This is a genomic window from Nocardiopsis lambiniae, from assembly GCF_031845465.1.
GTDB lineage: Bacteria > Actinomycetota > Actinomycetes > Streptosporangiales > Streptosporangiaceae > Nocardiopsis > Nocardiopsis lambiniae.
The window spans coordinates 519,045-980,417 of the sequence record NZ_JAVREP010000001.1; the positions used below are offsets into that span (position 1 = coordinate 519,045).

A 461,373-nucleotide genomic window follows, 5' to 3' on the forward strand; every position below is an offset into this window, starting at 1 on the left:
CACGAAGGCGACCTTCCAGGGGTCGGACCGTTGGCGCACCGTCTTCGCGGTCGGGGTGTCGGCGCGCGGCCGGGTCCCGGTGTCGGGGTCCCCGCCGCGTGGCGCTCCGTCGTGGTCTGCCCTCACCCGTGTCCTCCGACGTCAGTCCCGGCCCCGTCCGCCGCGGCCGAGGGATTCGGCCATCTCCTCCACGTCGGCGACCTCGGCCAACCGGTCCACGATGAGCGGACCCAGTTCGGTGATGTCGCCGGCGCCCATCGTCAGGACGATGTCGCCGGGGCGCGCCAGGTCGGCGGCCAGCCGGACGGCGTCGGCGCGGTCGGGTGTGTGGTGCACCCGGTCGTGTCCGACCCTGGAGGTGATGAGTTCGGCGGTGACCCCGGGTTCGGGGTCCTCACGGGCGGCGTAGATCCCCAGCACCACGACCTCGTCGGCCAGGGTGAGGGCGGCCCCGAACTCGTCGGCGAAGATGCGGGTGCGGCTGTACAGGTGGGGCTGGAAGACGGCGATGATGCGCCCCTCGGGCTGTTCTTCCCCGGCTTCGCGCGCCTGCTCGGCGAACGATTCCAGGGCGCCCCGGGTGGCGCGCAGGTCGGCCTCCAGTTCGGTGGGGTGGTGGGCGTAGCTGTCGTAGACGCCCACACCGCCCGCCGCGCCCTTGGCCTCGAAGCGGCGGGCGGCCCCGCCGAAGTCGGCGATGCCCTCGACCGCGACCTCCAGGTCGTGGCCGAGTTCGTCGGCGACGGCGATGGCGGCCACGGCGTTGAGCACGTTGTGGCGTCCGGGGACGGCGACGCTGCCCTCGATCTCACCGCCGTCGGCGGTGGCGAGGGTGAACTCGGTGGTGAAGCCGCGGGGGCGGATGCGGGTGATCCGGTAGTCGGCGTCGGCGGTCTCGCCGTAGGTGAGGACCTTCTTGCCGCGTTCGCGGGCGGTCCGGGCGACGCGGCGCGCTCCCTCGTCGTCGATGCCGACGATGAGGGTGCGTTCGACGCGGTCGACGAACGACGCGAAGTTGGCGTGGATCTCCTCGATGCCGCTGTAGTTGTCGAGGTGGTCGGCTTCGACGTTGGTGACGACGGCGATCTTCGGGGAGAGCATGAGGAAGGAGCCGTCGCTCTCGTCGGCCTCCACGGCGATGGGGCCGCCGATGCCGGCGTCGGCCCCGAGGCCGGTGGTGACGAGTTTTCCGCCGATGACGTAGCCGGGGTCGACGCCCAGGTGCTGGAGGACGACGGTGACCATCGAGGTGGTGGTGGTCTTGCCGTGGGTGCCGGCGATGGCGATGCCCTCGCGGCCCAGCAGCAGGGCGCCCAGCGCGGCGGCGCGCGGGAGGACGCGCAGGCCCCGTCGGCGGGCCTCGGCGAGTTCGGGGTTGTTCTCCCGGACGGCGGAGGAGACGACGACGGTCTCGGCGGCGCCGAGGTTCTCGGCGGCGTGGCCGACGTGGGCGCGGGCGCCCATCTCCTCCAGGTCGCGCAGGGTGTCGCTGTCGCGGGCGTCGCTTCCGGACACCTCGACGCCCGATTGCAGCAGCACGCGGGCGATGCCGGACATGCCGGCGCCGCCCAGGCCGATGAAGTGGGTGCGGCCCAGTTCGTCGACGGGGATCGGGGCGGTCGGTCGCACCAGGGTCATCGGGCGTCCTTCCCGTCGTCGTAGTAGGTGTCGTCGCCGTTGTCGTCTTCGGGGACGGGAAGTTCGGGGCTGGGCCGGTCGCCGCGGGCGATGGCGGCGACCTCGCGGGCCAGTTCCATGTCGGCGTCGCGGCGGCCCATGCGGGCGGCGGCCTCGGACATGGCCACGACGCGGTCGGTGTCGGTGAGCAGCGGGATGAGCCGGCCGGTGATCCATTCGACGGAGATCTCGGCGTTGTTCACCATGAGGCCGCCGCCCGCCTGGACGATGGGTTCGGCGTTGAGGGCCTGTTCGCCGTTGCCGATGGCCAGGGGCACGAACGCGCCGGGCAGGCCGACGGCGGTGAGTTCGGCGCAGGTCATCGCGCCGGATCGGCACATGGCGATGTCGGCGGCGGCGTAGGCCATGTCCATCCGGTCGACGTAGGGCACGGCGACGTAGGGGATGCCGTCCTGGGTGAGGTCCTGGGGTTCGTCGGCGTTCTTGGGGCCGACCACGTGCAGGACCTGGACGCCGTGGTCGCGGAAGGCGTCACGGGCGGCGAAGGCGGTCTCGTTGATGCGCTGGGCGCCCTGGGAGCCGCCGAAGATCAGCAGGGTGGGCAGGTCGGAGCGGAGGCCGAAGTAGGCGCGGGCCTTGTCGCCCATGGCCAGCCGGTCCAGGGTGGTGATCTGTTGGCGCAGGGGGATGCCGATGAACCGGCCGTGGCGGATCTGGGTGTGGGGGTGACCGGTGTAGACGTGCTCGGTCATGCGGGCGCCCAGGCGGTTGGCCAGCCCGGGCAGGGGGTTGGCCTCGTGGACGACGATGGGGATGCGCCGCCGTCGGGCCGCCAGGTATCCGGGGGTGGCGACGTAGCCGCCGAAGCCGACGATGACGTCGGCCTGGAGGCGGTCCAGGTGGTCGCCGGCGGCGCTGAGGGCACCGGCGAGTTTGCCGGGGACACTGAGCAGCTGCGGGGTGAGTTTGCGGGGCAGGGGGACCGCGGGGATCAGACCCAACTCGTATCCGCGCATGGGCACGAGGCGGGTCTCCAGGCCGCGTTCGGTGCCCAGGCAGAGGATCTCCGTGGTGGGGTCGATGCGCCGCAGCGCGTCCGCAAGGGAGAGCGCGGGCTCGATGTGCCCGGCCGTGCCGCCTCCGGCGAGGGCTACCCTCATCGTCGCCGATTCCTCCTCGACCGGCTCCCAGCCGGGACCGGTCCGCTGTCGTACTTGGCCGTTGTCCCGCCGCCGCGGGGACCCGGTGTGCGCGGGCCGCGCGCCGTGGCGGCGCGCCCGGAGGACGGGGTGCCGCCGCGGCCGGTGACCGGGTTGGCGATGTTCTCCAGGCCCAGCCAGCTTAGAGCCCTTTGCGCCCATCCGGGACCCCGGGCCGCCAGGGCCCGCTGTGCCTGGGGTTCGGTCTTGGCCAGGGACAGGAGGACGCCGAGGGCGACCATGGTCGTGATCAACGACGAACCGCCGTAGGAGACCAGGGGCAGCGGGACTCCGGTGACGGGGAGCAGGCCGATGACGGCGCCGACGTTGATCATGGTCTGGCCCATGATCCAGGTGACGATGGCGAAGGCGGCCAGGCGGGGGAAGGGTTCCTTGACGCGGAAGGCCACCCGCAGCCCGGCGTAGCCCAGGACGCCGAAGAGCGCGAGGAGGAGCAGGGTGCCGATGAGGCCGAATTCCTCTCCGATGATGGCGAAGACGAAGTCGGACTCGGCGAAGGGCAGGAAGCCCCACTTCTCGCGGCTGGCGCCGATGCCGACGCCGAAGATCCCGCCGGTGCCCAGGGCGTAGCGGCCGTGGAGGGACTGCATGCCGGCCCCCTGGGGGTCGGCCATGGGGTCGAAGAGGGTGGTGACGCGGGCCATCCGGTAGGGCTCGATGGCGATGGCGATGAGGGCCAGGCCCAGGACGAGGCCGAACATGGCCACGAAGAGTTTGCCGGGCGCGCCGACCACCCACAGCAGGCCGAGAAAGGTGACGAGGAACACCAGTGCGGTGGACAGGTTGGAGCCGAGCAGGACGAGCAGCACGAGCAGACCGCAGCCGGGCAGGAGCGGGAAGAGCAGGTGGCGCCACTCGGTGAGTTCGGAGAGTTCGTCCTTGCGGGCGAGGATGCCGGCGCCCCACAGGACGAAGGCGAGTTTGGCGGGTTCGGAGGGTTGGACGACCAGTCCGCCGATGTCCAGCCAGCGGGTGGCGCCGTTGATCTCGACCCCTTGGAAGACGGTGAGCAGCAGCAGGGCCGCGGAGACGATCATGGCCGGGTAGCCGACGAGGCGGAAGACCTGCTGGGGCATGTGGGAGGCCAGGATCATCAGGGGCAGGCCGATGACGGCCGCCCCCAACTGCTTCTGGAAGAGGGAGAAGGAGGAGCCGGTCTCGCTGATCGACTTGACCATGGTGGAGGAGAGCACCATGACCAGGCCCAGGGCGATGAGCAGCACCGCCGTGCCCAGGATCAGGTAGTAGGAGGTCAGTGGTCGGTCCAGGGCAGCGGCCCATTCCCTCCACAGGGGACGCTCGCGCCCCTTGATCACCGTCGCCCGGGTTCGGGCCACTCCGGGGACCGTCGTCGTCGCCAATCCGCACCACCCTCCGCACCTGCGCGCCTCAATAGTGGCGAACGGCGGGTCGGGAACCGTGGACATTTCCCGCGTGTTGGCCATCTTCGGCCTGGAAAGGAGTGGTTCGGAGCACAGCGAAGGCCGCCCGCGCGCCTTTTCTCACGCACGGGCGGCGATCGGTCACTCAGAGCAATCGATGGACGGCCTCGGCGAAGAGGCGTCCACGCTCCGGGTAGTTGGTGAACATGTCCATGGACGCGGCAGCCGGGGCCAGCAGGACGGTGTCGCCCTCCTGCGCCATGGCGGTCGCGGCGGCGACCACCGCGTCCATGACGGTGTGTCCCTCGGGTGCGTCCGGGGCGGGCCCGTCGATCTCCACGACAGGGACGTCGGGGGCGTGCTCGGTGAGCGCCTCGCGCAACCGGGCGCGGTCGGCGCCGATGAGCACCGCTCCGCGCAACCGGCCGGCGGAGGCCGCGACCAGGTCGGTGACCTCGGCGCCCTTGAGCAGACCTCCGGCGACCCACACCACGGAGGCGTAGGCGCCCAGGGACGCGGCGGCGGCGTGCGGGTTGGTGGCCTTGGAGTCGTCGACGTAGTCGACGCCCGCCACCGAGGCCACGTAGGCGATCCGGTGCGGTTCGGGGGCGAACGCCGCCAGTCCGGCCCTGATCGAGGCCGGGGCGACCCCGATGGAGCGGGCCAGCGCGGCGGCGGCGAGGGCGTTGGCGACGTTGTGCGGCGCGGGGGGGCGCACGTCGGCGAGCGTGGCCAGTTCCTCGGCGCCGCCCACGGGGTCGTCGACGAACGCCCGGTCCACCAGCAGGTCCTCGACGACGCCCAGCTCCCCCGATCGGGGGGTGCCGAGGCCGAAGCCGACCAGCGGGGTGTGCGGGTCGCCGTCCTCCTCGGCCAGGCGCACCGACCAGGGGTCGGCGGTGTTGACCACGCGGAGGGTGCCGGGGGCGAACACCGCGCCCTTGGCCCGGGCATAGGGTTCCAGGCCGCCGTGCCAGTCCAGGTGGTCGGGGGCGACGTTGAGGACGGTGGCGGCGTGCGGGCGCAGGCTGGAGGACCAGTGGAGCTGGAAGCTGGACAGTTCGACGGCGAGCACGTCGGGGTGGCGGCCGTCGGTGTCGGGACGCACCGCGTCGACGACGGGGGTGCCGACGTTGCCGACGGCGAGGACGTCGCGTCCGTCGGCGCGGAGCATGGCCTCCAGCATGCGCACGGTGGTGGTCTTGCCGTTGGTGCCGGTCACCGCGAGCCACACCTGGTCGGCGGGTTTGATCCGCCAGGCCAGTTCGACGTCGCCGATGACCTCGACGTCCGCCTCGGCCGCCGCGACGGCCAGGGGCGAGTCGGGGCGCCAGCCCGGGGAGATGACGACGAGGTCGCACTCGTCCGGCAGGGGGGTGGCGCCCAGGACGACCTCGGCCCCGGCCGCGGTGAGCTCGGCGGCCACGGGGCGGACGGTGTCGTCGTCGCGTCCGTCGACCACGGTGACCCGGGCCCCCCGCTCCAGCAGGAGGCGGACCACCGGCGGTCCGGAGACGCCCAGGCCGGCGACGCAGACCCGTAGGCCGGCGAAGGGGGTGGTGGAGTGATGGGACATCCCGGTTACCTCGGCATCCATTCGAGGTAGAACAGGCCGATGGCGACCGCCACGAACAGGCCCTGGATGATCCAGAAGCGGATCACGATGGTCGGTTCGGCCCATCCCTTGAGTTCGAAGTGGTGCTGGAGGGGCGCCATGCGGAAGACGCGTTTGCCGGTGAGGCGGAACGACGCGATCTGGATCATCACCGACATGGTGATGATGACGAACAGTCCGCCGATGAGGAGCAGCAGGAGCTGGGTGCGGGTGGTGATGGCCAGGCCCACGATGAGGCCGCCCAGGGCCAGGGAGCCGGTGTCGCCCATGAAGACCTTGGCGGGCGGGGCGTTGAACCAGAGGAAGGCGATGCAGGAGCCGAGGACGGCGGAGGCGACGACGGCGAGGTCCAGGGGGTCGCGGACCGTGTAGCAGTTGTTGGAGAGGTAGGACACGCAGGACTGGCGGAGCTGCCAGTTGCCGATGATCATGTAGGCGACCAGCGAGATGATCGTCGCGCCGGTGGCCAGGCCGTCGAGGCCGTCGGTGAGGTTGACGGCGTTGGAGAAGCCGACGATGAGGAACAGCGCCCAGAGGATGAACAGGCCGATCATCAGCGGGGGGCCGAAGTCACGGAGGAAGGACAGGCTGGGGGCGGCGGGGGTGTAGCCGTAGCCGTTGGGGAACTGGGTGACGCCGTAGGCGAACCCGACGCCGACGATGGCCTGGCCGACCATCTTGGCCCCGCTGCGCAGGCCCAGGCTGCGGCGCTTGTAGATCTTGATGAAGTCGTCCAGGAAGCCGACACAGCCCATGCCGACGAACAGGAACATCACCAGCAGGCCGGAGGCGGTGGGGCCGGGGGCGGACGGCTGGACCAGGCTCAGCACCAGGTGGGAGCCGAAATAGCCGACCACCGCGCCGAGGATGACGACGATGCCGCCCATGGTGGGCGTGCCCTGTTTGGTCTTGTGGCCCTCGGGGCCGTCGTCGCGGACCTCCTGGCCGAACTTGAAGCGGTACAGAAGGTTGATCAGCGGCGGCATCAACGCCATGGAGACGATCAGCGACAGCGCCGCCGCGATGGAGATGCCGATCACCGGACATCACCTTCGGTGATGTGGTCGATAACCTTTTCGAGTGCTGCCACCCGTGATCCCTTCACAATGACGACGTCTCCCGCGCGCATCCGCGCGCGCAGTTCCGCGGCGGCCGCCGCGGCGTCCGCGACCCGGACGGTCTCACCGGACCACCGCCCCTCGCGGGCGGCGTTCTCGGCTCCGGCGGCGATGCCCTCGGCCTGATCGCCGACCACGATCAGCAGGGGCACGCCCGTGCGAGCGGCGAGGTCGCCGATCTTCTCGTGTTCGATGTGCGCCTCGTCACCGAGTTCGGCCATGTGGCCGAGGACGGCGATGGGTCGGCGGTCCCGGGCCAGTGCGCCCAGGGTGGTCAGCGCCGCCCGCATGGACTCGGGGTTGGCGTTGTAGGCGTCGTTGACGAGGGTGACACCGTCGTGTTCGGTGACCTCCATGCGCCAGCGGCTGACCGGGACGGCCGCGCCGAGGGCGTCGGCGATGTCCGCGATGTCCATGCCGAGTTCGTGGGCGACCGCGGCGGTCGCCAACGCGTTGTGCACCTGGTGGGCGCCGACGAGGGTCAGGCGCACGGGGGTGCTCGTCCCGCCCAGGTGGAGGGTGAAGGCGGGCGCGCCGTCGGCGCCGATGACGACGTCGGCGGCCCGTACGTCGGCGTCGTCGGCGAGCCCGTAGGTCACGACGCGGGCGGCGGTGCGCGCGGCCATGGCGTTGACCTTGGGGTCATCGGCGTTGAGCACGGCGAGGCCGCCCTCGCCGGGGGCCGACGCCCCCGGGGGCAGTGCCTCGACCAGTTCGCCCTTGGCCTTGGCGATGGCGTCCCGGTCGCCGAACTCGCCCACGTGGGCGCTGCCGACGTTGAGGACGACGCCGATGCGGGGCGGCGCGACGCGGCACAGGTGGGCGATGTGCCCGATGCCGCGGGCGGCGACCTCCAGCACCAGGTGTCGGGTGCCGGTGTCGGCGCGCAGCACGGTGAGGGGGTGGCCGATCTCGTTGTTGAACGAGCCCGCGGGGGCGACGGTGGTGCCCCGCCGGCCGATGACCTGCGCGATGAGGTCCTTGGTGGTGGTCTTGCCGGAGGAACCGGTGACCCCGACGATCTCGACGGCGTCGGCGCCGCGGGCGGGGTCGGACAGGGTGTCGGCGGTGTGGCGGGCCAGCCGTGCCAGGGCCTCCACCACCGCGTCGTCCCCGCCGTCGACCAGCAGGTGGGGGGCGTCGACGGGGCGGGAGACCAGGGCCGCGGCCGCCCCCGCCTCGATCGCGGCCCGCGCGTACTCGTGGCCGTCGACCCGCTCGCCGCTCAGGGCGACGAACAGGGAGCCCGGCGCCGCCAGGCGCGAGTCGACGACGACGGGGCCGTCGACGACGGTATCGGGGCGCACTGATCCGCCGAGGGCGGTTCCGGTGATCTCGGCGATCCGATCGAGCGTGAGCGCGATCAAATCCACTCCTCAGGTCAGGCCCGATCCACGGCGACCACGGGATGACGGATGGCCACCCGGCCGGAGGACTCGGTTCGGGGGATGGCACCGCGGACGGGCGCGCACGCGGTGCCGCGCCGGATTCCACCACGGTGGTTCGGGGGCGACAACGTCCATGGGCGCCACCGGTGGACGGCGCGTGTTCGGGCTGCGATTGCCGCACCCACCTTAGAACATGTTGGGGTGTTCGGGGTCCCGGCAGGGCCCGTGGTCGGCAATATCCGCCACTTCGTGACCGTCGGCTCCGCCCCGTGCGCCGGTCGCGCACGGGGCGGGGTCGGGGTCAGGTGCCGTCGGCGGGCCGATGGACGTCCAGGAGTGCGACTCCGAGGCGTTCGCGGACGTCGACGGACAGGTGCTCCTCGATGGCGGAGCGCAGTACCTCGCGGTCGTCGAAGGGCAGGACCTCGCCCTTGACGTACTGGCCGGTCTCGTGGCCCTTGCCCGCGACCACGATGACGTCGCCGGCGCCGGCGCGGGACACGGCCAGGCGGATGGCCTCGGCGCGGTCGAACTCGACGGTGATCCGCGCCCGCTCCTCTTCGGGGACCTTGGCGGCGCCCTCCAGCATCGCGGTGGCGATGACGACGGGGTCCTCCGTGCGCGGGTTGTCGTTGGTGATGACGAACCGGTCGGCGAGGCGGGCGGCGGCCTCGCCCATGAGCGGGCGTTTGGCGCGGTCGCGGTCGCCTCCGCAGCCCAGGACCACGGTGATCTCGCCCTCGGCGACGGTGCGCACGGAGGACAGGACGGCCTCGACGGCCCCGGGTTTGTGGGAGTAGTCGACCAGCGCGGTGAAGTCCTGGAGGGAGGCGGGCACCTCCCGGGCCGTCACCTTCTCCATGCGGCCGGGGACGCCGGGTGCGGCGGCCACGCCCTCGATGGCGGTCTCCAGGGGCAGGCCGGCCTCGACGAGGCCGATGACGGCGGCCATGGCGTTGGAGACGTTGAAGGGGCCGGGCAGGCCGACGGAGGCCCGGGCCTCCATGCCGCCGGGACCGACGATGCGGAAGGTGCTGCCGGCGGCGCCCAGGCGCACGTCGACGGCGGTCCAGTCGGCGGTCAGGGCGGTCTCGGGGTCGGCGTCGGAGAAGCCCTCCACGCCGAAGGTGGTGACGGGGACCGCCCCTCGCGCCTGCACCATGTCCACGAGCGCCCGACCGAACCGGTCGTCGGCGTTGATCACCGCGATGTCGCAGTACTCGGGGGTGAACAGGCGCGCCTTGGTCTCGAAGTAGTCGCGCAGGTCACTGTGGAAGTCCAGGTGGTCCTGGGACAGGTTGGTGAAGATCGCGACGTCGTAGCGGGCTCCGCCGACCCGGCCCAGGGCCAGGGCGTGGCTGGAGACCTCCATGGCGGCGGCGGTGACGCCCTTCTCCCGCATGAGGGCGAAGAGGCCGTGCAGGTCGGTGGCCTCGGGCGTGGTGAGGGAGGAGGCGACGCGTTCGTCGCCCACGCGCATCTCGACGGTGCCGATGAGGCCGGTCCCCATGCCGGCGCGGCGCAGTCCCGACTCGATGAGGTAGGAGACGGTGGTCTTGCCGCTGGTCCCGGTGGTGCCGATGAGCAGCAGGTCCCGGGAGGGTTCCTTGAAGATCCAGGCGGCGACGGCGCCCAGGGCGGTGCGGGCGTCGGGGACGACGAGGGTGGGGAGCCCGGTGGCGGTGGCACGGTCGGCCCCCGCCGGGTCGGTGAGGATGGCGGCGGCCCCCGCCTCGGCGACCTGCGCGGCGTAGTCGGCCCCGTGGGCCCGGGCTCCTGGTAGGGCCGCGTACAGGTCGCCGGGGCCCGCCTGTCGGGAGTCGTGGGTGATACCGCGCACTTGGACCTCGCGGGCCGGGACCGGGTGATCCGGGGCGAGGTCCGGGCGCAGCAGAGCGGCGTCCGGGCCGAGCAGCGGCACGAGGTCGGACAGGGGTCGCAGTGGCGTGTGTTCAGGTCGCATTACCGGTGGCACGTGTGGAGGTTAACCGTTGGAGGCGATCGGTCGGTAATTTCCACGCTGGGACGACGCCGATCGGTCGCGGTTCCGCGACTACCGTGGTGGGCGGGGGTGAGGGGTGTGGACCGGGTGGCGGAGGCGGTGGCCGGGGGGCGGCCGGTGGTGCTCGACGGCGGGTTGGCGACCCGGTTGGAGGAGTACGGGTACGACCTGTCGGGTGGTCTGTGGTCGGCGCGGTTGTTGGCCGAGGACCCCGACGCGATCCGGCGGGTGCACCGGGATCATCTGGAGGCGGGCGCGGAGGTGGTGACCGCGGCCGGCTACCAGGCGGGTCTTCCGGCGTTGACGGCCCGGGGGTGGTCGCGGGCCGAGGCGATCGGGTTGGTGCGGCGGTCGGTGGAGTTGGCGAGGCTCGAACGCGACGCCTTCGGTTCGGGCCTGGTGGCGGCCGGGGTGGGCCCCTACGGGGCGGCCCGGGCGGACGGTTCGGAGTACACCGGCGCCTATGACCTGGACGAGGACGGTCTGTACGCGTGGCACCGGGAGCGGTGGCGGGTGCTCGCCGACGCGGGGGCGGACCTGGTGGCGTGCGAGACGGTGCCGTCGGCTGCGGAGGTCCGGGCGTTGGCGCGGCTGGTGGCGGAGACGCCGGGGGTGCGGGCGTGGTTGAGCCTGTCGTGCCGGGACGGGGTCCGGGCGTGCGACGGCACGCCGCTGCGGGAGGTCGTCGCGGAGCTGGCGGGCTCGCCCGCGGCGCCGCGGTTGGTGGCGGTGGGTGTGAACTGCACGGCTCCCCGGTTCGTCCCGGATCTGGTGCGGGTGGTGGCCGCGGCCGGGTTCCCCGCGGTGGCCTATCCCAATTCCGGTGAGGTGTGGGACGCCGTGGCGCGTCGTTGGACCGGGGTCTCCTCCCCCGAGGAGTTCGGCGCGGCCGCGGTGACGTGGTGCCGGGCGGGGGCGGTGCTGGTGGGCGGTTGCTGTCGCACCGGCCCGGAGCACATCCGGTCGGTGCGCGCCCACCTGGACGCGCTCGCGTCGCCCTGACCGCGGGTGCGCCCTCGGGGTCGCGGAGGCCGGCGGAGGCGAGCCCTCGGAGGGCGTCGGCCGCCCGTGAGGGGGCGACGCGAAGGCGCGGAGGGGCGGGGTCAGTCGCCGTCCTCCTCCTCGAAGAGGCGGATGGCGGGCGGGTCGGTGGTGGTCGGCGGGACCTTCAGGGTCTTGAGGGCGAAGGACATGATGTCGTTGAAGGCGGGGCCGGCCGCCTCACCGCCGTAGTAGGTGCCCTGCGGGTTGTGCAGGACCACCTGGACGACGACCTCGGGCGCGTCGGCGGGCGCGAAGCCGGCGAAGGTCGAGGTGTAGCCGCCGCCTTCGTAGGTGCCGGTCTCGGGGTTGACCCGGTTGGCGGTACCGGTCTTGCCCGCCACCCGGTAGCCGTCGATGCGGGCCTGGGGCGCGGTGCCCTCGTCGCTGGTGACCGCCTCCAGCATGAGCGCGAGGCGTTCGGCCGTCTCCTCGCCGATGACCCGGGTGCGCTCGGGGTCGTCGGCGGGGGTGAACGCGCCCTCGGTGTCGACGGTCCCGGCGACCACGCGGGGTTCCACGCGCACGCCGCCGTTGGCGACGGTGGCGTACACCGACGCCATCTGGGCGGCGTTGACGGTGACGCTGTGTCCGATGGACACCGACGGCAGCTGGGTGCCCCACCAGTCCTCGGGGTCGGTGAGGATGCCGGTCTCCTCACCCGGCAGCGCCAGGCCGGTGGGCTGGCCGAGCCCGAATCGCGTCATGTAGTCGTGCAGGACCCCGGGTCCCACCTGGTCGGCGATCTTGATGGTGCCGACGTTGCTGGACTGGGCCATGATGCCGTTGACCGTGAGGCGCTGGGTGCCGTTGTTGCTGGAGTTACGGAAGGTCTGGTCGTAGTACTGGAGGGCGTAGGGGACGGTGTAGACCGTCTCCGGGGTGGTGAGTCCTTCCTCCAGGGCCGCGCCCACCGTGATGACCTTGTTGGTGCTGCCCGGTTCGAAGGTCTCGGCGACGGCGCCGTTGGACCATTCCTCGGGGCCGCCGGCGGAGATGTCGGTCGGTGTGTAGCTCGGGTAGTCGGCCATGGCGATGATCTCGCCCGTTCCGGGGATCATGACGATGGCGCTGCCGCCGTCGGCGTCGAGTTCCTCCACCCGCTCGGCCAGGGTCTGGGCGACGTACCACTGCACGTCGCGGTCGAGGGTCAGGCGCACGTCCCGGCCGGGCACCGGGTCTTTGACCAGGCCGCCGGCCATGGGGATCTGGGTGCCGTCCAGGCCGACCTCGACCTGGCGTTTGCCCGCCTCTCCGGCCAGGATGGTGTCCATGTAGGCCTCCAGGCCCTCCAGGCCGTGGCCTTCGCTGCCGACGAAGCCCACCAGGTCGGCGGCCCCGGTCTCCTCCGGGTAGACGCGTTCGTAGTCGACCTCGGCTCCCACTCCGCGCAGTCCGAGTTCGCGCAGTTCCTGCCATGCTCCGGGCGACACCTTGCGGGCGACCACCTGGTAGCGGGTGGGTGTGGCGTCGACCTTGGCGGTGACCTCGTCCTCGTCGAGGTCGAAGCGGGTGACGAGTTCGTCGATGAGCTCCTCGCGCTGGTCCTCGCGGACCTCCTCGGGGTCGACGAAGACCGTGCGCACCTCCGCGGACAGCGCGAACGGGTCGCCGTTGGCGTCGGTGATCGCGCCGCGCAGGGTGGGGATGTCGATGGTCTGGAGGCGCAGTTCGGAGGCGGCCTCGGCGTAGGTCTCCGCCTCGATGCCCTGGATCTGGACCAGGCGTCCGGCGAAGAGGACCAGTACGGCCAGGGCCAGGGCGCCGCCGAAGCGGATGCGTTTGCCCGGCTCGCCGCGGCGGAAGGTGCGGCGCAGCAGGGGCGGCGGGGGCGGCGGCGGGGTCGGCCTGCGGCGTCGGCGCTCACCGGACGCGGCGCGGTTCTCCCGGGGTGAACGGCGTTCGCCGGAGGCCCGCGCCCCGGTGTCGGGGCGCGGGGCTTCGCGTTGGGGCCTGCGTGCGGGCCGAGAGCCGGACTTGCCGGCCGCGCCGGGCCTGCGGGGGTCGCGGGGGCGTCGGGGGGTGCTCAATCGGCGCTCCCGGTGGTGGAACCGCCCTCGGTCCCTCCGCTGACCTCACCGGCGTCCGGGTCCAGGAACAGGGGGGCGTCCCCCTCTTCCATGCCCATCGCCTCGGCCTCGCGGGCGATGCGCTCGGAGGTCTCCAGGTGGGCGACGGTGCTCTGGAGGCGCTGTTCCTCGTAGGACATTTCCCGGTTCTGTGTCTGGAGGCTGGAGATGGCGAACGCCTCCTGCGCGATGACACCGCGCAGGAGCAGGAGACCGACCAGGGCACCGCCGAGCAGGCACAGGACGAGGAGGACGAACGGGATCCTGGGCGCGCGGGAGCGGGCCGGGGTCGCGGTCGACGTCTTCTTCTTCGGGCGCGCGGGGGCGCGTCCGCCGTCGGGCGCCTTGCGCGGGGTCGCCGTGCGGCGCGGGGCGGTGCGACGGGTGTCCGTCCTGGTCGTGCTCATCTGTTCTCCCTACTGCCGCGTGGGCCGCACGCGTTCGGCCGCCCGCAGGCGGGCCGATTGGGCGCGCGGGTTGCGTTCGTTCTCTTCGTCCGTGGGGAGTTCGGCCCCCCGGGTGAGGAGACGGAGTTCGGGTTGCCGGTCGGGCAGGGGGACGGGCAGGTCGGGGGGTGTGGTGTCGGTGGCCAGCGCGGCGAACGCCTTCTTGGTGAGGCGGTCCTCCAGCGAGTGGTAGGACAGCACGGCGATGCGTCCTGCGACGGCCAGCCGGGAGAGGGCGGCGGGCAGGGTGCGTTCCAGGATGGACAGCTCGGCGTTGACCTCGATGCGCAGCCCTTGGAAGGTGCGTTTGGCGGGGTGGCCGCCGGTGCGGCGGGTCGCGGCGGGGATGGCCTCGCGGACGAGTTCGGCGAGTTCGCGGGTGGACTCGATGGGGCCTTGGGAGCGGCGGCGTTCGATGGCGCGGGCGACGCGGGAGGCGAACCGTTCCTCGCCGTAGGTGCGCAGGACGCGGGTGAGTTCGGCCACCGGGTAGGTGTTGACGATCTCGGAGGCGGTGAGCGTCTGGGTGCGGTCCATGCGCATGTCCAGGGGCGCCTCGTGCGCGTAGGCGAAGCCGCGGTCGGTCTCGTCGAGTTGGGGTGAGGACACGCCCAGGTCCAGCAGGACGGCGGCGGCGTCGGTGGCGCCGGCCTCGTCCAGGGCCCGCGGGATCTCGGAGTAGACGGCGTGGACCAGGTGGACGCGGTCGGCGTGGGGCGCCAGGCGGGCGGCGCTGCGCTCCAGGGCGGTGGTGTCGCGGTCGACGCCGACCAGGCGGGCGTCGGGGCAGGCGTTCATGAGCGCCTCGGCGTGGCCGCCCAGGCCCAGGGTGCCGTCGACGAGCACCGATCCGGGGCGTTGCAGTGCCGGGGCGAGCAGTTCCACGATGCGGTCGAGCATGACCGGGACGTGCAGGGGGTCGGCCCCCGTGCGGACCGCCGCGACGCGTTCGTCGCCGGTGTCCCCGTTCCCGTCGCCGTGCCCCCGGGTGTCACCCATGCGCTGCCGTTCCTCCACGCTGTCGCGTCTCCCCCTCGAATCGCCGCGGTCGCGCCCGTGCGGGCGCGCTCCGCGGTGTCCCTGGTGGCCTCACCGGTTTCCGGCGGGCCTCCGGGCACGGCCGCTATTGTCCACCTTTCGGTGGCGTCGCGTTGACGGTCTGGCACCGGGGAAGTCGCGCCAGCTCGTGTCGCCGCACCCGGAGGCCGTCGCCGGATCCCGGCTGCGAGGGTGTGGACCTGTTTCCGTGCCGTGGAGCCGGAGGTGTCCGGACTCACAGCACCCCGGGAAGCACCTCCTCCGACATGTGCGCGAACTCCCGCTCGCGCTCGGCCTCGTAGTCCGACCATGCCTGGGCGTCCCAGATCTCCAGTCGGGTGTTGGCCCCGATGACGGCGCAGTCGCGGGTGAGCCCCGCGTAGGCGCGCAGGGCGGCCGGTACGGTGACCCGTCCCTGACCGTCACAGGTCTGGTCGGAGGCGCTCGCGAAGAGGATGCGACCGTAGTCGCGGACCGCTCGGGTCGTGACGGGGGCCTCGGCGAGGGAATCGGTGATGCGCACGAACTCCTTGACCGGGAAGACGTAGAGGCAGCGTTCCTGGCCCTTGGTGATCACCACACCCCCCGACAGGTCGTCGCGGTACTTCGCGGGAAGGAACAGGCGCCCCTTCTGATCCAGCCGAGGCGTGTGAGTGCCGAGGAACACACTCCCGACCTCCTCCCGAAGCGGAGAATTCACCCTCTCCACGATGCTCCACCTTACTCCACTCTTCCCCACCGTCAACAGCTCCGATGGGGGCACAATGGCGGATTGGGCGACGAATGCGCAGGTCACAGCGGTGGTGCGTGGGTGGGGGATCCCGCGCCCCCCGGCGCGCCGTCCGGCGGACGGGAGGACGGACGCCCGGATCGGGCCCCGGAGGCGGCGGGGAAAGCCGGGAGACGCGGCTTTGCGAGAGTCTCTTTTCACAGCCGCCCCGTGGGTCGTAACGGGGTCGGAGCAAATGATCAGAAGATCAATTCTCGCGCTTTAGTACGCTTTCGTAGCATCAGCCCGCATTCGACGGCCGATTACGGCACTTTGGTTTGCAATCGCTCTGATTGGCCCTAGCCTCGGATCCGAACACCGACACACGGAGCGGGAGGGGTCTCGTGTCACTCGGCACACACCACGGCGGTCGCGGGGGCGGCGTCCAGGCGGACGTCGAAGAGATCGTCGCCGTGGCCGACCGCGTCCGCGGCGCCATCGAGACGGTCATCGAGGGCAAGCCGGAGGTGCTGCGCGTCGCGTTGACCGTCCTGCTCGCCGAGGGCCACCTGCTCATCGAGGACGTCCCCGGCGTCGGCAAGACCATGCTGGCCAAGGCGTTGGGCCGGGCCGTGGACTGCTCCGTGCAGCGCGTCCAGTTCACCCCGGACCTGCTGCCCAGCGACATCACCGGGGTCAGCGTCTACCACCAGGAGCGACGCGAGTTCGAGTTCGACCCGGGGCCGATCTTCGCCAACATCGTGCTGGGCGACGAGATCAACCGCGCCTCGCCCAAGACCCAGGCCGCCCTGCTGGAGTGCATGGAGGAGCGCCAGGTCAGCGTCGACGGCCGCACCCGCCCCCTGGAACGCCCTTTCATGGTCGTGGCCACCCAGAACCCGGCCGACATGGAGGGCACCTACGCGCTGCCCGAGGCCCAGCGGGACCGTTTCATGGCCCGGGTCTCCGTCGGTTACCCCTCCCCCCAGGCCGAGCTGGACATGATCGACTCGCACGGCACCCACTCCCCGTTGGAGGAGTTGACCCCCGTCACCGACGCCCTCACCGTCCGCCGGCTGGCCGACCTGGTCCGCCAGGTGCACGTCGCCCCCGGTATGCGCCGCTACATCGTGGACCTGGTCAACTCCACCCGGACCAGTCCCGAACTCGACCTGGGCGCGTCCCCGCGGGCCACCCTGCATCTGGTCCGGGCCGCCCGCGCCCACGCGGCCCTGGAGGGGCGCCACTACATCGTCCCCGACGACGTCCAGTCCCTGGCCGTCCCGGTCCTGGCGCACCGGCTGCTGCCCGGACCGCAGGCGCAGATGGAGCGCATGACCGCCGAGCGGATCGTCACCGACCTGGTCGCCCGCCTGCCCGTCCCCGCACCCCGTTGACCGCCTGACCGTCCGACCGTCCCGAGAGAGGGTCCATGCGCCCGCGACGAACCCTCACCGCCCGAGGCGTCTGCCTGCTGCTCCTCGGCCTGATCGCCCTCGTGGCCGGTCTCGTCATCGGCCAGCGCGAACTCGTGGCCCTGGGCGTGCTGGCCACGGCGGTCCCGCCGCTGGCGGCGCTCAGCGTGTTCGGCGCGGCGGGCCGGATCGCGCACAGCCGCCTCGTCACGCCCTCCCGGGTGCGGGCCGGCCATGACGCCCGTGTCATGGTGCGGGTGGGCAACTCCTCCCACGTCTGGCCGGTCACCTCCGTGTCGATCCGCGACACCCTGCCCACCCCCCTGGGGCACGAACCGCGCTACTCGCTCGGCCTCCTGGGCCCGCGCGGCGTGCGCGACCTCGCCTACCTGGTCCGTCCCGCCGTGCGCGGCAACTATCCGCTGGGGCCCCTGCGGGTGTCGGTGACCGACCCCTTGGGGTGCGTGCGGGTCGAACAGCGGCCGAGCGCCCCCGACCATCTGCTGGTCACCCCGGCGACCGTCCCCCTGGGCCGGGTCGGCACCGCCGACGGTTCCCAGGGCGACGACTCCCCGCGCCGTTCGACGAGCGGGATCGGCGAACAGGACCCGGTCCCCCGCGAATACCGGTACGGGGACGAGCTGCGCCGGGTCCACTGGCGTTCCACCGCCAAACACGGCGAGCTGATGGTGCGCCGCGACGAACAGCACCGGCGCGAGTACGGCACGATCCTGCTCGACACCCGCCGCCGCGCCCACGCGGGCACGGGGGCCGCCCATTCCCTGGAGACCGCGGTGAGCGCCGCCGCCTCCATCGCCCTGCACCTGCTCGACCAGGGCCACGAGGTGCGCCTGCACACCGAGCGCGGGCGGATGCCGGTGGCCGTCCCCTCCGCGTTGCTGGACGGGTTGGCCGTCATCGAACCCTCCGAGGCGACCGCCCCGCCGATCGGCGCCTCGGCCCTGGCCTCCTCCGCCTCCCTGACGGTGGCCGTCCTGGGCGCCGTGGAGGCCGAGGAGGCCGCCGTCCTGGCCAAGACCGGCGGCGGTCACCGCGTGGCCGTGCTGTGCGCCGGGGCCGCCTGGCCCTCTCCCGACGCGCTGCGCGGGGTGGGCGAGGTCCTGTCCGCGGGCGGCTGGCGGATCGTGCGCCTGTCCTCGATCGCCGAGCTGCCCCCGCTGTGGCGGGACGCCGCACCTCTCGGGAAGGTCCCGCGTTGAAAGCCCTGATGCCCCTGGCCGCCCTGGTCTGCCTGTTGTGCGCGCTCCCCCTCCTCTCCCCCTTGGTGCGCGGCGACGGCTGGTGGTCGTCCGCCGTCGTCCTCATGGTCACGGCGACCGTCGTGTCCGTCCTGTACCGGATGTGGAGCGGCCGGGTCGGGCTGCTGGTCCCGGTGCTGCAAACGGCGGTGGTGGGTCTCCTGATCGTGCCGTTGTTCGCCGGGCACCTGGCCCCGATGGGTCTGCTGCCCTCCGGTGCGGCGGTGGGGCACGTGTTCGAGGTGTTCTCCCGCGGGATGGAGGTCATCAACGGCGATCAGCCGCCGGTGACGGCGACCTCCGGTGTGGTGCTGATCATCGCCGTGTCCTTCGCGGTCTTCCTGATCGCCGCCGATTTCCTGGCCGCCACCGCGCGCTGCCCCGGTATGGTCGGCGGGTTGTTGCTGGCCTTGGCCGTGGTGCCGCTGCTGGTGGACGGGGACGGCATCGGAGCATGGCCCCTGGCCGTGTGCGCCTTCGGGTTCCTCCAACTCCTGGCCGTGGACGTGTGGGTGCGCGGCCGCGAGTGGGGGGTGGTGGTCCCGGTCCCCGTCGGGGGCGCCCTCCAGCACGCCCTCGTGGCGACGCTGGCCGGGGTCACGGCGATCGTGCTGGCGTCGGCCCTGCCCGCGGCGGTCCCGGGGTTGCGCACCGACGCGTTCCACTCCATGGCGGAGGGCACCTACATCGGCCGGCAGAACGACGTCATCACCACCACCCACCCGTTGGTGTCCCTGCGCCGGGAACTGCTGGCGGAGTCCGACCGGACCGTGCTGACCTACCGCACCGAAGCGGAGGAGCCCGGTTATCTGCGCCGGTACGTCCTCGACGAGTTCGACGGCGTGAACTGGACGATGAGCCCGGTCGACGCCTCCGGTGACACGCGGGTCGAGGACGACCTGCCCCTCCCCACCGGATGGCCCTCGGCGGCCGAGGAGGAGACCGTCCTCACCCGGGTCTCCCTGGACTCCGACATCGCCGGCATGGACTTCCTTCCGCTGCCGTACTGGGCGCGTTCGGTGGACGTGTCCGGTGAGTGGTACGTGCACCCCGACAGCCTCATGGTGTTCACGACCGAGCAGCCGTCCACCGGGCTCAACTTCACCGTGGAGACCGCCGAACGACCGGTCGACGCGCGGGAGCTGGCCGGGGCGGGCGCACCGCGTTCGCTGCCGGGGGACTTCCGTTCGCTGCCCCGGAACCTGGACCCGGGGGTCGGGGAGCTGACCCGGTCGTTGACCGGGCACACCGACTCCCCCTACCTCAAGGCGGTCGCCCTCCAGGAGTTCTTCACCTCGGGGGACTTCACCTACAGCCTGCGTCCGCCGGAGGTGCCCGGCGGTTCCGATCCGCTGGTCCACTTCCTGACCGTGGACCGGACCGGCTACTGCCAGCAGTTCGCCGGGGCGATGACCGTGATGGCACGCCAGGCGGGCATCCCCGCCCGGGTCGCGGTCGGCTACACCGCGGGTGAGCGGCTCGGCGACGGCCGGTGGACGGTGACCACCGGTGACGCCCACGCCTGGCCGGAACTGTACTTCGAGGGGGCCGGGTGGGTCCGGTTCGAACCGACGCCGGCCGGTGCGACCGGACAGGGATCGGCCACCGAGCCCGAGTACAGCACCGGCGGCGGTCTCGACGCCGAGATCCCCGGACCGGAGCCCACACCGACCACCGGCCCCGACGACGAGCCCAGTACGTCGGAGGAGGAGCCGGCGCCCTCCCCGGGGGCGAGCCCGTCCGCCGAGGCGGAGGAGACGGAGGGCGGCGCCGCGGCCCCCGCCGACCCTGACGGGACCGGACCGGACCTGTCGTGGGTGCCCGTGGCCACCGCGGTCGTCGGCGTTCTCCTCGTGCCGTTCCTGCCCGCCGCCGTGCGCGCCCTGGTGCGGCGTTCCCGGTCGGGACGCCCGGCGACCGCCTGGCGCGAGTTGCGGGACACGTGCGTGGACCTGGGGCTGGGCTGGGACCCGGCCGAGAGCCCCCGGGCCACGGCGGCGCGCCTGTCGGCGCTGCGCGACCGGAACGGGGTGCCGCTCCCCGAGGGGGTCCGGGCGGCCCTGCACCGGTTGGCCCTGGCGGAGGAGCGCGACCGGTACGCCCCCGCCGCGGTCTGGGACGACAGCGTGGGCGCCGACCTGCGCACGATCGTGGCCGGGCTGCCCGGGGTGATGACGCGGGGGGTGCGACTGCGTGCGACGCTGCTGCCCCGGTCCCTGGGGGACCGGCCGCGCGCGGTGACGCCCGCCCCCGAACCCCGAGGGGCGTGAGGGTGCCGGGCGGGCCCGGGAGGGCGCGCCCGGTTCCGTCTTCGAAGCGCACGGATCGCCGTGGGGCGAGGGCCTTGCGTGTCCGACCCCGCGCCCGGGGACGATCATGCCCTTCGCCCCGGGGGCACCGCGGCCGAGCGTCGCCTTCAACGATTTCCGGACCGGTCGCCCGGCGAGCGACCCGGCCGCCGGCTCCCGGGCGGCGGTGCCGCTGCCCATCGTGGGCGACCACGGGATTCCCGGTCACCGGACGTTCCTGTCGGCGGGCGCGGTCGGGGAGAGCGGCCGAACGACGACCGGGGTCCCGCACCGATGTGCGGGACCCCGGTCGTCTGCGAAGCCGATACCGGTCAGGGGGACGGGGTCACTCGTCACCCTGCTGGCGGCGACGCCAGCGCTCCTCGAAGCGGTTCATCATGCCGGGACGCCCATCGCCCTTGCGTCGTCGGGGCTGCTCGGCGACGACGGTCTCCGGGCCGCCTCCGGCCGCTCTGCGCCAGGCGTTGAGGCCCCATAGCAGGCAGGTCAGCATGACGAGGAAACCACAGACGCTGACGGTGACGCCCACGGCGGTGCCGATGGAGCTACCGAGCAACAGGCCCGTCAGCATCAGCACGAGGCCGAGAACGAACCCGAGTCCGGCTTTGATGATCCGGCGCTTGTGATGGACCACGGGGTTCGTCTGTCGAACGGTGTTCGCGAACTTCGGGTCCTCGGCATACAGCGCCTGCTCGATCTGGTCGAGCATGCGCTGCTCGTGTTCAGAGAGCGGCACGGCGCCTCCCTACGACAGTCCCCGGTTGGGGTGACGGGTACTGATCAACAGTCTCTTGGTCAGTGGTATGCCCAGAATACGGTGCGCTAGCGCACGGTGGAAGGAAAAGGTGCGTGCGGACCTGACCGACCAAGGTCACGATACCCCCGCGCTGTCTCGGAAACACCGGTTTCCATGCCTCTCTGTCTACCCTGACTCCGGTCCTGCACCGTATAACGCTCGGAACAGTCCAGAAGTTGCGGCATCATACGTCGTTTTCGTCACGCTTGGCCAATACAGCCGACTGTATCGCGCCGGGTCCGAATCGTTCCGCCACCCGGTCCATGACACGTTCGACGTCCCGCCAGCCCGTCTCCTGCTCGTCCAGGGCCAGTTGGCGATGGACCCCGCCGGCCGGGACCACGCCCTCCACCCGCACGCCGACCAGCCGCAACGGGGTCCCCTGGAGTCCGGACTCGGCGTACAGGGCGCGGGCCGCGGCGTTGATCTCCCGTCCGACGTCGGTGGCGTCGGGCAGGGTCCGGGCCCGGGTGATGGTGGAGAAATCACCGCGTCGGAGTTTGACGCTCACCGTGCGCCCCATCAGCCCCGAGGCGCGCAGACGTCTCCCGACCCTCTCCGAGAGCCGCAGCAACTCCTTGCGGACCGTCCCGGGGTCGGCGACGTCGGTGTCGAAGGTCTCCTCCGCGCCGACGCTCTTGTCGACGGATTCGGCCGCCACGGGGCTGTCGTCGACCCCGCGCGCCAGCTCGGCCAGACGGGTGCCGGCCTTGTCGCCCAGCTCCATGCGCAGCAGATCGCCGTCGTGGCGGGCCAGCGCGCCCACGGTGCGCACGCCCATGCGGGCCAGGGTCTGTTCGGTCTTGTCCCCCACTCCGGGCAGGGCGCCCACCGGCAGCGGATCCAGGAAGGCGCGGACACCGGCGGTGGGCACCAGGAGCAGGCCGTCCGGTTTGCAGTGGGTGGAACCGAGTTTGGCGACGAAGCGGGTGGCGGCCACCCCCACGGAACAGGTCAGCCCCTGTTCGCGTCGGATCCGTTCGCGGATCATCGCGGCGATCCGCACCGGCCCGCCCAGGCGGCGGCGCGCGCCCGACACGTCGAGGAACGCCTCGTCCAACGACAGGGGCTGCACCAGGGGGGTGACCGCGCGCAGGACCTCCATGACCGCCTCGGAGACGGCGCGGTAGGCGCGCCCGTCGGGTGGGAGGACCACCGCGTCGGGGCACAGGCGCAGGGCCCGGGTCATGGGCATCGCCGAGTGGACCCCCCTGGCGCGGGCCCGGTAGTCGGCGGAGGAGACCACGCCGCGCGGGCCGGTGCCGCCGACGATGATCGGCGCGTCCCCGATGCCGGGGTCGCGCAGCCGTTCCACGCTGGCGAAGAACGCGTCCATGTCCAGGTGCAGGACGTTGCAGTCGGAGTCGGGCCCCGACCCGTCGAGCGGGAACCCGGCGTCCAGGGGCACGATGCCCTCCGGGGAGACCATGCCCCGCAGCGCGGCCCCGCGTTCCAGTTGACGTCGGCTCATGCGGTCAGGCTACGCGCGGTCGGGGACGGTCCCGGCTCAGGGCCGGTGGGCGGTCACGTGGAGCTGGGTGGCGATGCCGAGCAGCTCGGGGTGCTCGGCGGCGGCCTTCTCCAGTTCCACCAGGTGTCGACCGGCGTGGACGTCGCCCTCCCAGGCCTGGCCCGGGACGAGGTCGGCGAACACCCGCACCCCGCGCACCCGTTCGTCGGTCAGGCCGACGGTGCCGACCAGTTCCAGGACGCCTCGCCGGGTGAACCGCCGGGGCATGGGGTCGCCGGGGCCCCAGCGGCCCTCGACGTCCTCCAGCAGGGCGCGGGCGTCGGTGAGGTGACCGGCCAGGGCACGGTGCAGGGCGCCGGCGACGGCGTTGGTGACCAGCAGGCTGACCGCACCGCCGGGGCGGGTGACGCCGACCACGTCGCGCAGGGCGGCGACCGGGTCGTCGACGTACTCCAGCACGTTGTGGACCAGGACCAGGTCGGTGCCGCCGGCCGGGAACAGGGACACCAGGTCCCCGATCTCCCCCTGCACACCGCGCACCCGGACGCCGCGTTCGGCGGCGCGGCGTTCGAGCGCGGCCAGCGAGTCGGGGCTGGGTTCGACCACGGTCACCCGGTGGCCGAGTTCGGCGAGCGGGACGGCCGCCCCGCCGGTGCCGCCACCGGCGTCGACGATGTCCAACGGGGCACCGCCGCCGAGTCGGTCCAGCAGCCCGGCCAAGGCCTCCCACACGACGGCGGTCCGCGCCGCGTTGGCCGCCCTGCCGGGGCCGGTCGCCCCGCCTTCGCCCAGACCGCCCGCGCTGGTGCCGGTCCTGTCACTCACCCGTGTCCCCCATGTCCGTTGCCGCCCGCCGGCTCTACAGCGCGAGCGTCGACTTGTTCTCCATGAGCCTGGACAGCAGCCCGTTGACGAAGTTGGGAGACTCGTCGGTGGACAGTTCCTTGGCGACGCCGACGGCCTCGGCGATCGCCACGGCGTCGGGGATGTCCTCGGCCCACAGCAGCTCATAGGCGCCCATGCGCAGGATGTTGCGGTCGACGACCGGCATCCGCTCCAGGGTCCAGCCGATGGCGTAGGTGTCCAGGAGTTCGTCGATGCGGTCGCGGTGCCCGTTGACGGAACGGGCCAACTGCTCGGTGAACTCGTTGATCGGCGGCTCGGGCTGGGCCAGGCGGCGCTTGATGACCTCTTCCACCGAGATGCCGCGCACCTCGGCCTCGTAGAGGACCTCGACCGCGCGCCGCCGCGCCTTGCGCCGTGCTCCGCTCATCAGTTGACTCGCCCGAGGTAGTCGCCCGTGCGGGTGTCGACCTTGACGCGCTCGCCGGTGGAGATGAACAGGGGCACCTGGATGGTGGCGCCGGTCTGGACGGTGGCGGGCTTGGTACCGCCGGTGGAGCGGTCGCCCTGCACACCGGGGTCGGTGTGGGTGATCTCCAGCTCGACGGCGGCGGGCAGCTCGATGTAGAGCGGGTTGCCCTCGTTGGTGGCCACCGTGACCTTGGTGTTCTCCAGGAGGAAGTTGCTGTCGTCGCCGACGACGGCGTCCGGGACCGGGAGCTGGTCGTAGGTCTGGGTGTCCATGAAGATGAAGGACTCGCCGTCGTGGTACAGGTACTCCATGTCGCGGCGATCGACGTTGGCGAACTCGACCTTGGCGCCGGCGTTGAAGGTCCGGTCCACGATCTTGCCCGTGAGGACGTTCTTCAGCTTGGTACGGACGAACGCGCCGCCCTTGCCCGGCTTGACGTGCTGGAATTCGAGGACGTTCCACAGAACGCCGTCGATCCGCAGGGTCGTGCCGTTCTTGATGTCGTTCGTCGTGGCCACTTCGGTCGTCTCTCCAAGGGGTCTGACACGTCGGGGGCCGGACCCTGGGGCCCGGTCCGCTGATCGGTGGGGCCGGCCGCGGGCGCCTCGGGGTCCGCCCCGAGCGCACCGGTGCGCAGGCCGCCTGGGTGCAAGTCTAGTGGCTTCCCGGAACCGGGGCGCCGTCCGCGACGGCGGCGTAGGCCGCGTCGAGCAGCTCGGGGGCGGGTCCGGCCAGGATCGCGGTCCTCGCCATGCCGTCCAGGACCACGAAGCGCAGGGTGGCGCCGCGGGTCTTCTTGTCCACGCTCATGGTGGCGCGCAGCTCGGGCCAGGCGGGCGCGGCGTAGGAGACGGGCAGGCCGACGGCGGTGAGCAGGGCCCGGTGGCGGGCCACCAGGTCGGCGTCGACGCGACCGTCGAGACGGGCGAGTTCGGCGGCGAAGACCATGCCGATGGAGACCGCGTACCCGTGCCGGAAGGTGTAGTTCTCGGCGCGCTCGATGGCGTGTCCCAGGGTGTGGCCGTAGTTGAGGATCTCGCGGCGACCGCTCTCCTTGAGGTCGCCGGAGACCACCTCGGCCTTGACCCGGATGGCGCGTTCGATGAGTTCGCGGGTGTGCCGTCCCTCGGGCAGGGTGGCGCCCTCGGGGTCGTCCTCGACCAGGTCGCAGATGACGGGGTCGGCGATGAAACCGGCCTTGATGATCTCGGCGAGGCCGCCGATGTAGTCGGCGCGGGGCAGGGTGGGCAGGGTGGCCATGTCGCACAGCACCCCGGCCGGGGGGTGGAAGGAGCCGACGAGGTTCTTGCCCTCGGGTGTGTTGATGCCGGTCTTGCCTCCGACGGCGGCGTCGACCATGCCCAGCAGGGTGGTCGGCACCAGGACCGAGCGCACCCCGCGCAGCCAGGTCGCGGCGACGAATCCGGCGAGGTCGGTGGCGGCCCCGCCGCCCACGCCCACGACGGTGTCGGTGCGGGTGAAGCCGTGTCGCCCCAGGCGGGACCACAGGTCGGCGGCGACGGCGACGGTCTTGGCGGCCTCACCGTCGGGGACGGGCATGGGGTGGGCCTCGTACCCGGCGGCCTCCAGGGCCTTGACGACGGGCCGGGCGATACCGCCGAGCCCTTCGGGGTGGACGACCGCCACCCGGGCGGCGTCCCCGACGAGCGAGGGAAGCTCGGAGAGCACGCCGCTGCCGACGACGACGTCGTAACGGCCGGCGTTGTCCCCGACCCTGATGCGCGTGACGGTCATCGGTCGGCCTTTCCGGTGTCGAGGGTGGGGACGATGACGTCGACGATCTCCTCGGGGTGGTACCCGGTGGTGGGCACCGTGACCGTGGCGAGGGACTCGTAGACGGGGAGGCGTTCTTCGAGGAGTTTGCGCAGTCGCGCGCGGGGGTTGCCGACCAGCAGCGGCCGGGCGGTGTCCATGCCGACGCGTTTGGCGGCCTCGGCGAACTCCACCTGGAGGTAGACCACGTGGTGGCCGGCGAGGTCGCGGCGGGTGTCCTCGTTCAGGACCGCGCCGCCGCCGACGGCGATGACGCCCTCCCAGGTGCGCAGTCCCTCGGCGACGATCTCGCGTTCCAGCGCCCGGAAGCGCTCCTCGCCCTCCTCCAGGAAGATGTCGCCGATGGGCTTGCCCGCCCGCTTCTCGATCTCGGTGTCGGTGCACAGCAGATCGACGCCGAGGCGTCGGGCCAGGGCCTCCCCGACCGTGGACTTGCCCGAACCGGGCGATCCGATGAGCACCGCGATCGCTTGTGACACGCTCTTCCCACCTTCGTCTCGTTCCCCGGGCCCGCCGGCGGGCGGGCCCGGGCGGGTCAGCGGATCTCCAGGGAGTCCAGGTACCCCTGGAGGTTGCGGGCGGTCTCGGCGACCGAGTCACCGCCGAACTTCTCGATGGCGGCCTCGGCGATGACCAGGGCGACCATCGCCTCGGCGACCACACCCGCGGCCGGGACCGCGGTGACGTCGCTGCGCTGGTGGTGGGCCTGGGCCGGTTCGCCGGTCTCGGTGTCGATGGTGTCCAGCGCCCGGGGGACGGTGGCGATCGGCTTCATGGCGGCGCGCACCCGCAGCGGGTCGCCGGTGCTCATGCCGCCCTCGACCCCGCCGGCGCGGTTGGTGCGGCGGCGCACGCCGTCCGGTCCGGGCTCGATCTCGTCGTGGGCCTCGGAGCCGCGGCGGGCGGCGGTGCGGAAGCCGTCGCCGACCTCGACGCCCTTGATGGCCTGGACGCCCATGAGGGCCCCGGCCAGCCGCGCGTCCAGGCGCCGGTCCCAGTGGACGTGGCTGCCCAGCCCCGGGGGCAGGCCGTAGGCGAGCACCTCGACGACGCCGCCGAGGGTGTCGCCGGACTTCTTGGTGTCGTCGACCTCGTCGACCATGCGGGCGCTGGTCGAGGGGTCGAAGCAGCGCAGCGGGTCGGCGTCGACGGCGGCGAGGTCCTCGGGCCGGGGTTCGGGCGCGTCCTCGGGGACGGCGACCGGGCCCATGGACACCACGTGGCTGAGGATCTCCACGCCGAGCGCCTGTCGGCAGAAGAGGCGGGCGACCTCACCGATGGCGACGCGTGCGGCGGTCTCCCGGGCGCTGGCGCGCTCCAGGATCGGCCGGGCCTCGGTGTGCCCGTACTTCTGCATGCCGACGAGGTCGGCGTGGCCGGGGCGCGGCCGGGTGAGCGGCGCGTTGCGGGCGATGCCGTCCAGTACCTCGGTGGGCACCGGGTCGGCGGACATCACCTTCTCCCATTTGGGCCACTCGGTGTTACCGACCTCGATGGCGACCGGACCCCCGAGGGTCAGGCCGTGGCGAATGCCTCCGATGAGGGAGACCTGGTCCTGTTCGAACTTCATCCGGGCGCCACGACCGTACCCGGCGCGGCGGCGGAGCAGCGCGGCGGTGATGTCGTCAGAGGTGACGGACACACCGGCCGGGAGGCCCTCCAGAATCGCGACGAGTGCCGGCCCGTGGGATTCCCCTGCGGTCAGCCAACGCAACATGGGTCCGATCTTTTCACGGATCGGTCCGAGGGGTGGCATCCGGTCTCAGAGTGCGGGCATCAGGGGTCGGGCGGCCAGGACGGTGGCCAGCGCGGTGGCGCACATGAACGGCCCCAGGGGGAAGGGGTCGCGGTGGGAGAGGCGGCGCAGTGCCAGCAGGACCAGGCCCACCGCGGAGAAGGCGGCGAAGGCCCAGAACACGGCGGTCAGCGCGCCCAACGGGCCGGCCGCCCATCCGGCGTAGAGGCCGCTGAGGCCCGAGAGTTTGACGTCGCCGAAGCCGAGCCCGCCGGGGCGGACGCGCCACAGCAGCCAGTACAGCACCGTGACGAGGACCATGCCGATGAGGGCGTCGGTGGCGCGGTGGAGGTGAGGGCCGCCGGGTGGGAGGAGGACCGCGGCCGCGATGAGCGCGGCGGCCACCGGGTAGGAGGGGCGGACGATGACGTCGGGGAGGCGTTGGACCCGCAGGTCCACGACGGAGAGCACCGCGCCCACCGCGACGAGCCACAGCCCGGCCGGGATCCACAGGGGGGTCCAGACGGGGTCCCGGAGGGCGGTCAGACCCACCAGGGTCGCGCCGAGCACGGCCAGGACGAGGACGCCGGGGTGGGAGCGGACGGTCTGTTCGCAGTGCGGGCAGGCGCCGCGGATGCGGAAGCAGCGGTCGGCCACGAGGGGGAACCAGCGGCAGAACACCAGTTCGGCGCGGCAGTGGGGGCAGCGGGGCGGCGGTGGCCCCTCGTCGTCGCCCCTGGGGGCCGGCGGCGGGGCCACCGCCTTGTCGGTGCCCGCGGTCGTGCCGTCGTCCGCGCCGGGAGAGACCCCGCCGTGGACGTCGGCGGGGACGTGCTCGCGGGGGCGGGCGGGGCCGAACAGGGGCACCAGGCGACCGCCGATATGACCGGCGACCAGTCCGAACAGGACCGATGTCGCGATGACGGCGATCGCCCACGGGTCCGGATGCGGCACGAACGCGGAGGGGGTGGGCATAGTGCGAAGCTACCGGTCGGCGATGCGTGGCGACAGGCCCGGATCGTACCTGTGGAAAAGCCCCGCGCGATCAGTCCTCGTCGCGGTGGGCGCGCACGACGGCGCTGAGTTCGATCCCGCCGGGCAGGACGTGGCGCAGTTCGGCGGCCAGGCGTTCGGCGACGCGGCGCAGGACCTCGTCGTCGCGTTCCTCCAGTTCGAGGCGGATGCCGATGTCGGCGCGTTCGGAGGGGTGGATGCGCACCCGTTCGATGCCGAACTCGGAGTGGGTCACCCGGTAGACGAGGGCGAGCACCTGGGGGTCGTCCTTGGGTTCGGGGACGGTGCCGTGTTCGGCGAGCATGGTGAGGAAGCGTCCCTGGACGCTGTAGGGCACCGGACCGGACACGTCGACGACCAGGGCGTCGGCGCCCTCTTCGACGGCGGCCCGGCAGGCGTCCTTGGTGGCGAAGGGGACGGGCCGGGCGTCGGGACGCCACCGGCGGACGGCGTCGACGGAGGTGAAGGCCAGTACGCCGCGGCGTCCGTCCTTGCCGGTCATGATCGGGACCGCGACCTCGCTGTTCTTGTCCTTGGTGAGCCCGCCGACGCCCTTCTCGGTCTCGGTGGCCACGGCGACCACGGGGATGAGGAGGCGGGAGGCGCCCAGGGCGGTCAGCACCTGGCGGTCGCCGATCTCGCCGGCGGCGTGGGCGCGCAGGCGGGATTCGACCTCGGGGTCGGCGCCGCCGTCGTCGTCACGGAAGTTCTGGGCGCCGATGATCGTTGGTCTGCTCACGGCCCCCGACTCTACCCGGGACGGGGGCCGGGCGGGTCGGTGTTCGGCTCAGTCGTGACCGGCCGTGGCGGAACGGTCGTCCGCTGGTCGGATGCCGTCCATCGGCGCGTCGCCGGAGGGTTCCAGGGTGGCGAGGATCGCCTCCAGGTCGGCGGTGCGCCGGGGGCCGAGGCGGTCGAACACGAGGGCGCGGACCCGGGCGGCGTGTCCGGGGGCGATGTCGGCCAGGAGGCGGGCGCCCTCGTCGGTGAGGACGGCCCACAGGCCGCGCCGGTCGTCGGCGCACTCCTGTTTGCGGACGAGCCCGTCGCGTTCGAGGCGGGAGATCTGGTGGGAGAGCCGGCTCTTGGAGACGATGACGCCGTCGGCGAGGGCGCGCATGCGCATGCGGCGTTCGGGCGCCTCGGACAGGTGCACGAGGATGCCGTATTCGACGAGGCTCAGTCCGCCGCGTTCGCGCAGATCGCGTTCGAGGTCGTCGTAGATCCAGGCGTTGACCCGCAGGAAGCCCCGCCAGACCCGTTGTTCGTCGGCGTCGAGCCATGCCGGGTTCTCCATGGGGCGATCCTAACGCCGACCGCTTGCGAACCCCGGATCGAACACCTAACCTTCTTCCAAGGAAGATATTTCTAAGGTACTTTGTTCCTAGGCAGATAGAGGGGCCCGATCCCGGGTCCCGACCCGCTCACAGGGAGATGTAGGCACATGGCAGCGCAGGAACTGAAGCCCGGCACCTGGACGATCGACGCGGCCCACAGCGTGGTCGGCTTCTCCGTCCGCCACATGATGGTGAGCAAGGTCCGCGGTCGGTTCGAGAAGTTCGACGCCACCCTGACCGTCCCCGAGGACCCCACGGGGGCGTCCGTCGAGGCCACGATCGACGCCGCTTCGATCAACACCGACAACGCCGACCGGGACGGCCACATCCGCTCCGCCGACTTCTTCGGCGTCGAGGACCACCCGGAGTTCACCTTCCGCTCCACCGGCCTGGCGGCCGACGGCGAGGACTTCGTCCTCAAGGGCGACCTGACCATCAAGGGCAACACCCACCCGGTCGAGCTCAAGCTGGAGTTCAACGGCTCCACCGTCGACCCCTACGGGCTGGACCGCGCCGGCTTCGCGGCCTCCACCCAGATCAGCCGCAAGGCCTTCGGCGTCGACATCGAGATGCCGATGGACGGTGGCGGTGTGGTCATCGGCGACAAGATCACCATCGACATCGACGCCGAGTTCACCCACCAGGCCTGAGCCGCCCTCCCGCCGAACGGTTCCCCGACCCGGTCGGGGCCGCGGACGGCGCCCACGGGACCCCGGGGTCCGGTGGAACCCCGGGGCGGTGGGCGGGGACCCGGCGCCCCCGCGCGGACCGGAAGCACGGACGGCGGGCACGGCGGCCCCCGCCCCTCGGGGGCGGGGTGGGGGACGCCGGTCCGCCCGCGCGGGAGAACGGCCGACCGACTTTGACGACACACCGTCACCACCCGGGGTGACGCTCGGCTATCGTCGGCGGGGGGAGGGCGCACGCCCTCCCCCCGCTTCGTCGTGCGCACCCGCGCCCCGCGCTCCAGGAGGAACCGTGCCGTCCAGCCCCTTCTCCCCCGAGGTCGTCACCGCCGTCACCGCCCACATGAACGGTGACCATCCCGAGGACACCCTGCTCATCTGCCGCGCCCTGGGCGGCCTCCCCGAGGCCACCGGGGCCCGCATGACCGGACTGGACGGCGAGGGCGGCGACTACGCGGTCACCGTCGACGGCACCGAGCACACCGTCCGCATCCCCTGGGCACGGCCGCTCACCGAGCGCGCCCAGATCCGCGTCGAGGTCGTGCGCATGTACCAGGAGGCCTGCGCGAAGCTCGGCCTCACCCCGCGCGGGCACTGACCCCGCCGGCCGGGCCGCGCGGCCGACCGTGACACGCGGGCACCGCCCGCCCCCGCTGTGACAGGGACCGCTTCAGCGGGAACCCGACGGCGGCCTCGGGAGTCCAACAGGGTGAAGACGGGGAGAGGCGCCACCCGGGGGTCCACGGGCGCACGGTCGCCGCACGGCGCCGCGGGGACACCCGGCCCAGACGGTCCGCCGATCCCACGGACGTCCAGACACCCACGCAACCGAAGGACGGCACCGACCTCCATGGTCACGCCCCACACCGGTGACGACAACGCGCCGACGCAACGGATCGAACCCACCGCGCCCACCGCCCAGGCGGGACCCTCACCAGGGGCCACGCGGTGGGTCACCCGTGTGCTGCGCCCCGGATCCACCCGCGACGGGACACCGCCCACCCGGGTCGCGGACCCCGGGTCGCCGCCCCGGGCCACCAGGGTCGAGCGGACCGCGTCGCCCGCCGCCCGGTCCCGCGGGACCGGGGCCCCGGGCGGCGGCGAGGACGCCCCCTGGTGGCGTTCCCTGTTCGGGCCGCTCCTGGACTGGATGGCCCGACTCGTCTCCCGGGTCGTCGTCGGCCCCGCCAGCGACCTGGACTACGCCGTCCCCGCCGAACTGCGCCGCCGCTACCAGGTGCTGGACCGCATCGGCGCGGGCGGCGAGGCCGTCGTCTACCTCGTCGAGCCCGCCGACTCCCCCGGCCGCCGCCTGGCGCTGAAGGTGTACCGACCCGGCCACGACATCAACCGGGAGCTCCTGGACCGGCTGCGCGCCCGCGGCACCGCCTCACCGCACACCCCGGCGATCCACGGCTACGGTCACGCCACCAGCTCCTGGGACGAGGCCCTGGCCTGGGAGGCCCAGGAGTACTTCGCCCACGGCACCCTGCGCACCGTCATCGACGGGGCCCCCGTGGACGAGGCCCGGGCCCGCGCCGTCGTCTCCGCCGTCGCCGAGTGCCTCCGCCACTGGCAGGACGACCTCCAGCACAACCACACCGACGTCAAACCCGAGAACCTGCTGGTGCGCTCCCTGGATCCGCCGGTGCTCGCGCTCACCGACTTCGGCGGCGCCGTCCGCGCCACCATGAGCCGTGTCTACGGCGGGCTGGCCATCACCGAGGACTACGCCGCCCCCGAGGTCGTGGAGGGTCGCCGCGAGGCCCCCGGCGCCTGGTGGGCCCTGGGCGTGATGGCCCACGAACTGGTCACCGGACGCCGCCCCGACCGCGGCGGCAACTGGCTCACCGCCCGCAACACCGAGGTGGACATCTCCGCCGTCGCCGACGAGCACTGGCGGCTGCTGGTACGCGGTCTGCTCGCCCCCTCCCCCTCCGCCCGCTGGGGGCACGCCGAGGTCTCCCAGTGGTTGGCCGGGGAACGCCCCGCGATCCGCACCGCCCGGCGCCTGCGCCCCATCGTGTTCGCCGGCGCCTCCCACGAGGACCCGCCCAGTCTCGCCTTCGACCTCCTCGACCGGTCCGACACCGGCGCCCTGTGGCTGCGCACCCACTGGTCGGAGCTGCGCACCTGGCTGGACCGCGAGGTCAAGGACCACACCTTCGACCGCGCCTACCTCACCGGCCTCGAAGGCCACCCCGAACGCGCCCACATCGCCATCAGCGCCCTGGCCGCCCGGTACGTCCCGGGCATGCCGCCGCGCTTCCACGGTCACGAGATCAGCGCCGACGGCCTGCTGGAACTGGCCACCGGCGAGGCCAGCCGGCACGCCGTGGTGCGCGAGGCCGTGGAATCGGGTGCGGTGGGGCTGGCCGCCCAGCACTGGTGCCCCCACCCGGGCTGCCGCACCGACGGGTCGGGGCGCTGTGTGCTCCTGGAACGCGTCCAGCACGAGGTCCCCCTGCTCATGGGGCGGGTCACCGAGAGCCTCGACCGGATCACCGGGGGCGGCGGCGACCGGCCGGACCACCCCGCCGCCCACGAGATCGACACCACCTGGGCGCGCGCCGTGGAACTGGTCCTGGACCCCGAGATCGCCTCCCGGCACCGCGCCCTGGTGCGCCGCCAGTCCTGGCATCCCGCCCAGCGCAGCACCGCGCCGCACGCCCCCTGGTGGACCGAACAGCGCCGCACCGGCCTGCGCGAGGGCGGCACCGACCCGCTGGCCTCGCGCGCCGCCCTGCTCACCGCCGTGCTCCTGCTGCCCGAGGCCGTCCGCATCGGCGGTTCCATCGCCGACCGCGAACGCGCCGACGGACGCGCCCGCCGCCAGGACCGGTGGGCGGCCCTGACCGGTTCGGCCCGGGAACGCTGGGACGAGACCCGCACCCGGATGGCCGACACCCGTCGCCGCCGGGCCGAGGCCGCCACCGGCGACGATCCGGCGATCGGCGGCACCGCACCGCAGCACGCCGCCCGTCGGCCCCCGTGGGGAGGGTGGGGCGCCGCACCGGACCCGAACCGGCCCGACCAGGCCGGGCCCGAGGGTTCCCAGCGGGCGCGGGACCGCGCCTCCCGTCGTGTCCAGCGCACCATGAGGCAGATACAGAAGGCGATGACGGCGGGCCGGTGCCGCCGCTTCGCCTACCCGGCGGCCCTGCTCGGGCTCGTCGACGGGTTGGGGCGGGCATTGCGCCCGGCGGACGGCTTCTATCCCGAGAGCGCGTTCGTCACCGACGCCTACACCGGCCTGGTGGAGGGCTCCCGGGGCCCGATCCTGGGGTCGCTGTCGGAGTTCACCGGAGCGGTCACCGGCCTGTTGCCCGGCGACACGGGCGCCGCCTGGTGGTTGCCGGTGCTGACCTCCATCGGGCTCATCGTGCTGGGACGCACCGCGGCGAGCACGAGGGCCGCCTCCCGGGCGCGACGCCGCCTGGCCGCGTCCCGCCTGGCCGTGGTCGGATCGGTGTTCATGCTGGTGGTCCTGTCGTCCACCGGGCTGTTGATGCTCGGCTCGGGTGTGCTCATCCCCCTCGACGGCCTGCTCGGCTGATCCCCGACAGAAGGCCCAGGGTCCCTCCCCTCCCGTGCGGGTCCACCGCGCGGGAGGCCAGCGCGAACAGGCGCTCGGCGCGCTCGTAGGACAGCCGCCGCCGCCCCGTGTCCGGGCACAGGTCCTCCGCCCCGGGGGTGCGGGCCGGACCGGGGCGACGGTCGGACAGGAACAACGGGCCGCGCGTGCGGTCTCCGACCAGGTCCGGCAGGAGCCGGGCGGTGCCCGAACGCCAGGTCACCAGGGCACCCTCGACCACGGCCGAACGGTCGTCGAGGTCCAGTTCCTCGACGTTCAGGGCCAGGGCGGTGCGCGCCGGGACACCGGACTCGCTGAGCAGACACCACAGGACGCGCTCGCGCACCGACGCGCCCTCCCCCTCGCACAGGGCGCGCACCGCGCCCGGGTCGATCTCCGCGGGCGCGGTCGCGGGTTCGGCCCTCCGCTCCAACGCCGCGTCGATCCCCGCCAGGTCCATCCGGGCGGCGAACGACCGCACCGCCGACCGGTGCCGGTTCCAGGTACGGGCGGCGGCCCCGCCCCAGGCCGCCGCGAACACCCCGGCCACCCGCTCGGCGGTCAGATCGGTCAGGGGCAGCCCCTCCCCCAGGGACCGGCACAGCCGGTGCAGGGTCCGCCCGTAGGAGCGGGCGGCCTGCTCCCCCAGGTCGTCGCGGGCGAGGAAGGCGCGCACGGTCTCCCCCAGGAGGGGGCCGGTCGGGGCGGCCGACAGGTCTGCGGCCCGACGCAGCAGGAAGGCGTGTTCGGCGCTGTTGTCGGTGAGGGCGGCGGCACGCTCGAACTCGACCCTCGCCTCGGCGGGACGCCCCGATCGCGCCAACAGGTCCCCGCGCACGCTCGGCAGCAGGTGGTAGTCGCGCAGCGCGGGCTCCGCCGCCACCGCCTCCACCGACTCCAGCCCCCGCTCGGGGCCGTGCGCGAAGCCCACCGCCACCGCCCGGTTGAGCAGCACCACGGGGGTCGGGGTCAGGTCCGCCAACCGGTCGTACAGGAGGGCGATCCGCCCCCAGTCGGTGGCCTCGGCGTCGGGCGCCCGCGCGTGACAGACCGCGATGGCGGCCTGGAGCGTGTAGGGGCCGGGCGGGCCGCCCGCGTCGCGGGCGCGCAGCATCGCGGCGAAGCCGCGTCGGACGCCCTCCCGGTCCCACCGGCTCCGGTCCTGTTCGTGCAGTCGCAGTGGTTCGCCCGAGGGGCCGATACGGGCGGCCGATCGCGACCGTTGGAGTTCCATCAGGGCGACCAGGGCGTGCGCCTCGGCCCGGTCCGGGACCAGTGCGGCGAGCATCCGGCCGGTGCGCAACGCCTCCGCGCACAAGCGGGGCCGCATCAGTCCGGGTCCGGCGGTGGCCGTATGGCCCTCGTTGAAGACCAGGGAGATCACGTCCAGGACGGCGGGCAGACGGTCGGCGACCTCCTCAGGCCCGGGAGGTTCCAGGGCGGCGCCGCGTTCGGCGAGCGTGCGCTTGGCCGAGGCGATCCGCCGGGCGATGTCGCGCTCGGGGGTGAGCAGGGCACGCCCGATCTCGTTGTCGGTCAGACCGGTGACCAGGCGCAGGGTGAGGGCGACGCGTTCGCCGACCGACAGCTCCGGGTGGCAGGTCAGGAAGAGCAGCCGCAGCACGTCCTCGGGTTCCCCGCCCGGCCCGCCCGCCTCCTCCGGGGCCGCCCGTTCGAGGTCGTGGGCGATGCGCTCGTGTTCGCGTTCCAGGCGCTGTTCGCGGCGGATACGGTCCAGGGCGCGGCGTTTGGCGGCGGTGGTGATCCAGGCGGCGGGGTTGTCGGGCACCCCCTCGTGCGGCCACTGTCGCAGCGCGTCGACCAGGGCGTCCTGGGCGCACTCCTCGGCGGTGCCGAGGTCGCGCACGACGCGGGTGAGCGCGGCGACGATCCGCGCCGACTCGGCCTTCCAGACGGCGTCGACGACGTCGTGCACTTCGTTCACACCCTCGATGACAGCACCGCCCCGGGCGCGAACGCAACCCGGGGCGGTGTGGTGCGGGGTGGTCAGGAGAAGACCCGCCGGATGACGCTCTCGCCGTCACCGACGATCCGACGGAACCGGCGGGCCAGCTCCAGTGCCTCCTCCTCGGTGGCGACGTCGATCAGCGCGAACCCGGCCACGGCCTCCTTGCTCTCGGTGAAGGGGCCGTCGGTGACGGTGATCTCGTCCCCGTGGGAGGCGACCCGGACCCCGCCGGGCTCCAGACCACCGGTGGCCACCAGGACCCCGGCGGCCGTGAGTTCCTCCACGAACGCCGCCATCTCCACGTACAGGCCCTCGTCGGTACGGGCGTTCTCCTCGGGTCGGCTCAGCATCAGGAATCGCATGGGGTGCTCCTCGTTTCTCGTGCGCCTCGCGCATCGGCCGCGAACACCTACACGTCGTTCGGGAGACGTGACAGGGAACGCCGGCGTTCCCTGTCACGTCTCCGGTTCGACGTGGGGGTGAGAAGGACACCGCCCCGGAAGGACACCGATCATGATCACCGACCCGACCCCCACCGCCACCGCCCGCCCGGGCACCCGTGCGCTGCTCGCCTGCGCCGTCGTCGCCGGCCCGCTGTGGGCCGGCGTCTCCCTGGCCCAGGTGGTCGGCAGGGAGGGCTTCGACCTCACCCGCCACCCGCTCAGCGCGCTGAGCAACGGCGACCTCGGTTGGCTCCAGATCGCGAACTTCGCGGTCGCCGGAGTCCTGGCCGTCGCCGGGGCGATCGGGCTGCGCCGGGCCCTGGCCGGCGCCCCGGGCGGCGTCTGGGCGCCCCGGCTCGTCGCGACCTACGGCATCGGGATGATCGCCGCCGGCGCGTTCGTCATGGAACCGGCCGACGGGTTCCCCGTCGGCACCCCCGAGGGAACGCCCACCGCGCTGGGATGGACGTCCTTCGCCCACATGGCCGCGGGTTCGCTCACCTTCATCGCGCTGATCGCCGTCTGTTACGTCCTGGCCCGCCGCTTCGCCCGCACCGGCGACCGCGCCCGCAGCGTGCTCTCCGTGATCGCCGGCACCGCCCTGCTCCTGGGCGACGGCTGGGCGATGGCCGGCGGCGCCCTCGGCTCGCTGACCCTGGCCGTCGGCGCGATCACCGCGATGCTGTGGGTCTCCGCCGTCGCCGCCCACCACCTGCGCACCGCCTGACGCCACCCGCCCGACCGGGCCGGGTCCCGCCCCCGGGGAGGTCGACCCCGAGGCGATCGCCGAACGGTCCGGCGGGCGGCGCGTCCCCCGGCGTGATCCCCCTCCCACCGGCCCCGTTCGCCCCTGCCGAACGGGGCCGGTGGGCTATGATCTCCCGGTTCGGCAGCGGGCCGGACCGTGGTGGGGATCGGGCGAGGACCGTGGAGAGGCCGCACGTGGGAGAGACCATCGAACTGCGCTCGGGGGGGTTCCGTGCCCGCATCGCGACCACGGGGGCCGCGATCCAGGCGCTCACCTGGCGGGACGACGACCTGGTGTGGCCCTACACCGGGACGCCCACCGCGTTCCAGGGGCAGGTGCTCGCCCCCTGGCCCAACAGGATCGGCGAGGGCCGCTACCGGTTCGACGGAGCCGAGTACCGGCTCGACGTCAACGACCCCGCCACCGGGGCCGCCATCCACGGACTGGTCCATGACCGGCCGTGGGACCCGGTCCGGGTCACCGAGGACTCCGTCGACCTGCACCTGGCCCTGCCCGCCACCCCCGGGTACCCGTTCACGCTGGCCATAGAGCTGACCTACCGGTTGGGCGAGGACGGCCTCACCGTCACCACCGTCGCACGCAACACCGGGGACTCCCCCGCACCGTTCGGGCTGGGTTTCCACCCCTACCTGGCCCTGGGCGAACCCGTGGGAGGGCTGGCCGCCCGCGACGCGCTCACCCTGAGCGCCCCCGTCGACCGGTACCTGCCGACCGACGACCGGCTGCTGCCCGTCGGGGACCCCCTCCCGGTGGCCGACACCGACCTGGACTTCGGTCCGCCCGGCCGGGGCCTGGGCGACACCGTGCTCGACACCGCCTTCACCATCGGCGGGCGCGACGCCGACGGGCGGGCGTGGACCCACGTGGACGGCCCCCGGTACCGGGTGTCGGTGTGGTGCGACGCGAGCTTCGGGTACCTCCAGCTGTTCAGCTCCGACACCCTCGGCGGCGCCGACCACCGCGCCCACCTGGCGGTCGAACCGATGACCTGCCCGCCCGACGCGTTCGTCAGCGGGGACGGCCTCATCGTGCTGGCGCCCGGCGCCGACAGCCGGCACGTCTTCGGCATCACCGCCGCACCGGCGGCCTGAGGGGCCGTCCGGTCCCCGGCCTCAGCGGCTCAGCAGGTCGCTGAGGCGGGCCAGGTCCTCCACCGTGTCGATGTCCTCGGGGCTGGCGACGTCGTCGCAGGCCACCGCCGTGACCACGTGCGAGTAGGCGCGCAGGAACGGGCGCGCCCCCACATCGTCCACCGCCATGGCGTGCACCGTCGACCAGTGCTCGCGCCCGATGAGCACCGGGTTGCGCTGGTTGCCCCGATAGGTGGCCACCGCCGCACGGGCGCCCTCGGCGTGCGCCGCGACCAGGCGGGCCACCGCCTCGGGGGTGACCAGGGGCTGATCGGCCAGGGAGATCAGGACCGCGTCGACCCCGTCGGGCAGGGCGTCGATGCCCACCCGTACGGACGAACCCATCCCCGAGGCCCAGTCGGGGTTGAACACCGTCCAGGCGTCGGGGACCGTCGTGTCCGCCGCCCCCAACACCGCCAGAACGGGTTCGCAACCCCCCAGGCGCAGGGTGCGGACCCCCCGATCGACCAGGCGTTCACCGCCCACCTCGACCAGCGCCTTGGGCCGGCCCAACCTGCTTCCGGCACCGGCCGCCAACAACAGGCCCGCGACCCGGCCGTGTTCCCCGTCCCCGCTTCCCATGCCGCGATGATGCCATGCGCGGCCTCTCCGTACCGGCCACCTCGGGCACAGGGTCCGAAGTGATTCCCGGGCCCGACCGATGAGACCGCCATGACCTGCGGTTTCACCCGAACCGAATTTTCGGTTCACCTGTTGACGTGACCGAATCCGGCCGGAACAAAGGGTTCCACGGGGACGTCCCGGTGGATCCGACCCGTGGTCTCGCGCAGCGCGCGACCGCTCCCGCCCCACCGGGTCCGCACCAGTTCGGCCGCGATCGACACCGCCGTCTCCTCCGGGGTCCGCGCCCCCAGGTCCAGACCGATCGGCGAATGCAGCCGCGCCAGGTCCTCCTCGCCCACACCCGCCTCGCGCAGCCGGGCCATCCGGTCGTCGTGCGTACGCCGCGACCCCATCGCGCCGATGTACCCGGCCCGGGTCCGCAACGCCGCCGTCAACACCGGCACGTCGAACTTGGGATCGTGGGTCAGCACACAGATCGCCGTGCGCTCATCGATCCGGTCGGCCACCTCGTCCAGGTACACGTGCGGCCACTTGACCACCACCTCCTCGGCGGCGGGGAACCGCCTGGCCGTGGCGAACACCGGACGGGCGTCGCACACCGTCACCCGGTACCCCAGGTACGCGCCGAGTTCGGCGACGGCCGCCGCGAAGTCGATCGCGCCGAACACCAGCATCCGCGGCGGCGGCGCGAACGACTGCACGAACACCTCCAGCTCGTCACCGCGCCGCTGCCCGTCCACCCCGTAGCGCAGCAGGCCGGTACCGCCCTGCGCCGACATCCCGCGCACATCGTCGTCGAGGGCGTCGGTCAGCCGGGCACCGCCCACGTCCCCCTCGGCGTCGGACGGCCACACGATCCGCCGCCGACCGACCCGGTCGGCGTCCGACGGGTCCGACACCACCGTGGCCACCGCCACCGGCTGGTGCTCGTCGATCGCCCCCAGCACCGCGCCCAGCCGGGGATACCGCGCGCGGTCCACCGGCTCGACGAACACGTGCAGGGTGCCACCGCAGGTCAGGCCCACACCGAAGGCGTCCTCATCGGCGACCCCGTAGGTCCGGCGCACCGGCACCCCGGTGCGGATCACCTCCATCGCCTCCTCGTGGACCGCGCCCTCCACGCAGCCGCCCGACAGGCTCCCGAACACCTCGCCCGACGCGCTCACCGCCATCGCCGCACCGGCGGGGCGCGGCGCGCTCTTGAAGGTGTCGATCACCGTCGCCACGGCGAACGTCTCCCCGGAGGCGTACAGCTCCGACACGGCCGCTCGGATATCGCGCACCTGCCACCCCGTTCCCGACTCCCTCGACACACCTGTGGTCATCGCTACCAAGGTATGTGCCCCGCACCGCACGACGGGAGCCCTCGTTCCATCAAGAAACGAGGGCTCCCGTTGGAGCTTCCTACGAGGAGGTGTCAGTCCCGGCCCGGCTCCGCGGCCTCGCCCCGCTCGCGCAGCAGCAGACGGAACTCCTCCAGGGCCGCCCGGCCCCGGTCGCCGTCGGCGCTCTGGATGCCCATCACCGCCAACGTGGTGCCGTCGGACAGGTCCACGGACGGCCACGGCTCCCCCTCGGGCATCCGCACGTCCACGATCTCCGCCCACCACAGCACGTGGGTGCGGATGCCGTTCACGACCGTGACGGTCTCCTCGGTGGCCACCAGCCGGGGCCGGGCCAACAGGTGCAGCCCGGCGGCGATCGCCACGCCCAGACCCACGAGCATGACCCGGTCCATGAACCGCCAGTCCCCCGGCAGGATCACCGCCAGGACCGCCATCGTGGCGACGATCAACAGCCCCAGGCCGTAGGCGACCACTCGCACCACCCGAGGACGCCAGGTCCGGGGCAGTGCCGGCCGTTCCGACGTATCGTCCACGGTCTGTTCCCTCGTCCGCACCCGTTCGCTCCACTCCCGGGGTCGCCCCCGCGACCCGAATTCAGCTCCGCAGTCCGCGCAGGACCACCGCGGCGTCCAACGCGGCCTCGGCCGCCTCCGCGCCCTTGTTCTCGACGCTGCCCGGCAGGCCGGCGCGGTCCCGCGCCTGTTCCAGGGTGTCACAGGTCAGGACACCGTTGCCCACGGGGGTGGACTGGCGCAACGCCACCTCGGTGAGGCCCTGCGTCACCGACTGGCACACGTAGTCGAAGTGCGGGGTCCCGCCCCGGATGACCGCGCCCAGCGCGATCACCGCGTCGTGCCGGCGGGCGAGTTCCTGCGCCACCACCGGGATCTCCACGGCCCCCGCCACCCGAACCACCACCGGTTCGGCGGCGCCCGAGGACTTCACCACGTCCAGGGCGTTGGCCAGCATCGGCTCCACGATCGGGGCGTTCCAGCGGGTCACCACGATGCCCACCGACATGCCGGAGGCGTCCAGGCCCAGCTCCTCGGGACGTCCTTCACCGCTCATCGTCGCTACTTCCCGTCGTCTCGTGCTCGTGGTTCAGTCGGTGACACCGGACAGGTCGTGACCCATCCGGTCGCGCTTGGTGCGCAGGTAGGCGATGTTGTCGTCGGTGAGGAACGCCGGCGTGGGGATCCGCTCCGTGACCCGGACCCCGTGCCGCTCCAGGCCCTGCGCCTTGTCGGGGTTGTTGGACAGCAGGCGCACCGAGGAGACGCCCAGGTCGGTGAGGATCCGGGCGCCCGCACCGAACTCGCGGGCGTCGGCGGGCAGCCCCAGCCGCAGGTTGGCGTCGACGGTGTCCACCCCCTCGTCCTGGAGGGCGTAGGCGCGGAGCTTGTGCAGCAGCCCGATGCCCCGGCCCTCGTGGCCGCCCAGGTAGACGAGCACACCGCGCCCCTCGCGGGCGATGTCGGCCATGGCCGCGTCGAGCTGCGGCCCGCAGTCGCACCGGTGGGAGCCGAACGCGTCGCCGGTCAGGCACTCCGAGTGCAGCCGCACCAGCACGTCCGTGCCGTCGCCCAGGTCGCCCATGACCAGGGCCATGTGCTCGGCGCCGTCGGCCGTGCCCTTGAACCCGACCGCGCGCCACTGCCCGTACCGGTTGGGCATCCGGGTCTCCACCAGCCGGGTCACCAGCGGCGGGTGGGCGTCCTCCTCGGAGAGGGACTCCCCCAGCGCCAGCCGGTGGGCGGCCAGCTGTTCCACCGACACCAGCTTCAGACCGTGCTCGTCGGCGAACTCGCGCAGCCGGGGCAGCCGGGCCATGGTGCCGTCGTCCTCGACCACCTCGGCCAGCACCCCGGCGGGCCGCAGTCCGGCCAGCCGGGCGAAGTCGACGGAGGCCTCGGTGTGGCCCCGACGGGCCAGCACGCCGCCCGGCCGGGCGCGCAGGGGCAGGATGTGCCCGGGGCGCACGAAATCGGTGGGGCGGCTCTCGGCGGAGGACAGCAGGCGGATCGTGCGCGCCCGGTCGGCGGCGGAGATGCCCGTGCTGACGCCCTGGCGGGCGTCCACCGTCACCGTGTAGGCGGTGCGCAGGCTCTCCTCGTTGCGGGCCGTCATCAGCGGCAGGTCGAGCCGGTCCAGGTCCGGGCCCTCCATGGGCACGCACACCACACCGGAGGTGTAGCGGATCATGAACGCCAGCAGCTCGGGGGTGGCGAGTTCGGCGGCGAAGATGATGTCGCCCTCGTTCTCACGGTCCTCGTCGTCCACCACCACGATGGCGCGACCGGCGGCGAAATCGGCGATGGCGTCCTCGATCGGGTCGAGGAACACCGGCCGCTCGTCATGGGTCGCGGCCGGGGTGGTGTCGGTGACGGTCATTACCGCTCCAGTGGTCGATGGGTACGGGTGGTACGGGTGGGTGGCGGCCCCCGCGGGGTCAGCCCCGGGGCCCGCGGGGCTGGACGCGGGCGTTCGCGACGGCGGTGATGCGCTCGACGTACTTGGCGATCACGTCGACCTCGATGTTGACGGTGGCGCCGAGGGGCAGACCGCCCAGGGTGGTGGCGCGCAGGGTCTCCGGGATGAGGCTGACCTCGAAGTACCCGGCGGTCGCGCCGGGCTCGCTGACCGCGGACACGGTCAGGCTGGTGCCGTCGACGGTGATCGACCCCTTCTCGACCACGTAGCGGGACAGCGCGTCGGGCAGGTCGAACCGTAGAACGTCCCAGTTGTCGCCCGGATTCCGGGACAGGAGGCGGGCGGTGCCGTCCACGTGGCCCTGGACGATGTGTCCGCCCAGGCGGGAGTCGACACGGGCGGCGCGTTCGAGGTTGACCGGGGCGCCGGGGGTCAGGGAGCCGAGGGAGGAGCGGTCCAGGGACTCCTTCATCACGTCGGCGCTGAAGGTCCCCGCGCCGCGGTCGACGACGGTCAGGCACACGCCGTTGACCGAGATGGAGTCGCCGTGACCGGCGTCGGAGGAGACCAGGGGGCCGCGCAGGGTGAGCAGGGCGGCCTCGCCCTCGGGACCCGCGGGTTCGATGGAGACGACCTCGCCGAGCTCTTCCACGATTCCTGTGAACACGCCTTCGCCTTCCCTCGCCTGACAGGGCTCCGGGGCGTGTGCGGAACGTGCGTCCACGGCGGATCGGTGAGCGGCCGTGGGCATGGCGCGCCACGGCGAACAGACCGTCCCGACGCGTGCTGCCTCCCATCCGGACTTTAACCGTCGGTACCGGAATTCCACCGGTTCAACCGGCCGATGGACTCGGCCGGGTCGCGGACTGTCACCGCCGGTTCGGACTTTCACCGACCCCGGAGCACGCATTCTCAACTGATGTCTGAGACGACCCCGATCTTAACTCCGCGGTAGCACGAGCGCATAGTGCGTGTGACCGGGATCATGCGCCGGGCACGCCGTCGGCCCGGTCCTCGGCCTGTTCCCCCTGGTCCCGAGGGGAGGACGGGCGCCGCGCCAGGCCGCTGCGCAGGAACAGCTCCGGCGCGCCGAAGGACGCCCAGAACGCGACGACCACGTAGGTGAGGAATGCCAGGAGGGCCTCGGTGGGCCCCGTCACCGACACGAACACCAGGTCGGTGAACACGAGCACGCTCACCACCACGGAGATGCCCAGGACGAACCGGGCCGCCCTCGCCGACAGCGGACCCTCGGCGCTGTACCAGCCGCGCCGGTCCAGCAGGGTGAAGCCCACCAGCCCGCCGAGCAGCGCCCCGGAGAGGCCGAAGAGGCCGGCCAGGGTGTACCCGGCCGGATCCAGCGGGGTCGCGCCGATCCACTCCGCCGGCGGCTCCCAGCCGTCGCGCGCCAGGTACCGCCACGCGGCACCGATCAGGCAGGGGGTCAGGGACACGGCCGCCGCGACGGCGACCCAGCGGACGGTGTCCAGCCGCCGCCACCAGGCCAGCACCCGGTCCTCCCAGCGCAGGAACGCCCGGAGGGTGGCGACCCCGAGCAGGACCCCCACCACGATGTCGCTGATGAAGTGGACGCCCAGGTACACGCGGGACAGGCAGATGAGCGCGATGAGCCCGATCGCCGCCCACAGGAGGGCGCGCCGACCGGAGGCGACCCCCAGGTAACCCCACAGGACCGTGGAGCCCTGGGCGTGGCCGGAGGGCATCCCGAAACTGGACTCGGTGGCGTGCTGGGCGATCTGCGCGCTGTACCAGGAGGGCCGGGCACCGTACACGAAGCCCTTGAGCAGGTGGTTGAGAACGCCCGTGCCCACGGCCAGGACGAACAGGCGGGCGCCCAGCCCGGAGTTCACGGACCAGAAGATCAGGGCGAGCAGGGCGATGACGAAGGTCTGGGAACCGAGTTCGGTGACGACGGCCATGGGCCCCACGAGCCGGTCCCCCAGGCCCTGGAGCCATTCGATGGGGGCGGTCTCGGCCTCCCACAGCACGTCCATGGCCGGGTCTCCGGCCGTTCGAGCGTTCACGGCGCGCACTCCACGTGTCCGCGCTTGGCAACGCGCTCACGCCGCGCCGCTCCCCCGAGGGCGCGGGCGCCAGGGGAAGACGGAGCCGCGACCAAGCGAAATCGACGACTACGGTGCGCCAGCCTAGAGGGTGGGGCGCCGACGTGACCAGCCGCACGCCGATGTCACACCGGGATCGTTATGCGCGTCCGGAGGCCTCGGTCGCCTGGGAACGCAGGACCTCGATGGCCTTGGCCGGGTCCTGTGCGCCGTAGACGGCCGAACCGGCGACGAAGACGTCGGCCCCGGCCTCGGCGGCGCGTTCGATGGTCTCGGTGCCGACCCCGCCGTCCACCTGGAGCCAGACGGAGGCCTCACGGCTGTCGAGGATGGCGCGGGCGCGGCGGATCTTGGGCAGGACCAGGTCGAGGAACCGCTGTCCGCCGAACCCGGGTTCGACGGTCATGAGCAGGAGCATGTCCATCTCGCCGACGAGGTCGGCGTAGGGCTCGACGGGCTCCGCGGGGTTGAGGGCCAGTCCGGCGCGGGCGCCCAGGCGGCGGATCTCGCGCAGGGTGCGCACGGGGGCGTTGGCGGCCTTGGCGTGGACGGTGACGCTGCCCGCGCCCGCCTCGGCGTAGGCGGGGGCCCACCGGTCGGGGTCCTCGATCATGAGGTGGCAGTCCACGGGGGTGTCGGTCGCCTTGAGCAGGGACTCGACGATGGGCAGGCCGAGGGTGAGGTTGGGGACGAAGTGTCCGTCCATGACGTCGACGTGCAGCCAGTCGGCGTTGGGAACGGCGGCGGCTTCGTCGGCGAGGCGCGCGAAGTCGGCGCTGAGGATGCTGGGTGAGATCTGGATTGCCACGCCTGGCAGTGTAGTCAGACGTCGGACGGGTCCGTGAGAGGACCTCGTGTCGACGCGGGCGTCCGGACCTGGTGTGATCTCATCACAAAGCACCAGCTTGACAATGTAGATCATGATTTGTCCGTTTTTACGATGCTGACGCATCGCCGTCCCCGGTCCTCGCGCCCCGCGGAGGGACACGACCGGGACGGCCCGAGGGTCCGGCCGCCGGTCCCGGAGGACCGGCGGCGACAGGGGACGCGACTCAGGAGCGGCGCAGCAGGGCCAGGAACATGGCGTCGGTGCCGTGCCGGTGCGGCCAGAACTGCACGTACCGGCCGTCCTCGCCGGCGGCCAGGTCGGGCACCCCGTCCAAGAGGTCGGCGGCCCGCAGCAGGGTGAGGTCGTCGCGTTCGGCCAGCACCCGGCGCACGACGCCGTCGGTCTCGTCCAGGTGGGGAGAGCACGTCACGTACGCCACCACGCCGCCGGGCCGGACCGCCTCCACGGCGTTCACGAGCAGGTCGTGCTGGAGCGGGGCCAGGTCGGCGGCGGAGTTCTCGGTGCGCCGCCACCGCGACTCGGGGCGGCGGCGCAGGGCGCCCAGCCCCGTGCAGGGGGCGTCCACCAGGACCCGGTCGAACACGCCCGGCCTCCAGGCTGGACGGGTGCCGTCCGCGGCGATCGCGCGCCCGGCGTCGCGCGGGGCGCGGTGCACCGCCCGGGCGACCAGCCCGGCGCGGGCCGGCTGCACCTCCGAGGCCACCAGGCGCGCCTCCCCTTTGCCGGCCAGCGAGGCGAGCAGCCCCGCCTTGCCGCCGGGACCCGCGCACATGTCCAGCCACAGTTCGTCGCGGCCGTGGACGTCGACCCTGGTCAGGGCGAGCGCCACCAACTGGCTGGCCTCGTCCTGCACGGCGGCGCGGCCCTGTCGGATCTCGCGGATCGTCCCCGGATCGCCCTCCGGCAGCTGCGCGCCGAAGGGAGAGTAGGGCGTGGGCTCGGCGCCCACCGCGACCAGGTCGGCGACGGTGGCCCGGCCGGGCTTGGCCATCAGCGTCACCTTGGGGCGCTCGTTGTGGGCCACCAGCAGGCGCTCGGTCTCCACCAACCCGGTCGAGGACCGCTCGCCCAGGGCGCGGGCCAGCTCCTTGACGACCCAGCGCGGGTGACTGTGCACCACCGACAGGTATCCGCTGGGGTCGACGGCGCGGTCCGGGGCGATGACCTCGGTCCAGGCGTCCAGGTCGCGGGCGGCGACCTTGCGCAGGACGGCGTTGGCGAACCGGGCGCGGTGGTGGCCCACCACCCGGCGGGCCAGGTCGACGGTGGCGCTGACCGCGGCGTGCGGCGGGATCTTGGTGGACAGCAGCTGGTGGGCGCCCAACCGCAGCACCGGGAGGACCTCGGCGTCGACGGAGGCCAGCGTGCGGTCCACGCAGGTCTCCATGATGGCGTCGTAGGTGCCCTGGAGGCGCAGGGTGCCGTAGGTCAGCTCGGTGGCCAGGGCCGCGTCGCGGCCGGAGATGCCGCGTTCGTTGAGCAGGGCGGGCAGCAGCAGGTTGGCGTAGGCGTCGCGCTGGTCGACCGCGCGCAGGACGTCGTAGGCGACCCGGCGGGCCGGGTCGCGGGGCTTGGCCTGCGCCGCGCCGCCCTGGGCCCCGCCCTGTCCGGGCCTGGAGCCGTGGCGCGGTCGGCGGTACGGGGATCGGGACTGCTCGCTCAACGTGTGCTGCTCCTGGGACCGTGGACGTGACCTGGTGGGGTCGGGCCCCACCAGGTCGAGCCTACGGCAGCTCAGTCGCCCAAACGGTCGTCTTCGGTGGGACGCACGCCACGGGCCCAGTCGACGGCGGCCATGGCGCGCTTGCCCTCGGGCCGGACCTCGCCGAGCCGGACCGGGTGGGTGGCGGTGCCGACGATGACCCGCTTCTTGTCGACGTGCAGGCGGCCGGGGTCCAGCGCGGGTGTGTCGGCGTCGGGGAGGGGCACGACCGGACCGAGCTTGAGGCGGGTTCCCCGGAAGGTCGTCCACGCGCCCGGGGCGGGTGTGCAGGCGCGCACGAGTCGGTCGACGCGCAGGGCGGGGGCGGTGAAGTCGACCTCGGCGTCGTCGGTCTCCAGCTTGGAGGCGTAGGAGACGTCGGCGTCGGGCTGGGGGACGGGGGAAAGCCCGCCCGAGGCGATGCCGTCGATGGTGCGGGCCAGGAGCCCGGCCCCCGACACCGCCAGACGGTCCAGGAGTTCGCCGCTGGTGTCGGTGGGGCGGACGGTCTCGGCGAGGGTGCCGTAGACGGGACCGGCGTCGAGTTCCTTGACGATCCGGAACGTGGAGGCGCCGGTGACGTCGTCGCCGTGCAGGATCGCGTGCTGGACGGGGGCGGCGCCGCGCCAGGCCGGCAGGAGGGAGAAGTGCAGGTTGACCCAGCCGTGGCGGGGGATGTCGAGGGCGGCCTGGGGCAGCAGGGCGCCGTAGGCGACCACCGGGCAGCAGTCCGGGGCGATCTCGGCGAGGCGGGCCAGGAAGTCGGGGTCACCGGCCTTGAGCGGCTTGAGGACCTCGATGCCCGCCTTCTCCGCGAGTTCGGCGACGGGGCCGGCCGTGATCTTGCGCCCGCGCCCGGACCGGGCGTCGGGGCGGGTGACGACGGCGGCGACCTCGTGGTCGGAGTCGATCAGCGCTCGCAGGGACGGAACGGCCACCTCGGGCGTGCCGGCGAAGACGAGTTTCATGCGGGGTCCCCCTCCTGGATCCACGGCCCACCGCCGCGGATCCCAGTTGTACCAGCCGTACCGGGCGTCCCAGGAGCGTTGTCGCCGGGTTCTGGTAGACCAGAGGGGATGACATCCCAGTCCAGTGGGCCCGACGGGGTCCTCTTCGAGCTTCCCGCCGAACCGCCGGCGGAGAGGAAGCAGGAGAAGAAGCGGTCCGACCGCCCGGCCCCGCGCAGGTCCGCCGAGCGGCTGCCGATCGCGCGCGTGGTCGTGGACACCCCGCTGCCGCACCTGGACCGGTACTTCGACTACCGGGTGCCCGCCGACATGGACGAGGCGGCGGTGCCGGGGTGCCGGGTGCGGGTGCGGTTCAACAACCGCAGGCTGACCGGCTTCCTGGTCGAGCGGGTGGACTCCTCGGAGTTCGGCGGGCGGTTGGCGTACCTGGACGCGGTGGTGTCCCCCGAGCCGGTGCTCACCCCCGAGATCCTGGGGTTGTCCCGGGCGGTCGCCGACCGTTACGCGGGCACCCTCAGCGACGTGCTGCGCCTGGCCGTGCCGCCCCGGCACGCCCGCGCGGAGAAGGAGGAGCCCGGAGACCCCGCCGGGGCGGTGCCCGTCGCGCCGGAGGCGGGCCCGTGGACGGAGTATCCGGACGGGCCGGCCTTCCTGGGGGAACTGCGCGGGGGGCGGGCGCCCCGGGCGGTGTGGAACGCGCTGCCGGGGACCGACTGGGCCGAGGCGATCGCCGTGGCGGCGGGCACCGCGCTGGCGGCCGGGCGGGGCAGCGTGATCGTGGTGCCCGACGGGCGCGACGTCGAGCGGGTCGACGCCGCGCTGGTCTCGGTGCTCGGCGAGGGGCGGCATGTGGCGCTCACCGCCGGTCTGGGCCCCTCCGAGCGTTATCGGCGCTGGCTGTCGGTGCTGCGCGACCGGGTACGGGTGGTGGTCGGGACCCGGGCGGCGGCGTTCGCGCCCGTCCGCGACGTGGGTCTGGTGGTGCTGTGGGACGACGGTGACGACGTGCACGCCGACCCGCACGCCCCCTACCCGCACGCGCGCACGGTGCTGTCGATGCGCGCCCATCGGGCGGAGGCGGGCGCGCTGATCGGCGGGCACACCCGGACCACCGACGCCCAGATGCTGGTGGAGTCGGGGTGGGCGGGGGCGCTCGTCGCCGACCGGGCCACCCTGCGGCGGCACGCGCCCCTGGTGCGGGCCGCCGGCGACGACCGCGAGCTGGCCCGGGACGGGGCGGCGCGCACGGCGCGGCTGCCCGGTCTGGCCCTGCGGGTGGCACGGGAGGCGTCCCGGGCGGGTCCGGTGCTGTTCCAGGTGCCCCGGAGGGGGTACCTCACCACGCTGGCCTGCGCGGGTTGCCGGGAACCGGCCCGGTGCGACGGCTGCCGGGGACCGTTGGCGGTGCGGGGTTCGCACGCGATGCCCTCGTGCGGCTGGTGCGGTCGGGTGGCGGGGGCGTGGGCGTGTCCGGAGTGCGGTGTGACCCGGATGCGGGCCGTGGTGGTGGGCGACCGACGCACCGCGGAGGAGCTGGGCCGGGCCTTCCCGTCGTTGACGGTGCGCACCTCGGGCCGTGAGGAGGTGCTGTCGCGGGTGCCGGACGCGCCGTCGCTGGTGGTGGCCACGCCCGGGGCGGAACCGGTGGCCGAGGGCGGGTACGCGGCGGCGGTGCTGCTGGACGGGTGGGCGCTGCTCAACCGGATGGACCTGCGGGCGGCCGAGGAGACGTTGCGGCGGTGGTTGAGCGCGGCAGCCCTGGTGCGCCCGGAGGGCACGGTGGTGGTGTGCGCCGATGTCCGGTCGCCGGTGGTGCAGTCGCTGGTGCGGTGGGATCCGGGCGGGTTCGCCGAACGCGAGCTGGCCGACCGACGTGAACTGGGGTTCCCCCCCGCGGTGTCGATGGCGTCGGTGACCGGGGGCCCCGAGCACGTGCGCGAGCTGTTGGACCGGGTGGACCTGCCCGAGGGCGTGGAGCTGCTCGGCCCGGTCCCGGTGGGCCCCGAACGGGTGGAGGGCCCCGCCGGCCCGGGCGGAACGCACACCACCGAGCGGGCCCTGCTGCGGGTGCCGCGCGCGGGGGTGGGAGAGCTGGCCCGGGTGTTGAAGGCGGCCTCGGCCGCGCGCAGCGCCCGCCGCGAGGAGCACCTCGCCCAGATCCGGGTGGACCCGCTCCACGTCGTCTAGGCGCGCAGGCCGGGGCGATGTCGGACCGCCGGTCGGTGACGGGCGGGGCGGCGCGGTCCGGCGGCCGGGGTCCGGTCGCGCCGTTCCACGGCGGGGCCGCTCAGACGGTGGGGCCGAGGCCGGCGCGGTAGAGGTCGCGCAGGAGGAGGACCTCGGCGCTGTGGTGGACGACCTCGCGTTGGACGTGCAGGATGAGGGCGACCATCGGGAAGTCGGCCCATTCGGTGGATTCGGCGCCGCCGACGGGGGCCGCCAGTCCCTCCTCGTCGAGGTCGGCGACGTGGTCGGACCAGGAGAGGTAGGCGCGGCGCAGGCGTCGGCGCGCCTGGTCGGCGGTGCCCGGCCAGGCGACGTCGCCGAAGGTGCCGTCGCCGAAGTGGCGGTCGTCGCGCTGTTCCAGCACCTCGACCACGATGTGGCCCAGCCGCCAGGCGATGGTGGTGACCGGTGGCGGGTCGGGTTCGGGGACGATCCGGTCGGGGTGGAAGCGTCCGTCCGGTCCGGGACGCACGCCCCAGGCGTTCGGGACCGGCTCCCAGTGGAACTCGGCGTCGGTGAGCCCCTCCAGCCGGGGCCACAGGGAGTAGTCCCAGTAGAACCGAAGCTGGGCCAGGATCTCGCCCGTCCAGTTCACCGTCGCCATCGGCGTCCTCCCCCGGTCCGGCCGGACGCGCGTCCCAGCGCGCCCAGGGTGCCGGTGCCCGGTCCGGGCACGTCCTCGTCCGGGTAGGGCCACCACTGGATGTCGGCCGCCCCGGGTTCGACGGGGTGGAAGGGGGCCAGGGCGCTGCGCAGCGCGGTGTGGGGGCCGGTGGTGGTGAGGGCGAGGTAGCCGCCGCCGCGCATGAGGGCGTGCAGGTCGGCGATGCCGGTGGGCGGGGCGTCCGCGGCGAAGGGCCGGGTCATGAGAACGGCGACGGGCTCGTCGAGATCGACGAGCCCGGAGGTGGCGAGGCGGTTCAGGGAGGACGGGGAGCAGGAGCCGTCGCCGGTCAGGACCGCGTCGGAGGCGACCATCCCGGCGACACCGGGCGGGGAGACGTGGACGACGCGCGCGTCGGGGCGGGCGGCACGGACCAGGTCGGCGGTGCCGGGCACGGGGGAGCCCCAGTCGACGAACTGGGCGACGCCCCCGTCGGCGCACAGGTAGGCGATCATCCGGGTGAGGAAGGCGCCGTGTCGGCGGTCCGCCTCGTCGGGCCCGGGTGGTGTCGCGGGGTGCGAGGGGAGGCCGCGCAGGTCCACGACGCGTGAACGGCGCCCGAGGTGGCGCATCGGCTCTCGACGCGCACCCGTGAGCGGTCCCGCCTCGCTGCCTCGGACGTCCGTCACGATCACGCTCCCCCAGCCGGTCCGCTCGTGGGAGGCAGGCGTGTCGCCGGACGGACCGGTCGGGTCCACGGCATTCGCGCCATGCCATTCAGGGCCTGATGCTACCTCTTGGGAAAGTGATTCCCCACACACCCTCTAGTGTTATGTGCCCTATTTAGTTATTTGTCGTGTCTTGTGACTCCACAATTTCCGGGACTCAGGGCCTGAAACGCGCATCGGGGACGTCGTGGACGACGCCCCCGAAAGGCCCTCCCGGAACGGCGCGAGGGCCACCCCACCGCGGGGGCCCTGCGGGGTGAGGGTCAGTGGATCGCGCGCGGGTCCGGGATCGGCACCAGACGCCCGTCGGCATCGGCGTACTCCCGGCACGGACCGTGGGCGACCAGATCGGCGACGGCGCCGACCAGTCGGTCCACGTGCTCCCAGGTGGTACCGATGCCCAGACTGGCCCGCACCGCCTGCCCGTGGCCCTCCGGCAGCAGGTGCCGGGTGAGCGGGTGGGCGCAGAACAGACCGTCGCGGACCCCGATCCCGTACTCGGCCGACAGCGCCGCCGCCAGCAGGTCGGCGGGCAGCCCGTCCACGACGAACGAGACGATGCCCACCCGCGGGTGCTCATCGCCCCACAGGGACAGCTCGTGCACGCCGTCGATCTCGGCCAGTCCGGCGCGCAACCGCTCCACCAGCGCGGACTCGCGGATGTGCAACGACTCCTGCACCTTCGGGGTGAGGGTGTCGCAGGCCGCCGCCAGGGCGACCGCGCCCAGCACGTTGGGGCTGCCCGCCTCGTGGCGGGCGGGCAGGTCGTTCCACACCACGTCGTGGTCGGTGACCGACCGCGTGGCGCCGCCGCCGGACAGGTAGGGGACCGCCTCGCGCAGCCAGTCGGCGCGGCCGGCCAGCACGCCCGAACCGAACGGCGCGTACAGCTTGTGCGCGGACAGGGCGACGTAGTCGGCCCCGGTGCGCTCCAGGTGGAAGGGCAGGTGCGGCACGTACTGGGCGGCGTCCACCACCACGCGGGCGCCCTCGGCGTGCGCCGCCGCCACCAGTTCCTCGACCGGCCAGATCTCACCGGTGACGTTGGAGGCCGCCGTGACGCACAGCAGGCGGGGCCCCTGCGGCGCGGTCGCCAGGGCGGCCCGCGCGGCGTCCACCGCCGCCTCGGGGGACCCCGGCAGGGGCAGCCGGATGACCGCTCCGGCCTGGGAGGCCGGGTGCTCCCACGGCAGCAGGCTCGCGTGGTGCTCGGACTCGAACACCACCACCGTGCACCCCTGCGGCACCGATCGGGCCAGCAGGTTGAGGGCGTCGGTGGTGCCGCGCACGAACACCACCGCGTCGGCCGGTTCCGTGCGCACCCCCAGGAAACGGGCGACGGAGCGGCGGGCCCGTTCGTAGGCGTCGGTGCTGACCTGGGAGTGGTGGCCGGCGCCTCGGTGCACGCTGGCGTAGTAGGGCAGGGCCGCCGACAGGGCGTCGGCCACCGGGGTCAGGCACGGGGCGCTGGCCGCGTAGTCCAGGTTGGCGTACTCGACGTGTTCACCCGTGACCAGGGGCACGCCCTCCTCGGCCGCGACGATCGCGCAGCGGTCCAGGTCGACCGGCTCGGGACGGGGCCGGCGGACGGAACGGGCGGAGCCGATGGGAGTGACGACGGTCATGGCACACCTCTTCTGTGGGTCGTGGGACCCACGGGGGTGCCGATCAGGCAGCGCCACAAGGGTCCGCGCTTGCTCCGACACGGTCGTGTCGGGACCTGGTCCTCACCCGGGGCACCCCACCGCGGAAGGAGGGTTGCCGACCAGCGAGCCGGGGCTTGACGCTGGTACTCGTGACCTGCGACGCAGATTAACACAACGCTCCCGGCGCGCGACAGGCGCGGACCCGTGTGGCCCGGGACACGCTCACACGGCCCCCCGCTCGACAGGCGTGGAACGGAACCGCCATACTCGTACCCACCTGCCCTCACGTCGCGGGTGTCCGGTTCCCCCCGGACGCCTACCAGGCGCGAGACTCCAGTGCGTTGGAGTTCCCGCATGCCCGCGAACGAGAGGTGACGTACGTGCACGACCGTATGCAGCAGGTCTTCCGTAATCCCAGGGTCGTCCTGATCTCCGGTTACGCCCGTCTGCCCGATTCCGTGGCGAGTCATTCCCAGTACCAGCGGCTCGGTGTCGTCCTGGCGGTGGACACCGCCGACGGCCGGATCGTGGCCGCCGACACCACGCTGCTCACCGACCTGGCCAAGGACTTCTTCCGTGCCCTGGTCGAGGGGGCCTCGGTGACCGAGGACATCGCCGAACTGGTGAGCCGGGTGCAGACCCGGTACGCGGGACAATCGGGCGCCGCGCTCACGACCGCGCTGCGCCGCTGCCTGGAGAGCTACTACCAGCTCAAGGACGATCACCAGCTGCCGAGCGGCGAGGAGTGATCCCGTGACCGAACCCCTGCCCCTGACCGGCGTGCGCGTCGCCGACCTGTCCCGGGTGCTGGCGGGCCCCTACGCCACCATGCTCCTGGCCGACATGGGGGCGGAGGTGATCAAGGTGGAGCAGCCCGGACGCGGGGACGACACCCGCGCCTGGGGGCCTCCGTGGGCGGGCGGTGAGGCCGCCTACTACCTGTCGGTGAACCGCAACAAGCGGAGCCTGGCCGTCGACCTGAAGGACCCCGACGGGCTGGCGGCCGTACAGGAGCTGTGCGCGGGCGCCGACGTGGTCGTCCAGAACTTCCGGCCCGGGGTCATCGACCGCCTCGGTCTGGGCCACGCCGCCGTGAGCGTCCGCAACCCGGCGGTCGTGTACTGCTCGGTGAGCGGGTTCGGGCCCGAACACGAACCGGCGACGCGGCCCGGGTTCGACATCGTGGTGCAGGCCGAGAGCGGGCTGATGGGCGCCACCGGTCCGGCCGAGGGGCCGGCGAGCAAGGTGGGCGTGGCCATCACCGACGTGCTCACCGGGCTCAACGCGGCGGTGGGGATCCTGGGGGCCCTGTTCCGGGCCCGGGCCACCGGCCGGGGCGAGGAGATCACCGTGTCCCTGGTCAACTCCAGCCTGTCGGGCCTGGTCAACCTCACCCAGCAGGCGCTGGTCACCGGGACCGAACCCGCGCGGATCGGCAACGCCCACACCACGATCGTGCCCTACCAGGCGTTCCCCACGGCCGACGCGGACATCGTCATCGCTGCGGGCAACGACACCCTCTACCGACGGCTGTGCGAGGCGCTGGACCGGCCCGACCTGGCGAGGGACCCGCGGTACGCCACCAACCCGGAGCGGGTGACCCACCGGGAGGAGCTGGTCGGGGAGATCACCGCGACGCTGACCACCCGCCCCGCCGACCACTGGATGGGGCTGCTCGTCGAGGCGGGGGTGCCCGTGGGCCGGGTGCGCGGGGTGCTGGACGCGCTGCGCACCGCCCAGGCGCGGGGGGACGACGTGCTGCGGACCGTCGAGCACCCCACCGCCGGCCTCCTGGAGCAGGTCCGCGCCGGGTTCCGGTTGGAGAACACCCCTCCCCCGCTGACCGCACCGCCCCTCCTGGGGCAGCATTCCCGGGAGATCCTCACCGAGCTGGGTCTGTCCGCCGACCGTATCGACGCGATGGTCGAACGCGGCACGGTCGAACAGGCCGCCTCCTGACATCACGAAGGAACGACATGAACCACCACAAGGCGCCCGCCCCCGACCCGCACGACTTCCTGGCCGTCGACGCCGACCTGTCCGACACCGAGCGCGATGTGCGCGACGCGGTGCGCGCGTTCGGCACCCGTGAGCTGCTGCCCCACGTGGCGGACTGGTTCGATGCGGGCACGCTGCCCGACCCGCGCGGGTTGGCCAAGGCGTTCGGCGACCTCGGCGTGCTGGGCATGCACCTGGAGGGGTACGGCTGCGGGGGGTCCGGGGCCGTCGCCTACGGGGTGGCCTGCCGCGAACTGGAGGCCGTCGACTCGGGGCTGCGCAGCTTCGTGTCCGTGCAGGGGTCGCTCGCGATGGCGGCGATCCACCGGTACGGCTCCGAGGAGCAGAAGGAGCACTGGCTCCCCCGCATGGCCGCGGGCGAGGCCATCGGCTGCTTCGGGCTCACCGAGCCCGACTCCGGGTCCGACCCGGGGTCCATGCGCACCCGCGCCCGCGAGGACGGTTCCGACTGGGTGCTCGACGGCACCAAGATGTGGATCACCAACGGGTCCGTCGCCGACGTGGCCGTGGTGTGGGCCGCCACCGACGACGGCATCCGGGGGTTCGTGGTGCCCACCGACACCCCGGGCTTCACCGCGAACGTCATCCACAAGAAGCTGTCGCTGCGCGCCTCCATCACCTCGGAGCTGGTCCTCGAAGGAGTGCGCCTGCCCGCCGACGCGGTCCTGCCGGCCTCCCGCGGTCTGGGCTCGCCGCTGTCGTGCCTCAACGAGGCCCGCTACGGGATCGTCTGGGGCGTCGCGGGCGCGGCCCGCGCCTGCTACGAGGCCGCGCTGGAGTACGCGGGCACCCGCGAACAGTTCGGCCGGCCGATCGGCGGGTTCCAGCTGACCCAGCGCAAGCTCGCCGACATGGTCGTGGACGTCAACCACGCCACCATGACCGCCCTGCGGATCGGCCGGCTCAAGGATCAGGGGCTGGCCCACCACAACCACGTCAGCTTCGGCAAGTTCGCGAACGTGGCCGCCGCCCAGCGCGTGGCGAGCGCGGCCCGTTCCGTGCACGGCGCCAACGGGATCACCCTGGAGTACCCGGTGATGCGGCACATGGTGAACCTGGAGACGGTGGCCACCTATGAGGGCACCGAGGAGATCCACGCGCTGAGCATCGGCCAGGCGGTGACGGGGATCTCCGCGTTCCGGTGACCGCGGTCCGCCGTTCGTCGCGGACACCCCCCACAATGGGGGCAAGCGATCGAGGGAGTTGCCAGATGGTGGACGAACCGGCGAAGCGGTTCGAGATGACGCGGGCGCGGCGGGTCCTGAACGCCGCGCTGAGCGGCTTCGTCAAATACGGGATGTGCCCGCCCGATACGTACCTGCTCACGACGCGGGGACGTAGGACGGGGTTCCTGCGCACCGTCCCGATCAACCTCGTGGACAACGACGACGGCCGGTTCCTGGTCGCCCCCTACGGGGAGGTCGACTGGGTGCACAACATCCGCCGGGACGGGTTCGCGACCCTGCGTCAGGGCGGATGGATCGAACTGGTCAGCGTGCGCGAACTGGAGGCCGAGGAGGCGGGCCCGGTCCTGCGGGACTACGTGGACCACCCGCGTGCCCTGGTGGTGGCGCCGTACTTCGACGCACCGCCGGACGCGCCGGGCGAGGCGTTCGCCGCCGAGGCGGACCGGCATCCGGTGTTCGAGATCGTGCGGTCCACGACGGTCCGGATCTGAACGCGGCGGCCCCGGTCCTCGGACCGGGGCCGTTCCCGTACCCGTCCCGCTCACCCGGGGAGGGAACGGACGGACGGCGCCGGCCCACCCGGGGAGCGGCGCGTCCGGTCGTGCGGGACGGTCAGTTGCGGACGCGGTACACGTCGTAGACCCCGTCCACACTGCGGACCGCGCGCAGCACGCTCCCCAGGTGGGCCGGGTCGGCCATCTCGAACGTGAACCGGCTCTGGGCGACCCGGTCGCGGCTGGTCTGCACGGTCGCCGACAGGATGTTGACGTGCTGGTCCGACAGCACCCGCGTGATGTCCGACAGCAGCCGGGCCCGGTCCAGGGCCTCCACCTGGAGGGCGACCAGGAACAGCGAGTCCTCGGTGGGCGACCAGTCCACCCGCACCTTGCGCTCGGCGTCGAGGGTGGCGGCGTTGACGCAGTCGGCGCGGTGCACCGACACGCCGTTGCCGCGGGTGACGAACCCGACGATGTCGTCGCCCGGCACCGGCGTACAGCACTTGGACAGCCGGGCCCACACGTCGGCGTCGCCCTCCACGACCACGCCCGGGTTGCCGGGCTGGCGCTGGCGGGGCGCCTTGGTGGGCGGCTCCGGCTCGACGATGTCCTCGGTGTGGCCGTCCGGCGCGCCCATGGAGTCGACGAGTTTGGTGACCACGTTCTGGGCGCTGACCTGCCGCTCCCCCACCGCCGCGTACAGGGCGTCCACGTCCGGGTAGCGGAGTTCCTTGGCCAGGGCGATGAGGGCCTCTCCGCTGAACAGGCGCTTGACCGGCAGCTCCTGCTTGCGCATGACCTTCGCGATCTCCTCCTTGCCCTGTTCGATGGCGGCCTCGCGGCGTTCCTTGGTGAACCAGTGCCGGATCTTGTTGCGGGCGCGGGCGCTCTTGACGAAGTCGAGCCAGTCCCGGTTGGGACCCGCGTCGGGGTCCTTGGAGGTGATGATCTCGATGGTCTCGCCGTTGTGGAGTTCGTTCTCCAGCGACACCAGACGCCCGTTGACCCGGGTACCGACGGTGCGGTGACCGACCTCGGTGTGCACGGCGTAGGCGAAGTCGACGGCGGTGGCGCCCTGCGGAAGCGAGATGACGTCGCCCTGGGGGGTGAAGACGAACACCTCCTGCACCGACAGGTCGAAGCGCAGCGATTCGAGGAACTCGCCGGGGTCCTTGGTCTCCTGCTGCCAGTCGATGAGCTGGCGCAGCCAGGCCATGTCGGAGCCGCCCTTGGGCACGGGGGCCCCACCGCTGTTGCGGTCCTCCTTGTACTTCCAGTGGGCGGCGATGCCGTACTCGGCGCGCCGGTGCATGGCGCGGGTGCGGATCTGGAGTTCGACGGGGTTGCCCGAGGGTCCGATGACCGTCGTGTGCAACGACTGGTACATGTTGAACTTGGGCATGGCGATGTAGTCCTTGAACCGCCCCGGCACCGGGTTCCACCGCGCGTGGATGGTCCCCAGGGCCGCGTAGCAGTCGCGGACGCTGTCCACCAGGACCCGCACGGCGATGAGGTCGTAGATCTCGTCGAAGCCGACGTTGCGGGCGATCATCTTCTGGTAGATCGAGTAGTAGTGCTTGGGCCGGCCCTTGACGGTGGCCTTGATCTTGGATTCGCGCAGGTCGCCGGAGACCGCCTCGATGACCTCTTGAAGGTAGACGTCGCGGCGGGGGGCGCGTTCGGACACCAGGCGGGCGATCTCGTCGAACCGCTTGGGGTAGAGGGTGGCGAAGGCCAGGTCCTCCAGCTCCCACTTGATGGTGTTCATGCCCAGTCGGTGGGCGAGGGGGGCGAAGATCTCCAGCGTCTCGCGGGCCTTCTTCTCCCGTTTGGCGACCGACGGCAGATAGCGCAGGGTGCGCATGTTGTGGAGCCGGTCGCAGAGTTTGATGACCAGGACACGGATGTCGCGGGCCATGGCCACGACCATCTTGCGGACGGTCTCGGCCTGGGTGGCCTCGCCGTACTTGACCTTGTCGAGTTTGGTGACGCCGTCGACGAGTTCGGCGATCTCGTCACCGAAGTCGGCGCGCAGCTCCGTCAGGGAGTACTCGGTGTCCTCGACGGTGTCGTGCAGCAGCGCGGCGGCCAGGGTGGCCTCCTGCATGCCGAGTTCGGCGAGGATGGTGGCGACGGCGAGCGGGTGGGTGATGTAGGGGTCGCCGCTCTTGCGTTTCTGATCCCGGTGATAGTGCGCGGCCACCTCGTAGGCGCGCTCGATGAGCCGCACGTCCACCTTGGGGTGGGTGGCGCGCACGGTCTTGATCAGTGGTTCCAGCACCGGGTTCATCGTCACTCCCCGCTGGGCGCCGAGTCGGGCGAGCCTTCTGCGTACTCGCACGGTGGAGGGCGTGGATACGGCGGAGGGCGCCGCTGTGCCGGCGGCGCCCTCCGGGCGGTCTTCTCGGGGCGCCCGGGGGGTGCCGGGCTCCTCGCCGTGCGTTCCGTGCTCGGACACCGTCCCGGTCGAGACCACTTCGCCTGGCATGCCTACCTCCCGCGGTTCCGCCCGGATCGTTCGGGCGGTCGGCATCGCCCGGCTCCACCGGTGCACGTGCGTATCATCAGGGCCGGTCGCCGATCACGGCCGCCGCGGTGTCCCACCCGCCAGTCTAGTGGGCCCCCACCGGCGCGAACGCGGTACCCCATGACCCGTGTCACTCGGTCCGTCACCCCTCGTGTCCGAGGTGTCGGGAACGGTGTCAACGGCGGATCCGGTCCGGGTGTTCCCGGAGGGCTCGCCCGCGTCACGGGCGGTGGGCCGTGCTCGGACCGCGCGGGGTCCGGGCTCAGACCGAAAGGAGTGCGTGCGGCTCCACGTCGGACAGTCTCTCGCGTCCCCGGAGCGCGGTGAGCTCCATCAGGACGGAGAATCCCACGACCGTACCACCCGCCTTGCGGACCAGGTCCACCGCGGCCCGCCCGGTCCCCCCGGTGGCCAGTACGTCGTCGACGATGAGCACGCGGGATCCGGCGGTGATCGCGTCCGCGTGGACCTCCACGGTCGCGGTCCCGTACTCCAGATCATAGGGCTGCTCGATGACGGCCGCGGGGAGTTTCCCGGCCTTGCGCGCCGGGACGAACCCGGCCCCGAGCGTCAGGGCGACCGGCGCGCCGAAGATGAATCCGCGGGCCTCCAGCCCCACCACCCGGTCCACACCCGCGTCCCGGAAGGGGGCGGCGAGCCCGGTCACGGTCCCGGCGAGCGCCGCGTGGTCGGCGAGGAGCGGGGTGATGTCCTTGAACAGGATCCCGGGCTTGGGGAAGTCGGGGATGTCGCGGATGCGCGCCAGGATCGCGTCCAGGTCGACTGCGGTGTCCGCGGGGGTGTTGTCGTGGGCCATGGTGCGGTGTGGACCTTCTGCTGTGGTTCGGGGTCGCGCCGCCCGGGGCGCGGCGCACCGGGCGGGAACACGACGGTACCGGCCCCGGTGGGGGCCGGTACCGGAGGTCGGCGCGTCGGCCGGGCACGGCGCGTCGGGAGCGCCGCGAGGGCGTTCCGGCGACGGCCGCGTCGACCGTCAGTTGTTGGGCTTGGGGTCGTCGTCGCCGAAGTCGGGGCGGTCCTCGACCGGCGTGTCGTCGGCCTGCGGCGTGATGATCTCGCCGATGCCCGGCTTGAGCATGCGGATACGGGTGCCCGGGGAGATCTCCAGGATCACGTCGTTGTCGTGGACCTCGACGACGGTCCCGTAGATGCCCGCCTTGGTCATGACCTCGACTCCGGGGACCAGGTCGCTCTGCATCTTCATCTCCTGCTGACGCCGCTTCTGGTTGGGCCGCCAGATGAGCAGCCAGAACACCAGGAGGATGAGGGCGATCATGGGGAGCGAGGAGAGGATTCCTCCGCCCGCGGAGGTTCCCTGGGCACCTTCGGCGAGTTGGTAAAGGCCCTGCACGGGGCGTCCTTCCTGAAGTCTTCGTCGTGTGGCCGACGGCACGGTCACCGCGACGACCACCTTGTTCGTGCCGGTCCGGACACTGTGGTCCGCTCGACACCCGGTGATGACAACGCTCCGGACGGCCGAAGCGTTCCTTCGGTGTCGGACGACACTCCCGGGTCGGGGCGTCACCCCGTTCTCGGTCGGTTCGTCACAGCTTACGTGGCGCCGGTCACCGTTCCCCCACCGACGGAGATCGGAGTGTTAACGGTTGGGTTTCGCGTCGAGGCCTTTCCGTGACCTGCGCCGGGGCGGTCAGGGGGTGCCGGAGGTCGCGCCCGCGCCGTTGCCGGTGGTGGTGCCGGGGCCCGTGGTGCCGACGGCCGCGGCGGCGCCGAACGCGGCGTCGGGCGGGGGCGTGATCCCCAGATGCGCCCAGGCCAGCGGGGTGGCGACCCGACCCCGCGGGGTGCGGGCCAGGAAACCGGAGCGGACCAGGAAGGGCTCGGCGACCACCTCGACGGTCTCGGCCTCCTCCCCCACCGACACCGCCAGGGTGGACAGGCCCACGGGGCCGCCGCGGAAGCGGTTGAGCAGCACGTCGAGGATGGCGCGGTCCAGGCGGTCCAGGCCCAGCTCGTCCACCTCGTAGAGCTCCAGGGTGGCGCGGGCGGTGTCCAGGGACATGATCCCGTCGCCGCGCACCTCCGCGTAGTCGCGGACCCGGCGCAGCAGGCGGTTGGCGATACGGGGGGTGCCGCGCGAACGCCCGGCGATCTCGCGGGCCGCGTCCTCGGCGAGCGGCACGCCGAGCAGACCGGCCGAACGGTGGAGGATGCGCTCCAGTTCCTCGGCCGTGTAGAAGTCCATGTGGGCGGTGAACCCGAAGCGGTCGCGCAGCGGGGCGGGCAGCATGCCGGCCCGCGTGGTGGCGCCGACCAGGGTGAAGGGCGCGATGTCCAGGGGGATGGCGGTGGCGCCGGGACCCTTGCCGACCACGACGTCGACCCGGAAGTCCTCCATGGCGACGTAGAGCATCTCCTCGGCGGGGCGGGCCATGCGGTGGATCTCGTCCAGGAAGAGGACCTCGCCCTCCTGGAGGGTGGAGAGCACCGCGGCCAGGTCGCCGGAGCGTTCGATGGCGGGTCCGGAGGTGATGCGCAGGGGCGCGCCGAGTTCGGCGGCGATGATCATGGCCAGGGTGGTCTTGCCCAGGCCGGGTCCGCCCGACATGAGGATGTGGTCGGGGGCGCGGTTGCGCTTGCGGGCGCTGTCCAGGACCAGGGAGAGCTGGTCGCGCACCCGCTCCTGGCCGACGAAGTCGTCGAGCGAGCGGGGGCGCAGGGCGCCCTCCACCTGGCGTTCGTCGGCACCGGCCTCGGGTGAGACGGCTCCGCGCCCGTAGGGGTCGGCGGGGCCCGTCGGTCGGTCGTCGTGGTCGTACACGGGGTGCTCCTAGGCGCGGCTGAGCGTGCGCAGGGCGCTGCGCAGCAGGACGGCGACGTCGGTGGTCTCCTCGGCCTGGGGGGCGACGGCGGCCGCCGCGGCCTCCGCGTCCTTGCCGGACCAGCCGAGGTTGACCAGGCCGGAGACGACCTGGGTGCGCCAGGCGCCGTTGGGTCCGGCCCCGGACACGGGGGCGGACGGCAGGGTGCCGTCGGTGAGGACGGGTGTGTCGAGTTTGCCGCGCAGTTCCAGGACGATGCGCTGGGCGCCCTTCTTGCCGATGCCGGGGACCCGGGTGAGGGCGGCCGTGTCCTCGGTGGCGACGGCGTGGCGCAGGGTGTCGGGGTCGAGCACCGACAGCATGGCCAGGGCCAGCCGGGGGCCGACACCGGAGGCGGTCTGGAGCCGTTCGAAGAGGTGCTTCTCGTCGTCGTCGGCGAACCCGAACAGGGTGAGGGAGTCCTCGCGCACGACGAGGCTGGTGGCGACGGTGCCGGCCTCGCCGACGTGCAGGCGGGTCAGGGCGCTGGGGGTGCACTGCACGGACATGCCGACCCCGCCGACGTCGATGACGGCGCTGCCCGCGCCGCGTGCGGCCACCCGGCCGGTGAGGAACGCGATCATGTCATAGCGGGCACCGGGTGCCCTTCTCCTTCCTTAGGGGCGGGCGCCGCGGGCGCGGCGGGCCAGTTCCACCTTGCGCGCGAAGTCCTGTTGGGCCTGGGCGACCCGGGCCTGGGCGCCGCCGCGCCAGATGTGGCAGATGGCCAGGGCGACGGCGTCGGCGGCGTCGGCGGGTCGGGGCGGACCGTCGAGTCCGAGGATACGCGCGACCATGATGCCGACCTGCGCCTTGTCGGCGCGACCGCTGCCGGTGATGGCGGCCTTGGCCTCGCTGGGCGTGTGCAGCGCGACGGGCAGGCCGCGTCGGGCGGCGCAGACGAGGGCGATGCCGCTGGCCTGGGCGGTGCCCATGACGGTGCTGAGGTTGTGCTGGGCGAAGACCCGTTCGACGGCGACGGCGTCGGGGCGGATCTCGTCGAGCCACTGCTCGATGCCGCGCTCGATGCCCAGGAGCCGCTGGGGCAGGTCGGTGTCGGGGCCGGTCCGGATGGCGTCGGCGGCGATCAGGCTCAGGGGGCGGCCGATGGCGCCCTCGACGGCTCCGACGCCGCACCGGGTGAGCCCCGGGTCGATCCCCAACACGCGCACGCGCCCCACACCTTTCTCGAACGTTCGTTCGCACCATGCTAGTGCCGTGGACGGACGGACGTCCCGTGACCGGCCCGGTGTGTCGCCGCCCCGGTGCGCGGCCGACACGGCCGCGGTGGTCGAGCGTATCGGTGGCGGGGGACGTTCAGAGGCGGTTCGCGCCCCACAGGTCGGCCAGGGCGGCGCGACGTTCGGCCCGGGACAGACCGCGCAGGTCGGCGACGCCGCGTTCGGTGACCACGACCTCCACGTCCTGGGAGGGGGTGGTCACCGGACGGGAGAGGCGTTCGACCAGGGTGGGTCGGCCGCGGTGGCGCGTGGGGATGGCGATGACGCTGAGCCCGCCGATGGAACGGGTGGCCGCCGCGGCGTAGTCGGCGTGGCCGCCGATGCCGCCCAGCACCCCTCGGGCGGTGCCCTCGACGTTGACCTGGCCGTCGTGGTCGATCTCCACGGCGGTGTTGATCGCGATGAAGGGGTCGGCCGAGAGCCGGCCGGGGTCCAAGACCCGTTCGACGGGGTGCAGCAGGGGGCGGCCGTCGGCCCAGGCGTGCAGGCGGGGGCCGCCCACGAGGTACATGGCGACGGGGTCGCCCAGCAGGAGGCCGCGCTCGTCCAGGTCGACGACGGCCTCGGGGAGCAGGCCCGAGTCGATGCGCACCGGGACCCGCAGTTCGGCGGCCAGTGCGGCGGGCACCGCCCCGAAACCGAGCTGGAGGCGGACCCCCTCGGGGATCAGGGGCGCCAGGTGCCGGGCGATGGCGACCTGGTCGGGGCCGGTGGGCGAGGGGCGCAGGGTGCCGGCGGGGCGATCGCTCCCGCCGATGACGACGACGCGGTCGGCGGGGAGCGGGGCACCCGCGTCGGCGCGGGGCAGGGCGCGGGAGACCACGCCGGCGACGGTGGCGCCGGCGTCGATGGCGGTGCGCTGCCAGGAGACCTCGCTGCCGAAGGCGTACCCGCCGGGCACGGGGACCAGGGAGGCGACGAGCAGGTCGGGGCGCCAGGGACCGTGCAGCAGGGCGGGGACGCCGGACATGCGCACGGGCGGGTGGGCGACGAGGCCCCGGTCGACGAGGTCGCGCAGTCCCCAGCCGGGCATGACGGTGCGCGCGTCCGCGAACGCGGTGGGGTCGAGCGCGGGGTCGGGTTCGGGGACCCAGCCCAGGACGAGGCGCACCCCGCCGGCCTTCGCCGCGGCGGCGCACAGTTCGGCCGTGACGCCCCGGGGGGCGCCGAATCCGTCGCCCAGGGCGATGGTCGCACCGGGTCGGACCAGGTCGCTCAGGCTCTCCACGTTCTCTCCCCTTTCGCCGGACCGACCGTACCGGACCCCGGGAACGGGAAAAGGGGTGGACTCCGTCGTGGCGGCCTGCTAAGTTATTCTCGAATCGAGAAAAACTCACGATGAGAAGAACTGGTGGGACCATGGTGGACGACGGAACGCGGCGCGACGAGGACGAGAGCGATTTCCTCGCCGCCTACGATCCGCACGCCTTCGCGCCCGTGGCGGTCACCGTCGACGTGGTGGCGATGACGATCCGCGCCGGTGAACCCCTGCTGCTGCTGGTCCGCCGGGGTGCGCGCCCCCAGAAGGGCCGCTGGGCGCTGCCCGGCGGGTTCGTGCGGGCCGAGGACGGCCCGGCCGGACCGGCCGACCCCGACCTGCCCGACGCCGCGCTGCGGGTCCTGGCGGAGAAGACCGCCCTGCCCACCACGCTCCACCTCGAACAGCTGGGCACCTACGGCACCCGCGACCGCGACCCCCGCATGCGGGTCTTCTCGGTGGCGTACATGCTCCTGGCCCCCGACCTGCCCGACCCCGAGCAGGGCCGTGACATCGCGGAGGCCGCCTGGGTCCCCTGGCACGTCCTCGGGCACGGCGGCCCCGCCGAGTACGAACCCGCCTTCGACCACGCGCGCGTCATCGCCGACGCCGTCGAACGGGCCCGCGCCAAGCTGGAGTACACCTCCCTGGCCACCGCGTTCCTCCCGCCCCTGTTCACCATCACCGACCTGCGCGAGGTGTACGAGGCCGTGTGGGACCGGCCCCTGCACGCCGCCAACTTCCACCGCAAGATCCTCGCCGCCCCCGGGTTCGTCGAGGACACCGGGGACCTCGCCGAGCGCGGCGGCCCCGGAGGCGGTCGCCGCCCCCGCCTGTACCGGGCGGGCGGCACCACCGCCCTGCACCCGCCCCTGCTCAGGAGCGCCCATGACACCCGTGGAGGTTCCGATGACCGTCGATGAGGCGACCCGGGCCGTCCTCACCGCCCGTGACCCCGCCGACCTGTTCGGCCCTCTCCCCACCGACACCACGGCCGTGCCCCCTGCGGCGGTCGCGGCGCACCGGCGGCTCGCCCGGTCGCTGCACCCCGACACCCCCACCGGTGACGCCGCTCTGTTCACCCGGCTCACCGAGATGTGGACGCGCTACCGGAAGGCGGTCCAGGGCCGGATCGGGTTCGACGACCACGTGGTGGTCACCGCCGCCCACGGCTACCACGTGGGGCCCTCCCCCCTCGCCTCGGGCGACATCGCCGACCTGTACCCCGTCCGCTACCGGGACGACCACTGGCGCGACGCGGTGCTCAAGGTGCCCCGGTCCCCGCGCGACAACGACCTGATGAAGGCCGAGGCCACCGCCCTGGAGCGGATCCGCGAGCACGGGCCGCGCGAGGCGCGGGCGTTCTTCCCCCGGCTGGTGGAGTCGATCCGCCACCGCGACGCCGCGACCGGGGTCGAGCGCAGGACCAACGTGCTGGCCCGGTGGGACGGCTTCCACAGCCTGGCCGACGTGCGTCGCGCGTACCCCGACGGCGTCGACCCGCGCGACGCCGCGTGGATGTGGCGCCGCCTGCTGGTCGCGCTCGACGCGGCCTCCCGGGCCGGGGTGGTGCACGGGGCGGTGGTGCCCGAACACGTGCTGATCCACCCCGAGGAGCACGGCGTGATCCTGGTCGACTGGTGCTACTCGGTCACCGCGCACGCGGCGAGCGGCGCCCCGCACATCCCCGCGATGGTCCCCCACCGCAAGGACTTCTACCCGCCCGAGGTGGCCCAACGCCGCCCCGCGTCGGTGCGGACCGACATCTACATGGCGACCCGGTGCGTCGAGTACGTCACCGCCGGACGCCTGCCCCGAGAGCTGCGCTCGTTCGCCCGCGGCTGCTCCCTGCCGGCGCCCGAACAGCGCCCCTCCGACGGGTTCACCCTGCTGATCGAACTCGACGACGTCCTGGAGCGGCTCTACGGGCCGCGCCGGTTCCGCACCTTCACCATGCCCGACCCCCACTGAAAGAGGAGAACCCGTCATGGGAAGCAGCCACTGGTCCACCGACGCCTACCACGCCCGCAAGGCCTACAACATGGCCGCCGGACGCAGCGACTTCGGCTACACCGACGACGTGCTGTCATCCGTCCCCCGCGCCGAGTGGAGGGTCCACGAGACGCTCGACCCCAAGGGCGTCACCCTCCGTGAGAGCCGCGACTCCGACGCCCACCCCGAGTCCCTGGCCATCTCGGTGCTGTTCGACGTCACCGGATCGATGGGGCGCGTCCCCCGTGTGCTCCAGGCCAAGCTGCCCTCGCTGTTCGGCCTGCTGCTGCGCAAGGGCTACGTGGAGCACCCGCAGATCCTGTTCGGCGGGATCGGCGACGCCACCTGCGACCGGGCGCCTCTCCAGGTCGGCCAGTTCGAGTCCGGCAACGAGCTGGAGGAGGACCTCGGCAACATCCTGCTGGAGGGCGGTGGCGGCGGCCAGGTCACCGAGTCCTACGAGCTGGCCATGTACTTCATGGCCCGGCACACCGCCATGGACTGCCTGGACAAGCGCGGCCGCAAGGGCTACCTGTTCCTCATCGGCGACGAGAAGGCCTACGGCAAGGTCAAGGCCCGCGAGGTGCGCGAGGTCATCGGCGACGACCTGTCCGAGGACATCCCGTTCCCGCGGATCCTCGCCGAGCTGCGGCACAGGTTCGAGGTGTACTTCATCATGCCGAGCGGCAGCAGCCACTTCACCAACGACGCGGTGCGGTCCTTCTGGGACGAACGGCTGGGCCAGAACGTCATCCACCTGGACGACCTGGGCGCGGTGTCGGAGACCATCGCGGTGACGATCGGCCTGTCCGAGGAGGCCATCGACCTGGAGGAGGGGCTGTCCGACCTCGCCGACGCCGGGTCGGACGCCGGTGACGTCGTGGGCAGGGCGCTGGCGCCGCTGGCCGGTCCGCGCGGCTCGATCGTGCGCTCGACCGGCTTGCCCGGCACCCGTGTCACGGCCCCCGGGACGGACCGGTTGTGAGCACCGGCCCGTGGGCCGACACCAACGCCGTCGTCGTCGACCTCGGGTTCGGCGACGCCGGCAAGGGTGTGACGGTCGACCTGCTGTGCGCACGGCGGCGCCACGGCGCCGTCGTGCGCGCCAACGGGGGCGCCCAGGCCGCCCACAACGTGGTGACGCCCGACGGCCGCCACCACACGTTCTCCCAGTTCGGGGCCGGGACCCTGGCCCCGGGCGGGCCGGTGCCCACGCACCTGTCCCGGCTGATGGTGGTGGACCCCTTCGCGCTGGCCGCCGAGGGCGCCCACCTGGCGTCCCTCGGCGTCGCGGACCCGTTCGCCCTGGTCACGGTGGACGAGCGGGCACTGATCGCCACCCCCTGGCACCAGGAGGCCAACCGGGTCCGCGAGCGGGCCCGGGGCGGCGACCGCCACGGATCGTGCGGGATGGGTGTGGGCGAGACGATGGCCTACGCCCTGGCCCGTACCGGGGACGCGCCCACGGTCGGCGACTGCCGCACACCCGCGGTGCTGCGCCGCAAACTGCACCGGCTGGTCGACCACCTGGACGCGCTCCGCCGCGAGCTCGGCGACGACACCCACGAACACCCGGACGTCGAGGACTGCGTCACGGCCTACGGGGGGTTCGCGCGGGGGGTGCGCATCGTGGACGAGACGTACCTGCCCGATCTGCTGGCCCGTGTCCCGGTCGTGTTCGAGGGCGCCCAGGGGGTGCTGCTGGACGAGTGGCACGGCTTCCACCCGCACACCACCTGGTCCACGACCACCACCGCGAACCCGCTGGCGCTGCTGGCCGAGGCGGGCCGCCCCGGCGACGCCCGCCGGATCGGGGTGGTACGCGCCTACACCACCCGGCACGGGGCGGGGCCGTTCCCCACCGAGGACCCGGCACTGGCCGGTCCGCTGCCCGAGCCGCACAACGGGACGCACCCCTGGCAGGGGGCGTTCCGGGTGGGCCACCTGGACCTGGCCGCCCACCGGTACGCCTTGGCCGCCACCGGCGGGGTGGACTCCCTGGTGGTGACGCACGCCGACAGCGCCGCCGCGGCCGGCGACCGGCTGCGCCGCTGCACGGGTTACACGGACCCGGCGGGGCGGCCCCTGGAACCCACCCCGGGCGACGCCCCGGCGCCGAGTCACCCGCTGCACCCGTCACCCGGCCGCCTCGACGCCCGCGCCGAGGCCCACCTGCGCCGCCAGGGGTCGCTGGCGAACGCCCTCGCGAGGGCCCGTCCCGTACTGGCCGGAGGGACCACCCCGCCCGAGGCGGTCGCCGAGGCCCTGGGAGTCCCGCTGGAGGCGGTGTTCTCCGGCCCGACGCGCTCCGACGCCCGGGTCGTCTCCCCGGCCTGAACGTCACCTGATCGTCGCCGTCCCCTGGGAGGCCCCGCCTCCGCGGCCTCCCGACCGCCGGCGCCCAGGGGCGTGTTCGCCCGCACGCCCGCGGCGGGCCGGTGCGCACGGCGACCTCGATCGCCGCCCGGCACAGGGGGCCGAGGGGTCCGGTCGGCGCGACGGTGTGCCGGGTGGACCGGTCGCGCCGGTCCGGCCGTCCGGGGTCATCACGGTCCTCGACACGGTCGGCCGACCTCAGATACCGGCGCGGGCCGCGCAGCGTTCGGCCCGCACCACCTCCAGGAGACGACCCACCCAGTTGCGCCCGCCGGCCCCGAGCCGTCCCCAGTAGGAGGGGGAGCCGATGTCGTCGTACAGGATCGTCCGGTCCCCGGTCGACAGCAGGAGTTCGGCGAGGTCGGGGTGCTGTTCGAACTTGGCGCGCAGCAGGCGGAGCATGACGGCGGTCCGCGCCCCGGCCCAGCCCCGCCTGCGCGGCGACTCCCGGCCCAGCCGGGCGGCCTGGTGGGGGTTCCCGGCCACGCGGACGATCTCCCGTCGCTCCGGGTCGTCGGTGGACAGGGCCCAGTAGGCGTGCGCGACCGTGGGGTACTCCGTCCCGTCGACGGTGACCGGGACGGGGAAGTCGTTGCGCAGCGCCAGGAGCCCGTGGTCCCGTGGACTCGTGGCGTCGAAGAAGCGCTGCTCCAGGACGAGCGCGCTCGCCCTCGGCTCCCCCGGGCCGTCGATCCCGTCGTCGGCGGGCGCGCGGGCGGCCCACGAGGCGCGCTCGGCGAAGTAGTCCAGGGCGTGCCCGTGCTCCTTCTCGGTGACGCGGGCGCCCGCGCCCCGGCCGGGAGGGGTCCCGCCCGGTCCGAAGGCCACGGCGACCAGGGGCCCGTCCTTGGCGTCCATGTCGCCCAGGACGTACCTCCGCTGCGTCTCGGGGATCTCCAGGTAGGCCGTGCGCAGGGCCGTCCGGCGCGTCTCGTCGGGTTCGGCGAGGAAGGCGTCCAGCGCCTCCACGCAGCGGTCGGAGGAGGTGGGTCGACCGTTGAGCTCCTCCACGGTGTCGCGGACCTCGGCCAGCAGGCAGTCGGCGTCGGTGTACGAGTACGGGTCGGCGAACCGCCACTCGGCCAGCCCGTGCGCGGAGGCCCCGGCCCCCTCCTCGAACTCCGTGGCCACCCACCCCGAGGCCAGCTTGTCGGCGAACTCCTCCAGGGTCACCAGACCCCAGCAGTCGACCAGTCCGTCGGCGTACACGACCAGCGACGTCAGGAAGTAGGTGTCCCCGTTGCGGATGAACGCGTGGCGGAGGCCTCCGGGGACCCGCTCGCCGTCGGACTCGCGGAAGGTGGGTCGTGTGATCGCCATGGGGGGCAGCCTAGCGATCCGCGCCGACGGCCCGAACGCCGGTGGCCGCACCCCTCGGGGTGCGGCCACCGGCGTGTCGACGGCGAGGCGATCAGCCGATCTCGGCCATGACCTCGTCGGGGATGTCGGCGTTGGTGAAGACGTTCTGGACGTCGTCGGAGTCCTCCAGGGCGTCCACCACGCGCAGGACCTTCCTGGCGGTCTCGGTGTCCACCGGGACCTCCATGGTCGGCAGGAAGCTGGAGTCGGCCGACTCGTAGTCGATGCCGGCCTCCTGGAGGGCGCTGCGCACCGGTACCAGGTCGGTGGCCTCGCAGACGATCTCGAAGGCTTCGCCGATGTCCTCGATCTCCTCGGCGCCGGCCTCCAGGACCGCCATGGTGACCTCGTCCTCGGTGGTGCCCTCCTTGGGCACGATGACGACGCCCTTGCGGTTGAACAGGTAGGACACCGAACCGGCGTCCGCCATGTTGCCGCCGTTGCGGGTGACCGCCACGCGCACCTCGGAGGCGGCGCGGTTGCGGTTGTCGGTGAGGCACTCCACGAGCAGGGCGACACCGCCGGGGGCGTAGCCCTCGTACATGATGGTCTGCCACTCGGCGCCACCGGCCTCCTCGCCGGATCCGCGCTTGCGGGCGCGCTCGATGTTGTCGAGCGGCACCGAGCTCTTGCGGGCCTTCTGGATGGCGTCGTAGAGCGTGGGGTTCCCGTCGGGGTCACCGCCACCGGTCCGCGCGGCCACCTCGATGTTCTTGATCAGCTTGGCGAAGAGCTTGCCGCGCTTGGCATCGATGACGGCTTTCTTGTGCTTGGTGGTGGCCCACTTGGAGTGGCCGCTCATGCGAGTCCTTTCACGATGTCGACGAAGAGGCGGTGGATGCGCGCGTCTCCGGTCAGTTCGGGATGGAAGGACGTGGCCATCAGGCCGCCCTGTCGTACGGCGACGATCCTACCGGCCTCGTCGGCGCCGGGGACTTCTCCGAGGACGGTGACGTCGGGGCCGACCGATTCCACCCACGGGGCCCGGATGAACACCGCGTCGAACGGCCCCCCGTCCAGGCCGTCGATGTCCACGGCCGTCTCGAAGGACTCGGTCTGTCGGCCGAAGGCGTTGCGCCGCACCGTCATGTCGATACCGCCGACGGTCCGCTGGTCGTCGGTGCCCCCCAGGATGCGGTCGGCCAGCATGATCATCCCGGCGCACGTCCCGTAGGCGGGCATCCCGGCGCGGATCCGTTTGCGCAGGGGCTCCAGCAGCCCGTACCGGACGGCCAGTTTGGACATGGTGGTGGACTCTCCGCCGGGGAGGACCAGACCGTCGATCGCGTCGAGTCGTTCCGGCGTGAGCACCTTGACGGTGTGCACGTCCAGGGAGTCCAGGACGCGCTGGTGCTCGGCGACGTCCCCTTGCAGGGCCAGGACACCGATGGTCGGTCTGTGGGTCACGTACGGCCTCACTCTGATGCGGTGGGAGAGGGCGAAGGGGGGCGCGGGGTCATGGCGTACGGGGCCCGGGCGGCCCGGGGGCCGCCCGGGGCGAGGATCCGCTACCAGCCGCGACCGGCGTAACGCTGGGAGTCCGCCAGCTCGTCCAGGTTGATGCCGACCATGGCCTCGCCCAGGCCGCGCGAGACACGCGCGATCACGGCGGGGTCCTCGTAGTGCAGGGTGGCCTGCACGATGGCGTCGGCGCGCTTGGCCGGGTCGCCGGACTTGAAGATGCCCGAGCCGACGAACACGCTCTCCGCGCCGAGCTGGCGCATGAGGGCGGCGTCCGCGGGGGTGGCCACACCGCCGGCGGAGAACAGCGGAACCGGCAGCTTGCCCAGCTCGGCCACCTCCTTGACGATGTCGTAGGGCGCGCGCAGTTCCTTGGCGGCGCCGAACAGCTCGGCCTCGTCCAGGGTGCCCAGGCGCTTGATCGCCGAACGGATGGACCGCATGTGGCGGGTCGCCTCGACGACGTTGCCGGTGCCGGCCTCGCCCTTGGAGCGGATCATGGCCGCGCCCTCGGCGATACGGCGCAGGGCCTCGCCCAGTTCGGTGGCGCCGCACACGAACGGCACCGTGAAGGCCCACTTGTCGATGTGGTGGGCCTCGTCGGCCGGGGTGAGGACCTCGGACTCGTCGATGAAGTCCACGCCCAGGGACTGGAGGACCTGCGCCTCGACGAAGTGGCCGATGCGGACCTTGGCCATGACCGGAATGGAGACGGCCTCGATGATGCCGTCGATCATGTCCGGGTCGGACATGCGGGCCACGCCGCCGTCCTTGCGGATGTCGGCGGGGACGCGCTCCAGGGCCATGACCGCGACGGCACCGGCGTCCTCGGCGATCTTGGCCTGCTCGGGCGTGACGACGTCCATGATGACGCCGTTCTTGAGCTGCTCGGCCATGCCTCGCTTGACGCGCTGGGTACCGACGGCGTTGTCGGAGGTGGGCGATGCGTTGTCAGCCACGGTGGTGGACTCCCGTCCCATCAGTGTTTCCAGGGGTTGGGTACGCCCGGGCGGCGGCAGGCCGCCGCACGCATGAGGATGCGCCGACGCCTCGGCGCCGCGCACCCTGGGTCTCCCGGACCACCATGGTAGTTCCCCCCGGTTCGGTGGGCTTTGGCCAGATCGGCGTTTTCGCGGGCCGGGGTCTTACATGGTGTCGGGTGAGGGCACGGGGACCGGGATGTCGGGGGGTCTGTCGTCGATCTCGTAGAAATCGGGCAACGGTGCCCCACCGGCCAGACGCAGCAGGCGTACGACCCGGGAGCGGCGCGCCCTGCGGGTGTCGGCCACGGCGGCGTTGTGGAAGACCCGCGCCAGGTGGACGCCCTTGGCGGCGGAGGCGACGTCGGGCAGGAGTGCGGTGATGTCCCCGGTCCGGAGGGCGGCGGTGGCCAGGGTGCGGCGCAATTCCCGGGACAGCTCGCTCTCGGTGGGCTCCTCCCCGTCGGCCGCGGTGACCGCGGCCCCCAGCTCCGCCCCGGCGGTCGGGCCGAGTTCCCGCGCGAGGTCCGCGGTGATCGCCCTGCGCCGTTCGAGCGCGGCCCGCAGCCCGGCGCGGGACAGGTCGACACGCCGGTGCAGCCGGTGCAGCCGGGTGGCCCGCCACGACGCGTAGAACCCGCAGGCGATCATCGTCAGGACCGCGCCGATGACGACGGACACCGCGAGGACGTCCTCGATCATGGCCCTTCCTCCCTTTCACCCCAGGGTACGGACCCGGTGAGGGCGACGACGCGCGGACACGCCACCGGAGCCCGGCCCCGGGTCGGGGACGCGCGATGGTGCGCGGTCACGTGTTCCCGCGCGATCCCGGTCCGGGCAGGAGGGCGGTGGCGTCCCCCGGCAGCACGGTCTCGTAGACGTGCACGATGTCGGCCGCGACGGTGTCCCAGTCGTAGGCGCGCACGGCCAGCCGGGCGGCCCGGGACAGCGCGTCCCGGCGCGCGGGGTCGTCGAGCAGGGCGTCGGCGCGGCGGGCCAGGTCGTCCGCGTCGCCCACGGCGAACGTCTCACCGGCGGCGCCCCCGTCCAGGACGGCCTCGAACGCGGGGATGTCGCTGGCCAGGATCGCGGCCCCGGCGGCCATGGCCTCGGTCAGGACGATGCCGAAGCTCTCCCCGCCGAGGTTGGGCGCGCAGAACAGGTCGGTGGAGTGGTAGGCGCGGATCTTGTCCGCGTCGTCGAGTCGGCCGGTCAGGACGACACGGTCGCGCAGCCGGTCGGGGACGGCGGCCAGGGCGGGTCCGGGGTCCCCGGGACCGGCCACCAGCAGGCGCAGCCCGGGACGGCGGGGGGCCAGCAGGGCGAACGCCTTGAGCAGTACGGCCAACCCCTTGCGGGGTTCGTCCAAACGCCCCAGGAAACCGATGGAACCGCCCTCGCCGGGGAACCCGGGCAGGGGCGGGGCGTCCGCGAAGCGGCGGACGGCCACCCCGTTGGGGATGAGCACGGCGTCACCGCCCATGTGTTCGACCAGGGTGCGGCGGGCCGCCTCGGAGACCGCGATGCGGGCGTGGATCTTCTCCAGGGCCGAACGCAGCGCGTGGGAGCCGGCCGCCATCGCACGCGAGCGCGGGTTGGCGGTGTGGAAGGTGCCCACGAGGGGCCCCTCCGCGACCCAGCAGGCCAGCAGGGAGACGCTCGGCGCGGCGGGTTCGTGGATGTGCACGACGTCGAAGTCGCCTCGGGTGATCCACTTGCGGACCCGGGCGGCGGTGCGCGGTCCGAAGCTGAGCCGGGCCACCGACCCGTTGTAGGGCACGGGGACCGGCCGACCGGCCGGGACCAGGTGGTCGGGGAGTTCGACGGGCCGGTCGCCGACCGGGGCCAGGATCGACACCTCGTGCCCTCGCGCGATGAGGGCGTCGGCGAGGTCGCCGACGTGCTGCTGGACCCCTCCGGGGACGTCCCAGGAGTAGGGGCAGACCAGACCGATCCGCATGCCCATGACCTACCGGCCCCGTCCGCCCCGGTGTTCCAGGGACCGCAAGGCGGCCTCCGTCTCCCGCCGGTGGCGGCGGATCCGGTCGTCGTCCTGGTCGCGGCTGAAGATCGGTTGGAGCATGTGCCAGTCCTCGGGATGCTCGGCGATGGCGCCCTCGAAGACCCGGACCAGTTCCCGGGTGGTGCGATGGACGCGTTCCGAGCGGTGCGAGCCGTCGGCGATCGGGATCTCGTCGTGGACGCGGATGTTCCAGTACGGTCCGTCGTACCACAGGGAGACCGGCATGAGGGCGGCGCCGGTGTTCATCGCCAGTGCGGCCGGGCCGGTGGGAACGCGGGCGCGCTCCCCGAACAGGTCGACCTCGACGCCGGTGCCGTTGATGTCACGGTCGGCGAGCAGGCACACCAGTCCGCCCGCGCGCAGGCGGCGGGCCAGGGTGGCCACGGTGTCGGCGCCGCCGGTGAGCGGCAGCACCTCCATGCCCAGGGATTCCCGGTGCGCGGTGAAGCGCCGGTACAGACCCTCGGGGCGCAGGCGTTGGGCGACGGTGGTCAGCGGGGTGCCGCGCAGGGTGATCCACGCCCCGGCGTGGTCCCAGTTGCCCATGTGGGGCAGGGCGGCGACGACACCGCGCCCCTCGGCGACGGTCTTCTCCAGGACCTCGATCCCGGTGGCGCGGGTGTTGCCGAGGATGTGTTCGTCCGACATGGCCGACAGGCGGAACATCTCGTAGTAGTAGCGCATGTAGGAGCGCATGCCGGCGCGGGACAGGGCGCGCAGTCGGGCCTCGGTGGCCGTGGGCCCGAGCAGTCGGCGCAGGTTGCGCTCCAGACCGCGGGTGCCCTCGTCGTGGGCGCGCCAGGAGCGGTCGGCGATGCCGCGGAACACCGCCCGCCCCACGCTCTCGGGGGCATGACGGACGGCCGACCATCCGGCGGCGTAGGCCAGCTCGGCCACCCGTTCGTCCACGTCGTCCCCTCGCTCTCTTCTAGCGCTGGTTCCCGGACGTCGGCTCGGCGGCGCCCTCGTCGGTGTCCCCGTGCCCGATGTCGCGGGCGTCCTCGGCGAAGGCGGTGTCGGCCTCCGCGGTCTCCTCTTCTTCCTTCCGGATCCGGTCGGCCTCGTTGAGGCGGGCCCGCGTCTCCAGGAGGCGTTGGAGGATGGTGAGGAGGCTCATACCCGCCAGCACCCACAGGCCACCGGCCAGGACGTAGGGGACGCCGAACCCGCTGAGTGCCACCGAGACCAGGATGACGATGAGGCGTTCGGTGCGTTCGGCGACGCCGACGTCGCAGTTGACGCCCAGGCCCTCGGCGCGGGCCTTGATGTAGGACACCATGAAGCCGCTGATGAGGCAGAACAGGGTGAGGCCAGCGAGCAGCGGGTCGTCGCCGTCGGCGATGAACCACCACAGCAGTCCGGCCAGGATGGCCGCGTCCGCGATGCGGTCGAGACTGGAGTCCAGGAAGGCGCCGAACGCGCTCTCGGCGTCCTTGGCGCGGGCGACCGCGCCGTCGAGCATGTCGAAGAGCACGAAGACGGTGATGACCACCGAACCGGCGTAGAACTCCCCGCGCGGATAGAAGTAGAGGGCACCCGCCACGACGCCGGTGGCGCCGAGGATGGTGACGATGTTGGGGGTCAGGCCGATGCGGGCCAGGCTCCGACCGAGCGGAGCGGTGACCCTGGAGACCATGGGACGAAGGATTCTCAGCATGTCGTCTAGTGCACCCTCCCTCGGCGAACGCCGGGGGATTCCTGACGTACGCGGCGTTTCGCGGACAGAAGGGTCCGCGATCCGTGCGCGATCGACGTCGTCCGGGTCGGCACCGGCCCGGATGTCTGGAGTTCTGGGAGGTACCGCTCGTGCGCGTGCTCGTTGTCGCGCACGGCGACGATCCTAACAGTCGGTCGGGGAACGGCGATTCGTCGCGAACGGCGCGCCCCCGCGCCCGTCGGACGGACCGGGGGGACGCGGGGTCCCACGGGGCCGGCGGCCATCACTCGCCGGGCCAGTGCCCGGCGACCCTGGCCCGGGTCTGCTCCAGGAGTTCGGGCAGCACCTTGGTGTGCCCGATGACCGGCATGAAGTTGGTGTCGCCACCCCAGCGGGGGACGATGTGCTGGTGCAGGTGGGCGGCGATGCCGGCGCCGGCCGCCGCGCCCAGGTTCATGCCCACGTTGAAGGCGTGGGGCCGGTAGGCGGCGGTGAGCGCCCTGATGCCCTCCTGGGTGAGGGTCGCGACCTCGGCGGTCTCCTCCTCGTCGAGGGAGGTGTACTCCGACACGTGCCGGTAGGGGCACACCAACAGGTGCCCGCTGTTGTAGGGGTACAGGTTGAGGACGACGTAGGCGCTCTTGCCGCGGCGCACCACCAGGCCCTCGGGGTCGCCCAGTCCGGGGGCGCGGCAGAAGGGGCAGCCGTCCTCGGGGCGCGATCCGGTGGGTTTGCCTTCGCCCTTGATGTAGGCCATGCGGTGCGGGGTCCACAGCCGGTCCCACCCGTCGGGGTTCCCGGTGCCCGCGCCGGGGGCCTCGCCCCGGTCCTGTCGACCGCTGTCGGAACCGTCCGCCATCGCCCGTCTCTCCCCCTCGTCCACGTGCCCTGTCCGCCGCTCCAGCATAGAAGCGCCCGGGGGCGGCCGGGCGCGGCCGGGGCCGTCACAGGTCGAGCAGGGTGCGCAGATGGCGCGGCGGCGGGGAACCGTGGGCGAGCATCGCGTCGTGGAGCGCCCGCTCGGACGCGCCCGGACGGGCGACGGCCAGATCGCGGGCGATGTCGGCGACCTCCGCGTGGCCGACGTAGTGGGCGGACGGTCGGGCGCTGGTCACCTGGGCCCGGCGCCACGTGCCGGCCGCCCGGCCCTCCTCCTGGTGGCCGCGGTCCATGAGCAGTGTCATCGCCTCGGCCTCGGTGAGGTCGCCGGTGTGCAGGCGCACGTCCAGGATGGCGTTGAGGATCATCCGCAGCCGCGTCTTGAGCCGCGCCAGGCGCAGGACCGTGTCGGCGGCCGGGTCGCCGGACCATCCGTGGCGGGCCAGCAGTTCCTCGGCGTAGACCGCCCAACCCTCCACGAAAGGGCCGCTCCGCAGCGCCCGCCCGACCCGGGTGGCGCCCTCGTGCCGGGCGGCGTGGGCGAGCTGGAGGGCGTGGCCGGGCATGGCCTCGTGGATCATGAGGTCGCGCAGCAGGCCCGCGTTGTACTCGCGGAAGAACGACGCCCGGCGGCGGGCGGACCACTCCTCCGGGGGCGGGGACACCGCGACGCGGGTCGGCCTGCGCCCGCCCCGGGGGTCGAGCGGGCCGGGCGGTTCGCAGCGGGCGACGGTGGTCCCGCGCCGTGCCCGGGACATGGGGGCGAGCTCGACGGGGTCGTCGTACACCGTGACCAGGTCCAGTTCGCGCACCCGGCGGTCCAGGAAGGCGAGCGCCTCCTCGCAGAGCGGTCGGACCGTGGCGTCGTCGGTGGCGTTCTCGGAGGCCACCCTGGCCAGGGCCTCGGCCGCCAGGCCGGGACCGGGCGGCCGACGCAGGTACGCGGAGGCGATGTCGGCGATGGCCTCCTCGGTGGCGATCAGGTCGCTCTCGGCGCGGACCAGCAGCGCCTCGGGGGACAGTTCGGAGTCGAGGGTGTACCAGAGCCGCGCGGCGAAGACCCGCTCCCCCAGGCGGGGGTCGGCGGTGGCGTGCTCCAGCCGCCCGCTCAGCCACTCGCCGTGTTCCTCCACGGCCACCAGGGCCGCCTCCAGGGCGTTCTCCAGGTCCGCGGGAGCGATGTCGGGTTCCCGGGCCGCCAGGGCCGGCACGGCGTCGTCGAGCAGCGTACGGGCGCCCTCCAGCCGGGCGAGCGCGGTCTCCACGTGCACCCGGGACATGCCCGGCCCCGATTCCAGGCGTTGACGGGCGACGGCCAGGTACTCGGGCAGTGCGGAGCAGCGGGCGGCCAGCGCCCGCAGCCGGTCGGCGAGCGGGAGCAGGTCGCGTTCGAGGAGCGGGAGGAGGGCCTCGCCCGGCGAGTACGCCAGGGGGTCGTGGGACAGGGGGCGCGGCTCGGTGGTGCGCCACAGGTCCGCGCTCACCCGGGAGCGCAGCACCTCCAGGTCGACCCGGTCCCCCGGGGACAGCACGTCGTCGTCGATGTCGTCGAGCGAGCCCAGGGCATCGATGAAGAGCCGCACGCGTCGCGCGTCGGCCTCCTCGGAGTGGTCGGACAGGCGGTCCGCGCCGCGCGGGTCCCCCAGCTCCAGGGCCCACTCCGGGCTCTCGTCGAGAAGGGCGTCGAGCACGCGCTCGGCGACCTCGCGGAAACGGCGGGTCATCGCCCCGGGGTCCGGCTGGGAGGAAGAGCTCATCCGGCCATGATGCCAGGCAGCACGGAAGCCCGGTTCCCGTACCACGGGAACCGGGCCGTGCACTGTGCGGGACCCCGGCCCTTGCGGTCCTCCGCTAGCGCCAGGAGTTCTGGCCGCCGGTGGAGGTGGGCTGTCCTGCGGCGCCCTCGGGGTCCCCCACCGTGATGGCGTGCTCGACGAGGGTGATGAGCGTCGACTTGGTGGAGGCCCTGTCACGGGCGTCCACCTGGACGATCGGAATCTCCGGGCTGAGCGTGAGCGCGTCCCGGACCTCGTCCGCGGCGTGGGGGTAGTACCCGTCGAACCCGTTGACCGCCACGATGAAGGGCAGACGCGCCTCTTCGAAGTAGTCGATCGCGGGGAAACAGTCCGCCAGGCGGCGGGTGTCCACCAGGACCACGGCGCCGATGGCACCCTTGACCAGGTCGTCCCACATGAACCAGAACCGGTGCTGTCCGGGGGTGCCGAACAGGTACAGGATCAGGTCGGAGTCGAGCGAGACACGACCGAAGTCCATGGCGACGGTCGTGGTCTGCTTGTCCGGCGTCTTGGCGAGGTCGTCGACCCCGACGCTGGCGCTGGTCATGACCGCTTCGGTGGTCAACGGCACGATTTCGGAGACGGAGCCCACGAATGTCGTCTTCCCGACACCGAAGCCCCCGGCGACGACGATCTTGACCGACGTCATCGCGTTCCCCCCAGCACCGCCTTCCTCGGCCGGGCTAGAGCTTGCGAAGTCCACTGAGCACCCTTTCAAGCAGGTTGGTGTTCGGGCGGGCGTCGTTGTTGAGCGAAGACCTGATCTGGACCAGTCCCTGCTCGGACATGTCCGCCACAAGCACCCGCGCCACGCCGAGCGGCATCCGCAACAGCGCGGAGATCTCCGCCACGGAACGCCATTCCCGGCACAGGTCGCTGATCGCCTGCCATTCGGGCGTCAGCGTCCCCGACTCGTTGAGGGCCGTCGTCGTCGTCGAGATCAGAGCTTCGAGGGGAAGCTGTGACTTCGGCTTGGTACGGCCCTTGGTCACCGCGTAGGGGCGGACCAGTGAACTGGGTGCGCTGCCCGCCGCGGATCGTTGATCGTACGGTTGTTGGATAGGTCGGGGAACATCTCCGCCGCCCGGAACCGCCGGAATCCCCCCGGTGGGGGGACCGCCCGGCTGTTGTCCGAACCACGAGGCGCTCCCGGCATCTCTACTGTGAGGTGCCACCACTTCCTCCTGTCGGTGGTGGATCAGTGGATTCCCGAGGTGCGCGCCGCTGGTGTCAGCGCCCGCCCCGCCCGCTCGACGAGCAGGGTCATCTCGTACGCGACCAGACCGAGGTCGCTCTCCGCGGAGGCCAGGACCGCCAGACAGGAGCCGTCGCTGATGGCCATGATGAGCATCAGCCCCCGCTCCATCTCCACGACGGTCTGGGCGACCGCTCCACCCTCGAACACCCGGGCCGCGCCCTGGGTCAGGCTGGACAGACCGGAGGCGATCGCCGCCAGCTGGTCGGCCCGGTCGGCCGGGAAGCCCGCGGACGCCGCCAACGGAAGACCGTCGGACGAGACGACGATCGCGTGGGCGACATCGGGTACACGGTCGGCAAAGTCAGTGATCAACCAGTTGAGTTCATTCACCTGTCGACTCATCTGATCTCCTGTCCAAGTTCGCCGGCTGGTCTCTTCGGCACTGCTACCGCCGGCACGGCATGTGACAGCACTGCCTCTGCAACTGCCCGGACCCTCCCGTGGGGGTGGCCGGGAGCCTGGTGTTCGATTCTCTTCGAGCGACGGGTGTGACGCGTCCGAGAAGCTCGGTAGATGCTATTGCATCCCGCCTCCTGGAATAAGAGGCACCCCGTCCCGCCGTTGTCCACCGCGATCACCCCTCCATCGGTCCGTCGCCGAGGCGGCTGCGACCCTCGCGGACGCCCTTCTGGAAGCCCGAGAACCGGTTGCGGACGCGATCCGCGCTGCGGGCCGGCATCTGCTTGAAGTTCTCCGGCTTGGGCGCGGTCCCCGGAACAAGGTTTGCCTTGGGAACCCGTTTTGGCAAGCCCGAGGTGGTCAATCCACCGGCGATGGGCTCTGCGGCGGAACGGGCCGCCTTCCATCCGCGGTCGGCGGCGGAGTTCCACTCCTGCTCCGAACGGGTCTCGGGGGCGGCCTCCCGAGGCTGGGAGGCCACGGGGGCGGCCGGGGCCGCGGGCGCGGCGGGCGGGGCCACCGGGGCCGCGGGCGCGGGCGTCGGCGCCGGGGTGGCGGGCGTGGGCGCCGCGGGCGGGACCTGACGGATCGGACCGGTCTCGGTGGTGTCCACGGTGGGTCCGCCCGTACGGCGACGGAACCAGTTGGACTCGATGGCGTCGAAGATCGGGAGCGAGTCGCTCTCCTCGCCCGCCGGGGTCGGCGGCACCACCGTGTTGCCGGCCGAGCCCTGGGCCGCGCCGTAGCGACGGGAGAGGTAGGCCGTGGAGCCGTAGCCCTCACGGCTCTCGCCCGCGCCGTTGCCCGAGCGCCAGGAACCGGTGTCGTTCGCGGCCGGGGTCTCCTGCTGCTGCGCGCCGGTGGTCCAGTCCGTGGTGGACGGGGCCTGGGCGGACGGCGAGGAGATCGCCGGGAACGTCTCGGTGTCGGGCTCGTTGCGCGGCTCCTCGCGAGGGACGTCACGGCGGTGGTCGCCCGCGTCGGACCGGGAACCGGTGCCGGCGTAGGGGTCCGCCGGGGCCGCGGGACGCTCGGTGCGTCCGCCGCTGAAGGCGTCGTAGGCGTCGGGCTCGGGCCGGCGGAACGCCCCGGTGTCGGTGGTGGGCCGGCGGAACGCCCCGGTGTCGGCCGGACGCTCGAAGGCGCCGGTGTCCACGGGCCGGCTGAAGGAGCCGGTATCGGTGGAGCGGTCGACGGGACGCTCGAAGAGGGACCCCGTGGCCTCCTCGCGCGGCGCCGGGTCGAAGAGGCTGCGACCGGTGCCCTCGGGCGCGGGGGCCTCCTCCTCCGGGGTGTCGTAGGGGTCCACGACCCGGCGGTGGGTGCCGGTCTCACCGGACAGGGCGTCGGAACCGCCACCGGTGGCCCAGGTGTCCGAACCCGTGCCGTTGCCGTTGCCCCAGACGTCGAAGCTCTCGCCGTTCTTCGCGGTGTTCCAGAGGTCCTGGCCGCTGGGCGGGTGCTCCTCGCGGGCGGTACCGCCGGGCTGCCGCTTGGGCAGGCCGGCACCGAGGTCGGCGCCGGTGGCCTGGCCCTGCCAGGCGTCGGTCGGCTCGGGAGCGGCGGGGCCGGAGGCGAAGGCCGCCTCGGCGTCGGCGTAGGTGTTCGGCGCGCCGGAGGCCAGCTCCAGGCGGCTGTCCGCACCGCCGAGGGAGTGCTGGCCCTCGACCGGGGTGATGAGCAGGTCCGGCGGGATGACGACGATCGCGGTGGTGCCGCCGCCGTGGGCCTCCTTCAGGTGCATCCTGATGCCGTGGCGGTGGGCCAGGCGCGAGACCACGAACAGACCCATGCGGCGCGAGACCGCGACGTCGATGACCGGCGGGGAGGCCAGGCGGGCGTTGATCGCCGCCAGGTCCTCGGCGGCCATGCCGATACCGCTGTCGGTGACGTCCACCTGGACGCCGCCGTTGTCGAGGGTCTTGGCGCTGACCAGGACCTCGGTGTCGTGCGGGGAGAACGAGGTGGCGTTCTCCACCAGCTCGGCGACGAGGTGGATCACGTCGTTGACCGGGCGGCCGAGCACGGAGATGTGCGAGGGGGCGCGCACGTTGACGCGCTCGTACTGCTCGACCTCGGAGACCGCGCCGCGCAGCACGTCGACCAGCGGGACCGGCTGGGCCCACTTGCGGGTGTTGTCCTGGCCGGAGAGGACGAGGAGGTTCTCGTTGTTACGACGCATGCGCGTCGCGAGGTGGTCGAGCTGGAACAGGTCGGAGAGGCGGTCGGAGTCCTGCTCGGACTGCTCCAGACCGTCGATGAGGCGCAGCTGCCGTTCCACCAGGGTCTGGCTTCGGCGGGACAGGTTGACGAACATCGCGTTGACGTTGCTGCGCAGGGCGGCCTCGTCGGAGGCAAGGGTCAGGGCGACGCGGTGGACGTCGTCGAAGGCCCGGGCCACCTCGCCGATCTCGTCGTGCGTGTCGACCTCGATCGGGGTGACCTTGACGGTCTCCGGAACGGTGCCGGCCTCCTGCATCCGGTTGATGGCGTCCGGCAGGTCGCGCTCGGCGACGCGGCGGGCACCGTCCTCCAGGGTGCGCAGGGGGCGCACCAGGGAGCGGACCACCAGGGAGGTGAGGACGAAGACGGCCAGGAGCACGCCCGCGACGACGACGAGGTCGATCAGGGCGCGGGCCAGAGCCTCGCCGCGCAGGTCGGAGGCGTCCTCGCGGATGCCCTCGGCGATCTGTTCCTCGACGGTCTGCAACTTCCCGAGGGCGATGCCGGCGATGTTCCGGTAGTCCTCGGGGCCGTCGTTGGAGGTCACACCGCTCAGTGCCGCGTCGCGGGCGGCGCGGTACATGACGCGCATGCGCATCGTGGAGACCTGGCTGACCTCCAGACCGGTGAAGTTGTCGTCGAAGATCTCGCGCTGCTCCGAGGAGGCGGCCTGGATGAAGTTGGAGATCTCGTTGTCGTAGCGCGCGCGGCTGGAGTCGATGGCCTCGGAGATGCCACCGGTCATCGAGTCGCGGACGAGCGAGTGGCCCATCAGCGCGGTCTCGTAGGACAGCTGGTCCCGGGCGTTGGACAGCGCGGTGAGCGTGCGCACGCTCTCGCGCAGTTCGGTGTCACCGGTCTCGTCGGCGATCGTCTGGTTGAACTCGGTGAGCGACCGGGTGATCGTGCGGTACTTGGTGACGACCGGCAGCACCGTGATGCGGGTGTCGTCGACCTCCTCGCGCAGCGGGTCCAGGGTGGAGAGCTGGGTCCGCATGCCGTTGAGGCGGGTGTTGGCGAGCGTGCCGTCGACCTCGCCCATGTCCTCCAGGCTCGCGGTGAGCCGCTGCTGGAGGTCGCGGGTGGCGGCGCGCTCCTCCTCCAACTCCTGGCGCATGTCGTCGGAACGACGTGCGGGGTCGGGGTTGTCGGAGATGTAGACCGCGCTGGCGCTGCGCTCGCGGCCGAGCTGGTTGGCCAGCTGCACGATCAGGACGCCGACCTCGGCGCGGTCCTCGATGTGCGCGTGGGTGACCGTGGAGACCGCGGCCTCGTAGACCCGCAGACCACCGAGGGCGAGCGCCACGGCGGTGGGAATGACGATGAGGGCCACCAGGCGGGAACGTACCCGCCAGTTACGTGGCCGCCACCAATCGGGGCTGCGCTGGGGCGCGGCATCGGCGTGTTCGGCCTGCGCTGCCTCGCTTCGCGCACCGGCCCCGTTTTTCGTCGCTCGTGTCGACACGGACCCTCGCAACCTTTCGTGTCACCGTTGTGAACGGCTGTCGGTACCCAGGGCCGACCGCTCCGGCCCGAGAGGCTCTCGGGCGCATCGGCATGGACCACTGGTGGCCACCGAACCGGTAAGCGGTGGGGAATGTGGGGAGATGTGAAGACTGTCCGCCGGACTCGCCTGGGAGGAGAGAGTCGCCCACCCGACCAAAGAGTTCCAGCGGGTGCGCGTGCGGTGGATAGCGTATCAATGGGGGCGAAGGGATCGATGCGGCCGTTCGAGGCCCGCGGAGCCCGATCATCCCTGGCCACCCGTCATCATAATGCCTCCTATGTCGGCATTATGACCAATTTTCCAGGTCAGACACGGGGACCGAAACCCGATCGGGCGTTCGGGTAACTTTTTGGACACACCATCAGCTTCCCCGTCAAGGTCACCTCGACATGACATCGTGACACTACGTATACGCAGGTCCGGGGGAGGAAGCGGGGATGTGCGCCGCATTGCGCCCAGAAATGAACACTCTGAGTAATGACCGAAAAGCGGAACGTTCTGCCAGGTCATTCCGGGGGTCTATCCCAGGGTTCACCTTTTCGGTCAAAAACGCCCTGCCCTTGGGGATTGTCACCCTCGTGATCCTCTCCTGCCCCACCCTCGCCACCGCGGACCCCGGGCCCGCCGACCCCCGCGTCGAACTCGCCGCCCTGCGCGCCGACCTGGAGGTGATGCGGGAGGAGGCCGGCGAGAAGATCGAACGCTACGTGGAGGAGAGCGAGCGTCTGGAGGAACGCGCCGAGAGCCGTGCCGCGGCCGAGGAGCGCGCCGAGGAGGCGCTGGAGCACGGGGAGTCGTCGCGGTCGGCCGTCGCACGGCAGGCGGCGGCCGTGTACAAGGGCGCCGACCTGTCCCCCGTCCGAGCCCTGTTCGGCGTGGACGGCCCGGCCGGAATGCTCGACCTCGCCGCCGACCTGACCCTGCTCGGCGATCACCGCGCCACCGAACTGGCCCGGGCCGAGGCGGCCGGGGTCGCCGCCGAGACCCTCTCCGAGACCGCCCGCGCGGCCGAGCGCGATCAGGAGAGGGCGCTCGGAAGGGCCCGGACCGCGCGCGAGGAGGCCGAGGCCGCGATCCTGGCCCAGGAGGAGGCCCTGCGGGACCTGCTCGCCGAACAGACCCGCCTGGAGGCCCGCTCCTCCGGGAACGCCGAGAACGGGGAGGCCGGGAGTCCCCGCCGGAACCGGACCACCCCGTGGACCCCCGGCACCGAGGCCGGGGGGCGCCCGGAGGACACGGAGGCCGGGGCCGGGGACCGGGCGGTCTGCGCCGGGGGAGACGTCGGCGCTCACGGGAACGGCCGTATCCCCGAGTCCCTGCTGTGTCCGCTCCCCCAGCCCGGGGAGCGGCTGCGCGCCGACGCCGCCGCGGCCTTCGTCGAACTCGACGCCGCCTACCGGGAACGGTTCGGCCGTGCGATGTGCGTGGCCGACTCCTACCGGCCCTATCACGAGCAGGTGGCCCTGTTCCAGCAGATGTCGCCCGGCATGGCGGCCCGGCCCGGAACCAGCACGCACGGGAAGGGGCTGGCCGTCGACCTGTGCGGGGGCGTGAACGTCCTGGGCGGCGCCGAGCACGAGTGGATGCTCGCCCACGCGCCGGCCCACGGTTGGGACAACCCGCCCTGGGCGCGCGGCGGCTTCGAGCCCTGGCACTGGGAGTTCACGCCGTGAGGGCGGACCGGACCGAGGCGGTGCGGGGATTCGGGAAGAGCGCGCCTCAGACCTGGGAGCCGACCCTGACCTCGTAGGAGCCCAGCTCTCCGAGGTCGATGAAGACCTCGTCCCCTTCGGTCAGCGGTCCCGTCGCCACCGGCAGTCGAGCGCGGACCCGACCGGGCTCCACGGCCCACCACGGGTCGTCGAGGTCCATCGTGGCGCGCCCGCGTTCGCGGCCGTCGACCTCCACGGAGGCCTCCAGCGCGGTGATCCGCTCGTCCGCCGTGGTCAGGACGGGGCCCAGGGCCAACAGGACGGGTTCTCCCGCGGCGTCCGACCACAGGCAGGCGGGCGTACGGGCGTCGACCCGTCCCGGACCGCCGGCGATGGCGGCCAGGCCCACACGGGCGCTGTGAGCGGCGGCGGGGACCGTGTCGTCGACGGCTCCGACCAGTTCCGGGGGGATCGCCCGGAGGTCATCGCCGGAAAGGACCGTGATCGGGGTGGTCGGGACGAGCGGGGCGCACATGCGCGCCTCCCACTCGACGATGATCTCGATCGGCGCGCGGCGGGTGCTGCGCAGCACCTCCACCAGTTCCGGGATCCCCGCGGCCAGCAGCTGGGCCATCCCTCGGGGGTCGGGAACGCCCAGTACGTCGCCGTCCTCCAGCGCGCCGACACGCTCACCGCCACCGCTCGGCGACAGGTAGGTCACCCAGCGCACCGCACCCTCCTCGATCCCTCGCGCGCGTCCGTACGCGCGCGTCCACCGCCGACCTCAGAGCGCCACGGTCGGGCTGTGCTCCTTGCCCGTGCCCGCGCACCCTCGGCACGGCTCGTCGATCCGGAGCCATACGATGATCCCATTGGCGTCCCGGTGCGGTCGCTCCGGGCACCACCAACCGGTCCCCGAGCAGAACCGGCAGTCGAGGCCGTCCCGGTCGCACCATCCGCACGAAGAGATCGCACACCGGGTGTGCGTCGGTTCCCGCATCGGATTCATGCGCCCCCACCGTCTCCCGCGAAGTCGCGACCAGCCTTGCACATGCATCTGCACACGTCCACCCACCGGGGCGATCCGGGGGCGGACGCGACCGGTACCGGCCTTCCACGGGCCGGGGGCCGGTCAGGCGGACTCGCGCGTCACCAGGTGGGTGGCGAGGATGATGGTCTCGGATCCGGAGACGCGCGGGATGGCGACGTCGACGAGCAGGCGCGCCATCTCCCGGCCCATCTGGACCGTGGGCTGGTGGACGGTGGTGAGCGCCGGGTCGCTGTGCTGGGCCATGAGGGTGTCGTCGTGACCGATCAGGGCGATGTCGTCGGGCACCCGCAGCCCGCGCGAGCGCAGGACCCGCAGGCCGCCGATCGCCATCATGTCGGAGGCGACGAAGATCGCGTCGGGTTCGGCCCCGCCGTCGAGCAGACGCTCCATGGCCCGTGCGCCGCCCTCGACGCTGAAGTCGCCCTGGACGACGAACCGGTCGTCGATGTCGAGTCCGGCCTCGGCCATCACCCGCTGGTAGCCGCGCAGACGCTCCACACCGGCGTTCATGTCCAGGGGGCCGCTGATCGTGGCGATCCTGCGGTGTCCCTGCTCCAGGAGGTAGCGCACGGCCTGCTCGGCGCCGCCGACGTTGTCGATGTCGACGCAGAAGGGCGCGGGCTGCTCCGGGGAGTGGGGGCGCCCGCCGTGCACGACCGGCACGCCCGCCGACGCCAGGCGCTCGGACAGCGGGTCGTCGCGGTGCAGGGAGACCAGGAGCGCGCCGTCCACGTGGAAGCCGCTGAGGTAGTCACCGACCCGCTTGTGCTCGATCTCGCTGCGCGCGGTGGTGAGCATCAGCTGGAGGTCGCGCTCGTGCAGGACGGAACTGACCCCGCGGATGATGTCGGCGAAGAACGGGTCGGAGAAGAGTCGGTCCCGAGGTTCGGACACCACCAGGGCGATGGTGTCGGTGCGCCGGGTGACCAGCGTGCGGGCGGCCTGGTTGGGGCTGTAGCCCAGTTCGGCGATCGCGTTGTGCACCGCCTCCCGGGTGCGCGGGCTCACCTGGGCCGATCCGTTGATCACCCGGGAGACGGTCCCGCGGCCGACACCGGCCCGTTCCGCCACCATCTCCAGGGTCGGACGTCGCCGACCGCCGTCACCGCTCTTGGCCACTTCGCATGCTCCCTCTGGGAAGAATCGTGTGCCGCCGCGGCCGGACTGCACGGGCCGCGGCGGCTCCGGATACGTCGCCCCCTCACGGGGACGACCTACCTGTTCTAGCGCTCCGGGAACCGTCCCGTGGCCGCCAGACGGGAGTACCAGTCACCGCTGTCCTTGACCGTGCGCACCTGCGTGTCGTAGTCGACGTGCACGATCCCGAAGCGGCGGGAGTATCCCCAGGCCCACTCGAAATTATCCAGAAGGGACCAGGCGAAGTAACCGCGCAGGGGCACCCCGGCGTGGATCGCCTCCTTGGCGGCCCGCAGATGGCCCTCGTAGTAGTCGAGCCGGTCGGTGTCGTGGACCCGGCCCTCCTCGGTCACGGTGTCCTCGAAGGCACAGCCGTTCTCGGTGACGTACAGGTCGATGCCGCCGCTCTCCCCCGCCAGGCGGAGCAGGACGTCGTACATGCCGGTGGGGTCGATCTCCCAGCCCATGTGGGTGACGGGGAGTCCCTGGGAGACGTGCACCTCCTCGGGGTCGGCGCCGAGCCAGGCCCCGCCCTCACCACTGACCAGCGCCGGGTCCAGGCCCTTGGCGGAGGCCGCGACGAACTCGGGCGAGTAGTAGTTCACCCCGAGGAAGTCCAGGGGCGCCGAGGTGATCGACAGGTCCTTGTCGGCGATGAAGGAGAAGTCGCTGGTGGAGGCGAGGTCCTCCAGCACGTCGGCCGGGTAGACCCCCTTGAGCAGGGGGTCGGTGAAGATCCGGTTGCGCACGCCGTCGGCGCGTCGGGCGGAGCGGGCGTCGGCCGCGCTCGGCCCGTGGGGGCGGATGACGGCCTGGTTGTGCGCGAGCCCCACCCGGGAGGGGTGTCCGGTGGAGCGGATCGCGTCCGCGGCCAGACCGTGCCCGAGCAGCAGGTGGTGGGCGGCGGCCAGGGCCGCCGCGTCATCGTGGTGACCGGGCGCGTGGTGACCGTTGTGGTAGCCGAGGAAGGCCGAGCACCAGGGCTCGTTGATGGTCATCCAGTTCACGACCCGGTCGCCGAGGGACTCGGCGACGACCTGGGCGTAGTCACGGAACCGGTAGGCGGTGTCGCGGGCGGGCCAGCCGCCGGCGTCCTCCAGGGGCTGGGGCAGGTCCCAATGGTAGAGGGTGGCCCAAGGCTGGATCCCGGCCTCCAGCAGGGTGTCGACCAGCCGGTTGTAGAAGTCCAGGCCCGCCTGGTTGACCGTGCCGCTCCCCTCGGGGAGGATGCGCGGCCAGGCGATGGAGAACCGGTAGGCGCCCAGGTTGAGCCGGCGCATGAGCGCGACGTCCTCGGCGTAGCGGTGGTAGTGGTCGTCGGCGGGGTCGCCGGTGTCGCCGCCCAGGACCTTGCCGGGGGTCTCGGCGAAGGTGTCCCAGATGCTCCGGCCGCGGCCGTCGGCGGTGGTGGCGCCTTCGATCTGGAACGAGGCGGTGGCCGCCCCCCAGAGGAAGCCCTCGGGGAAATCGTTTTGATGGCTCACTTGTTCGGTACGCACCTTCCATGACGAGGGGACATCGCGTATGGGAGCGCTCCCATAAAACAAGCAGACGGAGCACCTTGTGTCAATCGACGAAAGCCGCCCCGAAACCCAACCGTTACGCGCGCGGGGCGCGGATCGGACCCGCGCCCCGTGCGTCGACGATCCCCCTAGTCGGGGGAATCGGAGGTGCCGGGCTCCTCCACCACCCTGTCCCCGCGGACCGGGAGGACGATCCCCTGCCAGCGCTCCTCCATGAAGTCGTGCACCTCCGGGCCGTGCAGGAGTTCGTCCAGGCGCACGATGTCCTCGGCCCCCACGTCCTCCGACCGCACCACCAACCCGTTGGCGTACGGGTTGTTCTCGGTGCTCTCCCAGGCCAGCGTGTTGGCCGTGTTCGGCAGATCGGCGTCCAGGGCGTAGTTGCCGTTGACCACGGCCGCGTCCAGGTCCTGGAGCGAACGCGGCAGCTGGGCCGCCTCCACCGGGGTGACGGTGACGTCCAGCGGACCGTCCTCGATGTCGTCGATCGTGGGCACGCCCTCCGTGTCCTCGGCCAGCGTGATCACGTCGGCGGAGGCCAGCAGGTGCAGGGCCCGCCCCATGTTCGAGGCGTCGTTGGGCACCCCGATCTCGGCGCCCTCGGGCAGATCGGCCAGATCGGAGACGTCCTCGGAGTAGATGCCGAACGCCTCCAGGTGGACGTCCGAGACGTAGCTCAGGTCGACGTCGTCGTTCCCCGCCAGGTACTCCTCCAGGAACGGCACCGTCTGGTAGTAGTTGGCGTCCAGTTCGCCCTCGGCCAGGGCGGCGTTGGGCTGGTTGTAGTCGGTGTACTCGACGATCTCCAGGCGCAGTCCGGCGTCGGCGGCCAGGTTCTCCTCGACGAACTCCAGGATCTCGGCGTGCGGGGTGGGGGTGGCGCCGACGCGCAGCGGGGTGAGCCCCTCCTCGTCGGTCCCCTCCCCCGCCCGTTCGCTGGGACTGCCGCAGGCCGCCGTCAAAGCCACGACCATCGCCACCGCACCGACACCGCGCGGCACCCGCCCCCTGGGCGTCCCCGCCCTGTGGTTCCCGGTCATCGTGTCTCCATTCCCAACGGTTCGAACAACATCTCGGGTGCGGGGGAGGGAGGGGGTGCGCCCGCCCGGGCGGGCGGGCGCGATCAGCGTCGGGCCAGTCGGCGCACCACCAGGTCGCCCAGGCTCTGGGCCGCCTGCACGATGACGATGAGGAGGATGACGGTGGCCCACAGGTAGTGGTCGTTGAACCGCTGGTAGCCCTCGCGGATGGCCAGGTCGCCCAGACCGCCCCCGCCGATGGCGCCCGCCATCGCCGAGTAGGAGATGAGGGCGACCACGGTCATCACCAGACCGGCGATGAGACCGGGCAGGGCCTCGGGAAGCATCACCTTGCCGACGATCGTGGACTTACGGGTGCCCATCGCGTGCGCGGCCTCGACGACCTCGCGGTCCACCTCCCGCAGGGAGGTCTCCACCAACCGGGCGAAGAAGGGGATCGCGCCGATGCTCAGGGGAACGATCGCCGCCGTCGGACCCAGGGTGGTGCCGACGAGGAACCGGGTCAGCGACAGCACCGCCACCATGAGGACGATGAACGGCAGGGAGCGACCGACGTTGACGACGGCGCTCAGCACGGCGCGCACCACCGGAGCGGGGGTGAGACCGCCGCGGTCGGTGGTCACGAGCAGCACGCCCAGCGGCAGACCGAACAGGACGCTGAAGATCGTCGCCCAGAGCACCATGTAGACGGTGTCCTGGGTGGCCAGCCACAGGCTGGGCCACATGTTCGGCCAGTCCCGCACGAAGGCGACGAGCGCGTCCCAGGGGCCGCCCGCGTCGGCGGCGGAGGCCAGGAAGAGGATGTCGGTGGGGTTCGCGATCACTTTCCGGCCTCCTCGACCAGCAGGCCGTGCTCGGACAGGTAGGTCAGGGCCTCGTTCCGGCGGGAGCCGCGGACCTGCACGCCCAAACGGCCCACGGACTGCCCGGCCACCTTCTCCACGCCACCGCCGAGGATGTTGACGTCGACGTCGAACCGGCGGGTGAGCTCCGACATGAGGGGCTCGTCGAACGAGCGGGGGTAGGTCACGACGACCGCGTCCTCCCCGCCGATGTCCGGCAGCGGGAAGAGGGAGCGTGCCAGCAGCGAGCCGGGGGTGCCGATGAGGTCGAGCACCCGGCCCGACTCGCGGAACACGCCGTTCTCCATGATCGCGGCGGAGTCGCAGATCTTCTTGATCACGTCCATCTCGTGGGTGATCAGCAGGATCGTCAGTCCCAGCTCATCGCGCAACCGGCGCAGCAGGGCCAGGATCGAGTCGGTGGTGGCGGGGTCCAGCGCCGAGGTGGCCTCGTCGCTCAGCAGTACCCGCGGGGCGGAGGCCAGCGCGCGGGCGATGCCCACGCGCTGCTTCTGACCACCGGAGAGCTGGGAGGGGTAGGCCCGGGCCTTGTCGCCCAGACCCACCAGCTCCAGGAGTTCGCCCACGCGCGCGCGCCGGGCGGCCCGGTCGACCCCGGCGATCTCCAGGGGGAAGCCGACGTTGCCGGCGACGGTGCGCGAGGAGAGCAGCGCGAAGTGCTGATGGACCATGCCGATTCCGCGCCGGGCGGCGCGCAGGCGGGCACCGCGCAGGGAGGTGAGCTCCTCCCCGGCGACGGTGACGGTCCCGGAGTCGGGGCGTTCCAGCAGGTTGACCGACCTCAGCAGGGTGCTCTTGCCCGCGCCGCTCTGTCCCACGACACCGAAGATCTCGCCGGACTCCACGTGCAGGTCGACCCCGTCCAAAGCGGTCACCCGGTGTCTCTTCAACCTGTAGACCTTGTGCAGGTCCACTGCGTCAATCACGGTCTTCCCATCGACGTTGGTCACGGCGCCCGGCGGCGGACGGGCGCGAGGAATCTCGACGTGGGATCGACGCCCACGTCAGAGCGTACGGAGCGGCCCCGGACCGGGTGGAGGCGACGCGCCGGGATGGGCGGTGCGGCGGTCGGGGTGCGGAAGGTCCTCGAAAATTACAGGGCGGCCGGTTCCGGTCGGCCCTCGCTGACGAGGAGACGGCGTTCAGGCGGGCGCGCGACAACAGCGCCCATCACACCACCTGGGGGTGTCCGCGCAGGTGGTGGTGGGTTTCGCCGAGCGTCTCACCAAGGCCTTCACGGTCCCCACTCAACCACGGGCGGGTGAGTCGGTTCACCGAAATCACACTCACCAATTGGGTTATCTGTGCCACATTGCACTTTTTGTCGCATCAGAAATCATCCGATGACTCCCGAATGGGCTCGGGAGTGCCTACACTCATGACCGTCCCGTTACCACCGTCACCGCCGTTCACGGGTGTGCGATGGCGCGGGCCTCCCGGTCCGTCGACACGACGTCGACCCCCTCCCTCTCGCGTGCGGAGGCCGGTCCCGTCCGGGAAAGACGAGAAGCAGTGCCCGCCCGCCCCGTGCCCGCAGGGGGTGCGCGCGGGTCCGAGGAGCGACCACACCGTGCAGTCCGATGACCAGAGCCGAGTGGACGAGTTCGCCGATTTCTGGGCGCCCGACCGGTCGACCGCGACCTGGGGCGGGACACTGTCCGAGATCGCGTCCGCGCTCCCCCGCCGCCGTGCCGGCGGAGCCGTTTCCAAGGGACGCGTCATCGCCGTCGCCGTCGCCCTGGGCGCGGCGCTCGTCGCCGTCCCCCAGACCCCGGTCCTGGCCCTGCCCATGGAACCGGAGAGCATGGACTCCCTCCGTCAGCGCTCCACCGAACTCAGCGAGGAGTACAACGGTGAGCTGCGCGACATGGAGGGCGTGATCCAGGAGGCCGAACGCGCCGCGGAACGGGCCGAGAGCACCGCGGACGAGGTCGACGCCTCCAAGGAACAGGTGCGCGCCCTGGCGTACGCCTCCTACACCAACAGCGGCATCGACCCGTCCATGTCCCTGTTCGTCGAGGCCTCACCGGACGAGATCATCGACCGGGCCGTGGTGATCGACTACCTGGCCACGAGCAACCAGGACAAGATCGACCAGCTCGCCCAGGCGCTGGAACGCGACCAGAAGGCGCAGAAGGCCGCGGAGGAGTCGCTGGAGGAGGCCGAGGCCGACCTGAACGTGCTGGAGGAGAGGCGCTCGGAGGTCCAGGAGCTGATCGCCGCCCACCCGAGCCAGCCGATGGAGGGGCCGCTCAACATCACCCCGCGCACGGCGCAGATGCGCCAGCTGGTCATCGACGAGTTCGGTGAGGGCAAGGAGCAGGGCGGCGTCGGCTGCTACCGGGCGGTCGGCGGCTGGGTGCGCGGCGAGCACCCCCTGGGCCGGGCCTGCGACTTCATGCTGTCCAAGAACGGGCAGATGCCCCCCCAGGACCAGATCGACCGCGGCTGGGCGATCGCCGAGTGGTCCCGTGAGAACGCCGACCGGCTGGGGATCATGTACGTCATCTACCGGCAGCAGATCTGGGACGTGCGACGCGGGGACACCGACTGGCGCGCGATGGGCGACCGCGGCAACATCACCGAGAACCACTTCGACCACGTGCACATCTCGATGTGGTGATGAGCGTGCGTCTTGCCTCGGGTGCGCTGGTCACATGCCCGAAGTCGTTCCCACAGGTGGAACACCTGGGGGGAGATCGCTGACCGGAGACACGCGGGCACCCGCTTCCACTCTCCCCACCTGCGATTTCGGCGATTCCGCCACGCCCCTGTGCACCTGATGCATGGTTCACGCATCAGATGCACAGGGGTGCTCCGGGTTGAAACGGGTGGCCATCGAGGGTGCCGCGCACCGGTCCTCGCTGACGGGGGAGAAGAGGAGGGCGCAGGCGTTTCCGGCTTGGGTGTCACGACCGCGCGTCGAGGAACCGAGTGATCGACCCCGCCACGGCCCGGGGCTCCTCGATCATCGGAAGGTGTCCGGTGTCCAGGTCGTGATGCCAGTCGGCGCCGAGGCGCTGCGCGCACCGTCGTTGCAGCGCCGGCGACAGCTCGCGGTCACCGGTGGTGCGCACATAGCCCCGCCGGCCGTCCCACGCCCCGCGACCGACCCGGTCGCGGTAGTAGCCGGGCGACTCGGGGGTGAAGTCGGCGATGATGCGGTCGATGACCTGGTCGTCGAGGCCGTGGGCCAGACCCCGCCGGATCACGGAGTCCGGTGGCCGGGTCCCGGCGAACCGCATCACGGCACCGAGCACCCACCGGTTCGGCACCGGCATCGCCGAGATGAACGATCCACCCGTCGGTGGGATCACCGCGCTCACTCCCAGGAGCGCGGTGACGCGCTCAGGCACACACCGAGCGATCTGCGCACCGATCACGCCGCCACCCGAATGCGCGACGATGGCGAACCCGCCTTCCGGCACCGAGGCGAGCGCGGCCTGGACGTGGTCGTCCAGCCGCGCCTTGGTGCTCTCAGGCCGCGAGGCGACCCTTGTCTCTCGTCCGTCGCCCAGGTCGCGTCGGACCTCATCCCAGATCCAGGCGGGAAGCCCCGCGCCGCTGAGGAACAAGACCGGCTCACGTGAATCACTCATAACACCACCCTCACAGCCGAATATGTCACCTGTATGTCACTATTCATATGTGAATCGCACCGACCGCCTTTACGCCCTACGTGAGGAGCTACGGCGCGCCGGACCGGCCGGGCGCACCGCCGAACGCCTCGCCGAGATCTTCGAGGTCAGCGTCCGCACGATCAAACGGGACATCTCGGCCCTGCAACACGGCGGCTTCCCCGTCCGGGCACGCCCCGGACCGGGCGGCGGCTACGTGGTCGACGCCGCCGCCACCCTGCCGCCGGTGAACTTCACCGACGCCGAGGTCTCCGGGCTCGCCGCCGCCGTGGCCGCCCACCGCGGACAGCCCTTCGACAGCCACGCCCGCGCCGCGTTGGCCAAAGCACTCAGCGTCATGGACGCCAACGCCCGAGAGCGCGCCGCCGCGCTCAACGACCGCGTATGGATCAACCACACCGAGCCTCCCGGCGACGCCCGCACCCGCCACACCATCGAGCAGGCATTCCACGAACGGCGCGTGCTCGTCGTGCACTACCGCGACCGGCAGGACAGGCGGACCACCCGCCGCGTCGACCCCGTCCTCCTCGCCCGAACCCAAGGGCACTGGTATCTCGTCGGGCACTGCCGCACCCGCGAGGCGATCCGCTGGCTGCGCCTGGACCGCGTGACCGCCGCGCACCTCACCACCGAACCCGCGCTCGACATCCCCGTTGAGGCCGTCGGCGCCCCACCTGCCACCGCCAGGGCCGTCACGGAGACCTGACCCGCCGGACATGGACGAGGACGGCCCGGTCTTCCGTGGAGGAGTGCTGCGAGGGGGAACCGCCGAGGGCCCGCGACCCCAAGGGCCGTGAGCATTCGCACTCCCTGAGAAAGTCCCTCCACCACCATCGGCACCCCGTTCGGTCTCGGGGTGCGGACGTGGGGAAACGATCGGTGTACGCGATCGACACGAAACAGTGACGATTCGTGTCATCACCCCCCGCCCACCCTGCCGGCCCGCGGGGTCGCCCGACTAGGATGCTCACGTCCCGGCCGGTGGTGGCGAACGTCCCCCTCCGGCGCCCCGGGGCACCCCGCCACGGGGCACCTGGAGACACCGGGACCGCCCCCTCCCCCACTCCTCCGTTCTCGCCCGCGGTCCGGTGGTCACGGGAGGCGCGCCCCGTCCGTGTGAACGCTCATACCGCCCCGCTCCGGGTCGGCTTCGGAAGTCACACGAACTCACAGGCGCATACGCGCGTCCCAGACAACACGTCAACACATCATCCGGGCGAGGGGAGCCATGAGCGAAAACGGACCTTACAACCAGCCACCGCAGAACCCCTACGGCGGTGACGGCACGGGGGGTCAGCCTCCCTACGGCCCGCCGCCGGGCGGCCCCTACGGCGATCCCAACACCGGCGGACAGCCCGGTTACGGCCAGCAGCCGATGTACGGCGGCGGCCAGCCTCCTCAGCCCCCGTACGGTCCGCCCGGCGCCTACCCGCCGCCGCAGCCGCCCAAGAGCGGCAAGGCCGCCCTGTGGGTGGTCATCGGCGGTGGCGCGGTCATCGTCGTCCTGGCCATCGCCGTGATCGTCATGCTCGTCACCAACGGCAACGGCCAGGGCGGGACCATCGCCACCGAGGACCCCACCGCCGAGGTGAGTGAGGGCACCGGCGCCGGCGGTGCCGAGGAGGAGCCCGAGGAGGAGCCCGCCGGCGGCACGGGCGGCCCCACGGGTGAGCCCCCGTACGCCCTGCCCACCGAGCCCTGCCAGGCCATCACCGACCAGGTGGCGGCCGACTTCGGGCTGGAGCCGGACGGGTCCAAGAGCAACAGCGACAACAGGTCGACGTGCATGGACATCAGCGGCGACGCCCCGGAGGGCAACCCGGGCACCGCGTACGGCGCCTTCGACATCACCTTCTCCGTCCCCTACGGCGGCTCCGACTCCATCGAGGGCGCCAAGTCCGAATTCCAGGACGACGTCACCCTGTACTCCGGTGAGAACCAGTACTCGACCCAGTACAACGCCGACGACCTGGAGGAGAAGAAGGACGTCGACCTGGGTGACGAGGCCGTGTACATCGTCACCAAGTACGACTTCCTCGGCGACATGGTCCCCAGGGCCATCCTCATGGTCCGCCACGGGAACGTGAACATCGAGATCAGCTACACGGTGAACCCGTCCTTCGACGCCAGCGAGGCGGACGTCGAGAAGTTCGCGCTGCCCGACGACATCGAGGCGAGCATGACCAACGCCGCCACCGAGGCGCTGGGCCTGCTCGGCTCCGCCTGATCGAGCACACGCGAGAGGGGCCGCGGCGTCCGCCGCGGCCCCTTCCGTGTTCCCGAGGCGGGATCGGCCCGAGCCGTCCGAGGGGTCGGCCCGGGCCGAAGGTCAGCCCAGGTCGGCGCGGACCCGGCGGGCCGCCTCGACCATGTTGCGCAGGGCCTGCTCGGCCTCCTCGTAACCGCGGGTCTTCAGACCGCAGTCCGGGTTGACCCACAGCCCGCCGGCGTCGATGTGCGACACGGCCAGGCGCAGGGACGCCTCGATCTCCTCCACCGACGGCACCCGCGGGGAGTGGATGTCGTAGACGCCCGGGCCGATGCCCCGCTTGAAGCCGCGCCGCCCCAGGTCCTCGACCAGTTCCATGCGCGAACGGGCCGCCTCGACACTGGTGACATCGGCGTCCAGCGCCTCGATGCCGCCGACGATGAGACCGAACTCCGAGTAGCACATGTGGGTGTGGACGGTCGTCGACGGCGAGACGCCCGAGGTGGCCAGCCGGAACGAGCCGACGGCCCAGTCCAGGTACTCCCGCCGCCGTTCCTCGCGCAGGGGCAGCGACTCGCGCAGCGCCGCCTCGTCGACCTGGATGTGGCGGATGCCCGCACGCTCCAGGTCGGCGACCTCGTCGCGCAGGGCCAGCGCCACCTGGCGGGCGGTCTCCCCCAGCGGCTGGTCGGTGCGCACGAACGACCAGGCGAGCATGGTGACCGGACCGGTCAGCATGCCCTTGACCGGCTTGGCGGTGCGCGACTGGGCGTAGGTGATCCACTCGACCGTCATCGGCGCGGGACGCGAGACGTCACCGAACAGGATCGGCGGTCGCACGCAGCGGGAACCGTAGGACTGGACCCACCCGTGGTCGGTGGTGGCGTACCCTTCGAGCCGCTCGGCGAAGTACTGGACCATATCGTTGCGCTCGGGCTCGCCGTGGACCAGCACGTCCAGGCCGATGTCCTCCTGGAGCGCGATGACCCGGTCGATCTCCGAACGCAGGATCGCCTTGTACTCCTCCTCCGCCAGCTCGCCCCGACGGTGCGCGGCACGGGCCCGGCGCAGCTCGCCGGTCTGCGGGAACGAGCCGATGGTGGTCGTGGTCAGGGGCAGGTCGGTGGGGGCGCCGCGGTCCTCCGGACGCTCGTAGGCGTCCGGGCCCAGGGCCTCCAGACGGGCGCGCACCCGCGCGTCCACGAAGGCCGCGCCGGGGGCGGTGGCGTCGATGTCGTACTCGCCCTCACCGCCCTCCGACAGCACCCGGCCCAGCAGGGCGACCTCACGGGTCTTCTGCTCGGCGAAGGCCAGCGCCGCGCGCAGCTCGGGGGCCTGGGAGGTCTCGGCCTCCAGGTCGATGGGCACGTGCAGCAGCGAGCAGGAGGTGCTCACGGTGAGCTCGTCGGTGAGGGCGAGCAGGGTGCCCAGGGTGGCGACGGCGGACGGGATGTCGGCGCGCCACACGTTGCGGCCCTCGATCACCCCGGCGACCAGACGGGTGGAGCCCAGCCCGGAGACGGCGGTCAGATCGGCGATGCCCTCGTCGTCGGTGACGAAGTCCAGGCCGACGGCCTCCACCGGGGACTCCTTCAGGACGCGCAGGGCGTCGGCGCCGATGGAACCGAAGTAGGTGGAGACCAGGATCCGCGGACGGTCGTCCAGCCCGCCCAGACGCGTGTAGGCGCGCTCCAGTTCGCCCAGCGCCGCGCGGCCCTCGTCGGTGGCCAGGATCGGCTCGTCGAGCTGTACCTCCTCGGCGCCGGCGGCCCGCAGGTCGGCCAGCACGGAGGCGTAGGCGTCCACGAGGTCGTCGAGCAGCGCGATGGGCGACCAGCCCTCCGGCGCGTCGTCGGCGGCCTTGGACAGCAGCAGGAAGGTGAGCGGGCCGACCAGCACCGGGCGGGTGCGGTGACCGGCGTCGAGCGCCTCGCGGAACTCGACGACGGGCTTGTCACCGACCGGACGGGGCCGGACGTCGGGGGACAGCTCGGGCACCAGGTAGTGGTAGTTGGTGTCGAACCACTTGGTCATCTCCAGGGGCGGGGCGCCCTGGACGCCGCGGGCCGCCGCGAAGTAGCGGCGGAGCCGCCCGTCCGCGTCCCCGGCCTCGGTGGGGTCCTCGAACCGGGCGGGGAGGAGACCGAAGAGGACGGCGGTGTCCAGCACCTGGTCGTAGTAGGAGAACGTGTTGGAGGGGATGTCGTCGATCCCGGCGGCACGCAGCCGGGCGTAGACGTCGAGGCGCAGGTCGGAGGCGACCTTCTCCAGCTCGGCCGCGGTGGTGGCGCCCTTCCAGTAGGACTCCTCGGCGCGCTTGAGCTCGCGGTCGGGTCCGATGCGCGGGTAGCCGTGCACCGTGGATCGCACGGCGGGCCCGGGGTTGGTGGTCATGAAGCTTCTCTCCCTCGTCGAAAGCCGGGTACCGGCCGCGAGGGTCGACGAGGAGGCACCCCGGTCGGGGGCGTACGACGGACGCCCCCGGGTGCCGCCCTCGGCCCTCCCTCGGGGCGCGGGACCACCGACGGCGCGATGCGCCGTCGGGCGGAGGCAGGTCTTCGGACTCACGGGCGCGACCGGTGGTGACACCGATCTCCTAATGTCCGCCGCTTCCCGGTCTCCGACTCCTCCGGTCGGATCACCAGTGCTTCATGGCGGGGGTCGTTCCCGTACACCGCTGCGGGGCAGTCCCGGATTCGCACCGGGTTCCCTCTTTCGACGCGCGCCGCCCGCCCCGGATCGCCCCGGACGCGGAGATGACGCGCGTACCTTCCACGCCTGCAAGTATAGGGAGACCCCCTCGCCCCTGACCCCCGGCGTGCCCCCTTGTGCCCCCGCCGCCCCCGGAGAGCGAACCCCCCGCCCGTGGCCGGCGTCACACCCGATGAAGACGTCGCGTGAGGGTGCCCCGCCCACCCCGCGCACGTTCGTCTGCGAGATGAACGCGGAGAACCCCTGGTGAACGAGTTGTCCCGACCCACCATGACCCCCGATCACCCCTTGATCACCGTGGTCGTCGCCCTGGTGGTGCTGGCGGGCATGGTGTTGTTGTCGGTGCGACCACCGGGAGCCCTGGGGGCGGGACCGGCGGGCGGCGTCGCGCACGGCATCGCCGATGCCGTGGAACAGCGGATCCCGGCCGCCGGCGAGCCCGACGGACTGACCGTGGTGGACGCCGCCGAACTGAAGGGCCTCGACGAGGCGGAGTTGGAGTACGAGGGGGTGAGCGCCTCGGTGACCTACCCGGTCCTGCCCAACGCCGAGCCGCTCTCCGACTTCCTGCGGGAACGGCTGGGCGCCGAGGTGGCGGCCTTCGACGCGGCCAACCCCGGGGCGGAGTCGTACGAGGCGGAGTGGAACGTCACGGCGGCGGCCGACGGACTGGTCGGTGTGCGCATGACGAGTGTGGAGACCGACTCCGAGGGCGCCAAGGAGTGCCACGCCACCTACTGGTACGACATCGTCGGCGGCCGGACCCGGGGATCGCAGTCGCTGCTGGCCGGCCAGAAGGAACTGGCCGCCCTCAACACCCTGGTCCGCGACCGGGTGGGCGACGCCGCGGAGACGGGTGCCGTCCTGCCGGTGGCCTCCCTGTACGACTCCGTGGGGTTCAACCCCGACGGTGACCTCGTCGTGGAGTTCGACGCCGGTCAGGTCGCGGCCGTCGACGCCGGGCCCGTGACCGCCGTGGTGGAGCGCGCGGACGCCGAGCCGCTGCTGTCGGAGTTCGGGCTGCGGGCCCTGCGCGCGGCCACCACCGGTGTCGAGGGGTTCGCCATCACCGCCGCCCCGGAGGAGATCCCCGAGGCCGGCGAGGAGGTGGTCCCCGGGATCATCTCCCCCGTGGACGCCTCCGTGGACTGCGCTTCCACCGAGGTGAAGTGCGTCGCCCTGACCTACGACGACGGCCCCGGCGGGCGCACTCCCGAATTGTTGGACATGCTCGCCGAGCACGACGCCAAGGCGACCTTCTTCGTCACCGGCCTCCCGGTGATGGAGAACCCGCGCACGGTGCGGCGCGCCTACGCCGAGGGGCACGAGATCGCCAACCACACCCTCAGCCACCCGGACCTGGCGGGGTTGGGCGCCGACGGGGTGCGGTCGAACCTGAACACCGTGCAGGCCCTGGTGTACCGGGAGACCGGCTACACCATGGACCTCATGCGTCCCCCGTACGGCTCCACCAACGGCAACGTCGCCTCGGTGACGGGGGACATGGGCCTGGCCCAGATCATGTGGAGCATCGACACCAACGACTGGAAGGACCGCGACGCCTCGGTGGTCGCCGGCCGGGCGATCTCGGGGGCCTCCGACGGGGCGATCATCCTCATGCACGACATCCACGACACCACCATCGACGCCTCGCGGGAGATCATCCGGGAGCTGGACGCGCGCGGGTACACGATGGTGACGGTGTCGCAGCTGTTGGGCGAGGTCGAACCCGGTGAGAGTTACGTCGCCGGCGCGCCCGACGCCCCGCCCTCGGAGGGACCCTCGGACGTCGCGGACCCCGACTCCACGGAGGAGCGGACCCACCGTTCCGAGGAGCGGGAGTAGGGGCGGAGGGCAGGGAACGGGCGGAGGGTCGACGGCCGCCGGGAGCGGCACCGCCCTGTGGCGCTGACCACATGTGGTCAGCGCCACAGGGCCGTCACCGGAGTCCCTTATGTTGCACCCAACAGCCACAACGCGCCCGCCTGGGATGAGGGAGTCCGGTGTTGTCGTCGACCCGCACGAGCCCGCAGCAGAACCGCCCACGAGGGGGGAGGCGCGCACGGCGGCTCCCCCGGTGGGCGGCGGGTGCCGTGATGACGCTGTTCCTGCCCTTGGCGGCCTGCCAGAACCCGCAGACGGCCACCTCGGGGACGGCCACCCCCGAGTTCATCGGGGTGCTGGTGCACGAGGCCGGCGAGGAGGTCGGGGAGTGGACCGGTGACGGGGACGACTTCCCCGACCACCCCCACGTCCCCGAGGACGTGGAGATCTCCGTCGCCCATCCGGTGTTCGAGGGCGCCGACGCGTTCTCCGAGGCCCTGGCCCGGCACGTGGACCAGGAGGTCATGGACTTCCGGGGGGTGAGCCGGGATCCGGTGTCGCTGGAGATCACCTGGGAGGTCGTCGCCGCCTCGGACGACGTCCTGGGAGTGCGCCTGGTGCGCACCGAGGAGGACCTGCACGGGGTGCGCCAGGGGTACGCGACCTACTGGTACGACGTGTCGACCGGGCACACCGGGTACGCCACGGAACTGCTGGCCGACGACGCGGCGCTGGCCGAACTCAACGGTCTCGCCGGAGAGGTCCTGAAGGACCATCCGGACGTGGACCACCAGGGGCTGCTGCCGGTGATGCGCACCTACGACTCGATGGGGTTCAACGAGGACGGGGACCTGGTGGTGGAGTTCGACGACGGCCACCTGTCACCGGTCGTGGAGGGGCACCCGCCGGACGCGTCGAAGGGTCGGATCACCGCGATCGTCCCCTCCGACCTGGCGACACCGCTGTTGTCGGAGTTGGGGGAACGCGCCAGGGAGGCCTCCCTGACCGAGGAGCCGGTGCTGTCGGTGTCCGAGCCCGACGCCCCCTCGGACGCGGTCCCCGTGGCCCCCGGCGTGGTCACCGACCCCGGGCCCGACGTGGACTGCGCCGACCCCGGGGTCAAGTGCGTGGCGCTGACCTTCGACGACGGTCCGGTCGAGCAGACCGCGCACCTGTTGGACATCCTCGCCGAGGAGGAGGTCACGGCGTCGTTCTTCCTCAACGGCGGACCGCTCCTGACCCGGCCGTGGTCGGTGCGGCGGATGTACGCCGAGGGACACGAGCTGGCCAACCACAACGACCTGCACGAGAGCATGTCGCGGCACTTCGAACCCGAGGAACTGCCCGCCCAGGTGGCGATGGTGAGCGCGGGGATCCGCCGACAGACCGGGCACACGGTCGACCTGTTCCGGCCGCCGTTCGGGGCGACCAACGCCGACGTCAAGGCGGAGATCTCCGCCCAGGACATGGCCGAGATCATGTGGACGGTGGACAGCGAGGACTGGACCGGCTCCGACCGCGACGAGATCGTGGAGAAGGTCGTGAGCGAGGTCGAGCCCAACGGGGTGGTGCTCCTGCACGACCCGCAGCCGCCGACGATCGCGGCCGTCCCGGGGATCATCGAGCAACTGCGCGAACAGGGGTACGTGTTCGTCACCACCACCCAGGCCCTCGCCCCAGAGACGGGCAAGACCTACCCGCCGGACTGGGACGGCAGCTGGTAGGGGCGCGACCGTCGGCCCGCACGATGACGTGCGTCCGGCCGCGCCACCGGTCCCCTCGGGGCCGGGGAGGACGGAACACGATGCGGGTGTCGCGGCCCCGGGAACGGGAACGGCCCCGGACGGATCGATGGGATCCGTCCGGGGCCGGGCCGCTCGACGGCTCCGGGGCCGGGTCAGGCGGTGGTGACCGGGGCGGTGTCGGCGGAGGCGGACGTCGGGGCGGCGACCGTGACGTCGGTGCCGACCGCGTCGGCCACCGAGGCGTGGCCGGCGGCGCGGACCAGGCGGGCCAGGCCGCGGTGGATCCGACGGGGCCACAGCGGTCCGCCGTAGACCAGGCCGGTGTAGCCCTGGACGAGGGTGGCCCCGGCGCGGATACGGGCCCAGGCGTCCTCGGGCGTGTCGATGCCGCCCACGGCGATCAGGGTGACCCGGTCGCCGACGCGGACGCGCAGACGACGCAGCACCTCCAGGGAGCGCTCCTTGAGCGGGGCGCCGGACAGGCCGCCGCCGCCGGCGGCCTCGATCTCCTCCGCCGAGGAGGTCAGCCCCTCACGGGAGATGGTGGTGTTCGTGGCGATGATCCCGTCCAGCCCCAGGTCCAGGGCCAGGTCGGCGACCGCGTCGACGTCCTCGTCGGCCAGGTCCGGGGCGATCTTGACCAGCAGCGGCAGCTCCGGACGGCCCGCCTCGGTCAGGGCGTCGCGCACCGCCGACAGGATCGGGCGCAGCCGTTCCACGCTCTGGAGGTCGCGCAGTCCCGGCGTGTTGGGCGAGCTGACGTTGACCACCATGTAGTCGGCGTACGGGGCCAACCGGCGGGCGCTGGTCGCGTAGTCGCCCTCCGCCTCGTCCTCCGGGGTGACCTTGGTCTTGCCGATGTTGACGCCCAGGATCGGTCCGGGCCGGCCCTGACGGTGGTGCAGGCGCTCGGCGACCAGGGCCGAACCCTCGTTGTTGAAGCCCATCCGGTTGACGATCGCCCGGTCCTTCACCAGGCGGATCAGGCGCGGACGCGGGTTGCCCGGCTGCGGCTGGGCGGTGACCGTGCCGATCTCGACGAACCCGAAGCCGAGCGCGGCCAGCGCCTCGGGTCCCTCCGCGTTCTTGTCGAACCCGGCCGCCAGCCCCAGCGGGCCGGGGAACTCACGGCCCAGGGCGTGCACGGTCAGCTCGGGCTCGCGCGGGCCCAGCAGCCGGCCGGCCGTCGCCGCGACCCCCGGGACCGCGGCGGCACAGCGCAGCGCTCCGAAGCTCACCTTGTGGATCGTCTCGGCGTCCAGGTGGCGCAGGACCGAGCTGAAGAGGATCTGGTAGAACACGGTCATCTGGTTGGAGGGTGCGGAGTCCCCGCCGTTCGGGGCGGGGAGGAGACACCCCTCCTCCTCTCGTTCGTGTTTTCGATGACTTTCCCGGTCCTCCTCATCCTGCCGTAGCGGTCCCGCCACGGCACGGATCATGGCGAGGAGGACCGTGAAGCGGGTGTGCGAAGACCGCTTCCATCCAACGGACGCGCGGGCCGCGGCCCTGTCGCGCACGTTCGGGTGCGTGCGCCCCGGCTACGGCCGGGCCTCGGCCGCACGCTCCGAGGCCCGGACCGCCGAACGGCGGCGGGTGTCCCACGGCGGGGCGTCGGCGCCGCCCATCCGGCGGGGGAGGACCGGGCAACCGGTTCCGCCCCTCCCCCGCTGCGGAAGAGGGGAGGTCAACCGTTTCCATCGCTCTCGCGCTCGGCGAGAAAACGTTCGAGTTCCGCGCCGAGCTCGTCGGCGGTGGGCAGCGCGGACTCGTCGTCGGCCAGCGGGAGCACCGTGCGGTCCTCAGGGTCGGTCCGCGCGGACATGATGTCGTCGTACTGGCGCTCCAGGTTGAGGACGACGCGCTGGATCTCCTCCGAAGCGGTCACCTGTTCGGCGATCTCCACGTCGGTGGCGACGGCGACCTCCTCCAGTCCGGTGGTGGGCAGGGACAGCCCCGTGGCGTCGGCCACGTACCGCAGGGCGGCGACGGCCGCGCGCGGGTAGGTGGACTGGGCCAGGTAGCTGGGCACGTGGACGGCGTAACCGAGGAAGTCGTGTTCGGCCTCGCCCAGGCGGTACTCCAAGAGGGAGACGGCACTGCCGGGGACCTCGATCCGCCCGATCCAGGGGGTGTGCCCCTCGACCAGTTCGGGGCGGGTGGCGTGCGGGGTCACGGTGACCGGCCGGGTGTGCGGGACCGCCATGGGGATGCCGTTGACGCTCAGGGACAGCGACACGGAGAAGCGCTCCACCAGCCCGACGACGGCGGCGGTGAAGGCCTCCCACTCACGGTCCGGTTCGGGGCCGTACAGCACCAGGAAGGGGCTGCCCTCGGCGTCGCGCATCCGGTAGAGGGCGAGCTTGGGCGCCCGGTAGTCGGTCCAGGTGTTCTCGACGAAGGTCATCGTCGGGCGACGGGCCCGGTAGTCCACGAGCCGGTCGGCGTCGAAGGTGGCGATCTCCTCCGCCTCGAAGCGTTCGAACAGCTCCTCGGCCACCTGCCTGCCGGTGTTCCCGGCGTCCATGAAACCGTCGAGGCAGACCAGCATCGCCGGACCGGCGACATCGTCGAAACCGGGATGGAGTTCGTACAGATCTGCTGGGTTGCGCACCGGGTTCTCGTCTCCAAAGGCTCGGGGTGGCAGGGGGCCGCGTGGCAGTCCAACACCGTCCGGGCCCACCGTGTTCCGCACCGGCGCGAAAAGACGCGCCGGGCCTGCGGGCACACCTGGCGGACGGAGCCCGGAGCGGGCGTGTCCGAGGTGTTCGCCCCGGTTTCCCACCCTACCGATCCGCTGTACGTGGGACTGATCACACCCGGCCCCGGGGGCCCGTCGCCACGGTCCCCCGGGGCCGGCGCCCGACGCGCACCCCCGGGGCCGGCCCGGGGTGATCACCCCCGCCGTGGTCGCTGTTCGGTCACCTTCAGGGAGCGCAAGCGGTTGAGGACCGCGGCGACCTCCTGGCGGCGGGGCAGGGCGTGGTCGCCGCCGAAGTCCGCGCCCACATGGATGATCCCGTGTTCGGCCAGGGCCGATTCCAGGGAGTCGAGGGCCTCTGCCAGGGTGCGCCGGCCGTCGAGGTGGCCGTCGCGGACCAGGGCGCGCAGGGCCAGGCCCGCCCCGACGATCTGTCCGGGGTCGACGAACTGTTCGATGGAGCGCACGTCGATGTCGTCGTCGCCGAACACCAGCACGTCCATGTCACGGCGTTTGATCCGGCCGCGACCGCGCGCGTCGGTGCCGTCGACCGAGGCGGGGTCGATCACCCGGTCGCGCGGTGCGGTGAAGACCGCGTCGATCCGGTCCCGGGACAGTTTCCGGGCGCGTTCGGTGACGTCGTGCGGGTGGTAGGCGTCCATCATGATCACGTGGTCGGCGACGTCGAAGTAGTCGCCGCTGCCGCCCATGACCAGGACCGTGGAGACGCCGTGGTCCCGGTACAACGGCCGGATCAGGTCGACGAACGGGGTCAGGGGTTCGCGATCACCGTGCACCAGGGCCTGCATGCGCTCGTCGCGGATCATGAGGTTGGTGGCGGTGGAGTCCTCGTCCACCAGCAGGGTGCGCGACCCGGCCTCCAGCGCCTCGCAGATGTTGGCGGCCTGGGAGGTGGAACCGGAGGCGTTGTCGGTGCGGAAGTCGGCGGTGTCGGCCCCGGTGGGCAGGTCGCGCACGAAGGAGCCCACGTCGACCCGTTCGACCCGGCGTCCCTCCTCGGCGCGGATCTTGACGGCGTCGGCGCGGGCGACCACGAGTTCGCGACCGTCGCCCGGAACGTGGTCGTGGACGCCGCGTTCCAGGGCGTGCAGCAGCGTGGACTTGCCGTGAAAGCCGCCGCCGACGATGAGCGTGATCCCCTCGGGGACGCCCATACCGGTGACGGTGCCCCGATGCGGGAGGTCCACCGTCACCCGCAGGTCCGCGGGGGACGCGAAGGGCACCGCCCCCTCGGTCAGGGGCTCGTCGGCGACCCCGCTGCGACGGGGCAGGATCGCCCCGTCGGCGACGAACGCGACCAGGCCCAGGTCGGCCAGGCGGGAGCGCAGGGCGACGGTGTCGACGACGGAGTCGGCGAAGGCCGCCGCCGCGTCCCGGTCGATCTCGTCCCAGTCGAGATCGTCGACCAACCCGGGCAGGGTGGCGCACAGTTCCCGCTCCGCGGCCCTGCCGTCGATACGGCGGCCCCGGCCGGGCAGGTCGATGCCGATGCGCAGTTCGACGCCGCCGCCGTCGGTGATCCGGCAGGAGGAGCGTTCGATGACCTCCTGTCCGCCGGTGTCGACGCGCAGCAGCGACCGGCGCAGCAGCCGTCCGGCCCGACGGCCCAGGAAGTCGGCGGTGGCGCGGCGGCGCACCGGGTCGCCCCAGGCGCTCTCGGGCACGCCCGGGTCCGGGATGGTCACCAGGATGCGCGACGGGGGCGCGAACGGATCGGCCTGGACGCGCTGCACGGTCAGGGTGAAGTCGCCGAAGTCCCAGTCGCCCTTGAGGGACTTGTAGCGGCCGTAGGAATCGCCGTCCATGCGCAGTAGCTCCTGCGACAGGCGCGCGTCGTCGCGGACCCCCTTGATGGGCTCGGGCCTGCGCCCTCCGGGGCGTCCGCCGCCGCCCCGGCCGCCGTGTCCGCCCCCGTACCGTCCCGCCATCGTTCCCCCCGGTTCACGGTTCCGCGTTCCAGGCCAGGTTAGGGCGTGGCGGCGGAACCCGCCGAAGCCCTGTGGACGACGCGGGGGGCCACGTGAATCCACCCTGGACGCCGCCGGGCCGGGAGAGGGGTGAAGGACCGGGCCCGGGCGACTCCGGGACCGGCCCTTCGGGGTGGGACGCGGCCCTCGGCGCCAAGGGGCGCACCAGGGCCGTGCGGCCACCTCTCCGGGAGGGGTGGGGAGGTGCCACGGGTTCTTTCTACCGGAAGTCGAGGTCGCGCGCGGGGGAAACCTCGATTCCGTCCGACTCCGGTTCCCGTTCGACGGCGGCGGCCCGATCGGCGGCCGTTCCGGTCTCCCCCGGGTGGGTGCCGTGGATCACCCTCCGATCGCACGGCGGAAGGCGACGTCGTGGTCGTCCACCGCCGGGTCCGCCGGGTCGGCCACGAACACGGCGACGAACCGGTCGGTGTCCTCCAGATCGACCAGCAGGTCCCGCCAGGCGAACAGGTTCGGATGATCGAATTCGGTGCACGCCTCGGCGGGGGACAGCGCCTCCACGGCCTCGCGGAGGCGGTCGACGGGCAGGTCGTGGGTGGCCGTGCCGCGAACGTGCCCCAGGGCGCGGGCGAGGACGATCGCGGGCAGGGCGTGCAGGGCGCCGGGGCGGTTGACCCAGGGGAAGTGGAGGTCTCCGCCGCGCAGTCGCCCGACCGCGAAGGCGACCGGCCGTTCCCAGCCCTCGTGGTCGGCTTCCAGGCGTTCCCTGGCGGCGAAGACGTCCTCCTTGGTGACCCACTGCTCCATGGGCCCTCCTTTCCTGTCGGTTCCTCGGACCCCGGGGGTCCGGACACGGGGGCGGGAGGGGTGCGCGCCCACCGCGCACCCCTCCCGCTTTCGTCCACGTTAGAGGTTCAGCTCCCCCCGGGCCACCGATACCGCGTGACCGCCGATGAGCACCCGGTCGCCGCGGTGCTCCAGCAGCAGGTCACCGCCGCGCTCGGAGGCCTGGTGCGCGGTCAGCTCGGCGCGGCCCAGGCGCTCGGCCCAGAACGGCGCGAGCACGGTGTGGGCGCTGCCGGTGACCGGGTCCTCGGCGATGCCCACGTTCGGGGCGAACACGCGGGAGACGAAGTCGACCCTCGCGTCGGCCGGGGCGGTGGGGATGACCAGGTGGTACGGCATCCGGGCGAGGGCCGCGATGTCGGGCGTCAGCGCGCGCACGGTGGCCTCGTCGGCGACCTCCACGAGCAGGTCGTTCGCACCGCCCAGACCCACCCACAGGGGTTCGGCCCCGAGCGCCTCGGCCAGGCCCTCGGGCGCCTCGACCGGGACCGGGGGTTTGGCGGGGAAGTCCATCCACAGCAGCCCGTCGCGTTCGGCCACGGTGAGCACGCCGCTGCGGGTGGCGAACCTGTAGGGGCCCGCGACACCGAGCTCGGCCAGGGCGTGGGCGGTGGCCAGGGTGGCGTGCCCGCACAGGTCGATCTCGACGGTGGGGGTGAACCAGCGCAGTTCGTAGTCGGCGTCGGGGTCCTCGACGGGGCGGGCGAAGGCCGTTTCGGAGAGGTTGAACTCGGCGGCGACACCCTGCGCCCAGGCGTCGGGGTAGGCGTCCGGGAGAACCAGGACGGCGGCGGGGTTGCCGGCCAGCGGCCGGTCGGTGAAGGCGTCGATCACGCGGTACTCGGGCATGCGTTCATCCTGGTGGTGCGGGATGCGCGAGGGAAGGTCCAATCGCCGGACGAGTGGCCCCTCACAGGGGCGGCTCGTCGAGGATGAACATGGTCTGGGTGCTCTTGACCTCGGGGATGCGCTGGAGGCGTTCCAGGACGAAGGTGCGCAGGGCGGCGGCGTCGGCGACCCGGACCAGGAGCAGCAGGTCGACGTCCCCGGAGACGAGTGCGGCGTGGTCGACCTCGGGGATGTCGCGCAGGTATTCCCGGAACCTCTCCCAGGAGTGCTGCTCGATGCGCACCGACACGTAGGCCGACAGGCCGATCCCGTACTTCTCCGGGTCGATGACGGCGGTGAAGCCGCGGATGACGCCCTCGTCCCTGAGCCGTTCCAGGCGGGAGTAGGCGTTGGCCCGGGAGATGTGCGCCTGTTCGGCGACCGCCCGGATGGACATGCGCCCGTCGTCGCGGAGCAGGGAGATGATGCGGCGGTCGGTGTCGTCCAACGGCACGGCCATGTGTCTTACCTCATACGGCTCAGGTCACGGTCGGATGAGACCTTGGGGGTCGCTCCCTGGCTTTACCGAGCAGTTCGTCCAGTATCGGCGTGAGGCCATCGACAATATGGGGTGATTCGCCTCATATTCAAGACATGGAGTACACCGATGAGCGAAATCGTCCGGCTCCGGGCCCGTCGTCGGTGGAGCCCGTACGTCTGGTGGACCGGTACGGGCGGCGTGTCGAGCATCCCTCGTTCGCCCTCCCCGACTCCTCCACCCTGATCCGCCTCCACCGCGCGATGGTCATCGCCCGTCGCTTCGACCGGGCGGCCGACGAACTCGCGGGCCACGGCCTGCTGTCCTCCTACCCGCCCTCGGCCGGGCAGGAGGCCGCCCAGGTCGGTGGCGTACTGGCCCTGTCCGAAGGGGACTGGCTCTTCCCCACCTACCGGGACGCCGTGGCGGTGGCCTCGCACGGGGTCGATCCGCTCAAGGCCCTGACCCCCTTCCGCACCGACCGGCGCGGTGGTTACGACCCCCACCGGTACCGGTGCGCGCCGCAGTGCACGCCTCCGGCCACCAACGCCTCCAAAGCGGTCGAGGTGACCTACTCCGCGCGCCGTCAGGGACGGAACATGGCGGCGTTGGCCCTGGTCGGCGACGGGATCACCGGCACGGGAGACGCCCGCGACGCCTACGGGTTCGCCGCCGTGTGGAACGCGCCCGTGGTGTTCCTGGTGCGTCAGGCACGGTGGGCCGTGGACCCGATGGCCGGCCCGATGGGATCCGTCGGCCACGACCTGAAGGGCCACCGGGTGGACGGGGGCGACGCGGCCGCGGTGTACTCCGTGGTCTCCCGGGCCCTGGCCGAGGCCCGTTCCGGGGGCGGACCCGCACTGGTGGAGGTGATCACCGACACCGCCGCCCCGCTGTGCCACCCGAGCGGGGAGGGACGCCGACCCGAGCACGATCCCCTGCTGCGTTCGGAGGCGCTGGTGCGCCGGGAGGGACTGCTGGGCGATCCCGGGGAGACCGAGCGGGCGTTGGCCGATTTCGAGGTGCGGGCCGAACGGGTCGCCACCCTGCTCCGGGACCGTCTGGCGGGCGAAGAGGCGTCGTCGGCGCCCCGGCGGTGGGTGCCGGCACCCTGAACGGCCCCGACGCCGGGGGCATGGGACCACCGTGTCGGGCCCGGGACCGGCCCCGATCCCCGCGGGCGGCGACGGCGCCGCCGGATCACGCGGATTCGGGTTCCGGCCCACGGGCGCGGCATCGGTTCGGGGACGGTACGACCGTCTCCGCGGGACGGGCGGGGCGCGTCGGTCAACGGCGATCGGCGCACCCCGCCCGTCTCCGGGCGCGACGAAGGGCCGTGGTCTCACGACCACGGCCCTTCTCGGCCTATCGGGTTCACGTGCCCCGGGGAGCCATGTCCCCTCGCGGTGACACCTGGCTTCTCGGGCTCCCCGTACTCACGGGGACCCGATGGGCCGGGCTCGTCTAGCCCTGACGGCCACGCAGGCGGTCGAACAGGGAGCCCAGGCTGTGACGGCCGTTGCTCTCGGCGGCCAGGCCGCGGCTCTCACCGGAGGAGCCGGCGTGGGCGCCGGAGGGACGACGGGTCCAGGCGAAGAACAGGGCGATGAGAATGGCCGGGATGATGGCCAGGGCCAGCAGGCCGGTCCCGCCCAGGACGCCGTCGCCGGCACCGGTGAGCTGGACGCCGGAGAGGTCGTTGGCGGCCGTCTCGGCGGTCACGCCGGAGTCGTCGTCGCCCTGCTCGGCGGCGGCCTGCTCCTCGGCCTCCTTCGCCTCCTGCTCCTCCTGCTCCTTCTTCTCCTGCTCCTTCTTCTCCTCTTCGGCCTTCTGCTCGGCCTTCTCCTGCTCCTTCTTCTCCTTCTCGGCCTTCTCCTCGTCCTCCTTCTTCTGGAGGACCTCCTCGGGGATCGGCGAGACGGCGTCGTCGCACGTGTTCCCGGGCTGCTGGAAGGGGTGCGGGGCGCCCTCGGTCCCGTGGCCCTCGCCCCACTCCGTGATGAAGTATTCGACGTCGTAGAGGTGACCGTTGCCACCGCTCACGGTGTAGCTCTGGTCGTTCCAGCTTTCGCCGGTCAGTTCGGCGAAGGTCTTGCCGTCCATGTCCAGGAGGACGTCACAGTCGTGGGAGGGGACGCCGGGGCCGCGGTCACCGATGAAGAACTCGGCTTTCTGCCCCTCGTAAACGACGTAACCTTCGGTGCCCAAAGGCCAACTCGGGCTGGAGAAAAGGCCCTTCTGCATGGGCTCTCCGCTTGCGGGAGCGCCCGTGTCACCGTTGATACCGGAACCATCGTCCCAGAAGTAGGTCGCGGTGACTTTGCCGTACTGAATGGGAGTGTCGTTGCTCATGAGGTATTAGCCAGGTAGACGACGGGGCCGAGAAGACCAGGGCACGTCGCAGCAGCTCACAGGCGTGCTGATGCACGTCTGGAACAGGGCGTCATGACAGGGGTTTCCCACCGTCGGAATCGGTGGGCGGGAATCGGAAAGCGCCGATGGACTTCGGCGGTCCGTGGGGCCGGCTCATGGATGCGGGCGGCCTTGATTCCCGGAAAGGGTCTCGATTCCCTCGCGGCTCACAGGCCGGTCAAGGGCTCGGCATCGTTTCGCATGGAAAGCCATAACGAAGCGATCACGAAGGACACTAACCCACGCTTGGGCAAAGTACGCAAGGATTCCAGGTAAAATAACGTTGCGTGTCCGGCCGGGTACGATGTGAATCAATGTCCGATCGCCCCTGATAACACGAGAACCCCTGCACGGCAGGGGTTCCGGGACCGACCGAGGACGGTGGTCGGGCCCTTTCCGTGGTTCGCGTCACGGGCTTTTCACGACACTCGAAAAGCGGGAGAACGGTGTCAGGGGACCGGATACGCGCCGGTAGGTCACGATGGGGCGCCCTGCACCGACACGGACACGGAACGGATCATCGTGGTCAAGGCCACGCAATCCAGGGCCTTCGGAGCGGTCTGCCGCGTGCCGGGTGTTCCGGGGCCCGGACGCGGAGGACCCCCGGGAGGCTCGGCCTCCCGGGGGTCGGGGATCGGGGATCGGGGGTCAGGTCACCCCACCGCGTCGGGCGAAGCGATCGTCACGCCACTCCCCCGACCGGACCACCTCGTGCAGCGCCTCCGTGGCGTCCCAGACGTCCACGTGGCGCAGGTACAACGGGGTGAATCCGAACCGCATGACGTTCGGGGCCCGGAAGTCGCCGATGACGCCCCGCTCGATGAGCGCGCGCACGATCGGGTATCCGGCGCCCTCCTCCGGTTCGACCAGGGCCACCTGGCTGCCGCGGCGGGCGTGCTCGTTCGGGGTGACCGAGGAGATCCCCACCTCGGCGGCGCGGGCCAGGAACAGATCGGTCATGGTGAGGCTCTTGGCGCGCACGAGCGACAGGTCGGCCTTGGCCCACACGTCCAGGCTCGCCTCCAGCGCGGCGTCGGCGACCAGCGGCTGCGACCCGCTGAGAAAGCGCGACACCCCCGGGGCGGGCTCGTAGTCGCCGGTGAAGTCGAACGGTCGGGCGTGCCCGTGCCAGCCGCTGAGCGGCTGGCTCGCCGTGGCGTGGTGCCGGCGGGCCGCGTACAGGAACGCGGGGGCGCCGGGCCCGGCGTTGAGGTACTTGTAGGTGCAGCCGACCGCGAAGTCGGCCCCGCTGTCGGACAGCTCGACCGGTACCGCGCCGACGCTGTGGCACAGGTCCCAGATCACCAGGGCACCGTGCTCGTGGGCCAGCCGGGTGAGGGCGGGCATGTCGCGCAGCGTCCCGGTGCGGTAGTCCACGTGGCTGAGCAGCACCACGGCCACGTCTCCGGCGGACAGGGCCCGCTCCAGCTCCGGGCCGTCGGGATCCACCCGGCGCTGGACGGCGCCGGCGAGGGCGACCGCGCCCTCGGCGATGTACAGGTCCGTGGGGAAGTTGCCCGTCTCGCCGAGCACGACGGAGCGGTCGGACAGACCCAGCGCCGCGATGAGGCACTTGAACAGGTTCGCGGAGGTCCCGTCGCCGACGATCACCTCGTCCGCGTCGGCTCCGACCAGGGGTGCGACCTTGGCGCCCAGGGTGCGGGGCTTGTCCCACCACCCGGCGTCGTTCCAGCTGCGGATGAGGTCCTGTCCCCATTCGCGTTCGATCATGTCGGCCACCCGGCCCGGGGTGGCGCGCGGCAGCGCGCCGAGGGAGTTCCCGTCCAGGTAGATCACACCCTCGGGGAGGACGAACTCGTCGCGCAGCGGTGCGAGGGGGTCGGCGGCGTCGAGGGCGACGCACTCCTCACGGGTGGTGGGTGTCATCGGTGTCCTGCTTCCTGCTCACGGTGATTCGATGTCGGTCGCGCCCGGCGGCCCACGGCCGCCCGGGGCCGTCTAGAGGATGCCGCGCAGCGACCACAGTTCGGGGAAGACGTCCTTCTCCACGTTGCGGGCCAGCCAGGTGAGGCCGTTGGAACCACCGCTGCCGGGCTTGCCGCCCATGGTGCGCTTGACCGCCATGAGGTGCAGGTGACGCCAGCGCGTCACGCGCTCGGCGACGTCCACCAGCGCCTCGGCCAGCAGGAACAGGTCGTTGCCGGGACGATCGTCGGCGTAGACCGCCGCCCAGACCGACTCGACGCGCCCGTCGGGCTCGTACTCCAGGGTCCAGTCGCGCTCGACGGCCTCGCCGGGAACGGGCAGGCCGCGCCGGTGCAGCAGGCGCAGCGCCGCGTCGTACAGGCTCGGCCGCTCCAGGAGTTCCCTGAGCTCGTCCGCGACACCGCTCATGCCCTTGTGCGGACGGATCATGGCGGCGGACTTGTTCCCCAGCACGAATTCGAGCTTGCGGTACCCGTAGGACTGGAACCCCGACGCCTCGCCGAAGGAGTCGCGGAAACGGTTGAACTGGGTGGGGGTCATGTCCCCGAGCAGCCGCCAGGAGTCGTTGAGGACGTCCTGGGCGGCGGCGGACCGACGCAGCCAGGCCAGCGCGCCGGGCACGTCGTCGGCCTCCAGGGCGTCGCGGGCGGCCTCCCAGCGCTCTTGGACCAGGACGAACAGCAGCTCCATGACCTGGGTGGCGATGATGAACGTCGTCTCGGCGGGTTCGTCCGTGCGCGGGTTCTGCAAGCGCAGCAGGGTGTCGATCCCCGCGTAGTCGACGTAGGGGGTGTTGCGGTCGAAGGCCAGGGTGGGCTCGCCTCCGTTGCCCTGCGCCCGCCGGGCACGCGCCTCGGCGTCGGTGCCCTCGACATCGGCGGCGATGTACGGGCACTGCTGGGCGGACGTCGTGGTGAGCATGGGAACAACCCCTCGTGGTACCGCGCGGAACGTGTCGTGCACGCACACGAGGCCGTTCGCGAGGTCCCCCGTCACAACACCGTGTACGTGAGCACACATGATCGAACAGAACACCCGGAAAGGGAATGGACGGTGGCCTCCCACAGGGGTCGAAGACCTGGTATTCATAACATGTCAGGCCTTCAGACCTTGGGATCGCAAAGTATGGCTTCACGACCGCCGACGGCCTTGGACGGCGTCGACCAGCGGATTCTCTCCGAGCTCCAGCGGGACGGCCGCCTGTCCTTCAACGAGCTGTCCCGTCGCGTCAACCTGTCGGCGCCCGCCGTGGCCGACCGGGTGCGCCGACTCACCGACCGCGGTGTGATCACCGGCTACCACGCGCACGTGGACCCGGCCGCCGCCGGGCTGCCCGTGACCGCGCTGGTGCGCATGCAGTGTTTCGGGGCGCACTGCCTGCTGCGCGAACCGGGGTCGCTGCGTCTCCCCGAGATCCTCCAGGTCCACCGGGTGACCGGGGACGACTGTTGCGTCCTGCTCATCGCGGTGCGCTCCATGGAGCACTTCGAGGAGGTCATCGACACCCTGGCCGCCCACGGTCGCCCCTCCAGCACGATGATCCTGTCCAGCCCGGTGCCCTGGCGCCCGGTCGACGCCCCGGAGACCCCATGAGCGTGCTCATCGACAGCCCGATCTGGCCCGGCCCGCGCGGATGGTCGTTCGCGCACCTGGTCAGCGACAGCTCCTACGCGGAACTGCACGACTTCGCCCGGGTGCTCGGGGTGCCCGAACGGGCCTTCGACCGCGATCACTACGACGTGCCCGAGCACCTGCACGCCCGGGCCCTGGAACTGGGCGCGGAGCACGTGAGCGGACGCGAGCTGGTGGCCCGGTTGAGGGCCTCGGGCCTGCGGCGGCCACGCCGCCGCGACCGCGGGACGGCCGAGCGCGGCGGCGACGGAGCGGTCCGAGGGGTGTAGCGGGCCGGGTCAGAACGGTGGCGGGGCGACCCGCTCGCCCCGGGTCAGACGGTCCAGCTCGGCGAGCATGTTGACCCGTGCCCGTGCCTCCCAGTGGATCCGTCCGAACTCGGTGTGGAACGTGTGCGGGGCGTTCAGCATGGCGCGCAGCACCCGGACGCGACCGACCCGGAACTCCTCGTCGGGGTAGCGGCGGTACTCCGCGCGGACCGCGGTGGCGTAGGCCAGGTACTCGTCCGGCGGGGCCGCCAGGATCGACAGATCGGCGTCGGAGAGCACCTGCCCGTCGGCGTCGCCGTCGTCGGGATCGTGGGTCTTGGTCAGCAGCACCAGCCGGGCCACCTCCTCGACGCGTTCCTTCGGCAGGCCCATCATGAGGAGCAGGCCGCGGGCCAGCTCGGCGCTCTCGTCCTCGTCCCGCCCGGGTTCGGTCTCGTAGACCGCGTCGTGGAACCAGACGGCGTAGCGGACCGTGTCGGCCGAGTCCGCCTCGTCGGTCAGGACCTCGACCGCGCGCAGCGTCGACCACAGGTGGGCGAGGGTGTGATAGCGCCGATGGGGTTCGCCCCACCGCAGGAGGAGTTCGGCGCCCACGGCCCTGGCCTCGGGAGAGGTCCCCGCCAGGTGCTCCCAGGAGGCACGGAGCAGGGCCTCCTCTTCCTCGTCGGGCATCCGTTCCCCTTCGTCCGTGTCCCCTCGCACGCGCGCGGCCCGTCCGTACCCGGTCGAGGTCGCCGGGGACGAGGTCGGTGCACGCGCGCGGCCCCTCCCGGTCCTGCCTACCCGTGCCGCGCGGTTCGACTCCCGCGGAGGTGTCGGCGGCCCGGGTCAGCTCCCGTCGGCGGTCAGGCCCGCCTCGTAGGCGAGGATGGCCGCCTGGACCCGGTTGCGCAGCCCCAGACGGTTGAGGATCGCGCTGACGTAGCTCTTGACCGTGCCCTCGACCAGGAAGAGGCGGTCGGCGATGTCGGCGTTGGACAGCCCCGCGCCGACCAGGGCCAGCACGTCCCGTTCCCGCTGGGTGAGCTGTTCGACCCGGACCGCCGCGGCGGCCTCACGGGCCGGGCGACCTCCCCCGAACCGATCGATCACCTGGCGGGCGACCCGGGGTGACAGGTAGGCCCCGCCGTCGGCGACCGCCCGCACACCCGTGATCAGCTCGCGCGGATCGCCCGCCTTGAGCAGGAACCCGGAGGCCCCCTCGGCCAGTGCCCGGGAGATGTAGCCGTCCTCGCCGAAGGTGGTGAGGACGACCACCGCCGTGGCCGGGGCCGAGCGTCGCATCTCCGCCACGGCGGCCAACCCGTCCATCCGGGGCATGCGGATGTCGACCAGGGCCACGTCCGGTCGGTGGGAGACCGCCAGGTCCACCGCCTCCCGGCCGTCGGAGGCCTCGGCGACCACCTCGATCCCCGGATCGCTCTGCACGATGGCCCGCACCCCGGCGCGGATCATCGCCTCGTCGTCGGCGATCAGCACCCTGATCACGGCCGTGGCCTCCTCGGTGTCGGTGGTCGTCGCGGATGGTGGGAAACGGGCGGGCTCACCGTATCGGGGCCTCTCCCTTGCTGGACAACCGTCCCTCGGTGAAGCACAGCTGATAGAAGACCGTCTCCTCGTCGAAGAGCCCGGAACCGCTGCGGTAGTAGTTGCACACGGCCCCCTCGGGGACCGCGTCCTCGGCCAGGTCCCGGGCGTCGAACGGCACCGAGAGCGGGGGCAGCGCCTTCTCGACCCGGCTCTGCGGGGTGCCGGGACGCAACCGGTCGAACTCCTCGGGGGTGAGGGTGCTCTCCTCCATCTCGGTGATGATCGTCCAGGAGACGAAGAACACCAGCACCGCGACCATCACGGCGGGGGCCGCGATCAACGCCGACCAGCCGCCGCGGAAGCGGCGTCGGGCCTCCCGCTGGAGCCGGTCGATGGCGGTCTCCTCCTCGTCCTCCTCCTCGTCCGGGAGCGCCTCGCCGCCGCGCACCGGCAGGACGGCGCACACCTCCCAGGCGCCGTCGCCGGTGGGCCCCGCGGCGAAGACCCCGCCGACCAGGCGGACCCGCTCGCGCAACCCGATGAGGCCGCGTCGGCCGCCGATCCCGGCACCCGGGTCCACCCCCTCCGTCCCGGGGACGGGGTTGACGGCGCGCACCTCCAGGTGTTCCCCGTCGGTGGCGATGGAGACGGCCACCTCCGCGCCCGGGGCGTGGCGGGTGGCGTTGGTGAGCGACTCCTGGAGGACCCGGTGGACCGCCCGGCCCACCATGGGCGGCAGGTGGGCCGTGTCGCCGTCACGGACCAGGGTGATCCGCATCCCGGAGTCGCGGGCGCGCTCGACCAGGTCGATGACGTCCTCCCCGTTGGGGGCGATGGGATCGGGTTCGGCGTCGGTGCGCAGCACGCCGATGATCTCTCGCAGGTGCGTGGTGGCGGTGACCGCCGTGGCGCGCAGTTCGGCGACCGCCTCCCGGTGCCGCTCCCCCAGTTCGGGATCGACCTCCAGGGCACCGGCCCGCAGCGCGATGAGGCTGAGTTCGTGGCCGAGGGAGTCGTGCATGTCCTGGGCGATCCGCGAGCGCTCCCGGATCCGGGTCTGGTCGGCGACGAGCCGGTGCTCGCGGCGCAGTTGCCGGGCGTGCTCCCACCCGGCGGTGGACAGCTCCACGTGCTGGCGTCGGTACACGCCGATCAGCCAGGGCAGGGCCACCGTGAGGACCAGACCGGCGAGCGCCATGGACCACAGGCCGGGGTCGACGGCGCCCCCGATCAGGGGCACCGCCCCCACCACCAGGGCCACCCCGGCCAGGACGAGGGCGGGACGCACGGTGGGCATGCGCCGACCCGTGAGGTAGGCGACGCACAGGAGCAGCGGTCCCGCGCCGTAGACCTGGAACGAGGCGATCACGACCACGACCAGGGCGACCAGGGGGTAGGGGCGGGCGAGCCCGACCACCACGACGACCATCACGACGGAACCGACGCCCCATCCGAGGGCCTCGCCCGGGGCGAGCCCCCCGGTCAGGGCGCGCAGGACCATCTCCCCGACGCACAGCAGCGCCATGGACAGGCCCAGGGCCGCGTCGCCCAGGACGGCGCCCCGGGTGGGCGGTCCGGGCAACGGTCGCAGCGCGCGCCCCAGGGCGCGACGCGCGCGGACGGCCCGGGTTCGGATGGGTTCCATGGAACCGAAAGCTATCGACCCCGACCGGGGTCCCGACACCGACGAAAGTCAGGGGGTGCTCCGCCTCTCGACGGACCCCGTCCCGGCCCGTGTCCAGGCCCCGGCCTCCCGACCCCCGGAACCCACCCCCGCGAGGGGCCTATCATGGGATGAATTGCGGTCCCCTTCCGTGGTCCCCCTCGTCGCGTCGTGCCGGAACCCGGAAAGCGCCGACGACGAGCGCGCGGGACGGGTACCACGAAAGGGGCGGACGCATGTCGCCACTGGAGACACTGCGCCGGATGCACGACCTGGCCGGATGGCCACTGCTCTCGGCCACGTTCCTGGCCCGGTTGCCGCTCTCGATGTCCCTCATCGGCCTGCTCACCCTCGTCACCGGGACGACCGGCAGCGTGGCCGCGGCAGGCGCGGTGAGCGGCGCCTTCGCGCTGGGCGGGGCCGTCGGCGGCCCCGTCATCGCCCGCTTCGCCGACCGGCACGGGCAACGCCTCCCCGTCCTGGTGATGTCACTGGCCGACGCCGTCCTCATCGCCCTGCTCGTGGCCGCCGTCCTCGCCGGGTACGACCTTCCGGCACTGGCCGCGCTGGCCGCCCTGGCGGGCATGTGCCTGCCCCAGATCGCGCCCATGGCACGGACCCGCTGGGTGGTGCTCATCCGCGACCGGGGCGACCGGGGCGCGGAGCGGGAGCGTTCGCTGGCCGCCGCCATGTCGGTGGAGGGCGTCCTCGACGAGGCCGCCTTCGTCCTGGGCCCGGCCCTGGTGGGGATCCTCACCGTGCTGGTCTCCCCCACCGCGAGCGTGCTGAGCGCCTCCGTCCTCATCGGCGTGTTCGGGACCGTGTTCGCCCTGCACCCCACCGCGCCGCCCGGGGCCGCGCCGGCGCGCGGCCGAGGCGAGCGGATCGCCGTGCCCGCCCTCGTGGTGCTGGCGGTGCCCATGTTCTGCCAAGGGTTGTTCTTCGGCGGCATGTCGACCGGGGTGACGGCGTTCGCCACCGCCTCGGGACACGGGGACCTGTCGGGACTGATGTACGCGGTGATGGGCGCCAGCAGCGCCGTCGCCGGGCTGTTGATGGCGTCCCTGCCGGTGGGCGTCGCGCTCACCACCCGCACCCGGATCGCGGCGGGGGCGCTGTTCGCGTTCTCCCTGCCGTTGTACCTGGCGCACGACGCCCTCGTCCTGGCCGTGACGGTGTTCGTGTTGGGCGCGGCGGTCGGACCGCACCTGGTCAGCCTGTTCGCGCTGGTGGAGCGGGCGGCCCCGGCCAGTCGGCTGTCACAGTCGATGGCCGTCGTGCTGAGCAGCCTCATCCTGGGTCAGGCCCTGGGTTCGGCGGTCGCGGGCTCCCTCGCCGACGCGCACGGCCATCAGGGCGCGTTCGCCCTGGCCACGGTGGGCGGACTGGTCTCCCTGGCGGTGTCGGTGCTGGTCATGCGGACCCGCTGGTACGACCGACGTCCGGGGTATGAGGAGGAGCGGGTCGGCGAGAGGGCACCGAACACAGGGGAGACCTGGAGTGATACCGGGAACATCCGGCGTTAAACACGCGTTAAGAGGCGGTCACGCGCTTCTTCCCGACCTTAGGCTCGTACATCGTGCTCGGACTCATGACCGCCCTCCATACCCGCCGTTCGAAAGAGGACGACGTGCCCCAGTTGACCGGCCTCGCCCGCATCACCCTGTCGGTGCGCGACCGCGACGAGAGCGTGGCCTTCTACCGTGACCTGCTCGGTTTCAAGGTCCGCCACCGTCGGGACCACGACGGGACCCTGCGGACCGAGTGCCTGCACCCCGCGTCGGGACTGCTGCTGGCCCTGATCCAGCACAAGGACCACTTCAAGAACCGGTTCGACCGCAGGCACTGCGGCCTGGACCGGCTCACCCTCGCCGTCGCCAACCTGGGCGAACTGGAGGCCTGGGAGGAGCGGTTCGCCGAGAAGGACGTGGACCACATGCCGATCGTGCACGGAGAGGACGGGTCCACCCTGCTCTTCTACGACCCCGACGGCACCGAACTGGCCCTGTTCTCCCACGCCGAACCGGACGACGAGGAGACCTGAGGAATCGGGCCCGAGGCGGCCCCGCCCGTCGGGCGGGGCCGTGGCGGGCGTCAGCCCTCGCACTCCACCAGCTTCAGGCGCACGTCGCGCTCGGCCAGCTCGTCCACGGCGGAACGCGGCAACCGGTCGTCGGTGACGATGAGGTCGAACTCCTCCAGGCTGGCCACCCGGAACGTGCCGAACTTCCCGTACTTGGTGCTGTCCACCGTGAGCACGCTCTTGGAGGCGATGCGCAGCAGTTCCTGCTTGGCGATCACCTTGGCCTCCGACGGGGTGGTCGAACCGCGGTCGACGTCCCAGGAACTGCTGGCGATGAACGCCAGGTCCACGTTGACCTGCTTGAGGAACTCGGCGGTGAACCGGCCCACCGAGGAGTGGTCGGAGTGCGAGACCACTCCGCCGGTGTGGATGAGCTCGATCCCCGGGTACTCCATCAGGTGGCCGACGACGTTGAAGTCACTGGTGATGACGGTGAGCCCGACCTTGTCGGTGAGCAGCGGCACCATCTGGAGGGTGGTCGTGCCCGCGTCGAGGTAGATGGTGAAGTTCTCACGCACCAGCTCGGCCGCGGCCCGCGCGATGGACCGCTTGGCGGGCACCTCCAGCTGGGCCTTGGCCAGGTAGGAGGGCTCGCTCTTGAGCCGCGCCGCGAGCCGGACGCCTCCGGTCACCGACAGGACCTTGCCGTCGTTCTCCAGCGCCTGGATATCGCGCCGGACGGTCATGTGGGACACGGACAGCATCGAGGTGAGCTCGTTGATACTCAGCACGTGACGCTCTTGAAGGAGCTTGAGGATGTGCTCTCGTCGCTGGTCCGGAATCATCGTTCGCCTCACAGTCGGGGGCCTGGCCGGGACGCCGTGCGGTCACGACGTCATGTAACAAAGTTTCCCAGTTCACGGCACCCCGGACTGCTGTCCGGCGACGTGAGTCCGCTCGCAATCGCGGGGGAACACGCAGGACACACCGGCGCGCCCCGCTCCTCGGGGGCGTCCCGCCCGGCCGGTTTCGACGTTTTTCCTGTTTACCCCACGTACGCCGGTGGTCTTTGCCACCCTTGACACCATGACGTTGTCCATCGCACTGCGCGGAGACACCGCACGTTTCCCCGGGAACACGCTCCCGGCCCTGCGCTCAGCCTGGCGCGCCGGGGCCGACCTGGTCAAGATCGACGTCCACCTGACCTCGGACGGGTACCCCGTCCTGGTCGACGAACGCACCGTGGCGCCCCCGGGGTCCCCGCCGCGGCCGGTGGCCGATCTGACCCTCGCCGAACTCGCCGGAGCCCGCGACGACGTGGAACGGCGCATCCCGACCCTGATGGAGGTCGTCGCGGAGTTCCGCGACGACGAGGGGCCTCCCCTCCTGCTCGACGCCTGTTCCCCGGAGGCCGCCCTGGCCGCCGACGCGCTGTTGCGCGACCGGGGGACCGCGCGCGTGCTCCACACCGGTTCCACCGAGACCCTGGCCGCCCTGCGCGCCCAGAACCCCGACGCCCGCATCATGCTCGCCTGGGACCAGCCGACCCCGCCCGCGGAGTCGACACTGCGCGGTCTGCGGCCGGCGTTCCTGGGGACGCACCACACCCTTCTCACCCGTGATTCGATCGGGGAAATGCACCGTTTCGGATATTCGGTCGCCGCGTGGACGGTGAACGATTTCTCGGAGATGGCGCGGCTGATGGGAATGGGCGTGGACGCGATCGCCACCGAACGGGTGGACGATCTGGTCCCGCTCACGACCGGACGGATCCAGGGGGGAGTCCAGCCGAACGGGCAGGTCTGAACCGCCTCGACGCACCGTCCGTGCCGCACGTCACCCACGGCGACGGCGTCACGGACGGCGCGTCGAGGCGACATTATGCGCATGGTCCACATGCGAAACGGAACCTCGCCATTCACCATCGAGTTCCGCCGTTCCACCCCTTTCTTCGCGCGATCACGGATATCCTCGAAAGCGATTCACACAAGGAATCCCGAAGCGCGTCGGCGTCCCCTCGGCGACGCGCGCCCGAACGACGAGACACTGCACTTGACGGCCGACACCTCCCCTCACGCACTCCGCGCCACGGCCCCCGTCCTGGACTGTGCCGCGCGGTTGTTCGCCGAGCACGGGTCCCGAGGGCTGCCCATGTCCGATCTGACCCGACGGATCGCGGCACGGACCGGGGCCGACACCGCCGCCCTCAGACGGGCCTTCCCGACCCGTTTCGATCTGATCCACGCCGTGGTCCTGCGGTCGACCCGGGAGTGCGTCGAGGGCCAACTGGCCGCCGACGATCCCGAGTCCCGCGCGGTCGAACGCATGTCGGCGCTGGTCGTACGGCACGTGGAGACGGGATGGCGGCACCGCACCGCCACGGCGCTGGCACACGAGATCCTTCCGGTGCTGCGCGCCGTCCATCCGACACGACACCGGGAGATCGGGACGCTCAACCGCGCCTATCGCGAGCACATCCGGGGGATCGTCGCCGACGGCGTGCTCGAAGGCGTGTTCCACGTGACCGACCCGGGCAGGGCCACCGACGAGGTGCTCGACACCTTCGACTCACTGCTGCACTGGTACCGGCCCGAGGGCGGGCTGAGCCTGGACGACCTGGGCGCCGTCTACGTGGACCTGGTCATCCACCATCATCTGGGGTGTCCCCGCTGACGGGGGGCCGACCGGTCAACAGGTCCAGGTCCACCGACTCGGCCAGGGCGCGCAGGCCCGCGTCCCCGGGGTGGATGTGGTCGCCGGAGTCGTAGGCGGGCAGGAGCCGGGCGGGGTCCTCCGGGTCGCGCAGGACCGCGTCGAAGTCCCACACCCCGTCGAACGGCGAGGAGGCCTCCGAGCCGCGGGAGCGCAGGTGGTCGTTGACGGTTCGGCGGGCGGCGTCCACCCGGGGGGTGCAACGCGCCTCGCCGGCGCACGGGCCGAGCGTCGCCACGAACACCCTCAGCCCCCGGTCCCGGCTCTGGACGGCGAGTTCCTCCAACCCCGCGATGACCTGTTCCGGCGGGGTGCCCCAGCGCAGGTCGTTGATACCGGCGAAGATGACGACCGTCGTCACGCCGCTCTGCCCGAACACGTCCCGCGGGGCACGGTGCAGCAGGGAGACCCCGGAGGCGTTGATCGAGACCCCCTCCCCCGGGTAGGCGTCGCGGACCACGTGATTGCCGGCGATGCCGGCGTTGAGCACCCCGAGGTGGGGCAGGTCGGTCCGCGCGTGCAGACGCGCGGCGAGCACGTCGGGCCAGCGGGCGTGGCCGTCCCGGGTGGAACGGGCCCCGTCGGTGATGGAGTCCCCGAGGGTGACGATCGCTCCGGGGCCGTCGAGGACCTCGACACCGGTGAGGAAGGGCCACTGGTAGAGACGGCCGGTGAACGGGAACCCGGTGGTGTCGAGGGTCTGGTCCCCGCCGCCCGGTTCGCTGAGGTAACCGGTGTCCCCGGCCGCGTAGTGCACAGGCGCGGCGACCACCGGGTCGGGCAGGTACAGGCCGACCAGGGCGTCGGTCTGCGGGGGCAGGAGCATGTCGACGGGATCGCTGAAGACCTGTCCCCCGGCCGGGATGGACACGTCGGGCCGGCCGTCGAAGGTGAGCGGGACGGCCGAGCCGAGGGTCCCCGCCCCGCCGCCGTCGCGCAGGGCGAGGGAGGCGGAGCCGATGGTGACCGGCCCGGCGGCGAAGGTGTTGTCCAGACGGATGCGGACACGGTGGCCGCCGGTGGTGGTGCGCACCGGCAGCCGGAGCGTCTGGTCCTGCCAGGGGCCGACCTCCAGGTAACCGGAGGTGGCCCGGGTCCAGGTACCGGTCCATCCCTCGTCGGCGGCTCGCCCGCCCATGGAGAAGACGTGCAGGTTCCCGGCCTCCACGCGGGGCAGCACGACGTGGGAGATCTCCCGGGTGGGGTCGACGGGCACCGAGCGCGCGTACAGGCGCACCGAGCCCAGCGTGCCGCTGGGACCGCCCTCCTCCCGCGCGTTGGCGTAGGGCAGGACGAGGGCGGCCCCGCCGGCCGGACCGGCCACCCAGTCGGGAGCGGTGAGCGGGAGCGCCGTCCCGGTCCCGTCGGTGTAGACGACCCGCCCGGTCCCGGTGACCGGGGCGCCCCCCGCGCCGGTGGCGGTGAGCAGGAACGTCAGCGACCGGTACCGGCCGTCGAGCCGCACCTCCTGGCCGTCGGCGACGAGGTGGTCGGGACGGCCGGGGGCGTAGTCGGGGAGTTCCAGGGTGGTGCCCAGGAGGGTGATCTCCCGGCCGGGGGTCCACCCCGCGGTGGCCAGGGCCTGGGCGGAGAGGCTGTGGCCCGCGCCGTCCAGGTCGACGTCGGCCTGCGCGGTGTCCCGGGAGACGCCGATCCGGTCGACGAGGCTCGTGAAGGGGCGTCCGGGTGGAGCGGCGGGCGCCTGCGGATCCGGGTCGGCGGGGCGGGCGCCCACGTCCCGGGAGATCACGGCGTGCAGAACGGTCACGAGCACCACCCCCACCAGGATCGCGGCCGCGGTGCGCGTCAGCGCCCCCGCCCAGGTGGTCCGACCGCGCCGTCGCGGGGCGCGGTGGGACCCGCGCTCTCGCTCCCCCATCACACGCCTCTCCGGTCCGTCGGATACACCCGTACTAACGATCCGTCCGACGATGCCGGTTGCAGGGTGGTTCTGAGAGGTGGGACACCACGGCTGGAGGAGACCGGGGCCGGAGCCGGACCGGAGGCCGAGTCTAGACGAGCGGCGTCCCCGGGCAGGGTCACTTCACGCGATCCCCGAGCCCCCGGAGCGCCGCCGACGGACCGCGTCGCGACGCGGCGAACGGGAGCGTGACGCCGCACGAGGAAAAGGACAAAAGACACGGAAACGGTCTCAGGGTTTCCGCGCCTTTCACGGTGAACCGGCGCATAAGTCGTCGCGCCGGGTGCCGAAATCCCGGGGCGGGGCCACCGGAAATCGACGTTCACCCAGGTGAGGCGGGGTAGGCCGGGCAGGACTCGAACCCGCGACCCAGGGATTATGAGTCCCCTGCTCTAACCAGCTGAGCTACCGGCCCGCCGTCATCGGCGAACGTCATCCTAACAGGGTGTGTCCGACGTTTCCGAGTCGCGAATCCGTTACCGCGCAAGGGATGCCGGGCGCCGTGACGGCGCGGGCGGTCTTGACCGCACCTGGGTCACGGTGCGTGGCACGGGGCGGACTAGGGTGGTGTGGCGCGGCGCGCGACCGGAGCGACCCCGGCGCCCGGCACCGGCGCCGTTTCCTACCCGTTGGTAACATCGCGGGTCGCACATCGTCGTCAGGAGAGTTCACGCCATGTCCAAAGCACCCGTCAACGTCACCGTCACCGGCGCCGCCGGCCAGATCGGCTACGCCCTGCTGTTCCGGATCGCCTCCGGTCAGCTGCTGGGCGCCGACACCCCGGTGAAGCTGCGTCTGCTGGAGATCCCGCAGGCCGTCAAGGCCGCCGAGGGCACCGCGATGGAGCTCGACGACTGCGCCTTCCCGCTGCTTCGGGGCATCGACATCTTCGACGACCCGCGTCAGGCCTTCGAGGGCGCCAACGTGGCCCTGCTCGTCGGTGCCCGCCCCCGCGGCAAGGGCATGGAGCGCGGTGACCTCCTCCAGGCCAACGGCGGCATCTTCAAGCCCCAGGGCGAGGCCATCAACGCCGGCGCCGCCGACGACATCCGCGTACTGGTGGTGGGCAACCCCGCCAACACCAACGCACTCATCGCCCAGAGCCACGCCCCGGACGTCCCGGCCGAGCGCTTCACCGCCATGACCCGGCTCGACCACAACCGCGCGCTCACCCAGCTCGCCAAGAAGCTCGACGTGTCGATCACCGACATCAAGAAGCTCACGATCTGGGGCAACCACTCCGCCACCCAGTACCCCGACCTGTTCAACGCCGAGGTCGACGGCGTCAGCGCGGCCAAGGCCGTGAACGACCAGGAGTGGCTGGCGAACGACTTCATCCCGACCGTCGCCAAGCGCGGCGCCGCGATCATCGAGGCCCGGGGCGCCTCCTCGGCCGCTTCCGCCGCCAACGCCGCCATCGACCACGTCCACGACTGGGTCAACGGCACCCCCGAGGGCGACTGGACCTCCGCCGCCATCCCGTCCGACGGCTCCTACGGCGTGCCCGAGGGCCTCATCTCCTCCTTCCCCGTCGTGTCCCGCGACGGCAGGTGGGAGATCGTCCAGGGTCTGGAGATCGACGAGTTCTCCCGCGGGCGCATCGACGCCTCCGTCCAGGAGCTGGTCGAGGAGCGCGACACCGTCAAGCAGCTCGGGCTGATCTAGGCCCCGGGTCCACCCACGGCGGGCGCGCCCTCGGCGCGTCCGCCGTCGCGGTTCCGGGCGGGCGGCGGGAACGGGCAGTATAGAGACCGTGAGTCTCATCGATGTGCTTCCGGCCGAACCCGAACCCGATTCCCTCTTCGAGGCGTTCGCCGCCTGGGCCGAGGAGCGGGGTCTCACCCTCTACCCGCACCAGGAGGAGGCCCTCATCGAGGTCGTCTCCGGGTCGAACGTCATCCTCAACACCCCGACCGGCTCCGGGAAGAGCATGGTCGCCACCGGCGCGCTCTTCGCCGCGCTGGCCCGCGACGAGTGCGCGTTCTACACCGCGCCCATCAAGGCCCTGGTCTCGGAGAAGTTCTTCGACCTGTGCAAGATCTTCGGCACCGAGAACGTCGGCATGATGACCGGTGACGCCAGTGTCAACGCGGACGCGCCCATCGTGTGCTGCACCGCCGAGGTGCTCGCCCAGATCGCCCTGGCCGAGGGCGCGAAGGCCGACATCAACACGGTCGTCATGGACGAGTTCCACTTCTACGCCGAACCGGACCGCGGCTGGGCCTGGCAGGTGCCGCTCCTGGAGATGCCCCAGGCGCAGTTCCTGCTCATGTCGGCGACCCTGGGCGACGTCAGCCGGTTCGAGGAGGACCTGGAGAAGCGCACCGGACGGTCCACCGCCGTGGTCTTCTCGGCCGAGCGCCCCGTCCCCCTCTACTACGACTACCGGGTCACCCCGCTGCACGAGACCCTGGAGGAACTGCTCCAGGGCGGCGACGCGCCCGTGTACATCGTCCACTTCACCCAGGCGCAGGCGATCGAGCGCGCTCAATCGCTGACCAGTATCAACATGTGCACCAAGGAGGAGAAGGCGGCGATCGCCGGGGAGATCGGCGACTTCCGGTTCACCACGAAGTTCGGCCGCAACCTGTCCCGGTACGTGCGCCACGGTATCGGCGTGCACCACGCCGGGATGCTGCCCAAGTACCGCCGGCTGGTCGAGCGGCTGGCCCAGCGCGGCCTGCTCAAGGTCATCTGCGGCACCGACACCCTGGGGGTGGGCGTCAACGTGCCCATCCGCACCGTGATGTTCACCGCGCTGAGCAAGTACGACGGGGTGCGGGTGCGCCGGTTGCGGGCCCGCGAGTTCCACCAGATCGCCGGGCGGGCGGGGCGCGCCGGGTTCGACACCGTCGGCAACGTGGTGGCGTTGGCCCCCGAGCACGTGATCGAGAACGAGAAGGCACTGACCAAGGCGGGCGAGGACCCCAAGAAGCGGCGCAAGGTCGTGCGCAAGAAGGCGCCCGAGGGCTTCGTGTCGTGGGACAAGGCCACGTTCGAGAAGCTCATCGAGGCCGACCCCGAGCCGCTGACCTCCCGGTTCCGGGTGAGCAACGCGATGCTCCTGAGCGTCATCGCCCGCCCCGGCAACTGCTTCACCGCGATGAAGCACCTGCTGACCGAGAACCACGACGACCGCAGGACCCAGCGCAGGCACATCCACGAGGCGATCGCCATCTACCGCTCCCTGTTGGACGGCGGCATCGTGGAGGCCCTGCCCGACCCCGACGAGCAGGGCCGCACCGCCCGGCTCACCGTGGACCTGCAATCCGACTTCGCGCTCAATCAGCCGTTGTCGACCTTCGCGCTGGCCTCGCTGGAGCTGCTGGACCGCGAGTCGCCGTCCTACGCCCTGGACGTGCTCAGCATCGTGGAGTCCACCCTGGACGATCCCCGCCAGATCCTCGGCGCGCAGCTCAACAAGGCGCGCGGGGAGGCCGTCCAGCGGATGAAGTCGGAGGGCATCGAGTACGAGGAGCGCATGGAGCTCCTGGAGGACGTCGATTACCCCAGACCGCTGGAGGAACTGCTCTCCCACGCCTACGACACCTACCGGCGCGGCCACCCCTGGGTGGGCGACCACCCGTTGCGGCCCAAGAGCGTGGCCCGCGACATGTACGAGCGGGCGATGAACTTCGTCGAATACGTCGGCTTCTACGAGCTGGCGCGCTCGGAGGGGCTGGTGCTGCGCTACCTGGCGGGCGCCTACAAGGCCCTGGACCAGACGGTGCCCGACGACTCCAAGACCGAGGAGCTGCGCGACATCATCGCGTGGATGGGCGAGCTGGTCCGTCAGGTCGACTCCAGTCTTCTCGACGAGTGGGAACGGCTCACCAATCCGCAGGAGGACACGCCGGACGAGAAGGAGACCGAGGAGCGGATCCGCCCGGTCACCGCCAACGCCCGTGCCTTCCGGGTGCTGGTGCGCAACGAGCTGTTCCGTCGGGTGGAGCTGGCGGCCCGCCGCCGCTACCGCGATCTGGGCGCGCTGGAGGACGCGGGCGAGTGGGACTCCGAGGCCTGGGAGGACGCCGTGGAGGAGTACTTCGCCGAGCACGACACGATGGGCATCGGCCCTGACGCGCGCGGCCCGAAGATGCTCCTCATCGAGGAGGAGGACGGGCTGTGGCGGGTGCGGCAGATCCTCGCCGACCCGGCCGGCGATCACGACTGGGGCATCTCCGCCGAGGTGGACCTGGCGGCCTCCGACGCCGAAGGCCGCGCCGTGGTGCGCGTCGTGGACGTGGACCGACTCTGACGGGCCGACCCCGGTGGGGGCCGGCCCCGAGGGGTCGGCTCAGCCGAGCAGGTGGGCGTTGACCTCGCGGACCCCGTCCGCGAGGTCGGGGCGCTCCACCACGGTGCGACCGACGGAGCGCAGCCGTTCGGCCCCGTCGCAGTCCACGAACACGGCGGGTTCGCGCCAGGCGAGCACCACCCGCGGGATCGGGGTGGTGAGGATGAGCGCCGAGCAGGAGCGCGGACGCGAGGCGCGGGAACTGCACGGTTCCAGCGACGAGTACAGGGTGGCGCCGACGAGCCGGAGGTCGTCGGGGTCCACCTCGCGCAGGGCGACCTCCTCGGCGTGATCGTGGGGGTCGTCGCGACGTGAGTGGCCCTCACCGAGCACCGTGCCGTCGGCGGCCACCACGACAGCGCCGACCGAGAAGGCGGTGGTGGAGGGCGGGCACCGGTGGGACAGGTCGATGGCGCGCCGCAGCCAATGGGCGTCGGCGTCCCCCGGGGCGGGAGCGGGACCGGTGGTCATGCCGGGTCGTCCGCGTCCAGGCGGTAGCGCAGGATCGCCATGTCGCCGATCGTCCGGGTCTCCACCAGGCGCATGGGCGAGGCCGGGGTACGGGGGAAGACCCCCGGGTGGACGAAGGAGGGGGCGTCGGCCTCGCCCACGAAGAACGGGGCGATGGCGAGCCGGATCTCGTCGACCCGTCCCGCGGTGAGGAACATGGTGTGGACGTGTCCGCCGCCCTCCACCAGCAGGCGCCGCACGCCCCGGGCGACCAGGTCGGTCTGGATCGCCTTCACGGTGGGCGGGTCGCCGGCGTCGACGACGTCCACCGGCGGCGGCCCGGTGGGGCGGCCCGCCATCCGGTCGCGGACCACGTCCACTCCCGGTCCTCCGGTGTAGACGACCGCCCCGGCGTCCCCGGTGGTGAAGAACCGCGCTCCGAGGTCGATGTCCCCGCCCCGGGTGATCACGGCCTTGAGCAGGTTCTCGGTCCGCCCCTCCTCGCGTCGGCGGGCGCGGAGCCGTTCGGAGCGCACGAGCAGACGGGGGTCGTCGGTGCGCAGGGTGCCCGCGCCGACGAGGATGGCGTCGCACCGCGCGCGCAGTTCGTCGACCTCGGCGAAGTCGGCCTCGTTGGACAGGCGCAGCCGATCGGGACCGGTGTCGTCGATGCGCCCGTCGACCGACATGGCGCAGCTGAGGATGGTGTAGGGACGGTCCATGCACCCAGGCTAGCGGCGATCGCGTGGGGGACGGCGCGAGGTCGCTCCGGCATTTCCCGGCGTCGTCGCCTTTGCCCGACGGGTGCCATTATCGATGACGGGAACGGGATTGTCGCAGGCAGCGGACGCGCTCTCGCATTTATCTCCACTTCGACAGGGATAGGGGGACGGACCAATTCCCGTGTTCGAGGACATCCCATGAGTGCGGGGACACGGGCGAGGCGACGGCGTACCCCGTGCGTCACATGAGCCCCACGGAGCGACACCGATGGCCGAAAGACGCGTCACAGTAGGGGTTCTCGCACTCGCGAAGGCGCATCAGATTCCTCTCATAATTGGACATTGCACATATAACTCCTAGCTACCCCAAGGTGGCCCTAACCCACCCCGCGCACCACGTGAAGGGCACCGAGGTCACCGATTTTCACGACCTGTGTCCCGTACTCGGTTAACAACCCGGCCAACGATGAATAGAATCCTGATGTCGGCCATACTTCCCCACCTCAGACAAGAGGACGGCGATGTCGCGATTCACCTCACCCGATTTCCTGAGGCAGGCGGGGACACGGCGGGAGCACGCCAACCCCCCACCCGTCGTCGATCTGGCCCGGCCGAGTCTGGCCCGGCTGCACTCCTTCCACCTCAAGGGCAAGGACCATTTCGAGGTGGACCGCGACCTCGCCCTCGAAGCCGAACAGGTCGCCCCCGGTTTCCAGGACCTGGTCATGGGCGAGCGGGCGTTCCTCCAGCGTGCGGTGCGCCACCTCTCCGAGGACCTCGGAATCGACCAGTTCGTCCAGCTCGGCGCGGGCCTGCCCGCCCCCGGCGACCCCCACGAGATCGCGCCGGAGGCGAAGGTCGTCTACGTCACCGACGACCTCATGGTGCTGGCCCATCACCGGGCCCTGGTGCGCGACGACCGGACCATCGCCGTGGAGGGACACCTCACCCGGCCCCACGCCCTGAGCACCGACCCCGCCATCGGCGGCTTCCTCGACCCGGACCGACCCGTGGGCCTGCTCCTGGCCGGCACCCTCTCGCACGTGGGCACCGTCGACAACCCGACAGAGCACCTGGCCACCCTGCGAGGCCTGCTGCCCGCGGGCAGCCACGCCGTGGTCAGCCACTACCACCGCCCCGAGTCGGCGGTCTACCCCAAGGACGCCAACCGCGCCGAGCAGTTGCAGCGGGTGTTCCGCACCCGCCTGAACTCGGGCTACTGGCGCTCGCGCGAGGAGATCCTCGCCCTCCTGGCCGACTGGGAGATCCTCAGTCCCGGACTCATCGAGGTGCAGCGCTGGCGGACCCTGCCGGTCGCCCCGCCGGTGCCGGGCAGCTACCAGATGCCCCAGCGCAACCGCCGCCTGCTGGTGGGCGCCCTCGCCCGGGTCTGACCCGGCCCTCCGCGCGCCCGGGCCCCGGCCCGGCCGCGGGCCCCCGAGCGCCCCCACCCCCCACACGACGAAAGGGCCCCTCCCCGATGGGGAGGAACCCTCGTCCTGATCTGCTCCCGCGATTGGACTCGAACCAATAACCTGCCGGTTAACAGCCGGCTGCTCTGCCAATTGAGCTACGCGGGATCGCGTTCGCGCCGGGCCCGGTGGGCCTCGGCTTCGGGAACATCCTAGCGTCCGGGCCCGGAGGACCGCGACCGGTTTTTCCCTGGCTCCCGCGATTGGACTCGAACCAATAACCTGCCGGTTAACAGCCGGCTGCTCTGCCAATTGAGCTACGCGGGATCATGTTCGCGCCGGGCCCGGTGGGCTGTGGCGACACCAATAGACTAGCGCTCTTCCGGAGTGCTCGTGACCGGTGTCGCCCGTGTGCGCACCACCACGACAGGGTAACGTGCGAGACACGGAACACGACCCGTCTCCGAGGCCTGAAGAGGTACCCATGCGCTACCGGATCACGTTCGCCGCGGGACTGGCCATCGGCTACGTCCTGGGCGCCAAGGCGGGCAGGGCCCGCTACGAACAGATCACCCGCTCCGCCCGCAAGGTCGCCGACAGTCCCGTCGTCCAGGAGGTCGCCGGCCTGGTGGGAGCCCAGGTGAGCAACGCGGGCCGGACCGTGTACGACAAGACCGTCTCCAAGATGCCCATCAGCTCCGTGCGCGACTTCCTCGCCCGGCCCACCGACGAGGAGATCGACCTCGTCGAGTGGGAGACCGTCAACGGCGACGGTGCCGACGCGCGGCGCAACGGGACGGGCGGGCACAACGGCACCACAGGTGGCCGGTGAGCCCACTGGGCCGGCGTGCGCCGGCCTCCGTGCGTTCCCGGCTGGGGAGGGGCGAGCGCGTGCTGGCGCACGCGCCCGTCGCCGCCCCGGCCGGGGACGAGGCGGCGCTGGTGGCCACCACCGACGCTCTGTACCTGCCCGACGGCCGTGCCGTGCGGTGGCGGGACATCGACCGGGCCCGGTGGTCGACCGAGGCGCTGACCTTCATCGAGGAGGGCGCCGGGGAGCGGACGGTGGCGTTGCGTTCGGGACCGGCGGCGGTCGACTACCGCCGGTTGGCCGAGGCCGTCTCCGAACGGGTCACCGCCACCATTCTGGTCAATCGGTTCGTGCCCTTCCCCCGACCGGACTCCACCACGGGCTTTCGCCTGGTGGCCCGCCGCGATCCCGGGGGGACCGAGATCTCCTGGCGGATCCACCTGGGCGAAGGCGTCGACGAACAGGACCCTCGCCTGTCCGACGCGGTGTCCCGGGCCCTGGAGCTGCTCCACGACCAGATGGGCGTCTGACTCACCTCTGCCGGGCGTCCAGCCCCCGGGCGAGGAGTTCGGCCAGGTGCAGCGGGCGACGCCCGGTGCCCTGGAGGACCTGCGTACGGCAGCTGTAGCCGTCGGCGAGCACCAGGGTGTCGGCGTCGGCGGCGCGCACCCGGGGCAACAGGTCGCGTTCGCCGATGGCCGTGGAGATCTCGTAGTGCCCTTCGGTGAACCCGAAGTCACCGGCCAGCCCGCAGCACCCCGAGTCCAGGACCTCGCCCTCCACCCCCGCCCGGGCGATGAGTTCGCGGTCGGCGTCGAAACCCAGTACCGCGTGCTGATGGCAGTGCACCTGGGCCAGGGCCGCGGCCGGCACCCGGGGCGGTCGCCAGTTCGGGGCGCGCTCCAGCAGGAACCCCGCCAGGGTGCGCACCGAGGCGGCGACCCGTTCGCTCTCCGGTCCCGGCACCAGTTCCACCAGGTCGTGGCGGAGCGCCGCGGTACAGCTCGGTTCGAGCCCCACCACCGGCAGCCCCGCGTCCACCAGCGGGAGCAGGGACCGCAGGGCGCGGCGCATCACGGTGCGGGCCACCCCGAGCTGGCCGGTGGAGACCCAGGTCAACCCGCAGCACACCGGCCCCCGGGGCAGGACCACCGTGAACCCGGCGTCCTCCAGCACCCGCACCGCCGCCGCCGGGATCCGCGGGTCCATGTGCTCGCCGAAGGTGTCGGGCCACAGCACCACGCGCGGCCCGTCCGCCCGGGCCCGGCCCCGGGCGACGCGCCGCCGGAAGGCACGGGTGAACGTGGTGCGGGCGAACCCGGGCAGGTCGCGGCGGGCGGCCACCCCCGCGACCCGTTTGGCCAGGCGGGAGACGCCCGGCAGACGCAGTGTCCGGTCGACCTCGGCCGGCGCCAGCGCGGCCAGGCGGGCCCACACCGGCAGCCAGCCCATCGAGTAGTGCGCCGCGGGCCGCGCCCGGCCCCGGTAGTGGCGGTGCAGGAACTCCGCCTTGTAGGCGGCCATGTCCACGTTGACCGGGCAGTCGCTCAGACACCCCTTGCACGACAGGCACAGGTCCAGACTCTCGCGCACCTCCTCCGACTCCCAGCCGTCCGTGATGACCTCGCCCGCGGCCATCTCGAACAGCAGGTGGGCCCGCCCCCGGGTGGAGTGCCGCTCCTCACGGGTGACCTGGTAGCTGGGGCACATGACGCCCGGCCCGTCGTGGCGACGGCATTTGCCCACCCCCGAGCAGCGGCGCAGCGCTCGGGCCGGGTCTCCCCGGTCCTCCCGGTAGGCCAGGGTCGCCTCGTCCAGCAGGGGCAGGGGGCGGGCCGCCAACCGGACGTCGGCGTCAACGGGACGGGGGTCGACGATGACCCCGGGGTTCATGAGCCCCTCGGGGTCGAAGATCCGCTTGAACTCCCCGAAGGCCCGCACCAGCCCGGGCGGGTACATGCGGGAGAGCAGCGCCGAACGGGCCCGGCCGTCTCCGTGCTCCCCCGACAGGGAGCCACCGTGCCGCACGACCAGGTCGGCGGCCTCCTCCAGGAACCCGCGGTAGGCGGCGCGGCCGACCTCGGTGGTGAGCTCGAAGTCGATGCGCACGTGCAGGCAGCCGTCACCGAAGTGGCCGTAGACCACACCGAAGCGGCCGTGCCGTTCCATGAGGTCGTCGAAGTCGCGCAGGTAGGCGCCGAGGTTCTCGGGGGGCACGGCGGCGTCCTCCCATCCCGACCAGGCGTCCTCGCCGGCGGGGGTGCGCTGGGTGAGTCCGGCCCCCTCCTCGCGGATGCGCCACAGGGCACGCCGGTGGGCGGGGTCGGACACCACGAGGGAGTCGGCGGGCCGCGAGTCGGGGGGCAGGGCGTCGAGCATCCGCCGGGCGGCGAGCACCGCCTCGCCGGGGTCGGTCCCGGCCATCTCCACCAGCAGCCACGCACCGCCCGCTGGCAGGGCCACCCGGGTCCCGCCCGGCCGACCGTCCAGGGCGGCGACCATGCGGTCGTTGATGCCCTCGACGGTGAGCGGGGCGTGTCCGAGCAGATCGGGGACGGCGTCGGCGGCGGCCGGGGCGTCGGGGTAGCCCAGGACGGCCAGTGCCCGCGCCGGTGGCGTCTCCACCAGGCGGACCGTGGCGCGCAGGACGAACGCGCACGTGCCCTCGGTACCGACGAGGGCGGCGGCGACGTTGCGGCCCTTCTCCGGCAGCAGTCGGTCCAGGGAGTAGCCGGAGACCCGGCGGCGGAACTCCGGCATGGCGGTGCGCAGTTCGGCGCGGTGCGCGTCGACGAGGCGGGCCAACGCGCGGTGGACCTCCCCCTCCCGTCCGGGCCGGCCGCCCAGGGCCTCGAACTCCTCGGCGGTGTGGGCGGAACCGACGGTCATCCGGGTGCCGTCGGCGAGCAGCACCTCCAGGGAGACGATGTTGTCGGCGGTGGTGCCCCAGGCCACCGAGTGGGACCCGCAGGCGTTGTTGCCGACCATGCCGCCGATCGTGCACCGGCTGTGGGTGGAGGGGTCGGGGGCGAAGGTCAGACCGTGGTCGGCGGTGGCCGCCCGCAGGTCGTCCAGGACGACGCCGGGTTGGACGGTGGCGGTGCGGGCGACGGGGTCGATGTGCTCGATGGCGCACAGGTGGCGGGAGGTGTCGATGACCACGCCGGGGCCGATGGCGTTGCCCGCGATGGAGGTGCCGCCGCCGCGGGGGGTGACGGGGACGCCGTGGTCGGCGCAGACGCGGACGGCCGCCGCGCAGTCCTCGATCGTGGCGGGCAGGACCACCGCGAGCGGGACCACACGGTAGTTGGAGGCGTCGGAGGTGTACAGGGCCCGGGTGCCGGGATCGAAGGCGACGGTGCCGTGGACCGCCTCCGTGAGGTCACGGCGCAGGGCGTCGATGTCGGGGGCGCGGTGCGGGTCGGCGGTTGCGGGCGGAGTGCGATGCGGGTCGGCCATGGCGCCCAGGGTGGACCCGCCGGCACGAGGGCGCAACCACGCCGCGCCGCGTGCCCGCTCAGTCGAGGGAGTCGTCCATGGCGCGCACCAGGTCGCCGGTGGGATCCATGTCGAGGTTCCACACCATGAGGCCGCCCAGCCCCCGGCCCAGCACGTAGTCGCCCTTGATCGCGATGACGTCGGGGTCGTCGTAGGTCCACCACTGGTCGCCGACCCGCAGCGAGAACGCGCCCGCCTCCTCGTCCAGGAAGCGTTCGCCGTCCAGGGCCTCCAGGTCGGAGAAGGCCATGGTGGGGCCGTCGTAGGCGTCGTCCGCGGGCAGGGCGGGGCGGCCCAGGCCGTGGTCGACGTCGTCCACGCCCTGCCAGCCGCGCCCGAAGGCCGGGATGCCCAGGACGAGCTTCTCGGACGGGGCGCCCAGGTCGACGAACCGGGACACGGCCGCGTCGGCGCTGTTGGCGTCGGGGTCCTGTGCGGGCGGGTAGAGGTTGGAGTGGTAGGCGGTCTCGGTGTTCCAGGGTCCGGAGAAGTCGTAGCCCTGCACGGTGGCGAAGTCGAGGTGCTCGAAGATCTCCACCTCGTAGGCGGCGGCCTGGTCCGGGGAGCCCGACAGCGACGCCGAGAGCGTGTACTCCCTGCCGGTCTCGTCCGCCAGGGTGTCCAGTTGGCGGCGGAACTCCACGACCAGCAGGGTGAAGTTGGCCGCGTCGTCGGGGTGTTCGACGTTGTCGGGGCGACCACCGCCGCCGGGCCACTCCCAGTCCAGGTCGATGCCGTCGAAGACGCCGGCGGCGGCGCCCTCCCCGCCCTGGGGTTCGTCCTCGCGCACCGGCAGGTCGCCGCGCAGCCACAGGTCGACGCAGGAGGACACGAACTCCCGGCGGGACTCCTCGGTGCGGGCCGCCGTGGAGAAGTGGCGCGACCAGTTCCATCCGCCCAGGGACAGGCTGGCCCTCAGGTCCGGGTGCTCCTGTTGGAGCAGCCGCAGCTGGTGGAGGCTGCCGGCGAGCTCCTGCCTGTAGTCGTCCGCCTCACCGCTGACGCTCTCGTCCGCCTCGTAGCGGCGCTGGTACAGCTCCCAGGCCTGGTCGTGGCCGCCGGGGACGTGGCATCGACCCTCGGAGGAGACGTCGCCGAAGGCCCACATGAGCCGGTCCAGATGGGCGGGGACACCGCTGTCCGCCAGGTTCTTGATGGTGAAGTCGCGGTTGGCCACGTTCCAGTCGGCGAAGTAGCCGATCCGCTGGGGTCGGTTCCCGGACGCTGCCACGAAGACCCCCGTGATCAGTACTCCCGCCATGAGGACCGCGCCCAGGGCGAGCAACGGACGTCGGCCGGGGAAGGTGGCACCGGTGCTCGTCGGTGGTGTGGCGTTCACCCTTCGACCGTAGGGCCTCCGGGTCACGAAACCCGCCCGGTCGCGTCATCGCGGCCACATCAGGCCGTTCGATCGACGCGGGGAACCCCCGTACCGCCCCATCCGTTGGAGCGATGGTCGGCACCCCCGGGGTCACCGGAGGCCGACGGAGGGGCGTCCTCCGGAAACGACGTCCGAGGCCGCGGGCGGCCCGTCGAGGGCCGCGAGGGGGCCGGATCGGGGCGCGGGTCGGGACACCGCTCAGAGGAAGTCCCGCAGGGTGCCGGCGCGCGAGGGGTGGCGGAGTTTGGCGAGGGTCTTGGCCTCGATCTGGCGGATGCGCTCGCGCGTCACCCCGAATTCGCGGCCGACCTCCTCCAGGGTGCGGGGGTACCCGTCGGCCATGCCGAAGCGCAGTCGCAGGATGCGCTGTTCGCGCTCGGACAGGTCGCCCAGGATGTGACGCAGGTGCTCCTGGAGGAGGGTGAAGGCCGCCGCCTCCACGGGAACGACCGCGTCGGAGTCCTCGATGAAGTCCCCGAAGTCGGACTCCTCCTCGCCGATGGGCGCCTGCAACGAGACGGGTTCGCGGGCCATCCGTTGGATCTCCAGGACGCGTTCTCCGCCGAAACCGGCGGCCGAGGAGATCTCCTCGATGTTGGGTTCGCGGCCCAGTTGCTGATGCAGTTGGTGTTGGACCCGGACGAGTTTGTTGATGGTCTCGACCATGTGCACCGGAATGCGGATCGTGCGGGCCTGGTCGGCGATCGCCCGGGTGATCGCCTGACGAATCCACCACGTGGCATAGGTGGAGAATTTGAACCCCTTGGCGTAATCGAACTTCTCCACCGCGCGAATGAGTCCGAGGTTGCCCTCCTGGATGAGGTCGAGGAAAAGCAGACCGCGCCCCATATAGCGTTTGGCGATCGACACCACCAACCGGAGGTTCGCCTCTATGAGTGCCCGCTTGGCCTTTTCTCCCTGGTCCATGAGCGTGTCGAGTTCCTGCCTCGAACGCACCCCTTCGACCGGTTCGCATCTGCGCGCGTACAGGCCCGCCTCGATCGCCTTGGCCAGTTCCACCTCCTCCTCGGCGGTGAGCAGGGGGACCCGGCCGATCTCGCGCAGGTAGAGCCGGACCAGGTCCGAGCCCGAACGCCGTCCCCCGTCGGGGACCAGGGGGGTGTCTTCGGGGTCGGACACCTCCACACCGACGCGGGCCAGGAGGGCGACCGCCTCGTCCAGGAGGTCGGGGGGCGCGTCCAGGCGCTCCAGCGCCGAGGCCACCTCGCCGCGACTGACCGTGCCCCGACCGGCGTCGGGGAGCAGCCGCACCACCTGACGAATGGGCGGAATTTCGTTGGTCACAACCGTGGGAGCCACCCCACCATTGTGCACTTCCGCACGCCGCCATAGGGAGGAGCATTATTGTCACCTTCGTGCTACATGCCTCCGGCGAACTCCTCCTGAAGGGCACGTTTCTGCTGTTGGAGGGCCATGAGCTCGGTCAGCAGCCGCTGTTGCTCCTCGACCTGATCGGTGCCGCCCAGACGGGACAACTCCGATCTCAGGTTTGACTCGCGCCGGTTGATGGAATGAGTTCTGACTGTGCCCAGTATTTGTCGGGCGGAATGCGCGTCGAGTTCTCCATAGAACTCCAGTTGTTCCACCGCCAAACGGGTCAGGAAATCGCGCTGCGCCTCGGTGGGCGCGGCGTCGCGCAGGTGCCCGGCCCAGGACGCGGGGTCCCGGACGGCGGAGACCCCGCCCAGCCCGGCGATGAGCGTGAGCATCGCCCTGTGCTGGGGAACGGTGAAGTCGTCGGCGGTGAACGCGTCGAAGCCGACGGCCAGCGCGGGGAACTGGACGGCGATCTTCAGGGCCTGTCGCTCCCGCTGCACCGAGGGGTCGCGCAGGTCGTAGGGGGCCTCCCGGGCATCGGGGGTGGGGGCGGGCCCCGGCCCGACCGGGGCCGGACGGCCGTTCTGGCCGCCCTGACCGCTTCCCCGTCGTATGTGCCGGTTGACCCGGTCGAGCACGAACGACTCGTCGAGGATGCCCAGCCAGCGGTCCAGGTTGGTGCCGTAGAGCTTGCGCACCCCGTGGTTGCGGATACTCGCCACCACCGGAGCGGCGGCGTCCAGGGCGGCGATGCGCCCCTCGGGGGCGGACAGGTCGTAGCCCTCGATGACCTTGCGGACCATGAACTCGTACAGCGGCACCGGGTGGTCGACCAGGTCGACCACGGCCTGGTCGCCCCGTTGGAGGCGCAGGTCGCACGGGTCCAGGCCGTCGGGCTGTACCGCGACGAACGTCTCGGAGGCGAACCCGTGCTCCTCGGCGAAGGCGCGCACCGCGGCCTTCTGCCCGGCGGCGTCGCCGTCGAAGGTGAAGATCACCCGTCCGTCCTGGTTGGTACGGCCGAGCAGCAGGCGGCGCAGGATCTTGAGGTGGTCCTCGCCGAACGAGGTGCCGCAGGTGGCCACGGCGGTGGTCACCCCGGCCAGGTGGCAGGCCATGACGTCGGTGTAGCCCTCGACGATGACCGCCTGACCCTTCTGGGAGATATCCCGTTTGGCCAGGTCCAAGCCGTACAACAGACGGCTCTTGTGGAAGATGGGACTCTCGGGGGAGTTGAGGTACTTGGGGCCGTCCTCGCTCGGATCCAGCTTGCGGGCGCCGAACCCGACCACCTCCCCGGTGACCTCGCGCACCGGCCACAGCAACCGGTTGCGGAACCGGTCGTAGGCTCCGCGCCGCCCCTGGCTGGCCAGCCCCCCGGCGATGAGCTCGGCGTCGGTGAAGCCCTTGCGGCGCAGGTGGGAGGTGAGGTTCTCCCACCCGGCGGGGGCGTAGCCCAGGCCGAAGTGCTCGGCGTGCGCCCGGGTGAAGCCGCGCTCGGTCAGGAAGCGGCGGGCCTCCACCGCCCCCGGGGAGAGCAACTGCTCGGCGTAGAACTCGGCGGCGGCCCGGTGCGCGTCCAGCATGCGCTGCCGTTTTCCCTCGTCGCGTCGGGTGGAACGGCCGCCGCTCTCCTCGTAGCGCAGCGTCACGCCGAGCTGACGGGCCAGGGACTCGACCGCCTCGGCGAACGCCAACCCCTCGATCTTCTGCACGAAGGAGATGGCGTCCCCGCCCTCACCACAACCGAAACAATAGTAGAGGTTCTTGGCGGGGGTGACGTTGAAGGAGGGGGACTTCTCGTCGTGGAAGGGGCACAGACCCTTCAGCGAGCCGCCTCCGGCGTTGCGGAGCTGGAGGTACTCGCCGATCACGTCCGCGATGGGGGTGCGCTCTCGCACCAGGGCGATGTCTTCGTCTTTGATCCGGCCTGCCACGGTTCTCAGGGTAGTTCTCCCGGGGGGACGGTCCGGTCGTCGTCCACGGGGCGGGGTTTCCCGTGACGTCCACCGGGGGTCCACCTTCCCTTGGGGCGGGGGTCGCCCCCGGGGGGAAGCGTGGGAGATCCCCCCTTTTTCGCGCACCGAGGAGGAGTCTCACGGTGAGCCCCATCCCCCTCCCTCCCGGACCACGACAGCGGCTGTTGCTCGGCGCCGCCTGCGCGGTCGTGGTGGCCCTGATCATCGCCATCGGAGCCGCGCTGGTCGACCGATGGGGCGGCGGCCTCGTGGTGGTCGACGGTGTCGTCGGTTCCGAGAAGGTCGACTTCTTCCGGGACGAGCGGGTCGTGGCCCGTTTCGCCGAACTCGGCTACGAGGTGAACGTGCGACCGCGCGGGTCGCGGTTGATGGCCCAGGACGTGGACGAGGCCGATTTCGTCTCCCCCGGTTCGGACATCGTCGCCGACCACATCCAGGAGGTCCACGGGGTCTCCACCGAGTACCGGATGTTCAGCACACCGATGGTGGTGCTCTCCTACGAACCCCTGGCGGAGGCGCTGCGCGAGGCCGGGGTCGCCCGCCGGGCCGAGGACGGCACCTGGTCGTTCGACCTGGCCGCGTACCTGGAGCTGACCGAGGAGCGCACCCGCTGGCGGGACCTGCCCGGGGACTCGGTGGGCTCGGGAAACCGCAACGAGGTGCTGGTGCGCACCACCGACCCGCGTACGTCCAACTCGGCCGGGATGTACGCGGCCGTGCTGTCCTACCTGCTCAACGACGAGGAGGTGGTCCCGCCGGGCGGGCCGGACCAGGAGATCGTCGACCGGCTGGCCGGGCTGTTCCTGGCCCAGGGGCAACCGCCCGAGTCCTCCCAGCAGCCCTTCGAGCAGTTCCGGGACCTGGGACCCGGGCACACGCCCCTGCTGTGGGCCTACGAGGCGCAGTACGTGCACGCCGTGGTGAACGGCCCGGTGCCACCCGACGACGTGGTCCTGCTCTACCCCGAACCGACCGTGTACTCGGCGCACACCCTGGTCCCCCTGAACGAGAGGGGCGACGCGATCGGCGCCCTGTTGGCGGACGATCCCGGGTTGCGGTCGTCGGCGACCCGGCACGGATTCCGCGCCGAGGGCGGGAGCGCCTTCGAGGAACTGGTCGCCGAGCACGACCTGCCGGTGCGCATCCGGGTCGACGACGTGGTGAACACCCCCACCCATGAGGCCTTGGAGGCTCTGCTGAGCGGTATCGAGGACGCCTACACCGACAACGGCATGCGCCCGCCGGCGGCCGAGGAGCGCCGACCGGCGCGCGACATGAACGGGGGTGGGTCGGAGTGAGGCGGGCGGTGTGCGCCACCGCGTTGGCGGTGGCCCTGACGGTGTCCGGTTGCGCCGGGACCGAGGAGCGGACGACCCTGCGGGTGCTGGCGGGCAGCGAGCTGGTCGACATGGAGCCGTTGCTGACGGAGGTGGCGGAACGGACCGGGGTGACGGTGGAGATGGAGTACACCGGCACCCTGGACGGTCTGGCGCGGATCGCGTCGGGCGACGGCGGGGATTTCGACGCGGTCTGGTTCGCCTCCAACCGGTACCTCCACCTGCACGACGACGGTCGTGAGCGGGTGCGCACGGAGACCTCGATCATGCTCTCCCCCGTGGTGCTCGGGGTGCGCGGGTCGCGCGCCGACGACCTGGGGTGGGCCGAGGGCACCGAGGTGACGTGGTCGGACGTGGCCGACGCGGTGCGGGACGCGGAGTTCACCTACGGGATGACCAACCCCGGCGCCTCGAATTCGGGCTTCTCCGCGTTGATCGGGGTGGCGTCGGCGTTGGCCGACAGCGGGAGCGCCCTGACCGACGAGGACGTGGAGCGGGTCGGTCCGGAGTTGGCGGAGTTCTTCAAGGGCCAGGAGCTGACGGCGGGGTCGTCGGGGTGGTTGGCGGACGCCTTCACCGCGCGCGCCGCCGACGAACGGCCGGTGGACGCGCTCATCAACTACGAGTCGGTGCTGCTGTCGTTGAACCGGGACGACGCGGGGCTACGGCTGATCCATCCGGCGGACGGTGTGATCACCGCCGATTACCCGTTGACCCTGCTGACCGATCCCTCGGAGGAGGCGGCGCGGGGATACGACCTGTTGACGGCCGACCTGTTGACGGAGGACGTCCAACGCGACATCGCGGAGCGGACGCTGCGCCGTCCGGTCGTGGCCGAGGCGGCCGTCGCGGAGTCGCCGTCGTTGGTGGAGCTGCCCTTCCCCGCGCACCGCGACGTGGTGGACGGCCTGGTCTCCGACTACTTCAGCGAGCTGCGCCGGCCGGCGCGCACGGTGTACGTGCTGGACGTGTCGGGGTCGATGAAGGGCGATCGGCTGTCGGAGTTGCGGCTCGCGCTGAGCGCGCTGACCGGGGTCGACGGGGGGTCGTTGGAGCGGCGGATGCAGGCCTTCCAGGAGCGCGAGGAGATCACGCTGTTGCCGTTCTCCACCGAACCGGGCGAACCGGAGACGTTCGTGGTGGAGCCGGGTTCGATCGACGACTCGCTGCGGGAGCTGTCGGAGTCCGTGAACGCGCTGGAGGCGCAGGGGGACACGGCGGCCTACGACGCGGTGTGGGCGGCCTACGAACTGGTCGAAGAGGCCCCGAAGGACGACCATCTGACGTCGATCGTGCTGATGACCGACGGTGTGGTGACCAGCGGCATGGGACCGACCCCGTTCACGGAGAACCTGGGGACGCTGTCACCGGAGGCGGCGCGGGTTCCGGTGTTCACGGTGCTCTTCGGGGAGTCCGACGAGGGCGAGATGGCGCGGTTGTCGGAACTGACCGGCGGGCGGGTGTTCGACGCCCGTGAGCAGAGCCTGGAGGAGGTGTTCCGGGAGATCCGCGGTTACCAGTGACCGGTGCTGGCGCGTGTCCGCGGGGCCGTGGCGGGAACGGTGGTGTCCGTTCCCTCACGGCCCTCCACCATGTCCAGGAGGATGCGGGCGGCCCGCTCCCCCACGGCACGGGGGCCGGTGTCGACGGTGGTGAGGGCGGGGGCGAGGTGCGTCGATTCGGGGCGATCGCCGATCCCGGCGACCGCGATCCGGTCGGGGACGTGCAGGCCCGCGTCGGCGAGGGCGTGGAACAGTCCGGCGGCGAGGGTGTCGTCGGCGGCCAGGACGGCGGTGATCGGTTCCCCGGCCCTGTGCCGATCGGCCAGGGCGCGGCCGGCGGCGTGGCCGGTGTCGGGGCCGGTGCCGCCCGGTACGGGTTCGGGGGCGTCGATCCCGGCCTCGGCCAGGGCGGCGCGCCAGCCGGCGGCGCGTTCGGCGGCGATGTGCGATCCGGGCGGTCCGGTGACGTGGTGCACGGTGCGGTGGCCACGGTCGAGCAGATGGTGGGTGAGCGCGCGGGCGGCGCCGCGGTGGTCGGCGCCCACCGAGGGGCCCAGGGGGTGTGAGGGGCCTTCGACGATGACCGTCGGCGGCCGTGCGGGCAGGGCGCCCAGGGTGGCGAGCAGGGAGGTCGTCGGGGCGACGGCCAGGTGGCCGTCGACGACCCGGTCCAGGAGCCGGTCGACCCCGGTGGGATCGTCGGGGTCGACCACGGTGATCAGGAGGGTGCGGCCGGCGGCGCGCACGGCCGCCTCGACCCCGGACAGGAGGCGATCGGTGTCGATGTCGGGGGTCGTGAAGGCGCCGATGAGACCGCTGCGGTGGGTGACCAGGGCGCGGGCGGTGGCGTTGCGCCGGTAGCCGAGGCTGGTGATGGCGGCGCGGACCCGGGCGGCGGTCTCGGGTCGGACCCCGGGATGACCGTTGACCACACGGGAGACCGTCTGGTGGGAGACCCCGGCCAGGCGCGCGACGTCGACCATGCCGGGGGTACCGCTGCGTACGGGCAAGGGGCTGCGCACTCTCCTCCGGTCACCGTCGCGTCGGGGCGACCCGGAGACGGGCGCCCGCGATCGGCCGTGCAGAGCAGTGTGCGCAGTGTCCGGTGGCCGCGTCAAGGACCCTTGCCGGGTCCGGTTCAAGTGGTCAGGCGGTCGTGCAGGGCGATGGCGGAGGTGTCGGTCAGCGAGGCCACCTGGTCGATGACGGCGCGCAGGGCGGTCGCGTCGTCGGAGGCGGTGGTGAAGGCGTCGCGGAACTGGGGGTCCAGGGCCTCGGGCGCGTTCTTCCACAGGGCGCCGACGAGTTCGGTGATGAGCAGGCGTTCGCGGGCCTGGTAGGCCAGGGCCTCCTCCCGGCCCATGACGAAGTGCGCGGCGACGGACTTGAGCAGGGCGCATTCGAGCAGGGTGCGGCGGGGCACGATGAGGGAGGCGCCGTAACGGGTGAGGCGGCCGGGGCCGTGGGCGGCGCGGGTGGCGTGTTCGGCGGCCCGGCAGAACCGGCCGATGAGTTGGCTGGTGAGGTTCTTGAGGGCGGCCAGGGAGGCGAGGTCGCCCGTGAACTCGGCGGGCCAGACGGGTGCGGCGAGCAGGTCGGTGTAGACCTGTTCGAGTTCGGCGAGGTCGGCGTCGCAGTAGCGGGCGGAGGCGATGCGCACGACCTCGTCGCGTTCGACGGGGCTGCGCAGCGCGGACATGCCGACGAGGCCGGCGTGCAGTGCGTCCTCGACGTCGTGGACGGAGTAGGCGACGTCGTCGGCCCAGTCCATCACCTGGGCCTCGAAGCAGGTGTGGCCGACGGGGGCTCCTCGGCGCAGCCACTCGAAGACCTCGACGTCGTCGGGGTAGCAGTTGAACTTGTGGGTGTCGCCGCCCTCGCCCCGGCGCCAGGGGTACTTGACGGTGGCGTCGAGGGTGGCGCGGGTGAGGTTGAGTCCGGCGCTGCGCCCGGCGGGGTCGATGACCTTGCCCTCCAGGCGGACGAGCAGGCGCAGGCTCTGGGCGTTGCCCTCGAAGCCGCCGCAGTCGGCGGCGGACTCGTCCAGGGCCCGTTCCCCGTTGTGGCCGAAGGGCGGGTGGCCCAGATCGTGGGAGAGGCAGGCGGCCTCGACGAGGTCGGGGTCGCAGCCCAGGGAGTTGCCCAGTTCGCGGCCGATCTGGGCGCACTCCAGGGAGTGGGTGAGGCGGGTGCGGGGGAAGTCGCTGACGCCGGGCCGGACCACCTGGGTCTTGGCGGCGAGGCGGCGCAGGGCCGAGCTGTGCAGGACCCGGGCGCGGTCGCGTTCGAAGGGGCCGCGGGCCCGGTTCTTGCGTTTCTCCCGCGCCCATCGTTCGGTGTCGTGCGGGGTGTAGCCGGAGACGGCGCTCTCGGCGCCCGCGGTGCTGTCCATAGGTCTGCGAGCCTACTTCCCGACAGGGACGGAACGCGTCATCGGCCCTGTTCAGGCCGCATTGACGCGGATGTCGCTGCTGTCGTTGAAAATCCAGTAGTACCAGAGCGAGGCGGTCTCCCTGGTGATGTACCAGAGCTGGGTGCGGCGTTCGATGACGGCGGGCCCCGAGCGCGACGGCGAGGTGCCCGAGTCGATGCCGTGGTCGGAGGCCATGACCTTGGACCGCAGGCTGTGCCAGGGGTCGGAGACGAGGGTGGCGTCGTCCCAGCCGTTGTCGTCGAAGACGAGGGAGACGGCCCGGATGCTCTGGAGGGTGTCGCTGCCCTCCTCCACCGCGATGATCCGGTCGGCGGGGATCCCCACCTCGACGAGCCAGTTACGGCCGGCGGCGGCCTCGGTGAAGTTGTCGCCGGGCTGTTTGCCGCCGACGGTGACGATCATGGGGGCCACCCCGTCGAGGTAGAGGACCTGGGCGTGGCGCAGACGGGCCTCGAAGACGGGTGAGGGGACGCCGTTGTACTGGCTGGCGCCCAGCACGACGATGGCGTCGGTGGCGACGCGGTCGTCCTGTCGGGCGGTGTACCAGACCCATCCCCAGGTGGCGGGGGGCAGGGCCAGGGCGGTGACCAGGATCAGGGTGATGATCCAGCGCAGGCGGATACGGCGGCGCCCGCGGGGCCGGGGCGCGGGGCGCCGTCCGCGCGCAGGACGTGAACGGCGCGGAGGGCCGGGGTCGTCGGTGGAGGGCCGGCCGGTCGGACGGACGGCCTCGGCGCGGGGCCGGTCGTGGACGAAGCGGCGGGTGCGGCCCGGGACGTCCGGGGCCCCGGGAGCGTCGGGGGTGGCGGACCCGCTGGTGGCGGGGTCCGTGAACAGGCCGTCGAAGGCCGGATCGTTCCGGTCGAACGCCCGGGTGCCGGCGGGGTCGTCGTCGGTGGGGACGGTCCCGTCGGGAAGGGGTCCGCGCGACAGGACGGTGGTCTCGTCGGTGTCGCCGCGCCGCGTCACGGTCGGGAGGTCGTCCCGGGACATGACACGGGTGGCGTCGTCATCGGACGAGGCCGGAATCGAGGACGCGGCGTCGGGCGCGGGGTCCTCCCACGTCTCGTCGCCACGCCCGTCGTTCGCCGTTCGCACCGACGCACCTCCGCACTAGCTCTCTTCGGACCGGGATGGATCACCCTTCTTGGGACGGCCCTCGGGCACCGCCGGTTCTCGATGACGGCGTCCTGGAACCGCAGGCGAGGCGTGCGTGGAGAGGAAGTACGGGGATCATACCGGCAATCAAGAATATATCACGAAAAGGTCACAGAAGTTTTTCGTGAGGGTGCCCGTCCCAGGGAAAGAGTGTAGAGGCGCGCAGGCGTGCCGCCGCCCGCCCTTCGAGGGGCGGGCGGCGGCACCGGCCGGGCTCAGCCCGTCTGGTCGCCGGCGGCGCGTCCGGCCTCCAGCCGGGCGACCGGAACCCGGAACGGTGAGCAGGACACGTAGTCCAGGCCGACCTTGTGGAAGAAGTGGACCGAGGACGGGTCGCCGCCGTGCTCGCCGCACACACCCAGCTTGATGCCGGGGCGGGCGGCCCGCCCCTCCTCGACGGCGATCCGGATCAACCGGCCCACGCCGTCAACGTCCAGGGATTCGAACGGCGACACCCCGAACACGCCCTTCTCCAGGTAGGCGGAGAAGAAGGAGGCCTCCACGTCGTCCCGGGAGAACCCCCACACCGTCTGGGTGAGGTCGTTGGTCCCGAAGGAGAAGAACTCGGCGTGCTCGGCGATCTGGCCGGCGGTCAGCGCCGCCCGGGGCAGCTCGATCATGGTGCCGACCGGGAAGTCCAGCTCCAGGCCGTACTCCTCGCCGACCTCCCGCAGCACCCGCAGCGCGTCGTCGCGGATGATCTCCAACTCCTGGACGGTGCCCACCAGCGGGATCATGATCTCCGGGCGGGGCCGACCGCCGGCACGGATCCGGTCGACGGCCGCTTGGGCGATGGCCCGGACCTGCATGGTGAACAGGCCGGGGACGACCAGTCCCAGGCGCACGCCGCGCAGACCCAGCATCGGGTTCTGCTCGTGCAGCTTGTGGACGGCCTGGAGGACCCGCAGGTCGTTCTCGTGGCTCTCGCCCCGGGCCTCGGCCACGGCCACGCGCACCGACAGTTCGGTGATGTCGGGCAGGAACTCGTGCAGCGGCGGGTCGAGCAGGCGCACCGTGACGGGCAGACCGTCCATGGCCTCCAGGATGCCGTTGAAGTCGGCGCGCTGGAGCGGCAGCAGGGCGTCCAGGGCCTCGGTCTGCTCGTCCTCGGTGTCGGCCAGGATGAGGCGTTCGACCAACTGGCGGCGGTCGCCGAGGAACATGTGCTCGGTGCGGCACAGGCCGATGCCCTGGGCGCCCATGCGGCGGGCGCGGGCGGCGTCCTCGGGGGTGTCGGCGTTGGCCCGCACCCGCATGCGGCGGGCGGCGTCCACGTAGTGCATGAGCCGGTCGACGGCGCGCACCAGGTCGTCCGCCTGGTCGGAGGCCGGGTCGATCTCGCCCTCGAAGTAGCGGACCACCGGGGAGTCGACGACGGGCACCTCGCCGAGGAAGACCTTGCCGCTGGTGCCGTCGATGGAGATGACGTCGCCCTCTTCGATGACCTCGCCGCCGGGCGCGGTCAGCCGCCGGTTCTTGGTGTCGACGTCGAGTTCCTCGGCGCCGCACACACAGGTCTTGCCCATGCCGCGGGCGACCACGGCGGCGTGCGAGGTCTTGCCTCCGCGGCTGGTGAGGATGCCCTCGGCGGCGATCATGCCCTCAAGGTCGTCGGGGTTGGTCTCCCTGCGGCACAGGATGACCCGCTCGCCGCTGCGGGACCACTTGACGGCGGTGTAGGAGTCGAACACGGCCTTGCCGACGGCGGCGCCCGGAGAGGCGTTCATGCCCCGGCCCAGGAGGTGGACCCCGCCGGCGGCGACGGCCGTCTCGTCGAAGCGGGGGAACATCAGCTGGGCGAGCTGGTCTCCGGTGACCCGCTGGACCGCCTCGTCCAGGGTGATCATGCCCTGGTCGATCAGCTGGTCTGCGATGCGGAACGCGGCGGCGGCGGTGCGCTTGCCCACGCGGGTCTGGAGCATCCACAGCTTGCCGCGCTCGATCGTGAACTCGATGTCGCACAGGTCGCGGTAGTGGTTCTCCAGGGTCTCCATGATCCCCATGAGCCGTTCGTAGCTGTGGGGGTCGATGGTCTCCAGGTCGGCGAGGGGCACGGTGTTGCGGATGCCGGCGACGACGTCCTCACCCTGGGCGTTCTGGAGGTAGTCCCCGTAGACGCCCTGTTGGCCCGAGGCCGGGTCGCGGGTGAAGGCCACGCCGGTGCCGGAGTCCATGCCGAGGTTGCCGAAGACCATGGAGCAGACGTTGACGGCGGTACCGAGGTCGGCGGGGATGCGCTCCTGGCGGCGGTACAGGACGGCGCGGGGGGCGTTCCAGGAGTCGAAGACCGCCTTGACCGCCAGGATCATCTGCTCGCGGGGGTCGGTGGGGAAGGGGCGGCCGGTCCGCTCGTGGACGATGGCCTTGAAGCGGTCGACGAGGGCGCGGAAGTCGTCGGCGTCCAGGTCGAGGTCGTCGGTGACGCCCTTGGCCGCCTTGGCCTCGTCGAGGGCGTCCTCGAACAGTTCGCCGTCGATGTCCTGGACGGTCCTGCCGAACATCTGGATGAGGCGGCGGTAGGAGTCCCAGGCGAAGCGCTCGTCGCCGCCCTGACGGGCCAGACCGACGACGGACTCGTCGTTGAGGCCGATGTTGAGGACGGTCTCCATCATGCCGGGCATGGAGAATCTGGCGCCCGAGCGCACGCTCACCAGGAGCGGGTCGTCGGGCTGGCCGAGTCGGCGCCCCATGGCCTTTTCGAGTTCCTTGAGGTTCTCCTCGACCTCGGCCTCCAGGCCCGAGGGGAAGCCGCCGTTGGAGAGGTAGTGCCGGCAGGCCTCGGTGGTGATGGTGAAGCCCGGGGGAACGGGGAGACCGAGGTTGGTCATCTCGGCGAGGTTGGCCCCCTTACCGCCGAGGAGATCCTTCAGGCCCTTGTTGCCCTCGGTGAACTTGTAGACGTACTTGGCCACGGGGGTTCTCCCTCGTTCGCTCGACGACTCCCCTGTGGGGTCGACGCTGGTGCCCGGATGGGCGCGACTCTACCTACTTCCTGCACGCTCACCCTTCCATGAACCACCTTTTTAGGACATTTTCGCAGCTCATGGGCTTTAAAAAGGTCTAGACCAATGGTCCAGGAAGGGTACACGTACCCCTTGACCTCGAACGATGCGCAGGGAAGGGCAAGGGTGGGGGACGCCGCTGGTCACGGTGCCCGGAAGGCACCCTAGCGGGTTCTGATCGATCAGAACACCGGAGAGGACAGGAAATCGACCAATCGCGCCCCACATCCCCAACGGAACAGGTATTGTGCCACTCGACACACCACTACCAACAAGTAACCTACGGTCCCGTAGGTTAGGCTGCGGGCAGGGCCCGACACCGTGCCGGGCCCACGGGGCGAGAACAGCGCCGAAGGCTCGGTTGAGGGTGGCGGAGGGCGACGGGTGGGCGACAGGGACAGGGCGCGGGGAACCGGAGGCGCACAGGTGGACGAGGGCGAGGGCGAGGACGCCCGATCGGTCCCCGAACGGGCGGCGTCCGCGGCGGAGGAGTTCGTCCAGGCGGTCAAACCCCGCCTGCGCGGTTGGCTGCACCTGGGCACCGCGCCGCTGGCGCTGGCGGCGGGGATCGTCCTGGTGGCCCTCTCCCCCACCGTGCCCGCCATGATCGCCGGAGCGGTCTACGCGCTCAGCTCGGTCCTGTTGTTCAGCACGTCGGCGATCTACCACGTGGGGCGTTGGTCGCCGAGGGCGCAGAAGGTACTGCGCCGCATGGACCACTCGAACATCTACCTCATCATCGCCGGCACCTACACGCCGTTCATCGTGCTGGTGCTGGAGGGGACCCTGCGCACCGCGATGCTCGCCCTCGTCTGGGGCGGCGCGATCGCCGGCGTCGCCTTCAAACTGCTGTGGCTGAACGCGCCGCGCTGGTTGTCCACGGCGCTGTACCTGGCGATCGGCTGGGTGGCGGTGCTGTTCATCCCCCAGCTCGTCGAGGGCACGCACCCGGCGGCGTGGATCCTCATCCTGGTCGGCGGTGTGCTCTACAGCGTCGGCGCGGTGGTCTACGGCCTGAAGTGGCCCGACCCGGCGCCGAAGTGGTTCGGCTTCCACGAGATCTTCCACTCGCTGACCATCGCCGCGTTCGTCTGCCACTACATCGCGGTCTCGTTCGTGAGCTACACCGCGGCCTGAGCGGCGGCGGGGCCGTGCGGCCCCGCCGCCACCCCGGTCAGGCGAAGCCGAACACCGGCGGGAACAGCAGCACGACCACCGCGGTCCACGCCGCGTAGACCGGCAGGTAGGCCGTCTGCCACCGCTCGACCTGCGCGAACGGGCGCCGCCCGCGCACGAAGCCCGCGAGCAGCCACGCCGACCACACCAGGTGCACCAGCAGCACCAGGTTCAGGCCCAGCGCCGCCGTCTTGTTGGCGGTGGAACCGAACTCGGCGATCCTGGTCAGCATCGCCGTCAGCGCGACCGCGTTCACCGCGAGCGCCGCACCGACCAGCGCCAGTTGGAGCCAGTCGAAGACCCCGGGCGGGGCCAGCGGGTCGCGGGCCGAGATCGAGTACAGCAGCAGGAACAGGACCAGCACCAGGACCGCGTCCATCAGGATGAGCAGCTCGCGGTCCACGGTGGTCAGCGGGCCGTTGACCAGCAGCACCACCAGGTCGGCCACCAGCATCACGAGCGCCAGCGGGGTGAAGACCCGGGTCAGCACCGGCGCGATGTTCTCCACCACGCTCTTCTTGGCCTCCACCAGCCACGCGGCCACCAGCAGCACCCCGGGCAGGCCGAACGGCAGCAGCCAGTCCTCCAGGAACGGCTCGAAGTCGACGCCCACCAGGGAGAGCACGGCGGCGGTCAGGCCCAGCAGCACCATGGACCCCAGCTGGATCAGCACCAGGTACATGACGAACTCGCCGGTGAACCGCACGTAGTCCATGCGCCGCTCGTGGGAGCGCCAGTGCCCGCCCGCGTGCAGGACGCCCACGAGCAGCCACAGCAGGATCGGCGCGTGCGTGAACGCGAGCACGTCGGTCATGCCGGGCGAGGGGTACGCGCCCCCGGTGGTCGCGAACGGGTACAGGTCGACCGCCAGCAGCGGCACCGCCGCGACGGCCGCCGTCACCGCGCACACGCGCCAGGAGACGCGCCGCTTCCAGGCGAACCACCCGGCCAGGAACGGCAGGACCACGAAGGCGAGGTTGCGGATCAGCGCGGTCTCGTCGTCGACCAGGGAGAACAGCAGCTTGACCGCCACGCCGGCGGCGAGCGCGAACCCGATCATCACCCCGAGCTCGCGCCAGCGCCCCGCACCGCCCGCATCGGCCTCGGGGACCAGGACCAGCTGCTTCCAGAGCCGGTGGGAGTGCTCGCGCGCGAACTCCCGCGAGACCGCGTCCAGGTTGCCCATGCGCTTGACCGCGACGAGGAAGGCCTCCTCTCCGTCCAGGCCGCCCGCCTCCAGGTCGGCGATCTGCTCGCGCAGGTGGTCCTCCATCTCCTCCACGTCCGAGGCGGCGATCACCTGGCGGCGGCGCACGAAGCCGCGCCACTGATCGATCTGCTCCTCCACGCCACCCGTCATGCGACACCTCCCGCCGGTGCGGCGCCGCCCGGGAACGGCGGGGGGTGCGCGGCGGCCTCCCACACCTGCTTGAGCGTGTCGGCGACCACGCTCCACTGCGCGCGCCGCTCGGCCAGCGCCTCCAGCCCGGCCTCCGTGATGGCGTAGTGCTTGCGGCGCCGGCCCGCCTCGGAGGTGCCCCAGGAGGCCCGGACGTGGCCGTTGCGCTCCAGACGGTGGAGCAGGGGGTAGAGCATCCCGTCGGTCCACTGCATCCGTCCGCCGGACAGCTCGTTGACGCGTTTGACGATGGCGTAGCCGTAGGACTCGCCCTCGGCCAGGATGCCCAGGACGAGCGGCGTGGCCGAGGCCGCGACGAGGTCCTTGTCGATGTGCATGCGCATTCCTCATACCTAGGTCTGCTAGGGATAGGAACCCTAGCAGATCTAGGTATGGAAGTACGAGGCATGAGGACGGGCCTCCACCGGGACCCGGCCGCACGGCGGCACGGAACACGAGAACCGGTACCGGTCACGCTTCGCCGACGATCACGGATCCCGGCGTCACGATTCGCTTACGCGGTAGGACAAGCCATAACAAACAACCGCTTAACACACCTACCCGACCGCTAGGTTGAGGACAGGCTCCGCCGGTCGTGTGCGACCGGGGGAACCGAAGAGGCGGCCGGAGACCAATCCCCCCGGGTCCGGCCGTCTCGCTCCTCATCTCTCGGGAGGCCCCTCGGGCGGAACCGTCGCGCCGGGGCCGGTACCGCGTGGAGCCGGCGGCCCGGAGGACGACCCTTCGGGGACGGACGCCCGCCCGCCGCCCCACGGCCGTCGGCCGGGCGTCCCGACCCCGGGTCCGGGGCGGCCCGCGTCCCCCGGACACACGACCGCCCGCCCCCTCGGTCGGGGACGGGCGGTCGGCGGCGGCGATCGGTCAGCAGCCGGGCAGGCGCTCGAACAGGTAGGTCTCGACCCGGTCCAGCGACACCCGCTCCTGGGACATGGTGTCGCGCTCGCGCACGGTCACCGCGTCGTCCTCAAGGGTGTCGAAGTCGACCGTGACGCAGAACGGGGTACCGATCTCGTCCTGGCGGCGGTAGCGGCGGCCGATGGCGCCCGCGTCGTCGAACTCCACGTTCCAGCGGCGGCGCAGTCGCGCGGCCAGGTCGCGGGCCTTGGGCGACAGGTCGGCGTTGCGCGACAGCGGCAGCACCGCGGCCTTGACCGGCGCCAGGCGCGGGTCCAGACGCATCACGGCGCGCTTCTCCAGCTTGCCCTTGGCGTTGGGCGCCTCGTCGACGTTGTAGGCGTCGAGCATGAACGTCAGCACCGCCCGGTCGACACCGGCCGCGGGCTCGATGACGAACGGGGTGTAACGCTCGTTGTTCTCCTGGTCGAAGTAGGACAGGTCCACACCGGAGGCCTCGGAGTGCGTCTTGAGGTCGTAGTCGGTGCGGTTGGCGATGCCCTCCAGCTCGCCCCACTCACTGCCGACGAAGTTGAACCGGTACTCGATGTCCACGGTCCGCTTGGAGTAGTGGGACAGCTTGTCCTGCGGGTGCTCGTACACGCGCAGGTCGTCCTTGGCGATGCCCAGGTCGAGGTACCACCGCATGCGGGTGTCGATCCAGTACTGGTGCCATTCCTCGTCGGAACCCGGCTTGCAGAAGAACTCCATCTCCATCTGCTCGAACTCGCGGGTCCGGAAGATGAAGTTGCCCGGGGTGATCTCGTTGCGGAACGACTTGCCGATCTGGCCGATGCCGAAGGGGATCTTGCGGCGGGCGCTCTGCTCGACGTTCTTGTAGTTGATGAAGATGCCCTGGGCGGTCTCCGGGCGCAGGTAGGCCAGGCCCTTCTCGTCCTGGACCGGGCCCAGGTAGGTGCGGAGCAGGCCGTTGAACATGCGCGGCTCGGTGAAGGAGTTCTTCGCACCGCAGTTGGGGCAGGCGATCGCGACCAGACCCTCGGCGGGCTCGTGGCCGTGCTTCTCCTCGTAGGCCTCGACGAGGTGGTCGGCGCGGAAGCGCTTGTGGCAGGACTGGCACTCGGTGAGCGGGTCGACGAACTCCCTCACGTGGCCGGAGGCCTCCCAGACCTCGCGGGCCAGGATGACGCTGGAGTCGAGGCCGACGATGTCGTCGCGCTCCTGCACCATCGAACGCCACCACTGGCGCTTGACGTTGTTCTTCAGCTCGACACCCAGCGGGCCGTAGTCCCAGGCGGCGCGCAGCCCACCGTAGATCTCGCTGGAGGGGTAGACCAGACCCCGTCGCTTGGCGAGGTTGACCAGGGCGTCCATTGCCTCTGACTTTGCGGCCATGGGGTGACTCTCCATCCGGCTGGCGGTCGGTGGATCGCGGTGCGCGATACATCGTTCGGTGTACAGGGAAAACGGGAGCCGCCCATCGGTACCGGGAGTGGCCACGGTGAGCGCCCGTATCCACCCAGGCTAGAGCACCCGGCGGCCCCGTGCGCACGGCACTTCCGCGCCGGAATGGGTCAGAAAGCGGGAGGAGGCGGGCCTTCCGGATCGGCGTCGGTCGTGATGATCTCGAACGCGGTCGGTTCGTCCAGGGCACGCGAGAGCAGCGGCACCGCGTTGACCTTGACGTCGAAGTCCGACAGGGCGCGACGGTAGAAACCGGCGCCGTCCCACTCGGTGACCACGGTCCACAGGGTGGGCTCGTCGGCGGCGCGGCCGAGCCGGTGCCCCCGGTAACCGGGACGGCGGGAGAGCACCTCCACCGCAGCGGCGGCGTCGGATCGGAAGGCCTCGGTGTCGGCCTCGGGCACGGAGTAGCGGGTGATGACGATCACGTGCCCATTGTGGCGCACCCGCCGAGCGGGATCGGCCGCCGCCGGCGACCCGCCAGAGCTTCACGCTCGGGTGGATGGATCCCGCGGATGTTGCGGATCTGGTCCTTTACACGAGCCGCACGCCGGGTGAACGGTGCGGTGTGCGGGACGGGCGTCCGAGCACCCGCCCCGCAACCGGTCACAGCCGCTGGGGTGCCTCGATGCCGAGCAGGTCCAAGCCGCGTTCCAGGACGGTGGCGGTGTGGGCGGCCAACACCAGCCGTGAGGCGCGCACGTCACCGTCGGACTTGAGAACGGGGCACTGTTCGTAGAAGGCGCTGAAGGCGGTGGCCAGCTCGAACAGGTACGTGGCGATGCGGTGTGGTTGAAGGGTGTCCAGGGCGGTGTGGACGGTGTCGCCGAACCGGGCCAGCACCAGCGCCAGGTCCCTCTCGGCCGGCTCGGTCAGCATGACCGCAGAACCGGACTGCGGGACCGTGTCGGCGCGGCGCAGGATGGAGCGGATGCGAGCCAGGGCGTACTGGAGGTAGACGGCGGTGTTGCCGTCCATGGCCAGCATTCGGTCCCAGTCGAAGACGTAGTCCTTGATGCGGTCGGTGGACAGGTCCGCGTACTTGACGGCGCCGATCCCGACCGCGCGGGCGATCTCCTGCCGTTCGGCGTCGGTGAGGTCTTCGCGGTCGGCCACGATCGCGGCCGCGCGCTGAACCCCCTCGTGGAGTAGGTCGGTGAGTTTGAGGGAGGCGCCGGCGCGAGTGCGCAGGATCTTGCCGTCCTCTCCCAGGACGCTGCCGAAGGCGACGTGGTCGGTCTCGGTGGCGGGGCCGACCCAGTCGGCGGTCCGGGCGGCGGCGAAGATGAGCTGGAAGTGCTGGGACTGGGGTGCGCCGACCACGTAGATGAGTCGGTCGCCCTTGAGTTTCTGGGCGCGGTAACGGATGGTGGCCAGGTCGGTGGCGTCGTAGCCATAGGCGCCGTCGCTCTTGCGGACGATGAGCGGCACCGGCTTGTCATCACGGCCGGTGAAACCGTCCAGGAACACGCACAGGGCACCGTCGCTGATCCTGGCCAGCCCGCAGCGGGTGAGTTCGTCGGCGATGTCTGCGAGCACCGGCTGGTAGGTGCTCTCTCCGTGGTAGTCGTCGGGGGTGAGCTTGACGCCGAGCAGGTCGTAGACGGCTTCGATGTGGTGTTTGGACTCGGTCAGGAGCCGACCCCACAGCTGGAAGCGCTGCTCCACCAGCGGTTGCGCACCCCGAACCGTCGCACCGTTCTGGCAGGTGGCGGGGCCCTGGCCGCGACCGCTCTGGCGCTCCCGGTGATCGGATCCCACGACCTGCGCAGGATCCTGGACGTGATCCAGGACGCGCGCCATCGCGTGGGAGAAAGCACCCTGGAGTACTGCGACCGCGCCCTGGATGCGGCCGCGGCCGATGACGGGCTCTACGGTCCCGGATCGGCACTGCCCGGGGTGTTGGGCGTCCTGGCCGTGATCACCGACACCGGTCGCCAGGCGCGCCCCGCACACCGCATACCCCTGTTGCGTGTGGGCGTTCGGGGGGCCGAGCTGGCGGCGTGGTTCTACCGGGACCTCGGCCACCCCGGAGCAGCCGAACAGTGGCGCGCCCAGGCCATCGCCTGGGCCCGGCAGTCGGAGGAGCCGACGTTGGAGGCCTACGTTCTCCTGCGACGCGCCCAAGCGGCCTGGGACACCCGCGACGGGGCCACCATGATCACCTTGTCCACCACGGTCCTGGACCGCCGTTGGGGTCTGCCTGCACACGTGCGGGCCGAAGCCCTGCAACAGCAAGCACGGGGCCAAGCCCTGGTGGGCCAACCGGTCAGCAGGATCTCCCGAACCCTGGACCGGGCGGCGGGCCTGCTGGCCTCCAGCGATGGATCCGGGTCACTGTCACAACACTACGGGCGATCTCTGTTCGCCCTCCAGACGGCGCTGTGCCACGCCGAGGCCGGCCGGGCGGCACACGCAGTCGACCTGTACGCGGAGCACCTGAACCCGCAGGCCTTCTCCCACCGTGACCACGCCTATCTCAGCTCCCTGCATGCCTTGGCCCTAGCCGACGCGGGATATCCGGAGAAGGCGTGCGAGGTGGCGCTGAAGACCCTCCCCGTGGCGCAGGAGGTCGGTTCCGGGCGCACGGTGGCCGAGCTGGCCCGGCTGTCCGAGCGGCTGAGGCCGTGGCGCAACCGCTCGGTGGTGCGGGACACCGTCCAAGAACTCACCCTCGCTGCCCGGTGATCCACGTGCGGACCCCTTCGATCACCTCGGCCTGCCACCGCTGTGTCCGGGGGTCGGCATAGGTGGGGTCGTCGTGCACCGCGATGCCGTGCTGGGCGCCGTCGATCTCCCACAAGCGGACCGGGCCGGAGACTTGTGCCGCCGCACGCCGGGAGCTGTCCACGGGGATGAAGGTGTCGGCGGTGCCGTGCACGATCAGCGTCGGGCACCGCACATCACCCAACACATGGTCAGGGCGTACGTAGAACACCTCGTTGAGCAGGGCGCGGCCGAGCTTGAACGTCGCCGAGTGGGCGAGGAAACCGTCGCGCAGCAGGGCCGCGCCCTCCTGCGGTGCGATGCGGTCGTTCTCCCAGTACGGCTTGTCGTCGATGAACCGCTTCTTGTACTCGATCAACGGGTTCACCAGGACGAGCGAGTCGACCGCTTCGGAGTGGTGGGCGGCGTAGTAGGCGCACAACCCGCCGCTGAAGCTCGCACCGAGCACAACGACGCGCCCACCGGCAGACGACGCCAGCTCCCAGGCGTGATCGACCGCGGCACGGATGTCATTGACGACTCCGGAGAGGGTGAGGTCTCGTTGGTCTCCCTGGCTGGCGCCGTGACCACGCAGATCGAATCGAAGCGAAGCCGTGCCTGTGGCCGCGAGCCCGTCGGCCATCCGGGCGAAGAACCCGCCCTCCTCCCGGGTGACACCGCCGCCGTGGACCAGGACAGCCACACGGGCAGGGGGCGTGTTGCGGGGAGCGGTGAAGGTTCCGTGCAGTTTCACACCGTCCAGGCTCGCAAATACGGTCTCGTGCCCGTGGGCACCGTCTGGTGATGTCGCCACGTCGTTATCTCCGGTTCCGCCTGGGTGCCAGAAAGCTCGCTCGAACAGTACCGCTCACCTCTTCGTGTGTTCTGCCGGGGAAATCACCGCCGCGTCCTCCTTCAGCGAGATCGCTGACCGCCCACCGCCGAAAGCGGGGCGGAGACCTCATCTTTACCGTCCCGCATCTTCGTCTTGTACGAGATCACCCGCGAATGGTGGCCTTGAGCAGAGCGATGCACTCGACGGGCGCAGTGAAGGCGAGGTGCGGCTGCCACCTCCGGGGTACAGCGAGCGCGGCCGAGTACTCAGGTAGGCGAAGAGGCCCCGGGGAGGGATACCCCGGGGTCTCTCCGATGTCCGCTCCTACCCGCGGCGAACGGCGCCCAGGAGCGCTCCCCACTCCCGGCCGGTCAGCAGGAAGTATCCGTCATCGGGGTTCTGGGAGTCGCGAACCGCGGCGTCACCACCGGGCACGTCGGCGACCTCGACGCAGTTGTTCGGGTTGCTGTAGCTCGACTTGCGGAAAACGAGCTGGTCGGTGGATGAGTACATCGGGTGTTCCTAGCTGATCAGGGACCGTAGGTGAGCGGCAACGCCGTCCGGGTCCATGGACTTCGACACGAGCAGGTCGAAGATTCTGCGGTAGCGGTCCACCTGGGGCCGCTTATCCAGGTACAAGCCATCTTCGTCCGCTTCAAGGAACACGGCGTCCTGCTCTGGGTTCTCGTACTTGAGAATGGTGAACGGGCCTCCCATCCCCGGATGGAGACCGGATCTGCCAAGAACCTGGATCGTGATCGAGTTCGGGGCTTCGGCCAGGTCGGCCAGGTGCTCCAGCTGGGCCCGGCACAACTCCGGGTCGGAGGCCTTCAACAGGTCCAAGGCGTGCTGGTCGATGATCGCCCACATATCCACCGGGGTCGGGCGATCGAACAACACCTGCTGGCGGCGCATACGAGCCTCGACGACCCGCTCGACCTCGGCCGGTTCCCGGATGAGGGTGGCATGAGTGATCGCCGCGGCGTACTCCGGGGTCTGGAGCAGTCCCGGCACATACTGGAGCTCGAACACCCGCAGTCCCACCACTCCGGCCTCCAGGCTGGTGTAGTCGCTGGTGAGCACGTCGTCGTACTGGCTCCACCAGCCGCGTTTGCGGGACTGGCGGGTCAGTTCCAGGATCGTCTCCCGCTCTCGGGTGTCGCCGACCTTGTAGACGTCGAGCAGCAAACGGATGTCACTGACCGCCGGACGCTTCGAGCGGCCGGTCTCGATGTTCGAGATTTTCGTACTCGACCATTCGAGTTCGTCGGCGACCTGTTCGATGGTCATGTCCGCGGCGAGCCGCTTTGCGCGGATTTGCGCTGATAGCTGGCGCCTCGCTACGGGTGCGCTGCTCACATCGACCTCCTTGTGACCTGCCGCTGATGGTATCGCCGCTCGACTTGAACCGGACATTTCGCAACTCCCTATCACGATGATACGAAACACCGTATCTTAAAAAGGGACTTGCGATTCGAAACTTTTAAATCCAGTATGGATCCCGTACTCATCCACTGCCGCCCTCATCCGGCGGCGACCCCTGACCGGAGGTGTGCGCGTATGGCGCGATACCGCTACCTGAACCGCTCCGAACCCGTGGCCGCCCGCCGGCCGGCCTCCGAGGCCCTGCGATGGCGACGGCCCCGCAGCGCGGCCCGGGCCCGTACGTACGTCACCCGCCCGGCGCGGGACATGGCTCCGCTGACGCTGGTGGTGCGTCAGTGGATCTCCCAGAACACCCCGCCCGAGACTCCGACCCCGATCTCGCCCTCGCTCCCGGTTCCGCGCAGGGTCGGCGGCACGGGTTCCACCCGACCCCGGGCTCCAGAGCCCCGTACCGGCCCGGAGTTCTCCGCCGCCCTGGCGTCCCGGCCGCGTATCCAGGCCCTGCGCGAGGGCACCCGCTCCCGTACCCGGCCGGGGTCCCCCACGGCCGCGAGCAGGGCGGCGGCGCGGTTGCGGGCGCGCACGGCAGCGTTCCGGAACACCGACCACCTGATCGCCGACCGGGACGGGTTGTGGAAGGACGCCATGGCCGCCGCCCGCATCCTGAAGTGGGACCTGGGGAGGGCGGCCTGATGCGCCGGGTCTGCGACATCCGCGAGTTCCCCTCGATCCGGACCCTCGGGTTCTGGGCGCACGACCACGACGTTCCGCTGCGCTACCTCGGGCCGACGCTGGAGGGCCGCGCGGTGTACGCGGCCACGCACGGGTGCACCACCCGGGTCGCGGTCACCTCCGGACGCGACCCCCACCCCCTCCCGCTGGTCTGGCGCAGCCCCCTGGAGGTTCTGTGACCACCGAACCCACGACCCCGGACCCGAGGATGCGGATGCTGGACGACCTCATCCACGGCCGCTGGGTCCTCACCCTGGAACCCACTCCCGACGGCGGCACCGAGGTGGTCGCCTACCGGCCCCTCGGCTGGACCGGACCGAACCCGCACGAGCGCCTGGCCGCACCCGACCACGCCGCCCTGCGGGACCTGTTGGCCCGCCGCCACACCGCCGAGGCGACCGACATCGCGGAGCGGGACGTGGACGAGCCCGACCACGACCCGGCCGACGACCCCGTCCCGGACGATCTCACCGAGGAGGAGAGGAACGCCGTCCGCCGTCAGGGCGAGTTCCTCGCCTGGCGGCGCTCGGTCCTGGACGACCCGACCGACGACACCTGACCGGGACGAAGCAGACCGGGGCGGCGGGCCCGCGCCCGCCGCCCCGGTCGGCCCGTCAGTCCGTCAGTCCGTGCCGAAGACCCGGTCGACGACCCGGCGGGCGGCGCCGCCGTCGTCCAGCGGGCAGAACCGCTCCACGAACGCCCGGTAGGCGCCCGCACTGTCGCGGGCGACGTCGTCGATCCCGCGCAGGGCCTCGATGACCTGGTCGGACTCCATCAGCAGCGGCCCTGGCGCGGTCTCCTCGAAGTCGAAGTAGAACCCGCGCAGGTTGTCCCGGTACCCCTCCAGGTCGTAGGTGAAGAAGAGCATGGGCCGGCCGGTGTTGGCGAAGTCGAACATCATCGACGAGTAGTCGGTGATGAGGACGTCGGTGATCAGGAACAGCTCCATGATCTCCGGGTACAGCGACACGTCGTACACGAAGTCCCGGCCGACGATGGGCACGCTGTCCACCACGCGCGGGTGGCGGCGCACCAGCAGCACGTGGTCCTTGCCGAGTTCGTCGTACAGGCGCTGTAGGTCCAGGTGCAGGTCCAGCTTGTGCTTGCCGCGCGTGTAGTACTTGTCGTCGCGCCAGGTCGGCGCGTACAGCACCACCTTCTTGTCGGCGGGCAGGCCGAGCCGGGCGCGGGTGCGTTCGGCGATGGCGTCCCGTTCCGGCGCGAAGAACACGTCGTTGCGCGGGTAACCGGTCTCCAGGACCTCGCCCTCGAACCGGAAGGCGCTGCGCAGGATGGGGGTCGCCCACGGGCTCGGGGACACCAGGTAGTCCCACTGCCGGGTCTCCCAGGCCAGTTTGTCGAAGTAGTCCCGGGACTTGCCGCGGATGTTCTCCACGTCGAATCCGATGCGCTTGAGCATCGATCCGTGCCAGGTCTGGACGACGGTCTGGTCGGGGTGGCGGTGGAACCACGCCGGCTGGCGGGAGTTGGTGACCAGGTACCGGGTGCGGGCCAGGCCCTCGTAGTACTCCCGGCCCCGGTGCCGGACGCGGGTGAGGTCGTCGGGCAGGCTCACCTGACCGTCGGCGACCAGCCACGACATGGGGCGGTCGGCCCAACTCGCCCGGCGACGCAGCTCGGCGTAGATGCTCTGCGGGCTGTCGGAGTACTGGCGGCCGGTGTAGGTGTCGAAGAGGACGCCGTCGACGATCGGTTCGAGGCGCTGGGCGGGGTAGAAGCGCTCGCGCAGCTCGCGCTGGGCGAACGTGCCCTGTTCCGCGGGGCGCAGATCGCTGCCCACCTGGAGGACCGGGATGCCCCTTCCCTGGTAGGAGAGGGTGTAGGAGCGCTCGGAGGTCTGCATCACCAGGGGCAGCGCGGCGAGGAGGGCCTCGGCGAACTCCACGCCGACGTCGACCGCCTCCGCGGAGTCCTCGGATCCCACGCGCGCCCACAGCTGGTAGGCGCCGGCGGCCAGGGACAGGTCACCGGACAGGGTCCGGATGTCGGCGGGGGCGAACCGGGCGGTGAAACGGTCTCCCGATCGCTCCACGGTCAGCGCGTGCTCCTCGTCACGGCCGCGCGCCTTGGCGACCAGGGCGAGGTCGGCGGCGGCCCGGAAGGCACCGGACAGCACCAGGTGGCGTCCCTCCCAGCGGGCCTCCTCGACGGAGGGGCGGGCGTGACCGGCGCGCAGGCTCAGGTGTCCGGTGGCCGAGCGGAGCACGGCCAGCTCTCGATGGCCGCTCTCGTCGGCGTAGGCGGCGGGGGCGACGTCGTCGGGCAGGACCGGGGCGAGGGGCGCCCCGTCCGGGCCGACCAGGTGGACGTCCCACTCCTCCTGGCGGATGACGCCGCCGCATTCGGTGACACTGTGCGCGAACAGCTCCGAGGCCGCGATCCGGCCCTCGAAACGGCCGCCCTCGACGGTGAGCGGCAGGGAGAGCACGGCGGTGCCCGGTCGGCGGGTCAGCCGCAGTTCGGCGGCCTCGGTGGCGGGGGCGGAGAGCGCCTCACCGCGGATCTCCAGTACGCCGCCGCGGTCGTCGAAGCGGTGTGCGGTGATCCGGGCCCGGCAGGGCTCGATGCCGATGACCAGCTGGTGGTCCCGGTTCCAGTACGGACGGATCCACACGTCCTCGTCGACCTGTCGGTAGCCGGGTCGCCTGGCCGGGCCGGGGACCGGGTTGGAGACGATCCGCCGCCGGTTGATGCCCCGGTTGAGGACGGACAGCTCGATCCTCCAGTCCGATGCGTCCCAGCGGCCGGAGTCGCGCAGCCGACGGGGGTCGACGATGACGGTGAAGCCGCCGTAGTCGTGACGGGCGGCGTCGAGGACGTCGGGCAGCCGGTACTCGGCGGCGAGCCGGATCCGCACGGGCAGACGGACCCGGCGGCGGCCGTCGGAGCGTACGGCGAAGGCGGTGACGTGCTGGTGCCAGCGACGGTGGGCGCGCAGGTGGCGGATGCCCAGGCGACCGCGGATGTGCAGGCGGCCGTCCTCCCAGGAGATCTCCTCGGTCTTCTGGCGGACCTTGACGTCCTCGTCGATGCGGTAGATCTCGCGGGGGACGGCCTTGGCCGGGTCGTCGGATTCGAAGAAGGGGTAGCGGATGTAGTAGCCGAACCCGCGTCGGACCAGGGTGGCCTTCTTCAGCTCGACGCTCTTGGCGAAGGTGGTCACCTCCAGCACGTCCTCGACGCGGTGTTCGCGGACCAGGTGGTACAGGAGGCGGTCCAGCACGCCCAGGTCGTGGATCAGGGCCGCCGGGACGTGGTCGAGGTAGGTGTCGAGGAGACCGATCGCGGTGACGCGGATCGCCTCGTCGGCCTCGTCGAGCCGCATCAGGAGCCGGCGCAGCTCACCCTGGAGGAGGGTGGTGTCCCACAACCGGCGGTCGTGGACGGCCAGGTCCTCGGAGAGGCGGGTCATGGCGGCCAGACGGCGGGTGAGCGTCTCCTCGTCCAGGGGCAGCGCGGTCCGTTCGCGGCGGCGCATGAGCAGGACCGGTCCGGGCAGGACGTCCACGGTGCGGGCGGACAGCACGGCACGGCGCAGCCCGAGGTCGGCGTCGTCGGGGTGCAGGCCGTGGTCGGTGAGCGAGTCCCAGAGTTCGCGGCTCCAGAGCCTGTTGCCCAGGGTCCCGTCCGAGAGCAGGCCGGGGATGTTCCGGGGGTCCTCGGCCAGGCGTGGGTGACCGCAGTATCCACGGTGTCGTTTGGAGGGGGCGGCACCGAGTTCGTCGAACATGTACACGTTGCCGACGACGAGGTCGGAGCGGCTGTCGAGGGCGTGGCGCATGAGGTAGGACAGCGCGTAGCCGGTGAGGGCGTCCGAGCCTTCGAGGAAGAGCAGATGGGTGCCGTGGGCCGCGGCGGCGCCGCGGGCCCGGGCGGCGGGGGCGTCCGGGGCGGGGTCTCCGGACAGGAGGGTGACGGTGAGCCCGGCGGGGGGCGCGGCGGCGAAGGCTGCGGCGACGGCGAGGGCGTCCTCCGACTCGGCGACGGCCTCGTCCCCCTGGTCGTTCTCTTCTCCCGGCGGGGTGGTGGAGCCCGCTTCGGCCTCGGCCTCCTCCTCGTCGAGGGCGCCCTCGGCACCGAGGTCGGCGTCGCCGTCCTCCGGCCGTTCGACCATGGTCTCGGGGGCGGTGCGGATGGGAACGAGGACGACCTCGATCCCGCCGCCCTCGTCGGACGCGGAAGCCCGGTTCCCCGGCGTTCCGTCCTGACGGGCCAAGGAGTCGAGGCAGTGCTGCAGATGGGGTTCGGTGACGTCGAACGTCACGACGACTGTCGGTTCGGGCACGGAAGTTGACACCCTCCGGAGGGTTCGCGGCCGCGGACGACGTGCGGGACCCGACAGGCGCGGTTCACGCGTGGACGACACGGCGGTGAAGACTTTTCGTATTCATATTCTCACCCTTGGTGAGCGATCTCTCTGTGGAGAGGCCCACTCCGGGGGATGGGGAGGGCGCGGGGCCGGTCTGAGTCGACGTCGGCGGCGCGCCCGGGCCCTGCGTTAGGGTTTCGATCCACAAGTATCACAGGCTCGGGGTGCGGTCGCTCCGTGCGGGTATCGGTCGTGTGACGACGGCGAACGGCTCACCCGCCCCGGCCGTCGGTACGGTGACGACCCCCAGGAGCGGAACGGACGCCCATGACCCCTCCCCTGCACGGTGGCGAACAGTCGAGCGAGGACGGGGGACGCCCCCTCCCCCCTGGTGAATCCCTGTACACCCCCGGCGCGGGCCCGCTGCGGCGCGCCGTGGAGCGGCGCAGCGCGGTGCCCCTGGTGTGGCTGCACCGGGCGCCGCGCTGGTTCTCCCCCCTGATGCTGGGGGTGTTGTTCATCACCGGCCTGCTGGCGCCCGGGGTGGCGGGCGCGTTGTGCCTGGCGCCGGTGGCGCTCTTCCTGGCCTGGCTGGCGTATCTGGCGTGGCCCGGCATGGACCCGCGCCGACGGGTCCCCCGGGTGTTGGTGGTGGTCGTGATCACGGTGCTCGCCGTGGCACGTTTCCTGGGTTTTTGAGCCGGTCGCACACGAAACCCGAGGGTTTTGACAATCATTTTCGTTTTCGTGATAATGGGGTCGTGCACGCCCAGATCAAGGACGCCGACGTCCCACCAGCCTTCGAGGTCACCGACGCCCGCGTCGCCTACGACGGTGTCCCCGTCCTGGACGGGGTGAACGTCGGGATACCCCGGGGTCGGACCGTCGCCGTCCTGGGGCCGAACGGATCGGGCAAGTCCACGCTCGTGCGCGCGATGCTCGGCATCGTGCCCCTCACCTCAGGCGGGATCCGCGTCCACGGCACGCCGCTGTCGCGGTTCCGCGACTGGCGTCGGATCGGTTACGTCCCCCAGCGCCTCACCGCGGGCGGGGCCGTGCCCGCCACGGTGCGCGAGATCGTCTCCTCCGGGCAGGTCGCCGCGCGCCGACGGTTCTCCCTGCCCACCCGAGCCGACCGGGCCGCCGTCGACGAGGCGCTGGCCGCCGTCGATCTGACCGATCTGGCCAAGGCCTCGGTACGGGAGCTCTCGGGCGGCCAGCAGCAGCGCGTGCTCATCGCCCGCGCCCTGGCCGGGCGTCCCGACACCTTCGTCATGGACGAGCCCATGGCCGGGGTCGACGCCGAGAACCAGCGCGCGCTCGCCCGTATCATCGCCCGCCTGCGCGAGCGGGACGCCACCGTCATCCTGGTCCTGCACGAACTGGGGCCGTTGGAGGAGTTCATCGAACGCACCGTGGCCCTGGAGTCGGGCCGGATCGTGCACGATGGCGCCCCGCTCCTGCCGACCGGCGAGTGCGCCCGCCCCGGCCACGAGCACCAGCACCCCCACCCCGACCCCAACGACCCCGACCCGCGGGCCGCCGAGCGCCCCTCCCCCGCGGACCTGATGAGACTTGAGGTACCCGGCCGTGATTGACCTTCTCCAGTACGAATTCATGCGGCGGGCCCTGCTGGCCGCGGTACTGGTCGGCCTGATCGCCCCGGTCATCGGCACGTACCTCGTCCAACGACGGTTGGCGCTGCTGGGCGACGGGATCGGGCACGTCGCCCTGACCGGGGTGGCGCTGGGCCTGCTCACCGGCACCTCTCCGGTGCTCACCGCCGCACTGGTGTCGATGGTCGGCGCCGTGCTCATCGAGGTGATGCGGGTGCGCACCCGCACCACGGGTGACGCGGCCCTGGCCCTGCTGTTCTACGGGGGCATCGCGGGCGGTGTGCTCCTCATCGGGTTGACCCCCGGCGCGAACAACTCCACCCTGACCGCGTTCCTGTTCGGTTCGGTGAGCACCGTGAGCGAGGAGGACCTGTGGGTGGTGGCGGTGCTCGCGCTGGGTGTGGCCGCCGTCGTGGCCGTGTTCGGCCGTGAACTGTTCGTCCTGTGCCAGGACGAGGAGGTGGCCAGGGCGCACGGGTTGCCGGTGCGTTTCCTGAGCGTCCTGCTCGCCGTCACCGCGGCGTTGACCGTGGTGATCGCGATGCGCGTGGTGGGGTTGCTCATGGTGAGCGCCCTCATGATCGTGCCGGTGGTCGCCGCCCAGCAGCTCACCCGCAGCTTCCGGGTGACGATGGCGCTGGCCGTGGTGATCGGACTGCTGTCCTCGTTGGGCGGCCTGAGTGTCGCGGCCCAGGTCGATCTGGCCCCGGGCGCCACGATCGTGCTGCTGGCACTGGCCGTCTTCGTGGTGGCCGTGGGGGTGGGCGGCGTGCTGCGCCGTGCCTCCGGCCGCAGGGCCGCGGTCTCCCGACCCACCGTGATGGCCGGCGCGGTCGGTACGATGCCCGAGAGCGATCGAGGGAGGGTGAGCCGATGAGTACGACACGACGTGAGGCGGTCCGTCAGGCGCTGAACGCGTCCGCCGGTTTCCGCAGTGCCCAGGACCTGTACGCGGACCTGCGCGCCGACGGTTCCAAGATCGGGCTGACCACCGTCTACCGAGCCCTACAGGCGTTGAGCGATTCCGGTGAGATCGACGTGCTGCGCACCGACGACGGCGAGGCCGTCTACCGCGCCTGCGACAGCGGGAGTCACCATCACCACCTGGTGTGCCGGGTGTGCTCTACCGCCGTCGAGGTGGAGGGGCCGACCGTGGAACGCTGGGCCGCGGAGATGGGTGAGGCGCACGGGTTCACCGACGTCACCCACAGCGTGGAGATCTTCGGTACCTGCGCCTCCTGCTCCCGGCTCTCCTGAGAGGGCCCGGTGCGGGTGTGCCGGGAGGATGATCGATCCCGGTGAGGCCGCCGGGCGGGGCCGCCCCACCGGGGATCCGGCGGCGGTCCCGCCGCCGGATCATCTCGATCATCCGTTGGGAGTCGGGCCCCTCAGTGGTCGGGGCGCAGCGGCTCCAGGGCCGGGCGCTTGGGGCTGACGTCGTCTCCGGAGGAGCGTCCGGTCAGCCGGCGGTGGATCCACGGCATCAGGAACTCCCGGGCCCAGTACAGGTCCTCCTGGCGGGCGGCGCGCCAGTCCCGGGGCTCGGCGGGCGGCCAGGGCTCGTTCCAGTCGCCTTCGAGGGGGACGCCGAGCACCTCGCACACGCGCAGCGCCAACCGGCGGTGGCCTTCGGGGGACAGGTGGAGCCGGTCCCAGTTCCAGGCGCGGGGATCGTCGAGGATCCGCATGCTCCACACGTCCACCACGTCGCAGCCGTACCGGTCGGCGATGGCGCGCATGTGCATGTTGTAGGTGGCGATCTTGCCGCGCAGGTGGCGCATGACCGGCTGCCAGTTGGTGTCGAACCCGGTGAAGACGACGACGCGCGCGCCGGTGCCCGCGAGCCCCGCGATCGCCTCCTCGAAGAGGGCGGCCACCGCGTCGGGGTCCGAACCGGGACGGATGATGTCGTTGCCGCCGGCGCAGATGGTGATGAGGTCGGGGGAGAGCTCGACGGCGCGGGGCAGTTGCTCTTCGAGGATCTGTCCGATGAGCCTGCCGCGCACGGCGAGATTGGCGTAGCGCACCTCGCCGACGTGGTCGGTGAGGTGTTCGGCCACGCGATCGGCCCACCCGCGATAGCGACCGTTGGGCACGCTGTCGCTGTCGGGGTAGGGGTCGCTCATGCCCTCGGTGAAACTGTCACCGAGGGCCACGTAGGACAGGATGTCCCTGTCGGTGAGGTCATTCGTCCCAAAGCCGCTCATGGTCAGTGATCATGCAACTCCGCGCCATGGTTACGCGACAGTAGGTTGCTGATTCGTCCACTTTTGGGTTGGACGTCACACCATGAGCGGCTTCGGACAGGCTCACCGGTCCTTGGTCAGCGTGGTCAGCTCGGGACGCTTGGCGGTGATGGCGTCACCCGAGGAACGCCCGGTCAGACGACGTCCGATCCACGGTCCCAGAGACTCCTTGACCCAGGTCAGGTCCTCCCTCAGGAGCTGGGCCCGGGCCATCGGCTCCGACTCCGGCCAGGGCTCGTCCCAGCGTTCGTCGACCGGAACGCCGATCACCTCCGCGACCCGCAGCGCCAGTCGGCGGTGTCCCTCCGGGGACATGTGCAACCGGTCGGCGTCCCAGGCGCGGGAGTCGGTCAGCACCTTCATCGACCACTGGTCGACCAGAAGGCAGTCGTGGGCGTCGGCGATGGCGCGCACGTTCATGTAGTAACGGGCGAACAGGCCGATCGTGCCGCGCATGTACCCGTTGGCGACGTTCACACCGGTGAAGAGCACCACCCGCGAGCCGCGCTCGCGCAGCCGGGCGACCGTGTGCTCCAGGATCTTCGCCATCCGCTCCGGGTCACCGGCCGGGCGCAACAGGTCGTTGCCGCCGGCGCAGAGCGTGACCAGGTCGGGTCCCATCTCCAGGACCGGCGGGAGCTGGTCGGTGACGATCTGGCGCATCAGCTTGCCGCGCACGGCCAGGTTGGCGTACCGGACCTCTCCCAGGTGGTCGGCCAGGTGCTCGGCCACCCGGTCCGCCCAGCCGCGGAAGCCCGAACCGTCCGGGTAGGGGTCGCCGACCCCCTCGGTGAAGCTGTCACCGATCGAGACCAGGGACATGCCGGGCCGGAGCGGGGATCCCTCCGTGGAAACCGCCATCACTCCTCATCCTCCTTGGGCACCGGGTTGGGCTCGGCCCCGCCGTAGCGGCGGTCCCGACGCGCGTAGATCTCACAGGCCCGCCAGAGGTCACGGCGGTCGAAATCGGGCCAGAGCGTGTCCAGGAAGACGAATTCCGCGTAGGCGGACTGCCACAGGAGGAAGTTGGACAGCCGTTGCTCACCCGAGGAACGGAGGAACAGGTCCACCGGGGGGATCTCCGGCGAGTACAGGTGCTGCGTGAGGGTCTCCTCGGTGATCTTCTCCGGGGAGATCTCACCCGCGGCGGCCTTGCGGGCCACGGCGCGAACGGCGTCGACGATCTCGGCCTGACCGCCGTAGTTGACGCAGAACTGAAGGGTGAGCGCGGTGTTGTCGCGGGTCATCTCCTCCGCGTCGCGCAGCTCCTTGATGACGCTCTTCCAGAGCATGCCGGAGCGACCGGCCCAGGTCACCCGCACCCCGCGCGCGTGCAGCTCGTCGCGGCGGCGGCGGATGACATCGCGGTTGAAGCCCATGAGGAAGCGCACCTCCTCGGGGGAGCGCTTCCAGTTCTCCGTGGAGAAGGCGTACGCCGACAGGTTCGGGATGCCCATCTCCAGGGCACCCTCGATGACGTCGAAGAGGGACGCCTCGCCGGCCTTGTGGCCGTCGGTGCGCGGCAGGCCGCGCTGTTTGGCCCAACGGCCGTTGCCGTCCATGACCACGGCCACGTGTCGGGGCACCAGGTCGGCGGGGAGTGCGGGCGGACGCACCCCGCTCGGGTGCGGGACGGGCGCTGTGTACTCCCGGCGGTTACCGGTGTCGAAGCTGAACAGACTCAAGAACGCTCCACATGGCGCAGTGATCGGATTCCGTTTTCCAGGTGCCACTGTAGGTAGGCCGCGACCAGGCCGCTGCACTCGGACCGGTGCTGCGGGTCGCTGGTGTCCGCGGCCGTCCAATCCCCGCCGAGCAGTGACGACATGAGGCGGATCGTGTCGGGTGAGGGGTGCACGCTGCCGTGGGGGCGGCACACCGAGCACACCGTTCCACCGGCGTGGATCGCGAAGGAGCGGTGCTCCCCCCGGCCGCCGCACCGGGCGCACTCGGACAGGGCCGGGGCGTACCCGGCCACCGCCAGGGAGCGCAGCAGGTAGGCGTCCAGGACCAGCCGGGCGTCGTGGGTGCCCTCCCCCAGGGTACGCAGCGCGCCGAGGAGCAGGAGGAACTGGCGCAGGGCCGGGTCCTTCTCGACGGCGACGACCTTCTCGGCCGTCTCCAGCATGGCCGTGGCGGCCGTGTAGCGGGCGTAGTCGGTGACGATCGCCTCACCGTAGGCGCGCACGGTCTCGGCCTGGGTGACGACGTCCAAGGTGCGCCCGGAGTGGAGCTGGAGGTCGACGTGGGTGCAGGGTTCCAGCCGGGCGCCGAACCGCGACCGGGTGCGCCGCACGCCCTTGCCCACGGCCCTGACGAGGCCGTGGCGTCGGGTCAGGAGGGTGATGATGCGATCGGCCTCGCCCAGCTTCTGGTTGCGCAGGACGACGCCCTCGTCACGGTAGAGGCTCACTCCCCCATTGTCGCGGATGCCGGTGACCGTCCTCGCGCCCGACCTGACCGCATACGCCGGACGCGCACCCTCTTGACCAGGTTGATTACGTTTTGGATTCCCTTTTCGAGATATTTGGTCTACTCTCACGCGCTAGACGTCACTCGTCGGGTCCGCCGCCTTTCCCCCGCGGCATCACCGGCGTCGCCACGCCGGCGTGCGGCCTTCCGGCACCCGGCCGACGAGAAGTCACGTTGCCATGGGCGAGCGCAGAGCCGCCCGAGGGTACGAACCCCGACTCGGGCGGTCGAGAACGCCCGTTCCAGTCCATTTCCAGAGGAGATCGATCATGGCGCGTGGTCGTCGCGGCACACGACGAACGAGCACCCGGCGCCCCCGGCGCAGGCGATCGGTGCCCTTCTTCGTCACGTTGGCGGCGGTCCCGGTCGGGTTGACCCTGGCCGGAACGCTGCTGGTCACGGGGGCCGGAGAGGAACTGAACCCGTTCCGCAACACCGCGGACGGGTCCGCGGTGCCCGACGGGTCGACCTCGTCCGTCTCCGCGGACCCGCCCGTCCCGGACGCCTCCGAAGAGGACGACTTCTTCGTGACGCCCGGCGATGACGCACCGATCCCGGTGCCCTCACCGGCCGGGGACAACGAACCGCAGAGCGCCGACGTCACCGCGTCGTCATCACCCGAGGACTCCGAGGGCGAGGGGGCGGACGGAAACCGCGGTGAGAGCGCCGGCGGCGGCTCGGGCGGATCCGGCGGCAGCGGTTCCGGTGGCTCCGGGGGATCGGGCGGCTCCGGCGGGGGCGGCGGCGGTGGCACGGGTGCCGCCGCCGGTGTCACCGACGAGGTCGTGCGCCTGGTCAACGCCGAACGCGCCGGCGCCGGATGCGGCGCTCTGCGCGTGGACTCGCGACTCACCGGCGCCGCGCAGGAGCACAGCGAGGACATGGACCGGCGGAACTACATGAGCCACCAGAGCCCCGATGGCGAGGGCCCCGGTGAGCGGGCCGCCCGCCACGGCTACAACGCGTGGGGGGCCGAGAACGTCGCCAAGGGGCAGACCAGCGCCGCGCAGGTGATGGACGCCTGGATGAACAGCGAGGGCCACCGCGCCAACATCCTCAACTGCGGGCTGAAGGCGATCGGTGTCGGCGAGTCCGGCAACGCCTGGACCCAGAAGTTCGGCTGGGAGTGAGTCCACACGCATACGGCGAAGGGCCGCACCCCGCGGGGTGCGGCCCTTCGGCGTATCGATGAGGAGGGTGGGAGCGCTGAACCGTTAGCAGCGGAGCCCTCCGAAGAGGGTTAGAAGGAAGCACCCCCGGTGCCTCGGGTACCGCGTGGGCGGAGAGTGCGACGACTGGGTCCGTGAGAGTTACGAGAAGGAAGTCGTCGCGGTGCCGCCCGGCCGAGCCCGCAAGGAGCCCGACCGGTGGGGCGGAGAGTGGACCGGCTGCGACTTTCCTTAAGAGAGAAAAAAGAGAAGGAAGCCGGTTCGGAGCCGCCCTGTCCGCAACGTTAGCGAGCAGGGCGGCCGGATGTCACCGGGTTTTCAGGACACCGGCTCGGGTTCGGGACCGGTGTCGGGGAGCAGCGAGGCCAGCGCCGGCAGGGTGATCGCCTCCACGCCCTCCGGCAGCCCCTCCGGGAGCTCCGTGCCGACGTAACCCACCCGCAGCCCCTCCGCCTCCTCCTGCGTGAGCGGACCCGCCTCGCGCACCCGGACACCGCGTTCGGCCATCAGGTCGACCAGGTCGCCGACGGTCAGGTACCGCCGCGACAGCACCCCCCGGGCCAGCAGGCTCCCCGGGACCCCGGTCTCCTCGACCCGGTTGAACTGCTCGTCCGCCGCCAGGAACAGGTGCATCCAGCGGGCCGACCAGGTCCCGTCCTCCCCCTTGGCGAAGGCCAGCGGCACCAGTACCCGCGACTCCCCCTCCAGGTCGGAGCGGACCCGGACGGTGCGCGGCTCGAACGGCATCCCCTGCTGCACGGTGTCCAGCGACAGGTAGCCGAAGAACGCCTCGGGCAGGAAGGTGAACCGGTCGCCGCTGTACACCAGCACCTGGGGCACCACGTACCGCACCTTCGGGTCCAGCGCGGCGAGCTCCAGATCGATCATCTCGGTGGCGCCGCCGGGCGCCGGGGCCTCCACCAGGTCGCCGGAGTGCACGACCCCGGTGCTCTGGAGGTTGGTCCAGGAGACCTGTCCGACGGGGGCGAAGTCCGCACCGAGCAGCATCACCGACAGGTCCAGGTCGGTAGTGGTGTCCGGGCCGTCGGCCCAGTGCACGAAGAAGCGCAGCCGCTCTCCCTCCACCGCCGTGACGCTGCCGCGCGGCAGCACCCCCAGCCCCTTCGAGGTTCCACGGCCCGAACGCGGGACCGCCACGCCCCGCACCGCCGGGTCGACCAGCAGCAGGTCCACGTCGGGCAGGCGGCGGGCGATCAGCGCGTCCAGGGCGGCGGTCACCGCGGCCGTGTCGGCCTCGGGCAGCGGCGGCCGGGTGTCCGCGACCGTCCAGCCGCGGGCGGTCTCGTTGGCGAACAGCCGCACCGAGCCGGGCAGGCTCCGGTTGGCGAGCTGTTCGCGGGCCGAGGCCAGCACCCGGCCGGCCACCCGGTGGCCGACCGCGTTCAGGTGTTCGACCAGCAGGCCGGTGACGGCGGGGCCGCCCGCGACCATGATCCGGTCCAGGGACCGGACCAGGGTTCCGGGCGCCCCGGCCAGCAGGTGGACGGCGGCCGGGACGTCACCGGCGCCGAACGCGGCCTCCACCCGGGCGGCGAGGGTGTGCACGCGCTTGTCGCCCCGGGCCACGGCGAACACGTCGCGGGCGTGGCCCAGCGCCGGGTACTCGTGCGGGTGCAGCCCCTCGCCCAGGCGCTTCCAGCCCTGGACCCGGCGGCCCACATCGGCCAGCTTGCCGGGGTCGGCGGCGACGACGCCGTCCAGCGCGGTGAGCAGCAGGCGGCGTTCGCGCCGGGTGAAGGAGCGCAGGCGCTCGGGCTCCACCAGGGTGGGGTCGCCGCCGGACAGGGCCTGGGCCAGGCGCAGGACGTCCGTGACGGTGTCGAGTACGGGCGGCAGCCCGGCTCGGACGCGGGCGGCGTTGACCACGGCGCGGTTCTCCCGGACGGGGATCGCGGGCGGCTCGTGGTCGGGGCACGCGGCGGCCAGGCGGCCCAGCAGGTCGCGGTCGGCGTCGGCGAGCGGCACGGTGGATCCGGCCAGGTCGGTGTAGAGCCGGCGGGTCTCCTCCTCCAACGTTCCGCCCAGGTGCAACAGGGTCCACCGGTCCTCGGCCCCGGCGACGAAGGCGTCGCGGACGGCCGCGAGCTCGGCGTAGGTGTGCCGGAGGCGTCCGTAGGCGGGCAGGGAGAGCAGGTCCAGGCCGTCGGGGTCCGAAACCACCGCGTCCCGGTGGGCCGGGTCGGTGACCGCGGAGACCAGGCACTCCAGCCAGAAGTCCACGGTGCCGGGGACGTTCTCGGGGAAGTCGGTGAAGTACACGTTGTGCTCGGCCGCGGCGCCGACGAGTTCGCGGACGGCGGCGAGCAGGGGGGCCGCGGTGCGCAGCACCGCGTCGGGGGCCAGTCCCTCCAGGTGGGTGCGCAGGTCCGCGGTGAGCGCGAACCCGAGGGACAGCAGCGCGGCGTCCAGCCGCCGCACCGCGGCCGTGCCGTCGCCGGGCCCGGCCGCCGGGAGGGGGACCCGCAGGGTCCGCTGGATGATCTCGGTGTGCACCATGCCCGGAATGGTCCCATCGCGGGAATCCCGCCCGCCAGGGATTTTCCCGCCCCCGGGCGAGGTGTCCGGGGGCGGTACTAGGGTGAGCGGCACCGCGGCGAACAGATGGGTGGGAGGGTACGGGTGCGCGAACTCAGTGAGCTGGTCGAGGTGGAACGGCCCGGTTGGCCGGTGGTGATCGAACACCTGGAACGCGCGCGGTTGCCGGTGCGCGCGCTGCCCGGCGACCCGGACAGGGGGCGGACCTGCCTGCACCGGTTGCAGATCACGGCGCGTTCGTTCCTCGGCGCGATGGCGCTGGAGAGCGGCGGCCTGCTCGTGGACGACGGATGGTTGCGGGTGTACGGGGGCGGCGGCCCGGAGCTGCCCGGTCTGGGCGAGGTGAACGACCTGAGCGCCGCGGTGGTGCACGGGCCCCCGGTGCGCCTGATCGTGGGGCACGACGTGCTGGGCGGGATCTTCGCGCTCAACGGCCCCGGTTGCGAGGACGACCGGTATCCGGGGCGCCCCGGGGAGATGGTGTACTTCGCCCCCGACTCCCTGGCGTGGGAACCGCTGGAGGCCGCCTACTCCTCGTGGCTGCCGTGGATGCTGGAGGAGCACAACCTGGAGAACTTCTACGCCGATCTGCGCTGGCCCGGGTGGCGGGAGTCGGTGGCGGGGTTGACGCCGGACCAGGGGTTGGCGGCGTCCCCGCCCCTGTGGACGAAGGAGGCCGCGCGGAACCCGGCGGCGGTCTCCCGGCGGCCGGTGCCGTTCGGCGAGCTGGTGGCGCTGCACCGGGAGTTCCGCACCGGGATGGACGGGGCCGACCCCGGCCCGTTCGGGACCCTGTGACAGGCGTGGGGCCCGCGGCGTCGCCGCGGGCCCCACGTCGGATCGTGTCAGGCGCGACCGATGGCGCTGCACAGGGCGCGCAGCGACGCGGTGGTGATGCTGCTGTGGATGCCCACGCCCCACACCACCCGGCCCTCGATCTCGGCCTCGACGTAGGCGGCGGCGCGGGCGTCGCCGTCGGCACCCATGGAGTGCTCCACGTAGTCCATGACCCGGACCTTGACGTCGACGTCGGTCAGGGCGTCGCAGAACGCGGAGATGGGGCCGTTGCCGGTGCCGACCAGTTCGCGGATCTCGCCGTTGACGCGGGCGTCGGCCTCGATCCGGTAGGTGCCGTCGGCGTCGGTGGAGGACCGGTGCGCCAGGACCGCGACCGGGCCCCGGTCGGTCAGGTAGGTGTCGGAGAAGATCTCCCAGATGCGGTCGCCGGAGAACTCGCCGCCCTCGGCGTCGGTGTACTTCTGGATGGCCTGGGAGAACTCGATCTGCAGGCGGCGGGGCAGGTCCAGGGAGTGGTCGCGCTGCATGATGTAGGAGACGCCGCCCTTGCCGGACTGGCTGTTGACCCGGATGACGGCCTCGTAGTTGCGGCCGACGTCCTTGGGGTCGATGGGCAGGTAGGGCACGTCCCAGCCGTACGCGTCCACGGGGACCCCGGCGGCCTCGGCGTCGGCCTCCAGTGCGGCGAAGCCCTTCTTGATGGCGTCCTGGTGGGAGCCGGAGAAGGCGGTGTAGACCAGGTCGCCGCCGTAGGGGTGGCGGGGGGCGACGGGCAGCTGGGTGCAGTGCTCGACGGTCCGGCGGATCTCGTCGATGTCCGAGAAGTCGATCTTGGGGTCGACGCCCTGGCTGAACAGGTTCAGGCCCAGGGTCACCAGGCAGACGTTGCCGGTGCGCTCGCCGTGACCGAACAGGCAGCCCTCGACTCGGTCGGCGCCGGCCATGACGGCCAGTTCCGCCGAGGCGACACCGGTACCGCGGTCGTTGTGGGGGTGCACCGACACCACCACGTGCTCGCGACGCGACAGGTTGCGGCTCATCCACTCGATCTGGTCGGCGTAGACGTTGGGGGTGGAGCGTTCGACGGTGGCCGGCAGGTTCAGGATGATCTCCCGACCCGGACCGGGGTTCCACACGTCCATGACGGCCTCGCAGACCTCCAGGGCGAAGTCCGGCTCGGTGTCGATGAAGATCTCGGGGGAGTACTCGTAGCCGAAGTACTCGGTGTCGCCCAGGTACCGCTCGGCGAAGCGCATGACGTGGCGGGTGCCCTCGACGGCGATGGCCTTGCAGGCCTCACGGTCCACCTTGAACACGACGCGGCGGAAGGTGGGCGCGGTGGCGTTGTACAGGTGCACGGTGGAGCGCCGGGCGCCGATCAGGCTCTGTACGGTGCGCTCGATCAGGTCCTCGCGGGCCTGGGTCAGGACCGAGATCTGGACGTCGTCGGGGATCAGGCCGTCCTCGATCAGGGACCGGACGAAGTCGAAGTCGGTCTGGCTGGCGGCGGGGAAGCCGACCTCGATCTCCTTGTAGCCCATCTTCACCAGCAGCTGGAACATCTCGCGCTTGCGGGCGGGGTCCATGGGCTCGATCAGGGCCTGATTGCCGTCGCGCAGGTCCGTGGACAGCCAGCGGGGCGCCTCGGTGATGGTCTTGGACGGCCAGGTGCGATCGGGCAGATCGATCGACTCGAAGGGCGCGTAGCGCTGGAACGGCATGGGGGAGGTCTGCTGCTGGGGCACCATCTGGTGGCTCCTAGGAATCGCGGTGCGTGGTCAATGGCCGACCGTGGACAAGCCGAAGCCCCGCGGCGAGGGAGCCGACCCGTACTAACGACCCCCGCCGCGGCCGCTAAGAAGGAGCAGCTCGCACAGCATGATGGGGGCCACGCTAGCAGACGGCCCGGAAATGCTGGTACTCCCCGTCCACATGATGGGATGCGTCTCACGTGACCTGCGCTTCCTTGAACACGGGGATGTCCGGGATTCATCCGCCCCTCGCCATCGATATCTCGTTTTCGAGAAAACCGATACCTCGACTTCGAGATACAAAGGAGAGGTCTGTACCATTGACCCGAACCCTTCAGTGCTAGGGGGGTCGTTCGAATCCCGCCGGGGGACCCAGGGTGCGGCCAACACCCGAGGCCGCCGTCGCGCCGCGCCGTGTACACGTAAGCCGCGGACGACGGCAGCGCCTGTCCCCCGGCGGGATTTCTCCTTTCCCGCCCGTCGACGTCCACCTCGGCGCTCACTCGACCCCGGGTCCGTTCACTCGGGAGGCGACCCGGCCCGGGACACCGACCGACGTCGATGAGGAGGCTCCGGCCGAGGCCGAGAAGGTCGCGGTCGGCACCGCTCTCCGGGAACGGTCCACCGCCCGCGTCCCGGCCGACGAGGACGCGGGCGGCGGACCGTTCGGCGTCAGGCGCTCTGGAGGTGCGGGTAGTCGGTGTACCCGGAGTGGTCGCCGCCGTAGAAGGTCGCGGCGTCCGGCTCGTTGAGCGGGGCGCCCGCGCGCAGGCGGACGTCCAGGTCGGGGTTGGCCAGCCAGGCCGCGCCCAGGGCCACCGCGTCGGCGCCCCGCCCCAGGGCCGTGTCCGCGCCCGACAGGTCCAGCCCCGTCGCCGGGTTGACGACCAGGGTCCCCTCCCACAGCTCGCGGACCAGCGGCGTGTGCTCGGCGCCACCGATCTGCGCGGTGTGCAGGAAGGCCAGGTCGGAACGGTGGCGCAACCCTTCCAGCAGGGCCGTGTACTGCTCGACCGGGTCACTCTGGACGATGCCGTTGTAGCCGTTCGACGGCGAGATGCGCAGGGCGGTGCGGTCGGCTCCGATGGTGTCGGCCACCGCGTCCACCACCTCGATCGCGAACCGGGAACGGCGCTCGGCGTCGCCCCCGTACTCGTCGTCCCGGAGGTTCGACCCGTCCGCGAGGAACTGGTTGATCAGGTAGCCGTTGGCCCCGTGCAGCTCCACCCCGTCGAAACCGGCGGCGATCGCGTTGCCGGCGGCCACGGCGAAGTCGTCCACGACCTCCTGGATCTCCGCGACGGTCAGCTCCCGGGGCACCGGGTGCGGGACCATGCCCGAGCCGTCGAACAGCGACTCGCCCGAGGCGACCGGGGACGGGCCCACCGGCAGGCCACCGTCCGGGTACAGGGACGGGTGGCCGATGCGGCCGGCGTGCATGATCTGCGCGAAGACGAGCCCGCCCCGCTCGTGGACGGCGCCGGTGACGGCCTTCCACGCCTCCACCTGCTCGGGCCCGTGCAGACCGGGGGTGTCGATGTAGCCCTGGCCGCGCACGTTCGGCTGGACGCCCTCGGTGATGATCAGTCCGGCGGTCGCCCGCTGGGCGTAGTACTCGGCGACGAGCGCGTCCGGGCGTCCGCCGTAGGCGCGCGAACGGGTCATCGGGGCCATGAACAGACGGTTGGCCGCCTCGTACCGACCGATCTTCGTCGGCTGGAACAGGGACTCGTTCACGGTGGTCCTCCGGGGTTCTCTGTGGTGAGGGCCGTGCCCTCGGGAACACTCGGAACCTAGGACGGAGCGCCGTCCGTCCCCTTGCCGCGCGCTGTCCGCCCGCTGTCGTGACCCGGCTCTCACCCGAAGACCGGGTCCGAGGGGCCGCGTATAGGCTTTCCGGCATGCGATTCGGGGTGCTGGGGCCGTTGGCCGTGTGGACCGACGAGGGCACGACCGTGCGCGTGCCGGGTGCCAAGGTGCGCGCCCTGGCGGCCCTGCTGCTCGCCCACCGTGACGAGGCCGTATCGGTCGACCGGCTGGTCGACGAGCTGTGGGACGCCCCTCCCCCGGATCCGGCGGGCGCGGTGCAGACCGCGGTGTCCCGCCTGCGCGGCGCCCTGGACCGGGCCGAGCCCGGCTACCGCGTCCGGGTGGCGTCGGGCCCGTCCGGCTACCGGCTGCGGGTGGACGCCGACGACGTGGACGCGGGCCGGTTCGAGGTCCTGATCGCCGCGGCCCGCGCCGCCGAGGCCCCCAGGGAACGGGTGCGGATCCTGAACGAGGCGTTGGCGCTGTGGCGGGGCCCGGCCCTGGCCGATCACGCCGACGCCCCCTTCGCCGCGGCGCCCCTGGCCCGGTGGGAGGAGATGCGGCTGGCCGCCCTGGAGGACCGCGTCCGGGCCAGGTTGGACCTGGGCGAGGGCCCCGAACTGGTCGCCGAACTCGGTGAGCTGGTGCGCGAGCACCCCGTCCGGGAGCGGCTGCGGGCGGCGCACATGCTCGCCCTGTACCGCGCGGGCCGCCAGGGCGAGGCGTTGGAGAGCCACCGGAGGCTGCGGGAGTCGCTGGCCGAGGAGCTCGGCGTGGACCCGGGGCCGGAGATCACCCGGCTGTACGAGGACATCCTCGCCCAGTCCCCCGCCCTGACCCCGGCCGCTCCGCCTCGGGCGGCGACGGAGCACCACCCCCACGTCGTGGCGACCGGGACGACGACGCCCTCCGGGCGGTCCCGGGGTTCGGTCCCCGCTCCCGTCACCGATGTGGTGGGACGGGACGCCTGTGTCGCCGAGGTACGCCGGAACCTCACCGAGTCACGGCTGACCACACTGCTCGGCCCCGGCGGGGTCGGCAAGACCACCATGGCCCTGGCCTCGGTCGGCGTCGAGGACGGCCGGTTCGGCCCCGTGTGGTTCGTGGAGCTCTCGGGGCGCGACGGCGACGCCGGTGACGGGGTGGCCGACGACGTCGCCGCCGTACTGGGCATCCACGACGAGACCCCCCGCATGGGGTCGGCCCGGCCGATGACCGCCCGCATCGCCGAGTCCCTCGGGCAGGAGCCGGCCCTGCTGGTCCTGGACAACTGCGAGCACCTGATCGCGCCGGTGGCGGACCTGGTGACCCGGCTGCTGGGGGCCGCGCCGGGGCTGCGCGTGCTGACCACCAGCCGCGAACCGCTGGGGATCCCGGGTGAGCGTCTGCACCGGGTGGAGCCCTTGGGGCTGCCCACCGGATCCTCTCCCGAGGAGGTGGCCGCGTCCGACGCCGCGACCCTGTTCGTGCGTCGGGCGGCGGCCTCGGTGCCCGGTTTCGCGGTGGACGGGTCCAACGCCGAAGCGGTGGCCGCGATCTGTAGGCACCTCGACGGGCTTCCGCTGGCCTTGGAACTGGCCGCCGCCCGGGTGCGGTCCCTGGGGGTGCACCGATTGGCCGACCGCCTGCACGACAGGTTCCGGGTGTTGGGCACCGGCGGTTACGACCGCAGGCGCACCCTGTGGGAGACGGTCGACTGGAGCTGGCGGTTGTTGACCGGGGCCGAGCGCGCCGTGCTGCGCCGGCTCTCGGTTCCGACGTGCCTGTTCACCCTGGAGACGGCGGAGGTGGTCGCCGCCGACCCGGACGGGGAGCCCGCGGTGACGGCGGCCGACGTCGCCGGGATCCTCGCCGGGCTGGTGGACCGGTCGCTGATCGCGGTGGAGCGGGGCGGTACCCGGTACCGCCTGTTGGAGACGATCCGCGCCTACGCCGGGGAACGGTCGGTGGCCGCCGGGGAGGAGGACCGGACGCGGTACCGGTACGCACGGCACATCGCCGGGGGTTCGGGACGCGGTGAGGCGCGGGACTTCACCCTGGACCCGCACCCGACCGAGTCCGACCTGCGGGCGGTCGACGTGCGCACGGCGATCGAGTGGGCCGCGGACCACGGGCACGCGGACATCGCGCTGCGCATCGCGGCCTACCACGGCTGGTTCTGGTACCTGAGCGGACGGTACCGGGAGGGGTACCGGCTGCTGTCGCGGGCGTTGGCGGCCGAGGGGACGGCCGCGCCCGCCGATCGGGCCGAGGCCCTGTTGTGGCACGCCGCGCTGGGCGTCACCGAGTGCGCGGAACAGGGCGCGCCCGAGTCCGCGCTCGCGACGGTCCGGCTCACCGAACGGCTGACCGACCCCCGCGCGGCGGCGCGCGCGGAGGCCCTGCTGGTGTTCATGGCCCCCTTCGCCGACCCGGATCGAGGAGAGGGCTCCTCGGTCGACGACCGGCTGGCCGTGGCGCTTCGGGTGTTCGAGACGACCGACGAACCGTGGTGGACCGCGTTCTCGCTTCACCTGCGCGGATGGCGGGCGCTGCGTCGCAGCGACCTGCGCGCCGCCCGCCACGACGCCGCCCGGAGCCTGGCCCTGTTCTCGCGGACCGGTGAACCGTGGGGGGCGGCCCGGGCGAACAGCCTGTTGGGGGTGGTCGCGGGCATCGAGGGCGCCTACGCGGAGGCCGCGCACCGCCACGGACTCGCCCTGGAGCACGCCGAACGCCTGGGACTGTGGCCGACGGTCGTGGACGAGCTGGGCCGGCTGGCCCGGGTGCACATGCTGACCGGGGATCTGCGCACCTCCAACGAGTACAACCTGCGGGCCCTGAGGATCGCGGCCGAGCAGGCGTTCCACGCGGGACGGCGGTTCAGCGTCGGCGGTCTGGGGATGACCGCCCGCCGCCGGGGCGACCTCGACCTCGCGGAGGAGTACATGAACGAGGTGCTGGCCACCCATCGCATGGACGGATACCGGCCGGGGACCGCGTTCGCGTTGGCCGAACTGGGGTTCGCCGCCGAGTTGCGCGGGGACGCCGGTGAAGCCCGTGACCTGCACCTTCAGGGACTGGGGGACGCACGACAGACCGGGGATCCGCGTGCGGTGGCGCTGGCCCTGGAAGGTCTGGCGGGCGCCGCGGCCCTGGCGGGCGACGGGCGGTCCGCGGCGCGTTTGGTGGGTGCCGCGGAGCGGGCCAGGGAGGAGGCGGGGGTGCCGATGCCCGAGGCCGAACGCTTCGACGTGGACCGGATCCTGAACGCCGCGCGCGCCCTGCTGGGCGGGGAGGCGACGGAGCGGGCCGAGGCCGAGGGGCGCGCCCTGTCGCTGGAGGCGGCGATCGCCCTGGCCCTGGCTCCCGCCCGGGAACCTCAGCCCCGGTAGGCGGCCGGCCGGATGTGGCCGGGTGGGGACGGGGTACCCGCGGTGGGAGGACCGGATCCGGCGGGCGCGAAGTGGGGATTCGCCGCTTGCGACGGCAAACATACGTTCATGACTCAGAGATCATGAATATTGACAGAACGTGTCGATCTCCTTTGCAATGTCGCCACCGTGTCCGATCGCCTCACCCCCCGCTCACGGAGGCATCCCGTGGAGACCACCCGTTTCCCGTCCCCCCGACGCGCCCGCATCCCCAAGGGCGTCCGTCGCACCCTCGTCCCCCTGACCGCCGCCGCCCTCCTGCTCGGCGCCCTGGCCCCCGGGAGCGCGACCGCCGAACCCGAGTACGACCTGTACCGGGTGGACGGTGTCGAGACCGCGCGGGAACGCACCGCCATCGCCTCGACCGGTGCCGCCATCGACCAGGTCGCCGCCGACGCGGTGCTGGTCACCGCCACCCCCGACGACGCCGAGGAGATCGCCGACCTCGGGTTCGGGGTGGAGTTGTTGGAGATCCCCCAGCCGTTCGCCAACCCCGACCCCGGGTACACGACCTACCCCGAACTCCTCGACATCGTCGACGAGGTCACCGCCGATCACCCCGACATCGCCGCGAGCACGGTCATCGGCACCTCCCATCAGGGCCGCGACATCGTCGCGATCAAGATCAGCGACAACGTCGGCGTCGACGAGGACGAACCGGAGGTGCTGTTCACGCACGCCCAGCACGCGCGCGAGCACCTCACCGTCGAAATGGCCGTGTACCTGCTCGACCTGCTCACCGACGGGTACGGCACCGATCAGCGCATCACCGGGCTGGTCGACGAACGGGAGATCTGGATCGTCCCCAACGTCAACCCGGACGGCTCCGAGTACGACATGGCGGGCACCAACTGGCGGAACTGGCGCAAGAACCGCCAGCCCAACGCGGGCACCTCCGCCATCGGCACCGACCTCAACCGCAACTGGGACTACAGGTGGGGCTGCTGCGGCGGTTCCTCCGGCAACCCGAGCAGCATCACCTACCGGGGCAGGGCCCCCGAATCGGCCCCCGAGGTCAGGGTGATCGCCGACTTCGTGCGGAGCCGGGTCGTGGGCGGCGAGCAGCAGATCACCGCCGCCATCGACTTCCACACCTACAGCGAGCTCATCCTGTGGCCGTTCGGTTACACCTACAACGAGGTCACCGGCGGGATGACCCGCGAGGAGTACGACACCCACGTCGCGCTGGGCACCCACATGGCCGACGCCAACGGGTACACGCCGCAGCAGGCGAGCGACCTGTACATCACCGACGGGTCGATCAACGACTGGCTGTGGGGCGACCAGCGCATCATCAACTTCACGTACGAGATGTACCCTCGCAGCGCCTGGGGCGGCGGTTTCTACCCGCCGTCGTCGGTGATCGAACGGGAGACGGCCCGTAACAAGGAGGCCGTGCTGCGGCTGCTCGACTACGCCGACTGCCCGTACCGGATCATCGGCGAGGAGGACGCCTACTGCGGCTGACCCCGCGCCCGGACGGCCCCTCTCCCCGACAGGATCGGGGAGAGGGGCCGTCGTTCGCCGCGGACCGGAGCGCGGGAGGCCTCCGTCTGCGGCGGCCCGGGGGCGGTGGCGCCCACGGGGTCGCGGAGGACCCGTGCGGGGGTTCCCGTTCCCCGAGCGCCATCGCACGGGCCGAAGCGGGAGGTCAGGCGCCGGGGAGCGGCTCGAACTCCTTGACCGCGTCGATCGACGGACCGTGCGGGGTGTTGGCCTCGCGCTCGATCATGATCTCCACGAGCACCGGCCGCGAGGTGGCCTTGGCCTCCTTGCGGGCCCATTCCAGGGCGTCGCGGACGTCCCCGGGCTCCCGGACCCGGCGGCCGGAGCAGCCGTAGGCCTCCATGATCTTGACGTTGTCGGTGCCGTACTCGTCGTAGTGGACGTCCACCTGGAAGTTCATCTCGAAGGGGATGGACGCCTGGCGGATCAGGCCCAGGTACTCGTTGTTGAGCATGACGAGCACGTACGGGACGTTGTACTGGGCGGCGACCGCCAGCTCCTCGACCATGTACTGGAACCCGTAGTCGCCGACGATGCCGACGACCTCGGCGTCCGGCTCGGTGTTCTTCAGGGCCTTCTTGACGCCGATGGCCGCCGGGATCTCCCAGCCCAGCGGACCGGCCTGGCCGCAGATCTGGTAGCGGCGCGGCTTGTACGCCTTCTGGTGCTGGCCGCCCCAGATCTGGTACAGGCCGATGGCGGTGACGAAGTAGGTGTCCTCGTCGAAGACCTCGTTGATCTCCTTGTAGACGCGCGGCGCCTTGATGGGGACGGTGTCGAAGTCCTCGCGTCGGGTGAGGGTGGACTTGAGCTCGCCGACCCGGTCGAGCCAGCCCTCGACCCGGGCTCGGGCGTCGCGCCGTCGCGCGGCGGCCAGCAGTGCGCGCAGGAAGAGGCGGGCGTCGGAGACCACGCCCAGGTCGGGTTCGAAGACCCGGCCGATCTGGGTGGCCTTGACGTCGACGTGGATGAACGTCCGCTCGCCCCGGTAGACGTCGATCCGGCCGGTGTGCCGGTCGGCGAAGCGCGCGCCCACGGCCAGGACCAGGTCCGACTCCAGGAACGAGGCGTTGCCGTAGCGCTGGGAGGTCTGCACGCCGGTCATGCCCGCGTACAGGGGCGAGTCCTCGTCGAAGGAGCCCTTGCCCATGAGCGTGACCTGGACGGGGACCCTCAGGTACTCGGCGAGTTCGCGCAGTTCGTCGGAGGCCTCGGCGAGGATGACGCCGCCGCCGGCCAGGATCAGCGGGCGCTCGGCGGCGAGCAGCAGGTCCAGGGCCCGCTCGACCCTGGGCGGGTGGGGTGCGACGGTGTCGACCGTGAGCGGGGCGTCCAGTTCGGGGTCGTACTCGATGACCTGCTGGGCGACGTCCACGGGGATGTCGATGAGGACGGGGCCGGGCCGGCCCTCGCGGGCGATCCGGAACGCCTCGCGGAAGATCCACGGAGCGGTCGCCGCCTCCTTGATCTGCACCGCCCACTTGGTGACGGGCTTGGCGATCTCGACGATGTCGACCGCCTGGAAGCCCTCCTTGTCCAGCAGGTCGGTGCGCTGCTGGCCGGTGATGCACACGATCGGGATGGAGTCGGCGATCGCGGTGTACAGGCCGGTGATCATGTTGGTGCCGGCCGGGCCGGAGGTACCGATGGCCACACCGACACCGCCGGTGGTGCGCGACCAGCCGTCGGCCATGTGGGTGGCGCCCTCCTCGTGGCGGACGATGAGGTGCTCGATCCCTCCGACGTCCTCCATCGCCTTGTAAAGCGGCAGAATGGCGGCGCCGGGGCAGCCGAAGGCGGTGTCGACGCCTTCGTCCTTCAGAACCTCGACGACCGCGTTCATCACGGGCATCCGTGCCATGGCTTTTCCTTCGGTGCTAGGGGGGAGGATCGGTGGGAGCCGGGCCCGGCGGATCCCGCGGTGCGGCCGACACGCGCGGGTGCCGGTGCGGCTCGGGCGGCGGAGTGCTCGGTTCCGCCGCGTGGTCGGCGGCTACGCGCGGCCGGAGAGCCCCTCGACGATCTTCAGGAGCGCGGAGTGGTCGAGGCCGCCGTGTCCCTGCCGCGCGAGGGCGGCGACGTACTGCGCGACCTGGGCACCCAGCGGGATCGCCACCCCGGCGGCGCGCGCGGAGTCGGTGACGATGCGCATGTCCTTGTCGTGCAGGGCGATGCGGAAGCCGGGGGCGAAGTCGCGCTCGCGCATGGCGGCGCCCTTGCGCTGGAGCACCGTGCTGCCGGCCAGGCCTCCGCCGAGGACCTCCAGGCCGGCCTCGGTGTCCACACCGTGGGCCTCCAGGAAGACCAGGGCCTCGGCGAGGAGCTGGATGTTGCCGGCGACGATGAGCTGGTTGGCGGCCTTGACGGTCTGCCCGGACCCGTGGGGGCCGACCAGGACCGGGGTGGTGCCCAGGACGTCGAAGAGCGGGCGGGCCGCGTCGAAGTCCTCGCGGGAGCCGCCGACCATGATGGACAGTGCGGCCTCGACGGCCCCGGCCTCGCCGCCGCTGACCGGGGCGTCCAGGACCCGGAAGCCGCGTTCGGTACCGGCGGCGGCCACGGCCCGGGAGACGTCGGGGCGGATGGTGCTCATGTCGATGACGAGCGTGCCGGGCCGGGCGTGCTCGAAGACCCCGTCCGCGCCGAGCAGGAGGGCCTCGACGTCCGGGGAGTCGGGGACCATCGTGATGACGGCGTCGGCGTCGGCGACCGCCCCGGCGACGGAGCCGCCGCGCAGACCGCCCTCGGCGACGAGGGCGTCCACGCGCTCGGGGGAGAGGTTGTGGCCGGTGACGGTGTATCCGGCGCGGGCGAGGTTGACGGCCATGGGCAGGCCCATGATGCCGAGTCCGATGAAGGCGACCTTGCGGATGGACACGGGGGTGCCCTCCTTTCTTCGTGGCTGTGGGACGCGCGGGATCGATGCGGGCTCAGCGCAGTCGACCGAGGCTCTGTTCGGTGGGGACGGTGGGCTTGTACTCCAGTCCGACGAGGCCCTGGTAGCCGCCGGCCTGGGCGGCGGTGAGCAGGTCGTCGATGGGGAGCGCGCCGGTGCCGGGCTCTCCCCGGCCGGGGACGTCGGCGATCTGGACGTGCCCGAACTCCGCGGCGTGGTCGCGGACCACGGCGGCGACGTCGTCGCCGTTGACGGCCAGGTGGTACAGGTCGGCGAGGAGGGCGACGTTGTCGGCCCCGGCCTCCCGGACCTTCGCGACGAAGTCGAGTCCGTCGCGCGCGGTCCTGAGCGGGTAGCCCTCGGCGCCGCTGAGCGGCTCGATGAGGACGATGCCGCCGACCCGGGCGACCGCCTCGGCCGCGGCGACGGTGTTCTCCAGGGCCAGCCGGTCCTGTTCGGCGGGGTCGACCCCGTCCTGGCGCAGGCCGTAGAGGGCGTTGAAGGCGGTGGTGCCGGTGCGTTCGGCGATGGCGACGACGACATCGAGGTTGGCGAGGAACTCGGCGGAACGCGCGGGCTGTGAGAGCACGCCCCGGTCGGGTCCGGGCAGGGCGCCGGCGAAGAGGTTGAGGCCGGTGAGGCGGACGCCGGCGGTGTCGAGGGCGGCGACGAAGGCGTCGATCTCCTCACGGGGCGGGGTGGCGCTCTCGAACGGCCACCAGAACTCGACCGCGTCGAACCCGGCGTCGCGTGCGGCCTGCGGGCGCTCGTGAAGGGGCAGTTCGGTGAACAGCATGGAGCAGTTCACCGTGTACCCGAGGGTGTGGCTCATGCACTACCTCCGGCATCAGATTCCGGTATGCGGAATTTGCTTTTCACTTTGAGGAATGACATGAGTGTGGGCCCGGTCGCCCCCGGTTGTCAACCGCCCCGCGCGCCGACCCCCGTCCGCCACGCCGCCCGCGCTCCCCCGCCGGCGCCGCTCCCGCACGGGGACGCGCATGTTCGGAGGTTCTTCCGGGGATGTCATGAATCCGCCTGTTTTTCGCCGGATACCCCTTGCGAGTGTTGACAAGGTCACACTCCCATCAATTAGAGTCCCTCCAATCCGTCATACGGAATCGCATGTCTGCACTACGAAAGCCCGGCTTCGGCCGGGCCACGGGAGAACCCATGCCCGAAAGCACCTCGGCGGAGCCGGACCTCCGGCCCGACCTGGGATTGGAGCGACTCAACGCCCTGTCGGAGGAGGAGCTGCGCACCGAACTGGCGCGGTGCCTCGACGTGGAACGCTGGGTGCGGGCCGTCGCGGCCGTCGCGCCCTACGCCGACCGCGCCGCCCTCCTCGACACGGCCGACGCCCACGCCCGCGCCATCACCGCCGACGAGGTCGCCTCGGCACTGGCCCGCCACCCGCGCATCGGCGAGAAGGCCCAGGGGCGGGACACCGAGGCCGCCTGGTCGCGGGGCGAGCAGTCCGCCTTCGCCGCCGACACCGACGACGCCGCCGTCCGCGTCCAGCGGATCTTCCAGTACGCCCAACGGGAGTACGAGGAACGGTTCGGGCAGATCTACCTGGTCTGCGCCAGCGGTCGCGGCGCCCGCGACCTCTTGGCCGACCTGGTGGGACGCCTCGACAACGACCGTGACACCGAACTGGCGGTGGTCGGCGACGAACTCCGGGGGATCGCCGCCCTGCGCCTGGTCAAACTCCTGGAGGCGACGGCATGAGCCACGTGACCACCCACGTCCTCGACGCCGCGCTCGGCCGGCCCGCGGCCGGTGTCCCCGTCCGGCTGGAAGCGGCCTCCGACGCCGACCGCGCCTCCTGGAGGACGGTGGCCGAGGGACGCACCGACGACGACGGACGGATCGGCGACCTGGGGCCCGAGCGACTCGCCGCCGGATACCACCGGATCACCTTCGACACCGCCGCCTACTTCACGGCGACCGGGCAGCACGGCTTCTACCCCGAGGTCTCCATCGTGTTCGACCTCGCCGACGAGGACGCCCACTACCACGTGCCCCTCCTGCTCAGCCCGTTCGCCTACTCGACCTACCGGGGCTCGTAGTCCGCGACCGCACCGGTATCCGACATCTCCCCCCGACAGAAGGGACACGCCCAGGGCAGGGAACGAACGCGGGATCACAGACTCAGGGTGCGTGACAGGTCCTTCCGCATGACCACAGCGGTCCTCCCTCGTACGCACGGCGCTCACGACGCCAACGACGAAGACTTATCCATACGGATGGAGTTCACCCTGATGGGCATCAGACTCGGAGACAACCAGTACGGCAAGGCCGAGGTGCGCCTCGTCCACGTCGACCGCCACACCGACGTGCACCGGATCAAGGACGTCAACGTCACCTCCCAGCTCCGCGGCGACCTGGAGGACGTCCACACCGTCGGCGACAACGCCACGTGCCTGCCGACCGACACCCAGAAGAACACGGTCTACGCCAAGGCCCGCGAGTGGGGCGGCGTCGGCGCCATCGAGGACTTCGCCCTGCGCCTGGCCCGCCACTTCGTGGACGAGCACGAGTACGTGCACGGCGCCCGCCAGGAGATCGAGGAGTACTCCTGGGAGCGCATCACCACCTCCGCCGGGCCGCACGATCACTCCTTCGTGCGCAACAACGCCGAGACCCGCACCACCGTCGTCACCAAGGACGGCAACCGGGAGTGGGTCCTCTCCGGTTTCACCGGCCTGACCGTCCTGAAGTCCACCGGCTCGGAGTTCCACGGCTACCCCAAGACCCGCTACACCACGTTGCGGGAGACCACCGACCGGATCCTGGCCACCGACGTCACCGCCCGCTGGCGCTACGTCGGCACCGACCACGACTTCGACAAGGCCTACGCCTCCATCCGCGCCCTGTGCCTGGAGGCCTTCGCGAACACGCACAGCCTGGCCCTCCAGCAGACCCTCTTCGAGATGGGCAGGGCCGTCCTGGAGGCGCACCCCGAGGTCGCCGAGATCCGCTTCTCCATGCCCAACAACCACCACTTCCCGGTGGACCTGACGCCGTTCGGGCTGGACAACCCGAACGAGGTGTTCTTCGCCGCCGACCGCCCCTACGGCAAGATCGAGGCCGCCGTCGAGCGCGACGACGCCCCCGAGCCGGGCGACGCGTGGAAGACCGTGCCCGGCTTCGTCTGACCGTCTCCCGACCACCGGGGCCCGACGTGCGGCCGGGCCCCGGCCCTCCCCGGTCCGAGGTGACCCCTCGCCTGCCCGCGGCGCAGCGGGCTGCCCGCCCTCGGCGTGCCCGGAAACGGGACGCGCGGCGGTGCGACTCGTCGGGCGCGTGCGCCCGAGAACCCGACCACCCCCCGTGGTCGCCAACACAAAGGCTGGAAACCGGCCCATGTCGAACAGTCCGTCCGCGAAGGACCCGGCCACAACGAACGCCACCCTCCCCTCCCGCCCCGAGGACGCGAAGCCGCCGCTGCGGCTGCTGCTCGTCTACGGGATGCAGCACATCCTCACCATGTACGCCGGCGCGGTCGCGCCGGCCCTCGTCATCGGCGCCGCCGCCGGACTCGCGAACGACCCCGCCTCCATGGGCGTACTCGTCAGCGGCGCGCTCCTGGTGGCGGGGATCGCCACCCTCCTCCAGACCGTCGGCCACCGCAGGGTCGGCGCCCAGATGCCGATCGTGGTCGCCGCCTCCTTCGTCCCGGTCAGCGCCATCACCGCCCTGGCCGCCGGGCAGGACGGCGAGAACCTGCCCGTGGCCTTCGGCGCCTCGCTGGCCGCGGGGGTCTTCGCCCTGTGCCTGACCCCGTTCTTCGGTCAGCTCATCCGCTTCTTCCCGCCGGTCGTGACCGGCACGATCATCACCGTCATCGGGATCAGCCTCATGCCGGTCGCCGCCCGGTGGATCATGGACGGGGGCGCGCACACCGGCGCGGACGGCGGGACGGTCCCCGCCGCCCCCCTGGCCAACCTGGCCCTGGCCGGGGTCACGTTGGCCGTCGTCCTCATCGGTTCCCGGGTGCTTCCCGGGGTCTGGGGACGGTTGTCCGTCCTGCTGGGCATGCTCGTGGGCACCCTGGTGGCGCTGCCCCTGGGCATGGCCGACTTCAGCCGGGTCGGCGAGGCCGACATCGTGTTCGACCCCACCTCGGTGTTCTACTTCGGTCCCCCGCGCTTCGAGGTCGCCGCGATCGTCACCATGTGCGTCATCATGCTGGTCGTCCTGACCGAGGGCGCCTCGCACATCATCGCGGTCGGCGAGATCACCGGCTCCAGGGTGGACGCCGCGCGCATCTCCGCCGGGCTGCGCGCCGACGTCAGCGGGTCGATCATCGGCCCGATCCTCAACTCCACCCCCACCAGCTCGTTCGCGCAGAACATCGGGCTGCTGGCGCTGACCGGCGTCCGCAGCCGCTACGTGGTGGCGGTGGGCGCGGGCATCCTCGTCCTGCTGGGGATGTTCCCGATCCTGGGCGGGGTCATGGCCGCCCTGCCCGCCCCGGTCCTGGGCGGCGCCGGTCTGGTGCTGTTCGGCAGCGTGGCCGCCAGCGGCGTGAAGACGCTGGCCAAGGTGGACTTCGGCCGCAACCTCAACCTGGTGCTGGTGGCCGCCGCGTTCGGGGTGGCGGTCATCCCGCTGGCCTACCCGGGCTTCTACGCGTTCCTGCCCGCGTCGGTCGAGATGATCGCGCACTCGGGCATCATCGGCGCCGCGGTGGTGGCGATCCTGCTGAACGTCTGCTTCAACGTCATCGGGGGCGGGGCGCGGGAGGCCCCCGCGGCGATCGAGCCGAAGGAGATCGGCGGCGCGGGTCCCGGTGAGGCCGAGTCCACCGATCAGGCGGGGGCCGCCCATCGCGGGAAGGACGCCGAACGGCCCTGATCCCCCCGGTGAGGGCGGACGCGCGTCATCGGGCGCGTGCGCCCTCACCGTTCCGCCGCTTCTGTTCACCGAGGTCGAATGGTATGTCTGATCCATGACCGACTGGGATCTGCGCAAGCTGCGCGTGCTGCGCACGCTCGACCGGGTCGGGACGGTGCGCGCCACCGCCGAGGCCCTGTGCACGACCCCCTCCGCCGTCTCCCAGCAGTTGTCCGCGCTGTCCCGCCAGGTGGGGGTGGAACTGCTGGAGCCGCACGGGCGCCGGGTGCGGCTCACCGACGCCGCCCGGGTCCTGCTGCGGCACACCGACATCGTGCTGGCCCAACTGGAGCGGGCCGAGGCCGAACTGGACGGGTTCGCCCGGGGCGGGTCGGGGACCGTGCGCGTGGGCGCGTTCGCCACGGCCGTGCCCGGCCTGGTGGTGCCCGCACTGAGCGTGGTGCGCGACGTCCACCCGGGGTTGACCGTACGGGTCCACCAGGCCGAGGCCTCGGAGGTGTACGACCTGCTCGCGGCGGGGGAGATCGACATCGGCCTGTCCCTGGCCGCCCAGGCGCCGACCGGGCGCGACGACCGTCTCGACCGGGGGGAACTGCTCACCGACCCCCTGGACGCGGCCCTGCCCGTCCACCACCGGTCGGCCGGGGCCCCGGCGCTGCGCCTGCGCGACCTGGCCGGGGAACCGTGGATCTACGGCGCCGCCGGCCCCTGGCGGGACATCACCGTCGCGGCCTGCGCCCAGGCCGGGTTCGTTCCCGAACAGGCGCACGTGGCCTCCGACTGGCGGGCCATCCTCGACATGGTCGCCGCGGGGCTGGGGGTGGCGCTGGTGCCCCGGTTGGCCGCCACCGGTGACGCGCCCGGTGTGGACCTGCGGGTCCTGCACGAGGACCGGCCGCGTCGGCACGTGGTGTGGGCGGTGCGCGCCGGATCGCGCGAACGTCCGCAGATCGCCGTGACCCTGGGCGCCCTCATCGACCGGGCCGCCACCCTGACCACCGCGAACGTTCAGTTCTCGTGAACATGATGATCGAAAAGTTTCGCTGGAAATGACCGATTCCTCCTGTCAGTCTGGACGTGTCCGAACGACCCGTCACGACGAGGAGGACCATGAGCACGACTCCGACCTTCGATCCGCGCGCCTACAACGCCCGCCCCTACACGGGCGGTGACCCCTACGCCGACTACCGGGGCACCGCACTCGACTTCGGCGCCCTGGTGGATCTCGCGGACCGCAGACTCGGGGGCGCCGTGGTCGCCGCCAACGACGAGTTCTTCGCCGACCGCGAGAACCTGCTGCGGCCCGAACCCGCGGTGTTCGACCCGCACGCCTTCGGGCACAAGGGCAAGGTCATGGACGGCTGGGAGACCCGGCGGCGGCGCGGCCCCGACGCCGACCGCCCGCACCCCTCGGCCGACGACCACGACTGGGCGCTGATCCGGCTGGCCCTGCCCGGTGTGGTCCGCGGGCTGGTCGTGGACACCGCCCACTTCCGCGGCAATCACCCCACCGAGGTGAGCGTGGAGGCCGCCCACGTGGAGGGGACCCCCACCACCGACGATCTGCTCAAGGCGGAGTGGACCGAACTCGTGGCCCGCACACCCGTGTACGGGCACGCCGCGAACGGCTTCGAGGTCGCCGACGGGCACCGCTGGACCCACCTGCGACTCCGGCAGTTCCCCGACGGCGGCGTCGCCCGCCTGCGCGTGCACGGCGAGCCGGTCGCCGACCCCTCCTGGCTGGCCGCCCTGGGCGCCTTCGACCTGGTCGCCCTGGTCAACGGCGGCGCGGTGGAGGACGCCTCCGACCGGTTCTACTCCTCCCCCGCCAACATCATCGCGCCGGGCCGCTCCCACAAGATGGACGACGGCTGGGAGAACCGGCGCCGCCGCGACACCGGCCACGACTGGGTGCGCTTCCGGTTGGCGGCCCAGGGGGAGATCCGCGCCCTGGAGCTGGACACCTCCTACTACAAGGGCAACTCCGCCGGGTGGGTCACCGTCCTGGGACGCGACGCGCACGGCGCCGATCCCGAGGCGTGGTTCGAGATCGTGGGCCGCACGCGGCTGGAGCCGGACGGCGTCCACCGGTTCGTGTTCGACGCGCCGGTGACCGCCACCCACGTGCGCACCGACGTCTTCCCCGACGGCGGCATCGCCCGCCTGCACGTGTACGGGTCCCCGACCCCGACCGGGACCGCCGAACTGGAGGACCGGTGGGCGGCCACCCGGGGCTGACCGCCGTCTCCGGGCGGCCCCGTCAGCGGAACACCGGGGGCGGGGCACCCCGCGGGGTGCCCCGCCCCCGGGCGATGGCCGCTCAGGGCCGCCGGATCATCCGTCCCGTCGTGGAGGTCGCCGTGACCTCGACCCCGCGCAACAGGGTGCGCCGCACCCGGCCGGTCAGGGTCGCGCCGTCGTAGGCGCTGACCGGGTTGCGGTGGGCCAGGTCCCGAGCGTCCACGCGCACCTCCTCCTCCGGGGCGAAGAGGACCAGGTCGGCGTCGGCCCCGGGCACGATCGCCCCCTTGTCCGGCACCCCGGCGACCCGGGCGGGCGCGGACGACATCCAGCCGACGACCTCCGTCAGGGGGACACCGCGCCGTCGCGCCTCGGTCCACACCGCCGGCAGCCCGACCTGGAGCCCGGAGATCCCTCCCCAGGCGGTACCGAAGTCGCCGGTGTCGAGGTCCTTGAGATCGGGGGTGCTCGGCGAGTGGTCGCTGACGACGCAGTCGACGAGCCCGTCGCGCAGCGCCCGCCACAGCAGATCGCGATTGCCCTCGTCGCGGATCGGCGGGCAGCACTTGTAACCGGTGGCGCCCGCCGGGACCGTCTCGGCCGCCAGGGTGAGGTAGTGGGGGCAGGTCTCCACGGTGAGGCGGACGCCCTCCTCCCGGGCCCGTGCGATGAGCGGCAACGCGGCGGCGCTGGACAGGTGCAGGATGTGCGCCCGCACACCGGTGCGCCGAGCCGTCTCGATGACCAGCGCGATCGCCCGGGTCTCGGCCTCGTCGGGCCGCGAGGCCAGGAACGCGGCGTAGTCGCGTCCGGCGGCGACGGGGGCGGCGGCCAGCACGTCGGGATCCTCGGCGTGCACGATGAGCAACCCGTCGAACGCGGCGATCGCCTCGGCCGCCGTGGTCAGCTCCCCGGCCGACAGGTGACCGAACTCGTCCACGCCCGAGGGCGACAGGAACGCCTTGAACCCGAACACCCCGCGCGTCCACAGGGCGGTCAGCTCCCCGGTGGCGTCGGAACGGCTGTTCTCGGGGACGGCACCGCCCCAGAAGCCCACGTCCACCGCCAGCGCGCCGTCGGCGGCGGCCCGCTTGGCGTCCAGTCCGGCGACCGTGGTCGTGGGCGGAACGCTGTTGAGGGGCATGTCGACCAGGGTGGTGACCCCGCCCAGGGCGGCGGCACGGGTGGCGGAGGCGAACCCCTCCCACTCGGTGCGCCCGGGTTCGTTGACGTGGACGTGGCTGTCCACCAGCCCCGGCAGCAACACCTCGTCGGCGGCGGCGCGCAGCTCCCGGTCACCGGTCAGGGGCGCGTCGGCGCCGTCCAGGACATCGGTCACCCTGCCCTCGCGTACGCCGACGGTGATCGGCCGCTCCCCGTCCGGGGTGAGCGCCCGTTCGGCGCGGACGACCAGATCGTGACGGTCCATCTCCTACCCTTCCTTCACGGGGACGCCCGGGCCCGCGAAGGCGCCCGGGCGTCCCGACGTCGAGTACCGGCGGCGGGTCCCCCTGCGCCGGTCCCCCTCACCCGGAGGAGGTCAGCCCTGTCCCACCCGGCGCGTCGCCAGGGCCAGGAGGGCGGTGGCGTCGGTACCGGTGGCCTCGGCGACCTCCGCCTCGTCCAGGGCGCCGCAGCGCAGCCCCTGGGCCAGCACCGAGGCCAGCGCCTGGGCGGTGGCGGGCTCGTCCGCGACGTTGCCGCCCTCCACGGATCCGAGGTAGGTGCGCAGCCGCGCGGCGGCCGGTGCGAACGCCTCACGATAGAAGACGTGACCGGCCAGGTGGCGGATGGGCAGCTGGTGCGGGTGCAGGTCCCAGCCCTGGTAGAAACCGCGTTCCAGGGAGCGACGGATCAGCCCGGCGTGCAGCCGCCAGGCGGCGTGCACCTCCTCGGGCGTGCCGACGGGCAGGATGTTGCTGCCCCCGTCGGAGAGCCACACGCCGGTACCGGCGGCGGCCACCTGCATGACGGACTTGGCGTGGTCGGCCACCGGGTGGGCCAGGCTCTGGTGGGCCGCGGTGATCCCGCAGGCGGCGCTGTAGTCGTAGGTGCCGTAGTGCAGGGCGGTGACCCGACCCCGGCCGGCGGTGATCATGCGCGAGACCGCGACGGTGCCGTCGGGGAGCAGGATCGACTGGGGGGTCTCGATCTGCAACTCGAACCGCAGCCGACCGTCGGGCAGGTCGAACCGCTCCTCCAGACGCCCGGCGAGCCAGACCATGGCCTCCACCTGCTCGACGGAGGTGATCTTGGGCAGGGTCAGGACGAGGTTGTCGGGAAGGGAGCCGTGGCCCTCCAGGAGGGTGCGCAGGAACAGGTCGAGGGTGCGCACACCGCGATGCCGACCGGCCGCCTCCATGCCCTTCATCCGAATGCCGAAGTAGGGGGTGGCCGTGCCCTGGGACAGGTCGGAGACGAACGCCTCGGCGACGGCGCGGGTGTGGGCGTCCTCCGCCTCGTCACCCGGGGCGCCGTAGCCGTCCTCGAAGTCGGCGCGCAGGTCCTCGATGGGTTCGTCGGCGAGTTTGGCGCGCACCCGGGGCAGGGCGCCGGCGACGGACTCCTCGTCCAGCCCGGTGACGCGGGCCAGGTCGGCGGGGTCGGGGGCGTAGGTGTCGAGCGACGCCAGGGCCCGCTCCCCCCAGTCGGCGGCCAGGCCGGGGCCGATCCGGTCGGCGGGCACGTAGACGCTGTGCACGGGCTGCCGGCCGCCGCGCGCGCCGGGGTACTCCCGTGCCAGACGGGCGTCCGCGTCGGCGAGTCGGGCGTCGAGTCCGGTGACCAGTTCCGCGAGGTCCCGGTGGCTGTCCTTGGCCACGTCCGATGTCCTCCTCCGTGGTGGGCGCGCCCCTCCGGGCTCGCGCAAATTCCTATATGCGGATACTAACTTCTACCATCCGGAATAACAAGGGTCACAAGTGGCCCAGGGCACACGCTCTGCGGGTTCCCTGGCAAAGCAGGAGCGAAAAACCTCTTTCGTATTGCAAAATAAGGAGTGTGACCGCAGCGGCCCTCAGCATGGGAGCACGACCCTTGGCAGCCTCACAGACGACCGGCGCCGACCTGGCGCGCCCCGACGAGACGGCCCGGCGCTCCGGCGGGGTGCAGTCCCTCGACCGCGCGTTCGCGCTGCTGGAGATCATGGCCGACGCCGGTGGGGAGAGCTCCCTCAGCCAACTCGCCGACGCCTCCGGACTGCCCCTGCCGACCATCCACCGCATCATCCGCACCCTGGTCGGCAACGGATACGTCCGTCAGCTCCCCTCCCGCCGTTACGCCCTGGGCCCCCGCCTCATCGGCCTGGGCGACAAGGCCGCCAAGATGCTCGGCACCTGGGCCCGCCCCCACCTGGCCCGGCTCGTGGAGGAACTCGGGGAGACCGCCAATCTCGCCATGCTCGACGGGGACAAGGCCATCTACGTCGCACAGGTGCCCTCCCCGCACGCGATGCGCATGTTCACCGAGGTCGGCCGACGGGTCCTGCCCCACTCCTCCGGGGTCGGCAAGGCGCTCCTGTCGCAGCTCGACGACAAGGAGGCGCTGGCCACCGTCGAGCGCACCGGGATGCCCGCCGCCACCAACCGCACCATCACCGATCCCGAACGGTTCGTCGCCGAACTCCACACGATCCGCCACAACGGCTACGCCATCGACGACGGGGAACAGGAGATCGGCGTGCGCTGCGTCGCGGTCCCCGTCACGGGCGCCCCCTCCGGGATGGCCGTGTCGATCTCCGGACCCGAGGCCCGGGTCAGCTGGGACTTCGTCAACCGCGCCGCTCCCATCGTGCAGCGGTGCGCCGCCACCCTCGCCGGCGACCTCAACAACCAGAACCCCCGCGAGTAGCCGCGGGGATCACCGAGAACGCCGACGGGCCCCGGAGCGGATGCTCCGGGGCCCGTCCGATGTCCCGGCGACCTACGTCTGCTGGTCGAAACCCAGCTTGCGCAGCTGCTTGGGGTCGCGCTGCCAGTCCTTGGCCACGCGCACCCGCAGGTCGAGGAAGACCCGCTGCCCGAGCAGTCCCTCGATCTGTTTCCGGGCCTGGGAGCCCACGTCGCGCAGACGCGCGCCCTTGGTCCCGATCACGATCGCCTTCTGGCTGGGACGCTCCACGTACAGCGACGCGTAGATGTCCACCAGTTCCTTGCCGGGCCGGGTGTTCTCCCGCTCCCCCATCTCGTCGACGACCACCGCGATCGAGTGCGGCAGCTCGTCGCGCACCCCTTCGAGGGCGGCCTCGCGGATGAGTTCGGCGACCAGCATCTCGTCCGGCTCGTCGGTGAGGTCGCCGTCGTGGTACAGCGGCGGCCCCTCGGGCAGGTGCGAGCACAGGACGTCGGTGACGGTCTCCAGCTGGTACGACGCGCGCGCCGACACCGGGACGATGTCGGCCCAGTCCCCCAGCTCGTTCACCGCCATCAGCTGCTCGCCCACCGCGCCCTTGTCCATCAGGTCGGTCTTGGTGACCAGCGCGACCACCGGGGTGTTCGTCTGGGCGGCCAGTTCCCTGGCGATATAGGTGTCACCGCGCCCGATCGGTTCGTTCGCGGGCAGGCAGAACGCGATGACGTCCACCTCGACCAGCGTCGATCGCACCAGGGAGTCGAGTCGTTCCCCCAGCAGGGTGCGGGGTTTGTGCAGTCCGGGCGTGTCGACGATGATCAACTGCGCGTCGGGCCGGTGCACGATCCCGCGCACGGTACGCCGCGTGGTCTGCGGCCGGTTGCTGGTGATCGCCACCTTCTGGCCGACCAGAGCGTTCATCAACGTCGATTTGCCCACGTTCGGGCGTCCGACGAAGCACGCGAAACCGCTGCGGAAACCCTCCGGGCGGGAGGGCATCGTCAGCGGTAGCCGCAACTTCTCCAGGTCGAGGTCGTTCATGAGTCCTTCTTCAACGGCGGGTGATGCTCGCCGGCACCCCGTCGGGGGCGGCGATCACCACCGTCCGGGTCTTGAGGTCGTCCAGCACGGCGCGGTCGTTGTCGGTGGGCTGCGCGGCCCCGGTGACGATCACCGCGGCCTCCAGGGCGGTGGCCTCACCGGAGACCGCCGCGGCCACCGCCGCCTGGAGCGCGCTCAGCCGGAGCGAGGGCAGGGAGACCGTGGTCGCCACATAGGTGCGTCCGGTCTCGTCGCGCACCGCGGCCCCCTCGGCCGCCGCGTTGCGGGCCCGGGAGGCCCGCGCGAGCGTGATGAGCTTGGCGTCCTCGGGGCCCAGGTTCGTGGTGTCCGTCACTGTTCCGTGCTCCTTGTGTTCTTGTTCCCGTCCCGCGCGTCCTCACCCTGATCCTCGGGAAGACGTTCCACCAGGACGGTGGTCATCCGGTTGCGACGGCTGCTCTTGCCCTCCAGGGTGAGTCGCAGCCCAGCGTATTCGGCCCGGGCGCCGCCGACCGGGACCCGCCCCAACACGAACGCGACCAGACCGCCGACGGTCTCGACGTCGTCGACGTCCAGGTCCTTGTCGGGGAACAGTTCGTCGAGTTCGCCCAGGGGGAGCCGGGCGGTCACCCGGACCCGGTCCTCGTCCAGCCACTCCACCGGGGGGATCTCGTGGTCGTACTCGTCGGTGATCTCACCGACGATCTCCTCGACGATGTCCTCCAGCGTGACCAGACCGGCGGTGCCGCCGTACTCGTCGATGGCGACCGCGACGTGATTGCGCTGCTTCTGCATCTCGCGCAGCAGTTCGTCGATGGGCTTGGTGTCGGGCACGTAGGTGGCCGGACGCATCACGTCGCCCGCGGTGAGCGGCACCTCGCCGTCGGGGTTGCCCGCGGCGGCGGCCCACCGGTCGCGCAATTGGTCCACCAGGTCCTTGAGGTAGACGATGCCGACCACGTCGTCCTCGTCCTCACCGGTGACGGGGATGCGCGAGTACCCGCTGGCCAGGGCCAGGGTGAGCACGGCGTCGGCGTCGGCCTCACGGGCGGTGAAGACGATGTCGGGGCGGGGCACCATGACCTCGCGCACCGAGGTGTCGTCGAGCTTGAACACCGAGTGGATCATCTGGCGTTCCTCGGGGTCGATGACATCGCCCTGTTCGGCCAGGTCCACCAGCTGGCGGAACTCCACCTCGGTGCTGAACGGGCCCTCCCGGTCGCCCTTGCCGCGCGGGGTGAGCACCCGGCCCGCCCCCACCAGCAGCTGTGCCAGCGGACCCAGCACGACCTGGATCGGGTAGACGATCGCGGCGGAGGCGCGGGCCAACTGTCCGGAGAACTGGCGGCCGAGGATGCGCGGGGTGACGGAGATGAGCACCGACTCCACCACGACCATGGCCACGGCCGTCAGGATCAGCGCGGGCCAGCCCAGGCCCAGCAGGAAGACCATGCCCACGGCGGCGGCGATGACGGCGCACACCTCGCACACCACGCGCAGGAACAGCAGCACGTTGAGGTGGCGGGTGGGGTCGGCGCTCACCTTCTCCCACCCCTTGCCGGTCCCCTTCTCGGCGTCGCCGCCGGGCAGACCCACGGAGATCACCCGGGTGACGGCGACCTCGGCGGCCACCAGGAACCCGGCCACGGCGGTCAACACCAGGGCGACCGCGAACGAGGTGATCCACTCGGCGGGTTCGCCGGTGGTCAGGGACACGACATCGGGCCACACCGACGGTCTCATCAGGAGCTCTCGCTTCCCTCGGCGGGCCGGGGGGCCTCGCTCTCACGCCAGGCGGCGAGGATCTCACCCTGGAGACCGAACATCTCCTTGTGCTCCTCGGGTTCGGCGTGGTCGTAGCCGAGCAGGTGGAGGATGCCGTGCGTGCACAGCAGGTCGATCTCCGCCTCGGTGCCGTGCCCGGCCTGTTCGCCCTGGCGTTCGGCCACCTGCGGACAGATGATCACGTCACCGAGGACGCCGGGCTCGCTGGTGCGGCCGGGGCCGCCGGGGCGCAGTTCGTCCATGGGGAAGGACAGCACGTCGGTGGGACCGGGTTCGTCCATCCAGCGCACGTGCAGGTCCGCCATGGGGCCTTCGTCGACCAGGACCACGGACAGCTCGGCCAGCGGGTGGACCCGCATGGCGTCCAGGACGAACCGGGCCAGACGCGAGAGCCGCTCCTCGTCCACGGTGGTGACGCCGGACTCGTTGGCGACGTCGATACTCATCGGTTGCGGATGCCTCACTTGATCGTTGCGGGCGGGCGCCACCGGGACGGGCGCGCCGCGGGCAACGGAAGAACGGTGGACCCGCCTCACGCGGGTCCACCGGCTCCGTTACCGTACTCGTCCCTTAGTCTGCCCGCTGTTGCGGGTGGGCGCTCCCCACCCCGTCGCCGTTCGGGATGTCGGCCCCCTCGATCCGGGGCGACAGGCCCTTCCCCCGACCGCCGCGACGCTCCTCGCGCCCGGGGTGCGGACCGTTCTCCCTGGCCGCGTCGTAACGACCGTAGGCGTCGACGATCTGCCCGACCAGCTTGTGCCGGACGACGTCCTCGCTGCTCAGCTTGCAGAAGGCGATGTCGTCGATATCACGCAGGATCGACTCGATGGTGCGCAGTCCGCTGGCCTGCCCGTCGGGCAGGTCCACCTGTGTGACGTCACCGGTGACCACGATCTTGGACCCGAACCCCAGCCGCGTCAGGAACATCTTCATCTGTTCCGGCGAGGTGTTCTGCGCCTCGTCCAGGATGATGAAGGAGTCGTTGAGGCTGCGGCCCCTCATGTACGCCAGGGGGGCGACCTCGATGGTGCCGGCCGCCATCAGCTTGGGGATGGAGTCCGGGTCGAGCATGTCGTGCAGGGCGTCGTAGAGCGGCCGCAGGTAGGGGTCGATCTTGTCGTAGAGGGTGCCGGGCAGAAAACCCAGCCGTTCGCCGGCCTCCACCGCGGGGCGGGTCAGGATGATGCGGTTGACCTGCTTGTCCTGGAGCGCCTTGACCGCCTTGGCCATCGCCAGGTAGGTCTTGCCGGTGCCCGCCGGGCCGATACCGAAGACGACGGTGTGCCGGTCGATGGTGTCGACGTACCGCTTCTGGTTGACCGTCTTGGGGCGGATGGTCTTGCCGCGGTTGGACAGGATGTTGGTGGTGAGCACGTCCGCCGGACGCTCGGTCCCCGGTGAGCGGAGCATGTGGACCATGCGCTCGATGGTGTCGGGGGTGACGTGGGTACCGCTCTTGGCGAGCTCGATGAGCTCCTCCACCAGCCGGACGACGAGGGCGGTCTCCTCGGGGGCACCGCTGATGGTGAACTCGTTGCCGCGGACGTGGATGTCGCTCTCGAAGGCCCGTTCCAGGGCCCTGAGGAGTCGGTCCCCCGAGCCCAGCAGGCTGATCATGGTGTGCTCGTCGGGCACCACGACCTTGACCTGGGTGTCCCGTCGCGGGTGCGTGTGCGTTGTCTCGGCCATGGTGTGGCCTTGCGGCCGCTGTCCCTGCCCTTCGGGGTCGGGCGCCCGTCCGATCCGACGGGCGGGGCGCCTCATGTGACGATCCGGACGTCGCTCTCCTGCGATGCCGGTGGGGCCTCGGCCGTAGGGATCCAGAGCCCCTACGACCCCGTGAAGCCCACGGTCACGAGTCTACCAAGGCGCCCCGCACCCCCTCGATCGGTTATTTCCGGCTCATCCGGGGGGCCAGTCGAGGCCGCGTCCGCCCAGAAGGTGTCCGTGCAGGTGGAAGACGGTCTGCCCGGCACCGCTGCCGGTGTTGAACACCAGTCGGTAGCCGCTCTCGGCGATGCCCTCGGCCTCGGCGACCGCCCGGGCCTCGCGGACCACCGCGTCCACCAGTCCGGAGTCCGCCTCGGCGGCGCTTCCGGCGTCGGGGTAGTGCTCACGCGGGATGACCAGGACGTGGGTGGGTGCCTGGGGGTTGATGTCGCGGAAGGCGATGGTCCGTTCCCCCTCACGGACGATCTCGGCGGGCACCTCTCCCCGCACGATCTTGCAGAACAGGCAATCGGCCTGTGTGGACATCGCAACCTCCGTCGTCGCGTCGGGTCGGCACCATGATGCCGCAGCCCGGGGGCGGTCCACCCTCGTCCTTTCCGCCCGGAAAAGCACTATTCACCATCGGGGCCTTCTTCGGCGCGATAGGCTTTTCCCCCGTGCGCCCCGGTCGGCCGATCACCGTCCACACCCGGTCGCTTCCGGGCGTATCCGGGTCCAACCGCTCCCCTACCTGGAAAAGAAGAGGTATGCCCTTTCGTAAACCCCGCGACAAGGGTGTGCGTCGAACTGATGTGACGACAGAAACCATGGTGGCAGGAGCCACCACGGCACCCCTCGCCGTGGAGTGGGACGCCGACCATGCCGTGACGGAGCTCTACAGGGAGCACTACCGTCCGCTCGTCCGTCTCGCCTCCCTTCTCGTCCGCGATCACGCGACCGCGGAAGAGGTCGTCCAGGACTCCTTCGTCGCCATGCACGGCGCCTGGCGACGTCTGCGCGACCCGAACAAGGCCCTCTCCTACCTCCGCCAGGCGGTGGTGAACAAGGCCCGTTCCGTGCTGCGTCACAGGGCGGTCGTGGAGAAGCACGCGCCCAAGGCACTACCCGACGCCCCCAGCGCCGAACACGGCGCGTTGAACCTGTTGGAGCGCGAGGCCGTCATCCGCGCCCTGCGCAAACTACCCACCCGTCAGCGAGAGGCGATCGTGCTCCGGTACTACGGCGACCTGTCCGAGGCACAGATCGCGGACGCCATGGGCATCAGCCGTGGTGCGGTCAAGAGCCACACCTCCCGCGGCATCTCCGCGCTCCGATCTGTTCTGGAGCAGACGACATGACGAGTCCCACAGATCCCACGAACGACGAGTTCGACAACAGACTCCGGCACGTGCTCAAGGCCGAGGCCGACGCGGTCACGACCTCTCCCGAGGCGTTGAACCTCATCCGGGAACGGACCGCCCGCAACCGCACCGGCGTCTGGTTCGGTCTCCCCTGGCTGCGTCCCGTGCTGGCCGTGGCCGGGACCGTGCTCATCGCGGCGTCCGTGGTCATGTCCACGCCCCAGGTCCGCGACCAGGTGCTGGACATGGTGCCCGCGGGCGCCGACCGGCAGGGCACCCCGCCCGAGGAGGACGCCGACGGCGGCGTGGCGGCCCCCGTGCCCTCCGTCGAGCCCGAGCAGGAGGCCGCACCCCCCGAACAGAAGCCGTCGCCCTCCCCGTCCGAGGAACCGAGCGGATCCGCGGAGGAAGGCGAGGACGACGGCCCCGAGGCGACCACCGCCTGCCCGTCCACGGGTGCCACCTCCACTCAGGGCTCCTCGTCCGACGACGAGAAAAAGAAGAAGGAGGAGGACGAGCAGGACGACTGCGAGCCCTCCAAGGAGCCCGCTCCCGACGGTGAGGAGCCGGACGGCTCCACCGGCGGGGGCACCGGTGACGGCTCGGGCGGCGGTGATTCCTCGGGAGGCGGCTCCACCGGCGGGGGCACCGGTGACGGCTCGGGCGGCGGTGATTCCTCGGGAGGCGGCTCCACCGGCGGCGACGGGAGCGGCACCGAACAGTCCACGTCCCAGTCCTCCGTCGGGGAGTGACACGAGGACGAGGACATAGAGGAGGGGCGCTCCGGGATTCCCGGGGCGCCCCTCCTTCTGATTCCCGTTCGCGCGAGCGGCTACCAGCGTCCGGTGCGCGTCTGGAGGACCGCCAGTGCGGCCACCCCCGCCGTGGAGGTGCGCAGCACGCTCGGGCCCAGGAGGGCGCGCACGGCCCCCGCCCGGTCGAAGGCGTCGAGTTCGGCGTCGGAGAACCCGCCCTCGGGCCCCACGACCAGGACGACGCCGGTTCCGTCCCCGGCGGGGACGGTCATCTCCGACAACCGCCGATCGGCGTCCTCGTGCAGGACGAGGCCCAGGTCGGCGGTGGCCAGCAGGTCGGCGACGGCCGTCCGGTCGGCGAGGTCGGTCACCTCGGGCAGCCGGGCCCGACGGGCCTGTTTACCGGCCTCCCGGGCGGTGGCCCGCCACTTGGCCAGGGACTTGGCCGTCCGGTCGCCCTTCCAGCGGGTGATGCTGCGTTCGGCCGTCCAGGGGACGATGACGTCGACACCGGCCTCGGTCATCATCTCCACGGCCGTTTCGCCCCGGTCCCCCTTGGCGAGCGCCTGGACCACGGTCAGTCGCGGACGCGGTGCGGGGTCGTCGACCCGTTCCAGGACCCGGCAGACGATGTGGTCCTTGGCGGTGTCGACGACCGTGCAGCGGGCGCGCAGCCCCAGGCCGTCGGCGAGGTCGACCGTCTCGCCGGCCCGGATACGGCGCACCACCGCGGCGTGGTGCCCCTCCGGGCCGGCGAGGGTGATCGTGTCGGCCGCCAGGTCGGCGGTGTCGACGAGGAAGACCGGCGGCGTCACTTGCCCGCGCCGAAGGCGTCGCGGAGCTTGGAGAACAGGCCTCCGTGGCCGGGGCTGAACCGGCCGGGGGCACGGTCCTCACCGCGCAGCTCGGCGAGCTTGCGCAGCAGGGCCTCCTGCTCCTCGTCCAGCTTGCCCGGCGTCTCCACGTCGACGCGGATGCGCAGGTCGCCCCGGCCGCCGCCGTCGAGGTGGGTGACGCCCTTGTCGGACAGGGTGATGACGTGGCCCGAGTTGGTGCCCGGACGCAGGTCGATGTTCTCGGTGCCGTCGAGGGTCTCGAAGGCGAAGGAGGCACCCAGCGCGGCCGCCGTCATGGGAACGGTGACCGTGCACTGGAGGTCGTCGCCGCGCCGCTCGAAGGTGGGGTGCGGTCGCTGGACGATCTCCAGGATGATGTCGCCGCGCGGGCCGCCGTTGGGGCCGACCTCGCCCTCACCGGCGAGCTGGATACGGGTGCCGTCGTCGACGCCGGCGGGGATCTTGACCGCGCGGGTGACCTTCTCCCGCACCCGGCCCTCTCCCGCGCAGTCGGGGCAGGGCTCGGGGATGACCGAGCCCTGGCCGGCGCACTGCGGGCAGGGGCGGGAGGTCATGACCTGACCGAGGAAGGAGCGGGTGACCTGGGAGACCTCACCCTGGCCGTGGCACATGTCACAGGTGGTGCGATGGGTGCCGGCGGCGGTCCCCTCGCCCTGACAGGTGGCGCACAGGATGGCGGTGGGGAAGGTGATCTCCTTGGTCACGCCGAACGCCGTCTCGGCGAGGTCGAGTTCGACGCGGATCTTGATGCTGCGTCCGCGCCGGACCCGGTCGCGCGGACCGCGCCCACCGGGCTGCCCGCCGCCGAAGAAGGCGTTCATGATGTCGTCGAAGGGGAATCCCGCGGCGCCGCCGAAGCCGCCCGCGCCACCCCCGCCCGGGGCGAAGGGATCCTGACCCATGTCGAACATCCGACGCTTGTTCTCGTCGGAGAGGACCTCGTAGGCCTGGGTCACCTCCTTGAAGCGCTCCTGGGTGGCGGGATCCGGATTGATGTCCGGGTGCAGCTCGCGTGCGAGCCTGCGGTACGCCTTCTTGATCTCGTCCTTGGAAGCGTCGCGACGCACACCGAGGACCTGGTAATAGTCTCTGGCCACTGGGTTACTGTCCTGCCAAAATCTGTCCGACATACCGAGCCACGGCGCGTACCGCTCCCATCGTCCCGGGGTAGTCCATCCGGGTGGGTCCCACGACACCGATCTTGGCGAGCGACTGGTTTCCCACACCGTAGTCGGCCGACACGATGGAGGTGGACCTCAGCCCCTCGTGGAAGTTCTCCGCGCCGATGCGCACCGTGAGCATGGACGGGTCCTTCGCCTCACCCAACAAACGGATGAGGACCATGTTCTCTTCCAATGCCTCCAGGACGTCCCTCAGGCTGGCGGCGAAATCGACCGCCGCGAGGTTGGCGGTGCCCGCGAGGACGATCTTCTCCTCGCGGCGTTCGACCAGACTCTCCAGCAAGACCGACAGGACGGATATCGCCATGGCGCGGTTCTCCTCGGGGACCTGGCGCGGCAGGTCCTCGACCGCTCCGGGGACCGCCGCGAGGTGCAGTCCGGCGATGGCGCGATTGAGCATGCCGCGCAGGTCGGAGACCGCGTCGGCGTCGACCTCCCCCAGCCCGTCGATGACGCGCTGCTCGACCCGTCCGGTGTCGGTGATGACCACCATCATGAGCCGTTGCCCACCGAGGGGGACCAGTTCGACGTGCTGGACGGACGAACGGGTGAGGGAAGGGTACTGGACGATCGCCACCTGCCGGGTGAGCTGCGCGAGCAGCCTGACCGTGCGGGCGACGATCTCGTCGAGGTCCACGGCGCCGGTGAGGAACGACTCGATCGCACGGCGCTCGGCGCCCGAGAGCGGCTTGACCGAGGAGAGCCGGTCGACGAAGAGCCGGTATCCCTTGTCCGTGGGCACGCGTCCGGCGCTGGTGTGGGGCTGGGTGATGTACCCGTCCTCTTCCAGTGCCACCATGTCGTTGCGGATGGTGGCCGGGGAGACGCCGAGCCGATGACGATCGGCCAGGGCCTTGGACCCGACGGGTTCGTTGGTGTTGACGAAGTCCTCGACGACGGCACGCAGGACCGCGAGCTTGCGCTCATCCAGCACTCGTCACCTCCTGGCACTCCATGGTCCTCAGTGCTAATTCTATGCCCGGGCGCAAACCCCGACGGAGAGGCACGTCCTCCCTTCCCCACCGACGCGGCGCACCGTCTGTAGACTGCACGACCGTGGCTACCAAGGGAACCGGCCGGTACGGCCGCGATGTGCTCGCCGAGGGGCGGCGACGTCCGAAGAACACGGTGCGCGAGGTCCCGCTGAGCAGGGACCTGGTGGTGGAGGACGTCGGTGAGGCGTTCTGCGGTGCCGTGGTCGACTGGGACAAGGCGACCGTGACCCTGGAGGATCGGCACGGACGGCGTCGGGTCTTCGACCTGGCCCCGGCCGCGTTCCTGGTGGACGGTGGACCGGTGACCCTGGTGCGGCCGGCCGCCGCCCCGAGGGGACCGTTGCGCAGCGCCTCCGGTTCGGTCGCCGTGACGGACCTGCGGGCGCGCACGGCGCGGGAGAGCCGTATCTACGTCGAGGGCGCCCACGACGCCGAACTCGTCGAGAAGGTGTGGGGACACGACCTGCGCGTGGAGGGCGTGGCCGTCGAGTTCCTGGAGGGGGTCGACGACCTGCCCGCGATCGTGGCGGAGTTCACGCCCGGCCCGGGACGCCGGCTCGGGATCCTGGTCGACCATCTGGTCCCCGGGTCGAAGGAGTCGCGGATCGCGGAACGGGTACGGGGGGAACACGTCCTGGTGGCCGGACACCCCTACGTCGACGTGTGGCAGGCGGTGCGGCCCTCGGTGTTGGGCTTCTCCACCTGGCCGGACGTGCCCAAGGGGGTCCCCTGGAAGGAGGGGGTGCTGGCGGCCTTGGGTTGGCGGATGGAGACGGGCGAGGCGTGGCGCCGGATCCTGGGCTCGGTCCGTACCTATGCTGATCTGGAACCGGCCCTGCTCGGTCGGGTGGAGGAGCTGATCGACTTCGTCACCGGCCCGCACCCGGGCGGGCCCTGAGCCGCTGCGCCTAGGATTCGAACCGGATGTCGGATGCGAGGTCCGATCCACCTCCGGTCGTCGGTACAGCCCGGTGGACACGAGATAGCGCCCCCCATCAGCGGAGCCGAGGAAGAGCATGAGCGAGACCCCGACGAACCCCCCGTCCCCGGAGGACCCGGACCAAGGGCGGCGGCCCTCCGGTGAGCAGCAGGGCTACGAACAGTACGAACAGCAGGGTGAACAGCCCCAGGCCCCCTCCCCCTACGCCCCGGAGTACGGTCCGGCGCAGCCGTCCGGCGGACAGCCGGCGTACGGCGCGCCCTCGGGCGCCCAGCAGGGCCACGAACAGCAGAGCGGACAGCCCTCGGGGCCCCACCCCGGTCATGGGCTGCCGCAGCAGCAGGGCTACGAGCAGGGACGGCCGCAGGCCTACGGACAGCCCTCCGGCGGTCAGCCCGCGTACGAACACCCGGGGCGCGATCAGGCGCAGCAGCAGGCCTATGGACAGCAGCCCGACCCCGGGCGGCAGGAGTACGGACAGCCGGGGTACGGACGACCGCAGCAGCACCCCACCGGCGGCCGGCCCGCGTACGGACAGCCGGAGTACGGACAGGCCCAGCCTCAGCCCGGGTTCGCTCCGCCCGGCGGCTCCGAGCAGCAGGCGTACGGCGGACAGCCCTACGGGCAACCGCAGCCGCCCCAACCCCAGCCCCAGTACGGCGGACAACCGCAGTACGGGCAGCCCCACCCCCCGCAGGCGCAGCCCGCCTACGGACAGCCTCAGCCGCATCCGCAGTACGGGCAGCCGCAGCCCGGCGTTCCCGGAGCACCCGGTGTGACCGCCCAGGGCGGGTCCGACAACGACACCCTGGTGGCGATGCTCGCCCACCTGTCCGGATTCGTCATCGCCTGCCTGGGCTGGATCCCGCCGCTGGCGATCTACTTCGCCAAGCGGAACGGCTCCCCGTACGTGCGCCATCACGCCGCCGAGGCGGCGAACTTCCAGATCACCCTGCTGATCCCGTACGTCTTCGCCTGGGTGGTCTTCATCGGTCTGGGTATCTTCTTCCCGAACCTGTCCTGGATCGGCTCGCTTCTCATCGCACTGATATGGATCGTTTCGATCGTGTTCGGCGTCCTAGGAGCGAACGGGGCCAACAAGGGAACGTGGTACCGCTACCCGGTCAGCATCCGTCTGCTCAAGTGATCGCCCGTACACACGAGCGCACTCGTCCTTAAGGAATCCGATATGTCCCATCCCAACACTCCCCCACCCGAGGACCCGTACGGCCAGAACCCCTACCAGGGCGGCCAGGACCCGTACGGTCAGAATCCTCAGCATGGTGGGCAGGACCCCTACGGCCAGAACCCCCAGCAGGGCGGACAGGACCCCTACGGCCAGAACCCCCAGCAGGGGGGACAGGGATACCCGAGCGGCGGCTACCCGTCGCCCTCCGGCGGCCAGCCCGGCTACCAGGGTCCCTCCGGCGGCCAGCCCGGCTACCAGGGCCCGTCCGGTGGCCAGCCCGGTTATCCGCCGCAGGGCGGCTACCAGGAGCAGACCGGCGGCTACCAGGCCCCCGGCCACCAGCCGGGTTACGGCGCGACGCCGCACGGCGGTCACGGCGGACCCTCGTCGGCGACGACCGGCCAGCCCAACCCGGATGAGAAGCAGATGGGCATGTTCGCCCACCTGGGCGGCATGCTCGGCTTCCTCCTGACCTGCGGTTACCTGGGCGTCGTCGCCCCCCTGATCATCTTCCTGATCAAGAAGGACGAGTCCCCCTACGTGCGGGACCAGTCCGCGCAGGCGCTCAACTTCCAGATCATCCTGCTGATCGGGATCGTGGCCGCCAGCTTCTTCTCGTTCTTCCTCGGCATCTTCCTGCCCTTCATCGTCTTCATCGCCTGGCTCCTGTGGTTCGCCCTGTGGGTGGGCGGACTCGTGTTCGGGATCCTCGGCACCGTGGCGGCGAACAAGGGCGAGTGGTACCGCTACCCGTTCAACGTGTCCTGGATCAAGTAGGTCCCTGAAGTGGAGAGGGGGCCCGATCGGCGATCGGGCCCCCTCGTCGTGCGCGGAACGCTCAGGTGAGATCGCGGACGACGGCGTCGGCCAGCAGCCGTCCCCGGCGGGTGAGCACGGCGCGACCGGCCCGGTGCGCGTCGGCGTCCAGGAGCCCCTCGGCGACGGCGCGGGCGGCGGCCGTCCGCCCCTCGGGTTCGAGCAGGTCGAGCGGACAGCCCTGTTCGACCCGCAGTTCGAGGAGGATGCGCTCGAAGCGGCGCTCGTCCTCGGTGAGCACCTCGCGGGCGTGGGCGGGGCTGGCGCCCTCCGCGAGCCGGGCGGCGTAGGCGGCCGGGTGCTTGACGTTCCACCAGCGGGTTCCGCCGATGTGACCGTGGGCGCCGGGACCGACACCCCACCAGTGGGCTCCGGTCCAGTAGAGCATGTTGTGCCGGCTGCGCCCCTCGACGGTGCGCGCCCAGTTGGACACCTCGTAGGGGGTGAACCCGGCGGCGGCCAGGATCGTGTCGGCCATCAGGTAGCGGTCGGCCATCGTGTCGTCGTCGGGTTCGGCGAGTTCGCCGCGCCGGACCCGGGCGGCCAGGCGGGTGCCCTCCTCGACGATGAGCGAATAGGCGGAGACGTGGTCCGGGCCCGCCGCCACGGCGGCCTCCAGGGAGGCACGCCAGTCGTCGTCGCCCTCGCCGGGCGTGCCGTAGATGAGGTCGAGGTTGACGTGCTCGAACCCGGCCTCCCGGGCCCAGGTGACGCACTGTTCGGGACGGCCGGGGGTGTGCCCGCGCTCCAGGACGCGCAGCACGTGCGCGCGGGCGCTCTGCATACCGAAGGACACCCGGGTGAAGCCGGCCTCGCGCAGGCGGGCCAGGTACCCGGGGGTGACGGTCTCGGGGTTGGCCTCGGTGGTGACCTCCGCGCCGGGTTCGAGGCCGAACCGGTCGGCGATGGCCGCGAGGACGCGGCCCAGGTCCTCGGCGGGCAGCAGGGTGGGGGTGCCGCCGCCGACGAACACCGTGCTCACGGCGGGGCGCGCACCCTCCAGAACCCGGTCGGCGAGGGCGATCTCGGCGATGGCCTGGTCGGCGTAGGTGTCGCGGGAGGCGACGGCGGTGCCGTCGCGGGAGACCAGTTCCTCGGCGGTGTAGGTGTTGAAGTCGCAGTAACCGCAGCGGGTGACGCAGAAGGGCACGTGGACGTAGAACCCCAGCGGCCGGTCGCCGAGTTCGGCGAGTGAGGCCTCCGGCAGGGCGCCGGTGCGCGGTACGGGTTCGCCGTCGAGGGCAACGGAAGGCATGTACCCAGTGTCACCGACCCGCCGGTGTGCCCGATCCGCCCCGGTCGGGCGGGAGAGGTCGTCCACGGGCGCGGCCGTGGGACCCCGGCGGGGGCTCCGAAGAGGGTGTCCGCCGAAGGTCCCGGATCGTCGGGAGCCGCGCCGACCTCGCGGAGCGGCCCCTCCCCGTCCGGGGAGGGGCCTTTGCCGGCCGCACGGTCCGCGGAACGGGTCGGGGTCCGGGGGAGCGGGTCCGAAGGGCGGACCGGGGGTTCCGAAGGACGGGTCAGAGGGCGGAGCCCTGGACGGAGGCACCGTCGAGGGGGACGCGGGCCGCTCCGGCGCCGGGGGCGATGCCGGTGGAGCCGCGCACGACCAGCTCCGGGCCGAACATGTACTCGGTGTGCGAGACCGGGTGTCCGGCGATCTCGTCGCACAGGGCGCGGGCGGCGGCCAACGCCATGGCGTTGATCGGCTGGCGCACGGTGGTCAGCGGGGGGTCGGTGAACGCGATGAGCTGGGAGTCGTCGTAGCCCACCACCGAGAAGTCCCGGGGGACGCTCAGTCCGCGCTGGCGGGCGGCGCGGATCGCGCCCAGCGCCATCATGTCCGATCCGCAGACCATCGCGGTGACGCCGCGTTCGATGAGCCGACCGGCGGCGGCGTGTCCGCCCTCGACGCCGAACAGGGACAGTTCGACGAGGTCGGAGCCGTTCAGACCGTGCTGGCGCAGCGCCTGGTGGTAGCCCTCCAGCTTGCGGCGCACGGGGACGTAGCGTTCGGGGCCGCTGGTGAAGCCGATCCGGGTGTGGCCGAGGGCGACGAGGTGGTCGACGGCCAGTCGACCGGCCTCGCTGTCGTCACAGGAGATGAACGCGGCCGGGATCTCCTCGGCGAACCCGTTGACCAGCACGATGGGGAGCCGACGGGAGACCAGGGCCCGGTAGCGGTCGTGGGAGGACGTCGTGTCGGCGTGCTTGCCCGACACGAACAGGATGCCCGAGACGTTGCGCTCCAGGAGCAGTTCGACGTACTCGTCCTCGGTTATCCCGCCGGGGGTCTGCGTGCACAGCACCGGCGTGTAGCCGCGCTGGGCCAGGGCCCCCTCGGCGGCCTGGGCGAACATCGGGAAGACCGGGTTGTCCAGTTCGGGGATGACCATGCCCACCAGGCCGGCGGAGCGTTGTCTCAGCCGAGCGGGGCGTTCGTAACCGAGGACGTCCAGCGCGGTCAGGACGGCTTTACGGGTTTCGCTGCCAACGCCGGGTTTGTCGTTGAGCACCCGTGAGACCGTCGCCTCGCTGACACCTGCGTGCCGCGCGATGTCGGCAAGTCGTGGACCCATGGTGGCAACTCTAGTCGAGATCGCCGTCACATGGTTGAAAGTTGGCGGTAACCTTGCGCAAGAACTTGCAGCCACCGACCGGGAAGGACCCCCACGATGACCCATGAGTCGCACTGGTGGCGCGACGCGGCCATCTACCAGATCTACGTCCGCAGTTTCGCCGACTCCAACGGGGACGGCGAGGGCGACCTCAACGGGATCCGCGAGCGTCTACCCCACCTGGCCGAGCTGGGCGTGGACGCGATCTGGTTGACCCCGTTCTACGTCTCCCCGCTCGCCGACGGCGGCTACGACGTCGCCGACTACCGCGACGTCGATCCGCGTTTCGGCTCCCTGGAGGACTTCGACGCGCTCCTGGCCACCGCGCACGGGCTGGGCGTCCGCGTCATCATCGACGTGGTCCCCAACCACACCTCCTCCGCCCACCGGTGGTTCCGTGAGGCCGTGGCGGCCGAGCCCGGCGATCCCGCCCGCTCCCGCTACATCTTCCGGGACGGCAAGGGCCCCGACGGGGAGGAACCGCCCAACAACTGGAAGTCGATCTTCGGCGGTGCCGCGTGGACGCGGCTCAAGCGTCCGGACGGCACCCCCGAGCAGTGGTACCTGCACCTGTTCGACGCCGAGCAGCCCGACCTGGACTGGACGGACCAGGAGGTGCACGACGAGTTCGACGACGTCCTGCGGTTCTGGTTGGACCGGGGTGTGGACGGGTTCCGCATCGACGTCGCCCACGGCATGGTCAAGGACCCGGCGCTGCCCGACATCGCCGAGGGCGCCAAGGCCGACCTGCTCGACGGCAGCACCACGCTGCCCTACTTCGACCAGGAGGGCGTGCACGACATCTACCGGCGCTGGTCGACGATCGCCGCGTCCTACCCGGGCGAGCGCACGCTGGTCGCCGAGGCCTGGGTGGAGCAGGCCGAGCGGATCGCCCGCTACCTGCGCCCCGACGAGCTGCACCAGGCGTTCAACTTCGAGTACCTGACCGCCCCGTGGGACGCCGTGCGGCTGCGCACGGTGATCGACGGTTCCCTGGCCGCCAACGGCGCCGTGGGGGCGACCACCACGTGGGTGCTGTCCAACCACGATGTGACCCGCCACGTCACACGGTTCGGCGGCGGGGAGCAGGGTCTGCGCCGGGCCCGGGCGGCCACCCTGCTGATGCTGGCGCTGCCCGGTTCGGTCTACCTGTACCAGGGTGAGGAGCTGGGGCTTCCCGAGGTCACCGATCTGCCGGAGGAGTCGCTCCAGGACCCGACGTGGGAGCGCTCCGGGCGCACCGAGCGCGGTCGCGACGGCTGCCGGGTGCCGCTGCCGTGGGAGGAGGGGACCGCGCCGTTCGGGTTCGGCCCCGAGGGTTCCACGCCGTGGCTTCCCATGCCCGAGGGGTGGGGCGCGCTGGCGCGCACCGCACAGCGGGGCGTGGCGGGTTCCACGCTGGAGCTGTACACCCGCGCCCTGGGGCTGCGCCGTGAGCTGGAGGCGCTCGGCGACGGCTCGATGACCTGGCTGGAATCGCCGGAGAACGTGCTGTTCTTCGAGCGCGAGCCGGGTGTGCGGGTGGCGGTCAACCTCGGTGGGGAGCCGGTGGAGCTGGCGACCGGCGGTGAGGTGCTGCTGGCCAGTGGCCCCGTGGACGCCCCGGCCGAGGGTTCGCTGACGCTGCCCGCCGAGAGCGCGGTGTGGCTGCGCGTGTGACGGAGGCGGCGGCACGCCGCGCGGCCCCGGCGCACCGCCGGGGCCGCCCCGTCCTCTCCTCCCCTTCCCTTTCCCCCTTCCGGCCGGGCGTTCCGCACGCCCGGCCGTCCCGTATCGGAACCCTTCCCCCACCCTTCAGCCCCGGTTCCCAGGAGGTCGGTGTGAACCCCACACCCGTACGCCCCTCTTCCCGTCCCCGCGCGGCCCTGGTCGGCGCCGTCGCCTGTACCTCGCTGCTGCTGACCTCGGCCTGCGCCTCCGATGACGACGCGGCCACCGCCCCGACGAGCGGCGGTCACCTGATCGTGTGGGCCGACGACGAACGCGCCCTCGCCCTGATGACCTTCGCCGAGTCCTACTCGCGCACCACGGGTGCCCAGGTGGAGATCGTCGTGGTCGAGAACGAGGAACTGCGCTCGGCCTTCCTCGACTCCCACGCCGGCGGCCTGGGGCCCGACATCCTGGTGGGCCCGCACGACTGGACCGGTGAGCTGGTCGCGGCCGGGGCGATCGCCCCCGTGGACCTGGACCCGGGGGCCGACGCCGACCTGTTCACGGGAGGGGCGCTGGACGCGCTGACCGTGGACGGTCGGGTGTACGGGATCCCCTACGCCACCGAGAACCTGGCGTTGCTCCGCAACACCGATCTGGCCCCGGACGAGCCGGCGACCTTCGAGGAACTCGTCGCGACGGGCGAGGCGCTGGTGGGCTCGCAGGGGGTGGAACGACCGCTGGGCCTCCAGGTGGGCGAGGACGGCGACGCCTACCACCTGCACCCGCTGTTCACCTCGGCGGGCGGTGAGCTGTTCGGTTCGAACACCCACGGGGAACCCGATCCCACCGACCTCCGGGTGGACGACCCGGAGTCGATCGCCGCGTTCGAGCGCCTGGGGGAACTGGGCGAGGGCGGCACGGGGGCGCTGACCCGGGAGGTCGACTCGGGGAACGCGGGTCAGCTGTTCCAGGAGGGACGGACTCCGTTCCTGGTGAGCGGCCCGTGGAGCGTCGCGGCGCTCCGAGAGGCCGGTGTGCCCTACGCGGTGAGCCCGATCCCCCCGTTCGAGGACGGGGGCCCGGCCCGGCCGCTGATCGGTGTGCAGGCGTTCTTCCTCTCCTCGGGGGCCGCCGAACCCGAACTGGCGGCGCGGCTGGCGACCGACTTCACCGCCAATCCGGAGTTCTCGGTGATCCTCTACGAGGCCGACCCCCGCGTCCCGGCGCTGATGACGGCGCTGGACGTGGTCGCCGAGCAGGATCCGGACCTGGAGGAGTTCCAGCGCGCGGGCGAACTCGGGACGCCGATGCCGGCGATCCCGGAGATGGAGGCGGTGTGGACGCCGTTGAGCGAGGCCGGCGCCGCCGTGATCGGCGGAGCCGACGCGGAGGAGCAGGCGCGACTGGCGGCCGATCGCATCCGGTCCGGGTTCGAGTGACCCGCCTGCGGTGAGACCCCGCCGATTGCGCCGGGTTCTTGCAGGTCAACGGGTAATGGTGTGACCAAATGGTGCACCATCACAGATATCATCAACGCACCGTGACGCTTCGGCGACACAGCGAGCCCGATCACACGATCGTTTCCATGGCGTTTCCACATCTTTATCCCGGAGGCCTGCAAACTCTTTCAATGATTGCAAGTTATTGCTAACGTCACATCACCACGCATGCCGAGGGCACGCCCCGGATCGTCCGGCGGACCGCATGCGCGGCCCCTCAGTTCGGCCTCTCGGAAGGAAGACACCATGAGATTCCGCAGCGCACCTGCGGTCGCGGGGATCGCCGCGATCGCACTGATGGCGACCGCGTGCGGAGGCGGCGGCGGCGAGGACACCGAGAGCGGCGCCGAGACCACCCTGGTCATCTGGTCCGACCCCGAGCGGGCCGCCGCCATCGAGACCGCCGCGCAGGAGTTCGCGGAGGCCAACGGCGTCGAGGTCGACGTACAGGAACTGGCCTTCGGCGACATCCAGGGCGACCTGCTCAACGCCCACCAGGCCGGCAACGCCCCCGACATCTTCATCGGCGCCCACGACTGGACCGGCAACCTGGTCCGCAACGGCGCCGTGCAGCCCGTCGAGCTCCCCCAGGACCGCGCCGCCGCGCTGGACGAGACCTCCGTGCAGGCCCTCACCTACGACAGCCAGCTCTTCGGTGTGCCGTACTCGCAGGAGAACATCTTCCTGATGCGCAACACCGAACTGGCTCCGGACGCCCCGGAGACCTTCGAGGAGCTCGTCGAGGTCGGCACCGCCCTGAAGGAGGACGGCGAGACCAGCGAGGTGCTGTCCATGGCGGTCGGCCAGGAGGGCGACCCCTACCGGATGAACGCCCTGTTCGCCTCCGCCGGGGGTTACCTCTTCGGCCAGGACGCCGACGGCAACTGGGACCCGGACGACCTGGGCCTGAACACCGACGAGTCCATCGCCGCCATGGAGAAGGTCGCCGAGTACGGCGAAGAGGGCGAAGGCGTGCTGCGCCGCTCCATCGACACCCAGAACGACGCCGCGCTGTTCTTCGACGGTGAGGCCCCGTTCTTCATCGCCGGCCCGTGGAACATCGGTGACGCCGACGCGTCCGACATCGACTACGCCATCAGCCCGATCCCGGGCTTCGAGGGTGAGGGTCCGGCCAGCCCCTACATCGGCTACCAGGCCTTCTTCGTGACCGAGGGCAGCGCCAACAGCGCCCTGGCCCAGGAGTTCCTCGCCAACCACGTCACCGACGCCGACTTCATCCTGAGCCTGTACGAGGCCGACCCGCGCACCCCGGTCCAGCTGGAGGCGCTGGAGGAGGTCTCCGCCGACGACGCCAACATCGCCGCGATCGCCGAGGCCGGCGCCGAGGGCACCCCCATGCCGTCCATCCCCGAGATGGGCGAGACCTGGGAGCCGCTGGGCAAGGCCGAGGCCGCGATCATCGGTGGGGCCGACGTCCGCGAGACCATGGAGAGCGCTCACGACACGATCGCCGAGAAGATCGGCGGGTAGGCGTGGCCTCCGACAGCAACGTGGGCGCCCCCGGACCGGGGGCGCCCGCCCGCACCTCCCCGTCCGGGGGACGCTCCTCCGGCTCCGGCTCCCTCTGGGGACAGCTGGTCAAGATCTCCCTGCTCGGTCTGTTCACCGCCCTCGCCCTCTGGGCGGTCCTGCCGCTGTACGTGGACGGCAACTGGTGGGGCATGGCGGTCGTGGTGGCCGTCCTCGTCCTCGTCTACCTGGTGTACCTGTCCAAGCGGACGGTGCCCCTCAAGTACCTGCTCCCCGGCGTGCTGCTGCTGGTGGCCTTCCAGATCCTGCCGGTGCTCTACACGATGAGCACGTCGGTGACGAACTTCAGCGACGGCCACCGGGGCGACAAGGACCAGGCCATCGCCGCCATCGAGGCCTACTCGGTGACCCGCGCCGAGCAGGGCCGCGAGTTCGGTCTGACCGTCGCGACCGTCGGAGACCCCGACCTCGGCGAACTGGTCTTCCTGCTCACCGACACCGAGGGCACCCCTTACGTCGGTGACATCGAAGGGCTGCGTCCCCTCGACGACGCCACCGTCGATCCCGGTTCGGGACGCGTCACCGAGGCGTTCGGATACACCGTCCTGACGCCCGCCCAGGTCAACGCCCGCAGTCGGGAACTGGAGGAGTTCGCCGTCCCCGTCGGCGACGGCTCGGGCATCCGGGCCAACAGCCTGTCCACCGCCTACGAGGGCAGGGCCACCCGGGTCTACGACGCGGACTGCGACTGCGTCACCGACACCGAGACCGGCGTCGTCTACACCGCCGACGACGAACGGGGCGCGTTCTACGACGAGGACGGACAGCGGCTCCCCCAGGGCTGGCAGGTGAACGTCGGCTTCGACAACTTCGCCCGCTTCCTGTTCAACCCGACGTTCGCCTCCTCGTTCTTCTCCATCCTGGTGTGGAACATCGCCTTCGCCGTGAGCATCACCTTCCTGGTGTTCGTCGTGGGTCTGGCGATCGCCCTCACGCTGCACACGCCGCGGTTGCGCGGCAAGGTCGTGTACCGGGTCCTGGTGGTCCTGCCGTACGCGATGAGTTCGCTGGCGATGTACCTGCTCTGGCGGGACATGTTCAACACCGACTTCGGCCTGTTCAACCAGTTGCTGGGGACGAACGTCGACTGGTTGGGCGACGCCTGGACGGCCCGGTTCGCGGTCATCCTCGCCAACGTGTGGCTCGGATACCCGTACATGTTCCTGGTCGCCACCGGCGCCCTCCAGGCGATCCCGCGCGAGCTGACCCAGGCGGCGCGGATCGACGGGGCCGGCGCCTGGCAGGCGTTCCGGCACGTGACCCTGCCGATGCTCATGGTCGCGATGACGCCGATCCTCATCGCGACGTTCGCGTTCAACTTCAACAACTTCAACGCGGTGTGGCTGATCACCAAGGGCGGACCGTTCCCGCCGAACGACCCGTCCGCCGGGGCCACCGACCTGCTCATCACCTACACCTACCGGATGGCCTTCAGCCAGGCCACGGCCGAGTACGGGTACGCGGCGGCGCTGTCGGTGATGATCTTCGTGATCGTCTCCGTGATGTCGGTGATCAGCCTCAGTCGCAGCAAGGCCTTGCAGGAGGTGGACCGATGACCGCGCAGACCTCCGAGGGGGGCACCCGGGCGACCTACCGCAGGAGCCCCGGCAGCGCGTTCGCGCTGTGGGCGGGACGGTTCGGGTGGCGGCACCTGGTGATGATCGTGGTCGCCGCGTTCGCGCTGTTCCCGGTGCTGTTCGTCGTGTCGGCCGCGGTCAACCCGGTGGGCACGCTCAGCAGCGCCCGACTGTGGCCGACCGGGGCCGGGTTCGACAACGCCCGGGACCTCTTCACGAACACGCCGTTCACCACCTGGTACGCCAACTCGCTGTTCTTCGCGCTGACCAACGCCGTCGTGACGGTGCTGCTGTCGGCGCTGGCGGCGTACGCGTTCAGCCGGATGCGCTTCAGGGGCCGCCGGGTGGGGATGATCGGCCTGCTGATCATCCAGATGTTCCCGCAGTTCCTGGCGATCGTCGCGATCTACCTGATGTTCAGCACCATCGGCGAGTACCGGCCGGAGGTCGGTTTCGACACCCGGTGGGGGCTGCTGCTGGTCTACCTGGGCGGCGCCCTGAGCATCAACACGTGGTTGATGAAGGGCTTCTTCGACACGGTGCCCAAGGAGCTCGACGAGTCCGCGCAGATGGACGGGGCCACCCACGCACAGGTGTTCTTCAGGATCATGCTGCCGCTGGTCACCCCGGTGCTGGCGATCGTGGGACTGCTGGTGTTCATCTCCACCATCAACGAGTTCCTCATGGCCAGCGTGTTCCTGCGCGACACCGGGGCCAAGACCCTGGGACTGGGCCTGTACCAACTGGTGGAGTCGCAGCGCAACGCCAACTTCGGGATGTTCGCGGTGGGGGCGATCATGCTGTCGCTGCCGACACTGATCGTGTTCTGGTTCCTCCAGCGCTACATCACCGAGGGTCTGACCGCGGGGGCGGTCAAGGGCTGACCGACCCGTCGCACACGAGAGGGGCGCCCCGAGGGTCGAGGGGCGCCCCTTCGTCGTGTCCGGCCCGACGGTCCCCCCGGTAACCGGAGCACGGCGGAACAGGCGGGGCAGCGCGTCGGCGTCCCCGCGAAAGGACCCGGCCGCGGGCCCCCCCGGAAGCGGGGGTGCCGCGGCCGACGGAAGCCCCTGGGCCCCGGCGCGAAGGACTACTTCTTCTTCTTGTCCTCGCCGGTGGTGTCCGTGGACAGCGCGGAGATGAAGGCCTCCTGGGGCACCTCGACCCGGCCCACCATCTTCATGCGCTTCTTGCCCTCCTTCTGCTTCTCCAGCAGCTTGCGCTTACGGCTGATGTCACCGCCGTAGCACTTGGCGAGCACGTCCTTGCGGATGGCGCGGATGTTCTCGCGGGCGATGACCCGGGCGCCGATCGCGGCCTGGATGGGCACCTCGAACTGCTGCCGGGGGATGAGTTCGCGCAACTTCTTGGTCATCTCCACGCCGTACGTGTACGCCTTGTCCTTGTGGACGATCGCGGAGAAGGCGTCGACGGCCTCGCCCTGGAGCAGGATGTCGACCTTGACCAGCTCGGCCTGCTGCTCGCCGATGGGCTCGTAGTCCAGGGAGGCGTACCCCTTGGTGCGGGACTTGAGGTGGTCGAAGAAGTCGAAGACGATCTCCGCCATCGGCAGGGTGTAGCGCATCTCGACGCGGTCCTCGGACAGGTAGTCCATGCCCTGGAGGTCGCCGCGGCGCTCCTGGCACAGCTCCATGATCTGGCCGATGTAGTCCGAGGGGCTGAGCACGGTGGCCTTGACCATCGGCTCGTAGATCGCGGCGATCTTTCCGGCGGGGAACTCGCTGGGGTTGGTCACCACGTGCTCGGTGCCGTCCTCCATCTCCACCCGGTAGACCACGTTGGGCGCGGTGGAGATGAGGTCGAGGTTGAACTCGCGCTCCAAGCGGGCGCGGGTGATCTCCAGGTGCAGCAGACCCAGGAAACCGCAGCGGAACCCGAAGCCCAGCGCGGCGGAGGTCTCCGGCTCGAACACCAGGGCCGCGTCGTTGAGCTGGAGCTTCTCCAGGGCGTCGCGCAGCACCGGGTAGTCGGTGCCCTCGATCGGGTACAGGCCCGAGAAGACCATGGGCTTGGGGTCCTGGTAGCCCTCCAGCATCCGGGTGGCGGGCCGGTTCAGCGAGGTGATGGTGTCGCCGACCTTGGACTGGCGCACGTCCTTCACACCGGTGATGATGTAGCCGACCTCGCCCACGCCCAGACCCTCGCACTTGGTGGGCTCGGGGGAGCTGACGCCGATCTCCAGGATCTCGTGGGAGGCCCGGGTGGACATCATCTGGATGCGCTCGCGCGGGCTGAGCCGGCCGTCGATGACACGGACGTAGGTGACCACGCCGCGGTAGGTGTCGTAGACGGAGTCGAAGATCATCGCGCGGGCCGGGGCCTCGGCCTCGCCGACGGGCGGCGGGATCTGGCGGACGATCTCGTTGAGGAGCTCCTCGACGCCCTCGCCGGTCTTGGCGCTGACCCTGAGCACGTCGGAGGGCTCGCAGCCGATGATGCCGGCCAGTTCCACGGAGTACTTCTCCGGCTGGGCGGCCGGGAGGTCGATCTTGTTGAGCACCGGGATGATCGTCAGATCGTTCTCCAGCGCCATGTACAGGTTGGCCAGGGTCTGGGCCTCGATGCCCTGGGCCGCGTCCACCAGCAGGACGGCGCCCTCACAGGCGGCCAGCGAACGGGAGACCTCGTAGGTGAAGTCGACGTGCCCGGGGGTGTCGATGAGGTCCAGGGTGTAGGTCCGGTCGTCCAGGGCGGTGAAGGGGATGCGCACGGCCTGGGACTTGATGGTGATGCCGCGTTCGCGCTCGATGTCCATGCGGTCCAGGTACTGGGCCCGCATCTGACGGTCATCGACGGCGCCGGTGATCTGGAGCATCCGGTCGGCCAGCGTCGATTTGCCATGGTCGATGTGCGCGATGATGCAGAAGTTGCGGATCAGCGCGGGATCGGTCCAGTTCGGCTGTGCCACCGTGCTCCGTTCGACAAGGGTTCGGGGTGTGCGGCCCGCGGGCCGTCGTCCATTGTCCCACGACGGGCGCGCGCCCTCCCCTGGGAGGACGGCGGACGGTGCGACAGTATGGGTCGCGCACGCGGGTCTTTCCGATGTCCAGATTATGCGACCCCGTGCCGGGAACGGACCCGGTCGGTGCGCGTCGCGGAAACGGTGGAGGAGCTCTTCGGTGAGGTGGTTTCTGACGCGGTTGCTGGCGGGGGTGGCGGCGATCGCGGTCGTGCTCGCCGGGGTCGGCGTACTGCTCGCGGCCCAGTACTCCGGAACGCCCGCGGCGTGGGCGCTCTCCCAGGGAACGGACGCCGTCCGGGTGGAGTCGGAGAAGGACGCCGAGGCGCTGGGGCCGCTGCTCGACACCGGGTCGGTGGACACGGTGTACGTGCTCGTCGGTGAGATCGACGCCGACGGGGCGATCGAACCCGCGCCCGACGTCGAGGCGATCCTGGCCCGGGTGGCGGCCCACCCCGACGTCCGCGCCCTGGCGTGGCTGCGGCACGTCACCGAGGGGTCGTCCCTGCTGGTCGACCGGTTCGACCGGCAGGCGCGGGAGGTCCTCGCCCCCGCCGTGGCGGAGGCCGCCGAGGGGTTCGCGGGGGCGCACCTGGAGATCCGGCCGGTGACCGTGAACGACCCGTCGCTGCCCACGCTCATGGAGATGGTGCGCGAGGAGTTGGGCGAGGAGGCCGTCCTGTCGGTGCGGGCGCACCACGTGGAACCGGTCCCGGGCGGTCGGATCCCGTCGTTCATCGTGAACCGGGAGGAGAAGTACTGGTCCCAGGGGTATCTGGCGCGGGTCGCGGAGAACGCCGACGAGGTCGTGCTGCCCGGAACCGGGGCGGAGATGCCGATGGACTCCCTGTACGGCGGGTTCATGGTGCGACAGGTGACCGAGTCGGTGTCGGCGGTGCGCGCCCGGGAGGGGCTGACCCTGCGGTTCGGGGTGCCGGCCGAGGGTGGTGAGGAGAGCGCGGAGACGGCGCTGTCCGCCATCCGACTGGGGATGACCAGGGCGGACGTACCCGAGGGCCTTCGCTTGGGGGTGGTCCTGAGCGACCCCGCGCAGACCACGGCGTACACCTCGGGGTGGCTGGGCTGACCGGTGCGCGAAGCAGTGAGGGGAGTGCGGCATACTGGAAGTCCGTGTCTCGGACTTCCACGTTCTTTCGAGCCTCGTGGAATTGCACACCCGGCGTCGGTGCCCGTGCCGGCCGCTCGCGGAACGGCTGCCCGTGAGCAGAGCCCTCGGACGGATCGACGCACAGAAACAGATCAACTGGAGCACGTTTTCGCATGGCGAACATCAAGTCGCAGAAGAAGCGCATTCGGCAGAACGAGAAGGCTCGTGTCCGCAACCAGGCGGTGCGCTCTTCGCTGAAGACGGCCGTCCGCAAGTTCCGTGAGGCTGCCGAGGCCGGGGACGCCGAGAAGGCCACCGTGGCGCAGCGTTCCGCCGCTCGCGCCCTGGACAAGGCCGTGAGCAAGGGCGTCATCCACAAGAACCAGGCCGCGAACCGCAAGAGCGCGATCGCCAAGCGCCTGCACGAGGTGCAGAGCGCCTAAGGGCCCTTCTCGAAGGCCCGGTCCCCCGTGGGGGCCGGGCCTTCGAGTTATCCACAGGTCGCGCATTCGTGGTGGCGGAGCGTGAACGCCCTTCTTACCTTGGGCTCATGACCCCTCGACGTTCCCACGACCAGCAGGACCGACTCCGCGCCCTGGGGCTGGACGCCTCCCCCGCCGCCCGCCGGTTGCGCGCCCGCATCCCCAGGCCGCCCACCGAACCCGTGCCGGGTATCCCGAGCGCGCCCTACGCCGTCCCCGAGTCCGCCGTTCCGTACGCGTGGCCCGAACGCGACCCGCTGGACCGCGTCCCGGCTCCCCCGGAACCGCCCGGTGCGCGCACGGTGCGCACCCCGCCTCCGCGCGGCCCGGCCCCGTGGACCGGCGCCGCCGACGACACCGCCGAGGTCGGACCGCACGGCACCGCCCGCCTCACCCCCCGGCCCCGAGGCGGCCACGGGGCCGAGGATGCCGCCCGGCCGACCCGCACCGCCGACGCACGAGGCGTCGACGGGCCGGCCCACACCGCCGAACCCTCCCCGGACATCCGCGTGACCGGTGCCGACGACCGGCACGGGGACGCGTCCGGGGAACACGGGCGCGCCCGGCGCACGGGCCCCGGCCGGCGCGGACGACCGCGCGTCGCGCCGACACCGGTGGGCGGCGCGCGGTGGCCCGGGGACCGTGACACCGAGGCGGGCGACGCGCGACGGGCGACGCCCGCACCACGGCCTTGCGCCGATCACGCACCGGGCCCGGGCAACCGACCCCGGCGACACGCGGACGACCCGGGCGGGCACCGAGGCCGCGGGAGCGACCGCGCGCCGGGGACGGTGGAGGGCGAACCGCTCCGAGGCGGCGGGCCGGACGACGCACCCCGGTCGGACCGGGCGGGTGGGGCACGAGGCTCCGAGGACGCTCCGGTGGTCGAAGAGGCCGGTCCGGAAGGGCCGGTCCGGGCACCCCGTCGACGTGGGGAGGGCGCGGACGCGGCCGTGTCACGGCCGCCGGTGGGGTACACGGAGTTCCTGCCGGAGCGGCACGGCACGTTCATGGAGCGGTTGTCGCGCGGGTGGCTCCCCGAGGCGACCATGTCCCGGCGGGCGGTGGCGGCCCTTCTCGTGGTGGGGCTGATCGCGATCGCCGCCGTGCTGTTCCTGCGGGACCGGCCGAGCGAGGCCGCGGCACCCGAGACGGTGGCCCATGTGCTCCCCGCCGAGGTCGGGACCGAGACCGGGGTCGGGCCCGGAACCGAGACCGATCCCGCGACGGACCTGGTGGTGCACGTGGGCGGGGAGGTCGAGGATCCCGGGTTGTACACGCTGCCACCGGGTTCCCGTGTGGCCGACGCGGTGGAGGCCGCCGGCGGCGCCCTGCCCGACGCCGACCTGGACCTGCTCAACCTCGCGCGCTCCCTGATCGACGGGGAGCAGATCCTGGTGGGCCTGCCGCGACCGGAGGCCGCCGCACCGCCGGCGGGCACGTCCGAGGGCCCGCTGGTGAACATCAACCTGGCCGACGAGAAGGAACTGGAGACACTCCCCCGGGTGGGCGAGGTGACCGCCGCCAAGATCGTCGCCCATCGCGAGGCCAACGGACCGTTCACCAGCGTGGACGACCTCATCAACGTCGACCGGATCGGGGCCCGGACCTTGGAGGAGATCCGTCCGCACGCGACCGTCGGCTGAGGAGGGGGTGACCCGCGGTGGTGGTGTGGCTGGGGTCGGACGGCCACGGTGTGGGGCGTCCGCTGGATCTGCGGTCGGCGATCCCCGCCGGGACGGCGTGGGCGGCGGCGCTGGCTGCACCGGCCCTGCCGCCCTGGGCGGCGTGGACCGTGGGCGGCACGGCCTGGGTCGCGGCGGTGCTGATCTTCGTGTCGGCGCGGGCGCCGACGGAGGCGGTGGCGTTGACCGTCGCCGCGTCCCTGGCGTGCGCCGGGACGGTCTCCGTGGTGGTGGGCGTCCAGGTGCACCGGGTGGCGTCGAGCGCGGCCCGGGAGGCGATCGACCGGGGCGAGGTGGGGTTCACCGCCGAGCTCACCGGTGACCCACGGGCCCGGGCCGGGACACCCCGGCCCGGCCGGGCCGAGTGGGTGATCCGAGCGCGCGCCACGGAGGTGGACGGGAAGGGGTCGGCGGCGCCGGTGGTGGTGTTGGCCTCCGGTGAGGAATGGGCCGGGCTGCTGCCCGGGCAGGTCCTGCGCGCCCGGGGTGCGTTCGTGGCCGCCGAGGGCGACCCCTTCCTCGGTGCCCTGGTGGTGGTGCGCGGGCCGCCCCGGGACGTGGGACCGGCATCGCGGTCGCAGGAGTTCGCCGGCGGGGTGCGCGCCGGGTTGCGGGACGCGGCCGCCGGTCTGCCCGAGCCGGAGCGGGACCTGCTGCCCGCGTTGATCGTCGGCGACACCTCCGGTGTCGACCCCCGGGTGGCCGAGGACTTCCGGGCCACCGGCATGACCCATCTGTTGACGGTGTCCGGGGCCAATCTGGCCATTCTGACCGGTGCCGTGGTGGCCGCCGCCCGACTGGTGCGCGCGCCGCCGTGGTGGACGGTCCTGGGCGGGGCCGTGATGATCTGGTTGTTCGTCCTGGTGTGCCGCCCCGAGCCCAGTGTCGTGCGGGCCGCCTTCATGGGCTCGCTGGGCCTGTTGGCGTTGGCCACGGGACGCGCCCACGCGGCGCTCGGGGCGTTGGGGGTGACCGTGGTCGGGGTGCTGTTCGTCGCCCCGGCGCTGGCCTCCTCCTATGGTTTCGCGCTGTCGGTGCTGGCCACGGCGGGCATCGTGGTGCTGGTACCGGGGTGGACCCGGGAGTGGTCGCGGTCGATGCCGGCTCCGCTGGCGGAGGCGTTGGCGGTGGCGGTGGCGGCGCACGTGGCGGTCGCCCCGGTGCTGGTCACCCTGTCGGGCGAGGTGTCGTGGGTGGCGATCCCCGCCAACATGCTGGCCGCCCCGGTCGTGGCGGTGGTGACGGTGCTCGGTTCGCTGGTGGCGGCCTCGGCGGTGGTCGCCCCCGGGGCGGCGGCCGCGTTGGCTCCGGTGCCCGGGTGGGGTGTGTCCTGGATCGCGACGGTGGCGGAGGTCGGCGCCCGGATCCCGCACGGTTCGCTGCCCTGGCGGCCCGACGTGGCGGGCGCGCTCCTGTTGGCCGCCCTCCTGGCCGTCCTGGTGCTGTCGCGGGGGCGGGCCCGGCGGATGATCGCCGCCGTGGCGACGGCGGTGCTGCTGCTGGGTCTGGCCGCCCGCTGCCTTCCGGGCGGGTGGCCGCCCACGGGGTGGTCGGTGGTGGCCTGCGACGTGGGCCAGGGCAGCGCGTTCGTGCTGTCGGTGGCTCCGGGGGCGGCGGTGGTGGCCGACACCGGTGAGCACCCGGAGGCCATCGACGCCTGTCTGGACCGGCTGGGGGTGCGCGAGGTGCCCCTGTTGGTGCTGAGCCACGATCACGCCGACCACGTGGACGGCACCCCCGGGGTGCTGCGGCACCGGCGGGTGCACCGGGCGCTGGTCCCACCGGGTTTCGCCGACACCCCGGTCGGGGAACTGCTCGCCCGGGAGGGGGTGGAGTCGGTGACCGCCGAACGCGGTTCCCTGGTGCGGGTGGGCGTCTGGACGCTGCGCGTGCTGTGGCCGGAGCCGGGCTACCGGGGTTCGGTCAACGACGGCTCGGTGGTGGTGCGGGCCGACGATCCGCACCTGTCGGTGCTGCTGACGGGGGACATCGAGGAGGACGCGCAGCGAAGGCTGCTCGGGGAACCGCTCGCGGTGGCCGTCCTGGCGGTGCCCCATCACGGTTCGGCGGCCCAGGTACCGGAGTTCCTGGAGGCCACGGGGGCGCGCATCGCGTTGACCTCGGTGGGCGCCGACAACCGCTACGGTCACCCGGCCCCGTTCACGCGGAGTCTCCTGCGCCGGATGGGCGCGCTGGACCTGCGCACCGACCTGTCCGGCGACATCGCGGTCCTGGGTTCGGGCGACGAGCCACGGGCGTTGGTGCGGGGGCCGGACCGGTCGCTTCGACGCGCGGCCGGTCGGTGGGGCGTGGCATGCTCGTGGTATGCCTGCACCCGCCCCGATCACGATCATCGTCGGCGACGAGGAACTCCTCGTCGACCGGGCCGTCGCCGCCATCGTGGCCGCCGTCCGCTCCGAGGACCCCGAGGTGGACGTCCACGACCTGGTCCCCGCCCAGGTGGGCCCCAACACCATGGTGGAGGTCACCTCGCCGTCGCTGTTCGGCGACCGTCGGGTGGTCGTCCTGCGCGCCTCCCAGGACCTCGTCAAGGACCTGACCGAGACCGTCACCGCCTACCTCCGGGACCCGGCCGAGGACGTCACCCTGGTCCTGACCCACGCGGGCGGCAACAAGGGCAAGGTCCTGTTGCAGGCGGCGCTGGAGGCCGGGGCGGCCCGGGTGGACTGCAAGGGCCCGTCGAAGGGTCCCGAGCGGGTGGCGTTCGTCAAGGGCGAGTTCGCGGCGGCGGGGCGGCAGATCACCCCGGACGCCGCGCAGGCGCTGCTCGACGCGGTGGGCACCGAACTGCGCGAGATCGCGGCGGCCTGCACCCAGTTGATCGCCGACACCGAGGGGCGGGTGGACGTCACGGCGGTGGCCAGGTACCACTCCGGCCGGGCGGAGGCGTCGGGGTTCACCGTCGCGGACCGCGCGGTGGAGGGCCGGCTGGCCGAGGCGTTGGAGCAGTTGCGGTGGTCGTTGGCGGTGGGCACCGCCCCGGTGCTCATCAACAGCGCGCTGGCGGGCGCGGTGCGCGGGATCGCCGTGGTGGCGGGTCCCTCGCGCGGCGGATCCGACGCCGATCTGGCCAAGAGCGCCAAGGTGCCGCCGTGGAAGCTGCGCACGCTGCGCCAGCAGGCGCGCGGATGGAGCCCGGCGGGGATCGGGAGGGCGATGACGGTGGTCGCGGAGACCGACGCGCTGATCAAGGGCGCCGGCCGTGACCCGGGGTACGCGCTGGAGCGGGCCGTCATCGAGATCGCCCGGGCCCGCGGCCGTCGTTAGGGCCTGCCCGGACTTCGTGCGGCGGAGCGGGTGCCGCGGGCGTGCTCGCGCGAGGGCGGACGCCTCAGTGGATGGTACGGCCGCCCTGCCAGACACGCAGGGTGTTGAGGCCCATCGACCAGGCGAAGGCGCCCTCGTGGTCGGCGTCCCACTGCACCAGGTCGGCGAGGTTGCCGGGGGTGAGCATGCCCCGATCGGTGACCCCCAGGGCGCGGGCGCCGCCGACGGTGGCGGCGTGCAACGCCTCCTGCACGGTCATCTCGAACATGGCGATGGCCAGGGAGATGATGAGCGGCATCGACGTGGCGCCGCTCTGCCCGGGGTTGTGGTCGGTGCCCAGACCGATGGGGACGCCGTGGTCGAGCAGGGCCCGGACCGGGGGCCTGCGCCGTTCGTGCAGCGAGGTGGTGGGGCAGGCGACCACGGGGGTGCGGGTGGCGGCCAGGGCCAGCACGTCCTCGTCATCGGTCTCGTGCAGCAGGTCGACGGAGGTGCAGCCCAGTTCGGCGGCCATGCGCACGGCGCCGTGGCGGGGGCGCGAGCAGGCGTGCAGGGTGGTGCGCAGTCCGACGGACTGGCCCACCGAGAGCAGCATCCGCGCGTCGTCCGTGGTGAACTGCCGGTTGTCGCAGTAGACGTCGACCCCGTCGGCACCGGCCAAGGAGGCGTCGGCGAGCCAGGAGGCGGCGGTGGCGACGTACTCGGCGGGACGGCCGAAGAACTCGGGCGGGACTCCGTGCGCGGGAAAGAACGTGATGTGCAGGCGCGGCATGCCGGGCTCCTCCTCCAGGGAGCGCAGCAGGCGCACGTCGGCGAGTTCACCGTCGCGGGTCAGGTGGTAGCCGGTCTTGGCCTCCACGGTGGTGGTGCCGGTGATGACCCAGTGCCGCAACCGCTCGCGCACGGCGTTGCACAACGTCCACGGGTCGGTGCCGCGCGTGATGGTGACGGTGGTGGACACGCCTCCCCCGGCCGCGAAGATGTCCCCCTGGGAGGCGCCCTTGGCCCACAGGTTGACCTCGGCGTAGCGGTCGCCCGCGTAGACGGGGTGGCAGTGGGCGTCGATCAGGCCGGGGGTGATGAGTCCGCCACCGATGTTGACGACCTCGTCCACATCGGTGAGGTCGTCGTAGACACCGGGCAGGTGTTGGGGCAGCTCGGCGGCGTGTCCGACCCAGGCCACGCGGTCCTCGTCGATCAGGAGGGCGGCCTTGGTCAGCATCTCGTTGCCGGTCCACAGCCGACCGATGTTGCTGAGGAGTACGACCGTCATGGTCCGCCGCCGGTCAGTTCCACCGCGAGGAGTGGGGGGAGGGGTCGTGCGGGGAACGGGCGGACATGGCGACCTCGTATCTGGGACGATCCGACAGAGCCGATGGGGGCGGCCGGGGGCACCGCCGCGCGGGCCGGGGGACGTCGGCGCACCTGGCACGCCGCGTCCACTGTTCGGGAAGGCAGCGGCCGGTGCTGAAACCGTAGTCCATTCTCGGACTCCGTGTACACCTCTCCACAGGGACGAATGCGAGCGTTCCGGGGCACGGCTCGCGAGTGGGCGGCGTGACGAACGCCATGTGAACCATTCGTGACCTGCGACTCTCCGGCACTCTCGGACCACGTCCTGATACGTCCGAAACGTGAAACCCACCGTCCCGAACGCGGACGGGTCCCCGCGCGCGGCCCGTCGGCGAACGCGAACGGGCCCCGGCCGCGTCGGCGGTCGGGGCCCGTGTCGCGGGCGGGTCAGGCCGTGCTGAGGGCGTAGTCCTCCAGCTTGCCGGCCAGCATCCGCGAGACGAAGGCGTGCAGCTCGGTGCCCTCCGCGGTGTGCTCCTCGGCGAGGACGCGCCCCTCCTCGTGCATCTTGGCGACCAGGTCACCGCGCGAGTAGGGAACCCGGACGCGCACCTCGTGCGCGAGTTCGGGCAGCGCCTCCGCCAGTGCCGTGATGAGGGCGGGGATGCCCTCCCCGGTACGGGCGGAGACCTCGACCATGCCGGGGTGGCGGGTCCGCAGGGCCTTGAGGACGTCGTGGTCGGCCGCGTCGACCTTGTTGACCACGATCAGCTCGGGCACCTCGGTGGCGTCGATGTCGGCGAACACCTCGCGCACCGCGGTGATCTGGCTCTCCGGGTCCGGGTGCGATCCGTCGATCACGTGGAGGATCAGGTCGGCGTCGGCGACCTCCTCCAGGGTGGATCGGAACGCCTCCACCAGCTGGTGCGGCAGGTGGCGGACGAATCCGACGGTGTCGCTGAGCGTGAACCCGCGACCGTCGGGCGTGCGGGCCTGGCGGACGGTCGGGTCCAGGGTGGCGAACAGGGCGTTCTCCACCAGGACGCCGGCCCCGGTCAACCGGTTGAGCAGGCTCGACTTGCCGGCGTTGGTGTAACCGGCGATCGCGACCGAGGGCACCTCGCGGGTGCGCCGGACGTCGCGCTTGACGTCGCGGGCGGTGCGCATGTGGGCGAGCTGCCTGCGCAGCTTGGCCATCTTGTCGTTGATGCGCCGTCGGTCGGTCTCGATCTTGGTCTCACCGGGACCGCGCAGGCCCACGCCGCCGCCCGCGCCGCCGCCACCGGAACCACCGGCCTGACGGGACAGGCTGTCACCCCAACCGCGCAGACGCGGGAGCAGGTAGCTGAGCTGGGCGAGTTCGACCTGGGCCTTGCCCTCGCTGCTGCGCGCGTGCTGGGCGAAGATGTCCAGGATGAGCGCGGTGCGGTCGACGACCTTGACCTTGACCACGTCCTCCAGCTGACGCAGCTGGCCGGGGGTGAGTTCACCGTCGCAGATGACGGTGTCGGCACCGGTGGCCTCGACGATGTCGCGGAGTTCGGCGGCCTTGCCCTTACCGACGTAGGTGGCGGGGTCGGGCTTGGAGCGGCGCTGGGTCAGCCCCTCCAGGACCAGGGCGCCCGCCGTCTCGGACAGGGCGGCCAGCTCGACGAGCGAGTTGTCGGCGTCGGTCTGGGTCCCGTTGGTCCAGACGCCGATGAGGACGACGCGTTCCAGACGCAGCGACCGGTACTCGACCTCGGTGATGTCGGTGAGCTCGGTGGACAGCCCCTGGACGCGACGCAGCGCGTGTCGGTCGGCGAGTTCCATCTCACCCTGGTCGGGGACGTCCCACGCCCCGGAACGGTCACCGCCGGTGTCACGGCGGGACCCCTCGTCGGCGTCGGTCCCGTCCTCGACGGTGAACGTGTCGTGGAGCGTCTCCTCGTCGGCGGCCTCGAAGCCGTCACGGGCGCTTCCACGGGTATCGGCAGTATTCATATCCCTCCAAGTGGGTCAACGCGGCCATCGGGGTGATTCTTCCCGGTCCGGGCCGTGTGGACCACCTTGTCGATGGTGACACGCGCTTCCCGTCGGGGCATCTGAATTATCGCAGGCTCCGGGGCGCGGGAGGAGACGCCGCTCGGACATACCGCGATACCCGACCGCGGGCATCACCTGAAGAATCACGGAAGTTGCCGGAGAATTTTTGACAAGATTCACATTGTGCGAAACTTCGTTGTCATATGAGGCGGGGGGCGCGTTGACCCGCACTCACCGGCGACGGTAGCGTTTTCCACATCCCAGAAGCTTGTTTCGTATCGCGGAAGGTTTTCCATGGGCGCCACCCACGGGGTCGAGATCACCGGCCCTCTCAACGACCGGTTCGACGAGATCCTCACCGACGAGGCGCTCGCCCTCGTCGCCGAGCTGCACCGCGCCTTCGAGGGACGACGCCAGGAGCTGCTGGCCGCGCGCAAGGTCCGCGAGGAGCAGGTCGCCTCCGGGATCGACCTCGACTTCCTCCCCGAGACGAAGCACATCCGCGAGGACGACTCCTGGCAGGTCGCTCCGCCCGCCCCCGGCATCACCGACCGCCGCGTCGAGATCACCGGCCCCACCGATCGCAAGATGACCATCAACGCGCTCAACTCCGGTGCCAGGGTGTGGCTGGCCGACTTCGAGGACGCCAACACCCCGCTGTGGGAGAACATGATCCAGGGGCAGCTCAACCTGCGCGACGCCCTGGACCGCACCATCGACTTCACCTCCCCCCAGGGCAAGACCTACGCCCTGAAGGAGGACGGTGAACTGGCCACCATCGTCGTCCGCCCGCGCGGTTGGCACCTGGACGAGAAGCACATCCTCGTCGACGGCGGGCGGGTCGCCGGCGGCATCGTCGACTTCGCGCTCTACTTCTTCCACTGCGCGCAGCGCCAGCTGGACAAGGGCAAGGGGCCGTACTTCTACCTGCCCAAGATGCAGAGCCACCTCGAAGCCCGCCTCTGGAACGACATCTTCCTCCTGGCCCAGGAGCGCGTCGGCATCCCGCGCGGCACCATCCGCGCCACCTGCCTGATCGAGACCATCCCGGCCGCGTTCGAGATGGAGGAGATCCTCTACGAGCTGCGCGAGCACTCCGCCGGCCTCAACGCGGGTCGCTGGGACTACCTGTTCAGCATCATCAAGACGCACCGCACCCGCGGCCGGGGGTTCCTGCTGCCCGAGCGCAACGCCGTCACCATGACCGCCCCGATGATGCGCGCCTACACCGAGCTGCTGGTCAAGACCTGCCACAAGCGCGGCGCCCACGCCATCGGCGGCATGGCCGCGTTCATCCCCTCCCGCAAGGACGAGGAGGTCAACAAGGTCGCCTTCGCCAAGGTCCGCGACGACAAGTCCCGCGAGTCCGGAGACGGTTTCGACGGTTCCTGGGTGGCCCACCCCGACCTGGTCCCCATCGCCATGGAGATCTTCGACGGCGTCCTGGGCGAGCGGCCCAACCAGATCGACAAGAAGCGCCCCGAGGTCGAGGTGACGGCGGCCGACCTGCTCGCCGTGGACCGGACCCCGGGCGGCGTCACCCTGGCGGGTCTGCGCGGCAACGTCAACGTCGCCCTCCAGTACCTGGCCGCCTGGATGGGCGGCAACGGCGCGGTGGCGATCCACAACCTCATGGAGGACGCCGCCACCGCCGAGATCTCCCGCTCCCAGATCTGGCAGTGGCTGCACAACGACGTCACCCTCGACGGCGGCCCGAAGGTCACCGCCGAACTGGTCTCCGGGATCATCGACGAGGAGCTGGTGACCATCCGCGAGTCCCTGGGCGCGGCGTTCGACGAGAACCTGTACAAGCAGGCCAAGGAGCTGTTCTCCGAGGTCGCGCTGGCCGACGACTACGTCGACTTCCTGACCCTGCCGGCCTACGAGCGCATGCCGTAACCGCGTCACGGTCCCTCGGGGGCGGTGGTCCGTCCGGACCACCGCCCCCTTTCCTTCCGCCCAACGAGAAACAAGTTCCGCGCCACCTCTTGTGTGGTGGGACACGCGGTCGTACCGTTCCCAGGCGAGGTCACCACCGGAGAATCGGGAGGGTCCGACTCCGGAGACGCCCCGGGAGGCGCCCATGACCGAGACCGCCCACCCGATCCCGGCCGCCGTGGCCGCGCTCGTCCCCCGGCTGCGCCGGATCTGCGGCGGCGACGGCGTCCTCACCGACGCCTCGCGGCGCCGCGTCTACGAGAGCGACGGCCTCACCCGCCACCGCGCGGTCCCCGGTGTCGTGGTCCTGCCCACCACCGCCGAACAGGTCACCGCCGTGGTGCGTCTGTGCGCCGAGACCGGTGTCCCCTTCGTCCCCCGGGGCGCGGGCACCGGCCTGTCGGCGGGCGCCCTCCCCCACCCCGAGGGCGTACTGCTGTCCACGTCGCGCATGCGCCGGATCATCGAGGTCGATCCCGACAACGAGTGCGCCGTCGTCGAACCGGGGGTGGCCAACCTCGACGTCAGCCGGGCCGCCGCCCCGTACGGCCTCTACTACGCGCCCGATCCCTCCAGCCAGCAGGTGTGCTCGGTGGGCGGCAACGTCGCCGAGAACTCCGGCGGCGCCCACTGCCTCAAGTACGGGTTCACCGTCGACCACGTGCGCGGTCTGGACGTGGTCACCCCCCAGGGCGCCCTCCTGCGCCTGGGCGGCAAGGCCCCGGACGCGCCCGGCCACGACCTCATCGGCGCCTTCGTCGGCTCCGAGGGCACCCTCGGCATCGCCACCCGGATCACCGTGGGCCTGACCCGGCTACCGGAGCGGACCGTGACCCTGCTGTCGGCGTTCACCTCCATGGACGCCGGCGGACGGGCGGTGAGCGCGATCATCGCCGCGGGGGTGCTGCCCTCGGCGATCGAGATGATGGACGCCCTGGCCATCGAGGCCGCCGAGGCGGCCGTGGCCTGCGATTACCCGGCGGGCGCCGCCTGCGTGCTCATCGTGGAGCTGGACGGCCCGGCCGTGGAGGTGGAGGCGGAGCTCGCCGAGGTCGTCCGGCTGTGCGCGTCCGCCGGGGCGTTCGAGACCCGCACCGCCGCCGACGCGGACGAACGGGCCCGGATCTGGAAGGGCCGCAAGTCGGCCTTCGCCGCCGTGGGACGGATCAGCCCCACCTACATCGTCCAGGACGGGGTGGTGCCCCGCACCGCCCTGCCCGAGGTGCTGCGCCGGATCACCGAACTGTCGGCCGAGAGCGGCATCCGCGTCGCCAACGTGTTCCACGCGGGGGACGGCAACCTGCACCCGTTGGTGCTGTTCGACGACGCCGAGCCCGGCGCGGCGGAACGCGCCGAGGAGGTGTCGGGGGCCATCCTCGACCTGTGCGTGGAACACGGCGGGTCCATCACCGGTGAGCACGGCGTGGGCGTGGACAAGGCGTGCAAGATGCCGCGCATGTACTCCCCCGACGACCTGGAGACCTTCGACCTGTTCCGCCGCGCCCTGGATCCGAGGGGGATCGCCAACCCGGACAAGCTGTTGCCCACGCCCCGCCTGTGCGGGGAGGTACCGGGGGTACGTCGGGGTGCGCACCCGCTGGTGGAGTCGGGCGAGGCCGAACAGTTCTGAGCGAGGGGGCGGGTGTGACGCGGCAGGGGATCGAAGACGTCCGCGCGGGCGGGCCGGAGGACGCCGTGTGCGGTGTCGTCCCGACGCACGTGGCACGGCCGCGGGACACGGAGACGTTGGGCCGTCTGCTGGCCGGGGCCGCCGAACGCGGCCGGTCGGTGGCGGTGCGCGGCGGGGGCACCGCGCAGGACTGGGGAGGTCGGCCGCGCACCGTGGACCTGCTGGTGGACACCGGCGCGCTGACGTGGATCGACCACGACGCGGGCGATCTGGTGGTGGAGGTCGGCGCGGGCACCCCGGTGGCCGAGCTGACGGCGACGCTCGCGAAGGCGGGGCAACGCCTGTCGGTGGACCCCGTCCGGGCCGGGGGGACCGTGGGCGGCCTGCTCGCCACGGGCGTCTGCGGGCCGCGCCGCCTGCGCACCGGGACGCTGCGGAACCTGGTCATCGGGATGACGGTGGTGCGCGCCGACGGGGTCGTCGCCCGCAGCGGCGGTCGGGTGGTGAAGAACGTCGCCGGGTACGACCTCGCCAAACTGCACACCGGCGGGTACGGAACGCTGGGCGTCATCGCGTCGGCGGCCTTCCGGCTGCACCCGCTGCCGCCGGCCCTTCGCCTGATCGAACTGCCGCTGCCCTCCCTGGCCCACGCCGAACGCCGACTCACCCTGCTGCGGGCGGGCCGAGCCGTGCCCGCCGCTGTGGAGCTCGACTGGCCCGGGCAGGGGCGGTCGCGCCTGCGCGTGGTGCTGGAGGGCACCTCCGAGGGGGTCCGGGCACGCACCGCCGACCTGGTCACCGCGCTGGCCCCGGGCCTGCCCGCCGGGGAGGTGGGTGTGCGCGACGCCCTGCCGCCGGGCTGGGGGCTGCTGCCCACCGAGGGGACGCTGATCCGGCTGTCCGTACCCCCGGCGCGGAGCGCGGCGGCGGTCGCCCGCGCGGCCGAACTGGGCGATGCCGTGGGAACGGACCTCCGCGTGACCGGCTCGGCGGGGGCGGGAGCCCTGGTCGTCGCCGTCCCGCCGGGCGCGTCCGCCGAGGTGATCGGCCTCCTCCTGGAGGGGCTGCGCTCGGTCCCCGAGTGGTCGGCGACGGTGCTGCGCGCCGAACCGCACGTCCACGAGGCGGGCGTGGACCTGTGGGGCGAGGTACCCGGCCTGGCGGTGATGCGCGCGATCAAGGACGCGCTGGATCCCGGTCATCGGCTGGCGCCCGGCCGTTTCGTGACCGACGGGCCCGACGACCTCCGGGAGGAACCATGACCGACCCGTCCGAACCGACGGCCGCGCGGTCCTTCGAGGACCTGCTCGGCGACTGTGTCCACTGCGGCTTCTGCCTGCCCACCTGTCCCACCCACGTGCTGTGGGGGCAGGAGATGGACTCCCCGCGCGGGCGCATCCACCTCATGGCGCAGACCCACGACGACGTGCTGACCGAGGCCGCCGTCGGCCACTTCGACAACTGCCTGGGCTGCCTGGCCTGTGTGACCGCCTGCCCCTCCGGGGTGGCCTACGACGCCCTCATCGACCGCACCCGGGTGCGGGTGGAGGAGGAGCACCGACGGCCGCTGCCCGAGCGGGCGCTGCGCGCCGCGGTGTTCGCGCTCTTCCCGCACCGGCGGCGGCTGCGCCTGCTGCGCGGCCCGCTGCGCGCCTACCGGGCGTCGGGGGCGTCCGCCCTGGTGCGCCGTTCCGGGCTGCTGGACCGGCTCTCCCCCGCGCTGGCCACCATGGAGCGCGTCGCCCCGCCGCTGTCGGCCCGGCCGCCCGCGATCCCCGAGCTGGTCCCGGCGTCGGGCCGGGCGCGGGCCCGGGTGGGAATACTGCTGGGCTGTGTGCAGGACGCGTTCTTCCCCGACGTGAACACGGCCACGGCGCGCATCCTGGCCCTGGAGGGCTGCGACGTGGTCGTCCCCCGCGACCAGGGCTGCTGCGGCGCGCTCTCGGGCCACGCCGGGCGGGGCGCCGAGGCGGCGGGGTTCCTCCAGGCGCTCATCGGCGCGTTCGAGCGCGCCGACGTGGAGCGGATCGTGGTGAACTCGGCGGGCTGCGGCTCGGGGATGCGCCACGCCGAGCGCGTGCTCGCCGAGGCCGGGGCCGACGACGCCCTCGTCCGGCGCGGCCGGGCGTTCGCCGCCAAGGTCGTGGACCTCACCGAGTTCCTGGTGGACCTGGGCCCGGTGGCCGAACGCCGCCCGCTGCCGCTGCACGCCGCCTACCACGACGCCTGCCACCTGTCCCACGGCCAGGGCGTGACCCGCCAACCGCGCGCCCTGCTGGCCGGCATCCCGGAGCTGACCGTGTCGGACCTGCCGAACAAGGAGATCTGCTGCGGCTCGGCGGGCGTCTACAACCTGTTCAAGCCGGAGCCCGCCCGTGAGCTGGGCGACCGCAAGGCCGCCGACGCGGCCTCGACCGGCGCCCGGCTGCTGGTGTCGGGCAATCCGGGCTGTTCGCTCCAGATCGCCTCCGCCCTGGAGCGGGCGGGTACCCCGATGGCGGTGGCGCACACCGCCCGGGTCCTGGACGCCTCCCTGCGCGGCCTGCCCGTGGAGCACCTTCTCGGAAGGGTTTCGGCGGCCAGGCCCGAACCGGCCGCGACGTGCGATCGAATCCGATCCGGCAGAGCCCGGAACAAGTTCCACGGCCTGCGATAACGCTCGGATTCACGGGTCAGCGCGCGAAGCCGTCCGCTCCGGCGAGGGCCAGGAAACGATCCACGGCGATCCGCGCCTGGACACGGATGTCCTCTTCGCCGGGCGGGCGCTCACCCAGGAGCACCCGGATCTGGAGGTCGCGGACCACCAGACCGTAGAAGAACTGGAACGCCTCCTCCGGGTCGTCGACGCGCAGCACGCCCTCATCGGCCAGGTGGCCGAGGAACTCCGCGACCAGGGGTCCGGTGGTGTACCGGCCGTGCCTCAGGAGGAGTTCGGCCAGTTCGGGTGAGGTCATGGCCGCTCGGTTCAGCGCCACCGAGACATCGCCGACGAGCAGCATGAGCAGGTTCCGAGCGATCGCGGTGAGTGTGTCGCGCGGGTCGGCCGACCGGTCGAGCGCCGTCGCGACGGCCGCGTTGACCTGTTCGGCCTGCCACTCGATGAGTGCGGCGAGGAGCCCCTGGCGATGACCGAACCAGGCGTACAGGCTCTCCTTGGACGATCCGGCACGGGTCGCCACGGCCTGCATGGTGATGCCGGCGACTCCGCGTTCGAGGAGTTCGGCGAGCGCCGCCTCCAACGCGGCCCGGCGTCGCCGGGCCTGCTCGCCCGCACGGGGCCGACCCCGACGGGACGCTCCTGCTGCCGCCATGGACACCTCCGGCCATTCCCTTAATCCGAACTCTTGGGTACGATTAAAAACGAACCCAGGCGTTCCATTTCTACCCCGCCCCGGAGGTCCCCATGACAGCACCCCGCTCCCCGCGCACACCGTCGGCGCCCTCGCCCGGGGCGCTCCACGTCATCCGGGGCCTGGTACTGGGGTCGGCCGCGCTCGCCATGGGGCTCATCTCGGGCTTCTTCTACGCGTACGCCTGCTCGGTCATGGTCGGTCTCGCCCGCGTGGACGACCACACGTTCATCGACACCATGCAGTGGATCAACGCCACGGTACGGAACAGGTGGTTCGCCCCCGCCTTCTTCGGCGCGCTCGTCCTGACCGCCCTCGCGGTCCTGCTGCACCTGCCGCGCGGCCGACGACGCGTGCTGCCGTGGGCCGTTGCGGCACTCGCCCTCTACGCCACGGCCTTCGGCATCACCATGGGGGTCAACGTGCCCCTCAACGAGGAGTTGGCCGCGGCCGGCGACCCCGCACTCATCGGCGATCCCGCGGCCGTCCGCGCCGCCTTCGAAGCCCCCTGGGCAGCGTGGAACACCACTCGCACCGTCGCCTCCACCGCCGCACTCGGCTGCCTGCTCCGAGCCCTGGCACTGCACGGCAGGGCGTCCCACCCGGACGCCCCGGCTACCTCGGAACCGTCTCGCCCTCTGCGACGATGACCGCCGGGCCCCTCAGACGGGCCCCGTCCGCGTCGAGGAACACGGTGCACTCGCCGCCCGGGACGCGCACCCGCCAGGTGGCGCTCTCCCCCGGAGGGGTGGCTGCCACGGCGGTGGCCACGATGCCGGTGCCGCAGGAGCGGGTCTCCCCCGCACCGCGCTCGTACACGCGCATCTGGAGCACGCCCGGGCCGACCTCGTTGTACACCTCGACGTTGGCCCCCGCGGGGAACGCGTCGGGGTCCAGCACCGGCAGGGTCCGCAAGTCCACCTCGGCGACCGGTGCGGAGATCTCGCAGGCCAGGTGCGGGTTGCCCACGGAGATGCGGACACCGTCCACGGTGCGGTCGGCCAACTCGGCCGAGGAGGAGCCCAGGCGCTCCACGCGACCCATGTCCACGGTGATGTCGCCGTTCGCCTCGACGGTGACCTCCTTGGCGCCGTCGCGGGTGCCGACCTCGAACCGGTCGGCGTCCACGAGCCCGGCGTGGCGGAGGTAGCGGGCGAACACCCGCACCCCGTTCCCGCACATCTCGGCGATGCTGCCGTCGGCGTTGCGGTAGTCCATGAACCACTCGGCGCGCTCGGCGGTCCGGGCCGACGGGGCGAGCGCCTCGCCCAGGACCCGGGTGCGCACCACGCGCAGGATGCCGTCGCCACCGATCCCGGCGCGCCGGTCGCACAGCAGTCGGACGTCCGCCTCCGTGAGGTCGAGCTCCCCGTCGGGGTCGGGGAGGATCACGAAGTCGTTCTCGGTTCCGTGGCCCTTGGCGAATCGCATGCGCCCAGATTAGTGCCCACAAGGGTCCCCAGAGGTCGGGAGAGGTCCTTGGAGGACACCTTCGAGTCCCCTCGCACGACCTCTGCGGGCACGACCGTCCGGATCGGCCCCGACGCGGCTTAGGCTGAGGAGATGATCAAGGTGATCGCGGTCGTGGGTCCGACCGCCGTGGGCAAATCCGACCTGGCCGTGGAGATGGCCCTGCACTTGGAAGAGCGCGTCGGCCGTCGCGGTGAGGTGATCAACGCCGACTCCATGCAGCTGTACCGGGGAATGGACATCGGCACCGCCAAGCTCTCGGAGGAGGAGCGGCGGGGGGTGCCCCACCATCTGTTGGACGTGTGGGACGTCACCGAGCCGGCCGACGTCGCGAGTTATCAGACGATGGCCCGCGAACGGGTCGAGGACTGCGCCGACCGCGACGTCCTGCCGATCCTGGTGGGCGGGTCCGGGCTGTACGTGCGCGCGGTCCTGGACCATCTGGACTTCCCCGGCACCGACCCCGAGGTGCGCGCCCGCCTGGAGTCGGAGCTGGCCGACGTGGGTCCCGGCGTCCTGCACGCCCGGTTGGCGGAGTCCGATCCGGCGGCGGCGCGGGCCATTCTGCCCGGCAACGGTCGGCGGATCGTGCGGGCGCTGGAGGTCATCGAGCTGACGGGACGGCCGTTCACGGCGACCCTGCCCGATCACACCCCCTTCTACCCGTGCGCCCAGATCGGGCTGGACGCGCCGCGCCCGGAACTGGACGAGCGCGTCGACCTGCGGGTGGAGCGCATGTGGGAGAAGGGCCTGCTCGACGAGGTCCGAAGGTTGGACTCCCAGGGGCTGCGCGAGGGGCGGACCGCGGCCAAGGCGCTCGGGTACGCCCAGGCGCTGGCGCAGCTGGACGGGGAGTTGTCGGAGGAGGAGGCCAAGGCGGCCACCGCCCAGGCCACCCGTCGGTTCGTCCGCCGCCAGGAGTCGTGGTTCCGCCGTGATCCGCGGGTGCGGTGGCTGCCCTACGACGCCCCGGATCTGTTGGAGCGGGCGTTGAACCGGGTGGAGGCGGCGTTGTCGACCTCCGTCGAGGATCCCGGCGAGGCGTTGGTGGACATCGCCACGATGGTCCCCCGAGGCCGGTGACCGCGTCGAGGCCGCGCACCGGGGCCGCCTCCCCCGCGTCGCCGCACGCCGCGCGCCCCGAGTTCGTCGCCCTGTTCGACGGCTTGCCCGGGCGGGCCGGCGCGGCGCCGGAGGAGTACCCCCCACCCCTCGGGTGAACGCCCCGGGAGGGCGCGCGAGGACGGGGCGGCGTCACGCCCCACGACGACGGCCCCGGCGCGAACGCACCGGGGCCGTGGTCTGTCGAACGTCAGGCGAGGTCGCAGCCGCCGACGGGGGCGGGCTGCTCGGCGGGCCTGCCGATACGGGGCATGCCCAACAGGACCTCGGGCTTCCTCTCCTGGACGGGCTCGCCGTTGCGGGCCGCCCAGGCGTCGCCGGCGCGGGTACGGCGCAGGTCCCGCACCCCGGAGTCGGCCACCAGGTGGTGCGGTGCCGCGTAGGTCACCCGGACGGTCACCACGTCGCCCGGTCGGGGCTCCTCGCCGTCACCGACGGCGAAGTGCACCAGGCGGTTGTCGGGGGCGCGGCCGGACAGGCGGCGGTGCTCGCCGTCCTTGCGGCCCTCGCCATCGGCCACCAGCAGTTCGACCTCGGTGCCGACCAACTTCTTGTTCTCCTCCCAGGAGATCTCCTCCTGGAGGTCGACCAGCCGCTGGTAGCGGTCCTTGACGACCTCCGGCGGCACCTGGTCGTCCATGGTGGCGGCCGGGGTACCGGGGCGCTTGGAGTACTGGAAGGTGAACGCGGCGGAGAAACGGGCCTCGCGGACCACGTGCAGCGTCTCCACGAAGTCCTCCTCGGTCTCGCCGGGGAAGCCCACGATGATGTCGGTGGTGATGGCGGCGTGCGGCATGACCTCGCGCACCTTCTCCACGATGCCCAGGAAACGCTCCTGGCGGTAGGAGCGGCGCATCGCCTTGAGGACGCGGCTGGAACCCGACTGCAACGGCATGTGCAGCTGCGGCATGACGTTGGGGGTCTCGGCCATCGCCTCGATGACGTCATCGGTGAAGTCGCGCGGGTGAGGGGAGGTGAAGCGGACCCGCTCCAGCCCCTCGATCTCACCGCAGGCGCGCAGCAGTTTGGAGAAGGCCTGCCGGTCGCCGAATCCGCTGCCGTAGGCGTTGACGTTCTGGCCGAGCAGGGTGATCTCGCTGACGCCCTCCGCGACCAGGGCGCGCACCTCGGCGAGGATGTCGCCGGGGCGGCGGTCCTGTTCCTTGCCGCGCAGCGCCGGGACGATGCAGAAGGTGCAGGTGTTGTTGCACCCGACCGAGATCGACACCCACGCCGCGTACGCCGACTCGCGACGGCTGGGCAGCGTGGAGGGGAAGTGCTCCAGCGACTCGGCGATCTCGACCTGCGCCTCCTTCTGGACGCGGGCGCGTTCCAGGAGGGCCGGCAGGGAGCCGATGTTGTGGGTGCCGAACACGACGTCGACCCAGGGGGCGCGCCGGACGATCTCACCCCGGTCCTTCTGCGCCAGACAGCCCCCGACGGCGATCTGCATGCCGGGGTTGGCGTCCTTGACCGGACGGAGATGCCCGAGGTTGCCGTACAGGCGATTGTCCGCGTTCTCCCGGACCGCACAGGTGTTGAAGACGACGATGTCCGCGGTGGTGTCCTCGGCCGCCCGAGCGTACCCAGCGTCCTCCAGCAGACCGGAGAGGCGCTCGGAGTCGTGGACGTTCATCTGGCAGCCGTAGGTCCGCACTTGGTAGGTACGACTCTGGCTCACGGTTCCAGGCTATCCGGTGCCGCGGACCCGCCGACGCCCTCCGCCGATCCGGTCGCGGCCCGGCCCGGTCGGGGGCCGCTCGGGAACGTCGCCGAAGGCCGCGGGTGTCGAGCGCGTGACCAGGGGGAAGGAGGGGGACGCCGGCAGCCCGCAGGCACGCCGGGCAGGACTCTGGAGGACGAAACGGCCACTCTGCGCAACGGACGAGGATCTAATCCTTCGAACCGATAACGGTTTCGCGGATCACGCCGTAACAAGTCCACTACTCCATGAGCGGTCCGCGTTTTCGTGATGACACGGCAACAACAACACACTAGGTTCCCACCATGACCTCAACTCCTCTCGTCGTGCTGGAGAACGTCAACAAGCATTTCGGCGACCTGCACGTGCTCCGCGACATCGATCTGACGGTTAACTCCGGCGAGGTGGTGGTCGTCATCGGGCCCTCAGGGTCCGGCAAGTCGACACTGTGCCGCACGATCAACCGCCTGGAGAGCATCGACTCGGGCGTGATCACCCTCGACGGTCAACCGCTCCCGGCCGAGGGGCGCGCGCTCGCGCGTCTGCGCAGCGATGTGGGCATGGTGTTCCAGTCGTTCAACCTGTTCGCGCACAAGACCGTGTTGCAGAACGTGACGCTGGGGCCGATGAAGGTCCTGCGCAAGTCCAGGACCGAGGCCGACGCCCGCGGCATGGAACTGCTGGAACGGGTCCGCATCGGCGAGCAGGCCGACAAGTACCCGGCCCAGCTCTCCGGCGGCCAGCAGCAGCGTGTGGCCATCGCCCGTGCCCTGGCGATGAACCCCAAGGTCCTGCTGTTCGACGAGCCGACCTCCGCGCTGGACCCGGAGATGGTCCAAGAGGTCCTGGACGTCATGACCGACCTGGCGAGCGAGGGCATGACCATGGTCGTGGTCACCCACGAGATGGGCTTCGCCCGGCGTGCCGCCAACCGGGTCGTGTTCATGGCCGACGGGGAGATCGTCGAGGAGAACACCCCCGACGAGTTCTTCACCAACCCGCGGTCGGAGCGGGCCCAGGACTTCCTCTCCAAGATTCTGACCCACTAGCCTCCCCCCGCGGCCCGGCAAGGGCCGTGTGAGCTTCGCACGAACCCAAGGAAGAGGTACACCCCATGCGAGTCCGTCGCATCAGCACCGCTCTGGGCAGCGCCGCGGCCCTGGCCCTCGCTCTCACCGCCTGTGGCACCGCCGACGTCGGCGGTGACGGTGGCGGTGACGGCGGCGAGGGCAACGGCGGCGGCGACACCATCACCATCGGTGTCAAGTACGACCAGCCCGGCCTGGGCCTGCTCGAAGGCAGCGCCCCGGTCGGTTTCGACGTGGACGTCGCCACCTACATCGCCGGTGAGCTCGGTTACTCCCCGGACCAGATCCAGTGGGAGGAGGCCGCCTCCGCCAACCGCGAGGCGTTCCTCCAGCAGGGCACCGTCGACATGGTCGTGGCGACCTACTCCATCACCGACGAGCGCCGCCAGGTCGTGGACTTCGCCGGTCCGTACTACGTCGCCCAGCAGGACATCCTGACCCAGGCCGACAACACCGACATCAACGGCCCCGACGACCTGGCCGACAAGACGCTCTGCTCCGCCTCCGGGTCCCGCTCCGCCAACAACATCGTCGACTCCGAGGACGAGGGCGGCCTGGGCATCGACGCCGAGCTGCGCGAGGCCGGCAACTACTCCGAGTGCCTGGAGCTCCTCGGCAACGGCACCGTCGACGCGGTGACCACCGACAACACCATCCTGGCGGGCTTCGCCGCCCAGAACCCGGACCAGTACCGGGTCGTCAACGCCCCGTTCGGCGAGGAGCAGTACGGCGTCGGCCTGCCCGCCGGCTCGACCGAGCGCTGCGAAGAGGTCAACGCGGCCATCACCAAGATGTGGGAGGAGGGCGAGGCCACCGAGTTCCTGGAGGCGGCGTTCGGTGACACCGACTTCTCCTACGAGGAGAACACCCCCGAGCTCGGCGCCTGCGCCTAAGACCGTCATCTGACCCCGGCCGGGCGGTGGTGCCGGAACCCTCCGGCACCACCGCCCGGCCCTTGACCGGCTGGGACCCATGGAAGCCTTTCTCAGCAATATCGACAGGGTTGTCGACGGTTTCTCATGGACCGTCCGGCTGACCCTCTTCAGCGCTTTCTTCTCCTTCGTCCTGGGCATCCTGCTCACCGCGATGCGGGTCTCCCCCGTCCCGCTGCTGCGCGGTCTGTCCACGGCCTACGTCGAAGGCATCCGGAACACGCCGCTGACCCTGGTGCTGTTGTTCTGCGGTCTGGGCCTCAACAGCGCCCTGGGCCTGAGCCTGCACGACCGCGTCATGTGGGACGTGTTCTGGTGGGCGGTCATCGGCCTGTCCGCCTACACCGCCTGCTTCGTGTCCGAGTCACTGCGCTCGGGCATCAACACCATCCCCTTGGGCCAGGTCGAGGCCGCCCGCTCCCTGGGCCTGACCTTCACCCAGAACCTGAGCCTGATCGTCATACCCCAGGCACTGCGCGCCGTGGTGGGCCCGCTGGGCAGCGTGCTCATCGCCCTCACCAAGAACACCACCGTCGCCTCCGTCGCGGGGCTGGGCGTCCAGGAGGCGTCCCGACAGATGAAGCTCATGTTCGACCAGGGCATCGCGCCGGTCCTGCCGACCTTCCTCGGGTTCGCGATCGGCTTCCTGATCCTGACCCTGCCGACGGGCTACTTCTTCGGTTGGCTCTCCAAGCGCGTGGCGGTGGTCCGATGAGCGCCCAGTCCGTTCTCTTCGACGTTCCCGGGCCCAAGGCCCGCATGCGCAACGCCCTCTACACGGTCTTCACCGTCGTGTTGGCGCTGGTGGGCCTGGCGATCCTCTACCTGGGGTTCAACAGGACCCTGGTGGACCGTGAGGACCCGCTGTTCTCGTCCGCCGTCTGGGCGGTCAACCCGGACGGGCAATGGGCGGCCGACAAGTGGGAGCCGTTCCTGCGGCCCGACACCTGGACCTCCTACGTCCTGCCGGGCCTCCAGAACACCCTGACGGCCGCTCTGGCGGCGTCGGTGCTGGCGATCCTGTTCGGTCTGGTCTTCGGCATCGGCCGGATGTCGGAGCGCTGGTGGATCCGGATCCCGTCCGGGGCGGTCGTGGAGTTCTTCCGCGGCATCCCGCTGCTGATCCTCATCTTCTTCACCATGGCCCTGCCCATCGTGGCCTGGCAGTTGTTCGACATCCCGACCGGCACCTTCCAGGTGACCGCACTGGCCGCGGTCGTCGTCGGTCTGACCCTGTACAACGGCTCGGTGCTCGCGGAGGTGTTCCGGGCGGGCGTCCTGGCCGTGCCCAAGGGACAGTCCGAGGCGTCCCAGGCCATCGGGATGACCAGGTCGCAGACCATGTGGCAGATCCTGATCCCGCAGGCGATCACCTCGATGATGCCCGCGATCGTCGCCCAGCTGGTCGTCCTGCTCAAGGACTCCGCGCTCGGCTACATCGTGGCCTTCCCGGAGCTGCTGCGCAGCTTCACCCTCCTGGCCACCCGGGAGAGCAACGTGATCCCCGCGGCGATCATCTGCGCCGTCATCTACATCATCATCAACATGACCCTGAGCCGGTGCGCGATCTGGCTGGAGCGGCGCAACGCCCGACGCGGACGCCCCTCCGCCAGGCCGACGGCCGCCGGGGGCGCCCCGGCCGCGATCGACGCCACCGGCACCGCGGCCGGAGCGACCGCGGCCGCGTCCACCGCGCCCTCCACACGGGCGCCGTCGACGCCGGTCACGGAGACCGACGAGCGGCCCGACGACGAGGACGAGGAACGCCGGGACTGACCCTCCCGTGTCCGATCGACGGCCCCGCCCTCACGGCGGGGCCGTCGTCCGTTCTCCCGGCCGGCACCCGACGGACCTCCGCGGTTCCCCGGAGGGCGCCTCGGCCCCGAGGCGAGAGGTCCGGGGACCGACGCCGTGGGAACGTCGGCGCGAACGGAATCGCCCCCGCGAAGGGCCCGCCCCACCTCGCGGCGGAGAAGATCAAAAGACGGACACGGGATCCGGCGGGACTGCACACGCGGGCGCGTGAGGACTAAGGTCGACATGTCACCCATAACCCCACGACCCATCCTGAGCGGGACATGTCTGAACTGTCGAGTCACGGCTCCTGGCCATCGCCCATCAGTGCCGCCGACGTCGCCCGGGGAGTGCGCGCCATCGCCTTCCCCTCCATCGTGGGAGACGAGGTCTGGTGGGAGGAGGCCCGACCCGAGGAGGGCCGCCGGACCATCATGCGGCGCGCCGCGAACGGCACGGTGACCGACCTGCTGGCGGCACCGTGGAGCGTCGGCAGCCGTGTGCACGAGTACGGGGGTAGGTCCTTCCGCCCGGTGCCCCGGCGCGACGACAAGGCCCTGGTCCGCATGGGTGTCGTCTTCGTCAACTCCCCCGATCAGCGCCTGTACCTGTTGGAGCACGGGTCCTCCGAGCCGGTACCGCTCACCCCCGAACCGGCCGCCCCCGCGGCCCTGCGCCACGCCGATCCGGTGCTCGGCCCCGACGGCCGCAGCGTCCTGTGCGTGCGCGAGCACCACGCCGGCGGCACGGTACGGCGGTCGATCGTGTCGGTGCCGCTGTCCGGCCGGGGCGCGAACGACGCCGCGGCGGTGCGCGAGGTGGCCTCGGGCGCCGACTTCTACGCCTCGCCGGCGCCCTCCCCCGACGGGAGCCGGCTCGCGTACGTGCGCTGGAATCACCCCAAGATGCCCTGGGACGGGACCGAGCTGCGGATGGGTCTGCTCACCGACGGCGGCCTGACCGGTGAGTACACGCTCAGGGGGTCCTCGGAGGAGTCGGTGGTCTCCCCCGTGTGGAACTCCCCCTCCACGCTGTACGTGGCCTCGGACTGGCCCGGCTGGTGGAACCTCTACCAGGTGGGGCTCACCGGCCCGGCGATCGCCCTGTACCCGGCGGAGGAGGAGTTCCACGCACCGCCGGGGCGGCTGGGCGACCGCTCGTTCTGCGTGCTGGACTCGGGGAAGGTGGTCGCGCTGCACGGCGACGCCGACATGGTCCCCGGGGTGTACGACCCCGACACCCTGGACCTGGCACCGGTGGACACCGACCTGACGTCGTGGTCGATGCTCGACACCGACGGACGCGGCTTGGTCGCGGTGGCGTCGTCACCGACCGTCCCGCAGTCCCTCGTGCGGTTGGACCCGGTGACCGGCAGGGTGGAGATCCTGCACCGGTCGGTGGAGACGATGCCCGACCCGGCCTACCTGCCGATCCCCCGCAAGGTCACCCTCCCCGGGCGCTACGGCGCGTCGGTGCACGCCAACGTCTACCCGCCGACCCATCCCGAACGCTCCCCGGAGGGGCCCGCGCCCTACGTGGTGTGGGCGCACGGCGGGCCGGTGTCGCACTCCACCGTCGCGTTCGACCCCGTGAAGGCCTACTTCACCAGCCGGGGCATCGGCATCGTGGACGTCAACTACGGTGGGTCCACCGGATACGGCCGCTCCTACCGCAAGCGCCTGGACAAGGAGTGGGGCGTGGTGGACGTGGAGGACGTCACGGCCGTCGCGCGGGCCCTCGTGGAGGAGGGAAGGGCCGACGCCGGACGGTTGGCGGTGCGCGGCCCGAGCGCGGGCGGGTACACCGCGCTGTCGGCGGTGACCGGGGACGTGTTCGCCTGCGGGGTGTCCTACTTCGGCGTGGCCGACCTGTTGGGCCTGGCGCGCACCACCCACGACTTCGAGTCGCGCTTCCTGGACTCGCTGGTGGGGCTGCTGCCGGGGTTCGTGGAGCGGTACCGGGAGCGGTCGCCGATCAACCGGACCTCGGAGATCGAGGTGCCGGTGCTGCTGCTCCAGGGCCTGGACGACCCGGTGGTGACACCGGACCAGGCGTTCGCCATGGCGACGGCGCTGGGTGAGCGGAAGGTGCCGTACGCGCTGGTGGAGTTCGAGGGCGAGGCGCACGGGTTCACCGGTGAGAGGGCCCGGCGCGAGTCGCTGGAGGCGGAGCTGGGGCTGTACGCCCGGGTGTTCGGGTTCGAGGCGGACGTGCCGCCGCTGGAACTGGCCACCGAGCCGCCCGCACCGCGCCCCGAGCCGGAACCGGAGGCCGTGGACGAGGCCGAGCCGCTCCAGACCCCGCCGGGCGGGGTCTCGGCCGCGTCCGTCGTCGGCCCCGAGGAGATCGAGGACACGGAGTCCGCCCAGGGGTCGGCGGCCGAACCCGCGCCCGCACACGAGAACTGAGCCGCACCCGCCGCCGGCCGACCGCCGTCCGGGTTCAGTCGGCCGGTTCGCCCACCCGCAGCCGGTTGCCGTCGGGGTCGCGGAGCGCCAGCTCCCGACCCCACGGCGCCTCCTCCACCGCGACGCCGAACTCGGCGGCGATCGCGTCGATGTCGTTCAGGCGCAGGTAGACCAGGGTGTCGGGGCGTGCGTCACCGGTGTGCTCGGACAGGAACAGGCGGACGCTCCCCCGGTGCACCTCGACGAACGCCGGGAACCCCGGTTCGAACCGGTGCTCCCAGCCGAACGCGAACCCGAGCCGCGCGTACCACCGCGCCGCCGTGGCGGCGTCGGCCACCCGCAGGATCGGGACGACCTCCTCGGTCATGGACCCTTCTCCTCTCGTGAAGAAGACGTGCCCCGGTGTCGCGCACACCGGGACGGGCTTCAGGGGCCGGGGAACTCCGGGTCGGTCTCGACCCCCTCGGCCTCCAGTTCCTCGCGGACGACCCGGTAGGCCAGGCCGCCCCCGTATCCCTTGCGGGCCAGGACGCCCACGGCCCGGCGGACCCGGGTGTCGCGTTCGCGGCCCCGGCTTCCGGCGAGGCTGCGCCGGGCCAGGGCGCGGGCGGCCTCGTCCTCATCGTCGTCGCTGAGTTCGGCGACCGCCTCGCGCACGGTGTCCTCGTCCACGCCACGGGTGCGCAGCTCCCTGGTCAGGGCGTTGCGGGACAGGCCCCGGCCGTGGTGGCGGGAGCTCACCCAGGCGCGGGAGAAGGCGGTGTCGTCCACCAGCCCCGCCGCCGTGCACTCCTCGACGATCGCGGTGACGACCTCCTCGGCGTGACCGCGGCGGAGCAGTCCCGTCTCCAGCTGCGCCGCGGTGCGCGGCTTGTGCGCGAGCATGCGCAGGGCCAGGGTACGGGCCCTGTTCAGCGCCTTCTCCCCGCCGGAAGCCGATGCGGCGTCGGGACCGTCGTCACCGTCCGGCGGGGCGTCCGGCTCACGCATCCGTCGCGGGCGCCTTGACGGTGGTGGTCTTGGCCGGGGCCTTCTTGGCCGGAGTCTTGGCCTCGGTCGCCAGAGCCGCGGCGGGGGCCTTGTCGGTGGCCGCCGCCTTGGGGGCCTCCGGGCCCGAGGCGCTGTCGTCTCCGGTGGAGACGCCGAGCTTCTCCTTGATCTTCTTCTCGACCTCGTTGGCGATGTCGGAGTTCTCGCGCAGGAAGTTGCGCGCGTTCTCCTTGCCCTGGCCGAGCTGGGTGCCGTCGTAGGTGTACCAGGCGCCCGACTTGCGCACGATGCCGTTCTCCACGCCCAGGTCGATGAGGCTGCCCTCGCGGGAGATGCCCACACCGTAGAGGATGTCGAACTCGGCCTGCTTGAAGGGCGGCGCGACCTTGTTCTTGACGACCTTGACCCGGGTACGGTTGCCGACCGCGTCGGTGCCGTCCTTGAGGGTCTCGATGCGTCGCACGTCCAGACGCACCGACGAGTAGAACTTCAGCGCCCGACCACCGCTGGTGGTCTCGGGACTGTTGTGCACCATGACACCGTCGACGAAGTAGTTGTGGTTGCCTTCGACCTCGATGTCGAACTTGTGCATGCCCCGGGTCTCCGGCTTGAGCTGGATGTCGAGCACCCGGGAGGCGACCAGGCGCTCCATCGGCTCCGAGAGCACCGGGGCGACCTCGCAGCGCCCCTGGTGGCGCGGGAGCAGTTTGTGGGCCATCGACTCATGAACGTAGGGCGCCACGATCTCCTGGAAACGGGCACTGGAAGCCGTGGTGAACCGGAGGAAGTGGTTGGCCGCGGCACCCTTGGTGCAGAGGGTGACGTTGAGCCCGTGGGTGTCGCGCAGGTACTCGGCCAACCGCCGGCGAGTGCCGGGGCTCATGGCCTCCACACAGATCTCGATGCGTCCGCTGCCTCCTTCGGTGCGGGCCTGCACACCCTTGGAGCGCACGGTGAAGCACCCGTCGTCCATGTACCAGACGGCCAAGGCCAACGGCGTGAGGGCCTTGAGGTACTCCCAGCTCAGGTGCTTCTTGCCGTCTCCGAAGTAGACCGCCTCGTGCAGCTCCGCCAGCTCGGGCAGGGGGCTGAAGTCGGCGAACACCGCGTCCTTGGCGTTGGTCGTCCGGCTGTGGCCGATGTTGCCGAGCAGTGAGACCTTCCATTCCAGGTAAGCGGCCTGGTCTACGCCGTGCCCCATACGGAAGCGGGTGCCGTCGCGACCCCGCCGGTTGGGCGAAAGGCTTCCGTCACCCATGAGCGAACCCAGGACGACCTGGCGCTGCTGCTCGTTGAGGCGGTGCGTCTGCGCGGTGAGCACCCGGTCCCCGGGCATGAGCTCTCCTGCCTCGCGCCAGCCCCCGGGCGTCCGGATCAGGTGGTTGGTCGTCGCCGCGAACTGGGAGCGGCCGTTGCCCCCCGAGCGCTCCACCGTGAACTGGAGGAAGTGGTCGGAGACGCCGTTGTCGAACCAGTTGACGATCCGTCGAGGGACGATCTCGTCCCGCTCAGGGTCATAGGAGAGAACCTCGACGTCCATCTTCTGGTTGACGATCTTGCCGATCTTCTCCTGCGTGCCGTCCGCGAGCGTCACCCGGGTGTTGTAGTGCATGCACCCGAACATCACGCCGACCTTCTCGCGGAGCTGGTTGATGAAGATCGCGGTGGTGTTGGTCTGGTGCAGGGCACCGGCGATCTTGCGCAGCGCCTGCGACATGAGGCGGGCCTGGAGGCCGACGTGGCTGTCGCCCATCTCGCCCTCGATCTCGGCGCGGGGCACCAGGGCCGCCACGGAGTCGATGACGATGACGGAGACCGCGCCGGAGCGGATCAGCATGTCCACGATCTCCAGCGCCTGCTCACCGGTGTCCGGCTGCGACAGCAGCAGGTTGTCGGTGTCGACGCCGATCTTGGCGGCGTAGTCGGGGTCCAGGGCGTGCTCGGCGTCGACGAACGCGGCGATGCCGCCGGCCTTCTGCGCGTTGGCCACCGCGTGCAGCGCGACGGTGGTCTTTCCGCTCGACTCGGGGCCGTAGATCTCGACGATGCGGCCGCGCGGGATGCCGCCGATGCCCAGCGCCACGTCGAGGGCGATCGCCCCGGTGGGGATCGACTCGATGGGCGGACGGTCGTCGTCACCCAGGCGCATGACGGAGCCCTTGCCGAACTGCCGCTCGATCTGCGCGAGGGCGGTTTCGAGAGCCTTCTCTCGGTCTCCAGATGCCACGGGATACCCCTGTTGGGTCGATGCCTTCTTCTTCATGATGCGCACGACGCTACGCGGTCGGTCCGACAATCGCGATGTCCGGCGTCGGCCTGTGGACAACTCCAGCCTACCCGAACCCCTGTTCGATTATCGGTTCTCACGCGGGAAAGTCGTCCTCCGTTCGTTGTTCATCTCACGGCGGCGGGGAGGTCGAACGCCTCGCACACGGCCCGCCAGACCTCCTTGGGGGCGGCCCCGTCGGCGAGCGCGCCCTCGACGGTGCGCGAGCCCAGCCCCTCGATCACGTAGTCCCTGGCCAGGCTCCGGGCGTACGCCTCGCCGAACTGCTCGTACATGTTGCGCCAGAAAACAGTCAGTCTCATCGGCCCCAGTATCGTCGATCCCCCGGTCCGGGGCCGGCCGTCGTCCACAGACCGCCGCCTCCCCGAAACCGTCGGTGCCGACGGGCAGACTGGCCCGATGACACCGTCGTCCTTCGGCCCCGCCACCCGGACCTGGTTCGACCGCGCCTTCCCCGGGGGCCCGACCCCGGCGCAGGAGGGCGCCTGGGCGTCGATCGCGCGAGGCCGCGACACCCTGGTCGTGGCCCCGACCGGGTCGGGCAAGACCCTGGCGGCGTTCCTGTGGTCGCTGGACGGGCTGCTCGCCTCCCCGGTCCCGGAGGACGCGGCGCGACGCTGCCGGGTGCTGTACGTCTCACCGCTCAAGGCACTGGCCGTGGACGTCGAACGCAACCTGCGCGCCCCGCTGGCGGGCATCTCGGCGGCAGCCGCGGACCTGGGCGCCCCGGTGTCCCCGGTGACGGTGGGCGTGCGCACCGGCGACACCCCGGCCGACGAGCGGCGGCGGATGGCCACCCGGCCGCCGGACATCCTCATCACCACCCCCGAGTCGCTGTTCCTGGTGCTCACCTCCAAGGCGCGTGAAGGGCTGAGCGGGGTGGAGACGGTGATCGTGGACGAGGTGCACGCCCTGGCGGGCACCAAACGCGGCGCCCACCTGGCCCTGAGCCTGGAGCGCTTGGAGGAGCTGGTGGACCGGCGCACCCTGCGGATCGGCCTGTCGGCGACGGTGCGCCCGGCACGGACGGTCGCGGAGTTCCTGGGCGGCGCCGACGTCGTGGCCCCGCCGGACGCCCCGCACCTGGAGCTGAGCGTGGCGGTACCGGTGTTCGACATGGACGAGCCCGACCTGCCCGCGCCGCCCCGGACCCTGGGGTCCGCCGAAGCGGAGGAGACCGGCGCGGAGGTGGTGCCGTTGGAGGCCCCGGAGCCCTCCGCCTCCCTGAGCACCGCCCCGGCCACGGGTCCCCGGATCGGCGGCGGTTCCCTGTGGCCGCACCTGGAGCAGCGGGTGCTGGACCTGGTGGAGGGGCACCGGTCCACCATCGTGTTCACCAACGGCCGACGCACCGCCGAGCGGCTGTGCGCCCGTCTCAACGACCTGTACGCCGAACGGCACGGCGTGGAATTGCCGCCCGAGGAGGTCCCGGCCCTGGTCATCGCCCAGTCGGGAGGTAACCGGGGGGCGCCGCCGGTGATCGCACGCACCCACCACGGGTCGATGTCCAAGTCCGAGCGGGCGGTGGTGGAGGACGATCTCAAGGCGGGGCGGCTGCGCTGCGTGGTGGCCACCTCCAGCCTGGAACTGGGTGTGGACATGGGGGCGGTGGACCTGGTGGTGCAGGTGGCCGCGCCGCCGTCGGTGGCCTCCGGACTCCAGCGGGTGGGCCGGGCCGGGCACCGGGTGGGCGGCACCTCGCGCGGGGTGTTCCTCCCGGCGTTCCGGGGCGACCTGCTCACCACGGCGGTGGCGGTGGAGCGGATGCGCACGGGCGACATCGAGCCGCTGCGCATGCCGCGGTCGCCGCTGGACGTGCTGGCCCAGCAGATCGTGGCGATGGTCGCGATGGACGAGTGGCCGGTGAAGGAGCTGGCCGCGGTGGTGCGGCGGGCCGCCCCGTTCGCCGGGCTGGCCGACAGCGTGCTGGAGTCGGTGCTGGACATGCTGTCGGGCCGCTACCCTTCCGACGAGTTCGCCGAGCTGCGGCCCCGCCTGGTGTGGGACCGCCGGGCCGACGTCCTGCGGGCGCGGCCGGACGCCCAGCGGCTGGCGGTGGTCGCCGGGGGCACCATCCCGGACCGGGGCATGTACGCGGTGCACCTGGCCGGCGGGGACGCCTCCGGCGGCCGGGCCCCCACCCGGGTCGGGGAGCTGGACGAGGAGATGGTGTACGAGTCGCGGGTGGGCGACGTGTTCGTCCTGGGCTCCACCTCGTGGCGGATCGAGGGGATCACCGCCGACCGGGTGCTGGTGTCCCCGGCCCCGGGCCGCCCGGGCCGGATGCCGTTCTGGAAGGCCGACGCCCAGGGCCGCCCGGTGGAGCTGGGCCGGGCCATCGGCGCGGCGGTGCGCCGGCTGGGCGGGGCCCCGGAGGAGGCCGCGGCGGAGTTCGCCGGGCTGGACCCGTGGGCGGCCCGCAACCTGGCGGCCTACGTCGCCGACCAGCGGGAGGCGACCGGGCACGTGCCCGACGACCGCACGGTCGTCATCGAGCGGTTCCGCGACCAGGTGGGCGAACGGCGGGTGGTGGTCCACTCGCCGCTCGGCGACCGGGTGCACGCGCCGTGGGCGCTGGCGGTCGCGGCGCGGATCCGGGAGCGGTACGGGGTGGAGAGCCGGGTGCTGCACGGCGACGACGGGATCGTGCTGAACCTGCCCGACACCGTGGGCGGGTCGGAGGAGCCCGGGGTGCTGGCCGAACTGGTGGCGGTGGACCCCGAGACGGTGGAGGCCGTGGTCACCGACGAACTCACCGGGTCGGCGCTGTTCGCGTCCCGGTTCCGCGAGTGCGCGGCCCGGGCGCTGCTGCTGCCCCGGCAGCGGCCGGACCGGCGGATGCCGCTGTGGCAGCAGCGGCTGCGCGCCTCGCACCTGCTGTCGGTGGCGGGCCGCTACGGGTCGTTCCCGATCGTGTTGGAGACGGCGCGCGAGTGTTTGCAGGACCTGTTCGACGTGCCCGCGCTGACGGAGGTGCTGCGCGGGGTGCGCTCGCGCGATGTGCGGGTGGTGGAGGTGGAGACCGACCGGGCCTCGCCCTTCGCCCGCTCACTGCTGATGGAGTACACGGCGGCGTTCCTGTACGAGGGGGACGTCCCGGCCGCCGAGGCGAGGGCGGGGGCGCTGGCGCTGGACCCGTCGCTGCTGTCGGACCTGCTGGGCCGCACCGACCTGCGGGACCTGCTGGACCCGGACGTGGTGGCGGAGGTGGACGGGCTGCTCCAGCGCACCGTCGTCCCGGTCCGCGACGAGGAGGCCGCGGCGGACCTGCTGCGCGAACTCGGCCCGCTGACCACACGGGAGGCGCGGGCCCGGGGTGTGCGACCGGAGTGGCTCGCCGCCCTGGAGGAGGCGGGCCGCCTGGTGCGCATGCCCCTTCCGGGCGCCGTCGAATCCCCTTCCTCCGTCGGGGGCACCGCTCCCCCTCCCGGGCCGGTGGAGCGCTGGTGCGCGGTGGAGGACGTCGCGCGGCTGCGGGACGCGGTGGGCGCCCTGCCCCCGCCCGGGGTCCCGCCGGTGTTCCTGGAGCCGACGGCGGACCCGGTGCGCGATCTGGTCTCCCGGTACGCGCGCACGCACGGCCCGTTCACGGTGACCGGGGCCGCCGCCCGTCTGGGGCTGGACGAGGAGACCGTGGGCGGGGTGCTGCGCGCGCTGTCCCGGGAGGGTCGGATCTCCCGGGGCGGGTTCCGGCCCGGGGGGACGGGGACCGAGTGGTGCGACGCCGAGGTGCTGCGCCGGCTGCGGCGGGGGTCGATCGCCCGCCTGCGCAAGGAGGTCGAGCCGGTCGCCCCGGAGGCGCTGGCCCGGTTCTCCCCGCTGTGGCAGCGGGCCGTGCCCGGTGAACGGTGGCGGGGTCCGGACGCGACGTTCGAGGCGGTGGTGTCGCTGCGCGGTTCCTCCGTGCCGGCCTCGGCGTTGGAGTCGTTGGTGCTGCCCGCGCGGGTGGAGGGGTACGCGCCCCGGATGCTGGACGAGCTCACCCAGGCCGGCGAGGTGGTGTGGGTCGGGGCCGGGTCGCTGCCCGGCGGGGACGGGCGGATCACCGTGGTGCCGGCCGACGAGGTCGCGCTCTTGGCCCCCGAGCCCGTGCCGCCCGAGGAGGGCACCGTCGGGCACGCCGTGCTGGGGGCGCTGCGCGAGGGTGGGGCGCTGTTCTTCCGGGACCTCGCCGACCGCGTGACCCTCGACGCGGGGATCGGTGCCCCCTCCGACGCCGACCTGGTGGCGGCGCTGTGGTCACTGGTGTGGGACGGCGTGATCACGAACGACACCCTGGCCCCGGTGCGCGCCCTCCTGGGGACGGGGGTCCGGTCGCGGCCGGCGCGGGCGGGCCGGCCGCGGCGGGCGGTGCTTCCCACCCGGTCGGGGCCGCCGACCGCGGCGGGTCGCTGGTGGGTGCTGCCCGAGCGGGAGGCCGACCCGACCCGGCGGACCCTGGCGGCGGTGGAGGCCCGGCTGGAACGGCGCGGCCTGCTGCTCAAGGGGTGGCAGGGCGGGGGCATCACCCCGGACGAGTACCGGGTGCTGCGGTCGATGGAGGAGGCGGGCCGGGTGCGGCGCGGCTATTTCGTCGAGGGACTGGGCGGCGCCCAGTTCGCCCTGCCCGGCGCGGTGGACCGGCTGCGGGCGCTGTCGGACGCCGAGGGCGCGGTGGACCCGGTGCTGCTGGCCGCCGACGATCCCGCGAACCCGTTCGGGCGGGAGCTGCCCTGGCCGGAGACCGGTGAGGGGGGCAGGCCGGCGCGCGCGGCGGGCGCGGTGGTGATCATCGACGAGGGTCGACCGACCCTGTACGTGGGGCGGGGCGGGCGTTCGGCGCTCACCTTCGGGGCGCCGGCCCGGGCGCTGACACGGGCCGCCCGGGCCTTGGCCGGGGTCGTGCGCCAGGGCGCCCTGGGGGCGGTGACGGTGGAGCGGGTCGACGGGAGCGAGGTGTTCGGGACGCCGCTGGACGCCGCCCTGGTCTCCGCCGGTTTCCACGTCACGCCCAGGGGGCTGCGGCTGCGTCCGTGAAAATCCCTGGTCGCGGCGCGCGGTCGGCGGGCATGATGGCGGGCGTCGTCGATGGAGGGGCGGGGAGCGTGGAGATCCGACCGATGCGGGCCGACGACGAGGCCCGGGCCGTGGAGGTGTCGCTGGCCGCCGAAGTGCTGTTCGAGCGGGCCGGGGTCCTCCTGCCGCCGGACGACCCCCGGGAGCTGTTCGCGCACGCCGACCGGCTCCTGGTCGCGGTGGACGCGGGGGTCGTGACCGGGCTGGCCGCCACCGTGCCCCTGGACGGCGGTGTACATCTGGAGCAGCTGTCGGTGCACCCCGACCACGGACGGTCGGGGATCGGATCGGCCCTGCTGGAGGAGGTGTGCGCCGAGGCGGCCGTCGGCGGGAGCCCGCGCGTGACCCTGACGACCTTCCGCGACCTGCCGTGGAACGGCCCCTGGTACACGGCCCGGGGGTTCTCCGTGCTGCCCGAGGAGCAGTGGGGTGAGGGGATGCGCGCCCTGTGGGCGGACGAGGAGCCGATCCGGGTGCGCCCCCGGGTGGCCATGGCGCGCCCCACGGGGTGAGGGGGCCCGAACGAGGAGGACGATGGGGAGAACCGGAACCGGGTCCGTGTGATCACAGGGTTCGACCGGAACCCCCGCTCCCCTCGTGAAAGGCCCCTCATGCCCCCTTCGGAACGGATCGTCGCCGCCCGCTACCGGTTGACCGGGACACTGGGCAGCGGCGGCATGGGCACGGTCTGGCGGGCGTTCGACCCTCGTCTGGAACGCGAGGTGGCGATCAAGGAGGTGCACCTGCCGACCGGCCTGTCCGATGAGGAACAGCGGACCGCCAAGGCGCGGATGATGCGCGAGGCCCGCACCGCGGCCCGGATCGGCCATCCGTCGGTGGTGACCGTGCACGACGTGCTGGAGGAGGACGGCACCCCCTACATCGTCATGGCCCTGCTGGACGGTTCCTCGCTGGAGGAGGTGCTGGAGGAGGAGGGTCCGCTGCCGCCGGCGCGGATCGCCCGGATCTCCCGGGCCCTGTTGGAGGCGTTGCGGGCGGCGCACCGGGCCGGGGTGGTGCACCGCGACATCAAACCCGCCAACGTCATGGTGTCCACCGACGGCGAACGGGTCGTGATCACGGATTTCGGCATCGCCAACCTCATGGAGGGCGCGTCCAGTTCGCTGACGGGGACCGGCATGGTGGTGGGCACCCCCGAGTACATGGCTCCCGAGCGGCTGGAGCAGGGCACCGTCGCCGAGCCCTCCGACCTGTGGAGCCTGGGCGCCACCCTGTACGCCGCCCTGAGCGGGGAGTCCCCGTTCAAACGGGAGAGTCTGACCGCGACGCTGAGCGCCGTCATGGCCCAGCCGATCCCCGAGGCGGCGACCGAGGAACCGTTGGCCTCGGTGATCAACGGTCTGCTCGTGCGCGAACCGGATCGGCGCCTGACCGCCGAACGGGCGCTGGAACTGTTGTCCTCGCCCGCGACGGGGCCTCGGGCGGCATCGGATCGGGCCGATTCCCCGGGCCCCCAGGCCCCGCGGGCGTCCACGGGCCGGGTCCCCGCGCACCGGCCGCCCGCCGGCCCGTCCCCGGCGCCCTCTTCGAGCGGGCCGCGACCCCTGTCGCCCCCGAACCCGGCCCCGACACCGCGCCCCAGCGCGCCGGTGGGCGGTCCTCCGACCCACGTCGCGCACGCCGCTCCTGGGCGTCCCGCTCCGGGACGGCCGGGTCCGCCGCCCGGCACCGGGCACGCGCCGGTGTTCCCCACGGGCCCCGGGGGTGTGGTCGTGTCCCCGCCGACACGGGCCGGGGGGCCGGTCCCCGCCTCCCCGGCCTCGTCCTCCCGCGCGGGGCTGTGGTGGGGGTTGGGCGGCGGGTGTCTGCTGCTGGTGCTGGGCATGGTCGTCGCGTTCGTCGTCGTGCCCGGCGCGCTCCTCATCGCCGAGGACGGCCCCGACCCGCTCACCGCGAGAGAACCCTCCGAGGCGGACGCGCCCTCACCGGCGGGCGATCCCTCGCCGGGGACCGGTTCCGGCAACGTCCCCTTCGAGAACGAGTACGTCTCCCTGGTCCATCCGTGGGACTGGGCCCCGGTCGACGCCACGTCCCGCGAACAGAGCTCCTTCCCCGACATCCTCTCCCACTACGAGTTCGACTCACCCGACCGGTCGCGCCAGGTCGCCTTCACCGTCTTCAGCCTGGACGAGGAGTCCCGGGAGTCGAGCACCGTGGAGATGCAGCAGGGGTGGGAGGAGTCCCTTGAGGCGGAGGGGGTGGTGCGGGACTGGGAGCGGCTGAGTCTGGAGGAGGTCCCCGGGCTGCCCTCCGGCCACCGGGGGTCCGACATGGAGGTGACGTTCACCATGGAGGAGTCCGTCTGGGCGGAGCCGGAGCGGTGGATGGTGTGGCGCTTCCTCGTGGTCGAGGACACCACCGCCTACTACCTCCGGTTCAACGGCCGGGCCGTGGACCGCGAGGAGTACGGACCCGTCGTCGACGAGGTCTTCTCCTCCTTCGCGGTGACCGGTTGAGGCCCTGGGGGACGGCCACGATCGGCCACCGCGCGACACCGTTGGGATCAGACCGTGGAGGAGAACACGTCGTCGCGGGCGTGCTCCAGCGCGTGCAGTAGGGCGCCGCGCACGACGGGTCCGCCTTCGACGGCGCTGAGTCCGATCTCGGTGGCGTTGGGCGCGATGCGGGCGGTCGCCGCCTGCACCCGTTCGACGAGTTTGGCGCCGCCGGCCCGGGCGACGTCGCCGCCCAGCACGACCAGGCCCGGATCGATGATGACGCTGACCGCGGCGACGCCCCGGGCGAGCCTTTCGGCGAAGGCGTCGAGGAAGGCGTCGGCCTCGGAGGTGCCGGAGGCGGCGGCGCGGCCCACGACGTCGACGACGTCGGCTCCCTCGATCCCGTGTTCGGCGGCCAGGCGTACGACCTGGCCGGCCTTGACCAGCGCCTGGAAACCGTGCGGCAGTTCCCGGTTCTCGTCGTGGCGCAGTGACTCGTATCCACCGGACAGGCCCAGGTCGCCGGGCATGGGGGCGCCGGGCACGGGCAGGTAGCCGATCTCGCCGGCGCCGCCGGAGCGGCCCCGGTGGATGCGTCCGTCGATCATGGTGGACATGCCGACACCGCCGGCGGCGCTGAGCCAGATGAGCACGAACTCCGAGACCCCGAGGGCGGCCCCTTCGGCGTGCTCGGCCAGGGCGGCCAGGTTCACGTCGTTCTCGATCATCACCGACCGCTTCAGGTCGGTGCGCAGCGCCTCCAGGATGCCCTCGTGCCAGGACATGAGGTCGAAGGAGAACCGGATGTCGCCGGTGCGCGGGTCGACCACGCCGGGGGTGCCGATGACGCAGGCACGGAGCCTGTCCAGCGGCACCTCCGCCGTTTCGACCAGGCGCATCACGGCCGTGTGGACCAGGGACACGGGGTCGTCGGAGCTGCTGGGGTCGACGGTGACGTCGCCTACGATCCGGCCGGTGATGTCGGCGATGGTGGCGGTCACCCGCCGGGCGCTGACGTCCAAGGCGGCGACGTAGGCGCTCTCGGGGACGACGGCGTAGAGGGCGGCGTTGGGGCCCCGGCCACCGGCCTGGCTCCCCACGACGCGCACCAGGTCGCGTTCCTCCAACCGGGACAGCAGTTGCGACGCCGTTACCTTGGAGAGGCCGGTCCTCGTACCCAGCTGCGTCCTCGTCAACGGGCCCGCGGACAGCAGTAGTTCCAGCGCCGCACGGTCGTTGAGCTGGCGTAGCAGCCGGGGAGTCCCCGGACGTTGAGACATAACCGTGACACCTCACCCTGTTTTTATTAGGAAAGTTTCCTGTTAATTTAGCTCACAACCTCACAGGAGGTCACGTCCTGGCAGGTCCGAGTTCATGCGGACCCTCCGGTACCCGCGCCGGCAGAACGGCAACGTGCTATCCCAGCACACCCCCACAGAGACGTCGAATCGCGGGGATGGCGTTCCATCATCCCAGTCCGATTCGAGCACAGGCGTCGAACACCGGCGCGTCGTGCGAAGGGAGATAGGTTCACAATGAGGTTCCCCAAGATCGCCGCGGCAAGTGCCGTGGTCCTGCTCGCCGCGGCCTGCGGCGGCGGTGCCGACTCCGAAGGCGGCGGTGACGCCGACAGCCTGACCGTCTGGGTCATGGGCACCTCGCAGCCGCCACTGGTCGAGTACTTCGACGGCGCCGAGGCCCGATTCAAGGAGAACAACCCGGACGTCGACGTCAACGTCGAGTTCATCCCCTGGCCGGACGCACAGGAGTCGATCACCAACGCCCTCGCCGGCGGTGACGCCCCCGACGTGATCGAGATCGGCAACGACCAGGTCTCCGGCTGGGCCTCCCAGGGCGCCCTCCTCGACATCACCGAGAAGGTCGAAGGCTGGGACGCCGCCGCCGAGATCGACCAGAACGCCCTGGAGTACGGCACCTACGACGGTGTCCAGTACGGCGTGCCGTGGTTCTCCGGTGTCCGCACCCTGTACTACCGCGCCGACTGGCTGAAGGAGCTCGGCCACGAGCCGCCCGCCACCTGGGACGAGCTGGTCACCGTCGCGGAGGACATCAAGGACGAGTACGACGTCCCCGGCTTCGCCGCGCCGACCGACTTCACCAACGGCATCGCCTCCTTCATCTGGAGCAACGGCGGCGAGATCGCCGTCCAGAACGACGCCGGCGAGTGGGAGGGCAAGCTCACCGACCCCGCCGCCGTCGAGGCCGTCGAGTTCTACGCGAGCCTGACCACCGACGGCATCTCGCCGCAGGGTTACGTCGGCGAGAACGAGCTGGTGCCCCTCGCCGACATGGCCAACGGTCAGGTCGGCATGTACATCGACGGTGGATGGGCGCTGGGCTCCATGGAGGAGCAGGCCGAGAACCCGGACATCCTGGAGGACATCGTCGCCGCCCCGATCCCGGGTGCCGACGGCATCGCGCCGGCCTTCGCCGGCGGTTCCGCGCTCTCCGTCTTCTCCACCACTCAGCACCCGGACCTGGCGTTCGAGCTGCTGACCGTCCTGGGCGACCAGGAGGGCGGCAAGGGCTACGCCGACACCGCGGGCTTCTTCCCGGCCTACCCGGACCTGCTGGCCGAGGACGAGTACCAGAAGGACCCGGACCGCGTCGCCGCCGCCACCCAGATGCAGCACACCAGCTTCTTCCCGAGCACCCCGCGCTGGACCGCCGCCGACCAGGACAACAAGATCCTGCCCGGCGCCGTCCTGGAGATCGTCAACGGCGGTGACCCCGAAGAGGTCCTGGCCGCCGCCAACGAGCAGCTGACCGAGATCCTCAACGAGCCGGTCGAGTAACCACCGACTCCTCTCCACAGAGCAGAGCCGAATGCGGGCGGGGACCGTCACCGGACCCCGCCCGCAGCCCGGCCGGCCCACGCCTCGATTGAGAAGACCATGGCACACACCGTCGAACGAACGGCCGAGCAGGGGCATGAGGACACCGACCGGGTGACCGACGGCCCCTCCGCCCCGCGCCGCCGCAAGCTCCCCACCCCGTACCTGCTCATCGCCCCGGCACTGATCCTCCTCGCGGTCGTGCTGCTCTGGCCGATCGCGCAGATGGTGTGGTACTCGCTGACCAGCTTCACCACGCGCAACCTCCTGCCGAACCAGCCCGGGCCGGAGTGGAACGACTTCGCCCACTACAAGAACCTGCTGACCGACCCCTCGTTCTGGACGATCCTGCGCAACACCGTGGTCGTCTGCGCGCTGATGGTCGGCATCACCATGGTTCTGGGCACCCTCGTCGGGATCCTGCTGAACAAACTGCCCAAGTGGTTCTCCGGGTTCGTCTCCATCGGCATGATGCTCGCCTGGGCCACCCCGGCGCTGAGCGCCTCCCTGGTCTTCCGCTGGCTGTTCCTGCCGGAGCGGGGCCTGGTCAACGTGATCCTGGACCGGCTCCCGGACTGGCTCGTCGGCAGCGGGTGGCTGGAGTACAACTGGTTCCTCCAGCCCGGATCGCTGTTCACGATCCTCATCACCGTCATCGTCTGGCAGTCGTTCCCGTTCGTGGCCGTCTCCGTCCTGGCCGGGCTCAAGAGCATCCCGAGCGAGCTGTACGAGGCCGCGAGGATGGACGGGGCCAGTGGCTGGAAGTCCTTCTGGAACGTCACGTTCCCCATGCTGCGTCCGCTGTTCGCCCTGCTGCTGGTCCTCCAGATCATCTGGGACCTGCGGGTGTTCACCCAGCTGTACATCCTGGCGAACAGCTTCCAGAACAAGGACGTCTACCTGCTCTCCTACTACATCTACCAGCAGGGCTTCAGCGCGAGCCCGGCCAACTACGGCATGGGCTCGGCGATCGCGGTCGTGATGACCGTGATGATCCTCGCCGTCACCGCGTACTACCTGCGCATCATGATCCGCCAGGGGGAGACCCGATGAGCGCGACCAGCACCACCGCCCCGAACCGCGGAGGCTACCGCCGCAGCCCGCTGCACCGCCTGCGCTCCCTGCCGCTGTACCTGGCCGGCCTCGCGGTGTTCGTGTTCTCCGTGTTCCCCGTGTACTGGATGGTCGCCACGGCGTTCAAGCCGGTCGGGGAGATCTTCACCCGGCAGCAGACGTTCCTGCCGCAGGCCCCGACCCTGATGCACTTCGACCGGGTGCTCAACGGCCAGCTCATCCCGGGTGTGAACTTCTGGCAGTTCCTGGGCAACAGCCTCCTGGTCACCGTCGGCGCCGTCGCCATGGGCGCCTTCCTGTCACTGCTGGCGGCGGTGGCGGTGGCCCGGTTCCGCTTCAAGCTGCGGACGGCGTTCATCATCCTGCTGCTCATCATCCAGATGGTGCCGATGGAAGCGATGATCATCTCGATCTTCATCAACTTCCGTCAGCTGTCGGACGCCACCGGCGCCCAGCTTCTGGGCAACCTCTCCGGCCTGCTCATCGTGTACACGGCGGTGTCGCTGCCGATCACGATCCTGATGCTGCGCGGCTTCGTCGTGGCGGTGCCCAAGGAGCTGGAGGAGGCCGCGGCGATCGACGGCGCGAGCAGCTGGACCATCTTCTGGCGCATCCTCATGCCGCTGGTGGCGCCCGGCCTGGTCGCGGCGAGCATCTTCGCCTTCATCACCGCGTGGAACGAGTTCATCGTCGCGCTCACGTTCCTGGGTCGCAGTACGGACAACTACACCCTGCCGCTCACCCTGTCCTACTACTTCGGCCGCTTCGGCACCGAGTGGGGACCGATCATGGCGGCCTCCACCCTGCTGACCATCCCGGTGATGATCTTCTTCCTGTTCGTCCAGCGACGGATGGTCTCCGGTCTGACCATGGGCGCGGTCAAGGGCTGACGCCCGACCCTTCGAGGCGGGTCCACGAGGGCGCCGTGGATCCGCCTCGGGCGCGCCCGCGCCACTCCCATCACCGCACCCGCCCTTCGTCTGCCCTCACCCCTGGGCACCCTCGCTCACCGAACGGAGTCCGTCATGTCGCTCGATCCGACCCTGGCGCGCCTGGCCAACGCCACCCTGCTGGTCCCCTTCGAGTCCCACCACGCCCCGCGCTGGATCCTGGAGGGCCTGGCGGACGGTGTCTCCGGCGTCTGCCTGTTCCACAACAACCTCGACACCCCCGAGCAGATCACCGCGCTGAACGCGCGCCTGTCCCAGGCCGTGGACACCCCGCTGATCTCCCTCGACGAAGAGGGCGGCGATGTGACCCGCATCGGCCAGGAGCACGGCAGCTCCTACCCGGGCAACGCCGCCCTGGGCGCCGTCGACGACCCCGACCTGACCCGGGCGACGCTGCGCTCGCTCGGCGGCCGACTCGCCGAACTGGGCTTCAACCTGGATCTGGCCCCCTCCGTGGACGTGAACGTCGCCGACGACAATCCGGTCATCGGCACCCGATCCTTCGGTTCCGATCCCGAGCTGGTGGCCCGTCACGCCGCCGCCTCCGTGATCGGCCTCCAGGAGGCCGGTGTGGCCGCGTGCGCCAAGCACTTCCCCGGCCACGGCGCCACCTCCCAGGACTCCCACCACACGCTGCCGCTGGTGGAGGCCGGGGCCGAGGTGCTGCGCCGACGCGAGTTGGTGCCCTTCCGCGCCGCGATCGACGCCGGGGTGCGCTCCGTCCTGACCGCGCACATCGAGGTGCCCGGGCTGGGTGTGACGGGCCCGGCGACGCTGGCCCCGCACGTGCTCAACGACCTGCTCCGCAACGAGCTGGGCTTCGACGGGGTCGTGGTCAGCGACGCCATGGACATGCGGGGTGTCAGCGGTCGGATCGGCATCCCCGAGGCCTCCGTGCTCGCCGTGGCCGCCGGGTGCGACCTGCTGTGCCTGGGCCGGTACGTCTACGCCGACCAGGTGGCGGCGATCCGTGCCGCGCTGGTGACGGCGGTCCGCGACGGCCGGCTGCCGGGCGAGCGGCTGGAGGAGGCCGCCGACCGCAACCTGCGACTGCGCGCCTGGATCCGCGATGCCGCCGCGTACCGTACGACGGCCGCCGAGGCCGAGGGCGTGGGCCTGTCCGGAGCCCGCCGGGCGATCCGGGTCGAGGGCGATCTGCCCGCCCTGGACTCCCCGTACGTGGTCGAGGTGGAGGCACCCGCGGGCATGGCCGTGGGCGAGGTCCCCTGGGGATTGTCCGCCTGGTTCCCCGGTACCGAGCGGGTCTCCCCCGACATCGCCCACGCCGAGCGGATCATCGCCGCCGCGCAGGAGCGCGACCTGGTCATCGTGGTGCGCGACGCGCACCGCTACCCGGAGGCCCGTGAGCTCGTCGAACGTCTTCTGGGAGCCTTCCCGAACGCCGTGCTGGTGGAGATGGGCCTGCCCATCTGGCGCCCCTCCTGCGGCGCCCACGTGAGCACGTACGGCGCCGCCCACGTCAACGGGATCAGCGCCGCCGAACTCCTGGGCGGCGCCGTACCGGCCGCCCACCACGCCTGAGACGGACGGACCCCACTCCCCCGTCGTGACCCGGACCGGAGACCATGACCGGTCCGAGTCACGGCTTCGAGGGGCGCTTCCCGCCCGGGGCGGCCCCGGACGCTCCACGCCGGGTGGAACGTCACCGATGTCCCCGAAACCCGGTAGGAGAAGTACCCTTGATCACGCAGCACCCCGGCCGTCGGCTCTCCCGTCGGCGCCCGGTGCCCCATTCGCCCTTCTAACCACGGCATAATCACAGCATGCGCCTTTCAGCCCGGGTCGACTACGCGCTGCGCGCCGCAGCGGAACTCGCTGTCGCCAGCGAAGGACCGGTGACGGCCGAGCAGCTCGCGCGAGCGCAGGCCATCCCCGGAAAATTCCTTGAGAACATCCTCACCCAGCTACGCAGGGCCGGCCTGGTGCGCAGTCAACGCGGCCCGGTGGGCGGTTACTGGCTGGCCCGTCCGGCGGCGGAGATCTCGCTCGCCGATATCATCCGAGCGGTCGACGGACCGCTGGCCAACGTGCGCGGGGAACGCCCCGAGCACGTCGACTACGATGGCGCGGCCCGCAGCCTGCAACAGGTGTGGATCGCCCTGCGCGCCAGCGAGCGCGCCATCCTGGAGGGGGTCACCCTCCAGCACCTGGCCACCAACGAATTGCCCGAACAGGTGCGCACCCTCGCGGAGGACCCTGAGGCGTGGGTCAACCATACCCACCGGTAGCCACCGTTCGATCACGTATAGTGAGAAGCGCACCTATGTGAGAGGAGCCGACCACATGTGGTCGGCTCCTCTCACGATCCGAAGTCCCCCCGAGGGAGGACCCTGTAGATGTCCGTGAACAGGACGAACGGTGCGGGGTGTCAGACCCCCACCATGTCGGGAACCTGGGGAACGCGATCCGGAACCGGTCCGATGCCGAGGTCCTGCGCGGGGACGGGGTCGGTCGTGACCGCGTCTTCCAGCAGCGCCGCTTCCTGAAGCTCGACCAGGGCGAGTTGGTCGGAGACCTCTCTCAGCACCTGCGAGAGCGGGACCCCGAGGGCCCCGCAGATCGATGAGAGCAGTTCGGAAGAAGCCTCCTTCTGCCCACGCTCGACCTCCGACAGGTAGCCGAGGGAAACCCGTGCATCGGCCGACACCTCGCGGAGGGTGCGGCCCTGGCGCTGTCGCAGCCGCCTGAGCACGTCACCAAGTAGGTGACGAAGCAGGACCATCATTCGCGCTCCCTCCCACCGGTAGCGACCTTCATATACAACACCGTACCTGCCCCACGCCCGATTCGGGCACCTCTTGCCGTCCTGTTCGCTGGAGGGGGAACCACCTCTTGAGATGGTTTCGTTCCCCCGGGAGAGGAGAAGGAACCGGACCGGAGGGTTCAGGACCGGGTGTTCCCCGCCACGTCGCCGCGAACAGCGGAGTCCAGGAGCTCCAGTGCGCCCTCGACCGTGCGGTATCGGATACCCCCCCGGTCACCGGTGAAACGGAAATGCCGGGCCGTCGCATTCCCGTCGGGTCCGGCGACCGCGGCGTAGACGGTGCCGACGGGCTTGCCGTCCTGGGGTTCGGGGCCGGCCACACCGGTCACCGCCACCCCGAAATCGGCGCCCAGCAGACGCCGGACCCCCGTGGCCATGGCGAGGGCGACCTCGGGGTGGACGGCGCCCTCGGTCGCGAGGAGGTCCTCGGGGACACCGAGCAGGGACGCCTTGGTGTCGGTGGCGTACGTCACCACCCCGCCCCGGTAGGTGGAGGAGCTGCCCGGAACCCCGGTCAGGTGGGCGCCGATGAGCCCGCCCGTGAGCGACTCGGCGACCGCGCAGGTCAGCCCGCGCTCCTCCAGGTGACGGTGGAGCCGCTCCGCCAGGGTCGCGACCTCGGCGGTGGGTTCGGGGACGGTGCTCACTCCGAGGTCTCCCGCTTGCCGGCCCGGACCGCGCGGATCGCGTCCAGCACGTAGGTGACGCCGGTCCACAGGGTGACCACCAGGGCCGCGGCCATCACCACGTGGGCGAACCAGACGAACACGTCGCTGAAGGGCAGGATCCACAACGGGAACAGGTAGACGCTGATCGCGACGATCTGGAGGACCGTCTTGAGCTTGCCGCCCTTGCTCGCGGGCATGACGACGTAGCGCAGCACCGCGAAGCGCAGCAGGGTGACGCCCCACTCACGGGCCAGGATCGCGAGGGTCACCCACCACCACAGGTCGCCCTGGAGGGAGAGGACCACCAGGGCCGCTCCGGTCAGGGCCTTGTCCGCGATGGGGTCGACGATCTTGCCGAAGTCCGTGACCAGGCCGTGCCGACGGGCCAGTTCACCGTCGATGCGGTCGGTGATGGCAGCGAGCACGAAGACCGCGAAGGCGGCGGCACGCCACCAGGTGCCGTCCAGGAACATGAACCACACGAAGATCGGGACCATGACCAGTCGGCTCATGGTGAGGATGTTCGCGATGTTCCACAGCGGAACGTGGGGGGCGGGCGTCGCCGCGTTGTGGGTGCTCATCTCTCTCCGGCTTCCCCGTCCGGCCGATCCTCGTCCTGCTCGGCCACCAGATCGGCACCGATCGCCTGCACGACGGTGGCCCGGACCAGATCGCCCACGGCCAGGTCCTCACCGTAGAGGATGGTGCTGCCGTCCACCTCGGGGGCCTGGTGCTCGGAGCGGCCCTCGTAGGCCCCGTCCTCCAGCACCGTCTCCACCAGCACGGTCACCTCGTCGCCCAGACGCTCTTCGGCGCGCTGGGCCATGAGCTCCTCGGCGAGGCGGTTGAGGCGGTCCACGCGCTCGGCGACGACCTCCTCGGGCACTTTGTCGGCGTGGCCCTCGGCCTCGGTGCCGTCCTCGTCGGAGTAGCCGAAGACGCCGATGGCGTCCAGGCGCGCCGATTCCAGGAAGGAGACCAGGTCCTCGAACTCGGCCTCGGTCTCACCGGGGAACCCGACAATGAAGTTGGAGCGGGCGCCCGCCTCGGGCACCCGGGAGCGCACGGTGTCGAGCAGTTCCAGGAAGCGCTCGCGGTCGCCGAAGCGCCGCATGCGGCGCAGCAGGGTGCCGCTGGCGTGCTGGAACGACAGGTCGAAGTAGGGCACCACGCCGGGCGTCCCGGTGAGGACGTCCACCAGCCCGGGGCGGACCTCGGCGGGCTGGAGGTAGCTGACGCGGACCCGGTCCAGGCCCTCGACGGCGGCCAGGCGCGGCAGCAGCCTCTCCAGGGCGCGCACGTCGCCCAGGTCCTTGCCGTACGAGGTGGAGTTCTCGCTGACCAGGAAGACCTCGCGCACGCCCTCGGAGGCCAGCCACTCGGCCTCGCGAACGATCTCGTCGGGGTGGCGGGAGATGTAGGCGCCGCGGAAGGTCGGGATGGCGCAGAAGGTGCACCGGCGGTCGCAACCGGAGGCGATCTTGAGGTTGGCCACCGGGCCGCCGGTCAGGCGGCGGCGCGGGATCGCGGCGCGGTAGGGCAGTGCGGTGCCGTCGGCCCCGGTGGACTCGGCGAACGCGCCGTGGCCGGGGACGTGCACCCGGGAGGCGTCGCGTTCCACCGGGCTGATCGGCAGCAGCGTGCGCCGGTCGCGCGGGGTGTGCGGCGCCAGGGGGCGCCCCTCGACCACGTCGTCGAGGCGATCGGTGATGGCCGCGTAATCGTCGAATCCGATGACCTGGGCCTCGGGGAGGGCGTCGGCGAGCTCGGAACCGTAGCGCTCGGCCATGCATCCGGCGGCGACGACCTTGCCGCCGTTCTCGGCGGCCTCCAGCAGGCTCTCGATGGAGTCCTGTTTGGCGGCGTCGATGAAACCGCAGGTGTTGACGAGGGTGACGTCGGCCTTGGCGTCGCCGTCGACCAGCTCCCAGCCGCCCGCGGACAGGCGCCCGGCCAGCTCTTCGGAGTCGACCTCGTTACGCGCACACCCCAGGGTGACCAGTGAGACAGTACGACGCGATGACATGGCTTCCAAGCGTGTGGGAGGGCGTTTCGAATGGTCGCGAGGGCGGGTCGGACGTGGTCCCCGAATCGCCCCTCGCGCGCGGTGCGATCGGCGTCGCCCGCAGCCACCCACATTACCCGCACCGGCCCACCCGCCCGTACCCCGGCCGGGATCCTCCCTGGCCGGGGCCGGTGCCGGGTCAATCGTCGAAGCCGTCGACCCCGACGACCACCTCCTTGACCTCACCGCTGCGTCCGACGGCACCCAGGTCCTCACCGTTGACGGAGACCTCGACGCCGCCGGCGTTGCCCAGCCACAGCGTGAGGGTGTTCTCCGTCACGTACTCCTTGGCCTCGTCCGCCATGAGGAAGCCCGTGAACAGGTCCTCGCCCTCGGCGTCGGTGACCTTGAGCCACGTGCGCGCGGACGCGGTCAACCCGACGGTGACCTCGTCGGATGCGGCCGCACCCTTGTCCGTGGTCTTGCCGGCGACCTTCTCGGCCGTATCGTCCTCCAGCGTCTCGGGGAGCACCGAGGAGTCGACGGTCCCGCCGCTCCCGGTCTCCGTGAAGGCGGTGCTCAGCGGGTCGCCGCCGTCCCACTCCCGCCAGGTCCGCACACCGATGACGACGCTGAGGACGACCAGCAGGGCGACCAGCGCCCAGGGCCAGTGCCGGCGGACGGCATCGGCCCGACGGCTGCGGGCCCGGGTGACGGGCGGGCGCGGCGCCGGTCGGGCATCGGGGCGCGCGTCCCGAGGTTTCGCCCTGCGCCCCCGGGGACGGTGGGCTCCCTTCCCCTGTTCCCGGTGTCGGTCGGCCCTCTTCCCCGGTTCCCGGGGCCGACCGTCACCTCTCTCCGGTTCGCGGGGCCCGGGTACGGCCGCCGCGGCGGCGGGGCGACGGCGCGGACGACCGCCGCGCACCTTGCGGCGCAGCCGTTCACCGCGTTCGAAGTGGCCCCAGCGCTCGGTGCCGGCGTCGGGTTCGACGCCCTCCCCGATGACGGGGGGACCGGCCGTGGCGGTTTCCCCGGCCTCCCCCTCCCGTCCCCCGGCCCGGGCCTCCATCATGGCCCGGGAGGCCGCCGGCACGGCGGCCGCGTGGCGGGGCGGGGGAACGAAGACGGAACCGCGGCGGCCCGCGTGCTCCCGGTCGAACTCCTCCAGGAGCGGCTTCGGGTCCAGGCCCAGGGCCCGGCAGAGGCCGCGGATGTGACCGCGGGCGTAGAAGTCCCCACCGCAAAGGACGAAGTCCTCCTCCTCGATGGCCCGGAGCACCGGTTCCCGGATGCGTGTACGGGTGCTGAGGTCGGCGACCGTGAATCCCGCCGCGACGCGGGCGGCGGACAGGGTATGACCGATCGTCGCCATGCGCACTCCCCTCGCGACTGTGCGTATCTGTCGAGGTCCACTCTGCCGCCCCTCGGAGGGTGCTCGCAGTTCACCACACCCCATGAAGCGCTCAAGATCCCGCCAAATCGGACAGAATTATGGCCAGATTCCTCAACCGGATACGGTCATCCCCTTGTCCGGGACCCGTGGCTACGATGACCTTGGAACGTCCCCGCTCCCCTCCCCCCGAAGCAGACGATGCCCCACCATCTCTCCGACGCCGATCTCGACGGCGACGCCCCGCTCGTCGCGGCCCGCGACACCCTCGATGCCTTCCGCGCCTGGAGCGGCGCCCATCCCGAAGAGGTCGCCGCGCACGTGTACCGGTGGACCGCCCACCTACCGGAGCCGTCCGACCGGCACCGCCTCCAGGCCCTGATACGCCATCGGCCGGACTCCGAGGCGGCGCGCGCCGCCGAAGCGACCCGTCTGCGGCGCGAGGCCCTGCGCCGACACGCGCTCTCCCTGGGTGAGGTCCCCTCCTCGGACCTCCTCGACCGGATCGTCGCCGACCCGCGACGCAGACCCCCCTCCTCTTCCACCGCGCCCGTCGACGCGGTCGACACCGCGCTGGAACGGATCCGCGCCCACGCGGTCCTGCGCCGGGTCCCGGCCTCGGGCCTGCTGCGCGAGCGGATCACCCGGCTGTACGCGGCGCTGCCCGAGGAGGCGCTCGCCGGCGGGGCCATGGACCGGGCGGCCAGGACCATCGGCCGGGTGCTGGCGATCGGCTCGCACGACACCCTCGACGCCGACCCCGAGGCGACCGCGGCGCACCTGGGACGCGTCGTCCACGGGGCCTACGCCCTGGCCGTGGCCCAGGCCGTGGTCGACCTGCCCGCGTACGAAAGGAACGACGCCCACCACCGGTTGCTGCCGCACCTGTTGAGCGAGATCGAACCCGTTCCCCCCGCCGGGGTCCCCGACGATCCCTTGGCGGAGGAACTGCACGCGGCCCACGTCCTGCTGCTGACCGGCTTCCCCTTCGCCGAGCACCGCCTGCTGTACCGGGCCACCGAGGTCATGTACCTGGCCCGGGCCCGTGCGGAACGGCGCACCCGCGCGGAGGCGCTCCGCGACGGCGGGGAGACGCTGCTCGTCGACGCGATGGTGGAGACGGGGGCGGGCGGGATCGCCGCCACCCTGGTGGGCCGCCGCGCCGGCCCGGGGGGTCCGGTCCACCGGCACCTCGTCATGGCACTGGCCACCCGGCTGCGCCACGACCTGCTGAACCGGGCACGGGACGCGGTGACCGGGCGGCTCACCCCGTTCACGCTGGCCCCGCGGGACCTGGACGGCGATCCGCTCCACGACCTCTTCGCGGCCGAGGCGTACATGGTCGCGACGGTGTTCGGCGGGGACCCGGAGACCGCCGACGCCCTGGCCCACCACGGGAGCGCCCGGCTGGTCGCCCACCTGGCGCGGGATCGCTTCCGGATCGAGGAGTGGCTCCAAGCGCACCGGCCGACACCGGAGATCGAGGGGTTCCTGCGTTCCGCCGCGCGGATCGCCCACCGCCGGAGCGGGCTCGCCCTCGCGGCGCCGGCGCCCTCGCGGGCGCGCCCGTCCGCGGCGACCGACCCCCGTACCTTCGCCGCCGACCGCTCGGGGTTCGTCGACACCGCCCTGACCCGGTACGCCTCCGGCAACGACGCCCGCGGCCCGCGGGGGGTGCCGTCCCGTTCCCCGGGCGGACCGGAGGGCCCGCTGCGCCCGGCGCTGACGTTGATGCTGGCCGAGGGGGCGGCGATGGACCCCGCACCGCTGGCGCCGCTGGTGGCCGCCGTGGAGCTGTTCCACACCGGGAGCCTGGCCTTGGACGAACGGTTCTCGCACCTGACCGGGATCGCGCTGATCTCCAGCGGGTACGCGCTCATGGCGCGGATGGCGGACGACCACCCGGAGGAGCGGGTGATCAGGGCGATCACGCGCGTGGGCGTGCTGTTGGGGCCCGAACGGCTGTGCCGGGGCCGCCACCTGGACCGGGTGCCGGCGCGGGGCGGGGAGCCCGCCGACCCGTCCGGGTTCCTGGAGGTGTACGCGTTGACGACCTCGACGGAGATCGAGGTCGCCCTGATCCCGGCGGCGATCCTCCTGGGCCTGCCCGACCACGAGATCGATCTGCTCACCTCCTACGCGCACCATGCGGGCATCGTCCTGCGGGTGCGCTCGGAGCTGCTCGCCGACTCCGACGGCGCCCGGTCGGCCCTGGTCGGCGCACACGGCCGGGCGACGGCCGCCCGTACGCTCGCCGCCCACCGCGACCTGGCCGAGGCCGCACTGGACGGGCTGGCACTGGACACCGGACTGCTACGAGGGGTGCTCGACCACTTCGCCACCCGCCGGCGCTGACCCCGCCTCTTCGGGCCCGCCCCTCACCGCACACGGTCCGCCGCGCACCCGGGACGTGTTCCGCGCGTGGACGCCCGGCCGCCGCGCGGCGCCCCGGCGCGGAGGGCCTCCTCGTCGGCCGACGGGGGAACACGCCGGGGGTGCCGCTCGTGACGAGCGGCACCACCGGAAGCCGGGCTAACCCCCCCGGATGTCGGTCAGGACGGCGGGTAGTTGGTCGGGTTGGACCAGGACGTCGCGGGCCTTGGAGCCCTCGCTGGGGCCGACCACGTCGCGGCTCTCCATGAGGTCCATCAGCCGGCCGGCCTTGGCGAAGCCGACGCGCAGCTTGCGCTGGAGCATGGAGGTCGACCCGAACTGGGTGGTGACCACCAGTTCGACGGCCTGCAACAGCAGGTCCAGGTCGTCGCCGATCTCCTCGTCGATCTCCTTCTTCTTCGTGTCGGCCACCGCGACGTCCTCGCGGTAGCTGGGCTCGGCCTGCTTCTTGCAGTGCTCGACGATCGCCCGGATCTCCTTCTCCGACACCCAGGCGTTCTGCAACCGGATCGGTTTGCCCGCGCCCATCGGCAGGAACAGGGAGTCGCCCTTGCCCACCAGCTTCTCGGCCCCGGGTTGGTCGAGGATGACGCGGCTGTCGGCGAGGCTGGAGGTGGCGAACGCCAGCCGGGAGGGCACGTTGGCCTTGATCAGGCCCGTGACGACGTCGACGCTGGGACGCTGGGTCGCCAGCACCAGGTGGATGCCGGCCGCCCGGGCCAGCTGGGTGATGCGCACGACCGCGTCCTCGACGTCGCGCGGGGCCACCATCATCAGGTCCGCGAGCTCATCGACGATGACCAGCAGGTACGGGTAGGGCTCATAGACCCGTTCGCTGCCCGGGGGGGCGGTCAGCTCACCGGTGCGCACGGCGGCGTTGAAGTCGTCCACGTGCCGGTACCCGGACGCCGCCAGGTCGTCGTAGCGCCGGTCCATCTCCCCCACCACCCACTGGAGGGCCTCCGCCGCCCGTTTGGGATTGGTGATGATGGGCGTGATCAGGTGCGGGATGCCCTCGTACATGGTCAGCTCGACCCGCTTGGGGTCGACCAGGATCATCCGGACCTCGTCGGGGGTGGCCCGCATCATCAAGGAGGTGATGAGCCCGTTGATGCACGTCGACTTGCCCGCGCCGGTGGCGCCGGCGACCAGCACGTGCGGCATCTTGGCCAGGTTCGCCACCACGTTGGAACCCTCGACGTCCTTGCCGAGTCCCACCAGCATGGGGTGGTCGTCGGAGGTGGCCACCGATGAGCCCAGGACGTCGCCCAGGCTGACGATGTCCTTGTCCGTGTTGGGGATCTCCACGCCGATCGCGGACTTGCCGGGGATCGGCGACTGGATGCGCACGTCGGCGCTCTTGACGGCCAGGGAGATGTTCTTGGTGAGCGCGGTGACCTTCTCGACCTTGACCGCGGGGCCCAGCGAGATCTCGTAGCGGGTGACCGTGGGCCCCCGGGTGAACCCGGTGACCTCGGCGTCGATGCCGAACTGGGTGAGCACCCCGGTGAGCGCCGCCAACACCTCGTCGTTGGCCTTGGTGCGCGGCTTGACCGGGCTGCCCGGCTTGAGCATCGGCGGCGGGGGCAGCTCGTAGTCGCCCTCCACCACCCGGGAGGGGAGGGTGAGCTGCTCGCTGACGGTGGGCGCCGGGGTGGGATCGGGGACCGTGGTCTTCTTCCGTCCGCCCTTCCGGGGCTCGATGACGGTCGCGGCCGGCACCGTCCCCTCCTCGTCGGTCGGCGCCGGCCCGAGGGGTCCCTCGGGCAGCACCGGGCTGTCGTAGGGGCGTTCGTGGTCCCCGGCCACCGTCTCGCCGGCCGTCTCCTCGGTCCTCTTCCTGGACCCGCGCTTGCGGGCGGGCTTCTTCTCCGGCTCGGCGCCCAGGATGCCGATGCCCGCGTCGGGTCCGGCGTCGCGTTCCATGAGGGCGCCCATGAGGGTGTGGAGCCGTTCGGGGATGCGCCGGATGGGTGTGGAGGTGACCACGAGGATCCCGAAGACGAGGACCAGCGAGAGCAGCACGCCGGTGAGCCAGGGGGTGATGACGGCGCTCAGCGGCCCCGAGGCGACGAACCCGATGAGACCGCCCGCCTCCTGGAGGGCCGCCATGCCCTCGGAGGGCCGCGGGATGCCGTGACCGATGTGGATGAGGCCGAGCAGACCCAGCATGATCGCGGTCGTGCCGATGAACAGCCGGCCGGCGTCGCCCTCCTTGGCCGTGCTCGGCGTGCGCATCAGACGGACCGCCAGCGGCAGGAACAGCAGCGGCAGGATCGGCGAGAACGTGCCGAAGGCGCCGACCACCACCAGACGGGTGTACTCCGGCAGCGGCCCGTCGCTCTCCCACCACACGGCCGCCGCCACCAGGATGCCGGCCGCCAACAGCAGCAGGCCGACGCCGTCGCGGCGCAGATCGGGGTCGAGATCACGGGTGCTGCGGCCCACGGCGCGGGCCGCGCCGCCGACGGTGTGCGCGACGAGTTTCCACAACACCAGCAGGAACTGTCCGAACATGGTGACCGCGAACGCGATGGGCCCGTCCGGCATCCGCTTGGCCGGCGGTCTGCGCGCGGCCGGGGACTTCTTACGCCCGGAACCGCTTGAGGAGGCACGCGCGGCCATCGGGGGTCACCTCCGGTACGGGGGAGAAGGGTCGATCGTCCGGCGGGCACGAGGGACCGCCACGGCGCGGAGCCTATCGAGATGTCCATCCCGAGGCGTGTTCCTCCGACGGCGTGTCGTGGAACGCCGAACGGCCCGGGTCGCCCCGGGCCGTTCGGCGCGCATCGTCCCGGGCCGGTCAGACCTCGACCAGGACCGGGATGATCATCGGGCGGCGACGGTAGGTGTCGTTGACCCAGCGACCCGTGCTGCGCCGGATGAGCTGGCGCAGCTGGTGCGGGTCGTTGACCCCGTCCTTGGCCGCCTTGTCCAGGGCGTCCTGGAGCCGGTCGATGACGTCGTCGTAGGCGTCGGCGCCGATGCCCGCGCCCCGGGTGTGGATCTCCGGCTCGCCCAGGATCTTGCCCGTGGTGGAGTCCACGGCGACGACGACGGAGATGAAGCCCTCCTCGCCGAGGATCCGGCGGTCCTTGAGGGCGGCGTCGGTGACGTCGCCGACGGAGGAGCCGTCCACGTACACGTAACCGGCCTGGACCGCGCCGACGATCTTGGCCCGGTTCTTGTACAGGTCGACGACCACGCCGTCCTCGGCGATGACGATCCGGTCGGACGGGACGCCCGCCAGTTTCGCCAGGTCGGCGTGGGCGCGCATGTGCCGCCACTCGCCGTGCACCGGCATGAAGTTGCGCGGGCGCACCATGTTGAGCACGTACAGCAGCTCACCGGCGGGTGCGTGCCCGGACACGTGCACCAGGGCGTTGCCCTTGTGGACCACCTTGGCGCCCCAGCGGGTCAGTCCGTTGATCACCCGGTTGACCGAGTTCTCGTTGCCGGGGATGAGCGAGGACGCCAGCAGGATGGTGTCGCCCTCCTCGATGCGGATCTGGTGATCGCGGTTGGCCATCCGGCTCAGCGCCGACATGGGCTCGCCCTGGGAACCGGTGCAGATGAGCACGGCCTTCTCCGGCGGCATGTCGTCGATCCGGCGCGCGTCGATGACGGTGTCGCCGGGAATGGTCAGGTACCCCAGGTCGCGGGCGATGTTCATGTTGCGGACCATCGACCGGCCGACGAAGGCGATCTTGCGACCGTGCTTGGTGGCGGAGTCGATGACCTGCTGGACCCGGTGGACGTGCGAGGCGAAGCAGGCCACCACGATGCGCTTGTCGGCCTGGCGGAACACCTTGTCGATGGCCTCGCTCAGGTTGCGCTCGTGGATGACGAACCCGGGCTGCTCGGCGTTGGTGGAGTCCGACAGCAGCAGGTCCACGCCCTCGTCGCCGAACCGGGCGAACCCGGCCAGGTCGGTGAGGCGGCCGTCCAGCGGCAGCTGGTCCATCTTGAAGTCACCGGTGTGCAGCACCGAGCCGGCGGGCGTGCGGATGCCCACGGCCAGCGCGTCCGGGATGGAGTGGTTGACCGCGAAGAACTCCAGGCCGAAGGGGCCGAAGTCGTGCCGTTCCCCCTCCTCGACCTGGATCGTGACGGGATTGATCCGGTGCTCGCCGAGCTTGGCGGAGATCAGCGCCAGGGTGAGCCGGGAGCCGACGATGGGGATGTCGGCCCGTTCGCGGAGCAGGAACGGGACGCCGCCGATGTGGTCCTCGTGGCCGTGCGTGAGGATGATCGCCTCGACGTCGTCCAGGCGGTCCCGGATGTACTCGAAGTCGGGCAGGATCAGGTCGACGCCGGGCTGTTCCTCCTCGGGGAACAGGACGCCGCAGTCGACGATGAGCAGCCGGCCGCCGTACTCGAAGACCGTCATGTTGCGGCCGATCTCACCGAGACCGCCCAGGGCGACGACGCGCAGGGCGCCCTCGGCCAGGGGCGGCGGCGAGCTCAACTCGGGGTGCGGGTGACTCATACGGAACCCTCCGTGAGGCGCTCGACGCGGACGGCACTGGCGGGGACGGCCTGGTGCGGGGCCAGACCGATCGGGCCCTTGACCCCGGCGGCGGCCAGATCCTCTCGCAGAAGCGTCTGCAATTCGGAGGAGGCGTCCGCGAGCGGCGTGCGGACCGGACCGGCGGGCAGGCCGAAGAGATTGAGGACGGCCTTGGTCGTGATGACGCCCTGGGTGCGGAACATCCCGGTGTAGACCGGGGTGAGACGGCGGTGGATGGCCAGCGCCTGGCCGACCTCGCCCGCCTCGTAGGCGTCGATCATGTCCTTGAGGTCGGTGCCCACGATGTGGCCGACGACGCTCACGAACCCGGCGGCGCCCACCGACAGCAGCGGCAGGTTCAGGATGTCGGTGCCGCAGTAGTAGGCCAGGTCGGTGCGCTCCATGACCCAGGAGCTGGCGCCGACGTTGTCCTTGGCGTCCTTGTTGGCCACGATGCGGGGGTGCTCGGCCAGCCGGACCAGGGTCTCGGAGGCGATCGGCGTCCCGGTGCGGTGCGGGATGTCGTAGAGCATCACCGGCAGCCCGGTGGTGTCGGCGATCTCGGTGAAGTGCCGGATCAGGCCTTCCTGCGGCGGCTTGTTGTAGTACGGCGTCACCGTCAGGAGGCCGTGCGCGCCCGCCTTCTCCGCGGCCCTGGCCAGCTTGACGCTGTGTCGCGTGTCGTTGGTGCCGACCCCGGCGACGATCTTGGCCCGGTCGCCGACCGCCTCGATGACCGCGCGGAGCAGCCGGTCCTTCTCCTCGTCGCTGGTCGTGGGCGACTCGCCCGTCGTGCCGCTGATGACGAGGCCGTCGTTGTGCTGCTCGTCGACCAGGTAGGTGGCGAGTCGGGCGGCACCGTCGTAGTCGAGTTCCCCGTCTTCGAGCATCGGTGTGACCATCGCGGTCAACAACTTGCCGAACGGGCGATACTTCGTGTTCACCATCGTGTGTGAAAGGCGTGCGGACCGCCGCCGTGGGGCGGTGGGGTCCATGGTCGCCCCTCCTCCTCTCGGTGTGTACGGTGCCGCCGTTCGGGGCGGCACCGATGGTGTGACGTCACTGATGAAGAATGCGGAACCGTGTGTCCGCCGCCACGGCCGAGGCCGGACGTGACCGCCGTGCGGTCCACGCCGGGGGTCGGTCGTGGAGAAGCCTGTGCCGGCCGGGTGGGCCCGCGTCGGTGGGACGCGGTCACCGGAACCGGTGTCGGCCCCGTCCTCGTGGGTCGAGGGAGGGGCCCGCATGTGAACCTACCCGTCCCGTGCCCCGGCCGGGTGGCCGGGACACGGACGGGAGCCCGCGGATCGGGGCGGGCGGGTCGAGGTGGGCGGCGGCTGCCGTACCCGGGACCTCAGTCGTCCTTGCCGTCCGGCAGGAACAGGCTGATCAGCCAACTCACGACGGCGACGATGATCGCGCCCCAGAAGGCGTCCCAGAAACCGGCGATCTCGAAGGGAAGACCGAAGAGACCGGCGATCCACTCGGTGAGCAGGAACAGCAGCGCGTTCACGACCAGGCCGATCAGCCCGAGGGTCAGCGCGTAGAACAGGCAACCGACCGTTTTGACGATCGGTTTGATGATCGCGTTGACCACACCGAAGATCAGGCCGACCGCCAGGTAGGCCAGGATCTGGCCGGTGGTGTCCTGAGTGGTGATCTCGATGCCGTCGATCAGGAGGACCGCCGCCCACAGGGCGAGCGCGTTCACGATGACTCTGATAATGAAGCTCACAACATAGATGTTCCCACGCCATGGCAAGGTCCGGAAACTCCGGCGTGGGCGTACTCGTGTCGATGACTCCCCCAGGAGGCCTGATCGTGTCCGGTGCCCAGTTCGTCCGTCCCGCCCGAGCCGCCGATGTCGGCACCGTGGTGGACCTCCAGGTGGCCTCCTGGCGGGAGGTGTACCGGGCGCTGCTGCCCCCGGAGGTGATCGGGGAACTGGCCGGTGAGGAGGCCCGGGAGAGCTTCCAGGCGCAGTGGTCGGCGGCCCTGGAGTCGCCCCCGACCTCCAAGCACCGGCTGGTGGTGGCCACCGACGAGAACGACGGGGTGCGCTCGGTGGTCGGATTCGCCGCCTTCGGCCCGGCCGGCGACCCCGACCTGTGGCCGGCCACGGACGCCGAGGTCTTCGCGTTGCACGTGGATCCGGAGCTGACCCGGCGCGGACACGGTGGCCGCCTGCTCAACGCGAGCGTGGACCACCTGGTCGAGGACGGGTTCACCACGGTGCACGTGTGGGTGCCCGAGGCCGACAACGCGCTGCGGACGTTCTTCGAGTCCTCGGGGTGGGCGGCCGACGGGGCGCGACGGGAGATCGACCTGGGGTCGACGCTGCCGATGGTGCGTCTGCACGCCGCCATCGCCTAGGGTTCCGGGCCGGGTACGGGGCCGTCGCGGGCAGGCACTACCGTGGGGAGGTCGTATCGGCGCGCACGCGCCGACCGTCGAACGGTGAAGGGACCGGCAGTGGCCACGGTCAGCGAATGGATCTCGGGGATGCGCCCTCGGACGCTTCCCAACTCGATCGTCCCGGTGGCGGTCGGTACCGCGCTGGCCTTCGCCCTGGACGGGTTCGTGTGGTGGAAGGCCCTGTTGGCGCTGGTGGTCTCGATGGCCCTCCAGGTGGGGGTGAACTTCGCCAACGACTACAGCGACGGGGTCAAGGGCACCGACACCGCGGAACGGACCGGGCCGACCCGGTTGACCGCGACCGGGCTGGTGGCACCGGAACGGGTCCTGGCCGCCGCACTGGGGAGCTTCGCGTTCGCGGGCGCGGTGGGTCTGGTGCTGGTGGCGACCACGTCGTGGTGGCTGCTGCTGGTCGGCGCGGTGGCGATCGCCGCCGCCTGGTACTACACCGGCGGGCGCACCCCGTACGGGTACCGGGGCCTGGGCGAGGTCTCGGTGTTCGTGTTCTTCGGGCTGGTGGCCGTGGTGGGCACCGTGTTCGTGCAGCTGGAGGCGGCGCCCTGGCAGGCGTGGACGGCCTCGGTGCCGGTGGGCCTGCTCTCCTGCGCGGTGCTGGTGATCAACAACCTGCGCGACATCCCCACCGACCGGGAGACCGGCAAGATCACCCTGGCGGTCCGCTTGGGGGACTCCGGGACGCGGCGGCTGTACGCGGGGATGATCGTCGCCTCCTACGCCGTGGCCCTGGTCCTGACACCGGTCTTCTGGTGGACACCGCTGGTGCTGTTGTCGACGCCGCTGGCGGTGCCGCCGCTGCGCCGGGTGCTGGGCGGCCAGGTCGGCCGCGACCTGGTGCTGGGCCTCGGGGAGACCGGCCGGCTCCAGATGGCGTTCGGCGTGCTGTTCTCGGTCGCGCTGCTGCTCGGCTGACCCGGCCGCACGGGGGATCCCGGCGGGTGGCCGGATGCGGCCGGCGGCGATTCGCAAGTCGGGCGTGACCGGGCGGAGACCACCCCGTGCCTAGGTTCGGGGCATGGTCATCACCCCCCGCAGGACCGTCGCGGCCCTGGCCGCCGTGGCGCTGACACTGACCGTGGCCTCGTGCAGTGGCGGCAACCCCGCCGAAGGCCCCCGCCCTGACGCCGCCGCCGGCGACGATCGTGTGCGCGACATCGAGGGTACCTCTCCCGCCCCACGGCCCACCGAGGTGGAAGAGGTCCCCTCCCCGCCCCCGTCCGCCGGAACGGAGGAGGCCGCACCACCGGCGGAGCAGGAGGAGCTGCCCTCCCTCTCCGCACGGGTCGATGGAGCGGACATCGTGGTGATCGTCGGCCCCGTGGAACGGACCGGCGACGAACTCGTCGATCTGACGGTGACGGTCCACGTCGTCAGCGGATACGCCGTGGCGACGGCCCTCGTGGGTCCGTTGGACGAGAGCGAACTGATCGACACGGAGCATCACAGGGTCCACCGGGTGGCCCGGGACCGGGACGGGGTGTGCCTGTGCTCCCGGGTGGAGGAGGCGCCCTTGTCGATGGACCACGTCATGGTGCTCAGCGCGACCTTCGCGGCCCCGCCCCGGGAAGTCACGGAGATGAACGTGCGGCTCCCCCTCGGCGGAACGTTCACCGGAGTGCCCGTTGTCTGAGGGGGAGACCGGGAGCGAGCGGACCCGGCTCGGCCCCCTGCCGTGGCTCGGGTTGACCCTGTTCGGGGGCCTGGCGGCCTACGTCCTGTGGCGGAACCTGCCGATGATGGTGTTGATCGTGGTCTTGGCGTTCGGCTGCCGTCCCTCCTACCGCGACGACTTCGTCGATGACACGACGTACGTCCCCGAGGTCGGCGGGGGCGAGGTGGACACCGCTCCCGTCTCCGGGATCAAGGCGCCCGTGGAGGACTTCGAGGCACCCGTGGAGGACTTCGAGGCGCCGATCGTGGACGACGTCCCCTCGGGCTGATCCCCGGGCACGCCGACGCCCCCGGACCGACGGGCGGCGCGGGGGCGTCGGGGCGCGGATCAGCTCAGGTCGAGCAGGGGTTCCAGGCCCATCGTCAGCGGAGCGGGCAGGTCGGCGACCCTGCGGACGCCGAGCAGCACGCCGGGCATGAACGAGGCCCGGTTCATGGAGTCGTGACGGATCTTCAGGGTCTCCCCGTCGGTGCCGAACACGACCTCCTGGTGGGCGATGAGCCCCTGGACGCGCAGCGCGTGCACCCGCACACCGTCCACGTCGGCGCCGCGGGCGCCGGGGATCTCGGCGGTGGTCGCGTCGGGCATCCGGCCCAGACCGGCCTCCCGGCGCGCCTGGGCGATCAGCTCGGCGGTGTGGTAGGCCGTGCCGCTGGGGGCGTCGGCCTTGTTCGGGTGGTGCAGCTCGATGATCTCGGTCGACTCGAAGTAGGGCGCGGCCTTCTGGGCGAAGTGCATCATCAGCACGGCGGCGATGCCGAAGTTGGGGGCGATGAGCACCCGGGCCCCCGGCTTCGCGGCGAGCAGCTCGCGCACCCGGTTCAGTTTCTCCTCGTCGAAACCGCTCGTGCCGACGACGGCGTGGATCCCGTGGCCGATGAGCCACTCCAGGTTGTCCATGACCACGTCGGGATGGGTGAAGTCGACGACGACGTCGGCCCCCAGCACCCGATCGCGGTCCGCGTCGTCGTCGACGCCACCGACGAACTCCAGGTCGTCCGCGCCCTGGACCGCCTTGACGACCTCTGACCCCATGCGCCCTTCGGCGCCGAAAACTCCTACCTTGAACACGGCACGAGCGTAGCGGATCCCCACCCACGTCGCGGTGTGACCTGGCCCGGGAGCGGGCCCCGTGCGACGATCGCCCCATGGCGAACGAGGGCGTCGGACACGACGGAAGAGCCTCCTCGGGTTCCCAGCGTCGGCTGGGTTCCCTGCTGAACGGGCTGCGGGCGGCGGTGCTGGGCGCCAACGACGGCATCGTCTCCACCGCCGGTCTGGTGGTGGGCGTGGCGGGCGCCACCCCGGATCGTGAGGCGTTGCTGGTGGCGGGGATCGCGGGCACCCTGGCGGGGGCGTTGTCTATGGGCGCGGGCGAGTACGTGTCGGTGAGCACCCAGCGCGACACCGAGCGGGCCGTGCTGGCCCGGGAACAGCGGGAACTCGCCGCCGACCCCGAGGGAGAGCTGGAGGAACTCGCCGGAATGTACCGCGAGCGGGGGCTGAGCGAGGACCTGTCGCGCCGGGTGGCCCGCGAGTTGACCGACCACGACGCGTTGCGCGCGCACGCCGAGGTGGAGCTGGGGCTGAACCGCTACCGGGTGGACCCGTGGCAGGCGGCGTTCGCCAGTCTGTTCTCGTTCGTGCTGGGCGCCCTGGTGCCCCTGGCGGCGATGCTGCTCGGTCCCGAGGCCTGGCGGCTCCAGATGACGGTGGTGTCGGTGCTCGTCGCCACCGGCGCGCTGGGCGCGATCAGCGCCCGCATGGGCGGCGCCCCCGCGGTGCGCGCGGCGCTGCGGTGCGTGGTGGGCGGCTCCTTCGCGATGCTGGTGACCTACCTGGTGGGCACGCTGGTGGGGACGTTCACCTCGCTGTAGGCGTCCCGGTGCGGTGTCAGCGGGCGGCGGACAGGCTCAGGGAGAAGTCGCCGTCCGGGTCGGTCCACCAGTGGGTGAGGGCGAACCCGGCGCCGTCGAGTTCTCGGATCAGCCCCTCCTTGCGGAATTTGGCGGAGATCTCGGTGCGCAGTTCCTCACCGGCGGAGAAGTCGACCTCCAGGTCGAGGTCGGCGATGCGCACGTGCTGGTCCACACGTGAGCGCAACCGCATCTCGATCCACTCCTCCTTCTCGTTCCAGCGGGCGACGTGGTCGAACTCCGACGGGTCGAAGTCGGCCCCCAGTTCGCGGTTGATGACGTTGAGGACGTTGCGGTCGAACTCGGCGGTGACCCCCTGGGCGTCGTCGTACGCGGCGACCAGCCGGTCGGGGTCCTTGACCAGGTCGGCGCCGAGGAGGAAGGTGTCGCCCGGCCGCAGGACCGACCGGATGTCGCGCAGGAACGCCGCCCGGGGACCGGGTTCCTGATTGCCGATGGTGGAGCCGAGGACGGCGATGGTCTGTCGGCCGCCGTTCTCGCGGACGGGCAGGAGCCCGAGGTGGTGTTCGAAGTCGCCGACGACGGCGTGCACGTCCAGTCGGGGGTAGTCCTCGGCCACCTTGTGGGCGGAGGCGGCGAGGAAGTCGCCGCTGACGTCGACGGGGACGAACCGGGCGAGGGTGCCGTGGCGGCGCATGGCGTCCAGCAGCAGTCGGGTCTTGACGCCCGAGCCCGAGCCGAGCTCGATGAGCGCCTCGGCGTCGGCGGCGTCGGCGATCTCGTCGGAGCGCCGTTCGAGGATGGTCCGCTCCGCGCGGGTGGGGTAGTACTCGGGCAGGGCGGTGATGTCCTCGAACAGGGCGCTGCCGCGTTCGTCGTAGAACCATTTGGGCGGCAGCTGTTTGGGCGTCGAGGTCAGGCCCGCGGCCACGTCCCGGCGCAGTGCCTTGTCGAGGTCGTCGGCGGTCAGGTTGCGATCGATGCGGAACACGGCGACTCCTTCGTCAGACGATGGGGTGGATCTCGGTCCGCTCCCCCGTGGCCACGGCCACCGACCCCTCGGGCACCTCACGCCAGCCGGGGGCCTCGTCGAAGGGCTCCGAGGCCAGGAGGACGCCTCCCCCCGGTTCCCTCAACGTGAACAGGGTGTCCCCGGCGGCGGTGCCCACGAGGGTCTCGCCGTCGGTCGCCAGCAGGTTGTAGCGCCCCTCGGAGTGCTCCCGGGCGTGGCGGACCACGGCGGCGAGCGAGCCGGGCAGGTCCCCGGACGCCCGCCACAGGCGCACCGTGTGCGCGAACAGGGGGGCGGAGTCCACGGGTGCGCGGGCGTCGATCACCCCCGGTGGCGGTGGGAAGGCCGCCACGAGGGCGTCGTCGTCCTTGACCGCGCCGTTGTGGCTGAACAGCAGCCGTCCGGCGCGGAAGGGCTGGGCGCTCCCCTCGTCGGTGCCGAAGCCGAGAGTGGCGTCGCGCACCGCCGCCAGCACGCAGCCGGAGGTGAGGGCGCGGGCCGTCTCGGCGAAGGAGGTGTCGCCCCACATCGGCAGGGCACGTCGGTAGCGCAGGGGTTCGGGGATGTCGTCGGGGTACCAGCCCACCCCGAACCCGTCGGCGTTGACCGTCCCGTGGCGTTGCATGCGCGGCGCCCAGGACTGGACGTGGAGCGAGTGGGGCGCCGCGTACAACAGGTCGTACACCGTGCGCGGGGGCCCCAGATAGGCGAGGTGGCGGCACATCAGGCGGGTTCCGGGTGGCGCGCGCAGCGGAACCCGCTGAAGATCTGCCGTCGGATCGGGAGGTCCCAGTTGCGGAACGTGGAGCGCACGGCCGTGGGGTGGGTGGCCCACGAGCCGCCGCGCAGCACCTTGTACCCGGAGCCGAAGAACACCTCGGAGTAATCGCGGTACGGGAAGGCCCGGAACCCGGGGTAGCCGTCGAAGGTGGTGGAGGTCCACTCCCACACGTCGCCGATGAGCTGCTGCACCCCCAGAGGGGAGGCCCCGTCGGGGTGATGGCCGGCGGGCGAGGGTCCGAGCCTGTGCTGGCCGAGGTTGGCGTGACGGGCCGTGGGCTCGTCGTCCCCCCACGGGTAGCGGCGGGAGCGTCCGGTCGCGGGGTCGAAGCGCGCCGCCTTCTCCCATTCGGCCTCGGTGGGCAGGCGTTTGCCGGCCCACTTCGCGTAGGCCTGCGCCTCGTGGAAGTTGACGTGCTGGACGGGTTCGTCCGGCGGCACCACTTCCCGTCGGCCGAAGCGGCGGCGGGACCAGCCCTGGCCCTCGCGTTCCCAGAAGGCGGGGGCGAACGCGCCCCGTCCCTCCTTCCACTCCCAGCCCTCCCGGCTCCACCAGCGCCGCGTCCGATAACCGCCGTCGTCCATGAACGCGCGGTAGGCGGCGTTGGTGACGGGGGCGGTGTCGATCAGGTAGGCGGGCAGGTCGACGGTGTGGGCGGAGCGTTCGTTGTCGTAGGCCCAGGGGTCGTCGTCGGCGCCCATGGTGAAAGGGCCGGCCGGGACGAGGACCTCGGGGTCGGCGGGCGGACGCAGGGCGGTGACGTCGGCGAGCTCCTCCAGCAGGACGGGGGCGCCCCGGCGCAGCTGGTGGGTGGCGAGCATCGTCTCGTCGTGCTGGTGCTCGTGCTGGATGACCAGGTGGTAGACGCGTCCGGCGGCCAGGAGGGACGGCGGCTCGTCGGGGCCCCGTTGGGCGGGGACCGTCAGGTCGACCGTGTCCAGGGCGTCGAGCACCTCGCGTCGGACCCTGTCGTTGTAGTCGCGGGCCTCCCGTGGGCGCATCAGCGGCAGGCCGATGCGTTCGGCGCGCGGGTTCTCGAAGGCGTCGTAGAGGTGGTCGATGTCGGGGCGCAGCGCCTCGCGTCCGGCGGCGGCCCGCAGCAGCCACTGCTCCTCGTAGTTGCCGATGTGCGCCAGATCCCAGACCAGCGGCGACATCAGTGGTGAGTGCTGAGCGAGCAGTTCCTCCTCGTCGAGCACGTCGAGGGTCAGCCCGTTGCTGCGTCGTCGGCCGTGGTCGAGTTCGGCGGCGATGCGTTCCTTGGAGACGTCCTGTTCGTGGTTCACCGGGCTCCTCCACCGTGTCGGGAGTGGCGGTCCGCCGCGCCCGCGTGGGCGGTGCGCGGCTCGGGCACGCTCGGCCGTGTGTCGGCGGGGCTGAGCCCGCGCCGGGTGTGGCGGTCGGCGTAGTCGTCGACGAGGAGGGCCAGTGACACCGCGCCCATGCGGGGCAGGGCCTCGACGGCCGTGTCGAGGCAGCGTCGGGCACAGGCGGCGACGTCGGGGTCGGACATGCCGTCCCGGGCCGCGCGCAGCCACAGCCCGGGTTCGGGGAGACGGCCGCCGCAGAGGCGTTCGGTGGCCTCCTCGGCGACGGCCCGGGCCCGGGGGTCGTCGAAGAGGGCGGCGGCGACCGCGACGGGGACCGGCCACCAGCGCAGGGGCAGGGCGTCGATCATGCGCAGTTCCCACCATCCGCGGGGGCGGACCGGCGGGAAGAGGGTGCTCAGGTGCAGTTCGAGGTCGGCGAGGGTGACGGGGCGCGGGCCGTGCCCGGCGATCCACTCGGCGAAGGTGATACCGGGGTCGGGCAGCCAGGTGCCCTCTCCCCCGGGGCTCTCGGGAACCGCCATGACGTCGGCGGCCAAGACGTACTCGATCCACGCGGTGGCCGGATCGGAGGGGGCGCCCGGGCCCGCGACGGGGGCGGTGCGGTCGGCGTCGATGCCCGCCCAGATGGCCCAGCGGGTGGACTTCCAGCCGGTGGGACGGCCGCGCCAGATCGCGGAGTTGGCGAACGCGGCGACCAGCACGGGACCGAGCCGGTGCGCGAGTTCCCAGCGGGCGCGCAGGTCGGCGTGGTCGGCGCCGGTGTCCAGGCACACCTGGAGCGAGGCGGTGGAGCACATCATGGTGTGACCGCCATGGCTGCGGCGTCCGGCGAAGAAGCGCTCCATGGCCCCGTACCGGGGCAGTCGGAGCTGTCGGCGGGGCGTGCGCACGGGGTCGAGCGCGGACTCGACCAGGCACAGGCCGTCCTGCGCGAGGGTCTTGCCGATGTACTCCAGGTCGGCGGAGAGCGCTTCGTGCGCCCGGGCCGGCCCGGGAAGGGCGGGCGAGCTGAGCTCGATCTGTCCGCCGGGTTCGAAGGTGATCAGGCTGCCCGCGGGCGGGGGGCCCGTGCCCTCCAGCAGCGCCGCGAGGCGGTCGATGGTGACGGTGACGGTCGGGTCCGCGGCGTCGGTGACGAGCCACTCGGTCTCGGCCCCGACCTTTCCGGGGGGTCCGGTCTTGAAACAGACCCCGTTGATGTACTCGTGGACGTCTTCGGTGGTCATGTGCGCCATGGGGCGCCCTCCTCGGGACCTGGCCGCCCCGCACGGGACGACACCTCCCATGTCTTCCCCCGGTCTCGACCGCGGCGAACGTTCCGACCGGTCGGGAACATGAGCACATGATATGGAAGATCACGTTCGTGGCCTTGGTCCGGGAACGGCATCCCAGGTGGCTTCGGTCTTTCCGGTGGACGGCGTCACCCCCACCCGTCATAAAAGTGACTCAGATCACATTTTTTCCCTGGGGGGGTGTCCGTCCACCGGAATCCCGCACCCGTTCGAGGTCGGGTCGGCGCCGAGGAACCGGTCCCGCGGCCCGAGGTGCCCGCCTCCGGGCCCCCGGCCCGCCCCGGCGTGCCCGCCTCCGGGACGTTCCGTCACACGGCGTCCGGAGAGGTCCCCTCCCGGGCCGGCGCCCAGTGACAGGCCGTCACGTGCGCGCCACCGCCGCCCGGGAGGATGTCGGGGTCCACGGTGCGGCACCGGTCCGCGACACCCGCGCGCGCGGCCTCACCGGAGGCCAGCACCGGGCAGCGCGGATGGAACCGGCAACCCGGCGGGACCCGCTTGGGGTCCGGCGGTTCCCCGGACAGGACCACCGGTTCGCCACCGGCTTCGGGCAGCACCGACAGCAACGCCCGGGTGTACGGGTGCCGGGGGCCGGACAGGACCTCCTCGACCGTCCCCAGCTCCACCACCCGCCCCAGGTACATCACCGCGACCCGGTCGGCGATGTTCCAGGCCAGGCCGAGGTCGTGGGTGGCGATGAGCGCGGACAACCCCAGGTCGGCGCGCAGGTCCAACAGCAGGCGCAGGATCTCACCTCGCACCGAGGCGTCCAGCGAGGCCACGGGTTCGTCGGCCACCAGGACCTCCGGTTCCAGCACGAGCGCGCCGGCGATCACCACACGCTGGCGCTGACCCCCCGACAGCTCGTGCGGATACCGGGCCAGGAACCGTTCCGGCGGACGCAGGCCGGCCCGGGACAGCGCCCCGGTCACCCGCTCCCCCTCGTCGGAGAGGGTCCCCTCGTGGATGCGCAGCCCTTCGGCGACCGACTCGTAGACGGTGCGCCGGGGGTTGAGCGAGCCCATCGGGTCCTGCTGGATCAGCTGCACCCGGCGCCGGTAGGCGCGCAGGGCGCGCGAGGAGTGGCGCAGCGCCGCCCCCTCGAAGGTCACCGTGCCGGAGGTGGGGCGCTCCAGACCGAGCAGCACCCGGCCCAGGGTGGTCTTGCCGCACCCGGACTCCCCCACCAGGGCCACGATCTCACCGGCGGCCACGTCCAGGTCGACGCCGTCCACGGCCCGGGCCGCTTCACGGCCGCCGCCGAACCCGGAGGTGAAGACGACCCGCACGCCCCGGGCGCCGAGGATCGGCGCGCCACCGCCGCTGTCGGGCGTGGACGCGGTGGCGTCGGTCTCCGTCGTGCTCAACGGACGCCCTCCTTCGACGGTCCCACGTGCACGCAGGCGGCGCTGTGCTCCGAACGCCCCTCGGTGTCGGGGCCGACCGGCCACAGGGGCGGGTCGACGGTCGCGCACACCTCCTCGGACACGGGGCAGCGCGGCCGGAACACGCATCCCGAGGGCGGGTCGGCGGGATCGGGCGGATCGCCCGGCAGCCCGCGCGGGGCGAGCCGGGACGCCGGATCACCGACCCTGGGGAAGGCGGCGCCGAGCGCGACGGCGTAGGGGTGGGCGGGGGCGCCCATCACCCGCCCGGCCGGTCCCTCCTCCACGATCCGGCCCGCGTACATCACCGCGACCCGATCGCAGGCGTCGGCGAGGACCGACAGGTCGTGGCTGATCATGAGCATGCCGATGTCGTGTTCGGCGACCAGGCGCCTGAGCAGGGCCAGGATCTGCGCCTGGATCATCACGTCCAGGGCGGTGGTCGCCTCGTCGGCGACGATCAGCCGCGGCTCGCAGGCCAGCGCCATCGCGATCATGACGCGCTGGCGCTGACCGCCGGACAACAGGTGGGGGTGGTCGTCGGCGCGGGAGGCGGGCAGACCCACCTGTTCGAGGAGTCCGGCGACCCGGTCGCGGACCCGCCCCCTGGGGACCGTCCCGTGGACGAGCAGGGGCTCGGCTATCTGGTCGCCGATCCGCCGCACCGGGTTGAGCGAGTGCATGGCCCCCTGGAACACGATGGCCGCCTCCGCCCAGCGGACCGCGCGCAACCGCCCCCATCTCATGGTGAGCACGTCCTCTCCGGCCACCGCCACCCGGCCGGTGACACGGGTGCCGTCGGGCAGCAACCGCAGCAGCGCCAGGGCGATCGTGGACTTGCCGCTGCCGGACTCCCCGGCCAGGCCGACCGTGTCGCCCGGGTCGAGCGACAGGTCCACACCGCGCACGGCCGGGACCTCGACACCCCCGGAGCGGTACGTCACGCGCAGATCGCGAACGTCGAGAAGAGAGGTCAACGCTGCTCCCGGAGTCGGGGGTCGATGACGGCCTCAAGGGCTCGGCCGCACAGGGTGAACGCGAGGGCGACCAGGGCGATCGCCAGCCCGGGCGGGATCATGTACCACCAGATGCCGGAGCTGATCGCGCCGGCGTTGCGGGCGCTCTCCAGGATCCCGCCCCAGGAGATGGTGGTCGGGTCGCCCACGCCCAGGAACGCCAGGGTGGACTCGGCGATGATCGAGGTGGCCACGAGCAGGGTGGTCTGGGCGAGCACGACCGGCATGATGTTGGGCAGGACGTGCCAGAGCATGACGTGGGCGTGGCCGCCGCCCAGGGCCCGGGCCCGTTCCACGTAGGGGCGGGCCTCCACCGCCAGGGTCTGGGCGCGCACCAGGCGCGCGGTGGCGGGCCACACGGTCAGGCCGATGGCGATGATGATGGTGCCGGTGCCGCGGGGCAGGACGGCGGCCAGGGCCACGGCGAGCACCAGGGTCGGCAGCACCAGGAACCAGTCGGTGAGGCGCAGCAGGATCGAGGACAGGATCCGCCCGGCGGTGCCGCCGGTCGCGCCGAAGTGCCCGGCGGTGATCCCCACCAGGGTGCCCAGCGACACCGACACCACGGTCGCCAGGAAACCGACGGTCAGCGAGACCCGCGATCCCCAGATGACGAGGTCGAGAATGGACCGGCCGTAGTCGTCGGTGCCCAGGGGGAACCGGGCGCCGGGCGGTTCGAAGGCCGCCCCGGGCGCCCGGGTCACCGTGAGGTCGGCCGGGTCGACCAGCAGGGGCGCGGTCAGGGCGAGGACGACCATGGCGAGCAGGCCGACCAGGCCGACGACCCCGGCGCGGTGGCGGGCGTACTCCCGGGCGAGGTCGCGCAGCGCCTCACGGCGTCGGCGGCGGGCCGGTGCCCGCGGCGACGGAGGCGCGGGGGGCGGCGTGGACGCGGGTTCGGCGGTCATGGGCGCACCCGGGGGTCGATCAGCGGATAGACCAGGTCGGCGATGAGGTTCATGACGATCACCGAGGCCGCGAACACCACGAACAGGCCTTGGACCAGGCCCAGGTCGGGCACGCGCAGACCGGAGTAGAAGAGCTGGCCCAACCCCGGCCAGGAGAAGACGGTCTCGACGAGGACGACCCCGGAGACGACCTGGCCCAGGTTGAGGAAGATCAGGGTGACGGTGGGCAACAGGGCGTTGGGCACGGCGTGCCTGCGGCGCACCAGCGCGTCGCGCAGCCCCTTGGCCCGTGCGGTGGTGAGGTAGTCGGCGCCCTTCTCGTCCATGAGGGAGGAGCGCATGATCATCAGGTACTGGGCGTAGATGACCGCGACCATGGTGCTCACCGGCAGGACCATGTGCCAGGCGGTGTCGAGCACGACGTCCACGGTCCCGGTGACGCCGGGGGTGCTCATGCCGCCGGTCGGGAACAGGCCGGGGAGCGGGTCCCGACCCGAGGCGAACAGCACGATGAGGAGCAGACCCAGCCAGAACGTCGGCACGGACCAGAAGAACAGCGCCACCGTCGTGTTGATCCGGTCGGCCGGCCCGCCGGGGCGCCAGCCGGCGCGCACGCCCAGGAACAGGCCCAGCAGCGCCGCGATGAGCGTGCCGGTACCGGCCAGCAGGATCGTGGGCCCGATCCGTTCCAGGATGAGCTCGGTGACCGGTTCCCGGTACTGGAACGAGGTGCCCAGGTCCAGGCGGAGCAGGCCCAGGGCGTAGTCGAGGAACTGCTGTCCCAGGGGCTGGTCGAGGCCGAACTGGCGGCGCAGTTCCGCGCGCTGCTCGGCGGTGACCTCGCGTCCCTCGGTCATGGCGCGGACGGGGTCGCCGGGCAGGATACGGAACAGGAGGAAACCGGCGACGACCACGGCGACCAGGGACAGGCCCGCGGTCAGCAGGCGACCGGCGACGTAGCGGAGCACGCGGCCGGTCCGGCCGGAGGCGGCGGTCGCCGGCGCGGAGGAGGAGGGGGTCTCCTCCTCCGCACCGGACGGAACCGTGATCGGGGCGCCGGTCACTCGCGGTCCTCCGCGGTGGCCCGGTTGCGGAAGAACAGGAATCCACCGCCGGCCACGAGCACCAGCGCGACCGCGCCGATACCGACCGACACCGCGGTGGGCACGCCTCCGGAGCCGCCCTGCCGCGCCTCGGCGGGCCGCGCCGCCCAGAACGCCCAATAACCGTCCTGGCCCCAGATGTTGCCGCCCTCGGCGGGCTGGGTCAGGAGGGTGCCCTCCCGAACGTGGTCGGTCCGGTAGGCCTCCCGGATGTCGGGGTAGGTCAGGACGTTGACGACGGCCTGCTCGTAGAGGACGCGCTGGAGGTCGTGGATGATCTCGGCGCGTGCCCCGCGGTCGTACTCCCTGAGTTGGTCGGCGTAGAGAGCGTCGTACTCCTCGTCGCAGAAGTAGGCGTCGCCCTGCATGGTGCCCGGTTCGGTGGGCAGCGCGTCGCAGGTGTGGATGCCGAAGACGTAGTCGGGATCGGGGTTGACCGTCCACCCGGTGAAGATGAGGTCGTACTCGGCGGCGTAGAGGGCGTCGCTGAGCACGCCGGGGTCCACGGTCAGGTTCTCGACCTCGACGCCGATGTCGGCCAGGCGCTCCACCATGATCTTGCCCGCGCTGACGTTGTCGGGGCGGTCCTGGTGGACGTGCATCCGCAGTTCGAGGCGATCCCCGTCGGGAGAGACGCGCACACCGTCGTCGTCCGTCTCGTAGCCGGCGTCGTCGAGCATGGCGTTGGCGGCGTCCGGGTCGAAGTCGAGGATCGCCTCACCGCCCTCGGGAGACCAGTGGAACTCGTCGTAGCGGGCCGGGATGTAGCCGCCGGCGGCGGTGGCGCGTCCGCCGTGGGCCTTGTCGACGATCTCCTGGTTGTCGATGGCCATGACGATGGCCCGGCGCAGGGTGACGTCCTCCAGGGCCGGGTGGCCGTCACCGAACCCGTCGCCGTCCCGGGTACGGGCGCCCGGGTTGACGGTGAAGGCCTGGAACCGCTTGCCGTCGGCGAAGTTGACCGCGATGTCGTCGACGCCGTCGAGGGCGTCGGCCTGGGCCGCGGTCAGTTCGTAGACGAAGGAGACCTCGCCGCTGCGCAGGGCCTCGACGGCCGCGTCCTTCTCTGAGTAGTACCGGAAGACCAGCGCGTCGAAGCCGGGGGCGCCGTTCCAGTGGTCGGGGTCGGCCTCCAGGGTGATGCTCTGGCCGCGGTCGTGAGCGGTGAGGACGAACGGGCCGCTGCCGACCGAGGGCAGGTCCTCGCCGGTGTAGTCGGAGAAGGCGTCGCCCTCGCGCTCCACGATGGGCTCCCAGACGTGCCGGGGCACGATGGGCACGGTCAGCGAGGTCATGGTGGCCTGGGGTTCGGTCAGCTCGATGACGACGGTGTGGTCGTCGGGGGCGGTGACCTCCTCGAACCCGGCGACGTAGCTGCCGTTGGCGATGGCGGCAGCCTCGTTCTCCATGATCGTGGTGAACGTCCAGACCACGTCGTCGGAGGTCAGCGGCTCGCCGTCGGTGAAGGTGACGTCGTCGCGCAGGTGGAAGGTCCAGGTCAGACCGTCCTCGCCGGTGTCCCAGCTCTCCGCCAGGGCCGGGGCGGGGTCGGCCGTGGCCTGGTCGTTGGTCACCAGCGGGTCGTAGACGTGGGAGAGGATGTTGGTGGTGACGGCGAGCTGGGCGGTGAAGGGGTTGAAGGAGTCCACCTGCTGGGCGACCGCCACCGTGAGGGTGGTCCCGGCCGCGGGGGAGGCGGCGGCGGGGGTCGCCGCCGTACCGACGATCAGCAACAGCGCGGTTCCCGTGGTCGCCGCCCGCCGAAACGGTGACGCGGGTGGAGGGTGATGGGAGTGCATCTCGGCCCCTGTCAGGATCGTGGGGTGGTGGCCGGGCCACCAGGGGGGGGTCGTTGGTTGTCTACCAACGGACGGCGACGAGCGTCAATGACCTACGAGGTGCGCCGTGCCATCGCAACGCATTCGCTTCCGGGGGGCGGCACAGGGGGTGTTCCCGGGTGTCGAGTGGCCCATGACGACGACCGTGATGACCCCGCCTTGGCACTGTTCGGCGTACTCCGCTACGGTTCCCGCCATGATGGGGCACTCTCACGCACTGAGCGGCGTGGTCGGCTGGATGGCGGTCGTTCCGCTGGTCCAGGGAAGACAATTCCTCGGTCTGGACTTCAATCTCGGACCGGGTGAGATCATCGCGGGCTCTCTGGTGTGCGCGGGGGCGGCCCTGCTCCCCGACGTGGACCACAAGAGCGCGACGGTGACCAAGACCTACGGCAAGGTCACGGAGGTCCTGAGCGACATACTGTCGTTCCTCTTCGGCGGCCACCGGATGGGCACCCACTCGTTCTTCTTCGCGGTCCTCATGGGTGTGATCGTGCAACTCCTGGCCCTGTGGTCGGAGCTGGCGGTGCAGATCTTCGTCTTCCTCCTGATCGGCATCGCGCTCCAGGGCCTGGGTTTCGGCCTGGACAAGAACCGGGTCGCCTCGGGGATCATCAACGCGCTGGCCACGGCCGCGATCACCCTGGCCCTGTTCTCCGCGGGCACCAACTACACCTGGCTGGGCCTGGCGGTGGCGTTCGGTGTGGTCCTGCACTTCTTCGGCGACATGATCACCAAGATGGGCGTGCCGATCTTCTGGCCGTTCTGGAAGAAGCGCATCGGCCAGAACATGGGCTTCAAGACCGACGGCCCGGTCGAGAAGAAGGTCATGACCCCGCTGCTCACGGTGGGCGTGATCGTCGGCTCCATCTACCTCTTCGACTGGCCAGCGCTGCTCCCCGAGTACTGACGGCGCCCCGCCCTCCCCGCGTCCACCCTTCCCGCGCGCCCCGCCCGACCCACGTCGGCGGGGCCCTTCCCTTTCCGGGGTCCCGGGCTAAGGTGGGCGCCGTGACACGAACCACAGAGAGCCTCACCCCGGAACTGTACGACTACCTCGTCGCCCAGGGCGCACCCGTGGACGACGTGCTGGCCGACCTGGTCGAGGAGACCGCGCGCCTGTTCCCCGAGAGCAAGGGGATGCAGATCGGCCCCGAACAGGGGACCTTCACGACCCTGCTCACCCGCATGTCCGGAGCCCGCGACGTCGTGGAGATCGGTACCTTCACCGGCTACTCCTCCCTCTGCCTGGCCCGCGGACTGCCCGACGACGGCACCCTGCTGGCCCTGGACGTCAGCGAGGAGTGGACCTCGGTCGCCCGCCGCTACTGGGAACGGGCGAAGGTCGCCGACAAGATCACGCTGCGGTTGGGCCCCGCCCTGGAGTCCCTGCGCGCCCTGCCCGAGGAACCGCTCTTCGACCTGGCCTTCGTCGACGCCGACAAGGAGGGGTACGTCGACTACTGGGAGGAACTCGTCCCGCGCCTGCGCCCCGGCGGGATCGTCCTGGCCGACAACACCCTGTCGCACGGCCGGGTCGTCGACGCCTCCGACACGAGGGCGCACGTCCAGGGCATCCGCGACTTCAACGCGCGTCTGGTCGCCGACGACCGCGTCACCCAGGTGCTGCTGCCCATCGGCGACGGTCTGACCCTGGCCCGCAAGAACTGACCCGACGCCGTGCCGGGCGTGTGCGCAACGGCACGGCGTCGTCGTCCACCGACCGACGGTTTTCCCACCCGGAAGCACCGCCCCTTCGATAGTGTCCGGTTCCATGCGGTTGCTGCACACCTCCGACTGGCACCTGGGTCGCTCCTTCCACAGGGAGAACCTCCTCGACGCCCAGGCCGCCTTCCTCGACCACCTGGTCGACACCGTCCGCGAGCGGGAGGTCGACGTCGTGCTCGTGGCGGGCGACCTCTACGACCGCGCCCTGCCACCGGTGGACGCGGTGCGCCTGTTCGACCGGGCGCTGGGCCGCATCAGGGACACCGGGGCGCGGGCCGTGCTCATCGCCGGCAACCACGACTCCATGGCGCGGCTGTCGTTCGCCACCGACCTCATCGACGCCGCCGGCGTCCACCTGCGCAGCACCCTCGACGGCGTCGGCACCCCGATCGTCATCGAGGACGCGCACGGCCCCGTCGCCTTCTACGGTCTCCCCTACCTGGAGCCGGAGATCGCCCGCCACCACTGGGGGCTGACCGGGCGCGGGCACACGGCCGTGCTGGGCCACGCCATGGACCTGGTCCGCGCCGACCTCGCCGACCGCCCCGGCACCCGGTCGGTGGTGCTCTCCCACGCCTTCGTCGCGGGCGGGGAGACCTCCGACAGCGAACGCGACATCTCCGTGGGCGGCGCCTCCCACGTGCCCGCCTCGATCTACGACGGGGTCGACTACACGGCCCTGGGACACCTGCACGGGCGCCAGACCATCACGCCCTCGGTGCGCTACTCCGGCACCCCGCTGGCCTACTCGTTCTCCGAGGAGCACCACCGCAAGGGCTACTGGCTGGTGGACCTGGACGCCGACGGCCTGGGCGGGGTCGAGTTCGTCGACGCGCCGGTCCCCCGCCCCCTGGCCCGGATCCGCGGCCGTATCGACGACCTGCTCGCCGACCCCCGGTGGGAGCGGTACGCCGACCACTGGCTCCAGGTCACCCTCACCGACGCGCGCCGCCCCGCCCAGCCCATGGACCGGTTGCGCGAACGCTTCCCGCACGCCCTGGTGCTGGAGTTCGCCCCCGAGGGCGGGGCGCCCGCCACCCGCCCGGTGGCCGCCCCCGTCGCCGGCCGGGCCGAACGGGCGGTCATCGGCGACTTCGTGGAATGGGCGCGCGGCCTCCCCGCCACCCCCGAGGAGAGGGCCCTCGTGGACACCGCCGTCGAAGAGGTCCGACTCCGGGAAGGACTGCGCTGATGCGTCTGCACACCCTGACCGTCCGGGCCTTCGGGCCGTTCGCGAACACCGAGACGGTCGACTTCGACCGGCTCGGCGCCGGCGGGCTGTTCCTGATCCACGGACCCACCGGCGCGGGGAAGACCTCGGTGCTCGACGCCGTGTGCTTCGCCCTGTACGGGGCCCTGCCGGGGGCCCGTGGCAGGGACCGCTCCCCCAAGAGCGACCACGCGCCCCTGGACCGGCGTCCCGAGGTGGAGCTGGAGTGCACCGTGCGGGGCCGCCGGATCCGGGTCGTGCGCAACCCCCGCTGGGAGCGGCCCAAGAAGCGGGGTGCGGGGACCCTGGTGGAGAACCAGAAGGTCACCGTCCAGGAGTTCTCGGAGGACCGGTGGGAACCGGTGACCACACGCCCCGACGAGGCCGGCCAGTTCATCGGTGACCTGGTGGGGCTCACCCTCGACCAGTTCTGTCAGATCGTCCTGCTCCCCCAGGGCGACTTCGCCCGGTTCCTGCGCGCGTCGGCCGAGGAGCGGCGCACGTCGTTGGAGCGGATCTTCAACACGCGCGTGTTCCGGGACCTGGAGGAGTGGTTCGCCGGGCACGCCGGCGGGCTGCGCCGCGAGGTGGACACGGCCGACCGGCGGGTGCGCGAGGCCGCCGGCCGGATCGCCGAGACCGGCCGGTCCACCGCCCCGGAGGACACCGACGTGCTGTGGGCCTGGGCGAGCGAGCTGACGGCGATGACCACCGCCGTGGCCGACGAGATCGCCCCGGTGGTGGACGCCGCGGCCGACGAACGGGAGGCGGCCTCCCGCGCCCTGGCCGAGGCCCGGAGCCTGGACGAGCGGCGCAACCGGCTGACCAGGTCCCGGACCCGGCACGCGGAGCTGATGGAGCTGTCCGAATGGCGGGCCCGGATCGACACCGGGCTGGAGGCGGCCGAGCGGGCCGCCTCGGTCCTGCCCGCCCTGCGCGACCGCGACGCCCGTCGCACCTCCCTCGACAAGGCCGCGCTGGTCCGGGAGGACGCGCTGGCCCTGGTCTCCCACGCCCCGCCGGTCACCGCGGAGGCGCTGCGCGCCGCCGAACAGGACCGTCGGGCCGCGCTGGCCCGGGCCGAGCACCTGCGCGCGGACGCCCTGCGGCTGCGGGAGCGCCGCGAGGCGATCACCCGGTTCGACCGTTACCTGGACAAGGTCGACGACGACCTGAAGGGGGTCCGCGGACGGATCGCGGACCTGCCCGTCCGTATCGGTGAGCTGCGTGAACACCTCGCCGCGACCCGCGACCGGGCCGGGCGGGCGGAGGCGGCCGAGGCCGCGCTGGTCGCCGCCGAGCAGCGGCGGGACGCCGTCGCCGAGCACGACCGGCTGGTCGCCGCGCTGGCCCGCGCCGAGGAGGCGCACCGCGAGGCCGTGGACGCCGCTCAGACCGCCCGTGAGCACGCGCTCTCCCTGCGCGAACGGCGTATCACCCACATGGCGGCCGAACTGGCCGCGGAGCTGGCCGCGGGGACTCCGTGCGCGGTGTGCGGTGCCGTCGAGCACCCGGCCCCCGCGCTGCCCTCCGCCGAAGGACTGGTCACCGCCGAGGCCGAGCGGGCGGCCCAGGCCGCCGCCGACGCCGCCGCCACGCGCCGTTCCACCGCCCAGGAGACGGTGGCCGCGCTGCGCGAACGGGTCGCCGCCGCCCGGGACCGGTCCGAGGGGCGCACCCTCGACGACGCCGTCGCCGAGGTCGCCGAACTGACGCGGGTCCGGGACGAGGCGCGCGCCGCCGCCGGTGAGGTGCGCCGGGTCGAGGAGGACCTGGAGGGTCTGGTGGACCGGCTGGACAGGGCCCGGGCCCGGGAGGCCGATCTGGCCGGGCAACGGTCGGAGACGGCCGCCCACCGCGCCGACGCCGCCGAGGATTGCGAACGTCTGGCGGCGTCCCTGGCCGAGGCCCTGGGCGCGGACACCGACGTCGACGAGCGGGTGCGCCGGGCCCGGGAGGAGGCCGACCTGCTGGCGGCGGCCGTCGCGGCCGTGGAGGAGCACGATCGGGCCCTGCGGGAGCGGGACGCCGCCGACGCGGCCGTCACCGAGGCCCTGACCGACGCCGGGTTCACCGACGAGGCCGGGGTCCGGGCCGCCGCCCTGGGCGAGCGCGAACGCCGGGACCTGCGGGCCCGGGCCCGGGTCTACGACGACGACCTGGCGGCGGTCCGGGCGGCCCTGGCCGACCCCGAACTCGTCTCCGTCGCCGGGTCGGCGCCGCCGGACCTGTCGGCGTTGAAGGCCGCGGCGGACGAGGCCGCCCTGGCCGCCGACCGGGCGGTCACCCGGCTGGGCCTGTGGCGGGAACGGTCCGCCCGGTTGGCGGCGTTGCGCGCCGACCTGCGGGTCCGGCTGGACGAGTGCGGCCCGGTGTGGCACCGCTACCGGGTCGCCGAGGGGATGCGGGCGCTGACCGCCGGGACCGCCAAGGACAACTCCGACGGGGTGCGGCTGTCGGCCTATGTGCTGGCCGCCCGCTTGGAGCAGGTGGTGGCTGCCGCCAACGACCGGCTGTTCACGATGTCGGACGGCCGCTACGAACTCCGTTACACCGTGGACAAGGCGGCCGGGGACGGCCGGGCGCGGTCGGCGGGCGGACTGGGCATCCGGGTGGTGGACGCCTGGACCGGCTCCGAACGCGACCCGGCGACGCTGTCGGGCGGGGAGACGTTCTTCAGTTCGCTGGCGCTGGCCCTGGGACTCGGCGACGTGGCGAGCGCGGAGGCCGGCGGCGCCGACATCGACACCCTGTTCGTGGACGAGGGCTTCGGGACCCTGGACGAGGACACCCTGGAGGAGGTCCTGGACGTGCTGGACCGGCTGCGCGACGGCGGACGCGCCGTGGGCGTGGTCAGCCACGTCGCCGACCTGCGCCATCGGATCACCACCCGGCTCAGGGTGATCAAGACGGCCGCCGGTTCCCGGGTGGAGCACACCGGCTGATCCCGCCGGAACCGGCCTCCGCCCCCGGGGGCGCGGTGCGCGTTCCCGCTCACCGGGGCGGAGGGGACGGGAGAAGGGCGGGTCCGGGGCCCCGGGAGCGGGGCCCGGATGATCGGTGGAACAATGATCCACGTGAATTCGCTGGTGGACATCGTCGTGTTCGGAATCGTGGGCGCCATCATGATGGCGGCCCTGGTCGGTCTGCTCCTGGTGGTCTCGGGGCGCCCGGGTGGGATCTCGCCCGGCCTCCAGAAGGCCTTCGCGGCTGCGGCCCTGGCCCTGCTGGTGGCGGTGCCCACCCTGGGCGCGATCGACGCGTTGGCGTCCGGGGCGGGCTTTTGGACGGCGTTCGCCGTGGCCGCCTGCGTCGCGGCCGTCGTCGCCGGGGTGAACATCGCGTTGTCGCCGCTGGTGGCCAAGCGCCAGGGCGGCACGGCCGGGGTGCTCACACCGTCCCTGCCGGTGTTCGCCGTCGGCCTGGTGCTGTGCCTGGCCCTGGGCCTGGTCGCCACCGCCCTGGCCGCCCTGTTCGTCTGACGCCCGAGGACCACGAGGGCCGCGGATCGGTGATCCGCGGCCCTCGTCCGTACCCGGCGCCGGTCAGGCGCCGTTCGTCTTCTCCTCGGCGGTGCCGTCCCCGTCCGGTTCGGTGGCGGGCCTCGCCGTCATGGCCTTGTCGCGACGGTCCAACTCGGCCAGGTAGGCGTTGTAGGCGTCGAGGTCGGCGTCCTCGGAGCCGCCCCGGCGGGCGTGTCGTTCCCGGCGGCGCTCCTCCTTCTCGTCGTCGCGGGACCACTGCACCACCAGGGCGAGCATGACCAGCAGGGTCGGGATCTCGCCCAACGCCCAGGCCACGCCGCCGCCCGCGTACTGGTCCTCGGCCAGACCGTCGCTCCAGGGGACCTCGAACCGCCCGTAGAAGTCCATGGCGATGGGGGCCGACTGCATCATGATCGAGATGCCGAAGAAGGCGTGGAAGCCCATCGCCAGCAGCAGGAGCAGGATGCGCAGCAGGTAGGGCATCTTGCGGGGCGCCGGGTCGACGCCCACGATGACCCAGTAGAAGAGGAAACCGGTCACCAGGAAGTGCACGCCCATGAACAGGTGACCGAGGTGGTCGTTCATCAGCGCCGGGAACAGCGGGGTGAAGTACAGGACGTAGGGGCTGAACACGAACAGCGGGGTGGCCACCGCCGGGTGGGTCACCACCTTCGAGTAGCGACTGTTCAGGAACAGGTTGAGCCACTCGCGGGGCCCCCGGTCGCCGCGCCGCCTCGCCGGGCGCAGCGCCCGCAGCGCCAGGGTGACCGGGGCGCCCAGCACCAGCAGGATCGGTGTGAGCATCGCCAGCACCATGTGCTGGATCATGTGCGCGGAGAACAGCACCATCGCGTAGGTCGCGTAACCGCTGAGCTGCACGGCGACGACGGAGAGCAGGCCGGCGGCGAAGGAGACCGTGCGTCCGACCGGCCACGCGTCGCCGCGGCGCAGCAGTCGGGTCACCCCGGCCGCGTAGAGGCCGCCGGCGACGACCACGAACATGATGAAGAACAGGTCGGGCCGCCACAGCGTGAGCAGGTTGACCAGGTCCATGGGCGGGGGCACCGGGAAACCGAGGATGAGCGCGGCGGGGTCGACCCGGCTGTCCAGCGGCGGGGGCGGCGCGGTGCGGCCCAGACCGACGGAGACGCCCATGACGGTCGCCATGATGAGGATCTCCACGGAGGCGATGCGCAGGAACAGCAGGCGTCGCCTGGCGGGCCAGGCGGGGCCCTTGACGGCACCGGACAGGTTCTTGAGGGCGAACTCGCGGTGCAGGTATCCGAACGCGCCCAGCACGGCGAACAGTACGACCTTGACCAGGATGATCATCCCGTACTCGGTGCGCACCAGGGCGTCGAACGATTCGAGTCGGGCCAGGGCGCTGGCCAGACCGCTGATGGCGACGCCGATGTAGGCCCACAGCGCCAGCCGGCTGAACCGGGCGGCGGCGATCTCCACGCCGGTACCGTTCGCCCGCAGCGCGTGGTGGGTCACCGCGGCCAGGCCGCCGGTCCACACGCTGATCGCGATCACGTGCATGGCCAGGCCGGTGACCGCGAGTTCGTGCGCCCCGGAGGAGGCGGAGTGGCCGGTCAGGGCCGGCGGCGTGGTGGCGGCCAGGGCGAGCAGCAGCAGCCACAGGGCGCCGGTCGCTCCGGCGACGGTGCGTCCGAACAGCAGGATGCCGGTGGTGAGGAGGATGACGAACATCAACGCGATGCCGCCGGAGACCGAACCGGCGTAGGCGGTGACCTCGTCGACGCTGACCTGCCCGATGGGTCGGGCCAGGAACTCCGACGCCTGGAAGTACAGGGCGAACACCGCGGCCACGGCCCAGACCAGGGCGCCCCAGGTGGCGGCGTGGACGTAGCCGATCGCCTGCCGGGAGAGCCGGCCCTTGTCCGAGGGCAGCAGCACGACGGCGAGCAGCAGCGTTCCGATGGTGAGCACGGCCGAGACGTCCATGACGAGCTTGGACAGGGGGATGCCCCAGCGCACGGCGTCGCCCGCGTCCGGGAGACCGGGGATGATCTCGGGGAAGGCGGCGCCGCCCAGGATCAGGGTCAGGGTCAGCCCGGTGAGGCACAGGACGGCGGCGAGCACCGCGAGGACGGGTCGGGTGACCTTGCGGGGAGCTCCGGTCCGGTCCGGGGACTTGGTGATCTTTGCGGGAGGAGCCACGTGCCACTTCCGTCGTCGGTGTCGTTCAAGGCGGGGATGCCGTCGAAGGCGTGTTCCCTCGCGATGGACGGTGTCCTCCACGGAACACGCCCTGAGGGGCGGCTCGGCGCACTCCAGCGTAAACCGTCCATTACACGATGTCCGTCGGGGGTCGAAGGTGGAACCCGACGACACGGGCGTCGTCGTCGGAAGTGGCGTTCGCCCCTCCTTTGCGTGTCCTTCGCGATACTCTCGGTATGCCCGGTCGAGACGAAGGTCCCGCGACCTCCTCGTCCGCGTGCGCACCCTCCTTTTTTCCCATACCGGCCTCCGAGGCCGCCTCGGCGTTCCCTCCCGTCGCGAACACACCCGAAGGGGAAGGCGATGACCGATTTCGAGAGCGTGATCCGATCCCGGCGCACGGTCACACCCGACGGGGTCGTGCCGGCCGCGGTCGGCATCCGGGGCGGTCGGATCGAGGCGGTGGCCGGCCCCGAGGTCCGCTGGTCGGCCCGGGAGGAGGTCGACCTCGGGGAGACGGCCCTGCTGCCGGGGGCGGTGGACGTCGGTACCGGCGTGCACGATCCCGGTCGGGAACTGTCCGGTTCCTACCGGGCTGCCGCGACCGCGGCTCTGCGCGGCGGTGTCACGACGCTGGTGGTCTCGCCCGCGCCGGCCCGACCGGCGATGATCTGCGCCGACGATCTCCAGGTGCACCGCCGGGCGGCGGCCGGGGTACCGGTGTCGCTGTTCTTCCTGGGCGGGGTCACCCCGGGCAGCGGGTCGCTGGACCTGGCCGACCTGCGGGCGGCGGGCGCGCTGGCCTTCCAGTGCTCCCTGTCGGACGGGGGCGCCCCGGACATGGCGGCGCTGGACGATTCCTGGTTGCGCAAGGCGATGGCGGAGCTGACCGCGCTGGACGCGATCCTCCTGGTGCACGCCGAGGACGCCGGCGAGTTGGGCACCCCTCCGGTGTCGGCGGAACAACGGCCGCCCCGGGCCGAACGCCGAGGTCTGGAACGGGTCATCTCCGCGGCCCGGTCGGTGGGGACCCGCACCCATGTGCTGCCGTTCACCGCCGCCGAGTGCGCGGCCCTGGTGTCGGCGGCCGGGTCGATCGGGGTGCGGTTGAGCGCGCAGACCTGTCCGCACTACCTGTGCCTGCCCACTGAGGTCCTGCCTCCGGGATCGCCCGCGCACGCCTGTCGACCGCCGCTGCGCTCCGACGCCAACCGCAAGGCCCTGTGGAGCGCTCTGCTGGAGGAGGGGTCGGCGATCACGACGATCTCCTCGGGGCACCTGCCGGCCCACGGCCTGCACACCTTGGAGTGGAGCCTGTCCGCGCTGTGGACGGCGGCGCGGCGGCGCGGGGCGGGTCTGGACCTGCTGACGCGGTGGACGGCGCTGGCGCCGGCGGAACTGTTGGGGCTGGCCGGCAAGGGGCGGATCGCCGAGGGGTGCGACGCGGACCTGGTCGCCTTCGCCCCCGAACGGCCGGTATCGGTCTCGAAGGTGGACCGGAGTCCGTACGCGGGTAGGGAACTCACCGGCGAGGTGGGGCCGGTCTGGGTCTCAGGGCTGCGGACCTCGCCGAACACGGGTGTCCCACCCCACACGTGGGCTTGACACCCTGTCAACAAGATCGCCGACCGACATGCAGGTTGGCGATGGCGTGGCCACGCCTTCACAGGTGACAGTGGGGGTATCAACGGAGATACCAGTAGGAGGAATCGTGCGCGTCGGCGTGCCCCGCGAGATCAAGAACCACGAGTACCGTGTGGCCATCACCCCGGCCGGAGTTCACGAGCTGACCCGCCGCGGACACCAGGTGTCCGTCGAACGGGACGCGGGTCTGGGCTCCTCCATCACGAACCAGGAGTACGAGGCCGCGGGTGCGCGCATCCTCGACACCGCGGACGAGGTATGGGCCGAGGGCGACCTCATCCTCAAGGTGAAGGAGCCCATCGCGGCGGAGTACCACCGCATGCGCGAGGGCCAGACCCTGTTCACCTACCTGCACCTGGCGGCCTCCCGCGAGTGCACCGACGCCCTGCTGGAGCACGGGGTCACCGGTATCGCCTACGAGACCGTGCAGCTCCCGGACGGCTCCCTGCCGCTGCTGGCCCCGATGTCCGAGGTCGCGGGCCGCTTGGCGCCGCAGGTGGGTTCGGTCACCCTCCAGCGGCCCCACGGCGGCCGTGGCGTCCTCATGGGCGGGGTCCCGGGCGTGCGGCCGGCACGGGTGACCGTGATCGGCGCCGGTGTGTCCGGCCTCAACGCCACCCAGATCGCGGTGGGCATGGGCGCCGACGTCACCGTGCTGGACCTCAACGTCAACAAGCTGCGCCACGTGGACTCCCTGTACCGGGGACAGGTCAAGACCGTGGTGTCCAACTCCTTCGAGCTGGAGCTGTCGGTCCTGGAGTCGGACCTGGTCATCGGCGCGGTGCTGGTGCCGGGCGCCAAGGCGCCCAAGCTGATCTCCAACGAGCTGGTCTCCCGGATGCGTCCGGGCGCGGTCCTGGTGGACATCGCGATCGACCAGGGCGGCTGCTTCGAGGACTCCCGTCCCACCACGCACGACGACCCGACCTTCCGGGTGCACGACACGGTGTTCTACTGCGTGGCGAACATGCCGGGCGCGGTGCCCAACACCTCCACGCACGCGCTGACCAAGGACACGCTGCGGTACGCGGTGGAACTGGCCGACAAGGGGTGGCGTCGGGCCCTGGCGGAGGACCCCGCGCTGGCCGCCGGGCTCAACACCCACGCGGGCGAGGTCGTGTACGCGCCGGTCGCCGAGGCCCACGGCCTCAAGCACCGGCCGCTGGACGAGGCTCTGGCGCACGTCTGACCGTGGTTCCTCCGCCCTCGAAGGCCGGGACGTTCGGGCAGGTCCACGCGGTTCGGGGTGGTCGACCGGGTCGGGCACGGGTACCGTCAGGGGAGGACGGAGCCCGTGGCCGGCCACGGGCCGGACGATCGACGGGCCCACGAGGACCGAGGTGGGACAGCGTGGGACACACCGGCTCGACGACCGCGACCCGGATCGTCGAACTCGAACTGATCCGGTTGCGACCCCCGAACGCGGGGCGGCGTGCCGATGAGGGCGGCGGACCCGTTCTGGTACGGGTGGCCGACGGCGAGGGCGTCGGCGGTTGGGGGGAGGTCCCCTGGGCGAGTCCGGACCAGTGGGCGGCGTTGCGCTCGGATTTCGCCCCCGCCCTGGTGGACCACGCGTGGACCCGTCCCACCGAGGTCGGCTCGGCCTGGGAGCACCTGCCCTGGGATCCGGTGCTCGCGGGCGCGTTGGACGCCGCCTGCTGGGATCTGTGGAGCCGTCAACGCGGCACCCCGCTGGCGCACGCGCTCGGCGGAGAGCGCACGGCGTTGACGGCGGGGGTGACGGTGCCGCGGACGGTGAACGTCGAGACGCTGATCACCGAGGTGAACCGTCAGGTGGGGGCGGGCTTTCGGCGGGTCCGGCTGGAGATCGCGCCGGGATGGGACACCGAGGTGGTGCACGCGGTGCGATCCCGGTTCCCGTTCCTCGTGCTCCAGGCGGACGCGGGCGGGCGCTACACCGAGTCCGACACGGACCTGGAGGCCCTGCGGGCCCTGGACGGACTGGACCTGCTCGCGATCGAGGATCCGTTCGCCCCGGAGGACCTCGCCGCGCACACCCGGGCGGCGGCGGAGTTGCGCACACCGGTGGCGTTGGGCCGCCCCCTGCGCTCGTTGGCGGATCTGGACCACGCGATCGAGGCGGAGGCCGGGGACGCGGTGAACATCGACGTGGCGCGGCTGGGCGGACTCACCCCGGCCCGTCGGGCGATCGATCTGGCGGTGGACGCCGGATGGCGGGTCTGGTGCGGTTCGTCGGCGGTCACGGGTGTGGGCCGGGCCGCGACGGTGGCGTTGGCGTCGTTGACGGGGGCGTCCCTGCCGGTGGAGATGCCCGGCCCGGGGAACCGCGTGCGCGATCTGGTGACGCCGCCGGTGCGGGCGCACGAGGGCGTGGTCCCGATCCCGTTGGCCGAGAGCGGACTGGGACACGGGGTGGACCGGGCGGCGGTGGCCGAGCGGACCGCCGAGGCCCTGTTGGTGAACGCCTCGGGGTGTCGCGGGCTCGCTCCCGAACGGAAGAGACGTTGAGCGGGGTCCCGCCCCTACCTTAACCGAACACCGTTAGGTAGAGTTGCCGCACCATTCGACCGAGCAGCCTGTGGAGGCGTGGTGCGCGTTTTCGCCGACATCGACGAGGTGATCGCCGCCCAGGGCGAGCACCTGGGGTACACCGACTGGATCACCGTCGACCAGCAGAGGATCTCGCTGTTCGCCGACGCGACCGAGGACCATCAGTGGATCCACATCGACGAGGAGAAGGCCGCGGCCGGCCCCTTCGGCCGGACCATCGCGCACGGCTTCCTCAGCCTGTCCCTGCTCGCGCACTTCTCGCAGTCCATCATCAAGGTCGAGAAGAAGCCGTCGATGTCCATCAACTACGGTCTCAACAAGGTGCGCTTCCTCCAACCCGTCACCGTCGGCTCGCGACTGCGCGACGGCGTGGAGATCCTCTCCGTGCAGGAGACCCCCAAGGGGTACCTGGTCACCACGCGGCACACGGTGGAGATCGAGGGCCAGGAGCGTCCGGCCCTGGTCGCCGAGTCCCTGGGCCTCTGGGTCCCCTGAGGCCCTTCGGGCCTTCGGCGGGATTCGGGGCGAAGGGGACACGGCGACCCGCCGCCCTCCGGACCGTGACCGGCCCCGGGACCCACGCCCCGGGGCCGGTCACGGTCCGCTTCAGCGGGCGATGCGGCGCAGGAGGCGGCGGCCCAGACCGGGCGTGAACCAGCGCAGTTTGCGTTCGGTCCGCTCGGCCCGGCGGCGCAGCCGGTCGATCTCCGTCCGGGCCCGACGCAGCTCGGCGCGCAGCTCGACGGGGGTCGGCTCGGGCGCGGGCGCCGTCGCGTCCGGCCGGGGCGCCCCCCAGATGGCCTCGGCCCCCTCGGGCGGCTCGACGAAACGCTGCGCCGACGTCCACTGCAACCCGCCCACCTCCTCCACGACCCGGTCCAGGCCGGTCCCCTCCGCCTTGGGCGACAGGTGACGGGCCCGGGAGAACGCGGCGAACCGTTCCAGCCGCAGCACCCCGTCCCCGGCCCGCAGCGCGCCGGGCACCGGTGCGCACACCAGCCCCGCCGACTTGCGGTCGGCCAGCCGGACGAGCGCGGAGATCATGTCCGGCAGCGGGCGCACGCCCGTGGGCATCAGGAGCCGGAAGGGCACCCGGGGGTCGGCCTCGGGGACCTCCTCCCCGTACTGCACGCGCAGGTCGCCCCGGTAGGTCTCGCGGATCAGCCGCAGGTCCAGCAGCTCCTCCTCCAGGGGCGCGCGTCGCCCCTCGGACAGTTCGCCCCACGGTCCCACCAGCCACACGCGCACGTCCGGCGCCGTGCCGGCGAGGAGCATCGCAACGGTGGCGTCCACGTCCTCCAGGGAACGCCCGGCGACGTCGAGGACCACCTCGACCCGGGGCACCTCCCAGATCCGATCGGGCCCCTTGGCCCGCAGGTGGAAGTCGGGCACCCGGTTGGCGACGTAGGGCGCGCGCAGGCGCATGCCCGTCTCGCGCCGGTCCTGCATCTGGGAACGGCCCAGGTGCCAGGAATCGGACGCGTCGTCGGGGACGAACACGGCTCCCTGTTGCGCCAGCCGGTGGCCGAACTCGCTGTCACCGCCCAGGATCAGGTCCGGGTCCATCCCGCCGGCCGCCTCGAACAGGGCCCGGTGGCAGGAGCCGGTCGCCCCCACGTACATCTTGAAGGCGCCGAACCCCGCCGTCCGCAACCCGTCGGACCGTTCGATGGGGTCCTCGATCCAGTGCGGTTCGGCGGTCTCCCGGTCGAACAACCCCCCGGCCCGCCCGGCCCGCACCTCCTCCAGGACCCGTTCCGGGGACAGGTCCCCGGCCACCCGGGCCGGGTCGAAGTCCACGAACAGCTTGTGGCCCAGCACCACCGCGTAGTCGACGAGGTGGTGCCAGCGCAGCTGGGACTCCACGTGCTCGCGGTACACGAGCATGTCCGCGTCCAGGCGCAGGATCACCTGCCCGGAGGCGGCCGCCACCCCGGTGTTGACCGCGTGACCGGATCCCCAGGCCCCCGCCGCCGAGGGGATGATCAGGGTGTTCTCCGGACGCACCGGGGGCAGGACGAGCGGCTCGGGGGAGCCGTCGTCCACCACGATGACCTCCGTCAGGTGCGACGGATAACTCTGCCCCGCCAGGGACGCCAGCACCAACGCCAGTTTCTCGGCCTGGCCGTGCGCGGGCACGATCACCGACACCGACAGACTCGGCGTCCACTCCCCCGGGGTCGGCGGGTCGAGGGGGTCGTACTGGTTGCGGCGTATCCGCGGCTGGTCGACGAAGTCGATCATGGGGCGCGGGCCGCGCGGTCGCGGAATGCTCTCAGAGGCGCTCAACGTGTTCCCCCGGGTGGTCGATGTGCCGGTCGGCCTGTGCGCCGAAGGGGGCGGGCACCCCTTCGAGCAGGACGCTGGGGCGCCAGCCGATCCACTGTTCGGTGTGGTTGCGCAGGAAGTAGCCGAGGTCGACGTTCCAGGTGTGGCCGCCTCCCGCGCGACGCAGCAGATAGCCGAACCCGTGGGTGCGGTAGACCCGGCAGCCCGCACGGGTCACGGCGAGCAGGAACTGGCTGTCGATGGCCCGGGGGCGCGGTCGGAAGCCGCCGACGTCCTCGATGACGACCCGGTCGGCGAGGATGGTGCTGCCGACGATGGCCGGGCTGGGCACCTCCGACCGGTAGCCCCGCCACACGGTGAGATCCAGTTCCTCCAGATAGGTGAAGTTCTGGCTGATGCCGACCACGTCGGCGCCGGAGTAGGCGCGGGCGAGCATGAGGTCGGCCAGGTGCTCGGGCCCGTACCAGTCGTCGTCGTCCCACTTGGCGATGACGGTCCCCGAGGCCCGGTCGACGGCGTCGTTCATGACGGCCCCGAAGACCTTCTCCCCCTCGGCCTCGTGGACCACGAGGGGGATCCCGGTGGCCCGGAACTCCGCCACGGCCGCGTCCACCTCGGGCAGGTCGGCGGAGAATCCGTGCAGGGCCAGGACCGCCTCGAAGCGGACGTGGCGCTGGCGGGCGATCTGGGCGAGGGCGAACCCGACGAGCTCGGGACGGCGGGTGCACAGCACCACCGAGACCCGGGTCTCCGGGGGGACGGGCAGCCCCGCCTCCGCCGCCAGGGACCGCCATCGGGTGCGGACGCCGTGGGTGCGCAGGGCCGCCCGGCGCAGGCGGATGCTGTGCTCCTCACGCCGGAGCGGATCGAGGAGGACGTCCTCCGCGCCCCCGGCGATGAGTTCGGCCAGGGGGGCGCCCAGGCCCGCGGCCCACATCGGGGCCGGATCGCCGATGAGCGGAACCCCGCCGGCGGCCAGCGCGGCGACGATCCGCACGGTGGCGGTGTCCCCGTGCTCGGGCCAGCCCACGCGGACGCCGCGCAGGTGGCGGACCCGTTCGAGGTCGTTCTCGGTGACGGTGCCGTCGGGGGTCGGGCGTATACGGACACAGGTCTCGTCGCGCACGACGACACGCCCTTCGACCTCGACCAGTTCGCCCAGCGGGCCCTTGGTCTTCTTGGTGAACCCGATGGGGTTGACGAAGCGCTCGTCGACGGGGGCCACCCGGGAGACGGGGTCGGTCCCGTACACGCGGAGCCGGGCCTCGGGGGAGCGCACCTCGGGCGCGACGGTCGCGTCGGTGGCGAGGCGGTCCACCGCGGGAACCTCCACGTCCTCCCAGAACGGCAGTCCCCCACCGTCGTCCAGACGCAGGACCAGGTCGGAGACGGGGGTGACCCGGTCGATCTCGACGGGCCCGGTGGCGGTGACGCCCCGGGCCGCCACGTCACCGGGCCGCCACAGGGCCGCCTGGGTCCCGCTGAGTCCACCGAGGACTCCGACGCCGGGGCCGCGCCGTCGGCCCCGGGGGCCGTGGACGACGGCGGCCAGCGCCTCGGCGACGGACATACCGCCGGGGAAGCACAGTTCACAGGCCCAGCCCCGGTTGCCGAAACGGCGGACCCGCAGTTCGTGCAGGTCGTTCCACTCGTCGATGGTGGGCGGCGCGGGCACGAGCGGGCCCAGGTGGGCGGGGACGTGCCGGACGACGACGAGGAGGTGGGCGGTGGGCGGCAACTGGGTGGTGACGGTGACGGCCCTGCGCAGGTCGGTGAGGCCGTCGGCGGCGATGACGACGAGGCCGACGGAGGAGGGTTCGCCCTCTCCTCCGATCCCCTCGACCGTGACGGGGCGACCCATGCCGTGCGCGTCCAGGTCGACGCGGCGGTCGTTCCCGCGCAGGCGCAGGGCGGCGAGTTCGGCCCGGTCCGGGCCGAGATCACCGATGAGGCAGAGGACGGCGGGTTCGTCACCGCGGGTGCGCAGAGCCTGGCGGACGGCTGAGGTGATCATCGGACGGCCTCGATCGTCTCGGCGACACGATGTGGTCGCTTATCGACCACAAGGCCCCATGATAGGCATGATGGTCACTTTCCGTGCCTTCTCATGTGCGTGTCGTCATATTCGATGCTCATGCGCTTGAGAACACCGAAAAGGGCCGCCCCGAACGGGGCGGCCCTCGGTGCGCTTCGGCTCAGCGGACGATCTTGCGCAGGACCCGGCGCCCCAGGCCCGGGGTGAACCAGCGCAGCTTGCGCTCGGCCCGGCGGGCGCGGGCGCGCATGCGCTCCACCTCGGCGAGCGCCTGGTCGAGCTTGCGGCGCAGCGCCTCGGGGCTCTCGTTCTTCCTCGCCGGGGCGCCCTCCTCGGGTTCGGGGACGGTGACGACCTCCCCCGACATCCAGTGGGCCCCGTGGATCTCCTCCACCGTGCGGTCCAGCTCCGCGCCGACCGCCTCGGGGGCCAGGTGCCGTGCCCGCGCGTAGGCGGAACGGCGCTCCAGGCGCAGCACCCCGTCCGCCGCGCGCGTGGCACCGGGCGGCGGGGCGCACAGCAGGCCCGCGCGCTCCTTGTCGGCGATCTCGACCAGATCGGCGACCGCCGTGCTCACCAGGCGGGTACCCGGCGGGACGTGGAGCACGAAGGTGACGCGCGGATCCGGCTCCGGCACCTCCTCGACGAGGCGGACCCGGGGGTCACCCCGGAAGGACTCGCCGATCAGCCGCAGGTCCAGCAGTTCCTCGTCCAGCGGGGAACGGCGGCCGTCGTCCAGCCGGTCCCACGGCCCCACCAGCGACACGCGGAGGTCGGGGGTGGTGCCGTTCAGCAGCGCGGCGACGGTGATCTCGACGTCCTCCAGGGTGCGGCCCTCCACGGGCACGACCGCGTCGACGAAGGGCACCTCCCACGCCCGGTCCGGACGCTTGCGCCGCAGCCGGAAGTCGGGGACCCGGTTGGACACGTACGGGGACCGGTACCGCATGCCCGCGTCGCGACGGGTCTGCATCTGGGAACGGCCCAGGTGCCAACTGCTCGTCTCCAGGTCGGGGATGAACACGGCGCCCTGCTGGGAGACCCGGTACGCGAACTCGGTGTCGCCGCCCAGCACCATGGCCGGGTCCATACCGCCCGCGGCCTCGAACAGGCTCCGGTGCAGCGAACCGGTCGCCCCGGTGAACACCCGGTAGGACTGGTGGGCGGACGTGCGCAGCCCGTCGCTGCCGTCGATGATCTTCTCCACCCAGTGCGGGTCGGCGCCCTCCCGGTCGAACAGCAGGTCCGCACGGCCCGCGGCGACCTCGTCGCGGACGTGCTCGGGGGTCATGGCATCGGGGTCGAAGTCGACGAACAGCTTGTGCCCCATGGCCACCCCGTAGTCGATGAGGTGGTGCCAGCGCATCTGCGATTCCACATGCTCGCGGTACACCAGCATGTCGGCGTCCAACCGCAGCACGACCTGCCCGGACGAGACCGCGACCCCGTTGTCGAAGGCGTGCGCCGACCCCCACCCGCCGGGGTCGGAGGTGATCAGGAGGGTGTTCTCGGGGCGCACCGGCGGCAGCGCGAGCGGCTCCGGGGAACCGTCGTCGACGACCACCACCTCCATCAGGTGGGCCGGGTAGCTCTGTCCGGCCAGCGCGGCCAGGACGAACGCGAGCTTCTCGGGGTGCCCGTGCGAGGGGATCACCACGCTGACCGACAGGGTCGGTGTCCACGTCCCCGGCGCGGGAGGGGTGAGCGACGCGTGATCGTTGCGCACCAGGCGCGGTTGACCGGTGAAGTCCACCTCCCCACGCGGAAGGGCGTGCCCCGAGAGGGATGCGGCGGCGACCGGTTCTCGGCCGGTGTCCAGGGTGGTCAACGGAGTCCCCCCGTGTACTCGGTGACGGGCCGGCCGAAGGGCTCGGGCTCCCCCTCCAGGAGGGCGCTCGGATGCCAGCCGAACCACTGTTGGATGCGATTGCGCAGAAAGAAGGCCATGTCCTCGGACCAGGTGTGGCCACCGCCGGTGCGGCGGAGCACGTACCCCAGTCCGTGGCCGCGGTAGATGCGGCCGCCACCGCGCATGACCGCGATGAGGAGTTGGGTGTCGATGGAACGGGGTACCGGGCGGAATCCGCCGGTCTCCTCCAGGACCGCCCGGTCGGTGAGGATGGTGCCCCCGGCGATGAACCGGCTGGAGGACTCCGACCTGCCCTCCCGCCACAGGGTCAGGTCGACCTCTTGGAGGTAGACGAAGTCCTGCCCGACACCGAGGAGCTCGGCGCCGGAGTAGGTGCGGGCGAGGACGAGGTCGGCGAGGTGGTCGGGGCCGTACCAGTCGTCGTCGTCCCACTTGGACACGAGGTCGCCGGAGGTACGGGCGACCGCGTCGTTGAGCACGGAGCCGAAGATCCGGTCGGCGTCGGCCTCGCGCACGACGAGGGGGAGACCGGTGGCCTCGAAGCCGGCGATGGCGGCGGCCACCTCGGGGAGCGTGGCGGGGAAGCCGTGCAGCGTGAGCACGACCTCGATGTCGACCCCGCGCTGACGGGCGATCTGGGCGAGCGCGAACCCGACCATCTCGGGACGGCGGGTGCACAGGATGACCGACACCGTCGGCGCCGGGGGAACCGGCACGCCCGCCCGCGCGCCCAGGGTGCGCCAGCGAGAGCGGGTTCCGTGGGTGCGCAGGGCGACGCGACGGAGCCGAACGCTGTACTCCTCGCGCCGCAGCGGGTCGGCGAGGTCTTCCTCGGTGGTGCCGAGGAGCAGGTCGATGAGGGGCGCGCCGAGGCCGGCCGCCCAGGCGGGCACCGATCCCCCGACGAGCGGAACACCGCCGGCCGCCAGGGAGGCGACCGCCCGGACGGCGGCCGTGGGCCCGCCGTGCCCGGACCAGTCCACGCGGACGCCGCGCAGGTGCCGCAGCCGACCGAGGTCGACGTCGGTGATCGTCCCGTCCGGCGGGACCACCACCAGGTCCTTCTTTCCCTGCCGGATGACGGCGCGCCCGTCGGCGGCGGTCAGATCCCCCCAGTGCGCGTCCCCGTGCTTGGTGAACCCGATCGGGTTGACGGTGAGTTCGTCGATGGGGGCGACCTCCGCGACCGGATCGGCGCTCTCGCGTACCGAGGCGCCGCCTCCGGGCGCGGCGATCCGCTCCCAGGCGTCGGTGGAGGTGGTGCGGCGGTCCAGGACCGGCACGGCCGCGTCGGTCCATCCCGGCGGGGTGTCGTCGCCCACCCGCAGGGCCAGATCTCCGACGGGGGTGACCCGGCGCAGCGGTACCGGTCCGGCCGGTTCGACACCGTGGGCGCCGGTGTCGCCGGGACGCCACAGGGCGGCCTCCGGGCCGGACAGGGCGGCCAGGGGCGCCACGGCGGGGCCGCGCCGCCGGCCGCGGGTCCCGGACCAGATCGCGTCCAGGACCTGCGGGGTCTCCACACCGTTGGGGAAGAACAGCTCGCACAGCCACCCGCGCCGGCCGACCCGGCGCACCCGCGCCTCCTGGAGGTCGCGCCACTGGCCCATGCCGGGAGAGGCGGGCAGCGGCGGCTCCTGGTGGCCGGTGGTGTCCAGGATCGCGACGACGACCTGGACGGCGCGCGGCAGACCGGCGGCGGCGGTCAGGGACCGGTGCAGGTCGGTGGTGGTGGCGGCGACGACCGCCACCAGGCCCGCCTCCGGGCCGAGATCGCGTTCCCAGACGCCCTGGAGCTTCACAGGCTCTCCCAGGACGCGGGCGTCCAGGTCGAGGATCGCGTCCGAGTCGGTGAGCGGCAGCCCGTCCAGATGGGCGCGGGCCCCGGCGCCGGTGTGGCAGAGCAGGGCGGTCTCGGTGCCCCGGCCGCGCAGGGCGTTCCGGAGGGCGGTGGTGATCATCCAGACCTCGTGGGTGTCGGTGCGGTGGTGCGGAAGGGCGGGAGGGGGCTCACGGCGCCTTGCGGGCGAACACGTGCGCCCCCTTCTCCGCGCTCTCCTCGCTACGGTGCAGTTCGGGGTACTCGGCCAGCCACCGGTCGCCGACCGCGCGCTCCTCTTCGCGGTCCGCGTCGTCCAGGACGAAGACCACGTCCTCGGTGCAGTGCGAGAGCAGGCGCGGCAGCGCCGGGTACCGGGCGTGCAGCCCGGTGGCCTGGGGCGGGCCGTCCACGAAGACCAGGCCGACGTCCGTCAGGTCGGTCAGGGCGGCGAGGTCGTACCAGCGGTCGGCGGTGCGTCGCTCCTCCCCGCCCACCACGACCGTCTCCGTCTCGATCTCGGCGAACGGGGCGTGGCGGACCTCGACGATGTCGTCCAGCCCGTGCGAGGCGACCAGGGCGCGGCTCAGTTCGGCGTAGCGGGCGTCGTGTTCGAGGGCGATGAGCCGTCCGCCGCCGGTCCGGCGCAGCGCGTACCCCAGCCAGACGCTGGAGGCGCCGCTGCCGCACTCCACGACCGTCTCCGGGCGCAGCCGCTCGATGTGGCGGACCAGGACCCGCAGGACGTCGGGGGAGGCGGCCCAGCCGCGCAGCGGCGGCATGAACGGGGCGGTGTCGAGGTGCTCGCGCAGCTCGGTCCAGGCCACCTGCTGCTCGTAGTCGGCACGGCCCTGGACCTCGACGGCGCGGCGCATCTCACGGGTCGCCTTGGGCAGCGCGTGGTCGCCGATGCGGGCGACGCGTTCGCGGACCTCCTTCAGGGCCCGCGCCGTCTCCAGCCGGTCCTCCGCCACGGCCTGGGTGACCGTGCGGCCGTGCTCGCGCACGGAGGCCTCCAGCGCGCGGACCGAGCGGCGCACCAGCAGCAGCCCCAGACCCAGACCGCAGACCAGGGCCCCGAGCAGGACCAGGCCGGTGAGGGTGACCGCCTCCACGGGGGTGATCAGTCCCGTCACGACCAGGATCCCGGGGACCACCAGGGCGAGGACGCCGACGACGACGGCGAGGGGGCGCGACAGGCGGCGCAGTGAACGCATGGGCGGGCATCTCCTGAGGGATCACGAGGCCGGTGTGGATGGGGAGGGTTCCAGACGCGCCCGACCGGACGGAAGCGGTCGAAGCGACGATGACACGAGCGGCCCACGCGACCAAGAGAACACCCCGTTCGCGAAGACGAAACCCGTGTGCCGGGCAATTCCCCCTTTGTTCATCCGAAGATCATCGCGGGCCGACCGACGCGCCCTCAAGAGTTCTCCGGATCGGGGGCCCATCCCGTGGCCGTCACCAAGGTCTCCTCCATGGCCGGGATGAGCGTGCGGGCGTAGGTGGCGGTCATGTGGGAGTAGTCCCAGAACACCAGGATGTTGCCCACGACCGCGTCGCAGCGACCGTCGGGGCAGACGTGCCCGGTGAGGTCCACCAGAGTGACGTTGTCCGGGAGGTCCCCGGCCTCGTCCAGTACGACGGCGGGGTCGCGGTCGGCCTGCGCGTACACGGCGGGGCTGGTGCACTCCTCGATCGGTTCGCTCGCCACGCACTCGGCGCCGGCGTAGGGGCGTCGGGGCAGGTCGCGAATGCCGATCACGTCGATGCCGAGTGCGTCCAGCTCCCGCCAACGGTCCACGAAACCGGCGGGGACGGTCTCCCCTTCGACGCTGGAACGGGTCGAGGAGGTGAGCACGGCGTCGGGACGCAGCAGTTCCAGTTCCGCCATGGCCCGGGCGTTCCACTCCTGGCATTCGGTGAACACCCGCCCCTGGGTGTGCGGGACTCCGGAGGCGAACTGACACCCGCTCTTGGTGAACGACACCAAACGCCAACCGTGTGTCTCGGCGACCGCCTGCACCGCCGGATACCAGTGCGCGGTACGGGAGGCGCCGACCAGGGCCAGGGTGTGCTCGGCGTCCTCGGGGCCGGTCCGACAGACCTCGGGTTCCTCGGCGTGGAGGTTCACGTGACAGCCCTGGAGGTGGTGATCGGACAGGTCGTCGCGGGCGTCGAGGGGGTCGGGGACCACCGGCAGGTCCGGCAGCACACCGGCCAGTTCGGGGCGGGTGACCAGGGCGGCCCCGGGGTAGTCGACGGGTTCGATGACCCGCTCGGTGCGTTCCCGACGTTGCTCGGCGATCCGGTCCGACCACTGCGAGCCGAGGACCAGGGGCGGGGCGAGCAGCAGCGCGGCCAGCGACGCCGACCAGGCCGGGAGCCAGGCGCGGCGCACCCGCAGGGTGATCCGCTCGGCACCGCCCTCGACGATCCTCTTCGTCACCCAGGCCAGGACCAGGGACAGGCCCAGGACGGCGGCCCCGCCGAGTGGTGTGGCCAGGGAGCGGCCGGTGAGCTGGAGGTGCACCACCAGGATCGGCCAGTGCCAGAGGTAGAGCGCGTAGGACAACCCGCCCAGCGCCATCAGCGGGCGGCGGGTGAGCAGCCGGTCGACGCCGAACCTGCTGCCGCTGTCCCCCGCCACGATGACGGCGACGGCGGCGAGGGTCGGCCACAGGGCGGCGTATCCGGGGAACAGCGAGGAGACCGGCAGGAGCACACCGCACAGGACCAGGGCGACCAGTCCGACCCAGCCCAGGATCACCCGCACCGGCCGGGGCGGGGTGAGCCGGTGGACCACCAGGGCCAGGACGCCGCCCAGGGCGAACTCCCACAGGCGGGCTCCGGTGTCGAAGTAGGCCCAGGGCTGGTCGACGGCGGTGATCCACATGGAGTACGCCAGGGAGAGGACCAGGACCGCGCCGATCGCGACGAGCGCGGCGTGCCGGATCCGGGACCGGCCCACCGCCAGGAGCACCGCGCCCAGCAGGAGCGGCCACAGCACGTAGAACTGCCCCTGGATGGACAGCGACCAGAAGTGCTGCACGGGGCTGGGCGCGCCTTCCCTGGCCAGGTAGTCGACGGCGGCCCGGGCCAGTGCCCAGTTCTCGTGGTAGAGGGCGGCGGCGTAGACCTCGGAGATGACGTCCGGCCACCGCGAACGCGGGAGCCACAGGTACGTCATGGCCAGGATCGCCACCAGCACCACGCCGACGGCGGGTGTCAGCCGGCGCAGCAGCCGGGTCCAGAACCCGAGGACGTCGATACGCCCGTGCCGTTCCGCCGAGCGCACCAGGGAACCGGTGATGAGGAAACCGGTGAGCAGCAGGAAGACGTCCACACCGCCGGAGACCCGGCCGAACCAGATGTGATAGCCGGCGACCAGCAGGACGGCGACGGCGCGCAGTCCTTCGATCTCCGGACGGAACCCGCCGCGTTCGGGAGTGGACATGGACGTGCCTCGGAGGTGTTCGGGAGGGATGGGGGGCCGGGAGACCGGCGTTGGATCATCGCCCCTCCCGGAGAACGAACGTTGAACCCCCCTCCAACACACGGCAACGGGCGCCCGGCGACACTGACCCACCCTCGCGAAGACCTCGGGTTTCTCGTCTCGGGAGGTTCACATCACACGCGCACCATCGACCGCGAAAAGGACACGGAGGGTGACCGGCCGTTTATTCCCTTCTACCGGTGTCGGCGTCCTGACACGGGAAGCCCCGCCGTACGGCTGATAGCTTGCTGCCTAGCGATCCCATCGCCGTTAAGCACGACGAACCGCTTGATAGGAAAGGTGCCTCAGAGATGTCTGCGCCATACACGCTTCCCGAGCTGCCCTACGACTACGCGGCCCTGGAGCCGTGGATCTCGGGTCAGATCATGGAGCTGCACCACGACAAGCACCACGCCGCCTATGTCGCCGGTGCCAACTCGGCGCTGGAGCAGCTCGCCGAGGCCCGCGACAAGGGCGAATTCGGCACCGTGACCATGCTGGAGAAGAACCTCGCGTTCCACCTCGGCGGACACGTCAACCACAGCGTCTTCTGGAAGAACCTGTCCGCCGACGGCGGCGACAAGCCCGAGGGCGAGCTGGGCGCCGCCATCGACGACCAGTTCGGCTCCTTCGACGCCTTCCGCGGTCAGTTCAACGCGGTCGCCGCGAGCCTCCAGGGTTCCGGCTGGGCCTTCCTGGCCTGGGACGCCCTCGGTCAGCGCCTGATCATCGAGCAGCTCTACGACCAGCAGGGCAACGCCGCGCTGAGCTCCGTGCCGCTGCTCATGCTGGACATGTGGGAGCACGCCTTCTACCTCCAGTACAAGAACGTGAAGGCCGACTACATCAAGGCGTTCTGGAACGTGGTCAACTGGGCCGACGTCCAGGAGCGCTTCGAGGCCGCCCGCACGGTCCGGATCGGCTAGTAGGCCGAGAGGCACCTCGCGACACGCCGAAGGGCGGTGCCCGTCCGGAGGGACGGCACCGCCCTCGTTCCGTCACCCACCGTCGCCCTCAGATCATCAGGGGGACCGGGGCGTCGATGGGGCCGTGCCGGTCGAGTTCGCGCCAGGCGCGGGACAGCCGCCAGACGATCTCCTCCCGCCCCTCCGCCTCGAAGGGCACGGGCAGCCGGAAGTACCGGTCGTGGTGTTCCTGGGGGGCGGCCGTCATCAACGTTCCGGGCACCAGTTCGAGCCCGTGGCAGAGCGCGACCTGGGCGTAGGCCCGGGAGCCGATGCCCGGCAGTTCGATCCACAGCGCGGCGCCGCCGTCGGGGCGCTTCCACCGCCAGTCGGGCAGGTCGCGGCGGATCAGCGCCTCCAGGTGGTCCATCGCCTCGCTCAGGTGTGCGGAGCGCTCGCGGGAGAGCCGGTCGTAGTCGGCCAGAAGGCGCACGGCGACGACCTGGTCCAATTGCGGGCCGGCCAGGTCGGCCAGGACCTTGCGGCGGCTGAGCCGCAACGCCATCTCCGCCGGGGCGCGCAGCCAGCCGACGCGCAGGCCCGCCCAGGCCACCTTGGACAGCGAATCGACGCTGATGATCTCCGCGCCCCGGGGTGCGAAGGCGGCCAGCGGGGCCGGTTCCCGGGGATGCCGGATACCGGTGTAGGCGGAGTCCTCCAGCACCGGCACCCCGTACCGGGCCGACAGCTCCCCCACTTCCCGGCGGCGTGCGACGGACATCATCGTGCCGGTGGGGTTGTGGTACGAGGGCATCGTGTAGACGAGGTGCGGCGCGTGCTCGTCGACGGCCCGGCGCAGCCGGTTGATGTCGATGCCCTGGTCGTCGAGCGGCACGGGCACGAACCGGGCACCCTGGTCGCTCATGAGGTCCAGGCAGCCGGCGAACCCCGGGTCCTCCACCACCACGGGGGACCCCTTGCGCAGGTAGAGCTGGGCCACCAGGGAGATGGCCTGGTGGGCGCCGGTGGTCACGACGATCTGGTCCGCGGTCGTGGGCAGGTCACGGGCCCGGTAGAAGTCGGCGATGGCCTCGCGCAGTTCGGGGAGTCCGCGGGGATGGTAGGTGCCCTCGGTGAGCAGGGGGCCCAGGTCGTCCAGGCTCTCCCGGACGATCTCCGTGAACCCGGGGAGCGCCGGGGTGCTCATGCAGGAGGCGGAGATGAGGTCGGCGTCCTTCTGGATGAGGTTGCGGTACATGTACTGCCCGACCCCGTTCGCCGCCCAGCCGTCGGACCGCACCGGGGCGACCTTGAGGCTGACCCGGGTACCGCTGCCCTGACGGCTGTCGAAGACCCCCTCCGAGCGCAGCAGATCGTAGGCGGACACCACCGTGGTCCGACTGACCCGCAGCGCCGCCGCCAGGATCCGTTCGGAGGGCAGCCGTTCCCCGGGTTCGAGGCTCCCCTCGTCGATGAGGGCCCGCAGTCCGTCGGCGAGCCGACGGTAGAGCGCCCCGCTCCCGACGGACCAGGTACCGAGGAGACCCACGAGGTCGTCCACCGTCCGAGAAGAGTCCATTTGTGCCTCCATTGGCTCTACACAGCCATCTTCTTCATGTCCATACTGGCAGAAATGGACCTCTAAAGGGAGTCATCATGGCATACCAATCTTCTGTTCTCGTCGAATCCCGTCTCCTGCGCGGTGACGGCCTCGCCCTGCTCGTGAAGGCGATGCGGACCCTGGCCGAGTCCACCGAAGGCCACCTGAGCGAAGTGGACTTCTCGATCTCGGAGAACGAGGTCCACATCGTCTCCCTCTGGCGGGACGCGGTCGCCCTGCGGGCCTTCGTCGAGGAGGCCCATTCCCTGTTGATCGCCCATCGCGAGCGGCACGGGGCCTTCCCGACGGTGGAGCGCACCCTGTGGTGGTCGGAGGGGACGCCCACCCCGGACGAGACCCGCGGGCGCGAAGAGCACCTGCGCGCCCACGGCCCCGGCAGCAGGGCCTTCACCCTCGCCTCCCCGGTCCCGGCCTGAAGCCGGCCAGGGCCCGCCGGGCCGTCTCCGCGAAGGCCTCCGGGTCCAGGTCGGCGCACCCTTCCGGCAGTGCCCCCACGACCGGTCCCGCGCCCATCCCGGGCAGGTCCTCCAGATTGCAGCGCATAGCCAGATCGGGCGCAGCCGGCCACGAACCGATGATCACGCCCGCCGAGAGCAACCCGCGCCCGTTCAGCGCCTCGGCCGTGAGCGCCACCTCGTTGAGCGTCCCCAGACCGGCCCGCGCCACGACGAGGACGGGGGCGCGCAGGAGGATCGCGATGTCGGCCAGGGTCTGCCCCTCGCCGTTCAACCGCACCAACAGCCCGCCGGCACCCTCGACGAGGACCAGGTCGTGGGTGTTCTCCAGGGAACGGGCGACGTCGGCGACCATCTCGGCGCGCACCTCCGGCAGGCCCGAGCGGGCGGCGGCCGTGGCGGGGGCCAGCGGGTCGGGGTAGCGCGCCAGTTCCACCGAGGTCACCGTGGGGACCAGCGCGGCGATCGTCTCGGCGTCCCCGGCCTCGGTCTCCCCCACCCCGGTCTGGGCGGGTTTGACCACCGCGACCCGGCCGTCGAAGGCCGCCGCGACGGCGGCGGTCACCATGGTCTTTCCCACGCCGGTCCCGGTACCGGTCACCACCAGGATCATCGGGACGCCTCCGCAGCCGCGACCATCCCCGCCGCGACGGTGGCGATGTCGTCGTCGGTGCACACGTACGGCGGCATGGTGTAGACGAGGTTCCGGAACGGCCGCAACCAGACCCCCGCGTCCAGGGCGGCGCGCGTGGCCTCGCGCATCCGCACCGGTCCGTCCAGTTCGATCACCCCGATGGCGCCGCGCACCCGTGTCCCGGGGACGCCGGCGAGCCCTTCGGTGAGCCCCCGCTCGATCCGGGCGATGTCGGACCGCCAGTCCGACTCCATCAGCAGCCGCACCGAGGCGACCGCGACGGCGCAGGCCAGCGGGTTGGCCATGAACGTGGGACCGTGCGCCAGGACCGGCACCTCCCCCCGGGCGATCCCGTCGGTGACCCGTTCCCCGCACAGCACGGCGGCCAGGGTGAGATACCCGCCGGTCAGCGCCTTGCCCAGGCACATGATGTCGGGGGCCGTCCCGGCGGCGTCGGCGGCGAACAGGGATCCGGTGCGCCCGAATCCCGTGGCGATCTCGTCGAAGACCAACAGAACGCCGTACTCGTCGGCGATGCGCCGCAGCTCCCTCAGGTGGCGGGGGTCGTGGAAGCGCATGCCGCCGGCCCCCTGGACCAGGGGCTCGACGATGATCCCGGCGAGTTCGCGGGCGTGCCGGGCCACCAGGGACTCCAGTGCGGCCGTGTGGTCGGGGTCGTACTCCTCGGGCGGCGCGGGCGCGAAGATCTGCGCGGGCAGCACGTCGCCCCACAGGGCGTGCATGCCGCCCTCCGGGTCGCAGACGCTCATCGCGTGGAAGGTGTCCCCGTGGTAACCGCCGCGCCAGGTGAGGAACCGGCTCCGGCCCGCCTCACCCCGGGAGCGGTGGTACTGGAGGCACATCTTCATCGCCACCTCGACGGCGACGGACCCGGAGTCGGCCAGGAAGACGTGGCGCAGGGGTTCGGGGGTGATCTCCACCAGCAGCGCGGCCAGCTCCGCCGCCGGGCCGTGGGTGAGTCCGCCGAACATCACATGGCTGAAGGTGTCGGCCTGCGCGTGCAGCGCGGCGTCCAGGACCGGGTGCCGGTATCCGTGGATCGCCGACCACCAGGAGGACATGCCGTCGACGACGTCGAACCCCCGTTCCCCGTCCGACAGGTGCAGGCGGCTTCCCCCCGCCCCGGTGACGACGAGGGGCGGCTCGCCCGCGGGGAGGGTCGAGTAGGGGTGCCACAGGTGTGCGCGATCGACGGAACGTATCCACTCAGGCGTCATGTGGACTCATTGTCCACTCGGCGCGGCCGGACCGGAGCCGTACGGTCCTACCAGGATTCGAGGTGGAACTTTGTGGGCTTCCACCGGTGACGCGCGGACCCCGGACCGGGCAGAGTCGGTTACGCCTCCCTGGCACGAGGACCGGGCCGCCCCAGCGGGATTGGCCGCCGCTGGGTCGGTCCCTTCGTGCGCCGACACCACGGGAGGCCGGGCGTCGGACCGGGCCGTCTCCCCGGTCCCCTTACGCCCCGCGCACGGGGAGCGCCGTCGAGCGCCCGGGCCCCGAGCGCCCCTCCGCCGCCGCGCGGCGTCCCGCCACATCACGAAGGGCCCTGTGGCACGATCCCCCTCGGAGCACGCGACTCCCCCTTCCGCGAAGGAGCATCCGCCATGGACGGCCAGGCACTCACCCCGCCCCGACGCCCCTGGACCCTGCGGTCCGTCCGCCCGGACGCCCGGCGGTCCCCCGGCGCCGGCGCGCCGGCCGCGCACCCCTTCTCCTGGTTGTCGCACGCCTCCGCAGCGCGGGCCCGGGCGGGGCTGACCCGCCGTGTCACGCCCCGGGCCGCCACCGAACACGTGCTGGACCTGGCCGGGAACGACTACCTGGGGCTGCTGCGCCACCCCCGCGTGACGGAGGCCGCAGAGGCGGCGATCCGACGCTGGGGCACCGGCGCCGGCGGGTCGCGCCTGGTCACCGGCGACACCGAACTCCATCACGAGCTCGAACGGGAGCTGGCCGACCACCTCGGCACCGAGTCGGCCCTGGTCTTCTCCTCCGGGTACACCGCCAACCTCGCGATGGTCACCGCGCTGACCGCCCCGTTCCCGCAGGCGGGTCCGGCCGCGTCGGCCCCGCTGCTGGTGTGCGACCGCCACAACCACGCGTCGCTGATCGACGCCACCCGGCTGGCCCGGGCGGCGGGGGCCCGGGTGGCCCTGTTCGAGCACGCCGACCCGGTCTCGGCGGCCCGGGCGTTGGAGGGGCGCGCGGACGATCGGGCGGCCCGGACCCTGGTGGTCAGCGACACCGTCTTCTCCGTGGACGGCGATCTCACCGACCTCGGGGCGCTGCACCGCGCGGCCCGGGCGGCCGGCGGCGCCCTGCTGCTCGACGACGCCCACGGGCTCGGTGTCATCGGACCGGGCGGCCGGGGCGCGCTGTCCGCGGCCGGGCTGCTCCCGGCCCCCGACGACGTGGTGGTCTCGGTCACCCTCTCCAAGGCGCTCGCCGCTCAGGGCGGTGCCGTCGCGGGTCCGGCCCGGGTCGTCCGGCACCTGGTGGAGACCGCCCGCACGTTCATCTTCGACACCGGGTTGGCCCCCGCGTCGGCGGCGGCCGCCCTCGCGGCGCTGCGCGTCCTGCGCGCCGAACCCGAACGCGCCGAGGCGGTGCGCGCCCACGCCCGCCGTCTCCATGACGAGCTGAGCGAACGGGGGTGCGAGGTCACCGCCCCCGACGCCGCCGTGGTGTCGGTGACGGCCCCCTCCCCGGAGGCGGCGGTGCGCTGGCGGGCCGCCTGCCTGAGGGCCGGGGTGCGGGTGGGCTGCTTCCGTCCCCCGTCGGTTCCCGACGGCCGCTCCCGCCTGCGGTTGACGGCACGGGCGACGCTCACCGAAGCCGAGGTCCGCCGGGCGGTGGACGTCATCGTCGCACATCTCCCCGGGTAACCTTCGGAGGGGACAGAAGGACCGTCCGCGACAAAGGAGGCGGTGACCGCCGTGCCGGGCCGTGACGACGCATCGGGTGCCCCCGAACCGAACCCGAACGCCGACGACGCGGCGAAGATCCCTCCCGAGGACACCGCTCCCCCCGGGTCTCCCGACGCTTCCGGCCCCGACGCCCCCGCCGAGACCGGCGCCACCGCGGCCGGAGCGGCGGCGACGCCCCGCCGTCGCGGCCGTCTGCGCACCCGGATCGGCGTGGGCGTGGCCCTGGTGCTGGTCGTCTCCCTCATCGTCATGTTGACCGTGCCCGCCAGCCGGGACGCGCTGCGCTTCCTGTGGTGCGGGGTCACGGGCGGGGTCTGCCCCAGCACCGAACTCCCCCCGATCGCCGAGGACGAGGAGACCGACTGGCGGATGCGGGTGGGCCCCGAGGAGGGCGCCGTGTGGGGCAACTACGTGTCCCTGGGCGACTCCTACTCCTCCGGTGACGGCGCCGGCGACTACGCCCCCGAGACCGCCGTGGCCGGCGGTTGCTGGCGGTCGGCCAACGCCTACGCCCACCTCATCGAGGAGGAGTTCGACTTCGCCGGCGCGCTGGCCTTCTACGCGTGCAGCAGCCACAAGGGGTCCGCCATGCTCTCCGAGCTGGGCACCCCCGAGTCCCAGATCGAGCGGGTCACCGAGCACACCTCCCTGGTGACGCTCGGGATCGGCGGCAACGACCTGGGCTTCATTCCGGTGCTGCGCACCTGCATCGTGCGCATGCCCCTCCTGGAGAGCAGTGTCTGCACCGCCCAGGAGGAGGACATCGCCGAGCGGATGGAGAAGTTCGAGGAGACCCTGAGCACCGTCGTCGGGGAGATCCGGAGCAGGGCCCCGGACGCGCGGATCCTGGTGCTGGGCTATCCGCGGCTGTTCCCGGAGGAGCCGCCGGGCATGTACTACACGCTGACCGTCAAGGACCAGCTCTGGCTCAACGGGATCGCCGAGCGGTTCAACACCCGTATCCGGGACGTGGTCTACCGTGCCGACGGCGGGATCTACGGCACTCGGGAGGCCGGCAGCGTGGAGTACGTCAACACCTTCTCCGCGTTCAGCGGCCACGAGGTCAGCGCCGAGGACGCCTGGTTGAACGGGATCGTGCTCGGCCAGTTCGGTGAGGGCCTGAAGGTGGACCGGGCGACCTTCCACCCCACCGCCCAGGGACAGCGGTCGATCGCCGAGCGGGTGCGCCTTCAGATCATGGAGGGCCCCGAACGCGTCCTGTACGTGTCGCGGGAGACCCTGGCCCGGGTGGACGAGTCGCTGCTGCGCACCGAGCTGGGCGGTCCGCTGGACCCGGTGCACCGGCCCTCGGAGGAGCCCTCAGAGGACCCCTCCGAGTCGGTGGTCGACGAGGCCGGCGGTTCCTGACCGCCCCCGACGCCGCCGGCGGGCGTCCGCCCCGGGGTACCGGGACGGACGCCCGCCGGCGTCGGTCAGCGCCCGGCCCTGAGGTCCTCCAGGACCTCGGCGAACCGGTCCAGACCCCAGTTGAGGTCCTCCTCGCTGATCACCAGCGGCGGAGACATGCGCACCGTCGAGCCGTGGGTGTCCTTGACCAGGACGCCCTTCCTCGCGAGCCGCTCGCACATCTCCTTGCCCGAGGCCAGCGCGGGGTCGACGTCGATCCCGGCCCACAGCCCGATGCTCCGGGCGGCGACCACGCCGTTGCCGACGAACCCGTCGAGGCGGCGGGTGAGCACCTCGCCCAGTTTGCGGGCGTTCTCCAGGTAGGGGCCCTCGGTCAGCATCCGGACGACCGTGTGGCCCACCGCGCCGGCGAGCGGGTTGCCGCCGAAGGTGCTCCCGTGCTGGCCCGGCCGGATCACGCCGAGCACCTCCTCGTCGGCCACCATCGCCGACACCGGGAGGATGCCGCCGCCGAGGGCCTTGCCGAACAGGTAGGCGTCGGGGACGACCCCGCTGTGCTCGCAGGCCCTGATGGTGCCGGTGCGGCCGAGGCCGGACTGGACCTCGTCGGCGATGAACAGGACCCGGTTGGCGTCGCAGATCTCCCGCACCCGCGGCAGGTAGTCCCGCGAGGGCACGATGACCCCGGCCTCGCCCTGGACGGGTTCGATGAGGACGGCGACCGTGGTGTGGTCGATGGCCGCCTCGATGGCCGCGGCGTCGCCGTAGGGCACCGAGCGGAACCCGGGCGTGTAGGGACCGAAGCCGGTACGCGCCTCGGAGTCCGAGGAGAAGGAGATGATCGTGGTGGTGCGCCCGTGGAAGTTGGCGCCGGCCACCACGATGGTGGCCTCGTTCTCGGCCACGCCCTTGACCTCGTAGCCCCACTTGCGGGCGACCTTGATGCCGGTCTCGACCGCCTCGGCGCCGGTGTTCATCGGCAGGACCTTCTCCTTGCCGACCATCCCGGCGAGGGCGTCGACCCAGGGGCCGAAACGATCGTTGTAGAAGGCGCGGCTGGTGAGTGTCACCCGGTCGATCTGGCGGTGGGCCGCGGCCAGCAGGTCGGGGTTGTGGTGGCCGAAGTTCATGGCCGAGTACCCGGCCAGACAGTCCAGGTAGCGTTCGCCCTCCACGTCCGTCACCCAGGCCCCGCGGCCCTCGGCGATGACGACGGGCAGGGGCGCGTAGTTGTGCGCGGAGTGCTTCCGCGCCAGGGCGATGTGGTCCGCGCTGGAGAGCGCGGGGGTCTCGTCTTCGGGAAGTGTTGCTCCGCCGGGGTTCCCGGCGGTGTTCTCCTGCCCCAGGTTCTGGGTGTTGCTCATCCAACCGCTCCGATCGCCATTGACCGATGTCAGACACTAGATACCCACCGAAGGGGCCCGGTAGAGCCCCCGGCGGAGAGTCCCCAAGAGTTGAGCAGATGATCCGGTGAGCCCACAAGGGGGTGTCGGCGGTATCCGTGATGCGTCGACGAACGGCGGTGCCCCTCCGAAGATCTTTCACCAGATCAGTCGCAGTGAGGCACGTCACATCGCGGGCCCGCGAGGGTCGGTCCTTTCCCCCGCACGGCTGCGCCGCGCCCGCCGGAAGGAGGCCCGACGCCGGGCCCCCGGCTCCCGCCGTGTCGACCGACACGGACCTTTCGGACGGAAACGCCCGGGATGCCGGTATCCGACCACGGGACCGGCGACGGTGAGGTGTGTCACAAGCGCACGATCAGGCCCGGAATCCGGGGGCGGCGTCCCCCCGAACAGGCCGTGGATCAGGGCTCGGAGAACACTGTGACCCCGCCGCTGAGGTCGGGTGACGCGGTCCACAGCCCCGCCGGCGATCGGGAGGCCCCCCGACGGGTACGGTCGGCTCACAAGCCACCGACGCGCCGACCGGATCCGGTCGGCGTCGGCGTTCCGCCGCGAGCCCCGGGCCGTGGACGGTGCGCCCGTACCCACCGCCGAGGGAGGCAGACCGTGCGTCCAGTGCCCCTGGGGTCCACCGCACCGGAGACCGCCGCGCGCCCCGCGACGGCCGACCCGGACACCGCCCTCTCCCTGTCCCTCCTGTTCGACGCGGTCGCCGAGGCGGTTCCGGAGCGGATCGCGCTGGTCGCCGGAGCACGGGTCGTCTCCTACGCCGGGTTGCGCGAACGCGCGGACCGGTTGGCCCGGCACCTGGTGGCGGCGGGGATCGGCCGCGGCGAGCACGTGGCGATCCTGTCCTTCAACCGGGCCGAGTGGGTGGAGACCTTCCTGGGGGTGCTGCGCGCGGGCGCGGTGCCCGTCAACGTCAACTACCGCTATGTGGCGGGCGAACTGCGCCACGTCCTGGCCGACTCGCACACGGTGGCGCTGGTGGCCGAGGAGTCCCTGGCCGCGACCGTGGCCGTGGTGCGTTCCGACCTCCCGCGCCTGCGGCACACGGTGCTGCTGTCGGACGGGGCGGATCCGGACGATCGCGCGGCGGTGCGCGCCGCGTTCCCCGACGCGGTGGACTACGAGATCGCGCTGGCCGACGCTCCGGTCGGGACGGCGCTGCCGCCGACCTCGGGCACCGACCACTACCTGCTGTACACGGGCGGCACCACCGGCTACCCCAAGGGGGTCCTGTGGCGGCAGGCCGACATCTTCCGAGCGGCGATCGAACGCCGCTCCCCCGGCGCCCCGCGCGCCCGCTCCCCGAAGGACGTGGCGGAGCGGGCCCGGTCGTGCTTCCCGCAGCGCATGCTGGTGCTGGGTCCGTTGATGCACGCCGCCGGCCAGTGGAACGCGTTGAGCATGCTGCTGTGCGGCAAACGGGTGGTGCTGTCGACCGACCGCAGTTTCCAGGCCGAGCGGGTCGTCTCCCTGGCGCACCGGGAGGGCGTGCACACGCTCCAGGTGGTGGGAGACGCGATGGCCCGCCCGCTGGCGCGGCACCTGCTCACCGAGCCGGACCTGTGCCCGGAACTCTCGGCGGTGCGTTCGGGCGGGACCCCGCTCACCCCGCCGGTGCGCGGGCTGTGGCGGGCCTGGCGCGAGGACATCGCCCTGGCCGACTCCTACGGGGGCTCGGAGACGGGGGTGTGCGGTTCGGCGACCACCGGTGACGGGGAGGGCTTGGCGGAACCGTTGACCGGGTCTCCCGACGGTCGCAGTTTCACCATGGGCGGCAGTATCGCCGTGCTGGACGAGCGGTTGCGTCCGCTGCCGCCGGGGTCCACCGTGATCGGCCGGATCGCGCGCACCGGACGGATCCCGTTGGGCTACTACAACGATCCGATCGCCACGGCGCGCACGTTCCCGACCGATGATCTGGGACGTCGCTGGGCCCTGTCCGGGGACTTCGGCACCCGGGCCCGGGACGGGGCGATCGTGCTGCTCGGCCGGGGCAGCGTCGTCATCAACACGGCGGGCGAGAAGGTGTATCCGGAAGAGGTCGAGGCGGCGCTGAAGGCGCACCCCTCCGTCGAGGACGCCATCGTGGTGCCCGCTCCGGACGAACGGCTGGGGCAGCGGGTCACCGCGCTGGTCTCCCTGGCGGAGGGGGCGGAACCCGACGAGACGGGTCTGCTCGTGTTCTGCCGGGTGCGCCTGGCGGGGTTCAAGGTGCCGAGGACGGTGCACTTCGTCGATCGGGTGCGCCGCACGGCCGTCGGCAAGCAGGATTACCGTTGGGCGTCGTCGGTGGTCCGGGACGGGGCCTGACGGGGCCGAGGGCCCCTTCTCGGTGTCCCCCGCCCGTGATCTCGTACATCCGTGCGCGCCACAGCGGGGATCCGCGTTTCGGTTATCAGACCAATGTGCTCATGACGAGCCGGAACATCGACATCGGACGCGTGAAGGCCGTAGCCACGTGCCCGTACGGCACTAGACTGGCATCGCCGCCTCCAGAGCCCCCTCCCCGGGGAGCGAACGGACCGCAACCCCGCTACGGGGCACGGGATCACACGTCAGTGAGCGGCGGAAACCCCCTCCTCTCCCGGACCCCTCGTCCCTGGGGTCCGGCGGTATCGATGTCAGAACGGAGAACGGCGCCCCTCACCCCCACCGGACCGGGGCCGCGCCCAACGATCAGATGGCCAGAACAGCAGGCTCTTACCTCTTCAACATGGTGCGCGGAGGCGCGGTCGGCGCTTCGGAGGCGCTCCCGGGCATCAGCGGCGGTACGGTCGCCCTGATCGTCGGACTGTACGACAAGCTGATCGGCGGGGCCGGTCACCTGGTCAGCGGCATCAAGCGCTACGTCACCGACGTCCCGCGCGGCCGGGGACCTGAACGTGCCAGGGCGCAGTTCCGGATGGTCGACTGGAGCGTGCTGATCCCCGCCCTCATCGGCATGGCCGTCTTCCTCGTCGGCGCCGCGATCGTCCTCGCCCCCCTCGTGGAGGCCTACCCGCAGTACGCCTACGCGATCTTCTTCGGCCTGGTGCTGGCCTGCCTGTGGATCCCCTACACGGGTTCGGGCAGCGCGTGGCGCCCCTGGCACTACCTCATCGCGCTGGCCTTCGCCGCCGGGGCCTTCCTCATCACCGGCCTGCCGGGGGCGAACCTGCCCACCCACCCCGTGGTGGTCTTCTTCGCCGCCGCGATCGCGATCTGCGCCCTGGTCCTGCCGGGACTGTCCGGTTCCTTCCTTCTGCTCACGATGGGCCTGTACGAGCCCACGATGAACGCGGTGCGCGACGTGGACCTCGTCTACCTGGGTGTCTTCGCCCTGGGCGCCCTCACCGGCCTGTCCCTGTTCGTCAAGGTGCTCCAGTACCTGTTGGAGAACTTCCACCACATGACCCTGGTCGTCCTGACGGGTCTCATGGCCGGGTCGCTGCGCGCGCTGTGGCCCTGGCAGAACGAGGACCGCGCCTTCGTGACACCGACCGACGTCCCGGTCACCGTCGCCCTCATGGTGCTCGGCTTCGCCGTGGTGACGGCCGCCATCGTCTGGGAGCGGCACAAGCTCGCCCGCGAGGCCGCCGACGCCAGGCCCGGGTCCGTCTCCGTCTGAGACCCCGGCGGGGCCCGCGGGAGCAGCGGGGGCCGCGCCGTCATCGGCCCGGACGGATGGAACCCCGTCCCCGAACGGCTTCCGTCTCCGGTCCGGCCGCCTCGCCCCACCGGTGGCGCGAGGCGGGACACCGAAGACGCGGCACCGGGAACACCCCGGCCGCGTGACGTCCCGGCGGCGACCCGCCGCCACCCCACAACGTCGCGAAGGCGACCGCACACCCGGGGGCCACGGGCCCCGAGGCGCGGGGTGCCGGGACGCGACCACCGGTCGCGTCCCGGCTGAGAGCACACCCGTCGAACCTGCCCTAGTTCGTACTAGCGAAGGAACGCCATCATGAGCGCGTACAACATCGTGTCCATCGCCGGCAGCGACCCCAGCGGGGGCGCCGGGATCCAGGCCGACCTCAAGGCCTTCTCCGCCCACGGGACCTTCGGGATGAGCGTGGTCACCGCGCTGACCGCCCAGTCCACGCGCGGCGTCACCGGGGTCCACCCCGTCCCGGCCGACTTCGTCGTCCGGCAGATGGACACGCTCTTCTCCGACGCGACCGTGCACGCGGTCAAGATCGGCATGCTCGGTACCGCCGAGGTCACCGAGGCCGTCGCCGAGGCGATCGACCGGCACGGCCTGCGCGGCGTCGTGGTGGACCCGGTGATGGTCGCCAAGAGCGGTGACCGGCTGCTGGAGACCTCGGCGATCGAGGCGCTGCGCACCGAACTGCTGCCCCGGGCCGACCTCATCACCCCGAACCTGCCCGAGGCCGCCGATCTCTTGGACGAGCCGGAGGCCACCGACCTGGCGGGCATGCGCGACCAGGCCCGCCGGCTCCTGGAGAGGGGACCGCGCCGGGTCCTGCTCAAGGGAGGCCACCTGACCGGCGGGGAGAGCGTGGACGTCCTGGTCTCCCGGGACGGCGACCTCCGGGAGTTCTCCGCGCCCCGGGTGGCCACCCGCAACACCCACGGCACCGGCTGCACCCTGTCCGCGTCCATCGCCGCGCTGCTGCCGCAGCGGCCGGACGCCGCCACCGCCGTGGCCGACGCCAAGTCCTACCTCACCGAGGCCCTGCGCCGCGCCGACGAGATCGACGCGGGCCACGGCCAGGGCCCGGTGCACCACTTCCACGCCTGGTGGTGACCCACCGACACGGGAAAGGGGGACCGGCGCCGGGCCGGTCCCCCTTCTCGTTCTCTCACGCCCTCGGGGCCGCTACCCCGTGACGTCGTCCATCACCGCGTCGGGATCACGCCAGTTCGGGTGATCGAAGAACTTCCTGGTCTCCGACACGATGAGCGGGGAGAGCACCAGCAGACCCACCAGGTTGGGCAGCGCCATCAGACCGTTGGCGATGTCGCTGAACAGCCACACCGAGTCCAGGCTGGCGACCGAGCCGATGAAGATGACGATGATGAAGAGGATCCGGTAGGGCAGCACGAGCTTGCGACCCGCCAGGAACTCGACGCACCGGTCACCGTAGTAGGACCAGCCGAGCAGGGTGGTGAAGGCGAACACCGCGACGGAGACCGCCACGATGACCGCGCCCGCCGGGGCCAGCCCGGGGCTGACGGCGCCCAGGCCCTCGGTCATCGCCTGGCTGGTCAGCAGCGAGCCGTCCGCGGAGTTCTCGCCCTGCCAGACACCGGTGGTGATGATGACCAGGCAGGTCATGGTGACCACGATGATGGTGTCGATGAAGGTCTGGGTCATGGAGACCATGGCCTGGCGCACCGGCTGCCTGGTCTTGGCGGCGGCGGCCGCGATGCCACCGGTGCCCAGACCCGACTCGTTGGAGAAGATGCCGCGCGCGAAGCCCATCTGGATGGCGATCAGCATCGTGGAGCCCGCGAACCCGCCGGCCGCGGCGGTGCCGGTGAAGGCGTCGGTGACCACGAGCTGGAACGCCGGCAGGATCTGCGCCCAGTTGGCCGCGAGCACCACCAGGCAGATGCCCACGTAGCAGATGATCATGATCGGGACGAGAGCGGAGGCGACCCGGCCGATGCTCTTGATGCCCCCGAGGATGACCGCTCCGGCCAGCAGCATCAGGACCAGGCCGATGATCCAGGTGTCGACACCGGTCACGCTGTTCACCTGCTGGGCGACGGTGTTGGCCTGGCTGCCGTTGCCGATACCGAAGGCGGCGATGGCGCCGAAGACCGCGAAGAGCACACCGAGGGTGGCGCCGAAGCCGCCGCCGATCCCGTACTTGAGGTAGTACATCGGGCCGCCGCTCTGCTCGCCCTTGGCGTCGGTGCGGCGGAACTTCACGCCCAGCAGGGCCTCGCTGTACTTGGTGGCCATGCCGAGGAAGCCGACGACCCACATCCAGAAGAGCGCGCCCGGACCGCCGATGCCGATGGCGAGCGCGGCACCGGCGATGTTGCCGACACCGACGGTGGCGGCGAGCGCGGTGCTCAGGGCCTGGTAATGGGAGATGTCGCCTTGGACGGAATCGTCTTCCTTGCGCCGGACCAGCGCGAGCCACAGGGCGTGTGGCAGGCGGAGGAGCTGGAGCAGGTTCAGGCGGATGGTGAGGAAAAGGCCGACGGCGAACAGCAGCGGAATGAGGACGAAGGGTCCCCAGATGATGCCGCTGATGAGGCCGGCCATTTCAAGGAGCTGGTCCACGGGGGATCTCCCTGTCGGTCAAGTGGATGGGGCCGAGGTCACCGCCGTGTCGGTGCGGGGGCCGGTGCCTCGTTGACGTGTCGGCACTGGTGAGCGCCTTGCGTTATCGGCAAAGAATTGCAGCGACGCGTAACGAACGCATCACATGACTTCGACATGAGGGTCTCTTCGGGAACCGGAGCGGACACCGGTACGTTCTTCGGCCGCTCGGCGTGTCACGTGTCACCTTCCTCGCGACCACCACGGCTCAGGGCGAGTTCGCTCAGGACCCGCGCGGCCCGTTCCGGGTCGGCCCCGCGACCGACCGCGACTCCGAGCAGGAAGGTGGTGAGCGGCGCCGCCGGGCGGGCGATGGAGTGCGCGGCATCCCTTGCCAGGTCGAGGATGCGTTCCACGTCCTCTTTGTTCAACGGTTCGCTCTCGGCGAGCCCGAGTTCGACGCGGACCGTCTCGGCCCATTCCACGAGGGTCACCGTTCAACTCCCTAGAGCAATGATTCGATCACGTGATGCGATCTTAGCCACCGTGAGGTCATCTCGGGGCAACCCCTGGTCGGGTGCGTCGTCCACGAGCGGTCACCGTCCGCTCGGTGAACCCACGCCCGCGCGTCGCGCCCGGTTCCCCCCGTCCCTCATCCGGGTTCACCGGGCCCGCCTAGCGTCGGAGACGGCCGTTCCCCCCGGCGTTGGGAGCAATGCGCATGTCCCCGATCGACACCCACAGCGACCGCATCCCGGTCCCCTCCCCCGCCGACGCGCACCGACCTCTGCGCGTGGCGATCGTGACCGAGTCCTTCCTCCCCCAGGTCAACGGGGTGACCAACTCCGTGTGCCGGGTCGCCGACATGCTGGCGGCCCAAGGGCACCGGGCGCTGATCCTGGCCCCGGGACACGACGGTCCCACCCACCAGTCGGGATTCCCGGTGGTCCGGACGCCCTCGATCCCCCTGCCCGGGTATCGCGGCTTCTCCCTGGGTCTGCCCGCCCGGCGCACCCTGACCACGGCGATCCGGTCGTTCTCGCCGGACGTGATCCACCTGGCCTCCCCCGCCCTCATGGGCATGGCGACGGTGGAGGCCGCCCGCCGCTGGGCGCTGCCGACGGTGGCGGTGTTCCAGACCGACCTGCCCGGTTTCGCCCGACGGTACGGGCTGCCGGGCACCGAGCACATCTGGACCGCGCTGCGCCGCGTCCACGCCGCGGTGGACCGCACCCTGGTGCCCTCCTCCGCGACGATGGAGGCCCTGTCGGCGCGGGGGTTCCCCCGGCTGGACCTGTGGCGGCGCGGGGTCGACGTCCGGCGCTTCCACCCCGACCACCGCGATGAGGAACTGCGCCGACGGCTGGCCCCGAACGGGGAGGCGATCGTGGGCTACGTCGGCCGGTTGGCCAAGGACAAGCGCGTCGACCTGCTCGAACACGTGCTGAAACTGCGCGGTGTGAAGGTGGTCGTCGTCGGGGACGGGCCGGAGCTGCCCCGGCTGCGGCGTCGGCTGCGCGGCGCGATCTTCACCGGCCAGCGCACCGGCGAAGACCTGTCCCGGCTGTACGCCTCCCTGGACCTGTTCGTGCACACCGGAGCGGACGAGACGTTCTGCCAGGCGGTCCAGGAGGCGCTGGCCTCGGGGGTGCCGGTGGTGGCGCCGGCCGCGGGCGGCCCGCTGGACCTGGTCGAGCACGAGCGCAACGGACTGTTGTACGCCCCGGACTCGGTGCGCGAGCTGCGGGTGGCGGTGGGCCGACTGGCGCACAACCGCTCGGTGCGCGAGACCCTGGCGGCCCGCGCCCGGGCGTCGGTGGAGCACCGCACCTGGGAGGCGGTGGGCGAGGAGCTCATCGGCCACTATCGCTCGGTCCTGGCCTCCAGCCGCGAACTCGCGGAGAGGAACAGCGCCGCGGGCGTCCCTTGAAGGCCCGGCGGGGCCGGTGAGGACCGCGGAGGACACCGGGCGGACCGGTGCCGACGCCGGGCGGGGGGAAGCGGGGGGAAGGGGAGCCCTTACCCGGGGACGTCCTCCCGGGCGGGGCTCGCCGGTCCTCGCTCAGCGCACGGACGTCGGTACCGTGACCCGCGTGCGGAGCACCGGCGCGCCCACGGGTCCGGCGAGCAGCGCGCCGAGCACCTCCCCCAAACGGTCCAGGTACGCGCGGATCCAGGGCAGCGCCAGTGGGTCGGTGGCGGCCAGGGCGGCGTAACGCCGTTCCTCGGTGTCGCCGTACAGCAGGCTGGTGGCGACCCGCATGCGCAGGGCCTCGGGTCCCTCCCCGAACTCGACGGCGGGCAGCACGCCCATCCCGAAGCGGTCGAGCAGCAGCCCGGTGAGCCCGGGGCCGGTGGTGACGCCGTGCAGCTCGGTCAGCCGTTCGCGCAGCGGCTCGAAGTCGGGGTAGAGGTAGAAGGCGGCACGCGGTGGAACGACGGCGGCCCCGGCCCGCGCGAACACGTCGGTGACGGCGCGGGCGACGATGCCGTGCAGGCGGCGGCTGCGGTCGACGTGGTCCACCAGTTCGGCGGGTTCGGTGAAGGCGTGGGCGGCGGCCTCCTGGATCGGGGCGGCCGGGCTCGACCAGATCTCGCTGGCCACCCCGAGGAGTCCGCCGCGCAGGCGGCGCCCGATCTCGGAGTCGGGCAGGCGCAGAACACCGATCCGCCAGCCTCCCAGCGCCAGGTTCTTGCTCAGTCCGGTGGAGATGACGGTGCGTTCGGGGGCGAATTCGGCCGGGCTGTGCACCTCGACGGGCGCGGCCTCGGGGCCCTCCGGGTGGACGAGGTCGCGGTAGATCTCGTCGGAGATGACGACCAGGTCGAGTTCGCGGGCGACCTCGGCCAGACGACGCACCGTCGCGCGGGTGGCGACCGTCCCGGTGGGGTTGTCGGGCAGGGTCGCGATGACGGCGTTGACGGTGCGTCCCGCCTCGCGGGCGGCGGTGACGGCGGCGTGCAGCAGGTCGGGCTGGGGGACGCCCCCCTCACCGGTGGCGGTGGGGACCAGCAGTGGACGGGAGCCGACCAGGCGGCTCTGCGCGGCGTAGCTGACCCAGCTGGGCGCGGCGATGGCGGTGTCGCCGCCCAGTGCCAGCAGAAGGCCGTACAGGAGCGGTTTGCTGCCGGGGCCGGCGATGACCGTGTCCGGATCGGTGGGCAGGCCGCGCCGCGCCCAGTAGCCGGCGGCGGCCTCGCGCAGTGCGGCGGAGCCGGCGACGGGGCCGTAGGCGTTGGCGCCGTTGCCCGCGGTGAGCCGGTCCCGCATGACCGGGTGGACCGGCAGGCCCGCCTCGCCGAACCCCAGGGGCAGCACGCGCACCCCCTGGCGGCGCTTGTCGGCGAGGGCTTCGTTGACTGCGAGGGTCGCGGAAACAGTGACGGTCATGGACGACTCATCTCCGGCTCGTGTTCTGGCGCTCGACCGTCTTTCGAGGTGACGGTCCATCGCCCCTCAGCCTTCCCATCCACGCCCTTCAGTACAAGCGACTCTTTTCGATGGTGAGCGTAAGCTCTGCTTATGCTCGATCTCCGGCGTCTCCAGATCCTCCGTGAGTTCTCCGTGCGGGGCACCATCGCGGCCACCGCGATGGCGCTGGGGTACACGCCCTCGGCCATCTCCCAGCAGTTGTCCGCGCTCGAACGGGAGACGGGGGTGGCCCTGCTCGACCGCACGCCGCGCGGCGCGGAGCTGACCGACGCCGGGCGTCTGCTGGTGGTCCACGCCGAGGAGATCCTGGCCCTGGTGGAGGCGACCGAGTCGATCCTGGCCGAACAGGCCGACGTGGCCCTGGGGGTGGTCAAGGTCACGGCCTTCCCCACCGCCGCCGTGGCGTTCGCGCCGTTGTTGGCGCCCTCCCTGCGCCGGTACGGGGAGATGCAGCTGGTGCTGCGGCAGACGCTGCTGTCGTCGGGCACGGAGAAGGTGCGCTCCCGTGAGGTGGACATCGCCCTGGTCGACGATTGGACCGGACAGCACCCGGGCCGGGGGGTGGACAGCGGCCTGAGGCACGTGCACCTGCTGCGCGACCCGCTGGTGTTGGCGGTCCCCCGGGGACACCGACTGGCCGACCCGGACGAGCCGGTGGTCTTGGAGCGGCTGTTGGGCGAGTCCTGGATCGTGGCGCCCGAGGGCGAGCGTTCGCGCTACGGCACGGACCTGTTGTTGGCGGAGGTGGGCGGGCTACCGTCGGCGGCCTGGGAGTTCGAGGGGTTGGGCACGGTACTGAGCCTGGTCTCACGCGGCATCGGGATCGCGGCGGTGCCCGCCCTGGCGATGGTGGGCGCCCCCGCGGGGCTGGTCCACCGCACACTGCCCGGCCGGGTCCCGGCGCGGCACGTGTACGCGGTACTGCGCCCGGCCTCGCTGCGCCGTCCGGCGGTCCAGGTCACCTTGCGGGCGTTGCGGGAGGCGGCCGGGACGGTCGCTTCCGAGTTGTCCGATCTGACCGACCGCCCCTCCTGAGGGGTCCGGACACGACGATGGCCCGGCCACCGGGGCCGGGCCATCGGGATGACCGTCGATGTCGCAACCTTCAACTCTCCTCACCGCTCCTGCGTCGGGCCTTGTCCACGCGACGGCGCAGTCTGCGGCAGATGTGGAGGACCCGGTCCCGGTCGTCTCGGGCGTTCCACCACCGGGCGTAGGCCTCCAGTCTCCGTTGTCGTAATGCCTCCAGTTCGGCTTCCATGCGGGTGACCCTGTATTCCAGGTCGATGCGTTCGCGTTCGAACGCCGACATGTCGCGCTCGTGGAAACCCGCTTCGCGTTCGGCGGCGAGCAGCCGCTCGGTGAGGGCCTCGTGCACGTCACCTTCGGGGGTGACCCTGCCGAGGACGCCGCGTCCATTGATGCCTTCGAACCACACACCTGATGTGTTTCCCGGGCCACGGAGATATCACCGACAGCCACGCAAAGAATGCGGAAAGTGGCAAACCTCGTCTTTTTCTCAATGCAGACAAAGAGGACATGATTCTCCGTTGGGCCGCCCGATCTCAGGCGACGGCGATCCGCTCCGGGCGCGTCGGCGGGAGCGCACTCGGCCGCAGGCCCCGGTAGACCTCCTCGAACCGCTCCAGTGAACGGTGGTGGTCGTGCCGCAACGCCAGTTCCCGGGCGGTCCCGCCCAGCGCCGAACGCGCCCTCCCCGCGCTCAGGACCGTGAGCAACCGGTCGGCCATGCGCACCGGATCGCCCGGCGGGAACAGGAATCCGTTGCGCCCCTCCTCCACCAGGTGCGGCAGCGCCATCGCGTCGGCCACCACCACCGGCAGCCCGGTGGCCATCGCCTCCAGGGTCGCGATGCTCTGCAACTCCGCCACGGCCGCGATCGCGAACACGTCCCCGGCCGCGTAGAACAGCGGCAGTTCGGCGTCCGGCACGAACCCGAGGAAGAACACCCGGTCGGCGACGCCCAGCTCGGCGGCCAGCACCCGTAGTGCCTCCTCGTCGCGCCCCAGACCGGCCAGGGCCAGCTGCGCGTCGTGCTCACGGGAGACCAGGGCCAGCGCCCGGATCGTGTCGTCGATCCGCTTGTCCTCGTCCAGCCGCCCGACGAACACGATGGTGTCCCGGTCGGGCAGTCCGAACCGGCCGCGCGCTGCCGACCGGTCGGAACGCGGGTGGAACCGCTCCAGGTCGATGCCGCACGAGATCGACTCGATCTCCCCGGCGAACCCCTTCTCCCTCAGCAGGGCGGCGGCGCGGGGGGTCGGCGTGGTCAGGTGATCGGCCTCCCCCGCCACCCGCACCATGTCCCGCCAGGCCAGATCGCCGACCACCGCGCGCATCGCCTCCGGGATCCGCGCGTGGGCGTACAGGTTGTCCGGCATGAAGTGGTTGGTCAGGACGACGGGGATCCCCGCCGCCCGGCCCGCGCGGATCGCCGACCGGCTGAGCGTGAAGTGGCTCTGGGCGTGTACGACGTCCGGGTCCAGCCTCCGCACGAGGCGGGCGATGTGCCCGCCCGCCCCCAGCGGCACCGCGGCGCGCATCCCGTCCTGGAGGGGCATGCGCGCCGACCGCAGCCGATGTTCCATCACCCGCCCGTTGCGGCGCACGTACGGTTCGCCCTCCTCGGAGGGGCACACCACGTGCACCCGGTGTCCGCGTTCCGCGAGCCCCTCGGCCAACCGGTGGGTGAAGTACCCGGCGCCGTTGACGTCGGGCGGGTAGGTGTCACCGGCGATGAGGATCCGCAGGGGCCGGAGCGGACGGGAGGCCCCGTCGAGGGCGGTGGTGGGTGACGGGCGGGAGGCGACAGCGCCGGAGGCCCCGTTGAGGGCGGTGGTGGGTGACGGGCGGGAGTACGGCATGGGTGGACTTCCTTCGTTCAGCGGGTGCGGGTGCGAGCCGTGCCGGTCTGCGTACGCGCCCCCTTCGCCTCGGGGTTGCGGTGTCGGGTCCGGGCCAGGAAGACGGTCCCGGCGATCGCGACGACGGCGAAGGCGAACGCGCCCACCTGGGCGGGGAGCGTCTCCGGCGCCCCCTCTCCGAGGAGGAGCGCGCCGATCGCCACACCGACGACGGGGTCGGTGATGAGGAGGGTGGCGTAGGCGGCTGCGAAGTGACCGGTCCGGTAGGCGTTCTGCATCAGCAGTCCGCCGAAGACGGCGAGGACGACGGCGAGCAGGCTCGGCCATCCGAGGACGGTCGTCCAGTCGGCGAGAGCGTTGGAGGTGATCACCCGGGCCAGGCCCGAGGTGGCGCCCAGCGCCGCACCGCCCGCCAGGGCGAGCGCGATCGCCCTGGCCCCGCTGGGCATCCGGCGCGCGGTGAGGTACACCGTCATCCCGACGGCGAGGGTGACGCCCGTGAGGGTCAGGGCGTCCCGGAGCGGCATGACGGGGGTCTCCGCGCCGTGCGGGAACGCCCACAGCACCCCGATGAGGCCGACCATGACCGTGATCCCGGCGATGACCTGGGAGATCAGCACCCGCTGGCGGTTGAACAACGCCGACAGGACGATGGCGAACACCAGCCCGGTGACCCCGATGGGCTGGATGATGGTCAGCGGCGCACCGCTCAGGGCCATCAGGTGCAGGCAGGCGCCCGCCCCGACCGCCAGGGTGCCCAGCAGCCAGCGGGGTCGGCGCAGCAGATGCCACAGGAAGCCGACACGGGCCACCTGTGCTCCGGGGGCGCGCACGGCGTCGCGTTCCTGGAGCGCGGATCCGAGTGCGAGCGTGAAGGCCCCCACGATGGCGAGGAGGACCGGCCAGGCCATCGTCACCACCGCCGACGCGCGGGCCGCTCCGGACCCGGGATCGCCTCCGCCATCATCCGTCTCCCCCCACGAGCCGCACGGAATCGGGTACGTCCCGAACGATACGGACGGGGCGCCGCCCGGGCGATGACGCCGACTCCCGTCTTCGAGTGGTGCCCGCCCCACCCCCGGGAGGGGTGTGCTCCCCCGGCGTCCGCCGAGCGCGGTTGCGGCGGCCCGGACACGCCGACCCGTTGTTCGCTTCCCTTCCGCGGGGGGCGGAGCGTTAAGGCTCCGGCGCGGTCAAATGCGGGTATCGGATGAGCCGAACACGCGCGTCCGGTCCCACCGATGGGGGTTCGCTGCTGCGCCGGCACCGGTCGCCATGGCACCATGTCCCGTATTGGTCTAGACCGGATAGGAGCGACCACCCGTGCCTGATACCTCCCCTTCCCTCCTCGCGTCCCGCCCCGTGATCCCGCGCCCCCTACAGGTCGTCCCGGGCGAGGAGAACGGGCTCGCGCTCACCGCCGCGACCAGGGTCTCCGCCGACCCCGAAGCCCGGGGCACGCTCGTGTGGCTCCAACGTGAACTCGGCGCGGCCACCGGGTTGCCCTTCTCCTCGGGCGACGAGGACAGCGAGATCCGCCTCAGCGTGGACCCCTCCGCCGGGCTGGGCCGAGAGGGCTACCGGCTCATCGTCGACGACGAGGGCGCCATCGTCATCGGCAACGACCCCGCCGGGGTCTTCTACGGGGCCCAGACGCTGCGCCAGCTCCTGCCGGCCGCCGCCCACCGCGACGCCCCCATCGGCGACACCGACTGGACGCTGCCCGCCGTGGGCGTCACCGACGCGCCCCGGTTCGGCTGGCGCGGACTGATGCTGGACACCGCCCGGCACTTCGTTCCCAAGCGCGAGGTCCTGCGCTACATCGATCTCCTCGCCCTGCACAAGCTCAACGTGCTGCACCTGCACCTCAGCGACGATCAGGGGTGGCGGGTGGAGATCCGCCGCTACCCGAAGCTCACCGAGAAGGCGTCCTGGCGCACCCGCAGCCAGCTGGGCAACCCGCGTCCGGGCGAGGAGCCGGTCTTCGAGGAGCGCCCGCACGGTGGTTTCTACACGCAGGACGACATCCGGGAGATCGTCGCCCACGCCGCCGCCCGGCACATCACCGTCATCCCCGAGATCGACGTCCCCGGTCATTCCCAGGCGGCCATCCACGCCCACCCCGAACTCGGCGAGGTCGGGGAGATCCCGGTGGGACAGCGCTGGGGCATCTTCGACGAGGTGCTCGCGGTCACCGACGAGGTGCTGGAGTTCTACCGCAACGTCATCGACGAACTGCTGGAACTGTTCCCCTCCGAGTACTTCCACGTGGGCGGGGACGAGTGTCCCAAGACCCAGTGGAAGGGCAGCGGGTCGGCGCAGCGGCGGATCCGCGAGGAGGGTCTGGCCGACGAGGACGAACTCCAGAGCTGGTTCATCCGGCAGCTGGACGACCATCTCACCGCGCGCGGGCGCCGCCTGGTCGGCTGGGACGAGATCCTCGAAGGCGGACTGGCACCCGGCGCCACGGTCATGTCCTGGCGCGGAGAGGAGGGCGGCGTCGCCGCCGCCAAGGCCGGGCACGACGTGGTCATGAGCCCGACCGCCACCTCGTACCTGGACTACCGGCAGTCGGAGTCCGACGACGAGCCGATCAAGGTGGGCACCCTGCTGCGGGTCGAGGACGTCTACCTCGCCGAGCCGGTCCCGGAGGGCCTGAGCGAGGAGGAGGCCGCGCACGTCCTGGGCGCCCAGGTCAACGTGTGGACCGAGCACATCGACACGCCCCGGCGGTTGGACTACATGGTGTTCCCGCGCCTGTCGGCGTTCGCCGAGAAGGTGTGGTCGGCCGGGGAGCGGGACTACGCCGAGTTCGAGCCCCGGCTGCTGCACCACCTGACCCGGTTGGACGCCGCGGGGGTGGAGTACCGCCCGATGGACGGCCCCCGCCCCTGGCACACCCGGCCGGGCGTGCACGGCTGGGGGTGACGTCCCGGCGGCGGCCGTCCGCAGGTCGGCCGCCGCCCCGCGGACGGCCGGGTCCGACCTCGGCCCGGCGATCCGCTCCGTCAGAAGTAGGTGGCGATGAGGTCGACCACCGTGTCGGCGTCATCGACCACGGGGATGCTCCGCCACTTGTCGAAGGTCGTGCAGGGGTGGGAGATCCCGAACGACATCAGGTCGCCGGGCCGGACGTCCAGCCCGACCGGGACGCTCAGGTAGGCGTGCTGGTCGTCGAACTTCGTCACCCGCACCCCGTCGGCGGGGACGGCGGTGCCGTCGGCCCGGCGCAGGACGCGCGGGATCGGCAGGTCCTGGTCGTACCCGGCGTCGCGGCGGCCCATCCCGGCGATCGCCAGCCCTTCCTCCGGGGCGGAGGTGACCTGGGCCCACAGTTCCAGGGCGCCGGTGAGCGCGTCGCCGCCCTCGGGCAGCCGGTTGTAGGGGGTCACCCGGCGGTACAGCCCGTCGTCGTGGGTGATGTAGGCCCCGCTGCGCAGGATCGGGAGTGCCTCGACCATGCCGCCGATCTCCTCGGCGACCAGGTCGAACCAGGCGCTGCCGCCCACCGTGAGGATCGGCCGCCCGGGCCCCGGCCCGCGCTGCGCGAGCAGGGCCTCGACGTCACCGCGCAGATCCCGCAGGAAGCCCCGGACGCCGTCGGCGTCGGACAGCGGCCCCTCGTACCCGGCCACGCCGACCGTGGCCGCGCCCGGGATCGCGTCGACGGCGTGGGCCAGGTCGAGAACCTCCCCGCGGGTGCGCGCCCCGGTGCGTCCGCCGGGGACACCGCGTTCGATCAGGGCTCCGGGGAAGCGTTCCCCCTTCCATCCCTGCGCCGCGGCGGCCACGGCGGCGACCCCCTCGGGGGAGTCGACGTAGAACAGGAGGTCGAAGCCCCGGTCGGCGGACATCTCCTCGGCCGCCCACCGGATGACCCGGGGGTCGAGGAGCTGGTTGGCGAGCAGGATCCGCCGCACCCCGAACCCGCGCACCGCCAGGGCCTGGTTCGCGGTGGCCACGGTGATGCCCCAGGCGCCCGCCTCCAACTGCCGGCGCAGCAGGGCGGGCGCCATGGAGGTCTTGCCGTGCGGGGCGAACAGCAGGCCGTGGGCCCGGGTGAACTCCGCGAGGGCGGCGACGTTGCGCTCCAGCGCGGACTCCCTCAGCACCAGCAGGGGCCAGGTGAAGGGCCCGTCGAACAACCGGTCACGCCGGGCGGCGAAGTCGGCGGCGGGGATCGGACCGCCCGGCCACCACACCCCTTTGGTCCGCCGGTCGACGAGTTCTCCGGGGACGTCCGGACGGTCGTTCACGTGTTCCGCCTCTCCTCTGGGCCTTCCCAGAATCTAGGGCATGTTCCGGAACGCCCGCCCTGCCGCGCGCCGCCCGGTCGCCCTCGCCCGTCGCCCCCTTCGGTGGCCGGCCGACGCCGTTCGGCGGCTCGGCCGCGCGGAGGCTAGTGCAGAGCGGGCAGCAGGGGGAGGGTGACCTCGGTCGGCGTCTTCTTCGCGTTCCTGGCGAGGAAGTCCCGGATGGCGCGCTGCCCCGCGTCGGGGTAGTCGGTGATGAATCCGTCGACCCCCTTGAACAGGACCGTGTCCATGGCGGCCCGGGTGTTGACGGTGTAGGGCATGATCTCGAACCCGTGCTCGTGGAGCAGGTCGACGTAGGCGGCGTCGATGGTGGCGTGGTTGGGGTTGATCATGTGCGCCCAGGTGAAATCCGGGACGCGGGACTCGGGGACCCGACCGAGCAGGGCGTGCGGGACCGACGGCAGGATCAGCTTGGAGGAGCGCACGACCTCCCAGTCGAAGCTCTGCACGATCAGGCGGCGGGGTTCCCACGGGCGGTTGTGCTTCAACCAGATGGAGCGCGCCCGCAGCTCCCGGGCGATGTCCCTCTCGATACCGGGGTGGCGGGCGGGTTCCTTGATCTCCAGGAAGAGGTTGAGGTCCAGGGACTCCAGGCGCCGGAGCGCCTCACTCAGGGTCGGCACGCGCTCCCCCGCGTAGGCGGAGGAGAACCAGGAACCGGCGTCGAGGCGGCGGATCTCGGCCAGGGTGAAGTCGGCGACCAGGTAGGAGGAGCGGCCGGGGAAGACCTTCTCGGCGTCGGTGGTGCGGGTGAGGGTGACGTCGTGCAGGAGGACGAGCTCACCGTCCTTGGTGCGCTGGACATCGATCTCGACGGTCTCGGCGCCCAGGCGGCGCGCGGCGTCGAGCCCGGCGAGCGTGTTCTCGGGTGCGTGTCCGGCCGCTCCCCGGTGGGAGACGGCCAGCAGGGGGCGTTGGGATGCGACGTGCCGCACCGTGGCGGGCTTCTCCGCGATGGTGCCCGGCGAGTCGGGCAGAGGGGTGACCGAGGCGGCGGACGGGGCGCAGAGGACGACGATGGCGAGTGAGACGACTCCGACGACGATGCCGATGCGGTGCACCGGACCTCCCAGATACGCGTGAACGGACGTGCCGAATGCTTCCTTGAGACCAAAGCCTGAACGCCCAGGGCGACCGGACGGTGACCGTGCGCGGAGCGCGCGGGAACGTCCGGAGAACGACCTAAGAGTGCCTTGTCCGACTGCCACCACTTGTAACCCTATGCATTCACTTGATGACTTCATGTCACAATTTTGGCCCGTGAGAACCTCGATAATTACGCAGAGCCCTGCAACCATCACTATTAGTAGTCGATGGGAAGGAACACTATGCGCAAGCACCGCACCAGGTGGGTCGCGATTCTCGGCGTCGCGGCCCTGTCCGTCGCCGGACCGATCGGTCTCGCCGGGTCCGCCCTCGCCGACGAGGAGGACGAGCGGTCGCTGAGCTGGCCGGTCGTACGCCAGGGGAAGTCCTCGTACAGCCTCGACGGATATGAGATCGGGTACCTGCCCGCCGGCCTGGAGAGGTACGGGATCAACGCCTCCTCCACCAGTGATCGACAGGGCGGCCGCCACTCACAGCTGTCCTGGATGCAGGGCCCCGACCAGCTCTACGGCCGGGTGGCCGTCATCCGCTCCGAGGCCCTTCAGGACCTCGACGACCTGCGCGCGAGCCGCTACGGCCACATCCCCGACCGGGAACTGGAACTGGTGGAGGACGACGCCGCCTTCGAGCAGGGGGCCTACCTCTCGGAGGAGACCGGTGACCTCTTCTGGCTGGAGAGGCCGGGGGTCGCCGTGGCCACCCACCTCCAGCCGGACCGCTGGGGACCCAGGGAACTGCGGCGTATGGCCGAGGAGGTGGCCGAGGAGGCCGGCACGGCCGAGCCCGTCGAACAGGAGGAACCGGCGCAGGAGGAACCGACGGAGACCGAACCGGAGACGGCCCAGGAGGACCCGGGCCCGGAACCGGAGGAGGTCGTGGACGAGGAGCCCGCGGCGGAGGCCCCCGAGGCCCCGGAGACCCCGGTCGACCAGGCCCCGGTCGTCGAGACACCGCAGAAGCCCGGCGCTCCGGAGAACCCCGGGACCCCGGTGGACGACATCGTGGACGAGGAGCCCGCGGCGGAGGCCCCCGAGGCCCCCGTCGAAGAGGCTCCCGAGGTCCCCGCCGACGAGGCCCCCGAGGCCCCGGCCGACGAGGTTCCGGCGAACCAGGCCCCCGAGACCCCGGAGACCCCGGTCGACCAGGCCCCGGTGGAGGACGCGGTCACCCTGCCCGGCAGCGGCTCCCGCGAGGTCAAGGGGTGCCTCATCGACCACTTCGTGGACTTCGAGGCGGGCGACAGCGGGATCGACGAGTCCCAACTGACCCCGGACAGCGGCGCGTTCGTGGAGCAGGCGCTGAGCAAGGACGACCTCGACGACGCCGAGCGCGACCGCCTGCTCGCCACCGTCTGGTACTACGGCCACGAGGGCGACAAGAACACCGCCCTCGACGAGTGCGCGCAGGCGAACGACCTGGACCGCGCCGAGGTGGAGCAGATCCTGAACGAGGTCGCCGACATCATCGCGGAACTGGTCGCCGAGGCCGAGGCGGACGCCGCCGCCAAGATGGAGGAGGCCGACGACAAGGCGGAGGAGGTCATCTCCGATCTCGACACCGTCGACGACGAGGAGTGGCGCGCGCTGTGGGACTCCCTGCCGTGGAGTGTCCCGACGCAGCCGTGATCCGCGTCTGAACCGTTGAGCGCCGGGGGTCCCGCGAGGATCCCCGGCGCTCGCACGTCTGCCCCTCCTCGAAGGTGTGCTGTAGCGTCGCCCGGACCGCGTTCCGCGTTCCGCGGTCGGTGTTCCGCCCGCTCACCCAGGAGGCCCCCTCGATGCCCCGTTTCACCACCCGGCCCCAGCTCCGAGGCGATTTCGGCATGGTCGCCTCGACGCACTGGCTGGCCAGCGCCACCGGCATGTCCGTCCTCGAACGCGGTGGCAACGCCTTCGACGCCGCGGTCGCCGCCGGGTTCACGCTCCAGGTCGTCGAACCCCATCTCAACGGCCCCGGCGGCGAGGTGCCCGTGATCTTCCAGGCCGCCGGCGGTCCGCCCCGGGTCCTGTGCGGGCAGGGGGTGGCTCCCGCCGCCGCCACCCTCGAAGCGTTCTCCGGCATGGACCGCGTCCCCGGCAGCGGGGTGCTGGCGGCCACCGTCCCGGGGTCCTTCGACGCCTGGATGCTCCTGCTGCGAGACCACGGCACCATGACCGTCCGCGACGTCCTGGACCACGCCATCGGGCTCGCCGAACGCGGTTATCCCGTGCTGGACCGGATCTCCGCGGCCATCGCCGCCCTCGAACCCGTCTTCACCCGTCACTGGACCGGTTCGGCCGCGGTGTACCTGCCGCACGGCCGGGTGCCCGCCGTCGGAACCCGGCTGCGCAACCCCGCCCTGGCCGCCGCCTACCGGCGGATCGTCACCGAGGCCGAGTCCGGCGGCGGCGGTCGGGAGGCGCGGATCGACGCGGCCCGGCGGAGCTGGTCCCAGGGGTTCGTCGCCGAGTCCGTCGCCGCGTTCCTGACGACCCCGGTGCCGTCCGCCGAGGGGGAGCCGCAGCGGGGCCTGCTCACCTCGCAGGACATGGCCGACTGGAGCGCCTCCTACGAGGACCCGGTGAACGTCCCGTACGGCGCGCACACCGTGCACAAGACCGGCCCCTGGGGCCAGGGACCGAGCATGCTCCAGCAGCTGCGCCTGGCCGAGGCGCTGGGCACCTCCGGTGAGGGCGCCGACTTCGTACACCGGGTGACCGAGGCGGCCAAACTCGCCTTCGCCGACCGCGAGGCCTGGTACGGCGACCCCGACTTCACCGACGTGCCCCTCAAGGACCTGCTGTCCGCCGGGTACGCCGCCGATCGGGCCGCGCTCGTGGACGACGCCCGAGCGTCCCTGGAGACCCGTCCCGGGTCCGTGGCCGGCCGCACTCCCTTCACACCGCCGCTGTACCTGAGCGGGGAGGCGCCGGCCGACCGCACCACGGGCGAGCCCACGGTGCGCCGCGGCGACACCTGTCATGTGGACGTGGTGGACGCCCACGGCAACATGGTGTCGGCGACCCCCAGCGGCGGTTGGCTCACCAGCTCCCCCGTGATCCCGGCGCTCGGATTCCCGCTGGGCACCCGGGCGCAGATGTTCTGGCTCGACCCCGCCTCCCCCAACTCCCTGGAACCGGGCAAGCGACCGCGCACCACGCTCTCCCCCACCCTGGTCACCCGGGAGGACGGGCAGGCGGTGCTGGCGATCGGCACGCCCGGCGGCGACCAGCAGGACCAGTGGACCTTCACCGCGCTGCTGCGGATCCTCAACGGCGTCGAGGACCTCCAAGAGGCGTTGGACGCGCCCATGTTCCACACCAACGCCTTCCCCAGCTCGTTCCACCCCAGGGAGACGATCCCGGGCGACCTGGTCGTGGAGCCCGGCCTGGGCGAGGAGACCATCGCCGAACTGCGCCGTCGGGGCCACCGGGTCCAGCTCTCCGCCCCGTGGTCGCTGGGCCGCCTGGCCGCCGTGGCACGCGATCCCGAGACCGGTGAGCTGCGCGCGGCCGCCGACGCCCGGGGAGCGCAGGGGTACGCCGCCGGACGCTGAGACGCCCGGGTACGGAACGAGCGGACCGACTGCCGTTTTGAACGTTAAGCCGGTATTGGGACTACTTGCCTGCCTTGATCTCGCCTCTTGCCAAATCGCCCGCTCGCTGCTTATGTAGTCCTTGTGCGACGCACCGACGTCGTCACACTCCAGGACCATTCCGACAGGGTCGGTACGCTGTCTCCCCCTCCCTCAGCGGCTCCCTGTCTCCCCCTCCTGACCGAGGCCTGTCCTTCCCCTCCCGGCCGGGTCCTTCGGACAAGGAGACATGTGGGCCGTGGTGCCGCCGACGCGGTGGCACCACGGCCCACTGTTTTCTCCCACCACCGCCCACGTGTGGGCCCCGCCCGGAACGTGTCCGGGCGGGGCCGTGCTTCGCGCTCCGCCGCCGAGGATCACCCGCACCGGGCGACCCGCGGCGAGGGGCCCTCGTTCACTCCGCCGGCCCCCGGGTCCCCGTGGGCGCCGTCGTGGGGACGAGGGGCACGGGGATCAGGTCTGGACGCGCACGGCGCCCGCGTATTTGGCGGTCCGTACCGGGGTGACGCGCACGTCGAGACCGGTGCGCGGCGCCTCCAGCATCATCCCGTCGCCGAGGTAGATCGCCACGTGCGAGATGTAGTCGGGCGCGGTGGGGTCCGACCGCCAGAACAGCAGGTCGCCGCGGCGCAGGTCGTCGAACTCGATGCGCTCTCCCGCGTTCCACTGGTCGTGGGTGACGCGCGGGATGCTCACGCCCGCCTCCCGGAAGGCCCACTGGAGCAGACCCGAGCAGTCGAACCCGACCCCCGGGGTGGTACCGCCCCAGACGTAGGGAACGCCGAGCTGCGACTCGGCGTTGGCGATGACCTGCTCGATCACCGACGACGGCACGCTGTCGCCGCTCACCGACGGTTCGGGGGCGTCGGTCACCAGTTGGACGGAGACCTCCTCGCCCAGGACCGCGCCGAGTTCCTCGTACAGTTCCCACAGGTCGGCGTCGGGGGCCGAGACGACGAGGGCGTTGCCCTCGGGCACGCCCAGCGCGGCGGCGGTCTCCCGGGAGATCAGGGCGTCGATGCCGGCGATGCCGGAGGTGGCGTGCGTCCACACCTCCAGGGGCACCTCGCCACGACCGCCGGTCACGGTGATATCGCCGCCGACCTCCAGCTCGCGTTCGGTGCCGACGTCCTTGGAGAGCGCGATGCGCCCCTCGGCGACGCCCTGCCAGACGTCGTCGGACTCGGCGGAGGGCTTCGGGGCGTGGTTGCGGAAGGTGGAGGGGTCCACGCCCAGGACGGAGGTGGCCTGGTCGTCGACCAGGACCCGGGCGGCGTCCACGGTCAGGACGTGCTCCACGTCCCCGATCTCGCGAACGGCGTCGACGGCGTCGGTGGGGAGGGTGTCGGGGGCGACCACGAAGTACTCGATGCTCCGCGCCTCACGGAAGGGGGCGACGTAGGCGTCGCGGCGCAGGTCCTCGGGGTCGGCGACCTCGGGGGAGGCGGTGGCGGAGGGGGTCGCCCCGACCCGCGGGTCGGCTCCGCTGGGCGCATCGGGGGCGAACTGTTCACTGACGGGGGGTCTGTCCTCGACGACGGGATCGGCCATGGCCGGTGTCGCCCCGAACGCGGTGAAGGCGGCCACCAGGACCGCCGTGGTGCAAGCAGATCTACGGCTCCGCACGGGGATGTCCGCCCTTTCTCTGAACCACCCGGGGTAGGGGGGACCCCTACGGCGCGCGCTCCTCCGTCGACGTTCCGAATCCAAGAATGGGCGGACCCGGTCGCCTTTGCAAGAAGCCCACGCCGTCCGTTTTCCGGGGGGTTGGGGGGGTCATGGGGGTGGGGTGGTGCCTTCGTAGCCCTCTGTAACACTGACGGCCAGGGGGAATCGTACCGGAGTGTCCCCGAACAGAACAGTGCTCGCCCGCTCCCGTGCGACATCGATCGCGTGAACGGCCTCCTCGGCGCGTTCACGGGGCACGTGCAGGACCACCTCGTCGTGCACGAAGAACACGACCGCCCCGGGCATCAGCAGACGCAGCGACGCCAACAGCACCAGCGCCCACTCGGCCGCCCCGGACTGCACGACGAAGTTGCGGGTGAACCGGCCGTGCGCCCGACGGTGGCGGTCGCCGTCGGGCCCGGAGGTCCGCCGCTCCCACCCGAGGGGCGAGGGCGAGGTGCGCCCCAGCCAGGAGCGGACCCGGCCGCCCTCCTCGCCCGTGCGGGCCGCGGCGTCCACGTACTCCAGGGCCCGGGGGTAATGGCGGCGCAGCAGCGCCAGCAGCGGTGCCGCGTCTCCACCGGTCTGGCCGTACATCGCGGCCAGCAGCCCGATCTTGGCACGCTCGCGGTCGCCGGCGGTGTGCACGGCCAGGCGGGCGTACAGGTCGTCCTCGGCGGCTGCCTCGGCCAGGGCCGTGTCCCCGGAGACCGCCGCCAGGATGCGCGGTTCGAGTTGTCCGGCGTCGGCGCGGATCAGCACCCATCCGGGGTCGGCCCGGACGGCGCCGCGCACCGCCTTGGGGATCTGGAGGGCGCCGCCGCCCCGGGTGGCCCAGCGCCCGGAGACGACCCCGCCCACGACGTAGTCGGGGCGGAACCGGCCCGACCGCCGCCCGTCGGTGTCCCGGCGCTCGTCGACCCAGGTCTCCAGCCAGGCCCATCCGTTGGCGGAGTGCAGACGCGACAGTTCCTTGTAGCGCAGCAGGAGCGGGATCACCGGGTGGTCGATCCGCTCCAGCACCCAGGCCCGGGTGGAGTCGACGGGGTGGCCGATCCACGCCATCGCCTTGAGCACCTGCGCCGGGGAATCGGGGTTGACCTCGCGGCCGACCGCCTCGCCGATCCGGGTGGCGAGATCGGCCAGGACCGGCGGTCGACGGCCCGCGGGCGGGCGCGGCCCCAGCAGACCGGTGAGGATGCGGTCGTGCAGATCCGGCCGCCAGGGCAGCCCGTCGTGGCTCATCTCCACGGCGGCCAGCGCGCCCGCCGACTCCACCGCCGCGAGCAGGGAAATCCCGCCCGGCAGCTCCGCGAGTCGACGCGACTGCTCGGCGTGGACCTCCACCAGGGCGTCCAACCGGTCGGTGCCCGGCGGCAGGGTGGAGCGGTCGGCCTCGAACAGCGCGGGTTGGGCCGCCACCCCCTCCCCCGCGGGTTCGAGGGGATCCTCGGGCACGGGCCGGCCGTGCGCACGGGCCCAGGCCGCGCCGAGGGAGCGGGGCTCACCGTGGCGCCCCGCGTATCCGAGCAGGAGCGCCTCGACGAGCGCGGCGTCGTGACAACGTTCGACCCGCACCCCGGCGCGCACCAGTTCGGGGTGGACGTCGCGGGTGTCGGCCCACACCCAGCGGGGCCGGTCGGCTTCGGCCTCACCGGCGCGGACGGCCGCGGCGAGATCGTCGACCCGCCGGGCGGGGGACTCCCCGTCGAGCGGGCGCAGCCACCCTCCGCCCTCGCCGTCGGCGACCACCGCGATCCTCATACGGTCATTCTCATCACCGATACCGACATTCCGGACGTCCGATCCGGCCCGGTCGCCCGGGTCAGCGTCCGGGGCGGACCACGTTCTCCAGAACCTCCCCCGCCGCCCAACGGGCCAGCTGGGCGTCCATGAACGCGCGGGCCCTGCGGTAGAAGGTCACCGACCCACCGGCCACGTGCGGGGTCACGAACACCCCCGGCGCGTCCCACAACGGGTGACCCACCGGCAGCGGCTCGGGATCGGTGACGTCGAGCGCGGCGCGCACCCGACCGTTCTGGGCCAGGAGCGCACCGGTGTCCAGCACCGGCCCCCGGGCCACGTTGACCACGAGGGCGTCATCGCGCAGCAGGGCGAACTCCCGGGCCCCGAACAGGCCCCGGGTGCGCTCGGTCAATGGGGTGATCAGCACGACCACGTCCACCTCGGGCAGCAGGGCGTGGAGTTCCCCCACCCCGTGCACGCCCTCCTCGGGACGGGCCCGGTTCGCCACCCGCACCACCTCGGTCTCGAAGGGCAGCAACCGGTCCTCGATGGCCTTGCCGATGCTCCCGTACCCGACGATCATCACCCGTTGGTCGGCCAGGGAGCGCGACGGCGCCGGCGCCCACCGGTGTTCGCGCTGATCGACCGCCCACCGGGGCAGGTCCCGCTGAGCGGCGAGGATGAGCCCCAGCGTGTGCTCGGCGGCGCTGGCGTCGTGCAGTCCACGCCCGTTGCACAGGGTCACGTGCTCGGGCAGCAGCGGCAGCACGTGCTCGTACCCCGCCGAGACCAGCTGGACGACCTCCAGATCGGGCATGCGGGCGATCATGTCGAGGCGCTCGTCGACCCCCTGGGTGGAGGGGGCGTAGGGCACCTGGTAGAACACCACCCCGTCCAGGCCCTCGGGGGCGGGGCCCCCGGTGTAGACGTCCACCGTGAGCGGAGCCGGCGCGTTGCGCCGGTTCTCCTCCCATTGCACGAGTGCTCGACCGGGCATGGCTCCTCCTGACGGCGCGGGTGTCCGCCGACACACTATCGACCGGTCAGGGTCCGCCCCGGTGGACCCGCACGCCCGCGCCCCCGCGATGGGTCAGCTCGTAACAGGCGATCGCCGCGGCCGCGGTGACGTTGAGGGAGTCCACGTCGCGGCCGGACATGGGGATGTGCACACGGGCGTCGGCCCGTTCCAGCCAGCGCGCGGAGAGCCCGTCGCCCTCGGTCCCCAACAGCAGGCCCACGCCCGTGTCCGGGTCGACGGCGGACATCGCCTCCCGCAGCGGGCGGGAGTCCTCGCCGGGGGTGAGCGCCATGAGGTGGAACCCGGCCTCGCGCAGTTCGTCCAGCCCCCCGTACCAGTCGTCGAGTCGGGTGTAGGGCAGCGTGAACACGGCGCCCATGGACACCTTGACCGACCGCCGGTACAGCGGGTCGGCGCAGCGCGGGGCCAGGACGACGGCGTCCACGCCCAGTCCGGCGGCGCTGCGGAAGATCGCCCCGACGTTGGTGTGGTCCACCAGGTCCTCCAGGACGACGATGCCCCGTGCCCCGGCCAGGACCTCATCGAGGGAGGGGAGCGGCCCGCGGTGGAAGGCGGCCAGGGCGCCCCGGTGCAGGTCGAAGCCGACGAGGCGCTCGGCGGTCTCCTCCTCGACCAGGTACAGGGGCGCGTCGACGTCGAGGTCGGCGAGCGCCTCGGCGCGCCGTCGGGTGAGGAGGAGGCTGCGCGGCGCGTAGCCGGCGGCCACGGCCCGGCGGATGACCTTCTCCCCCTCGGCCATGAACAACCCGTGCTCGGCCTCCAGGTGGCGGCGCAGGTTCACGTCCCGTAGACGGGTGTAGTCGGCGAGCCTGGGGTCGGCGGGGTCGTCGATCTCGATGACGTGCATGGTCGACGATTATCCCCGGTCACGCCCGTGCCCGGCACGGGGCCGGGCACGGGCGGATGATCGGTCGGCGCTACATGATCCGGTCGGTGAGGGGGCGCAGCCGCTGCCAGCGGGCCTCCTCGCAGGAACCCTTGCGGTTGAGGGTCGTCTCGATCTCGTGCCCCTCCCAGACGCCCACGATGACGGCCTCCTGGGGGCCGTACACCTTGTCGGTGCACACGGTGCCCTGACTGACCTCGGTGAACAACGCCTCGCTGCCGGGCAGGGCGGCGGTCGTGGGTTCGACGGTGATCCCGGCGATCTCCTCGGGGGTCTGCTCGTCGGAGCCCTCTTCCTCCGCTTCCCCTTCCCTGTCCTCACCGGCGCTGGGGTGCTCGGCGCTGCCGCCGGGCTCGCCTTGGAACTCCGCGGCGATGGCGGCCAGGTCGGCGCAGGCCGGCGGGTCCAACTCCGCGTCGCCTTCGCACACCAGGGTCTGCACCCAGGCCCGGTCCCGATCGCTGACCTGGATCTCCAGCACGCCGATCGGGCCTCGCGGGGCGCTCGTCCCGTCGCCCTCGGCCTCGACCTCCAGACCGGCCAGGTCGGGGCTGAGCGCGGTGGCGGCCTGCACGTCCTGTTGCGGCGGCAGCATCGACGGGCCGACGATCACCCCATAGGCGACCGCGCCGGCGCAACAGGCACCGGCGAGCAGACCGGTGCCGAGTGATCCTCGGCGCCGTTGATCACGAGCATGGGACATGCGAGAACCCTCGGGGGTCGTCGGTCACAGGAAGGTCCGCCGCGTTCGTCGGCACCCGGGGGGAGCGTGTGCACGGATGGACTCCAGGGGCGGTGCCCCAGCCTAACGGGAAGACGGTGATGCTCCTCGGTGAGCACCGTAACAAAGAGATCACCCACTCCGGTCGGAGGGCAGCGTGTCGGCCGCGGGTCGCGGGGCCGGTCGGAGAGCGTTCCGCGCGTTCCCGGTGGCCCTTCCGTTCCCGCGTTACCAACGAGTAAGGTCCAAGTGACGATGGCGGAGAGTGGCTCAGGTCATATGGGGTCGTAGGGTGGACGTCCTTTCGCCCTCTATGACGTCACCGGGCGCGCGGTGGTTCACGCTCCCCCGTTCGGGGTGCCCGGCGGCGCACCCCATGTCACCGTCCCCATGTCCGCGCCGACTCCCCGCGCACCCCGCCCGCCCCCGCGGGGACCGGCCGCAGCAACGCCCCCGGAGTGCCCGTGTCCACTGGACGCCATCGACTTCCCTCACCGACCGTCACGACGACCCGCCGACTGGTCCGGTCCCCCCTGGGGATCAGCGCGGTCGTCGTCGCACTGGTCGTGGCGGCCGCGATCGCCGTTCCGGTCGGGATCGGCATGCTCGGTTGTGACGAGACCCGCTACCTGCGGGTGTCGGCCACCCAGAGCCTGGCCCCGGTCCTGCGCGAGGCGGCGACCGAGTTCAACTCCGCGCGCCCCTCCTACAACGGGGACTGCGTGTACGCACAGGTGGACGAGATCGCGCCGCACCGCATCATGGCCGCCCTCGCCGGCGGATCGGGGGCGGACTCCACCATCACGCCGCACGTGTGGGTGCCCGAGTCCTCCGCCTGGGTCGAGCTGACCCGCATGTCCGCGGGCGGCACCCACGGCATCGAGACCGCCCCGCCGTCGCTGGCCGCCTCCCCCGTGGTCCTGGCCGCGCCGGAGGGCACCGAGGGCATGCCCGACCCCGACGACACCGGCTGGACCCTGGTGCTGCCCGGCGAGCGCGATCCGCAGCGGCCGCTGGTCATGGTCGACCCCAACCGCGGGGCCGACGGCATGACGGTGATGCACGCGGTCCGCCGGCACCTGGGCTCGGGGGACGCCGCCGACACCGCCATGACCGACTTCGTCCGCGACGTGCAGACGGACAGCGCCTTCGGCGAGATCGACCTGGCCACCTTCTTCACCGGGGCCACCCTGAGCGGGGACCGGCCGGCGCCGGTCATCGTGGTCCCCGAGCAGGCCGTGGTGTCCTACAACGCCTCGCGGCCCGGGGCCGCGCCGTTGTTGCGGGCCCATTACCCCGAGGAGGGGACCGTCTCCCTCGACCACCCCTACGTCACCACCACCGACGACCCCTCCCTGCGCTCGGCCGCCGCGGATCTGTACGAGGTGCTGCGCGACGACGCGTACCGCGACCGGATGCGGGAGCTGGGCTTTCGCGATCCGGGCGGGACGGCATCGGCCGCCCTGTCGGCGCGGCCCGGCATCATCGCCGACGACCCCGTCGTGCACGGGGACCTGACCGGCGACGCGCTGCTGGCCTCGGTCACCGACTGGAACCGTCTGTCGATGCCCAGCCGCACGCTGGTCCTGGCCGACGTCTCGGCGAACATGGCCGAGGACCTCGACGGCGAGGACGGCCCGACCCGGATGGAGGCCGCCAAGCGCGCCGCGCTGATGGGGCTGGCGCTGTTCCCCGACGCCACGGACATGGGCCTGTGGCTGATGTCGGAGGACCACGGGGAGAGTGGCCGCGAGGAGGCCGCCGACATGCACCGGCTGGGCGACGCCGAGACGGGTGAGGAGACCACCCGACGCCAGGAGCTCATCGAGATCGCCGAGACCATCGACGTGCACGGCGGCGGCTCCCGACTCTACGACAACATCCTGTCCGCCTACGACGAGGTCCAGGCCGTCTACGACGAGGAGAAGATCAACAGCGTCATCCTGTTGACCGCCGGCCGGGACGAGGGGTCCAGCGACCTGTCGCACGGGGAGCTGGTGGCGGCCCTCCAGGACCGGTTCGAGCCGAATAGGCCGGTGAGCCTGTTCATCATCGCCTTCGGTGAGCAGGCCGACCGGGAGGAACTGCGCGACATCGCGGCCGCCACCAGCGGTTCGCTGTTCGTGACCGACGATCCCGACGAGATCGGCGACATCTTCCTCAGTTCGATCTCGCGGCGGTTGTGCGTGCCCGACTGCGACAACTGAGGCCGGGCGCGGCCGAAGGATCCGTCCTCGTCCCGGTCCGCACCGCGCTCGGGGTCGGGGGCCGAGGAGGCCCGGAAGCATCTCGATTCGATATCGGAATCGATTTTCGGTCGGACCGCTTCTCCGAGTACGCCGCTTTCGATCAGGACCGGATCTCCCAAGGTGAAGGGCGATGCACAGGGGTGCGGGACGGATCACGTCCGCCCCGGGTCCGACCGCTCCGGTCCGGTCGGGCCCCACCCGCTCCGACCGGTTGAGTACCGTTCCCACCAGTAACACACCTATGACCGATCCGCCGATCCTTCGGCGCCGGTCCACCGATCCGCCCGTATCGTCCACCTACGGGCCCCTCCTGAACGCCGTCATCCCCCTTGTACGACATTCGTCCGTACACACCACCCCGTGAGGAAAGCTGTGGGACGTCACCGCGGAAGATACGCAGAAGAACCCTCCGGTCGGTCCAGGCGCCGTCGCGGTCGCGGCGGAGCCTTCGCCGCCCTGGCCGCGGCCCTCGTGATCGTGGTCGGCCTGGCGGGCGTGGGCGTGTACATGTTCGGCAACTCCGACGGGTGCGGCGGTTCCGACATCCAGCTGGACGTGGCCGCCAGCCCGGAACTGGCTCCCGCCGTCGACGCGGTCGCCCGGGACTTCAACCTCACCGAGACCGCCGTCGACGGCCGTTGCGTACACGTCGAGGTCCGCCAGGTCGACTCCGCCAACGTCGCCTTCGGCATCACCGGCGCGGGCGCCACCATGGGCGACACCGACTCCGACGTGTGGATCCCCGACTCCTCAGTGTGGCCGCGCCTGGTCCAGAGCCAGTCCGGCGACGCCGTCATCACCGACACCGGCACCTCCGTGGCCCGCACCCCGCTGGTCGTCACCGAACTCGCCGCATACGCCGCCGAGGGCGACGAACCCACCACCTGGATGGACGTCGTGCCCACCACCGCTCCCGGCGAGCAGGCCGAGCACACCGTCCGGGTCGTCGACCCGGCGCGCAGCTCCACCGGGCTGGGCACCCTCTACCTGCTGCACGGCGCCCTGAAGGAGGCCAGCCCCGACAACGACACCTTCAACGCCACCATGACCGCGGCCCTCCAGGCGCTGCACCGCGGCGCCTCCGCCGACGAGGAGGCGGCCTTCCTGGCGCTCAGCGGCGGCGGCGAGGAGGCCCCGCCCATCATGGTGATGTCGGAGCAGGCCGCCTGGCGCTACAACACCGCCCACAGCGACACCTCCGTCCGGGTCGACTACCTCGAAGACGGCACCTATTACCTGGACTACCCCTACATCGTCCGCACGGAGGACGGCGAGATCACCCGGGCCGCCGAGGCGTTCCGCACCGCGATCCGCTCGGACGAGGCGCGGCAGCACATCCTCGCCGAGGGTTTCCGCGGCCCCGACGACGAGGTGGACACGTCGCTGCTGGCCGCCGAACACGGGTTCCAGGAGACCGCCCCCGAGGAACTGCCCGCCCCGTCCGAAGGTTCCATCACCGACCTGACCCTCACCTGGAACCAGATGAAGATGGACTCGCGCGTGCTCGCGATCGTCGACGTCTCCGGGTCGATGCTGGCCGAGGTCCCGGGCACCGGGATGACCCGCATGCAGGTGACCGGCGCCGCCGCCACCCAGGGTCTGGAGATGTTCTCGCCCAGCTCCGAGCTGGGTCTGTGGAAGTTCTCCACCGACGTCAACAACAACCTGCACTACCAGGAGGTCGCGCCGGTCCGCGAACTCCAGGCCGCCGCCGACGACGGCACCGAGCAGCGCGAGATCCTGGCCGGGTCGCTGGCCTCGCTCCAGCCGCTGCCACAGGGCGACACCGCGCTGTACGAGACCTACCTGGCCGCCTACCAGGAGATGTCGCGGACCTACCGGCCCGACCGCAACAACGTCATCCTCATGCTCACCGACGGGGACAACGACAACCCCGGCGGCATGGAGCTGGACGAGCTGCTGTCGCAGATCGACGCCATCGCCAGCCCGGCCCGACCGATCCCGATCATCACCATCGCGTTCGGTCCCGACGTGCAGAACCTGGAGCCGCTCCAGCAGATCGCGGCGGCCACCGGCGGTGCCGCGTACATGACCGAGGACCCCACGGAGATCGGTGACATCTTCATCCGGGCGTTCTCCCTGCGCATCTCCGACCCGGAGGAGTGAGTCCGGCCGGACGAGCGCCCGTGGGGGCGGGGACCGTGTGCGGTCCCCGCCCCCACGGCGTTCCCGGGATCCCGGGGGAAGCGACGGCGGTCCCCGTCGTGGAACCGGAGGTGACAAGACCCTGTCCCCGAAGGGAAGCACTATGGACTTCTCGACCGGGTTGGCGTACCCAGAGAGGACCCGGACGCGAAGAACCGTGAGGGGAATGCCATGGCGAACGCGTGGATGCCCGAGGCCGAACGGATCGACGGCGGCGACGCGCACGCGTCACGCGGGATCGGCGCACCGCGCGCCGTGTGGACGGTGACGGGCGCGGACCCGGACGCGTGGTCCGCGCGGGAGGAGGCCCTCCGGCTGGTCGCCGAGGGACGGACGGTGCACCTGGTGTGGAACCCCTTGTCCGGGCGGATCGCGCAGATCCTGCCGGCGACCCGGCGCGGGACCCCGGCGGTGGGCGTCGACCACGTGTACGGGAGTCACGTCGACCACGGTGACGAGGGGCGGGTGTGCCTGGTCGTCGCGGTCGTCGGCCACACCGGGGAGCCGTTCACCGAGGGGCCGATGCGCGGTCTGGCGGCCGTCCTGGACTGGCTCGACTCCTGGGGGGTCCGACGCGATTGGCCGGCGGGGCCCCCGGGGGTCGACCTTCCCACCGAGGCGCGGGCGCGGGAGTGGGCCCGGGGCGGGCACTTCGGCCACGACCAGGTACCGGGTTCGACCGACCCCGGCCCGGGGCGTCTGGACACCGTCACGCTGCTGGCCACCGGCGGCCACCGGCGGGATCGACACCCGGAACTCGCACCCTCCGTCACCGCCTGACCACCCCTCGGATCGATGCGGCGAAGGCGGGCCCGCGCGAAACCCACGAAGGGGGTTCCGCTGGTCGAGCACAGTTCCGAAACCCCTTAGTCTGACCCCCATGGGTGGATCTATCGAGCCGGGTTGGTACGCGGACCCGCAGGGCGACGCGCAGACGCTCAGATGGTGGAACGGCGAAGAGTGGACGCGGCACACCCGCTCCCTCGACGAACTCCAAGGTGGGACCGGGGGCTCCGACGACGAGGAGGCCGCCACCACCTACCTCGGCGGGCCCGGAGGCCGCCCGTCCCCTGACGACGACGAGCCGGGCACCGTCCGCCTCGGCCCCTCCCCCGGGGCCGACGACGACATGGGCACCATGCGCATCGACCCCTCCTGGGCCCGCGACGCCGCACGGCCGGCCCCGCCCGTGGACGACGAACCGAGCACGGTCCGCATCGGCCCCTCCACCCCCGGCCGGGACCGCACCCCGCCGAACGCCCCGGCGGACGATGATTCCGGCACCGTCCGCATCAACCCCACCTGGGCCTCCCCCTCCGACGAGGAGCCCACCGCCGACCTCAACGACGGTGCCACCGTCCGCGTCTCCCCCGGTTCCGTCCGCCCCCCGGCCGACGTCGACGACGGCGCCACCGTCCGTGTGTCCCCCGGCGACCTCCCCGGTCACGACGACGAGTCCCCCACCGCCGACCTGAGCGGCGACGACATCCCCACCTCCGACCTCACCGACTCCGACCTCGGCCGTGCCCCGGGCACCAAGGTCTTCGACCCGAACGAGGCCGGACAGGCCCCGCGCACCGCCGTCTTCGACCCGGACGAGTTCGGGGAGGCCCCGGGCACCAAGGTCTTCACCCCGGGAGGCGAGGCGGGCGGCACGGCCGTCTTCGACCCCGACGACCCGATGTTCTCGGGCGGCGCCTCCGACGAGGAGGAGGGGGACGACCGCAAGGGCGGGCGCTTCAACAAGCTCCTGGGCAACATCAAGGAGGGGTGGAGCGACCTCTCCGAGGAGCGCAAGGAACAGCGCCGCCAGGCCGAGGAGGAGGCCGCCAAGCGCCGCGAGGAAGAGGCGAAGCGCCAGGCGGAGGAAGCGGCCAAGCGGGCCGAGGAGGACCGCAGGCGCGCCGAGGAGGAGTCCGAGCGCCAGGCCGAGGAGGCCGCGCGTCGCGCCGAGGAGGAGCGCAACCGCCCCGCGCCGCCGCCGGAGGCCGCGGCCACTCCGAACACGCCGGACGCGCCCGCCCAGGGCACCCCGGCCGTTCCGGGCACGCCCGCGCCGGGCACCCCGTGGACGCCGGGCCGTCCCGACCCGGCCCGCCAGGCGCCCCCGCCCTACCCGGCGCCCCACTCCGGCGCCCAGCCCGGCTACCCGCCCAGCGGCCCCCAGCAACGGGGCGCGCTCCCGTCGGGCCCGCAGCAGGGGTACCGCCAGGGCCCGCCGCCACACCCGGGCGGCTACGCCCCGTCGTTCCCGCCCCCGCAGCAGATGAACCGGCCCCCGGCGCACCCGCGGCAGGGTCCCCCCATGCCACCGCCGCACCCGATGAACCGCCCGCCGCAGGGTCCCCCGCCCGGCTACCCGCCGACCGGCCCCCGCGCCTCGGCCCCGGGCGGCCCGCCCATGCCGGGCGGCCCCCAGCAGCCCCCGTGGGGCCCGCCGCCGGCGCACCCGCCGCACCGGCCCTACCCGCAGCAGCCACCGCAGCAGAGGAAGAAGAAAAAGGGCGGCTGCGGTTGCGGCTGCTTCACCTTCCTGCTGATCTTCCTCATCCTCGGGTTCCTGGCCTACCTCCAGTTCTGGGACATCTGGGACTGGATGTGGGCGATCTTCAACGTCGGGGCGCCTCCCGGCGGTTCCGACCCCTTCATCTGGGACTGACGTCCGCGGGGGCGCCCCTCACCGGAGCGCCCCCGCCGCGTGTCCGGGCCCTTACGCGAGAACCCCTAAGCTGACCGTTATGAACGACTGTTTGGTGTGGATCGACTGCGAGATGACGGGCCTCGACTTCGAGAACGACGCGTTGATCGAGGTGGCCTGTCTGATCACCGACGGGGAGCTCAACATCCTCGACGAGGGCATCGACGTCGTGATCAAACCCCCGCAGGCCGCACTGGACGCCATGGGCGACTTCGTCCGCGACATGCACACCACCTCGGGCCTTCTCGAAGAACTCGACAAGGGCGTGACCCTGCACGAGGCCGAGGACGCCGTCCTGGAGCACATCCGCCGCTACGTGTCCGAACCCCGCAAGGCCCCGCTGTGCGGCAACTCCATCGCCACCGACCGCACCTTCCTCGCCCGGGACATGAAGCGCATCGACGACTTCCTCCACTACCGGATGGTGGACGTGTCCTCCATCAAGGAGCTCCTGCGCCGCTGGTACCCGCGCGTCTACTACGCGAGCCCGGAGAAGAACGGCGGCCACCGCGCCCTCGCCGACATCACCGAGAGCATCCGTGAGATGCGTTACTACCGCGCCGCCGCGTTCGTCCCCGAACCCGGCCCGAACTCGGCCACCGCCCGCGCCATCGCCGCCGACGTGGTCGCCGGCGGCACCGGTCGCGTGGCGCCGCGCGACGACTCCCCGGAAAACTGATCGAAGCACTCTCCCGAGTCCGCTAAGCTTTCATACGTACGCAGGGCCGCGAGGTCCGGCGGACGTGGTGGGTGTAGCTCAGCCGGTAGAGCACTTGGTTGTGGTCCAAGAAGTCGCGGGTTCAAGTCCCGTCACTCACCCCACAGGCTTAAGCCCTTGACCAGCGCAAACGCGCAGCGGTCAGGGGCTTTCGCGTTCCCGGGGGCGCACCGGCGGGTGCACGGGCCCACCGCCCCGCGCAGGCTCCCCGAACCCGCCGAGCGGTTCCTCACCGCCCTGGAGTACGAGACCAGGGCGAACCCGGCCGACGACGACACCGGCGAGGAGGAGATCTCCCTCAAGGACGGAGAACGCGCCCGAGCCGGTGACCGGTGACGAGCACACCCGGCACGAAGGGGACCTCATCGCACCGGTGGAGTCTGCCGGTGTTGGTCGCTCACGCGTTCGTGGCACTCTGCCTTCTGGCCGGGTTGCGCCTGCGTCCGCCCCGGTCGGGGATGGTGGCGCTGTCCTGCAACGAGATCGTCCGCTCGACGCACGCCCTGTTCGCTGCCTGGCACAGTCCCGGACCCGCGCCTGGTCGGTGTTCAGACGTTCTCACCAGTCGCTGCCGATAGACCACCACAGCAGACGAGCACCTTCGGAACCACGACAAACAGCAGCGCAACGCCATTACCGACAAACTCCACCCATCCTCCCTTCCTCCGTGATCTTGCTACCAGAGGCGGGTTCAGCGCTGAAATCGCCTCTGGTAGCAAGATCACGGAGGAAGGGGGGAGAGTTATCCACAGGCTGACAGGAGAGGCTCGCTTCCTGAAGGAATCCGCCGCACGGTAAAGGAATGAACCCTTCCGATCCAGACCGCCGTCTCCCCAGCCAGCAGCACACAGGCCCCAGTCGGCGGGCAGCCACCCGGCGAAGTCCCCGTTCCCCGCACCGGCCCCCGCCCGTGCCCGGCAGCGCGCTCAACCTCGCCGCCCGCCAACACGGAGTAATCGGCTGGGACCAGGCGCACCGCGCCGGCATCACCAAGAGCGATGCCCGCCGTCTCATCCGCAACGGCACGTGGGGGCACCCGCACACCGGGGTCTACACGGTCCGGGATCTCATCGACCGTTCCAACACCGACACCTACATTCGCTCGGTGACGATGGCCGCCCAACTGGCGCTCGGCCCGCACTCCTTCGCCGGCGGAGAGACCGCGGCACGCCTCTGGGGAGTACAGGGCCTTCCACCCTGGGACGGCCACACCGTCCACATGGTCATCCCCGCGCTCGGGGCCCAGCGCCACCATCACCGCATCACCCTGCACTCCTGGCGGACATCCCCCGAAGAAGTCACCGCCCTCCACGGCATCCGCCTCACCGATCCCGTCAGAACACTGCGCGACACACTGCTCCGAGTGGACCGGGAAACCGCGGTCTGTCTCATGGACTCGGCGCTACAGCGAGGACTCATCCTCGAAGAGGACATCGAAGGGCTGGAACTCGCCAACCGAGGGCGCAAGGGGTGCGTACGGGTACGTTCCTGGTGGCCCTTGGCCGATGGACGGGCCGAAAGCCCACTGGAGACCCGTGTACGCCTGATATGCGTGGACGGAGGAATGCCTCCCACGGACCTGCAACGCCGTTTCCTGGACGGCCACGGGCGGACCATCGGCATCGCCGACTTCTGGTGGGAAGAGCAACGACTCATCGGCGAAGCGGACGGGCTGGGGCCGCACAGCCTCCCCCAGGCCCTGCTCAGGGATCGGGAGCGGCAGAACGCCCTCCAACGCTGGCATCCGGATGTACGCATCGTCCGTTTCACCTGGCAGGACCTGAAGCGCCCCCAGTACATCCTGGCCTCGATCGCCCGCTCAGAGGCATAACCCCCTCCCCCCAGCCCGTGATCTTGCTACCAGAGGCGAGTTAAGCGCTGAAATCGCCTCTGGTAGCAAGATCACGGGGAAGAGGGACTGCCCCAGGGGTTCGGCGTAGGCGCACGGGATGGTCTCGCCGATGTCGTGGTCGTCTGTGAGGGACATCCGAGTGCTCCAGACTCCGTAGGCGTGCACGAACCGCAGGGAATCCGTCGGCACGGTACGAACCCGGCCCGCTCGGAGCACCAGGGCACGCGCGTGGCGGTCGTCGCGCCGCACCTCGTCCAGAACCGACTGAGTGGTCAGGCGCTCGCGGCCCTTGACCAGATCACCGGGGACGTCCGGACGGTCGGCTTTGGCGGCATGCAGCAAAGGGGAGGCATCGAACAGGAAGGGCCCGTCGAAGGAGGTCGACCCGACCGCTTCCGGATCGGGCGGTCCCGGTGCAGTGAGTCTCCGGTGCGCCGGCGGGTGCACGGCCCCGATGTTCCGCCGGTGGAGTGCGCACCGCCGACCGGCTCGGTGACCATCGGGGCCACCCCGGCTCAGGCCTGTGCCACCCGTGCCCCGAAACCACCGATGCCCCCGACCTCTCCCGGGTACGCCCCGGACCTGGGGGGCACCGGCCTCACGACGTCCTTCCGTCCTCGTGTTCCAGAAGGGCGACCAGGCCGTGGAGATCGCCCCGGACGAATTCCGCGAGCGACGGCGGCAGGAGCCGGACGGTGGCCAGGGCATCGCGCGTGGCGGGAACGCGGACCACGTCGTAGGTTCCCCGCCCGGGATCGTCGAACTCCGGTCCCGTGCGGGCGGACGGGTCCATCGAGACCAGCCGGGCGACGAAGACGTACTGGAGCCTGACACCGCCGGGCACCTCCTCGGTGAGGAGGAGGACCTGTCGGACCCGTTCGATCCGGCCGCCGAGCTCTTCGGACACCTCACGCCGCAGAGCCGCCTCGACGCTTTCGTCCTCCGGTTCGATTCCTCCTCCGGCAGTGGTCCAGTACGGCTCCTGGCCGGGCCTGGTGCGCTTGATGAGCACCAGTCGCCCTTCGCCGTCGAAGAGGAGCGCGCGGGCACTCCGTTTGACGATGTGCTTCATGACCACCGGTTCTCGGTTTCGACGTGCCATGTCCGAGGGCTCCGTCCGGGCGTCGAGCCTCTCATCCTCGTCCTCACCGTCCTCACTGTTGATCGAGGGCCTCGGCGTGTACCGGCTTCGGACCCCGCCGATGGTGCTCACCCCTCCCGGGGCCGGTTCCGGAGAGCGGCGCGTCGCCGGCGCGTGGGACCTGACGGAGCACTCCCCGTACGTGTACTTCGACGTCCGGTTCGGCAACGCCACCGGCAGCCCCGTCGACCTCACCCACCTCTCCGTCCACCGCCAGGTCGGCGAGAAGGGCCGCACCGCCACCGCCGGCCACCGCCGGCCATGGCTGCGCCCCGCCGGGGGAGGACTCCCACCTCCATGTCGAACTGACGCTCAGCGACCGGGAGGAGGTGGACGACCACGTGCGCGAGACCGTCTCCTTCGTCGGCGACGTCGCCTGACACGGGACCGTTCCAGGCCCGCCCTCCGCGGCGGGGTCGGAACGCCGTCCGAAGGCCCCTGCGATTCGGGGAAAACGGAGTGGACGCAGTGGCCCCTGTGAAACCCTGTAATCCGCCCCCTGAGGAGGAGACCCCTCGTGAAACTCCTGCACGCCGCGGACCTGCACATCGACAGCCCCCTGCGCGGCCTGGACCGCTACCCCGGCGCTCCCGCCGAGCACCTGCGCAACGCCACCCGCACCGCCGTGGACAACCTCGTCTCCCTGGCCCTGGAGGAAGAGGTCACCGCGGTCCTGCTGGCCGGTGACATCTACGACGGCTCGTGGCGGGACGTCAACACCGGCCTGTACTTCACGAAGCAGATGCGCCGACTGCGCGAGGCCGACATCCGGGTCTTCATGATCTCGGGCAACCACGACGCCGAGAACAAGATGACCATGAGGCTGACGCTCCCCGACAACGTGCACCTCTTCCCGTCCGAGAGCGCCGACAGCTCCATCCACGAGGACCTGGGGCTGGCGGTGCACGGGCAGAGCTTCGCCCAGGCGAAGGTGACCGACGACCTGGCCGCGGGATACCGTCCGGCGGCTCCGGGGCTGTTCAACGTGGGTCTGCTGCACACCTCGCTGAACGGCCGTCCCGGACACGACCGCTACGCCCCGTGCAACCTGGAACAGCTCGTCGACCACGGCTACGACTACTGGGCACTGGGCCACATCCACAAGCGCGAGGTCGTGCACGGGGACGGCGTGCACGTGGTCTTCCCCGGCAACACCCAGGGGCGGCACGCCGGTGAGACCGGCGACAAGGGCTGCACCCTGGTCACGGTGGACGGCGCGGGGGCGGTCGAGGGTCTGGAGCACCGCGACCTTGACACCGCCGCGCGCTGGCACGAGGTGCGGGTGGACATGACCGGCGCACTCGACCTGGACGACGCCTGCCACCTGGTCGAGCGGGATTTGCAGCGCCGAGTGACCGACCACGCCGTGGACGGCCGCGTGGACGCGGTGCGGGTGGTCGCCGTCGGCGCCGGCGAGGCGCACTCGGCCCTGCTCACCCGGCGGGAGGAGTTCACCGCCGAGGTCCGGGGGCTCAGTCAGGACTACCCGTCGGTGTGGATCGAGAAGGTCCGCGTCGACACCTCGCGCCCGCGCGAGCGGGTCGCGTCCGAGCGGTTCGCCGGGCTCGTCGCGGACGTGCGCGAGGAGGCCGCGCGGCTGGCCGACGACCCCGAGCGGGTGCGGGAGGTCCTCGACGGCGCCGGCCTCCGGGGAAAGCTCCCGGCCGAGGTCCGCACGTCCTTCGAGGAGGACGGGTGGGCCGAGCGCATGGCCGGCGGCGCGGCGGACCTGCTGGTGGCGATGCTGGAGGAGTCCCGATGAGGATCGAACACCTGGACCTGACCGCCTTCGGCCCGTTCACCGACCTGTCCCTGAACCTGTCGGGTCCCGGAGTCCACCTGGTCTACGGGCCCAACGAGGCCGGGAAGACGTCCGCGCTGGCCGCCCTGCGGTCGCTGCTCTACGGCATACCGCACAGGACGCCGTTCGGTTTCCTGCACGGTATGTCCAGGCTGAGACTGGGCGCGGCGCTGGGCAACGGTTCCGGCGAGACCCTGGAGGTCGTCCGGCACAAGCGGAACAGGAACCCGCTGACCGCACCCGACGGGACCCCCGTCTCCGAGGGGGAACTGCTGGGGTTCCTCAACGGCGTCACCGAGGAGGTCTTCACCACCGTCTTCGCGCTGACCCTCACCGAACTCCAACGGGGCGGAAAGAACCTGATCCGGGGTGAGGGGGACATCGGCCAGGCCCTGTACTCGGCCCGGTCCGGACAGGACACGGCGGCCGTCCTCAAGGCCCTGGAGGAGCGCCGGCGGGAGCTGTACCTGCGCACCGGCTCCGTTCGGCTGCTGAACACCGCGCTGAGCGAGCACAAGAGGGTCGCCGCCGAACGCACCCGGGCGTCGACGGCGACCGAGGAGTTCCTGCGCCTCCAGGACGCCGTGCGAAACGAGGAGAAGGTCTTCTGGGAGGAGGACGACCGGCTCAAGGAGAAAGAGGCCGCGTATCACCACTGGAAGTCCCTGAAGTCGGCGCTGCCCTCCCTGCGCACCCGGCGCCGGGCCTTGGACGACCTTGCGGAGATCACCTCCCGGGGCCCGTTGGCCGACGCGCACGCCGGGGAGCTTCTGGACGGGTTGGAGAAAGACCTCGAACTGGGTGAACAGCAGCGCGGGCGGGAGGAGGAGTCGCTGGCGGCGCACCTGGGCGAGCTGGCGGAACTGCACGTCGACGAACGGCTGTCGAGGGTGCGGGAGGACGCCGACGCCCTGGTCCGGTCCGTGGAGGCGGTCGAGGAAGCGGCACTGGAGCTGACCGAGCGCACCCGGCGGGCCGGGGAGCATCGGGCCCGGGCCGAGCGACTGCTGCGGAGTGTCCGCCCCGGCGCGGACCTCGACGACTCCGGTGTCCCGCGGGTGGCCGAACCGACCGCCGAACGCCTCGTCGAACTGGCCAGGGCCCACCCCGGCCTGCGGACCCGGGTCGACGACGCCCGCCGGCAGGCCCACGACCAGGCGCGGGCGCTGGACCGTGCCCGTGCCGACCTCGCGGACCTCCCCGAGGGTGTGGAGGGGGGCGCGCTGGCGAGCGTGGTCGCGGAGTTCCCCTCCGCCCTCGTCGCGGACCTGGAACGGGCGTACGGGGAGGAGGCGAAGGCGGCGGCGCGATTCGACGCCCTGGTGGCGGAGTTCGGCCGGGAGGCCGAAGCCGCGGTGGAGGACCTACTGTCCGCGGCCGTGCCCGACAAGGCGGGGGTCTCCGCCCACCGGGACCGGTCGACCCGGCACACCGCCGAGGTGGAGAACGCCGAGTCGGCACTCACCAAGGCGACCCGGGAGCTGAGCCGTGCCCGGGGGAAACTGGAATCGCTGCGCGCCCAGGAGGACCCTCCCACCGTCGGTGAACTCCAGCGCGCCCGGCAGGAGCGGGACGGGCTGTGGCGGCGGATCCGGGAGGGGGACGCCGAGAGCGGGCTCGCCCTGGACTTCCAGAGCGCCCTGGTGGAGGCGGACCGGCTCGCGGACCGGCTCCGCGACTCCGCGAAGGCGGTCGCCGACCGACTGACCCTGGAGAACAAGGTCCGCGAACTGGAGCAGGACCTGTGCGAGCGCGGTGAGGACCTCGACGCCCTCACCACCCGGGGAACGGAGCTGGAGCGGGAATGGGAGGCGATGTGGCCCGCCGCCGGAGTCCCGGCGCCCGACCCGAACGAGGCCGGGGCCGTCCTGGACCGCCTGGACGAGCTTCGCACGCTGCACGGCGAGCGCGACGAGCGGCGGCGGTCGCTGGCGGTGCTGGAAGAGTCGGCCCTGACCCTGACGGGGCAGCTCGTCGACCTGCTCACCGCCGCAGACGCCCCGGTGGAGACCTTGGACGTGCGACCGCGGACCGGGGCCGCCGCCGTCGTGGTCCTTCCGCAGTTGAAGGCCCTGGCCCAGGAGGAGATCGACCGCCGCCAACAGGTCGCGCAGCAGAATGCGACCGCGCAGGCCCTGGTCGGGGCCGCGGAGAAGGATCTGGAGAAGGCGCTCGGCGAGCGGGAACGGGCGGAGGAAGAGGAGGCCGCGTGGTCCCGGGAGTGGGACGGGGCCGCCACCGCCGCGGGGTTCGCCCCCGGCGCGGACCCCGAGGAGGTGCGCGCCGGCCTGGACCTGCTGAAGGACGCCGCCACGGTGTGGGACCAGGCCCTCACGGAGGAACACGAGGCCGACCGGGCGAGGCGGCGGATCGCGGAGTTCGACCTGCGCTTGGCCGCGGTCTTCGACACGTGCGGCCGTGTGCCGTCGCCCGAGCGCACCGAGCGTGTCCTGGCTCTGGAGGAGCTTCACCGCGAGGCGGAGGCGAACGCCGCCACCGCGAAGAGGCGCGAGGAACTGGCGGACACCGTCGCGGCGGATGAGGCCGCACTCGTCCGGTCTCGCGCGGCACGGGACGCGGCGCGGGAGAGGTTGGACGCCCTGCTGGCCGAGAACGGTGTCGACGCCCCGGCCGGGCTGCGCGCGGCGGTCTCCCGGGCCCGCGAGGCGGAGAAGGCGCGCGACCGCGTCCGCCAGGCCGAGGAACAGCTCGCCGAGCACGGCGAGGTCGAGGCCCTGGAGGAGCGGGCGCGGCACCTCACCGACGCCGAGATCGCAGGGCGTGTCGAACAGGCCACGCGGGACCTGGCGGAGGTGCGGGGGCGGCGCGACCGGGCCACCGTCCGGCACGCCGACGCGCGCAACGCCCTGGCCCGGATCGACGGCACCGCCGAAGCGGCCCGACTGGCCGAGGAGGAGGCCGCCCTCACGGGGCGGATCGCCGACCAGGCCGAGGAGTACGTCAAGGTGACGCTCGCCCGGCGGATGCTGCTGGACCGGATGGAGGAGTACCGCAAGCACAGCCAGGACCCGGTCCTGCGCAGGGCCGAGGAGCTGTTCGCGTTCCTGACCCTGGGGGAGTTCCCCCGCCTGCGGCCGGACCTGGACGAGAACGGCGTCAACGTCCTGCGGGTGGAGCGCCGCAACGGGGACACCGTGAACATCGGGGAGCTGAGCGAGGGCACCGCCGACCAGCTGTACCTGGCGCTGCGGCTGGCCTCCCTGGACCACTACGCCGAGGCGGGGCAGACCATGCCGTTCATCGTGGACGACGTGTTCATGACCTTCGACGACGAGCGCGGGGCGGCGGCGCTACAGGTCCTGGACGGGATGTCCGACCGCTTCCAGGTGGTGGTGTTCACCCACCACGCCCACCTCGCGGAACTGGCCGAGCGGGCCCTGCCGTCGGGCCGGGCCCACGTGCACGAACTGCTCCGGTACACGCCTGCGGCGCGCGGCGGGGCGGACGGGGCCGCCCTTCCGGAGGCGGCCTCCGAGGAGGTGTCCGGACGCCGTGCTCCCGGAGGGTCGGGGGAACGGATCTGCAAGAGCTGCGAAGAGCCGTTCACCCACACCGGGCGAGGACGTCCCCCCGTCCGCTGCCCGAACTGCCGGGGGTGACGGTGCCCGGCCCCCGGGCAGCGCACCCGCGTTGGCTCGGCGGGGATCACCGGCCCGTCCCGCCGCCCGGACGACGTGTCACCGCCCCTGCGGCCGGGTCACCCTCTCCTTCGACGTGGGATCCACCGCTCGCCCGGTACGCCGGTCTCGGCCGGTGCCCCGTGCCAGGGCTCGCGGCGTCGGATCAGGTCGCCGACCAGGGCGCGCCAGGGGATGATGACGACGAACGGGACCGCGAAGGCGCAGGCGAACAGCGTCTCGGTGACCTCCGGGGTCAGGGCGTCACGCGACCACAGCGGCACGGCGACCACGAGCACCCAGATCGCCTTCCACAGCACCTCGAACACGAGCACGGCGACCATCCGCACCGGTGCGAAGAGCCCGGCGATCGCGAGGAGTTGCAGGGCGCACAGCACGGCGTCGAAGGCCCCGTCGATGACGGGACGGTCGGGTCCGGACGCCAGCAGGCGCGGCCAGGCGGTGAGTCCGAGCCCGACCACCAGGAGCAGGTGACAGGCGCGCAGCAGGTTACGGCGCAGGGGGGTGATCGTGTCGGTCGTCGCCGACGTGGTGGAAGCGTTCATGCGGCCAGTCTTGTCACCGCGCTCGGGGGCCGGAATGATCTGCGGTGTCAGGATCCCTGATCCTGCGGGTCAGGGTTCTCCCGGGCCCCGTCGCGAGGAGGAGCGAGGTGCAGCGGGCCACGATCGCGGCCGGTCTCGTCGCCGGGCTGTTCACCTACGCCGAGCGGCACGGTGCCGACCCGGACGCGCTCGCCACGGCCTCGGGTGTGTCCCGTGAGCAACTGCGCGACCCGGACGCGCGTGTCCCGTTGCCGCGCTACCTGGAACTCGTGCGCGCCGCACGCGTCGCCCTCGACGACGACGCCCTGGCGCTCCACTACGGGGCCGAGGTCGCGATGGCCGACGTGTCGATCGTGGGTCTGGTCATGGAGGCCGCCCCCGACATGGCCGCCGCCCTGCGGCAGCTCCAGCGGTACGGACGTCTCGCGGTCGAGGTCGAGGCGGGTGACGGCGGTCCGCGGTTCGAGCTCGAACGCCTCGGGGACCGTCTGCTGCTGGTCGAGCACGGGCCGGTGGGACCCGGCACGGAGTTGTCGGAGGAAGCGGTCGCACGTCTGGTCTGCGGTCCACGGCGGTTCCTGGACCGTCCCCACGTGCTGCGCGTGCGCCTCACCCGTGGAACGCCGGAGTGCGCGGCCGAGTACGAGCGCGTGCTGGGGTGTCCGGTCCGGTTCGGCGCCCGGCGGACCGAGATCGAACTCCACCCCGAGGTGGGTTCCTGGCCGGTGGCGCGGCACCCCCGCTATGTCTTCGGCGTCCTGCGGGAGAAGGGGGACGCGCTGCTGGCCCGGCGTCCGCCGCCGGAGAGCTTCCGGGAGCGGGTCGAGGAGGTCGTGCGCACGGTGGTGCACGAGGGGGATCTCGGCGCGGACGCGGTGGCGGCCCGGCTTCATTGCAGTCGCTCGACGTTGTCCCGCCGGCTGCGCGCGGAGGGGACCGGTTTTCGTCAGGTCGTCGACGACGTGCGCCGCGACCTCGCGATCGCCTACCTTCGGGCGGGCCGGACCTCCGTGGGCGAGGTCGCCTACCTCGTGGGGTTCTCGGACGCCGCCTCCTTCTCGCGGACGTTCCGGCGCTGGACGGGGCAGCCGCCCGGACGGTTCCGGGAGGGCGTGGCGGGTGCGGCGTCGGCCGCTCGGCGTCCCCCCGCCTGAGCCGTCCCGTCGCGGCCGGCGCGCCCTCTCCACCCTCTCCCGTTCCCTGACCGTGCCCCGGCCGGTCCCCAGGCCGGGGGCGCCGGGCCCCTCCCGCCGGAGGCCGCGCACCAAGATGAACAACGGGTGAACCACGGGCCGCCGGATCCTCCTCGCAGGCACGGGACGTCGTCGGATCGTCGCCTCGGACTCGTACGGGGGACGGTCGGCGCGGGCGTTCCGTTCAGGACCGTCGGCCAAGGTGAGGCGTGCCGGACGGTCATCCCCCGAGAGGAACCACCACCATGTCCCACACCGAACGCACCGCCGCCGCCACCCTGGCCGGCCTCCTCGCGCTCGGCCTGAGCGCCTGCGCCCCGGGCGGGCAGGCCGCCGAGACGAACGGCGCCGACCTGCTCCCCTCCTCCGAGTGCGCCGTGGAGGACGGAGCCCTGCGGGTCTACCTCAACCCCTGGGGCTCCACCCTCAGCGACCGTTTCACGGCGGACACCGGTGTCACCACCGAGATCGCCGACCTGGGCGGTGGCGAGATCCTGGCCCGGATCGCGGCGGAGGCCAACAACCCGCAGTGGGACGTGGTCGTCCTCGACGGCCACGGCAGCCTGGAGTCGCTGCGTGAGCAGGGCGCCCTGCTGAGCGGTCACCCGCTGGAGAACCTGGGCAACCTCGACGAGGACGGCGCGGCCCTGGCCCCGGAGGACGGGTCCTGGGTGCCGATCAGCCGGCACGCGGCCGCCGTCATCGCCTACAACACCGACCGGATCGACCCGGACGAGGCGCCGGGCCGCTGGTCCGACCTGGCGGATCCCGCCTACGCGCCGATCGGCATGGCCGATCCCGCCGTCGCGGCGCCGGCCTACCCGATCGTCTCCTGGTTCTTCCAGGACCTCGGCCGCGATGAGGCGGAGGACTACTTCGGGACGCTGATCGACAACGGTCTCAACACCTACGAGAAGAACGGCCCGGTGGGACAGGCCCTGGCCTCCGGCGAGGTCCCGGTGGCCGCGCTCCAGGAGCAGAACGTGTACGGCCTCATCGACTCCGGCGAACCCGTCGACTTCGTGTGGCCGGAGGAGGGCGCCCCGGGTGTGGTCCGGGCGGCGGCCATCAGCGAGCGGACCCCGCGCCCCTGCGCGGCGCAGAAACTCGTGGACTGGCTGCTCACCCCGGAGGCCATGGGCCACCTCATGGCCGAGGGCGGTGACGACGGGATCATCAGCCCGCTCGTGTCGGGGACGGACACGTCGAGCCTGCCCGAGACCCGTCCCGAGGACGGGGAGCTGCTCGTCACCGACGCGGTCTTCGCCGCCGAGAACGAGGCGGACGTCAAGAACTGGTTCGCCGAGCGGTCGGTCCAGGGCCGGTGACGTCCCTCCTGGAGCGTCGGCGGGCGAAGGCCGGTCCCCGACCGACGCGGCGCGTCTCCCCGGAGAACGCCCTGGGCTGGTTCATCCTCGCCGTCCTGTTCGTCCTCGTCGGGGCGCCCCTGGTGCTCGTCCTCGCCCAGGGGGTGGCCCCCGGCCTGGGTCTGGCCCGTGACTGGACCGTGCGGCCGGGACTCCTGGGCGAGATCGCGCGGCGACCGCTGTGGCAGACGAGCCTGGTGAACTCGCTGACCCTGGCCACCGGAGCGATGCTGCTCGGCGGCGCGCTCGGGACGGGGCTGGCCCTGCTGCGCCACACGGTCGCCTTCCCCGGGGCGCGGCTGCTCGACGTGGCCGCCTGGGCCCTCCTGGTGAGCCCGTCCTTCGTCCTGGCCCAGGGCTGGGTGCTCTTCGCGTCGCCGAGCGGGGTGGCGGTGGGCACCCTGGGGGTGGATCCGTCGTCCCTCGTCTTCTCGCCGACCGGACTCGTGGTCATCACGAGCCTCATCAAGTACCCGTTCGCCTACCTGGCCACGTCGGCGGCCCTGCACTGGGACGACGGCTCCTACCGGCAGGCCGCCGCCCTGGCGGGGGCGCGCCCGTGGACGGTCCTGCGCACGGTGCGGATCCCGCTGCTGACCCCGGCCGTGGCCTCCGGCGCCATCCTGGTCTTCGTCGACGTGCTCGGTGACTTCGGCCTGCCCGCCGCGCTCTCGGCGGCCTACTCCTACCCGACGCTGCCGTACTCGATCTACGCCTCGGTGCGCCAGAGCCCGGTCAGCTTCGAGCTCGGCGGGGTCCTGTCGTTCTACCTGGTGGCCATCATCGGCGCGGCGATCCTGCTCTACATCCGGATCCTGCGCGGCTCGCGTTATGACTTCCTCACCGGAGCGGCCACCCGGGTCCCGCCGCCGCCCGCGCGGTACCCGTGGCTCTGGTCCGGCCTCACCGCCCTCGTCCTGGCGATCACGTTCGGGGTGCCCCTGGGCACCTCCCTCCAGGTCTCCTTCAGTCGGACCCTGCACGGCGGCCCCGTGCCGGACAACCTCACGCTGGAGCACTACGCGGACATCTTCTCGGCGGGTTCGAGGATGTCCGAGGGCATCGTCAACTCGCTGACGATCGCGCTGGCGGCGGCCACCGTCACCACGGTCCTGGCGTTCCTCATCGGCGTGGTGCTCACCTTCACGGGCTTTCGCGCCCGCTTCCTCATCGATGTCGCGGGCACCGTGACCCTCGCGATCCCGGGCATCGTCCTGGCCGTCGGCTACATCTTCCTGTGGAACCAGCCGTTCCTCGCGGGTGTGGGCCTGGGCCTGTACGGACGGGCGGAACTGCTCGTCCTGGCGGGGACGGCCACCGCGCTGCCCATCGCCGTGCGCCTGCAACTGGGGGCCCTCGCGCAGGTACCGGCGAGCCTGCTGAACGCGGCGGCGCTGAGCGGGGCACGCTTCCCCACCCGGCTGCGCACCGTGTTGGCGCCCCTGATCGCACCGGCGCTCGTCTCGGCCTTCGCGGCCGTGCTCGCCTCCGGGATCTTCGATCTGGCGGCGACCACGATGCTCGCGCCGCCCTCCTTCACGACGCTGCCGGTCGAGATCCTGGCGGAGTACGACCGTGGCCGGTACGGCTACGCGACGGCGGGCGCCGTCGTCAGCGCGGTGCTCGTGATGGTGCTCGCCGCCGTGTCATCCGTCATCGGCCGCCGACTCCTCGGCGGTCCTACCCACGGGAGTGGAGCATGATCGACCAACGGCATACGGCGCCGCTGAGGCTGCGCGGGCTCGGTATGCGGTACGGGACCGGGGCGTGGGCGCTGCGCGGTGTCGACACGACGGTCCCGGCGGGCCGGACCCTCGCCGTGCTCGGTCCCTCGGGTTGCGGCAAGTCGACCCTGCTGCGGCTGGTCGCCGGGCTGGAGACCCCCGGGGAGGGGGAGGTGCTGCTCGGTGACCGCGTCCTCTCGGCGCCCGGCTCGACCGTGTCCCCCGAGTTCCGTGACATGGGGATGGTCTTCCAGGACTACGCGCTGTGGCCGCATCTGCGGGTGCGCGACATCATCGGCTACGGGCTGCGCCACGGGGTGCACCGGACCTCGGCGGGAGAGCGCGGTTCCCGGGTGGCGGAACTCGTGGGGTTCCTGCGCCTGGACGGTCTGGAGGACCGCCGGCCCGCCGAGCTCTCCGGCGGCCAGCGACAGCGGGTGGCGATCGCCCGCGCCCTGGCCACCCGTCCCCGGCTCCTGCTCTTCGACGAGCCGCTGTCCAATCTCGACTCCCAGCTGCGCGGGGAGATGCGCGAGGAACTCGCCCTTCTGCTGCGCCGCCTGGGCACCACGGCCCTGTACGTCACGCACGACGTGAGCGAGGCCCTCGCCCTGGCCGACCGGGTCCTGGTCCTGCACGAGGGCCGCACGGTCCAGGACGCCTCCCCCGAGGAGGTCTTCGGGCGCCCGGCGAGTGGCTGGGTGGCCGACCTGGCCGGTTTCTCCTCACGGATCGAGCCCGACGCGGTCACCGTCGAGGACGGCCGGGCGGTGGCGACGGTGGGCGGATCGCGGTTCGTCGGCCGTGCCTGCGGCGAGGACGTGGGGGGCGGCGGACCCGCGGCGTACCTGCATCCGGAGGCGGTGCGGCTCGGCGAAGGGCCGGGCGCCCTGCCCGCCGTGGTCGTGTCGAGCGTCTTCGAGGGGCGCCACCACCGGGTGCGGGTGCGGGTCGGCTCGGCGGGGACCGTCCTGCTCCACTCCGTCTCTCCGCACCGGCCCGGTGACCGGGTGGGTCTGGAGATCGAGCCCGATGGGGCGGTGATCTTCGGCGGGACGGCGGAACCCCACCCGTTAGGATCGACGCGTGCGGCACAGAACCAGGTCGGCGGCCCCGAGGAGCGGCATCGTGATGCTCTTCAGCGGTGAGGGTTGGGGCAAGAGCTCGGCCGCCCTGGGGTACGCGGTGAGATCCGCCGGCCACGGCTGGCCGACCACGTTCGTCCAGTTCGTCAAGGGCGGCGCCTGGAACGCCGCGGAGGCCGCCGTGAGCGCCACCGCCGGTATCCGCTGGCCCGTCTTCGCCCCCGGTCTCACCTGGGGGGCGGAGGACCCGCGCGCGCTCTGCGACCGGGCGTGGGCGGCGGCCGTGGAATCCCTGCGCTCGGATCCGCCGGGGCTCGTCGTCCTCGACGAGATCACCCACGCCGTCGAGCACGGATGGTTGGAGGCCGCCAGGGTCGCCGAGGAGATCCGCGGCCGGCACCCCCTCACGAGCGTCATCCTCACCGGACGCGACGCCCCCGAACCGCTGTGCGCGGTGGCCGACACCATCACCGGTTTCACACTCGTCAAGCACGAGTCCAAGAAGGGCATCCTCGACCCCTGACGGGGTCCCTCCCCCACGTCACCCGAAACCCCAGGGCCCGGAGCCGCCGCGGCCCTGCCGACCATGCCACGAGGACACCGTGAACGCATCCCTGACCGCCGCGGGTGGTCTCATCAGCCGACCCGGGGACTCCGGACCGGAGTTCGTCGTCATCCACCGCCCCCGATACGACGACTGGTCGTTCCCCAAGGGCAAGGTCGATCCCGGCGAGACCCTGGAACAGACCGCCCTGCGCGAAGTGTGGGAGGAGACGGCGCTGCGCTGCCGGCTCGGCCGGCGGCTCGGCTCCATGAGCTACCCCGGCAAGGTCGTGCACTACTGGTCCATGACCGTCGAGGAGGCCGACGTGTTCGAGCCGTCGGAGGAGGTCGACGCGGTGCGCTGGGTCCCGGCCTCGGAGGCGGAATCACTGCTCAGTCACCCTCAGGACCGCGAACTGCTCGGCCTCTTCCTGTCGCTGCGAGCCGTCGAGTGAGGGGCGGGAGGGGGCGCGCACCGGGGCGGGGGTGGTCACGGGCCTCGGAGGAGGCGTAGGCGTCTGCGTCGGTGATCGTGCGGTCGCGCCGGGGCCCGGCGCTCGGACCCACCGGGTCGCAGAGCCGCAAGCGCGACGGAGCGGTCGGTCCGGTGGGCGCGTCGGCGAAGGGCGCCGGCGCGCCCACGCGCGTCCGGCGGCTCCGCACACCCGGAACCGGTCGGGTCGTGTTCTCAGCCGGGCCCCGCGTGGCGGCGCCTCGGAAGCCCCGGCGCGCCGTCAGCGCCGCTCCGTGGGCACGGGGCCGCCGCGACGTGCCGGGTCCGCGATGACCCCGCCGATCGGCCGGCCCACGGGGGCGTCGGTGACGAGACCGTCGATGGCCGCGGCGAGGAGGAGGTGGCCGGAGATCTCGTCCGGCACACGCGGGAGCCCCGCGTAGGCGGCTCCGAGGAGGGGTGTTCGGCGACGATCCGCTCCGCGGTCGCCACCCGGCGGGGCCGATCGCGAGGGGGCCGTGGCGTTGACCGGCACCGGCGCGGTCACGGTGTCGCGGCCCCGGGGTTCCGGTGCCTCCCCCGCCGTGGGCGGGGCCGCCCCGAAGGTGCCGCAGGGAAGAGCACCCGGAGGTGGTCGGCCGGTCCCGGGTGGGCGAGGACGGAACGGCGCGGTCGCGCGCCGGACCCGATCGGGGGCGCCTCGATCGCGGCCCCCGGAGCGTCGGTGAGGGTGAGCCCGGCGAGCAGGCCCCCCGACCGGCTGCTCCGACCACTGGTCACCCGGGGCCGGTTCACGGAGCCCGCCACCTGGAGGCCGGTCGTACGGAAGGGCCGTTCCAGACCCACCGAAACGAACCTGGCCACCAGGTTCACCTCGATGAGCGCGCCCGGTTCCCCCCATGCGAAATGCGCGGTAGCCGCCCCCCTGCCACCGGGTGTGTCCCACTGTCGACCTTGTGACCTGCGATAACAACGGGGTACGTGAGCCGCGGACACCCAGGCTCCCCTCATCGCGCGGTGTTCACACGGAGACACAGGCGAACTTTGTGTGCCCACACCCTTACAGAATGTCGTATCACTCGTGCATACTCCCTACCGTCGGACCCCTCACCGACGGCTCTCTCCCCCTTGAAAGGGTCACGTGACTTCCCCGAGCGCCCTCCCCGAATCCGCAGACGAGTTCATCATCGCCCTCGACCAAGAGATCCGGACCGTCCTCGGAGACTCCCTGTCGCACGGTGGAAAACTCTCCTTGACGGACGGACGGCGGCTGCGCCCCGGGGGCGACTCCCCCCACGAGTACGTGTTCTCCTGTGAGCGCCGGCGGGCGCCGTTCGGGCCGAGCGGGTTCCTCGTCCGCCGTCCCGGTTCCCGCGGACCATGGCACCCGGCGGAGGCCGCCCTGACCTCGACCGGGAGGGTGCACGTGGTCACCGAGGCCGACCTGGGCTCCTTCCCCGGCGATGTCCTCCTGCGCGAGGACCGGGTCCTCGTGCCCGAGCCGAGCGGGTCCGGGTCCGCTCCCCACCCGAGGGGGCTCGATCCGGAGATCATCGGTGAGCGGCTCGGGGCGGGGTTGCGCGCACGCGCCGAGGAGTTGGTGCGGATCCTCGCGGCGGCGCGGAGGCAGACGGCCGTCCGCGACCGGACGGCCCGGGCCCGGGCCCGGGTGAACAGGGCGCGGGCCGCGGCGGAGCGGATCGTCGATGAGGTCGCCCTCCATGAGGCGGAGGCGAACCGGGCGCGGAGGGCGCTGGAGCGGGTGGAGGCGGCCCTATGGCTGCTCGACCGTTCCCCCGCACCGTTCACCGCACGGGTCCGTACCCTCGGGGAGCGGGCACGGGAACTGCGGTCGGTCCGGGACGCCGCCCTGCGGGAGTGGCACGACGCCGTCGTCCGCCTCACCGAGGCGGACCGGACGGTCGCCGCCAAGGCCCGGGAGCGCGACCACGCGATCGAGGAGGCCCGGTGCGTTCCCTCCTCGGAGGTCCTCGGGGCGCGCATCATCCGGGCCGAGTGGGAACTGGAGCGGATCCTGCGCATGGGGGCGATGTCGTCCGTTCCCGCGTGCCCGTGCCCCCGCAGCGACCGGGCGGCCTGAGACCGGGCGCCCGGCCCCCGGAGCCTCCACGGAACCGCGCACGGTGACCACCCGGTGACCGGACCGGGGCGAGTGGATGAACACCGGACTCGGCCTCCCCGGCACCCTGGACACCGGATTCCCGCTCTCGGCAGGATCGGTTCCCCATCGGCTGCCCGGCCCCGCAAGCCCGACGCACAAGGGCCTGCGGCGCCTCCGGGAAGGGCGGGACGTGGACGAGGAATCCTTCGGCAGGGGCGGGAACGGCCTTCTTCCCCGGTGGCGGCCGGTCCGCACCGGGCTGGGCACCGCCCTGGTCCTGACGGTCGGCCTGGGCACGATGTTCCAGACCTTTCCCGACCTGTTCCCCGACGGCGGCGCGTGGTGGGTCGTGGCGCTTTCCATGCTCGGCAGCGGGCTGACCGCCTCCGCGCAGGTCCTGCTCGACCGGCACCCGCGCGCCTTCGAGGGCGCCCGGGAGCGTGCGGTGCGCCGCCGTCTGCCCGCGACCGTCGAGCACTTCATCGGGCACACCGATCTCATGGCCGAGGTGCGGGCCGCGTTCTCCCGATTCCCCCGGCGCCGCACCCGCCGTCTGTCCCGGCGACGCGGCGCGGGTCCGTTGATCATCGCCGTCACCGGCGAGGGCGGCACCGGCAAGAGCCAGTTCGTCTCCCAGGTCGTCGCCGAGGTCGGTGACCGTTTCCCCGACGGCGAGATGGAGTTCGAGCTCTACGGTTCCGTCTCCCGGCACGCGCGCCGGGGCGATTCCGACGACGCCCCGTCGGTGCACCGTGTGCCCCGGCGCTCCTCGGAGATCCTCGCCCAGATGCTCACCGCGATCGGGGTGCGGGTCCCCGACGGGGCCTCCCTGGACGAACTGTCGGGATCGTGGAAGACCGCGACCGAACGGCGCAGGCTGCTCCTCGTCCTCGACAACGCCAAGGACTACGAACAGGTGGAGCCGCTGCTGCCCGTAGGCCCGGGGTGCGCGGTGCTCATCACGAGCCGCACCGATCTGCACGGGACCCCGGGGCACATGATGCTGCGCCGGATGGGCCCGCTGTCCCCCGAGGAAGGGCTGCTGCTCCTGAACCGGTTGACGGCCGGACGCCCCCGTACGCCGTCCGCGGCGGACCGGGAGGCGTTGCCGGGACTGGTCGCCGCCTGCCACGGGTTCCCGTTGGCGCTGTGCCTGGTGGGCGCGCAGATCGCGCAGGACAACGGACCGGGCGCCGCCGATCTGCTGCGGCGCATGGGCGACCGGGAGGGGTTCCCCGCCGTGTCCGGCCTTCAGGCCGTCGTACGGTCCCTGGCGTTCGGGCTGCGCCAGTGCACGGGTGAGGAACGACTGCTGCTGAGCCGCTTGGCCGGGGTGGGGGCGACGACCTTCACCGCCTGGGCGGCCGCGGCGCTCATGGACGTGTCCGAGGAGAGGGCGGCCCTCATCCTGGAACGCCTGGGCCACCGCTACCTGGTGACCTTCATGTACAGGGCGGGTGGGTTCGAGCGTTTCCAGCTGCACGAGCATGTGCGCGAGACCCTGGTGACGGCCGGCCCCCGCATGCTCGGCGTTCCGGAGGCGGAGCTGCCGGACTGGTCCCGGGACGGACTGGAGCGCGCGGTGCGGCGGCTGTTGCGGGCGTACACGCTGATCGCCGAGGAGGCGGCACGGCGGGCCGCCCCGCACGAGTGGGGTTTCGGTCCGGAGCCTCTCCGACCGGGCGCACCGGGGTCCCCGGAGGCCCGGAACCCATCGGGGGTCCCGGCGCGGCCGACGGGCGCCGGCGGTCCGGCGGTGAACGCGGGCCCGCTCCCCCGGTTCCCCGCGGTCGACCCGCTGGCCTGGCTGGAGAGCGAACAACGCGGCTTCGAGACCTGCTTTCGGTGGACCCGCCCCGAGACGCTCCCCGCCCGTGACGTCGAACGCCGTGAGATCGCGGGGTACGGGTGGCGGTTGCGCCGGGCCTTCTCCCTGCTCTGCCGGACCGGACGGGTCCGCTGGGAGGCGATGCGGGAGGCCGCCGGTGAGGCCACCGCACTGGCGCTGGCGACCGATGACCCCGTGGCCTGCGCGATCGCCCTACTCGACCGGGCCGAGGTGGCCGGCGGGCACGGCGACCACGACACCGGCCACGAACTGGCGGTGACCGCCTCGACCGTTCTGGAGTCCCTGGACGACCCGGGGGCGGTCGATCCGCGGTGGCGGGCCCGAGCGCACCGGGCGGTCGGGGTGAACCTGTACCGGCGCGGCGACCTGGACGACGGCCGGGCCGAGATCGACGAGGCCGTGCGGATCTTCACGGCCCACCGGGACGTCTGGTGGCTGGTGCGCTCGCTGTGCAACCTGGCGGAGGTCTACCGCTTCCAGGGGCACCAGGAGGAGGCGCACCGGCAGCTCTCCCTCGCCCGGGAGGAACTCGAACGATCGGGGGAGGCCCCGGACCAGTGGCCCCGGGTGTGGTTGCGGCTGGGCGAGGTGCTGCGGCTGCGCGGGTTCGCGCTCAACGCCTGGTTCGTTCTTGAGGAGGGACGCCGTCAGGTCTCCGAGACGCCCAACGGCGACTGGTACCACGCCCGTTACCTGCGCTCCCTGGGACAGTTGCCGACCCATCTGCTCAACAAGCAGGTCCGCGTGTGCGAGCAGCTGCTCGATCCCGCCCGGGAACGGGAACGCCGCCGGCTGATCGCGTGGAATCGGCGTTGGCGGGAGAAGCAGGAGGCCGAGGTGGCCGGCCTGTTCGCCGACGGCATGCCGGATCGGGGGGTCCTGGAGAAGTGGCTCGGCGTCGAGGAGGACCCCGACCACCCTCGTCTCCCGTCCCGTCGCCTTCCCTTCCTCGGGCGCCGCCGACGCGAGCGGCTGCGGGACACCTGGCAGGTCCACGACCAGATCGATCGGTTGAGGCGGGCGGAGCGGATGTTCACCGAGCTCGGCGACACGTGGGGGATCATGCGCACCCGCCTGGTGCTGGGCCAGGCCTTGATGGACCAGGACCGAGATCGCGGCAAGGAGGAGATGCTCCAGGCCGCCGAGGGTTTCCGGGCCTCGGGCGACAAGTGGTGGCACGCCCGGGCCCACCGCATGGCGGCGGAGTCGCTGCGGCGGGTCGAACGGACCGCGGAGGCCGAGGCGTCGGCCCGCGTGGCGGTCGAGGGTTACCGGGGGCTGCGGCACCGCTCGGGGCAGTTGCGGGCGATGAAGGCACTGGCCCAGATCACGTTCCCCGACGCCCCCTTGGCCGCCTGGCGGATCATGACGCAGGCCGAGTACCTCGCGCGGGAGGGCGTCCGGCTCGGCACGGTGCCGGCGGGCCTGCTCCGGGAGGTCCGGGACGTCCTGCGCGTCATGGAGCACGGTTCCGGTTCGGCGCTGAACGTCACCGCGCTCCGTCGCACCGCCCCGGAGACAGACGACCCGGTGGAGGAACCGGACGAGGGCGACGACCCGCACGCACCGGTCCCGGCCTGACATCCATAGGAGCATCCCCCTCTCCGCGCCCGACGGGCGCCTCCCGGGTACGGACCGGCGGGCTCAGACGAACGACACGGTGAACCCGGTGTCCGTGCCCGGCGACCACAGCGCCGAGGTCGGCCGTTCGGTGAGGGGGACGAGCCCGGCCGCGGCCAGCAGGTCGCCCTCGTAGTGCAGGAACTCCGCCCGGTACAGCGGCCACGGCGCGTGGTCGGCGCGCAGCCACCACGTGCGGCCCAGATGACGGGTGTGCAGTCCCCAGCGGGCGGTGAGGAAGAGGTCCGGGTCCGAGGGGCGCCGCACCGGCTCCCCGACCCGGATCGCCCAGCGGCCCCGGGGCCCGCCGGGGGCGCGCCGCCGTACCGCTCCCGCGCGCAGTCCGCCCCTCCCCCGCTTCAGGGAGATGTCGGACCACACGTACGGGAGTCCGGTGAGCAGCCGGGCCGCCACCACCGCGTGCGCCGCGTCGGCGTCCATGGTCAGGAACACGACACCGCGCCGACCGTGGTCGTCGATCGTGTACACCCGTACGTTCACCTCGTCGAACCCGCCGACGGGCACCCGGCCGGCCACGTCGTTGACGGGCATCCGGAAGGCGACCAGCCCCACGTGGGCGACCCCGTCCAGGAGGTCGGGACGGGTTCCCGGGGGCAGCAGCGGTGCCACCGTGTCCGGGGCCACCGGCCAGTGCAGGAAGACGACGTCGCTCCAGCGCTGTCGGATGAGGGCGGGTTCCCGTGGCGCCGGGGAGGAGGCCGGGGGCAGCCGGGGCACCGCGCGCGCCCGCTCCCCGTCCCCCGCCCGTTTCACTCCCCGACCGTCGCGTCCGCGCATCGCCCCTCCCGCCGGGTACCGGAACACCGCCTCCAGTGTGCGGCACCCCTCCGCCCGGCTCCCGAGCGCCCCCGGATACCGTCCGGGTGGCCGTGTGGACGGCGGCGCTCACCGAGGACCGCCCGCGTCCACCCGTGACCGTCCGTCCCACCGGGCGGGCGACTGCGGAGGGATGAGGCCGAGAGCCGCGCGACCCTATCCCTCCATGCGGACGGCCGCCTCCTCGATGAGGGCGACCGATTCCCGCTCCCCCAGGGCGTGTTCGGTGAGGAGTTCGTCGAAGGCCCGGTCGTACTCGGCGATCGTCTCTCCGTCCTCGACGAGGTCGGCCCCTCCCGCGCCCTCCAGGTAGAGGACGTCGTCGAGGGGGCCCTCGAACGACAGCAGCGTCATCGGCCCCCGCATGCCCGGATGGGAGCCCCGGCCGAAGGGGACCACCCGGATGTCGACCTCGTCCCGGGCCGCCTCGGCCACCAGCCGGCGCAGCTGCGCCGGCATGATCCCGGGGTCCTCGTTCGCGCCGACCCGGCGGCGGATCACCGCCTCGTCCAGGACGTGGATCCGGCGTGGGGCCCGGCCCCCTTCGCCCAGACGGTCCTGGCGTTCGCGGCACAGGGCGACGGCCGCGTCGGCGCCGTCGGTCCCGCGCCGGAAGAGTCCGATGACGGCCTCGGTGTACTCGGGGGTCTGGAGGAGCGCGGGCACGAAGGCGTTCTGCGCCTGGCGGATGAGCGACGCGCCCGCCTCGTAGCCGACCATGCGCAGATCATCGGCGGGGACGCCCTCCGCGCGGTACCGGCCCCACCAGCCCTCCCGGCCCGCGTACCGGTTGAGTTCCACGAGTCGGCGCGCGGTCTCACCCTCGCCGGCCCCGTAGAGCCGGAGCATCGCCTCCAGGTCGGTCCGGCTGATGGACTGCTTACCGCCCTCGATGCGGATGATCTTGGCCTGCGACCAGTCCAGGCTTTCGGACACCTGTTTCTGCGTCCGGCCGCTCTCGCGCCGCAACCGCACGAGTGCGTCGACCAGGAGCGCCCGCTGTACGACCGGCCCCTGATCCGCGTCTTGCTCCGCCTCCGTCACCCGGTGGAACCCACTCCCGAGAAAAGACCGACACCCTCACCGGAACGGGGTCCCCATCCCGTCGCCATTGTTACCGGAAAGGAGAAAGTGGCTGATGTCTGTTTTTGCACATACCACCTTCTCCAGAGACATTACCGGACAAGGTTCCCCCATGCCACCTTGCCGTCCGCCACCTTGAATAACACTTCCTGACATATCGGCATCACATGGAGTGATTGCACGCTGTCCGCGGGGTATCAATTTGTCAGTAAACATCACCGGAAGTGAAAATCGGAAAGGAGGAGAGCCGCGGACCGCGTCCACGGTCCGCACACGCAGGAGGGCCGCCCCGGCGGGCCCCGCGAACCTCTGCCTGCCAGCGAAGGGTGTCGCGGCGACCCGCACCGAAGCGGCCCCACCGGACCGGTGAGGGTCCGGGTTCTCACAGGTTCCCCGGTCACGGACCGTCTGACAAGGGTGAGGACCGGCCCTAACGGGCGAGCAGGCCGACCATTGGAGGCACCCCCGTGCATTCATGTGCCTCAGGAGACCTTTCGCGCCCCACCGGCCCTTCCGTTCCCAGCGGAATCGAGGACCGTTACCCGTCCCGAACCGCCCAGGGAACGCATCCCTGTCAGCCCGAGGAGTCCGAGAGGGGCGACCATGACCGCATCGCCGCCGACCAACACCCCCGTCCAGCCCGATCCCGACGGCCGGATCAGCCTCCGCGTCGCCGTGATCGCCACCCTGAGCGTCCTGTCCGCGACGGTGGCCGGGTCCCTGACCTGGCTGGCCCACGACAACATCGCCAACGCCGTCCTCGTGGGCCTGGGCACCGTCGCGGCAGCGTACGTGTTCTTCCAGCGGCTCATCCACTGAGGAGACCGGCGCGGGAAGCGCTCCGGGCCCCGGCACGACCACCGCTCGCGCCGGGGCCCTCCCGTGTTCGGAACGCCCGGTGGGGCCCACCGGCCCGGGATCACGAGGTGGAGGACGCCCCGCGGTCGCCTCGCGCGCCGAGACGCGACACCGGCCCGGCCGAGGAGGGATCGAGGCCCACCGGACGGACCAGGTGCCCCTCTCCCGCCGGGGAACCCCGAGGCGCCGCAGCCCACGTCGAGCCCCTCGTGGTGGGGGCGAATCCCACCGCCGCCCGCACGGCGGCCTCCACGTCCTCGGAGTGCTCATCGTGCTCGCGGCGCGGGGTCAGGGGTCGTCGGTGTCCGCCGGTTCGGGGTGGCCGGCGCGGATCCTGCGGGCCACCTCGTCGAACCCGCTCCTCTCCAGGACCCGCACCTGGTCCCGGAGGAACGAGTCGCGTTCGGGGCCCTCCGCCAAGGAGTCGATCATCCCGCGCAGGATGGCCACCTGGACGTCCTGCTCGGCACGGTCGTGATCGTCCTCGTCCTCGGCGGGCCACCAGTAACTCTCGTACCCTTCGCCGTCGACATCGCTGCCCGGGCCGACGAGCGCCGGATCGGGGTCGTCCACGATGTGGAGGTCGTGCGGGTCGTCGGGCAGCGGATCGTCGTGGAGGCCGGTGTCCCGTCGGGGCCGCGCGACCGGCACGGGGATCTCCACCAGATCGTCCTCGGCGACCCGGGTCGCCTCCCGTAGCGCCCGGTCCTTGCGCAGGTCGGCCGTGCGGCGCAGACGGCCGGCGTCGGCGTCCGACAGCCGCAGTTCCACCTCGTCGGCCCACACCACGATCCCGCTGCCGAGGACCGCGTGCTCGAACGCGAGACGGGCGGCCAGTTCGCACTCGGCCATGCCCTCGTCGGAGGGGTCGGTCTCACGGACCAGTTCGGCGGCACGCGTGACGACGGCCAGGACGGCCGGACCCATGGGGTCGCGCAGGCGCAGGTCCACGGTGCTCGACCAGCGCCAGTGGACCACGGCGGAGAAGTGCAGGTCGTAGTCGTCCAGGGCACTGGGCAGCGCGATCGTTCGGATACGGCCGCCGTCCCGGGGACGGGCGGGCGGGGCCGGGGCGGCGTCGAGACCGGTGCCCACCCCGGCGATCTCCCCCACCGCCCTCCCCCCGATGTCGAGGAGGCGGGGGCGGGCGCGTACGAGGAGGACCCCGGTGGCCGTCAGGACCAGGAGGGGCCACAGCAGGGCCCAGGCGCCGATCAGGGGGTACAGCACGACCGGAACGATGACCGCCACGGCGGCGGTCGCGGCGAGACGGGTGCGGATGACGGGGGTTACGGTGTGCCTCCTCTCGCATCACGGCCGCGAGGACGGGACGCGGGCCCGGGGGGACGGGGGAACGCGGAAGGACGTCCGGGGTGGCGCGCACCGTCGACCGGGCCGCTTTCCGTGTCCGAACAGTCTGCCCGAGATCCGGAGCGCGCGTGCCGTCGACGACCGTTCCGGACGGGGGTGTGGCGAACATCCGGCCACGAGAGGGTGTCGAGTCGATCGATATCGAGAGAACAAGGGGGCGCGTGTCGGCTCTCGGGGTGATCACCCCCTTCATGACATAACAGAATGCGGACACGGCTTCCCCCGGCCGCCCCCGTCCACGCCCTCCCACCCTCGTCCCCCGACCGCCCCTGTCACCGTCTTCGGGGAGTCACCACGATGTCCTCCGCCCCTGCCGGCGCAGAGCGCCGTTTCCGCCCGGAGGTCCAGGGCCTGCGCGCCGTCGCCGTCCTGCTCGTCCTCGTCTACCACCTGGACCCGGATCTGCTCCCGGGCGGCTACGTCGGCGTCGACGTCTTCTTCGTGATCTCGGGTTTCCTCATCACGTCGCTGCTGTACCGGGAGGCCATGGGCCAGGGCCGCATCTCGGTGGCCCGGTTCTACGCGCGCCGGGTGCGCCGGCTGCTGCCGGCGGCGACGGTCGTCCTGGTGGCGACGGGGACGGCGTCCTTCTTCCTGTTGCCGGTGACCCGGTTGACCGACACGATGTGGCAGCTGGTCGCCTCGGCGGCGTACGTGGAGAACCTGTACCTGGCACGCCAGTCGGTGGACTACCTGGCGGCGGAGGTCGCGCCGTCCCCGGTCCAGCACTTCTGGTCGCTGTCGGTGGAGGAGCAGTTCTACCTGGTGTGGCCGCTGCTGTTCGTGCTGTGGGCCCTGCTGCGCCGCCGGGGGGCGGGCACCGCGACGCTGGTGCTGTTGCTGGGGTCGCTGCTGGCGGCGTCGCTGGCCTGGTCGGTGCTGACGACCGGCGGGGAACCGTCCGCGTACTTCCTGCCGACGACGCGCGCCTGGGAACTGGCGGTGGGCGGGCTGCTGGCCGTGGGGCTGGCCCACGGGCGGTTGCCCGAGCGGGTGCGGTTGCCGTTGGGGTGGGCGGGGTTGGCCGCGATCGTCGCGTCGGCCGTCCTCTACGACGCGGCCACCCCGTTCCCGGGGTGGGCGGCGCTGCTCCCGGTCCTGGGATGCGCCGCGGTGATCGCCGCCGAGCACGTTCCGGGGCCGTTGTCGGTGTCGGCCCCGTTGAGCACCGCGCCCGCCCGGTGGGTGGGCGACCTGTCGTACGCGCTGTACCTGTGGCACTGGCCGTTGATCGTGCTGACCCTGGCCGTGACCGGCCGCGACGAGCTGGGCGCGGGCACGGCGGTCGCCGTGGCGGGCACGGCGCTGCTGTTGTCGTGGGCGACCAAGGTGTGGGTGGAGGACCCGGCGCGCGACCACCGTCTGGTCCGCGGCGGCCGGGGCGCGTTGGCGGCGGCGGTCTCGGGGGTCCTGGTGGTGGCCGCGGTCGGGGCGACCCTGTACGTGCGGGTGGACCGGGTGGGATCGGTGGAGTTCGACCCGAACGTGCACGTGGGCCCGCGGGCGCTCGGGGAGGACTTCGCCGTCGCACCGTTGTACCCCTCCCCGGTGGAGGCCGAGGACGACGCCCCGATGCTGTACGACGACGACTGCCAGGCCCCGCAGACGGCGACCGCGCCCGAGGACCCGTGCGTGTACGGCCCCGAGGGCGCCGATCGGACCGTGGCGGTGATCGGCGACTCGCACAGTGCCCAGTGGGTGCCCGCGCTCTCGGGGCTGGCCGAGGAGCGGGGGTGGCGGCTGGTGCTGTTCACCAAGTCCGCGTGCGCGTTCACGGACACCCTGACGAAGGGCCCGGAGGGGCTCCCCTACCTGGAGTGCCGGACGTGGAACCGGGCGGTGGTCGAGGAATTGGACGAACTGCGGCCCGACCTGGTGGTGACCAGTTCCTCCACCGCGGCCGTCCCGGCGGACTCCGACGACCCCGACGCGAGAACGGAGCTGATGGCGGAGGGGATGACGCGGTTGTGGGGCGAGGTGGCCGAGTCGTCGACGCCGATCGTGGCGGTGCGCGACACCCCGCGCCAGCACCGGGACGTGGTGGAGTGCGTGGCGCGCAACGACGAGGATCCGCGGGGGTGCGCGATCCCGGAGGAGGAGGCCTTCGAACGGGACGACCCCCAGGAGGAGGCGGTCGACGACCTCGCCGGGCGGGCCGTGCTGGTGGACATGAGCGATCTGTTCTGCACCCGTGAGGAGTGCCCGGCCGTGATCGGGAACGTCATCGTCTACCGGGACTCGGGGCACATCACCAACACCTACATGTCGCTGCTCGCCGATCACCTGGGCGAACGTCTCGACGAGGCGCTCACGCGGATCTGAGGCCGGCCGGAGGCGAGGAGGGCCGCCGCGTCCACATCAGGACGATCCACACCCCTCGCCCCGCTTTCGACGGAACAATGCGGTCATGACCTCACTCCCCCGCCGCCCCCTGCGCCCGCTGACCGCCACCGATCCGGAACGGGTGGACGGATATCACTGCCGCGGTCTGATCGGGGGCATGAACCTCGGTTACACCTACGCCGCCACCGACGAGGCCGGCCGGTGGTACGCGGTCAAGGTGCTCTCCCGGGTGCTGACCGAGGATCCGGAGGAGGCGGCGCGGATCCGGCGCGGGCTGGAGCTCGTCGGCCGGGTCGGGTGCCCCCGGCTGCCGCCGCTGGTGGCGACCGGCTCCCTGCCGAGCGGGACGGGCGGCGAACGCCTGTGGTACGCGACCTCCTACGTCCCCGGCCCGGACCTGGGCACCCTGGTGCACGCGACAGGACCGTTGTCGGAGGTGCGAGTGCGCCTGGTGGCCGCCGTGCTGGCCGAGGCCCTGGCGGACCTGCACGCGGCCGACCTGACCCACGGCAACCTGTCGGTGTTCAACGTCCTGTTGGGCCCCGACGGGCCGTTGGTCTGCGACGCGGGACCGGGGCCGGGCGACTACCGCGAGTACCACGAGACCGTGGACCCGGCGCTGCCGCTCGTCGTGGCCCCGAACACCGGTGGACCGGGGCGGCCGGTGGCGCCCGCCCACGACGTGTTCTCCTGGGGCGCCCTCGTGCTGTACGCCGCCACCGGGCGCAGCGCGGTGGAGTCCGACGAGGATCGCGAACGCCTGTGGCGTGAGGGCGTCGACCTCTCCGGCCTGCCCGAGGACCTGCGCGGCCCGGTCGAGGAGGCACTGCGCCGCGATCCCCACGAGCGGCCGACCGCCGCGGAACTGCTCTCCCGTCTCACCGGCGCCGCCCATCCCCGCGCGGCGGTGCGCACGGCGCTGGCCGCCCACTGGAGCCCCCTGCCCGAGCCGCTGCGTCTGGCCCACCACCCGTCCCGCCGCGAACACGCCCGCGGCGCCCTGCTCCTGTTCGCGGTCTTGGCCGCCCTGGCCCTGGTCGTCGCGCTCTCCGTCCTGGGTCTGTGACCCGGCGTCCCGCCCTGGCTCCGTTCTTCACTCCCCTGCGGGTATCGGACGCCTCATCGGTCCATCGAAACCCACCCGGAAACCCCCGGATCACTTCTTCCCATATTTCGGCCATACTCCGAAAAAGTTCTTCAGAGAACAAAAGGAGGCTAATGTGAACAGGGTTTCGACACCCTTTGCCGAATAACGCGTTCCTCTTTTTTCCTCGGGGCGATTCGGAGTATGCTCGGAAAACGCAACCGGTAACGCCACGAGGAAATCGGCGGTGAAAGGCGGCCCGATGGCGGCGTCCGACGACACGGCACCCCCCGACTCCCCCCTCCCCCTGGAACGGATCCTCGCCTCCCTCGACGACCGGTTGGGCTCTCTCGACGAGCGCGCCCGGCACCGGGAGGCGGTGATCGACCGCCTGCACGCCGAGAACCGGGAACTGCGCTCGGAGCAGACCCGCGCCCTCTTCGACCCCGTCGTCACCGACCTCGTCCACCTGCACGATCAGCTCGACCGCGAGGCCCGGGGCCTGCGCGAACGCGGCGAGGGACGGTTGGCCGACCTGATGGTCGGCTTCGCCGACGACACCCTCCTGGCCCTGGAGCGGATCGGTGTCGAACCGATCGAGGCCGAGATCGGCGACCCCTTCCGGGCCGACCTGCACCGCCCCCTGTCGACCATCGACGATCCCGACCCGGCGCGGGCGAACACGGTCGCCGAGGTCACCGCCCCCGGTTTCCGCGACACCGTCACCGGCCGGATCCGCCGCAGGGTCCAGGCCCGTTTCTTCCGCCATGTCGGGCCGGCGCGCCCCGAAGAGGACGCCGCAACAGGGAAAGGCACATGACCACCTACGGAATCGACCTGGGCACCACCTACTCCTGCACGGCCTTCGTCGACGGCACCGGCCGGGCCACCGTCACCAAGAACGCCATGGGAAACGACACCACCCCCTCCGTCGTGTACTTCGAGTCCGCCCACAACGTCGTGGTCGGCGAAGAGGCCAAGAACACCGCCCTCCTCTTTCCCGACATGGTCGTCTCCCTGGTCAAACGGCAGATGGGCACCGAAGCCCGCTACGAGTTCCACGGCGGGTCCCACGGCCCCGAGTCGATCTCCGCGCTGATCCTGCGCGAGCTGGTCCGCGCCGCCGGTGAGCACACCCGGGACAAGGTCGAGGACGTGGTCATCACCGTGCCCGCCTACTTCGGCGTGCACGAGAAGGAGGCGACCCGACGGGCCGGCCTCATCGCCGGGCTCAACGTGTTGGACGTGGTGCCCGAACCGGTGGCGGCCGCCCTGCACTACCAGAGCCTGGACGCCGCCTCCGGGACCCGTCATCTGTTGGTGTACGACCTGGGCGGGGGCACCTTCGACACCACGGTGATCCGGGTGGAGGACGACGACGTGCGCGTGGTGTGCACCGACGGCGACCACCGCCTGGGCGGGGCCGACTGGGACGAGAAGCTCGCCGACCTGCTGTTGGAGCTGTTCACCGAGCGCCATCCCCGACCCGATCCGGCCGGGGACGAGCAGTTCCTCCAGGACGTGGCCGCCGCGTCCGAGCGGATCAAGTGCTCCCTGAGCACCCGTGAGCGCGCCCGGCACAACCTGCGCTTCGCCGGCGCGACGGTGCGCGTGGAGCTGACGCGCGGCGATCTGGAGGCGCTCACCTCCGATCTGCTGGAACGCACCCTGACCATCACGGAGCGCACCCTGGTCGCGGCGCGCGAACGCGGTGTGGAGTCCTTCGACGACGTCCTGCTCGTCGGCGGGATGACCCGCATGCCGGTGGTGGCCCGGTCCCTGCGCGAACGCTTCGGGTTCACCCCCCACCTGCACGAACCCGACCTGGCGGTGGCCAAGGGCGCGGCTCTGTTCGCCCTGGTGCGACAGGTCGAGAAGGTCATGGAGGAGCCGGGACTCGACCCCGTCGAACGCGCCCGCAAGGCCGAGGAGGTCGGCGCGGCCCTGGGCATCACCCGGGAGGAGGTGGAGCGGTTGGCGAACAAGACCGTCACGGGCGTGGCCCCGCGCGCGTTCGGGGTGAAGGCCACCGACGCCTCCGACCCCGTGTTCGCCCGCGACCCCGGCCGGGCCCGTCAGTACGTCAGTCACCTCATCCGGGCCAACACCCCGCTGCCGGTGACGGTGGAGGACGGCTTCGCGACGGTGTGGCCGAACCAGGAACAGGTCGAGATCGACGTGTGGGAACAGGCCGGATCGGTGGCCTCCGAGGAGTTGGAGCACAACGTCCGGATCGGGGACGCCCTGCTCACCGGGTTGCCCCAGGGGCCGGCCGGGACGCCGTTCCGGATCGAGTTCCGCCTGGGCGAGACCGGGATGCTCACCGTGCGCGGCTGGGATCCCGGCAACGGCAACGAGATCCGGTTCGACATCCGCATCGGCGGCATGGGCGAGGAGGAGGTGCGCCGGGCCCGGGACGCCATCGCGTCGATCCGCACCTCCGGGTGAGCGATGGCCCGCGTCCACGCGGGCGCGGGCGCGGAAGCGTTGTGAGGGCGGACTCTCCGAGGGGGCGACACGGCGATGCCCTGGGATGTACGGGAACGACGGCGGTACGAGGACGAGGTGCTGGCGGCGGCGCGCACCTGCGGGCCGCCCGCCGACCTGTTCACGCGCTACGGCGTCGGTCCCGCGTTGGAGCGGAGGCTGGCCGGGGACCCCGAGGGGTTCATCGCGCACGTCACGGCGGTGTGCACCTACTGGCGGGGGTTGCAGACGCGGCGGCGCACCCTGCGGCGGGTCCTGGTGGAGCTGATCGCGGCGCACGAGCGGCTGGGCCGGGAGGGCGCGCTCACCCATGAGCACTTCCGTCGGGTGCGGGCCGAGCGGACCCGACGGGCGATGGCGGAGTGGGCCGACATCGTCGACGGTCTCACCACCACCCTGCTCGACCGGTGGGCGTTGCGGACCATGGCGGGTTCGGTGGGGGTGCCCGAGGCGGACGCCGAACGCCTGCTGCGCGAACGGGGCGTACGGGTGGTGGAGCGGTTGCCGGAACCGCCCGTGCACCCGCCGATCCGGACCTTTCGGAGCCTGCGCGACAACCTGCGCACCCGGGGCGCGGTGTTCTCCCCGGAGGTGGTCTTCGGGGCGGGCCGGTTGGCGGGCGGGTTCACCGTGGTGGACGGGTTCCGGTTGGCCGACGGCGGAGTCCTGGACGACACGGCACTGAGCGCGGCGATCGCCCGCGTCCAGGTGGAGCCGATGACGGAGGGCAAGGCGGCGGCGGAGAGCGTCCTGGGGGTACTGCGCTCCTGTTCCTCCCGCGAGGAGCGCGACGCGGTGGCGTTATGGGAGGTCGCGGAGGATCTGCGGGCGCGCCCGGCGGAGTTGTCCGAGGCGGCGTTGGCCCGGCCCTGGGTACGGAGGGGGCTGACCGAGGCGGAGGCGACCCTGTTGGCGGCGGCGGTGCGCCGCCGCCCCGCCGGCTCCGACCGGATCTCCCGGGCCGAACGCGAGGTGCGCGACCTGTTGGCCGACGACCAGTTGCGCCAGGCCCAGGCGGCGATGGCGGAGTTGCCCCCCGATCACGGGCTGATCGCCCAGGTCCGTGACCGTGCGGCCCGGGTGGAGGAGCTGTCGCGGGAGGCGGAGGGGGCGCTGGGCGAGGGCCGTGACGAGGCGGCGGCCCGGGCGTTGGCACAGGCCTGCGCCCTCGCGGCCGACGACGAGGTGCTGCGGGCACGGCTGGGCGAGGTGCCGCCGTCGCCGCCCCGCGAGGTGCGGGCCCGGGTGGAGGGACTGGGCGCCGTGGTGGTGTGGCGCCCGAGCCCGAGCCTGGTGGGGCGGATCGGTTACCGGGTGGTGCGGCGGATCGGGCGGAGCGCGGGTGCCCGGGAGACGCCGATGGGCGAGGTGACCGGGACGGAGCTCATCGACCCCGAGCCGCCGGTGGGCGCGGAGATCCGTTACACGGTGCGGGCGGTGCGGGAGGACCGGGGCCTCTCCGAAGCGGTGGAGACGGATCCGGTGATGCTCACCCCCGAGGTCGAGGACCTGTGCGTGCGCGCCGGGGAGCACGGGATCTCGGGGTCGTGGCGGGTACCGCGGGAGGCGGTGCGGGTGGAGGTCGTGCGCGGTGAGGGCGCGCCGCCCCGGGCCGGGGACGGAACGCGGGTGACCACCGACGGGATGGGGTTCACCGACCCGGAGGTGCGCCCGGACGTGGAGTACTACTACCGGGTGCGGGCGGTGTACCTCACCTCCGGGGGGTCGGCGCGCGGCTCGGAGGGCCTGGTCAGGCGCGTGGTTCCGGGTCCGCCTCCGTCGCCGGTGACGGATCTGCTCGTGGTCCCGGACGGGGAGGGCGGGTTCGTGGCCTCGTGGACCCCGCCGCCGCGAGGCCGGGTGTCGTTGCGCGTGGACGCCGAGCCGCCGCCGTGGCCGGCGGGCGCCGCCGTGCCCCCGGCCGAGCTCGCCGCGCACGGGAGCGAACCGCCGGTCCTCGCCGCCACGACCGGGGCGGAGGCGCCGGACGTGACCGCCGGACCGCCCCGCGGTGCTTCGGCGCCGCCGGCCCGGGACACGCACACGGACGCGACCACGGCCGGAGGTCCGGGCCCGACGGCCGGCGCCGGAGAACCGGGTACCGCCACGGCCGGGAGGATCGGAGGCGCCGAGGAGAGCGGGGAACCGCCCCCGGTTCCGACGACGTCACCCGGTGTCGGACGGGCGCGCGTGCGCATCCGGCTGGAGCCGGGGACGCACCACGTGGTGGCGGTGACCTCCCGCGGCGACCAGGTCGTGGTCGGTGACCGGGTCCGGGTGGCGGCCGTGCCGGCGGTGACGGGATTGCGCGCGCAGCGGTTCGGCGACGTGGTCCGGCTGGCCTGGGTCTGGCCGGAGGAGGCGGCCACCGCCGTGGTCGCCTGGCGACCGGCCGCCTCGGCGGTGTCGCCCCTGGTACCGTCGCCGACCGTCCCCGCCGACGGACCCCGGGAGGCGGTCTCCGACCGCCCGCGGTACGAGGCCGAGGGCGGGTTCGAGGCGTCGATGGGCCCCGGTCCGGTGCGGGTGACCGTGCGGTCCGTCGTCGGCGGCGTCGTCGGCCCGCCCACCGCCCTCACCGTCCCGGGGTGGGCGGCGCTGGACTACCACGTCTCCCCCGCCGGGCTGCTGCGCCGGGAGCGCGAGATCGTGCTCGTCGCCGACACGGACTGCGTCACCCCCGAGATCGCCGTCGTCTACGCCGAGGGCGCCTTCCCCCCGGACCGTGTCGACCAGGGGCGGGTGCTGGCCGTGTTCCCGCCCCACCACCTGAGCGCGGGTCAGCGGTCGTCCTTGCGGGTCCGCCCGCCGCGCGCCGAAGGCACCGCCTGGCTGGTGTGCCTGCCCGTCGGCGAGGACGCCGCCGGCGCCCGGTTGTGTCAACCCTCGGTGAAGGAGCTCCGCCTGTGACACCGCTCGACCTTCTGCGCCCGACGCGCGGCGACCGCCTGGTGTGCCCCTACTGCTACACCCGGTTCACCGAACGGCTGATCCTGTTCCGGTGCGGTGGCCGTCCCGGACCGGACGGCCGCCGCTGCGCCCCCGTCGAGGACACGGCGATCCGCGCCCATCTGGGCAGACGCGAACGCCTGCCGCCGGTGTTCGCCGCCGACGGCCGCCGCGCCCGGGCGCTGTGCCCCGACTGCGGCGTGCCCACCGGGGCCCAGGTGTGCGTCACCTGTCACGCTCGGCTCCCGGTGAACTTCGGGCGCATCCCGGGCCGGCTCATCGCGCTGGTCGGCGCCAGGGAGGCGGGCAAGACCGTGTTCATGACCGTGCTCATCCACGAGCTGATGCACCGGGTGGGCGCGCGTTTCCAGGCCTCGGTGGGCGGGTCCGACGATCACACCCGGCACCGCTTCCACACCGACTACGAGTCGCCGCTCTACGACGACGCCCGGCTGCTCGGCGCCACCCGCCGCACCGGGGTGGCGCGCGAACCCCTGGTGTTCCGGTTCACGTCCCGGCGGCGCGGTCCGCTCGGCCGCCGCCCCCGACACACGCTGTTGTCGTTCTTCGACACGGCGGGCGAGGACCTCACCACCGAGGCGAGCGTGGAGACCAACCTGCGCTACCTGGACAACGCCGACGGGATCATCCTGCTCCTGGACCCGCTGCGGATGCGGGGCGCCCACGCCGAGGCCGCCCCGGGTACCCCGCCACCGCCGCGGGACCGGTCCGACCATCCGCCGTTGGACATGCTGAGCAGGGTCACCGACCTGCTGTTGCGCCGGACCGGGTCGCCGTCGCGGCTCATCCCGGTGCCGATGGCGGTGTGCCTGACCAAGCTCGACGTGTTCCACGACGCGCTCGACCCGGGGTCGCCGCTACGCCGTCCCCAGCCCGACTCCCCCTACTTCGACGAGTCCGACAGCCGCGACGTGCACGCCCAGATCCGCCGTTTGCTGCACCGGTGGGACGGGGGCCGGATCGACGCGCACATCACCAACCACTACGCCGAGGCCAGGTACTTCGGGGTGTCGGCGCTGGGGCACGCGCCCGACGCCGAACAGCGTCTTCAGGGCGGGGTGCGCCCCTACCGGGTGGCCGACCCGTTCCTGTGGATGCTCGGGGGGTTCGGCGTCGTCCCCTCCCGTGAGGGGCGGTCCTGATCCGTGGCGATCACCGAGGGGCGGAGGTCCCGGTCGATGGGTTTCGCGCAGCTCTACTACACCTCGTGCGAGCAGGGGCTGTCGGGGTACGCGGGCTACCAGTTCAACGCGGCGACGCCGGGGGTCGACCAGGGGGTGCTGCGCGAGGTGGAGCGGTTCACGGTGTACGAACCGCCCCGGTCGGATCCGGCCGACCGGGTGGAGGGGCACCCGGTGAACCTGTGCTACTCCCCCGACCTGGGCGGGTACCCGGTGGTGAGCCGGATCGTCTCGTGCGGCCCGGATCCGTCCGGGCGTCCGGGCAACTACTTCGCGCACAGCCTGGTGGGATCGGGCGGGCCGCTGCCCGCCGAGCTGTGGGACGCCGATTTCTGGGTGTCGTCGCCGGTGGCCGATCCGTACCTGCCGGTGTTGGAGGTGGGCGGCGGCCCGCTGGACCGGGCGCGCACCGACGCCTGGGTGCGCCGTCGCCCCGCGGAACTGGTGGCGCGGTTGCTCGCGGCGGTGGACGGCGCGGTCGGCGGGGAACGGCCGGTGGTGCTGGTCGCCGACAGCGCGACGGTCGCGCACTGGGTGGCCGCCCTGGCCCATCTGTTGCCGCCACGACGGGCCCGGGGGCTGGCGTTCGCGACCTACAGCGCCAGCCCGGAGGAGACGTTCGCGCACGTGGTGGGCGTGCCGCCGGGAAGCGACCTGGAGCCCTTGCGGGGCCGGTTCACCGTGGTGGATCCGGTGCTGGGCACCGTGGACGCACTGCCGGAACCGTCATCCCGGACCATGGTGGTGGCGGCCCGGTCGGTGGCGGCGGGCACCGTGGGCGCCGAGGCGCTGTGGCGGTCGGCAGGACGGCACGCCGGCGGCCGGGAGGAGTCGTTGGCGGACTGGTACCCGGTGCTGACCGCCGCCGACCTGCTCGCCCACGGGGCGGCCGACGTGTCGGTGGCGGATCTGCGGGCGGTGCGCTCCTGGTTGTCGGCGGCGGTGGAGTGGTTGCCCGCGGCCGACGCCGCGTCCTTGGTGGGGTCGGTCGTGGACGGCGGCGGCGCGGACGACCACGGTCTGGTCGACCTGCAACGGGTGGCGCACCGGACGGGGTCGGTCGCGACGATCGGGCGACTGGAGCGAGTGCTGGTCCACCGGTGCCTGGACGGGATCGCGACGGGCACGCCGGTCCCGGCCCTGCGTCCGATGCGGTCCGAAGCGGTGCGGACGGCCGCACGCGAGCGGATCACCGATCTGTTGTCGGCGCCGTTCGTCGGAGGCGATGACACCGGATGGACGGCGCCGGAGCGGGCGGCGGAGGTGCTGCGCTGGGCCCGGGCCTGCGGCCTGGTGCCGTCGGCGCTGGCCTTGGAACGGTACGGGCGGGGGGTGGTGGCCCCGCTGTTGGCGGCGGCCCCGCCCGACGAGGATCCCGCGCCGGCCGTCGCCGCCCTGCTCGGCGCGCACCCTGAGATACGGCGGGGTACGGCGACCGGGCTGGCCGACCTGCCCCGGCCCCGGCTCGGCGCGCTGGCGTCCGGGCCGACGGGTGCGCTGTTCACCGACGGCGGCGGCGCGCTGCTGCGCGAACTGCGCCGGTTGGGCACCGACGGACGGGCCGACCCGGCCCGGCTGTTGGCGGACGTGGCGGCGATCCGCGCCGAGGGCCGGGAGGCGGGCGCCCCGGGGGTGGCCGCGCACGATGTGGACGCGGCGCTGCTGACGGAGGTGTGGGGTCCGGGGCACGGGCCACGGGCGGCCCTGGGGTCGTTGCGGGTGCTGGGCCCGGGGCTCCGGGTCGCGGCGGACGTCGCCGGCTGGGTGGCGGGGGCGGTGGTCGCCGTTCCACCGGCGGACGCCGAACCCTCCTGGCACGCGTTGGCCGAGGAACTGGCGGGGCATCCGCTCCGCGATCTGCTCCCCGGCGAGGCGACACGGGCGCTCGGGGACCGGTCGGCGGTGGGCGTGGCCCTCGTCGCCTGGGCGAACACGCTCGGGTCCCCCTCCCGCGCGCCCGAGCGGGGGTCCCCGCCGGAGGAACCCGGGCGCGGCCCGGGACCGACCGGGGCGGAGGAGCGTGGACCCTGGCGCGGGGGGTGGCGACCGGCGGCGCGCGCGTGCCCGGCCGACCCGTGGGCGCTGCTGGACCGGGCGCACCCGACGGTGGCCGAGGTCGCACGGCGGACGGCCGCCGCGTTCCTGCTCGACCGGTGGGATCCGGAGACGGTGGCGCCGGTGTTGCGGGAGTGCCCGGAGTCGGTCTTCGAGGCCTACCGCGCGCTGGCCGCACGACGGCTGCGCGACGACCCCCCGGACGTGGGGACCGCCGCCCGGGTGTACCTGGTGGCGGGACGTCCCGAACTCGGGCGGGCACGGGCGTCGGACGTGGAGCGCGAGGTGCTGCTCCCCGCCCTGAGCGGCTGGAGGCGGCGGCACACGACCCAGTTGCGCCGCAGGCTGCCGCGCGAGGAGGCGGCCGGGTTCGAGGGGTGGGCACGGGAGCACCGGGTCCGCCGCGGCCTGTTCGGTTTCCGGGAGGGCCGACGATGACCGGGCGGGGAGGGACGGGCGCGCCGTCCCCCACCGCGCGAAGGGACGATCGCGGCCGACCGCCGCGGGCGGGTCCGTCGGCGGCCGTCCGTTCCCCGGGGAGGGCGGCGGCCGGCACGCACGGGCGGGACGACGGGGCCGCGCGTCCGGCGGCCGTCCTGCTGGGGATCCTGCTGCCGGTGGGGGTCGGCGTCGTCGTGGTGGTGTTCCGCTGGTGGATCCTGGCGGCGGTGGTGACCCTGCTGGTGGGCGCCGGGGTGGTGGTCGCCGTGGCGGGGCTGTGCGTGCTCACCGGGGTGTACCTGCGCGAGGTGCACCGGGTGATGTTCCTGGGCGATCACCCCGGGGAGCCCTCCTCCGGGGAGCGCGAGGACCCCGCGCACCGGGGCTACCACGGCGGTCCGGCCTGGTGGGATCTGTGCGCGGTGGCGGGACGCACCTGGCGGGCGTCGGCCCTGTGGGGGGTGCTGCTGCTCCCCCACATCACCGCGTACGCGCTCGTGGTGGGCGGCTATCTGGCGGTGGCCTGGAGCCTTGCCGGTCTGCTGCGGCTGGTGGACACGGGATTGCGGACGGTGCGACGGATCCGGATGGTGTGCCCGGAGTGCTACCGGCGGCTGCCCTACCCGTCGTACCTGTGCGGACGGTGCGGCCGGCGGCACGACAAGGTCCGTCCGGGCGCGCGCGGTCTGGTGCGGCGGCGCTGTCGGTGCGATCGCACCCTGCCGACACTGATCCTGCTGGGCGCGGCCGACCTGGAGACGCTGTGCCCGCACTGCGATCGGCCCTTGGAGCACCGGCCGGGCGAGTCCCGGGAATTCCCCCTGCCGCTGTTCGGCGGTACCGGTGCGGGCAAGACCCGGCTGGCGGCGGGCCTGCACCTGGCCCTGGCCCAGGCGGCGCTGCGCGATCCGAACGCCTACGTCGAGCCGGTCGGCGAGGAGGCGGCGCGGAGTGCGCGCGAGGGCGCGCGGGCGTTGACCCCCGGGCACCGGACCCGGCCCACCCCGCCGGGGCGCAAGGTGCGCGCGGCGACGGTGCGGCTGGGCGCGGGGCGCAGGACCCTGGTCCTCCAGGTGTTCGACGCCGCCGGGGAGCGGTTCAACCGTTCGACGACCGCCGAGGAGTTGACCTACCTGGGTGAGGCGTCGACGTTCGTGCTGGTGGTGGATCCCCTGGGGATCCCGGCGGTGTGGCGTTGCCTGACCGCGGACGAACGGGGACGGCTGGCCGGGGAGCGTTCGCACACCCGCGACCCGGAGTTGGCCTACGGAGCGGTGCGCGACGAGGTCCAACGGCAGTGGCGGGCCCTGGGGCGCGGTCCGGCGGGGAGCCGGTTGGCGGTGGTGATCACACGGGCCGATCTGGTCCGGGGCACGTCGGTGGATCCGGCGGGGACGCCGGTGGAGGAGTGGGCCGGCCGGCGGTTGGGGCTGGGCAACCTGTTGGCGGCGGCCCGGGCGGACTTCGGTTCGGTGCGGGTGTTCCCGACGTCCTCGGTGACCGGGCCCGACGGGCGGGCGGACCCGAGCCTGGACGTCCTGTCGGCCTGGCTCCTGGAGCGGCAGGGGCGGGCGTTCGCGGCGTTGACGCGCGCCCCGGTGGCCGCGGACGTGGGGGGAGGGGACCCGTGACCCCGCCGGCGCACCGGACCGCACGGCGGCTCATCGCCGTCACCGTCTACGTGCTGGCGGTCGCCGCGACCCTCATGGCGGTGGCAGCCCTGCTCTGGGCCGGCTCGACCCTGGTCGAGCACGCCTGGGAGCACGCCGCCCACCGCGCCCGATGACCGCGGCTTCGGCCCGGAGCGACGGTCGGGTCCCGCCCGCGGGCCGCACCATCGCCGCGTCCGGCACCGGCGCCTCGTCCCCCTGCGTCCGGCCGGACGGCACCCCCACCGGCATGACACGGCCACCCGGCGCGACCGGCCGGGACCGGGTCCGCGATCATGGTCGGTACCGGACCACAGCCACGAGGAAGGACGCCGTATGGCCGTCTACGCCATCACCTACGTCTACGCCGAGAACAGCGACGCCGCCCGGGACGAGCACCGTCCCGCGCACCGCGAGTACCTGGGCGGGCTCACCGAACAGGGGATCAACCTGTGCTCGGGGCCGTTCGGCGCCCAGGACGCCCCCGGTGCCCTGCTGCTGTTCCGCGCCGACTCCGCCGAGGAGGTGCTGGCCCTGACCGAGAAGGACCCGTTCCGTCTGGAGGGTGTGGTCACCGACGTCCAGGTCCGTGAGTGGATCCCGGTGCTGGGCCCGCTGGCCGAGCACTTCTAGGAGGCGGTGGCGGATCGGGGCGGCCCTCGCCCCTCCTGATGGCGCCGTGCCCGAGTGGGGACACCGGGTTCGGTGGAGGTGAGGGCGTTCTCCGCCCGTGCCCGTTCGCCGGGAGCGGCCCGAGCCGATCCGCCGTACGCCACCTCCACCGGCCGCCGCACGAGCACCTCGCCGAGGTCGACGCCGGCCGGGGCCTCGTCTCGGCATGGGTGGACACCGACGTCGACGAAGGTCTCCCGGTTCCCGGGCCCGCGACGCGGGGCCGTCCCGGCGACCACGTCGGTGTCTTCCGGGAGGGGCCGTCGTCCGAGCGTTCGCGCGGTGGCCGGGGCCGTGAAGGATACGGGTGCCACCGCCGGCCCTGCCCGCGCGACGCGGTCGGCGCCACGACGTCGTCCGTCGCAGCGCCGACCGCGAGGATCGCCTCGGGCTACGCCGGGAGCAGCCCGTTGTCCTCCATCCAGCGCGGGTCGGGCCGCACCCTCTGGAGGATCTCCACGAAGAGCCCCTGCGGACCGGCGATCTGGAAGCGGTACTGCCCCCAGGGTTCGCGGACCAGGGGCAGGACGATCTCCAGGCCGGCGTCGCGCAGGCGCTTCTCCTCCGCCTCGACGTCGGGGACGAGGAAGGCCAGGAGGGTCCCCGCCACCGTCCGGCCGCGCAGCCCCTCCGGGGAGGATCCGTGGTCACGGGAGACGAAGTCCAGCGAGACGTTCTCGTGCCGCGGGTGCCGGGTGTTGACGTACCAGCCGATGTCGACGCCGAGTTCGAAACCGAGGTGTTCGACGAACCAGTCGGCGGCCTGACGGGGCTCGTCGCACAGGACGGCCATGCCGATGAGGTCCACGTGCACGGTGACTCCTTGGGGTAGGCTGTTTACCACTTCAAGCAAAGTACTACGCCTGAAGTTATCAGGCAACACCTTTCCTCTCCCCAGGAGAAAGAGGAGGCAGGAAGTGGTCCGTAGGAACCCCGAACGCCGCCGCGCGCTCTTGGACGCGGCCATCGACGTGCTCGCCGAGGAGGGCGCCCGCGGACTCACCTTCCGCGCGGTGGACTCCCGTGCGGGCGTCCCCGTGGGAACGGCGTCCAACTACTTCACCGACCGCGCCCAGCTGCTGTTGCAGGCCGGCGCGCACGTCCACGTGCGGCTGACGCCCACCGAGGAGTTCATGGAGGGCTTCGTCGGCGGCGCACCGAGCCGGGAGCAGACCCGTGTGGGCATGCAGGACCTGCTGCGCCGGGTGAAGTCCGATCGCAACGGTTACCTGGCCCTCCTGGAACTGCGCCTGGAGGCCAACCGGCACCCGGGCATCCGGGAGGAGCTGACCCGCACCATCCGCGACACCCTGGAGGACAACGTGCGCCTCCATCTGGAGGGCGGGTTCCCCGGGGACCGCTCCACGGTGATCACGCTCTACCTGGCGATGACCGGATTGTTCGTGGAGCACCTGACCCTGCCCGACGTGCTCGGCGACGACGACGTCCGCGCCCTCGTGGACCGGATGATCGACACGATCGTGCCTCCCGGCTGACGTCGTCCCCGAGCGCACCGAGGGCGGATCCCGGCCGGGATCCGCCCTCGGTGTTCGTCGTGGGATCAGCGCTGGGCGCGCGTGCCCGGGGTCTGCCGTCCCGGAGCGTCGTGGCCCTGCGGACCGGCGCCGGACCGGCCCGGGTCTGCCTGGTCGAAGGCCTGCTGCGCCCGGTCCTGGCGCTCCTTCTCGATGAACCGCTCGCTCTCGCCCAGGACCATGGTGGTCAGCCACACGGCGGCACCGACGTCGTCGGTCAGGCCGAGCAGGGGCACGAACAGTTCCGGGATGAAGTCGATCGGAGAGACGATGTAGAGGACCAGGGCGAACATCCCGAACAGCTTGGCGCCGCTCATCTCCGGGTAGCGTCCGCGTATCTTGGCGCCGAGCATGCGCGGGACGGCTCCCACTCGCTGCCACACCGAGATGCGGCCGTCGGTGTTCTGGATGACCTGCCAGGCGGCGGCGCCCGCCGCGGCGCGGTTCTCCTTGCGCATGGTTCGTCTCCTCTGGGGGGGCACTCGGCTTCTCACGATATGACGCGAAGCCCGTCTAGATGGTTCCCGGTCAGGGGCGCGTCAATCCTGGACGAGACGAACGCGACACCCGGGTTCCCCCCAGAGGTCACGGCGACCCCTGCGGCAACGTCGGGCGACATGCGCCCCACACGCGGAGGAAACCCCGGTGGGGTTGTCCACAACCGGCCCCTGGTCCCTGGTGACGGGAGAAAAAGGAGGGCATTCTAGGGGGGTCATCACGAACGGTGCACATGCACGGGCGGACCGACGCACACTGGTAGAGAAAGAGGGGACCCGAGAAGTCGCAGAACAAAACCGACAAATTTTGCAAATACTGACCAAGCCATGCGATGGTCCGCTGTCCACACCTTGGCCACATCCGGCCATCGCCGCCCTTCTCCCACGGTGGACGAGGGCGCACGAGGCGCGGACGACCCATCCCTCACGGCCTGCCCGGGAGACCCGACGACCGAGCCGGATTCGGCCCGACGGCCCCCCGACCGCCCGAGGTCATCATCGGCCCCACGATGATCACGGCAAATGCGAGGCCTCCCGCGTCCTGGCACACATTCGTTACGATGCGACCGAGTGGGGCATTCCGCACGGAAGGCCATCCGGCATATCCCACCCCAGCGCGCAGAACCGATGGAGCTTGCCCAGTGTCCACAGCCCTACCTCGGTCGGCGACGGCCGTCGCCCTGTTGGCGGACATCCCCAGCACGGGTCATGTGGGCGAGGTCCGGGCGCAGCGGTTCGCGATGCACGGAGACGGCATCGGCGAACGCAGCGCCGCGTTCGTCGCCTTCGCCCGGCAGCAGACCGCCGCGGGCCGCAAGATCGTCGCGCTGTACCCCGCCTGGCGGGCGGACGACGCCGCCCGGGCCGTGAACTTCGCCCGTGGCGCCCTGCGCACCGACCACATCGCCGGCATACCCCTGGACCTGTCCCCGCTGGCCCTGTCCCTGGTCGCCGATCAGCTCACCTACCTGGCGCCCTACCTGCCACCGGGCATGGTCGCCGCGCTGTGCAACGAACTCCCCCGCCACCTGCTCGCGGGGGCGTGGCTCAAGACCGTGTCGGGTCTGGAGACCATCCCCACCTCGATGCGCCAGCACATGGGCTCCTACGCGCCGGCGGTGTCCTTCCTGGCCTACTGCGCGCCCACCCCGAGAGTGGAGCGGCTGCGACCCTCCGAGGTGGCCCGCCGCCTGCCCTTCCGCCCGGTGCAGCCGGTGCAGCTGCTGTGCTCCACCCCGGACCCGACCATCACGGGGATCTTCGACGACAACCTGCCGCAGGCGATCCAGCCGGTCGCCACCCGGACGCTGCCCGCCCAGCCCCTGGGCCCCGAGTACTGGGGGACCGCCAAGTACGTGGAGTTCGTGGCGCTCAGCGCCCATCCGCAGGCGCTCGCCTACGCGGCGGGCGCGGTGCGGGCCTCGTCCTGTTCCTGGTGCGGTGAGCCGATGACGGGGGCGCCCTGTCCCTTCTGCGCGGCGGGCGCGGCCCGCAGCCCGCTGCGGACCCGTATGACCCCGGATCGGGGCACACCGGATGAGCGGCCCCGTCGCCCCGACGTCCCCGTGCGCGACCGTCACGACAGTGGCCCGTGGTCGTCGGCCCTCGGCGGTGGGAGCGTTCCATCGAGGCCGCGCGCCGAGGACCCGCCCCCCGATCCACGCGCCACCGGAGAGCACGCCCTCGTCTCCGACGCGCCGGCAGGTGCCGGCGACGTGGCCGCTCGGGCCGCGAACCCGATGCCCGACCCTCGCACCACGGGTGAGTACGCGGTCTCCCCGGGAGGGCTCTCCGGCGGCACCGCCGCCCGGGCCGACGCCCATCGCCCGGAGGGGCATCGGTCGGCTCCGGCGCCCGCCGACGCCCACCACGACGGCGCGCGTCCGGCACGCGACCCCCGTGTCACCGGGGAGCACACCTTCGTTCCCGGCGCACCGGCCGCCAACGGGCACCGCCCCGACGGCCCGGCGCCGCTGGGCGCCCGGCGCCGGTACGGGGACGAGCACACGGGCACCGGCGGTGCCCCGACCCCCGATCCCCGGACCACGGGCGGGCACGCCTTCGTCCCGGGCGCACCGGCGGCCAACGGGAACGGTACGGGGCCGGCCCCCGTGCGGAGGGAGTTCCCCGGCGCCCCGAGCACCGAAGACCCTCCCACCGACTCCGGGGCATGGGCGCCGGTGTCCGTCACCGCGAACGGGCGGCGCCCGGACGCCCTCCCTTCCGACCCTGGCGCCGGACCACCCCTGACGGGCCCGGGGGCGACCTCCGCGACGCCCACCGGCGCTCGGGGCCCCGACCCCCACCCCGCCCGCACCCACGACCACGAGCGGCACGGCGATCACCACCTCACCCTGGAGGCCGAGGCCCTGCCACCGATCACCGTCGACGAGGCCGCCTGGCACTCCACCGTCGACGGCCGTCCCCACGACGCGCCCCGACCGCCCACGGGCCCACGCCCACCCGATGCCCCCGGACCACAGCCCGCCTCCTCCGAACGACCCGAGAACCCGCCGCTCGCGGGACGCGCCCCGCGCCCCGAAGCCCCCCGGACCTACTCCCGGTAGGACCCCGGCCCCGGACGGGTCGCCCGCAACGAGCCTGGAAACGGAAAGACACCTCCCATGAACCCCCGTCAGCGACGCGGCGTCCTCCTCATGGTCGTGGCCGCCCTCGGAGCCGTCGCCGTGTTCGTCTCCGTCTTCACCTACCTCGACGCCAGGGAGGAGCGGCTCGGCGACTTCGCGACGGTCCTGCGCCTGGCCGAGGACGTGGACGCCTACCAGCCCCTCGGCCCGGACTCCGTCGAACGCGTGCAGGTACCGAGCATGTACTTCGACCCCGAGGTGTTCCTCGGCGACCTGTCCGAGATCGAGACCCCCTCCGACCAGCAGCTCGTCGCCGCCTCCCACCTGGAGGCCGGCGTGTACCTGCAACGGGGCATGGTGCAGCCACAGCCCACCCTCACCACCGGGGAGCGCGAGATCGCGATCATGGTCGACGCCGAGACCGGGGTCGCCGGCAAGGTCCAACGAGGTTCGTTCGTCGACATCTACGCCACCTTCCAGCCCCGCGACCACGGCCAGGCCTGTGCGGTGCGCATCCTGACCGAGGTCGAGGTCCTCGACATCGGCGAGCTGCGCACCCAGGAGACGAACACCGGCGGTGTGGCCGGGGTCGTCCCGGTGACGTTCCGGTTGGAGCCCCAGGCCGCGCTGCGCCTGGCCTACGCCGAGGACTTCTCCACCAAGATGCGACTGGCGCTGGTGAGCGCGGCGGGCGGCGGCAGCCCGGGCGACTCCGAGTTCTGCAGCGAGGACATGGACGATCTCGTCGGCGGGGGCGGACCCGACGAGGGCAGCGGGACCACCGACGACCGGACCGCCCCGTGGGGAGGCGGGCGATGAACTTCCGTGTCCTGGCGGGCATGCCCACCTCCGAGACGGAGATGGTGCTGGCCGCGCGCTTCGACGAGTTGACCTCCGCCGACCTCGTGGCCGTCCGGTCCACGACGGCCGCGCTGATCGACGCCGCCGGGGAGTTCCCCGAACTCGACGTCGTCCTCATCCACCAGGATCTGGGCCCGGCCCCGGTGTTCGACGCCATACGCGACCTGTCCCATCGGCACCCGCAGTTGGCGATCCTGCTGGTCTCCTCCGCCATGGACCCCGAGACCTTCACCGGGGCCATGGAGGCGGGGGCCCGCGGCGTGCTGGCGGCCGACTCGGGCATCGCCGAGCTGGAGAACCGGATCGTCCGGGCCGCCGACTGGTCGCGCACCCTGCGCCGCCACCTGGAGTCGGCCTCCCTCGACCTGCCCGCGTCCGGGGTGCGCGGCCGGGTCCTGGCGATCAGCGGCGCCAAGGGCGGGGTGGGGACCACCACCTGCGCGGTGCACCTGGCGTTCACGGCGGCCGCCGCCGGTCGGGTCGTGTGCCTGGTCGACCTGGACCTCCAGACCGGCGATCTGCCCGCCTTCCTCAACCTGCGGCACCGCCGCTCCATCGGCGACCTGGCGGGCAGCGGCGACGAGATCACCCCCGGCATGTTGTCGGAGACCCTGTACGTGGACCCGCGCGGACCGCACGTCCTGCTCGCCCCCGAGCACGGCGAACGCGGGGAGGACGTCACCGCCCGGGTCGCCCGTCGGGTGCTGACCGCGCTGCGCTCGCGCTACGAGCTGGTCGTGGTGGACTGCGGCGCCACCATGAACGACGCCACCGCCATGGCGGTGGAGCTCGCCGATCGCTCCGTCGTCACCGTCACCCCCGACGTGCCCGCGCTGCGCGGCGCCCAACGGTTGATGGCGATGTGGGAACGCCTCCAGATCCGCTCCCACCAGGACGTGTACACGCTGGTCACCAGGCACAGCCGGAAGAACGAGATCCAGCCGGACTTCCTGCGCCAGCTGCTCGACACCAAGGTGCTGCGCACCCCCGTCCCCGCCTCCTACCGAGGTCTGGAACCGGGTGAGAACAACGGCGATCCCACCAAGGTCACCGATGAGGGCCTGCGCAAGGCGTTCTCCCGGTTGGCCGCCGAGCTGGACCTGCTGAGCCCGCCGGCCCAGGGCGGCAACGGCAAGGGCGGAGCGCCCACCCCGCCGAGCGGTCTGGCCGGTCTGCGCGCCGTGGCCGAGACCAACCCGTCCACCCGTGACGTGTCGGGGTTCCTCAACGCCTCGGTCTCCGACTCGGGCCGGATCGGCACGGGCGGCGGTCGCGATCCGGGAGGTCACGGTGGTTTCGGTGGCTGACACCGGCGCCGCCCGCCGCACCCGCCGCCCCGACCGTGAGCGATCGGACCGGGGCGGGGTCCTCGTGGAGTTCGCCGCGGTGGTGCCGTTCCTGATGCTGGCGCTGGCCCTGGTGTGGCAGGTGCTGCTGCTCGGGATCACCTCCATGTACGCCTCGCACGGGGCCGCCGAGGCGGCCCGGCAGGCGGCGGTCACCCCCGACGACATGGGGCGCGTGGACGAGGAGGCCCGCAAGCGGGTCCGTCCCCCCTGGGACGGGGCGGACACCATGACCGTGGAGATCGTCGAACGCGACGGAGTCCGCTACGCGCGGGTCACCCTGGCCATGCCGATCTTCCTGCCGGGGGCGAGCGGGCCGTGGGACATCGCCGCCGAATCCCGGATCGTCCCCGAGATCCGACCACGCGGGGACGTGTCGTGACCGCCCGTCGGCGTCGCCGCGACGACCGGGGCGGCCCACTGCTGGAGTTCGCCATGGCCTTCCCGGTGCTGCTGCTCACCGCGGTCGTCGCCATCGAGGCGTTCCTGGCGTTCGTGGCCACCGAACGGTTGGAGTCGGCGGCCCGGTCGGGGGCCCGTGTCGCGGGCGCCCAGGGGTTGGAGGGGGCCGAGGCCACGGCACGGGAGTCCCTGCCGTCCTGGCTCGACGAGGCGACCGTCACCAGCGGTGCCAACGATCACGAGGGTTTCTACGTGCAGGTGTCCCACCCGTTGCCGGTCGTGTTCTCCTCGGCGGGATTCGGGCTCACCGTGACGCGACGGGTGGACATGCCGAATGTGTGACACGGGGCGGTGCCCCACAGGGGGAAGGGGTCGACGGTCATGGGGTTGAAGGACCGGTTGGAAGAAGACCGCGCCGTCGAGGCGCGCACCGATCGCGGCAGCGTGACGCACTGGCGTCGGCGGCTGCTGGAGGAGATCAACCTGGAGGACCTGACCCGGCTCACCCTGGCCCAGCGCCGGGTGCGGTTGGAGAAGGTCGTCGGGCACATCCTCACCCGCGAGGGGCCGGTGCTCTCGGACCGGGAACGGTCACTGCTCATCCGCAGGGTGGTCGACGAGGCGCTCGGCCTGGGCGTCCTCGAACCGCTGCTCGCCGACGAGACCATCACCGAGATCATGGTGAACGGACCCGACAACGTGTTCATCGAACGCGGTGGGCGCATGCAGCGGGTGGACGCCGCGTTCAACGGCGAGGAACAGCTCTACCAGACCATCGACCGTATCGTGTCGCTGGTCAACCGCCGGGTGGACGAGTCCTCGCCGATGGTCGACGCGCGCCTGCCCACCGGTGAGCGGGTCAACGTCATCATCCCGCCGCTGTCGCTGTCGGGTCCGGTCCTCACCATCCGGCGGTTCCCCAAGCCCTATCCCATCGACGAACTGGTGCGGATGGGCAGCCTGGACCAGGCCACCGGAGTACTGCTGTCGGCGATGGTGCGCGCGCGGTTCAACGTGGTGGTGTCCGGCGGTACGGGCACCGGTAAGACGACGTTCCTCAACGCCCTGTCGGGGTTCGTGCCGCCCACCGAACGCATCGTCACCATCGAGGACTCCGCCGAACTCCAGCTCATGCAGGAGCACGTGGTGCGGCTGGAGTCGCGTCCGCCCAACATCGAGGGCCGGGGCGAGGTGGCCATCCGCGACCTGGTGCGCAACGCGCTGCGCATGCGACCGGACCGGATCATCGTCGGTGAGGTCCGCGGCGAGGAGACCATCGACATGCTCCAGGCCATGAACACCGGCCACGACGGGTCCCTGGTGACCGTGCACGCCAACTCGGCCGACGACGCCATCCACCGGCTCCAGACGCTGGCGACGATGGGCGACGGGCGGATCCCCTACGAGGCGATCCGCGACCAGATCAACAACGCGGTCGACGCCATCGTGCACCTGGGGCGGTGGCCGGACGGGTCGCGGCGGATCAACGAGATCAGCGTGGTCTCGTCCAAGCGCCGGGAGGAGTTCCGGCTGGACCCGGTGCTGCGCTTCGAGGCGCTGCCGCTCGGCCCGAACCGGACGGTGGACGGGCGGTTCCTGCACTTCCCGCTGCCCCGGAACGTGGCCGAGCGGATCCACCACAGGGGCGAGACCGTCCCCGCGGTGTTCGGTGTGGTCCCCGAAGCCGGTCGGTGAGAGGAAGACACGATGAACTGGCAGATGGCGGTGATCCTCACCGGCCTCGCGATGGTGCTGCTGATCGCGCTGTGGGCGTTGTGGCAGTTCGTCGCCAGCGCCGAACAGCGGCGGCTCATCGCCGCCCGCAGCGCCTTGGACCAGGTCGAGCACGCGGCGTCCACACCCCTGGCCCGGTTCGAGCGGGCACTCCACCGCACCCAGTGGGGCGCCCGCCTGCACCGCCGGATCGCCAGGTCGGGGACGGACCTGAAGGTGTCGACGTTCGTGCTCGGCCTGGTCGGCGGGGCGCTGCTGGCGGTGATCGTGGTGTGGCAGGTGCTGGCCCCGTTCTTCGGGCTGCTGGCCGCGGCGGGGGTGGCGTTCCTGTTCTTCTCGTACCTCAACCGGGCCGAGGTCAAGCGCCGTGAGGAGTTCACCGGACAGCTGCCGGACCTGGCCCGGGTGCTGGGCAACGCCACCTCCGCGGGGTTGGCGCTGCCGACCGCGGTGGCCATCGCCGCCGAGGAGCTCGACGGGCCGGCCGGGGAGGAGCTGCGGAGGATGACCGAGTCGATGAAGCTCGGCGCGTCCTTCGAGGAGGCCGTCGCCGAGCTGCGCGAACGGATGCCCTCCCGCGAGCTGGGGGTGCTGCTGTCGACACTGCTGGTGGCCTCGCGCTCGGGCGGTTCGCTGGTCACGGCGTTGCGCAACATCTCCGCCACCTTGGAGAACCGCAAGGAGACCCGGCGCGAGGTGCGGACCATCCTGAGCGAGACCACCAGCACGGTGTGGGCGCTGGGCTTCATGTCGGTGGGCGCGCTGTTCCTGATCAACGCGATCGAACCGGGGATCCTGCGGACCATGACCACCTCGGCGGCGGGTATCGGCGTCCTCCTGGTGGTGGCGGCGCTGTTCTCCATCGGTTTCCTGTTGGTGTCCCGCATCACCAAGTTCGACCTGTGACGAGGAGCCTGTGATGAACCTGGCGTGGGTTCCCATCGCGCTGTCCGCGGCAGCCGCCCTGCTCGTACCGCTGGCGGCGTACGGGGTGCACCTGATGATGTCGCAGACCCGGGTACGGGTGGACGACTCCCTCGCACGCCTGCCCAAGACGAAGGCGGAGGGCACCTTCGTCCTGCACCGGATCACCGAGGCGATCGGGCGGCCGTTCTCGGGGCTCGTGCTGGATTCGCTCAGCGAGGCCCGACGGCGCTCCATCACCCGGAGGATCGAGGTCGCGGGGCGGCCCGACGGGCTCACCCTGGAACGCTACCTGCGGCGCAAGATCGGCGAGATCTCCCTGTACGGGTCGCTGGGCGTGCTGATGTTCGTGGCCGACAGCCCGCTCATCGGGCTCGTCGTGCTGGCGTTCGCCGGGCTCACGGACCTCAACCTGTACGTACAGGCCCAGGAGCGCGCCGACCGGGTGCAGTCCCAGCTGCCGGACTTCCTGGACGTCCTGGCCGTGACGGTCAGCGCGGGGCTGTCGTTCCGCGCCGCGGTGGCGCGGGTGGCCGAGTCCATGCCGGGGGTGCTGGCCGACGAGTTCACCCTGGCGCTGAGGCAGATGGAACTGGGCACCTCACGCCGGGAGGCGTTCGAGACCCTGCGTCGCCGCAACCGCAACGACTCCCTGAGCAAGTTCGTCACCGCCATCCAGCAGGCGGAGGAGCTGGGGGCGCCGCTCAGCGACACCCTGGTGAACATCAGCCAGGACATGCGCCGTGAGGACGCCCAGTACATGCGCCGCAAGGCCCAGCGCCTGAACCCGCGCGTCACCATGATCACGGCGGTGACGCTGCTGCCGGGCCTGCTGCTGCTCATCGTCGGCTCCATGTTCCTCGGCACCGACGTCGACCTGGGGAGCATCCTGGGAGGCTGAAACGTGTTCCGCGGATGCCGCTCGGACACGGCGACGGTCACCGGGGACCGGTTCGCGGCTCATCCGCGGAGGACCCGTCGGGTGGCACGACGAGCGTGTACGCCGCCCGGTCCCGTGCGCCCGCGTCAGATGCGGCGCACGCGCCCAACGGTCACAGAAATCCCACCCGGAACAGCATCACCACCAGCACACCGAGTAGCAGCGCACTCACCACGGCGGCATTGACCAGGAGCGACGTCCGCCCGTGCTGCGCCGCTCCGCGCGCCGGCGTGGCGATCGTTCCGGCCGCCTCCCCGGGAGCGTTCCGGGGCGTCACGGGTCGCCCGGCCGCCGGGGCGCCCGACACGGGGTGGACGCCGAAGCCCGTGGGGGCGCCGCCCGCCCGCGCATAGGGGAAGGGCGGGGTGCCGAGGCCTCCCGGAGCGAGGGGGGTGCCCGGCGCGAGGGGGGCGGGAGCCGCGCCGGCCACGGCGGAGCCTTCCAAGGTGACGGGGTCGGTGTAGATGCCGAACCCCGTGGGAGCGGCGCTGTCCGCTCCCGGCGGACCCGTGGGTCCGGTGGTCCCGGGGCGCCCCGGAACGGTGGTGGTGTCCGTGGTGTCCGCGGCTTCCGGAGGGGTCGCCTCACCGGGGGAGGCGACGCCCGTCTCCACGGGGGTCTCCGGCGCCTCGGCGCCGGAGACGCCGAAGGCCGACGGGACCGTGGTGTCCTCGGTGGAGGAGACGTCCCCCGGGGTGGGGACGACGGGGGTCACCGGGGCGACGGGACCGGGTGGAACACTCGCGGGACCGCGGGTACCCGACAGGGCGGCGCGGAGGCGGTCCGCCGTCGGTGCGGCGTCACCACCGTCGAGGTGGCGCAGGGCCGCGGCGAGTGTCTCCTCCGCCGACGGACGGTCGTCCGGGTTCGGCGACAGCGCACCCGCGACGACCTCGCGCAGGCTCTGCGGCACCCCCTCCAGGTCGACCGTGTCCTGACGGGCGCGCCGCTCCATCTCCACCAGGGCCGCGCGTTCGCCCAACCGCGACGCCGGCGACTCCCCGAACGGCTCCCGAGCGGTCGCCGCCAGCACCACCAGGCACGCCCAGCCGAACACGTCCGCCGCCGGGGTCGGCCGCCCCCCGCCGTAGACCTCCGGTGCCACCCATCCCGAGACGCCCCGCAGTCCGGGTGCGACCGGGGCCGCCGCCCGTCGGCCCAGCCCGGTGTCGAGGACGCGCGGCCCTCCGTCGGTGAGGACCACCGTGTCCGGTCCGACCTGCCCGTGCGCGGTCCCCTGCCGGTGGAGCACCGCCAGCGACTCGGCCACCGCCGCCGCGAGGACGACCGCTCCCCAGGGCGGCAACGCCCCCCGCGCGGCCACGTGCCCGCGCAGGTGCGGCCCCGGCTGGTCGGGCAGTACCGCCCACGGTCTCCCGTCGAGGGTGCCCGTCTCGATCACCCCCACCGCGCACACGCCCGCGCCGTCGGGCTCGGGGAGCACCGGGTCGGCCTCCTCCGCTCGGGCGAGGGCGACCAGGACCGGTTCCCCCTCCGCCGGGCGCGCGGCGTACAGGACGGCGCCCCCGCCGTCGAGCACCCGTCCCTCGATCCGGTGCCCGCCGATCTCCCGGGGGTCGTCGGAGGTGAGCGGTTCGGTGTGCGCGGTCAGCCTCGGCGCGGGGTTCGACGTCATGGGGGATATGCCTCCGTTGTCCTTTGACGACACCATCGTCGCCCCTGGCGCACCCTCCGGCAAACCCGTGTCCGGTCACGGCCGGCCCAAAGGTGCGACCCCTCCCCCGGGGGTTCGGGGAGGGGTCGCCGGGATGGGTACGGGAGTGGGTGTTACAGGGTGATCCTCTTGGAGGTCGAACCGGTCGCGCCGTCGGCGTCGGTGACGGTCAGCGTGACGACGTAGGTGCCGGACCGCGGGTAGAAGTGCCAGGTGGAGACACCGCTGCCGGTGTAGCCGTCACCGAAGTCCCAGGAGTAGGACACGATCGGGGCGTCGCCCGCCGTGGAGGACGAGGCGTTGAACTCGCAGAGGTAGAAGAAGGTGTAGCACCCGCCGCCGAAGGCGGCCGTGGGGCCCTCGCCTCCGCCGGGGGATCCCACCGACACGGTCGCGGTGGTGCTGTCGGTCGCCCCGGAGTCGTCGGTGACCGTGAGGGTCACGGTGTAGTCGCCTTCGGCGCCGTAGGTGTGCTCCACGGTGGCGCCGCTGTCGCCGGAGCCGTCGCCGAACTCCCAGTCCCAGCCGGTGATCTCACCGTCGGAGGTGGAGGCGGAACCGTCGAACGAGCAGGTCAGCGTGGCGTCGTCGCAGGCGTGGGTGAGCGAGGCGACCGGCCCTTCGGGCGGCGCGCCGTCCCCGTCCGCCGGGAAGACGTCCGGGTCGCCGACGTCCAGCAGCGGCTCGTGGTACCCGTCGTTGGAGGTGTCGGTCCAGTCGTGGTTGCCGGCGCCGATCAGGGTGGCGTAGATCGCGTTGACGCCGTTGCGGTCGCTGGGCTTGGCGTCGCCGACGGCCAACAGCGCCAGGCCGCCCGCGGCGTGCGGGGCGGCCATGGAGGTGCCGCTCTTGCTGCCGTATCCGCCACCGGGAACGGTGGAGACGACGCACGAGCCCGGAGCGGCGATCTCGACGACCTGACCGTAGTTGGAGAAGTAGGACAGGGTGTCGTCGTCGTCACCGGTGCAGGGAAGCGTCCCGCCGGTGCCGCCGGGGGCACCGTCGGAGTCGGCCATCGAGGAGACGGTGAGGACGTCGGGGTGGTTGGCGGGGAAGAAGTTCGCCGCGTTGCGGGAGCTGTTGCCGGCCGCGACCGCGAAGGCGACCCCGGAGTCGACGGCGGAGGCGATCGCCTGGCTGATGGCCTGGTCGGAGCAGCCCTCACAGCCCAGGCTCATGTTGGCGACGGCGATGTCCCCGGCGTTGGCGACGACGTAGTCCACACCCGCGGCGATGCCGGCCAGGGAGCCGCTGCCGCCCGCGCTGAGGACCTGGACGTTCCAGATGTCGGCGCCGGGGGCGATGCCGACGACGCCCTGGTCGTTGTCGATGGCCCCGATGGTGCCCGCGACGTGGGTGCCGTGCCCGTTGCCGTCGGTGGCGGTGTTGGCCACACAGGTGCCGCTGGTGCAGTTGACGGAGTTCACCACGTTGAGGTCGGGGTGGGCCCCGTCGACACCGGTGTCCAGGACGGCGACGGCCACGTCGGGCACGTAGTCGTCCTGCCCGTTGATGGCCAGGTTGGGGTTGTCGGGGGCGAAGGTGCGGGCGATGCCGTTCGGCACGTCCTGGTCGAAGGTGTGGACCGGCTGGTCCTCCTGGACGTAGGCCACCTCCGGGTCCCGGAGGAGGTCCGCGGCGTCGGCGGCGGTCATCTCGGCCGCGTAACCGGTGAGGGCGTGCTCGTAGACGCCGATGGGGTCGTCGTCGTGACGTTCGGCGACCTCTTCGGGCGAGGCGGACTCGTCCAGGACGACGATGTAGGTGCGCTCGGTGACGTCGGAGGTGTCGAGGAAGTCCGGGACCTCCTCCGCGAGGGCCGGCGTTGCGAACATGACAGGCAGCAGGGCGACGGCCGCGAGGACCGCGCCTACCTTGCTCTTGCGCATGATGCGGAGAACCCTTCGGGGGGATGGTGGGGGACGGGGGATGTGGAAGGGTGGCCACCCGACACTCATGATCCGTCACGGAGGGCGACCCGGACCATACGTGTTCGCTACGTAACCTCGGCTGTGCCGGGGGTCCTACGTAGGGCCCTCCTCGCCGCTACCGACCCCTCCCCCACCGTCCCCGGAGGGCACCGACCCAGCCCGAGGGCGGGTCGGGCCCGGGGTCCCCTCGCGGGTCGAACGTCCGACCCGTCAGCCGGTCGGCAGCGGGATCGCCGCCAGGACCGGGAGGAGGGTGGCCTCCTCGTGGTCGAGGTGGGCCTCCAGTTCCCGGCTCATCCGGTCCAGCTCCGCGCCGAACGCGCGCGGGTCCGCGGTGGCGAGCCCGGCGAGGAGTGCCTGGAGGTCGGCGCGGATGCGGTCGACCGTGCGGTGCTCCTCCGACAACCGGCGCAGGGTGTCGGCCAGGTGCGGGTGCCGCTCGGCCAAGGCGGGGAACATCATCTCCTCCTTGTCGTGGTGCGTGTGCAGGGACTCGCAGAAGCCCAGACAGTGCTGGCGCAGCTGCAACGTGAGCCCGGGGGCGGGGACGGCGCCCTCCCGGGCGGCGCGCTCGTCACGGTCGGCGAGGTAGGCGTCGGTCTCCTCGCGTACCCGGAGGAGTTGCCCGCGCAGCCACCGGTGCACCCGGACCAGCGCCTCGGCGAGGTTCGCGGCGGGGGTGGTCTCCTCCTCGGCCATCGGCTCCAGGGCGATCACCGGCAGGATCCGTTCGGTCCCGTCCTGGTAGTCGCCGTATCCGGGTACCCGTCGGGCGACCTCGGCGAAGAGCGCGTCGCGGTCGTCGCCTTCGGCGGGCACCGCGATCGCGGCGAACTCCTCGGTGCCCAGTTCGACGCGCACCATGGGGTGTGCGAGCAGGTTGTGGTACCAGGCGGGGTGCCGGTCGGATCCGCCGGCGGATCCGATGACGAGCAGCCGTCCGTCGACGCGGACGTAGCCCAGCGGGGTGGTGTGCTCGTGGCCGCTGCGCGCGCCGACGGTGGTGAGCAACAGCAGGTCTCCGCCTTCGAACATGCCGCCGACGCGGCCCCCGTTGGCGCGGAACTCCGCGACGACGGGCTCGTTGAAGTCACTGACGTGCGGTTCGGGTCGGTCGAACGGCCCCGGGGTGTCGGGGGTCTCGTCGGTCCGGGCTCTCAAGAGGTGTCCTCCTCGGGACGGGTCGGGTCGGTGGGGGCGGCCGTCCCAGAGGAGAGCGTGCGCACCGGACGGTGGCACGGGACGTCGCGGGCGCTCCGGCGCACGAACGGGACCGGTGGCGCGCGAGCGCACAAGGGAATGCGAAGGGACTTCGGGGAGGCCGCGGTGCGGGCTCACGGGCACGGCCGACGGCCGTGTCCGGATGCCGGTTCGGCTAGGCGCGGTGCGCGATGTGGTGGTTCACGATCGACTCCCGATGGTCCTGGTGCCTCCATGCCGACCCGACCGGCCCACTGCTCTTGGTCGAGGACACGCGACACGGCCGTGACGTTACCCGGCCCGCTCGGAGATGTCCACCGTGGTGGGTGGGGCCCGCCCCACCGGGGATCGACGGGTCGGCCCCGGCGACTCCCGCACCCGATCTCCGTAGGTTCGGAGCCTCACGAGACGTGCGCACGGCGCACGCGTACGGTGCACGGAAGGGAACAGCATGGCTTCGCACGTCCACGGACGGGCCACGCCCTCCGGAGGGGGACACCCGCCGGGCGGTCCCCGGCCCCCGACCTGTCCCGGGGGTTCATGTTGTTCATCGCGCTGGTCAACGCGCGGTTCTTCCTCACCGGCCCCGATCCGGTCCGCTCCCTCGCCGATCAGATCGTGACGTTCGTCCAGTCGACCCTGGTCAACGGGCGGGCGATCCCTTTGTTCGCGCTGCTGTTCGGCTACGGCGCGGTGATGATCACGCGCCGGGTGCGGGCGGCCGGCGGCGGGTGGATCCACGTGCGACGCCTGGTGCGGGGGGCCGACATCCGGGTGCCGGCCCCGGGCGGGCCGACACCGTGAACCGACGTCGCGGGATGCCTCACGTCCGGGGCCGTCACTCCCCCGTGGGGCGTACGGCGCGCTGCACGTCCTCGGGCTCGGGGACCCCCACGTCGAGGTCCCCGTCGACGCCGACGAACGTGTAGCGGGTGTACCAGTACTCCGGCTCGGGGACCGGCTCGGTGAAGGCCGCCGGGAGCCGTTGGGCGATCGGCCGACCGTTGAGCACGTAGCCGCCCTGGGGTGCGCCCTCGGTCGCGAACGCCAACGGGACCCCGTCCTCGGTGGCCACCAGGGTGAACCCGATCTCCTCCGACGCGGTCTCCGGCAGGAAGGTCCCTTCGACGAGCACGGCCGGAACCTCGTCGGGCGGGTCCTCCCCCGCCAGGTGTCCGTAGGCGTCCTCCACGGGTCCGGGCGCGGCGAACACCGTCTCCTCCTCGGAGGTGACGGTGCCGGTCTCCACGACCCGGGCCAACGGTTCGAGGATGCGCTCGGGGTCGAACACCGCCTCGGAGGCGCCCAGGTCCGTGGCGGCGGCCGGCGCCCACACGGCGGGCCCGTTCCACGCCGTGGTCCCGCTGTACAGCAGTTCCCCGTCGACGAACATCAGATCAGCGGCCCGGGCGCCGCTGACGGTACTGGTCCAGCGCACGGCCTCGGGGTCGGCCTGGTACAGCACCCGGTCGAACAGGGTGGGGGAGGCCGCCGTGTTCCCGGGCAGCGGCTGCCCGTAGCCCTCGCCGTTGCCGGCGTGGGTGAGGATGGTCATCTCCAGGGTCCGGGCCGCCGTCAACCGGTCCAGAGAGGCCGCCACCAGGTCGATGCCGGTGGGCGGGGCGCTCTCCTGCGGGTCGTTCGCGTCGGTGCCCGGGGTTTCGGAGACGGGTTCGGCGTCCTGGGCCAGGGCGTCGAACAGCACGTAACCGCCGCCGCCCGCCACCGCGAGCGCGAAGCAGCAGGCGGCGCCCACGGCGAGAACCCGTCCGGCACCGCCGCCACGACGTTCGCGTCGACGCCGGTCGGCACGGCCGCCCTCGGCGCCCGTTCCCTCGCTGTCCCGGTCGGTGTCCCGGTCGGTGGCCCGGTCGTCGGGGCCGCTTCGGACCTCGTGGTCCGCCGCGTCGTACCCGTCGCCGGTCGCCGCCGCCGTGACCGGGGCGTCGCTCCCCGGGGCGGGGACCATCTTCAGTTCGCCCGTGATGGGGTCGCGGGTGCTGACGAGCCGGCGGGCGTTCTCCACCTTGGCGGGCGTCCAGGTCCGGCGCCCCGACGCGGCGGCCTCCGCGTCCAGTCCGCGGGCCGCCTGGGCCCACCGTTCGGGCCGGTGCCAGGCCACGTCCACGTAGGGCCAGTGGGAGCGGACGAACCCGTGGAACCGGTCGCCCCACGCCTCGCGGGGGGTGTCCTCGGACACCCCCAGCAACAGCAGGCATTCGAGGTGGATCTCCTCGGCGGAGGGACGCCGGGCCGGGTCGCGGTCCAGGGCCCGTGCCAGGATCCGGGCCGGGCCCGGGGGGATCACGGACAGGTCGACGCCGGCGTTGGTCCGGGCGACCGCCTCCGACTGCGAGGCGATGGTGCCGAACGGAGGCAGGCCGGTGGCGGCGAAGAGGACCGTACAGGCCCACGAGAAGACGTCGGAGGCCTCGTCGGGGCGTTTCCCGGCGTAGCGTTCGGGGGCCAGCCACCCCGGGCTGCCGATGGTGGTGTTCGAGTCGCCGTCGTCGACCTGGCGGGCCAGCCCGAAGTCGACCAGACGCGGACCGGCCGCCGTCACCAGGACGTTGCCGGGTTTGACGTCGCCGTGGGGGACACGCCCGGCGTGCACCGCCGTCAGGGCCTCGGCGATGCCCGCGGCCAGCACCAGGAGCGTCTGACCGCCGAACGGTCCGCGGACCCCCGCGTGCACACCGAGGTCGAGGGCGGGCAGGTACTCGACCGCGGCCCAGGGTCGGTTGCGGTGGACGCCGCAGTCGAGCACGCCGAGCCCGTACTCGCCGCGTGGACGACGCGGGTCGAGGACCGCGTCGGGGGCGGTGGCGGACACCCACTCCTCGTTCATGACCTTGAGCGCCAGCGCGTGGCCCTCGGGGGTCACGGCGGCGTGGACGACACCGAGGCCGGAGGCGCCGAGGCGGCCGATCAGCCGGTGCGCGCCCACCCAGGGCGGGTCCTCGGGCAGGAGGGGCCGGATGTGCGGTGGTAAGACGACTGTCGATGCCATGGGGGGGTTCGCTTTCCACTCTCCGGGTCCGGGTGTCGGCGACGACGGGACCCTGGCGCGCGTGTTCGGCGCGTACCGAACGTACGTTCCCGGACGCTCCGGGGACGACAGGGCACGAGAACCACCCGCCATACGTGTGGTGAGAACCCTGGGAACGGCCGTCGGTTCGCCCGGTGACAGATTATGTGCCGGCCTTGGACGAAAAAAGGATATGCGCACCATCGGTCCCGTACATCACGGATCCAGGAGGTTCCGTGGCCGATCACGGCCATGGAGGCGCCAAAGAACACCGCCGAAAAAACGGGTTCTCGCCCGTTCCGTATCCGTTCGCACCACCTTTACCATGATTCTCGCGATTCATCGGTCATCTCGACGGAAGAATACGCGGCCGACCGGATCGCCGGATCAGCGGGGTCTCGGTGACGGAGGGCCGATCACCGGGCCCCGGGGCGTGGCGCGAGGGTCTCTCACCCGGTGCGGCCGGGGACGCGAGGCGTCGTTCCAGCCGCAACAGGTGTCCTTCCCTCGCTCTCGGGGCCGGCGCGCGGCCCCAGGCCCCTCGGCGGCCGTTCCCCGGAGGCGATCGCCTCCCGTTCCCCGCCCTGCGGCCCGTGACCGCAGGCCGCCCCGAGCGCGGAGGAGGGACCCCCTCCGATCGTCGCCTCCGGCGGCGCGTCCGCACCGGCCCACCGGGCCGAGGACGCACGGAGGGTGTTCCGCTCCGGTCACCGGAATGACCGGTGAAGACGCTGCCGCGAGAGAGCCGCGCCGCTCCAGGGGACATGACCCGGAAGAGGACGCCTCTCCTCCTCGTCACCCCTGGAGTGACACGGCCCGTGTACGGACCCGGCCCTTTCGGAGGCGGCCCTTTCGGAGGCGTCCCGGGGCGATGACCCCGCCCGGCGCGTCCACGGGCGCCCTCCTCTCCCCCGCGTGGGAGGTCGTGACCACCGCCCCCGGGGCGAGGGACGTACGCAAACGATATTTCGGATATGAACTCACAAAGCGCCGACAACCAAGGGATTCGATATCCGATGGCCCCATGCGGCCGGCCCGACACGGCCGGTTCGGCACGGACCCGAAAGTGATCCCTCTGGACCGGATCGGTTCCGTCGACCGAGAGGACTCGCGGAGGGGAAGAGAAGAATCGAGCGCTGGAACGGCGGAGAGGGAGCGGTGGTCACGGCGACCCGATTCGACGAGGACCACTCCCCTCCCCCCACTCCCCACGACCTTGGAACGACAGAAAGGTGAGGATATTTCAGAGCCATCCGAAGGACAGAACGCACCGATCCGATCTGAAAAAGCGAGAACCGCGAAGTCGCTCACCACGGAATCTTTTCGTACCTGAAATACGAGCGACATATGTTCATCTCCGACCACCACTCCCTCGCTCTTTTCCGGAACCCCGCCGTTCGCGCCCGGCGGCCGAACCTGGCACGTGCCACCGGACGCGCGGTCGCAACGACCGGCGCCCCGGCCGCCGCGACCGCCAAGCGCCAACGGCGCACGAGGAAGGTCGTTCCGTACCGATTCGCCCCTTGAAAACATCCCGAGTCGGCCTCGACGACCCCCAGCACGTCGGCTTCGAGCTGCGCATTCGACCGCACCACGGGGATTCGGACACCCCGTCACCACGCCGATCGGCGTGGTCGCGTTCGCCAAAACGACGACACCCGACAGTGTTCTCGTGCATACTCAGAGCAGTGGCCCCCGAAGGGGGGAAGCGATTGGGAACGACGCTCTCGGCGAGAGGGGTGCGCACGCTCGTGCGCATGCCGAGAACCCGCACGGGGGCCACTACCGACCGATTTCGAACACCTCGTTTGCGCAGGGTTCGCGGCAAGGTATAGAACTTGGTCGGGGGCCGAGGAAAAGGACTGCGTTCTCCATACCCGGCCCCGCACAAGCCACAATAAAACGGGGGATGGCAGGTGGGCCCGGAGAGGTACAACGGGCCCACCTGCCACGTTTTTCCTACGTCCACCCGTATGCGAATCCGTTCTTCGGCTTCGGTGGGGAGAACTGCTCGGACCCGATCCCCCTCCCGCCCGGGGGGCGTCCCTTCGGTCCCGCCCGCATCATGAGAGCACCGGCGCACCTCGACTGCGACGAGAAGATGACAGACCGAAACCGACTTTCTTGCCTAACCCGCCTGGAATCCCGATTCCGCGTCGATGGATTTCCATGATTCTCGGCGACAGCGCCGACCTTTCCCCTAAGGTGAGTGCTGCGGCCCCCGGCCGGGATCACCGTCCGATCCCGTTCTCGGGTGCTGAACGTTACCGAGGGCGGGCGGCGCCTCACGCCCCCGTTCACTCCTACTCCTGGGGGTGAGGGGTTCCGTCCGCCTTCTCGACCATGCCGCCGCCCGGCGCGCGGGCGCGGAAAGCAGGGATCCGGGGCCGGTGGGCGAGCGGCGGGTGCGGCGCGGGGCCGGCGGTGGGAGGACGGACCGCCCGCTCTACGAGACCTGGTCGCGCAGACCCGCCCCCTGGCAGGTGGCGGCATCCCGACAGGACAGCACGGTCTCCAGGAGTCCGGGGAAACGCCGCTCCACGTCCCGGTCGCGCAAGGAGATGAAACAGCGGGTGCCCTCGGTGCGGCTCTGCACGAGGCCGGCGTTGCGCAGGATCTTCAGGTGGTGGCTCAGCGTCGACTGCGCGATCGGCAGGTCGATGTCCTTCCAGGCGCGTTCGCCGCTCCTCGCGGCGAGCATCCGCACGATCTTCAACCGGGTGGGTTCGGCCAGCGCGGCCAGCACCGTCACCAGCTCGACCCCGTCGAGCCTGGGGTGCTCGGGCTCCCTGGGTGCCAAGACGGGCCTCCTCCTGCGGCGCCCGGCGGGGAGCCGGGCGGGATCGTCGTCGATCTCACTCCCTCGCCGCCCCGCACGGTGGGTCGGGGTGACCGGAGGTCACAGCGGTCCGGATCCCCCGCGGTCCCCGAGGGGACGGGGCGCTGTGCACACCAGCATAGCCAGGTGGGTGGACCCTCCCGCCGCCGCTTCGGCCGCCGCCCCACCACCTCCGAGCCGCCACTCGACCGCCTCCCGGTCGCCTCAAGGTCGCCGCTCAGGACAGAGGTCGAGCGAAGAGGACAGCCGTGGGTGTATCTTCATATTCGATATTCATCGAACATCGAACGTGTTGGTCGCCGCCGAGTCGACCAGGGCACCCGACGAGGTCCGTGAACGCGCCTCGGGGAGAGGAAACACCCATGTCCACCGTCACCCTGTCCGTGCTCGACCACGCGAGCATCACCGAGGGTTCCACCCCGGGGCGGGCGCTGCGCGACGCCCGCGATCTCGCCCGGCACGCTGAGCGGCTCGGTTACCGGCGGTTCTGGCTGTCCGAACACCACAACATGCAGGCCATCGCCAGCGCCGCCACCTCGGTCTCCCTCGGTTTCATCGCCGAGGGCACCTCGACCATCCGGGTCGGCGCGGGCGGCGTCATGCTCCCCAACCACTCCCCCCTGGTCATCGCCGAACAGTTCGGCACCCTGGAATCCCTGTACCCCGGGCGGATCGACCTCGGCCTGGGCCGGGCCCCGGGTACCGACCCGCGCACCATGATGGCGCTGCGCCGCGACCACAGCGCCGCCTCGGCGTTCCCGCACGACGTCCAGGAATTGCAGTCCTACTTCGAGCCCGCCGAACCCGGACGGCCGGTACGCGCGATCCCCGGCGAGGGCCTGAGAGTGCCCCTGTGGATCCTGGGTTCGAGCCTGTTCGGCGCCCAGTTGGCGGCGCAGCTCGGACTGCCCTACGCCTTCGCCTCCCACTTCGCCCCCGACGCCCTGTACGAGGCGCTGAAGGCCTACCGGGAGGACTTCCGGCCGTCACGGCAGCAGGCGGAACCGTACGCGATGGCCGGGGTGAACGCGTTCGTCGCCGACACCGACGCGGAGGCCCATCGCCTGTTCACGAGCATGCAGCAGGCCTTCCTGGGGACCGTGCGCGGGGCGCGCGGTCTGTTGCGCCCGCCGGTGGACTCCCTCGACACCATGTGGCGTCCGGGAGAGCGGGAACGCCTGGAACACATGCTTCGTTACTCGTTCGTGGGCTCCCCGGAGACTGTGCGCCGCAAGCTCGAACTGTTCGTCACCGACACGGGCGTGGACGAGGTGATGGTGTCGTCGATGATCTACGACAAGCAGGCCCGTCTGCGTTCCTTCGAGCTGCTGGCGGATGTCGCCGGACTGAACGGTCCCTCAGCGGAATGAGCCCCGTTCCCCCGGCCCCGGGAGTACCGGGCAAGGGTGGCGGCGTGGGACGACGTTGTTGGCAGGCAACGGTGCCGTCCTTCCGGGCCGGGAGGAGAGAACGGGCCGGGCACCGCGCCTCGTGAGAGACGCGGTGTCCGGCCCTTCGCCATCCGGGGCCGGCTCGGGGCGTGTCCGGGGGCCGGAGTACGGGTCCGCGTCAGTCGCCCCCGCCGCCACCGAAATCGCGATCGCCCTGGCCCGAGCCGACCCCGGGGCCGAAATCCAGGGGGCCACGGAGTGTGCGCGTGGGCGACGCCGAGAGGGACAACGGCTTCGCAGGCTGCCTCGGTCACGGCCCCGAGGAGATGTGAAGCCCTGGAGAGCGAGTGGCCGGTGTGCCGCCCGAGGTTTTCGAAGTGCGCTGCTCTCTGGCTGCCCGGTACGTGTGACCTGGTAATTCGCAGCGTAGTCGGGAAATCCGCAGGTGGTGGTGACTTCTCACGGGACGCCTGGGATAATGGTGACCTATCGAACACGGAACGTTACCTCGTTTCGTGCGCGCTTCACCGAGACGGGTTTCGCATTCGGATGCGCGCGGGAAGCGGGCCGCGGGTGTTCACACCAGGATTCTCATAGATGCCCGGAAGGTGCCCTGTGGACAAGGTGTGATGGTGGGATACGCCGGGCATCGAGAAGAGGGGTGGCCACATCCGGCCAGGCCCCGGGGCACACCCGGGGTTCGTGCCGGATAGTGAGGATCCCGAGGTGTCTGCGCACGGGGGCCTCCCACACCCGAGTGGTAGACAGCCGGTGGATCCTGACCCTTGGTTCACCCTTAGAGGGCTACGAGGAAGTGGCCCATGACCCCGACCTCCTTCCCCTAGGAACTGACTCCCATGAAGAAACTGACCAGCGGCTTCTGGGTGACACTGAGCACCCTGATCGCTCCCCCTGCCCAGAAGGACGACAAGGGTGCCACCATCATCGAGTACGCGGCCATTCTGCTGCTTGTTGCTGCCGCGGCCACCCTCATCTGGGGCCTCGGGATTCCTGAAGACATCAGCGGATCAATCGGAACCGCAATTTCTGACATCCTCAGTGGCCCCCAATAAAATCCGCGGCGACAAAAGTAGAAATATTCATGCCTGATTCATCTGAAAAAAAACATAGAAAATCTCCAACGAGAAGCACAAAAAGACTACACAGGCATACGTCTTTGACAGCCATGACTCTCGTGCTCATGACCTCTGCCTGCGTCGTATCTGCCGAAGGGAGGAATCCTGAAGGCCCTTCAACCATGGAGCCGACCAATGAGGTCGGGGAAAATACAACAAGACCAACGGATGCTATCGCCGCTGCCGCCACCACCACCACAGACCTAGGCAGTGAACTCAAGATAGAGGTTCTCGCTCTAGAAAATCTGGCAAACAATATACTCAGACTGAGAATAAGAATCACCAACAACTCAACAAAGTCTTTTTCCATGCTTGACGGACTCTCCGAAAAAAGAGATTCCAATACCGCAAGCGACATCACTCTCATTGATGCAGTAAATCAAAAAAAATATCTAAGCTACGACCTAAGTGACGGCAATTGCTTCTGCTCTTCGCCACTTTCTGGGCCCATAAGAAGTGGAGAAAGTGAAGAACTTTGGGTAACCTACCCAGGACCTCCAGATGGCCTTGAGTCCATGACCGTCATAGTACCTCTAACTCCACCAATCATAGACGTACCCATCAGCACATCCCAAGAAAGTCTGGAAAACGAAGGACTAAGAGAAGGACAAAAGCTCGATCTAACTATGATTTCAGACGGACTGGACGACCAAACAGGAAGAACAGAAAGCGGAGACGAAGTCAGCATAATCCTCTCTTCCGATGTACTCTTTGAAACGGGCAGCTCAAGACTAAACACAGAGGCACAGGATATAATCGAACAAGTGGCCCTGGAAATTGACGACTCATCTTCCTTAGTAGTGAACATCGATGGCCATGCCGACAACACAGGAAGAGACGAAGTTAACATACCCCTCTCCGAGGAAAGGGCCCAAGCCGTCGAAGAGATCCTTTCGGAGCTAGTGACACGAGAAGGAGTGACATTCGAAACAGAGGGGCACGGGTCAAGCGATCCCATAGCAGAAAATAGCACAGAAGAAGGCCGTGAAAGGAACCGTCGAGTCAGCGTAACCTTTAAAAAATAGGGAACACAAAGATGAAAATAACTCAAAGATTTGGAATATTCTCAACCTCCATAATAATGACTCTTATAATTTCTTTAGGAGTCAGCTCGGCGTCCCCCCTTCCGAAAATCGAAGACCTTGACTCTCTAGGCTCCTCCAACGGCAACGGCAGACAGTCGACTTCTCTCGTGGCGGAAGCCAACCAAGCCGATCGCAACAAAGAAGGGAACTTGCTATCTTTAACCTGGAGTATCAAGAACGAAGGGAGCGAGAGAGTTGTTCTCACCTGGCTCGCCGGTAAATCTTATCTGTACTCCGGGGGAAACTATGCAGGCGTTACCATAGTTGATCCTGAAGGCAATTCAAGGTATCACCCCATCATGGATAACCTCGGAAGCTGCCTATGCTCAGGAAGTTCTTCTTCTAACTTCAAAAAGAGGATAGAACCAGGAGAACAAGTTGCTTATTGGTCCATGTTCTCTGTGCCTAAAAACGTCGAAAGTGTGACCTTAGAGATCCCTGGGTTCGAGCCGATCGAGGACATTCCGGTCTCCTGACCTCACCCCCACCACCTAATCCAACCGATCCCCCACTCCCCCACCCAAATCTGGAGTTGTTTTGTTCGCCTCCCGACACACTCACATCGGGGATCCCCGTCGGCCAACGCCGTCGAGGCCCGCAGGGCGTGCGGGGGAACTCAGTGGACCTCCGCGAATCTGGCATTGGCTGTGCCCGGCCCCTCAGGACGCACACCGGGATCGAGGGGCCGCCCTCACCGAGACCGCGGCGGTGCTCATCCTCGTCGCCGCCGTCATGGTCGCGGTCTACCAACTTGAGCTGAGCAAGACCTTCAACGAGGGCGTCCGACAAATGGTCTGCCTCGTACGCGGCCCTTCCTGTGGCGACAAGACATGGGTGGACGCCGACCGTCCGGAGGAACCCGAGGAATACGAGTGGGGCCAAGGTAACCCCAACAGGCTCGACAACCAGAACATCGCCCGGAACGAAGCCGAAGGGTACGGCTGGACCGACGACGAATGGCAATGTCTGAGCAACCTCTGGGGCGCGACCTCGAACTGGGATCACACCTTCACCGACCCCGAGAGCGGGGCGGTCGGCATCAGCGGCTTCGTACCCGGCGTGCACGGCAGCCTGCCGCAGGGGTTCCGGAACAATGCGTCGCACCAGATCTCCTGGGGCCTGGGATACATCTCCGAATACTACGGAACCCCCTGTGCGGCCTGGACCTACTGGCAGAGTGGGCACAACTACTGACGGAGTTCTCGTAGCGGACTCCCCTCCCCCGAACGCGGAGCGGGTGCGCTCACACCCCCGAGGCCCTTGCACAGCAAGAAAACGCAACAACCTGGGACACGCAAAAAGGGGCGGGGAACCGTGCGTATCCCACATCGGTTTCCTCGCCCCCGTGCGATCTCAAGGAATGATCGTCGACGGGTGCCGGTCCGAAAGGGGGAGACAGGCACCCACGTCTTCTCGTCTTCTCGGTCAGGCGATGACGGGCGTGCTGAACACCGCCCAGGTGTGCCGCCCCGGGTCGCAGCACTCGCGCACCGGTCGGTGACCCCACACGGTGGTGGTGGCCTCGATCAGCAGCAGCCGCGCCAGTTGAGACACCTCGCCCGGGTAGCGGCGGTGCGACCACGCCCGAACGCCCATCACGCCATCGCCTCCTGCCGGTTCCGCTGCCGGGCCGGCCACACCCGCACCGCCGCCGACAGCTCCGGCTCCGGCTCCGCGAGGTCCATGGGCCGGATCGGTTCCTCGGTTTCCACGACGGGCGGGATCGGAGTGGAGGTGAGCAGGTCGCCCTGGGGGGTCGGGCGCGGTTACGGAACGCGGGATCGGGGCGAGGGCCGGGTCCGGGTTCGCTTCACCTCCGGGAGGGCTCCTCGGACCTGACGGGCCGGGAAGGCCGATCCCGAGGGGCACGGCGGTTCCTCTCGGGTCACCGCCCCGCTCAGGGGCGCGGTGTCTCGAAGACGTCGAGGGTGTCGGGGCTCGCTCATCACGGATGGCCGAAGGCGCCGTCGCCGTTCCGCCGTTCCGCCGGTCCCGGGGCCGTCGACCGGAACCCGAGCCACCGGTTCCTCGCCCCGGCCGCGCTCACGGGCCGGTGCCGTTCTCCCCGGGGCGGACCGGATCGGACTTCCACACGCGTGTGAAGGCCCGAAGGCGGGTCGGGGTGTCATCATGGGCCCGCCGGATCCACCGTGATCACCGGACGCCGTGGGCCCTCCGTCCGAGCGTGCTCGGACGGAGGGCCCACGGGCCGTTCCGGGTCTTCGTCATCCGGGTGACGTCCCTGGAGACGCCGGGGTCAGCGGGGGGTCACGTCGATGACGCCCGCGCCCGCGTGGGCCTCGACCGCGGCCAGTGCCTCTTCGGGGCCCTGCGCCTCGTAGGCGTAGGGCACGGTGAAGTCGGTGGTCGACTCCAGGTGCTCGTGCGGGCTGTCCACGTAGGCGTTGTCGACCAGGTTCCAGTGCCCGGTCTCGTCGCCGCCGTACCACCAGCCCACGGGCCCGGAGACGTGGCCGGTCTCCCGGTCGGTGCCGCCGGAGCCGACGTTGTCGAAGTGGTTGCCCTCCACCAGGACCCGGGCGCCGATCCGGGCGTTGATCGCGGAGCCGTGGATGTCCTCGAACACGTTGTTGAGCATGTGCACGTCCGCGGCCCGGATGAGCGGGGTGCGGCTGTTGATGTCGCTGAAGCGGTTGTGGTGGAAGGTGATCCTGTCCGGCGCGGTGGCGGCGTTGTCCTCGTGACCGACCAGCGAGGCCTTCCAGTGCGAGTGGAACTCGTTCCAGGAGACGGTCACGTACTCGGTGTTCTGCTTGATGTCGACGAGGCCGTCGTAGAAGTCCTTGTCGACGCCGTCGATCTCGCTGAAGAACGTGTTGTGGTCGATCCAGACGTTGGTGCTGGCGCCGGCCACGCCCACGGCGTCGCCTTGGCCTTCGGAGACGTGGTGGATGGTCAGGTTGCGCAGGACGATGTCGTGCGAGCGGCTGATCCCGATGCCGATCCCGTCGAGCTCACCGGAGTCGCCGACGCCCAGGAGGGACACGTGGGAGACGTCCTTGAGGACGAGGTCCTCGGCGTCGACCTGGTCGCGGGTGACCGTGACGTCGACGTAGACGACCAGACCGGCGCCGTCGGCGGCCTTCCGGTGGTCCTGGAGGGCCTGGTGGAGTGCCTGGCCCGGGGTGGGAGCCCCGCTCCAGTCGCGGTACTCGCTGAGCACCAGCTCGGTGACGGTGTCGCCGCCGAATCCACCGGAGGTGCCGCCGTTCATGGCGGCGTAGCCGAGGGGGGTGTCGGCGTGCGGGTTGATCGCGTCGGCGGACCCGGGCTCGGCCTCGGCCGGGGCGGTCGTCTCGTCCTCGGTGGCGGCGGTCGGCTCGGGGTCGGCGACGGGCTCCGAGGAGGTCGCCGACGGGGTCGCCGACGGGGTGACCGAGGGGGCGTCGGGGGTGCCTGTGGGTTCGACGACCTCGACGACGCTGTCCTGCGGTTCGGAGGAGGGGGCGCAGGCGGCCGCGATGAGGGTCAGGCTTCCGGCCGCCGCGAGCAGGGACCGAACGCGCGCCCAGGGGTTCGTGGTCATGGTGGTGGGGGTTCCTTTCGACCGGCGGAGAACGTGCGGGTTCAGGGGAGGTTCTCCGGCCGGGACGGATCGCTTCTGCAAAAAGTTGCACAAACGCTGTGGAGCGAGATGTTCACGGGAATCACGCCACTTGTCAACCAGTGCAGGTCAGCGTATGGACCGCCCCTGTCGGACCACCGGCCCCACCCTCCGGTGAGGCGCGGCGTCCGCTCGCCCGCCCGGAACCCTCGCGCCACCGCGGGCACCGGTGGAGCCCTGCGGTCGGCGAGGCCGCGGTGGGGCGGTGGCCGGAGGTGGGGAGAGGTGAGAGGGCGCAGGCCCCCGGGGATGGGCGCCCGAGGACCGTTCGGAGCGATCGGGATCGACGGTGACGCCGGATACCCTTCGGAACCGGGGCCCGGGGCCGGCGACCCCACCTCGTGTTCCCGGTGTACCCACCCTGTTCCGGGCTCGCCGCCCGGCCCTTCCGCCCCTTCGCCACGGCCCCGCCCGCCCTCCGGGCCGGGTGGACGGCCGTACCCGTGGCGCGGTGTCCGCGAGAGCGGGCGCGGACACCGCGCACGCCCTTCGGCGCACGGGTTCCACTCGGACCCCGCCCCGCCCCGCCCCGGACCGCCCCGGTCCGGGGCGGGTTCCTCGCACGCCTCCGCACGCGCGGACCGCGCGCAAAGTACCGACATGCCGCGGCAAATCTTCCGGCAGAAATGTACATGACCGCACGGTGCGGGCAGGACGCGCTCTTAGCCTGATCATTCCTCGCACCGCTTCCCCCGCCACGGCGGTCGGGAGCGACCGGTGCGGGGACCACGAAGGACGTCGGTGTCGGTCGGCGCGGGGGCGCGGACCGACACCGAGAACACGGGGGCTCGGTGAAGATCGCCTATCTGGTCAACGACATGTACGGCATCGGGGGCACCATCCGCACCGTCGCCAATCAGGCGGCGGCCCTGACCGCCAGGCACGAGGTGGAGGTCGTCTCGGTGTTCCGCCACCGCGACGACCCCGCCCTGCCCATGCCGCCCGGTGTGCGCCTGCGCCCGCTCGTCGACGTGCGCGACCACAACGGCTCCACCGGGGTGGACGGCCGACCGCTGTACGAGGGATCGGAGCGGGCCGGTCTGCCGCCGGAACTGTTCCCCTCGGAGGACACCCGCGGCTCCACTCACAGCCGCCTCACCGACGACCGGCTCGAAGAGTACCTGACCACCACCGACGCCGACGTGATCGTGGGCACCCGTCCCGGGCTCAACATCGTCATCGCCCGCGCCGCCCCCGAACACGTGATCAAGGTCGGCCAGGAGCACCTGACCTATGATCAGCACTCCGAGTCGCTGCGTCGTGTCATGGCCGCCGAGTACCCCGGGCTCGACGCGTTCGTCACCGTCACCGACGCCGACGCGCACACCTACGCCCGGAGGATGCCGATGCCGGGGGTCCGCGTCCTGTCCATCCCCAACTCGGTACCCGCGCCGCCGTTCACCACCAACGGCCACAACACGCGCACCATCGTCTCCGCCGGGCGCCTGGCACCGAGCAAACGGCACGACCTGTTGGTGAAGGCCTTCGCCTCCCTCGCCGACGAGTACCCCGACTGGACGCTGCGCATCTACGGCCGGGGCGGTCGCCGCGGGGCTCTGGTCAAACTGGTCGACTCTCTCGGCCTGCACGATCGGGTGTGGCTGATGGGTCCGCACACCCACGTGGAGGAGGCCTGGGCGCAGGGGTCGTTCGCGGCCGTCACCTCCAGTGAGGAACCCTTCGGTATGACCATCGTGGAGGCGATGCGTTCGGGGCTGCCGGTCGTGAGCACCGACTGCCCGCACGGGCCCGCCTCCATCATCCGCGACCAGGAGGACGGTCTCCTGGTGCCCAACAAGTCCGTGACCGGTATCGCCGAGGGCATGTCCCGGCTGATGGCCGACGACCGGTTGCGCCGCCGGATGTCGGCGGCGGCGCTGGCCGATTCCGCCCGGTTCGACCCGGTCAACGTGGTGCGCCTGCACGAGGGGCTGTTCTCCGACCTGGCCGGCAGCCCGCTGACCGCTTCCGACATCACGCCCTCGGTACCGCAGCCCCGCTCCGAGAGCACGACCTCGTGTCGGGTGCGCGCGGGTGGGGACGGGCTGGTGACCCTGTCGTTCACCGAACCGCCCGACCTCATCGAACTGGTGCACTCCGGACAGCGGGTCACCCTGGCCCCCGACTGGCGGGGACAGGTCGTGGTGGACGCCGCCCGGGAGCGGCTGGCCTCCCACGCCTGGGAGGTGATCCGGGTCGACGGCGACGTCGCCACCCCGGTCCACGATGTGGAGATCCACCAGCAGGGGTACCCCCTGTCGGCGAAACGGACATCGGAGTTGTCCCTGGTCATCCCCACCCGCTCGGCCAAGGGCACGCTACTGCTGCACGTGCGCCGGGCGGCCCACCACGCCGAGGTCGAACACGTGGAGACCGCCGAGGGGCTCATCACCGTCCAGGGGCGGGTGCTGGGGCGTGCGGAGGCCGACGCCCGCGCCCGCGTGGTGGTGCGGTTGCGCGACGCCCCGCACACCCTGCGCGAGTTCTCCGCGCCGGTGGCGATCGGAGGGCTGTTCACCGCCGTCGTCGACCCGGCCGCGGTCGTGCGCGGACGCCACGGCGACTCCGAGACATGGGAGATGCGGTTGGTGCTGTCCGACGGCACCGAGTGCACCGTGGGCCGTCACCTGTCCGGGGTGGTGGGGTACAAGAAGATCATCGAGTACCCCGCCCAGGACCTGCGGTCCGCCCGAGGTCCGGGCTCGCGGGTGCGCCCCTACTACACGGTCAACGACCGGCTGGGGCTCGTCACCTCCCCGTTGACGCCGACCGTCGAGGTCGAGGACGTACGGGTGCGCGCGGTCGGGCGCGGAGACCGGCTGCGGTTCGCCTTCCGGCTCGCCGACGCACTGCCCGAAGGCGTGGAGGCCGCGGTGGAGATCGTGCGGGGCACGGACGCCGGCCGGCGGTACCCGCTGACCATCGAGGGCCGCCGGCTGACGGGGACGCCCCCGCTGCTGGCGCGTGCCGAGTACGGGGAGACCGACGGGCTCCGCGCTTCCTGGCAGGTGCGTCTGCTGGTCGGCCCGCCGGGGGCGCTGAGCCCGATCCGCGCCGACGGCGTGGTCGGGCACACGGCCCGCCGTTGGAACCACGGTCCCTACGTGCGCTCGGTGACCGTGTCGCCGTTGGCCGACAAGGACCTGAAGGTCACCGTCGCCGACGTCCACGTATGGGAGGCGATCAACCGCCGGCTGCACTGAACGGGTCACGGCCCTCGTTCTCGGCGCGGATCATGCGCTGGGCTCGGCCGAGCCGCTCCAACAGCCAGTCGGGCATGTGGTCGGCGGTGCGCGGGAAGCGCACGGCGTCCCGGTGGAAGTCACGCGGATCGGGTTCGACGTCGAACCCGGGGTGGTTGCCGTGGTCGAAGTGCACGCCGATCTCCCTCGACCGCTTGACCGTGAGCCGGGCGGCGAACCAGGTCCCTTTGCCCGGCTGGTACATGCCCGTGCGGAGCCGGCCCAACAACCGGGCGACCTCCGGCAGCAGCAGATCCCATTCGCGGCCGTGGGCGCGGGTCACCTCGACGCGGGAGGAGGCCGCGCAGACCAGCGCCTTGTGGTCGATGACGATCTCGTGCCACTCGCCCCAGACCGCCGCCACCGTGCGGTCGGCGATCTCCTGGACGGTGTCCATCATCTCCTCGGGGGTCATGTCCCCGGGGTCGATGCGGCACTCCCGTGAGGCGCCCGGGGTGGCCAGTGCCATCCACGGCGACACCGACTCGGGGACCAGGTCGCCCTCAAGGCGTTCCAGGAGCCAGTCGGGCATGTGCGCGCGTTCCCGGGGGAAGTGCTCCAGGTCCGACAGGTAGCTGTCGTTGTCGCGGGGTTCGTCGAAGTCGGGTTCGTTGTCGTGGTCGTAGCGGACCCGGTACCGGGCGGGACGCTCCAGGTCGTAGTAGACGGTGTACCAGGTGCCGGACCGGGGGCGGGCCATGCCGGCGCGCAGGTCCCGGAACTCGGCGAGCAGCGACAGCGGCGGGACGCAGCCGACTCCGGCGCCGTCGGGGAGCAGGGCCTCCAGGTGGATCGACTCGCAGTCGGCCAGACCCGCGTAGACCAGGCGGAGTTTGATCCAGTCCTCGGGCGCGGCGTCCTGGAGTGCCGTCCCGATCCGGCGGAGGGACCGATCCTGTTCTGTCGCTGTCATCGGAGTACGGGAGTTCATACTCTCGCCTTCTGGTCACCCGCCCCGCCGCCGGGGCGGGGCATCTGCTGATACGGAATGTGTCGGACAGCGTCCATCCTCTCCGGTGGAGTCGGTTTTTGTCGGACACACGCGCTGAAAACCCGGGGGTGTCACGGAACCGATGCCGAACACCTACGTGCCCCGGAAGCCGGACGGGACGCCCCGCCGGCCGCACTCGGTCACGGGTCCCGTTCGTCCACAGGCCCTACCGATCACGGAAGGCTCGGGGTAGGCTGCGCACAGGTCCGTGTCCGGGTGTTCACCGCGCGCCACCCCCGACCCCCTCCGCCGTACCCCCTCACCCCCTTCGGACGACAGCATGGGACCGTTGCCCCCCTCCCGCCCACGCCCGCGCCACCTGCTCGGGCACCGAGAAGACGGACAGGCCAACATCCTGCTCCTGTTCGGGTTGACCCTGGCCCTGTTGGCGTTGACCCTGTTGTTCGTGCGGGTGGGCGCCGCCGGCGACCAGCGTTCGCGGGCGCAGACCGCGGCGGACGCGGCAGCCCTCGCGGCGGTGAGCGCCATGCAGGAGAAGGCGGCCGAGGCGCTGGTGGCGGGCGATTTCCCGATGCCGCTGTTCGACGAGGACGTCGCCCGCGAGCGGGCCGAGGAGTACGCCCGGGCCAACGACGCGGTGGTGACCGACATCCGGGCCAGCGACAACGTCATGGGGCGCAACGGCAACATCGTCCGTGTGGAGGTGCGCGGGGCGATCTGCCAGAAGGAGCTGGAGGCGGACGGGTCCCGCCACTGGGGGGACGTGGTCTGCGACGGGGAGGACGACTCCACCGGCAGGGTGGGCACGGCCGCGGCGATCGCGATCGCCGAGTTCCCCGAGTGCGGACGCGACTCGGTCGGCATCAGCTGCGCGGGGATCGACCTCACCGACCTCGACCGGGCCCGCCGGGCCGTCGACGTGCACCTGGTCGACAAGGAGGGCCGCTACAAGTTCGATCCCGCCATGGTGGCCTTCGGCGGCGGCGCCGTCGTGGACTGTTCGTCGTTGGGCAGGCTGCACCCGGTGATGTGCCAGGTGCACGAGACCCTCCAGGTGGAGTTCCCTGGCTTCTACCTGAGTGCGGGCGGGTACCGCAACGAACCCGGCAGCGACCACGGGCAGGGCATGGCGGTGGACTACATGATGGCCCCCCTGGGGCACGTCCCCACGCCCCAGATGCACCAGACCGCGCTGACCGTGGTCGACTGGATCATCCAGAACGCCCACCGGTTGGGCGTCAAGGGGCTCATCTACGACCACCACATCTGGAACGCCGCCAGTGACCCGGTGGGGCCGTGGGAGAGCGTGCGCCGGTTCCACCAGAACAGCGGGAACCTCACCCAGGACCACGTGGACCACATCCACCTGGCGGCCGGCCCCGGAAGGATGCTCTAGCCGCTCCCCGGCCACCGCCCCTCGCGGGCGCGGCGTCGGACCTGTCGAGGTCGGCGGCGATGTCCGGTGCGCGCACCGCCCCTCGCGGAGGGGGCGTCGGGGCCGCGCACGGGCGCGGGCGGGGTTTTCCACAGCCGGGCGCGAGGGGTTGTCCGATGGATCCCGGGCGCGGAACCTGGACTCATGACCCCTCGTGATCCCCTGATCTCCGAACGTTCCCTGTTGGTGCGGACCCTGCGACCGATCGTGCCGGGACCGTCCCCGGACGCGGTGGTGCGGGACGTGACCGCCGTGTACCCCTGGGGGGCGGACCTGACCGACCCGGACGTGCGGATCACACGGATGGCGCCACGGGTGGCGCTGCCGCCGGGCACACCGCTGCGGGGCCTGCCGGTGCTCGCGCGCCGGAAGGCGGTACCGCACCGGGACCGGGCGCGGTACGCGCTGATGCGGGCCGAGGGCCGGGAGGTCTTCCCCGTGACGGTCCATCCGCTCCGACGTCGCACCGTCGAACTGTCGGCGTGGATCCGCGACGCGTCGGAGGCGCGGGGGTGGACCCGCTCCCCCGAGGAGCGCGAGGTGACGCGCGAGCGCGTCCGGGCGTACCGGCGGCGGTCGCCGCGGCTGCGGTGAGGGGTGCGCTGTGGATCGCGGACACGCGGTGATCGAGTACGCGGCGGTGCTGTCGTTGGTGGCGGCGTTGATCGCGGTGGCGCTTCCGACACGGCCCGGGGTGGAGGAGGTGGACCGGGCCCTGCGCGAGGTGACGGATGGCCCGGTGGCCACCATCGGCCGGCCCGAACGGACCCTGGATCCGGTGGCCGCCGCCGAGGCCCTGGTGCGCTGCGGCCGGGGGCTGCCACGACCCGATCCGGTGGGCAGGGTCGACTGCGCGCTGGCCCTGTTGGCGCTGCTCGACTCCGAGGTGCTGGAGGCGACGGTCCTGCGGCTGGACGCCGATGAACTGCACGAACTGTTCACTGAACGGTCCTTCTCGGAGGGTCCGGCGGCCCGGATCGCGGTCCGGTCGCTGTGGGAGCACGCCTCGGACGAGGTGCTGCGCCGGCTCGCCGAGACCGGGACGTTCGGGTTCCTGAAGGAGGCGCTGGACTCCCCCGCCGAGGCGTGGGCCCTGCGATTCGTGAGCACGGTTGGTGATCAGGTGTACGCGATCATCGAACGGAACCCTGAGTCACCGCGTCGTACCCTGCGCACACACGACACCACGATGTCGTCCGAGGATCTCGGGCGACGACCCCCCGTACCCCCCGCGATCGCGTGGTCGCGTGAACCGCAGAATCGAGGTCGAGGCCATGTCGATGTCGTCGTTGCCCGACACCGTGCCCGAGAACGAAGCCCCCGTCCCCGAGGAACGGCTCGGCTGGCCGATGATCCTGTTGATCATCGTGATCTGCCTGGCCGTGGTGGCCAGTGGATGGTGGGTGGCCAAGGCGGTCTTCGACGAACCGGTCCCCTCGCAGGACCGGCGGGGGTCACCGTCCGCGTCCGCCTCACCGGAGGATCCGGTGGCGTTCCTGGAACAGACGGCGTCGCGGATGGAATCCGCCGACTCCTACGCGGTCTCCTTCACCCGCCGGAAGGACGGGACGCCGGTGGGAGAGGGCACCGCCCGCTACGACACGGCCGGCACCCCCCTGTTCGAGCACTCCTTCACCTACATCGACGGCACGGAGGTGTACCGCTACGACCTCGGCGACGGAACGCCGATCACGACGGCCGGACACGGCTTGCAGATCTCGACCGAACCCACCGACGCGGACCGGTACCTGTGCTCGACGGCGTTCGGCACGGCCAAGCTGCACGAGATCACCGGGACCTCCCCCGACATCGAGTTCCTGGGCAGGGAGGAGGTCGAGACCGAGGGGGGCGCGACGGCGGCCCTGCGTTACGAGGGGACGTTCACCGCGACGCTCGGCGACTACGACGTCCACCGGCGCGAGAACACGCTCACGTCGGCGGGCGAGGCCGCGTTCACGCTGTGGGTCTCCCCGGAGGGGCGACCGCTGCGGCTGCTCTACGTGACCCCGGAGGGGGTGGAGGAGGCCTACGAGTACGAGGTGTCCTGATCGTCCCGGCGGGGTGCGCGGGTGGTCGGAGGCGGGCCGTCGGCCCCTCCCGGTCACCGCCGGCACCCGGCACGGCGAGGGGTCTGCGAGCGGCCCTCGCGCTCTCGACCTCCCCGCGCCACGCGTCGCACCCGGTCGGAAGCGGCGGAGGGGCCCGCACTCCCCGAAGCCGTGCCAGGCGTCCCCGTGCTGCCGGCACACCCACCCCATCGCGCTCTGGAAGGCGGACGGGGCCCCTACACCCCGGGCCGTTCGAGCGGCCGTTCGAGCGGTGACCCGCGCGATGGCTCCGGGGGTGCGGGGCGGGGGTGCGGGTCGAGGGCGACCGTCGCCGGGGCGGCCCGGCCGCCAGGATCCTAGCGGCCGGCGCCGGCCGTGGCGGTGACGATGTCGGGAACGTCGGCGGTGTCGTCCAGTTCGTAGGCGTAGGGCGGGTCGTCGACGGTGCCGAAGAGTTCGGGCTGCCCGGTGTCCACCAGAAGGTTGTCGCGGGTGAACGCGGAACCGGGGACCTCGGGGTCGACGGTCACCGAGATCCCGACCCCGTCGAAGTAGTTGCCCTCCACCAGGACGGCGGCGCCGTACCCGGATTCCACGCCGTGCCCGGCGGTGCCCCGGTAGAAGTTGTTGAACACGTGCGCGCGGGCGGCGCCCCGGACTCGGGGGTTGCGGGTGTCGATGCCTTCGAAGAGGTTGTGGTGGACGCTCACCCGGATCGGGTCGGGGCCGTCCTCCCGGCCGCCGACGCCGAGCGCGGCCTCGGAGTCGCGGAAGTGGTTCCAGGAGACGGTCACGTGGTCGGCGCCGTCGGTGATGGAGATCAGCGCCTCGTCACGTCCGCCCCGGAGCGTGTTGCCGTCGATCCACACGTGGTGGGAGCCGCCGCGTACCGACACGGCGGTGCCGTCCGCGTCGAGGGTGAGATCGGAGATGACGACGTTGGCCGCCTCCTCCACCACCAGACGGCCACCGACGAGTTCGGCGGTCTCCTCCGCGGCGGCGATCAGGGTCTTGTCCGACCCCACCCGAACGGCGCCGTCGAGTTCGATCCGGCCGGAGACCTCGACGACCAGGGGTTCCTCCGCCGCGAGGTGTTCGGCCAGTGTGTCGGCGTCGTCGGCGGTGACGGTCTCCCCGGCGGCGCCGCCGGTGACGGCGGAGTGCGTCTCCCCCTCCCGTTCCAGGGGCTGGGCGGCCCATCCGACGGGGGTGCCCCAGCGGGGCCCGGAGGGCTCCGCGTCCGGGGGCGCGCCGCTCTCGTCCCCCTCTTCGGGGGTCGGGGTCCCGACACCGGCCTCGACGGGCGCGGGGTCGATCTCGGGGGAGGTCTCCCCCGAAGCGGCACAGGCTGCCAGGACGGCGCAGAGCGTTGCCGCCGTTCCGATGATGAGGATCGATCGTACGGTCATGGGGGGCTTTCCAGCGAGCAGGGACGGCGGGGGGTTCGGGGGATCGAGCCACACCTTGCCACAGCCCGGGCCGCGGCCCCAACCCGGACATGCGCAAGGGCGCCGCCCCTCATGGGAGGGGCGGCGCCCGGGGTACGTCCACCGGCGGCGGGTCGGGGCCGCCGGTGGCGCGACACGGTGGGAGGGGTGTCACTCCTCCTTGGCCCAGCCGATGTTCTCGTAGACGTAGTCGCCGGCGAGGCCGTACTCACCCCAGTTGTGGAGGTCGTCCTTGAGGACGTACTGGCCGGGACGCTCGAACATGGGGATGGTCAGGACCTCTTCCCAGATGGCGGCGTCGATCCGGTTGGCCAGCTCGGCGTAACGGTCGGGGTCGGTCTCCTGGCCCATCTCCTCGAAGAGGTCGTTGATCTCCTGGGTGGAGTGGAAGCTGAGGTTGTTGCCCCAGTCCTCGCCGTCCTCGTCGTACGGGCCGCCGAAGTTGCCGGCGCTGTCGCTGGCGTACGGGTTGGAACCGGTCAGGACGAACGCGGCCAGCTCGTAGTTGCCCGGCACGATGTAGTCGGAGAACAGGGCGTTGCCCGGAACGTTCTGGACGTCGACCTCGATGCCGATCTCCGCGAGCATCTCGCGGGTGATGTCGGCCTCGTCCTTGGCCAGCTGCATGTCCTCGGAGGCCACGTAGCCGATGGTCAGGGTCTCACCGTCGGCGTTGGTGCGGAACCGCTCGCCGTCCTCCAGGGTCCAGCCCGCCTCGTCGAGGAGTTCGCCGGCCCGCTCCGGGTCGTACTCGCCCAGCTCACCGCTGTTGTCCTGGTAACCGTGCTGGCTGGAGCGCAGGAGGCGGTTGACCTCACCGGTGATCGGCCAGTCGACGGGGCTCAGGGCCACGTTGGCGATCTTGTCACGGTCGATGCCCATGGCCAGGGCGTGACGGACGTTCTTGTCCGACAGGAGTTCGCTGCCGGCGTTCACCGAGATGAAACGGTGACCGTGGTTGACGGCACGGGTGAAGTAGGCGCCGTCCTTGCCCTGGAGCAGGTCGTAGCCGGCCGAGTCGTAGCCCAGGTAGAAGCCGTCGACCTCGTCGTTGTTGAAGGCCGTGGCCTGACCGTCGATGGCGACGTTCACGAAGACGATCTCGTCCAGCAGGGCCTTGTCGCCCCACCAGTCGTCGTTGCGGGTGACGGTGATGCGCTGGGTGACCTCGTCGAACTCGGGGTTCACGAACGGCCCGGCGGTGACGAACTCCTCACCGGCGGTGTAGCCCTCCTCGAAGAGCTCCTCGTCCTCCATGTACTCCTCGGGGTACACGATGTCGAAGAGGGCGGGCCAGTCGGCGTAGGGCTGCGAGAACTCCAGGGTGAAGGAGAACTCGTCGTCGCCCTGGACGACCTCGTCGATGTACTTGTAGCCCTCGTCGGAGCCGACCTGGAGGTCGCCCTCGGTCTCCCCCTTGGAGGTGAGGACCCGGGCCTCGTAGTCCTCCCAGGTGACGGGCTCGCCGTCGGACCACACGGCGTCGGGGTTGAGCTCGAAGGTGACCTTGAGGCCGTCCTCGCTCACGCCGTAGTCGAGCACGAACTCCTTGCGCGGCTCGTAGGAGCCGTCGGGCCGGAAGCGCGTGATCGAGGGCATCAGGGCGGCCATGACGCGGCGCACGTCACCCTTGTTGCCCTGGATGTGGACCATGTTGTACTGCTCTTCGTACTCGCCGAGGGCCCAGACGAACCGGCCGCCCTCCCGGAGATCCTCGCGCGCCGCGGGGTTGAGGTCGGTGGCCTCCAGGGAGGCGTTCTCCTCCCCGGCCGACCGTCCGTCGTCGTTGCCGCACGCACTGGCCGTGATGACCAGTGCGACGACGGGGGCGAGGTAGCGCGCCTTCCCTGTTCGCATGGGGATTCCTCCTAGGGGAACGAGATGACCGGCGCGCGGGGCGGCACCGGTCCGTGCCGTATCGGACCGTCGGGGGATCAGAGGACCCTCTGCCGCTCGGCGAAGTGGCAGGCGGCCGACTGGTCGCCACCGTTGGTGGCGTCGAGCGACGGTTCGACGCTCATGCACCGCTCCCGTTCGGGTTCGGAGAGGGTGATGAACTTCTGACACCTGGTCCGGAACCTGCAACCCGACGGTGGGTCGGCGGGACTGGGCAGGTCGCCGTCCAAGACGATGTGCGTGCGGGCGCGCTCCCTCTCCGGGTCGGGGATGGGGATCGCGGACAGCAGCGCCCGGGTGTAGGGATGGGCGGGCTTGGTGTAGACCGAGTCGGTGTCGCCGATCTCGACGATCCGCCCCAGGTACATGACGGCCACGCGGTCGGCGATGTGCCGGACCACGGAGAGGTCGTGGGCCACGAAGAGGTACGACAGGCCGAGCCGGGCCTGGAGCTCCTCCAGGAGGTTGATCACGCCCGCCTGGATGGACACGTCCAGGGCGGACACCGGCTCGTCGAGCACCAGCAGCCTGGGTTCCAGGGCCAGGGCGCGGGCGATGCCGATGCGCTGGCGCTGACCGCCGGAGAACTCCGAGGGGAACCGGGTGGCGTGCTCGGGGTCGAGGCCGACCAGCGCGATGAGCTCGTAGACGCGACGGGTGGTGTCGGCCCGGGAGAACCGGTGGGTGCGCAGGGGCTCGGCGATGATGTCGAAGACCGGCATGCGCGGGTCCAGCGAGCTCATCGGGTCCTGGAAGACGATCTGCATGTCCCGGCGCAGCGCGAACCGGTCGGCCTTGCCCAGGCGGGCGGTGTCGTGGCCCATGACGGTGACGCTGCCGGCCTGTGGCCGCTCCAGCCCCATGATCTCCATGAGGGTGGTGGACTTGCCGCAGCCGGACTCGCCGACCAGGGCCAGGGTCTCGCCCTCACGGATGTCGAAGTCGATCCCGTCGACCGCGTGGACGGTGCCGACGCGCCGCTTGAACACCGCGCCCTTGGTGAGCGGGTGGTGCTTGGTCAGCCCCTCCACCCGCAGCATCTCGGCACGGTCCTCCCGGCGCACGGCGGCGACGGGGACCTCGGGGATGTCCGGAACAGGGTAGATGTCCTGGGCGGTCCATCCCCGGTCGGCGATCTCACCGGAGCGGATGCAGGCCACCCGATGGACACCGGTGTCGCGGGCCCCGGTCGCGGAGGTGTCGTCGGCGTGCCCGTGGACCTCCTCGATCGTTTCCGCGGAGGGTGGCCCGCCCACCGGGAGCAGGTCGGGTTCGGCCGGCGAGCATTCGGGCTTCACGATGGGGCAGCGGGGCGCGAACGGGCACCCGGCCGGCAGGGCGCTCAGCGAGGGCGGGGTGCCCTTGATGGGGACGAGCGCGCCCCGGCGCTCCAGGTCCATCCGGGGAACGGCGCCGAGCAGGCCCATGGTGTAGGGCATGCGGCTGCCGTGGTAGATCTCGTCGACGCCGCCCATCTCGACGGGACGGCCCGCGTACATGACCAGGACCCGGTCGACGAACCCGGCGACGACGCCGAGGTCGTGGGTGATCATGACGATCGCCGCGCCGGTCTCCTCGCGGGCGGTGCGCAGCAGGTCGAGGATCTGCGCCTGGATGGTGACGTCGAGGGCCGTGGTCGGCTCGTCGCAGATGATGACGTCGGGGTCGTTGGCCATCGCCATCGCGATCATGACCCGCTGGCGCATGCCGCCGGAGAACTCGTGCGGGAACGACCGGTGGCGACCCTCGGGGTCGGGGATGCCCACCAGGTCCAGCAGGTGGACGGCGCGCTCGCGGGCCTGCTCCTTGGGGAGCCCGGGGTCGTGCGCCAGGACGGCCTCGGCCAACTGGTCGCCCACGGTGTAGACCGGGGTGAGGCCGGACAGCGGGTCCTGGAAGACCATGGAGATGACCTTGCCGCGGCGGGCGGCCATGGCCCGGTCGTCCAGTCCGAGGATCTCCTCGCCGTGCAGCTTGACCGAGCCGGTGATGACGGCGTGGTCGGGCAGCAGGCCCATGGCGGCCATGGAGGAGACGGACTTGCCGGAACCGGACTCGCCGACGATGCCCAGCACCTCGCCGCGACGGACGGAGTAACCGACACCGCGCACGGCGTGCACGTCCGGGTTGCCGTTGAGGCCGCGGAAGGTGACGGTGAGGTCGGTGACCTCCAGGACGGGGGTCTCGTCTCCCGGTCGGGCCTCGGTCGTCTCGGCGGTTTCGATGGTCTCCACGCTCATGTGCTCTTCCCCCTAGGACCGGCGCGACGTGGACCGCGGGTCGAGGGCGTCGCGCAGCCCGTCCCCGATCATGTTCACGGCGAGCACCAGGATCACCAGGAGCAGCGTGGGGAACAGGAACATCCACCACGCGGTGGTGGCGAAGCGGGAGCCGTCCGCGATGACCACACCGAGGCTGATGTCCGGCGCCTGGACACCGAGGCCGAAGTAGCTCAGCGAGGTCTCGCCGATGATCGCGGTGCTGACCGCGATGGTGGCGTCCGCGATGAGCAGGGACGACATGTTGGGCAGGATGTGGCGCAGGATGATCTTGTGCGACGGGACGCCCATGAACCTCGCGGCGTGGATGTACTCGCGTTCGCGCAGCGAGATGGTCATGCCGCGGATCATCTTGGAGGTGACCATCCAGCTGAACCCCGCCAGCAGGATGACCAGGACGAACCAGCCGCCGTCGCCGCCGAAGTGCCGGGAGAGGATGGCCAGGACGACGAAACCGGGCAGCACCAGCGCGAGGTCGGCGATCCACATCAGGGCGCGGTCGGGGATGCCGCTGAAGTAGCCGGCGAAGGAGCCGACCAGGGCGGCGATCACGGTGGACATGAGCGCCACCAGCAGACCGATGAGCAGGGACTTCTGTAGACCGGCGGAGGCCTGGGTGAAGATGTCCTGGCCGGTGGCGTTGGTGCCCATCCAGTGCTCGGGCGAGGGAGGCGACTTCAGGGCGAGGTAGTCGCGTTCCCCGATGTCCCAACCGGTGAGGAGCGGACCGACGAAGGCGAAGAGCAGCAGCAGCGCGATCAGGGACAGGCCGACGATGACCCGGGGGGTGCCCACGAGCCGCCGGACGATGTCCTTGACCCGGCTGGGGGTCGGCGGCACGGTCGGGACCGCGGCCGTGGTCTTCGGGCTCGTTCCGGTGGTGCTCATGACGGGTTCTCCAGCCGGGCGGCCGTCGGGGCGAAGGGTCGGATGAGGGTGTGCGCCTGCGCGGGGTCGTGTCACGGTCACACCCGCACCCTCGGGTCGAGCCAGGCGTAGAGGATGTCCGAGAGGAAGGAGGCGATCATGATCGTCACCGCCATGAAGCAGGAGACGGCCGCGACGACGTGGACGTCCTGCTGGGAGATGGAGTCGATCAGCCAGGCGCCCATACCGTGCCAGCCGTAGATCTTCTCGGTGAAGGTCGCACCCGCCACCATCAGGCCGAAGGTGAAGGTGAAGTAGGTGATGGTGGGGATCAGCGCGGTGCGCAGGGCGTGCTTGAGCAGCGCCTTGCGGCGGGTGAGCCCCTTGGCCATGGCGGTGCGCACGAAGTCGGCGCCCAGCACGTCGAGCATCATGTTGCGCTGGTAGCGGGCGAAGGCGGCGAAGAGCGCCACGGCGAGCACGAAGGTGGGCAGGATCGCGTGGTGCAGTCGGTTGAGCAGGAGCTCCCACCACTCTCCCCTGAAGCCCGCGGAGTACTCGCCGGAGAACAGGAAGAGCTGGAAGCCGAGCGCCCCGTTGATCGCGGTGGCGCCGATCTGGACGCTGAGCGCGATCACCACGGTGGGGACGGCCAGCACGACGAACGAGGCGACGGTGGCGGCCTTGTCGAACCCGCGGTACTGGCGCACGGCGGCGTAGGCGCCGATGGCGATGCCCAGGAAAGCGCCCAGGATGGTGGCGACGGTGACGAGTCGGAGTGTGACGCCGGCCTTCAGCCAGACCTGGTCGGTGACGTCGCGCCCCTGGATGGTCTGTCCGAAGTCACCCTGGACGACCCCGGTCAGCCAGGTGACGTAGCGCTGCGCCAGGGGCGTCCGGTCGTTCAGGTTGAGCGCGTCGAGCTGTGCGTTGACCGCCTCGGGGGTGGGTGGCGGCTGCATCTGCTCGAAGTATCCGCGCGGGTACAGGTTGGTGGCGGCGAGCAGGTAGGCGGAACTCGTCGCCAGGAAGATCAGCACGACGTAGTTCAGCAGTCGCCTGACCAGGAACTTGCCCAAAACTCTCTCCGAACCTCAGAGGGCTTCCTGCTCATGTGGCCGATGTCGTGTCGGCCTCGGTGGGAGCATCCCGCCGTGTCGGGGTGTTCTCGCCGGTGAGGCGGCGACTCACGAGGTCGATGGCCCGGTGGGCCATCGACCGGGCGGGCCCGGGGTGGGCCTCGTGGTCCCTGGCCGAACGGCGGTGGGGCACCGGCCACCCGAACGCGCGCTCGTCCGCGTCATGACCCTGCCCGGACTCGGCGGCCGTGGAGGCCGGTGCGGTCTGGGCGTCGATGATCGCGGCGGTGGGATCCGTCCGGCGTCCGGCGGCGCGGCGGGTGCGTCGGCTCGGCAGGTCGTGGGCGGGCTGTTCGATGCCCGGGCCGCGCCGGGTGGCGCGCCGGGCGGTCAGGGTCGGCTCGATGAGAGCCCGGGGCTCGTCGGGGAGGTCCGTGCGGTAGGGGCGTCGGGAGGCCATATCCGTTGGACTACCAGGTGATCGCAGCCCGTGGGGGCGGTTTCGCGCAGGTCCCCGACTCTCCGTTGGGACAATCCGGGACCAAAACAAACAAGACGCCCTCTCACAGCCGAGATCGGCGCGGTGGTCCGGCGACGGAGGTGCTCGTGCACCGGGAGCACCGGTGGTGCACGGTTCGAGGACTCGACGGCCCGTGACCCGTCAGGCGTCCATGACCCCGCGACCACCGGCGGGCATCATCCACGTGATGGGACTCGACCGGGCCCGACGAGGCTCATCGAGTCGCCCTCGACCCGCTCGGCGGCCGGCCCCTCGCCCAGAGGGCCCGCGATCGGTCCCGCCACCCTCACCCGGGGCACCAGCGGAGCGACCGTGCGCGACCGCACCATTCCCCACCAGACCCCCGCCCCTCGGGCCGCGTCACCGGCGATGCCCAGCGCGGTCCAGGTCAACGGATCGACCGGCGCGGTGCCGCACGAGGTCCGCCACGACGTCAGGTGCGGCACCACCAGGGCGGACGCCACGGCCGCCACGGCCACGACCCGACCGCGACGGACCCGGCGCCCCCGGCCCAGGTCCCGGGCGATCCCGGCGGAGCCCGCCGCGACGGCCGCCACGGCCGGCGGCCACCACGCGCCCCGCAGGGCCGAGGAGATCACCCCGGCCTCGCGCACCACCGCCCCGCCCACCGCCGGGGCGGTCCGGGACGGAGGCGCGGCCAGGGTGGCCACGGCGGCCCCGCCGCCGACGGCGACGCAGGTCAGTGCCGACAGGGGCCGGCCGGCCACGAGCAGGGCCAGGGCCGTGGCCCCGGTCCGGGACAGCTCGGGTCCGGCCGCACGGGCACCGCGCCGGCGGGCCAGGGCCGCGCCCCGAACGCCGATCTCCGCGCAGGACCGCAGGTAACCGCCGAGGTCGTCGAGGGGACGGGCCTGGATCCGGGCCCGGGGTTCGTAACGCACCGAGGCGCCCCGATCGACCAGGCCCCACAGCAGTTCGAGTTCGGCGGCCACCCCGAGGGAGGGGTCGGGCCGGAGCTCGCCCACCGCGTCGCGGCGCAGGACCAGGGAGGTGGCGGGGCGCAGGGGGTCGCCGGGTGCGGCCCCGGCCGGGCGGGCGCGATCGGGGGCGGTGTGCCCCCACGGCAGTACGGGGGCGGGGTCGGGCCCGCGATCGGGGACGACCCGAGCGGCGGCGACGGCGGCGACGGCCGCGGCCCCCGCGCCGGCGGGCACCGGGCGGTCGACGAGGACGCGAGGAAGGACCGCGGCCACCCCGGGGTCCGCGAAGTGTCCGACGCAGGTCTCCAGCCAGCCGGGCATCGGCACCTGGCCGGCGTCGATCAGGGCGACGAGGTCGGCGTCGGAGACGGTGAGGGCCAGGGCGCGGGCCGCGGCTCCGCCCACGGGAACCGGCAGCACACGGGCCCCGTGCGCGCGGGCGGTCCGGGCGGCGGGTCCCGTCGCGCCGACGACGATCGGCTCCAGACCCGGGTGGAGTCGTTCGAGCCGGTCCAGGGTGGCGATCAGACCACCGGCCGCGCCCCGGTCGATCACGACCACGTCGACGGTGAGATCGGGGCGCACCCCGATCGGACGCGGGTGGGCCAGCCCGGCCCGGACCAGGGCGTCGGCCGTCGCGGCCTCGTCGAGGTCGCGCGTCGGGGCCCCGCTCACCCACCGGATGACACCGCTGACCTGTCGCGATGTGAGACGGACCGAGCGGATCGGGTCCCCACCGACGAGGACGTGCCCTTCGTCGGCGAGGCGCACGGCACGGTCGAGTCGAACGCCGAGGCCGGGGGTCAGGGGGGAGCGGGAGGCCATGCCCCATACCCTGGCGGGTCGGCCCCCGCGTACGCAAGACCCCGACGAACGGCGAAAGCCGCAACTCCGTTACCGCATTGTTACATAGCCTCGTACGCCCCACCAGTCACGGAACCCCGCCCTTGACCGGTGTCATACCCTGACCGAACGCCCCCTTTATCCAGGTCAAGCGGGGTTATTCTGACCCGACCAGGTCGGCCGGGTTCCCGGAAAGGCACGGAGCGTATGCTATGCGCCAATACGCCCTTCAGTGTCGTGGGGCACATCCGACATCGGACACGACCATCCATCCCGGCCCGCTCCCACACCTCGTCCGTCGCCGCCCTCGACCCGCGCGCCTCGCCGCACGGCACCGCATCCCTCCCTGTCCCAGGGGGCTTCGACCTGTGTGTCCACCACGCGCCGTGACCCGCCAGCCGGGCACGGACGCACCGAGGGCCAGGCGCTTCTCAGCCCTGCCCGCCGCGAACACACCGGGGAGTGAATCCGCACATGTGTGAGACCGCAGCAGCACCCCACGATCCCCTCGTCCCCGTCGGCGTGCGCGGCGCGTCCTCGCCGGAGCGCCCCGCGACCGTCCCGTCCTCTCCTCCGCACAGTCCGGTCGATCCCATGGAAGAGCACAGCACCAGACCCGCCAAACGTCGCTTCCCCGGCCTGCCGGGCCAGATCGCCTACGCACGCCGGTTCGTCGCCCGCCATCTGGGCGACTGTCCCGATCCCACCACCGCCACGCTGTTGACCAGCGAACTGGCGACCAACGCCATCACGCACAGCGCCTCGGGCCGGGAGACCGGCAAGTTCGAGGTGTGCGTGCACCGGGCTCCGGGGTGGGCCCGGGTGGAGGTGCGCGACCTGGGCAACCTGAAGGAGACGCCTCGACCGCAGCACCGGGACCCCTACGACACGGCCGAGCACGGCCGGGGCCTGGATCTGGTCGAGGCGCTCGCCGACAAGTGGGGCAGCGAGGCCCGACAGGACGGCATGGGCCGCCAGGTGTGGTTCGAACTGACGTGGGAGGAGTCCGACCGGTGACCTCGCCGGTCACTCCGAGGTCGGCGCGGTGACGTCCTCCTCCCTCTCGGGGCCGGACGGCTCCGGCAACCGGTAGCGCTCGTAGAGCAGACGCGCGTAATCCTTGGCCTCCTGAGAGGGTTCCGCGCCCAATTCCTCGCGCACGAGATCGTCGAGACTCTTCTTCTGTGTTTCCGTCATGTGTCGCAGCCTGCCCGTAGTGCGCCGATGACACAAATCAACGCTCCGCTCACAGGCCGCCACCCTGCTTCGCCCGACCCGGACACGACGAAGGGGCGTCCCGCGCCGAAGCGCGGAACGCCCCTCTCCTCAAGGGATCCCCCGTCTCCGGGGGGTTCCGTCAGCCGACCGTCTCCTCGGTGCGCTCACGGGCTGCCGCCACCTTGGCGGCGCGCGCCGACCGGCGCAGTTCCTCACGCGACGCCCGGCGGGCCGCCCGGCGCTGCTTGCCCCATTCCACCAGCTGGTAGAGGACGGGGACCAGGATCAGTGTGAGGACGGTCGAGGTCACCAGACCACCGATCACCACCAGCGCCAGCGGGGCGGAGATGAAGGCGCCGCCACCGGTGATGCCCAGGGCCATCGGGGTCAGTGCCGCCACGGTGGCCAGCGCCGTCATGAGGATCGGGCGCAGACGGTGACGGGCACCCTCCACGATCGCCTCCCTGAGCGGCATCCCCCGGTTCTGGTTCTGGTTGATCAGGTCCATCAGCACGATGGCGTTGGTGATGACCACGCCGATGAGCATCAGCATGCCGACCAGGCCGGCGATGCCCAGGGGGGTGCCGGTGACGAGCAGCAGCGCCAGCGAACCGGTGATCGCGAACGGGATCGAGATCAGCAGCATGAGCGGCTGGAGCAGGCTCTTGAAGGTCGCGACCATGATCAGGTAGCAGATGACCACGGCGGCCAGCATGGCCAGCATCATCGAGGCGAAGCCCTCGGTCTGGTCCTGGCTGACGCCGCCCAGGGTCGCGGTGGCGCCCTGGGGCAGGTCGAGCGAGTCGAGCGTGGTCATGATCTCGGCGCTGACCGCGCCCAGGTCGGAGGCGGTGACGGCGGCCTCCACGGTCGTGGCGGTGATGCCGTCGATGCGGGTGAGCTGCGGAGGCTGCTCCACCTCCACAACGTCGGCCACCTCGGAGAGCTCCACCGGCCCGGCGACCGGGGACATGACGACCAGTTCCTCCAGCTCCTCGACGCTGGTCGGGGAGTCGACGGCGCGCACCACGACGTCGCGACGGGCGTCGTCGAGGGTGACGGTGCCGGTCCGTTGGCCGTTGAAGGCCGCGCTCACCTGACCGCCGACGGCGGACTCGGTCAGTCCCAGTTCGGCGGCCTTCTCACCGTCGACGCGGACCTCCATGGCGGGCTGGGAGATCGTGACGCCGTTGACGACGTCGGCGGTGCCGTCGATCGCCCCCAGTTCGTCCGCCACCATCTCCGCGGCCTCGGCCAGGACCTCCTGGTCGTCCGCGGTGACCTGGATCTCGATGCCCGAGCCCGCCCCCATGGCGCCCATGGCGCCCATCGTCGGCTCGTGCTCGGTGTCGATGTCGGCCAGGGAGTCGCGCAGCACCTCGCGGTTGCGCTCCTGGTCGGTGTCGGGATCGGCGGTGATCGTGTAGTCGATCTGGGCGGTGCCGGTGCCGCCGAACGGACCGGCCATGGCGTTGCCGCCGACGTTGGTCTGGTAGGACTCCACCCAGGCGAACCCGGCGAGCAGTTCCTCGACCTTGGCCGCCTCGGTGTCGGCGTCCTCCAGCGAGGTGCCCGGGGGCAGCTCCTGGACGAGGGCGTAGGTGTTCTCCTCCGACTGGCCCATCCAGTCGGTCTCCAACTGGCCGGCCATGAGGACCGTGCCGCCGAAGATGAGGGCGGAGGCGGCCAGGGTGATGACGGTGGCCTGCTTGCGCTTGGTGGTGATCCACCGGATGACCGGCATGTAGGCGCGCTGGAGCGGGCCGCGCAGCTCGCGCTCGTTCTCCTCGTGCTCGATCTCCTCCTGGGTGGCGTCGCCGATGTCGCGCGGCTTGAGGAACCAGTAGCACAGCACCGGGATGATCGTGATCGACACGATGAGCGACGCGAGCAGGGCGAGGGTGGCGGTGACCGCGAACGGCATGAACATCTCGCCGACCAGGCCGCCGACGAAGGCCAGCGGCAGGAACACCGCGACGGTGGCGAGGGTGGAGGAGACGACCGCGCCCGCGACCTCGCGGACACCGGTCTTGACGGCCTCCATCTTCTCCTTGCCGTAGTCCAGGTGCCTGCGGATGTTCTCCAGGACCACGATGGAGTCGTCGACGACGCGCCCGATGGAGATCGTGATGGCCGCGAGGGTGAGCATGTTCAGGGTGAAGCCGAACACCTGCATGCCCAGGAAGGCGATCAGCACCGACACCGGGATGGAGACCGCGGTGACCAGGGTGGAGCGGATCGACAGCAGGAAGACGAGGATGACGATCACCGCGGCGAGCAGACCCATGCCGCCCTCTTCGAGCATCGCGACGATGGACTCGTTGATGTAGGGCGCCTGGTCGAAGACCACGCTGATGTCGATGTCGTCGCCGAGGACCGCGGCCTGCTCGTCCAGCACCCGCTGGACCCCCTCGGAGACCTCGACGGTGTTGCCGTCGGGGGTCTTGAGGATCATCACGCCGATGCTCGGGTCGCCGTTGACGCGGGCCAGGGTGGTGGCGTCGTCCCGGACCAGCTCGATGTCGGCGACCTCGGAGAGGCGGACCGGCTCGGGCTCGGCGGCCGGGGGCGCGCCGGGCATCGCCGACGAGGCGCCCGCCTCCGGTGCGGCCGGGCGGATCCAGATGTCCTCGACCTGCTCGACGGAGGTGAACTGCTCGCCCGTGGTGACGCCGAGGGTGCGGCCGTCGGTGTCGATGTCGCCGCCGGGCATGAGCTGACCGCTGCCCTGGAGCGCCTCGGTGATGTTCTGGGTGGTGACGCCCGCCTCGACCATCTCCTCGGTGTCCGGGGTGATGATCAGGTCGGAGGAGACCGCACCGGTCATCATCGCCGAGCGGACGCCGTCGATGGACTCCAGTTCGGGGATGAGGTGGGTCTCCAGCGGCTCGACCATGGCCTGGTCGTCGCCGTCCTTGGCGCCCGCGGCGAGCATGACGACCGGCATCATGTCGGTGCTGAAGGACATGACGCTGGTGTCCACGCCCTCCGGCAGCATGCCGGAGACCTGGTCGACCGCGATCTGCGTCTGGCGGACCAGGTCGTCCTGGTCGGCCCCGTAGTCGAACTCGACGGTGACCTGCGCGACGCCGTTGCTGGAGGTCGAGTTGACGCTCACGGCCCCCGCGACGCCCTGGACCGCCTGCTCCAGCGGCTCGGTGACCTGGTTCTCCACCACCTGCGGAGAGGCGCCCTGGTAGGTACCGGTGACCATCACCATCGGCAGGGACATCTGGGGGAAGAGCTCGCGCTTGGCCGCGCCGGCGGCGAGCACTCCGAAGAAGAGCACGGCCAGGGTGATGAGGAGTACCAACGCCCGGTTCTTGAGTGACATGACCGCGAGGCGGTTCATCCGGTCACCCCTTCCAGGCGGGAGGGACCCGATCGGGGGGTCCTGAGGGCCGATCTGGACATGAGAGGTTCTCGCTCCTACTCGCTGCGGGTCACGGGGCCGGTCGGCGCCGTGCCCGGGGCACGGCCGCGTCGTCGTCGCCGGTGGGCGGACCGGTCCTCGAAAGGTGTGGTGGGGATACGTTTCTCATCCGTGCGGAGTCCCTCCCGCGCGGGACGGTCCCGTCCCGCGCCGGGCGCTCCGTCGTGTGCGGGGCACCGTATCCGCCGGGCGCACACCAACCATACGTCGCGTTATATCTGGACATCCCGTTCCCACGAGGGCTTCAGGGGCCTTTCAGGGGCGCGTCAGTCTTCTGTCAGGGTCCGCCCCTGACCAAAGTCGGGGACACCCGACAGAAGTCGGAGACCGCCCGCGCCGCGAGGGGTGCGCGTCGATCACCACCGCCCGTGACGTGCGCCACGACGGCGCCTCCCGGTCGTCCGCGCGACGGAGGGGGACGAGGGGGCGGGAAGGGCCCGAGGTCAGCCCACGCGACGCTCCGACCCGTCCTCCGCCCCGCCCTCGACCGTGGCGTGGGGGCGACCCGTGCCCCAGACCACGCGCAGCAGGTCCTCCAGGGCGTGGGAGAGGGAGGCGTCCACGAGTTCGTAGGCGACCCGACGGCCGTGGGCCTGGGTGCGCACCAGGCCGCAGTCGCGCAGGCAGGCCAGGTGGTTGGAGACGTTCTGACGGGTGAGACCGAGGTGATCGGCCAGGTCGGCGGGGTAGCCGGGTCCGTCGAGGAGGGCGAGGAGCAGACGGCAGCGGGTCGGATCGGACAGGGCGCGACCGAGCCGGTGGATGGCGGAGAGGCGCTGCTCGGAGGTCAACATGAAAACCATTGTACATAGTTTGCTGTATAGACAGTTCAGACTGTATAAACAGTGGTGACTGAACCATCACGTCATCACCACGGAGGAGGTTCCATGGGTGCCGGACACGGGCATGGACACGGGCACGCCGGCACCGCCGGCTCCGCCCATCGAGGCCGGCTCGCGCTCGTCCTGGCGCTCATGCTCGCCGTCGCCGCCGTCCAGGTCGTGGGCGCGATGTCCAGCGGCAGCCTCGCCCTGCTCGCCGACGCCGGGCACACCGTCACCGACTCCTTCGGGGTGGCCCTGGCCCTGGCCGCCGTGTGGATCGCCGCACGCCCCGCCCGGGGTCGCAGCACCTTCGGCCACCAGCGGGCCGAGATCCTCGCCGCCGCCGTCAACGCCCTGGTGCTGTTCGTCCTGTGCGGGTTCATCGTCGTGGAGGCGGTCGACCGGTTGCGCTCCCCCGCCGAGGTGTCCGGGCCGGGCATGGTCGTGGTCGCCGCCATCGGCCTGACCGCCAACATCGTCGGCGCGCTGATCCTGCGGGCCGGCGCCCGGGAGAGCCTCAACGTCAAGGGCGCCTACCTGGAGGTCGTGAGCGACGCGCTGGCGTCGGTCGGGGTCATCATCGGCGGACTCATCGTCTGGACGACCGGCTGGAGCCGGGCCGACACCCTCGTCTCCCTCCTCATCGCCGCGATCATCGTGCCCCGGGCCTGGTCACTGCTGCGCGAGGCGGTCCACATCCTGCTGGAGTCCGCGCCCCGCGGCATGGACCTGGCCGAGGTCCGCCGACACCTGCTCGAACACCCGGCCGTGGTCGACGTCCACGACCTGCACGTGTGGACCATCACCTCCGGGGTGCCGGTGATGTCGGCGCACGTGGTCGTCCCCGAGGAACGCCTCCTCGACGGCGGGCGGACCCTGGACGAACTGCACACCTGCCTGGCCGGACACTTCGACGTCGAGCACTCCACCCTCCAACTGGAGCCGCCCGGCCACGCCGACCACGAGGGCGCACGACACGCCTGAACCCCCGGGACGACGGCACGTCCCGGCCCCTCCCCCGCGCCCCGGCTCGTACCGGTCCATACCTGCTGGCACAATCGTTCGGGTTGAGCGAAGACGACCCGCGCGAAGTGACGGAATGACGACCATGATGCGAACCCTGGCACAGGCCACGGGCCGTATGTCCCGGCTCTTATCCGAGCTGGGCTCGGCCCGGAGGGCGCTGTTCCCGCGCCGTCACCGCCACACGTTCAACAGCGATCCCGTGCAGCATCGGAAGAACGTCTGGGGCAAGCCGGCCCAGGCCTTCGTGCTGATCTTCTTCGTCGTGGACCTGGTCGGCACCGGTCTGCTCATGACCCCGGCGGCCTCCGAGCAGGAGAACCTGACCTTCGTCGAGGCACTGTTCACCGCGACCTCGGCCCTGGCGGTGTGCGGGCTGGCCGTCATCGACATCGGTGACCGGCTGACCCCCTTCGGCGACGTCGTCGTCCTCGTGCTCATCCAGGCGGGCGGACTGGGGATCATGACCCTGGCCTCGCTGATGGGCGTGGCGATCATCCACCGGTTCAGCCTGCGCATGGAACTCAACGTGCAGGCGGAGAA

General features: G+C 72.0%; 372 protein-coding genes, 4 tRNA genes, 1 pseudogene and 4 riboswitches (2 of these 381 running past the window's edge). Of the genes and pseudogenes, 170 read left to right on the top strand and 207 right to left on the bottom strand.

Features of this window, described 5'->3' with window-relative positions:
- The 8 genes from RM479_RS02335 to RM479_RS02370 form a co-directional block, all read right to left on the bottom strand.
- Positions 1-39 carry the start of a cell division protein FtsQ/DivIB gene (locus RM479_RS02335; RefSeq protein WP_311510422.1) on the bottom strand. 651 nt of this gene lie to the left of the window's left edge, so only the first 39 of its 690 coding nucleotides appear in the window; its start codon is at positions 37-39; its stop codon lies off the left edge, out of view.
- A gap of 102 nt (positions 40-141) precedes the next feature.
- Entirely contained in the window at positions 142-1,638 is a 1,497-nt protein-coding gene (gene murC / locus RM479_RS02340) for a UDP-N-acetylmuramate--L-alanine ligase (protein ID WP_311510051.1), read from the bottom strand.
- On the bottom strand, positions 1,635-2,798 hold the full coding sequence (murG, locus tag RM479_RS02345) for an undecaprenyldiphospho-muramoylpentapeptide beta-N-acetylglucosaminyltransferase (protein ID WP_311510052.1): 1,164 nt from the start codon (positions 2,796-2,798) through the stop codon (positions 1,635-1,637). Before murG ends, murC begins: the two co-directional genes overlap by 4 nt.
- Positions 2,795-4,195: a putative lipid II flippase FtsW gene (gene ftsW, locus RM479_RS02350; RefSeq protein WP_311510053.1), complete on the bottom strand. Its 1,401-nt coding sequence runs from the start codon at positions 4,193-4,195 to the stop codon at positions 2,795-2,797. The genes murG and ftsW overlap by 4 nt, the downstream gene beginning before the upstream one ends.
- Before the next feature lie 190 nt (positions 4,196-4,385).
- Entirely contained in the window at positions 4,386-5,816 is a 1,431-nt protein-coding gene (gene murD / locus RM479_RS02355; RefSeq protein WP_311510054.1) for a UDP-N-acetylmuramoyl-L-alanine--D-glutamate ligase, read from the bottom strand.
- 5 nt (positions 5,817-5,821) lie between these two features.
- A complete protein-coding gene (mraY, locus tag RM479_RS02360; RefSeq protein ID WP_311510055.1) occupies positions 5,822-6,895 on the bottom strand; it encodes a phospho-N-acetylmuramoyl-pentapeptide-transferase in 1,074 nt (357 codons plus the stop codon).
- Positions 6,892-8,340: a UDP-N-acetylmuramoyl-tripeptide--D-alanyl-D-alanine ligase gene (locus RM479_RS02365; protein WP_311510056.1), complete on the bottom strand. Its 1,449-nt coding sequence runs from the start codon at positions 8,338-8,340 to the stop codon at positions 6,892-6,894. Before RM479_RS02365 ends, mraY begins: the two co-directional genes overlap by 4 nt.
- Before the next feature lie 322 nt (positions 8,341-8,662).
- A complete protein-coding gene (locus RM479_RS02370) occupies positions 8,663-10,324 on the bottom strand; it encodes a UDP-N-acetylmuramoyl-L-alanyl-D-glutamate--2,6-diaminopimelate ligase (protein ID WP_311510057.1) in 1,662 nt (553 codons plus the stop codon).
- A 108-nt stretch (positions 10,325-10,432) separates the two neighbouring features.
- Here RM479_RS02370 and mmuM point away from each other — a divergent pair, with 108 nt between their 5' ends.
- Positions 10,433-11,365: a homocysteine S-methyltransferase gene (gene mmuM / locus RM479_RS02375; RefSeq protein ID WP_311510058.1), complete on the top strand. Its 933-nt coding sequence runs from the start codon at positions 10,433-10,435 to the stop codon at positions 11,363-11,365.
- A gap of 101 nt (positions 11,366-11,466) precedes the next feature.
- On the opposite strand, the gene RM479_RS02380 is transcribed toward mmuM, so the two are convergent.
- The 4 genes from RM479_RS02380 to mraZ all read right to left on the bottom strand — a co-directional run bounded on the left by RM479_RS02380 (position 11,467) and on the right by mraZ (position 15,624).
- On the bottom strand, positions 11,467-13,434 hold the full coding sequence (locus RM479_RS02380; protein ID WP_311510059.1) for a peptidoglycan D,D-transpeptidase FtsI family protein: 1,968 nt from the start codon (positions 13,432-13,434) through the stop codon (positions 11,467-11,469).
- Positions 13,431-13,880, bottom strand: a complete 450-nt coding sequence (locus tag RM479_RS02385; protein WP_311510060.1) for a hypothetical protein — start codon at positions 13,878-13,880, stop codon at positions 13,431-13,433. The genes RM479_RS02380 and RM479_RS02385 overlap by 4 nt, the downstream gene beginning before the upstream one ends.
- A gap of 9 nt (positions 13,881-13,889) precedes the next feature.
- Positions 13,890-14,918, bottom strand: coding sequence for a 16S rRNA (cytosine(1402)-N(4))-methyltransferase RsmH (rsmH, locus tag RM479_RS02390; RefSeq protein WP_311510061.1), 1,029 nt, complete (start codon positions 14,916-14,918; stop codon positions 13,890-13,892).
- 274 nt (positions 14,919-15,192) lie between these two features.
- A complete protein-coding gene (gene mraZ / locus RM479_RS02395) occupies positions 15,193-15,624 on the bottom strand; it encodes a division/cell wall cluster transcriptional repressor MraZ (RefSeq protein ID WP_311510062.1) in 432 nt (143 codons plus the stop codon).
- A gap of 446 nt (positions 15,625-16,070) precedes the next feature.
- On the opposite strand from mraZ, the gene RM479_RS02400 reads away from it, so the two are divergent.
- The 3 genes from RM479_RS02400 to RM479_RS02410 are packed head-to-tail and all read left to right on the top strand — an operon-like array spanning position 16,071 to position 20,610.
- Positions 16,071-17,063: an AAA family ATPase gene (locus RM479_RS02400; protein ID WP_311510063.1), complete on the top strand. Its 993-nt coding sequence runs from the start codon at positions 16,071-16,073 to the stop codon at positions 17,061-17,063.
- Positions 17,064-17,098: 35 nt separating this feature from the next.
- Complete coding sequence (locus RM479_RS02405; protein WP_311510064.1) at positions 17,099-18,301, top strand: DUF58 domain-containing protein; 1,203 nt, start codon at positions 17,099-17,101, stop codon at positions 18,299-18,301.
- Positions 18,298-20,610: a transglutaminase family protein gene (locus tag RM479_RS02410; protein ID WP_311510065.1), complete on the top strand. Its 2,313-nt coding sequence runs from the start codon at positions 18,298-18,300 to the stop codon at positions 20,608-20,610. The genes RM479_RS02405 and RM479_RS02410 overlap by 4 nt, the downstream gene beginning before the upstream one ends.
- Positions 20,611-20,974: 364 nt before the next feature.
- Here the strand turns inward: RM479_RS02410 and RM479_RS02415 are convergent, their stop codons facing one another.
- From RM479_RS02415 to RM479_RS02465, 11 genes are all read right to left on the bottom strand, one after another.
- Positions 20,975-21,385, bottom strand: coding sequence for a DUF3040 domain-containing protein (locus tag RM479_RS02415; RefSeq protein ID WP_274807804.1), 411 nt, complete (start codon positions 21,383-21,385; stop codon positions 20,975-20,977).
- Between the two features lie 244 nt (positions 21,386-21,629).
- Positions 21,630-22,916 (bottom strand): DNA polymerase IV, encoded by a 1,287-nt coding sequence (gene dinB / locus RM479_RS02420; protein WP_311510066.1) that lies wholly within the window; start codon positions 22,914-22,916, stop codon positions 21,630-21,632.
- A 36-nt stretch (positions 22,917-22,952) separates the two neighbouring features.
- Positions 22,953-23,741 (bottom strand): methyltransferase domain-containing protein, encoded by a 789-nt coding sequence (locus tag RM479_RS02425; RefSeq protein ID WP_311510067.1) that lies wholly within the window; start codon positions 23,739-23,741, stop codon positions 22,953-22,955.
- 34 nt (positions 23,742-23,775) lie between these two features.
- Positions 23,776-24,189, bottom strand: coding sequence for a transcription antitermination factor NusB (nusB, locus tag RM479_RS02430; protein WP_274807801.1), 414 nt, complete (start codon positions 24,187-24,189; stop codon positions 23,776-23,778).
- Positions 24,189-24,749, bottom strand: coding sequence for an elongation factor P (gene efp, locus RM479_RS02435; RefSeq protein ID WP_274807800.1), 561 nt, complete (start codon positions 24,747-24,749; stop codon positions 24,189-24,191). Before efp ends, nusB begins: the two co-directional genes overlap by 1 nt.
- Before the next feature lie 136 nt (positions 24,750-24,885).
- Positions 24,886-25,986, bottom strand: coding sequence for a 3-dehydroquinate synthase (gene aroB / locus RM479_RS02440; protein WP_311510068.1), 1,101 nt, complete (start codon positions 25,984-25,986; stop codon positions 24,886-24,888).
- Positions 25,983-26,486 (bottom strand): shikimate kinase, encoded by a 504-nt coding sequence (locus RM479_RS02445; RefSeq protein ID WP_311510423.1) that lies wholly within the window; start codon positions 26,484-26,486, stop codon positions 25,983-25,985. Before RM479_RS02445 ends, aroB begins: the two co-directional genes overlap by 4 nt.
- Positions 26,487-26,560: 74 nt before the next feature.
- On the bottom strand, positions 26,561-27,742 hold the full coding sequence (aroC, locus tag RM479_RS02450) for a chorismate synthase (protein WP_311510069.1): 1,182 nt from the start codon (positions 27,740-27,742) through the stop codon (positions 26,561-26,563).
- A gap of 45 nt (positions 27,743-27,787) precedes the next feature.
- Complete coding sequence (locus tag RM479_RS02455; protein WP_311510070.1) at positions 27,788-28,735, bottom strand: A24 family peptidase; 948 nt, start codon at positions 28,733-28,735, stop codon at positions 27,788-27,790.
- Between the two features lie 70 nt (positions 28,736-28,805).
- Positions 28,806-29,513 carry an SseB family protein gene (locus RM479_RS02460; RefSeq protein WP_274807796.1) on the bottom strand — a complete coding sequence of 236 codons (708 nt, stop codon included), beginning with the start codon at positions 29,511-29,513 and terminating at the stop codon, positions 28,806-28,808.
- 48 nt (positions 29,514-29,561) lie between these two features.
- Positions 29,562-30,071, bottom strand: coding sequence for a MarR family winged helix-turn-helix transcriptional regulator (locus tag RM479_RS02465; RefSeq protein WP_311510071.1), 510 nt, complete (start codon positions 30,069-30,071; stop codon positions 29,562-29,564).
- A gap of 147 nt (positions 30,072-30,218) precedes the next feature.
- Between RM479_RS02465 and RM479_RS02470 the strand changes: the two genes are divergently transcribed.
- From RM479_RS02470 to RM479_RS02480, 3 genes are all read left to right on the top strand, one after another.
- Complete coding sequence (locus tag RM479_RS02470) at positions 30,219-30,761, top strand: YceI family protein (RefSeq protein WP_274807794.1); 543 nt, start codon at positions 30,219-30,221, stop codon at positions 30,759-30,761.
- A gap of 379 nt (positions 30,762-31,140) precedes the next feature.
- The gene (locus RM479_RS02475; RefSeq protein ID WP_397221298.1) at positions 31,141-31,395 is read left to right on the top strand and encodes a DUF2470 domain-containing protein; all 255 of its coding nucleotides are present in this window, start codon (positions 31,141-31,143) and stop codon (positions 31,393-31,395) included.
- A gap of 252 nt (positions 31,396-31,647) precedes the next feature.
- Positions 31,648-34,353, top strand: a complete 2,706-nt coding sequence (locus RM479_RS02480) for a protein kinase domain-containing protein (protein ID WP_311510073.1) — start codon at positions 31,648-31,650, stop codon at positions 34,351-34,353.
- Here the strand turns inward: RM479_RS02480 and RM479_RS02485 are convergent.
- Positions 34,325-36,316 carry a DUF6596 domain-containing protein gene (locus RM479_RS02485; RefSeq protein WP_311510074.1) on the bottom strand — a complete coding sequence of 664 codons (1,992 nt, stop codon included), beginning with the start codon at positions 36,314-36,316 and terminating at the stop codon, positions 34,325-34,327. The two genes, RM479_RS02480 and RM479_RS02485, sit on opposite strands and share 29 nt — an antisense overlap.
- Positions 36,317-36,378: 62 nt before the next feature.
- On the bottom strand, positions 36,379-36,702 hold the full coding sequence (locus RM479_RS02490) for a YciI family protein (protein WP_311510075.1): 324 nt from the start codon (positions 36,700-36,702) through the stop codon (positions 36,379-36,381).
- A gap of 151 nt (positions 36,703-36,853) precedes the next feature.
- Here RM479_RS02490 and RM479_RS02495 point away from each other — a divergent pair, with 151 nt between their 5' ends.
- On the top strand, positions 36,854-37,510 hold the full coding sequence (locus RM479_RS02495; protein ID WP_311510076.1) for a DUF998 domain-containing protein: 657 nt from the start codon (positions 36,854-36,856) through the stop codon (positions 37,508-37,510).
- Positions 37,511-37,725: 215 nt separating this feature from the next.
- The gene (locus RM479_RS02500; RefSeq protein WP_311510077.1) at positions 37,726-38,643 is read left to right on the top strand and encodes an aldose 1-epimerase family protein; all 918 of its coding nucleotides are present in this window, start codon (positions 37,726-37,728) and stop codon (positions 38,641-38,643) included.
- Positions 38,644-38,664: 21 nt separating this feature from the next.
- Here the strand turns inward: RM479_RS02500 and RM479_RS02505 are convergent, their stop codons facing one another.
- The 10 genes from RM479_RS02505 to fmt all read right to left on the bottom strand — a co-directional run bounded on the left by RM479_RS02505 (position 38,665) and on the right by fmt (position 48,647).
- Positions 38,665-39,264, bottom strand: a complete 600-nt coding sequence (locus RM479_RS02505; RefSeq protein WP_311510078.1) for a nucleotidyltransferase family protein — start codon at positions 39,262-39,264, stop codon at positions 38,665-38,667.
- A gap of 125 nt (positions 39,265-39,389) precedes the next feature.
- Entirely contained in the window at positions 39,390-40,550 is a 1,161-nt protein-coding gene (locus RM479_RS02510; RefSeq protein WP_311510424.1) for an XdhC family protein, read from the bottom strand.
- Positions 40,551-40,684: 134 nt separating this feature from the next.
- Positions 40,685-41,146 carry a PH domain-containing protein gene (locus tag RM479_RS02515; RefSeq protein WP_311510079.1) on the bottom strand — a complete coding sequence of 154 codons (462 nt, stop codon included), beginning with the start codon at positions 41,144-41,146 and terminating at the stop codon, positions 40,685-40,687.
- A gap of 61 nt (positions 41,147-41,207) precedes the next feature.
- Positions 41,208-41,681: a 6,7-dimethyl-8-ribityllumazine synthase gene (gene ribH, locus RM479_RS02520; protein WP_274807785.1), complete on the bottom strand. Its 474-nt coding sequence runs from the start codon at positions 41,679-41,681 to the stop codon at positions 41,208-41,210.
- 33 nt (positions 41,682-41,714) lie between these two features.
- Positions 41,715-43,004: a bifunctional 3,4-dihydroxy-2-butanone-4-phosphate synthase/GTP cyclohydrolase II gene (locus RM479_RS02525; protein WP_274807784.1), complete on the bottom strand. Its 1,290-nt coding sequence runs from the start codon at positions 43,002-43,004 to the stop codon at positions 41,715-41,717.
- Between the two features lie 58 nt (positions 43,005-43,062).
- Complete coding sequence (locus RM479_RS02530; protein WP_311510080.1) at positions 43,063-43,710, bottom strand: riboflavin synthase; 648 nt, start codon at positions 43,708-43,710, stop codon at positions 43,063-43,065.
- A gap of 112 nt (positions 43,711-43,822) precedes the next feature.
- Positions 43,823-43,953: riboswitch (FMN riboswitch) on the bottom strand.
- A 73-nt stretch (positions 43,954-44,026) separates the two neighbouring features.
- Positions 44,027-45,088 carry a phosphatase PAP2 family protein gene (locus tag RM479_RS02535; RefSeq protein ID WP_311510081.1) on the bottom strand — a complete coding sequence of 354 codons (1,062 nt, stop codon included), beginning with the start codon at positions 45,086-45,088 and terminating at the stop codon, positions 44,027-44,029.
- 178 nt (positions 45,089-45,266) lie between these two features.
- Positions 45,267-45,935, bottom strand: a complete 669-nt coding sequence (rpe, locus tag RM479_RS02540; RefSeq protein ID WP_311510082.1) for a ribulose-phosphate 3-epimerase — start codon at positions 45,933-45,935, stop codon at positions 45,267-45,269.
- Between the two features lie 244 nt (positions 45,936-46,179).
- Positions 46,180-47,640 carry an RsmB/NOP family class I SAM-dependent RNA methyltransferase gene (locus RM479_RS02545; protein WP_311510083.1) on the bottom strand — a complete coding sequence of 487 codons (1,461 nt, stop codon included), beginning with the start codon at positions 47,638-47,640 and terminating at the stop codon, positions 46,180-46,182.
- 71 nt (positions 47,641-47,711) lie between these two features.
- Entirely contained in the window at positions 47,712-48,647 is a 936-nt protein-coding gene (gene fmt / locus RM479_RS02550) for a methionyl-tRNA formyltransferase (protein WP_311510084.1), read from the bottom strand.
- A gap of 108 nt (positions 48,648-48,755) precedes the next feature.
- On the opposite strand from fmt, the gene RM479_RS02555 reads away from it, so the two are divergent.
- Entirely contained in the window at positions 48,756-50,834 is a 2,079-nt protein-coding gene (locus tag RM479_RS02555; RefSeq protein ID WP_311510085.1) for a primosomal protein N', read from the top strand.
- 100 nt (positions 50,835-50,934) lie between these two features.
- On the opposite strand, the gene RM479_RS02560 is transcribed toward RM479_RS02555, so the two are convergent.
- The 3 genes from RM479_RS02560 to RM479_RS02570 all read right to left on the bottom strand — a co-directional run bounded on the left by RM479_RS02560 (position 50,935) and on the right by RM479_RS02570 (position 53,830).
- Positions 50,935-51,477 carry a DinB family protein gene (locus RM479_RS02560; protein ID WP_311510086.1) on the bottom strand — a complete coding sequence of 181 codons (543 nt, stop codon included), beginning with the start codon at positions 51,475-51,477 and terminating at the stop codon, positions 50,935-50,937.
- Positions 51,465-52,166 (bottom strand): SAM-dependent methyltransferase, encoded by a 702-nt coding sequence (locus RM479_RS02565; RefSeq protein ID WP_397221128.1) that lies wholly within the window; start codon positions 52,164-52,166, stop codon positions 51,465-51,467. The genes RM479_RS02560 and RM479_RS02565 overlap by 13 nt, the downstream gene beginning before the upstream one ends.
- 302 nt (positions 52,167-52,468) lie before the next feature.
- Complete coding sequence (locus tag RM479_RS02570) at positions 52,469-53,830, bottom strand: aminotransferase class V-fold PLP-dependent enzyme (protein WP_311510088.1); 1,362 nt, start codon at positions 53,828-53,830, stop codon at positions 52,469-52,471.
- Positions 53,831-53,890: 60 nt separating this feature from the next.
- Positions 53,891-54,006: riboswitch (SAM riboswitch) on the bottom strand.
- Between the two features lie 237 nt (positions 54,007-54,243).
- Between RM479_RS02570 and RM479_RS02575 the strand changes: the two genes are divergently transcribed.
- The 4 genes from RM479_RS02575 to RM479_RS02590 all read left to right on the top strand — a co-directional run bounded on the left by RM479_RS02575 (position 54,244) and on the right by RM479_RS02590 (position 57,548).
- Positions 54,244-54,600 (top strand): DUF3870 domain-containing protein, encoded by a 357-nt coding sequence (locus tag RM479_RS02575; RefSeq protein ID WP_274808119.1) that lies wholly within the window; start codon positions 54,244-54,246, stop codon positions 54,598-54,600.
- A gap of 4 nt (positions 54,601-54,604) precedes the next feature.
- On the top strand, positions 54,605-55,810 hold the full coding sequence (locus RM479_RS02580; RefSeq protein WP_311510089.1) for a CaiB/BaiF CoA transferase family protein: 1,206 nt from the start codon (positions 54,605-54,607) through the stop codon (positions 55,808-55,810).
- A 17-nt stretch (positions 55,811-55,827) separates the two neighbouring features.
- Positions 55,828-57,015, top strand: coding sequence for an acyl-CoA dehydrogenase family protein (locus RM479_RS02585; protein WP_311510090.1), 1,188 nt, complete (start codon positions 55,828-55,830; stop codon positions 57,013-57,015).
- 65 nt (positions 57,016-57,080) lie between these two features.
- Positions 57,081-57,548 carry a nitroreductase/quinone reductase family protein gene (locus tag RM479_RS02590; protein WP_311510091.1) on the top strand — a complete coding sequence of 156 codons (468 nt, stop codon included), beginning with the start codon at positions 57,081-57,083 and terminating at the stop codon, positions 57,546-57,548.
- Between the two features lie 121 nt (positions 57,549-57,669).
- Here RM479_RS02590 and RM479_RS02595 read toward each other — a convergent pair whose 3' ends face one another.
- The 7 genes from RM479_RS02595 to RM479_RS02625 all read right to left on the bottom strand — a co-directional run bounded on the left by RM479_RS02595 (position 57,670) and on the right by RM479_RS02625 (position 65,390).
- On the bottom strand, positions 57,670-59,844 hold the full coding sequence (locus RM479_RS02595; protein ID WP_311510092.1) for a RelA/SpoT family protein: 2,175 nt from the start codon (positions 59,842-59,844) through the stop codon (positions 57,670-57,672).
- 499 nt (positions 59,845-60,343) lie between these two features.
- Entirely contained in the window at positions 60,344-60,898 is a 555-nt protein-coding gene (locus RM479_RS02600) for an adenine phosphoribosyltransferase (RefSeq protein ID WP_311510093.1), read from the bottom strand.
- Positions 60,899-61,075: 177 nt separating this feature from the next.
- Complete coding sequence (gene yajC / locus RM479_RS02605) at positions 61,076-61,453, bottom strand: preprotein translocase subunit YajC (RefSeq protein WP_274807769.1); 378 nt, start codon at positions 61,451-61,453, stop codon at positions 61,076-61,078.
- 297 nt (positions 61,454-61,750) lie between these two features.
- Positions 61,751-62,881 carry a Holliday junction branch migration DNA helicase RuvB gene (ruvB, locus tag RM479_RS02610; protein ID WP_311510094.1) on the bottom strand — a complete coding sequence of 377 codons (1,131 nt, stop codon included), beginning with the start codon at positions 62,879-62,881 and terminating at the stop codon, positions 61,751-61,753.
- Positions 62,882-62,890: 9 nt separating this feature from the next.
- The gene (gene ruvA / locus RM479_RS02615; RefSeq protein ID WP_311510095.1) at positions 62,891-63,505 is read right to left on the bottom strand and encodes a Holliday junction branch migration protein RuvA; all 615 of its coding nucleotides are present in this window, start codon (positions 63,503-63,505) and stop codon (positions 62,891-62,893) included.
- 33 nt (positions 63,506-63,538) lie between these two features.
- The gene (gene ruvC / locus RM479_RS02620; protein ID WP_311510096.1) at positions 63,539-64,093 is read right to left on the bottom strand and encodes a crossover junction endodeoxyribonuclease RuvC; all 555 of its coding nucleotides are present in this window, start codon (positions 64,091-64,093) and stop codon (positions 63,539-63,541) included.
- A 145-nt stretch (positions 64,094-64,238) separates the two neighbouring features.
- The gene (locus tag RM479_RS02625) at positions 64,239-65,390 is read right to left on the bottom strand and encodes an acetyl-CoA hydrolase/transferase C-terminal domain-containing protein (protein WP_311510097.1); all 1,152 of its coding nucleotides are present in this window, start codon (positions 65,388-65,390) and stop codon (positions 64,239-64,241) included.
- Positions 65,391-65,500: 110 nt separating this feature from the next.
- On the opposite strand from RM479_RS02625, the gene RM479_RS02630 reads away from it, so the two are divergent.
- Genes RM479_RS02630 through RM479_RS02645 form a run of 4 tightly spaced genes read left to right on the top strand, consistent with a single transcriptional unit; the run spans position 65,501 to position 69,749 of the window.
- On the top strand, positions 65,501-66,343 hold the full coding sequence (locus RM479_RS02630) for an NUDIX hydrolase (RefSeq protein WP_397221135.1): 843 nt from the start codon (positions 65,501-65,503) through the stop codon (positions 66,341-66,343).
- Entirely contained in the window at positions 66,330-67,391 is a 1,062-nt protein-coding gene (locus RM479_RS02635) for a molecular chaperone DnaJ (protein ID WP_311510098.1), read from the top strand. The genes RM479_RS02630 and RM479_RS02635 overlap by 14 nt, the downstream gene beginning before the upstream one ends.
- A 16-nt stretch (positions 67,392-67,407) precedes the next feature.
- Positions 67,408-68,397, top strand: a complete 990-nt coding sequence (locus RM479_RS02640; RefSeq protein ID WP_311510099.1) for a hypothetical protein — start codon at positions 67,408-67,410, stop codon at positions 68,395-68,397.
- Positions 68,394-69,749 (top strand): adenylosuccinate synthetase, encoded by a 1,356-nt coding sequence (locus RM479_RS02645; RefSeq protein ID WP_311510100.1) that lies wholly within the window; start codon positions 68,394-68,396, stop codon positions 69,747-69,749. Before RM479_RS02640 ends, RM479_RS02645 begins: the two co-directional genes overlap by 4 nt.
- A gap of 237 nt (positions 69,750-69,986) precedes the next feature.
- On the opposite strand, the gene RM479_RS02650 is transcribed toward RM479_RS02645, so the two are convergent.
- The 14 genes from RM479_RS02650 to RM479_RS02715 all read right to left on the bottom strand — a co-directional run bounded on the left by RM479_RS02650 (position 69,987) and on the right by RM479_RS02715 (position 85,156).
- Positions 69,987-71,108 (bottom strand): NADAR family protein, encoded by a 1,122-nt coding sequence (locus RM479_RS02650; protein WP_311510101.1) that lies wholly within the window; start codon positions 71,106-71,108, stop codon positions 69,987-69,989.
- A 91-nt stretch (positions 71,109-71,199) separates the two neighbouring features.
- The gene (locus RM479_RS02655; RefSeq protein WP_274807760.1) at positions 71,200-71,949 is read right to left on the bottom strand and encodes a YebC/PmpR family DNA-binding transcriptional regulator; all 750 of its coding nucleotides are present in this window, start codon (positions 71,947-71,949) and stop codon (positions 71,200-71,202) included.
- Positions 71,946-72,554 carry a pyridoxal 5'-phosphate synthase glutaminase subunit PdxT gene (pdxT, locus tag RM479_RS02660; protein ID WP_311510102.1) on the bottom strand — a complete coding sequence of 203 codons (609 nt, stop codon included), beginning with the start codon at positions 72,552-72,554 and terminating at the stop codon, positions 71,946-71,948. Before pdxT ends, RM479_RS02655 begins: the two co-directional genes overlap by 4 nt.
- Before the next feature lie 101 nt (positions 72,555-72,655).
- Positions 72,656-73,567 (bottom strand): pyridoxal 5'-phosphate synthase lyase subunit PdxS, encoded by a 912-nt coding sequence (gene pdxS, locus RM479_RS02665; RefSeq protein ID WP_311510103.1) that lies wholly within the window; start codon positions 73,565-73,567, stop codon positions 72,656-72,658.
- A gap of 186 nt (positions 73,568-73,753) precedes the next feature.
- Complete coding sequence (locus RM479_RS02670) at positions 73,754-74,290, bottom strand: hypothetical protein (RefSeq protein WP_311510104.1); 537 nt, start codon at positions 74,288-74,290, stop codon at positions 73,754-73,756.
- Between the two features lie 106 nt (positions 74,291-74,396).
- Positions 74,397-75,548 (bottom strand): glycosyltransferase family 4 protein, encoded by a 1,152-nt coding sequence (locus RM479_RS02675; protein WP_397221140.1) that lies wholly within the window; start codon positions 75,546-75,548, stop codon positions 74,397-74,399.
- Positions 75,549-75,557: 9 nt separating this feature from the next.
- Entirely contained in the window at positions 75,558-76,520 is a 963-nt protein-coding gene (locus RM479_RS02680) for a phosphatidylinositol mannoside acyltransferase (protein ID WP_311510106.1), read from the bottom strand.
- Between the two features lie 19 nt (positions 76,521-76,539).
- Positions 76,540-77,247, bottom strand: a complete 708-nt coding sequence (gene pgsA / locus RM479_RS02685; RefSeq protein ID WP_311510426.1) for a phosphatidylinositol phosphate synthase — start codon at positions 77,245-77,247, stop codon at positions 76,540-76,542.
- Positions 77,248-77,551: 304 nt separating this feature from the next.
- Positions 77,552-78,127 carry an HIT family protein gene (locus RM479_RS02690; protein WP_311510107.1) on the bottom strand — a complete coding sequence of 192 codons (576 nt, stop codon included), beginning with the start codon at positions 78,125-78,127 and terminating at the stop codon, positions 77,552-77,554.
- A gap of 85 nt (positions 78,128-78,212) precedes the next feature.
- A complete protein-coding gene (locus tag RM479_RS02695) occupies positions 78,213-79,871 on the bottom strand; it encodes a DUF885 domain-containing protein (RefSeq protein WP_311510427.1) in 1,659 nt (552 codons plus the stop codon).
- Between the two features lie 127 nt (positions 79,872-79,998).
- The gene (locus tag RM479_RS02700; RefSeq protein ID WP_274807752.1) at positions 79,999-80,592 is read right to left on the bottom strand and encodes a GTP-binding protein; all 594 of its coding nucleotides are present in this window, start codon (positions 80,590-80,592) and stop codon (positions 79,999-80,001) included.
- A gap of 34 nt (positions 80,593-80,626) precedes the next feature.
- Complete coding sequence (locus RM479_RS02705; RefSeq protein WP_370634665.1) at positions 80,627-81,043, bottom strand: DUF742 domain-containing protein; 417 nt, start codon at positions 81,041-81,043, stop codon at positions 80,627-80,629.
- Between the two features lie 98 nt (positions 81,044-81,141).
- Positions 81,142-81,543 (bottom strand): roadblock/LC7 domain-containing protein, encoded by a 402-nt coding sequence (locus RM479_RS02710; protein WP_274807750.1) that lies wholly within the window; start codon positions 81,541-81,543, stop codon positions 81,142-81,144.
- Positions 81,544-81,775: 232 nt separating this feature from the next.
- The gene (locus RM479_RS02715; RefSeq protein WP_311510108.1) at positions 81,776-85,156 is read right to left on the bottom strand and encodes a sensor histidine kinase; all 3,381 of its coding nucleotides are present in this window, start codon (positions 85,154-85,156) and stop codon (positions 81,776-81,778) included.
- A gap of 734 nt (positions 85,157-85,890) precedes the next feature.
- On the opposite strand from RM479_RS02715, the gene RM479_RS02720 reads away from it, so the two are divergent.
- Positions 85,891-87,003: a M15 family metallopeptidase gene (locus tag RM479_RS02720; RefSeq protein WP_311510109.1), complete on the top strand. Its 1,113-nt coding sequence runs from the start codon at positions 85,891-85,893 to the stop codon at positions 87,001-87,003.
- A 46-nt stretch (positions 87,004-87,049) separates the two neighbouring features.
- Here RM479_RS02720 and RM479_RS02725 read toward each other — a convergent pair whose 3' ends face one another.
- From RM479_RS02725 to RM479_RS02755, 6 genes are all read right to left on the bottom strand, one after another.
- A complete protein-coding gene (locus RM479_RS02725) occupies positions 87,050-87,712 on the bottom strand; it encodes a hypothetical protein (protein ID WP_311510110.1) in 663 nt (220 codons plus the stop codon).
- A 402-nt stretch (positions 87,713-88,114) separates the two neighbouring features.
- Positions 88,115-89,152 (bottom strand): LacI family DNA-binding transcriptional regulator, encoded by a 1,038-nt coding sequence (locus RM479_RS02735; protein ID WP_311510112.1) that lies wholly within the window; start codon positions 89,150-89,152, stop codon positions 88,115-88,117.
- A 104-nt stretch (positions 89,153-89,256) separates the two neighbouring features.
- Entirely contained in the window at positions 89,257-90,654 is a 1,398-nt protein-coding gene (locus RM479_RS02740) for a GH1 family beta-glucosidase (RefSeq protein WP_311510113.1), read from the bottom strand.
- A 167-nt stretch (positions 90,655-90,821) separates the two neighbouring features.
- The gene (locus RM479_RS02745) at positions 90,822-91,733 is read right to left on the bottom strand and encodes a MetQ/NlpA family ABC transporter substrate-binding protein (RefSeq protein ID WP_397221145.1); all 912 of its coding nucleotides are present in this window, start codon (positions 91,731-91,733) and stop codon (positions 90,822-90,824) included.
- Between the two features lie 83 nt (positions 91,734-91,816).
- On the bottom strand, positions 91,817-92,557 hold the full coding sequence (locus RM479_RS02750; protein ID WP_397221147.1) for a methionine ABC transporter permease: 741 nt from the start codon (positions 92,555-92,557) through the stop codon (positions 91,817-91,819).
- The gene (locus tag RM479_RS02755; RefSeq protein WP_311510431.1) at positions 92,554-93,510 is read right to left on the bottom strand and encodes a methionine ABC transporter ATP-binding protein; all 957 of its coding nucleotides are present in this window, start codon (positions 93,508-93,510) and stop codon (positions 92,554-92,556) included. Before RM479_RS02755 ends, RM479_RS02750 begins: the two co-directional genes overlap by 4 nt.
- Before the next feature lie 656 nt (positions 93,511-94,166).
- Between RM479_RS02755 and RM479_RS02760 the strand changes: the two genes are divergently transcribed.
- Positions 94,167-95,219, top strand: coding sequence for a coiled-coil domain-containing protein (locus RM479_RS02760; protein ID WP_311510114.1), 1,053 nt, complete (start codon positions 94,167-94,169; stop codon positions 95,217-95,219).
- A gap of 286 nt (positions 95,220-95,505) precedes the next feature.
- On the opposite strand, the gene RM479_RS02765 is transcribed toward RM479_RS02760, so the two are convergent.
- On the bottom strand, positions 95,506-96,195 hold the full coding sequence (locus tag RM479_RS02765) for an alpha/beta fold hydrolase (protein WP_311510115.1): 690 nt from the start codon (positions 96,193-96,195) through the stop codon (positions 95,506-95,508).
- 49 nt (positions 96,196-96,244) lie between these two features.
- On the opposite strand from RM479_RS02765, the gene RM479_RS02770 reads away from it, so the two are divergent.
- Together RM479_RS02770 and RM479_RS02775 are read left to right on the top strand one after the other, a co-directional pair.
- Positions 96,245-96,940, top strand: a complete 696-nt coding sequence (locus tag RM479_RS02770) for a helix-turn-helix transcriptional regulator (RefSeq protein WP_311510116.1) — start codon at positions 96,245-96,247, stop codon at positions 96,938-96,940.
- A 522-nt stretch (positions 96,941-97,462) separates the two neighbouring features.
- Positions 97,463-98,461 (top strand): DUF3558 domain-containing protein, encoded by a 999-nt coding sequence (locus tag RM479_RS02775; RefSeq protein ID WP_311510117.1) that lies wholly within the window; start codon positions 97,463-97,465, stop codon positions 98,459-98,461.
- 102 nt (positions 98,462-98,563) lie between these two features.
- On the opposite strand, the gene metE is transcribed toward RM479_RS02775, so the two are convergent.
- On the bottom strand, positions 98,564-100,837 hold the full coding sequence (gene metE, locus RM479_RS02780) for a 5-methyltetrahydropteroyltriglutamate--homocysteine S-methyltransferase (protein WP_311510118.1): 2,274 nt from the start codon (positions 100,835-100,837) through the stop codon (positions 98,564-98,566).
- Between the two features lie 155 nt (positions 100,838-100,992).
- Positions 100,993-101,173: riboswitch (cobalamin riboswitch) on the bottom strand.
- Positions 101,174-101,425: 252 nt separating this feature from the next.
- Here metE and RM479_RS02785 point away from each other — a divergent pair.
- Positions 101,426-103,000 (top strand): polysaccharide deacetylase family protein, encoded by a 1,575-nt coding sequence (locus tag RM479_RS02785; protein ID WP_311510432.1) that lies wholly within the window; start codon positions 101,426-101,428, stop codon positions 102,998-103,000.
- Between the two features lie 251 nt (positions 103,001-103,251).
- A complete protein-coding gene (locus tag RM479_RS02790) occupies positions 103,252-104,703 on the top strand; it encodes a polysaccharide deacetylase family protein (RefSeq protein WP_311510119.1) in 1,452 nt (483 codons plus the stop codon).
- A 173-nt stretch (positions 104,704-104,876) separates the two neighbouring features.
- On the opposite strand, the gene RM479_RS02795 is transcribed toward RM479_RS02790, so the two are convergent.
- From RM479_RS02795 to RM479_RS02825, 6 genes are all read right to left on the bottom strand, one after another.
- Positions 104,877-106,031 carry a quinone-dependent dihydroorotate dehydrogenase gene (locus tag RM479_RS02795; RefSeq protein ID WP_311510120.1) on the bottom strand — a complete coding sequence of 385 codons (1,155 nt, stop codon included), beginning with the start codon at positions 106,029-106,031 and terminating at the stop codon, positions 104,877-104,879.
- 377 nt (positions 106,032-106,408) lie between these two features.
- Positions 106,409-107,335 carry a proteasome assembly chaperone family protein gene (locus RM479_RS02805; protein ID WP_311510121.1) on the bottom strand — a complete coding sequence of 309 codons (927 nt, stop codon included), beginning with the start codon at positions 107,333-107,335 and terminating at the stop codon, positions 106,409-106,411.
- Positions 107,336-107,616: 281 nt separating this feature from the next.
- Positions 107,617-109,371 (bottom strand): ABC-ATPase domain-containing protein, encoded by a 1,755-nt coding sequence (locus RM479_RS02810; protein ID WP_311510122.1) that lies wholly within the window; start codon positions 109,369-109,371, stop codon positions 107,617-107,619.
- Positions 109,372-109,749: 378 nt separating this feature from the next.
- Positions 109,750-110,178: a hypothetical protein gene (locus RM479_RS02815; protein ID WP_311510123.1), complete on the bottom strand. Its 429-nt coding sequence runs from the start codon at positions 110,176-110,178 to the stop codon at positions 109,750-109,752.
- A gap of 99 nt (positions 110,179-110,277) precedes the next feature.
- Positions 110,278-111,066 carry a PhzF family phenazine biosynthesis protein gene (locus tag RM479_RS02820; protein ID WP_311510124.1) on the bottom strand — a complete coding sequence of 263 codons (789 nt, stop codon included), beginning with the start codon at positions 111,064-111,066 and terminating at the stop codon, positions 110,278-110,280.
- A 61-nt stretch (positions 111,067-111,127) separates the two neighbouring features.
- Positions 111,128-111,565 (bottom strand): Lrp/AsnC family transcriptional regulator, encoded by a 438-nt coding sequence (locus tag RM479_RS02825; RefSeq protein WP_311510125.1) that lies wholly within the window; start codon positions 111,563-111,565, stop codon positions 111,128-111,130.
- Positions 111,566-111,699: 134 nt separating this feature from the next.
- Here RM479_RS02825 and RM479_RS02830 point away from each other — a divergent pair, with 134 nt between their 5' ends.
- A complete protein-coding gene (locus RM479_RS02830) occupies positions 111,700-112,698 on the top strand; it encodes a thiamine pyrophosphate-dependent enzyme (RefSeq protein WP_311510126.1) in 999 nt (332 codons plus the stop codon).
- Positions 112,699-113,047: 349 nt separating this feature from the next.
- On the opposite strand, the gene RM479_RS02835 is transcribed toward RM479_RS02830, so the two are convergent.
- From RM479_RS02835 to RM479_RS02845, 3 genes are all read right to left on the bottom strand, one after another.
- Positions 113,048-113,935 (bottom strand): hypothetical protein, encoded by an 888-nt coding sequence (locus RM479_RS02835; protein WP_311510127.1) that lies wholly within the window; start codon positions 113,933-113,935, stop codon positions 113,048-113,050.
- Between the two features lie 708 nt (positions 113,936-114,643).
- Positions 114,644-115,882 carry a kynureninase gene (gene kynU, locus RM479_RS02840; protein ID WP_311510128.1) on the bottom strand — a complete coding sequence of 413 codons (1,239 nt, stop codon included), beginning with the start codon at positions 115,880-115,882 and terminating at the stop codon, positions 114,644-114,646.
- A gap of 72 nt (positions 115,883-115,954) precedes the next feature.
- Positions 115,955-116,863, bottom strand: coding sequence for a tryptophan 2,3-dioxygenase (locus tag RM479_RS02845; RefSeq protein ID WP_311510129.1), 909 nt, complete (start codon positions 116,861-116,863; stop codon positions 115,955-115,957).
- A gap of 204 nt (positions 116,864-117,067) precedes the next feature.
- Between RM479_RS02845 and RM479_RS02850 the strand changes: the two genes are divergently transcribed.
- Both RM479_RS02850 and RM479_RS02855 read left to right on the top strand, forming a co-directional pair.
- On the top strand, positions 117,068-117,535 hold the full coding sequence (locus RM479_RS02850; protein ID WP_311510130.1) for an Lrp/AsnC family transcriptional regulator: 468 nt from the start codon (positions 117,068-117,070) through the stop codon (positions 117,533-117,535).
- Positions 117,532-117,843, top strand: coding sequence for a DUF4031 domain-containing protein (locus RM479_RS02855; RefSeq protein ID WP_311510131.1), 312 nt, complete (start codon positions 117,532-117,534; stop codon positions 117,841-117,843). Before RM479_RS02850 ends, RM479_RS02855 begins: the two co-directional genes overlap by 4 nt.
- A 9-nt stretch (positions 117,844-117,852) precedes the next feature.
- On the opposite strand, the gene RM479_RS02860 is transcribed toward RM479_RS02855, so the two are convergent.
- The 3 genes from RM479_RS02860 to RM479_RS02870 all read right to left on the bottom strand — a co-directional run bounded on the left by RM479_RS02860 (position 117,853) and on the right by RM479_RS02870 (position 121,018).
- Entirely contained in the window at positions 117,853-118,515 is a 663-nt protein-coding gene (locus RM479_RS02860) for an HD domain-containing protein (RefSeq protein ID WP_311510132.1), read from the bottom strand.
- A 156-nt stretch (positions 118,516-118,671) separates the two neighbouring features.
- Positions 118,672-119,331: a response regulator transcription factor gene (locus tag RM479_RS02865; RefSeq protein WP_311510133.1), complete on the bottom strand. Its 660-nt coding sequence runs from the start codon at positions 119,329-119,331 to the stop codon at positions 118,672-118,674.
- A gap of 55 nt (positions 119,332-119,386) precedes the next feature.
- Positions 119,387-121,018, bottom strand: coding sequence for a sensor histidine kinase (locus tag RM479_RS02870; RefSeq protein ID WP_311510134.1), 1,632 nt, complete (start codon positions 121,016-121,018; stop codon positions 119,387-119,389).
- A 254-nt stretch (positions 121,019-121,272) separates the two neighbouring features.
- Between RM479_RS02870 and RM479_RS02875 the strand changes: the two genes are divergently transcribed.
- Together RM479_RS02875 and RM479_RS02880 are read left to right on the top strand one after the other, a co-directional pair.
- Complete coding sequence (locus tag RM479_RS02875; RefSeq protein ID WP_311510135.1) at positions 121,273-122,562, top strand: MFS transporter; 1,290 nt, start codon at positions 121,273-121,275, stop codon at positions 122,560-122,562.
- Between the two features lie 65 nt (positions 122,563-122,627).
- Entirely contained in the window at positions 122,628-123,080 is a 453-nt protein-coding gene (locus RM479_RS02880; protein WP_311510136.1) for a VOC family protein, read from the top strand.
- A gap of 50 nt (positions 123,081-123,130) precedes the next feature.
- On the opposite strand, the gene RM479_RS02885 is transcribed toward RM479_RS02880, so the two are convergent.
- Positions 123,131-123,904: a DeoR/GlpR family DNA-binding transcription regulator gene (locus tag RM479_RS02885; RefSeq protein WP_274807719.1), complete on the bottom strand. Its 774-nt coding sequence runs from the start codon at positions 123,902-123,904 to the stop codon at positions 123,131-123,133.
- A gap of 241 nt (positions 123,905-124,145) precedes the next feature.
- Between RM479_RS02885 and RM479_RS02890 the strand changes: the two genes are divergently transcribed.
- Together RM479_RS02890 and RM479_RS02895 are read left to right on the top strand one after the other, a co-directional pair.
- Entirely contained in the window at positions 124,146-124,865 is a 720-nt protein-coding gene (locus tag RM479_RS02890; protein ID WP_311510137.1) for a glycerophosphodiester phosphodiesterase, read from the top strand.
- A 246-nt stretch (positions 124,866-125,111) separates the two neighbouring features.
- Positions 125,112-125,732 (top strand): TetR/AcrR family transcriptional regulator, encoded by a 621-nt coding sequence (locus tag RM479_RS02895; protein WP_311510138.1) that lies wholly within the window; start codon positions 125,112-125,114, stop codon positions 125,730-125,732.
- On the opposite strand, the gene RM479_RS02900 is transcribed toward RM479_RS02895, so the two are convergent.
- Together RM479_RS02900 and RM479_RS02905 are read right to left on the bottom strand one after the other, a co-directional pair.
- A complete protein-coding gene (locus RM479_RS02900; RefSeq protein WP_311510139.1) occupies positions 125,701-127,650 on the bottom strand; it encodes an SGNH/GDSL hydrolase family protein in 1,950 nt (649 codons plus the stop codon). The genes RM479_RS02895 and RM479_RS02900 overlap by 32 nt on opposite strands.
- 383 nt (positions 127,651-128,033) lie before the next feature.
- Positions 128,034-128,107 (bottom strand) — tRNA-Ile (locus RM479_RS02905).
- A gap of 260 nt (positions 128,108-128,367) precedes the next feature.
- On the opposite strand from RM479_RS02905, the gene RM479_RS02910 reads away from it, so the two are divergent.
- Together RM479_RS02910 and RM479_RS02915 are read left to right on the top strand one after the other, a co-directional pair.
- Positions 128,368-129,357: a malate dehydrogenase gene (locus tag RM479_RS02910; protein WP_311510140.1), complete on the top strand. Its 990-nt coding sequence runs from the start codon at positions 128,368-128,370 to the stop codon at positions 129,355-129,357.
- A 103-nt stretch (positions 129,358-129,460) separates the two neighbouring features.
- Positions 129,461-131,950, top strand: coding sequence for a DEAD/DEAH box helicase (locus tag RM479_RS02915; protein WP_311510433.1), 2,490 nt, complete (start codon positions 129,461-129,463; stop codon positions 131,948-131,950).
- A gap of 39 nt (positions 131,951-131,989) precedes the next feature.
- Here RM479_RS02915 and RM479_RS02920 read toward each other — a convergent pair whose 3' ends face one another.
- On the bottom strand, positions 131,990-132,460 hold the full coding sequence (locus RM479_RS02920; RefSeq protein ID WP_311510141.1) for a cytidine/deoxycytidylate deaminase family protein: 471 nt from the start codon (positions 132,458-132,460) through the stop codon (positions 131,990-131,992).
- Positions 132,457-133,161, bottom strand: a complete 705-nt coding sequence (locus RM479_RS02925; protein ID WP_311510142.1) for a RibD family protein — start codon at positions 133,159-133,161, stop codon at positions 132,457-132,459. Before RM479_RS02925 ends, RM479_RS02920 begins: the two co-directional genes overlap by 4 nt.
- 521 nt (positions 133,162-133,682) lie before the next feature.
- On the opposite strand from RM479_RS02925, the gene RM479_RS02930 reads away from it, so the two are divergent.
- Positions 133,683-134,555 carry an SAM-dependent methyltransferase gene (locus tag RM479_RS02930; protein WP_311510143.1) on the top strand — a complete coding sequence of 291 codons (873 nt, stop codon included), beginning with the start codon at positions 133,683-133,685 and terminating at the stop codon, positions 134,553-134,555.
- A gap of 113 nt (positions 134,556-134,668) precedes the next feature.
- Here the strand turns inward: RM479_RS02930 and RM479_RS02935 are convergent.
- Positions 134,669-134,741 (bottom strand) — tRNA-Asn (locus tag RM479_RS02935).
- An 83-nt stretch (positions 134,742-134,824) separates the two neighbouring features.
- A tRNA-Asn gene (locus tag RM479_RS02940) sits at positions 134,825-134,900 on the bottom strand.
- Positions 134,901-135,057: 157 nt separating this feature from the next.
- Here RM479_RS02940 and RM479_RS02945 point away from each other — a divergent pair.
- Together RM479_RS02945 and RM479_RS02950 are read left to right on the top strand one after the other, a co-directional pair.
- Positions 135,058-135,405: a hypothetical protein gene (locus RM479_RS02945; RefSeq protein WP_311510144.1), complete on the top strand. Its 348-nt coding sequence runs from the start codon at positions 135,058-135,060 to the stop codon at positions 135,403-135,405.
- Entirely contained in the window at positions 135,402-135,914 is a 513-nt protein-coding gene (locus RM479_RS02950) for a hypothetical protein (RefSeq protein ID WP_311510145.1), read from the top strand. Before RM479_RS02945 ends, RM479_RS02950 begins: the two co-directional genes overlap by 4 nt.
- Before the next feature lies 1 nt (position 135,915).
- On the opposite strand, the gene RM479_RS02955 is transcribed toward RM479_RS02950, so the two are convergent.
- From RM479_RS02955 to dnaG, 4 genes are all read right to left on the bottom strand, one after another.
- The gene (locus RM479_RS02955; RefSeq protein ID WP_311510146.1) at positions 135,916-138,843 is read right to left on the bottom strand and encodes an FAD-binding and (Fe-S)-binding domain-containing protein; all 2,928 of its coding nucleotides are present in this window, start codon (positions 138,841-138,843) and stop codon (positions 135,916-135,918) included.
- 58 nt (positions 138,844-138,901) lie between these two features.
- Complete coding sequence (locus RM479_RS02960; RefSeq protein ID WP_397221162.1) at positions 138,902-140,221, bottom strand: glycoside hydrolase family 18 protein; 1,320 nt, start codon at positions 140,219-140,221, stop codon at positions 138,902-138,904.
- 240 nt (positions 140,222-140,461) lie between these two features.
- Entirely contained in the window at positions 140,462-141,538 is a 1,077-nt protein-coding gene (rpoD, locus tag RM479_RS02965; protein ID WP_311510435.1) for an RNA polymerase sigma factor RpoD, read from the bottom strand.
- A gap of 104 nt (positions 141,539-141,642) precedes the next feature.
- Positions 141,643-143,538: a DNA primase gene (gene dnaG, locus RM479_RS02970; protein WP_311510147.1), complete on the bottom strand. Its 1,896-nt coding sequence runs from the start codon at positions 143,536-143,538 to the stop codon at positions 141,643-141,645.
- Positions 143,539-143,702: 164 nt separating this feature from the next.
- Between dnaG and RM479_RS02975 the strand changes: the two genes are divergently transcribed.
- Both RM479_RS02975 and RM479_RS02980 read left to right on the top strand, forming a co-directional pair.
- On the top strand, positions 143,703-144,878 hold the full coding sequence (locus RM479_RS02975) for a hypothetical protein (RefSeq protein WP_311510148.1): 1,176 nt from the start codon (positions 143,703-143,705) through the stop codon (positions 144,876-144,878).
- Entirely contained in the window at positions 144,875-146,440 is a 1,566-nt protein-coding gene (locus RM479_RS02980; RefSeq protein WP_311510149.1) for a substrate-binding and vWA domain-containing protein, read from the top strand. The genes RM479_RS02975 and RM479_RS02980 overlap by 4 nt, the downstream gene beginning before the upstream one ends.
- Here the strand turns inward: RM479_RS02980 and RM479_RS02985 are convergent.
- From RM479_RS02985 to ppdK, 4 genes are all read right to left on the bottom strand, one after another.
- Positions 146,431-147,429, bottom strand: a complete 999-nt coding sequence (locus tag RM479_RS02985; RefSeq protein WP_311510150.1) for a LacI family DNA-binding transcriptional regulator — start codon at positions 147,427-147,429, stop codon at positions 146,431-146,433. The genes RM479_RS02980 and RM479_RS02985 overlap by 10 nt on opposite strands.
- A gap of 128 nt (positions 147,430-147,557) precedes the next feature.
- Positions 147,558-148,811 (bottom strand): deoxyguanosinetriphosphate triphosphohydrolase, encoded by a 1,254-nt coding sequence (locus RM479_RS02990; protein ID WP_311510151.1) that lies wholly within the window; start codon positions 148,809-148,811, stop codon positions 147,558-147,560.
- Positions 148,812-148,862: 51 nt separating this feature from the next.
- Positions 148,863-149,951 carry a YdcF family protein gene (locus tag RM479_RS02995; protein WP_311510152.1) on the bottom strand — a complete coding sequence of 363 codons (1,089 nt, stop codon included), beginning with the start codon at positions 149,949-149,951 and terminating at the stop codon, positions 148,863-148,865.
- 275 nt (positions 149,952-150,226) lie between these two features.
- Positions 150,227-152,923 carry a pyruvate, phosphate dikinase gene (gene ppdK, locus RM479_RS03000; RefSeq protein WP_311510153.1) on the bottom strand — a complete coding sequence of 899 codons (2,697 nt, stop codon included), beginning with the start codon at positions 152,921-152,923 and terminating at the stop codon, positions 150,227-150,229.
- Between the two features lie 516 nt (positions 152,924-153,439).
- Between ppdK and trhA the strand changes: the two genes are divergently transcribed.
- Positions 153,440-154,150, top strand: a complete 711-nt coding sequence (gene trhA, locus RM479_RS03005; RefSeq protein ID WP_311510154.1) for a PAQR family membrane homeostasis protein TrhA — start codon at positions 153,440-153,442, stop codon at positions 154,148-154,150.
- A gap of 37 nt (positions 154,151-154,187) precedes the next feature.
- Here the strand turns inward: trhA and RM479_RS03010 are convergent, their stop codons facing one another.
- From RM479_RS03010 to argS, 5 genes are all read right to left on the bottom strand, one after another.
- Positions 154,188-155,549, bottom strand: coding sequence for a permease prefix domain 1-containing protein (locus tag RM479_RS03010; RefSeq protein ID WP_311510155.1), 1,362 nt, complete (start codon positions 155,547-155,549; stop codon positions 154,188-154,190).
- Positions 155,546-155,926, bottom strand: a complete 381-nt coding sequence (locus RM479_RS03015) for a PadR family transcriptional regulator (RefSeq protein WP_311510156.1) — start codon at positions 155,924-155,926, stop codon at positions 155,546-155,548. Before RM479_RS03015 ends, RM479_RS03010 begins: the two co-directional genes overlap by 4 nt.
- A 544-nt stretch (positions 155,927-156,470) precedes the next feature.
- A complete protein-coding gene (locus RM479_RS03020) occupies positions 156,471-157,859 on the bottom strand; it encodes a glycine--tRNA ligase (protein WP_311510157.1) in 1,389 nt (462 codons plus the stop codon).
- A gap of 179 nt (positions 157,860-158,038) precedes the next feature.
- Positions 158,039-158,356, bottom strand: a complete 318-nt coding sequence (locus tag RM479_RS03025) for an antibiotic biosynthesis monooxygenase family protein (RefSeq protein ID WP_274807695.1) — start codon at positions 158,354-158,356, stop codon at positions 158,039-158,041.
- 178 nt (positions 158,357-158,534) lie between these two features.
- Positions 158,535-159,596 carry an arginine--tRNA ligase gene (gene argS, locus RM479_RS03030; protein WP_311510158.1) on the bottom strand — a complete coding sequence of 354 codons (1,062 nt, stop codon included), beginning with the start codon at positions 159,594-159,596 and terminating at the stop codon, positions 158,535-158,537.
- Here argS and RM479_RS03035 point away from each other — a divergent pair.
- Complete coding sequence (locus RM479_RS03035) at positions 159,543-160,616, top strand: hypothetical protein (RefSeq protein WP_311510159.1); 1,074 nt, start codon at positions 159,543-159,545, stop codon at positions 160,614-160,616. The two genes, argS and RM479_RS03035, sit on opposite strands and share 54 nt — an antisense overlap.
- Here RM479_RS03035 and RM479_RS03040 read toward each other — a convergent pair.
- The 3 genes from RM479_RS03040 to RM479_RS03050 all read right to left on the bottom strand — a co-directional run bounded on the left by RM479_RS03040 (position 160,597) and on the right by RM479_RS03050 (position 162,828).
- Positions 160,597-161,448, bottom strand: a complete 852-nt coding sequence (locus tag RM479_RS03040) for an alpha/beta hydrolase family protein (RefSeq protein ID WP_311510160.1) — start codon at positions 161,446-161,448, stop codon at positions 160,597-160,599. The genes RM479_RS03035 and RM479_RS03040 overlap by 20 nt on opposite strands.
- A gap of 345 nt (positions 161,449-161,793) precedes the next feature.
- Entirely contained in the window at positions 161,794-161,982 is a 189-nt protein-coding gene (locus tag RM479_RS03045; protein ID WP_311510161.1) for a DUF397 domain-containing protein, read from the bottom strand.
- Between the two features lie 9 nt (positions 161,983-161,991).
- Positions 161,992-162,828 (bottom strand): helix-turn-helix domain-containing protein, encoded by an 837-nt coding sequence (locus RM479_RS03050; RefSeq protein WP_311510162.1) that lies wholly within the window; start codon positions 162,826-162,828, stop codon positions 161,992-161,994.
- Between the two features lie 201 nt (positions 162,829-163,029).
- Between RM479_RS03050 and RM479_RS03055 the strand changes: the two genes are divergently transcribed.
- From RM479_RS03055 to RM479_RS03065, 3 genes are read left to right on the top strand one after another with little or no spacing between them, the layout of a single operon-like run.
- Entirely contained in the window at positions 163,030-163,548 is a 519-nt protein-coding gene (locus tag RM479_RS03055; RefSeq protein WP_311510163.1) for a hypothetical protein, read from the top strand.
- Positions 163,548-163,766, top strand: coding sequence for a hypothetical protein (locus RM479_RS03060; RefSeq protein WP_311510164.1), 219 nt, complete (start codon positions 163,548-163,550; stop codon positions 163,764-163,766). Before RM479_RS03055 ends, RM479_RS03060 begins: the two co-directional genes overlap by 1 nt.
- On the top strand, positions 163,763-164,146 hold the full coding sequence (locus RM479_RS03065) for a hypothetical protein (RefSeq protein ID WP_311510165.1): 384 nt from the start codon (positions 163,763-163,765) through the stop codon (positions 164,144-164,146). The genes RM479_RS03060 and RM479_RS03065 overlap by 4 nt, the downstream gene beginning before the upstream one ends.
- A 63-nt stretch (positions 164,147-164,209) precedes the next feature.
- Here RM479_RS03065 and RM479_RS03070 read toward each other — a convergent pair whose 3' ends face one another.
- Positions 164,210-167,896: a CDP-glycerol glycerophosphotransferase family protein gene (locus tag RM479_RS03070; protein WP_311510166.1), complete on the bottom strand. Its 3,687-nt coding sequence runs from the start codon at positions 167,894-167,896 to the stop codon at positions 164,210-164,212.
- A gap of 351 nt (positions 167,897-168,247) precedes the next feature.
- On the opposite strand from RM479_RS03070, the gene RM479_RS03075 reads away from it, so the two are divergent.
- The 4 genes from RM479_RS03075 to RM479_RS03090 all read left to right on the top strand — a co-directional run bounded on the left by RM479_RS03075 (position 168,248) and on the right by RM479_RS03090 (position 170,793).
- Complete coding sequence (locus tag RM479_RS03075; protein WP_311510167.1) at positions 168,248-168,619, top strand: DUF6703 family protein; 372 nt, start codon at positions 168,248-168,250, stop codon at positions 168,617-168,619.
- 62 nt (positions 168,620-168,681) lie between these two features.
- Entirely contained in the window at positions 168,682-169,518 is an 837-nt protein-coding gene (locus RM479_RS03080) for a metal ABC transporter ATP-binding protein (RefSeq protein ID WP_311510168.1), read from the top strand.
- Complete coding sequence (locus RM479_RS03085; protein ID WP_311510169.1) at positions 169,511-170,413, top strand: metal ABC transporter permease; 903 nt, start codon at positions 169,511-169,513, stop codon at positions 170,411-170,413. Before RM479_RS03080 ends, RM479_RS03085 begins: the two co-directional genes overlap by 8 nt.
- Entirely contained in the window at positions 170,410-170,793 is a 384-nt protein-coding gene (locus RM479_RS03090) for a Fur family transcriptional regulator (protein ID WP_274807676.1), read from the top strand. The genes RM479_RS03085 and RM479_RS03090 overlap by 4 nt, the downstream gene beginning before the upstream one ends.
- A 131-nt stretch (positions 170,794-170,924) precedes the next feature.
- Here the strand turns inward: RM479_RS03090 and RM479_RS03095 are convergent, their stop codons facing one another.
- The 4 genes from RM479_RS03095 to recO all read right to left on the bottom strand — a co-directional run bounded on the left by RM479_RS03095 (position 170,925) and on the right by recO (position 174,195).
- Positions 170,925-171,743 carry an SGNH/GDSL hydrolase family protein gene (locus RM479_RS03095; protein ID WP_311510170.1) on the bottom strand — a complete coding sequence of 273 codons (819 nt, stop codon included), beginning with the start codon at positions 171,741-171,743 and terminating at the stop codon, positions 170,925-170,927.
- A gap of 102 nt (positions 171,744-171,845) precedes the next feature.
- Positions 171,846-172,643, bottom strand: coding sequence for an SGNH/GDSL hydrolase family protein (locus RM479_RS03100; RefSeq protein ID WP_311510171.1), 798 nt, complete (start codon positions 172,641-172,643; stop codon positions 171,846-171,848).
- Positions 172,643-173,467 (bottom strand): isoprenyl transferase, encoded by an 825-nt coding sequence (locus tag RM479_RS03105; RefSeq protein WP_311510172.1) that lies wholly within the window; start codon positions 173,465-173,467, stop codon positions 172,643-172,645. Before RM479_RS03105 ends, RM479_RS03100 begins: the two co-directional genes overlap by 1 nt.
- A complete protein-coding gene (recO, locus tag RM479_RS03110) occupies positions 173,464-174,195 on the bottom strand; it encodes a DNA repair protein RecO (protein ID WP_311510173.1) in 732 nt (243 codons plus the stop codon). Before recO ends, RM479_RS03105 begins: the two co-directional genes overlap by 4 nt.
- A gap of 328 nt (positions 174,196-174,523) precedes the next feature.
- Here recO and RM479_RS03115 point away from each other — a divergent pair, with 328 nt between their 5' ends.
- Positions 174,524-175,384 carry a CAP domain-containing protein gene (locus tag RM479_RS03115; protein ID WP_311510174.1) on the top strand — a complete coding sequence of 287 codons (861 nt, stop codon included), beginning with the start codon at positions 174,524-174,526 and terminating at the stop codon, positions 175,382-175,384.
- A gap of 357 nt (positions 175,385-175,741) precedes the next feature.
- Here the strand turns inward: RM479_RS03115 and RM479_RS03120 are convergent, their stop codons facing one another.
- A complete protein-coding gene (locus RM479_RS03120) occupies positions 175,742-177,940 on the bottom strand; it encodes a hypothetical protein (protein WP_311510175.1) in 2,199 nt (732 codons plus the stop codon).
- A gap of 123 nt (positions 177,941-178,063) precedes the next feature.
- Between RM479_RS03120 and RM479_RS03125 the strand changes: the two genes are divergently transcribed.
- On the top strand, positions 178,064-178,777 hold the full coding sequence (locus tag RM479_RS03125; protein ID WP_311510176.1) for a DUF2625 family protein: 714 nt from the start codon (positions 178,064-178,066) through the stop codon (positions 178,775-178,777).
- A gap of 47 nt (positions 178,778-178,824) precedes the next feature.
- Here RM479_RS03125 and leuA read toward each other — a convergent pair whose 3' ends face one another.
- Both leuA and RM479_RS03135 read right to left on the bottom strand, forming a co-directional pair.
- Positions 178,825-180,525 carry a 2-isopropylmalate synthase gene (gene leuA / locus RM479_RS03130; protein WP_311510177.1) on the bottom strand — a complete coding sequence of 567 codons (1,701 nt, stop codon included), beginning with the start codon at positions 180,523-180,525 and terminating at the stop codon, positions 178,825-178,827.
- Between the two features lie 675 nt (positions 180,526-181,200).
- Complete coding sequence (locus tag RM479_RS03135; RefSeq protein WP_311510178.1) at positions 181,201-182,265, bottom strand: alkene reductase; 1,065 nt, start codon at positions 182,263-182,265, stop codon at positions 181,201-181,203.
- A gap of 164 nt (positions 182,266-182,429) precedes the next feature.
- Between RM479_RS03135 and RM479_RS03140 the strand changes: the two genes are divergently transcribed.
- Both RM479_RS03140 and RM479_RS03145 read left to right on the top strand, forming a co-directional pair.
- Positions 182,430-185,711 carry an AfsR/SARP family transcriptional regulator gene (locus RM479_RS03140; RefSeq protein WP_311510179.1) on the top strand — a complete coding sequence of 1,094 codons (3,282 nt, stop codon included), beginning with the start codon at positions 182,430-182,432 and terminating at the stop codon, positions 185,709-185,711.
- A gap of 207 nt (positions 185,712-185,918) precedes the next feature.
- Positions 185,919-187,217 carry a M14 family metallopeptidase gene (locus tag RM479_RS03145; RefSeq protein WP_311510180.1) on the top strand — a complete coding sequence of 433 codons (1,299 nt, stop codon included), beginning with the start codon at positions 185,919-185,921 and terminating at the stop codon, positions 187,215-187,217.
- A 184-nt stretch (positions 187,218-187,401) separates the two neighbouring features.
- On the opposite strand, the gene gcl is transcribed toward RM479_RS03145, so the two are convergent.
- From gcl to RM479_RS03160, 3 genes are all read right to left on the bottom strand, one after another.
- Positions 187,402-189,117, bottom strand: a complete 1,716-nt coding sequence (gcl, locus tag RM479_RS03150) for a glyoxylate carboligase (protein WP_311510181.1) — start codon at positions 189,115-189,117, stop codon at positions 187,402-187,404.
- Between the two features lie 132 nt (positions 189,118-189,249).
- Positions 189,250-190,134, bottom strand: coding sequence for a 2-hydroxy-3-oxopropionate reductase (locus RM479_RS03155; RefSeq protein ID WP_311510182.1), 885 nt, complete (start codon positions 190,132-190,134; stop codon positions 189,250-189,252).
- A 52-nt stretch (positions 190,135-190,186) separates the two neighbouring features.
- The gene (locus tag RM479_RS03160) at positions 190,187-190,984 is read right to left on the bottom strand and encodes a hydroxypyruvate isomerase family protein (protein WP_274807662.1); all 798 of its coding nucleotides are present in this window, start codon (positions 190,982-190,984) and stop codon (positions 190,187-190,189) included.
- A 341-nt stretch (positions 190,985-191,325) separates the two neighbouring features.
- On the opposite strand from RM479_RS03160, the gene uraD reads away from it, so the two are divergent.
- From uraD to alc, 6 genes are all read left to right on the top strand, one after another.
- A complete protein-coding gene (gene uraD, locus RM479_RS03165) occupies positions 191,326-191,883 on the top strand; it encodes a 2-oxo-4-hydroxy-4-carboxy-5-ureidoimidazoline decarboxylase (protein ID WP_311510183.1) in 558 nt (185 codons plus the stop codon).
- Positions 191,880-192,224 (top strand): hydroxyisourate hydrolase, encoded by a 345-nt coding sequence (uraH, locus tag RM479_RS03170; protein ID WP_311510184.1) that lies wholly within the window; start codon positions 191,880-191,882, stop codon positions 192,222-192,224. Before uraD ends, uraH begins: the two co-directional genes overlap by 4 nt.
- 192 nt (positions 192,225-192,416) lie before the next feature.
- Positions 192,417-193,313, top strand: a complete 897-nt coding sequence (pucL, locus tag RM479_RS03175) for a factor-independent urate hydroxylase (protein WP_311510185.1) — start codon at positions 192,417-192,419, stop codon at positions 193,311-193,313.
- A 208-nt stretch (positions 193,314-193,521) separates the two neighbouring features.
- A complete protein-coding gene (locus RM479_RS03180) occupies positions 193,522-195,015 on the top strand; it encodes a nucleobase:cation symporter-2 family protein (protein WP_311510186.1) in 1,494 nt (497 codons plus the stop codon).
- A gap of 94 nt (positions 195,016-195,109) precedes the next feature.
- Complete coding sequence (locus RM479_RS03185; RefSeq protein WP_311510187.1) at positions 195,110-196,036, top strand: LysR family transcriptional regulator; 927 nt, start codon at positions 195,110-195,112, stop codon at positions 196,034-196,036.
- A gap of 89 nt (positions 196,037-196,125) precedes the next feature.
- Positions 196,126-197,253, top strand: coding sequence for an allantoicase (gene alc / locus RM479_RS03190; RefSeq protein ID WP_311510188.1), 1,128 nt, complete (start codon positions 196,126-196,128; stop codon positions 197,251-197,253).
- A gap of 82 nt (positions 197,254-197,335) precedes the next feature.
- Here alc and allB read toward each other — a convergent pair whose 3' ends face one another.
- Positions 197,336-198,685, bottom strand: a complete 1,350-nt coding sequence (gene allB / locus RM479_RS03195; RefSeq protein ID WP_311510189.1) for an allantoinase AllB — start codon at positions 198,683-198,685, stop codon at positions 197,336-197,338.
- A gap of 111 nt (positions 198,686-198,796) precedes the next feature.
- The gene (locus RM479_RS03200) at positions 198,797-200,077 is read right to left on the bottom strand and encodes a DUF6986 family protein (protein WP_311510190.1); all 1,281 of its coding nucleotides are present in this window, start codon (positions 200,075-200,077) and stop codon (positions 198,797-198,799) included.
- Positions 200,078-200,361: 284 nt separating this feature from the next.
- Between RM479_RS03200 and RM479_RS03205 the strand changes: the two genes are divergently transcribed.
- The gene (locus tag RM479_RS03205) at positions 200,362-201,105 is read left to right on the top strand and encodes an IclR family transcriptional regulator (protein ID WP_311510436.1); all 744 of its coding nucleotides are present in this window, start codon (positions 200,362-200,364) and stop codon (positions 201,103-201,105) included.
- Between the two features lie 72 nt (positions 201,106-201,177).
- On the opposite strand, the gene era is transcribed toward RM479_RS03205, so the two are convergent.
- The 6 genes from era to RM479_RS03235 all read right to left on the bottom strand — a co-directional run bounded on the left by era (position 201,178) and on the right by RM479_RS03235 (position 206,187).
- On the bottom strand, positions 201,178-202,146 hold the full coding sequence (gene era / locus RM479_RS03210; protein ID WP_274807653.1) for a GTPase Era: 969 nt from the start codon (positions 202,144-202,146) through the stop codon (positions 201,178-201,180).
- 10 nt (positions 202,147-202,156) lie between these two features.
- Positions 202,157-202,501 carry a cytidine deaminase gene (locus RM479_RS03215; RefSeq protein ID WP_311510191.1) on the bottom strand — a complete coding sequence of 115 codons (345 nt, stop codon included), beginning with the start codon at positions 202,499-202,501 and terminating at the stop codon, positions 202,157-202,159.
- Entirely contained in the window at positions 202,498-203,889 is a 1,392-nt protein-coding gene (locus RM479_RS03220) for a hemolysin family protein (RefSeq protein WP_311510192.1), read from the bottom strand. The genes RM479_RS03215 and RM479_RS03220 overlap by 4 nt, the downstream gene beginning before the upstream one ends.
- Entirely contained in the window at positions 203,889-204,377 is a 489-nt protein-coding gene (gene ybeY / locus RM479_RS03225) for an rRNA maturation RNase YbeY (protein ID WP_274807650.1), read from the bottom strand. Before ybeY ends, RM479_RS03220 begins: the two co-directional genes overlap by 1 nt.
- Before the next feature lie 124 nt (positions 204,378-204,501).
- Positions 204,502-205,620, bottom strand: a complete 1,119-nt coding sequence (locus RM479_RS03230) for a PhoH family protein (RefSeq protein WP_311510193.1) — start codon at positions 205,618-205,620, stop codon at positions 204,502-204,504.
- 213 nt (positions 205,621-205,833) lie between these two features.
- Complete coding sequence (locus RM479_RS03235; protein ID WP_311510194.1) at positions 205,834-206,187, bottom strand: histidine triad nucleotide-binding protein; 354 nt, start codon at positions 206,185-206,187, stop codon at positions 205,834-205,836.
- A gap of 281 nt (positions 206,188-206,468) precedes the next feature.
- On the opposite strand from RM479_RS03235, the gene RM479_RS03240 reads away from it, so the two are divergent.
- Together RM479_RS03240 and RM479_RS03245 are read left to right on the top strand one after the other, a co-directional pair.
- Positions 206,469-206,999: a SigE family RNA polymerase sigma factor gene (locus tag RM479_RS03240; RefSeq protein ID WP_073376023.1), complete on the top strand. Its 531-nt coding sequence runs from the start codon at positions 206,469-206,471 to the stop codon at positions 206,997-206,999.
- On the top strand, positions 206,996-207,754 hold the full coding sequence (locus tag RM479_RS03245) for a hypothetical protein (RefSeq protein WP_311510195.1): 759 nt from the start codon (positions 206,996-206,998) through the stop codon (positions 207,752-207,754). Before RM479_RS03240 ends, RM479_RS03245 begins: the two co-directional genes overlap by 4 nt.
- 80 nt (positions 207,755-207,834) lie before the next feature.
- On the opposite strand, the gene RM479_RS03250 is transcribed toward RM479_RS03245, so the two are convergent.
- From RM479_RS03250 to hrcA, 3 genes are read right to left on the bottom strand one after another with little or no spacing between them, the layout of a single operon-like run.
- Complete coding sequence (locus tag RM479_RS03250; protein WP_311510196.1) at positions 207,835-208,572, bottom strand: 16S rRNA (uracil(1498)-N(3))-methyltransferase; 738 nt, start codon at positions 208,570-208,572, stop codon at positions 207,835-207,837.
- Positions 208,569-209,711: a molecular chaperone DnaJ gene (dnaJ, locus tag RM479_RS03255; protein WP_311510197.1), complete on the bottom strand. Its 1,143-nt coding sequence runs from the start codon at positions 209,709-209,711 to the stop codon at positions 208,569-208,571. The genes RM479_RS03250 and dnaJ overlap by 4 nt, the downstream gene beginning before the upstream one ends.
- Before the next feature lie 4 nt (positions 209,712-209,715).
- Positions 209,716-210,729, bottom strand: a complete 1,014-nt coding sequence (gene hrcA / locus RM479_RS03260) for a heat-inducible transcriptional repressor HrcA (protein WP_311510198.1) — start codon at positions 210,727-210,729, stop codon at positions 209,716-209,718.
- Between the two features lie 122 nt (positions 210,730-210,851).
- On the opposite strand from hrcA, the gene RM479_RS03265 reads away from it, so the two are divergent.
- Entirely contained in the window at positions 210,852-211,688 is an 837-nt protein-coding gene (locus tag RM479_RS03265; RefSeq protein WP_311510199.1) for a DUF3097 domain-containing protein, read from the top strand.
- A 97-nt stretch (positions 211,689-211,785) separates the two neighbouring features.
- Here RM479_RS03265 and RM479_RS03270 read toward each other — a convergent pair whose 3' ends face one another.
- Positions 211,786-212,460, bottom strand: a complete 675-nt coding sequence (locus RM479_RS03270; protein ID WP_311510200.1) for a hypothetical protein — start codon at positions 212,458-212,460, stop codon at positions 211,786-211,788.
- An 87-nt stretch (positions 212,461-212,547) separates the two neighbouring features.
- Between RM479_RS03270 and RM479_RS03275 the strand changes: the two genes are divergently transcribed.
- The gene (locus tag RM479_RS03275; RefSeq protein ID WP_274807641.1) at positions 212,548-212,877 is read left to right on the top strand and encodes a DUF4870 domain-containing protein; all 330 of its coding nucleotides are present in this window, start codon (positions 212,548-212,550) and stop codon (positions 212,875-212,877) included.
- A 42-nt stretch (positions 212,878-212,919) separates the two neighbouring features.
- On the top strand, positions 212,920-213,696 hold the full coding sequence (locus RM479_RS03280) for a DUF4870 domain-containing protein (RefSeq protein ID WP_311510201.1): 777 nt from the start codon (positions 212,920-212,922) through the stop codon (positions 213,694-213,696).
- Between the two features lie 61 nt (positions 213,697-213,757).
- On the opposite strand, the gene hemW is transcribed toward RM479_RS03280, so the two are convergent.
- Both hemW and RM479_RS03290 read right to left on the bottom strand, forming a co-directional pair.
- Complete coding sequence (hemW, locus tag RM479_RS03285) at positions 213,758-214,990, bottom strand: radical SAM family heme chaperone HemW (protein ID WP_311510202.1); 1,233 nt, start codon at positions 214,988-214,990, stop codon at positions 213,758-213,760.
- Positions 214,991-215,255: 265 nt separating this feature from the next.
- Complete coding sequence (locus tag RM479_RS03290; protein ID WP_311510203.1) at positions 215,256-216,314, bottom strand: LacI family DNA-binding transcriptional regulator; 1,059 nt, start codon at positions 216,312-216,314, stop codon at positions 215,256-215,258.
- A gap of 96 nt (positions 216,315-216,410) precedes the next feature.
- Here RM479_RS03290 and RM479_RS03295 point away from each other — a divergent pair, with 96 nt between their 5' ends.
- The 5 genes from RM479_RS03295 (at position 216,411) to RM479_RS03315 (ending at position 223,517) form a co-directional block, all read left to right on the top strand.
- A complete protein-coding gene (locus RM479_RS03295) occupies positions 216,411-218,012 on the top strand; it encodes a glycoside hydrolase family 13 protein (RefSeq protein WP_311510204.1) in 1,602 nt (533 codons plus the stop codon).
- A 161-nt stretch (positions 218,013-218,173) separates the two neighbouring features.
- A complete protein-coding gene (locus RM479_RS03300; RefSeq protein ID WP_311510205.1) occupies positions 218,174-219,445 on the top strand; it encodes a sugar ABC transporter substrate-binding protein in 1,272 nt (423 codons plus the stop codon).
- A 306-nt stretch (positions 219,446-219,751) separates the two neighbouring features.
- Entirely contained in the window at positions 219,752-220,996 is a 1,245-nt protein-coding gene (locus RM479_RS03305; RefSeq protein WP_311510206.1) for a sugar ABC transporter substrate-binding protein, read from the top strand.
- 2 nt (positions 220,997-220,998) lie between these two features.
- Positions 220,999-222,612 carry an ABC transporter permease subunit gene (locus RM479_RS03310; RefSeq protein WP_311510207.1) on the top strand — a complete coding sequence of 538 codons (1,614 nt, stop codon included), beginning with the start codon at positions 220,999-221,001 and terminating at the stop codon, positions 222,610-222,612.
- On the top strand, positions 222,609-223,517 hold the full coding sequence (locus RM479_RS03315) for a sugar ABC transporter permease (protein WP_311510208.1): 909 nt from the start codon (positions 222,609-222,611) through the stop codon (positions 223,515-223,517). Before RM479_RS03310 ends, RM479_RS03315 begins: the two co-directional genes overlap by 4 nt.
- 206 nt (positions 223,518-223,723) lie before the next feature.
- Here the strand turns inward: RM479_RS03315 and lepA are convergent, their stop codons facing one another.
- Entirely contained in the window at positions 223,724-225,562 is a 1,839-nt protein-coding gene (gene lepA, locus RM479_RS03320) for a translation elongation factor 4 (RefSeq protein ID WP_311510209.1), read from the bottom strand.
- A 211-nt stretch (positions 225,563-225,773) separates the two neighbouring features.
- Here lepA and RM479_RS03325 point away from each other — a divergent pair, with 211 nt between their 5' ends.
- From RM479_RS03325 to holA, 5 genes and pseudogenes are all read left to right on the top strand, one after another.
- On the top strand, positions 225,774-226,700 hold the full coding sequence (locus tag RM479_RS03325) for a hypothetical protein (protein ID WP_311510210.1): 927 nt from the start codon (positions 225,774-225,776) through the stop codon (positions 226,698-226,700).
- A gap of 194 nt (positions 226,701-226,894) precedes the next feature.
- Positions 226,895-227,164: a 30S ribosomal protein S20 gene (rpsT, locus tag RM479_RS03330; RefSeq protein ID WP_274807630.1), complete on the top strand. Its 270-nt coding sequence runs from the start codon at positions 226,895-226,897 to the stop codon at positions 227,162-227,164.
- Positions 227,165-227,271: 107 nt separating this feature from the next.
- A complete protein-coding gene (locus RM479_RS03335; protein ID WP_311510211.1) occupies positions 227,272-228,849 on the top strand; it encodes a helix-hairpin-helix domain-containing protein in 1,578 nt (525 codons plus the stop codon).
- 17 nt (positions 228,850-228,866) lie between these two features.
- Positions 228,867-231,164, top strand: a pseudogene (locus RM479_RS03340) (ComEC/Rec2 family competence protein); the annotation flags it as partial.
- Positions 231,165-231,213: 49 nt separating this feature from the next.
- Complete coding sequence (holA, locus tag RM479_RS03345) at positions 231,214-232,176, top strand: DNA polymerase III subunit delta (protein ID WP_311510212.1); 963 nt, start codon at positions 231,214-231,216, stop codon at positions 232,174-232,176.
- 64 nt (positions 232,177-232,240) lie between these two features.
- Here holA and RM479_RS03350 read toward each other — a convergent pair whose 3' ends face one another.
- Positions 232,241-233,449, bottom strand: coding sequence for an amidohydrolase family protein (locus RM479_RS03350; RefSeq protein WP_274807627.1), 1,209 nt, complete (start codon positions 233,447-233,449; stop codon positions 232,241-232,243).
- Positions 233,450-233,916: 467 nt separating this feature from the next.
- Complete coding sequence (gene hflX / locus RM479_RS03355; protein WP_311510213.1) at positions 233,917-235,452, bottom strand: GTPase HflX; 1,536 nt, start codon at positions 235,450-235,452, stop codon at positions 233,917-233,919.
- A gap of 336 nt (positions 235,453-235,788) precedes the next feature.
- Between hflX and aceB the strand changes: the two genes are divergently transcribed.
- The 4 genes from aceB to RM479_RS03375 all read left to right on the top strand — a co-directional run bounded on the left by aceB (position 235,789) and on the right by RM479_RS03375 (position 241,718).
- Positions 235,789-237,393, top strand: a complete 1,605-nt coding sequence (gene aceB, locus RM479_RS03360; protein ID WP_311510214.1) for a malate synthase A — start codon at positions 235,789-235,791, stop codon at positions 237,391-237,393.
- 184 nt (positions 237,394-237,577) lie between these two features.
- Positions 237,578-239,062, top strand: coding sequence for an FAD-linked oxidase C-terminal domain-containing protein (locus tag RM479_RS03365; RefSeq protein WP_311510215.1), 1,485 nt, complete (start codon positions 237,578-237,580; stop codon positions 239,060-239,062).
- Positions 239,063-239,076: 14 nt separating this feature from the next.
- Positions 239,077-240,324: an FAD-binding oxidoreductase gene (locus tag RM479_RS03370; RefSeq protein WP_311510216.1), complete on the top strand. Its 1,248-nt coding sequence runs from the start codon at positions 239,077-239,079 to the stop codon at positions 240,322-240,324.
- Positions 240,321-241,718, top strand: coding sequence for a (Fe-S)-binding protein (locus RM479_RS03375; RefSeq protein WP_311510217.1), 1,398 nt, complete (start codon positions 240,321-240,323; stop codon positions 241,716-241,718). Before RM479_RS03370 ends, RM479_RS03375 begins: the two co-directional genes overlap by 4 nt.
- A gap of 16 nt (positions 241,719-241,734) precedes the next feature.
- On the opposite strand, the gene RM479_RS03380 is transcribed toward RM479_RS03375, so the two are convergent.
- Entirely contained in the window at positions 241,735-242,373 is a 639-nt protein-coding gene (locus RM479_RS03380; protein WP_311510218.1) for a TetR/AcrR family transcriptional regulator C-terminal domain-containing protein, read from the bottom strand.
- A 92-nt stretch (positions 242,374-242,465) separates the two neighbouring features.
- On the opposite strand from RM479_RS03380, the gene RM479_RS03385 reads away from it, so the two are divergent.
- A complete protein-coding gene (locus RM479_RS03385; protein WP_311510219.1) occupies positions 242,466-243,062 on the top strand; it encodes an anthrone oxygenase family protein in 597 nt (198 codons plus the stop codon).
- On the opposite strand, the gene dapF is transcribed toward RM479_RS03385, so the two are convergent.
- A complete protein-coding gene (gene dapF / locus RM479_RS03390) occupies positions 243,028-243,843 on the bottom strand; it encodes a diaminopimelate epimerase (RefSeq protein WP_311510220.1) in 816 nt (271 codons plus the stop codon). The two genes, RM479_RS03385 and dapF, sit on opposite strands and share 35 nt — an antisense overlap.
- Before the next feature lie 132 nt (positions 243,844-243,975).
- Here dapF and miaA point away from each other — a divergent pair, with 132 nt between their 5' ends.
- Positions 243,976-244,965: a tRNA (adenosine(37)-N6)-dimethylallyltransferase MiaA gene (miaA, locus tag RM479_RS03395; protein WP_311510221.1), complete on the top strand. Its 990-nt coding sequence runs from the start codon at positions 243,976-243,978 to the stop codon at positions 244,963-244,965.
- Between the two features lie 229 nt (positions 244,966-245,194).
- On the opposite strand, the gene miaB is transcribed toward miaA, so the two are convergent.
- The gene (gene miaB, locus RM479_RS03400) at positions 245,195-246,661 is read right to left on the bottom strand and encodes a tRNA (N6-isopentenyl adenosine(37)-C2)-methylthiotransferase MiaB (protein ID WP_311510437.1); all 1,467 of its coding nucleotides are present in this window, start codon (positions 246,659-246,661) and stop codon (positions 245,195-245,197) included.
- 350 nt (positions 246,662-247,011) lie between these two features.
- Here miaB and RM479_RS03405 point away from each other — a divergent pair, with 350 nt between their 5' ends.
- From RM479_RS03405 to RM479_RS03425, 5 genes are all read left to right on the top strand, one after another.
- Complete coding sequence (locus RM479_RS03405; protein ID WP_311510222.1) at positions 247,012-247,755, top strand: amino acid ABC transporter ATP-binding protein; 744 nt, start codon at positions 247,012-247,014, stop codon at positions 247,753-247,755.
- A 65-nt stretch (positions 247,756-247,820) separates the two neighbouring features.
- Positions 247,821-248,687 carry a glutamate ABC transporter substrate-binding protein gene (locus RM479_RS03410; RefSeq protein WP_311510223.1) on the top strand — a complete coding sequence of 289 codons (867 nt, stop codon included), beginning with the start codon at positions 247,821-247,823 and terminating at the stop codon, positions 248,685-248,687.
- Between the two features lie 79 nt (positions 248,688-248,766).
- A complete protein-coding gene (locus tag RM479_RS03415; protein WP_274807615.1) occupies positions 248,767-249,441 on the top strand; it encodes an amino acid ABC transporter permease in 675 nt (224 codons plus the stop codon).
- The gene (locus RM479_RS03420; protein WP_311510224.1) at positions 249,438-250,502 is read left to right on the top strand and encodes an amino acid ABC transporter permease; all 1,065 of its coding nucleotides are present in this window, start codon (positions 249,438-249,440) and stop codon (positions 250,500-250,502) included. Before RM479_RS03415 ends, RM479_RS03420 begins: the two co-directional genes overlap by 4 nt.
- 302 nt (positions 250,503-250,804) lie before the next feature.
- Positions 250,805-252,928, top strand: coding sequence for a S9 family peptidase (locus RM479_RS03425; protein WP_311510225.1), 2,124 nt, complete (start codon positions 250,805-250,807; stop codon positions 252,926-252,928).
- A 34-nt stretch (positions 252,929-252,962) separates the two neighbouring features.
- Here the strand turns inward: RM479_RS03425 and RM479_RS03430 are convergent, their stop codons facing one another.
- The 4 genes from RM479_RS03430 to RM479_RS03445 all read right to left on the bottom strand — a co-directional run bounded on the left by RM479_RS03430 (position 252,963) and on the right by RM479_RS03445 (position 256,507).
- On the bottom strand, positions 252,963-253,295 hold the full coding sequence (locus RM479_RS03430; protein WP_311510226.1) for a glyoxalase superfamily protein: 333 nt from the start codon (positions 253,293-253,295) through the stop codon (positions 252,963-252,965).
- A gap of 59 nt (positions 253,296-253,354) precedes the next feature.
- Complete coding sequence (locus RM479_RS03435; RefSeq protein WP_311510227.1) at positions 253,355-253,918, bottom strand: regulatory protein RecX; 564 nt, start codon at positions 253,916-253,918, stop codon at positions 253,355-253,357.
- Complete coding sequence (recA, locus tag RM479_RS03440) at positions 253,911-256,145, bottom strand: intein-containing recombinase RecA (RefSeq protein WP_397221201.1); 2,235 nt, start codon at positions 256,143-256,145, stop codon at positions 253,911-253,913. Before recA ends, RM479_RS03435 begins: the two co-directional genes overlap by 8 nt.
- 167 nt (positions 256,146-256,312) lie before the next feature.
- Complete coding sequence (locus tag RM479_RS03445) at positions 256,313-256,507, bottom strand: DUF3046 domain-containing protein (RefSeq protein ID WP_311510229.1); 195 nt, start codon at positions 256,505-256,507, stop codon at positions 256,313-256,315.
- A gap of 97 nt (positions 256,508-256,604) precedes the next feature.
- Between RM479_RS03445 and RM479_RS03450 the strand changes: the two genes are divergently transcribed.
- From RM479_RS03450 to RM479_RS03460, 3 genes are all read left to right on the top strand, one after another.
- Positions 256,605-261,221, top strand: a complete 4,617-nt coding sequence (locus RM479_RS03450) for a DEAD/DEAH box helicase (protein WP_311510230.1) — start codon at positions 256,605-256,607, stop codon at positions 261,219-261,221.
- Between the two features lie 83 nt (positions 261,222-261,304).
- Entirely contained in the window at positions 261,305-261,772 is a 468-nt protein-coding gene (locus RM479_RS03455) for a GNAT family N-acetyltransferase (protein WP_311510438.1), read from the top strand.
- Between the two features lie 99 nt (positions 261,773-261,871).
- Complete coding sequence (locus tag RM479_RS03460; RefSeq protein WP_311510231.1) at positions 261,872-263,737, top strand: serine/threonine-protein kinase; 1,866 nt, start codon at positions 261,872-261,874, stop codon at positions 263,735-263,737.
- Positions 263,738-263,784: 47 nt separating this feature from the next.
- Here the strand turns inward: RM479_RS03460 and RM479_RS03465 are convergent, their stop codons facing one another.
- Positions 263,785-264,999 carry an ROK family transcriptional regulator gene (locus RM479_RS03465; RefSeq protein WP_274807605.1) on the bottom strand — a complete coding sequence of 405 codons (1,215 nt, stop codon included), beginning with the start codon at positions 264,997-264,999 and terminating at the stop codon, positions 263,785-263,787.
- 255 nt (positions 265,000-265,254) lie between these two features.
- On the opposite strand from RM479_RS03465, the gene RM479_RS03470 reads away from it, so the two are divergent.
- The 5 genes from RM479_RS03470 (at position 265,255) to RM479_RS03490 (ending at position 270,847) form a co-directional block, all read left to right on the top strand.
- Complete coding sequence (locus tag RM479_RS03470) at positions 265,255-266,535, top strand: extracellular solute-binding protein (protein WP_311510232.1); 1,281 nt, start codon at positions 265,255-265,257, stop codon at positions 266,533-266,535.
- Positions 266,536-266,634: 99 nt separating this feature from the next.
- Entirely contained in the window at positions 266,635-267,627 is a 993-nt protein-coding gene (locus RM479_RS03475) for a carbohydrate ABC transporter permease (protein WP_311510233.1), read from the top strand.
- On the top strand, positions 267,624-268,538 hold the full coding sequence (locus RM479_RS03480; RefSeq protein ID WP_311510234.1) for a carbohydrate ABC transporter permease: 915 nt from the start codon (positions 267,624-267,626) through the stop codon (positions 268,536-268,538). The genes RM479_RS03475 and RM479_RS03480 overlap by 4 nt, the downstream gene beginning before the upstream one ends.
- A 135-nt stretch (positions 268,539-268,673) precedes the next feature.
- Positions 268,674-270,140: a glycoside hydrolase family 3 protein gene (locus tag RM479_RS03485; RefSeq protein ID WP_311510235.1), complete on the top strand. Its 1,467-nt coding sequence runs from the start codon at positions 268,674-268,676 to the stop codon at positions 270,138-270,140.
- Between the two features lie 242 nt (positions 270,141-270,382).
- Positions 270,383-270,847: an RrF2 family transcriptional regulator gene (locus RM479_RS03490; RefSeq protein WP_274807600.1), complete on the top strand. Its 465-nt coding sequence runs from the start codon at positions 270,383-270,385 to the stop codon at positions 270,845-270,847.
- Positions 270,848-270,987: 140 nt separating this feature from the next.
- Here the strand turns inward: RM479_RS03490 and RM479_RS03495 are convergent, their stop codons facing one another.
- The 5 genes from RM479_RS03495 to RM479_RS03515 all read right to left on the bottom strand — a co-directional run bounded on the left by RM479_RS03495 (position 270,988) and on the right by RM479_RS03515 (position 275,428).
- Positions 270,988-271,344 carry a helix-turn-helix domain-containing protein gene (locus RM479_RS03495; protein ID WP_073375890.1) on the bottom strand — a complete coding sequence of 119 codons (357 nt, stop codon included), beginning with the start codon at positions 271,342-271,344 and terminating at the stop codon, positions 270,988-270,990.
- 158 nt (positions 271,345-271,502) lie between these two features.
- Entirely contained in the window at positions 271,503-272,030 is a 528-nt protein-coding gene (locus tag RM479_RS03500; RefSeq protein WP_397221207.1) for a CinA family protein, read from the bottom strand.
- On the bottom strand, positions 272,027-272,632 hold the full coding sequence (pgsA, locus tag RM479_RS03505; protein ID WP_311510236.1) for a CDP-diacylglycerol--glycerol-3-phosphate 3-phosphatidyltransferase: 606 nt from the start codon (positions 272,630-272,632) through the stop codon (positions 272,027-272,029). Before pgsA (RM479_RS03505) ends, RM479_RS03500 begins: the two co-directional genes overlap by 4 nt.
- Positions 272,629-274,077 carry a 30S ribosomal protein S12 methylthiotransferase RimO gene (gene rimO, locus RM479_RS03510; protein ID WP_311510237.1) on the bottom strand — a complete coding sequence of 483 codons (1,449 nt, stop codon included), beginning with the start codon at positions 274,075-274,077 and terminating at the stop codon, positions 272,629-272,631. The genes pgsA (RM479_RS03505) and rimO overlap by 4 nt, the downstream gene beginning before the upstream one ends.
- 178 nt (positions 274,078-274,255) lie before the next feature.
- Positions 274,256-275,428, bottom strand: a complete 1,173-nt coding sequence (locus tag RM479_RS03515) for a helix-turn-helix domain-containing protein (RefSeq protein ID WP_311510238.1) — start codon at positions 275,426-275,428, stop codon at positions 274,256-274,258.
- A gap of 219 nt (positions 275,429-275,647) precedes the next feature.
- Between RM479_RS03515 and RM479_RS03520 the strand changes: the two genes are divergently transcribed.
- Positions 275,648-277,801, top strand: coding sequence for a hypothetical protein (locus RM479_RS03520; protein ID WP_311510239.1), 2,154 nt, complete (start codon positions 275,648-275,650; stop codon positions 277,799-277,801).
- Between the two features lie 177 nt (positions 277,802-277,978).
- Here RM479_RS03520 and RM479_RS03525 read toward each other — a convergent pair whose 3' ends face one another.
- The 4 genes from RM479_RS03525 to RM479_RS03540 all read right to left on the bottom strand — a co-directional run bounded on the left by RM479_RS03525 (position 277,979) and on the right by RM479_RS03540 (position 284,085).
- Positions 277,979-280,465, bottom strand: a complete 2,487-nt coding sequence (locus RM479_RS03525; protein WP_311510240.1) for a DNA translocase FtsK — start codon at positions 280,463-280,465, stop codon at positions 277,979-277,981.
- A gap of 178 nt (positions 280,466-280,643) precedes the next feature.
- The gene (locus RM479_RS03530) at positions 280,644-282,329 is read right to left on the bottom strand and encodes a ribonuclease J (protein ID WP_311510241.1); all 1,686 of its coding nucleotides are present in this window, start codon (positions 282,327-282,329) and stop codon (positions 280,644-280,646) included.
- Positions 282,326-283,297, bottom strand: a complete 972-nt coding sequence (gene dapA, locus RM479_RS03535) for a 4-hydroxy-tetrahydrodipicolinate synthase (protein WP_311510242.1) — start codon at positions 283,295-283,297, stop codon at positions 282,326-282,328. The genes RM479_RS03530 and dapA overlap by 4 nt, the downstream gene beginning before the upstream one ends.
- Positions 283,298-283,704: 407 nt before the next feature.
- Positions 283,705-284,085, bottom strand: coding sequence for a phage holin family protein (locus tag RM479_RS03540; protein ID WP_274807592.1), 381 nt, complete (start codon positions 284,083-284,085; stop codon positions 283,705-283,707).
- An 86-nt stretch (positions 284,086-284,171) separates the two neighbouring features.
- Here RM479_RS03540 and RM479_RS03545 point away from each other — a divergent pair, with 86 nt between their 5' ends.
- From RM479_RS03545 to RM479_RS03560, 4 genes are all read left to right on the top strand, one after another.
- Positions 284,172-284,723: a GNAT family N-acetyltransferase gene (locus RM479_RS03545; RefSeq protein ID WP_311510243.1), complete on the top strand. Its 552-nt coding sequence runs from the start codon at positions 284,172-284,174 to the stop codon at positions 284,721-284,723.
- Positions 284,724-284,822: 99 nt separating this feature from the next.
- Positions 284,823-285,695: a 1,4-dihydroxy-2-naphthoate polyprenyltransferase gene (locus RM479_RS03550; protein WP_311510244.1), complete on the top strand. Its 873-nt coding sequence runs from the start codon at positions 284,823-284,825 to the stop codon at positions 285,693-285,695.
- Positions 285,696-285,798: 103 nt separating this feature from the next.
- Complete coding sequence (locus tag RM479_RS03555; protein ID WP_311510245.1) at positions 285,799-286,413, top strand: hypothetical protein; 615 nt, start codon at positions 285,799-285,801, stop codon at positions 286,411-286,413.
- The gene (locus RM479_RS03560; protein ID WP_311510246.1) at positions 286,406-286,723 is read left to right on the top strand and encodes a hypothetical protein; all 318 of its coding nucleotides are present in this window, start codon (positions 286,406-286,408) and stop codon (positions 286,721-286,723) included. The genes RM479_RS03555 and RM479_RS03560 overlap by 8 nt, the downstream gene beginning before the upstream one ends.
- A 59-nt stretch (positions 286,724-286,782) precedes the next feature.
- Here the strand turns inward: RM479_RS03560 and dapB are convergent, their stop codons facing one another.
- Positions 286,783-287,526, bottom strand: a complete 744-nt coding sequence (gene dapB, locus RM479_RS03565) for a 4-hydroxy-tetrahydrodipicolinate reductase (RefSeq protein ID WP_311510247.1) — start codon at positions 287,524-287,526, stop codon at positions 286,783-286,785.
- Positions 287,527-287,603: 77 nt separating this feature from the next.
- Between dapB and RM479_RS03570 the strand changes: the two genes are divergently transcribed.
- Positions 287,604-288,332: a VIT1/CCC1 transporter family protein gene (locus tag RM479_RS03570; RefSeq protein WP_311510248.1), complete on the top strand. Its 729-nt coding sequence runs from the start codon at positions 287,604-287,606 to the stop codon at positions 288,330-288,332.
- A 16-nt stretch (positions 288,333-288,348) separates the two neighbouring features.
- Here RM479_RS03570 and egtD read toward each other — a convergent pair whose 3' ends face one another.
- From egtD to RM479_RS03615, 9 genes are all read right to left on the bottom strand, one after another.
- The gene (gene egtD / locus RM479_RS03575) at positions 288,349-289,323 is read right to left on the bottom strand and encodes an L-histidine N(alpha)-methyltransferase (protein WP_311510249.1); all 975 of its coding nucleotides are present in this window, start codon (positions 289,321-289,323) and stop codon (positions 288,349-288,351) included.
- 13 nt (positions 289,324-289,336) lie between these two features.
- Entirely contained in the window at positions 289,337-290,068 is a 732-nt protein-coding gene (gene egtC, locus RM479_RS03580; RefSeq protein WP_311510250.1) for an ergothioneine biosynthesis protein EgtC, read from the bottom strand.
- Positions 290,068-291,411, bottom strand: coding sequence for an ergothioneine biosynthesis protein EgtB (gene egtB, locus RM479_RS03585; RefSeq protein ID WP_311510251.1), 1,344 nt, complete (start codon positions 291,409-291,411; stop codon positions 290,068-290,070). The genes egtC and egtB overlap by 1 nt, the downstream gene beginning before the upstream one ends.
- Positions 291,408-292,691 (bottom strand): ergothioneine biosynthesis glutamate--cysteine ligase EgtA, encoded by a 1,284-nt coding sequence (gene egtA / locus RM479_RS03590; RefSeq protein ID WP_311510252.1) that lies wholly within the window; start codon positions 292,689-292,691, stop codon positions 291,408-291,410. Before egtA ends, egtB begins: the two co-directional genes overlap by 4 nt.
- A 365-nt stretch (positions 292,692-293,056) precedes the next feature.
- Positions 293,057-294,115, bottom strand: a complete 1,059-nt coding sequence (locus RM479_RS03595; RefSeq protein ID WP_311510253.1) for an ABC transporter ATP-binding protein — start codon at positions 294,113-294,115, stop codon at positions 293,057-293,059.
- The gene (locus RM479_RS03600; protein WP_311510254.1) at positions 294,112-295,110 is read right to left on the bottom strand and encodes an ABC transporter ATP-binding protein; all 999 of its coding nucleotides are present in this window, start codon (positions 295,108-295,110) and stop codon (positions 294,112-294,114) included. Before RM479_RS03600 ends, RM479_RS03595 begins: the two co-directional genes overlap by 4 nt.
- Entirely contained in the window at positions 295,107-296,057 is a 951-nt protein-coding gene (locus RM479_RS03605) for an ABC transporter permease (RefSeq protein ID WP_311510255.1), read from the bottom strand. The genes RM479_RS03600 and RM479_RS03605 overlap by 4 nt, the downstream gene beginning before the upstream one ends.
- On the bottom strand, positions 296,054-297,121 hold the full coding sequence (locus tag RM479_RS03610; RefSeq protein WP_311510256.1) for an ABC transporter permease: 1,068 nt from the start codon (positions 297,119-297,121) through the stop codon (positions 296,054-296,056). The genes RM479_RS03605 and RM479_RS03610 overlap by 4 nt, the downstream gene beginning before the upstream one ends.
- Entirely contained in the window at positions 297,118-298,959 is a 1,842-nt protein-coding gene (locus RM479_RS03615; RefSeq protein ID WP_311510257.1) for an ABC transporter substrate-binding protein, read from the bottom strand. The genes RM479_RS03610 and RM479_RS03615 overlap by 4 nt, the downstream gene beginning before the upstream one ends.
- 235 nt (positions 298,960-299,194) lie before the next feature.
- Here RM479_RS03615 and RM479_RS03620 point away from each other — a divergent pair, with 235 nt between their 5' ends.
- The 5 genes from RM479_RS03620 (at position 299,195) to RM479_RS03640 (ending at position 305,418) form a co-directional block, all read left to right on the top strand.
- Positions 299,195-299,908 carry a metal-dependent hydrolase gene (locus RM479_RS03620; protein WP_311510258.1) on the top strand — a complete coding sequence of 238 codons (714 nt, stop codon included), beginning with the start codon at positions 299,195-299,197 and terminating at the stop codon, positions 299,906-299,908.
- A 101-nt stretch (positions 299,909-300,009) separates the two neighbouring features.
- Complete coding sequence (locus tag RM479_RS03625; protein WP_311510259.1) at positions 300,010-300,669, top strand: O-methyltransferase; 660 nt, start codon at positions 300,010-300,012, stop codon at positions 300,667-300,669.
- A 103-nt stretch (positions 300,670-300,772) separates the two neighbouring features.
- Complete coding sequence (locus tag RM479_RS03630; RefSeq protein ID WP_311510260.1) at positions 300,773-301,918, top strand: exonuclease SbcCD subunit D; 1,146 nt, start codon at positions 300,773-300,775, stop codon at positions 301,916-301,918.
- Entirely contained in the window at positions 301,918-304,881 is a 2,964-nt protein-coding gene (locus RM479_RS03635) for an SMC family ATPase (RefSeq protein ID WP_311510261.1), read from the top strand. The genes RM479_RS03630 and RM479_RS03635 overlap by 1 nt, the downstream gene beginning before the upstream one ends.
- A 123-nt stretch (positions 304,882-305,004) precedes the next feature.
- A complete protein-coding gene (locus tag RM479_RS03640) occupies positions 305,005-305,418 on the top strand; it encodes a hypothetical protein (protein WP_311510262.1) in 414 nt (137 codons plus the stop codon).
- A 63-nt stretch (positions 305,419-305,481) separates the two neighbouring features.
- Here RM479_RS03640 and RM479_RS03645 read toward each other — a convergent pair whose 3' ends face one another.
- Positions 305,482-307,605: a cytochrome c oxidase assembly protein gene (locus RM479_RS03645; protein ID WP_397221220.1), complete on the bottom strand. Its 2,124-nt coding sequence runs from the start codon at positions 307,603-307,605 to the stop codon at positions 305,482-305,484.
- A 363-nt stretch (positions 307,606-307,968) separates the two neighbouring features.
- Between RM479_RS03645 and RM479_RS03650 the strand changes: the two genes are divergently transcribed.
- The 4 genes from RM479_RS03650 to RM479_RS03665 all read left to right on the top strand — a co-directional run bounded on the left by RM479_RS03650 (position 307,969) and on the right by RM479_RS03665 (position 312,276).
- Positions 307,969-309,210 (top strand): amidohydrolase family protein, encoded by a 1,242-nt coding sequence (locus RM479_RS03650; RefSeq protein ID WP_311510263.1) that lies wholly within the window; start codon positions 307,969-307,971, stop codon positions 309,208-309,210.
- A 106-nt stretch (positions 309,211-309,316) separates the two neighbouring features.
- On the top strand, positions 309,317-310,438 hold the full coding sequence (gene ald / locus RM479_RS03655; protein ID WP_311510264.1) for an alanine dehydrogenase: 1,122 nt from the start codon (positions 309,317-309,319) through the stop codon (positions 310,436-310,438).
- 161 nt (positions 310,439-310,599) lie between these two features.
- Positions 310,600-311,739, top strand: a complete 1,140-nt coding sequence (locus RM479_RS03660; RefSeq protein WP_311510265.1) for an enolase C-terminal domain-like protein — start codon at positions 310,600-310,602, stop codon at positions 311,737-311,739.
- An 81-nt stretch (positions 311,740-311,820) separates the two neighbouring features.
- Entirely contained in the window at positions 311,821-312,276 is a 456-nt protein-coding gene (locus tag RM479_RS03665; RefSeq protein WP_311510266.1) for a MaoC family dehydratase, read from the top strand.
- Between the two features lie 111 nt (positions 312,277-312,387).
- Here RM479_RS03665 and RM479_RS03670 read toward each other — a convergent pair whose 3' ends face one another.
- From RM479_RS03670 to RM479_RS03695, 6 genes are all read right to left on the bottom strand, one after another.
- A complete protein-coding gene (locus RM479_RS03670; RefSeq protein ID WP_311510441.1) occupies positions 312,388-314,025 on the bottom strand; it encodes a glycosyltransferase in 1,638 nt (545 codons plus the stop codon).
- A gap of 31 nt (positions 314,026-314,056) precedes the next feature.
- Positions 314,057-316,084 (bottom strand): glycosyltransferase family A protein, encoded by a 2,028-nt coding sequence (locus RM479_RS03675; protein ID WP_311510267.1) that lies wholly within the window; start codon positions 316,082-316,084, stop codon positions 314,057-314,059.
- Positions 316,085-316,265: 181 nt separating this feature from the next.
- The gene (locus tag RM479_RS03680; protein ID WP_311510268.1) at positions 316,266-317,933 is read right to left on the bottom strand and encodes a glycosyltransferase; all 1,668 of its coding nucleotides are present in this window, start codon (positions 317,931-317,933) and stop codon (positions 316,266-316,268) included.
- Entirely contained in the window at positions 317,930-319,936 is a 2,007-nt protein-coding gene (locus RM479_RS03685; RefSeq protein WP_311510269.1) for a glycosyltransferase, read from the bottom strand. Before RM479_RS03685 ends, RM479_RS03680 begins: the two co-directional genes overlap by 4 nt.
- 49 nt (positions 319,937-319,985) lie before the next feature.
- Positions 319,986-321,011, bottom strand: coding sequence for a class I SAM-dependent methyltransferase (locus RM479_RS03690; RefSeq protein WP_311510270.1), 1,026 nt, complete (start codon positions 321,009-321,011; stop codon positions 319,986-319,988).
- A gap of 206 nt (positions 321,012-321,217) precedes the next feature.
- Entirely contained in the window at positions 321,218-323,251 is a 2,034-nt protein-coding gene (locus RM479_RS03695; protein WP_311510271.1) for an acyltransferase family protein, read from the bottom strand.
- A gap of 350 nt (positions 323,252-323,601) precedes the next feature.
- Between RM479_RS03695 and RM479_RS03700 the strand changes: the two genes are divergently transcribed.
- On the top strand, positions 323,602-324,216 hold the full coding sequence (locus tag RM479_RS03700) for a superoxide dismutase (RefSeq protein WP_311510272.1): 615 nt from the start codon (positions 323,602-323,604) through the stop codon (positions 324,214-324,216).
- Between the two features lie 88 nt (positions 324,217-324,304).
- On the opposite strand, the gene RM479_RS03705 is transcribed toward RM479_RS03700, so the two are convergent.
- Positions 324,305-325,774, bottom strand: a complete 1,470-nt coding sequence (locus tag RM479_RS03705) for an aminotransferase-like domain-containing protein (RefSeq protein WP_311510273.1) — start codon at positions 325,772-325,774, stop codon at positions 324,305-324,307.
- A gap of 77 nt (positions 325,775-325,851) precedes the next feature.
- Between RM479_RS03705 and RM479_RS03710 the strand changes: the two genes are divergently transcribed.
- Positions 325,852-326,232, top strand: coding sequence for a DUF3291 domain-containing protein (locus RM479_RS03710; protein ID WP_311510274.1), 381 nt, complete (start codon positions 325,852-325,854; stop codon positions 326,230-326,232).
- Here RM479_RS03710 and bioD read toward each other — a convergent pair.
- Both bioD and RM479_RS03720 read right to left on the bottom strand, forming a co-directional pair.
- A complete protein-coding gene (gene bioD, locus RM479_RS03715) occupies positions 326,204-326,884 on the bottom strand; it encodes a dethiobiotin synthase (protein ID WP_311510275.1) in 681 nt (226 codons plus the stop codon). The genes RM479_RS03710 and bioD overlap by 29 nt on opposite strands.
- On the bottom strand, positions 326,881-328,143 hold the full coding sequence (locus RM479_RS03720) for an adenosylmethionine--8-amino-7-oxononanoate transaminase (protein WP_311510276.1): 1,263 nt from the start codon (positions 328,141-328,143) through the stop codon (positions 326,881-326,883). The genes bioD and RM479_RS03720 overlap by 4 nt, the downstream gene beginning before the upstream one ends.
- Positions 328,144-328,533: 390 nt before the next feature.
- Here RM479_RS03720 and RM479_RS03725 point away from each other — a divergent pair, with 390 nt between their 5' ends.
- Positions 328,534-329,814, top strand: coding sequence for an 8-amino-7-oxononanoate synthase (locus RM479_RS03725; protein WP_311510277.1), 1,281 nt, complete (start codon positions 328,534-328,536; stop codon positions 329,812-329,814).
- Positions 329,815-329,865: 51 nt separating this feature from the next.
- On the top strand, positions 329,866-331,224 hold the full coding sequence (locus tag RM479_RS03730; protein WP_397221305.1) for an SGNH/GDSL hydrolase family protein: 1,359 nt from the start codon (positions 329,866-329,868) through the stop codon (positions 331,222-331,224).
- Between the two features lie 65 nt (positions 331,225-331,289).
- Here RM479_RS03730 and rocD read toward each other — a convergent pair whose 3' ends face one another.
- Complete coding sequence (gene rocD / locus RM479_RS03735; RefSeq protein WP_311510279.1) at positions 331,290-332,588, bottom strand: ornithine--oxo-acid transaminase; 1,299 nt, start codon at positions 332,586-332,588, stop codon at positions 331,290-331,292.
- A 654-nt stretch (positions 332,589-333,242) separates the two neighbouring features.
- Here rocD and RM479_RS03740 point away from each other — a divergent pair.
- The 3 genes from RM479_RS03740 (at position 333,243) to thiD (ending at position 337,383) form a co-directional block, all read left to right on the top strand.
- Positions 333,243-334,946, top strand: coding sequence for an acyl-CoA synthetase (locus RM479_RS03740; RefSeq protein ID WP_311510442.1), 1,704 nt, complete (start codon positions 333,243-333,245; stop codon positions 334,944-334,946).
- Between the two features lie 370 nt (positions 334,947-335,316).
- The gene (locus RM479_RS03745; protein ID WP_311510280.1) at positions 335,317-336,243 is read left to right on the top strand and encodes a DUF368 domain-containing protein; all 927 of its coding nucleotides are present in this window, start codon (positions 335,317-335,319) and stop codon (positions 336,241-336,243) included.
- A 235-nt stretch (positions 336,244-336,478) separates the two neighbouring features.
- Positions 336,479-336,589: riboswitch (TPP riboswitch) on the top strand.
- Complete coding sequence (gene thiD, locus RM479_RS03750; RefSeq protein WP_311510281.1) at positions 336,580-337,383, top strand: bifunctional hydroxymethylpyrimidine kinase/phosphomethylpyrimidine kinase; 804 nt, start codon at positions 336,580-336,582, stop codon at positions 337,381-337,383. Its footprint overlaps the riboswitch before it by 10 nt.
- A gap of 72 nt (positions 337,384-337,455) precedes the next feature.
- On the opposite strand, the gene RM479_RS03755 is transcribed toward thiD, so the two are convergent.
- Positions 337,456-338,874 (bottom strand): alanine/glycine:cation symporter family protein, encoded by a 1,419-nt coding sequence (locus RM479_RS03755; RefSeq protein WP_311510282.1) that lies wholly within the window; start codon positions 338,872-338,874, stop codon positions 337,456-337,458.
- 215 nt (positions 338,875-339,089) lie between these two features.
- Complete coding sequence (locus RM479_RS03760) at positions 339,090-339,347, bottom strand: DUF6457 domain-containing protein (RefSeq protein ID WP_274807554.1); 258 nt, start codon at positions 339,345-339,347, stop codon at positions 339,090-339,092.
- A gap of 227 nt (positions 339,348-339,574) precedes the next feature.
- On the opposite strand from RM479_RS03760, the gene RM479_RS03765 reads away from it, so the two are divergent.
- The gene (locus RM479_RS03765; protein ID WP_311510283.1) at positions 339,575-340,783 is read left to right on the top strand and encodes a glycosyltransferase family 4 protein; all 1,209 of its coding nucleotides are present in this window, start codon (positions 339,575-339,577) and stop codon (positions 340,781-340,783) included.
- A 132-nt stretch (positions 340,784-340,915) separates the two neighbouring features.
- Here RM479_RS03765 and RM479_RS03770 read toward each other — a convergent pair whose 3' ends face one another.
- Positions 340,916-342,244 (bottom strand): pyridoxal phosphate-dependent aminotransferase, encoded by a 1,329-nt coding sequence (locus RM479_RS03770; RefSeq protein WP_311510284.1) that lies wholly within the window; start codon positions 342,242-342,244, stop codon positions 340,916-340,918.
- 132 nt (positions 342,245-342,376) lie between these two features.
- On the opposite strand from RM479_RS03770, the gene RM479_RS03775 reads away from it, so the two are divergent.
- Positions 342,377-343,321 carry a LysR family transcriptional regulator gene (locus RM479_RS03775; protein WP_311510285.1) on the top strand — a complete coding sequence of 315 codons (945 nt, stop codon included), beginning with the start codon at positions 342,377-342,379 and terminating at the stop codon, positions 343,319-343,321.
- Between the two features lie 70 nt (positions 343,322-343,391).
- Here the strand turns inward: RM479_RS03775 and RM479_RS03780 are convergent, their stop codons facing one another.
- The 3 genes from RM479_RS03780 to RM479_RS03790 form a co-directional block, all read right to left on the bottom strand.
- On the bottom strand, positions 343,392-343,724 hold the full coding sequence (locus RM479_RS03780) for a hypothetical protein (protein ID WP_311510286.1): 333 nt from the start codon (positions 343,722-343,724) through the stop codon (positions 343,392-343,394).
- A gap of 127 nt (positions 343,725-343,851) precedes the next feature.
- The gene (locus tag RM479_RS03785; protein ID WP_311510287.1) at positions 343,852-345,171 is read right to left on the bottom strand and encodes a glycosyltransferase; all 1,320 of its coding nucleotides are present in this window, start codon (positions 345,169-345,171) and stop codon (positions 343,852-343,854) included.
- 17 nt (positions 345,172-345,188) lie between these two features.
- Positions 345,189-346,082: a DMT family transporter gene (locus RM479_RS03790; protein ID WP_311510288.1), complete on the bottom strand. Its 894-nt coding sequence runs from the start codon at positions 346,080-346,082 to the stop codon at positions 345,189-345,191.
- A 412-nt stretch (positions 346,083-346,494) separates the two neighbouring features.
- On the opposite strand from RM479_RS03790, the gene RM479_RS03795 reads away from it, so the two are divergent.
- Positions 346,495-348,099 (top strand): beta-N-acetylhexosaminidase, encoded by a 1,605-nt coding sequence (locus tag RM479_RS03795; protein ID WP_311510289.1) that lies wholly within the window; start codon positions 346,495-346,497, stop codon positions 348,097-348,099.
- Between the two features lie 80 nt (positions 348,100-348,179).
- Here RM479_RS03795 and RM479_RS03800 read toward each other — a convergent pair whose 3' ends face one another.
- Both RM479_RS03800 and RM479_RS03805 read right to left on the bottom strand, forming a co-directional pair.
- The gene (locus RM479_RS03800; RefSeq protein WP_311510290.1) at positions 348,180-349,427 is read right to left on the bottom strand and encodes a type III PLP-dependent enzyme domain-containing protein; all 1,248 of its coding nucleotides are present in this window, start codon (positions 349,425-349,427) and stop codon (positions 348,180-348,182) included.
- 143 nt (positions 349,428-349,570) lie between these two features.
- Positions 349,571-350,548 carry a glycerophosphodiester phosphodiesterase gene (locus RM479_RS03805; RefSeq protein WP_311510291.1) on the bottom strand — a complete coding sequence of 326 codons (978 nt, stop codon included), beginning with the start codon at positions 350,546-350,548 and terminating at the stop codon, positions 349,571-349,573.
- A 252-nt stretch (positions 350,549-350,800) separates the two neighbouring features.
- Between RM479_RS03805 and RM479_RS03810 the strand changes: the two genes are divergently transcribed.
- Together RM479_RS03810 and RM479_RS03815 are read left to right on the top strand one after the other, a co-directional pair.
- The gene (locus RM479_RS03810; protein WP_311510292.1) at positions 350,801-352,219 is read left to right on the top strand and encodes a hypothetical protein; all 1,419 of its coding nucleotides are present in this window, start codon (positions 350,801-350,803) and stop codon (positions 352,217-352,219) included.
- Between the two features lie 152 nt (positions 352,220-352,371).
- Positions 352,372-354,129 (top strand): gamma-glutamyltransferase family protein, encoded by a 1,758-nt coding sequence (locus RM479_RS03815; protein ID WP_311510293.1) that lies wholly within the window; start codon positions 352,372-352,374, stop codon positions 354,127-354,129.
- A gap of 492 nt (positions 354,130-354,621) precedes the next feature.
- Here the strand turns inward: RM479_RS03815 and RM479_RS03820 are convergent, their stop codons facing one another.
- The 5 genes from RM479_RS03820 to RM479_RS03840 form a co-directional block, all read right to left on the bottom strand.
- A complete protein-coding gene (locus RM479_RS03820) occupies positions 354,622-355,794 on the bottom strand; it encodes a C40 family peptidase (RefSeq protein WP_397221235.1) in 1,173 nt (390 codons plus the stop codon).
- 150 nt (positions 355,795-355,944) lie between these two features.
- Positions 355,945-357,600 carry a bifunctional 3'-5' exonuclease/DNA polymerase gene (locus tag RM479_RS03825; protein ID WP_311510294.1) on the bottom strand — a complete coding sequence of 552 codons (1,656 nt, stop codon included), beginning with the start codon at positions 357,598-357,600 and terminating at the stop codon, positions 355,945-355,947.
- Between the two features lie 61 nt (positions 357,601-357,661).
- Positions 357,662-358,579, bottom strand: a complete 918-nt coding sequence (locus tag RM479_RS03830) for a 2-hydroxyacid dehydrogenase (RefSeq protein ID WP_311510295.1) — start codon at positions 358,577-358,579, stop codon at positions 357,662-357,664.
- Between the two features lie 46 nt (positions 358,580-358,625).
- Positions 358,626-359,468, bottom strand: a complete 843-nt coding sequence (locus RM479_RS03835; protein WP_311510296.1) for a TrmH family RNA methyltransferase — start codon at positions 359,466-359,468, stop codon at positions 358,626-358,628.
- Positions 359,469-359,538: 70 nt separating this feature from the next.
- Positions 359,539-360,210 (bottom strand): hypothetical protein, encoded by a 672-nt coding sequence (locus tag RM479_RS03840; protein WP_311510297.1) that lies wholly within the window; start codon positions 360,208-360,210, stop codon positions 359,539-359,541.
- A 482-nt stretch (positions 360,211-360,692) separates the two neighbouring features.
- Here RM479_RS03840 and RM479_RS03845 point away from each other — a divergent pair, with 482 nt between their 5' ends.
- The 8 genes from RM479_RS03845 (at position 360,693) to RM479_RS03880 (ending at position 369,890) form a co-directional block, all read left to right on the top strand.
- On the top strand, positions 360,693-362,435 hold the full coding sequence (locus tag RM479_RS03845) for a substrate-binding domain-containing protein (protein ID WP_311510298.1): 1,743 nt from the start codon (positions 360,693-360,695) through the stop codon (positions 362,433-362,435).
- A 414-nt stretch (positions 362,436-362,849) separates the two neighbouring features.
- Positions 362,850-364,604, top strand: a complete 1,755-nt coding sequence (locus RM479_RS03850; RefSeq protein WP_311510299.1) for a substrate-binding and VWA domain-containing protein — start codon at positions 362,850-362,852, stop codon at positions 364,602-364,604.
- A 210-nt stretch (positions 364,605-364,814) separates the two neighbouring features.
- Positions 364,815-365,423, top strand: coding sequence for a hypothetical protein (locus RM479_RS03855; protein ID WP_311510300.1), 609 nt, complete (start codon positions 364,815-364,817; stop codon positions 365,421-365,423).
- A 100-nt stretch (positions 365,424-365,523) separates the two neighbouring features.
- Positions 365,524-367,302, top strand: a complete 1,779-nt coding sequence (locus RM479_RS03860) for a DUF2510 domain-containing protein (RefSeq protein ID WP_311510301.1) — start codon at positions 365,524-365,526, stop codon at positions 367,300-367,302.
- Positions 367,303-367,381: 79 nt separating this feature from the next.
- Positions 367,382-368,020, top strand: a complete 639-nt coding sequence (orn, locus tag RM479_RS03865) for an oligoribonuclease (protein WP_311510302.1) — start codon at positions 367,382-367,384, stop codon at positions 368,018-368,020.
- Positions 368,021-368,087: 67 nt separating this feature from the next.
- A tRNA-His gene (locus RM479_RS03870) sits at positions 368,088-368,163 on the top strand.
- A 13-nt stretch (positions 368,164-368,176) separates the two neighbouring features.
- Positions 368,177-368,395 (top strand): hypothetical protein, encoded by a 219-nt coding sequence (locus RM479_RS03875; RefSeq protein WP_311510303.1) that lies wholly within the window; start codon positions 368,177-368,179, stop codon positions 368,393-368,395.
- Between the two features lie 574 nt (positions 368,396-368,969).
- Entirely contained in the window at positions 368,970-369,890 is a 921-nt protein-coding gene (locus RM479_RS03880; RefSeq protein ID WP_311510304.1) for a type IV toxin-antitoxin system AbiEi family antitoxin domain-containing protein, read from the top strand.
- A 619-nt stretch (positions 369,891-370,509) separates the two neighbouring features.
- Here the strand turns inward: RM479_RS03880 and RM479_RS03885 are convergent.
- A complete protein-coding gene (locus RM479_RS03885) occupies positions 370,510-370,983 on the bottom strand; it encodes an NUDIX hydrolase (protein WP_311510444.1) in 474 nt (157 codons plus the stop codon).
- A gap of 586 nt (positions 370,984-371,569) precedes the next feature.
- Here RM479_RS03885 and RM479_RS03890 point away from each other — a divergent pair.
- Complete coding sequence (locus RM479_RS03890; RefSeq protein ID WP_311510305.1) at positions 371,570-372,814, top strand: metallophosphoesterase family protein; 1,245 nt, start codon at positions 371,570-371,572, stop codon at positions 372,812-372,814.
- Positions 372,811-376,473 carry an AAA family ATPase gene (locus RM479_RS03895; protein WP_311510306.1) on the top strand — a complete coding sequence of 1,221 codons (3,663 nt, stop codon included), beginning with the start codon at positions 372,811-372,813 and terminating at the stop codon, positions 376,471-376,473. The genes RM479_RS03890 and RM479_RS03895 overlap by 4 nt, the downstream gene beginning before the upstream one ends.
- 98 nt (positions 376,474-376,571) lie before the next feature.
- Here RM479_RS03895 and RM479_RS03900 read toward each other — a convergent pair whose 3' ends face one another.
- Positions 376,572-377,057 carry a hypothetical protein gene (locus RM479_RS03900; protein ID WP_311510307.1) on the bottom strand — a complete coding sequence of 162 codons (486 nt, stop codon included), beginning with the start codon at positions 377,055-377,057 and terminating at the stop codon, positions 376,572-376,574.
- Between the two features lie 107 nt (positions 377,058-377,164).
- Here RM479_RS03900 and RM479_RS03905 point away from each other — a divergent pair, with 107 nt between their 5' ends.
- From RM479_RS03905 to RM479_RS03930, 6 genes are all read left to right on the top strand, one after another.
- Positions 377,165-378,211 carry an AraC family transcriptional regulator gene (locus RM479_RS03905; protein ID WP_311510308.1) on the top strand — a complete coding sequence of 349 codons (1,047 nt, stop codon included), beginning with the start codon at positions 377,165-377,167 and terminating at the stop codon, positions 378,209-378,211.
- Positions 378,212-378,495: 284 nt separating this feature from the next.
- Positions 378,496-379,578 (top strand): ABC transporter substrate-binding protein, encoded by a 1,083-nt coding sequence (locus RM479_RS03910; protein WP_311510309.1) that lies wholly within the window; start codon positions 378,496-378,498, stop codon positions 379,576-379,578.
- Positions 379,575-381,320, top strand: coding sequence for an ABC transporter permease (locus tag RM479_RS03915; protein WP_311510310.1), 1,746 nt, complete (start codon positions 379,575-379,577; stop codon positions 381,318-381,320). The genes RM479_RS03910 and RM479_RS03915 overlap by 4 nt, the downstream gene beginning before the upstream one ends.
- Positions 381,317-382,489: an ABC transporter ATP-binding protein gene (locus RM479_RS03920; RefSeq protein WP_311510311.1), complete on the top strand. Its 1,173-nt coding sequence runs from the start codon at positions 381,317-381,319 to the stop codon at positions 382,487-382,489. The genes RM479_RS03915 and RM479_RS03920 overlap by 4 nt, the downstream gene beginning before the upstream one ends.
- The gene (locus RM479_RS03925; RefSeq protein WP_311510445.1) at positions 382,473-382,949 is read left to right on the top strand and encodes a cob(I)yrinic acid a,c-diamide adenosyltransferase; all 477 of its coding nucleotides are present in this window, start codon (positions 382,473-382,475) and stop codon (positions 382,947-382,949) included. The genes RM479_RS03920 and RM479_RS03925 overlap by 17 nt, the downstream gene beginning before the upstream one ends.
- Positions 382,950-383,028: 79 nt before the next feature.
- Positions 383,029-383,424 (top strand): NUDIX hydrolase, encoded by a 396-nt coding sequence (locus tag RM479_RS03930; protein ID WP_274807517.1) that lies wholly within the window; start codon positions 383,029-383,031, stop codon positions 383,422-383,424.
- A gap of 279 nt (positions 383,425-383,703) precedes the next feature.
- Here RM479_RS03930 and RM479_RS03935 read toward each other — a convergent pair whose 3' ends face one another.
- Positions 383,704-383,847 carry a hypothetical protein gene (locus tag RM479_RS03935; RefSeq protein ID WP_311510312.1) on the bottom strand — a complete coding sequence of 48 codons (144 nt, stop codon included), beginning with the start codon at positions 383,845-383,847 and terminating at the stop codon, positions 383,704-383,706.
- 717 nt (positions 383,848-384,564) lie between these two features.
- Between RM479_RS03935 and RM479_RS03940 the strand changes: the two genes are divergently transcribed.
- Both RM479_RS03940 and RM479_RS03945 read left to right on the top strand, forming a co-directional pair.
- Complete coding sequence (locus RM479_RS03940; protein ID WP_311510313.1) at positions 384,565-385,524, top strand: hypothetical protein; 960 nt, start codon at positions 384,565-384,567, stop codon at positions 385,522-385,524.
- Positions 385,525-385,735: 211 nt separating this feature from the next.
- A complete protein-coding gene (locus RM479_RS03945) occupies positions 385,736-388,975 on the top strand; it encodes an NB-ARC domain-containing protein (protein ID WP_311510314.1) in 3,240 nt (1,079 codons plus the stop codon).
- 63 nt (positions 388,976-389,038) lie between these two features.
- Here the strand turns inward: RM479_RS03945 and RM479_RS03950 are convergent, their stop codons facing one another.
- Together RM479_RS03950 and RM479_RS03955 are read right to left on the bottom strand one after the other, a co-directional pair.
- Positions 389,039-389,812, bottom strand: a complete 774-nt coding sequence (locus tag RM479_RS03950) for a YqjF family protein (RefSeq protein ID WP_311510315.1) — start codon at positions 389,810-389,812, stop codon at positions 389,039-389,041.
- 195 nt (positions 389,813-390,007) lie between these two features.
- Positions 390,008-390,895, bottom strand: a complete 888-nt coding sequence (locus RM479_RS03955; protein ID WP_311510316.1) for a helix-turn-helix domain-containing protein — start codon at positions 390,893-390,895, stop codon at positions 390,008-390,010.
- Positions 390,896-391,537: 642 nt separating this feature from the next.
- On the opposite strand from RM479_RS03955, the gene RM479_RS03960 reads away from it, so the two are divergent.
- Complete coding sequence (locus RM479_RS03960; protein ID WP_311510317.1) at positions 391,538-391,753, top strand: hypothetical protein; 216 nt, start codon at positions 391,538-391,540, stop codon at positions 391,751-391,753.
- A gap of 327 nt (positions 391,754-392,080) precedes the next feature.
- On the opposite strand, the gene RM479_RS03965 is transcribed toward RM479_RS03960, so the two are convergent.
- A complete protein-coding gene (locus RM479_RS03965; RefSeq protein WP_311510318.1) occupies positions 392,081-393,022 on the bottom strand; it encodes a hypothetical protein in 942 nt (313 codons plus the stop codon).
- A 438-nt stretch (positions 393,023-393,460) separates the two neighbouring features.
- Here RM479_RS03965 and RM479_RS03970 point away from each other — a divergent pair, with 438 nt between their 5' ends.
- The 10 genes from RM479_RS03970 (at position 393,461) to RM479_RS04015 (ending at position 408,006) form a co-directional block, all read left to right on the top strand.
- Positions 393,461-395,485: an acyltransferase family protein gene (locus tag RM479_RS03970; protein WP_311510319.1), complete on the top strand. Its 2,025-nt coding sequence runs from the start codon at positions 393,461-393,463 to the stop codon at positions 395,483-395,485.
- An 85-nt stretch (positions 395,486-395,570) separates the two neighbouring features.
- A complete protein-coding gene (locus tag RM479_RS03975) occupies positions 395,571-396,572 on the top strand; it encodes a protein kinase domain-containing protein (RefSeq protein WP_311510320.1) in 1,002 nt (333 codons plus the stop codon).
- Positions 396,573-396,852: 280 nt separating this feature from the next.
- Entirely contained in the window at positions 396,853-397,410 is a 558-nt protein-coding gene (grpE, locus tag RM479_RS03980; RefSeq protein ID WP_274807507.1) for a nucleotide exchange factor GrpE, read from the top strand.
- Positions 397,407-399,038 (top strand): Hsp70 family protein, encoded by a 1,632-nt coding sequence (locus RM479_RS03985; RefSeq protein WP_311510321.1) that lies wholly within the window; start codon positions 397,407-397,409, stop codon positions 399,036-399,038. The genes grpE and RM479_RS03985 overlap by 4 nt, the downstream gene beginning before the upstream one ends.
- A 75-nt stretch (positions 399,039-399,113) precedes the next feature.
- The gene (locus RM479_RS03990) at positions 399,114-401,987 is read left to right on the top strand and encodes a hypothetical protein (RefSeq protein ID WP_311510322.1); all 2,874 of its coding nucleotides are present in this window, start codon (positions 399,114-399,116) and stop codon (positions 401,985-401,987) included.
- Positions 401,984-403,189: a TRAFAC clade GTPase domain-containing protein gene (locus tag RM479_RS03995; protein WP_311510323.1), complete on the top strand. Its 1,206-nt coding sequence runs from the start codon at positions 401,984-401,986 to the stop codon at positions 403,187-403,189. The genes RM479_RS03990 and RM479_RS03995 overlap by 4 nt, the downstream gene beginning before the upstream one ends.
- Before the next feature lie 36 nt (positions 403,190-403,225).
- Positions 403,226-405,721, top strand: coding sequence for a GTPase-associated protein 1-related protein (locus tag RM479_RS04000; RefSeq protein ID WP_311510324.1), 2,496 nt, complete (start codon positions 403,226-403,228; stop codon positions 405,719-405,721).
- A complete protein-coding gene (locus RM479_RS04005; protein ID WP_311510325.1) occupies positions 405,718-407,355 on the top strand; it encodes a TRAFAC clade GTPase domain-containing protein in 1,638 nt (545 codons plus the stop codon). Before RM479_RS04000 ends, RM479_RS04005 begins: the two co-directional genes overlap by 4 nt.
- Positions 407,352-407,510, top strand: a complete 159-nt coding sequence (locus RM479_RS04010) for a hypothetical protein (RefSeq protein WP_311510326.1) — start codon at positions 407,352-407,354, stop codon at positions 407,508-407,510. Before RM479_RS04005 ends, RM479_RS04010 begins: the two co-directional genes overlap by 4 nt.
- A gap of 199 nt (positions 407,511-407,709) precedes the next feature.
- Complete coding sequence (locus RM479_RS04015; protein WP_311510327.1) at positions 407,710-408,006, top strand: YciI family protein; 297 nt, start codon at positions 407,710-407,712, stop codon at positions 408,004-408,006.
- Between the two features lie 430 nt (positions 408,007-408,436).
- Here RM479_RS04015 and RM479_RS04020 read toward each other — a convergent pair whose 3' ends face one another.
- Entirely contained in the window at positions 408,437-408,859 is a 423-nt protein-coding gene (locus RM479_RS04020; RefSeq protein ID WP_311510328.1) for a VOC family protein, read from the bottom strand.
- A gap of 103 nt (positions 408,860-408,962) precedes the next feature.
- Between RM479_RS04020 and RM479_RS04025 the strand changes: the two genes are divergently transcribed.
- Positions 408,963-409,541: a TetR/AcrR family transcriptional regulator gene (locus RM479_RS04025; protein WP_311510329.1), complete on the top strand. Its 579-nt coding sequence runs from the start codon at positions 408,963-408,965 to the stop codon at positions 409,539-409,541.
- A 65-nt stretch (positions 409,542-409,606) separates the two neighbouring features.
- On the opposite strand, the gene RM479_RS04030 is transcribed toward RM479_RS04025, so the two are convergent.
- Positions 409,607-410,038, bottom strand: coding sequence for a YkvA family protein (locus tag RM479_RS04030; protein ID WP_311510330.1), 432 nt, complete (start codon positions 410,036-410,038; stop codon positions 409,607-409,609).
- Between the two features lie 680 nt (positions 410,039-410,718).
- On the opposite strand from RM479_RS04030, the gene RM479_RS27575 reads away from it, so the two are divergent.
- The 8 genes from RM479_RS27575 (at position 410,719) to RM479_RS04070 (ending at position 418,833) form a co-directional block, all read left to right on the top strand.
- Positions 410,719-412,644 (top strand): hypothetical protein, encoded by a 1,926-nt coding sequence (locus tag RM479_RS27575; RefSeq protein ID WP_397221252.1) that lies wholly within the window; start codon positions 410,719-410,721, stop codon positions 412,642-412,644.
- Positions 412,645-412,701: 57 nt separating this feature from the next.
- Complete coding sequence (cpaB, locus tag RM479_RS04040) at positions 412,702-413,484, top strand: Flp pilus assembly protein CpaB (protein ID WP_311510331.1); 783 nt, start codon at positions 412,702-412,704, stop codon at positions 413,482-413,484.
- A complete protein-coding gene (locus RM479_RS04045; RefSeq protein ID WP_311510332.1) occupies positions 413,481-414,833 on the top strand; it encodes an AAA family ATPase in 1,353 nt (450 codons plus the stop codon). The genes cpaB and RM479_RS04045 overlap by 4 nt, the downstream gene beginning before the upstream one ends.
- A 64-nt stretch (positions 414,834-414,897) precedes the next feature.
- Positions 414,898-415,254 carry a pilus assembly protein gene (locus tag RM479_RS04050; RefSeq protein ID WP_311510446.1) on the top strand — a complete coding sequence of 119 codons (357 nt, stop codon included), beginning with the start codon at positions 414,898-414,900 and terminating at the stop codon, positions 415,252-415,254.
- Entirely contained in the window at positions 415,251-415,616 is a 366-nt protein-coding gene (locus tag RM479_RS04055; RefSeq protein WP_311510333.1) for a TadE/TadG family type IV pilus assembly protein, read from the top strand. The genes RM479_RS04050 and RM479_RS04055 overlap by 4 nt, the downstream gene beginning before the upstream one ends.
- Positions 415,617-415,655: 39 nt before the next feature.
- Positions 415,656-416,969 (top strand): CpaF family protein, encoded by a 1,314-nt coding sequence (locus RM479_RS04060; protein ID WP_311510334.1) that lies wholly within the window; start codon positions 415,656-415,658, stop codon positions 416,967-416,969.
- A 12-nt stretch (positions 416,970-416,981) separates the two neighbouring features.
- Entirely contained in the window at positions 416,982-417,914 is a 933-nt protein-coding gene (locus RM479_RS04065) for a type II secretion system F family protein (protein WP_311510335.1), read from the top strand.
- A gap of 13 nt (positions 417,915-417,927) precedes the next feature.
- On the top strand, positions 417,928-418,833 hold the full coding sequence (locus tag RM479_RS04070) for a type II secretion system F family protein (RefSeq protein WP_311510336.1): 906 nt from the start codon (positions 417,928-417,930) through the stop codon (positions 418,831-418,833).
- 151 nt (positions 418,834-418,984) lie between these two features.
- Here the strand turns inward: RM479_RS04070 and RM479_RS04075 are convergent, their stop codons facing one another.
- The 3 genes from RM479_RS04075 to RM479_RS04085 all read right to left on the bottom strand — a co-directional run bounded on the left by RM479_RS04075 (position 418,985) and on the right by RM479_RS04085 (position 423,639).
- On the bottom strand, positions 418,985-420,508 hold the full coding sequence (locus tag RM479_RS04075; RefSeq protein WP_311510337.1) for a protein kinase domain-containing protein: 1,524 nt from the start codon (positions 420,506-420,508) through the stop codon (positions 418,985-418,987).
- A 152-nt stretch (positions 420,509-420,660) separates the two neighbouring features.
- Positions 420,661-422,436, bottom strand: coding sequence for a S8 family serine peptidase (locus RM479_RS04080; RefSeq protein WP_311510338.1), 1,776 nt, complete (start codon positions 422,434-422,436; stop codon positions 420,661-420,663).
- Between the two features lie 252 nt (positions 422,437-422,688).
- Entirely contained in the window at positions 422,689-423,639 is a 951-nt protein-coding gene (locus RM479_RS04085; RefSeq protein WP_311510339.1) for a nitroreductase/quinone reductase family protein, read from the bottom strand.
- 579 nt (positions 423,640-424,218) lie between these two features.
- Between RM479_RS04085 and RM479_RS04090 the strand changes: the two genes are divergently transcribed.
- On the top strand, positions 424,219-424,482 hold the full coding sequence (locus tag RM479_RS04090) for a hypothetical protein (protein WP_311510340.1): 264 nt from the start codon (positions 424,219-424,221) through the stop codon (positions 424,480-424,482).
- Positions 424,483-424,516: 34 nt separating this feature from the next.
- Here the strand turns inward: RM479_RS04090 and RM479_RS04095 are convergent, their stop codons facing one another.
- Positions 424,517-426,688, bottom strand: coding sequence for a serine/threonine-protein kinase (locus RM479_RS04095; protein WP_311510341.1), 2,172 nt, complete (start codon positions 426,686-426,688; stop codon positions 424,517-424,519).
- 2,464 nt (positions 426,689-429,152) lie between these two features.
- A complete protein-coding gene (locus RM479_RS04100) occupies positions 429,153-429,506 on the bottom strand; it encodes an ArsR/SmtB family transcription factor (protein ID WP_311510342.1) in 354 nt (117 codons plus the stop codon).
- A 401-nt stretch (positions 429,507-429,907) separates the two neighbouring features.
- Between RM479_RS04100 and RM479_RS04105 the strand changes: the two genes are divergently transcribed.
- From RM479_RS04105 to RM479_RS04125, 5 genes are all read left to right on the top strand, one after another.
- A complete protein-coding gene (locus tag RM479_RS04105; protein WP_311510343.1) occupies positions 429,908-430,915 on the top strand; it encodes an LLM class flavin-dependent oxidoreductase in 1,008 nt (335 codons plus the stop codon).
- Between the two features lie 878 nt (positions 430,916-431,793).
- Entirely contained in the window at positions 431,794-432,009 is a 216-nt protein-coding gene (locus RM479_RS04110; protein ID WP_311510344.1) for a hypothetical protein, read from the top strand.
- 29 nt (positions 432,010-432,038) lie between these two features.
- A complete protein-coding gene (locus RM479_RS04115; protein WP_311510345.1) occupies positions 432,039-433,097 on the top strand; it encodes an OmpA family protein in 1,059 nt (352 codons plus the stop codon).
- Positions 433,098-433,264: 167 nt separating this feature from the next.
- Positions 433,265-433,633: a hypothetical protein gene (locus RM479_RS04120; protein ID WP_311510346.1), complete on the top strand. Its 369-nt coding sequence runs from the start codon at positions 433,265-433,267 to the stop codon at positions 433,631-433,633.
- A gap of 232 nt (positions 433,634-433,865) precedes the next feature.
- On the top strand, positions 433,866-434,351 hold the full coding sequence (locus tag RM479_RS04125; RefSeq protein ID WP_311510347.1) for an aggregation-promoting factor C-terminal-like domain-containing protein: 486 nt from the start codon (positions 433,866-433,868) through the stop codon (positions 434,349-434,351).
- Between the two features lie 231 nt (positions 434,352-434,582).
- Here RM479_RS04125 and RM479_RS04130 read toward each other — a convergent pair whose 3' ends face one another.
- Entirely contained in the window at positions 434,583-434,753 is a 171-nt protein-coding gene (locus RM479_RS04130) for a hypothetical protein (RefSeq protein ID WP_311510348.1), read from the bottom strand.
- A gap of 661 nt (positions 434,754-435,414) precedes the next feature.
- The gene (locus tag RM479_RS04135; protein ID WP_311510349.1) at positions 435,415-436,704 is read right to left on the bottom strand and encodes a pectate lyase family protein; all 1,290 of its coding nucleotides are present in this window, start codon (positions 436,702-436,704) and stop codon (positions 435,415-435,417) included.
- An 869-nt stretch (positions 436,705-437,573) separates the two neighbouring features.
- Between RM479_RS04135 and RM479_RS04140 the strand changes: the two genes are divergently transcribed.
- Positions 437,574-439,985, top strand: a complete 2,412-nt coding sequence (locus RM479_RS04140) for a glycosyltransferase family 4 protein (RefSeq protein ID WP_311510350.1) — start codon at positions 437,574-437,576, stop codon at positions 439,983-439,985.
- Here the strand turns inward: RM479_RS04140 and RM479_RS04145 are convergent.
- Positions 439,966-440,937: a hypothetical protein gene (locus RM479_RS04145; RefSeq protein WP_311510351.1), complete on the bottom strand. Its 972-nt coding sequence runs from the start codon at positions 440,935-440,937 to the stop codon at positions 439,966-439,968. The genes RM479_RS04140 and RM479_RS04145 overlap by 20 nt on opposite strands.
- A gap of 358 nt (positions 440,938-441,295) precedes the next feature.
- Between RM479_RS04145 and RM479_RS04150 the strand changes: the two genes are divergently transcribed.
- The 3 genes from RM479_RS04150 to RM479_RS04160 all read left to right on the top strand — a co-directional run bounded on the left by RM479_RS04150 (position 441,296) and on the right by RM479_RS04160 (position 444,459).
- On the top strand, positions 441,296-442,372 hold the full coding sequence (locus tag RM479_RS04150; protein WP_311510352.1) for a pilus assembly protein TadG-related protein: 1,077 nt from the start codon (positions 441,296-441,298) through the stop codon (positions 442,370-442,372).
- Positions 442,373-442,555: 183 nt separating this feature from the next.
- Positions 442,556-443,005 (top strand): hypothetical protein, encoded by a 450-nt coding sequence (locus tag RM479_RS04155; protein ID WP_311510353.1) that lies wholly within the window; start codon positions 442,556-442,558, stop codon positions 443,003-443,005.
- A 653-nt stretch (positions 443,006-443,658) separates the two neighbouring features.
- Positions 443,659-444,459, top strand: a complete 801-nt coding sequence (locus RM479_RS04160) for a hypothetical protein (protein WP_311510354.1) — start codon at positions 443,659-443,661, stop codon at positions 444,457-444,459.
- Between the two features lie 356 nt (positions 444,460-444,815).
- Here the strand turns inward: RM479_RS04160 and RM479_RS04165 are convergent, their stop codons facing one another.
- From RM479_RS04165 to RM479_RS04195, 7 genes are all read right to left on the bottom strand, one after another.
- Positions 444,816-445,868 (bottom strand): pectate lyase family protein, encoded by a 1,053-nt coding sequence (locus RM479_RS04165; protein ID WP_311510355.1) that lies wholly within the window; start codon positions 445,866-445,868, stop codon positions 444,816-444,818.
- Between the two features lie 189 nt (positions 445,869-446,057).
- Positions 446,058-447,764, bottom strand: a complete 1,707-nt coding sequence (locus RM479_RS04170) for an ABC transporter family substrate-binding protein (protein WP_311510356.1) — start codon at positions 447,762-447,764, stop codon at positions 446,058-446,060.
- 77 nt (positions 447,765-447,841) lie between these two features.
- Complete coding sequence (locus tag RM479_RS04175; RefSeq protein ID WP_311510357.1) at positions 447,842-450,043, bottom strand: ABC transporter ATP-binding protein; 2,202 nt, start codon at positions 450,041-450,043, stop codon at positions 447,842-447,844.
- Between the two features lie 12 nt (positions 450,044-450,055).
- Positions 450,056-450,970 carry an ABC transporter permease gene (locus RM479_RS04180; RefSeq protein WP_311510358.1) on the bottom strand — a complete coding sequence of 305 codons (915 nt, stop codon included), beginning with the start codon at positions 450,968-450,970 and terminating at the stop codon, positions 450,056-450,058.
- 77 nt (positions 450,971-451,047) lie between these two features.
- The gene (locus RM479_RS04185) at positions 451,048-452,028 is read right to left on the bottom strand and encodes an ABC transporter permease (protein ID WP_311510359.1); all 981 of its coding nucleotides are present in this window, start codon (positions 452,026-452,028) and stop codon (positions 451,048-451,050) included.
- Between the two features lie 31 nt (positions 452,029-452,059).
- Complete coding sequence (locus RM479_RS04190) at positions 452,060-452,488, bottom strand: hypothetical protein (protein ID WP_311510360.1); 429 nt, start codon at positions 452,486-452,488, stop codon at positions 452,060-452,062.
- A gap of 236 nt (positions 452,489-452,724) precedes the next feature.
- Complete coding sequence (locus RM479_RS04195) at positions 452,725-454,314, bottom strand: glycosyltransferase (RefSeq protein ID WP_311510361.1); 1,590 nt, start codon at positions 454,312-454,314, stop codon at positions 452,725-452,727.
- 612 nt (positions 454,315-454,926) lie between these two features.
- Between RM479_RS04195 and RM479_RS04200 the strand changes: the two genes are divergently transcribed.
- On the top strand, positions 454,927-455,349 hold the full coding sequence (locus RM479_RS04200; RefSeq protein ID WP_311510362.1) for an ATP-binding protein: 423 nt from the start codon (positions 454,927-454,929) through the stop codon (positions 455,347-455,349).
- A 9-nt stretch (positions 455,350-455,358) separates the two neighbouring features.
- Here the strand turns inward: RM479_RS04200 and RM479_RS04205 are convergent, their stop codons facing one another.
- The 3 genes from RM479_RS04205 to cmtR form a co-directional block, all read right to left on the bottom strand.
- Entirely contained in the window at positions 455,359-455,529 is a 171-nt protein-coding gene (locus RM479_RS04205) for a hypothetical protein (RefSeq protein WP_274807464.1), read from the bottom strand.
- A gap of 160 nt (positions 455,530-455,689) precedes the next feature.
- Positions 455,690-458,902, bottom strand: coding sequence for an efflux RND transporter permease subunit (locus tag RM479_RS04210; RefSeq protein WP_311510363.1), 3,213 nt, complete (start codon positions 458,900-458,902; stop codon positions 455,690-455,692).
- Positions 458,903-459,426: 524 nt separating this feature from the next.
- The gene (gene cmtR / locus RM479_RS04215; protein ID WP_311510364.1) at positions 459,427-459,777 is read right to left on the bottom strand and encodes a Cd(II)/Pb(II)-sensing metalloregulatory transcriptional regulator CmtR; all 351 of its coding nucleotides are present in this window, start codon (positions 459,775-459,777) and stop codon (positions 459,427-459,429) included.
- 93 nt (positions 459,778-459,870) lie between these two features.
- Here cmtR and RM479_RS04220 point away from each other — a divergent pair, with 93 nt between their 5' ends.
- Positions 459,871-460,791 (top strand): cation diffusion facilitator family transporter, encoded by a 921-nt coding sequence (locus RM479_RS04220; protein ID WP_311510365.1) that lies wholly within the window; start codon positions 459,871-459,873, stop codon positions 460,789-460,791.
- 124 nt (positions 460,792-460,915) lie between these two features.
- Positions 460,916-461,373, top strand: partial view of a TrkH family potassium uptake protein gene (locus RM479_RS04225; RefSeq protein ID WP_311510366.1) — the beginning only. It continues 997 nt past the right edge of the window; the window shows 458 of its 1,455 coding nt (coding positions 1-458); the start codon lies at positions 460,916-460,918; its stop codon lies off the right edge, out of view.

What these genes read in the sequence shown, in the direction of transcription:
- gcl (WP_311510181.1), bottom strand. Translation starts at nt 189,117, where the DNA reads ATGGCACGGATGCCCGTGATGAACGCGGTCGTCGAGGTTCTGAAGGAC.
- grpE (WP_274807507.1), top strand. Translation starts at nt 396,853, where the DNA reads ATGGCGGCGTCCGACGACACGGCACCCCCCGACTCCCCCCTCCCCCTG.
- RM479_RS02790 (WP_311510119.1), top strand. Translation starts at nt 103,252, where the DNA reads ATGACGCTGTTCCTGCCCTTGGCGGCCTGCCAGAACCCGCAGACGGCC.
- RM479_RS03770 (WP_311510284.1), bottom strand. Translation starts at nt 342,244, where the DNA reads ATGACCGTCACTGTTTCCGCGACCCTCGCAGTCAACGAAGCCCTCGCC.
- RM479_RS04090 (WP_311510340.1), top strand. Translation starts at nt 424,219, where the DNA reads ATGTTGTTCATCGCGCTGGTCAACGCGCGGTTCTTCCTCACCGGCCCC.
- RM479_RS03925 (WP_311510445.1), top strand. Translation starts at nt 382,473, where the DNA reads ATGCTCTTCAGCGGTGAGGGTTGGGGCAAGAGCTCGGCCGCCCTGGGG.
- RM479_RS02675 (WP_397221140.1), bottom strand. Translation starts at nt 75,548, where the DNA reads ATGCGGATCGGTCTGGTCTGCCCCTACTCCTGGGACGTCCCCGGAGGG.
- RM479_RS03185 (WP_311510187.1), top strand. Translation starts at nt 195,110, where the DNA reads ATGACCGACTGGGATCTGCGCAAGCTGCGCGTGCTGCGCACGCTCGAC.
- RM479_RS02655 (WP_274807760.1), bottom strand. Translation starts at nt 71,949, where the DNA reads ATGAGCGGCCACTCCAAGTGGGCCACCACCAAGCACAAGAAAGCCGTC.
- RM479_RS03525 (WP_311510240.1), bottom strand. Translation starts at nt 280,465, where the DNA reads ATGGCCGCGCGTGCCTCCTCAAGCGGTTCCGGGCGTAAGAAGTCCCCG.
- RM479_RS03095 (WP_311510170.1), bottom strand. Translation starts at nt 171,743, where the DNA reads ATGAGCGGCTTTGGGACGAATGACCTCACCGACAGGGACATCCTGTCC.
- RM479_RS02600 (WP_311510093.1), bottom strand. Translation starts at nt 60,898, where the DNA reads ATGGCCCACGACAACACCCCCGCGGACACCGCAGTCGACCTGGACGCG.
- cpaB (WP_311510331.1), top strand. Translation starts at nt 412,702, where the DNA reads ATGAACCCCCGTCAGCGACGCGGCGTCCTCCTCATGGTCGTGGCCGCC.
- RM479_RS03695 (WP_311510271.1), bottom strand. Translation starts at nt 323,251, where the DNA reads ATGTCCACTCCCGAACGCGGCGGGTTCCGTCCGGAGATCGAAGGACTG.
- RM479_RS03335 (WP_311510211.1), top strand. Translation starts at nt 227,272, where the DNA reads ATGACCCCTCGACGTTCCCACGACCAGCAGGACCGACTCCGCGCCCTG.
- RM479_RS02700 (WP_274807752.1), bottom strand. Translation starts at nt 80,592, where the DNA reads ATGACGTCGGTCAAGATCGTCGTCGCCGGGGGCTTCGGTGTCGGGAAG.
- RM479_RS03365 (WP_311510215.1), top strand. Translation starts at nt 237,578, where the DNA reads ATGACCGAGACCGCCCACCCGATCCCGGCCGCCGTGGCCGCGCTCGTC.
- RM479_RS02925 (WP_311510142.1), bottom strand. Translation starts at nt 133,161, where the DNA reads ATGGACCGTCCCTACACCATCCTCAGCTGCGCCATGTCGGTCGACGGG.
- rsmH (WP_311510061.1), bottom strand. Translation starts at nt 14,918, where the DNA reads ATGGGTGACACCCGGGGGCACGGCGACGGGAACGGGGACACCGGCGAC.
- RM479_RS02830 (WP_311510126.1), top strand. Translation starts at nt 111,700, where the DNA reads ATGGAGTACACCGATGAGCGAAATCGTCCGGCTCCGGGCCCGTCGTCG.
- RM479_RS03520 (WP_311510239.1), top strand. Translation starts at nt 275,648, where the DNA reads ATGCCCCACCATCTCTCCGACGCCGATCTCGACGGCGACGCCCCGCTC.
- RM479_RS03090 (WP_274807676.1), top strand. Translation starts at nt 170,410, where the DNA reads ATGAGTACGACACGACGTGAGGCGGTCCGTCAGGCGCTGAACGCGTCC.
- RM479_RS03270 (WP_311510200.1), bottom strand. Translation starts at nt 212,460, where the DNA reads ATGCGGCTGAGGCTGTCCGTAGGCGGGCTGCGCCTGCGGGGGGTGGGG.
- RM479_RS03490 (WP_274807600.1), top strand. Translation starts at nt 270,383, where the DNA reads ATGCGCCTTTCAGCCCGGGTCGACTACGCGCTGCGCGCCGCAGCGGAA.
- murD (WP_311510054.1), bottom strand. Translation starts at nt 5,816, where the DNA reads ATGTCCCATCACTCCACCACCCCCTTCGCCGGCCTACGGGTCTGCGTC.
- RM479_RS04075 (WP_311510337.1), bottom strand. Translation starts at nt 420,508, where the DNA reads ATGACGTCGAACCCCGCGCCGAGGCTGACCGCGCACACCGAACCGCTC.
- RM479_RS03220 (WP_311510192.1), bottom strand. Translation starts at nt 203,889, where the DNA reads ATGAGACCGTCGGTGTGGCCCGATGTCGTGTCCCTGACCACCGGCGAA.
- RM479_RS02575 (WP_274808119.1), top strand. Translation starts at nt 54,244, where the DNA reads ATGCAGCAGGTCTTCCGTAATCCCAGGGTCGTCCTGATCTCCGGTTAC.
- RM479_RS02835 (WP_311510127.1), bottom strand. Translation starts at nt 113,935, where the DNA reads ATGAGCAACGACACTCCCATTCAGTACGGCAAAGTCACCGCGACCTAC.
- RM479_RS02570 (WP_311510088.1), bottom strand. Translation starts at nt 53,830, where the DNA reads ATGACCGTCGTCACTCCCATCGGCTCCGCCCGTTCCGTCCGCCGGCCC.
- RM479_RS04105 (WP_311510343.1), top strand. Translation starts at nt 429,908, where the DNA reads ATGTCCACCGTCACCCTGTCCGTGCTCGACCACGCGAGCATCACCGAG.
- RM479_RS03160 (WP_274807662.1), bottom strand. Translation starts at nt 190,984, where the DNA reads ATGAGCCACACCCTCGGGTACACGGTGAACTGCTCCATGCTGTTCACC.
- RM479_RS03230 (WP_311510193.1), bottom strand. Translation starts at nt 205,620, where the DNA reads ATGGCCGAGACAACGCACACGCACCCGCGACGGGACACCCAGGTCAAG.
- RM479_RS03825 (WP_311510294.1), bottom strand. Translation starts at nt 357,600, where the DNA reads ATGAGGATCGCGGTGGTCGCCGACGGCGAGGGCGGAGGGTGGCTGCGC.
- RM479_RS03615 (WP_311510257.1), bottom strand. Translation starts at nt 298,959, where the DNA reads ATGCACTCCCATCACCCTCCACCCGCGTCACCGTTTCGGCGGGCGGCG.
- RM479_RS03450 (WP_311510230.1), top strand. Translation starts at nt 256,605, where the DNA reads ATGACACCGTCGTCCTTCGGCCCCGCCACCCGGACCTGGTTCGACCGC.
- RM479_RS02370 (WP_311510057.1), bottom strand. Translation starts at nt 10,324, where the DNA reads ATGCGACCTGAACACACGCCACTGCGACCCCTGTCCGACCTCGTGCCG.
- RM479_RS02465 (WP_311510071.1), bottom strand. Translation starts at nt 30,071, where the DNA reads ATGGAGAACCCGGCATGGCTCGACGCCGACGAACAACGGGTCTGGCGG.
- RM479_RS03280 (WP_311510201.1), top strand. Translation starts at nt 212,920, where the DNA reads ATGTCCCATCCCAACACTCCCCCACCCGAGGACCCGTACGGCCAGAAC.
- RM479_RS03430 (WP_311510226.1), bottom strand. Translation starts at nt 253,295, where the DNA reads ATGACCGAGGAGGTCGTCCCGATCCTGCGGGTGGCCGACGCCGCCACG.
- RM479_RS03295 (WP_311510204.1), top strand. Translation starts at nt 216,411, where the DNA reads ATGACCCATGAGTCGCACTGGTGGCGCGACGCGGCCATCTACCAGATC.
- RM479_RS03985 (WP_311510321.1), top strand. Translation starts at nt 397,407, where the DNA reads ATGACCACCTACGGAATCGACCTGGGCACCACCTACTCCTGCACGGCC.
- era (WP_274807653.1), bottom strand. Translation starts at nt 202,146, where the DNA reads ATGAACGACCTCGACCTGGAGAAGTTGCGGCTACCGCTGACGATGCCC.
- RM479_RS04060 (WP_311510334.1), top strand. Translation starts at nt 415,656, where the DNA reads ATGGGGTTGAAGGACCGGTTGGAAGAAGACCGCGCCGTCGAGGCGCGC.
- RM479_RS04030 (WP_311510330.1), bottom strand. Translation starts at nt 410,038, where the DNA reads ATGCGCAAGGAGAACCGCGCCGCGGCGGGCGCCGCCGCCTGGCAGGTC.
- RM479_RS02490 (WP_311510075.1), bottom strand. Translation starts at nt 36,702, where the DNA reads ATGCGATTCCTGATGCTGAGCCGACCCGAGGAGAACGCCCGTACCGAC.
- uraD (WP_311510183.1), top strand. Translation starts at nt 191,326, where the DNA reads ATGCCCGAAAGCACCTCGGCGGAGCCGGACCTCCGGCCCGACCTGGGA.
- RM479_RS04005 (WP_311510325.1), top strand. Translation starts at nt 405,718, where the DNA reads ATGACCGGGCGGGGAGGGACGGGCGCGCCGTCCCCCACCGCGCGAAGG.
- RM479_RS02635 (WP_311510098.1), top strand. Translation starts at nt 66,330, where the DNA reads ATGACCGTCGATGAGGCGACCCGGGCCGTCCTCACCGCCCGTGACCCC.
- holA (WP_311510212.1), top strand. Translation starts at nt 231,214, where the DNA reads ATGCCTGCACCCGCCCCGATCACGATCATCGTCGGCGACGAGGAACTC.
- leuA (WP_311510177.1), bottom strand. Translation starts at nt 180,525, where the DNA reads ATGGTGCCCCAGCAGCAGACCTCCCCCATGCCGTTCCAGCGCTACGCG.
- dinB (WP_311510066.1), bottom strand. Translation starts at nt 22,916, where the DNA reads ATGAGCCGACGTCAACTGGAACGCGGGGCCGCGCTGCGGGGCATGGTC.
- murC (WP_311510051.1), bottom strand. Translation starts at nt 1,638, where the DNA reads ATGACCCTGGTGCGACCGACCGCCCCGATCCCCGTCGACGAACTGGGC.
- RM479_RS02385 (WP_311510060.1), bottom strand. Translation starts at nt 13,880, where the DNA reads ATGAGCACGACCAGGACGGACACCCGTCGCACCGCCCCGCGCCGCACG.
- RM479_RS04015 (WP_311510327.1), top strand. Translation starts at nt 407,710, where the DNA reads ATGGCCGTCTACGCCATCACCTACGTCTACGCCGAGAACAGCGACGCC.
- aroB (WP_311510068.1), bottom strand. Translation starts at nt 25,986, where the DNA reads ATGACCGTCACGCGCATCAGGGTCGGGGACAACGCCGGCCGTTACGAC.
- RM479_RS03455 (WP_311510438.1), top strand. Translation starts at nt 261,305, where the DNA reads ATGCGGGCCGACGACGAGGCCCGGGCCGTGGAGGTGTCGCTGGCCGCC.
- RM479_RS03470 (WP_311510232.1), top strand. Translation starts at nt 265,255, where the DNA reads ATGAGGTTCCCCAAGATCGCCGCGGCAAGTGCCGTGGTCCTGCTCGCC.
- pgsA (WP_311510426.1), bottom strand. Translation starts at nt 77,247, where the DNA reads ATGGTCTCCAGGGTCACCGCTCCGCTCGGTCGGAGCCTGGCCCGCATC.
- RM479_RS03970 (WP_311510319.1), top strand. Translation starts at nt 393,461, where the DNA reads ATGTCCTCCGCCCCTGCCGGCGCAGAGCGCCGTTTCCGCCCGGAGGTC.
- RM479_RS03350 (WP_274807627.1), bottom strand. Translation starts at nt 233,449, where the DNA reads ATGACGGTCGTACTCCTCAGCAACATCGGTCGGCTGTGGACCGGCAAC.
- RM479_RS02590 (WP_311510091.1), top strand. Translation starts at nt 57,081, where the DNA reads ATGGTGGACGAACCGGCGAAGCGGTTCGAGATGACGCGGGCGCGGCGG.
- RM479_RS02845 (WP_311510129.1), bottom strand. Translation starts at nt 116,863, where the DNA reads ATGCTCACCACGACGTCCGCCCAGCAGTGCCCGTACATCGCCGCCGAT.
- RM479_RS02595 (WP_311510092.1), bottom strand. Translation starts at nt 59,844, where the DNA reads ATGAACCCGGTGCTGGAACCACTGATCAAGACCGTGCGCGCCACCCAC.
- RM479_RS03465 (WP_274807605.1), bottom strand. Translation starts at nt 264,999, where the DNA reads ATGTCTCAACGTCCGGGGACTCCCCGGCTGCTACGCCAGCTCAACGAC.
- cmtR (WP_311510364.1), bottom strand. Translation starts at nt 459,777, where the DNA reads ATGTTGACCTCCGAGCAGCGCCTCTCCGCCATCCACCGGCTCGGTCGC.
- RM479_RS03620 (WP_311510258.1), top strand. Translation starts at nt 299,195, where the DNA reads ATGATGGGGCACTCTCACGCACTGAGCGGCGTGGTCGGCTGGATGGCG.
- RM479_RS03700 (WP_311510272.1), top strand. Translation starts at nt 323,602, where the DNA reads ATGTCTGCGCCATACACGCTTCCCGAGCTGCCCTACGACTACGCGGCC.
- RM479_RS02795 (WP_311510120.1), bottom strand. Translation starts at nt 106,031, where the DNA reads ATGACCGTGTTCTACCAGATCCTCTTCAGCTCGGTCCTGCGCCACCTG.
- RM479_RS03885 (WP_311510444.1), bottom strand. Translation starts at nt 370,983, where the DNA reads ATGAAGCACATCGTCAAACGGAGTGCCCGCGCGCTCCTCTTCGACGGC.
- RM479_RS04205 (WP_274807464.1), bottom strand. Translation starts at nt 455,529, where the DNA reads ATGACGGAAACACAGAAGAAGAGTCTCGACGATCTCGTGCGCGAGGAA.
- RM479_RS04165 (WP_311510355.1), bottom strand. Translation starts at nt 445,868, where the DNA reads ATGACCGTACGATCGATCCTCATCATCGGAACGGCGGCAACGCTCTGC.
- RM479_RS03990 (WP_311510322.1), top strand. Translation starts at nt 399,114, where the DNA reads ATGCCCTGGGATGTACGGGAACGACGGCGGTACGAGGACGAGGTGCTG.
- RM479_RS03100 (WP_311510171.1), bottom strand. Translation starts at nt 172,643, where the DNA reads ATGGCGGTTTCCACGGAGGGATCCCCGCTCCGGCCCGGCATGTCCCTG.
- RM479_RS04190 (WP_311510360.1), bottom strand. Translation starts at nt 452,488, where the DNA reads ATGGCCTCCCGACGCCCCTACCGCACGGACCTCCCCGACGAGCCCCGG.
- RM479_RS03950 (WP_311510315.1), bottom strand. Translation starts at nt 389,812, where the DNA reads ATGCGCGGACGCGACGGTCGGGGAGTGAAACGGGCGGGGGACGGGGAG.
- RM479_RS04135 (WP_311510349.1), bottom strand. Translation starts at nt 436,704, where the DNA reads ATGACCACGAACCCCTGGGCGCGCGTTCGGTCCCTGCTCGCGGCGGCC.
- RM479_RS03570 (WP_311510248.1), top strand. Translation starts at nt 287,604, where the DNA reads ATGGCGAACGAGGGCGTCGGACACGACGGAAGAGCCTCCTCGGGTTCC.
- RM479_RS04110 (WP_311510344.1), top strand. Translation starts at nt 431,794, where the DNA reads ATGAAGAAACTGACCAGCGGCTTCTGGGTGACACTGAGCACCCTGATC.
- RM479_RS03690 (WP_311510270.1), bottom strand. Translation starts at nt 321,011, where the DNA reads ATGCGTTCACTGCGCCGCCTGTCGCGCCCCCTCGCCGTCGTCGTCGGC.
- RM479_RS04195 (WP_311510361.1), bottom strand. Translation starts at nt 454,314, where the DNA reads ATGGCCTCCCGCTCCCCCCTGACCCCCGGCCTCGGCGTTCGACTCGAC.
- RM479_RS02820 (WP_311510124.1), bottom strand. Translation starts at nt 111,066, where the DNA reads ATGCCCGAGTACCGCGTGATCGACGCCTTCACCGACCGGCCGCTGGCC.
- aroC (WP_311510069.1), bottom strand. Translation starts at nt 27,742, where the DNA reads ATGTTGCGTTGGCTGACCGCAGGGGAATCCCACGGGCCGGCACTCGTC.
- pucL (WP_311510185.1), top strand. Translation starts at nt 192,417, where the DNA reads ATGGGCATCAGACTCGGAGACAACCAGTACGGCAAGGCCGAGGTGCGC.
- RM479_RS03815 (WP_311510293.1), top strand. Translation starts at nt 352,372, where the DNA reads ATGCCCCGTTTCACCACCCGGCCCCAGCTCCGAGGCGATTTCGGCATG.
- RM479_RS02815 (WP_311510123.1), bottom strand. Translation starts at nt 110,178, where the DNA reads ATGGAGCAGTGGGTCACCAAGGAGGACGTCTTCGCCGCCAGGGAACGC.
- RM479_RS02765 (WP_311510115.1), bottom strand. Translation starts at nt 96,195, where the DNA reads ATGAGTGATTCACGTGAGCCGGTCTTGTTCCTCAGCGGCGCGGGGCTT.
- RM479_RS04155 (WP_311510353.1), top strand. Translation starts at nt 442,556, where the DNA reads ATGACCCCTCGTGATCCCCTGATCTCCGAACGTTCCCTGTTGGTGCGG.
- RM479_RS02955 (WP_311510146.1), bottom strand. Translation starts at nt 138,843, where the DNA reads ATGGCCGACCCGCATCGCACTCCGCCCGCAACCGCCGACCCGCACCGC.
- RM479_RS03785 (WP_311510287.1), bottom strand. Translation starts at nt 345,171, where the DNA reads ATGCCGTACTCCCGCCCGTCACCCACCACCGCCCTCAACGGGGCCTCC.
- RM479_RS03480 (WP_311510234.1), top strand. Translation starts at nt 267,624, where the DNA reads ATGAGCGCGACCAGCACCACCGCCCCGAACCGCGGAGGCTACCGCCGC.
- RM479_RS02745 (WP_397221145.1), bottom strand. Translation starts at nt 91,733, where the DNA reads ATGACCGGGAACCACAGGGCGGGGACGCCCAGGGGGCGGGTGCCGCGC.
- RM479_RS02890 (WP_311510137.1), top strand. Translation starts at nt 124,146, where the DNA reads ATGACGTTGTCCATCGCACTGCGCGGAGACACCGCACGTTTCCCCGGG.
- RM479_RS03120 (WP_311510175.1), bottom strand. Translation starts at nt 177,940, where the DNA reads ATGGTGCACACCGAGATCATCCAGCGGACCCTGCGGGTCCCCCTCCCG.
- RM479_RS03840 (WP_311510297.1), bottom strand. Translation starts at nt 360,210, where the DNA reads ATGTCCCATGCTCGTGATCAACGGCGCCGAGGATCACTCGGCACCGGT.
- RM479_RS02470 (WP_274807794.1), top strand. Translation starts at nt 30,219, where the DNA reads ATGGCAGCGCAGGAACTGAAGCCCGGCACCTGGACGATCGACGCGGCC.
- RM479_RS03240 (WP_073376023.1), top strand. Translation starts at nt 206,469, where the DNA reads ATGGTGGCAGGAGCCACCACGGCACCCCTCGCCGTGGAGTGGGACGCC.
- RM479_RS03685 (WP_311510269.1), bottom strand. Translation starts at nt 319,936, where the DNA reads ATGATCACCACCGCCCTCCGGAACGCCCTGCGCGGCCGGGGCACCGAG.
- RM479_RS02900 (WP_311510139.1), bottom strand. Translation starts at nt 127,650, where the DNA reads ATGGGGGAGCGAGAGCGCGGGTCCCACCGCGCCCCGCGACGGCGCGGT.
- RM479_RS04200 (WP_311510362.1), top strand. Translation starts at nt 454,927, where the DNA reads ATGGAAGAGCACAGCACCAGACCCGCCAAACGTCGCTTCCCCGGCCTG.
- fmt (WP_311510084.1), bottom strand. Translation starts at nt 48,647, where the DNA reads ATGAAACTCGTCTTCGCCGGCACGCCCGAGGTGGCCGTTCCGTCCCTG.
- RM479_RS03405 (WP_311510222.1), top strand. Translation starts at nt 247,012, where the DNA reads ATGACCTCAACTCCTCTCGTCGTGCTGGAGAACGTCAACAAGCATTTC.
- RM479_RS03045 (WP_311510161.1), bottom strand. Translation starts at nt 161,982, where the DNA reads ATGTACTCATCCACCGACCAGCTCGTTTTCCGCAAGTCGAGCTACAGC.
- ybeY (WP_274807650.1), bottom strand. Translation starts at nt 204,377, where the DNA reads ATGAGTATCGACGTCGCCAACGAGTCCGGCGTCACCACCGTGGACGAG.
- RM479_RS03960 (WP_311510317.1), top strand. Translation starts at nt 391,538, where the DNA reads ATGACCGCATCGCCGCCGACCAACACCCCCGTCCAGCCCGATCCCGAC.
- RM479_RS02810 (WP_311510122.1), bottom strand. Translation starts at nt 109,371, where the DNA reads ATGGCGGGACGGTACGGGGGCGGACACGGCGGCCGGGGCGGCGGCGGA.
- miaA (WP_311510221.1), top strand. Translation starts at nt 243,976, where the DNA reads ATGATCAAGGTGATCGCGGTCGTGGGTCCGACCGCCGTGGGCAAATCC.
- hemW (WP_311510202.1), bottom strand. Translation starts at nt 214,990, where the DNA reads ATGCCTTCCGTTGCCCTCGACGGCGAACCCGTACCGCGCACCGGCGCC.
- thiD (WP_311510281.1), top strand. Translation starts at nt 336,580, where the DNA reads ATGAGCGCGTACAACATCGTGTCCATCGCCGGCAGCGACCCCAGCGGG.
- hflX (WP_311510213.1), bottom strand. Translation starts at nt 235,452, where the DNA reads ATGAATACTGCCGATACCCGTGGAAGCGCCCGTGACGGCTTCGAGGCC.
- rimO (WP_311510237.1), bottom strand. Translation starts at nt 274,077, where the DNA reads ATGTCATCGCGTCGTACTGTCTCACTGGTCACCCTGGGGTGTGCGCGT.
- RM479_RS03975 (WP_311510320.1), top strand. Translation starts at nt 395,571, where the DNA reads ATGACCTCACTCCCCCGCCGCCCCCTGCGCCCGCTGACCGCCACCGAT.
- RM479_RS03630 (WP_311510260.1), top strand. Translation starts at nt 300,773, where the DNA reads ATGCGGTTGCTGCACACCTCCGACTGGCACCTGGGTCGCTCCTTCCAC.
- RM479_RS03245 (WP_311510195.1), top strand. Translation starts at nt 206,996, where the DNA reads ATGACGAGTCCCACAGATCCCACGAACGACGAGTTCGACAACAGACTC.
- RM479_RS03895 (WP_311510306.1), top strand. Translation starts at nt 372,811, where the DNA reads ATGAGGATCGAACACCTGGACCTGACCGCCTTCGGCCCGTTCACCGAC.
- RM479_RS02920 (WP_311510141.1), bottom strand. Translation starts at nt 132,460, where the DNA reads ATGACCACCGGTCCCGCTCCCGCCCCGGGGGACGCCGACGCCCATTGG.
- RM479_RS04095 (WP_311510341.1), bottom strand. Translation starts at nt 426,688, where the DNA reads ATGGCATCGACAGTCGTCTTACCACCGCACATCCGGCCCCTCCTGCCC.
- RM479_RS03445 (WP_311510229.1), bottom strand. Translation starts at nt 256,507, where the DNA reads ATGAGACTGACTGTTTTCTGGCGCAACATGTACGAGCAGTTCGGCGAG.
- RM479_RS04080 (WP_311510338.1), bottom strand. Translation starts at nt 422,436, where the DNA reads ATGCGCAAGAGCAAGGTAGGCGCGGTCCTCGCGGCCGTCGCCCTGCTG.
- RM479_RS02875 (WP_311510135.1), top strand. Translation starts at nt 121,273, where the DNA reads ATGTCGCCACTGGAGACACTGCGCCGGATGCACGACCTGGCCGGATGG.
- RM479_RS04115 (WP_311510345.1), top strand. Translation starts at nt 432,039, where the DNA reads ATGCCTGATTCATCTGAAAAAAAACATAGAAAATCTCCAACGAGAAGC.
- RM479_RS03060 (WP_311510164.1), top strand. Translation starts at nt 163,548, where the DNA reads ATGCGCCGGGTCTGCGACATCCGCGAGTTCCCCTCGATCCGGACCCTC.
- RM479_RS03115 (WP_311510174.1), top strand. Translation starts at nt 174,524, where the DNA reads ATGGCGCGTGGTCGTCGCGGCACACGACGAACGAGCACCCGGCGCCCC.
- RM479_RS03725 (WP_311510277.1), top strand. Translation starts at nt 328,534, where the DNA reads ATGGACGGCCAGGCACTCACCCCGCCCCGACGCCCCTGGACCCTGCGG.
- alc (WP_311510188.1), top strand. Translation starts at nt 196,126, where the DNA reads ATGAGCACGACTCCGACCTTCGATCCGCGCGCCTACAACGCCCGCCCC.
- RM479_RS02695 (WP_311510427.1), bottom strand. Translation starts at nt 79,871, where the DNA reads ATGACCCGCCGTTTCCGCGAGGTCGCCGAGCGCGTGCTCGACGCCCTT.
- RM479_RS04170 (WP_311510356.1), bottom strand. Translation starts at nt 447,764, where the DNA reads ATGCGAACAGGGAAGGCGCGCTACCTCGCCCCCGTCGTCGCACTGGTC.
- RM479_RS02855 (WP_311510131.1), top strand. Translation starts at nt 117,532, where the DNA reads ATGAGCGTGCTCATCGACAGCCCGATCTGGCCCGGCCCGCGCGGATGG.
- kynU (WP_311510128.1), bottom strand. Translation starts at nt 115,882, where the DNA reads ATGACACCCACCACCCGTGAGGAGTGCGTCGCCCTCGACGCCGCCGAC.
- RM479_RS03670 (WP_311510441.1), bottom strand. Translation starts at nt 314,025, where the DNA reads ATGATCGACTTCGTCGACCAGCCGCGGATACGCCGCAACCAGTACGAC.
- RM479_RS02480 (WP_311510073.1), top strand. Translation starts at nt 31,648, where the DNA reads ATGGTCACGCCCCACACCGGTGACGACAACGCGCCGACGCAACGGATC.
- RM479_RS03710 (WP_311510274.1), top strand. Translation starts at nt 325,852, where the DNA reads ATGGCATACCAATCTTCTGTTCTCGTCGAATCCCGTCTCCTGCGCGGT.
- RM479_RS04220 (WP_311510365.1), top strand. Translation starts at nt 459,871, where the DNA reads ATGGGTGCCGGACACGGGCATGGACACGGGCACGCCGGCACCGCCGGC.
- RM479_RS03180 (WP_311510186.1), top strand. Translation starts at nt 193,522, where the DNA reads ATGTCGAACAGTCCGTCCGCGAAGGACCCGGCCACAACGAACGCCACC.
- RM479_RS03650 (WP_311510263.1), top strand. Translation starts at nt 307,969, where the DNA reads ATGACCGATTTCGAGAGCGTGATCCGATCCCGGCGCACGGTCACACCC.
- RM479_RS02525 (WP_274807784.1), bottom strand. Translation starts at nt 43,004, where the DNA reads ATGACCGTCACCGACACCACCCCGGCCGCGACCCATGACGAGCGGCCG.
- RM479_RS02495 (WP_311510076.1), top strand. Translation starts at nt 36,854, where the DNA reads ATGATCACCGACCCGACCCCCACCGCCACCGCCCGCCCGGGCACCCGT.
- RM479_RS03460 (WP_311510231.1), top strand. Translation starts at nt 261,872, where the DNA reads ATGCCCCCTTCGGAACGGATCGTCGCCGCCCGCTACCGGTTGACCGGG.
- RM479_RS04210 (WP_311510363.1), bottom strand. Translation starts at nt 458,902, where the DNA reads ATGAACCGCCTCGCGGTCATGTCACTCAAGAACCGGGCGTTGGTACTC.
- RM479_RS03530 (WP_311510241.1), bottom strand. Translation starts at nt 282,329, where the DNA reads ATGAGTCACCCGCACCCCGAGTTGAGCTCGCCGCCGCCCCTGGCCGAG.
- RM479_RS02775 (WP_311510117.1), top strand. Translation starts at nt 97,463, where the DNA reads ATGAGCGAAAACGGACCTTACAACCAGCCACCGCAGAACCCCTACGGC.
- RM479_RS03920 (WP_311510311.1), top strand. Translation starts at nt 381,317, where the DNA reads ATGATCGACCAACGGCATACGGCGCCGCTGAGGCTGCGCGGGCTCGGT.
- RM479_RS02930 (WP_311510143.1), top strand. Translation starts at nt 133,683, where the DNA reads ATGTCGCGATTCACCTCACCCGATTTCCTGAGGCAGGCGGGGACACGG.
- RM479_RS02910 (WP_311510140.1), top strand. Translation starts at nt 128,368, where the DNA reads ATGTCCAAAGCACCCGTCAACGTCACCGTCACCGGCGCCGCCGGCCAG.
- RM479_RS02990 (WP_311510151.1), bottom strand. Translation starts at nt 148,811, where the DNA reads ATGGACAGCACCGCGGGCGCCGAGAGCGCCGTCTCCGGCTACACCCCG.
- RM479_RS03855 (WP_311510300.1), top strand. Translation starts at nt 364,815, where the DNA reads ATGGCGAACGCGTGGATGCCCGAGGCCGAACGGATCGACGGCGGCGAC.
- RM479_RS03435 (WP_311510227.1), bottom strand. Translation starts at nt 253,918, where the DNA reads ATGCGTGAGCCGGACGCCCCGCCGGACGGTGACGACGGTCCCGACGCC.
- RM479_RS03315 (WP_311510208.1), top strand. Translation starts at nt 222,609, where the DNA reads ATGACCGCGCAGACCTCCGAGGGGGGCACCCGGGCGACCTACCGCAGG.
- murG (WP_311510052.1), bottom strand. Translation starts at nt 2,798, where the DNA reads ATGAGGGTAGCCCTCGCCGGAGGCGGCACGGCCGGGCACATCGAGCCC.
- RM479_RS02455 (WP_311510070.1), bottom strand. Translation starts at nt 28,735, where the DNA reads ATGCCCACCCCCTCCGCGTTCGTGCCGCATCCGGACCCGTGGGCGATC.
- RM479_RS03775 (WP_311510285.1), top strand. Translation starts at nt 342,377, where the DNA reads ATGCTCGATCTCCGGCGTCTCCAGATCCTCCGTGAGTTCTCCGTGCGG.
- RM479_RS04070 (WP_311510336.1), top strand. Translation starts at nt 417,928, where the DNA reads ATGAACCTGGCGTGGGTTCCCATCGCGCTGTCCGCGGCAGCCGCCCTG.
- RM479_RS02560 (WP_311510086.1), bottom strand. Translation starts at nt 51,477, where the DNA reads ATGGCGACGGTGAACTGGACGGGCGAGATCCTGGCCCAGCTTCGGTTC.
- RM479_RS03635 (WP_311510261.1), top strand. Translation starts at nt 301,918, where the DNA reads ATGCGTCTGCACACCCTGACCGTCCGGGCCTTCGGGCCGTTCGCGAAC.
- RM479_RS03415 (WP_274807615.1), top strand. Translation starts at nt 248,767, where the DNA reads ATGGAAGCCTTTCTCAGCAATATCGACAGGGTTGTCGACGGTTTCTCA.
- RM479_RS03015 (WP_311510156.1), bottom strand. Translation starts at nt 155,926, where the DNA reads ATGCACATCGACAAGGACCTCGTCGCGGCCTCGGCCACGCCGCTCGTC.
- bioD (WP_311510275.1), bottom strand. Translation starts at nt 326,884, where the DNA reads ATGATCCTGGTGGTGACCGGTACCGGGACCGGCGTGGGAAAGACCATG.
- nusB (WP_274807801.1), bottom strand. Translation starts at nt 24,189, where the DNA reads ATGAGCGGAGCACGGCGCAAGGCGCGGCGGCGCGCGGTCGAGGTCCTC.
- RM479_RS03420 (WP_311510224.1), top strand. Translation starts at nt 249,438, where the DNA reads ATGAGCGCCCAGTCCGTTCTCTTCGACGTTCCCGGGCCCAAGGCCCGC.
- uraH (WP_311510184.1), top strand. Translation starts at nt 191,880, where the DNA reads ATGAGCCACGTGACCACCCACGTCCTCGACGCCGCGCTCGGCCGGCCC.
- RM479_RS03860 (WP_311510301.1), top strand. Translation starts at nt 365,524, where the DNA reads ATGGGTGGATCTATCGAGCCGGGTTGGTACGCGGACCCGCAGGGCGAC.
- RM479_RS03605 (WP_311510255.1), bottom strand. Translation starts at nt 296,057, where the DNA reads ATGACCGCCGAACCCGCGTCCACGCCGCCCCCCGCGCCTCCGTCGCCG.
- dapA (WP_311510242.1), bottom strand. Translation starts at nt 283,297, where the DNA reads ATGGTGAACACGAAGTATCGCCCGTTCGGCAAGTTGTTGACCGCGATG.
- RM479_RS02405 (WP_311510064.1), top strand. Translation starts at nt 17,099, where the DNA reads ATGCGCCCGCGACGAACCCTCACCGCCCGAGGCGTCTGCCTGCTGCTC.
- RM479_RS02870 (WP_311510134.1), bottom strand. Translation starts at nt 121,018, where the DNA reads ATGGAACCCATCCGAACCCGGGCCGTCCGCGCGCGTCGCGCCCTGGGG.
- RM479_RS03910 (WP_311510309.1), top strand. Translation starts at nt 378,496, where the DNA reads ATGTCCCACACCGAACGCACCGCCGCCGCCACCCTGGCCGGCCTCCTC.
- allB (WP_311510189.1), bottom strand. Translation starts at nt 198,685, where the DNA reads ATGGACCGTCACGATCTGGTCGTCCGCGCCGAACGGGCGCTCACCCCG.
- RM479_RS03020 (WP_311510157.1), bottom strand. Translation starts at nt 157,859, where the DNA reads ATGGCCGCAAAGTCAGAGGCAATGGACGCCCTGGTCAACCTCGCCAAG.
- RM479_RS04145 (WP_311510351.1), bottom strand. Translation starts at nt 440,937, where the DNA reads ATGACAGCGACAGAACAGGATCGGTCCCTCCGCCGGATCGGGACGGCA.
- RM479_RS04180 (WP_311510358.1), bottom strand. Translation starts at nt 450,970, where the DNA reads ATGAGCACCACCGGAACGAGCCCGAAGACCACGGCCGCGGTCCCGACC.
- RM479_RS02555 (WP_311510085.1), top strand. Translation starts at nt 48,756, where the DNA reads ATGACATCCCAGTCCAGTGGGCCCGACGGGGTCCTCTTCGAGCTTCCC.
- RM479_RS02945 (WP_311510144.1), top strand. Translation starts at nt 135,058, where the DNA reads ATGCGCTACCGGATCACGTTCGCCGCGGGACTGGCCATCGGCTACGTC.
- RM479_RS02885 (WP_274807719.1), bottom strand. Translation starts at nt 123,904, where the DNA reads ATGATTCCGGACCAGCGACGAGAGCACATCCTCAAGCTCCTTCAAGAG.
- RM479_RS03900 (WP_311510307.1), bottom strand. Translation starts at nt 377,057, where the DNA reads ATGAACGCTTCCACCACGTCGGCGACGACCGACACGATCACCCCCCTG.
- RM479_RS03790 (WP_311510288.1), bottom strand. Translation starts at nt 346,082, where the DNA reads ATGGCCTGGCCGGTCCTCCTCGCCATCGTGGGGGCCTTCACGCTCGCA.
- RM479_RS02585 (WP_311510090.1), top strand. Translation starts at nt 55,828, where the DNA reads ATGAACCACCACAAGGCGCCCGCCCCCGACCCGCACGACTTCCTGGCC.
- rpsT (WP_274807630.1), top strand. Translation starts at nt 226,895, where the DNA reads ATGGCGAACATCAAGTCGCAGAAGAAGCGCATTCGGCAGAACGAGAAG.
- orn (WP_311510302.1), top strand. Translation starts at nt 367,382, where the DNA reads ATGAACGACTGTTTGGTGTGGATCGACTGCGAGATGACGGGCCTCGAC.
- RM479_RS04175 (WP_311510357.1), bottom strand. Translation starts at nt 450,043, where the DNA reads ATGAGCGTGGAGACCATCGAAACCGCCGAGACGACCGAGGCCCGACCG.
- RM479_RS02640 (WP_311510099.1), top strand. Translation starts at nt 67,408, where the DNA reads ATGGGAAGCAGCCACTGGTCCACCGACGCCTACCACGCCCGCAAGGCC.
- RM479_RS03385 (WP_311510219.1), top strand. Translation starts at nt 242,466, where the DNA reads ATGACAGCACCCCGCTCCCCGCGCACACCGTCGGCGCCCTCGCCCGGG.
- RM479_RS04000 (WP_311510324.1), top strand. Translation starts at nt 403,226, where the DNA reads ATGGGTTTCGCGCAGCTCTACTACACCTCGTGCGAGCAGGGGCTGTCG.
- RM479_RS02475 (WP_397221298.1), top strand. Translation starts at nt 31,141, where the DNA reads ATGAACGGTGACCATCCCGAGGACACCCTGCTCATCTGCCGCGCCCTG.
- ribH (WP_274807785.1), bottom strand. Translation starts at nt 41,681, where the DNA reads ATGAGCGGTGAAGGACGTCCCGAGGAGCTGGGCCTGGACGCCTCCGGC.
- RM479_RS03495 (WP_073375890.1), bottom strand. Translation starts at nt 271,344, where the DNA reads ATGATGGTCCTGCTTCGTCACCTACTTGGTGACGTGCTCAGGCGGCTG.
- RM479_RS03810 (WP_311510292.1), top strand. Translation starts at nt 350,801, where the DNA reads ATGGGAAGGAACACTATGCGCAAGCACCGCACCAGGTGGGTCGCGATT.
- egtA (WP_311510252.1), bottom strand. Translation starts at nt 292,691, where the DNA reads ATGGCGCACATGACCACCGAAGACGTCCACGAGTACATCAACGGGGTC.
- RM479_RS03640 (WP_311510262.1), top strand. Translation starts at nt 305,005, where the DNA reads ATGATCCACGTGAATTCGCTGGTGGACATCGTCGTGTTCGGAATCGTG.
- RM479_RS03380 (WP_311510218.1), bottom strand. Translation starts at nt 242,373, where the DNA reads ATGGCGGCAGCAGGAGCGTCCCGTCGGGGTCGGCCCCGTGCGGGCGAG.
- RM479_RS03410 (WP_311510223.1), top strand. Translation starts at nt 247,821, where the DNA reads ATGCGAGTCCGTCGCATCAGCACCGCTCTGGGCAGCGCCGCGGCCCTG.
- RM479_RS03275 (WP_274807641.1), top strand. Translation starts at nt 212,548, where the DNA reads ATGCTCGCCCACCTGTCCGGATTCGTCATCGCCTGCCTGGGCTGGATC.
- RM479_RS04045 (WP_311510332.1), top strand. Translation starts at nt 413,481, where the DNA reads ATGAACTTCCGTGTCCTGGCGGGCATGCCCACCTCCGAGACGGAGATG.
- RM479_RS03555 (WP_311510245.1), top strand. Translation starts at nt 285,799, where the DNA reads ATGGTCATCACCCCCCGCAGGACCGTCGCGGCCCTGGCCGCCGTGGCG.
- pgsA (WP_311510236.1), bottom strand. Translation starts at nt 272,632, where the DNA reads ATGAGCACCCACAACGCGGCGACGCCCGCCCCCCACGTTCCGCTGTGG.
- RM479_RS03075 (WP_311510167.1), top strand. Translation starts at nt 168,248, where the DNA reads ATGACCCCTCCCCTGCACGGTGGCGAACAGTCGAGCGAGGACGGGGGA.
- RM479_RS03010 (WP_311510155.1), bottom strand. Translation starts at nt 155,549, where the DNA reads ATGACGGGTGGCGTGGAGGAGCAGATCGATCAGTGGCGCGGCTTCGTG.
- RM479_RS02710 (WP_274807750.1), bottom strand. Translation starts at nt 81,543, where the DNA reads ATGAGTCGACAGGTGAATGAACTCAACTGGTTGATCACTGACTTTGCC.
- rocD (WP_311510279.1), bottom strand. Translation starts at nt 332,588, where the DNA reads ATGAGCAACACCCAGAACCTGGGGCAGGAGAACACCGCCGGGAACCCC.
- ruvA (WP_311510095.1), bottom strand. Translation starts at nt 63,505, where the DNA reads ATGATCGCGTTCCTCACCGGCCGGGTGGCCGCACGCGGCGCGGGCAGC.
- egtC (WP_311510250.1), bottom strand. Translation starts at nt 290,068, where the DNA reads ATGTGCCGCCACCTCGCCTATCTGGGGCCCCCGCGCACGGTGTACGAC.
- RM479_RS04150 (WP_311510352.1), top strand. Translation starts at nt 441,296, where the DNA reads ATGGGACCGTTGCCCCCCTCCCGCCCACGCCCGCGCCACCTGCTCGGG.
- aceB (WP_311510214.1), top strand. Translation starts at nt 235,789, where the DNA reads ATGGGCGCCACCCACGGGGTCGAGATCACCGGCCCTCTCAACGACCGG.
- RM479_RS04065 (WP_311510335.1), top strand. Translation starts at nt 416,982, where the DNA reads ATGAACTGGCAGATGGCGGTGATCCTCACCGGCCTCGCGATGGTGCTG.
- metE (WP_311510118.1), bottom strand. Translation starts at nt 100,837, where the DNA reads ATGACCACCAACCCCGGGCCCGCCGTGCGATCCACGGTGCACGGCTAC.
- RM479_RS03235 (WP_311510194.1), bottom strand. Translation starts at nt 206,187, where the DNA reads ATGTCCACACAGGCCGATTGCCTGTTCTGCAAGATCGTGCGGGGAGAG.
- RM479_RS04130 (WP_311510348.1), bottom strand. Translation starts at nt 434,753, where the DNA reads ATGGGCGTTCGGGCGTGGTCGCACCGCCGCTACCCGGGCGAGGTGTCT.
- RM479_RS03425 (WP_311510225.1), top strand. Translation starts at nt 250,805, where the DNA reads ATGTCTGAACTGTCGAGTCACGGCTCCTGGCCATCGCCCATCAGTGCC.
- RM479_RS03705 (WP_311510273.1), bottom strand. Translation starts at nt 325,774, where the DNA reads ATGGACTCTTCTCGGACGGTGGACGACCTCGTGGGTCTCCTCGGTACC.
- RM479_RS02650 (WP_311510101.1), bottom strand. Translation starts at nt 71,108, where the DNA reads ATGGCGATCACACGACCCACCTTCCGCGAGTCCGACGGCGAGCGGGTC.
- RM479_RS02825 (WP_311510125.1), bottom strand. Translation starts at nt 111,565, where the DNA reads ATGGCCGTGCCGTTGGACGACACCGACCGCCGCATCATCTCCCTGCTC.
- RM479_RS03720 (WP_311510276.1), bottom strand. Translation starts at nt 328,143, where the DNA reads ATGACGCCTGAGTGGATACGTTCCGTCGATCGCGCACACCTGTGGCAC.
- RM479_RS03745 (WP_311510280.1), top strand. Translation starts at nt 335,317, where the DNA reads ATGGCCAGAACAGCAGGCTCTTACCTCTTCAACATGGTGCGCGGAGGC.
- RM479_RS02860 (WP_311510132.1), bottom strand. Translation starts at nt 118,515, where the DNA reads ATGCCCGACGAGGAAGAGGAGGCCCTGCTCCGTGCCTCCTGGGAGCAC.
- RM479_RS03765 (WP_311510283.1), top strand. Translation starts at nt 339,575, where the DNA reads ATGTCCCCGATCGACACCCACAGCGACCGCATCCCGGTCCCCTCCCCC.
- RM479_RS03375 (WP_311510217.1), top strand. Translation starts at nt 240,321, where the DNA reads ATGACCGACCCGTCCGAACCGACGGCCGCGCGGTCCTTCGAGGACCTG.
- RM479_RS02785 (WP_311510432.1), top strand. Translation starts at nt 101,426, where the DNA reads ATGACCCCCGATCACCCCTTGATCACCGTGGTCGTCGCCCTGGTGGTG.
- RM479_RS03835 (WP_311510296.1), bottom strand. Translation starts at nt 359,468, where the DNA reads ATGCACGTCATCGAGATCGACGACCCCGCCGACCCCAGGCTCGCCGAC.
- RM479_RS03515 (WP_311510238.1), bottom strand. Translation starts at nt 275,428, where the DNA reads ATGGCGACGATCGGTCATACCCTGTCCGCCGCCCGCGTCGCGGCGGGA.
- RM479_RS02630 (WP_397221135.1), top strand. Translation starts at nt 65,501, where the DNA reads ATGAGAAGAACTGGTGGGACCATGGTGGACGACGGAACGCGGCGCGAC.
- RM479_RS02850 (WP_311510130.1), top strand. Translation starts at nt 117,068, where the DNA reads ATGGCTTCACGACCGCCGACGGCCTTGGACGGCGTCGACCAGCGGATT.
- RM479_RS03055 (WP_311510163.1), top strand. Translation starts at nt 163,030, where the DNA reads ATGGCGCGATACCGCTACCTGAACCGCTCCGAACCCGTGGCCGCCCGC.
- RM479_RS03830 (WP_311510295.1), bottom strand. Translation starts at nt 358,579, where the DNA reads ATGCCCGGTCGAGCACTCGTGCAATGGGAGGAGAACCGGCGCAACGCG.
- dapF (WP_311510220.1), bottom strand. Translation starts at nt 243,843, where the DNA reads ATGCGATTCGCCAAGGGCCACGGAACCGAGAACGACTTCGTGATCCTC.
- RM479_RS02880 (WP_311510136.1), top strand. Translation starts at nt 122,628, where the DNA reads ATGACCGCCCTCCATACCCGCCGTTCGAAAGAGGACGACGTGCCCCAG.
- RM479_RS03485 (WP_311510235.1), top strand. Translation starts at nt 268,674, where the DNA reads ATGTCGCTCGATCCGACCCTGGCGCGCCTGGCCAACGCCACCCTGCTG.
- RM479_RS03675 (WP_311510267.1), bottom strand. Translation starts at nt 316,084, where the DNA reads ATGATCACCTCAGCCGTCCGCCAGGCTCTGCGCACCCGCGGTGACGAA.
- RM479_RS03475 (WP_311510233.1), top strand. Translation starts at nt 266,635, where the DNA reads ATGGCACACACCGTCGAACGAACGGCCGAGCAGGGGCATGAGGACACC.
- RM479_RS02690 (WP_311510107.1), bottom strand. Translation starts at nt 78,127, where the DNA reads ATGGCGGACGGTTCCGACAGCGGTCGACAGGACCGGGGCGAGGCCCCC.
- RM479_RS03305 (WP_311510206.1), top strand. Translation starts at nt 219,752, where the DNA reads ATGAGATTCCGCAGCGCACCTGCGGTCGCGGGGATCGCCGCGATCGCA.
- RM479_RS03290 (WP_311510203.1), bottom strand. Translation starts at nt 216,314, where the DNA reads ATGGGTCCACGACTTGCCGACATCGCGCGGCACGCAGGTGTCAGCGAG.
- RM479_RS02505 (WP_311510078.1), bottom strand. Translation starts at nt 39,264, where the DNA reads ATGGGAAGCGGGGACGGGGAACACGGCCGGGTCGCGGGCCTGTTGTTG.
- RM479_RS03140 (WP_311510179.1), top strand. Translation starts at nt 182,430, where the DNA reads ATGCGATTCGGGGTGCTGGGGCCGTTGGCCGTGTGGACCGACGAGGGC.
- RM479_RS02670 (WP_311510104.1), bottom strand. Translation starts at nt 74,290, where the DNA reads ATGATCGAGGACGTCCTCGCGGTGTCCGTCGTCATCGGCGCGGTCCTG.